The organism is Rhodococcus sp. JS3073, from assembly GCF_026810085.1.
GTDB classification, from domain to species: Bacteria; Actinomycetota; Actinomycetes; order Mycobacteriales; family Mycobacteriaceae; genus Rhodococcus_F; species Rhodococcus_F wratislaviensis.
In genome coordinates this window covers 6,890,001-7,349,161 of record NZ_CP113951.1, presented here as the reverse complement: position 1 = coordinate 7,349,161, position 459,161 = coordinate 6,890,001, and the positions used below count along the sequence as shown (strand labels likewise).

General features: G+C 68.1%; 440 protein-coding genes, 9 tRNA genes, 2 rRNA genes, 1 other RNA gene and 1 riboswitch (2 of these 453 cut by a window edge). Of the genes, 191 read left to right on the top strand and 261 right to left on the bottom strand.

Annotated elements, in window-relative coordinates:
* The 3 genes from treY to OYT95_RS33545 form a co-directional block, all read left to right on the top strand.
* Positions 1-385: the 3' end of a malto-oligosyltrehalose synthase gene (gene treY / locus OYT95_RS33555; protein ID WP_037240728.1), read on the top strand. It extends 1,973 nt beyond the left edge of the window; only the last 385 of its 2,358 coding nucleotides appear in the window; its start codon lies beyond the left edge, outside the window; the stop codon is at positions 383-385.
* A 126-nt stretch (positions 386-511) separates the two neighbouring features.
* Positions 512-1,648, top strand: a complete 1,137-nt coding sequence (locus tag OYT95_RS33550; RefSeq protein ID WP_037246031.1) for an IS481 family transposase — start codon at positions 512-514, stop codon at positions 1,646-1,648.
* Between the two features lie 80 nt (positions 1,649-1,728).
* The gene (locus OYT95_RS33545) at positions 1,729-2,670 is read left to right on the top strand and encodes an NADP-dependent oxidoreductase (RefSeq protein ID WP_037226674.1); all 942 of its coding nucleotides are present in this window, start codon (positions 1,729-1,731) and stop codon (positions 2,668-2,670) included.
* 17 nt (positions 2,671-2,687) lie between these two features.
* Here OYT95_RS33545 and OYT95_RS33540 read toward each other — a convergent pair whose 3' ends face one another.
* Together OYT95_RS33540 and OYT95_RS33535 are read right to left on the bottom strand one after the other, a co-directional pair.
* The gene (locus OYT95_RS33540) at positions 2,688-3,314 is read right to left on the bottom strand and encodes a TetR/AcrR family transcriptional regulator (protein WP_037226672.1); all 627 of its coding nucleotides are present in this window, start codon (positions 3,312-3,314) and stop codon (positions 2,688-2,690) included.
* A gap of 91 nt (positions 3,315-3,405) precedes the next feature.
* The gene (locus OYT95_RS33535) at positions 3,406-3,594 is read right to left on the bottom strand and encodes a DUF1918 domain-containing protein (protein ID WP_005247576.1); all 189 of its coding nucleotides are present in this window, start codon (positions 3,592-3,594) and stop codon (positions 3,406-3,408) included.
* A gap of 109 nt (positions 3,595-3,703) precedes the next feature.
* Between OYT95_RS33535 and OYT95_RS33530 the strand changes: the two genes are divergently transcribed.
* Together OYT95_RS33530 and treZ are read left to right on the top strand one after the other, a co-directional pair.
* The gene (locus tag OYT95_RS33530; protein ID WP_005260252.1) at positions 3,704-3,853 is read left to right on the top strand and encodes a hypothetical protein; all 150 of its coding nucleotides are present in this window, start codon (positions 3,704-3,706) and stop codon (positions 3,851-3,853) included.
* Positions 3,854-3,893: 40 nt separating this feature from the next.
* Entirely contained in the window at positions 3,894-5,627 is a 1,734-nt protein-coding gene (gene treZ / locus OYT95_RS33525; protein WP_037226670.1) for a malto-oligosyltrehalose trehalohydrolase, read from the top strand.
* Here the strand turns inward: treZ and OYT95_RS33520 are convergent.
* Positions 5,594-7,159 (bottom strand): MFS transporter, encoded by a 1,566-nt coding sequence (locus OYT95_RS33520; protein ID WP_037226669.1) that lies wholly within the window; start codon positions 7,157-7,159, stop codon positions 5,594-5,596. The two genes, treZ and OYT95_RS33520, sit on opposite strands and share 34 nt — an antisense overlap.
* A gap of 124 nt (positions 7,160-7,283) precedes the next feature.
* Here OYT95_RS33520 and OYT95_RS33515 point away from each other — a divergent pair, with 124 nt between their 5' ends.
* Positions 7,284-7,808 (top strand): TetR/AcrR family transcriptional regulator, encoded by a 525-nt coding sequence (locus OYT95_RS33515; protein WP_037226667.1) that lies wholly within the window; start codon positions 7,284-7,286, stop codon positions 7,806-7,808.
* A 4-nt stretch (positions 7,809-7,812) separates the two neighbouring features.
* On the opposite strand, the gene ilvA is transcribed toward OYT95_RS33515, so the two are convergent.
* Genes ilvA through OYT95_RS33500 form a run of 3 tightly spaced genes read right to left on the bottom strand, consistent with a single transcriptional unit; the run spans position 7,813 to position 11,473 of the window.
* Entirely contained in the window at positions 7,813-9,165 is a 1,353-nt protein-coding gene (gene ilvA / locus OYT95_RS33510) for a threonine ammonia-lyase IlvA (protein WP_037226701.1), read from the bottom strand.
* A 43-nt stretch (positions 9,166-9,208) separates the two neighbouring features.
* A complete protein-coding gene (locus OYT95_RS33505) occupies positions 9,209-10,984 on the bottom strand; it encodes a pyruvate dehydrogenase (protein WP_037226665.1) in 1,776 nt (591 codons plus the stop codon).
* A 54-nt stretch (positions 10,985-11,038) separates the two neighbouring features.
* Positions 11,039-11,473, bottom strand: coding sequence for a nitroreductase family deazaflavin-dependent oxidoreductase (locus OYT95_RS33500; protein ID WP_037226700.1), 435 nt, complete (start codon positions 11,471-11,473; stop codon positions 11,039-11,041).
* A 171-nt stretch (positions 11,474-11,644) separates the two neighbouring features.
* On the opposite strand from OYT95_RS33500, the gene OYT95_RS33495 reads away from it, so the two are divergent.
* Positions 11,645-11,881, top strand: coding sequence for a hypothetical protein (locus OYT95_RS33495; RefSeq protein WP_037226663.1), 237 nt, complete (start codon positions 11,645-11,647; stop codon positions 11,879-11,881).
* 3 nt (positions 11,882-11,884) lie between these two features.
* On the opposite strand, the gene dnaE is transcribed toward OYT95_RS33495, so the two are convergent.
* From dnaE to lspA, 5 genes are all read right to left on the bottom strand, one after another.
* Positions 11,885-15,421 carry a DNA polymerase III subunit alpha gene (gene dnaE / locus OYT95_RS33490; protein ID WP_037226662.1) on the bottom strand — a complete coding sequence of 1,179 codons (3,537 nt, stop codon included), beginning with the start codon at positions 15,419-15,421 and terminating at the stop codon, positions 11,885-11,887.
* A 98-nt stretch (positions 15,422-15,519) separates the two neighbouring features.
* Positions 15,520-16,437 (bottom strand): EamA family transporter RarD, encoded by a 918-nt coding sequence (gene rarD, locus OYT95_RS33485; protein ID WP_037226661.1) that lies wholly within the window; start codon positions 16,435-16,437, stop codon positions 15,520-15,522.
* On the bottom strand, positions 16,434-17,111 hold the full coding sequence (locus OYT95_RS33480; protein WP_052032833.1) for a hypothetical protein: 678 nt from the start codon (positions 17,109-17,111) through the stop codon (positions 16,434-16,436). The genes rarD and OYT95_RS33480 overlap by 4 nt, the downstream gene beginning before the upstream one ends.
* A 1-nt stretch (position 17,112) precedes the next feature.
* Positions 17,113-18,039 carry an RluA family pseudouridine synthase gene (locus OYT95_RS33475; RefSeq protein WP_037226659.1) on the bottom strand — a complete coding sequence of 309 codons (927 nt, stop codon included), beginning with the start codon at positions 18,037-18,039 and terminating at the stop codon, positions 17,113-17,115.
* Positions 18,036-18,632, bottom strand: coding sequence for a signal peptidase II (gene lspA, locus OYT95_RS33470; RefSeq protein ID WP_037226658.1), 597 nt, complete (start codon positions 18,630-18,632; stop codon positions 18,036-18,038). Before lspA ends, OYT95_RS33475 begins: the two co-directional genes overlap by 4 nt.
* A 51-nt stretch (positions 18,633-18,683) precedes the next feature.
* On the opposite strand from lspA, the gene OYT95_RS33465 reads away from it, so the two are divergent.
* Both OYT95_RS33465 and OYT95_RS33460 read left to right on the top strand, forming a co-directional pair.
* Positions 18,684-19,637 carry a hypothetical protein gene (locus tag OYT95_RS33465; RefSeq protein ID WP_037226657.1) on the top strand — a complete coding sequence of 318 codons (954 nt, stop codon included), beginning with the start codon at positions 18,684-18,686 and terminating at the stop codon, positions 19,635-19,637.
* Complete coding sequence (locus OYT95_RS33460; protein WP_037226699.1) at positions 19,637-20,389, top strand: sensor domain-containing protein; 753 nt, start codon at positions 19,637-19,639, stop codon at positions 20,387-20,389. The genes OYT95_RS33465 and OYT95_RS33460 overlap by 1 nt, the downstream gene beginning before the upstream one ends.
* 101 nt (positions 20,390-20,490) lie before the next feature.
* On the opposite strand, the gene OYT95_RS33455 is transcribed toward OYT95_RS33460, so the two are convergent.
* The 24 genes from OYT95_RS33455 to OYT95_RS33340 all read right to left on the bottom strand — a co-directional run bounded on the left by OYT95_RS33455 (position 20,491) and on the right by OYT95_RS33340 (position 48,026).
* Positions 20,491-20,991 (bottom strand): hypothetical protein, encoded by a 501-nt coding sequence (locus OYT95_RS33455; RefSeq protein ID WP_005247603.1) that lies wholly within the window; start codon positions 20,989-20,991, stop codon positions 20,491-20,493.
* A 152-nt stretch (positions 20,992-21,143) separates the two neighbouring features.
* Entirely contained in the window at positions 21,144-22,493 is a 1,350-nt protein-coding gene (locus tag OYT95_RS33450; RefSeq protein WP_442972530.1) for a DNA polymerase IV, read from the bottom strand.
* A gap of 31 nt (positions 22,494-22,524) precedes the next feature.
* On the bottom strand, positions 22,525-25,659 hold the full coding sequence (gene ileS, locus OYT95_RS33445; protein WP_037226655.1) for an isoleucine--tRNA ligase: 3,135 nt from the start codon (positions 25,657-25,659) through the stop codon (positions 22,525-22,527).
* A 261-nt stretch (positions 25,660-25,920) separates the two neighbouring features.
* Positions 25,921-26,172, bottom strand: coding sequence for a membrane protein (locus tag OYT95_RS33440; protein WP_037226653.1), 252 nt, complete (start codon positions 26,170-26,172; stop codon positions 25,921-25,923).
* Positions 26,173-26,221: 49 nt separating this feature from the next.
* Positions 26,222-27,067 (bottom strand): DivIVA-like cell division protein Wag31, encoded by an 846-nt coding sequence (gene wag31, locus OYT95_RS33435; protein WP_005247608.1) that lies wholly within the window; start codon positions 27,065-27,067, stop codon positions 26,222-26,224.
* A gap of 102 nt (positions 27,068-27,169) precedes the next feature.
* Positions 27,170-27,472: a YggT family protein gene (locus tag OYT95_RS33430; protein WP_005247609.1), complete on the bottom strand. Its 303-nt coding sequence runs from the start codon at positions 27,470-27,472 to the stop codon at positions 27,170-27,172.
* A gap of 133 nt (positions 27,473-27,605) precedes the next feature.
* Positions 27,606-28,283 (bottom strand): cell division protein SepF, encoded by a 678-nt coding sequence (locus OYT95_RS33425; RefSeq protein ID WP_005574458.1) that lies wholly within the window; start codon positions 28,281-28,283, stop codon positions 27,606-27,608.
* 85 nt (positions 28,284-28,368) lie between these two features.
* Complete coding sequence (locus tag OYT95_RS33420) at positions 28,369-29,094, bottom strand: YggS family pyridoxal phosphate-dependent enzyme (RefSeq protein WP_037226698.1); 726 nt, start codon at positions 29,092-29,094, stop codon at positions 28,369-28,371.
* A gap of 47 nt (positions 29,095-29,141) precedes the next feature.
* Positions 29,142-29,885 carry a peptidoglycan editing factor PgeF gene (gene pgeF, locus OYT95_RS33415; protein ID WP_268790141.1) on the bottom strand — a complete coding sequence of 248 codons (744 nt, stop codon included), beginning with the start codon at positions 29,883-29,885 and terminating at the stop codon, positions 29,142-29,144.
* Positions 29,882-31,081, bottom strand: a complete 1,200-nt coding sequence (gene ftsZ / locus OYT95_RS33410) for a cell division protein FtsZ (RefSeq protein ID WP_037226649.1) — start codon at positions 31,079-31,081, stop codon at positions 29,882-29,884. The genes pgeF and ftsZ overlap by 4 nt, the downstream gene beginning before the upstream one ends.
* Positions 31,082-31,298: 217 nt before the next feature.
* Positions 31,299-32,186 carry a cell division protein FtsQ/DivIB gene (locus OYT95_RS33405; protein WP_255221326.1) on the bottom strand — a complete coding sequence of 296 codons (888 nt, stop codon included), beginning with the start codon at positions 32,184-32,186 and terminating at the stop codon, positions 31,299-31,301.
* Positions 32,183-33,694 (bottom strand): UDP-N-acetylmuramate--L-alanine ligase, encoded by a 1,512-nt coding sequence (gene murC / locus OYT95_RS33400; protein ID WP_268790140.1) that lies wholly within the window; start codon positions 33,692-33,694, stop codon positions 32,183-32,185. The genes OYT95_RS33405 and murC overlap by 4 nt, the downstream gene beginning before the upstream one ends.
* Positions 33,691-34,839 (bottom strand): undecaprenyldiphospho-muramoylpentapeptide beta-N-acetylglucosaminyltransferase, encoded by a 1,149-nt coding sequence (gene murG / locus OYT95_RS33395; RefSeq protein WP_268790139.1) that lies wholly within the window; start codon positions 34,837-34,839, stop codon positions 33,691-33,693. The genes murC and murG overlap by 4 nt, the downstream gene beginning before the upstream one ends.
* Positions 34,836-36,371: a putative lipid II flippase FtsW gene (gene ftsW / locus OYT95_RS33390; RefSeq protein WP_037226646.1), complete on the bottom strand. Its 1,536-nt coding sequence runs from the start codon at positions 36,369-36,371 to the stop codon at positions 34,836-34,838. The genes murG and ftsW overlap by 4 nt, the downstream gene beginning before the upstream one ends.
* Positions 36,368-37,867 carry a UDP-N-acetylmuramoyl-L-alanine--D-glutamate ligase gene (murD, locus tag OYT95_RS33385; protein ID WP_037226645.1) on the bottom strand — a complete coding sequence of 500 codons (1,500 nt, stop codon included), beginning with the start codon at positions 37,865-37,867 and terminating at the stop codon, positions 36,368-36,370. Before murD ends, ftsW begins: the two co-directional genes overlap by 4 nt.
* A 4-nt stretch (positions 37,868-37,871) precedes the next feature.
* A complete protein-coding gene (gene mraY, locus OYT95_RS33380; protein ID WP_005247625.1) occupies positions 37,872-38,951 on the bottom strand; it encodes a phospho-N-acetylmuramoyl-pentapeptide-transferase in 1,080 nt (359 codons plus the stop codon).
* Positions 38,948-40,462: a UDP-N-acetylmuramoyl-tripeptide--D-alanyl-D-alanine ligase gene (locus OYT95_RS33375; RefSeq protein WP_268790138.1), complete on the bottom strand. Its 1,515-nt coding sequence runs from the start codon at positions 40,460-40,462 to the stop codon at positions 38,948-38,950. Before OYT95_RS33375 ends, mraY begins: the two co-directional genes overlap by 4 nt.
* A complete protein-coding gene (locus tag OYT95_RS33370) occupies positions 40,459-42,072 on the bottom strand; it encodes a UDP-N-acetylmuramoyl-L-alanyl-D-glutamate--2,6-diaminopimelate ligase (RefSeq protein WP_037226643.1) in 1,614 nt (537 codons plus the stop codon). The genes OYT95_RS33375 and OYT95_RS33370 overlap by 4 nt, the downstream gene beginning before the upstream one ends.
* Positions 42,073-42,241: 169 nt before the next feature.
* Positions 42,242-44,092, bottom strand: coding sequence for a peptidoglycan D,D-transpeptidase FtsI family protein (locus OYT95_RS33365; RefSeq protein WP_037226642.1), 1,851 nt, complete (start codon positions 44,090-44,092; stop codon positions 42,242-42,244).
* Positions 44,089-44,766: a hypothetical protein gene (locus tag OYT95_RS33360; protein WP_037226640.1), complete on the bottom strand. Its 678-nt coding sequence runs from the start codon at positions 44,764-44,766 to the stop codon at positions 44,089-44,091. Before OYT95_RS33360 ends, OYT95_RS33365 begins: the two co-directional genes overlap by 4 nt.
* On the bottom strand, positions 44,763-45,779 hold the full coding sequence (gene rsmH, locus OYT95_RS33355) for a 16S rRNA (cytosine(1402)-N(4))-methyltransferase RsmH (protein ID WP_037226638.1): 1,017 nt from the start codon (positions 45,777-45,779) through the stop codon (positions 44,763-44,765). The genes OYT95_RS33360 and rsmH overlap by 4 nt, the downstream gene beginning before the upstream one ends.
* A 196-nt stretch (positions 45,780-45,975) precedes the next feature.
* Entirely contained in the window at positions 45,976-46,407 is a 432-nt protein-coding gene (gene mraZ / locus OYT95_RS33350) for a division/cell wall cluster transcriptional repressor MraZ (protein ID WP_005247637.1), read from the bottom strand.
* A gap of 493 nt (positions 46,408-46,900) precedes the next feature.
* Positions 46,901-47,329: a DUF3040 domain-containing protein gene (locus OYT95_RS33345; protein WP_037226637.1), complete on the bottom strand. Its 429-nt coding sequence runs from the start codon at positions 47,327-47,329 to the stop codon at positions 46,901-46,903.
* Positions 47,330-47,561: 232 nt separating this feature from the next.
* Positions 47,562-48,026 (bottom strand): SAV_6107 family HEPN domain-containing protein, encoded by a 465-nt coding sequence (locus tag OYT95_RS33340; protein WP_255221325.1) that lies wholly within the window; start codon positions 48,024-48,026, stop codon positions 47,562-47,564.
* A 173-nt stretch (positions 48,027-48,199) separates the two neighbouring features.
* Here OYT95_RS33340 and OYT95_RS33335 point away from each other — a divergent pair, with 173 nt between their 5' ends.
* The 5 genes from OYT95_RS33335 to OYT95_RS33315 are packed head-to-tail and all read left to right on the top strand — an operon-like array spanning position 48,200 to position 53,093.
* Positions 48,200-48,811 carry a GNAT family N-acetyltransferase gene (locus OYT95_RS33335; RefSeq protein ID WP_037226634.1) on the top strand — a complete coding sequence of 204 codons (612 nt, stop codon included), beginning with the start codon at positions 48,200-48,202 and terminating at the stop codon, positions 48,809-48,811.
* Entirely contained in the window at positions 48,808-50,382 is a 1,575-nt protein-coding gene (locus OYT95_RS33330; protein WP_037226633.1) for a phytoene desaturase family protein, read from the top strand. Before OYT95_RS33335 ends, OYT95_RS33330 begins: the two co-directional genes overlap by 4 nt.
* Complete coding sequence (locus OYT95_RS33325) at positions 50,379-51,191, top strand: carotenoid biosynthesis protein (RefSeq protein WP_037226632.1); 813 nt, start codon at positions 50,379-50,381, stop codon at positions 51,189-51,191. The genes OYT95_RS33330 and OYT95_RS33325 overlap by 4 nt, the downstream gene beginning before the upstream one ends.
* A gap of 31 nt (positions 51,192-51,222) precedes the next feature.
* Positions 51,223-51,936 (top strand): LppM family (lipo)protein, encoded by a 714-nt coding sequence (locus tag OYT95_RS33320; RefSeq protein WP_037226631.1) that lies wholly within the window; start codon positions 51,223-51,225, stop codon positions 51,934-51,936.
* On the top strand, positions 51,933-53,093 hold the full coding sequence (locus tag OYT95_RS33315) for a glycosyltransferase (protein WP_037226630.1): 1,161 nt from the start codon (positions 51,933-51,935) through the stop codon (positions 53,091-53,093). Before OYT95_RS33320 ends, OYT95_RS33315 begins: the two co-directional genes overlap by 4 nt.
* Here OYT95_RS33315 and metF read toward each other — a convergent pair.
* Complete coding sequence (gene metF / locus OYT95_RS33310) at positions 53,086-54,051, bottom strand: methylenetetrahydrofolate reductase [NAD(P)H] (RefSeq protein ID WP_052032831.1); 966 nt, start codon at positions 54,049-54,051, stop codon at positions 53,086-53,088. The genes OYT95_RS33315 and metF overlap by 8 nt on opposite strands.
* Positions 54,052-54,240: 189 nt before the next feature.
* On the opposite strand from metF, the gene OYT95_RS33305 reads away from it, so the two are divergent.
* The 4 genes from OYT95_RS33305 (at position 54,241) to OYT95_RS33290 (ending at position 59,648) form a co-directional block, all read left to right on the top strand.
* Positions 54,241-55,338, top strand: a complete 1,098-nt coding sequence (locus OYT95_RS33305; RefSeq protein WP_217999385.1) for a polyprenyl synthetase family protein — start codon at positions 54,241-54,243, stop codon at positions 55,336-55,338.
* A 9-nt stretch (positions 55,339-55,347) separates the two neighbouring features.
* Positions 55,348-56,973, top strand: a complete 1,626-nt coding sequence (gene crtI, locus OYT95_RS33300) for a phytoene desaturase family protein (RefSeq protein WP_037226627.1) — start codon at positions 55,348-55,350, stop codon at positions 56,971-56,973.
* A 121-nt stretch (positions 56,974-57,094) separates the two neighbouring features.
* Positions 57,095-58,699, top strand: coding sequence for an alpha-(1->6)-mannopyranosyltransferase A (locus OYT95_RS33295; protein WP_037226695.1), 1,605 nt, complete (start codon positions 57,095-57,097; stop codon positions 58,697-58,699).
* A 7-nt stretch (positions 58,700-58,706) separates the two neighbouring features.
* A complete protein-coding gene (locus OYT95_RS33290; RefSeq protein WP_037226625.1) occupies positions 58,707-59,648 on the top strand; it encodes a phytoene/squalene synthase family protein in 942 nt (313 codons plus the stop codon).
* Between the two features lie 7 nt (positions 59,649-59,655).
* Here OYT95_RS33290 and OYT95_RS33285 read toward each other — a convergent pair whose 3' ends face one another.
* A complete protein-coding gene (locus OYT95_RS33285) occupies positions 59,656-60,024 on the bottom strand; it encodes an Rv2175c family DNA-binding protein (RefSeq protein WP_037226623.1) in 369 nt (122 codons plus the stop codon).
* A 110-nt stretch (positions 60,025-60,134) separates the two neighbouring features.
* Here OYT95_RS33285 and pknB point away from each other — a divergent pair, with 110 nt between their 5' ends.
* Positions 60,135-62,153 (top strand): Stk1 family PASTA domain-containing Ser/Thr kinase, encoded by a 2,019-nt coding sequence (gene pknB, locus OYT95_RS33280; protein ID WP_037226621.1) that lies wholly within the window; start codon positions 60,135-60,137, stop codon positions 62,151-62,153.
* Between the two features lie 43 nt (positions 62,154-62,196).
* Here pknB and OYT95_RS33275 read toward each other — a convergent pair whose 3' ends face one another.
* On the bottom strand, positions 62,197-63,582 hold the full coding sequence (locus OYT95_RS33275; protein ID WP_005247669.1) for a class II 3-deoxy-7-phosphoheptulonate synthase: 1,386 nt from the start codon (positions 63,580-63,582) through the stop codon (positions 62,197-62,199).
* 42 nt (positions 63,583-63,624) lie between these two features.
* Complete coding sequence (locus OYT95_RS33270; RefSeq protein WP_268790137.1) at positions 63,625-64,116, bottom strand: polyadenylate-specific 3'-exoribonuclease AS; 492 nt, start codon at positions 64,114-64,116, stop codon at positions 63,625-63,627.
* A 67-nt stretch (positions 64,117-64,183) separates the two neighbouring features.
* Between OYT95_RS33270 and OYT95_RS33265 the strand changes: the two genes are divergently transcribed.
* Entirely contained in the window at positions 64,184-65,506 is a 1,323-nt protein-coding gene (locus OYT95_RS33265; protein WP_268790136.1) for a glycosyltransferase 87 family protein, read from the top strand.
* A gap of 13 nt (positions 65,507-65,519) precedes the next feature.
* Here the strand turns inward: OYT95_RS33265 and OYT95_RS33260 are convergent, their stop codons facing one another.
* The 6 genes from OYT95_RS33260 to OYT95_RS33235 all read right to left on the bottom strand — a co-directional run bounded on the left by OYT95_RS33260 (position 65,520) and on the right by OYT95_RS33235 (position 70,066).
* A complete protein-coding gene (locus OYT95_RS33260) occupies positions 65,520-66,278 on the bottom strand; it encodes a lysophospholipid acyltransferase family protein (RefSeq protein WP_037226616.1) in 759 nt (252 codons plus the stop codon).
* Between the two features lie 130 nt (positions 66,279-66,408).
* Positions 66,409-67,422: an ROK family protein gene (locus OYT95_RS33255; RefSeq protein WP_037226615.1), complete on the bottom strand. Its 1,014-nt coding sequence runs from the start codon at positions 67,420-67,422 to the stop codon at positions 66,409-66,411.
* Between the two features lie 52 nt (positions 67,423-67,474).
* The gene (locus OYT95_RS33250) at positions 67,475-67,867 is read right to left on the bottom strand and encodes a hypothetical protein (protein WP_037226614.1); all 393 of its coding nucleotides are present in this window, start codon (positions 67,865-67,867) and stop codon (positions 67,475-67,477) included.
* A complete protein-coding gene (locus OYT95_RS33245; protein WP_081792185.1) occupies positions 67,864-69,105 on the bottom strand; it encodes an ArsA family ATPase in 1,242 nt (413 codons plus the stop codon). Before OYT95_RS33245 ends, OYT95_RS33250 begins: the two co-directional genes overlap by 4 nt.
* Positions 69,102-69,539, bottom strand: a complete 438-nt coding sequence (locus OYT95_RS33240; protein WP_005247694.1) for an SRPBCC family protein — start codon at positions 69,537-69,539, stop codon at positions 69,102-69,104. The genes OYT95_RS33245 and OYT95_RS33240 overlap by 4 nt, the downstream gene beginning before the upstream one ends.
* Before the next feature lie 152 nt (positions 69,540-69,691).
* The gene (locus tag OYT95_RS33235) at positions 69,692-70,066 is read right to left on the bottom strand and encodes a polyketide cyclase / dehydrase and lipid transport (RefSeq protein ID WP_037226693.1); all 375 of its coding nucleotides are present in this window, start codon (positions 70,064-70,066) and stop codon (positions 69,692-69,694) included.
* 168 nt (positions 70,067-70,234) lie between these two features.
* On the opposite strand from OYT95_RS33235, the gene OYT95_RS33230 reads away from it, so the two are divergent.
* Entirely contained in the window at positions 70,235-72,046 is a 1,812-nt protein-coding gene (locus OYT95_RS33230) for an AMP-dependent synthetase/ligase (RefSeq protein ID WP_037226692.1), read from the top strand.
* Between the two features lie 58 nt (positions 72,047-72,104).
* On the opposite strand, the gene OYT95_RS33225 is transcribed toward OYT95_RS33230, so the two are convergent.
* From OYT95_RS33225 to OYT95_RS33210, 4 genes are all read right to left on the bottom strand, one after another.
* The gene (locus OYT95_RS33225) at positions 72,105-73,232 is read right to left on the bottom strand and encodes a glycosyltransferase family 4 protein (RefSeq protein ID WP_037226690.1); all 1,128 of its coding nucleotides are present in this window, start codon (positions 73,230-73,232) and stop codon (positions 72,105-72,107) included.
* 43 nt (positions 73,233-73,275) lie between these two features.
* Positions 73,276-74,637, bottom strand: a complete 1,362-nt coding sequence (locus tag OYT95_RS33220; RefSeq protein WP_037226611.1) for a peptidase MA family metallohydrolase — start codon at positions 74,635-74,637, stop codon at positions 73,276-73,278.
* 49 nt (positions 74,638-74,686) lie between these two features.
* The gene (locus OYT95_RS33215) at positions 74,687-75,739 is read right to left on the bottom strand and encodes a C40 family peptidase (RefSeq protein WP_081792184.1); all 1,053 of its coding nucleotides are present in this window, start codon (positions 75,737-75,739) and stop codon (positions 74,687-74,689) included.
* Positions 75,740-76,119: 380 nt separating this feature from the next.
* Positions 76,120-76,665 carry an NlpC/P60 family protein gene (locus OYT95_RS33210; RefSeq protein ID WP_037226609.1) on the bottom strand — a complete coding sequence of 182 codons (546 nt, stop codon included), beginning with the start codon at positions 76,663-76,665 and terminating at the stop codon, positions 76,120-76,122.
* Positions 76,666-76,679: 14 nt separating this feature from the next.
* A riboswitch (cyclic di-AMP (ydaO/yuaA leader) is annotated at positions 76,680-76,844 on the bottom strand.
* A gap of 457 nt (positions 76,845-77,301) precedes the next feature.
* On the opposite strand from OYT95_RS33210, the gene OYT95_RS33205 reads away from it, so the two are divergent.
* Together OYT95_RS33205 and OYT95_RS33200 are read left to right on the top strand one after the other, a co-directional pair.
* The gene (locus OYT95_RS33205) at positions 77,302-79,068 is read left to right on the top strand and encodes a DEDD exonuclease domain-containing protein (protein ID WP_052032829.1); all 1,767 of its coding nucleotides are present in this window, start codon (positions 77,302-77,304) and stop codon (positions 79,066-79,068) included.
* Positions 79,065-79,340, top strand: a complete 276-nt coding sequence (locus OYT95_RS33200; RefSeq protein WP_005247708.1) for an Lrp/AsnC family transcriptional regulator — start codon at positions 79,065-79,067, stop codon at positions 79,338-79,340. Before OYT95_RS33205 ends, OYT95_RS33200 begins: the two co-directional genes overlap by 4 nt.
* A 9-nt stretch (positions 79,341-79,349) precedes the next feature.
* Here the strand turns inward: OYT95_RS33200 and trpD are convergent, their stop codons facing one another.
* Complete coding sequence (trpD, locus tag OYT95_RS33195) at positions 79,350-80,438, bottom strand: anthranilate phosphoribosyltransferase (RefSeq protein WP_037226608.1); 1,089 nt, start codon at positions 80,436-80,438, stop codon at positions 79,350-79,352.
* A 43-nt stretch (positions 80,439-80,481) separates the two neighbouring features.
* Positions 80,482-80,952, bottom strand: coding sequence for a hypothetical protein (locus tag OYT95_RS33190; protein ID WP_112299746.1), 471 nt, complete (start codon positions 80,950-80,952; stop codon positions 80,482-80,484).
* A 126-nt stretch (positions 80,953-81,078) separates the two neighbouring features.
* Between OYT95_RS33190 and ctaE the strand changes: the two genes are divergently transcribed.
* The 4 genes from ctaE to qcrB all read left to right on the top strand — a co-directional run bounded on the left by ctaE (position 81,079) and on the right by qcrB (position 85,424).
* Positions 81,079-81,690, top strand: a complete 612-nt coding sequence (ctaE, locus tag OYT95_RS33185) for an aa3-type cytochrome oxidase subunit III (protein WP_037226604.1) — start codon at positions 81,079-81,081, stop codon at positions 81,688-81,690.
* Positions 81,691-81,754: 64 nt separating this feature from the next.
* Positions 81,755-82,606 (top strand): cytochrome bc1 complex diheme cytochrome c subunit, encoded by an 852-nt coding sequence (gene qcrC / locus OYT95_RS33180; protein ID WP_112299747.1) that lies wholly within the window; start codon positions 81,755-81,757, stop codon positions 82,604-82,606.
* Positions 82,603-83,745, top strand: a complete 1,143-nt coding sequence (gene qcrA, locus OYT95_RS33175; RefSeq protein ID WP_009473777.1) for a cytochrome bc1 complex Rieske iron-sulfur subunit — start codon at positions 82,603-82,605, stop codon at positions 83,743-83,745. The genes qcrC and qcrA overlap by 4 nt, the downstream gene beginning before the upstream one ends.
* 29 nt (positions 83,746-83,774) lie before the next feature.
* On the top strand, positions 83,775-85,424 hold the full coding sequence (gene qcrB, locus OYT95_RS33170; protein ID WP_052032835.1) for a cytochrome bc1 complex cytochrome b subunit: 1,650 nt from the start codon (positions 83,775-83,777) through the stop codon (positions 85,422-85,424).
* A 2-nt stretch (positions 85,425-85,426) separates the two neighbouring features.
* On the opposite strand, the gene OYT95_RS33165 is transcribed toward qcrB, so the two are convergent.
* Positions 85,427-86,377, bottom strand: a complete 951-nt coding sequence (locus tag OYT95_RS33165; protein ID WP_268790135.1) for a DMT family transporter — start codon at positions 86,375-86,377, stop codon at positions 85,427-85,429.
* Positions 86,378-86,447: 70 nt separating this feature from the next.
* On the opposite strand from OYT95_RS33165, the gene OYT95_RS33160 reads away from it, so the two are divergent.
* Positions 86,448-87,050: a TetR/AcrR family transcriptional regulator gene (locus OYT95_RS33160; protein ID WP_037226598.1), complete on the top strand. Its 603-nt coding sequence runs from the start codon at positions 86,448-86,450 to the stop codon at positions 87,048-87,050.
* Between the two features lie 72 nt (positions 87,051-87,122).
* On the opposite strand, the gene OYT95_RS33155 is transcribed toward OYT95_RS33160, so the two are convergent.
* Both OYT95_RS33155 and ctaC read right to left on the bottom strand, forming a co-directional pair.
* A complete protein-coding gene (locus OYT95_RS33155; protein ID WP_005573189.1) occupies positions 87,123-87,539 on the bottom strand; it encodes a cytochrome c oxidase subunit 4 in 417 nt (138 codons plus the stop codon).
* A gap of 41 nt (positions 87,540-87,580) precedes the next feature.
* Positions 87,581-88,648 (bottom strand): aa3-type cytochrome oxidase subunit II, encoded by a 1,068-nt coding sequence (gene ctaC, locus OYT95_RS33150; protein ID WP_037226596.1) that lies wholly within the window; start codon positions 88,646-88,648, stop codon positions 87,581-87,583.
* Between the two features lie 275 nt (positions 88,649-88,923).
* Between ctaC and asnB the strand changes: the two genes are divergently transcribed.
* A complete protein-coding gene (asnB, locus tag OYT95_RS33145) occupies positions 88,924-90,849 on the top strand; it encodes an asparagine synthase (glutamine-hydrolyzing) (protein WP_268790134.1) in 1,926 nt (641 codons plus the stop codon).
* Between the two features lie 71 nt (positions 90,850-90,920).
* On the opposite strand, the gene OYT95_RS33140 is transcribed toward asnB, so the two are convergent.
* The 3 genes from OYT95_RS33140 to OYT95_RS33130 form a co-directional block, all read right to left on the bottom strand.
* A complete protein-coding gene (locus tag OYT95_RS33140; protein ID WP_268790133.1) occupies positions 90,921-91,895 on the bottom strand; it encodes a carbohydrate kinase family protein in 975 nt (324 codons plus the stop codon).
* A gap of 177 nt (positions 91,896-92,072) precedes the next feature.
* Positions 92,073-92,423: a HesB/IscA family protein gene (locus OYT95_RS33135; RefSeq protein ID WP_268790132.1), complete on the bottom strand. Its 351-nt coding sequence runs from the start codon at positions 92,421-92,423 to the stop codon at positions 92,073-92,075.
* Positions 92,424-92,564: 141 nt separating this feature from the next.
* Positions 92,565-93,638 (bottom strand): glycerate kinase family protein, encoded by a 1,074-nt coding sequence (locus tag OYT95_RS33130; protein ID WP_128641948.1) that lies wholly within the window; start codon positions 93,636-93,638, stop codon positions 92,565-92,567.
* A gap of 88 nt (positions 93,639-93,726) precedes the next feature.
* Between OYT95_RS33130 and OYT95_RS33125 the strand changes: the two genes are divergently transcribed.
* On the top strand, positions 93,727-94,383 hold the full coding sequence (locus OYT95_RS33125) for a DUF3043 domain-containing protein (protein ID WP_007297475.1): 657 nt from the start codon (positions 93,727-93,729) through the stop codon (positions 94,381-94,383).
* 3 nt (positions 94,384-94,386) lie between these two features.
* On the opposite strand, the gene OYT95_RS33120 is transcribed toward OYT95_RS33125, so the two are convergent.
* Positions 94,387-94,602: a hypothetical protein gene (locus OYT95_RS33120; RefSeq protein WP_037226590.1), complete on the bottom strand. Its 216-nt coding sequence runs from the start codon at positions 94,600-94,602 to the stop codon at positions 94,387-94,389.
* A 100-nt stretch (positions 94,603-94,702) separates the two neighbouring features.
* Here OYT95_RS33120 and cobU point away from each other — a divergent pair, with 100 nt between their 5' ends.
* From cobU to OYT95_RS33105, 3 genes are read left to right on the top strand one after another with little or no spacing between them, the layout of a single operon-like run.
* Complete coding sequence (gene cobU / locus OYT95_RS33115; RefSeq protein ID WP_037226588.1) at positions 94,703-95,350, top strand: bifunctional adenosylcobinamide kinase/adenosylcobinamide-phosphate guanylyltransferase; 648 nt, start codon at positions 94,703-94,705, stop codon at positions 95,348-95,350.
* A complete protein-coding gene (gene cobT / locus OYT95_RS33110; RefSeq protein ID WP_268790131.1) occupies positions 95,347-96,465 on the top strand; it encodes a nicotinate-nucleotide--dimethylbenzimidazole phosphoribosyltransferase in 1,119 nt (372 codons plus the stop codon). Before cobU ends, cobT begins: the two co-directional genes overlap by 4 nt.
* A gap of 2 nt (positions 96,466-96,467) precedes the next feature.
* Entirely contained in the window at positions 96,468-97,208 is a 741-nt protein-coding gene (locus tag OYT95_RS33105) for an adenosylcobinamide-GDP ribazoletransferase (RefSeq protein ID WP_112299755.1), read from the top strand.
* 19 nt (positions 97,209-97,227) lie between these two features.
* Here OYT95_RS33105 and OYT95_RS33100 read toward each other — a convergent pair whose 3' ends face one another.
* Positions 97,228-98,331, bottom strand: a complete 1,104-nt coding sequence (locus OYT95_RS33100) for a branched-chain amino acid aminotransferase (protein WP_037226687.1) — start codon at positions 98,329-98,331, stop codon at positions 97,228-97,230.
* A gap of 63 nt (positions 98,332-98,394) precedes the next feature.
* A complete protein-coding gene (gene gcvT / locus OYT95_RS33095) occupies positions 98,395-99,495 on the bottom strand; it encodes a glycine cleavage system aminomethyltransferase GcvT (RefSeq protein WP_268790130.1) in 1,101 nt (366 codons plus the stop codon).
* 121 nt (positions 99,496-99,616) lie between these two features.
* Between gcvT and OYT95_RS33090 the strand changes: the two genes are divergently transcribed.
* Positions 99,617-101,134 carry a leucyl aminopeptidase gene (locus OYT95_RS33090; RefSeq protein ID WP_268790129.1) on the top strand — a complete coding sequence of 506 codons (1,518 nt, stop codon included), beginning with the start codon at positions 99,617-99,619 and terminating at the stop codon, positions 101,132-101,134.
* Between the two features lie 68 nt (positions 101,135-101,202).
* On the opposite strand, the gene OYT95_RS33085 is transcribed toward OYT95_RS33090, so the two are convergent.
* Positions 101,203-101,541: a hypothetical protein gene (locus tag OYT95_RS33085; RefSeq protein WP_005247738.1), complete on the bottom strand. Its 339-nt coding sequence runs from the start codon at positions 101,539-101,541 to the stop codon at positions 101,203-101,205.
* Between the two features lie 328 nt (positions 101,542-101,869).
* On the opposite strand from OYT95_RS33085, the gene sucB reads away from it, so the two are divergent.
* The 5 genes from sucB to OYT95_RS33060 all read left to right on the top strand — a co-directional run bounded on the left by sucB (position 101,870) and on the right by OYT95_RS33060 (position 107,325).
* Entirely contained in the window at positions 101,870-103,624 is a 1,755-nt protein-coding gene (gene sucB / locus OYT95_RS33080) for a 2-oxoglutarate dehydrogenase, E2 component, dihydrolipoamide succinyltransferase (RefSeq protein WP_268790128.1), read from the top strand.
* Between the two features lie 91 nt (positions 103,625-103,715).
* Positions 103,716-104,606: a TIGR01777 family oxidoreductase gene (locus OYT95_RS33075; RefSeq protein WP_037226582.1), complete on the top strand. Its 891-nt coding sequence runs from the start codon at positions 103,716-103,718 to the stop codon at positions 104,604-104,606.
* Positions 104,607-104,654: 48 nt separating this feature from the next.
* Positions 104,655-105,431 (top strand): lipoyl(octanoyl) transferase LipB, encoded by a 777-nt coding sequence (lipB, locus tag OYT95_RS33070; RefSeq protein WP_268790127.1) that lies wholly within the window; start codon positions 104,655-104,657, stop codon positions 105,429-105,431.
* A 52-nt stretch (positions 105,432-105,483) separates the two neighbouring features.
* Complete coding sequence (lipA, locus tag OYT95_RS33065; RefSeq protein ID WP_128642411.1) at positions 105,484-106,494, top strand: lipoyl synthase; 1,011 nt, start codon at positions 105,484-105,486, stop codon at positions 106,492-106,494.
* Between the two features lie 72 nt (positions 106,495-106,566).
* Complete coding sequence (locus tag OYT95_RS33060; RefSeq protein ID WP_005247752.1) at positions 106,567-107,325, top strand: DUF4191 domain-containing protein; 759 nt, start codon at positions 106,567-106,569, stop codon at positions 107,323-107,325.
* Between the two features lie 64 nt (positions 107,326-107,389).
* Here OYT95_RS33060 and OYT95_RS33055 read toward each other — a convergent pair whose 3' ends face one another.
* Positions 107,390-107,866, bottom strand: a complete 477-nt coding sequence (locus tag OYT95_RS33055) for an RDD family protein (RefSeq protein WP_037226578.1) — start codon at positions 107,864-107,866, stop codon at positions 107,390-107,392.
* Positions 107,867-108,077: 211 nt separating this feature from the next.
* Here OYT95_RS33055 and glnA (OYT95_RS33050) point away from each other — a divergent pair, with 211 nt between their 5' ends.
* Positions 108,078-109,514 (top strand): type I glutamate--ammonia ligase, encoded by a 1,437-nt coding sequence (gene glnA / locus OYT95_RS33050; protein ID WP_005247755.1) that lies wholly within the window; start codon positions 108,078-108,080, stop codon positions 109,512-109,514.
* A gap of 177 nt (positions 109,515-109,691) precedes the next feature.
* Here glnA (OYT95_RS33050) and OYT95_RS33045 read toward each other — a convergent pair whose 3' ends face one another.
* The gene (locus OYT95_RS33045) at positions 109,692-110,378 is read right to left on the bottom strand and encodes a DNA alkylation repair protein (RefSeq protein ID WP_037226576.1); all 687 of its coding nucleotides are present in this window, start codon (positions 110,376-110,378) and stop codon (positions 109,692-109,694) included.
* A 231-nt stretch (positions 110,379-110,609) separates the two neighbouring features.
* On the opposite strand from OYT95_RS33045, the gene OYT95_RS33040 reads away from it, so the two are divergent.
* The 6 genes from OYT95_RS33040 (at position 110,610) to OYT95_RS33015 (ending at position 116,570) form a co-directional block, all read left to right on the top strand.
* Positions 110,610-111,863: a multidrug effflux MFS transporter gene (locus tag OYT95_RS33040; protein ID WP_037226574.1), complete on the top strand. Its 1,254-nt coding sequence runs from the start codon at positions 110,610-110,612 to the stop codon at positions 111,861-111,863.
* Between the two features lie 6 nt (positions 111,864-111,869).
* Positions 111,870-112,850 carry an antibiotic biosynthesis monooxygenase gene (locus OYT95_RS33035; RefSeq protein ID WP_268790126.1) on the top strand — a complete coding sequence of 327 codons (981 nt, stop codon included), beginning with the start codon at positions 111,870-111,872 and terminating at the stop codon, positions 112,848-112,850.
* 97 nt (positions 112,851-112,947) lie between these two features.
* A complete protein-coding gene (locus OYT95_RS33030; RefSeq protein WP_005254252.1) occupies positions 112,948-113,598 on the top strand; it encodes an ABC transporter permease in 651 nt (216 codons plus the stop codon).
* Positions 113,591-114,817, top strand: coding sequence for an ABC transporter ATP-binding protein (locus OYT95_RS33025; protein WP_268790125.1), 1,227 nt, complete (start codon positions 113,591-113,593; stop codon positions 114,815-114,817). Before OYT95_RS33030 ends, OYT95_RS33025 begins: the two co-directional genes overlap by 8 nt.
* Entirely contained in the window at positions 114,814-115,587 is a 774-nt protein-coding gene (locus OYT95_RS33020; RefSeq protein ID WP_037226569.1) for an ABC transporter permease, read from the top strand. The genes OYT95_RS33025 and OYT95_RS33020 overlap by 4 nt, the downstream gene beginning before the upstream one ends.
* Entirely contained in the window at positions 115,587-116,570 is a 984-nt protein-coding gene (locus OYT95_RS33015; protein WP_037226567.1) for a glycine betaine ABC transporter substrate-binding protein, read from the top strand. Before OYT95_RS33020 ends, OYT95_RS33015 begins: the two co-directional genes overlap by 1 nt.
* 3 nt (positions 116,571-116,573) lie before the next feature.
* Here OYT95_RS33015 and OYT95_RS33010 read toward each other — a convergent pair whose 3' ends face one another.
* From OYT95_RS33010 to OYT95_RS32995, 4 genes are all read right to left on the bottom strand, one after another.
* Positions 116,574-117,539 carry an endonuclease/exonuclease/phosphatase family protein gene (locus OYT95_RS33010; RefSeq protein ID WP_268790124.1) on the bottom strand — a complete coding sequence of 322 codons (966 nt, stop codon included), beginning with the start codon at positions 117,537-117,539 and terminating at the stop codon, positions 116,574-116,576.
* Positions 117,536-120,550, bottom strand: a complete 3,015-nt coding sequence (locus tag OYT95_RS33005) for a bifunctional [glutamine synthetase] adenylyltransferase/[glutamine synthetase]-adenylyl-L-tyrosine phosphorylase (RefSeq protein ID WP_112299531.1) — start codon at positions 120,548-120,550, stop codon at positions 117,536-117,538. Before OYT95_RS33005 ends, OYT95_RS33010 begins: the two co-directional genes overlap by 4 nt.
* Before the next feature lie 8 nt (positions 120,551-120,558).
* Positions 120,559-121,899 carry a type I glutamate--ammonia ligase gene (glnA, locus tag OYT95_RS33000; RefSeq protein WP_005247775.1) on the bottom strand — a complete coding sequence of 447 codons (1,341 nt, stop codon included), beginning with the start codon at positions 121,897-121,899 and terminating at the stop codon, positions 120,559-120,561.
* Positions 121,900-122,015: 116 nt separating this feature from the next.
* A complete protein-coding gene (locus OYT95_RS32995) occupies positions 122,016-123,584 on the bottom strand; it encodes an alpha/beta hydrolase (RefSeq protein ID WP_112299517.1) in 1,569 nt (522 codons plus the stop codon).
* Between the two features lie 183 nt (positions 123,585-123,767).
* Between OYT95_RS32995 and panB the strand changes: the two genes are divergently transcribed.
* From panB to pip, 3 genes are read left to right on the top strand one after another with little or no spacing between them, the layout of a single operon-like run.
* Positions 123,768-124,637: a 3-methyl-2-oxobutanoate hydroxymethyltransferase gene (gene panB / locus OYT95_RS32990; RefSeq protein WP_037226563.1), complete on the top strand. Its 870-nt coding sequence runs from the start codon at positions 123,768-123,770 to the stop codon at positions 124,635-124,637.
* A gap of 40 nt (positions 124,638-124,677) precedes the next feature.
* Positions 124,678-125,136, top strand: a complete 459-nt coding sequence (locus OYT95_RS32985) for a hypothetical protein (protein ID WP_268790123.1) — start codon at positions 124,678-124,680, stop codon at positions 125,134-125,136.
* Between the two features lie 7 nt (positions 125,137-125,143).
* Positions 125,144-126,109: a prolyl aminopeptidase gene (gene pip, locus OYT95_RS32980; RefSeq protein ID WP_037226561.1), complete on the top strand. Its 966-nt coding sequence runs from the start codon at positions 125,144-125,146 to the stop codon at positions 126,107-126,109.
* Positions 126,110-126,113: 4 nt separating this feature from the next.
* Here the strand turns inward: pip and OYT95_RS32975 are convergent, their stop codons facing one another.
* Both OYT95_RS32975 and OYT95_RS32970 read right to left on the bottom strand, forming a co-directional pair.
* Positions 126,114-127,514, bottom strand: coding sequence for an RNB domain-containing ribonuclease (locus OYT95_RS32975; protein WP_112299530.1), 1,401 nt, complete (start codon positions 127,512-127,514; stop codon positions 126,114-126,116).
* Between the two features lie 30 nt (positions 127,515-127,544).
* Complete coding sequence (locus OYT95_RS32970; protein WP_009473817.1) at positions 127,545-127,730, bottom strand: hypothetical protein; 186 nt, start codon at positions 127,728-127,730, stop codon at positions 127,545-127,547.
* A gap of 403 nt (positions 127,731-128,133) precedes the next feature.
* Here OYT95_RS32970 and OYT95_RS32965 point away from each other — a divergent pair, with 403 nt between their 5' ends.
* From OYT95_RS32965 to OYT95_RS32955, 3 genes are read left to right on the top strand one after another with little or no spacing between them, the layout of a single operon-like run.
* The gene (locus tag OYT95_RS32965) at positions 128,134-128,583 is read left to right on the top strand and encodes an FAS1-like dehydratase domain-containing protein (protein WP_112299514.1); all 450 of its coding nucleotides are present in this window, start codon (positions 128,134-128,136) and stop codon (positions 128,581-128,583) included.
* Complete coding sequence (locus OYT95_RS32960) at positions 128,580-128,999, top strand: MaoC/PaaZ C-terminal domain-containing protein (protein WP_037226558.1); 420 nt, start codon at positions 128,580-128,582, stop codon at positions 128,997-128,999. Before OYT95_RS32965 ends, OYT95_RS32960 begins: the two co-directional genes overlap by 4 nt.
* Before the next feature lie 22 nt (positions 129,000-129,021).
* On the top strand, positions 129,022-129,645 hold the full coding sequence (locus OYT95_RS32955; protein ID WP_037226557.1) for a LysE family translocator: 624 nt from the start codon (positions 129,022-129,024) through the stop codon (positions 129,643-129,645).
* 8 nt (positions 129,646-129,653) lie between these two features.
* Here OYT95_RS32955 and OYT95_RS32950 read toward each other — a convergent pair whose 3' ends face one another.
* Positions 129,654-130,457 carry an alpha/beta fold hydrolase gene (locus tag OYT95_RS32950; protein WP_268790122.1) on the bottom strand — a complete coding sequence of 268 codons (804 nt, stop codon included), beginning with the start codon at positions 130,455-130,457 and terminating at the stop codon, positions 129,654-129,656.
* A 196-nt stretch (positions 130,458-130,653) separates the two neighbouring features.
* Positions 130,654-131,092: RNase P RNA component class A (gene rnpB, locus OYT95_RS32945), an RNA gene on the bottom strand.
* 60 nt (positions 131,093-131,152) lie between these two features.
* On the opposite strand from rnpB, the gene OYT95_RS32940 reads away from it, so the two are divergent.
* Positions 131,153-131,680, top strand: coding sequence for a DUF1697 domain-containing protein (locus OYT95_RS32940; RefSeq protein ID WP_037226681.1), 528 nt, complete (start codon positions 131,153-131,155; stop codon positions 131,678-131,680).
* 7 nt (positions 131,681-131,687) lie between these two features.
* The gene (locus tag OYT95_RS32935; RefSeq protein ID WP_112299512.1) at positions 131,688-132,938 is read left to right on the top strand and encodes an SLC13 family permease; all 1,251 of its coding nucleotides are present in this window, start codon (positions 131,688-131,690) and stop codon (positions 132,936-132,938) included.
* 7 nt (positions 132,939-132,945) lie between these two features.
* Here the strand turns inward: OYT95_RS32935 and OYT95_RS32930 are convergent, their stop codons facing one another.
* The 4 genes from OYT95_RS32930 to cobC form a co-directional block, all read right to left on the bottom strand.
* A complete protein-coding gene (locus OYT95_RS32930; RefSeq protein WP_268790121.1) occupies positions 132,946-134,052 on the bottom strand; it encodes a bifunctional RNase H/acid phosphatase in 1,107 nt (368 codons plus the stop codon).
* On the bottom strand, positions 134,049-134,786 hold the full coding sequence (locus OYT95_RS32925; RefSeq protein WP_037226550.1) for a zinc ribbon domain-containing protein: 738 nt from the start codon (positions 134,784-134,786) through the stop codon (positions 134,049-134,051). Before OYT95_RS32925 ends, OYT95_RS32930 begins: the two co-directional genes overlap by 4 nt.
* 98 nt (positions 134,787-134,884) lie before the next feature.
* Positions 134,885-136,024 (bottom strand): Nif3-like dinuclear metal center hexameric protein, encoded by a 1,140-nt coding sequence (locus tag OYT95_RS32920; RefSeq protein WP_268790120.1) that lies wholly within the window; start codon positions 136,022-136,024, stop codon positions 134,885-134,887.
* Positions 136,021-137,055 (bottom strand): Rv2231c family pyridoxal phosphate-dependent protein CobC, encoded by a 1,035-nt coding sequence (cobC, locus tag OYT95_RS32915; RefSeq protein ID WP_442972529.1) that lies wholly within the window; start codon positions 137,053-137,055, stop codon positions 136,021-136,023. The genes OYT95_RS32920 and cobC overlap by 4 nt, the downstream gene beginning before the upstream one ends.
* A gap of 29 nt (positions 137,056-137,084) precedes the next feature.
* On the opposite strand from cobC, the gene OYT95_RS32910 reads away from it, so the two are divergent.
* The 3 genes from OYT95_RS32910 to OYT95_RS32900 are packed head-to-tail and all read left to right on the top strand — an operon-like array spanning position 137,085 to position 139,171.
* Entirely contained in the window at positions 137,085-137,786 is a 702-nt protein-coding gene (locus OYT95_RS32910; RefSeq protein ID WP_037226543.1) for an HAD-IA family hydrolase, read from the top strand.
* On the top strand, positions 137,773-138,246 hold the full coding sequence (locus tag OYT95_RS32905; RefSeq protein WP_268790118.1) for a low molecular weight protein-tyrosine-phosphatase: 474 nt from the start codon (positions 137,773-137,775) through the stop codon (positions 138,244-138,246). The genes OYT95_RS32910 and OYT95_RS32905 overlap by 14 nt, the downstream gene beginning before the upstream one ends.
* 43 nt (positions 138,247-138,289) lie before the next feature.
* The gene (locus OYT95_RS32900) at positions 138,290-139,171 is read left to right on the top strand and encodes an SURF1 family cytochrome oxidase biogenesis protein (RefSeq protein ID WP_200887797.1); all 882 of its coding nucleotides are present in this window, start codon (positions 138,290-138,292) and stop codon (positions 139,169-139,171) included.
* Here the strand turns inward: OYT95_RS32900 and OYT95_RS32895 are convergent.
* Positions 139,112-140,095: a cobalamin biosynthesis protein gene (locus OYT95_RS32895; protein ID WP_268790117.1), complete on the bottom strand. Its 984-nt coding sequence runs from the start codon at positions 140,093-140,095 to the stop codon at positions 139,112-139,114. The two genes, OYT95_RS32900 and OYT95_RS32895, sit on opposite strands and share 60 nt — an antisense overlap.
* A 49-nt stretch (positions 140,096-140,144) precedes the next feature.
* Here OYT95_RS32895 and OYT95_RS32890 point away from each other — a divergent pair, with 49 nt between their 5' ends.
* Positions 140,145-140,507 carry a DUF5655 domain-containing protein gene (locus tag OYT95_RS32890; RefSeq protein WP_112299505.1) on the top strand — a complete coding sequence of 121 codons (363 nt, stop codon included), beginning with the start codon at positions 140,145-140,147 and terminating at the stop codon, positions 140,505-140,507.
* Between the two features lie 334 nt (positions 140,508-140,841).
* Entirely contained in the window at positions 140,842-141,033 is a 192-nt protein-coding gene (locus OYT95_RS32885; RefSeq protein WP_112299504.1) for a hypothetical protein, read from the top strand.
* 4 nt (positions 141,034-141,037) lie between these two features.
* Here the strand turns inward: OYT95_RS32885 and OYT95_RS32880 are convergent, their stop codons facing one another.
* Positions 141,038-141,235 carry a hypothetical protein gene (locus OYT95_RS32880; RefSeq protein ID WP_037226529.1) on the bottom strand — a complete coding sequence of 66 codons (198 nt, stop codon included), beginning with the start codon at positions 141,233-141,235 and terminating at the stop codon, positions 141,038-141,040.
* Between the two features lie 135 nt (positions 141,236-141,370).
* On the opposite strand from OYT95_RS32880, the gene OYT95_RS32875 reads away from it, so the two are divergent.
* Together OYT95_RS32875 and OYT95_RS32870 are read left to right on the top strand one after the other, a co-directional pair.
* Positions 141,371-141,886: a GbsR/MarR family transcriptional regulator gene (locus tag OYT95_RS32875; protein ID WP_037226680.1), complete on the top strand. Its 516-nt coding sequence runs from the start codon at positions 141,371-141,373 to the stop codon at positions 141,884-141,886.
* Complete coding sequence (locus OYT95_RS32870) at positions 141,879-142,139, top strand: hypothetical protein (RefSeq protein WP_037226679.1); 261 nt, start codon at positions 141,879-141,881, stop codon at positions 142,137-142,139. Before OYT95_RS32875 ends, OYT95_RS32870 begins: the two co-directional genes overlap by 8 nt.
* 98 nt (positions 142,140-142,237) lie before the next feature.
* On the opposite strand, the gene OYT95_RS32865 is transcribed toward OYT95_RS32870, so the two are convergent.
* The 4 genes from OYT95_RS32865 to OYT95_RS32850 all read right to left on the bottom strand — a co-directional run bounded on the left by OYT95_RS32865 (position 142,238) and on the right by OYT95_RS32850 (position 143,977).
* Positions 142,238-142,309: transfer RNA gene (locus OYT95_RS32865), tRNA-Val, on the bottom strand.
* A 32-nt stretch (positions 142,310-142,341) separates the two neighbouring features.
* The gene (locus OYT95_RS32860) at positions 142,342-142,806 is read right to left on the bottom strand and encodes a peroxiredoxin (protein WP_005247827.1); all 465 of its coding nucleotides are present in this window, start codon (positions 142,804-142,806) and stop codon (positions 142,342-142,344) included.
* A gap of 40 nt (positions 142,807-142,846) precedes the next feature.
* Positions 142,847-143,272, bottom strand: coding sequence for a DUF3052 domain-containing protein (locus OYT95_RS32855; protein WP_005247829.1), 426 nt, complete (start codon positions 143,270-143,272; stop codon positions 142,847-142,849).
* Positions 143,273-143,440: 168 nt separating this feature from the next.
* Entirely contained in the window at positions 143,441-143,977 is a 537-nt protein-coding gene (locus tag OYT95_RS32850; RefSeq protein WP_037226527.1) for a hypothetical protein, read from the bottom strand.
* Between the two features lie 224 nt (positions 143,978-144,201).
* Between OYT95_RS32850 and aceE the strand changes: the two genes are divergently transcribed.
* The 6 genes from aceE to OYT95_RS32820 all read left to right on the top strand — a co-directional run bounded on the left by aceE (position 144,202) and on the right by OYT95_RS32820 (position 152,654).
* Positions 144,202-147,057 (top strand): pyruvate dehydrogenase (acetyl-transferring), homodimeric type, encoded by a 2,856-nt coding sequence (gene aceE, locus OYT95_RS32845; RefSeq protein WP_037226525.1) that lies wholly within the window; start codon positions 144,202-144,204, stop codon positions 147,055-147,057.
* 75 nt (positions 147,058-147,132) lie between these two features.
* Positions 147,133-148,404 (top strand): PucR family transcriptional regulator, encoded by a 1,272-nt coding sequence (locus tag OYT95_RS32840; RefSeq protein ID WP_005261202.1) that lies wholly within the window; start codon positions 147,133-147,135, stop codon positions 148,402-148,404.
* 127 nt (positions 148,405-148,531) lie between these two features.
* A complete protein-coding gene (locus OYT95_RS32835) occupies positions 148,532-149,449 on the top strand; it encodes an ACP S-malonyltransferase (RefSeq protein WP_037226523.1) in 918 nt (305 codons plus the stop codon).
* Between the two features lie 106 nt (positions 149,450-149,555).
* A complete protein-coding gene (gene acpM, locus OYT95_RS32830) occupies positions 149,556-149,867 on the top strand; it encodes a meromycolate extension acyl carrier protein AcpM (protein WP_005247839.1) in 312 nt (103 codons plus the stop codon).
* Positions 149,868-149,875: 8 nt separating this feature from the next.
* Positions 149,876-151,126: a KasA/KasB family beta-ketoacyl-ACP synthase gene (locus OYT95_RS32825; RefSeq protein ID WP_005247840.1), complete on the top strand. Its 1,251-nt coding sequence runs from the start codon at positions 149,876-149,878 to the stop codon at positions 151,124-151,126.
* A gap of 94 nt (positions 151,127-151,220) precedes the next feature.
* Positions 151,221-152,654, top strand: coding sequence for an acyl-CoA carboxylase subunit beta (locus OYT95_RS32820; RefSeq protein WP_112299501.1), 1,434 nt, complete (start codon positions 151,221-151,223; stop codon positions 152,652-152,654).
* A gap of 69 nt (positions 152,655-152,723) precedes the next feature.
* On the opposite strand, the gene OYT95_RS32815 is transcribed toward OYT95_RS32820, so the two are convergent.
* From OYT95_RS32815 to OYT95_RS32800, 4 genes are all read right to left on the bottom strand, one after another.
* A complete protein-coding gene (locus tag OYT95_RS32815; RefSeq protein ID WP_005247843.1) occupies positions 152,724-153,233 on the bottom strand; it encodes a DUF3145 domain-containing protein in 510 nt (169 codons plus the stop codon).
* 125 nt (positions 153,234-153,358) lie between these two features.
* Positions 153,359-154,177 (bottom strand): serine hydrolase domain-containing protein, encoded by an 819-nt coding sequence (locus OYT95_RS32810; RefSeq protein ID WP_112299500.1) that lies wholly within the window; start codon positions 154,175-154,177, stop codon positions 153,359-153,361.
* 45 nt (positions 154,178-154,222) lie between these two features.
* Positions 154,223-155,350 (bottom strand): NDMA-dependent alcohol dehydrogenase, encoded by a 1,128-nt coding sequence (locus OYT95_RS32805; RefSeq protein ID WP_005247847.1) that lies wholly within the window; start codon positions 155,348-155,350, stop codon positions 154,223-154,225.
* Positions 155,351-155,460: 110 nt separating this feature from the next.
* Positions 155,461-155,979 (bottom strand): DinB family protein, encoded by a 519-nt coding sequence (locus OYT95_RS32800; protein WP_268790116.1) that lies wholly within the window; start codon positions 155,977-155,979, stop codon positions 155,461-155,463.
* A gap of 66 nt (positions 155,980-156,045) precedes the next feature.
* Here OYT95_RS32800 and OYT95_RS32795 point away from each other — a divergent pair, with 66 nt between their 5' ends.
* Both OYT95_RS32795 and OYT95_RS32790 read left to right on the top strand, forming a co-directional pair.
* Positions 156,046-156,378 carry an MBL fold metallo-hydrolase gene (locus tag OYT95_RS32795; protein ID WP_268790115.1) on the top strand — a complete coding sequence of 111 codons (333 nt, stop codon included), beginning with the start codon at positions 156,046-156,048 and terminating at the stop codon, positions 156,376-156,378.
* A 27-nt stretch (positions 156,379-156,405) separates the two neighbouring features.
* Positions 156,406-156,879 (top strand): hypothetical protein, encoded by a 474-nt coding sequence (locus OYT95_RS32790; RefSeq protein ID WP_268790114.1) that lies wholly within the window; start codon positions 156,406-156,408, stop codon positions 156,877-156,879.
* A 16-nt stretch (positions 156,880-156,895) separates the two neighbouring features.
* Here the strand turns inward: OYT95_RS32790 and OYT95_RS32785 are convergent, their stop codons facing one another.
* The 3 genes from OYT95_RS32785 to OYT95_RS32775 all read right to left on the bottom strand — a co-directional run bounded on the left by OYT95_RS32785 (position 156,896) and on the right by OYT95_RS32775 (position 158,828).
* Complete coding sequence (locus tag OYT95_RS32785) at positions 156,896-157,378, bottom strand: adenosine-specific kinase (protein WP_268790113.1); 483 nt, start codon at positions 157,376-157,378, stop codon at positions 156,896-156,898.
* A gap of 177 nt (positions 157,379-157,555) precedes the next feature.
* Complete coding sequence (locus OYT95_RS32780) at positions 157,556-158,200, bottom strand: vitamin K epoxide reductase family protein (RefSeq protein ID WP_268790112.1); 645 nt, start codon at positions 158,198-158,200, stop codon at positions 157,556-157,558.
* Positions 158,175-158,828 carry a DsbA family protein gene (locus OYT95_RS32775; RefSeq protein ID WP_268790111.1) on the bottom strand — a complete coding sequence of 218 codons (654 nt, stop codon included), beginning with the start codon at positions 158,826-158,828 and terminating at the stop codon, positions 158,175-158,177. Before OYT95_RS32775 ends, OYT95_RS32780 begins: the two co-directional genes overlap by 26 nt.
* 134 nt (positions 158,829-158,962) lie before the next feature.
* Here OYT95_RS32775 and OYT95_RS32770 point away from each other — a divergent pair, with 134 nt between their 5' ends.
* Both OYT95_RS32770 and OYT95_RS32765 read left to right on the top strand, forming a co-directional pair.
* A complete protein-coding gene (locus OYT95_RS32770) occupies positions 158,963-159,376 on the top strand; it encodes an ArsR/SmtB family transcription factor (RefSeq protein WP_268790110.1) in 414 nt (137 codons plus the stop codon).
* Positions 159,369-161,366, top strand: coding sequence for a heavy metal translocating P-type ATPase (locus OYT95_RS32765; protein ID WP_328286519.1), 1,998 nt, complete (start codon positions 159,369-159,371; stop codon positions 161,364-161,366). The genes OYT95_RS32770 and OYT95_RS32765 overlap by 8 nt, the downstream gene beginning before the upstream one ends.
* 73 nt (positions 161,367-161,439) lie before the next feature.
* Here OYT95_RS32765 and OYT95_RS32760 read toward each other — a convergent pair.
* The 3 genes from OYT95_RS32760 to OYT95_RS32750 form a co-directional block, all read right to left on the bottom strand.
* Positions 161,440-161,513, bottom strand: a tRNA-Ile gene (locus OYT95_RS32760).
* Between the two features lie 176 nt (positions 161,514-161,689).
* A complete protein-coding gene (locus OYT95_RS32755) occupies positions 161,690-162,859 on the bottom strand; it encodes an AI-2E family transporter (RefSeq protein WP_268790109.1) in 1,170 nt (389 codons plus the stop codon).
* A gap of 124 nt (positions 162,860-162,983) precedes the next feature.
* Positions 162,984-163,056, bottom strand: a tRNA-Asn gene (locus tag OYT95_RS32750).
* Between the two features lie 138 nt (positions 163,057-163,194).
* Between OYT95_RS32750 and OYT95_RS32745 the strand changes: the two genes are divergently transcribed.
* Complete coding sequence (locus OYT95_RS32745) at positions 163,195-163,443, top strand: hypothetical protein (protein ID WP_037226505.1); 249 nt, start codon at positions 163,195-163,197, stop codon at positions 163,441-163,443.
* A gap of 15 nt (positions 163,444-163,458) precedes the next feature.
* Here OYT95_RS32745 and dnaG read toward each other — a convergent pair whose 3' ends face one another.
* From dnaG to OYT95_RS32725, 4 genes are all read right to left on the bottom strand, one after another.
* Positions 163,459-165,393, bottom strand: a complete 1,935-nt coding sequence (gene dnaG, locus OYT95_RS32740) for a DNA primase (protein ID WP_268790108.1) — start codon at positions 165,391-165,393, stop codon at positions 163,459-163,461.
* Between the two features lie 48 nt (positions 165,394-165,441).
* The gene (locus tag OYT95_RS32735) at positions 165,442-166,647 is read right to left on the bottom strand and encodes a lipase family protein (RefSeq protein WP_037226502.1); all 1,206 of its coding nucleotides are present in this window, start codon (positions 166,645-166,647) and stop codon (positions 165,442-165,444) included.
* Positions 166,648-166,734: 87 nt separating this feature from the next.
* Positions 166,735-168,033: a deoxyguanosinetriphosphate triphosphohydrolase gene (locus tag OYT95_RS32730; protein WP_005261214.1), complete on the bottom strand. Its 1,299-nt coding sequence runs from the start codon at positions 168,031-168,033 to the stop codon at positions 166,735-166,737.
* A 7-nt stretch (positions 168,034-168,040) separates the two neighbouring features.
* Positions 168,041-168,733: a YdcF family protein gene (locus OYT95_RS32725; protein WP_112299490.1), complete on the bottom strand. Its 693-nt coding sequence runs from the start codon at positions 168,731-168,733 to the stop codon at positions 168,041-168,043.
* Between the two features lie 69 nt (positions 168,734-168,802).
* Here OYT95_RS32725 and OYT95_RS32720 point away from each other — a divergent pair, with 69 nt between their 5' ends.
* The gene (locus OYT95_RS32720) at positions 168,803-170,866 is read left to right on the top strand and encodes a TPM domain-containing protein (protein ID WP_268790107.1); all 2,064 of its coding nucleotides are present in this window, start codon (positions 168,803-168,805) and stop codon (positions 170,864-170,866) included.
* A 164-nt stretch (positions 170,867-171,030) separates the two neighbouring features.
* The gene (locus tag OYT95_RS32715) at positions 171,031-171,705 is read left to right on the top strand and encodes a hypothetical protein (RefSeq protein ID WP_268790106.1); all 675 of its coding nucleotides are present in this window, start codon (positions 171,031-171,033) and stop codon (positions 171,703-171,705) included.
* Between the two features lie 7 nt (positions 171,706-171,712).
* Here OYT95_RS32715 and OYT95_RS32710 read toward each other — a convergent pair whose 3' ends face one another.
* Positions 171,713-173,104: a glycine--tRNA ligase gene (locus tag OYT95_RS32710; RefSeq protein ID WP_005247885.1), complete on the bottom strand. Its 1,392-nt coding sequence runs from the start codon at positions 173,102-173,104 to the stop codon at positions 171,713-171,715.
* Between the two features lie 222 nt (positions 173,105-173,326).
* Between OYT95_RS32710 and OYT95_RS32705 the strand changes: the two genes are divergently transcribed.
* Positions 173,327-173,671, top strand: coding sequence for an ArsR/SmtB family transcription factor (locus tag OYT95_RS32705; RefSeq protein WP_016879990.1), 345 nt, complete (start codon positions 173,327-173,329; stop codon positions 173,669-173,671).
* Positions 173,672-173,676: 5 nt separating this feature from the next.
* Entirely contained in the window at positions 173,677-174,102 is a 426-nt protein-coding gene (locus OYT95_RS32700; RefSeq protein ID WP_037226499.1) for a Fur family transcriptional regulator, read from the top strand.
* 3 nt (positions 174,103-174,105) lie between these two features.
* On the opposite strand, the gene OYT95_RS32695 is transcribed toward OYT95_RS32700, so the two are convergent.
* From OYT95_RS32695 to OYT95_RS32675, 5 genes are all read right to left on the bottom strand, one after another.
* Positions 174,106-174,507, bottom strand: a complete 402-nt coding sequence (locus OYT95_RS32695) for a hypothetical protein (protein WP_268790105.1) — start codon at positions 174,505-174,507, stop codon at positions 174,106-174,108.
* Positions 174,504-175,313: an isoprenyl transferase gene (locus OYT95_RS32690; protein ID WP_037226677.1), complete on the bottom strand. Its 810-nt coding sequence runs from the start codon at positions 175,311-175,313 to the stop codon at positions 174,504-174,506. The genes OYT95_RS32695 and OYT95_RS32690 overlap by 4 nt, the downstream gene beginning before the upstream one ends.
* Positions 175,279-176,094: a DNA repair protein RecO gene (recO, locus tag OYT95_RS32685; protein WP_037226495.1), complete on the bottom strand. Its 816-nt coding sequence runs from the start codon at positions 176,092-176,094 to the stop codon at positions 175,279-175,281. The genes OYT95_RS32690 and recO overlap by 35 nt, the downstream gene beginning before the upstream one ends.
* Positions 176,095-176,152: 58 nt before the next feature.
* Positions 176,153-177,109 (bottom strand): alpha/beta fold hydrolase, encoded by a 957-nt coding sequence (locus OYT95_RS32680; protein WP_037226676.1) that lies wholly within the window; start codon positions 177,107-177,109, stop codon positions 176,153-176,155.
* A 98-nt stretch (positions 177,110-177,207) separates the two neighbouring features.
* On the bottom strand, positions 177,208-177,498 hold the full coding sequence (locus tag OYT95_RS32675; RefSeq protein ID WP_037226493.1) for a DUF1905 domain-containing protein: 291 nt from the start codon (positions 177,496-177,498) through the stop codon (positions 177,208-177,210).
* A gap of 155 nt (positions 177,499-177,653) precedes the next feature.
* Here OYT95_RS32675 and OYT95_RS32670 point away from each other — a divergent pair, with 155 nt between their 5' ends.
* Positions 177,654-178,286, top strand: coding sequence for a pyridoxamine 5'-phosphate oxidase family protein (locus OYT95_RS32670; RefSeq protein ID WP_112299485.1), 633 nt, complete (start codon positions 177,654-177,656; stop codon positions 178,284-178,286).
* A gap of 17 nt (positions 178,287-178,303) precedes the next feature.
* Here OYT95_RS32670 and OYT95_RS32665 read toward each other — a convergent pair whose 3' ends face one another.
* The 8 genes from OYT95_RS32665 to OYT95_RS32630 all read right to left on the bottom strand — a co-directional run bounded on the left by OYT95_RS32665 (position 178,304) and on the right by OYT95_RS32630 (position 188,001).
* Positions 178,304-179,281: an ABC transporter substrate-binding protein gene (locus tag OYT95_RS32665; RefSeq protein WP_268790104.1), complete on the bottom strand. Its 978-nt coding sequence runs from the start codon at positions 179,279-179,281 to the stop codon at positions 178,304-178,306.
* A 57-nt stretch (positions 179,282-179,338) separates the two neighbouring features.
* On the bottom strand, positions 179,339-180,019 hold the full coding sequence (locus tag OYT95_RS32660) for a response regulator (protein WP_005247902.1): 681 nt from the start codon (positions 180,017-180,019) through the stop codon (positions 179,339-179,341).
* Positions 180,016-182,553, bottom strand: coding sequence for a sensor histidine kinase (locus OYT95_RS32655; RefSeq protein WP_037226485.1), 2,538 nt, complete (start codon positions 182,551-182,553; stop codon positions 180,016-180,018). Before OYT95_RS32655 ends, OYT95_RS32660 begins: the two co-directional genes overlap by 4 nt.
* A gap of 7 nt (positions 182,554-182,560) precedes the next feature.
* Positions 182,561-183,211, bottom strand: a complete 651-nt coding sequence (locus tag OYT95_RS32650; protein WP_268790103.1) for a potassium-transporting ATPase subunit C — start codon at positions 183,209-183,211, stop codon at positions 182,561-182,563.
* A gap of 6 nt (positions 183,212-183,217) precedes the next feature.
* Positions 183,218-185,320, bottom strand: coding sequence for a potassium-transporting ATPase subunit KdpB (gene kdpB / locus OYT95_RS32645; protein WP_268790102.1), 2,103 nt, complete (start codon positions 185,318-185,320; stop codon positions 183,218-183,220).
* Positions 185,317-187,032 (bottom strand): potassium-transporting ATPase subunit KdpA, encoded by a 1,716-nt coding sequence (kdpA, locus tag OYT95_RS32640; RefSeq protein WP_112299482.1) that lies wholly within the window; start codon positions 187,030-187,032, stop codon positions 185,317-185,319. Before kdpA ends, kdpB begins: the two co-directional genes overlap by 4 nt.
* Complete coding sequence (kdpF, locus tag OYT95_RS32635; protein WP_268790101.1) at positions 187,032-187,130, bottom strand: K(+)-transporting ATPase subunit F; 99 nt, start codon at positions 187,128-187,130, stop codon at positions 187,032-187,034. The genes kdpA and kdpF overlap by 1 nt, the downstream gene beginning before the upstream one ends.
* 241 nt (positions 187,131-187,371) lie before the next feature.
* Positions 187,372-188,001 (bottom strand): pyridoxamine 5'-phosphate oxidase family protein, encoded by a 630-nt coding sequence (locus OYT95_RS32630; protein WP_011594318.1) that lies wholly within the window; start codon positions 187,999-188,001, stop codon positions 187,372-187,374.
* A 77-nt stretch (positions 188,002-188,078) separates the two neighbouring features.
* Here OYT95_RS32630 and pdxR point away from each other — a divergent pair, with 77 nt between their 5' ends.
* From pdxR to OYT95_RS32615, 3 genes are read left to right on the top strand one after another with little or no spacing between them, the layout of a single operon-like run.
* Positions 188,079-189,527: a MocR-like pyridoxine biosynthesis transcription factor PdxR gene (gene pdxR, locus OYT95_RS32625; protein WP_268790100.1), complete on the top strand. Its 1,449-nt coding sequence runs from the start codon at positions 188,079-188,081 to the stop codon at positions 189,525-189,527.
* A gap of 39 nt (positions 189,528-189,566) precedes the next feature.
* Positions 189,567-191,012 carry an amidase gene (locus OYT95_RS32620; protein WP_268790099.1) on the top strand — a complete coding sequence of 482 codons (1,446 nt, stop codon included), beginning with the start codon at positions 189,567-189,569 and terminating at the stop codon, positions 191,010-191,012.
* A 3-nt stretch (positions 191,013-191,015) separates the two neighbouring features.
* Positions 191,016-191,588 carry a TetR/AcrR family transcriptional regulator gene (locus OYT95_RS32615; protein ID WP_268790098.1) on the top strand — a complete coding sequence of 191 codons (573 nt, stop codon included), beginning with the start codon at positions 191,016-191,018 and terminating at the stop codon, positions 191,586-191,588.
* Between the two features lie 43 nt (positions 191,589-191,631).
* On the opposite strand, the gene era is transcribed toward OYT95_RS32615, so the two are convergent.
* The 6 genes from era to OYT95_RS32585 all read right to left on the bottom strand — a co-directional run bounded on the left by era (position 191,632) and on the right by OYT95_RS32585 (position 196,631).
* Positions 191,632-192,549: a GTPase Era gene (gene era, locus OYT95_RS32610; RefSeq protein WP_005247923.1), complete on the bottom strand. Its 918-nt coding sequence runs from the start codon at positions 192,547-192,549 to the stop codon at positions 191,632-191,634.
* Entirely contained in the window at positions 192,542-192,874 is a 333-nt protein-coding gene (locus tag OYT95_RS32605; RefSeq protein WP_112299478.1) for a cytidine deaminase, read from the bottom strand. The genes era and OYT95_RS32605 overlap by 8 nt, the downstream gene beginning before the upstream one ends.
* Entirely contained in the window at positions 192,867-194,183 is a 1,317-nt protein-coding gene (locus OYT95_RS32600; RefSeq protein ID WP_268790097.1) for a hemolysin family protein, read from the bottom strand. Before OYT95_RS32600 ends, OYT95_RS32605 begins: the two co-directional genes overlap by 8 nt.
* Positions 194,184-194,204: 21 nt before the next feature.
* The gene (ybeY, locus tag OYT95_RS32595) at positions 194,205-194,747 is read right to left on the bottom strand and encodes an rRNA maturation RNase YbeY (protein ID WP_112299477.1); all 543 of its coding nucleotides are present in this window, start codon (positions 194,745-194,747) and stop codon (positions 194,205-194,207) included.
* Positions 194,748-194,783: 36 nt separating this feature from the next.
* A complete protein-coding gene (locus tag OYT95_RS32590) occupies positions 194,784-195,857 on the bottom strand; it encodes a PhoH family protein (RefSeq protein WP_005247930.1) in 1,074 nt (357 codons plus the stop codon).
* A gap of 108 nt (positions 195,858-195,965) precedes the next feature.
* Positions 195,966-196,631, bottom strand: a complete 666-nt coding sequence (locus tag OYT95_RS32585; protein WP_037226464.1) for a TetR/AcrR family transcriptional regulator — start codon at positions 196,629-196,631, stop codon at positions 195,966-195,968.
* Positions 196,632-196,765: 134 nt separating this feature from the next.
* Between OYT95_RS32585 and OYT95_RS32580 the strand changes: the two genes are divergently transcribed.
* Complete coding sequence (locus OYT95_RS32580) at positions 196,766-198,391, top strand: MFS transporter (protein ID WP_268790096.1); 1,626 nt, start codon at positions 196,766-196,768, stop codon at positions 198,389-198,391.
* On the opposite strand, the gene OYT95_RS32575 is transcribed toward OYT95_RS32580, so the two are convergent.
* The 4 genes from OYT95_RS32575 to hrcA all read right to left on the bottom strand — a co-directional run bounded on the left by OYT95_RS32575 (position 198,365) and on the right by hrcA (position 202,178).
* Positions 198,365-199,126 (bottom strand): alpha/beta hydrolase family protein, encoded by a 762-nt coding sequence (locus tag OYT95_RS32575; RefSeq protein ID WP_268790095.1) that lies wholly within the window; start codon positions 199,124-199,126, stop codon positions 198,365-198,367. The two genes, OYT95_RS32580 and OYT95_RS32575, sit on opposite strands and share 27 nt — an antisense overlap.
* Before the next feature lie 6 nt (positions 199,127-199,132).
* Entirely contained in the window at positions 199,133-199,894 is a 762-nt protein-coding gene (locus OYT95_RS32570; RefSeq protein ID WP_268790094.1) for a 16S rRNA (uracil(1498)-N(3))-methyltransferase, read from the bottom strand.
* A gap of 2 nt (positions 199,895-199,896) precedes the next feature.
* Positions 199,897-201,048: a molecular chaperone DnaJ gene (gene dnaJ / locus OYT95_RS32565; protein WP_005247937.1), complete on the bottom strand. Its 1,152-nt coding sequence runs from the start codon at positions 201,046-201,048 to the stop codon at positions 199,897-199,899.
* An 86-nt stretch (positions 201,049-201,134) separates the two neighbouring features.
* Positions 201,135-202,178 carry a heat-inducible transcriptional repressor HrcA gene (gene hrcA, locus OYT95_RS32560; protein ID WP_005247940.1) on the bottom strand — a complete coding sequence of 348 codons (1,044 nt, stop codon included), beginning with the start codon at positions 202,176-202,178 and terminating at the stop codon, positions 201,135-201,137.
* Positions 202,179-202,387: 209 nt separating this feature from the next.
* Here hrcA and OYT95_RS32555 point away from each other — a divergent pair, with 209 nt between their 5' ends.
* A complete protein-coding gene (locus tag OYT95_RS32555; protein ID WP_005261240.1) occupies positions 202,388-202,705 on the top strand; it encodes a type II toxin-antitoxin system VapB family antitoxin in 318 nt (105 codons plus the stop codon).
* Positions 202,706-202,708: 3 nt separating this feature from the next.
* Here the strand turns inward: OYT95_RS32555 and hemW are convergent, their stop codons facing one another.
* On the bottom strand, positions 202,709-203,932 hold the full coding sequence (gene hemW / locus OYT95_RS32550) for a radical SAM family heme chaperone HemW (protein ID WP_268790093.1): 1,224 nt from the start codon (positions 203,930-203,932) through the stop codon (positions 202,709-202,711).
* 128 nt (positions 203,933-204,060) lie between these two features.
* Here hemW and OYT95_RS44760 point away from each other — a divergent pair, with 128 nt between their 5' ends.
* From OYT95_RS44760 to OYT95_RS32525, 6 genes are all read left to right on the top strand, one after another.
* Positions 204,061-204,162: an Ms4527A family Cys-rich leader peptide gene (locus OYT95_RS44760; RefSeq protein WP_368681006.1), complete on the top strand. Its 102-nt coding sequence runs from the start codon at positions 204,061-204,063 to the stop codon at positions 204,160-204,162.
* Between the two features lie 120 nt (positions 204,163-204,282).
* Complete coding sequence (locus OYT95_RS32545; protein WP_037226452.1) at positions 204,283-206,004, top strand: nitrite/sulfite reductase; 1,722 nt, start codon at positions 204,283-204,285, stop codon at positions 206,002-206,004.
* On the top strand, positions 205,968-206,708 hold the full coding sequence (locus OYT95_RS32540) for a phosphoadenylyl-sulfate reductase (protein ID WP_052032826.1): 741 nt from the start codon (positions 205,968-205,970) through the stop codon (positions 206,706-206,708). Before OYT95_RS32545 ends, OYT95_RS32540 begins: the two co-directional genes overlap by 37 nt.
* The gene (gene cysD / locus OYT95_RS32535; protein WP_037226447.1) at positions 206,705-207,658 is read left to right on the top strand and encodes a sulfate adenylyltransferase subunit CysD; all 954 of its coding nucleotides are present in this window, start codon (positions 206,705-206,707) and stop codon (positions 207,656-207,658) included. The genes OYT95_RS32540 and cysD (OYT95_RS32535) overlap by 4 nt, the downstream gene beginning before the upstream one ends.
* 2 nt (positions 207,659-207,660) lie before the next feature.
* Positions 207,661-208,977, top strand: a complete 1,317-nt coding sequence (locus OYT95_RS32530; RefSeq protein WP_007299491.1) for a sulfate adenylyltransferase subunit 1 — start codon at positions 207,661-207,663, stop codon at positions 208,975-208,977.
* Positions 208,978-208,981: 4 nt separating this feature from the next.
* Positions 208,982-209,737, top strand: a complete 756-nt coding sequence (locus tag OYT95_RS32525) for a sirohydrochlorin chelatase (protein ID WP_037226444.1) — start codon at positions 208,982-208,984, stop codon at positions 209,735-209,737.
* Here OYT95_RS32525 and OYT95_RS32520 read toward each other — a convergent pair.
* From OYT95_RS32520 to OYT95_RS32490, 7 genes are all read right to left on the bottom strand, one after another.
* On the bottom strand, positions 209,673-210,722 hold the full coding sequence (locus OYT95_RS32520; protein ID WP_112299470.1) for an aminotransferase class I/II-fold pyridoxal phosphate-dependent enzyme: 1,050 nt from the start codon (positions 210,720-210,722) through the stop codon (positions 209,673-209,675). The genes OYT95_RS32525 and OYT95_RS32520 overlap by 65 nt on opposite strands.
* Before the next feature lies 1 nt (position 210,723).
* Complete coding sequence (locus OYT95_RS32515; protein ID WP_268790092.1) at positions 210,724-211,746, bottom strand: 3-oxoacyl-ACP synthase III family protein; 1,023 nt, start codon at positions 211,744-211,746, stop codon at positions 210,724-210,726.
* A 3-nt stretch (positions 211,747-211,749) separates the two neighbouring features.
* Complete coding sequence (locus OYT95_RS32510) at positions 211,750-212,409, bottom strand: SRPBCC family protein (protein WP_112299468.1); 660 nt, start codon at positions 212,407-212,409, stop codon at positions 211,750-211,752.
* A complete protein-coding gene (locus OYT95_RS32505) occupies positions 212,406-214,118 on the bottom strand; it encodes a thiamine pyrophosphate-binding protein (RefSeq protein ID WP_128641917.1) in 1,713 nt (570 codons plus the stop codon). The genes OYT95_RS32510 and OYT95_RS32505 overlap by 4 nt, the downstream gene beginning before the upstream one ends.
* Positions 214,119-214,305: 187 nt before the next feature.
* Complete coding sequence (locus OYT95_RS32500; protein WP_128641916.1) at positions 214,306-215,064, bottom strand: anti-sigma factor family protein; 759 nt, start codon at positions 215,062-215,064, stop codon at positions 214,306-214,308.
* Entirely contained in the window at positions 215,061-215,567 is a 507-nt protein-coding gene (locus tag OYT95_RS32495) for a sigma-70 family RNA polymerase sigma factor (protein ID WP_037226414.1), read from the bottom strand. Before OYT95_RS32495 ends, OYT95_RS32500 begins: the two co-directional genes overlap by 4 nt.
* Before the next feature lie 121 nt (positions 215,568-215,688).
* On the bottom strand, positions 215,689-216,090 hold the full coding sequence (locus tag OYT95_RS32490) for a DUF1801 domain-containing protein (RefSeq protein WP_128641915.1): 402 nt from the start codon (positions 216,088-216,090) through the stop codon (positions 215,689-215,691).
* Positions 216,091-216,254: 164 nt separating this feature from the next.
* Between OYT95_RS32490 and OYT95_RS32485 the strand changes: the two genes are divergently transcribed.
* The 4 genes from OYT95_RS32485 to cysC all read left to right on the top strand — a co-directional run bounded on the left by OYT95_RS32485 (position 216,255) and on the right by cysC (position 220,988).
* Positions 216,255-217,115, top strand: coding sequence for a universal stress protein (locus OYT95_RS32485; RefSeq protein ID WP_128641914.1), 861 nt, complete (start codon positions 216,255-216,257; stop codon positions 217,113-217,115).
* Positions 217,116-217,360: 245 nt separating this feature from the next.
* Positions 217,361-218,164, top strand: coding sequence for a trehalose 2-sulfotransferase (gene stf0 / locus OYT95_RS32480; RefSeq protein WP_128641913.1), 804 nt, complete (start codon positions 217,361-217,363; stop codon positions 218,162-218,164).
* Complete coding sequence (cysD, locus tag OYT95_RS32475) at positions 218,161-219,108, top strand: sulfate adenylyltransferase subunit CysD (protein WP_268790091.1); 948 nt, start codon at positions 218,161-218,163, stop codon at positions 219,106-219,108. Before stf0 ends, cysD (OYT95_RS32475) begins: the two co-directional genes overlap by 4 nt.
* Complete coding sequence (cysC, locus tag OYT95_RS32470) at positions 219,108-220,988, top strand: adenylyl-sulfate kinase (protein WP_037226405.1); 1,881 nt, start codon at positions 219,108-219,110, stop codon at positions 220,986-220,988. The genes cysD (OYT95_RS32475) and cysC overlap by 1 nt, the downstream gene beginning before the upstream one ends.
* Here cysC and OYT95_RS32465 read toward each other — a convergent pair.
* The 8 genes from OYT95_RS32465 to OYT95_RS32435 all read right to left on the bottom strand — a co-directional run bounded on the left by OYT95_RS32465 (position 220,985) and on the right by OYT95_RS32435 (position 228,269).
* A complete protein-coding gene (locus OYT95_RS32465; protein WP_268790090.1) occupies positions 220,985-222,478 on the bottom strand; it encodes a UDP-N-acetylmuramoyl-L-alanyl-D-glutamate--2,6-diaminopimelate ligase in 1,494 nt (497 codons plus the stop codon). The two genes, cysC and OYT95_RS32465, sit on opposite strands and share 4 nt — an antisense overlap.
* A 69-nt stretch (positions 222,479-222,547) precedes the next feature.
* The gene (locus OYT95_RS32460; RefSeq protein ID WP_268790089.1) at positions 222,548-223,927 is read right to left on the bottom strand and encodes a sulfatase family protein; all 1,380 of its coding nucleotides are present in this window, start codon (positions 223,925-223,927) and stop codon (positions 222,548-222,550) included.
* A 25-nt stretch (positions 223,928-223,952) separates the two neighbouring features.
* A complete protein-coding gene (locus tag OYT95_RS32455) occupies positions 223,953-224,966 on the bottom strand; it encodes a sulfate/molybdate ABC transporter ATP-binding protein (RefSeq protein WP_037226398.1) in 1,014 nt (337 codons plus the stop codon).
* Positions 224,963-225,769 (bottom strand): sulfate ABC transporter permease subunit CysW, encoded by an 807-nt coding sequence (cysW, locus tag OYT95_RS32450; protein ID WP_005261260.1) that lies wholly within the window; start codon positions 225,767-225,769, stop codon positions 224,963-224,965. Before cysW ends, OYT95_RS32455 begins: the two co-directional genes overlap by 4 nt.
* The gene (cysT, locus tag OYT95_RS32445; RefSeq protein WP_037226396.1) at positions 225,766-226,647 is read right to left on the bottom strand and encodes a sulfate ABC transporter permease subunit CysT; all 882 of its coding nucleotides are present in this window, start codon (positions 226,645-226,647) and stop codon (positions 225,766-225,768) included. The genes cysW and cysT overlap by 4 nt, the downstream gene beginning before the upstream one ends.
* A gap of 7 nt (positions 226,648-226,654) precedes the next feature.
* Positions 226,655-227,686: a sulfate ABC transporter substrate-binding protein gene (locus OYT95_RS32440; protein ID WP_268790088.1), complete on the bottom strand. Its 1,032-nt coding sequence runs from the start codon at positions 227,684-227,686 to the stop codon at positions 226,655-226,657.
* 184 nt (positions 227,687-227,870) lie between these two features.
* Positions 227,871-227,999 carry an Ms4533A family Cys-rich leader peptide gene (locus tag OYT95_RS44755; protein WP_368681004.1) on the bottom strand — a complete coding sequence of 43 codons (129 nt, stop codon included), beginning with the start codon at positions 227,997-227,999 and terminating at the stop codon, positions 227,871-227,873.
* A gap of 87 nt (positions 228,000-228,086) precedes the next feature.
* Positions 228,087-228,269: a hypothetical protein gene (locus tag OYT95_RS32435; protein ID WP_005247996.1), complete on the bottom strand. Its 183-nt coding sequence runs from the start codon at positions 228,267-228,269 to the stop codon at positions 228,087-228,089.
* Between the two features lie 86 nt (positions 228,270-228,355).
* On the opposite strand from OYT95_RS32435, the gene OYT95_RS32430 reads away from it, so the two are divergent.
* On the top strand, positions 228,356-230,311 hold the full coding sequence (locus tag OYT95_RS32430) for a glycoside hydrolase family 15 protein (RefSeq protein ID WP_268790087.1): 1,956 nt from the start codon (positions 228,356-228,358) through the stop codon (positions 230,309-230,311).
* Here the strand turns inward: OYT95_RS32430 and OYT95_RS32425 are convergent, their stop codons facing one another.
* The 4 genes from OYT95_RS32425 to lepA form a co-directional block, all read right to left on the bottom strand.
* Entirely contained in the window at positions 230,312-230,599 is a 288-nt protein-coding gene (locus OYT95_RS32425; RefSeq protein WP_268790086.1) for a hypothetical protein, read from the bottom strand.
* On the bottom strand, positions 230,545-231,060 hold the full coding sequence (locus tag OYT95_RS32420) for an ABC transporter substrate-binding protein (RefSeq protein WP_268790085.1): 516 nt from the start codon (positions 231,058-231,060) through the stop codon (positions 230,545-230,547). Before OYT95_RS32420 ends, OYT95_RS32425 begins: the two co-directional genes overlap by 55 nt.
* Before the next feature lie 193 nt (positions 231,061-231,253).
* A complete protein-coding gene (locus OYT95_RS32415) occupies positions 231,254-232,192 on the bottom strand; it encodes an NAD(P)H-dependent flavin oxidoreductase (RefSeq protein ID WP_268790084.1) in 939 nt (312 codons plus the stop codon).
* Between the two features lie 64 nt (positions 232,193-232,256).
* Positions 232,257-234,149, bottom strand: coding sequence for a translation elongation factor 4 (gene lepA / locus OYT95_RS32410; RefSeq protein ID WP_037226390.1), 1,893 nt, complete (start codon positions 234,147-234,149; stop codon positions 232,257-232,259).
* Between the two features lie 65 nt (positions 234,150-234,214).
* Here lepA and OYT95_RS32405 point away from each other — a divergent pair, with 65 nt between their 5' ends.
* Positions 234,215-234,778, top strand: coding sequence for a type II toxin-antitoxin system PemK/MazF family toxin (locus tag OYT95_RS32405; protein WP_112299460.1), 564 nt, complete (start codon positions 234,215-234,217; stop codon positions 234,776-234,778).
* Positions 234,779-234,782: 4 nt separating this feature from the next.
* On the opposite strand, the gene OYT95_RS32400 is transcribed toward OYT95_RS32405, so the two are convergent.
* The 5 genes from OYT95_RS32400 to OYT95_RS32380 all read right to left on the bottom strand — a co-directional run bounded on the left by OYT95_RS32400 (position 234,783) and on the right by OYT95_RS32380 (position 239,934).
* Positions 234,783-235,544, bottom strand: coding sequence for an SGNH/GDSL hydrolase family protein (locus OYT95_RS32400; RefSeq protein WP_268790083.1), 762 nt, complete (start codon positions 235,542-235,544; stop codon positions 234,783-234,785).
* Positions 235,545-235,661: 117 nt separating this feature from the next.
* Positions 235,662-236,435: an aquaporin gene (locus OYT95_RS32395; protein WP_268790082.1), complete on the bottom strand. Its 774-nt coding sequence runs from the start codon at positions 236,433-236,435 to the stop codon at positions 235,662-235,664.
* 63 nt (positions 236,436-236,498) lie between these two features.
* Positions 236,499-237,329 (bottom strand): transglutaminase family protein, encoded by an 831-nt coding sequence (locus tag OYT95_RS32390; RefSeq protein WP_011594353.1) that lies wholly within the window; start codon positions 237,327-237,329, stop codon positions 236,499-236,501.
* Positions 237,330-237,337: 8 nt separating this feature from the next.
* Positions 237,338-238,309 carry an alpha-E domain-containing protein gene (locus tag OYT95_RS32385; RefSeq protein WP_037226382.1) on the bottom strand — a complete coding sequence of 324 codons (972 nt, stop codon included), beginning with the start codon at positions 238,307-238,309 and terminating at the stop codon, positions 237,338-237,340.
* Positions 238,309-239,934, bottom strand: a complete 1,626-nt coding sequence (locus OYT95_RS32380; protein WP_112299457.1) for a circularly permuted type 2 ATP-grasp protein — start codon at positions 239,932-239,934, stop codon at positions 238,309-238,311. The genes OYT95_RS32385 and OYT95_RS32380 overlap by 1 nt, the downstream gene beginning before the upstream one ends.
* A 306-nt stretch (positions 239,935-240,240) precedes the next feature.
* Between OYT95_RS32380 and rpsT the strand changes: the two genes are divergently transcribed.
* Positions 240,241-240,501, top strand: coding sequence for a 30S ribosomal protein S20 (gene rpsT, locus OYT95_RS32375; protein ID WP_005248015.1), 261 nt, complete (start codon positions 240,241-240,243; stop codon positions 240,499-240,501).
* A 70-nt stretch (positions 240,502-240,571) separates the two neighbouring features.
* On the opposite strand, the gene holA is transcribed toward rpsT, so the two are convergent.
* Positions 240,572-241,549, bottom strand: a complete 978-nt coding sequence (gene holA / locus OYT95_RS32370) for a DNA polymerase III subunit delta (RefSeq protein WP_112299456.1) — start codon at positions 241,547-241,549, stop codon at positions 240,572-240,574.
* 116 nt (positions 241,550-241,665) lie between these two features.
* On the opposite strand from holA, the gene OYT95_RS32365 reads away from it, so the two are divergent.
* The gene (locus OYT95_RS32365; protein WP_268790081.1) at positions 241,666-242,421 is read left to right on the top strand and encodes a hypothetical protein; all 756 of its coding nucleotides are present in this window, start codon (positions 241,666-241,668) and stop codon (positions 242,419-242,421) included.
* On the opposite strand, the gene OYT95_RS32360 is transcribed toward OYT95_RS32365, so the two are convergent.
* Positions 242,414-243,523 carry a carboxylate-amine ligase gene (locus OYT95_RS32360; protein ID WP_112299454.1) on the bottom strand — a complete coding sequence of 370 codons (1,110 nt, stop codon included), beginning with the start codon at positions 243,521-243,523 and terminating at the stop codon, positions 242,414-242,416. The genes OYT95_RS32365 and OYT95_RS32360 overlap by 8 nt on opposite strands.
* Before the next feature lie 48 nt (positions 243,524-243,571).
* Positions 243,572-245,122, bottom strand: coding sequence for a carboxylesterase/lipase family protein (locus OYT95_RS32355; RefSeq protein WP_268790080.1), 1,551 nt, complete (start codon positions 245,120-245,122; stop codon positions 243,572-243,574).
* A 133-nt stretch (positions 245,123-245,255) separates the two neighbouring features.
* Here OYT95_RS32355 and OYT95_RS32350 point away from each other — a divergent pair, with 133 nt between their 5' ends.
* Entirely contained in the window at positions 245,256-245,984 is a 729-nt protein-coding gene (locus tag OYT95_RS32350) for a GAF and ANTAR domain-containing protein (protein WP_268790079.1), read from the top strand.
* A gap of 6 nt (positions 245,985-245,990) precedes the next feature.
* Here OYT95_RS32350 and OYT95_RS32345 read toward each other — a convergent pair whose 3' ends face one another.
* The 12 genes from OYT95_RS32345 to OYT95_RS32290 form a co-directional block, all read right to left on the bottom strand.
* Complete coding sequence (locus OYT95_RS32345; protein ID WP_005261277.1) at positions 245,991-246,161, bottom strand: hypothetical protein; 171 nt, start codon at positions 246,159-246,161, stop codon at positions 245,991-245,993.
* Positions 246,162-246,356: 195 nt separating this feature from the next.
* Positions 246,357-247,322 (bottom strand): LLM class F420-dependent oxidoreductase, encoded by a 966-nt coding sequence (locus OYT95_RS32340; RefSeq protein ID WP_128641904.1) that lies wholly within the window; start codon positions 247,320-247,322, stop codon positions 246,357-246,359.
* A gap of 52 nt (positions 247,323-247,374) precedes the next feature.
* Complete coding sequence (locus OYT95_RS32335) at positions 247,375-248,934, bottom strand: ComEC/Rec2 family competence protein (RefSeq protein ID WP_268790078.1); 1,560 nt, start codon at positions 248,932-248,934, stop codon at positions 247,375-247,377.
* Complete coding sequence (locus OYT95_RS32330) at positions 248,934-249,803, bottom strand: ComEA family DNA-binding protein (RefSeq protein ID WP_268790077.1); 870 nt, start codon at positions 249,801-249,803, stop codon at positions 248,934-248,936. Before OYT95_RS32330 ends, OYT95_RS32335 begins: the two co-directional genes overlap by 1 nt.
* 69 nt (positions 249,804-249,872) lie before the next feature.
* Positions 249,873-250,739, bottom strand: a complete 867-nt coding sequence (locus OYT95_RS32325) for a DegV family protein (RefSeq protein WP_268790076.1) — start codon at positions 250,737-250,739, stop codon at positions 249,873-249,875.
* Positions 250,740-250,743: 4 nt separating this feature from the next.
* Entirely contained in the window at positions 250,744-251,541 is a 798-nt protein-coding gene (gene octT / locus OYT95_RS32320) for a diglucosylglycerate octanoyltransferase (protein WP_037226366.1), read from the bottom strand.
* Complete coding sequence (locus OYT95_RS32315; protein ID WP_037226365.1) at positions 251,528-252,187, bottom strand: histidine phosphatase family protein; 660 nt, start codon at positions 252,185-252,187, stop codon at positions 251,528-251,530. The genes octT and OYT95_RS32315 overlap by 14 nt, the downstream gene beginning before the upstream one ends.
* A complete protein-coding gene (rsfS, locus tag OYT95_RS32310) occupies positions 252,184-252,609 on the bottom strand; it encodes a ribosome silencing factor (RefSeq protein WP_037226364.1) in 426 nt (141 codons plus the stop codon). Before rsfS ends, OYT95_RS32315 begins: the two co-directional genes overlap by 4 nt.
* Positions 252,610-252,643: 34 nt before the next feature.
* Positions 252,644-253,294, bottom strand: a complete 651-nt coding sequence (gene nadD / locus OYT95_RS32305; protein ID WP_005261284.1) for a nicotinate-nucleotide adenylyltransferase — start codon at positions 253,292-253,294, stop codon at positions 252,644-252,646.
* Positions 253,295-253,358: 64 nt separating this feature from the next.
* Positions 253,359-254,819: a vWA domain-containing protein gene (locus OYT95_RS32300; RefSeq protein WP_037226363.1), complete on the bottom strand. Its 1,461-nt coding sequence runs from the start codon at positions 254,817-254,819 to the stop codon at positions 253,359-253,361.
* An 11-nt stretch (positions 254,820-254,830) separates the two neighbouring features.
* Entirely contained in the window at positions 254,831-255,712 is an 882-nt protein-coding gene (locus tag OYT95_RS32295; RefSeq protein WP_128641899.1) for an AAA family ATPase, read from the bottom strand.
* A gap of 61 nt (positions 255,713-255,773) precedes the next feature.
* Entirely contained in the window at positions 255,774-257,054 is a 1,281-nt protein-coding gene (locus OYT95_RS32290; protein WP_268790075.1) for a glutamate-5-semialdehyde dehydrogenase, read from the bottom strand.
* A 114-nt stretch (positions 257,055-257,168) separates the two neighbouring features.
* Here OYT95_RS32290 and OYT95_RS32285 point away from each other — a divergent pair, with 114 nt between their 5' ends.
* From OYT95_RS32285 to OYT95_RS32245, 9 genes are all read left to right on the top strand, one after another.
* Positions 257,169-258,269, top strand: coding sequence for an NADH:flavin oxidoreductase/NADH oxidase (locus OYT95_RS32285; RefSeq protein WP_268790074.1), 1,101 nt, complete (start codon positions 257,169-257,171; stop codon positions 258,267-258,269).
* A gap of 243 nt (positions 258,270-258,512) precedes the next feature.
* Positions 258,513-259,982 carry an MFS transporter gene (locus OYT95_RS32280; RefSeq protein WP_128641897.1) on the top strand — a complete coding sequence of 490 codons (1,470 nt, stop codon included), beginning with the start codon at positions 258,513-258,515 and terminating at the stop codon, positions 259,980-259,982.
* 9 nt (positions 259,983-259,991) lie between these two features.
* Positions 259,992-260,858 (top strand): ribokinase, encoded by an 867-nt coding sequence (locus tag OYT95_RS32275; protein WP_037226359.1) that lies wholly within the window; start codon positions 259,992-259,994, stop codon positions 260,856-260,858.
* A gap of 58 nt (positions 260,859-260,916) precedes the next feature.
* Positions 260,917-263,016 (top strand): RecQ family ATP-dependent DNA helicase, encoded by a 2,100-nt coding sequence (locus tag OYT95_RS32270; RefSeq protein WP_037226357.1) that lies wholly within the window; start codon positions 260,917-260,919, stop codon positions 263,014-263,016.
* Between the two features lie 151 nt (positions 263,017-263,167).
* Positions 263,168-263,680 carry a diaminobutyrate acetyltransferase gene (ectA, locus tag OYT95_RS32265; protein WP_009474013.1) on the top strand — a complete coding sequence of 171 codons (513 nt, stop codon included), beginning with the start codon at positions 263,168-263,170 and terminating at the stop codon, positions 263,678-263,680.
* Positions 263,681-263,707: 27 nt separating this feature from the next.
* Positions 263,708-264,970, top strand: a complete 1,263-nt coding sequence (gene ectB / locus OYT95_RS32260; RefSeq protein ID WP_112299446.1) for a diaminobutyrate--2-oxoglutarate transaminase — start codon at positions 263,708-263,710, stop codon at positions 264,968-264,970.
* A 19-nt stretch (positions 264,971-264,989) separates the two neighbouring features.
* Positions 264,990-265,388 (top strand): ectoine synthase, encoded by a 399-nt coding sequence (locus tag OYT95_RS32255; protein ID WP_005261294.1) that lies wholly within the window; start codon positions 264,990-264,992, stop codon positions 265,386-265,388.
* A 10-nt stretch (positions 265,389-265,398) separates the two neighbouring features.
* Complete coding sequence (locus tag OYT95_RS32250; protein WP_037226354.1) at positions 265,399-266,334, top strand: D-isomer specific 2-hydroxyacid dehydrogenase family protein; 936 nt, start codon at positions 265,399-265,401, stop codon at positions 266,332-266,334.
* A gap of 21 nt (positions 266,335-266,355) precedes the next feature.
* Positions 266,356-267,183 carry an NAD-dependent protein deacetylase gene (locus tag OYT95_RS32245; protein WP_268790073.1) on the top strand — a complete coding sequence of 276 codons (828 nt, stop codon included), beginning with the start codon at positions 266,356-266,358 and terminating at the stop codon, positions 267,181-267,183.
* A 3-nt stretch (positions 267,184-267,186) separates the two neighbouring features.
* On the opposite strand, the gene proB is transcribed toward OYT95_RS32245, so the two are convergent.
* The 11 genes from proB to OYT95_RS32190 form a co-directional block, all read right to left on the bottom strand.
* Positions 267,187-268,287 (bottom strand): glutamate 5-kinase, encoded by a 1,101-nt coding sequence (gene proB, locus OYT95_RS32240; protein WP_268790072.1) that lies wholly within the window; start codon positions 268,285-268,287, stop codon positions 267,187-267,189.
* Entirely contained in the window at positions 268,284-269,744 is a 1,461-nt protein-coding gene (obgE, locus tag OYT95_RS32235; RefSeq protein ID WP_037226351.1) for a GTPase ObgE, read from the bottom strand. The genes proB and obgE overlap by 4 nt, the downstream gene beginning before the upstream one ends.
* A 143-nt stretch (positions 269,745-269,887) precedes the next feature.
* Entirely contained in the window at positions 269,888-270,151 is a 264-nt protein-coding gene (gene rpmA, locus OYT95_RS32230) for a 50S ribosomal protein L27 (RefSeq protein ID WP_005248077.1), read from the bottom strand.
* 42 nt (positions 270,152-270,193) lie between these two features.
* On the bottom strand, positions 270,194-270,505 hold the full coding sequence (gene rplU, locus OYT95_RS32225; RefSeq protein WP_005248081.1) for a 50S ribosomal protein L21: 312 nt from the start codon (positions 270,503-270,505) through the stop codon (positions 270,194-270,196).
* A gap of 206 nt (positions 270,506-270,711) precedes the next feature.
* Positions 270,712-274,137: a translation initiation factor IF-2 N-terminal domain-containing protein gene (locus OYT95_RS32220; protein WP_128641895.1), complete on the bottom strand. Its 3,426-nt coding sequence runs from the start codon at positions 274,135-274,137 to the stop codon at positions 270,712-270,714.
* A 458-nt stretch (positions 274,138-274,595) separates the two neighbouring features.
* Positions 274,596-275,015 (bottom strand): nucleoside-diphosphate kinase, encoded by a 420-nt coding sequence (ndk, locus tag OYT95_RS32215; protein ID WP_005248085.1) that lies wholly within the window; start codon positions 275,013-275,015, stop codon positions 274,596-274,598.
* An 18-nt stretch (positions 275,016-275,033) separates the two neighbouring features.
* Positions 275,034-275,444 (bottom strand): DUF4233 domain-containing protein, encoded by a 411-nt coding sequence (locus OYT95_RS32210; protein WP_005248087.1) that lies wholly within the window; start codon positions 275,442-275,444, stop codon positions 275,034-275,036.
* Positions 275,441-276,868 carry a bifunctional tetrahydrofolate synthase/dihydrofolate synthase gene (gene folC, locus OYT95_RS32205; protein ID WP_005261300.1) on the bottom strand — a complete coding sequence of 476 codons (1,428 nt, stop codon included), beginning with the start codon at positions 276,866-276,868 and terminating at the stop codon, positions 275,441-275,443. The genes OYT95_RS32210 and folC overlap by 4 nt, the downstream gene beginning before the upstream one ends.
* A complete protein-coding gene (locus tag OYT95_RS32200; protein WP_128641894.1) occupies positions 276,865-279,540 on the bottom strand; it encodes a valine--tRNA ligase in 2,676 nt (891 codons plus the stop codon). The genes folC and OYT95_RS32200 overlap by 4 nt, the downstream gene beginning before the upstream one ends.
* 56 nt (positions 279,541-279,596) lie before the next feature.
* Positions 279,597-279,749 (bottom strand): hypothetical protein, encoded by a 153-nt coding sequence (locus OYT95_RS32195; RefSeq protein WP_009474026.1) that lies wholly within the window; start codon positions 279,747-279,749, stop codon positions 279,597-279,599.
* A gap of 137 nt (positions 279,750-279,886) precedes the next feature.
* On the bottom strand, positions 279,887-281,047 hold the full coding sequence (locus OYT95_RS32190; RefSeq protein ID WP_245973466.1) for a CdaR family transcriptional regulator: 1,161 nt from the start codon (positions 281,045-281,047) through the stop codon (positions 279,887-279,889).
* Between the two features lie 141 nt (positions 281,048-281,188).
* Between OYT95_RS32190 and OYT95_RS32185 the strand changes: the two genes are divergently transcribed.
* From OYT95_RS32185 to OYT95_RS32170, 4 genes are read left to right on the top strand one after another with little or no spacing between them, the layout of a single operon-like run.
* The gene (locus OYT95_RS32185; protein ID WP_037226343.1) at positions 281,189-282,613 is read left to right on the top strand and encodes a sodium:solute symporter family protein; all 1,425 of its coding nucleotides are present in this window, start codon (positions 281,189-281,191) and stop codon (positions 282,611-282,613) included.
* A complete protein-coding gene (locus OYT95_RS32180) occupies positions 282,610-282,759 on the top strand; it encodes a hypothetical protein (protein WP_167344009.1) in 150 nt (49 codons plus the stop codon). The genes OYT95_RS32185 and OYT95_RS32180 overlap by 4 nt, the downstream gene beginning before the upstream one ends.
* Entirely contained in the window at positions 282,752-283,162 is a 411-nt protein-coding gene (locus OYT95_RS32175; RefSeq protein WP_052032822.1) for a RidA family protein, read from the top strand. The genes OYT95_RS32180 and OYT95_RS32175 overlap by 8 nt, the downstream gene beginning before the upstream one ends.
* Positions 283,159-284,436, top strand: coding sequence for a D-amino acid dehydrogenase (locus tag OYT95_RS32170; protein WP_037226342.1), 1,278 nt, complete (start codon positions 283,159-283,161; stop codon positions 284,434-284,436). The genes OYT95_RS32175 and OYT95_RS32170 overlap by 4 nt, the downstream gene beginning before the upstream one ends.
* 125 nt (positions 284,437-284,561) lie before the next feature.
* On the opposite strand, the gene OYT95_RS32165 is transcribed toward OYT95_RS32170, so the two are convergent.
* Both OYT95_RS32165 and mihF read right to left on the bottom strand, forming a co-directional pair.
* Entirely contained in the window at positions 284,562-285,020 is a 459-nt protein-coding gene (locus OYT95_RS32165) for an SRPBCC family protein (protein ID WP_037226341.1), read from the bottom strand.
* Between the two features lie 151 nt (positions 285,021-285,171).
* On the bottom strand, positions 285,172-285,483 hold the full coding sequence (mihF, locus tag OYT95_RS32160; RefSeq protein ID WP_005248100.1) for an integration host factor, actinobacterial type: 312 nt from the start codon (positions 285,481-285,483) through the stop codon (positions 285,172-285,174).
* A gap of 214 nt (positions 285,484-285,697) precedes the next feature.
* Here mihF and OYT95_RS32155 point away from each other — a divergent pair, with 214 nt between their 5' ends.
* The 3 genes from OYT95_RS32155 (at position 285,698) to OYT95_RS32145 (ending at position 286,774) form a co-directional block, all read left to right on the top strand.
* Positions 285,698-285,838: a hypothetical protein gene (locus OYT95_RS32155; RefSeq protein ID WP_158461338.1), complete on the top strand. Its 141-nt coding sequence runs from the start codon at positions 285,698-285,700 to the stop codon at positions 285,836-285,838.
* Between the two features lie 63 nt (positions 285,839-285,901).
* A complete protein-coding gene (locus tag OYT95_RS32150; protein WP_128641890.1) occupies positions 285,902-286,453 on the top strand; it encodes an HNH endonuclease in 552 nt (183 codons plus the stop codon).
* Positions 286,454-286,513: 60 nt separating this feature from the next.
* Positions 286,514-286,774, top strand: coding sequence for a WhiB family transcriptional regulator (locus tag OYT95_RS32145; protein WP_012688276.1), 261 nt, complete (start codon positions 286,514-286,516; stop codon positions 286,772-286,774).
* Between the two features lie 21 nt (positions 286,775-286,795).
* On the opposite strand, the gene OYT95_RS32140 is transcribed toward OYT95_RS32145, so the two are convergent.
* From OYT95_RS32140 to OYT95_RS32130, 3 genes are all read right to left on the bottom strand, one after another.
* Entirely contained in the window at positions 286,796-288,844 is a 2,049-nt protein-coding gene (locus OYT95_RS32140) for a S9 family peptidase (RefSeq protein ID WP_268790071.1), read from the bottom strand.
* Positions 288,845-288,892: 48 nt separating this feature from the next.
* Positions 288,893-289,906 (bottom strand): iron-siderophore ABC transporter substrate-binding protein, encoded by a 1,014-nt coding sequence (locus OYT95_RS32135; RefSeq protein WP_268790070.1) that lies wholly within the window; start codon positions 289,904-289,906, stop codon positions 288,893-288,895.
* A 62-nt stretch (positions 289,907-289,968) separates the two neighbouring features.
* Positions 289,969-290,592: a GNAT family N-acetyltransferase gene (locus tag OYT95_RS32130; protein ID WP_268790069.1), complete on the bottom strand. Its 624-nt coding sequence runs from the start codon at positions 290,590-290,592 to the stop codon at positions 289,969-289,971.
* A gap of 129 nt (positions 290,593-290,721) precedes the next feature.
* Between OYT95_RS32130 and fdhD the strand changes: the two genes are divergently transcribed.
* Positions 290,722-291,549, top strand: a complete 828-nt coding sequence (fdhD, locus tag OYT95_RS32125; RefSeq protein ID WP_268790068.1) for a formate dehydrogenase accessory sulfurtransferase FdhD — start codon at positions 290,722-290,724, stop codon at positions 291,547-291,549.
* A 9-nt stretch (positions 291,550-291,558) separates the two neighbouring features.
* Here the strand turns inward: fdhD and OYT95_RS32120 are convergent, their stop codons facing one another.
* Positions 291,559-292,200, bottom strand: a complete 642-nt coding sequence (locus tag OYT95_RS32120) for a 3-oxoacid CoA-transferase subunit B (protein WP_037226328.1) — start codon at positions 292,198-292,200, stop codon at positions 291,559-291,561.
* Entirely contained in the window at positions 292,197-292,946 is a 750-nt protein-coding gene (locus tag OYT95_RS32115; RefSeq protein WP_005248111.1) for a CoA transferase subunit A, read from the bottom strand. The genes OYT95_RS32120 and OYT95_RS32115 overlap by 4 nt, the downstream gene beginning before the upstream one ends.
* Before the next feature lie 152 nt (positions 292,947-293,098).
* Between OYT95_RS32115 and pcaH the strand changes: the two genes are divergently transcribed.
* The 6 genes from pcaH to OYT95_RS32085 are packed head-to-tail and all read left to right on the top strand — an operon-like array spanning position 293,099 to position 299,075.
* A complete protein-coding gene (gene pcaH, locus OYT95_RS32110; RefSeq protein WP_037226325.1) occupies positions 293,099-293,812 on the top strand; it encodes a protocatechuate 3,4-dioxygenase subunit beta in 714 nt (237 codons plus the stop codon).
* Positions 293,812-294,453, top strand: coding sequence for a protocatechuate 3,4-dioxygenase subunit alpha (gene pcaG / locus OYT95_RS32105; protein WP_037226322.1), 642 nt, complete (start codon positions 293,812-293,814; stop codon positions 294,451-294,453). The genes pcaH and pcaG overlap by 1 nt, the downstream gene beginning before the upstream one ends.
* A gap of 28 nt (positions 294,454-294,481) precedes the next feature.
* A complete protein-coding gene (pcaB, locus tag OYT95_RS32100; protein WP_268790067.1) occupies positions 294,482-295,834 on the top strand; it encodes a 3-carboxy-cis,cis-muconate cycloisomerase in 1,353 nt (450 codons plus the stop codon).
* Complete coding sequence (gene pcaDC / locus OYT95_RS32095; protein WP_268790066.1) at positions 295,831-297,033, top strand: bifunctional 3-oxoadipate enol-lactonase/4-carboxymuconolactone decarboxylase PcaDC; 1,203 nt, start codon at positions 295,831-295,833, stop codon at positions 297,031-297,033. Before pcaB ends, pcaDC begins: the two co-directional genes overlap by 4 nt.
* A complete protein-coding gene (locus tag OYT95_RS32090) occupies positions 297,030-297,827 on the top strand; it encodes an IclR family transcriptional regulator (protein WP_037226312.1) in 798 nt (265 codons plus the stop codon). The genes pcaDC and OYT95_RS32090 overlap by 4 nt, the downstream gene beginning before the upstream one ends.
* A gap of 36 nt (positions 297,828-297,863) precedes the next feature.
* Positions 297,864-299,075, top strand: a complete 1,212-nt coding sequence (locus OYT95_RS32085; protein ID WP_037226308.1) for an acetyl-CoA C-acetyltransferase — start codon at positions 297,864-297,866, stop codon at positions 299,073-299,075.
* 21 nt (positions 299,076-299,096) lie between these two features.
* On the opposite strand, the gene hutH is transcribed toward OYT95_RS32085, so the two are convergent.
* The 3 genes from hutH to OYT95_RS32070 are packed head-to-tail and all read right to left on the bottom strand — an operon-like array spanning position 299,097 to position 303,270.
* Entirely contained in the window at positions 299,097-300,683 is a 1,587-nt protein-coding gene (gene hutH / locus OYT95_RS32080; protein WP_268790065.1) for a histidine ammonia-lyase, read from the bottom strand.
* Positions 300,680-301,888 (bottom strand): amidohydrolase, encoded by a 1,209-nt coding sequence (locus OYT95_RS32075; RefSeq protein ID WP_052033660.1) that lies wholly within the window; start codon positions 301,886-301,888, stop codon positions 300,680-300,682. The genes hutH and OYT95_RS32075 overlap by 4 nt, the downstream gene beginning before the upstream one ends.
* Positions 301,885-303,270 (bottom strand): MFS transporter, encoded by a 1,386-nt coding sequence (locus tag OYT95_RS32070; RefSeq protein WP_158461336.1) that lies wholly within the window; start codon positions 303,268-303,270, stop codon positions 301,885-301,887. The genes OYT95_RS32075 and OYT95_RS32070 overlap by 4 nt, the downstream gene beginning before the upstream one ends.
* Positions 303,271-303,433: 163 nt before the next feature.
* On the opposite strand from OYT95_RS32070, the gene OYT95_RS32065 reads away from it, so the two are divergent.
* Positions 303,434-304,432: an Lrp/AsnC family transcriptional regulator gene (locus OYT95_RS32065; protein ID WP_268790064.1), complete on the top strand. Its 999-nt coding sequence runs from the start codon at positions 303,434-303,436 to the stop codon at positions 304,430-304,432.
* A 32-nt stretch (positions 304,433-304,464) separates the two neighbouring features.
* Here the strand turns inward: OYT95_RS32065 and OYT95_RS32060 are convergent, their stop codons facing one another.
* Complete coding sequence (locus OYT95_RS32060) at positions 304,465-304,956, bottom strand: metallophosphoesterase family protein (RefSeq protein ID WP_268790063.1); 492 nt, start codon at positions 304,954-304,956, stop codon at positions 304,465-304,467.
* Positions 304,957-305,072: 116 nt separating this feature from the next.
* On the bottom strand, positions 305,073-305,987 hold the full coding sequence (locus OYT95_RS32055) for a shikimate dehydrogenase (RefSeq protein WP_037241378.1): 915 nt from the start codon (positions 305,985-305,987) through the stop codon (positions 305,073-305,075).
* Between the two features lie 109 nt (positions 305,988-306,096).
* Between OYT95_RS32055 and OYT95_RS32050 the strand changes: the two genes are divergently transcribed.
* Positions 306,097-306,774, top strand: coding sequence for a TetR family transcriptional regulator (locus OYT95_RS32050; protein ID WP_037241375.1), 678 nt, complete (start codon positions 306,097-306,099; stop codon positions 306,772-306,774).
* Between the two features lie 122 nt (positions 306,775-306,896).
* On the top strand, positions 306,897-308,297 hold the full coding sequence (locus OYT95_RS32045) for an MFS transporter (protein WP_037241372.1): 1,401 nt from the start codon (positions 306,897-306,899) through the stop codon (positions 308,295-308,297).
* Between the two features lie 60 nt (positions 308,298-308,357).
* Here OYT95_RS32045 and OYT95_RS32040 read toward each other — a convergent pair whose 3' ends face one another.
* The 5 genes from OYT95_RS32040 to OYT95_RS32020 all read right to left on the bottom strand — a co-directional run bounded on the left by OYT95_RS32040 (position 308,358) and on the right by OYT95_RS32020 (position 313,699).
* The gene (locus OYT95_RS32040) at positions 308,358-309,173 is read right to left on the bottom strand and encodes an ATP-binding cassette domain-containing protein (RefSeq protein WP_115948502.1); all 816 of its coding nucleotides are present in this window, start codon (positions 309,171-309,173) and stop codon (positions 308,358-308,360) included.
* 4 nt (positions 309,174-309,177) lie between these two features.
* Positions 309,178-310,236 carry an ABC transporter permease gene (locus OYT95_RS32035; RefSeq protein ID WP_037245954.1) on the bottom strand — a complete coding sequence of 353 codons (1,059 nt, stop codon included), beginning with the start codon at positions 310,234-310,236 and terminating at the stop codon, positions 309,178-309,180.
* A 145-nt stretch (positions 310,237-310,381) separates the two neighbouring features.
* Positions 310,382-311,380 carry a substrate-binding domain-containing protein gene (locus tag OYT95_RS32030; protein WP_037240788.1) on the bottom strand — a complete coding sequence of 333 codons (999 nt, stop codon included), beginning with the start codon at positions 311,378-311,380 and terminating at the stop codon, positions 310,382-310,384.
* 188 nt (positions 311,381-311,568) lie between these two features.
* Entirely contained in the window at positions 311,569-312,930 is a 1,362-nt protein-coding gene (locus tag OYT95_RS32025; RefSeq protein WP_268792296.1) for an MFS transporter, read from the bottom strand.
* Positions 312,931-312,961: 31 nt separating this feature from the next.
* Positions 312,962-313,699 carry a GntR family transcriptional regulator gene (locus tag OYT95_RS32020; protein ID WP_009474056.1) on the bottom strand — a complete coding sequence of 246 codons (738 nt, stop codon included), beginning with the start codon at positions 313,697-313,699 and terminating at the stop codon, positions 312,962-312,964.
* A gap of 203 nt (positions 313,700-313,902) precedes the next feature.
* Here OYT95_RS32020 and iolC point away from each other — a divergent pair, with 203 nt between their 5' ends.
* From iolC to OYT95_RS31960, 12 genes are all read left to right on the top strand, one after another.
* Entirely contained in the window at positions 313,903-314,892 is a 990-nt protein-coding gene (iolC, locus tag OYT95_RS32015; RefSeq protein WP_115948500.1) for a 5-dehydro-2-deoxygluconokinase, read from the top strand.
* Positions 314,885-315,784: a Cgl0159 family (beta/alpha)8-fold protein gene (locus OYT95_RS32010; protein ID WP_268790062.1), complete on the top strand. Its 900-nt coding sequence runs from the start codon at positions 314,885-314,887 to the stop codon at positions 315,782-315,784. Before iolC ends, OYT95_RS32010 begins: the two co-directional genes overlap by 8 nt.
* A 21-nt stretch (positions 315,785-315,805) precedes the next feature.
* Positions 315,806-316,702: a 5-deoxy-glucuronate isomerase gene (gene iolB / locus OYT95_RS32005; RefSeq protein ID WP_268790061.1), complete on the top strand. Its 897-nt coding sequence runs from the start codon at positions 315,806-315,808 to the stop codon at positions 316,700-316,702.
* A gap of 2 nt (positions 316,703-316,704) precedes the next feature.
* Complete coding sequence (iolD, locus tag OYT95_RS32000) at positions 316,705-318,657, top strand: 3D-(3,5/4)-trihydroxycyclohexane-1,2-dione acylhydrolase (decyclizing) (RefSeq protein WP_268790060.1); 1,953 nt, start codon at positions 316,705-316,707, stop codon at positions 318,655-318,657.
* A 34-nt stretch (positions 318,658-318,691) separates the two neighbouring features.
* The gene (locus OYT95_RS31995) at positions 318,692-319,597 is read left to right on the top strand and encodes a sugar phosphate isomerase/epimerase family protein (RefSeq protein ID WP_112300597.1); all 906 of its coding nucleotides are present in this window, start codon (positions 318,692-318,694) and stop codon (positions 319,595-319,597) included.
* A 26-nt stretch (positions 319,598-319,623) separates the two neighbouring features.
* A complete protein-coding gene (locus OYT95_RS31990) occupies positions 319,624-320,691 on the top strand; it encodes a Gfo/Idh/MocA family protein (RefSeq protein ID WP_112300598.1) in 1,068 nt (355 codons plus the stop codon).
* 5 nt (positions 320,692-320,696) lie between these two features.
* Positions 320,697-321,569 (top strand): sugar phosphate isomerase/epimerase family protein, encoded by an 873-nt coding sequence (locus OYT95_RS31985; RefSeq protein WP_128642404.1) that lies wholly within the window; start codon positions 320,697-320,699, stop codon positions 321,567-321,569.
* 11 nt (positions 321,570-321,580) lie between these two features.
* On the top strand, positions 321,581-323,086 hold the full coding sequence (locus OYT95_RS31980; protein ID WP_268790059.1) for a CoA-acylating methylmalonate-semialdehyde dehydrogenase: 1,506 nt from the start codon (positions 321,581-321,583) through the stop codon (positions 323,084-323,086).
* A gap of 66 nt (positions 323,087-323,152) precedes the next feature.
* The gene (locus OYT95_RS31975; protein WP_268790058.1) at positions 323,153-324,541 is read left to right on the top strand and encodes an NAD(P)/FAD-dependent oxidoreductase; all 1,389 of its coding nucleotides are present in this window, start codon (positions 323,153-323,155) and stop codon (positions 324,539-324,541) included.
* Complete coding sequence (locus OYT95_RS31970; protein ID WP_037240810.1) at positions 324,538-325,539, top strand: ROK family protein; 1,002 nt, start codon at positions 324,538-324,540, stop codon at positions 325,537-325,539. The genes OYT95_RS31975 and OYT95_RS31970 overlap by 4 nt, the downstream gene beginning before the upstream one ends.
* 278 nt (positions 325,540-325,817) lie before the next feature.
* Entirely contained in the window at positions 325,818-326,051 is a 234-nt protein-coding gene (locus tag OYT95_RS31965) for a GNAT family N-acetyltransferase (protein ID WP_268790057.1), read from the top strand.
* 79 nt (positions 326,052-326,130) lie between these two features.
* Positions 326,131-327,651: an HNH endonuclease signature motif containing protein gene (locus OYT95_RS31960; protein ID WP_268790056.1), complete on the top strand. Its 1,521-nt coding sequence runs from the start codon at positions 326,131-326,133 to the stop codon at positions 327,649-327,651.
* A gap of 81 nt (positions 327,652-327,732) precedes the next feature.
* Here OYT95_RS31960 and OYT95_RS31955 read toward each other — a convergent pair whose 3' ends face one another.
* Positions 327,733-329,202, bottom strand: coding sequence for a sugar porter family MFS transporter (locus tag OYT95_RS31955; protein WP_268790055.1), 1,470 nt, complete (start codon positions 329,200-329,202; stop codon positions 327,733-327,735).
* A gap of 239 nt (positions 329,203-329,441) precedes the next feature.
* On the opposite strand from OYT95_RS31955, the gene OYT95_RS31950 reads away from it, so the two are divergent.
* Complete coding sequence (locus tag OYT95_RS31950) at positions 329,442-330,494, top strand: LacI family DNA-binding transcriptional regulator (RefSeq protein WP_112300601.1); 1,053 nt, start codon at positions 329,442-329,444, stop codon at positions 330,492-330,494.
* Positions 330,495-330,535: 41 nt separating this feature from the next.
* Here the strand turns inward: OYT95_RS31950 and OYT95_RS31945 are convergent, their stop codons facing one another.
* The 10 genes from OYT95_RS31945 to OYT95_RS31900 all read right to left on the bottom strand — a co-directional run bounded on the left by OYT95_RS31945 (position 330,536) and on the right by OYT95_RS31900 (position 340,938).
* Positions 330,536-331,402 (bottom strand): sugar phosphate isomerase/epimerase family protein, encoded by an 867-nt coding sequence (locus tag OYT95_RS31945; protein WP_268790054.1) that lies wholly within the window; start codon positions 331,400-331,402, stop codon positions 330,536-330,538.
* 70 nt (positions 331,403-331,472) lie between these two features.
* Positions 331,473-332,660 (bottom strand): phytanoyl-CoA dioxygenase family protein, encoded by a 1,188-nt coding sequence (locus OYT95_RS31940; protein WP_268790053.1) that lies wholly within the window; start codon positions 332,658-332,660, stop codon positions 331,473-331,475.
* Positions 332,661-332,929: 269 nt separating this feature from the next.
* A complete protein-coding gene (locus OYT95_RS31935) occupies positions 332,930-333,703 on the bottom strand; it encodes a M23 family metallopeptidase (protein WP_268790052.1) in 774 nt (257 codons plus the stop codon).
* Between the two features lie 248 nt (positions 333,704-333,951).
* Positions 333,952-335,886: a bifunctional sugar phosphate isomerase/epimerase/4-hydroxyphenylpyruvate dioxygenase family protein gene (locus OYT95_RS31930; protein WP_268790051.1), complete on the bottom strand. Its 1,935-nt coding sequence runs from the start codon at positions 335,884-335,886 to the stop codon at positions 333,952-333,954.
* Between the two features lie 7 nt (positions 335,887-335,893).
* The gene (aroQ, locus tag OYT95_RS31925; RefSeq protein ID WP_005248177.1) at positions 335,894-336,334 is read right to left on the bottom strand and encodes a type II 3-dehydroquinate dehydratase; all 441 of its coding nucleotides are present in this window, start codon (positions 336,332-336,334) and stop codon (positions 335,894-335,896) included.
* A gap of 68 nt (positions 336,335-336,402) precedes the next feature.
* Positions 336,403-337,683 carry an ATP-dependent Clp protease ATP-binding subunit ClpX gene (gene clpX / locus OYT95_RS31920; RefSeq protein WP_005248181.1) on the bottom strand — a complete coding sequence of 427 codons (1,281 nt, stop codon included), beginning with the start codon at positions 337,681-337,683 and terminating at the stop codon, positions 336,403-336,405.
* 240 nt (positions 337,684-337,923) lie between these two features.
* Positions 337,924-338,586 (bottom strand): ATP-dependent Clp protease proteolytic subunit, encoded by a 663-nt coding sequence (locus tag OYT95_RS31915; RefSeq protein WP_037236299.1) that lies wholly within the window; start codon positions 338,584-338,586, stop codon positions 337,924-337,926.
* Between the two features lie 48 nt (positions 338,587-338,634).
* Positions 338,635-339,222, bottom strand: a complete 588-nt coding sequence (locus OYT95_RS31910; protein ID WP_037236301.1) for an ATP-dependent Clp protease proteolytic subunit — start codon at positions 339,220-339,222, stop codon at positions 338,635-338,637.
* Positions 339,223-339,406: 184 nt separating this feature from the next.
* Positions 339,407-340,801: a trigger factor gene (gene tig, locus OYT95_RS31905; RefSeq protein WP_037236304.1), complete on the bottom strand. Its 1,395-nt coding sequence runs from the start codon at positions 340,799-340,801 to the stop codon at positions 339,407-339,409.
* Between the two features lie 60 nt (positions 340,802-340,861).
* A tRNA-Pro gene (locus OYT95_RS31900) sits at positions 340,862-340,938 on the bottom strand.
* A 139-nt stretch (positions 340,939-341,077) separates the two neighbouring features.
* Between OYT95_RS31900 and OYT95_RS31895 the strand changes: the two genes are divergently transcribed.
* Positions 341,078-341,151: transfer RNA gene (locus OYT95_RS31895), tRNA-Gly, on the top strand.
* A gap of 254 nt (positions 341,152-341,405) precedes the next feature.
* Positions 341,406-342,224, top strand: coding sequence for a DUF1542 domain-containing protein (locus tag OYT95_RS31890; protein WP_268790050.1), 819 nt, complete (start codon positions 341,406-341,408; stop codon positions 342,222-342,224).
* Positions 342,225-342,231: 7 nt separating this feature from the next.
* Here OYT95_RS31890 and OYT95_RS31885 read toward each other — a convergent pair whose 3' ends face one another.
* Complete coding sequence (locus OYT95_RS31885; protein WP_268790049.1) at positions 342,232-343,029, bottom strand: Fpg/Nei family DNA glycosylase; 798 nt, start codon at positions 343,027-343,029, stop codon at positions 342,232-342,234.
* Between the two features lie 6 nt (positions 343,030-343,035).
* A complete protein-coding gene (locus tag OYT95_RS31880) occupies positions 343,036-343,509 on the bottom strand; it encodes a ribose-5-phosphate isomerase (protein WP_012688320.1) in 474 nt (157 codons plus the stop codon).
* A gap of 58 nt (positions 343,510-343,567) precedes the next feature.
* Between OYT95_RS31880 and OYT95_RS31875 the strand changes: the two genes are divergently transcribed.
* Complete coding sequence (locus OYT95_RS31875) at positions 343,568-344,551, top strand: M48 family metallopeptidase (RefSeq protein WP_268790048.1); 984 nt, start codon at positions 343,568-343,570, stop codon at positions 344,549-344,551.
* Positions 344,552-344,569: 18 nt separating this feature from the next.
* Here the strand turns inward: OYT95_RS31875 and OYT95_RS31870 are convergent, their stop codons facing one another.
* Entirely contained in the window at positions 344,570-345,199 is a 630-nt protein-coding gene (locus tag OYT95_RS31870) for a mycothiol-dependent nitroreductase Rv2466c family protein (RefSeq protein ID WP_037236505.1), read from the bottom strand.
* Between the two features lie 127 nt (positions 345,200-345,326).
* Between OYT95_RS31870 and OYT95_RS31865 the strand changes: the two genes are divergently transcribed.
* Entirely contained in the window at positions 345,327-346,562 is a 1,236-nt protein-coding gene (locus OYT95_RS31865) for an NAD(P)/FAD-dependent oxidoreductase (RefSeq protein ID WP_268790047.1), read from the top strand.
* 72 nt (positions 346,563-346,634) lie between these two features.
* A complete protein-coding gene (gene pepN, locus OYT95_RS31860) occupies positions 346,635-349,214 on the top strand; it encodes an aminopeptidase N (protein ID WP_268790046.1) in 2,580 nt (859 codons plus the stop codon).
* A 20-nt stretch (positions 349,215-349,234) separates the two neighbouring features.
* Here the strand turns inward: pepN and dinB are convergent, their stop codons facing one another.
* Positions 349,235-350,461: a DNA polymerase IV gene (gene dinB / locus OYT95_RS31855; RefSeq protein WP_268790045.1), complete on the bottom strand. Its 1,227-nt coding sequence runs from the start codon at positions 350,459-350,461 to the stop codon at positions 349,235-349,237.
* Between the two features lie 36 nt (positions 350,462-350,497).
* Positions 350,498-351,304: a helix-turn-helix domain-containing protein gene (locus OYT95_RS31850; RefSeq protein WP_268790044.1), complete on the bottom strand. Its 807-nt coding sequence runs from the start codon at positions 351,302-351,304 to the stop codon at positions 350,498-350,500.
* Positions 351,305-351,403: 99 nt separating this feature from the next.
* Between OYT95_RS31850 and OYT95_RS31845 the strand changes: the two genes are divergently transcribed.
* The gene (locus OYT95_RS31845) at positions 351,404-351,820 is read left to right on the top strand and encodes an SRPBCC family protein (protein WP_268790043.1); all 417 of its coding nucleotides are present in this window, start codon (positions 351,404-351,406) and stop codon (positions 351,818-351,820) included.
* Positions 351,821-351,896: 76 nt separating this feature from the next.
* On the opposite strand, the gene OYT95_RS31840 is transcribed toward OYT95_RS31845, so the two are convergent.
* From OYT95_RS31840 to OYT95_RS31830, 3 genes are all read right to left on the bottom strand, one after another.
* Positions 351,897-352,376 carry a DUF5130 domain-containing protein gene (locus tag OYT95_RS31840; RefSeq protein WP_005248214.1) on the bottom strand — a complete coding sequence of 160 codons (480 nt, stop codon included), beginning with the start codon at positions 352,374-352,376 and terminating at the stop codon, positions 351,897-351,899.
* Positions 352,363-352,623 (bottom strand): aa3-type cytochrome oxidase subunit CtaJ, encoded by a 261-nt coding sequence (gene ctaJ / locus OYT95_RS31835; protein WP_005248217.1) that lies wholly within the window; start codon positions 352,621-352,623, stop codon positions 352,363-352,365. Before ctaJ ends, OYT95_RS31840 begins: the two co-directional genes overlap by 14 nt.
* A 75-nt stretch (positions 352,624-352,698) precedes the next feature.
* Positions 352,699-353,370: an HNH endonuclease gene (locus OYT95_RS31830; RefSeq protein WP_200887793.1), complete on the bottom strand. Its 672-nt coding sequence runs from the start codon at positions 353,368-353,370 to the stop codon at positions 352,699-352,701.
* A 140-nt stretch (positions 353,371-353,510) separates the two neighbouring features.
* Between OYT95_RS31830 and OYT95_RS31825 the strand changes: the two genes are divergently transcribed.
* From OYT95_RS31825 to OYT95_RS31815, 3 genes are all read left to right on the top strand, one after another.
* Positions 353,511-353,906, top strand: coding sequence for a globin (locus OYT95_RS31825; RefSeq protein WP_005264320.1), 396 nt, complete (start codon positions 353,511-353,513; stop codon positions 353,904-353,906).
* A gap of 67 nt (positions 353,907-353,973) precedes the next feature.
* The gene (locus tag OYT95_RS31820) at positions 353,974-355,569 is read left to right on the top strand and encodes a glycoside hydrolase family 13 protein (protein WP_268790042.1); all 1,596 of its coding nucleotides are present in this window, start codon (positions 353,974-353,976) and stop codon (positions 355,567-355,569) included.
* Positions 355,557-356,468, top strand: a complete 912-nt coding sequence (locus OYT95_RS31815) for a DMT family transporter (RefSeq protein ID WP_268790041.1) — start codon at positions 355,557-355,559, stop codon at positions 356,466-356,468. The genes OYT95_RS31820 and OYT95_RS31815 overlap by 13 nt, the downstream gene beginning before the upstream one ends.
* A 7-nt stretch (positions 356,469-356,475) precedes the next feature.
* Here OYT95_RS31815 and OYT95_RS31810 read toward each other — a convergent pair whose 3' ends face one another.
* The 7 genes from OYT95_RS31810 to OYT95_RS31780 form a co-directional block, all read right to left on the bottom strand.
* Positions 356,476-357,162, bottom strand: coding sequence for a hypothetical protein (locus tag OYT95_RS31810; RefSeq protein WP_037236332.1), 687 nt, complete (start codon positions 357,160-357,162; stop codon positions 356,476-356,478).
* A complete protein-coding gene (locus OYT95_RS31805; RefSeq protein WP_009474093.1) occupies positions 357,155-357,580 on the bottom strand; it encodes an acyl-CoA thioesterase in 426 nt (141 codons plus the stop codon). The genes OYT95_RS31810 and OYT95_RS31805 overlap by 8 nt, the downstream gene beginning before the upstream one ends.
* Complete coding sequence (locus OYT95_RS31800; protein WP_037236335.1) at positions 357,577-362,478, bottom strand: NAD-glutamate dehydrogenase; 4,902 nt, start codon at positions 362,476-362,478, stop codon at positions 357,577-357,579. The genes OYT95_RS31805 and OYT95_RS31800 overlap by 4 nt, the downstream gene beginning before the upstream one ends.
* A 108-nt stretch (positions 362,479-362,586) precedes the next feature.
* Positions 362,587-363,012, bottom strand: a complete 426-nt coding sequence (locus tag OYT95_RS31795; RefSeq protein ID WP_112300608.1) for an acyl-CoA thioesterase — start codon at positions 363,010-363,012, stop codon at positions 362,587-362,589.
* 1 nt (position 363,013) lies between these two features.
* Complete coding sequence (gene ettA / locus OYT95_RS31790) at positions 363,014-364,693, bottom strand: energy-dependent translational throttle protein EttA (RefSeq protein WP_005264313.1); 1,680 nt, start codon at positions 364,691-364,693, stop codon at positions 363,014-363,016.
* Positions 364,694-364,825: 132 nt separating this feature from the next.
* The gene (locus tag OYT95_RS31785; protein WP_037236364.1) at positions 364,826-365,254 is read right to left on the bottom strand and encodes a single-stranded DNA-binding protein; all 429 of its coding nucleotides are present in this window, start codon (positions 365,252-365,254) and stop codon (positions 364,826-364,828) included.
* A gap of 169 nt (positions 365,255-365,423) precedes the next feature.
* Entirely contained in the window at positions 365,424-367,454 is a 2,031-nt protein-coding gene (locus OYT95_RS31780) for a cytochrome c oxidase assembly protein (RefSeq protein WP_268790040.1), read from the bottom strand.
* A gap of 103 nt (positions 367,455-367,557) precedes the next feature.
* Between OYT95_RS31780 and OYT95_RS31775 the strand changes: the two genes are divergently transcribed.
* Both OYT95_RS31775 and OYT95_RS31770 read left to right on the top strand, forming a co-directional pair.
* A complete protein-coding gene (locus tag OYT95_RS31775; protein WP_037236368.1) occupies positions 367,558-367,935 on the top strand; it encodes a DUF4345 domain-containing protein in 378 nt (125 codons plus the stop codon).
* 57 nt (positions 367,936-367,992) lie between these two features.
* Positions 367,993-368,065, top strand: a tRNA-Arg gene (locus tag OYT95_RS31770).
* Positions 368,066-368,134: 69 nt separating this feature from the next.
* Here OYT95_RS31770 and OYT95_RS31765 read toward each other — a convergent pair.
* The 3 genes from OYT95_RS31765 to OYT95_RS31755 form a co-directional block, all read right to left on the bottom strand.
* Positions 368,135-368,959: an alpha/beta fold hydrolase gene (locus OYT95_RS31765; RefSeq protein WP_268790039.1), complete on the bottom strand. Its 825-nt coding sequence runs from the start codon at positions 368,957-368,959 to the stop codon at positions 368,135-368,137.
* Between the two features lie 294 nt (positions 368,960-369,253).
* Complete coding sequence (locus OYT95_RS31760) at positions 369,254-369,814, bottom strand: PaaI family thioesterase (protein ID WP_268790038.1); 561 nt, start codon at positions 369,812-369,814, stop codon at positions 369,254-369,256.
* Entirely contained in the window at positions 369,814-370,530 is a 717-nt protein-coding gene (locus OYT95_RS31755) for an SDR family oxidoreductase (RefSeq protein ID WP_128641858.1), read from the bottom strand. Before OYT95_RS31755 ends, OYT95_RS31760 begins: the two co-directional genes overlap by 1 nt.
* 87 nt (positions 370,531-370,617) lie before the next feature.
* On the opposite strand from OYT95_RS31755, the gene OYT95_RS31750 reads away from it, so the two are divergent.
* Both OYT95_RS31750 and gdhA read left to right on the top strand, forming a co-directional pair.
* Positions 370,618-371,121 carry a winged helix-turn-helix transcriptional regulator gene (locus tag OYT95_RS31750; RefSeq protein ID WP_037236376.1) on the top strand — a complete coding sequence of 168 codons (504 nt, stop codon included), beginning with the start codon at positions 370,618-370,620 and terminating at the stop codon, positions 371,119-371,121.
* A gap of 100 nt (positions 371,122-371,221) precedes the next feature.
* Positions 371,222-372,565 (top strand): NADP-specific glutamate dehydrogenase, encoded by a 1,344-nt coding sequence (gdhA, locus tag OYT95_RS31745; RefSeq protein WP_037236379.1) that lies wholly within the window; start codon positions 371,222-371,224, stop codon positions 372,563-372,565.
* A gap of 273 nt (positions 372,566-372,838) precedes the next feature.
* Here the strand turns inward: gdhA and OYT95_RS31740 are convergent, their stop codons facing one another.
* From OYT95_RS31740 to OYT95_RS31730, 3 genes are read right to left on the bottom strand one after another with little or no spacing between them, the layout of a single operon-like run.
* Entirely contained in the window at positions 372,839-373,048 is a 210-nt protein-coding gene (locus OYT95_RS31740; RefSeq protein ID WP_037236382.1) for a hypothetical protein, read from the bottom strand.
* Between the two features lie 12 nt (positions 373,049-373,060).
* The gene (locus tag OYT95_RS31735) at positions 373,061-374,233 is read right to left on the bottom strand and encodes a fatty acid desaturase family protein (RefSeq protein ID WP_037236384.1); all 1,173 of its coding nucleotides are present in this window, start codon (positions 374,231-374,233) and stop codon (positions 373,061-373,063) included.
* A 33-nt stretch (positions 374,234-374,266) separates the two neighbouring features.
* Entirely contained in the window at positions 374,267-375,376 is a 1,110-nt protein-coding gene (locus OYT95_RS31730; protein ID WP_037236521.1) for a ferredoxin reductase, read from the bottom strand.
* Between the two features lie 117 nt (positions 375,377-375,493).
* Here OYT95_RS31730 and OYT95_RS31725 point away from each other — a divergent pair, with 117 nt between their 5' ends.
* The 3 genes from OYT95_RS31725 to OYT95_RS31715 all read left to right on the top strand — a co-directional run bounded on the left by OYT95_RS31725 (position 375,494) and on the right by OYT95_RS31715 (position 377,735).
* On the top strand, positions 375,494-376,201 hold the full coding sequence (locus tag OYT95_RS31725; RefSeq protein ID WP_268790037.1) for a TetR family transcriptional regulator: 708 nt from the start codon (positions 375,494-375,496) through the stop codon (positions 376,199-376,201).
* Positions 376,202-376,227: 26 nt separating this feature from the next.
* Positions 376,228-377,079, top strand: coding sequence for an alpha/beta fold hydrolase (locus OYT95_RS31720; RefSeq protein ID WP_268790036.1), 852 nt, complete (start codon positions 376,228-376,230; stop codon positions 377,077-377,079).
* A gap of 77 nt (positions 377,080-377,156) precedes the next feature.
* Complete coding sequence (locus tag OYT95_RS31715; RefSeq protein ID WP_268790035.1) at positions 377,157-377,735, top strand: DUF4203 domain-containing protein; 579 nt, start codon at positions 377,157-377,159, stop codon at positions 377,733-377,735.
* Here OYT95_RS31715 and OYT95_RS31710 read toward each other — a convergent pair.
* On the bottom strand, positions 377,732-379,057 hold the full coding sequence (locus OYT95_RS31710) for an MFS transporter (protein WP_268790034.1): 1,326 nt from the start codon (positions 379,055-379,057) through the stop codon (positions 377,732-377,734). The genes OYT95_RS31715 and OYT95_RS31710 overlap by 4 nt on opposite strands.
* Before the next feature lie 126 nt (positions 379,058-379,183).
* Here OYT95_RS31710 and OYT95_RS31705 point away from each other — a divergent pair, with 126 nt between their 5' ends.
* The 3 genes from OYT95_RS31705 to cmrA are packed head-to-tail and all read left to right on the top strand — an operon-like array spanning position 379,184 to position 382,577.
* Positions 379,184-379,717, top strand: coding sequence for a PadR family transcriptional regulator (locus OYT95_RS31705; protein WP_039950873.1), 534 nt, complete (start codon positions 379,184-379,186; stop codon positions 379,715-379,717).
* A 13-nt stretch (positions 379,718-379,730) separates the two neighbouring features.
* A complete protein-coding gene (locus tag OYT95_RS31700) occupies positions 379,731-381,755 on the top strand; it encodes an NADPH-dependent 2,4-dienoyl-CoA reductase (RefSeq protein ID WP_268790033.1) in 2,025 nt (674 codons plus the stop codon).
* An 18-nt stretch (positions 381,756-381,773) separates the two neighbouring features.
* Entirely contained in the window at positions 381,774-382,577 is an 804-nt protein-coding gene (gene cmrA / locus OYT95_RS31695; RefSeq protein ID WP_037236396.1) for a mycolate reductase, read from the top strand.
* Positions 382,578-382,640: 63 nt separating this feature from the next.
* On the opposite strand, the gene OYT95_RS31690 is transcribed toward cmrA, so the two are convergent.
* Positions 382,641-384,377, bottom strand: a complete 1,737-nt coding sequence (locus OYT95_RS31690; RefSeq protein WP_268790032.1) for a helicase HerA-like domain-containing protein — start codon at positions 384,375-384,377, stop codon at positions 382,641-382,643.
* 85 nt (positions 384,378-384,462) lie between these two features.
* On the opposite strand from OYT95_RS31690, the gene orn reads away from it, so the two are divergent.
* From orn to OYT95_RS31655, 7 genes are all read left to right on the top strand, one after another.
* The gene (gene orn / locus OYT95_RS31685) at positions 384,463-385,062 is read left to right on the top strand and encodes an oligoribonuclease (RefSeq protein WP_112300652.1); all 600 of its coding nucleotides are present in this window, start codon (positions 384,463-384,465) and stop codon (positions 385,060-385,062) included.
* Between the two features lie 85 nt (positions 385,063-385,147).
* Positions 385,148-385,223: transfer RNA gene (locus tag OYT95_RS31680), tRNA-His, on the top strand.
* 296 nt (positions 385,224-385,519) lie between these two features.
* Entirely contained in the window at positions 385,520-385,714 is a 195-nt protein-coding gene (locus OYT95_RS31675) for a hypothetical protein (RefSeq protein WP_268790031.1), read from the top strand.
* A gap of 408 nt (positions 385,715-386,122) precedes the next feature.
* A complete protein-coding gene (locus OYT95_RS31670; RefSeq protein ID WP_268790030.1) occupies positions 386,123-386,263 on the top strand; it encodes a hypothetical protein in 141 nt (46 codons plus the stop codon).
* 103 nt (positions 386,264-386,366) lie between these two features.
* Complete coding sequence (locus OYT95_RS31665) at positions 386,367-386,573, top strand: hypothetical protein (RefSeq protein ID WP_268790029.1); 207 nt, start codon at positions 386,367-386,369, stop codon at positions 386,571-386,573.
* The gene (locus OYT95_RS31660; protein WP_268790028.1) at positions 386,570-386,764 is read left to right on the top strand and encodes a helix-turn-helix domain-containing protein; all 195 of its coding nucleotides are present in this window, start codon (positions 386,570-386,572) and stop codon (positions 386,762-386,764) included. Before OYT95_RS31665 ends, OYT95_RS31660 begins: the two co-directional genes overlap by 4 nt.
* 121 nt (positions 386,765-386,885) lie before the next feature.
* Complete coding sequence (locus OYT95_RS31655; RefSeq protein WP_268790027.1) at positions 386,886-387,812, top strand: hypothetical protein; 927 nt, start codon at positions 386,886-386,888, stop codon at positions 387,810-387,812.
* A 49-nt stretch (positions 387,813-387,861) separates the two neighbouring features.
* On the opposite strand, the gene OYT95_RS31650 is transcribed toward OYT95_RS31655, so the two are convergent.
* The 14 genes from OYT95_RS31650 to OYT95_RS31590 all read right to left on the bottom strand — a co-directional run bounded on the left by OYT95_RS31650 (position 387,862) and on the right by OYT95_RS31590 (position 398,092).
* Complete coding sequence (locus OYT95_RS31650; protein ID WP_268790026.1) at positions 387,862-388,086, bottom strand: hypothetical protein; 225 nt, start codon at positions 388,084-388,086, stop codon at positions 387,862-387,864.
* 361 nt (positions 388,087-388,447) lie between these two features.
* The gene (locus tag OYT95_RS31645; protein ID WP_268790025.1) at positions 388,448-388,882 is read right to left on the bottom strand and encodes a hypothetical protein; all 435 of its coding nucleotides are present in this window, start codon (positions 388,880-388,882) and stop codon (positions 388,448-388,450) included.
* 1,239 nt (positions 388,883-390,121) lie between these two features.
* A complete protein-coding gene (locus tag OYT95_RS31640) occupies positions 390,122-390,286 on the bottom strand; it encodes a hypothetical protein (protein WP_268790024.1) in 165 nt (54 codons plus the stop codon).
* A gap of 191 nt (positions 390,287-390,477) precedes the next feature.
* On the bottom strand, positions 390,478-391,287 hold the full coding sequence (locus OYT95_RS31635) for a hypothetical protein (RefSeq protein ID WP_268790023.1): 810 nt from the start codon (positions 391,285-391,287) through the stop codon (positions 390,478-390,480).
* A 157-nt stretch (positions 391,288-391,444) separates the two neighbouring features.
* Positions 391,445-391,618 carry a hypothetical protein gene (locus OYT95_RS31630; protein ID WP_268790022.1) on the bottom strand — a complete coding sequence of 58 codons (174 nt, stop codon included), beginning with the start codon at positions 391,616-391,618 and terminating at the stop codon, positions 391,445-391,447.
* Between the two features lie 180 nt (positions 391,619-391,798).
* The gene (locus tag OYT95_RS31625; protein WP_268790021.1) at positions 391,799-392,062 is read right to left on the bottom strand and encodes a hypothetical protein; all 264 of its coding nucleotides are present in this window, start codon (positions 392,060-392,062) and stop codon (positions 391,799-391,801) included.
* A 63-nt stretch (positions 392,063-392,125) separates the two neighbouring features.
* Positions 392,126-392,416: a WhiB family transcriptional regulator gene (locus tag OYT95_RS44750; protein WP_442972528.1), complete on the bottom strand. Its 291-nt coding sequence runs from the start codon at positions 392,414-392,416 to the stop codon at positions 392,126-392,128.
* A 28-nt stretch (positions 392,417-392,444) separates the two neighbouring features.
* Positions 392,445-392,927, bottom strand: a complete 483-nt coding sequence (locus OYT95_RS31620; protein WP_268790020.1) for a hypothetical protein — start codon at positions 392,925-392,927, stop codon at positions 392,445-392,447.
* Positions 392,924-393,109 carry a helix-turn-helix transcriptional regulator gene (locus tag OYT95_RS31615; protein ID WP_268790019.1) on the bottom strand — a complete coding sequence of 62 codons (186 nt, stop codon included), beginning with the start codon at positions 393,107-393,109 and terminating at the stop codon, positions 392,924-392,926. The genes OYT95_RS31620 and OYT95_RS31615 overlap by 4 nt, the downstream gene beginning before the upstream one ends.
* Before the next feature lie 612 nt (positions 393,110-393,721).
* Positions 393,722-394,504 (bottom strand): hypothetical protein, encoded by a 783-nt coding sequence (locus OYT95_RS31610; protein ID WP_268790018.1) that lies wholly within the window; start codon positions 394,502-394,504, stop codon positions 393,722-393,724.
* The gene (locus OYT95_RS31605; protein ID WP_268790017.1) at positions 394,504-394,707 is read right to left on the bottom strand and encodes a hypothetical protein; all 204 of its coding nucleotides are present in this window, start codon (positions 394,705-394,707) and stop codon (positions 394,504-394,506) included. Before OYT95_RS31605 ends, OYT95_RS31610 begins: the two co-directional genes overlap by 1 nt.
* Positions 394,708-394,889: 182 nt before the next feature.
* Entirely contained in the window at positions 394,890-395,123 is a 234-nt protein-coding gene (locus OYT95_RS31600) for an excisionase family DNA-binding protein (protein WP_268790016.1), read from the bottom strand.
* Between the two features lie 347 nt (positions 395,124-395,470).
* Complete coding sequence (locus OYT95_RS31595) at positions 395,471-396,454, bottom strand: tyrosine-type recombinase/integrase (RefSeq protein ID WP_328286518.1); 984 nt, start codon at positions 396,452-396,454, stop codon at positions 395,471-395,473.
* A gap of 399 nt (positions 396,455-396,853) precedes the next feature.
* Complete coding sequence (locus OYT95_RS31590; RefSeq protein WP_037236399.1) at positions 396,854-398,092, bottom strand: L,D-transpeptidase; 1,239 nt, start codon at positions 398,090-398,092, stop codon at positions 396,854-396,856.
* Positions 398,093-398,381: 289 nt separating this feature from the next.
* On the opposite strand from OYT95_RS31590, the gene OYT95_RS31585 reads away from it, so the two are divergent.
* Positions 398,382-398,454: transfer RNA gene (locus OYT95_RS31585), tRNA-Lys, on the top strand.
* 155 nt (positions 398,455-398,609) lie between these two features.
* Here the strand turns inward: OYT95_RS31585 and OYT95_RS31580 are convergent.
* Complete coding sequence (locus tag OYT95_RS31580; protein ID WP_037236402.1) at positions 398,610-398,831, bottom strand: DUF3618 domain-containing protein; 222 nt, start codon at positions 398,829-398,831, stop codon at positions 398,610-398,612.
* A 161-nt stretch (positions 398,832-398,992) separates the two neighbouring features.
* On the opposite strand from OYT95_RS31580, the gene bcp reads away from it, so the two are divergent.
* Positions 398,993-399,466: a thioredoxin-dependent thiol peroxidase gene (bcp, locus tag OYT95_RS31575; RefSeq protein WP_007296587.1), complete on the top strand. Its 474-nt coding sequence runs from the start codon at positions 398,993-398,995 to the stop codon at positions 399,464-399,466.
* 26 nt (positions 399,467-399,492) lie between these two features.
* Here the strand turns inward: bcp and OYT95_RS31570 are convergent, their stop codons facing one another.
* On the bottom strand, positions 399,493-400,245 hold the full coding sequence (locus OYT95_RS31570; RefSeq protein ID WP_268790014.1) for a TetR/AcrR family transcriptional regulator: 753 nt from the start codon (positions 400,243-400,245) through the stop codon (positions 399,493-399,495).
* Positions 400,246-400,304: 59 nt separating this feature from the next.
* Between OYT95_RS31570 and OYT95_RS31565 the strand changes: the two genes are divergently transcribed.
* The 3 genes from OYT95_RS31565 to OYT95_RS31555 all read left to right on the top strand — a co-directional run bounded on the left by OYT95_RS31565 (position 400,305) and on the right by OYT95_RS31555 (position 402,825).
* Positions 400,305-401,285 (top strand): ATP-binding cassette domain-containing protein, encoded by a 981-nt coding sequence (locus OYT95_RS31565; RefSeq protein ID WP_268790013.1) that lies wholly within the window; start codon positions 400,305-400,307, stop codon positions 401,283-401,285.
* Positions 401,282-402,055 (top strand): ABC transporter permease, encoded by a 774-nt coding sequence (locus tag OYT95_RS31560; protein WP_128641849.1) that lies wholly within the window; start codon positions 401,282-401,284, stop codon positions 402,053-402,055. The genes OYT95_RS31565 and OYT95_RS31560 overlap by 4 nt, the downstream gene beginning before the upstream one ends.
* An 80-nt stretch (positions 402,056-402,135) precedes the next feature.
* Entirely contained in the window at positions 402,136-402,825 is a 690-nt protein-coding gene (locus OYT95_RS31555; protein WP_005248286.1) for a TetR family transcriptional regulator, read from the top strand.
* Positions 402,826-402,894: 69 nt separating this feature from the next.
* Here OYT95_RS31555 and acpS read toward each other — a convergent pair whose 3' ends face one another.
* Both acpS and OYT95_RS31545 read right to left on the bottom strand, forming a co-directional pair.
* Positions 402,895-403,287: a holo-ACP synthase AcpS gene (gene acpS, locus OYT95_RS31550; RefSeq protein ID WP_037236411.1), complete on the bottom strand. Its 393-nt coding sequence runs from the start codon at positions 403,285-403,287 to the stop codon at positions 402,895-402,897.
* 9 nt (positions 403,288-403,296) lie between these two features.
* Entirely contained in the window at positions 403,297-412,617 is a 9,321-nt protein-coding gene (locus OYT95_RS31545) for a type I polyketide synthase (protein ID WP_112300632.1), read from the bottom strand.
* A 454-nt stretch (positions 412,618-413,071) separates the two neighbouring features.
* On the opposite strand from OYT95_RS31545, the gene OYT95_RS31540 reads away from it, so the two are divergent.
* The 5 genes from OYT95_RS31540 (at position 413,072) to OYT95_RS31520 (ending at position 415,171) form a co-directional block, all read left to right on the top strand.
* Positions 413,072-413,731 carry a hypothetical protein gene (locus OYT95_RS31540; protein WP_268790012.1) on the top strand — a complete coding sequence of 220 codons (660 nt, stop codon included), beginning with the start codon at positions 413,072-413,074 and terminating at the stop codon, positions 413,729-413,731.
* Positions 413,728-413,931 (top strand): hypothetical protein, encoded by a 204-nt coding sequence (locus OYT95_RS44745; RefSeq protein ID WP_378494357.1) that lies wholly within the window; start codon positions 413,728-413,730, stop codon positions 413,929-413,931. The genes OYT95_RS31540 and OYT95_RS44745 overlap by 4 nt, the downstream gene beginning before the upstream one ends.
* Before the next feature lie 248 nt (positions 413,932-414,179).
* Positions 414,180-414,264, top strand: a tRNA-Leu gene (locus OYT95_RS31530).
* A gap of 143 nt (positions 414,265-414,407) precedes the next feature.
* Positions 414,408-414,809 (top strand): transcriptional regulator, encoded by a 402-nt coding sequence (locus OYT95_RS31525; protein WP_268790011.1) that lies wholly within the window; start codon positions 414,408-414,410, stop codon positions 414,807-414,809.
* Complete coding sequence (locus OYT95_RS31520) at positions 414,806-415,171, top strand: DUF3817 domain-containing protein (RefSeq protein WP_007296582.1); 366 nt, start codon at positions 414,806-414,808, stop codon at positions 415,169-415,171. Before OYT95_RS31525 ends, OYT95_RS31520 begins: the two co-directional genes overlap by 4 nt.
* 135 nt (positions 415,172-415,306) lie before the next feature.
* Here OYT95_RS31520 and rdgB read toward each other — a convergent pair whose 3' ends face one another.
* From rdgB to clpS, 11 genes are all read right to left on the bottom strand, one after another.
* A complete protein-coding gene (gene rdgB / locus OYT95_RS31515) occupies positions 415,307-415,924 on the bottom strand; it encodes an RdgB/HAM1 family non-canonical purine NTP pyrophosphatase (RefSeq protein WP_268790010.1) in 618 nt (205 codons plus the stop codon).
* 3 nt (positions 415,925-415,927) lie between these two features.
* The gene (gene rph / locus OYT95_RS31510) at positions 415,928-416,716 is read right to left on the bottom strand and encodes a ribonuclease PH (RefSeq protein ID WP_112300636.1); all 789 of its coding nucleotides are present in this window, start codon (positions 416,714-416,716) and stop codon (positions 415,928-415,930) included.
* 45 nt (positions 416,717-416,761) lie between these two features.
* Positions 416,762-417,520 carry a cyclic nucleotide-degrading phosphodiesterase gene (locus tag OYT95_RS31505; RefSeq protein WP_176582586.1) on the bottom strand — a complete coding sequence of 253 codons (759 nt, stop codon included), beginning with the start codon at positions 417,518-417,520 and terminating at the stop codon, positions 416,762-416,764.
* 122 nt (positions 417,521-417,642) lie between these two features.
* Positions 417,643-418,593, bottom strand: a complete 951-nt coding sequence (locus OYT95_RS31500; RefSeq protein ID WP_112300638.1) for a PLP-dependent cysteine synthase family protein — start codon at positions 418,591-418,593, stop codon at positions 417,643-417,645.
* A gap of 345 nt (positions 418,594-418,938) precedes the next feature.
* Positions 418,939-419,613 carry a rhomboid family intramembrane serine protease gene (locus OYT95_RS31495; RefSeq protein WP_128642401.1) on the bottom strand — a complete coding sequence of 225 codons (675 nt, stop codon included), beginning with the start codon at positions 419,611-419,613 and terminating at the stop codon, positions 418,939-418,941.
* A gap of 19 nt (positions 419,614-419,632) precedes the next feature.
* Positions 419,633-420,595 carry a PLP-dependent cysteine synthase family protein gene (locus tag OYT95_RS31490; RefSeq protein ID WP_037236431.1) on the bottom strand — a complete coding sequence of 321 codons (963 nt, stop codon included), beginning with the start codon at positions 420,593-420,595 and terminating at the stop codon, positions 419,633-419,635.
* A gap of 8 nt (positions 420,596-420,603) precedes the next feature.
* Positions 420,604-420,876 (bottom strand): MoaD family protein, encoded by a 273-nt coding sequence (locus OYT95_RS31485; RefSeq protein WP_009474135.1) that lies wholly within the window; start codon positions 420,874-420,876, stop codon positions 420,604-420,606.
* A gap of 62 nt (positions 420,877-420,938) precedes the next feature.
* A complete protein-coding gene (locus tag OYT95_RS31480) occupies positions 420,939-421,415 on the bottom strand; it encodes a Mov34/MPN/PAD-1 family protein (RefSeq protein WP_112300640.1) in 477 nt (158 codons plus the stop codon).
* 43 nt (positions 421,416-421,458) lie between these two features.
* A complete protein-coding gene (locus tag OYT95_RS31475) occupies positions 421,459-422,529 on the bottom strand; it encodes a P1 family peptidase (RefSeq protein ID WP_037236433.1) in 1,071 nt (356 codons plus the stop codon).
* Positions 422,526-423,113 (bottom strand): oxidative stress transcriptional regulator AosR, encoded by a 588-nt coding sequence (gene aosR / locus OYT95_RS31470; RefSeq protein WP_037236435.1) that lies wholly within the window; start codon positions 423,111-423,113, stop codon positions 422,526-422,528. Before aosR ends, OYT95_RS31475 begins: the two co-directional genes overlap by 4 nt.
* A gap of 36 nt (positions 423,114-423,149) precedes the next feature.
* A complete protein-coding gene (clpS, locus tag OYT95_RS31465) occupies positions 423,150-423,488 on the bottom strand; it encodes an ATP-dependent Clp protease adapter ClpS (protein ID WP_128641843.1) in 339 nt (112 codons plus the stop codon).
* Between clpS and OYT95_RS31460 the strand changes: the two genes are divergently transcribed.
* Genes OYT95_RS31460 through OYT95_RS31440 form a run of 5 tightly spaced genes read left to right on the top strand, consistent with a single transcriptional unit; the run spans position 423,487 to position 430,118 of the window.
* Entirely contained in the window at positions 423,487-424,866 is a 1,380-nt protein-coding gene (locus OYT95_RS31460; protein WP_128641842.1) for a nicotinate phosphoribosyltransferase, read from the top strand. The genes clpS and OYT95_RS31460 overlap by 2 nt on opposite strands.
* Positions 424,863-425,495 carry an isochorismatase family protein gene (locus tag OYT95_RS31455; protein WP_112300643.1) on the top strand — a complete coding sequence of 211 codons (633 nt, stop codon included), beginning with the start codon at positions 424,863-424,865 and terminating at the stop codon, positions 425,493-425,495. The genes OYT95_RS31460 and OYT95_RS31455 overlap by 4 nt, the downstream gene beginning before the upstream one ends.
* 9 nt (positions 425,496-425,504) lie before the next feature.
* Entirely contained in the window at positions 425,505-427,553 is a 2,049-nt protein-coding gene (locus OYT95_RS31450) for an ATP-dependent DNA helicase (RefSeq protein WP_005262018.1), read from the top strand.
* Positions 427,554-427,608: 55 nt separating this feature from the next.
* Entirely contained in the window at positions 427,609-428,529 is a 921-nt protein-coding gene (locus tag OYT95_RS31445; RefSeq protein ID WP_268790009.1) for an ABC transporter ATP-binding protein, read from the top strand.
* The gene (locus OYT95_RS31440) at positions 428,526-430,118 is read left to right on the top strand and encodes an ABC transporter permease (RefSeq protein WP_268790008.1); all 1,593 of its coding nucleotides are present in this window, start codon (positions 428,526-428,528) and stop codon (positions 430,116-430,118) included. The genes OYT95_RS31445 and OYT95_RS31440 overlap by 4 nt, the downstream gene beginning before the upstream one ends.
* A 17-nt stretch (positions 430,119-430,135) precedes the next feature.
* Here OYT95_RS31440 and glgP read toward each other — a convergent pair whose 3' ends face one another.
* A complete protein-coding gene (gene glgP, locus OYT95_RS31435) occupies positions 430,136-432,733 on the bottom strand; it encodes an alpha-glucan family phosphorylase (protein ID WP_268790007.1) in 2,598 nt (865 codons plus the stop codon).
* Positions 432,734-432,893: 160 nt separating this feature from the next.
* Between glgP and OYT95_RS31430 the strand changes: the two genes are divergently transcribed.
* Genes OYT95_RS31430 through OYT95_RS31420 form a run of 3 tightly spaced genes read left to right on the top strand, consistent with a single transcriptional unit; the run spans position 432,894 to position 438,578 of the window.
* Entirely contained in the window at positions 432,894-434,912 is a 2,019-nt protein-coding gene (locus tag OYT95_RS31430; protein WP_112300753.1) for an alpha-1,4-glucan--maltose-1-phosphate maltosyltransferase, read from the top strand.
* Entirely contained in the window at positions 434,912-437,110 is a 2,199-nt protein-coding gene (gene glgB / locus OYT95_RS31425) for a 1,4-alpha-glucan branching protein GlgB (RefSeq protein WP_268790006.1), read from the top strand. The genes OYT95_RS31430 and glgB overlap by 1 nt, the downstream gene beginning before the upstream one ends.
* 46 nt (positions 437,111-437,156) lie before the next feature.
* On the top strand, positions 437,157-438,578 hold the full coding sequence (locus OYT95_RS31420) for a neutral zinc metallopeptidase (protein ID WP_268790005.1): 1,422 nt from the start codon (positions 437,157-437,159) through the stop codon (positions 438,576-438,578).
* 33 nt (positions 438,579-438,611) lie between these two features.
* Here OYT95_RS31420 and OYT95_RS31415 read toward each other — a convergent pair whose 3' ends face one another.
* Complete coding sequence (locus OYT95_RS31415; protein ID WP_052033398.1) at positions 438,612-439,397, bottom strand: IclR family transcriptional regulator; 786 nt, start codon at positions 439,395-439,397, stop codon at positions 438,612-438,614.
* A 51-nt stretch (positions 439,398-439,448) separates the two neighbouring features.
* Here OYT95_RS31415 and OYT95_RS31410 point away from each other — a divergent pair, with 51 nt between their 5' ends.
* Genes OYT95_RS31410 through OYT95_RS31395 form a run of 4 tightly spaced genes read left to right on the top strand, consistent with a single transcriptional unit; the run spans position 439,449 to position 443,603 of the window.
* Positions 439,449-440,459, top strand: a complete 1,011-nt coding sequence (locus OYT95_RS31410) for a 2-dehydro-3-deoxygalactonokinase (RefSeq protein WP_268790004.1) — start codon at positions 439,449-439,451, stop codon at positions 440,457-440,459.
* On the top strand, positions 440,456-441,082 hold the full coding sequence (locus OYT95_RS31405) for a 2-dehydro-3-deoxy-6-phosphogalactonate aldolase (RefSeq protein WP_268790003.1): 627 nt from the start codon (positions 440,456-440,458) through the stop codon (positions 441,080-441,082). The genes OYT95_RS31410 and OYT95_RS31405 overlap by 4 nt, the downstream gene beginning before the upstream one ends.
* Before the next feature lie 53 nt (positions 441,083-441,135).
* Positions 441,136-442,284, top strand: a complete 1,149-nt coding sequence (dgoD, locus tag OYT95_RS31400) for a galactonate dehydratase (protein WP_268790002.1) — start codon at positions 441,136-441,138, stop codon at positions 442,282-442,284.
* A gap of 5 nt (positions 442,285-442,289) precedes the next feature.
* Complete coding sequence (locus OYT95_RS31395) at positions 442,290-443,603, top strand: MFS transporter (protein WP_268790001.1); 1,314 nt, start codon at positions 442,290-442,292, stop codon at positions 443,601-443,603.
* A 57-nt stretch (positions 443,604-443,660) separates the two neighbouring features.
* Here OYT95_RS31395 and OYT95_RS31390 read toward each other — a convergent pair whose 3' ends face one another.
* From OYT95_RS31390 to OYT95_RS31380, 3 genes are all read right to left on the bottom strand, one after another.
* On the bottom strand, positions 443,661-444,575 hold the full coding sequence (locus OYT95_RS31390; RefSeq protein ID WP_268790000.1) for a tetratricopeptide repeat protein: 915 nt from the start codon (positions 444,573-444,575) through the stop codon (positions 443,661-443,663).
* Between the two features lie 118 nt (positions 444,576-444,693).
* Entirely contained in the window at positions 444,694-445,065 is a 372-nt protein-coding gene (locus OYT95_RS31385) for a DUF3817 domain-containing protein (RefSeq protein WP_037236477.1), read from the bottom strand.
* A gap of 67 nt (positions 445,066-445,132) precedes the next feature.
* A complete protein-coding gene (locus tag OYT95_RS31380) occupies positions 445,133-446,326 on the bottom strand; it encodes an acetyl-CoA C-acetyltransferase (RefSeq protein ID WP_268789999.1) in 1,194 nt (397 codons plus the stop codon).
* Between the two features lie 94 nt (positions 446,327-446,420).
* Between OYT95_RS31380 and mce the strand changes: the two genes are divergently transcribed.
* Positions 446,421-446,894 (top strand): methylmalonyl-CoA epimerase, encoded by a 474-nt coding sequence (gene mce / locus OYT95_RS31375; RefSeq protein WP_268789998.1) that lies wholly within the window; start codon positions 446,421-446,423, stop codon positions 446,892-446,894.
* 68 nt (positions 446,895-446,962) lie between these two features.
* On the top strand, positions 446,963-448,048 hold the full coding sequence (locus tag OYT95_RS31370) for a hypothetical protein (RefSeq protein WP_268789997.1): 1,086 nt from the start codon (positions 446,963-446,965) through the stop codon (positions 448,046-448,048).
* Here OYT95_RS31370 and OYT95_RS31365 read toward each other — a convergent pair.
* Together OYT95_RS31365 and nucS are read right to left on the bottom strand one after the other, a co-directional pair.
* Positions 448,045-448,371: an ATP/GTP-binding protein gene (locus OYT95_RS31365; RefSeq protein ID WP_128641834.1), complete on the bottom strand. Its 327-nt coding sequence runs from the start codon at positions 448,369-448,371 to the stop codon at positions 448,045-448,047. The genes OYT95_RS31370 and OYT95_RS31365 overlap by 4 nt on opposite strands.
* Before the next feature lie 17 nt (positions 448,372-448,388).
* Positions 448,389-449,063 (bottom strand): endonuclease NucS, encoded by a 675-nt coding sequence (gene nucS, locus OYT95_RS31360; RefSeq protein ID WP_005248359.1) that lies wholly within the window; start codon positions 449,061-449,063, stop codon positions 448,389-448,391.
* Between the two features lie 36 nt (positions 449,064-449,099).
* Between nucS and OYT95_RS31355 the strand changes: the two genes are divergently transcribed.
* A complete protein-coding gene (locus OYT95_RS31355) occupies positions 449,100-450,701 on the top strand; it encodes an adenylate/guanylate cyclase domain-containing protein (protein ID WP_128641833.1) in 1,602 nt (533 codons plus the stop codon).
* On the opposite strand, the gene OYT95_RS31350 is transcribed toward OYT95_RS31355, so the two are convergent.
* A complete protein-coding gene (locus OYT95_RS31350; RefSeq protein WP_268789996.1) occupies positions 450,648-451,430 on the bottom strand; it encodes a TetR/AcrR family transcriptional regulator in 783 nt (260 codons plus the stop codon). The genes OYT95_RS31355 and OYT95_RS31350 overlap by 54 nt on opposite strands.
* 89 nt (positions 451,431-451,519) lie before the next feature.
* Here OYT95_RS31350 and OYT95_RS31345 point away from each other — a divergent pair, with 89 nt between their 5' ends.
* Genes OYT95_RS31345 through OYT95_RS31335 form a run of 3 tightly spaced genes read left to right on the top strand, consistent with a single transcriptional unit; the run spans position 451,520 to position 455,094 of the window.
* Complete coding sequence (locus OYT95_RS31345) at positions 451,520-454,324, top strand: DEAD/DEAH box helicase (protein ID WP_268789995.1); 2,805 nt, start codon at positions 451,520-451,522, stop codon at positions 454,322-454,324.
* Positions 454,321-454,737, top strand: coding sequence for an SWIM zinc finger family protein (locus OYT95_RS31340; protein WP_268789994.1), 417 nt, complete (start codon positions 454,321-454,323; stop codon positions 454,735-454,737). The genes OYT95_RS31345 and OYT95_RS31340 overlap by 4 nt, the downstream gene beginning before the upstream one ends.
* 12 nt (positions 454,738-454,749) lie before the next feature.
* Entirely contained in the window at positions 454,750-455,094 is a 345-nt protein-coding gene (locus OYT95_RS31335; protein WP_268789993.1) for a hypothetical protein, read from the top strand.
* Here the strand turns inward: OYT95_RS31335 and OYT95_RS31330 are convergent.
* Complete coding sequence (locus OYT95_RS31330; RefSeq protein WP_009474161.1) at positions 455,060-455,434, bottom strand: UBP-type zinc finger domain-containing protein; 375 nt, start codon at positions 455,432-455,434, stop codon at positions 455,060-455,062. The genes OYT95_RS31335 and OYT95_RS31330 overlap by 35 nt on opposite strands.
* A 140-nt stretch (positions 455,435-455,574) precedes the next feature.
* Between OYT95_RS31330 and OYT95_RS31325 the strand changes: the two genes are divergently transcribed.
* On the top strand, positions 455,575-457,185 hold the full coding sequence (locus OYT95_RS31325; protein ID WP_268789992.1) for a PucR family transcriptional regulator: 1,611 nt from the start codon (positions 455,575-455,577) through the stop codon (positions 457,183-457,185).
* A 91-nt stretch (positions 457,186-457,276) separates the two neighbouring features.
* Here OYT95_RS31325 and rrf read toward each other — a convergent pair.
* Together rrf and OYT95_RS31315 are read right to left on the bottom strand one after the other, a co-directional pair.
* Positions 457,277-457,393, bottom strand: a 5S ribosomal RNA gene (gene rrf / locus OYT95_RS31320).
* Between the two features lie 132 nt (positions 457,394-457,525).
* Positions 457,526-459,161 (bottom strand): 23S ribosomal RNA (locus OYT95_RS31315) (it continues 1,499 nt past the right edge of the window).

The window sequence follows — 459,161 nt, the reverse complement described above, 5'->3', positions numbered from 1 at the left end:
ACGGACCGTGCTCGCGGGGCTCGGCACTCCCCCGGTCGATGCGACGGGCGCGGCCAAGATGCACGTCGTCCGCACGGCTCTGCGCCTGCGCCGGGAACGTCCGGACAGTTTCGTCGGCGGGACCTATGCGCCGGTCTTCGCGTCGGGGACCGCGGCGGAGCATCTGATCGGTTTCACTCGCGGACGACAAGGAGCGGCGCCGGACGTCGTGGCACTGGCCACCCGGCACACCGTCGGACTGGAGCAACGCGGCTGGGGCGACACGACCGTGACCCTCCCGGACGGCACCTGGACCGATCTGCTCACCTCCGAGGCGTACACCGGCGGCCGCGTCGACACGTCGACGCTGTTCGCCAGCTACCCCGTTGCCCTTCTGGCCCTGTGAGTACTTCTTAACCGCCCGCGGTTATGTCTGAGTTCAGGACATGCAGGACAGTTGATGTCTCAGGACATCGAGGACACTGACGACCCGTGCCCGGGACAATCGGGCATGGGTGGAAAAGGGTTTTCGATGAATCCGGACATCGTGGCCACGGTCTCGGCGGTCGCAGGCGGGGCACGGGTGAACGTGTCCCGCCTGTGCCGAGAGCAGGGCATCTCCCGCAATACCTTCTACGTCCTGGTGGGCAGGTTCCGCACCGAGGGCGCCGCAGCGTTCACCACCCGCTCGACCCGGCCACACCACAGCCCGACCCGTACCGGACCCGAGGTGTGTGAGGCCATCGTCCGTGCCCGCAAGGAACTCGACGACGAGGGCTTCGACAACGGCCCGATCTCGATCGTGTGGCGCCTCGAGGCCCAGGGACTCGACCCGACCCCGTCGCGCTCAACGGTGTACCGGGTACTGAGGGAGTGCGGACAGATCGTTCCTCAGCCACGCAAGAAACCCCGTTCACGCCGCAGTTTCGAGTACTCCGCCCCCAACGGGTGCTGGCAGATCGACGGCCTCGAGCATTATCTCGCCGACGGCACCGTGGTGTGCATCCTGCAGATTCTCGACGACCACTCGCGTCTGGACGTGTGCTCGTATGCCGCCCGGGCCGAAACCTCCGCCGACGCGTGGGCGGCACTGCAACGGGCGATGGACGGGCACGGGGTGCCGGTACACCTACTCTCCGACAACGGGCTCGCCTTCTCCGGGAAACGCCGGGGCGGGATGTCCGAGGTCGAACGCAACCTCGCCGCCCTCGGGACCGTGACGATCGCGTCCTCGGTCCGGCACCCGCAGACCTGCGGCAAGAACGAACGCGCCCATCAGACCTTGCGGAAATGGTTGGCCAAGCAGCCACCGGCGGCGACCCTGACCGAGCTGCAGTCCCAACTCGACACCTACCGGCAGCTCTACAACAACAGGCGCCACCAGGGCATCGACGGTATGACCCCGAACCAACGCTGGGACGCAACACATCCGGCCCAGCCGACGCCCGGGCCGGCGGCACGATCGGGATGCACCACCCGCCCCGTCTCGACTACCGGCGTGATCCAGTTCGACGGACTCTCGATCATCCTCGGCCGCCGACACAAGAACACCACCGCGACCGTCTACTGGCAGGGCGATCGTGTCGTCGTGATGATCGGCGACACGACCGTCCGCACACTTACACTCGACAGGACCACGCGTTACCAGAAACTGTCCTCAAAGTCCTGAGACAGATCTGTCCTCCAAGTCCTGAGACATGACATAACCGCCCGCGGTTAACAAGTACTCACAGGGGTACTGGCTCTGGTATGTCGCGACGTGTGGTTGCCCGGGCGTACGGAGGGCCGGAGGTCCTCGCGGTCGTCGACGCGGAGCCGGTGGGTCCCGCACCCGGCGAGGTGGTGATCGAGGTTCGCGCCATCGGGGTCAACCCGATCGACTACAAGCTCTACAGCGGCGCGTTCGGCGCCGACCCGGACGCCCTGCCCCTGCGGCTGGGCAGCGAGGCCGCGGGCATCGTCAGCGAGGTGGGTCACACCGCGGCGGGACCGGTGGGCCCGATCTCGGTGGGCGACGAGGTGATCGTGTATCCGGTGTCGGAGTCGTACGCGGATCGACTTGTCGTGTCCGGTGATTCGGTGATCCCGAAACCGGCGTCGTTGCCGTGGAACGAGGCTGCCGGACTTCTCGCGGTGGGTGCCACCGCGGTCGACACCCTCGACACGGCGAACGTCGGCGCCGGCGACCTCCTGCTCGTGCACGGAGCGTCAGGCGGCGTCGGGTCGTTCGTCGTGCAGTTGGGGCGGGCCCGCGGTGCCACGATCATCGGCACGGCGCGCCCCGAGCACCACGACTACGTCCGTTCGCTCGGCGCCACCCCGGTGTCCTACGGCACCGGCCTAATCGATCGGGTCCGTGTCCTGGCACCGGACGGGGTGGATGCCGTCATCGACACCGCGGGCAGCGACGAGGCGGTCGACGTGTCCGTGGACCTGGTGCGGGACCGGTCGCGGTTGGTGACGACCGTCCCCGGGCCCCGGCCGGCGGAAGCCGGTTTCCAGATCGTGGGTGCGCTGGGGCCGGAAGGCATGGAGCCGCGTAAGCGGGCCCGCGTCTACCTCGTCGACCTCGCGGGCAACGGGGACGTGCGGGTGCGCGTCGCGCGCACGTACGCGCTGTCCGAGGCGGCGCGGGCTCACGCCGATCTCCGGAAACCGCACGCGGCGGGCAAGTTCATCCTGCTGCCGTAGGCGGGACGCACCTCGCATCAGTGGAGCAGACTCGCCCGGATCGTCGCTTTCACCCAGTTCCGGTACTCGTCGACGTCCCACCCGCACTGCCGGCGCAGCATCGAATACACCTGCGGCGACACGACCGTGAACAGCACGTCGGCGGCTCGCTGGACGGAGATCTCGGGACGCAGCAGTTCGTGCGCGGCGAGTCCCTCGGCGAGCGTCATCGCATTCTCGGCCGAGGCCCGCGCTCCCTCGTCGGCGAACCGCCGCATGTCGTCGTCCGCTCCCGAGGATTCGATCGACGTCGTCATCAGGGTCCCGGCCCGCTCCAGGACGTCGGTGCTGAATCCGACCATCTGGTCGAGGATCCGTTCGACCGGGTCGCCGTCCCGGGGCACCTGTGTGGGGGCCGCGGCGCCATCACCCTCGATGGCCGCGTGAAGTACCTCGTGGAACAGTTCCGCCTTGCCACCGGGAAACGCGGTGAACACCGTGCGGGTCGAGACCCCGGCGGCCTCGGCCACGTTCCGCACCGTCGTGCTGACGTATCCACGGTCGATGAACAGCCGGGCCGCGGCGTCCCGGACGAGGAGACGGGTCCGGCGCGCCGATTCCGCACGCAGCGGCGAACTGTAGGGCCTCTTGGCGGATTCAGGCATGGGCTCACCATAGACGCATTCGATACATCAATCGTGCAACCAATATGGCACAGCGATTCGCCGCACATCGACCAGGCGAAACGCCCGATACCTACGACTTCGGGTGTTCCACCCAGGCATCGGATCCAGGAAACACGAGCGCCTCGTGGCCGTCGTCGTACCGGACGAGATAGGGCGGTTCGCCGTTCTCTCCGTGTACCTCCACGACCTCGGCGGTCGTCTCGTGCACTCCGACCACCCGCCCCTGAACGTGCAACCGGTCTCCCACTGCTACGTGCATGACTGCTCCTCGCGACGTTCGAGTCCGTACTCTCAGCTTGCTACTTCCGGAACCGGGGCGAAAGGGCCGACTCGCCGCCATCTCTGCCGGCGTGTGCCATCGTGGGGACATGGCTACGTATCGATACCTCGACAAGGACCGTAACGTGCTCGAGGAGCAGGACTTCGGCACCGTGCAGGACGCCGAGGAACACCGGTTGTCCGTTCTCGGCGCCGAGATCATCGAGGAGGTCGAGGACTCCGGCACGCCCGAGAGCTGACTGTTCTGCGCGGCCCGCCGCGTCGAGGCATGCTGATCGGGTGCACACATTCGAGGTATGGGCCCCGATTCCGGAATCCGTCTCTGTAGAGGTCGACGGCCGACGCCACGACATGACGCCGTCACCGGACGGATGGTGGCGAGCCGACGTCGACGCGTCGCCGGATTCCCGGTACGCGTTTCTCCTCGACGACAGCGACACCCCACTTCCCGATCCCCGGTCACCGCGCCAGCCCGACGGAGTCCACAGTCCGTCGCAGCTCCACACCCTCGACGAGAGCCTCTGGACCGACTCGCGGTGGACCGGGCGGCAACTCGCCGGCTCCGTCGTCTACGAATTGCACGTCGGCACGTTCACCCCGGAGGGCACGTTCGCAGCCGCCGTCGACAAGCTCGACCACCTCGTCGCCCTCGGCGTCGACTTCGTGGAACTGATGCCCGTCAACGGTTTCAACGGGACCCACAACTGGGGATACGACGGGGTTCTCTGGTACACGGTGCACGAGGGTTACGGCGGGCCGGACGGACTGCAGACCCTCGTCGACGCGTGCCACGCCCGCGGTCTCGGCGTGGTCCTCGACGCCGTGTACAACCACCTCGGACCGTCCGGCAACTACCTCGACCGGTACGGCCCGTACCTGGCGCAGGGCGCCAATACGTGGGGCCGGAGCATCAATCTGGACGGACCGGACAGCGGCGAAGTACGCCGATACATCATCGACAACGCGCTGCGGTGGTTCCGCGAGTTCCACATCGACGCGCTCCGCCTCGACGCGGTCCATGCGCTCGTCGACCACACCGCCACCCACCTTCTCGAGGACCTGGCCATCGAGACCCGCCGGCTGTCCGCGCATCTGAGGCGGCCGTTGACGCTGATCGCCGAGAGCGACCTCAACGACCCGCGCCTGATCACGTCGCGGTCGGCAGGCGGCTGCGGCCTCGACGCCCAGTGGGACGACGACGTGCATCACGCCATTCACGCCGCGGTCTCGGGCGAGAGGCAGGGCTACTACGGGGATTTCGGTTCGATGGCCTGCCTCGCCGACACTCTGCGCCAGGGGTGGTTCCATGCGGGCACGTTCTCGACGTTCCGCGGTCGCACCCACGGCAGGCCGCTGGATACCCGCCGGACCCCGGCCAGTTCTCTGGTCACGTACACGTGCACACACGATCAGATCGGCAACCGGGCGATCGGCGACCGCCCCGGCACGTATCTCGATTCCGGGCAGCTCGCCGTGAAGGCCGCGCTCGTGCTGTGCTCGCCGTTCACGCCGATGCTGTTCATGGGTGAGGAGTGGGGGGCGAGCACCCCGTTCCAGTTCTTCACCTCCCACCCCGAACCGGAACTCGCGAGGGCGACGGCGGAGGGGCGCAAGGCCGAGTTCGCCGAGCACGGCTGGAGCACGGACGACGTCCCCGACCCGCAGGACCCGGAGACGTTCGAGCGGTCCAAGCTCGACTGGGACGAACTGGTCCGCGAACCGCATGCCCGGCTGCTCGACTGCTATCGCTCGTTGCTGCACCTACGACGGGAGCGCGCCGAGTTGACGGATCCGTGGCTCGAGAACCTGTCCGTCGACTACGACGAGGCGGGGCAGTGGATCGTGGTGCACCGCGGGGCACTTCGGATCGCGTGCAACCTCGGTGCCGAACCGGTGACCGTCCCGGTCGGCGGCTCCCCCGTGCTGTGGTGGGAGCCGCCGACGCAGGACGAGACCGCGTCGGCGACGGTGCTACCGGGTCACTCGTTCGTGGTGCTCGACAGCTCGCCCTGACGGTCGCGCAGCATCCGCAGGACGAGGATGGCGGTCGCGAACAGGATCACGGCCGTCGCGCCCGCGGCGACGTGCATGCCGTCGACGAACGCCGATTGCGCGGACTCCAGGAACACCGCCCGGGCCGTCTCCGGGAGGTGCTGGGCCTCCGCGACGGCGGCACCGAGCGTGCCCTGCGCGGGCTCGACCTGTTCCGGTGGCAGCATCGACGTGTCGAGGCCGCTCCGGAAAATCGCCATGACGACGCTGCCGAGCACTGCGACACCGAGTGCGATACCGAGTTCGTATGCGGTCTCGGACACCGCGGAGGCGGCGCCGGCCCGTTCGGGCTCGACGGCGCTGACCACGAGGTCGGACGTCAGGGTCAGTGCGATTCCGACACCGGCGCCTGCGAGGCCGAAGCCGATGACGAACATCGTCGGGGCACCGTCCACACCGAGCGTGAGCATCAGCGCCGCACCCACCGCCGCGGTCGCGAGACCGCCGCCGAGCACGTGCGACGTGGCCCACCGGCGGACCATCCAGGCCGCCGCGAGTGCGGTGACCGCGCTCATCAGCATGCCGGGCAGCATCAGCACGCCCGATTCGAACGCGCTGTTACCCAGCACCAACTGCAGGTACTGAGAGCCGAAGAACAGCACGCCGGCCAGCGCGAAGATGGACAGCAGGTTGGTGAGGACGGCGGTCGAGAACGCCGGCTTGGCGAACAGGCCGATGTCGATCATCGGGTCCTTCATCGCCTTCTGCCTGCGCACGAACACCACACCGGACACGACGCCGACGAGTCCGACGGCGAGCAGCACCGGGTCGACACCGTGCACCACGGTCTCCTTGACCGCGTAGACCAGCGGCAGCATCGTCGTCATCGACAGCGCCGCGCTGAGCAGGTCGAAGCGTCCCGGGGCGGGGTCCTTGGACTCGGGAATGACGAGCGGTCCCACGGCGATCAGAACCAGCATCACGGGGATGTTGATCAGGAACACCGAACCCCACCAGAAGTGCTCGAGCAGCCAGCCGCCGATCAGCGGGCCCGCCGCGGTGCCGCCACCGGCCATCGCGCCCCACACGCCGATGGCGAGGGTCCGCTGGCGAGGGTCGACGAAGATCGTGCGGATCAGACCGAGTGTCGCGGGCATCAGCGTCGCACCCGAGATTCCCTGCAGTACGCGCGCCGCGATCAGCATCTCGGGTGTCGGCGACCACGCCGCGATCAGCGACGCGATGCCGAATCCGGCGGCACCGACGAGCAGCAGGCGACGCCGTCCGATCCGGTCGCCGAGCGTGCCCATCGTGATGAGCAGGCCGGCGAGGACGAACGAGTAGACGTCGATGATCCACAGCAGCTGTGTGCTGCTGGGTTCGAGGTCTGCGCTGATGAACGGCAATGCGAGGTCGAGCACTGTGCCGTCGACGGCGATCAGGAGGACGGCGAAGGCCAGGACGACCAATCCGAGCCAGTCTCGGCGTGATGCGGAGGTCTGATCCGGCGCGCCATGAGCGTCGTTGATCCCGCGATCCGTGGAGACAGACATTTATCTTCCTGCGACTTTCCGATTAGAGAGCTGGCGGCAATGAACCGTCCAGCCGGTACAGTTCCGTTACATTACCGTGAACCGTCCGGACGGTAAAGTTATTTCCCGGGTACAGTCCGTCACCATGGCTGCCGGTACGCGCGATCGAATACTCGACGCCCTCGAGAAGCTGCTGCTCGACGTGGGAATAGCCCAGGTGACCCTCGAAGCCGTCGCGGCGGAGGCGGGAGTCTCCAAAGGCGGACTCCTCTACCACTTCCCCAGCAAGGAAGCCCTCCTCGCCGCCATGGTGCGCCGGCTCGGTGAGCGTGCGGACGCCCAGCGCGCCGACGCCGTGTCCGGCGGCACGTCACTGTCCGAGTGGTATCTCCAGGTCCCCGACGCGAGCACCACCGAGGAACTCGCCCTCTACCGGTCGACCATCGCCGCGCTACGGAGCGTCGACGGTCAGCACGACGAGATCCAGAAGGCCGTTACCGAAGTGATGCGCGGCTGGGACGAAGGTCTCCAGAGCGAGATCGACGACCCCGTGCAGGCCGAGATCGTGCGCCTCGTCGGCGACGGCATCTACCTGGCCGCCCTGCTCGGGCTCCCCATGCCCGAGCCCGAGCTGTACAAGATGGTCGTCGCGCGGCTGCTGCAGAAGTAGCGGCTCAGGTGAGGTAGCGGTACGCGGGGCTCCCCGGCTCCAGGCGTTCCACCTGCATCCGGGACTGCTCCATCCGCTCGAGCAGTTCGCCGAGCCCCTCGGCCTTGCCGAGTTCGATACCCACCAGAGCGGCGCCGGTCTCGCGGTTGTTCCGTTTCACGTACTCGAACAGGGTGATGTCGTCCTCGGGGCCGAGCACCTCGTCCAGGAAGCGGCGCAGCGCGCCCGGCTCCTGCGGGAAGTCGACGAGGAAGTAGTGCTTCAGGCCGAGATTCACCAGCGAGCGTTCCAGGATCTCGCCGTACCGGGACACGTCGTTGTTGCCTCCGGAGATCAGGCACACCACCGTGGAACCCGGTTCGAACGTGATGTTCCCGAGGGCCGCCACCGACAGCGCGCCTGCCGGCTCCGCGATGATGCCCTCGTTCTGGTACAGCTCGAGCATCGTGGTGCACAGGGCGCCCTCGTCGAGGTTGGCCATCACGAAGCTCTCGGGATCGAGCCGGATCGTGGTGGACCGGTCGGACTGGCCCAGCGACGTGTGGGTCACCACCTCGGCGCCCAGGGCGGAGACCACCGCGTAGGGAAGGTCGCCGACCCGCTTCACCGACGCGCCGTCGACGAACGGGTCGATCTCCGTCAACGTCACGGGACCACCGGCCACCAGGGCCGCCGTCATCGACGCCGCCCCCGTCGGCTCCACCCCGACGATGGCCGTACGGGGTGCATGCGCACGCAGATACGTGGCGATACCGGCGATGCACCCGCCGCCACCGACCGGGACCAGTACGGAATCGGGGGCCGCACCGAGCTGCGCGAGGATCTCGGCGGCGATGGTGCCCTGCCCGGCCGCGGTACGGGCGTCGTCGAACGGCGCAACCATCGTCGCGCCCGTCCGCCGCACGTCGTCGGCGGCCGCAGCGGCAGCGGCGTCGTACGTCTCCCCCGTCAGGATCAGCTCGACGAACTCGCCGCCGTGCGCGCGGATGCGATCACGCTTCTGCTTGGGGGTGTTCGACGGAACATAGATGCGGCCGGTGATTTCCATTGTCCGGCAGGCGAACGCAACGCCCTGCGCATGGTTGCCCGCGCTGGCCGTCACCACTCCGGCCGCACGCTCGCCGGCATCGAGCTGGGCCATGAGGTTGTAGGCGCCGCGCAGCTTGTAGGAGCGGACGACCTGCAGGTCTTCGCGCTTGAGGTAGACGTTCGCGCCGGTCAGCGACGACAGGCGCTCGCTCCGCTGCAAAGGGGTCGCGTCGATCACGTGGGAAATTCGCTCGATGGCCGCGTCGATGTCGCCCACTGTCAGGGGCAAGGTGATGTTCTGGGCTGCGGTATCGGGCGATGTGGACACCCGGATATGTTCCCACTCTCGCGCCATGGGATACCAGTCGGGTTCAGCCGCGCGGATCGAACTGGGACGGTCGCGGCACGTTGCGGACGTTCGACTTCGCCATCTTCACGGCCTCGCCGACACCCCCGTTCATCACCATCTTCGACAACGCCAACGCGAAACCGGTGACCTGCCCGCCCGTGATGGTCGGTGGCAGCGACAACGCCAACGGGTCGGTGACCAGATCGACGAGAGCCGGTCCGTCGTGATCGAACGCCTGCCGCAGACCCGATTCGATGTCGGCCGGATCCTCGATCCGGCGGGCGAAGATGCCCAGTGCCGACGCCACCGCCGAGTAGTCGACGGGCGCGACGTCCACCCCGAAATCCGGCAGCCCGTCCACCAGCATCTCCAGCTTGACCATGCCCAGAGTGGAATTGTTGAACACCACGATCTTGACCGGGAGCCGGTACATCGCGACCGTCACCAGTTCCCCCAGCAGCATCGACAGCCCGCCGTCGCCCGACACGGACACCACCTGCCTGCCGGGTGCGCACACCTGGGCGCCGATCGCATGCGGCAGGGCGTTCGCCATCGATCCGTGCAGGGCCGAGGACAGGAACCGCCGCGACCCGTTCGGCGTCAGGTAGCGCGCCGTCCAGACGTTCGACATTCCCGTGTCGGTGGTGAAGATCGCGTCCTCGGCGGCGAGGTCGTCGAGGATCGACGCCGCATACTCCGGGTGGATCGGGATGCGCTGCTTCGCGGGTTTCGTATACGCACCGACCACCTTGTTCATCAGCGTCCGGTGCTTCTCGAGCATCTCGTCGAGGAATCGGCGATCGTCCTTCCGCCGGATCAACGGGGCAAGGGCACGCAACGTGCTCGCCACGTCGCCGTGCACGGCCAGGTCGACGTTCGTTCTCCGGCCGATTCGCTGTGCAGCCCAGTCGATCTGCGCGGTGCGGACGCCGTCGGGCAGGAACTGGTTGTACGGGAAGTCCGTTCCGACGAGCAGCAGAAGGTCGGCGCCGTGCATGCCGTCGTGCGCCGCGCCGTATCCCAGCAGCCCCGTCATTCCGACGTCGAAGGGGTTGTCGTACTGGATCCATTCCTTGCCGCGCAGCGTGTGGCCGATCGGCGCACCGATCGTGTCGGCCAGGGTCAGCAACTCCTCGCGAGCCTCCCGCACCCCTTCGCCGGCGAAGATCGCGACCTTTCCCGCCGCGTTCACGGCGTCGGCGAGCGCCTGCACGTCGGCCTGGGCGGGCACGATCGCCGGTGCGCCGGTGCGCGGCACCGACGGGGCCTTCCCCTCGGCGGGGCGGTCCGCGATGTCGCCCGGAAGGGTGATCACCGCAACGCCGGACAGCGCGGTCGCGTGCGCGATGGCGGACGCGGTCACGCGCGGCGCCTGAGCGGGACTTCCGATCAGCTCCGCGTACCGGGAGCACTCGACGAACAGGCGGTCCGGGTGGGTCTCCTGGAAGAAGCCGAGCCCGATCTGCTCGCTCGGGATCTGCGCCGCGATCGCGAGTACCGGCGCCCCCGAGCGGTCCGCGTCGTAGAGACCGTTGATCAGGTGCAGGTTCCCCGGGCCGCACGAGCCGGCGCACACCGCCAGCTTGCCGGTGACCTGCGCCTCCGCTGCCGCGGCGAACGCGGCGGCCTCCTCGTGACGCACGTGGATCCAGTCGATTCCGCCCTTCTCCGCGCCACCCGAACGCCGGACCGCGTCGACGACGGGATTGAGGCTGTCGCCCACGATTCCGTAGATCCGCTGGACGCCGGCGTCCTGGAGTTGACGCACCAGCTGATCGGCAACGGTTTTCGCTCTCATCGGGCCTCCGGTCGGGGGACGGTCGAACGGCGAAGGACAGCGGTGGTTCGGATGTCAGGCGGATTCGAGCACGAACACTGGGATCTCCCGGTCGGTCTTCTTCTGGTATTCGGCGTAGTCCGGGAACGCGGCGACGGCGCGATCCCACCACGTGACCTTCTCGTCGCCCGTGACCTCACGGGCCACCATGTCCTGTGTGGTCGAGCCGTCGCGGAGTTCGACATGCGGCTCGGCCTTCACGTTGTAGTACCAGACCGGATTCTTGGGGGCGCCGCCGAGTGAGGCGACGATCGCGTACGTCCCGTCGTGTTCGACACGCATCAACGGCGTCTTGCGAAGTTTGCCGGATTTCGCGCCGCGGGTGGTCAGCAGGACGACGGGCCTGCCGCCCAGCGTCGTGCCCTTGGCTCCGTCGGTGGATTCCATCAACTCGGCCTGATCTGCTGCCCACTTGGACGGACTGGGCTCGTATTCACCTGTGAGTGGCATGCGTCCAGTCAACACCTGATCCGCGAGAACGCGCCACCGAATCCGCCGAACGAGCGCACATGCGAAGAACCGCATCCGTTTGTTCGTTGCGCCGAACTCCGGGTTCCGAGTACCCTGATCCCACGCGGGGGACGTCCGCTCCCCCGACCCGCGCCAGTGAGGTGACCTGCGATGACGACACACGACGCATGGGTGCGCCGCGAGGTTCGCCGCAGCGACCCCGCCCGGATCGTCGACATCGCCGGCACCCCGTGGCCCCTCTACAAGCTGGAAGCGCTGGCCGTCGCGCTGCTGGTCTTCGTCACGATCCTCGTCGTCACCCAGACGCTGCAGGCGGCCGTCCTCACCGCCGCCGCGGTGGCCGTCGTGGTGTGGTGGGCGCGGCGCCTCTTCCCGCCGCGCCCCTAGCCGTCACACGGACAGGCAGCTCGGCCCGAGCAGCGCCTTCAGATCGCCCATCAACGCCGACGACGGTTCCACCCGGAGCACATCGTCGACCTTCCACAACGTGACCTCGGTGCCGCCGATCAACCGCACGTGCACGTCCGATGTGCCGGGATGGCGCGTGAGCACCTGACGCAGCGCACCGAGCTTGTCCTTGGTGCACTGACGCAGCGGCAGACTGACCGCCAGCGGCTTCGCGACCCCCACCGCGGAGAGGTCCGGTACCGCAAGGTCGTTGGCGATGAGCGAGATCCGGTCGTCCCGGATCGACACGCGCGCCTTGACGAGCACGACGGAGTCCTCCGTGACGTCCATCCCGTACACCGAGTAGGCCTGTGGGAAGAACAGCACCTCGATACCACCGGTCAGATCCTCGAGCTGCGCGGACGCCCAGGTGAGACCGTTCTTGTTGATTCGCCGGTTCACCGACGCGAGGATGCCGCCGACGGTGACCTGGGTGCCGTCCTTGATGTCGCCTTCGAGGATCGTCGGGATCGCGGTGTCGGACTGCGCCGACAGCACGTGTTCGACGCCGTTGAGCGGGTGCCCGGACACGTACAGTCCCAGCATTTCCCGCTCCAGCGCCAACCGGTGCTTCGAGTCCCACTCCTCCTCGGGGATCTTCACGTTGAACACCGAGGAGATCGACTCGTCGGCGTCGTCGCCGCCGAACAGGTCGAACTGTCCGATCGCCTCCGCCTTCTTGGTGCCCATCACCGCGTCGATGGCGTCGGCGTGGACGAGCATGAGTCCCTTGCGCGGATGGCCCAGCGAATCGAAGCCGCCTGCCTTGATCAGCGACTCGGTGACCTTCTTGGAGCAGGCCGCGGCGTCGATCTTGTTGAGGTAGTCGGAGAAGTCGACGAACTTGGACTTCTCCTTGCGCGCCTTGATGATCGAGCCCACGACGTTGGCGCCGACGTTGCGGACGGCGCCCATGCCGAACCGGATGTCCTCACCGACGGAGGCGAAGTTGACCTCCGATTCGTTGACGTCCGGCGGCAGAACGGTGATCCCCATCTTGCGGCAGTCCGCGAGGTAGATGGCGGCCTTGTCCTTGTCGTCACCGACCGAGGTGAGCAGACCGGCCATGTATTCGGCCGGATAGTTGGCCTTGAGATACCCGGTCCAGAACGACACCAGGCCGTACCCGGCCGCGTGCGACTTGTTGAACGCGTACCCGGCGAACGGGAGAATGGTGTCCCACAGCGCCTTGATGGCGGGCTCGGAGAATTCGTTGGCGAGCATGCCCTCGCGGAAACCGGCATACGCCTCCTCCAGCACCGAGAGCTTCTTCTTACCCATCGCCCGGCGGAGAATGTCGGCCTGTCCGAGCGAGTACCCGGCCACCTTCTGAGCGATCTGCATGATCTGCTCCTGGTAGACGATCAGGCCGTACGTGTCGGCCAGGATCTCCTTCAGGGGCTCCTCGAGCTCCGGGTGGATGGGTTTGACCTCTTGCCGCCCGTTCTTGCGGTCGGCGTAATCGTTGTGCGCGTTCATGCCCATCGGACCGGGCCGGTACAGGGCGAGCACCGCGACGATGTCCTCGAAGCCGGTGGGCTGCATGCGGCGCAGCAGGTCGCGCATCGCGCTGCCGTCGAGCTGGAACACGCCGAGAGTGTCTCCGCGCGAAAGCAGTTCGTACGTGGCCGCGTCGTCGAGCGCGAGGGTGTCGAGATCGAGATCGATTCCCCGGTTCGCCTTGATGTTGTCGATGGCGTCACCGATGACGGTGAGGTTCCGCAGTCCGAGGAAGTCCATCTTCAGCAGGCCGATGGCCTCGCACGACGGGTAGTCCCAGCCGGTGATGATGGCGCCGTCCTGGGCGCGCTTCCACACGGGAATCGCGTCCATCAGCGGTTCGGACGACATGATCACCGCGCAGGCGTGGACGCCGGCGTTACGGATCAGGCCTTCGAGCCCCTTGGCCGTCTGGTAGATCTTCGCGACGTCCGGGTTGGAGTCGATGAGGGCGCGAACCTCCACCGCTTCCTTGTAGCGCTCGTGGTTCGGGTCGGTGATGCCGGACACCGAGATGTCCTTGGCCATGATCGGCGGCGGCAGCGCCTTCGTGATCTGGTCGGCGATCGCGAAACCGGGCTGGCCGAACTGGACTCGGGCGGAGTCCTTGATGGCGGCCTTCGTCTTGATCGTGCCGAATGTGATGACCTGCGCGACGCGGTCGCTTCCCCACTTGTCCGTCGCGTAGCGCACCATCTCGCCGCGACGGCGATCGTCGAAGTCGATATCGATATCGGGCATGGAGACGCGCTCGGGGTTCAGGAACCGCTCGAACAGCAGGCCGTGCGGGATGGGGTCGATGTTGGTGATGCCCATCGCGTAGGCGACGAGCGAACCGGCCGCCGAGCCTCGGCCGGGGCCGACGCGGATGCCGACCTCCCGGGCGTGGTTGATGAGGTCGCCGACGACGAGGAAGTAGGCGGGGAACCCCATTTCGAGGATGACGCCGATCTCGTAATCGGCGCGGGCGAGGTACTCCTCCGGAGGTCCGTCGGGGAACCGGCGGTCCAGTCCGCGCATGACCTCTTTGCGCAGCCAGGTGCCCTGCGTCTCGCCCTCGGGGACCGGGAAGATCGGCATCCGGTCGTGGTGCGCCCAGACGTCGTCGTACGACTGGACCCGCTCGGCGATCAGCAGTGTGTTGTCGCACGCGCCGGGCACCTGGTCGTCCCACAGGGCCCGCATCTCCGCGGCGGATTTGAGGAAGTAGCCGTCGCCGTCGAATTTGAACCGGGTGGGGTCGGACAGCGTCTTCCCGGTCTGGATGCAGAGGAGGGCCTCGTGGTTCTCCGCGGCCTCCTTGGTGACGTAGTGGCAGTCGTTGGTGGCGAGCGGCGGAATCTCGAGCTTCTTGCTGATCTCGAGCAGGCCCTCACGCACCCGTCGCTCGATCGACAGTCCGTGGTCCATCAGCTCGAGGAAGAAGTTGTCCTTACCCCAGATCTCCTGCCACTTGGCGGCGGCCTCGAGTGCCTCGCGGTCGTGGCCGAGTCGCAGCCGGGTCTGGATCTCCCCGGACGGGCAGCCCGTGGTCGCGATGATGCCCTCGTGGTGGGTGGCGATGAGCTCTTCGTCCATACGCGCCCACTTGCCGAGCTGCCCCTCGATCGAGGCGAGCGAGGACAGCTTGAACAGGTTCCGCAGACCGGTCGCGTTCTCCGCCACCATCGTCATGTGGGTGTACGCACCGCTACCGGAGACGTCGTCGGACTTCTGGCTGCGGTCGCCCCACAGCACACGCTTGGTGTTGAAGCGGGACTCGGGCGCGATGTACGCCTCGATGCCGATGATCGGCTTGATGCCCTGCTTCTTCGCCACGTTGTAGAACTCGCTGGCGCCGTACATGTTGCCGTGGTCGGTCATGCCCACCGCCGACATCCCCAGTCGCTCGGCCTCTTCGAACAGGGGGCCGACCTTGGCCGCACCGTCGAGCATCGAGTACTCGGTGTGATTGTGCAGATGTACGAACGAGTCAGCCACGTGCGCCTCTCTGAAGGTCTGGGAGCCTCACGAGTGTAGGCCCTCGGACCGACAGCACCGGTCGCCGACGGCGGGTGTCGGCGAAGTCGTGACGCGAGTTACGGGACGGACGCCTGGGACGGTTCGATCTTTCGCCGCTCGCGCCGGACCCGAACCAGCGCATCGGTACTGAAGATCGCGAGTGCCACCCAGATCAGCGCGAAACCGATCCACCGCGACGCCGGCATGTCCTCGTGGAGGACGGCGACACCCCACGCCATCTGCAGCGCCGGCGTCAGGTATTGCAGCATGCCGAGTGTGCGCAACGGCACCCGTTGCGCCGCCGCGCCGAACAGCAACAGCGGCAGCGCGGTCACCGGTCCCGCGGCCATCAGCAGCAGGGTGTGACCGAGCCCGAACCCGAGGAACGTGCCTGCCCCGGTGAGGGCCAGGAACACGAGGTAGCCGACCGCGACGGGCGCGGCCACGATCCCCTCCGCGGTGAGGCTCGTCCGCGGGTCGAGCGGCACCACCTTCTTACACAGCCCGTACAGCGCGAACGAGGCGGCCAGGGTCAGCGCGATGTACGGCGGATGCCCGTAGTCGACGGTGATCACGATCACCGCGACGGCGGCGAGCGCGAGCGCGACGATCTGGGCGGGGACGAGCCGTTCCCGGAAGATCACGACCCCGAGCAGCACGCTCACCAACGGGTTGATGAAGTAGCCGAGCGCGGTCTCGACCACCCGGTCCGAGGTGACCCCGTAGATGTAGGTGCCCCAGTTCACGGCGATGGCCGTCGATGCGGCCGTGACCAGCAGCCAGGTGCGCACGCTCAGCCCGCGCAGCGACCGGAGCCGGCCCGAGACCGCGAGGACGACGAACATGAGCGCGAGAGTCCACACCACCCGGTGCGCGAGGATCTCGACCGACCCGGCCGGGCCGAGCAGTCCGAAGAATGCCGGGAATGCGCCCCACAGCACGTAGGCGCCGACTCCGCAGGCGGCGCCCACACTCTCCGCCTGCCTCGCCTTCACGAACCGCTCCCCGGGACGATGCCGTCGTCGGGGCCGGGCCCGACGATCTCGACCTGCTCCGGCAGCAGTGGGCGCACGGCGAATCGCCCGGCGACGGCGTCGGCGCCGAGTGCCTCGACCGCCCGGACGTCCGGGGCGGACCGCAGCGCGGTGAGGGCTTCGCGATCGCCGCGGACGACGACGCCGATCACGCAGGCGCAGTTCCGCGCGAGTTCCGCCGACGACACCGCCGCGATCTGCGCCTGCCGCTCCGTTTCGCCCGTCACCGCCTGGGCGCGTCCGGCGGCCAGGGCGCTCGCCCGTGCGAGCGCCGCGTCGCCTGCCGCGACGGGCACGGAGACGAGGGGTGTCTGCACCCGGTCCAGGGGCACGCGGAAGAGAACCTGCGACACCCGGATGCCGGACGCGACTTCCCGGACGGCCTCCGTCGTCACCGGGCGGGTGAACGAGACCAGCGCCCAGTGCTCTCGACGCCCGTCCGCCGGGTCGAGCGATCGGTCCGCCCGGGCCAGATAGTCCGCCACCACTTCCCCGTTGTCCGGTCCCAGGGTGTCCGTCGACACGGGCGCGCGCCGGACGGGATGAAGCACTCCGAGCACGACCGTCACCGCGATCAGGACGACGGCGGTGAGCACTGCCGGCACCGCGGTACCGCTCGAGTGCGGGCGTCTCACCTCAGCTCGCCCGCAGGACCTCGAGAGCGTCCTCGAGATCCTTCGGGTACTTGGACGTGATCTCGACCCACCGCCCGTCCGCGGGATGAGCGAAACCGAGCGACCGGGCGTGCAGCCACTGCCGCTCCAGCCCGAGTCGTTCCGCCAGCCGCGGATCGGCCCCGTACGTGAGGTCGCCGCAGCACGGGTGCCGCAGTGCGGCGAAGTGGACGCGGATCTGATGGGTCCGACCCGTTTCGAGGTGGATGTCCAGCAGGCTCGCCGCCTGGAACGCCTCGACCGTGTCGTAGTGGGTGATGCTGGGCTTGCCGTCCGCGGTGACGGCGAACTTCCAGTCGTTGCTGCGGTGCCTGCCGATCGGCGCGTCGATGGTTCCGCTGCTCGGGTCCGGGTGACCCTGCACCAGCGCGTGGTATCGCTTGTCGATGGTCCGCTGCTTGAATGCGCGCTTGAGGAGGGTGTAGGCGCGTTCCGACGTGGCCACCACCATCACTCCGGACGTGCCGACGTCCAGGCGGTGCACGATGCCCTGGCGTTCGTGCGCACCGGACGTCGAGATCCGGAAGCCCGCGGCGGCGAGACCGCCGATCACGGTCGGACCGGTCCAGCCCACGCTGGCGTGGGCGGCGACACCCACCGGTTTGTCGACGGCGACCACGTCGTCGTCGGCGTACAGGATCTCCATGCCCTCGACGGGTTCCGCCTCGATGGTCAGCGGACGCGGCGGTTCGGGCAGTTCCACCTCGAGCCAGGTGCCTGCGGACAGGCGATCGGACTTGCCGACGGGTGCGCCGTCGACGAGCACCGAACCTTCCTCGGTGAGCTGAGCCACCGCGGTGCGTGACAGGCCGAGCAGTCGAGCGAGGCCGGCGTCGACCCTCATCGCTTCGAGCCCGTCCGGGACCGGCATCGACCGTGTTTCCCTCACTTCTCTACCCCCTTACGTGTTCCGTCCGGTTCCAGCCCTATCAGGGTGAGCACGACGAGCAGGATCGCACCGCACACGATGCCGGAATCCGCCACGTTGAACACCGGCCACCAGCCGACGGAGACGAAATCGACGACGTGACCCTGCATCACTCCCGGGGCCCGGAAGAACCGGTCGACGAGATTGCCGAGCGCGCCCCCGAGTACCAGCCCCAGACCGAGCGCCCACCACGGCGACCGCAGCGTGCGGCCGATGCGGACGACACCGATCACCACCCCCACGGCGACGAGCGTGAGCAGCCACGTCATGCCGGTGGCCATGGAGAACGCCGCACCCGGGTTGCGCACGAGCCGCAGTGAGACGACGTCCCCGATCAGCCAGACCGGCCGGCCGGGCTCGATGTTGGCGACGGCGAGGATCTTCGTCAGCAGGTCCGTGGCCAGGACGGCACCTGCGATCACGAACAGCAGCAGCCTGCGCTGATGCTTCACCGGCTGGGGCGCTGCGGTGCCGGACGGGTCACCGTCGTTTCGGTCTTCTGCGTCGGTCTCGTTCTCTGCCGTGGGGTCTTGACTCACCCGTTCATCATCCACTACGGAGGCAAGCCTCCGTTCACGCGCTCCCGCGCGCACTAACCTGGGGGCGTGCCACTGTTCTCGAAAGCTCTGCGACCCGGATTCTGCCTACTCGCCACAACCCTCTCCCTGGTCGCTCTGACCGCCGGGTGCGGAGGTGACGGCGACTCCTCGGAGTCGAACCCCGCAGGGTCCACGTCCACTCCCGCCGAAGTGACCGTCCCGATCTCCGCGACCACCGTCGAACTGATCCAGCCCGGCGAGGAACCGCGCGAGGTGATCCAGCGCAGACCGCCGGTGGGGGTCACGCAGCAGGTGCAGCTGACCACCGACGCGCAGGTGTTCCAGCAGATCGACGACCAGCCCGCCCAGGACTTCTCCTCACCCGAGATCACACTCCCGCTCACCGCCGCCGTCGGGCAGGCCACCGACGACACGGACGGCGGCACCACCGTCGACCTGACGCTCGGTGACGTCACCAGCCCCGACGACCGCCTCGGCAGCGCACTCGAGGCCAGTGCCGGTTCCGGCGCCGGCTTCACGGTCGACCCGACCGGTGCGATCACCGCGCTGCGACTGCGCCCGGACGCCGAAGCCCAGGACATCGCCCGCTCCGCGATCGAGCAGGCTTTCTACCAGGCCGTGTATCGCACGGTCCCGTTTCCGGCGGAACCCGTCGGGGTGGGCGCCCAGTGGAAGATCCGCCAGCAGGTGATGAGCGGCATCGCCCTCGACCAGACCACCGTGGCCACCCTGACCGCCCGGGACGGCAACCGCCTCACCGTCGACTACACGATCGACCAGAAGCCGAAGTCCCCGGTCTGGGAGCTGCCCGGCGAGGCAGGCACGCTGAACGTCGACCAGTACGTGATGCAGGGCTCGGGCACCATGACCGTCGACCTCGGCCTGCCGCTGCCCGTCACCGGGGCCGTGACAGTGGGCGGCGACCAGGAGTACAGCGACCCGGACGGCGCCACCCGCCTGCACCAGACCACGTCGAACTCGGTCCGGTGGGGTTCCTGATGCGCCGCGGACCCGTCGCCGTCTCCTGCTGCCTGTTCGCCGTGCTCACACTGTCGTCGTGCTCGTCGAACGCGTCCGGCGACGCCGGCGACACCGCCTCACTCGCGCCGCTCGGACCGGTGGTGACCGCCGCACCGGACGCGGCGGGCACACCGTTCGCCGATCAGGCCGCACTGAAGGCGGCCCTGCTCGACATCGGCGACCTTCCCGTCGGATTCACCCCCGTGCCCGATCCCGAGGACGATCTGGGGCTGCCGCCGGCGTCGGAGTCGGCGGACTCCGACAAGTCGAGCACGGATCCCGCGGAATGCGGCGCCGTGCTGTCGCCCGTCGCGGATCAGCGACCGGGCGCGGTGGCGTCGGCGTCCGGCTGGTTCACCGGCCCCGACTTCGCGACCATCGACCAGGACGCGGCGAGCTACGGCACCGGCGCCGACGCGTCCCAGGCCTTCGCGGCGGTGCAGGACCGGCTGGTGGGATGCACCGAGTACACCGGCACGGACGCCGACGGCGTGCAGGTGCAGTACCGGGTCGGCGGCCGCGAGCAGCAGCCCGCCGGTGACGCGTCGGTGGCATTCCGGCTCGTCACCACCAGCGAGGGCGTCAGTCTCGTCTCGGACGTGGTGGTGGTCGTCGTCGGGAGCACCGTCACCCAACTGGTCGCGACGGGCCAGGACCCGATCGACGCCGGCGTCTTCGGCGACCTGACGAGCACCGCCGTGGTGAAGCTCGCGCCCGCACCCGCCGGCTGACCGACCCAGGCCATAAGCGACCGATGCCGGTGTCCCGAGGGGACACCGGCATCGGTGCGAGAACGCGGCGATCCGTCAGGACCGCGCGGTTCGGCCTGGAATCAGGCAGGGCATGCAGGCGAGGTCAGCTGCGCGAGCGACACGATCTGGCATGCGGTGATCTTCGACAGCTTCCACGTTCCGTTCTCGCCGGGAACGAAGATGGCCGGAACGCCACCCTGCTGGACCTGGCCGTTGACGGTCAGCTGCAGCTGGCCGCTGGCGGTGCCGTCACCGTTGTCGATGACCGGGTCGAGAACGGTGACCTCGGCGTTGTTGGCCTTGGCTGCGGCGGCGACCTGGTTGATGAGCTCCGGATCCTGCTCCGAGCCCTCGACCATCGCGGACTTGACCTCGAGCGGCGTGGCCGGATCGAGGCCCTGCACCAGAAGCGCGTTGAGATCGGCCGCGGTGGGCACCTCGATGGCTTCCGAGGTCTCGGCAGCTGCGGAAGTCGTCGTCGTGGTCTTGGTCGCCGTGTCGCTTTCGTCGGAGCCACACGCGGACATCGTGAGGGCTGCGGCGATTGCTACTCCGGCAACCGTGATCTTACGAAGCTTCAACTCAATAACCTCTTCATTCTCGGTGTTCGTTCTCGGACGATCTGAGCATCTATCGCTACCCGGGCCAACATTACCCAAGGGTAAGCATCAGCGCCCGAGGCTACCTTCTCGTGGAGCCGGTCTCCACTCCTTCGTCCGGGCGGTGGATCCGGTCACTCGAGCGAGCCTTCCACATCGGCCCGTTCGAGTTGTACGTCGTCCTCCTTGAAGGTCCGCGCCTTCCCCGGACCCGTTGTGCGCGTTTCGAATCGGACGGTCACGACACCGTGGCCGGCTCCCTGTACCCAACCGTGGCCGAAGTCCGGGTGCGTCACGTCGAGACCGGGATGCCACCGGGTGTCGATCGCCCGGGCGGGTGCGGGAACGGGCGCGGAGAGGCCGTCGTCGGCGCCCGCCATCGTGATCTTCGACTCCTGATAGCCGGGGACGTCCAGGTCCAGTTCGGGGAACAGCGAACCCTGGCGGACCGTCGACAGTCCGGCGAATCCCACCCCGACCAGACGCACCGGCCCGAGTTCGAGCGGATCGATCACCTGGCGCTGCGCCGCCGCAACGAGGATCTGACGGTCGAGGGTCGCGTAGGGCAGCGTGACCGAGCGCGTCACGATGCTCATGTCCGCCTTCTTCAGCTTGAGCACCACCGTCCGCGCCGCCCGGCCGTCCTTCTGCAGGCGCACGAACGCGGACGCCGCGCTCGACTCGACGGCACCCCGCAACTCCGCCATCGTGACGATGTCGGTGGCGAAAGTCGTCTCCGCACTGACCTGCTTGGACTCGGCGCGTTCGGCGACGGGCCGATTGTCGATGCCCTGCGCCAGCCGGTGCAGGCCCGGTCCGACCGTGGTGCCCAGAATGGACGCCACCTCCGATTCCGGGGTCCGCGCGAACCCGCCGATGGTCTCGATGCCAAGGCGCTTCAGCTTCTCCTCCGCGACGGGGCCGATGCCCCACAGCTTCCGCACCGGAAGCTCGTCCAGCACCGCATGCTGCTCGTCCGGCGAAATCACCGTGATCCCGTCAGGTTTGGCCAGACCGGACGCGATCTTGGCCACCTGCTTGCCCGACCCGGCGCCGATGGACGCGACCAGTCCCGTCTCCTCGAGCACCAGGGCACGCAGTCCCTCGCAATAGCGTTGCACCGTGGCCGCATCCGCCCCAGCCAATTCGGTGGGTTCGCCGAACGCCTCGTCCATCGACAGTTGCTCGAGCACCGGCATCGGGCCGCGGAGAGCGTCGAACACGGACTTGCTCAACATGCCGTAGAGGCGACCCCGCGGCGGCAGCACCACCGCACCCGGACCCACCAGCCTGCGGGCCTGATGCATCGGCATTGCCGAACGCGCTCCGAACACCCGCGCCTCGTAGCTGGCCCCGGCGACGACGCCGCGTCCACCGAGACCACCGACGAGAACCGGGCGGCCACGGAGCGTCGGCCGGGTGAGCTGCTCGACCGACGCGAAGAACGCGTCCATGTCGAGGTGCAGCACCCACCGACGACTCACCTGGTGCAAAATACCCGCCCGGTCCGACAGGTCACGCCTTGGCGATCGCCGCCCGCACACCCTCACCGAGCTCGACGGCGTCACCCGGCGCCTCGGCCAGTTCCAGCTCGACGGCGAGGATCTCGCCCGCGATCAGCTCGCGGTGCGCGAGCGCCCAGTCCCGCCGCTCCGCGGGCACGTCGAGGACGACGGTGATCCGATCGGACACCTCGAGCCCGGCGGCGCGCCGCGCGTCCTGCAACTCGCGGATCCGGTCCTTCGCCCAGCCCTCGGCTTCCAGTTCCTCGGTGACCGCCGAGTCCAGGACGACCAGACCGGCCCCGTCGGGCAGGGCTGCCGTCGACTCCGGTTCGGCGGCCACGAGCCGCTGCGTGTACTCCTCCGGCAGCAACTCGATCCCCGCCGCGACGACGACGCCGTCCGAATTCTCCGACCAGTCACCGGCCTTCACGGCCTTGATGACGGTCTGCACGTCCTTGCCCAGGCGCGGTCCCGCGGCGCGCGCGTTGACGACCAACTCGAACCGGCCGTGCACGTCCACGTCGGTGGTGAGGTCGACCTTCTTGACGTTGACCTCGTCGGCGATGAGACCCAGGTACGGACGCAGGCGCTCCGCGTCGTCGGACGCGACCGTCACCTCGGGCAGCGGCAGCCGCACCCGGAGATTCTGCGCCTTGCGCAGTCCCAGCACCGTCGAGCACACCGACCGCACCTCGTCCATCGCCGACACCAACTCCGCATCCGCCGGCAGCTCACCCTGGGCCGGCCAGTCCGCGAGATGCACGGACCGTCCGCCGGTCAGTCCCCGCCAGATCACCTCACTGACCAGCGGCAGCAACGGAGCGGCGAGCCGGGTGACCACCTCGAGCACCGTGTGGAGGGTGTCGACGGCGTCCTTGTCTTCGTCCCAGAAGCGCGAACGCGACCGCCGCACATACCAGTTCGTCAGCGCGTCGCAGAACGTGCGCAGTTCGTCGCACGCCCCGGCGATGTCGTTCGCCTCGAGCGCGCCGGTGATGACGTCCCGGGTTCCGGCCAGCTTCGCGAGGATGTACCGGTCCAGGACGTTCGCCGAATCCGTGCGCCACTCACCGGACGTGGGCGCGTACAGCTGCAGGAAGCTCCACGCGTTCCACAGCGGCAGCAGCGCCTGCCGGACACCCTCGCGGATGCCCTGTTCGGTGACGACGAGGTTTCCGCCGCGCAGGATCGGCGAGGACATGAGGAACCAGCGCATGGCGTCCGAGCCGTCGCGCTCGAACACCTCCTTCACGTCCGGGTAGTTGCCCTTGGACTTGCTCATCTTCAGTCCGTCTTCGCCCAGGACGATGCCGTGGGCCGCAACGGTCTTGAAGGCGGGACGATCGAACAGCGCCGTCGCCAGCACGTGCAGCGTGTAGAACCAGCCGCGGGTCTGCCCGTTGTACTCGACGATGAAATCGCCCGGGAAGTGACTGTCGAACCACTCGCGGTTCTCGAACGGGTAGTGCACCTGCGCGTAGGGCATGGACCCGGACTCGAACCAGCAGTCGAGGACCTCCGGCACACGCCGCATCATCGACTTCCCGGTCGGGTCGTCCGGGTTCGGGCGCACCAGATCGTCGATCATCGGCCGGTGCAGATCCGTCGGTCGCACACCGAAGTCGCGTTCGAGTTCGTCGAGCGAGCCGTACACATCGGTGCGCGGGTACGCCGGGTCGTCGGACACCCACACCGGAATCGGGCTGCCCCAGTACCGGTTGCGGCTGATGTTCCAGTCGCGGGCACCCTCGAGCCACTTGCCGAACTGGCCGTCGCGGATGTGCTCGGGCACCCACGTGATGTCCTGGTTCAGCTCCACCATGCGGTCGCGGAACTTGGTGACCGCGACGAACCACGACGGGACCGCCATGTAGATCAGCGGCTGCCCGCTGCGCCAGCTGTGCGGGTACGAGTGCTCGATCGTCTCGTGCCGCAGCAACTTTCCAGCAGCCTTGAGGTCCTTGATGATCACCGGGTTCGCGTCGAACACCTGGAGACCCTCGTAGGGCGGCACCATCGCCGTGAACTTGCCGCCCGGGTCGAGCGGCTGCACGATCTCGATCCCGTTCGCCGCGCAGTACTCCATGTCCTCTTCACCGAAAGCCGGTGCGAGGTGGACGATTCCGGTACCGGACTCGGTGGTGACGTAGTCGGCGGAGATGACGCGGTGCGCGTTCTCGTGACCGACGAAGAAGTCGAACGGCGGGTCGTAGCGGAGCCCGACGAGGTCCGAACCCTTGTGCTCGGACAGCACCTCGGGCGTCTCACCGAGTTCGCGGGCGTAGTGCCCCAGCCGATCCTTGGCGAGCACGTAGCGCTTACCGTCGGCGCCCGTCACCTGGACGTAGTCGATGTCCGGGTGCACCGCGACAGCGAGGTTGGACGGCAGCGTCCACGGCGTCGTGGTCCAGATGATCGCGTTGGCGCCGTCGAGCGGGCCCTCGCCGCGCAGCGGCATGTCGACCGTGACGGCGGGATCCTGGCGCATCTTGTACGCGTCGTCGAGCCGGGTCTCCTGGTTGGACAGCGGCGTCTGCTCGTACCAGCTGTACGGCAGCACACGGAAGCCCTGGTAGATCAGGCCCTTGTCGAACAATTCCTTGAACGCCCACATGACCGACTCCATGAAGTCGAGGTCGAGTGTCTTGTAGTCGTTGTCGAAATCGACCCACCGGGCCTGACGGGTGACGTAGTCACGCCACTCGTCCGTGTAGCGCAGCACGGAGGACTTGCAGTACTCGTTGAACTTCTCGAGACCCATGACGTCGATCTCGGACTTGTCCTTGATGCCGAGTTGCTTCTCGGCCTCGAGTTCGGCGGGCAGACCATGGCAGTCCCAGCCGAATCGGCGCTCGACCTTGTTGCCGCGCATGGTCTGGAACCGCGGGATCAGGTCCTTGACGTACCCCGTCAGGAGGTGGCCGTAGTGCGGGAGACCGTTCGCGAACGGCGGACCGTCGTAGAACACGAACTCGGGCGCGTCGTCGCGCTGGGCGACCGACGCCCGGAAGGTGTCGTCCTCGTCCCAGCCGGCCAGCACACGCTGCTCGATCTGAGGGAACCGGACACCCGCATCCTGCGAGACGCCGTAGTCGACCTTGGGGTAGGACTCGTTGCTGCTGGTCACGTTGCTGGTGTCGGTCACCGCGATCTCCTCGTGCCTGACGTACTCGGCACGGGGACGACGGAGACGCCTCCTGCGTCACCACCGCGGTACCACCCCGCTTGCACCCCGGAGGGCGCCTCTCGGTGCCGGGCTGTGACGGGCCCACCCGTTCGGTTCTACTGAGCCGGCGTGCCGGCCGTTCTTCCGAAGGCTCCCCGGTGATGGCCGGATCGTCGCCGCGAAACTCGGTTACTGAATTACTCGCTGAATGCAGTCTAGCCGCCACCGGCGTGCGGCAGCTCAGTCGCCCTCGTCGGATCCGGGCGTCGTGTCCGCGTCCCGTGCGGGACCACGTTCACCGGGGACACCGCTCGCGGGTTGCCCGGGCACGGCCGCCGCCTTCTTGCCCGCGAGGGCGCTGACGAGCAGCAGGACCGCTCCGGCGACGCACACTACGATGCATCCCCAGGCCCACACGACCGAACCGGTCATGAGAGCCACCACAAGGAGAGCGAACCCCACCGCTGCAAGAGCGAGTGTCACGACCAGCACGGCTCAACCTCTATCCGGGCCGCTGGCTGGGCAACTACCGCGCGCTCAGTCAGCTATTGCCCTTGGCGTAGGACTGGCTGTAATTGGACTGCGATCCACCCTGCGCGAACGAATCCTGACCGCCGTCCACCGGAACCGCGGATCCCCGCTGCTCCAGCTCTTCGAGCTGCGACTCCAGGTACGACTTCAGGCGCACCCGGTACTCGCGCTCGAACGTCTTGAGCTGCTCTATACGGCCCTCCAGCACGGAACGCTGCTGGTTGATCGTCGCCATGATCTCGGTGTGCTTCTTCTCCGCGTCCGCCTGCAGCGCGTCGGCCTTCTCCTTGGCCTGGCGCAGCTGGGTCTCGGAACGGGTCTGAGCGTCGGTGATCAGTGCTTCCGACTTCTGGCGGGCGTCCGCGATCATCGTCTCGGAACGGGTCCGCGCATCGCTGACCAGCTGCTCCGAGTTGGTGCGCGCGTTGCCGAGCAGCTGCTCGGACTCCGTCTTCGCGTCACTCGTGAGGCGGTCCGCCATCTCCTGGGCGAGACCCAGAACCTTGGCGGCCTGCATGTGAGCGTCGGCGCCCTGCGCGGGGGCTGCCGCAGCAGCAGCGGCGGGAGCCGGTGCCGGCGCGGGAGCCTTGGGCTGCTCGACGACGCGAGCCGGCTCCGCCTTGGGAGCGGGAGTCTGTGCCGCGGACGCAGGGCGTGGAGCCTTCTTCGCATCGGCGAGCTCCTTGTCGAGCTCCCCTACTCGCTGCCGAAGGTCGGCGTTCTCCTCGATCAGGCGCGACAACTCTTGCTCGACGAGGTCGAGAAACGCATCGACTTCGTCTTCGTTGTAGCCCCGCTTACCGATCGGTGGCTTGCTGAACGCGACATTGTGCACATCAGCGGGAGTCAGCGGCATGGAAGGATCCCTTCACGCGTCATTTGGCGGTCTAGCAAGCATTCAGTTACAGCGCAGTCTACGTAACGGTGAAACAAGACTGGATCAATGGGGTCCATTCTGTCACACCAGACCCGTAGCACGCGCTTGTCCCTGAACGATCGACATCAGGATGAAGACGATGAACAGCAAGACCATGATGGATAGATCCAACCGCACCCCACCGAGATTGATCGGGGGGATCAACCGCCGTAGCAGTTTGACCGGTGGATCGGTGACCGTAAAAATCGCCTCGAGAATGACGACCACGACGCCGGTTGGCCGCCAGTCTCGTGCGAAGGTCCGTACGAACTCGACAATGATTCTGCCGATGAGTAGCAGCCAAAAGACAAACAGTATCAAGTAGATCACCGAGAACAAGGCCACACCTTCACTCTGCCTGAGAATGTCCGGCCGATCAAAACGAGCCGCGTGGCCAGGGCTTTCTCCGCCACAGCCGCCGCGGCCCGCGTCGTTTCGGACGTTCGGATCCCGATGGTCGTTTCCCCCGCTCCCCGGTTTACTTCTGGCTGTAGAAGCCGGTTTCCGCGATGCGGCGACGCTCCTCGGCGGACACGTCGATGTCTGCGGGTGAGAGCAAGAACACCTTCGTGGCCACCTTGTCGAAGGACCCGCGCAGCGCGAATGCCAACCCGGCAGCGAAATCGACGAGGCGCTTGGCGTCGGCGTTGCTCATCTCGACGAGGTCCATGATGACGGGAGTGCCGTCACGGAACCGCTCGCCGATCGTGCGGGCCTCCCCGTAGTCGCGGGGGCGCAGCGTGGTGATCTTGGACAGCGGGCCGCCCTCGTCGAAGAGGGGTCCGCGACGACTCTCCACCCGCTCGGACCGCGTGTCGACGGCCAGCGCGCCGCGGGTGCTGCCGCGCACCGCACCGCTCGCGCTGGGACGGGCCGACCGGACGGCCACGGGTTCCACCCGGGACGAGTGCCGGGGGCCGTCGTACCGGTCGAAGTCGTCGTCGAGGTCGTCCCGGCGGCCGGGAGCGTAGGCAGCCTTACTGAAGGCCGGTTCGGCGAAGTCACGGTCGTCGCGGTCGAGGTAGGGATCACGTCCACTGTCGCGGGCCGGTCGAGCGGGCCTGCGGGCAGGTTCCGGCTCGTCCAGGTACTCGTCCTCGTAGTCGTCGAGGGGAACCATGCCGAAGTAAGCCTTGAACTTGTGCAGACTGCTCATTGATCGACCTTCCTTGGCGCGGCGGACAGGATCCAACTGCGACCGGTCGCAGCGGTGTGGACGGGTTGGCGATCACCTGGGCGATCTATTTCGAGGTTATAGGCCTCGAACCCAACAGCGCGGTTCCGACACGCACGCACGTCGACCCGTGTCGGACAGCGTGCTCGAGATCATTCGTCATGCCCGCCGAGAGTTCCGTCGCATCAGGATGGTCGCGCCTCAGCCGCGCGTGTATCTTCTCCAGTTCCTCGAACGCCGCATCCGGGTCGGCATCGATCGGCGGAACCGCCATCAGCCCACGGTATTCGAGTCCCGGCGACGACTGCACCTGCGCGGCAAGATGTTCGAGGTCGGCGATCGCGGCACCGCCGCGCTGCGGATCGCCGTCCAGACTGACCTGCAGCAGCACCCGCAGCGGCTCGGGCCGCTCCCCCGCCTCGAGTGCCGTGGTCGCCGAGCGACCGAGGGCGCCGACGAGGCGTTCGCTGTCCACCGAGTGGATGGCATACGCCCAGTGCGCGACGGCCTTCGCCTTGTTGCGCTGGAGGTGTCCGATCATGTGCCACCGCACCGACGGATCCGTCACCGCGGTCCGGAACTCCGCGATCTTGGCCGTGGCCTCCTGCTCCCGTGACTCCCCGAACTCGCGGCACCCGAGGTCGTACAGGATCCGCGCGTCGGATTCGGGGAAGAACTTGGTGACGGGCAGCAGCGACACTTCCGCGGGGTCGCGGCCGGCGTCCCGGCACGCCGCGTCGAGCCGTGCGCGCACGGCGCCGAGCGCAGTCTCGATCTCCCCGACCCTGCTCATCGTTTCCACTCCCACACCGAATCCCTCGCCGCCACCGGCGGCACTCGTCACACGCTGTCTTGCCCAGTATCCATCCAGATCACCGCCGCGAGCCGACCGGTCGGGGCCTGCCTGCGATGACTGAACAGTGTCTGGTCCTCGATGGTGCAGCGCGGATCCTCCACCACTCCCGCGACACCCGCGTCGAGCAGCTGCTTCCGCAGGCCGGCCCGCAGGTCCAGGCCGGGGGTGCCCTTGACGGTGCGGGTGGCGCTGCCGGGAAGGAACTTCTCGACGTCCGCCTGCATCGCCGCGGGGACCTCGTACTGTCGGCCGCTCGCCGCCGGACCCAGGAACGCGCCGATCCGGTCGAGCCGCGCCCCCTGCTCGACCATGACGTCGAGCACCCGCGGGACGATGCCGATGCGGGCACCGATCCGGCCGGCGTGGACGGCGGCGATCACCCCGGCCTCGTCGTCGGACAGCAGCACCGGGACGCAGTCGGCGCTGAGGGTCGCGAGCGCGAGCCCCGGCACCGTCGTCACCAGCGCGTCCGTGGCGGGCACCGGCGCGTCGGTGGGCCCGTCGACCACGGTCACGGTGCGACTGTGAATCTGCTCCATCCAGACCAGATGGTCGAAGGCCACGCCGATGTTGTCTGCCAGTCGACGCCGGTTGGCCTCCACCGCGGCCGGATCGTCGCCGACGTGATCACCGAGGTTGAACGTGTCGTACGGTGCGACGGAGTGCCCTCCGGCACGGGTGGTGACGACCCGGCGAACCCTGAAATCGGGGGCGGACGGTGAGCTCAACGACGCATGAAGGAGGGCACGTCGACTTCGTCTTCACCCTCCTCGTCGGACACCGGCACCGCGCGGGACTGACCGTTTCCCGGCAGTGGCGGGAGACTGCTCGGGCTCTGGTGGGAGCTGATCGTCTCTCGGGTCACCGACATCGGCTCGCTGTGCTGCTGCTCGGCCGACTGTCCTACCTCGCCTGCCCGCCCGGCTCCGATGGCGCTGCGACCGGCAGCGCCCGACTCGACCGGCCGGCGGGCGGGGGCGCCGCCGTCGAACCCGGCGGCGATGACGGTGACCCGCACCTCGTCGCCGAGCGAATCGTCGATGACGGTGCCGAAGATGATGTTGGCGTCGATGTGGGCGGCTTCCTGCACCAGCGACGCCGCCTCGTTGATCTCGAACAGGCCGAGGTCGCTGCCACCGGCGATCGAGAGCAGCACGCCGCGCGCACCCTCCATCGACGCCTCGAGCAGCGGAGAGTTGATCGCCGATTCCGCGGCCTTGATGGCCCGGCCCTCGCCGCGCGAGGATCCGATGCCCATCAGCGCGCTACCCGCGCCGGACATGACGCCCTTGACGTCGGCGAAGTCGACGTTGATCAATCCGGGGGTGGTGATGAGGTCGGTGATGCCCTGGACACCGTTGAGCAGGACCTCGTCGGCACTGCGGAACGCGTCCATGAGGCTTACGGCGGCGTCGCCGAGCTGCAGGAGGCGGTCGTTCGGGATCACGATGAGGGTGTCGCACGATTCGCGCAGCGACTGGATACCGGTGTCGGCCTGGCCGCCGCGGCGCTTGCCCTCGAAGGAGAAGGGGCGGGTGACGACACCGACGGTGAGGGCTCCGAGCTTGCGCGCGATACTCGCGACGACCGGTGCGCCACCCGTACCCGTGCCGCCGCCCTCGCCTGCGGTCACGAACACCATGTCGGCGCCCTTGAGGACTTCCTCGATCTCGTCCTTGTGGTCTTCTGCGGCCTTGCGGCCGACTTCGGGATCCGCGCCGGCGCCGAGCCCGCGGGTGAGTTCCCGGCCGACGTCGAGCTTGACGTCGGCGTCACTCATCAGCAGCGCTTGCGCGTCGGTGTTGACGGCAATGAACTCGACTCCCTTGAGTCCCTGCTCGATCATCCGGTTGACTGCGTTCACGCCGCCGCCGCCGATGCCGACGACCTTTATTACGGCGAGGTAGTTGTGCGGGGGCGTCATCGGCTCTCGCCTTCCATGAGTGTGTATCACGCTTTCGTACAGATCGGTCCAGCCTGAACCCTCAACCTCAACCATAGGGTTACGGTTATGTCAAGTGCTGCTCGACTAGAGCGAAACGCTATGCACCGGCACAGGGATACGCCATTAGGCGCGCCGAGACGCGCCGAGTTATTTGACGAACTCGCCCGCAACTCTTTCGCATCCGGGTCACCACCCGTCACCGCACCGTCGGCAGGTCGGGACTCGACACGTCGTAGGTCTGCCCGGGCTGGGTGAGCAGCGGCAGGGTGACCGCAGCCTTGCGCTCGGACTTCTCCGTACCGCCCCACACCACGATCCGCCCGTCGAGCAGTGTCACCGAGATATCCGAAATCGACTTCGCCGCAACCTGTCCCACCTGACCGCGCAGCTGCGGCGGCATCGACTCCAGCACCTCGATCGCCGCCTCCGTCGACGGGTCGCCCCACCCCGGCGACTCCGTCACCAGACGCGGCACACCGGGCGGCGGCGGTGCGATCTCGTAGTCCACGGCCTCCGCGTCGAGGAGATGGGTACCGCCGGGGCTGTCGACGAACACGACGGGCACCCGCTCGGTTACCGTCACCCGGATGGTGGACGGGTACACCCGCTGGACGCGCGCGGACGCCACCTTCGGGATCGCGGCGACCCGCTGAGCGGCACCCTCCGTGTCGACACGCAGCAACGGCTGCCCCTGCGGCACCGCCAGCACCTGGCGAATCTGCTCCCCGGAAATCGACGTCGCCCCCGCGACGTCCGTCTCCCGCACCGACAGCAGCGGCGTGAACCAGGCGACGAGACCGAGGGCCACGACCACGACGACGCCGACGACGCCCATCACCGACGGCCGCCGGTACCACGGCCGCCGCGGCGTCTCCACCGCGGCGGACTTCCGTGCCGCCGAAGCCGATTCGCGGGTGCGCCGGGTTCCGGGGTCGGTGACCGTCGAGGTGCGCCGGCGCGAGGACGTCCGATCGCTCGCCGCCGCGCGGGCACCGGCCGCACCCCCGGGCCGCGGACTGCGCTGGACGTCGCGGCGGACAGGGCGGTCCGGCCGCTCGGACCGGCCCCGACGCTCCCGCGTCATCGCGACGGGTGGTGGTGCGGAGCCGCACGCAGAGCGTCGAGGATCTGGTTGCCGAGCATCGTCACGTCACCGGCACCCATGGTGATCACCACGTCCCCGGGGGACGCGAGCGCCGCGACCTGCCGCGGCGCCTGCGACAGGTCCGGCTGGTAGTGCACCGGCTTCGACACCGACAGCGCGACCAGGGCGCCGCTGACGCCGGGGAGCGGTTCTTCCCGCGCGCCGTACACGTCGAGGACCACGACCTCGTCGGCGAGGTCGAGCGCGTGCCCGAACTCTTCCGCGAATGTTGCTGTCCGGGAATACAGGTGGGGCTGGAACACCACGATGACCTTGCCGCTGCGCACCGAATCCTCCGATTCGCGGCGGTCGGCCTCGTGGGGCTGGCGCACCAGATCGGCGGCGGCGCCGAGCACGGCACGCACCTCCGTCGGATGATGCGCGTAGTCGTCGAACACGCGGACCCCGTGCTCGCGGCCGGTGAACTGGAACCGGCGGTGCACTCCCCTGAATCCGGCGATGCCTTCGAGGATCTCGTCCACGTCGGCGCCCGCCTCCCGGGCCGCGAGGAGAGCGGCCAGCGCGTTGAGGGCCATGTGCCTGCCGGGCACACCCATCCGGACCGTCCTCGGCGACTGCTCGCCTGCCAGCTGGAACTGCAGGACTCCGCCGACGTCCCTGGCCTCGAAGCTCAGCAGTCGCGCGCCGACCTCGACGCCGTCGACGGGAGCGAAGGCCCCGTCGGCGTACTCGGCGCTGCCGTATCCCAGCACCCGCACACCGGGCAGTCCCCGCGCCGCCACCCGCTGCGCGAGCGCCGCGGACCCCGGATCGTCGAGACAGGCGACGAGCAGACCACCGGGCGACAGACGTGCCGCGAAATCGTCGAACACCTGGATGTACGCCTCGGTGCTGCCGAAGTAGTCGAGGTGGTCGGCTTCGACGTTGGTGACGACGACGACGTCCGGTTCGTACTGGAGCAGCGAACCGTCACTCTCGTCGGCCTCCGCGACGAACACGTCGCCGCTGCCGTGGTGGGCGTTGGTTCCGGCCTCGTTGAGTTCGCCGCCGACCGCGAACGACGGATCGAAACCGCAGTGCTGCAGCGCCACCACCAGCATCGACGTGGTCGACGTCTTGCCGTGGGTGCCCGACACCAGCAGGGTGCGGTGCCCCTGCATCAGCGAGGCCAGCACCGCGGGTCGCAGGATCACGGGAATCCCGCGCCGGGCCGCTTCCACGAGTTCCGGGTTGTCCTTGGGGATCGCGGCGTGGGTGGTGACCACGACGGTCGGGCCGCCGGGGAGGAGGTCGAGTGCGCCGGCGTCGTGGCCGATGCGGACGTGCGCGCCGCGGGCACGCAGCGCGAGGACGCCGCGGCTCTCCTTGGCGTCCGATCCGGACACCTGCCCTCCCCTGGCCAGCAGGATCCGCGCGATTCCGGACATTCCGGCGCCGCCGATCCCGACCATGTGGACACGTTCCAACTCCGCGGGCAGGTCGGTCATCGGGTTCCCCTTGTCAGCGCGGCCACGTCGAGCACGATGCGCGCAACCTCGGTGGCTGCGCTACGGTGACCCGCGCCGGCCGCACGTCGCCCCATCTCCTCGAGCTGTGCGGGGTCGCGCAGCAGCGTTATCACGGTCTCCGCGACGAATCCGGCGGACAGGTCTCCGTCGGCGACAATCATTCCACCTCCGGCGGCGACCACCGGTCGCGCGTTCAGTTCCTGCTCCCCGTTGCCGTGCGGCAGCGGCACGTACACCGCGGGAAGTCCCACCGCCGACACCTCCGCCACCGTCATCGCACCCGACCGGCAGATCACCGCGTCCGCGGCCGAGTAGGCGAGATCCATCCGCGACAGGTAGGGAACGGCCAGGTACGGCGGGCCGCCCGGTGTCGCGGGAACGTCGAGGCTGTTCTTCGGTCCGTGCGCGTGCAGAACGGCCACACCGGCCGCGGCGAGCGACTCCGCCGCGCCCGACACGGCCTCGTTGAGCGACCGCGCGCCCTGCGAACCGCCGAAGACGAGCAGCACGGGACCGTCGGCGGGAAGGCCGAAGTGTGCGCGTGCCTCCGCCCGCAGGGCGGCCCGGTCGAGACCGGTGATCGATGCCCGGACCGGGATCCCGAGGATCTCCGCGTCCGAGCGGCCGCGCGCGGAGACTCCGGAACCGGCGACCGCGGCCAGGACCCGGGCGGCGCGTCGGGCACCGATCTTGTTCGCGATCCCGGCGCTGGCGTTCGCCTCGTGCACCACGATCGGTATGCGGCGCCTGCGGCGGAGCAGTCCGCGGCCGGCCGCCAGATATGCGGGCAGCGCGACGTACCCGCCGAATCCGACGACGACGTCGGCGCCGGTCGCGTCGAGCACCTCGCGGGTGCGGCGCACCGACGCGCGCACCCGGCCCGGAAGCCGCAGCAGGTCGAGGGTGGGTTTACGGGGCAGCGGCACCGGCGGAATGAGCTCGAGCGGGTAGCCCCGCTCAGGAACCAGGGTGGTTTCGAGGCCGCGCGCCGTGCCGAGAGCGGTCACCACCGCGGTGTCGTCGATCGCCTTGATCGCATCGGCCACTGCCAGAGCCGGTTCGATGTGCCCGGCGGTACCACCACCGGCCACGATCACCGACAGGGTGGACTTGTCGCCGTTCACCTACGAAATCCTCGCTCTCCTGCTCGGCCACCCGAGCTTCGCTGTTGACGTGCACCCCGTTCGGGGGTGCGGCCCTTGCCGCGTTCGGGGCGGCCCTTCTCGTATGTGATGCTGCGGGTCCGCGGGGCCATCTCGCGGCCGGCCCGCCGGCGGGCTTCGGCTCGGCGCACCGCCTCGGCGCGCGCCGCGTCGGCCCGCACCGGCGAATACGCCTCCGGCTTGCGGAGCCGCAGGAGACGACCGAACGGGCCGTCCTGCCCGGAGTGCAGCGCCGCGACCGCCTCCGGTTCGTGCCGCGCCGCGTTGGCGACGAGGCCGAACATGAACAGTGTGGTGGCCGTCGACGTTCCACCGGCCGACACCAGCGGCAACTGCAGACCGGTGACGGGCAGCAACCCGATCACGTATCCGACGTTGATGAACGCCTGTCCGGTGATCCACACCGTCGCCGTTCCGGTGAGCAGGCGCAGGAACGGGTCGGCGGATCGGGCCGCGATGCGCAGGCCCGTGTACACGAACAGACCGAACAGGCCGAGGACGGCGGCGCCGCCGAGATATCCGAGCTCTTCGCCGATGATGGCGAAGATGAAGTCGTTGTGGGCGTTCGGCAGGTAGCTCCACTTCGCGCGGCTCTGCCCCAGCCCGCGTCCGAGGATCCCGCCGTCCGCGAGCGAATACATCGCCTGCCGCGACTGGTACCCGATGCCCTGCGGGTCGGAACCGGGATTGAGGAACTCGCGCACGCGAGCGGAACGGTAGCCGGCGGTGAGCGCGAGGATCACGATCCCGCCGAAACCGGTGCCGACGATGGCGATGAACAGCTTCAGCGGCAGGCCCGCGAACCACAGCAGCGCCATCAGGATGATCGCCAGCGACACCGTCGTACCGAGGTCGGGCTGCAGGATGATCAGGACGAACGCGACGAGCGCGGCCGGCACCAGCGGAACGAGCATGTCCCGGACACTGGAGATGTCGCTGCGCCGCGACGCCAGGATGTGCGCACCCCACACGGCCAGCGCGATCTTGGTGAGCTCGGCGGGCTGCAACGAGAATCCGGCGACGACGAACCAGCCGCGGGTGCCCTGGGACACCGTGCCGATCCCGGGTATGAGGACCAGGACCAACAGGATGATCGTGACCGCGAAGGCCGGGAACGACAGGGCGCGCATCACCCGGACCGGGATCTGCAGCGCCGCGTAGAACAGGCCGAGTCCGAGAGCCGCGAACAGCGCCTGCCGGGTGAAGAGGGTGTACGCCGAACCGTCGGAGGCGTAGGCCTCGACGCTCGAGGACGACAGCACCATCACCAGGCCGAGGACCGTCAGCAGAAATGCGATCGTGACCACGAGGTGGAACGACGCCAGAGGCCGCGACAGCCAGGCCCCGATCCGGGTGCGTGGGCCGCGCGGAGGTGCCGTGCGCGTGCGGGGACTCGACGGTGCACGCTTCGCCACCCCGGGGCCGGCCGCCGCGCGGGCCGGGGACCGCTGTCCCTCGGGGACGCGGCGGGTGCGGGCTCCGGCGGAGGTCATCGCAGCGTCCTGGAGATGTCCGACTCGTCGAGCCCGCCGACGGCGTCCGCGAAGCTGCGCCCCCGGTGACCGTAACTGTCGAACATGTCGAGCGAGGCCGCCGCGGGCGCCAGGACCACGGAATCCCCTGCCGTTGCCAGCGCAGCCGCTTCGCGCACGACGACACCCATCACGGCGTCGCTGTCGGTGTCCGCCGGCAGCACCACCCGGTGCGTCGCGGTCTGCGGGACTGCACTCACACCTGCATCGTCTCCCGTTTCGACAGTGACCACGGGAACCTCGGGGGCGTGTCGCGCAAGGGACTCTGCGATCTGCATCGCATCGCGGCCCAGCAGGACGGCGCCGGCGAGACGACCGGCCACCTCCCGAACGAGGTCGTCCACCCGCGCACCCTTCAGCAGACCACCGGCGATCCACACCACCCGCTCGTGGGCGAGGATCGACGGGCGAGCAGCATGCGGGTTGGTGGCCTTGGAGTCGTCGACGAACGTCACCCCCCCGACCTCGGCGACGTGTGCCGCACGGTGCGGGCCCACGACGTGGGCGGCCAGGCCCGCGGCGACGGCGTCCGGCGGAACTCCGATCGCCCGGGCCAAAGCTGCCGCGGCCAGGGCATCCATCAGTCCGGCAGGCCCGGGCGGGGTGATCCCCGCGGCCGGGGCCAGCCGCTCACGATCCGCGAACGCGCGGTCGACGAGATACCCGTCCTCGACACCCAGTTCGCCCGGCGCAGGCACACCCAGCCGGAAACCCAGGGTCCGGACGGCGAGGGACGAGGAGAAGAGAGAGGACGCGACCTCGTCGTCGAGGCCCAGTACCGCGACCTCACCGGTCAGGGCGCGGGCCTTCGCATCGATGTACGGCTGCATCCCGCCGTGCCAGTCCAGATGATCTTCGGCGATGTTGAGGATCGCGCCTGCAGTCGGCCGGACCGACGGCGCCCAGTGCAGCTGGAACGACGAGAGTTCGACAGCCAGCACCTCCGCCCGGGGTTCGGTCCGCCGCAGGGCGTCGAGTACCGGCAACCCGATGTTGCCGCAGGCCAGACTCGGCAACTCGGCCGCCTCGAGGACGGACTGCAGCATGGAGGTCGTCGTGGTCTTGCCGTTGGTGCCGGTGACCACCAGCCACCGCCGGGGCGGGCCGTAGAGCCCGGCCCGGTCCACGTGCCAGGAGAACTCGATGTCGCCCCAGATCGGCACCCCGTCCCCGGCGGCGAGCGAGAGCAGCGGCGCGTCCGGGCGGAACCCCGGGCTCGTCACGACCAGCGCGAACTCGGCGACCCGGTCCCGCTCGGCGAGCAGATCGTCGATCGGGACGGTCGCGGCGCCGAGCCGCGCGCACTCGGCGAGAGCGTCGACGTTCGCGTCGGTGACGGTGACGAGCGCACCGAGGTCACGAAGAGGTTCGATGGTGGCCCGGCCGGAGACACCCGCACCGGCGACGAGGACGCTGCGACCCCGCAACCAGTCGAGCCCGCCGTGTTCCTCTGCCACGTCGTCAGCCCCCGATCGCTGCCAGGTACTCGCTGTAGAACAGCGCGAGCCCGATCGCGGAGGCGATGGCGGCCAGCAACCAGAACCGGATGATCACCGTGGTTTCCGCCCACCCGGCGAGTTCGAAGTGGTGGTGGAACGGAGCCATCCGGAACACCCGTCTTCGGCTCGACCGGAACACCGCGACCTGAATCACCACCGATGCCGCCTCGGCGACGAACAGCGCGCCGATCACGACCATCAGCAGTTCGGTGCGCGTCGTGATCGACAGTCCGGCGAGCATGCCGCCGAGTGCCAGCGAACCGGTGTCGCCCATGAAGATCTTGGCGGGCGCCGCGTTCCACCACAGGAACCCGATGCACGCACCGGCACCGGCCGCGCAGATCAGGGCCAGGTCGAGCGGATCGCGGACGTCGTAGCAGCCCTTGCCGGGGCTCGTCTCGCACGCGTTGCGGTACTGCCAGAACGTGATGATCACGTACGCGCCCAGCACCAGGCTCATGGAACCGGCAGCGAGACCGTCGAGTCCGTCGGTGAGATTGACCGCGTTCGACCACGCGCTCACCAGCAGATAGCAGAACGCGACGAACACGACGGAGCCCATCGTGACCGTGGCGATGTCACGCACGTACGACAGGTGCTCACTGCCGGGGGTGAGGTCGTTCGCGCCCCGGAACTGCAGCGCGAGAATGCCGAACGCCACTGCCGCGATGAGCTGTCCGACGAGCTTCGCGGTCTTGTTCAGACCGAGGTTGCGCTGCTTGCGGATCTTGATGAAGTCGTCGAGGAACCCGACCCCGCCGAGCGCCGTCGTGAGACCGAGAACCAGCAGTCCCGAAGCCGACGGCCCGTCCGCGTTGTAGCCGATGCCGATCAGGTGCGAACCCCAGTAGCCGGCCCACAGTCCGGCGAGGATGGCGACGCCACCCATTGTCGGGGTGCCGCGCTTCGACTGGTGGCTCGCCGGACCTTCGACACGGATCTCCTGGCCGAACCCCTGACGGGAGAAGGCCTTGATGAGAACGGGGGTCAGCAGAATCGAGACGGCGAGCGCGATGCCCGCCGCGAAGAGGATCTGTCTCACCGCGTAGCCTCCGAACCCTTCTGTCCCGTGCTTCCCGCCAACACCGTGTCCGCAACCTCCCACAATCCGATGGACTGCGACGCCTTGACCAGCACCAGGTCACCCGGCGCCAGTTCCGCTTCGAGCAATGCGACCGCACCGGCGATGTCGGGGACGAGGATCGACTCCTCACCCCACGAACCTTCCATGACCGCACCCTGGTGCATGGCGCGGGCGGGCCTGCCGGTTCCGACGATGATCAGCCTGCTCACGTCCAGCCGGACCGCGAATCTGCCGATGGCGTCGTGTTCGACCACTGATTCTGGACCCAGCTCGGCCATTTCTCCGAGCACCGCCCAACTCCGGCGCGCCGCCCCCCGGCCCGTCCTGGCCATCGACACCAGCGCCTTCAGAGCCGCCCGCATCGAGTCGGGGTTCGCGTTGTACGAATCGTTGACGACGGTCACACCGTCCGGCCGGTCGCGGACGTCCATCCGGCGCGCCGAGACCGCGGCGGCACCGGAGAGAGCCTGCGCGATCTGCTCGAGGTCCGCCCCGCATTCGAGCGCCACCGCCGCCGCGGCGAGCGCGTTGCCGACCTGGTGCTCGCCGTGTACGGCGAGCTCGACGGCGACACTGCCCGCCGGCGCCGTGAGAGTGAAACGCGCCCTTGCCTTCTCGTCGAGCACGATGTCGGTGGCCCGCACGTGCGCGGACTCCGACCGACCGACGAGGACCACCCGGGCCGACGTGCGCGGGGCCATGGCCGCCACCAGCGGATCGTCTGCGTTGAGGATCGCGACGCCACCCTCGTCCGCCGGGGGCAGCGACTCCGCGAGCTCACCCTTGGCGACGGCGATCGCCTCACGCGAACCGAATTCGCCGAGGTGCGCCGTTCCCACGTTGAGGACGACCCCGATCTTCGGGGGCGCAATGTTCGCGAGGGAGGCGATGTGGCCGCGGTCGCGGGCCGACATCTCCAGAACCAGGAATCCCGTGTCCGCGTCCGCGCGGAGCGCGGTCCACGGGTGGCCCAGTTCGTTGTTGAACGATCCGGGCGGCGCGACGACGGGGCCGAGGGGGCGCAGGACGGCGGCGAGCAGATCCTTCGTCGACGTCTTCCCCGCCGATCCGGTGACGCCGACGACGGTGAGCCCCTTCGCGGTGAGGTCGTCGACGGAGGCGCGCGCGAGCTTCGCGAGGGCCGCGAGCACGGCGGCGCCCGATCCGTCGGTGTCGTGCTCGAGTGCCATCGCCTTGCTCGGGATGTCGCTCGGTGTCGGGGTGACGACGACGGCGGGGACGCCGACCGGGCGCGCCGCCAGGACCGCGACCGCGCCGGCCTCGACTGCCGAGGCCGCGTGATCGTGGCCGTCGACGCGGGCGCCGGGCAGTGCCAGGAACAGTCCCCCGGCGGTGACCTTCCGCGAGTCGAACTCGACCGTTCCCGTCACCTCGGCCGACGGGTCGGTGACGTCGTGCAGTTCGCCACCCACGATCTCGGCGATGCGAGCGAGTGTCATCGGAATCATCGCGCTCCTCCGACCTGTCGCTCGATCGCGTCGCCCAGTACGTCGCGGTCGTCAAATGGGTACTTCACCCCGTGTATCTCCTGACCGATCTCGTGTCCCTTGCCTGCGACCAGAACCACGTCGCCTGCCTGCGCCCAGCCGACGGCGTCGGCGATCGCCTTCGCTCGGTCCGCTACTTCCCACACCTGTCCCCGCTCGGATTCGGGCACCCCGAGAGCGCCCTCGCGGACCGCGGCCCTGATCTTCGCCGGATCCTCGGTGCGGGGGTTGTCGTCCGTGATGATCAGCAGGTCGGCTCCGCGGGCTGCCGCGGCGCCCATCAGTGGCCGCTTTCCTGCGTCGCGATCGCCGCCCGCACCCACGACGACGGCGACGCGACCGCGTACCTGCTCGCGCAGCGTCGCGATCACGGCCTCGACCGCTGCGGGCTTGTGCGCGTAGTCGACGACGGCGAGGAAATCCTGCCCCCGGTCGATCCGCTGCACCCGGCCCGGCACGTCGACCCCGGCGATGCCCCTGGCGGCGTCGCGCGGATCGACACCCAGCGCCGCGCACAGCGCGACGGCGAGGGACGCGTTGGCGACGTTGTACTGCCCCGGCAGACGGAGCTCCACGTCGAGCGTCGTGCCCTCGGCCGTGGTGAGCGCGAAGGTCTGCGAGCCCGAAGGCGACACCGTCGCCGGGCCTGCCGTCCACACCGCGCCCTCGCTCTCCGGCGTGGTGGCGACGGTCGTCACCATCGAGTGCGCGCCGCGGGCGACGTCGGCCATCCGCTGCCCCCACACGTCGTCGACGCAGATGACGGCGTGCTGGGCGTGGACGGACGAATCGGCCGCGAAGAGCCGTGCCTTGGCGGCGAAATAGTCCTCGAAGTCGCGGTGGAAGTCCAGGTGGTCCTGGGAGAGGTTCGTGAACGCGCCCACATCGAAGCGGACCCCGTCGACACGGCCGAGCGACAGCGCGTGGCTGGACACCTCCATGACGACGGTGTCGATCCCCTGCTCGAGCATCACGGCGAACAGGGCGTGGAGCTGCGGCGCCTCGGGGGTCGTCAGCGCGCTCGGCACCCGGCGGCCACTCATCCGGGTCTCGATGGTGCCCACGAGACCCGTCGTCCGCCCCGCGGCGGTGAGGGCGGCTTCGACGAGATACGAGGTCGTGGTCTTCCCCGACGTCCCGGTGATGCCGATGACCTGCATCTTCTCCGAGGGTCGACCATAGATGGTGGCCGACAGCTCACCGAGGACGCCGCGGGGGTCGTCGTGGACGAGCACCGGCATGTCGGAGCCCAGCGCGGATACCAGCGCGAATCCGGCCTCGTCGGTGAGGATCGCGGTCGCGCCGCGTGCGAGAGCGTCGGCGGCGAATGCCGCGCCGTGCGCGCGGGCCCCGGGGAGGGCCGCGAACAGATCGCCCTCGATGATCCCCTGGGCGCGGAGATCCACCCCGGTGACGATCACGTGCTCGGCGGTTCCGGTGGGTGCCTCGACCCTCGCTCCGGCGAGCGCTGCCAGAGCGCTCACCGTGGTACGGACCGGCTGGGCGGGGCGAAGGCTGTCTGTGACCTTCACCTCCACTGACGCCGACTGCGGGCGGGACGGAACAGGCACCGGGCTCCTCTCGGATGTCGACTCTCACTGACAACGGCATAGTGCACGGATCGATACAGCGTGCTACCTCGGCAGTTCCGTACGTCCACGGAAAAGTCCGTGTCCACTGAACGGCCGACGTGTCAGATTACCGCGACAGCTCTCGGAACCCGATTCGGCCGACCTTCGCTCAATCGGCCTGCAGCACCAGCCTGCGTCCGGGGTCCGGGGACATCGGCACGCTGTCGCGTTGCAGCATCCAGGACGCGATGTTGTGGAACAGCGGTGCCGCGGACTGGCCGCCTGTGCCGTCCGCGCTGCGTGTCGGCGCATTGAGCATGATTCCGACGACGTACCGCGGATTGTCGGCCGGGGCGATCCCGGCGAACGTGATCCAGTAGTTCGAGTTCGAGTAGCACTTGCAGGCGGGATCGACCTGCTGGGCGGTACCCGTCTTGCCGCTGATCTGATACCCGTCGACGGCGGCCTGCACCCCGGTGCCTCGCTGGTTGCCCGTGTCGTTCTGGGTGACGGACCGGAACATGTCGCGAACCGTGGACGCGGTCTGGGGGCTGACGACCGTCACCTCCTCGGGCGCCTCGGTCTCCGTCCGGTTCCCGGACGCGTCGACCGTCGCCTTGACGATGCGCGGCGGGATGCGGACACCGTCGTTGGCGATCGCCTGGTACATGCCGGTCATCTGCAGCAGCGTCATCGACAGGCCCTGACCGATCGGCAGGTTCGCGAACGTGCCCCCCGACCACTGGTCGCGGCTGGGGACGCTGCCGGCGCTCTCACCGGGTAGCCCGACGTCGGTGCGCTGGCCGAGGCCGAACCTGGACAGCATGTCCGCGTAGCGGTCCTCCCCCACGCGCTGGGCGAGCATCAGGGTGCCGACGTTCGAGGACTTACCGAACACACCCGTGGCGGTGTACGGGGCGACCCCGTGGTCCCACGCGTCTTTCACCGACACACCCGACATCTGAATGTTGCCGGGGACCTCGAGAACTTCGTCCGGTGTGGTCAGCCCGTACTCGATCGCGGCCGCCGCGGTGACGATCTTGTTGACGGAGCCCGGTTCGAACGGCGTGCTCACCGACAGGTTGCCCATCTCCACGGTCCGCGGATTGTTGCCCACCCCGATCGCCGGATTGAACGTGCTGTCGTTCGACATCGCGAGCACCTCGCCGGTGTGGGAGTCGAGTACGACCGCCGACGCGTCCTTCGCACCGGACTTGTCCTTGGCCATCTGCACCTGCTGCTGGACGTAGTACTGCAGGTCGGAGTCGATGGTGAGCTCGACGCTCGACCCGTCCACCGCCGGTTGCTTGTCACGCCAGCTGCCGGGAATCACCGCGCCGTCGGAGCCCCGGTCGTAGGTCTGGGAGCCGTCGGTGCCTGCGAGAGTGGAGTCGAGCGAGTCCTCGAGGCCGAGCAGTCCGTGACCGTCCCAGCCGGTGGCGCCGACGAGGTTGGCGGCGAGGGATCCGCCGGGGTACTCGCGGATGTCCTGGCGTTCGAGTCCGACCTCCGGGAACTTGTCGCTGATCTGCGCGGCGATGTTGGGGTCGACGCTGCGCGCGAGATAGACGAACGTGTCGTCGCCGTGCAGTTTCTCCTTCAGATCCTTCTCCGGTGCGGCGTCGCCGAGCCGGTCGTGGATCTCCTTCGCGATCGCGTCGAGACGGGAGTCTACGTCGGGGGCGGTGTCGCTCTTGGCCTTCGCCTCCTCGAGTTCCTTCCGGACCCGTGCGGGCTGGAACGTCAGGGCCTTCGCCTCCATCGTGAATGCGATGGGGTTGGCGTTGCGGTCGGTGATCGATCCGCGCAGCGCCGGATCCACCTCGGTGGTGGTGCGCTGGTTCGCCGCTTCCGCGGACAGTTGTGGTGCGTCGATGACCTGGATCCACAGAAGCTGCGCGGCCGCGAGGCCGAGCGCCAAGAACATCACCAGGCGTCCGTACCGTTGTCTGAACGGAAAGGACGCCGTACCGGCGCCCTTGGGGCGCCGGGGACGACTTCTCGGTGCGCTTCGACTCACCGGCGACCGCCGGACGGTGGAGCAGTCGTCGGAGCGGTGGCCGAGGGGATCACGGGAACCAATTGTTCACCCTGCGCTTGGATCTCCGTGCCATTGCCGGGCTGTGGCGTGGCGCGCGGCGACTGCGTCGTCGTCCCGCGGTTCGGGGCGGTCGCGACGGCGTTGCCGCGCTGGGTGGGCGGGGCGGCGACGTCCAGCGGCGGCACGGGGGCACCCGACGCCGGGGCCGGCTTTCCGACGACCTCGACGCTGCCGTCGGGGTGGACGACGAGTCGAGCGGGATCGTTGGCGGGCACCATGCCGAGCTTGGCGGCTTCCTCCGCCAGTTTCGGGGCCGAGTTGGCGGTCTCGACGTCACGCTGGAGCGCCGCCTTCTCCTCCGCCAGCGACTGGTTGTGGGCGCGGGCGGCGCTCAGCTGGTACGAGTCCTCGGCGGACCGGGTCGTCAGCAGCAGTGTCATGGCCAGGCCCATGGCGAGCAGAACGAGGATCGTCGCCACGAACGGGATGCGGGCGGTGAGCGTGCCGGTGCGGTTCTTGCCGGAGACGGCGATCGCGGACCCACTGTGCACGGCCGCGCGCTGGGTGCGCTTCTTGTACGCCCGCTCAGCCGCGCCCGTCCGGTTGGCCGCCCGCGCGGGCCGCATCTCGGTGGAACTCACCTGAACCGTCATGCCGCCGACCTCCTGGCAATTCTTTCTGCAGCGCGCAACCGCACCGGGGCTGATCGTGGGTTCTCTTCGACTTCCTGTTCGGACGCCCGCTCCGCCCCTCGTGTGAGGATCCGGAACTCCGGTCCCATCCCCGGTAGTTCGACAGGAAGCCCCTCGGGGCTCTTCGACTTCGACCTGGGAGTGATTTCCTGCTTGACGACCCGGTCTTCCAGGGATTGGTACGACATGAACACGACGCGTCCCCCGACGGTCAACGCGTCGAGTGCAGCCGGGACCGCGGCGCGCAGTGAATCGAGCTCGCCGTTGACCTCCACTCGAAGGGCCTGGAACGTCCGCTTGGCGGGATGTCCCCCGGTACGGCGGGTCGCCGCAGGAATGGTGCGGTACAGCAGTTCGACCAGCGCTGCGCTGGTGGTGAACGGCTCCTTCGCGCGCTGCCGGACGATCTCCGACGCGATCTTGCCCGCGAAGCGCTCCTCGCCGTACGTGCTGAGGATGCGGGCGAGATCGCCGTGGCTGTACGTGTTGAGGACCTCGGCCGCGGTGATGCCGGTGGTCGGGTCCATCCGCATGTCGAGGGGCGCGTCGATCGAATACGCGAACCCCCGATCCGATTCGTCGAGCTGCATCGAGGAGACACCGAGGTCGAAGAGGATCCCGTGCACCGATTCCTGCGCGGGGAGGCCCGCCTCGGTGAGCGCGTCCTCGATGCCGTCGTAACGGGTGTGCACGAACGTGATGCGATCGGCAAACGGCGCGAGCCGGCCACCGGCGATCTCGAGCGCATGCGGATCACGGTCGAGGGCGATGAGTCGCAGCTGGGGGTACGTCCGCAGGAAGTGCTCGGAATGTCCGCCGAGACCGAGGGTCGCGTCGATCATGACGGCTCCCCCGCCCTGCGGGTCGTTCACGGTGAGGGCAGGGCCCAGCAGTTCGTCTGCGCGGTGAAGCAAGACCGGAATGTGACCGAAACCATCGGCGGGCGAGGAATCTTCCCCCTCGTGATCCACCATGATCCCTCCGGCTCCTGCTCTGTGGTGCGGGTGAAGTGCCCGATGCCGGGGTTCACTGCTCGAACTTCTCTTGTCGGCCAGTTGCCGTGGCGAATGCTTCGAGGTCCCTGCCCGAAATGAAAACCTGGCGCTGGGGAAGTGCGTCAGGGTTCCGTCGGACAGAGGCCTCGCGGCATTCGCGGGGGCGCGGTCACGCTCAGACGATCTCGCCGAGCGCGACTCCTGTTGCCTGCGAGTAGTTCTCCTCGTTCGCCTCGACGTAGGTCTGCCAGGCTTGCGCATCCCAGATCTCGAGGAAATCGACCGAACCGATCACTACGCAGTCCTTGGAGAGACCCGCGTAACGACGGTGATCTGCCGAGAGGGTGATGCGCCCCTGGGCATCTGCGTGCTGCTCGTCGGTACCTGCCGCCAGTCCGCGAACGAAGGCTCGCGCCTCCGGATCGCTTCTCGACGCGGCCGCGGCCTTGCGTGCGAGAGCGGTGAACTCTTCCCGGGGATAGACCGCGAGGCTGTGATCCTGACCCTTGGTGACCATCAACCCTCCCGCCAGCGCATCCCGGAACTTTGCGGGCAACGTGAGCCGCCCTTTGTCGTCGAGCTTCGGCGTGTAGGTACCGAGAAACACTCGACACCTCCCACCGCGTTCATATCGAACGCCGTATGCCCGGGCGGTTCACCTTCGCTCCCCGCTGCGCACCACAGTACCCCACTTTCCCCCACCCACAAGGTGGATAACGGCGTGTTGTCCTGCAATTTGCCCAATACTTGCTGGTCAACGCTTATTGAAGGAGGTGGGGGAAAATTCCCGACGTGATCACCGACACGGGACCGTCCGATCAGGTTCTGCCGCACACCGTCGCAAGATGCACCAAAAGCCCAGGTGAGAGCGCAACGCGAGGGGGCGACGCCCCCTCCTCGCGGTTCATCGCGGAGCGGAGGGGGGAAAGTGGGGAAACGGGGTGGGTGCGGGTGGGGATTCGTGGGCGGAAGCGTTCACTGGCCCCACCGGATCGACCCTGGCCTACCGCACCCGGGCGTCCCCGCACCGGGCCCGGACACAGCAGTGGCGGCGTGACATCACATGCCACGCCGCCACTGGTGCTGCCGAGCGGGTCGTACTACTCCTGCTCGAATCTCTTCTTGAAGCGGTCTTCCATTCGCGACGAGAATCCGCCACTCTTGCGCCCGCTTCGGGGCTTACCGCGTTCGGCACGGCCGGTGTCACCTTGCGTGGTCGAGCCACCACGAGAGGACTGTCCGGACTTGCTCTTTCCTCCACCCCACAGGAGGAGGACTCCGGCACCGAACATGACGATGAAGCCGATCAGGCTGATGACGGGGAAACCGCCCGGCTTGATCGGAAGGGCGACGCCGGCGATGAGCAGGACCAGCCCCAGAACGAACAGGGCCACCGCCTGCAATCGACGACGACTCGATGCCGCACGCATGCGACCGCCTCGCACAGTGGAGGCGAACTTGGGATCCTCGGCGTAGAGAGCGCTCTCGATCTGGTCGAGCATGCGCTGCTCGTGCTCGGAGAGTGGCACGGTACCTCCCCCGGCACTGGAGTGTTGGCCACCGCCTCACGGTGCGAGACGGTGGGTAACCGACTTTGGCGGCTACCTAGATTTAATAATACGAGCAGTTCGATCCCCGTACCACCTACTCCACGTACGAGTTCCCTGCCAACCTTACGGACTCCCGCACCGAACCCCGTTCGGGGCACCGCAATGTCGCGGTCGCCTCACCGTTTTCCCGCCGTTTCCGGTCCGTCGCCGGCTACGACGCCCGCAGATCGAGACCTGCGCCACGTCCGATGTGATCTTCGACGGCCTGGAGAAAGCGCCCGACCTCGACGAAGAACTCGTCGGCCTCGAGATCGGTGAGGGTTCGCGACATTCCCGCCTCGATCGCGGCGCGGGTGGCCGAGTGACCGGCGAAGTAGTCGGCCCAGCTCCCGAATTCCGGCGCCGCGTCGGCCATGAGAACCCAGGCGTTACGCGTTCGTGTCCGTCTGCTCCCCGCCGCAGTCCCCTCGACGGCGGCCAGCACTGCGCCTGCGCCGCGGAGTGCGGCCAGATACGCACTGTGGAATCGATCCGCCGGCCCACCGGCCCCCACCGATTGCGCGAGGAGCGCGTCGGCGCGATCGAGCAGCACCGAACCCCGCCTGGACGCCGGGTTGCGTACGTCACCCGGTCGGCGCGAGTTCCCAGAGGTCGGTCCCGTGACCGGATTCGTCATCACTTCGAACACCTCCAAAACCCCGGTGCAACCACCCCGCCGGGCGTAGTCAGGTCGTGAGTTCGGGGGCCGGCGATGCTCGCTTCCCTCGAGCATCGCCGGATCCCCGCTATCGAACATGCGTTCGACCTATTCAATATAGCTGGACCCACCGACACGTCGTCAAGAGAAAGGTGAGACCGGTCGACACGAACGCTGACCAGACTCCGCTCGTGGTCGAACTCTCGGCCGCCGAGTTCCGCGACCGCCTGCACGAGGCGCTGTCGATCTACGTCGCCGCCATGGGCTATCCCCACGGCACCGAATACCACCGGGCGCCGATGTGGAACGAGCACCTGCAGCGATCGGGGTGGCGTGGCGTCGGCGCGCTCGTCCCGGCCGGTGACGGATCCGCCGACAACGCGGCCGCCCGCCTCGTCGCCGTCGCCTACGGCTACCGCGGGGCTCCCGAACAGTGGTGGCATCAGCAGGTCCGTTCCGGCCTGCGCCACACGGGATGGACCCGGGACCAGATCGACGTGATCCTCGGCAACTATTTCGAACTCACCGAACTCCACGTCCACCCGGACGCCCAGGGACACCGGCTCGGCGAGACCCTGCTGCTCCGCCTCCTAGAACGCAGGCCGGAACGCGGGGTGCTGCTCTCCACCCCGGAAGTGGCGGACGAGGACAACCGCGCGTGGCGGCTGTACCGGCGCCTCGGCTTCAGAGATGTCCTGCGCCACTTCCGGTTCGCCGGGGACAACCGGCCATTCGCCGTGCTGGGACGCGGGCTTCCCCTGTGATCGACGCCGTGGTGGTGGGGTCGGGGCACAACGCCCTCGTGTCGGCGTGTTACCTCGCGCGGTCCGGGTGGTCGGTCGAGGTGATCGAACGCGACACCGTGCTCGGCGGCGCGGTGTCCACGGTGGAACGCTTCCCCGGGTACAAGGTCGATCGCGGGTCGTCCGCGCACATCATGGTCCGCCACACGGGGATCGTCGAGGAACTCGACCTCGGCGCGCACGGCCTGCGGTACGTCGACTGCGATCCGTGGGCGTTCGCCCCCGCCCCCACGGGTACGGATCGGCCGGGGATCGTGTTCCGCCGCAGCCTCGAACAGACGTGCCGGTCCATCGAGGAGTCCTGCGGCGCCGCCGATGCCGACGCGTACCGCCGGTTCGTGTCGGTGTGGGGTCCGCGCAGCGCACGCGTCATGCGCGCGTTCTCGAAACCGCCGACCGGTCCCGCGCTGCTCTCGTCGTTCTGGGGGCTCGACACGGGCGGCGGCGGCAGCGACCTGTCCCGGCAGTTCCTCGGTTCGGGCGACGCACTGCTCGACGAGTACTTCGACGACGAGCGCCTGAAGGCCGCCCTCGCGTGGTTCGGCGCGCAGTCCGGCCCGCCGATGTCGGAGCCGGGGACGGCGCCGATGGTCGGATTCGCGGCCCTGATGCACACCGTTCCGCCCGGCCGCGCCGTCGGCGGCAGCGGAGCCCTGACCGCGGCTCTCGCCTCGCGGCTGCGGGCCGACTCGGGGACCGTCTCGCTCGGCGACTCGGTGGTATCCCTGAGCCGCGACGGCGACTCCTGGACGACGCGGACGTCGTCCGGCCGGGAGATCCGCTCACGGGCGGTGATCGCGGGGTGTCACGTGCTGACCACCCTCGGCCTGCTCGAGCGCGGTGGGTACGATGCGCAGACCCTCGACCGGTGGCGTCGCCGCATCCGCGTCGGCCCGGGTATCGGGATGGTGGTGCGGCTGGCCACCGACGCCCTCCCCGACTATCCGAGTGCGCCCGACGCCTCGGTCACCCATGGCCTCCAGCTGCTGGTCTCGGATCGCGCGCACCTGCGGCTCGCGCACGGCGCGGCGCTCGCCGGGGAACTCCCGCCGCGGCCCGCGGTGCTGGGAATGAGCTTCAGCGGCCTCGACCCCACCATCGCACCGGAGGGGAGGCACCAGGTGACCCTGTGGTCGCAGTGGCAGCCGTACCGGCTGACCGGTGGCCGACGCTGGAGCGACCTCGCCGGGTCGGAAGCCGATCGGATCGTCGCGGAGATCGACGCGCTGGCACCCGGTTTCGGTGAGTCCGTCCTCGACCGGCACGTGCAGTCACCGCAGGACCTCGAAGACGAGATGGGGTTGCTCGGCGGCAACGTCATGCACGTCGAGATGTCGCTCGACCAGATGATGATGTGGCGTCCCCTTCCCGAGCTCTCGGGGCACCGGGTTCCGGGCGCCGACCGCCTGTACCTCACCGGCGCCTCGACCCACCCGGGCGGCGGGGTGTCCGGCGCGAGCGGCCGGAGCGCCGCGCGCATCGCGCTCCACGACGACCGGCGGGGCCTGGGACGCCTGCGGCGACGGCGATGACCTCCCGCCTGCCCCTGTTTCTCGCGGGCGCGGCGATCGCGGCGCAGATCGTCTACCCGCTGGTGCACGGCGGGACCCGCGACGTCGTCACCGTGCTCGTGGTCGCGCTGCTCGCCGCGGCGTCCGTCACCCACGCGGCCGTGACCCGGGGTGCCCGCTGGACGGTGGGTCTGGTGCTCGTCACCGCGGGGCTCGGTCTGTGCTCGGAGGTCGCCGGCACGGCCACCGGCTTCCCCTACGGCTGCTACGACTACAGCGTCGACCGGCTCGGGCCCGCTCTCGCGGGGGTGCCTCTGGTGGTGCCGTTCGCCTGGACGGCCGGGTTCTATCCGGTGTGGTGCGTGGCGTCCGTGCTCGCGCGCGGCCCGCGTCGACGGCTGACGCGGATCGCGCTGACGACGATCGGTGTCGTCGGCTGGGACCTGTACCTCGACCCGCAGATGGTCGCGGACGGGCAGTGGCGCTGGTGTGTCGCCGACGCCGGCCTGCCCGGTATCGAGCACATTCCGCTGACGAACTACGCCGGGTGGTTCGTCGTCGCGGCCGTGATGGCCGTCGCCGTGGACCGGATCGACCGTCGATTCGACGCCGGGGCGCGGCACCGTGACGGTGTCCCGATCGGGTTGTTCCTGTGGACGTGGCTCGGTTCGGCGCTGGCCCACTCGGTGTTCCTCGGCGCACCCGAGTTGCGGTATTCCGCGATCTACGGGTGGTTGGCGATGGGAATCCTGGGAGTTCCGCTGCTCGTGTCGTTGCTTCGGCCGCGCGCCCGGCGACCCGGGACCCACGACACGCACCCTCACGCCTGACACCGATCCACTCCCCTGGCACGATACGACTGTGCAGCCGCCCTCAGTTCCGACCTCGACCCGCTCGCGGAGGGCTTTGTCCCTCGCGGCCCTCGGCCTCCTCCTCGTGCCCCTCCTCGCGGGATGCCTGCGGGTTCAGGTGTCGATGGGTGTGTCCGCCGACGACCGGGTGTCCGGCCAGATCGTGGCCGCCGCCGTGCCGGCGAACGATCAGGACAAGGGCCCGCAACTCACTCCGCCCGACTCGCTGTCGGGCAAGGTGCGCGTCCAGGAGTACAAGAAGGACGGGTACGTCGGCAGCCAGGCGTTCTTCAGCGACCTCACGTTCGGCGACGTGCAACAGCTCGGCACCATGTCGGAGCAGGCGAACGGAAGTTTCCAGATCTCGCTCCAGCGGACCGGCGATCTCGTGACCCTCGACGGGAAGGCCGATCTCAGTTCGGTGCCCGCCCAGGGCACGGACGTGCAGTTCACGATCGCCTTCCCGGCGCGGGTCGCCACCACCAACGGCACCCGCGAGGGCGACTCCATCGTGTCGTGGAAACTTCCCGCCGGCGACACCTCGACGATCCGCGCCGAGGTGCGCTACTCGGACCCGAGCACCCGCAGCTTCGCGGGCTGGGCGGGCATCATGGCCGGCGTGACGCTGGGTGTCGCGGTGATCGTCGGTGCGCTGGCCTGGATGGCCCGCAACAAGGATCCGGTGATCGGCAGCGGTCGCGGACGGGACCGCTCGGAGGTGTGACCTCTCCGCCGATCGAGCGGGTCGTCCGGATCGGCTCCCTGATCTCGGTTCTCGGTCTCGCCACCACCGTCGCCAACCTGTGCCGCGCCCCGCGGCTCCCCACGGCGGCCCGCCCGATCACCGAACCGGTCACGGTGTGCATTCCGGCCCGGGACGAGCGTGACCGGTTGCCGAACCTGATCGGCGACCTGCGAGAACAGTGGGGCGTCGACGATCTGCGGGTGTTCGTTTACGACGACGCCTCCGCGGACGGGACGGCCGACGTCGCCGAAGCCGCGTGTGGCGCGGACCCTCGCTTCTCCGTGGTGCGGGGAACCGCGGAACCGCCGCCGGGCTGGGTGGGCAAACCCGCGGCCTGCCATCGGGTGAGTGAGCACGCCTTCGCACAGGGCCGCGGTGACGGCGGGATACTCGTGTTCCTCGACGCCGATGTGCGGTTGCGTCCGGGCGCACTGAACGCCGCCTGCGCCGCGCTGCGCGAGTCCGAAGCGGCGCTGGTCTGCCCGTGGCCGTTCCAGCAGACGGGGTCGCTGACGGAGGTCCTGGTGCAGCCGCTGCTCGCGTGGTCGTGGGCGGCGACACTGCCCGTCGGCGTGGCCAACCGGTCGCGGCGCCCGTCGACGGCCGTGGCGTGCGGGCAGTTCATGGTCTTCGACTCCGCCGCGTACCTCGGCGTCGGGGGTCACCGGGCCGTCGCGGACAGCCTGACCGAGGACCTCGACATCGCGCGCCTGCTCCGTACGCGGGGTCACGCGACCACACTGGTCGTGGCGGGCCGGTCGGCGTCGTGCCGGATGTACGAGGACGCCGATGCGCTGCGCCGCGGTTACGACCGCTGGCTGTGGACGGCATTCGGCTCCCGCCTCGGTACCGTGGCGGTTCTCGGTGCGGCAAGTGTGGCGTTCGCCGTGCCGCCGGTCGCGTTCGCGGCCGGACGGGGACGCGTGCGCCGGTGGGGTGCGGTGGGGTATCTCGCGGCCACGACGTCCCGTCTGTGTGCTCGGGCACTCGAACGTGGTGACCGACTCACCGTCGCCGACGTGGCCGGTGCGGTCGCGCATCCGCTGTCCGTCGCCGCGGTGACGGCACTGACGGTGTCGTCACACCGCAATCGCCGCCGCGGGCGCACCCGGTGGAAGGGGCGGACGCTCAGCTGACGCGCGCCGAGGTGACCGGGGCGGGATCCGCCACACCCGAACCGACCTTGTCGCCGAGCCGGGCCAGGACCTCGCTGGTGGCGCGCGCGAAGTTGAGCGTGATGAAGTGCAGGCCGGGTGCACCCTCCGCGATGAGTCGTTCACTCATCTCGGTGGCGACGTCGATGCCGATCTCGCGCACGGCGGCGCGATTCTCCTCGGGACCGTCCCCGGCGGCCGTGGCCAGACGCTTCTCGAGGTGCGCCGGGAGACTCGACCCCGACAGTTCGAGCACGCGGCGGACCGACCGCAGCGACGTGATCGGCATGATCTCCGGAATGATCGGCTTGGCACCCTGTTCGGGGTCGTACGCCGACACGCGGTCGCGCAGCCGCAGGTAGTCGTCGACGTCGAAGAACATCTGGGTGATCGAGTACTCGGCGCCGGCCCGCAGCTTCGACACCAGGTACCGGGTGTCGTGCGCGAGATCGGGCGCGCGGTAGTGGCCCTCCGGGAACGACGCGACGCCGACATGGAAGTCGCCGAGGTCGCGGACGAGCCGGACGAGTTCCTCGGCGTACTCGACGCCGTCCGGATGCTTCTCCCATTCGCCCAGCGGGTCGCCGGGCGGGTCGCCGCGCAGGACCAGGATGTTGCTGATTCCGCGGTCGGCGTAGGCGCCGACCATCGACCGCAGTTCGTCGACGCTGTGCGACACGGCCGTGAGGTGCGCGACCGGCAGGAGGGTGGTCTCCTCGGCGAGCTGACCGGTGACGCGGACCGTGCGGTCGCGCGTCGACCCGCCCGCACCGTAGGTCATGGACACGAAGGCCGGACCCAGCCGCTCGAACTCCCGGACGGCACGCCACAGCCGAGCCTCGGCGGCCTCGTCACGCGGCGGCGAGAACTCGACGGAAAAGGGGACCCGGCCGTCGCTGGACGACCGGATCCGGTCGACGATGGACGGAGTGCGGGTCACCCAACCTTCGCTGGCCCGCCCCCTGACGGAATCGAATGTCACCCGTCCAGCATAGGTAGTGCCCGGGGCAATGCACCCACTGCGTCTGCACGGGTGGCGGGATCCGGGTATCCGGCCACCCGGGAGAGCGCCCACTATGGTGGTGTCGATGCCTGTCGCCGGTCTCGGCGCGCACGCGAGAATTCGATCCTGGAGGCAACACTGTCCGTTGGAACGCGCCCCGCCGCCCTCGCGGCCGAGGTCGAAAATGCGCTTCGCGACTTCTTCACCAGCAGGCAGGACCTCGTCGACTCCGTGGGCGGTGGTTACCGCGAGGCCGTGACCACCCTCGAAGACTTCGTCCTGCGCGGAGGCAAGCGGGTCCGGCCGGCCTTCGCCTGGACCGGCTGGATCGGGGCGGGCGGCGACGCTCGCGGCCCGGACGCCGGACCCGTGCTCCGCGCCTGCTCCGCGCTGGAACTGGTTCAGGCCTGTGCGCTCGTTCACGACGACATCATCGACGCCTCCACGACGCGCCGCGGGTTCCCCACCGTCCACGTGGAGTTCGCGGAACAGCACCGCGCCGGGGCGTGGAGCGGTGATTCCGCTCACTTCGGCGAGGGCGTCGCGATCCTCCTCGGCGATCTCGCGCTGGCCTGGGCCGACGACATGATCCGTGAGTCGGGCATCACCCCGGAGGCGTCGGCCCGCATCTCGCCCGTCTGGTCCGCGATGCGCACCGAGGTGCTCGGCGGACAGTTCCTCGACATCAGCAACGAGGCCCGGGCGGACGAATCGATCGACGCCGCCATGAAGGTGAATCGCTACAAGACGGCGGCGTACACCATCGAGCGGCCCCTGCACCTCGGTGCGGCGCTCGCAGGCGCCGACGAGACCCTGGTGTCGGCGTACCGCCGATTCGGCACCGACATCGGTATCGCCTTCCAGCTCCGCGACGACCTGCTGGGCGTGTTCGGGGATCCGGCCGTGACGGGCAAGCCCTCCGGCGACGACCTGCGGGCGGGCAAGCGCACCGTCCTGTTCGCGATGTCGCTGCAGCGCGCCGACGCCGACGACCCCGCGGCGGCCCGACTCCTCCGCGAGGGCATCGGTACCGATCTGTCCGATTCGGACGTCGACACCCTCCGGACCACGATCACCTCACTCGGCGCGGTCGCGGACGTGGAGAAGCAGATCGAGGACCTCGTCCAGAACGCGCTGTCGACGCTGGCGGCGAGCACCGCCACCAGCGAGGCGAAGCAGCAGCTCACCGAGATGGCCGTCGCCGCGACGCGCCGCGACTACTGAGGGTCCGGGATGGCCCGCGCGCTCCGGACGGTTCCCGGCCGCACCGATCACGTCGTCATCGTCGGTGCCGGCCTCGCCGGCCTCTCGGCCGCACTGCACCTCGCCGGATCAGGCAGGCGCGTCACCGTCCTCGAACGCGAGTCGTCACCGGGCGGCCGGGTGGGCACCTACCGTGGTCCCGGCTACGACATCGACAACGGTGCCACCGTCCTCACGATGCCCGAACTGGTGGGCGAGGCCCTCGCCGCCGTCGGCGCGGATTTCGCGTCCACCCGGCCGCCGCTCGTCCTGGAACGGCTGGCACCGGCGTATCACGCGCGGTTCGCCGACGGTTCCTCGCTGGACGTCCATTCCGACCCCGACGCGATGGTCGCCGAGGTCAGCCGGGTGTGCGGGCCGGAGGAGTCGGCCAGGTACCTGCGACTGCGGCGCTGGCTGGGCCGGATCTTCGACGCCGAATACCACCGCTTCATGGACGCGAACTTCGACTCCCCGCTGGATCTCGTCTCGTCCCCCGCGGCCGCGCGGGATCTGCTGACGCTCACCGCCCTGGGCGGGTTCGGCCGGCTCGGCGCCCGGGTCGACCGCACGATCACCGATCCGAGACTCCGCCGGATCTTCACGTTCCAGGCCCTGTACGCCGGGGTCGCTCCCGCCGAGGCCCTCGCGGTGTACGGCGCGATCGCCCACATGGACACCTCGCTCGGCGTCTACTTCCCCCAGGGCGGGATGCGCTCGATCGCGCTCGCCCTCGCCGACGCCCTCACCACCGCGGGCGGCGAGATCCGGTTCGACACCGAGGTCGCGGCACTCGAGCGAAACGGCGACCGCGTCGGCACCGTCGTCACGGCGGCGGGTGAGCGCATCGACTGCGACGCGCTGGTACTCACCCCGGACACGGCCGTCGTCGACGCACTGCTCCGCCCGGTGACACGCCGGACCCCCCGCCGGGTGCGAGTGTCGCCGTCCGCCGTGGTCCTGCACGGGACCGTCCCCTCCGCGGTCGCGTCGCAGTGGGCCGCCCAACGGCACCACACCATCGACTTCGGTCACGCGTGGAAGCGGACGTTCGCGGAGATCACCGCTCGCGCGGGGCGCGGACGGCTGATGACGGACCCGTCGCTGCTGATCACCCGGCCCGCCCTGTCGGATCCGGGCCTGGTCGTGGACCGCGCGGGCACTCCCTCGGAACCGCTGTCGGTGCTGGCGCCCTGCCCGAACCTGCACAGCGCACCGCTGGAGTGGTCCTCGCTGACCGGCCCGTACGTGAACGAACTGCTGCGCGAACTCGAGACGCGCGGGTACAGCGGCATCGCGGAACATTTCACGATCGACCACGTCGACACCCCCCTCACGTGGCTCGGCAAGGGCATGGCCGCGGGCAGTCCGTTCGCGGCGGCGCACGTGTTCCGGCAGACCGGACCGTTCCGGCGCCCCAACCTGGTCAGGGGCCTGGACAACGCGGTGCTCGCCGGTTCCGGCACCGTCCCCGGCGTCGGAGTTCCGACCGTCCTGCTGTCGGGGAAGCTCGCGGCCGCCCGCATCACCGGGCCCACCACGGCACGAAGTGCGGAAAGACCCACCGCGGCACGAAGTGCGGAAAGACACACGAAAGCATCAAGTGCGGGAGGATAGGGCGAGGCGTGGCGGGAACTGGTGCCGGGAGCAATTAAACTGGGTCCTCGACCATGCGATGCGCACGACGACGAGCGCACCGACCGCAACCGAACTCACCTCGGGGGAGGAATCTGCACTCATGACGTCCTCTGCCCCGCAGGCGACCGTCGCCGCTGCGACGACCACGCCGCAGCGGTCGTGGCCCCAGACCACGGCCGACTTCCTCCGCAGCCCGGAGGGGCACGCCGCCATCCTCGGTTTCGCGGGTGCCGTGATGATCACGTTCGGTGGTTTCGGTGCAGGCAGCGTCCGCCGCGAGGACCCGCTCCTCGAGGCGATGCACCTGTCGTGGCTCCGGTTCGGTCACGGTCAGATCCTGTCGACGGTCATCGTCTGGGTGGGTGTCGTCGCCATGATCACGGCCTGGGTGCGGCTGGGCCGCGCCACGCTCGGCGGCGACGTCACCCTCCGGCAGTTGCGGATGGTCGTGCCGGTGTGGACGGCGCCGCTGCTGCTGGCCGTGCCGATGTTCAGCCGGGACGCCTACTCCTACCTGGCGCAGGGTGCGCTCCTGCGTGACGGGTTCGACCCCTACGCCGTCGGGCCGGTGGTCAACCCGGGAGTCCTCCTCGACAACGTCAGCAACGTGTGGACCACCACCACCGCGCCGTACGGTCCGCTGTTCCTGCTCCTCAGTCAGGGGATCACGGGGCTGACCGGCGACAACGTGATCGCCGGGACGATGCTTCTGCGTGTGACGATGCTGCCCGGACTCGCGCTGATGGTGTGGGGCGTGCCGCACCTCGCGCGGCACCTCGGCGGCAATCCGGCGATCGCCCTGTGGCTCGCCGTGCTCAACCCGCTGGTCCTCGTCCACCTCATCGGCGGTGTCCACAACGAACTGCTGATGGTCGGCCTGATGATCGCCGGCATCGCGCTCGTCCTCGAACGCCGCCATCTCGCCGGGATCGCCCTCGTCGCGGTCGCGGTCGCGATCAAGGCGACCGCCGGCGCCGCGCTGCCCTTCATGGTGTGGATCTGGATGCTCCACGAGAAGGAGAAGGCCGAGGCGGAAGGGCGCACACCCGCGTCTCCGCTCGCGTCGTTCGCGAAGACCGCGGGCGCGGGATTCGCCGTGTTCGTGGCCATCTTCGCGGCCGCGTCCGCCGTCGCCGGTGTCGGGCTCGGCTGGATGACCGCGCTGTCCGGGTCGAACAAGATCATCAACTGGTTGTCGCTACCGACGATCCTCGCCCACATCGTGACGGTCGGAACGTCGTGGTTCGCGGAGCTGCGGCTGGGTGAGGTGCTGGCCGTCACCCGCCCGATCTGCGCGGTTGCCCTGGTCGCGATCGTGCTGGCGGCCTGGTGGCGCTACCGGAAGACCGAGCGTGACGCGATTCTCGGAATCCTCATCGTCCTGGTCGCGATCGTAATTCTGTCGCCCGCGGCGCTGCCCTGGTACTACTCGTGGCCGATCGCGATCGCGGCCGGCTTCGCGTTGTCGACGCGGACCCTGATGATCCTCGTCGGGCTGTCCACCTGGTTGATGCTGGTCTTCCAGCCCGACGGGTCGATCGGCCTCTACACGTTCCCGCACGTCGTGCTCGCGACGTTCGCCGCGGTCGTCGCGGCCGTATCGCTCCGCACGGTCGACCCGCTGCGGCTGCGGACACCCCGGCCCGTCGAGGAAGAGCGCACCTCCGACCTCGCAGGTGCTGCGACGTCGCCCCGCGTCGAATGACCGGTCGATGACCGAGCTGGCCGACAGTTACCGGTATTGCGGCGCGGTGACGGCGGAGCACGGTCGCACCTATCATCTCGCGACCCGGCTGCTTCCCGAGCGCCGCCGGGCCGCCGTGCATTCCCTCTACGGGTTCGCCCGGACGGTCGACGACATCGTGGACGTCGATCCCGGTCGGACGGCCGGCGACTGCGCTGCCGAACTCGATCGGATCGACGCGGCACTGCGTCTCGGCTTCACCTGCCGGACCGCGGTCGGGCCGGATGCGTGCGCACCGGAGATGCGCCGGGTTCTTCCCGCGTTTCTCGACACCGTGGCGTCCTTCGACATCCCGCACGACTACTTCTTCGCGTTCCTGCAGTCCATGCGGATGGATGTTCCGGGGACTGCGGAGCATCGGGCCGAGTACGACACCATGACCGAGCTCCGGAAGTACATGTACGGATCGGCCGTCGTGATCGGGTTGCAGATGCTGCCGGTCCTCGGAACCACGGGGCCCCTCGCCGATGCCGAACCGCACGCTGCGGCTCTCGGTGAGGCGTTCCAGCTGACCAATTTTCTTCGCGACGTCGGCGAGGACCTGGATCGGGGCCGGGTCTATCTCCCGGCCGACGAACTGGGCGCGTTCGGCGTCGACACCGAACTTCTCGCGCACAGTCGCCGCAGCGGCACGACGGACCGGCGGATCGTGCGGGCTCTCGCCCATCTGATCTCGGTCACCCGGTCGGTGTACCGGGAGGCGGAACCGGGCATCGCGATGCTGGACCGACGGGTGCAACCGGGTATCCGGACCGCGTTCGTGCTGTATTCCCGCATTCTCGACGAGATCGAGCGAGGCGGTTACCGGGTTCTGGACCGGCGCGCCACCGTGTCCCGGAGAAACCGGTGGGCGACGGCGCTGCCTCAGTTCGCCCGGCTCGCGGTGCCTGCCCGTGGCCGGGTGCGGTGAGCGACGATCAGAATCCCATCGCCTGAGCGCGGCGGATCACTTCGCGGGCGAGGTCGCCGTGCAGGGCCTGGACGGGTGTACCGGGCAGGCTGTCGTCCTCACGGAACAGCCACTGCAGGATTTCCTCGTCCTTGAATCCGCCGTCGTGCAGCACCGCGATGAGACCGGGCAGCCATTTGACGGTCTCGCCGGTCTCGTCGAAGAAGAGTTCGGGAACACCGAGGACGCCGTCGCGTCGGACGGCGATCAACTGCTGATCGCGCAGAAGCTGCTGCACACGGGTGACGGCCACACCGAGGTTCTTCGCGACGTCCACCAACTGGAGGAGCGAGACGGAAGGGTCCAGGACATCGTCACAGTAAGGGATGGCACTCACTCCCCTAACGTTATCTGGTCGCTTCCGGCGTGGCGCTACCGGTCGGTGTCGCTGGCTACGATTGAGGGGCGCGTCGCCGGGCTGCGCGCACTGACGGGGGAACGGACACTGTGCACGATGGAGGTCAACGTTTGATCGGCGAGCTGCTCGACCGGCGCTATCGGGTGGATGCCACGATCGCGCGTGGCGGCATGTCCACCGTCTACAGGGGGCTCGACACCCGCCTCGACCGTCCGGTGGCCATCAAGGTGATGGATCCGCAGTTCGCGGCCGACCCGGCGTTCGTCACCCGGTTCGAATTCGAGGCCCGATCGGTCGCGCGCCTCAAGCACCCGTCGCTGGTCGCGGTCTACGACCAGGGGCACGACCGCGAGCACGCGTTCCTGGTGATGGAACTCGTCGACGGCGGAACGCTCCGCGAACTGCTGCGGGAACGCGGGCCCATGCCTCCGCACGCGGTGGCCGCGGTCGCGGGCCCGGTTCTCGACGCGCTCGCCGTCGCTCACCGGGCCGGTCTCGTGCACCGCGACGTCAAACCCGAGAACATCCTGATCTCCGACGGCGGTGAGGTGAAGATCGCCGACTTCGGTCTGGTGCGGGCCGCCGCCGCGTCGACCACCACGTCGAACAGTGTGATTCTGGGCACGGCGGCGTACCTGTCGCCGGAGCAGGTGACGTCCGGGATCGCGGACACCCGCAGCGACGTCTACTCCACGGGTGTCCTGCTGTTCGAACTCCTCACCGGACGGACACCGTTCACCGGGGACACGTCGTTGTCCGTCGCGTATCAGCGGATCAACCAGGACGTGCCGAGGCCGGGTTCGTTCATCGCGGGCGTGCCGCCCGAGTTCGACGAACTCGTCGCGGAGGCCACCCACCGGGAACCGTCGCACCGCTTCGCCAACGCCGAGCAGATGGGCTCGGCCCTGCGTGGCATCGCGGCGGCGCTCGACCTGCCCGCGTATCGGGTGCCCGCCCCGCGACGCTCGGCGCAGCACCTCAGCGCCGCGGCCGCCGCGAGCGCGCCGCCCCTGGGCGCGCCGCCGGGGCCCGCCGCACCGCCCACGGTGCACCTTCCCCCCGCTGCTCCGCTGTCGCCGCCCAGCCCGCTGCCTGCGCAGCCCGGTGTCCAGCACACGCGGGTCGTCACCACCCAGACTCCACGCCCGCCGATCGACGAACCGTCGTTCGCGGCGGAGGACGAGCCCGACGACGGCTATCACTACCCCGACTTCGCCGCCGAACGGCAGCGGTCGCGCCGGACCACGATCGTGTGGCTGCTCGTGATCCTGATGCTCGCGCTGGCGGTCGGTTTCGGTGGCTGGTGGATGGGTTCGGGCCGGTTCACCGCGGTCCCGACCACCGACGGTCTCGATCGCGGTGCGGCGGTGACGGCGATCGAAGCGGCCGGTCTGTCGACGGAGATCCGGGGGAAGTACTCCGACACGGCGGCGCTCGACACGGTGCTGGGCACCGATCCCACCGGCGGCTCGCGGATCTCCCGCGACGGCACGGTGGCCCTCCTCGTCTCCCTCGGGAGACCGACCGTCCCGCCCCTACCCGCGGGCGGTGAGCGCGCCGGAATCGAACAGGAACTGCGGAACCGCACGTTCACCCCGGTCGACGGCGGTCAGGCGTTCAGCGCGAAGGTCCCGATCGGTGCGGTGGCCGCACTCGACCCGGCTCCGGGCACCGAGCTCGCGACCGGTTCCACGGTCAAACTGATCGTCAGCAAAGGTGCACCGCCGGTAGACGTTCCCGACGTGAAGGGCATGTCGGAGGCCGAGGCGCGCACCTCACTCGAGGCGGTGGGCATCGTCGTGCAGGACGTCACGACGGACTTCGACCGCACTGTCGCCGCCGGAGACGCGATCGCCACCAGCCCGAAGGCAGGCACCAGCGTCAATGCGGGCACGAGCGTGACGTTGAGTGTGTCGAATGCGGTCCGAGTTCCGTCGATGCTGGGCCGGACGGTCGGATCCGCGCGCGACGAATTGAGCCGCCTCGGACTCGACGTGAAGGTGCGTTCGGTGACCGACACGGACAGGTCGTTCGTCATCAGCCAGAACCCGGGCAGCGGCGACCTCGTGAAGCCCGGAAGCACGGTCACCCTGGTCTCACTGCCCTGACCCCGCGGGAGCAGGGCAGTGAGGGTCCGAATGATGCGGGCGATCAGCCGCGCAGCATCTCGGCGACGAGGAACGCCAGTTCCAGCGACTGCTGGGTGTTGAGACGGGGGTCGCACGCCGTCTCGTAGCGACCGGACAGGTCGAGGTCGGAGATGTCCTGCGCGCCGCCGAGGCATTCGGTGACGTTCTCACCGGTGAGCTCGACGTGAATGCCGCCCGGGTAGGTGCCGAGACCGTTGTGGACCTCGAAGAATCCCTGGACCTCGTCGACGATGCGGTCGAAGTGGCGGGTCTTGTATCCGGTGGACGCCTCGTGCGTGTTGCCGTGCATCGGGTCGCACTGCCAGATCACCTGGTGACCGGTGGCCTGGACCTTCTCGATGATGGGCGGCAGCAGGTCGCGGACCTTGTTGTTGCCCATGCGCGAGATCAGGGTGAGGCGACCCGGCTTGTTGGTGGGGTCGAGGCGCTCGACGTATTCGACCGCCATCTCCGGTGTCGTGCTGGGTCCGATCTTCAGGCCGATCGGGTTCGACACGAGTTCGGCGAACGCGATGTGCGCTCCGTCGAGCTGGCGGGTGCGGTCGCCGATCCACAGGAAGTGAGCGGACAGGTCGTACAGCTTGGCGTGGTCGTCGTCGTTGTCGAGGCGCAGCATCGCGCGTTCGTAGTCGAGGACGAGCGCCTCGTGGCTGGCGAAGATCTGCGCGTGGTGGAGGCTGGGATCGGTGACGCCGCAGGCGTTCATGAACTGCAGCCCGCGGTCGATCTCCGCGGCGAGTGCCTCGTACCGGGCCCCGGCCGGCGACGACGCCACGAATTCGCGGTTCCAGTCGTGCACCTTGTGCAGGTCGGCCATGCCCGCGCCGGTGAGCGCGCGGACCAGGTTCATCGCGGCGCTGGCGTTGGCGTATGCCCGCACGAGCCGCGACGGGTCGTGGGCGCGCACGGCCTCGTCCGCGACGAGGGAGTTGATCATGTCGCCGCGGTACGACTGCAGGCCCAGGGCGTCGACGTTCGACGACCGCGGCTTGGCGTACTGACCGGCGATGCGGGCGACCTTGACGACGGGCAGGCTCGCTCCGTACGTCAGGACGACGGCCATCTGCAACAGCGTGCGGATGTTGCCCTTGATGTGCGGCTCGGTGTTGTCGGCGAACGTCTCCGCGCAGTCACCGCCCTGGAGGAGGAACGCCTCGCCGCGCGCGACCTGGGCCAGCTTCTCCTGCAGGGCCACGACCTCGCTGGCCACCGTGATCGGCGGCACGCTCTCGAGGACGGTCCGCATCGCGGCGGCCTGACCCTCGGGCCATTGCGGCTGCTGGGCAGCGGGCTTGGCCAGCGCTGCGTCGAGACGCTCACGCATCTCGGTGGGGAGCGGCGGGAGTTCGGGCAAGCGGTCGATCGGCACGTCGACAGTCCAGTTCACCCATACAGGATATTCGCTCGACCGGAGCGATGGCGAGTCAGGTCACCGCAGTGACCGCGCCGCCTGAACTGCCTCGAACTTCGCCAGGTTGTGCCGGGCGTCGGCGAGGGCGTCGTGAGCGTCATCCGGTGCAGGTGGGAGGGTCGGGCTCCCGTGCTCCTCCCAGTACTGGCGGAGTTCCCGCGTGTACCGGGGCAGCGACTGCGGCAGCTCCGTCATGTCCCCCCACAACTGGCAGAGGGCGACGTGGTCGTAGGCGGCCACCCACGCCCACAGCTCGGGGACGATGCCGGGCCGGGGAATCAGGAACGTGTAGAGGTCGTCGCGAATGCGGGCGCGGCTCTTCCAGAGAGGCGACGACGGCTGCGGCAGCTTCGGCAGCACGTTCCTGCGCACCCACTTGCCCGCCCGGTGGGGATCGAACTCGGTGGACACCGCGTAGAATTCACGTCCGTCCTCTGCGACCACCCCGATCGACACCAGGTCGATCGTGCGACCATCCTCGATGAACTCGCAGTCGTAGAAGTAACGCACGCCCGCAAACTATGCCTCACCCGTTGGCGTCATCCGGATCCACCCCTACCTCGTGAAGGAGGCCTCGGTGCGCGCAACCTCCGACGGTCGACAGTCCGCCGCCCCTGTCGCGGACCCGCTCGACCCCCCGCGGGTGCCTCTGCATCTCCGCGTCGGAGGTCTCCTCGTCCGAGTCCTCGTCCTCGCCGGGCTCGCGGTCGGATTCGCGTACAACCTGCTCGGACTGCCCGGCCTGCGGGATTTCGGCAGCTACTACCGGCTGGATCTCGACGTCTACCGTCTGGGCGGATCGGTGTTCCTGCACGGACCGACCCTGTACGGGTCGATGCCGGCCACCCAGATGGGCAACTTCCTGCCGTTCACGTACCCGCCGCTCGCCGCCGTCGTCTTCAGTCCGCTGTCGACGGTGTCGCTGGCGACGGCCGGGACCGTCGTGACGGTGTTGTCGTTGATCGCGCTGTTCGGCGTCCTCGTCGTCACGCTCGACTCGCTGGGCATCGCACCCCGCACCACGCTGGTGTGGACGGCCCTCGGTGCGCTCGCGGTGTCGATGGCCCTCGAACCCGTCTCGTCGACCCTGGACTACGGGCAGATCAACATCCTGCTGATGCTGCTCGTCGCGGCGGACTGCCTGCCGAAGAAGACGCCGTGGCCCCGCGGCGTGCTGATCGGCCTCGCCGCGGCGGTGAAGCTGACGCCGGCCGTGTTCGTCGTGTACTTCCTGGTGCGCAAGGACTTTCGCTCCGCCGTCGTGACCGCGGCCAGCTTCCTCGCGTTCAGTGCCGTGGGCGCGATCGCGACGTGGAACGACTCCGTCACCTACTGGACGCACACCCTCTTCGATTCCGATCGGATCGGCACACCGGCATATCCGGCGAACCAGAGCATCACGGGTGTGCTGGCCCGGCTCGGCCTGAGCGACTCGGTGCGCACCCCGATCTGGCTGCTGCTGAGCGTCGTGGTTCTCGCACTCGTCGTTCTCGCGATGGTGCGGGCGCTCCGATCCGGTGAGACCGCGCTCGCGCTCGGACTCAACGCCGTCCTCGGGCTGCTCGTCTCCCCCGTGTCCTGGTCGCACCACTGGGTGTGGTCGGTGCCGGTGATCCTCGTGCTCGGGGTCCTCGCCTACCGTCGCCGGAGCGTCGCCCTGGCGGTCACGGCCGTGGCCGGCGTCGTCGTCGTGAGGCTCGCCGCGCACTGGAAACTCGGGGTGGGCCGCTGGAGCGGAACCCACTGGAACCTGGGGGATCAGTTCCTGGCGTCGTCGTACGTGTGGTGGGGACTCGCGGTGGTGCTGGTCGCGATCGTCGCGTTTCGCACCCGCCCCTCACAGTCCGACGAGGACGATCGGTCGGAGACCTCCGACGATCTCACCGTCCCCGTCGGCTGAGAGGCTACGGCGGTCAGCTCGCCCGCGTGTCCGGCAGACGGGTGACGGTCGTGGCGTCGCTCGCCGGCGCCACGTCGGCCACCGACGCGTCGGCGGTGGGCGCCTTCTTCTTCAGCGTGGCCGCGTAGATGTCGACGTATTCCTGCCCCGACAGCTTCATCAGCTTGTACATGACCTCGTCGGTGACGGCCCGCTCGACGAACCGGTTGCCGCCCATGCCCTCGAAACGCGAGAAGTCGATGGGCTCACCGACGCGGATGGTCACCTTCGAGGGACGCCACACCCGGGAGCCGATCGGGTTGACCTTCTCCGTTCCGATCATCGCGACCGGGATGACCTTCACACCGGACTCGAGCGCCATGCGGGCCAGACCCGTCTTGCCCTTGTAGAGGCGGCCGTCGGGCGACCGGGTGCCCTCCGGGTAGATGCCCAGCAGCTTGCCCTGCGAGAGGACCCGCAACCCGGCGTTCAATGCGTCCTGCGCGGCGTCGGCGCCCGTCCGGTCGATCGGCACCTGGCCGACCACCGAGAAGAACCAGCGCTGGAAAGCGCCCTTGAGTCCCGTCCCGGTGAAGTACTCGCTCTTGGCGAGAAAAGTGATCCTCCGCGGCACACGCAACGGCAGGAAGAACGAATCCAGCACGGCCTGATGGTTACTCGCCAAGATGGCCCCACCCTCCGCCGGAATGTTCTCCGTACCCTCCACGGTCGGCCTACCCAGCCCCCAGAGAACCGGCCCCAAAAACACGTACTTGAAGAGCCAGTACCACATGGCGTCCCTCCCGTTCACAACCCAAGCTTCGTTCGGGTCGACTCTACTTCGGGTGGGTGAGGGTCGCTACACACGGCCGGGAGGCCCGCACAGCATCACACTCTGCGGGTTTACAGCGACGGGCCGGACGTCAACCCACCCGATCGGGCAGGACGGCCCGAGCGAGTTCCGCCGCTCCGATCATGCCCGCCGCCTCCCCCAGCTGGGTCGGCCGGATGCGGGCCAGCGGCCGGTGCCCGGCCCCCGTCGTCAGCGCCGCGTAGTGCTCGCGGGCCTCGTCGATGAACAGCGGTGAGGAACTCGCGACCCCGCCGGCGATCACGACGAGATCCGGGTCGTACACGTCACCGATGAGCGCCAGGCCGACACCGAGCCACCGGGCGAACTCCCGCATGGTCTCCAGCGCCAGCGGATCGCCGTCCTGTGCCGCGCCCGCGATCCGCCGGCCCGTGAGCACACCGGGATCGACCGCCACCTCCCGCGCCAGGACGGTCGACGTCGCCGGATCCGCGGCCAGAAGTTCGATCGCGGTGTCGACGAGGGCCGTCCCGCTGCAGTACCGCTCCCAGCAGCCGTGCTTGCCGCACGCGCACGGGCGTCCGTCGGGGACCACCTGGATGTGGCCGAGTTCGGGTGCGACGCCGTGGCTGCCCCGGTACAGCCGACCGTCCGCGAGGAGCGCCGCCCCGATACCCGTGCCGATGGCGAGCATCACCACGTTCCGGCCGCCCGCTGCCGCACCGAACCGGTGCTCGGCCCACGCCGCCGCGTTCACGTCGTGTTCGAGGATCACCGGCAGCCCGAGACGCTGCCCGAGGTCCCGGCCGACGGGCGCACCCACCCACGGAAGATGCGGCGCGAACCGCACCGTCGTGCGGTCGGGGGTGATGAACCCGGCCACCGCCAGCCCCACCGCGGCGACCTCGTGCCGCGCGGACAGCTCCCGGACCGCGCGGTCCAGGCCGTTTTCGAGTGCCTTCGCCGACGCCGGGGTCGGCGACTGGAGCGAATCGAGCACCTCGCCGGCCGAGTCGACCACCGACGCACGGATGCTCGTTCCACCCACGTCGATGCCGATGGTCAGCGCCGCACTGCCGCCACGTTCGCTGCCCGTGCCTGTGCTCATGGAGATGATTGTGCCCATGCCGGATCGCCGACGTGCAGGAGTCCGGCGATCCCGCGCGCGCGAGGCACGCTCAATGCTTGATGGTGACCGAGATCGGCTCGAACGCAGAGCCGCCTTCGGGTTCGGACGGTCCACCGCCGGGGCCGGGTTCCGGAGCGTCGGGGCCAGGGGTGTCGTGATCGGCGTGCTCGTCGAGGACCTGCCGCAGCACCGCGATCAACACGGACGCCTGGCCGGCGAGCAGGGTCACGAGATCGTGCTGCTCGCCACGGATCAGAGCCGCGAGTGCGCACACCGGGCACCACGTGCATCCCGACCACTGTCCGGTTCCGGGCGGCGTTCCCTCGGCGTCCGCCTGGGCGTGCGGCGCCGCCGCGCGCTGGAGAATCGGCTCGAGACGGTCCAGGGCGGTCTCGGCGAGCGCCCGCAGCTCCGCCACCAGCTGCGCGTGGTCGTCAGTCATACCGGCCACACCTGCGGGTCGGGCGTGAAGCGCACGACCAGATCACTTCCGTCGAGTTCTGCGCCCGCGACGACGCACCGGCGCAGGACCGAGGCGAGGCGTACCCGGCGGCGCACCCCTTCAGCTCCCACGACCAAGTCGTCCTCCACTCGACCCAACGTGAGGGTCGACGGGTTCACGAGCGGCAGATACATCCGCATCGTGTACACAGAATCCACACCGGCCCCCGATTCCAGCCCCACCCGCACCGCAGGTGGATTCTTCCCCAACACCGCAACCGCGTCCGTGTCGTCGGCATACAACTCCCGGGCGATACCGCCGAGATCGGCCCACCCTACCGGCTCCGTCACCGACCGGGTCACCGAGAGGATCACCGTGGTACCCGCGGAGGCCGTCAGCTCGGCGAGCACCCGCTGCTGCAGGGCTCGCCGTCTGATCAACCATGCCACACCGGGATCGTCGTGTCCTGCCGGCGAATCGAATTGCGGCAGAAGGTTGTTCACGAGGATTGCATCGACGCGCAGGCCGGACAGCGCGGCCACCGCCACGGTGCGCCGGGTCTCCGTCAGCACCACCCGCTCCGGTGTCGTCACCAGTCGCACAGTGGTTTTCGCCCGGTTCGCGAGCATCTCCCGGACCTCGCCGACCGCGGCGACGACCTGTTCGATCAGCGACACCAGCATGACGAGGCGGGGATCGGACCCCAGGAGCGCGACGATGCGGCGGTGCTGCGGCCACACCCGCTCGATGTACTCGAGAGCCATCGCAGGCGCGGCGAGCGTCCGCAGACAGTCCGCGGTGGGCGGGCAGTCGACCACGACGGCGTCGTAGTCGCCCTCGGTGGCGAACCGGACGATCTCCCGCAGCCCGAGCACGTCCTGCACACCGGGAAGCCCGGTCAGCTCCTCCGGTTCGAGCGCGGACAACTGGGCGCCGTGATCGTGTGTTCCGGCGGCCGCGAGAACCGCTGTCAGACCCCGGAATCTGTCCTCGAGCAACGTGAGGGTGTCGAGTTCGAGGACGTCGAGCCTGTCGGTCACGGACACGAGGTCCCGGGCGGCGGCGATCCCGATCACGTCGGCAAGGGAGTGCGCCTGGTCGAGCGAGACGAGGAGAGTCCGGCTGCCCGCCTCTGCGGCCGCCTGCGCCGTCGCAGCCGCGAGCGTCGTCTTGCCGACGCCCCCCTTCCCTACGAAGAACTGGACCCGCGCAGGTCCGGCACTGCCCTCGCTGCTCAGCCTTCCACCCGTTTCTTGAGTTCCTTGAGCGCGGTGTCGGTGATCGCCTTCTCCGCCTTGCGCTTGAACAGGCCGATCATCGGAATGGTCAGGTCGACGGTGAGCTCGTAGGTGACGGTGGTGCCGCCGCCCGGCTCGTCCTCGAGCACGTACGAACCGAACTGCGACTTCTGTATCTCACCGGACTCGAGCTCCCAGCTGACGGATTTGCCGTCGGGCGCCCAGTCGTAGCGGAGTACGTACGTGTCCTTGACCATGCCCGCGTCGAGCACGAACCGCACCCGGTCGGCCCGGCCGCCCTGTCCGGGTTCCATGACCTCGACGGACTTCGCGGCGGCCACCCACGCTGGGTACGCGTCGAAGTCGGCGATCACATCCATCACCCGGGCGGGCGGCGCCTCGATACTGATCGACCTCTTGGTCCTCTCGGGCATGGAGTGAACGCTTCCTTTCGCCTGGCCGACCCGCTCGTCGATCGCGGGGCCACGCCGTTACCGGTTTCGTATGTCTGTGTTGTGCCCGACTATCACACACGATCTCGGCGCCCTGACACAATGCCGACCCCGCCGCGGCGGGCGAATCTCCCTCAGGACGGCGGTTCTCCCGCAGCGCGACCCGCCTCGAGTTCCTTCTTCACCTCGAAGGACATCACCTTTCCCTCGACGCGCCTGCGACGGTTCAGCGCGGCCAGATCCGGGGCGGTCTCGCTGCGGGCCGGTTCGGCGTGGAGGAAGTAGTGGACGATCGCTCCGTCCAGCACCGGCTCGAGCCACACTTCCATCGTTCCGGTGAGGGGCCCGGCCACCGTCCACCGGATGCCCTTCTCGGCCCTGTCCTCGCGGACCGCGAGGGTGAGATCCGGCCACCACCGACGCCAGCGGGCGGGCGGGGCGATCGCCGCCGCGACCTGCTGCGGCGGGGCCGCGATGAACGTCTGGTCTGCGACCTGAATGCTGCTCACGGCGACTAGCTTCACACACCGCGGTCGGCGGTGGCCGCGGGGTTCCGCCGCACCTCGCGAACAGGGCTCTGACCACCCTTCTTCGGCCTGGAAGCAGACCGGGCCGGCGAAGGTCTAAAGTTGGGAAGACAATCCTACTCGTCAGTATCTTCAGTGTCGGAGGTTTTCGTGCCCGAGTTCAGCGCGCCACAGTCGTTCACGATCGCGGAGGACGCGTCCGCGGTCGACTCGGTGTTCGCCCACGCCGCGGCCGACCCGACGCTGGTCGTGTACAAGCGCAAGATCGGCGGACGCTGGACCGACGTCACGGCCGCCGAGTTCGCCGCTCAGGTCACCGCGGTCGCCAAGGGTCTCATCGCTCTCGGCGTCCAGCAGGGCGACCGGGTGGCACTGATGTCGGCCACCCGTTACGAGTGGCCCCTCGTCGACTTCGCGATCTGGGCGGCGGGCGGCGTCACCGTCCCGATCTACGAAACGTCCTCCGCCGAGCAGGTCCGCTGGATCCTCGAGGACTCCGCCGCAATCGATCTCGTCGTCGAGAACGCGACGCACGCGGCCACCGTGAAGGCCGTGGCCGCCGAGGCGACCGCGCTCCGCGGCGTCTACCAGATCGAGGCGTCCGACGGCGGCCGTGGCGTCGTCGAGGAACTGACCGAACTGGGTGCCGAGGTGCCCGACTCCGAAGTCCGGGCGCGCGTCGCCGCGCTGAAGTCGAGCGATCCGGCCACCCTCATCTACACCTCCGGCACCACCGGCAGGCCCAAGGGCTGCCAGCTCACCCATTCCAACCTCATCGCCGAGTCCAAGGGCATCCTCGATTCCAGCCTCGGCACCCTGTTGAAGACCCCCGGCGTCAGCACCCTCATGTTCCTGCCGATGGCGCACGTCCTGGCGCGCGCCGTCAGCATCGCGTCGTTCGACGCCGGCGCCGCACTCGGACACACCAGCGACATCCCGAACCTCGTCCCCACGTTCGGCGAGTTCCGCCCCGACTTCATCCTGTCCGTGCCGCGGGTGTTCGAGAAGGTGTACAACAGCGCCCGCGCCAAGGCCCACGGCGAGGGCAAGGGCAAGATCTTCGACGCCGCCGCCGAGACCGCCATCGCCTGGAGCGAGGCTCAGGACAAGGGCGGGCCGGGGCTCGTCCTCAAGGCCAAGCACGCGCTGTTCGACAAGCTGGTGTTCTCGAAGCTGCGCGCCGCGCTCGGCGGCAAGTGCCAGCTGGCGATCTCGGGCGGCGCCCCCCTCGGCGCCCGCCTCGGCCACTTCTTCCGCGGCATCGGCATCACCATCTACGAGGGCTACGGCCTCACCGAGACGTCCGCCGCGTTCGCGGTCAACACGATCGGCGAGCAGAAGGTCGGCTCGGTCGGCAAGCCGTTGGCGGGCAATTCCGTTCGCATCGCCGACGACGGCGAGATCCTGCTGTCGGGGCCGGTCGTCTTCGGCGGCTACTGGCGCAACGAGAACGCGACCGCCGACGCGATCGAGAACGGCTGGTTCCACACCGGCGACCTCGGATCGGTCGATCAGGACGGGTACATCACCATCACCGGCCGCAAGAAGGAGATCATCGTCACAGCGGGCGGCAAGAACGTCTCCCCCGCCCAGCTCGAGGATCACCTGCGTGCGCACCCGCTGATCAGCCAGGCCATCGTCGTCGGAGACCAGCAGCCGTTCATCGGCGCGCTCATCACCATCGACGCCGATGCACTGCCCGCATGGAACGAGCGCAACGGCAAGCCCGCAGGCACCACGGTCAAGGACCTGCTCACCGACGCCGACCTGACGGCCGAGATCGACGAGGCCGTCGCCGAGGCCAACAAGCTCGTGTCGCACGCGGAGGCCATCAAGAAGTTCCGGGTCCTGCCCGTCGACTTCACCGAGGAGACCGGCGAGCTCACGCCGACGATGAAGCTCAAGCGCAACGTGGTGCACGACAGCTTCGCCGACGACATCGCCGCCATCTACGCGAAGTAATGCCTTCGGCCCGTGAGTACTTCTCAACCGCCCGCGGTTGAGAAGTACTCACGGGTGGTCACGCAAGCAGTGCCTGGAGCTTGGCGGCGAGCACGTCCCACCGCCACTCCGCCTTGACCCATTCGCGGCCGGCCGCACCCATCGCGGCCGCGCGGTCACGATCCGACAGCACCGAAATCACCGAACGCGCCACTTCGGCCACCGACGTGCCGTCCACGACCATCCCGGTCTCGTTCTGCCGCACCGTTTCCGGAGCGCCACCGGACTGTCCGGCGACGACCGGCACACCGGTCGCCGACGCCTCGAGGAAGACGATGCCGAGACCCTCGACGTCCAGTCCCGCGCCCCTCGTCCGGCAGGGCATCGCGAACACGTCGGCGATCGTGTGGTGCGCCGCCAGCTCCGCGGACGGCACCGTGCCCGTGAACACGACGTGGTCCTCCACCCCCACCGAGCGCGCGAGCGAGCGCAGACGGTCCTCGTACGGACCGCCGCCGACGATCACGAGCACGGCCCCGTCGATGTGCTCTCGGATGCCCGGGAGCGCCTTGATGAGGATGTCCTGGCCCTTGCGCGGCACGAGACGTGACAGGCACAGGACCGTCGGCCGCTCCCCCAGCCCGTAGCGGGACCGCAGCTCGGCCCGCGCGCCGCTGTCCGGGGTGAACAGGTCGGTGTCGACTCCGGGCGGCAGGTGTTCGAGCGCGGCATTCGCGCCGAACGCGGACGCGAAGCGGCCCCTCGTGTACCGGCTGACATACGTGACGACGTCGGTCCGGTCGCCGATCCGTCCGAGGGCCTGGCGGGCGGCAGGGAGCATCGACCAGCCGACCTCGTGCCCGTGGGTACTCGCGACCACCCGTTCCGCCCCGGCGCGGCGCAGCGTCGCACTCAGCAGCGCGAGCGGGGCGGCTGCGCCGAACCAGACGCCCGTGCAGTCGTGTTCGGCGAGCAGCGTGGCGGCACGTCGGGCGACGAACGGTGTGGGCACCATCAAGGTGGTGGGGTGCCGGACGACCTGAAACGGTTGCCGCGCATCGAACTTGAGGTGCGAGTCGCCGCGCCAACGCGGGGCGTAGACGACCAGGTCGTCGGCGGGCAGGTGCTTGGCGAAGGTGTGCAGGTACGACTGAATTCCGCCGGGTCGCGGCGGAAAATCGTTCGTCACCAACAGGGTTCGGCGCATGTGATCACCGTAGGCGGTGGACCGCACGGCAACCGACCCAGGGTCACCCCAGGTGGGCGCCCACCCAGTCGGTCCAGCGGTCGCGGAACTGGTCGGCGTCGACGCCGAGGACGTCGGACAGCCGTCCGTCGACCGTCTCCGGGTCTGCCTCGCCCACGGCCAGCGTCCGGTACAGCGCTGTCAGCCTCGATTCGCCGTACTGCTCGGCGACGAAGGCGTTGATCGACCACGCCGTCTCGTAGGCGACCGAGCCGCGTTCGCCGTAGCCGGAGAAGTCGGTGTCCTCGGGGAACTCGGTCGGCGGACCCTCGGCCCCCACCTGCGCGGTCAGCGCAGGCGCGATCTGCCGTTCGGCCTCGCCGGTACCCCGGTAGGCGGCGTACTCCGCGTAACCCTCCAGCACCCACATCGGCGAACGGTCCACCGTCTCGGCGCGCGCCGCCACGTGGATCAGCTCGTGCCGCAGGATCGCCCGCCGGGTGACCTCGGTCAGCCGGTCCGCCGACGCCGGGCTGAACACGATCCGCTGGCCCGTGACCGTGGCGGCGTCCGGGTCGACGGCGTCCGAGATGGCGACGGCGGCGATGTCGCGTCCGTCGTGATTGGGGCCGACGAGCGCCGTGAACTCGTCCTGCGATCCCGCGACCCACACGAGCGCGCGGCCCGCCCAGTTCGAACCCCACAACTGGGTGGCGTTGACGACGGCGGCGGGGAGTTCGTCCGCCAGCCGGTCGACCATGGTGGCGTTCTCGGGATGTCCGAGCACCACCGACGTCCGCCCGTCGCCGGTATCGACGCGTCGCGACACGACGGGTCCGAAATCCCACGGTCCGCGCCAGGTCCGCCGCTCGCCGTCCACGGTGGCGCTGTCGCTGACCAGTGCCCAGCGGTCACCGCGCCGGGCGACGACGAGAGCCACCGGTTTGCGGGTGGGACTCTCGTCCGCGATCGCGTAGCGGAGTTGCACGGCGGGCGCCCACACCTCGTCGGCCCCGAGCGCGTCGACGAGACTCGACGGCACCGCCGTCTCGGCACCCTCGGCGATCTCGTAGCCCCAGTCCGAGAACTCCACCCCGGCAACGTTGCCCGCCCGCCGCGTCTCGGCGGCCAGGAATCCCGGGGCCGCAGCCTGATCCATCAGACCGGACAGCCGGGCCGCGTCGTTCGTCCGCACGGCCGACGCCCAGGTGTCGAGGAGCGTCTGGACGGCTGCCGCACGCGCCTCGGTGTCGGACTGCGCGGTGCCGACGGCTCCGTCGGCGCCCCGCTCGGTCCGTGAGAACCCGGTCAGTGCGAGTACGACGACCACGGCGAGGACGAGTCCGGCCAGTGCGGCCAGCTCCCACGGGCGCGCCTGACGGCGCGAGGTCGGATCCGTTGCGGGAGACGGGTCTGAAGCGGGCACGCCGGTGAGTGTATGAGCACGCCCCGGCGCCGCTGCCGGACGGTCGCCGTCAGTAGCGGCGGGCCCCGTAGAAGGGGAACTTCGCCATCGACTCGATCTTCACCGGAACACCGAACGTCGAGGCGTGGAGAATGTTGCCGTTTCCGGCGTAGAGGCCCACGTGGGACGCGTCGTTGTAGAAGAGGACGACGTCGCCGGGCTCCAGGGCGTCGCGGGACACCGGGGTGCCGCCGCTGGCCTGCGCCTGACTGGACCTCGGCAGCGTCTTGCCGATCTGCTTGTACGCCCACACGACGAGTCCCGAGCAGTCGAATTCGTCCGGACCGGTGGCGCCCCACACGTACGGGTCACCGATGCGGGTCATGCCTGCCTGCAGCGCGCTGGTGCCCGAACCGGGGGTGAGATGCGCGAGGATCGTGTTCGGGTCGAAGCCGGGCGGGAAGGGCGTCCCCGCGAGTTGGTCGCGTTCGGCGCCGGTGAGATCTCCGAAGGCCTTGATCACGTCGGCGATCTGCGCCTGCAGGTCACTCTGCTTGCGTTGCAGATCGTCGCTCACCGCTTTGGCCTGCTCGGTCGCGGACCGCGCGGCATCCGCGGACTCCTTCGACGCCTCGGCCGCCTTCGTGGCTTCCGACGTGGCCGACTGGAATTGCGCGACCTGGTTGCGGGTGTCGTTGGAGATGGCGTCCAGAGCGGACATCTGGTCCAGCAGTTGCTGCGGTGAATCGCTCACCATGACGGCGAAGAGACGATTGGTCCGTGCGCCCTGGTAGTTGGCGGTGGCGAGTTTGTTCACCACGGGCTGGAAGACGGCGACGCGCGCGTTGGCGGCGTCCAGCACACCCTGGTCGGCCGCGAGTGTGGCGTCGGCGTCGCGTTGCGCCGACTGTTTGGCCTCGAGGTCGATCTGCGCGTTGTGGAGTGCCTCGGACGTCTGCTCGGACTGCCGGGACAGGTCCCCGAGCTTCGTCAGGGCATCGGTCGGGTTGGTGGTGACCGGGTCTGCACCCGCCTGGATCGCGGGCAGCGACACGAGCGCCACCGACAGCACGCCCGCTGTCAGCACGCTGCCCAGGGAGCGCTTCATCTTGTGTGAGGCCACGGAAATGCAGTTCTCCGATCGTCGATCTCCACCAGCCGGGTCGGTTGTCCGATGCGCGGCTCAAGGATTTCCTCGGCCGAGGCGACCGTGGAGTGCCGAAGAGGTGGTGACCCGCGTTGCCGCCCGGTTGGCGCGACAAGACTTCGCAAGGTCTCGGATAGGTTACGGAATGGCATACGTTTGTGTCCACCCATGTCACGAACGGGGTGGCGGGGACCACCCGACGGGTGAACGACACGCTGTCTGCCTGGGGCGCAACGACATCGAGGGTGGGTTCGAATCGTGATTCGAACCCACCCTCGGTGGTCGTGCGAGATCCTACGAAGCTACCCCGTGCATCCCCGCCCTCGACTCGGCGGATGCCTCGCCTCGCGTGTGGATCAGTAGCGGCGTGCGCCGTCGAAAGGCATGGACGCGATGGGCGCCAACTTGACGGGCTGCCCCTCGGTGGAGGCGTGGATCACGTTGCCGTTGCCGGCGTAGATGCCCGAGTGCGATCCGCCGTAGAAGGAGACCACGTCGCCGGGGCGGAGATCGGACTGCGAGACGGGAGTGCCTGCCGCCGCCTGCGCGTAGCTGGTGCGCGGCAGGTTCAGTCCGGCCTGCTTGAACGCCCACTGCACCAGACCGGAGCAGTCGAACGAGTTGGGGCCTGCGGCGCCGTAGACGTACGGCGAGCCGAGCTTGGTCTGGGCGGCCTGAACGGCCTTGTCACCTGCGGTATTGGCCGGCGCCGGGGGCGCGGGCAGGTTCGGGACACCGGGGATCTGCGGGATGACGACACCCGGGATCTCGAAGGTTCCGACTCCGGGGATGGTGACGGGATCTGCGGCCGCGGGGGCCGCGGTAGCGGTGAGCGCTCCGACTGCGAGCGCGCCGGCGACGACTGCCCGTCGCACATTCCGCTTGGAAACTTGTGACGCCACGAAAGGGGTACTCCGTTTCTTCCATTCATCCGCCGACCGAGTTAGCTGACGGGTTCGGGCTGGGAAGATCAGCCCTACCCACCGGTGCGTGAGGACGTCCCGGCGGGATTCACCCCAGTAGAAACTTGGGTTCCCGGTACGACCGCTCTCGCGAGTGGCCGATTAGGCGGTGACTAGCGATGCTGCCCCGGTATTGGGGCTGCGAGACTCCGCTAGGTCTCAGGAAGGTTACGAAATGGAATACCCAGATGTCGACCGGAACACGCGGAAAGTGTCCGTTTGGGCCGATTCCGGCTTTGCGGGCGCGCGATACCCACATTCGGTAACGACTGGATAACAGGCGGTTTGTTTCCGATCGCTTTTCGACAGCGGGAGTGGGCATTTCGCGAAGCCTGCCCACTCCCCGGTTTCGTCCCGCGCCGCGTTCCCGCTGTTCAACGGGGGTGCCGCGGATCGAACCCGCGACACGCGCCGGACCCGCCGACACCGGCCCGCGCCCCATGCAGACCCCTCGATCGTGGTCGTGCGCCCGCCCCTCGCACCGCCCGCGACCGCCGCCCGAGACGGGCAGTGTGATCCTCGTCTCTCCGGGCTCTCCGGGCGGGTCTGTCGGTGCCCGTCCATACGCTCTGAGCCGTGAGTGTCCCCGGTGTACCCGAACAGCTGAGATTCGACGAGCTCGACACCCCACTGCGGGACACCACGTTCGTGGTGGTCGATCTCGAGACCACCGGCGCGCGACCGGGCGAGGACGCCATCACCGAGATCGGCGCCGTGAAGATCCGCGGCGGCGAGGTGATCGCCGAAATGGCCACCCTCGTCGACCCGGGACGATCCATCCCCCCGCACATCGTGGAGATCACCGGCATCACCACCGCCATGGTGATCGACGCCCCGCGGATCGAGCGAGTGCTGCCGGCGTTCCTGGAGTTCGCTCGCGGGGCGGTGCTCGTCGCCCACAACGCCCCGTTCGACACGGGCTTCCTCAAGGCCGCGGCGTCCGCCACCGACACCCCCTGGCCCAAGTTCACCGTGCTCTGCACCGTCAAACTGGCCCGGCGCGTCCTCAGCCGCGACGAGGCGCCGTCCGTCAAACTGTCGTCGCTGGCCCGGCTGTTCGACGTCGGGACCACTCCGACGCACCGGGCACTCGACGACGCCCGCGCCACCGTCGACGTCCTGCACGCCCTCATCGCGAGGGTCGGCAATCAGGGAGTGCACAGTCTCACCGAGCTGGTCGACTACCTGCCCGACGTCTCCTCGCACCAGCGGGCGAAACGCTCGCTCGCCGGCCACCTCCCGCATGCTCCCGGCGTCTACCTGTTCCGCGGACCGTCCGACGAGGTCCTCTACGTCGGCACGGCGACCGATCTGCGCCGTCGGGTGCGCAACTACTTCACCGGCTCCGAGACGCGTGGCCGGATGAAGGAGATGGTGGCCCTGACCACCCGGATCGATCACGTCGAGTGCGCGCACGCGCTCGAGGCCGGTGTGCGCGAGCTCCGGCTGCTCGCGGCGCACACGCCGCCGTACAACCGGAGATCCAAGTACCCGAAACGCGGTTGGTGGATCACGCTCACCGCGGAGGCCTTCCCCCGGCTGTCGGTGGTGCGGACCCCGACCGCCGACTCGCTCGGTCCGTTCCGGTCCCGCTCGACCGCAGTCGACGTCGCCGACGTCCTCGCCGAGTACTGCATTCTCCGCACCTGCACGAGCCGCATCCCGAAGGGAAGGGAGCACGGTCCGCACTGCCCGCCCCGCGAGCTCGGACGCTGCCCGGCGTCCGTCCACGGCCGCGTCACGGAGGACGCCTACCGTCCCGGGCCGGAACTCTTCCGGCAATTCCTGCGCGGCCTGGACGACTCTCCGCTGCACCGCATGCGCGCACGGGTGGAGGAGCTGGCCGCCGGCGAGCTGTTCGAGAATGCCGCACGCCTGCGTGATCGCACCGCGGAGGTCGTGCTCGCGTTGCGGAGGATGCAGCGCCTGGCTGCCCTCACCGCCCTCGATCAGCTCGTCGCTGCTCGCCCGGCCGCGACCGGCGGCTGGGAGTTCGCGGTGATCCGTTCCGGCCGCCTCGCGTCGGCCGGCTGCGCGCGGCGCGGGATCCACCCGATGCCGGTGGTCGATGCGCTCGTCCTCACCGCCGAAACCGTCGTTCCCGACGCAACTCCGCTTCGCGGTGCCTCCCCCGAGGAGGCCGGGTTGCTGGCGCGCTGGCTCGACCAGGAGGACACCCGCATCGTCAGCGCTTCCTCGGGCTGGTGCGAGCCCGCCCGGGGCGCCGGATCCTGGTCCGAGTGGTGCGCACTCGCGCGAGCGGGGAGCACGTCGACACGGGACGCCGAGACCCGACCACCCGCGCCGACTTCCGCCGACCACCGCTTAGGCTGGCGATCATGATCAACGCCATCGTCCTGATCCACGCCGAAGCCCACCGCATCCCGGAGACCGCTCAGGCCGTCGCCGACATCGAGGGCGTCGACAAGGTCTACTCCTGCGCAGGCGACGTCGACCTGATCGCGATCGTGCGGGTCCGGGACCACGCGAAGATCGCGGAGGTCGTCACCGAGGGAATCAACAAGGTGGACGGGGTCTCCCGGACGGCGACGCACATCGCGTTCCAGTCCTACTCCAGCGCCGACGTCGAAGCCGGCTTCTCGATCGGCGAATAGCCCCGCCTGCTATTTGCTGGTGGCCAGACCCGACGTGAGTTCGGCCCACCGCGCGAGCAGCGTCGCGGCCGCTCCACTGTCGATGGAATGTGCCGCCGTCGAGAGTCCGTCCGACAGTGCGTCTTCGAGCGTGCGGCCGCCGAGCCCCCGGAACGCCGCGATCGCCGCCGCGGCGTTGAGGAGGACCGCGTCGCGGACGGGTCCGGTCTCACCGGCGAGGAGTCGCCGCGCCACCGCCGCGTTCACGTCGGCATCGCCGCCGCGCAGTTCGTCGAGCGACACCCGCGCGATCCCGATGTCCCGGGGGTCGAGTTGACGGGTGGTCACCGCCCCGTCCGCCACGATGTGCACGGTCGACGTGGTCGACGTCGTCAACTCGTCGAGGCCGTCGTCACCCCGCACCACCAGCGCCGAGTTGCCGCGCTGCGCGAGCACGCCGGCCACCACCGAGATCAGGCCCGGGAACGCGCAGCCGATGAGGCCGGCCCGCGGACGCGCCGGGTTGGTGAGTGGTCCGAGCACGTTGAAGACGGTCGGGATGCCGATCTCCTTGCGCGGCGCGCCCGCGAACCGCAGGGCGGGATGGAACACCGGCGCGAAGCAGAAGCCGATGCCGACCTCCCGGACACAGCGCGCCACCTCGTCGGGACCGAGGTTGATCTTCACCCCGAGGGCCTCGAGAACGTCCGCCCCACCGCTCTTGGACGACGCCGCCCGGTTGCCGTGCTTGACGACGCGAATGCCGGACGCCGCGACCACGAGTGACGCCATCGTGGAGATGTTCACGGTGTTGGATCGGTCACCACCGGTTCCGACGATGTCGACGACGTCGTCGTCGACGGGGACCTTGCGCGCGTGCCCGAGCATCGAGTCCGCCAGTCCGCGCAACTCCTCCGGTGTCTCGCCCTTCATCTTCAGGGCGACACCGAACGCCGCGATCTGCGCGGACGTGGCGTTGTCGGACATGATCTCGTCCATCGCCCATTTCGCCTCGTCCACCGACAGGTCACGTCCGTCGGTGAGCGTGCCGAGGACCGACGGCCACGTGCGTGCCGGCCGCACACCGTCGTTCGTCCCCTGAGCAGTCGGGCTCTGCATCGTCGTGTCCCCTTGTACTAGTGGCGGATCCGGTCCTGGCAGCCTAGTCACCGGGCGGATCGGACTCGCGCGCCGGTTGCGTCGCGTCCCAGCCGTCGACCGAGCCGCCGAGCCGCTGCGCCAGCCCGGCCATTCTCGACCGTTCCTGCGAACAGTGCAGCGCATCCAGGATCTGGACCCGCTGCAGCACGAGTCCCACCGTCGCACCGTCCTCGGCCGGGGACGCCTGCCCGTCCGGTTCCTGTGGTCGGTAGCCGTCCTGGGCGGCGATCGACACGGCGTCGGCCACCGACGACGCGGGCAGCCGCAGATGGTGCCGCAGCACCGCTTCCGCGCCGGCATCCCACCGCGGATCCTCTGCGGCTGCGCGGTCGAGCGCGGTCGAGCACGCCTCCACGTCGTCGAAGCTCGAGGCGACGACCACGAGGTCGGGCCGATCCTGATCGAGAGGGGCCGGTTGCCGACTGCCGAACAGCCTCCGCAGCCACCCCGTACTGTTGTCACGAGAGCGCATGACTCCACCCTTTCACGGTCCGCCACCAGGCCGTCAGCAGGGAGAATCGGACAAGCGGGGCGCGTCGACGCGCCGAGGGTGGACCCGGGTAGTCGCCTCTTACGACGAAGCGTCATACTTCTGTCTGTGACGAGCGCAGTAGGGACTTCAGGATCAGCAATCACCCAACGCGTGCACTCGCTGAACCGACCTAACATGGTCAGCGTTGGCACCATCGTGTGGTTGTCAAGTGAGCTCATGTTCTTCGCAGGGCTCTTCGCCATGTACTTCGTGGCGCGAGCACAGGCGAATGGGAACTGGCCGCCGGAGCCGACCGAGCTGAATCTGTTCCTCGCCGTACCGGTGACCCTGGTGCTGATCGCCTCGTCGTTCACCTGCCAGATGGGTGTGTTCGCGGCCGAGCGCGGCGACGTCTTCGGCCTCCGCCGGTGGTACCTCCTGACACTGGCGATGGGCACGTTCTTCGTCCTCGGACAGGGATACGAGTACATCCACCTGGTCGAAGAAGGCACGACCATCTCGAGCAGCGTGTACGGCTCGGTCTTCTACATGACCACCGGCTTCCACGGCATGCACGTGATCGGCGGCCTCATCGCGTTCGTCTTCCTGATCGCGCGCACCAAGGTCAGCAAGTTCACGCCCGCCCAGGCCACCGCCGCCATCGTCGTCTCGTACTACTGGCACTTCGTCGACATCGTGTGGATCGGCCTGTTTGCCACGATCTATTTCATCCGTTGATCAGCTGAACGCCCCAGGCAGCCCCCTGACGTCCAGTCCGTCCCGACATACCAAAGGGATACAGATGAGTTCATCCCCCCCTCCCGCATCCGATACCACTGCGTCTGCCGCCAAGGCACGCCGCCAGCGGAAGCTCCGCAGGCGCGTCACGGGCGCCATGGTCCTGATGATGGGACTGGTCAGCGCCGGTTTCCTCGCGTCCGCGTTGACGCCGACCCCGCAGGTGGCCACCGCCACCGATGATCAGGCAGCACTGATCCGCGAGGGCAAGCAGTTGTACGACACCTCGTGCATCACGTGCCACGGCGCGAACCTGCAGGGTGTGCAGGACCGCGGCCCCAGCCTGATCGGTGTCGGCGAGGCAGCCGTGTACTTCCAGGTGTCGTCGGGACGCATGCCGGCCTCGCGCAACGAGGCCCAGGTCGAGCGCAAGCCCGTCAAGTTCGACGCCGAGCAGACGGACGCCATCGGCGCGTACGTCCAGGCCAACGGCGGCGGCCCCACGGTCATTCGTGACGAGAACGGCGAGATCGCCCAGTCGTCGCTGCGCGGCGGCGACATCGGACGCGGCAGCGAGCTGTTCCGCCTCAACTGCGCGTCCTGCCACAACTTCACCGGGCGCGGCGGTGCGCTCTCGTCCGGTAAGTACGCGCCGGTCCTCGACCCGGCCAGTGAGCAGCAGATCTACGCCGCGATGGTCACCGGCCCGCAGAACATGCCCAAGTTCTCGGACCGTCAGCTGACCCTCGAGGAGAAGAAGGACATCATCGCCTACATCAAGTCGTCGGGCGAGACGAAGCAGCCCGGCGGCTACGGACTCGGCGGCATCGGTCCCGCCTCCGAGGGCTTGGCCATGTGGGTCATCGGAATCATCGCTGTCGTCGGTGCAGCACTGTGGATCGGAGCAAGGTCATGAGCGACGCTGGCCAGCCGGGCGGCGCCACGCCAAAGAAGTACACGGATGCAGAACTCGAGAACCTGAGCCGCGACGAACTCGTCGAGCTCGGCACCAACCTCGACCACGTCGATGTCGCGTTCCGCCGCAACCGCTGGGCGGTTCCGGGAACGAAGGCCGAGAAGCGCGCCGAGCGGTCGGTCGCCTTCTGGTTCGCGCTCTCCGGCATCTCGGCGATCGCGTTCATCGCGATCTACCTCTTCTGGCCCTGGGAGTACGCAGGCGCCGGCGAGGAGCACTACTCGGCCTACAGCCTGTACACGCCGCTGATCGGCCTCACCATGGGTCTGGCCATCCTCGGCCTCGGTGTCGGAGCGGTGCAGTTCACCAAGAAGTTCATCCCCGAAGAGGTGTCCATCCAGGACCGCCACGACGGTGGATCGTCCGAGGTCGATCGCAAGACGATCGTCGCGGAACTCGGCGACTCGTTCGACACGTCGACGCTGGGACGCCGCAAGCTCCTCAAGCGCACCCTCATCTTCGGCGGCGGTGCCCTCGGCATCATGTCCGTCATGCCCCTCGGCGGTCTGATCAAGAACCCGTGGGCCAAGCGCGACGACTCCCCGCTGTGGGTCTCGGGATGGACCCCCCGCTACGAGGGCGAAACCATCTACCTGCGCCGCGACACCGGTCGCCCCGAGGACGTCGTCCTCGTTCGCCCGGAAGACCTGGACGCCGGCGCCATGGAAACGGTGTTCCCGTTCCGTGAGTCCGACCGCGGCGATCACGACGCGCTGCTCGAGGCGCTGCGCGGCATCCGCAACGCGACCATGCTCATCCGCCTCCGCACGGAGGACACGGCACGGGTCACCAAGCGCAAGGGCCAGGAGAGCTTCAACTACGGCGACTACTTCGCCTTCTCGAAGATCTGCACCCACCTCGGCTGCCCCACCTCCCTGTACGAACAGCAGACCAACCGAATCCTCTGCCCGTGCCACCAGTCGCAGTTCGATGCGCTGACCTACGGAAAGCCGATTTTCGGTCCGGCCGCTCGTGCACTTCCGCAGTTGCCTATTACAGTGAACGAAGAGGGTTTCCTAGTCACAACGGGTGACTACATCGAAGCTCTCGGCCCGGCATTTTGGGAGCGTCGACCGTGACCGACAACAAACCGTCCAAACTGAGCGCGATGGCCACCGGCCAGGCCGAAGCGATGGACTCGCGCTACCACCTCGCAGCGGGGATGCGGCGGCAGATCAACAAGGTCTTCCCCACCCACTGGTCGTTCCTGCTCGGCGAGATCGCGCTGTACAGCTTCATCATTCTGCTGATCTCCGGTGTCTACCTGACCCTGTTCTTCGACCCGTCGATGGCGCACGTCGTCTACAACGGTGCGTACGAGCCCCTGCGCGGCGTCACGATGTCCCGCGCGTACGAGACCACGCTGAACATCTCGTTCGAGGTCCGCGGCGGCCTGTTCGTCCGTCAGATCCACCACTGGGCTGCGCTGATGTTCGCGGCGTCGATCGTCGTGCACCTGATGCGCATCTTCTTCACCGGCGCGTTCCGGCGTCCGCGTGAGGCCAACTGGGTCATCGGCTGCCTGCTGCTGATCCTGGCGATGTTCGAGGGATTCTTCGGCTACACCATCCCGGACGACCTGCTGTCCGGCACGGGCCTGCGCGCCGCGTTCTCCGGCATCACGCTGAGCATCCCGATCGCAGGCACCTGGATGCACTGGCTGATCTTCGGTGGCGACTTCCCCGGCGACCTGATCATCCCCCGCCTATACGTCGCGCACGTCCTGCTGTTCCCGGGCATCATCCTCGCCCTGATCGCCGGTCACCTCGCGCTCGTCTGGTACCAGAAGCACACGCAGTTCCCCGGCCCCGGCCGCACCGAGAACAACGTCGTGGGTGTGCGCATCCTCCCGGTGTTCGCCGTCAAGTCGGGTGCGTTCTTCGCGATCACGTTCGGTGTTCTCGCCGTGATGGGTGGCGTGCTGCAGATCAACCCGGTCTGGACCATCGGCCCCTACAACCCGTCGCAGGTGTCGGCAGGTTCGCAGCCCGACATCTACATGATGTGGACGGACGGCCTGGCCCGTCTGTGGCCGGCATGGGACATCTACCTGTTCGACCGCTACACCATTCCGTCGGTGTTCGCTGTCGCGTTGATCATGGGTCTGGTGTTCACGGTGCTGATCGCCTACCCGTGGATCGAGAAGCGTCTGACCAAGGACGACGCTCACCACAACCTGCTGCAGCGTCCGCGTGACGTTCCGGTGCGTACCGCGATCGGTGCGATGGCGATCGCGTTCTACGCCGTCCTGACGATCTCCTGCATCAACGACATCATCGCGTACCACCTGAGCATCTCGCTGAACGCGATGACGTGGATCGGCCGCATCGGCATGGTGTTGCTGCCTCCGATCGCCTTCTTCGTGGCCTACCGGTTCTGCCTGGGTCTCCAGCGCAGCGACCGTGAGGTCCTCGAGCACGGCATCGAGACCGGCATCATCAAGCGGATGCCGAACGGTCAGTACATCGAGATCCACCAGCCGCTCGGCCCGGTCGACGACCACGGTCACCCGATCCCGCTCGAGTACCAGGGTGCGACCGTCCCGAAGAAGATGAACAAGCTCGGTTCCGCCGGCAAGCCCGGTTCCGGCAGCCTCGTCACGGCCGACCCGGTCGAGGAGAGCCTGGCTCTGGAGCACGCCCTGCACCACGGCGAGCACGAGCAGCTCACGATGCTGCGGGAGTACCAGGACCGCGCCCACGGCAACGGTTCGTCGGCTTCCGGCAACGGATCGTCCGGCAACGGCGAGGCCCACTAGCCTCACCTCCGCAACCGAGCAGAGCCCCGAACCACTTCCGGTTCGGGGCTCTGCTCGTCTGTGGGCACCGTGCCCGCTCCCCTCCCCCGCGGCTGTGCGCGGAACACGAGCACGACCGCCCCGAGTCCCAGGAGAAGACCGAGCGCGGTGAGGATCCCGAACGGCTCGCCGAACATCACGGCCCCCCAGATCGCCGTCACCGGTGCCATCAGGAACATCAGGGCATTGACCCGGGTCACCCCGCTCCGACGCAGCACGAGCCAGTACAGGCCGTAGCCGCCGAACGTGGACAGGGCGATCAGCCATGCCACAGACCACCAGAACGACGCCGTCGGCGGCGGCGACATCTGCCCGGCGCACGCGGCGAGGGCGGTGAAGAGCACGGCGCTGGTCGCGCAGTGCACGGTCATGGACACGACGGGGTCGGTGTCGGTCGGGGAGCGACTCTCCACGAAGGTCGCGGCCACCAGCGACAGCATCCCGGCGAACGGCACGAGGTACGCCCACCACGGCACGCCGGACGCAGAGGTGGCGTCGCCTGCGGTGACGATCATGACCCCCACCAGTCCCAGCAGCAATCCCCACCAATGCCGGCGTGCGACGTACTGACCCAGCAGGGGGCCTGCCAGTACGGCGACGACCAGGGGCTGGGTGCCGTCGATCAGCGCGGTGGTACCGGTCGAGACGCCGAGTCCGATCGCCTGGTAGACGGTCAGCAGATATCCGGTCTGCGACAGCGCACCGATCGTCACCTGACGACCGAACGCACGGGACCCGAGCCCCCGCCACCGTGCGCGTCCGAACAGCGCGGTTCCCAGGGCGAGTGCGACGGCGAGTGGCAGGAACCGCCAGGTCAGTACCGTCAGAGGGTCCGCGTCCCCGGCGCCGAGTTTGGCCCCGATGAAGCCGGAGCTCCAGCACAGGACGAACATCACGGCGAGAAGCACATTCACGACTGACCACCACCCAAGTAAACAGATCGGTATACCTCCCCCAACCTATACCGATCTGTATACTTTTGTCATGGATTCTGTGCCGACACCGCGACGCGTCCCGCTGACCCCGGGAGCGAGGCGAGCACTGGACGCGGCCGGTCGCCTCTTCTACGAGCGGGGAATTCACGCGGTCGGCGTGGATCTCATCGCCGCCGAGGCCGGCGTCACGAAGAAGACGCTCTACGACCGTTTCGGCTCGAAGGAACAGATCGTGGTCGAGTACCTCGCCGACCGGGACGAGCGGTGGCGGGCGTTTCTCACAGGCCACCTCGAGTCCGCGGGCGACTCCGCCCGCCGGCGCCTGACGGCGATCTTCGACGCGTCCCGCGAGTGGACCGCGGAGAACAGTGCGAAGGGGTGCAGCATGGTCAACGCGCACGCGGAGATCAGCGACCCGTCACATCCGGCGTACGCCGTCATCATCGGCCAGAAGCGGTGGATGCTCGGTCTGTTCACCGGCGTGTGCCGGGACGCGTCGGTGCGCGACCCGGAGACACTCGCGCGCACGATCATGCTGCTCCACGAAGGGGCCCTGGTCTCGCACGGATTGCACGTGTTCCCCGAGGCGGTGCGACTCGCGTCCGCTCAGGCAGTGGCACTCCTCGCCGCGGCAGCGGGCCCGGTCGGCTAGGGCGGACGACAAAGCGGAGGCGCCGAATCCCGGTGGGATTCGGCGCCTCCGCTGCACGAACTGTGGGTGGAACTAGTGCTTCTCGGGCCCGACGTAGTACTCGAAGACGAGGCCTGCAGCGGCCGCGAGCACAGCAATCACGGCGACCACGATCATCCACGGCTGGAAGAACGCCATCGCGACTGCGACGAAGGCAGCAGAAGCGGCGAGCAGGATCGGCCAGTAGCTACCGGGGCTGAAGAAGCCCAGGTCGCCTGCGCCATCGGCGATCTCCGCGTCCTCGTAGTCCTCGGGACGGGTGTCGAGGCGACGGGCGACGAACCGGAAGTACGTTCCGATGATCAGCGTCAGTCCCGCCGACAGGCAGATGCCCGTCAGACCCGCCCACTCGATACCGGTTCGTGAAACGGCGGTGAAGACGCCGTAGACGATCGCGACGAGAATGAAGAATACCGTCAGGATCTCGAAGAGCTTGGCTTCGATCTTCATATCAGCACTTGTCCTTGGTCAGTGAGGTATCAGCAGCAGGTTCAGTTACCTTCGACACCGCTCGCCTGCTTGTAGCCGCGATCGGTGGTGAAGGGAGACGTCGACGTCGCAACCGGGGACTCGCCGATGGCCTGCAGAGCCTCCGCCGTGGTCAGATCCCGGCCGCCCTCGCTCGCCGGCTTACGCAGCTCGATGTACTGCGCGAACTTGTCGGGGCTCACGGCGCGAACCTCGAAGTTCATCATCGCGTGGAACGTGCCGCACATCTCGGCGCAGCGCCCGACGAAGGCACCTTCCTTCTCGATCTCACTGATCTGGAAGACGTTGTCGGAGTGGTTCTCCTTCGGGTTCGGGTTCACGTCGCGCTTGAACAGGAACTCCGGCACCCAAAAGGCGTGGATGACATCGGCGGAGGCCAGCTCGAACTGGATCCGCTTGCCGGTCGGCAGGACGAGGATCGGGATCTCGTTGCTCGAGCCGATCGTCTCGATCTTGTCGTAGTGCAGGTAGGACAGGTCCTGCGGGGTCTTGCCGTGGATCGGTCCGGGCTGGGCGTGCTCACCCTCGGCCTCCGCCTCGGATGCGGGTGCGGACTCGACCGCAGCCTGCGCTTCCTGATCGACGCCGTCGTACTTGCCGCCACCCTCGCCGAGGTCGATGGAGCGGTAGCCGAACTTCCAGTTCCACTGGTACGCAGTGACATCCACCACCACGTTGGGGTTGTCCTCCTTCTCGAGGACATGGTTCTGCACGATCACCGTGAAGTAGAACAGCACGGCGATGATGACGAACGGAACCGCGGTGTACGCCAGTTCGAGCGGCACGTTGTATGCCGTCTGCCGCGGGAACTCGGGTGAGTCCTTCTTCTTACGGTGGAAGATCACCGCCCAGAAGGTGAGTCCCCACACCAGCACACCCATGACGAGGGCGGCGATGACCGACCAGGTCCACAGTTCACGCATGCGGTGCGCCTGCGGGGTTACGCCCGAAGGCCACCCGAAACGAAGCACCTCGTTGTCGATTGAACAACCCGACAGCAGCAAGGCAGCAACGCCCAAAGATACTGCCAACCCTGCCCGCCGAAGGATCCGACCTTGCGCCACGTTCACGCCTTCCTGATCGCCGCAAATTCCACTAGGGCACACCCGATGGGAAGGCCCAATTACTACGCAGCGTAGACCAAAGGTGGCGGCTCTCCATCCTCGGGTCGGGCGACGACGTGTCGCTGCAGACGCCGCGGCGGTGCCGCTGTTCGCGCCGGGGCACCGTCACCGGCGGCCCGAACCGGACGCTCCGGGAATCTGCGGCATACTTTCCGGCAGAGATCCCTGACCACTCCACCTCGTGGAGCCTTCCAAGATTCTGAATTGAGGTACCGGACGCTGTGTGCGGACTGCTCGGGCTACTGACCTCTGGAGAAACCAGCGACAACGCCGTCTCACAGGTCGACCAGGCAATGCACTGCCTGCGGCACCGTGGGCCGGACGAGCACGGGACCTGGCACGACGACCACCTGGTCTTCGGGTTCAATCGGCTGTCGATCATCGACATCGAACATTCCCACCAGCCGCTGCGGTGGGGTCCGGCGGAGAATCCGGAACGCTACGCGCTCACCTTCAACGGCGAGATCTACAACTACCTCGAGGTTCGGGCCGAACTCGCCGAGCAGTTCGGTGCGCAGTTCGTCACAGAGGGCGACAGCGAGTCCATCGTCGCCGCGTTCCACTACTGGGGCGAGGACGCCGTCCGTCGTCTGCGCGGCATGTTCGCGTTCGCGATCTGGGACACGGAGACGCGGGAACTGTTCATCGCGCGCGATCCGTTCGGGATCAAGCCGCTCTTCCTGGCGACGGGCACCGGCGGCACCGCGTTCGGTAGCGAGAAGAAGAGCCTGCTGGAGCTGGCGAGCCTGATCGGCATCGGCACCGAGCTCGATCCGCGGGCCGTCGAGCACTACACCGTCCTTCAGTACGTGCCGGAGCCGGAAACCCTCCACAAGCAGATCCGCCGGCTCGAGTCCGGCTGCTTCGCGCGGGTGCGCCCGGGCGAAGCACCTGTGATCACCCGCTATTTCGCGCCCACGTTCCCGGTGCGTCCGTTCGCCGCGGGCACCGAGCAGGCCCGGTACCGCGAGATCGCCGAGGCGCTCGAGGATTCGGTCGCCAAACACATGCGCGCCGACGTCACGGTCGGCTCCTTCTTGTCGGGTGGCATCGACTCGACGGCCATCGCGGCGCTCGCGATGCGCCACAACCCGAACCTGATCACGTTCACCACCGGTTTCGAACGCGAGGGCTATTCCGAGGTCGACGTCGCGGCCGAATCCGCCGAAGCGATCGGCGCACGCCACGTGGTGAAGGTGGTGAGCCCGTCCGAGTTCGCCGCCGCCATCCCCGAGATCGTGTGGTACCTCGACGACCCGGTCGCCGATCCCGCGCTGGTCCCGCTGTGGTTCGTGGCGAAGGAGGCACGCAAGCACGTCAAGGTCGTGCTGTCCGGTGAGGGTGCCGACGAGCTGTTCGGCGGCTACACCATCTACCGCGAGCCGATTTCGCTCAAACCGTTCGAGTACCTGCCCAAGGGACTGCGGCGGGCCGCCGGGAAGTTGTCCGAGCGCATCCCCGAGGGCACCCGCGGAAAGAGCCTGCTCAACCGCGGTTCCCTGACCCTGGAAGAGCGGTACTACGGCAACGCGCGCAGCTTCAACGACGCACAGTTGCGCGCCGTCCTGCGCGACTTCCGGCCGGAGTGGACGCACCGCGACGTCACCGACCCCATCTACGCGCAGTCGCAGGGCTGGGATCCGGTGGCCCGGATGCAGCACCTGGACCTGTTCACGTGGTTGCGCGGCGACATCCTCGTCAAGGCCGACAAGATGACGATGGCCAATTCGCTGGAACTGCGGGTGCCGTTCCTCGACCCCGAGGTCTTCAAGGTGGCGTCGCAGGTGCCGCTGGATCAGAAGATCACCAAGAGCACCACCAAGTACGCGCTGCGTCAGGCGCTGGAGGGCATCGTGCCCGGGCACGTGCTCCATCGGGCGAAGCTGGGCTTCCCGGTGCCGCTGCGGCACTGGCTGCGCGGCACCGAACTGTTCGACTGGGCACACGAGCAGATCGCAGCGTCGGGCACCGATCACCTGCTCGACAAGGCCGCGATCGCGAAGATGCTGAACGACCACCGGGACGGCGTGTCCGACCACAGCCGTCGCCTCTGGACCGTGCTGACCTTCATGGTCTGGCACGGCATCTTCGTGGAGAACCGCATCGTTCCGGAGATCGCCGAGCCGGCGTACCCGGTCTCGCTGTAGGCGCTTCGCGCCCGTGAGTGGTTGACGAGTCCAGGGACTCGTCAACCACTCACGGGCGGCGGAGCCGCCTCTTACGGCAGAACGGCAGCGATCTCGTCCGCGGCGGTGGAGCCGTAGGCATCTGCGAGGCGCTTGACGGCCTCGTCGCGGTCGAACGTCCACTCCTGGGTTCCGACGGTCTCCAGCACGAGCACGGCGACCAGCGACCCCAGCTGCGCGGAGCGCTCGAAATTCAGGCCCGCGCTGTGGGCGAGGAGGAATCCGGCCCGGAATCCGTCACCGACACCGGTCGGGTCGACCTTCGCCTTCTCGGGGACGACGGCGACGCGGGTCCAGTTGCCCTCGGAGTCGACGATCTCGACGCCCTTGGAACCGAGCGTCGTGACACGGACGCCGACCTGAGCGCGGATCTCCTCTTCGGACAATCCCGTCTTCTGCTGCAGCAGTCCCCACTCGTACTCGTTCGTGAACAGGTACTTTGCGCCGCGGATCAGCGCCGCCGCCTCCTCGCCGTTCAGGCGGGCGAGCTGCTGCGACGGGTCGGCGGCGAACGGGATGCCCTGCCGGCGGCATTCCTCGGTGTGGCGGATCATCGCCTCGGGATCGTTGGCGCCGATGAGGACCAGTTCGAGTGGTTCGGCGTCCTGCGCGATACTCGACAGTTGGATTTCGCGGGCCTCACTCATCGCACCGGGGTAGAACGACGCGATCTGCGCCATGTCCTCGTCGGTGGTGCACACGAAACGCGCGGTGTGCGCGGTGGTCGAGATCCGGACGGCGGTGCAGTCGACACCGTTGCTCTCGAGCCACTGACGGTAGTCCGCGAAGTCGGCCCCGACAGCCCCGACCAGCAGCGGAGATCCGCCGAGGACGCCCATGGCGTAGGCGATGTTGCCGCCCACTCCCCCGCGCCGGACTACGAGGTCGTCGACCAGGAAGCTCAACGAGATGTGGCTGAGCTGATCGGCGAGCAGTTGCTCGGCGAACCGGCCCGGAAACCGCATCAGGTGGTCGGTGGCGATGGAACCGGTTACCGCAATTGTCACGGGCGGATGCCTTTCGATGAGTTCGGTCGGGATTTCTCACCGTACCCCGGAGTACCACCATGATCGGTCGGCAGCACGGGACCCGGTACGTCGAGATCGGGCACGAAAAAAGTCTGACGCGGCAGCCGGTCGGCGCCGCGTCAGACTTGTCGATTCAGTTGTACTTCGGCCCGGGACTCAGTTGAAGGAGTCGCCGCAGGCGCACGAACCGGTCGCGTTGGGGTTGTCGATGGTGAACCCCTGCTTCTCGATGGTGTCGACGAAGTCGATCGAGGCACCCTCGACGTACGGCGCGCTCATCCGGTCCACCGCGAGGGCGACGCCACCGAAGTCCACGATCAGGTCGCCGTCCAGGTTCCGGTCGTCGAAGAACAGCTGGTAACGCAGTCCTGCGCAGCCGCCGGGTTGCACGGCGATACGCAGTGCGAGGTCGTCACGACCTTCCTGATCGAGCAGCGCCTTCGCCTTGGCGGACGCGGCTTCGGTCATCTTGACGCCGTGGACGGCGGTCTCGTTCTGCACACTCATGGGCTCTCCCTGTAGTTCGTAACAAACCCGTGAACGCTTCAACGGTACTCCGCGCCCGACTTATTCCCGGGTTCCATTCCCTGCGGCAGCCTCCGCAGATCGATCCACGTCCATGGTATCCGACGTCGCGGATTCGGGTTACTACCCCGCGGCCGCACCTTCCCACCCGCGGGCTGCGGCCGCCGCAAGGTCTCTCAGCTGCGCGTATGCATCCGACATCGCGAGTTCGACCGATCCCGCGTGGTCCACCAGGGACAGTGCGTCGTCGATGCCCGCGCCGTCGAGGTCCGCGGTGTCGAGGAGGACCTGCCCGGCCAGGACGAGCGTGGCGATCGACCGCCTGCGTGCGGCAGCGGCGAGCGCGATCACGAGTTTCCCGCGCAGCGACTGCTGGTCGAGGCGGCCTTCCCCGGTGATCACGAGCTGGGCGGAGGCGAGTTGCCGGTCCTGCCGGGTGCGCTGCGCGACGACGTGAGCACCGGATTCGCGGGTCGCGCCCAGGGCGAGCAGCGCGGCCCCGATGCCACCGGCGGCGCCGGCTCCGGCCTCGGCGGCGACCTCCCGGGCCGTCACCCGCTGCAGTTGCCCCGCCCACGCGGCGTTCCGGTTCTCGAGGAATGCGACGGTGTCGGGGTCGGCACCTTTCTGCGGTCCGAACACGCGGGCGGCGCCGTGCTCGCCGAGCAACGGGTGCTCGACGTCGGATGCGGCCACCAGTTCCACCGAGCGCAGGCGGGCGACGGCGGCATCCGCGCTCCCGAAACCCTGCGCGAGGGCTTCGACGAGGCCGCGGCCGCCGTCGGTGCAGCTGCTGCCCCCGAGACCGACGACGATTCGGCGCGCTCCGGCGTCGAGCGCCGCCACCACGAGTTGGCCGACACCCCGGCTGTGCGCGTCGCGGGCGGTGCGGGGCGTCGGCGGTCCGCCCAGCAGTCCGAGTCCGCAGGCCTGGGCGGATTCGAGGTAGGCGTCGGTGCCGTCGAGGAGCCAGCGGGCCGTGACGTCGGCACCGAGGGGCCCTTCCACGACCGCGGTCCGGACGGTGCCGCCCGCGGCGGCGACCACGTCCACGAATCCGGGGCCGCCGTCGGACTGCGGCGCCTCGATCAGCTGGTCGTCCGGGCGCACGGCCGACCATCCCGCCGCGATCGCGGCGGTCGCCTCGACGGCGGTCAGCGTTTCACCGAAGGAGTCCGGTGCGATCATCACTCGCATCGGCGAAGTGTATGGCGACGGGCGCGACCCGGCATTTCGATGTGAGGGCGGTTTTCCTCCCGGTGACGTCTTCCCATACTCTGGAAGGGTGAAATTGCTACGCCGCGGTGATTCGGACAATTCAGACAAGCGGGACGTCGAGGTCGCCGAGTCGTCCACGGCCCCGGAGGCGGAGTCCGCCGAACAGGCGGGCAAGGGCCGCCCGACGCCCAAGCGACGCGACGCCGAGGCGAAGCGACGCGGACCGGTCGCGCCCGCGCCGCTGACGGCGAAAGAGGCACGCGCCCGCAAGAAGGCCACGCGCGGTAGCAAGGAAGAGCGCAAGGTCGCCGCCGCGGAGCGACGCGCCACCGCCGCCGAGCGACGCGCCCGCATGCTCGCCGGCGAGGACAAGTACCTGCTACCCCGCGACAAGGGTCCGGTCCGCGCGTACGTCCGGGACATCGTCGACGCGCGGCGCAACCTGGTCGGCCTGTTCATGCCGCTGGCCCTGGTTCTCATCATGGCGATGTTCGTCAGCCCGGCGCTGCAGGCCATCGTGACGCTCGCCATGCTCATCATGATGATGTTCATGGCCATCGAGGGCGTCTGGCTGGGCCGCAAGATCAACAATCAGGTGCGGGAGCGTTTCCCGGACACCCCCGACGGCGGTTTCAAGCTCGGGTGGTACGCCTTCGTGCGTGCGTCGCAGATCCGCAAGCTGCGGGCCCCCAAGCCGCGGGTACGCCCCGGCGACGCCATCTGACGGTCAGTTGTGGGGCGCGCGGTGCGTCTCGGCGAGCAGCCGCCCCAGTTCTGCGTCGCGGTCGTACGACAGGTCGGACATGGGATCGGCCGGTCGGAAGAAGTTGTCTCGGTAGCTTTTCCGCAGTCGCGGATGGAGTGGACCCAGGTGCCGACCGGCGTACATCACGGCCGCATGCAGCACGAGGAGAAGTGCAACGAGGACGAGGAATTCGGTCATGGCTGAAATTTTCCGCCCATTCACTTCCCGCCAACAGTGGCGGAATTGACGTTCTTCGTCAAAATACTGCCACTTCGGCGGGTTGGTAGCGTTTCCCTCCGTGCCCACCGCCGATTCCCCGGACCGTCCGAGTCGTCCGAACCCGACGTCTCGAATATTGGTGCTCGGCGGTGCACGCTCCGGAAAATCCGCTCACGCCGAGGAACTGACCCAGGCCCTGGCCGGAGCAGGCCGGGTGCGCTACATCGCCACCAGCCACCGCGACCCCGCCGACCACGACTGGGAACACCGCATCGCTCAGCACCGCGATCGGCGACCCGACAGCTGGCTCACCGTCGAAACCGCGCACCGGCTCGACCTCGCCGACCAACTGCGTTCCCCCACCGAGGCCGCGGCCACCCTCGTCGACGATCTCGGCACCTGGCTCACCGTCGAACTCGACGGCGCCGCGGCCTGGGACTCACCGCGGGGGACCGTCACCCCACGCACGGACGAACTCGTCGCGAGCGTCCGCGACTACCGCGGCGCACTCGTGCTGGTGACTCCCGAGGTGGGTCTCGGCGTCATCCCGGAGACCCGGTCCGGTCGCCTGTTCCGCGACGAGATCGGCGCCCTCAACGCGCGGCTCGCCCAGGTCTGCGATCGCGTGGTCCTCGTCGTCGCCGGGCTGACCATGACCCTGAAAGATGATCCCGCACGTGAGTCGTGCGGGGCAGAAGTGTCCACTCGAGCGAGAGGCCAAGCGTGACCAGCGAGTCCGTGAGCACCGACCCCGGTCGGTTCGAACCCGTCACCCCACCCGACGAAGGGGTGCGCGCCCAGGCCGAGGCCCGTCAGTTGCAGCTCACCAAACCGGCCGGCTCGCTCGGCCGTCTCGAGACGCTGGCGTGCTGGGCCGCGGCCTGCCAGGGCGTCTGCCCGCCCGCCCCCTTCGCGCGGGCGCGGGTGGTGGTATTCGCCGGTGACCACGGAGTGGCACGGACCGGCGTCTCGGCGTATCCGCCCGAGGTGACGGCCCAGATGGTCGCCAACTTCGTCGGCGGCGGGGCAGCCGTCAACGCTCTCGCGAACCGGGCCGGTGCCAGCGTGCGCGTCGTCGACCTGTCCGTGGACGGCGACACGGATCCGACGGTGTCCGCGTTCAAGATTCGCCGTTCGTCGGGGGCGATCGATCGCGAGGACGCGCTCACCCACGAGGAGACACTGCAGGCCATCGAGGCAGGCCGGTCCATCGCCGACTCCGAAATCGATTCCGGCGCAGACCTGTTGATCGCCGGCGACATGGGAATCGGCAACACCACGCCGGCCACCGTTCTCATCGCCGCGCTGACGGACACCGAACCGGTGGCGGCGGTCGGCCGGGGCACGGGTGTCGACGACACCGGCTGGATCCGGAAGACTGCCGCGATCCGCGACGCGATGCGCCGCGCCCGCCCGGTGGTCCGGGACACGGTGGCGCTCCTGCGGACCGTGTCGGGCGCCGACCTCGCCGCGATGGCCGGCTTCCTCGCCCAGGCCTCCGTCCGCAAGACCCCGGTGATTCTCGACGGCGTCGTCGTGACGGCGGCCGCAATGGTCGCGGAGGAACTCGCACACGGCGCCCGCGCGTGGTGGCTGGCCGGCCACCGTTCCACGGAGCCCGCCCACACGATCGCGCTGAAGCACCTGCAACTCGACCCCCTCCTCGAACTCGACATGCGGCTCGGCGAGGGGTCCGGCGCCGTCACCGCGCTGCCGATCCTGCAGGGCGCCGTCGCCACGCTCGCGGAGATGGCGACGTTCGCGGAGGCCGGAGTCAGCACCCGCGAGGCCGAGGACGGCGAGGGCGCCGAGACCGGCTCCGCCGCCGACACCGCGGGCTGACCGTGTCGGGCGTGGCGCTCGCATTCTCCTGGCTGACCGTCCTCCCCCTGCGCGGACCGGATTCCGTGGACCGCGCGGCGGGTCGCCGCGCGATCCGGGCGGCGCCGGTGACCGGTATCGCGCTCGGAGTGCTGGCCGCGGGGCTGCTGTGGGCGCTCGTGTCCGCCGGGCTCGACCCCGCCCTCGCCGGCCTGGTGACGGTGGGTGCTCACGCTCTCGCCACGCGCGGCATGCACATCGACGGTCTGTCCGACACGGTCGACGGGCTCGGCTGTTACGGACCGCCCGAGCGGGCGCGGGCCGTGATGCACAGCGGCGGTGCAGGCCCGTTCGGGGTGTGCGCCCTGGTGATCTTCCTGGGCGCACAGGGACTGGCGTTCGGATCTCTCGCCGCCGCAGGACAATTCGCGTGTGTGGCCGTCGCCGTGGCGGCCGGGCGGGTGGCGGTCGTGTTCGCCTGCCGGCGCGGAATTCCCGCGTCGTCGACGGAAGGATTCGGCGCACTGGTCGCCGAAACCCAGTCACCGTGGACCGGCATCGCCTGGACCGTTCCGCTCCTCGCGGCGGCCGCGTGGTGCACCTCGCCGTGGTGGCAGGGACCGGTCGTCGCGGCGGTCGCGCTGACGCTCACCGCGCTGCTGGTGGCCCACTGCGTCCGGCGATTCGCCGGACTGAACGGCGACGTGCTCGGCGCCGCGCTCGAGATCACCGTCACCGTCTCGGCGATCGGTCTCGCGTTCTGAGCGACCGCCGAAACCGACTTCAGCGCAGTTTGGTCATCCACCCGTGGGTGTCGGCGAACGTTCCCCGCTGAATACCGGTCAGCGTGTCGCGCAGGGCCATGGTGACCTCGCCGGGCTCGCCGTCGGCGATCGTGAATTCACCCTCGGCCGACTTGACCCGGCCGACGGGAGTGATGACCGCCGCGGTACCGCACGCGAACACCTCGGTGATCTCGCCCGACTTGGTCTTCGTGCGCCATTCGTCGGTGCTGATCCGACGCTCCTCCACCGCGAAACCGGCGTCGGTCGCGAGGGTCAGCAGCGAGTTGCGGGTGATACCCGGCAGCAGCGAACCGGACAGGGACGGCGTCACGAGACGGGCGTCGGGGCCGGAGCCGAACACGAAGAAGAGGTTCATGCCGCCCATCTCCTCCACGTACGACCGCTCGATCGCGTCGAGCCAGACCACCTGGTCGCACCCCTCGTCGGCGGCCTGCGCCTGCGCGAGAAGCGAAGCCGCGTAGTTGCCGGCGAACTTGGCGGCGCCGGTGCCACCGGGTGCGGCGCGCACGTATTCCGTCGACAGCCACACGCTGACCGGCTTCACTCCACGCGGGAAGTAGGCGCCGGCGGGCGAGGCGATCAGCAGGTAGCGGTACTCGTCGGCCGGACGCACACCGAGACCGGCCTCGGTGGAGAACATGAACGGGCGGAGGTACAGCGCGTCCTCGCCGCCGGCGGCGGGTACCCATTCGTGATCCAGCTCGAGCAGTTCGGTGATCGACTTGACGAACAACTCCGCCGGCAGCTCCGGCATCGCGAGACGGCGAGCCGAAGTCGCAAGCCGTTCGGCGTTCGCCTCGAGGCGGAACGTCGAGATTCCGCCGTCGGGCTGCCGGTACGCCTTCAGCCCCTCGAAGATGGCCTGCCCGTAGTGCAGCACCATCGCGGCGGGGTCCAGCTGGAGCGGCCCGTACGGTTCCACCTTGGCGTCGTGCCAGCCGAGCTCGGTGGAGTAGGTGATCGACACCATGTGGTCCGTGAAGTACCGGCCGAATCCGGGCGCCGCCAGTATCTCTCGCCGTACCTCGTCGGAGGTGGGGGCGGGATGCGGGACGCGAACGAACTCGGTGACACCTGTCATGCCCGTGATCTTATCGAACGCCGTCCGCCGCCCCACGGCCGACAGGTCGTCCGCGACATGCGCTTACTTGGTGTTGATCTCCACGAACGGCGGAGACACCACCTCGGCCCGCAGCGAGCGCCCCCGGACGTCCACGGAGATCTCGTCTCCGGCCGACACGCCGGCTCCGGAGTCGAGCAGCGCCAATGCGATCCCGACCTTGAGCGTGGGCGAGAACGTGCCCGACGTGGTCTCACCGATCGACTCGCCGTCGCGCAGCACGGTCTGACCGGCGCGGAGAACCCCGCGGTCCAGCGCCTTGATGCCCCACAACTTGCGCGCCGGGCCGGACTCCTTCTCGTCGGTGAGCGTCTCCTTGCCCCAGAACTTCGGCTTCTTCCACCCGATCGCCCAGCCGCATCGCGCCTCGAGCGGGGAGATCTCCAGCGACAGTTCGTGCCCGTGCAACGGGTATCCCATCTCGGTGCGCAGCGTGTCCCGGGCCCCGAGACCGGCGACCTGGCCGCCGTGGGCGCGGACCTGCTCGACCGCGGCCCGGAACAGCTTCTCGCTGTCCTCCCAGCACGGCAGCAGTTCGAACCCGACCTCGCCGGTGTACCCGCTGCGGCACACGCGGACGGGAACCCCGTCCCAGGTGGCGTCCGCGAAGGCCATGTACTCGATGTCGGTGGGCAGGCCGAGGGCGGTGAGCACGTCCGCCGACTTCGGGCCCTGCACGGCGATCACACCGAAGTCCCGGTGCTGGTTCTCCACCGTGACGCCCTCGGGCGCCGTGGCGGCCAGTGCCGCGACCACGTCCGCGGTGTTGGCCGCGTTGGGGACGAGGAACACCTCGTCGGGGCCGACGTAGTAGGCGATCAGATCGTCGATGACTCCGCCCGACGGCGTGCAGCAGAGCGTGTACTGCGCCTTGCCGGGACCGATCTTGTCGAGATCGTTGGTCAGCGCCGAGTTGACGAACGCGGCGGCGCCGCTGCCCCGCACGAGGGCCTTGCCGAGGTGGCTGACGTCGAACACCCCCACCGACTCGCGGACCGCGGTGTGTTCGGCGACGACACCGGCGTACGAGACGGGCATCTCCCAGCCGCCGAAGGGAGCGAACGTGGCCCCGAGTTCGACGTGAACGGCGTGGACGGGGCCTTGCGACAACTGCTCCTCGGTCATGGGCCTCAACTTATCCGACCCCCGGGCGCACCGGGTAGGCGACGGCGGACGAGCACTACCATCGGGACGGACGTCGACCATCCGACACCACCCGATCCCGAACCGCTGCAGGAGAGACACCGTGAGCACTCACACAGCCCGACCCCTCGGACCACAACTCGCCCTGGCCGGCACCGTCGGCAAGCGGGTGGACGTGCTGGTGATCGGGCTGACGTCGACCTCGGACGGCCCCGAAATCGCGCTCGGCGACGGCATCGTCGACGAATCGGTGCTGACCGATCTGCTCGACACGCTCGTCGCAGTGGGGGCCTCCGGCAAGGCCGAGGAGACGACCCGCATCCCCGCACCCGACACCCTTCCGGTGGACAGCGTGCTCGCCGTCGGACTCGGTTCGGCCGAGAAGCTCGACGCCGAGCAGATCCGCAAGTCCGCGGGCGCCGCGGCGCGTTCGCTCAGCGGCGTCGGCACCGTCGCGACCACCCTGTCCGTACTCGATCTCGGTGCGGCAGCCGAAGGTTTCGCCCTCGGCGCGTACCGCTTCACCGAGTTCAAGTCCGCGAAATCCGCTCCCGGCCCCGACGCGCAGCCCGTCTCCCGGGTGGAGCTGCTGGTGTCGTCCCCCCGCGCCAAGGAGTCGAAGGACACCCTCGCGCGCTCCACGGCGATCGCCGAAGCCGTCGCTACCGCGCGCGAATTCGTCAACACTCCCCCGAGCCACCTCTTTCCCGCCGAATTCGCCGACCGCGCAAAGACTCTCGGCACCGATGCCGGACTGAAGGTCGAAGTCCTCGACGAGAAGGCGCTCGAAAAGAACGGGTACGGCGGCATCCTCGGGGTGGGCAAGGGCTCGTCCCGGCTGCCGCGACTGGTCCGGTTGACCTATTCCGCCAAGAAGCGGAACGCCCCCAAGGTCGCGCTCGTCGGCAAGGGCATCACGTTCGACACCGGCGGCATCTCCATCAAGCCCGCCGCAGGCATGGAGAACATGACATCCGACATGGGCGGCGCCGCAGCCGTTGTCGCGACCGTGATCCTCGCCGCCAAACTCGGTCTGCCCGTCGACGTCACCGCCACCGTCCCGATGGCCGAGAACATGCCGTCGTCCACCGCGCAGCGTCCCGGCGACGTCCTCACCCAGTACGGCGGAACCACAGTGGAGGTCATCAACACCGACGCGGAGGGACGTCTCGTCCTCGCCGACGCCATCGTCCGCGCGTGCGAGGACGACCCCGACTACCTCATCGACACCGCAACACTCACCGGCGCGCAGATGGTGGCACTGGGCAACCGGACGCCCGGCGTCATGGGCACCGACGAGTTCCGCGACCGCGTCGCCGCCATCTCCCAGGAGATCGGCGAGAACGCGTGGGCCATGCCGATGCCCGCCGAACTGCGCTCGGACCTCGATTCGAAGGTCGCCGACCTCGCCAACGTCACCAACCACCGCTGGGGCGGCATGCTCGCGGCGGCCCTGTACCTGAAGGAGTTCGTCGCCGACGGCGTCCAGTGGGCGCACATCGACGTCGCCGGTCCGGCCTACAACTCGTCGGGACCGTGGGGATACACCGGCCGCGGCGGCACCGGCGTGCCCGTGCGCACCATGATCTCGGTGATCGAGGACATCGCCGCCAACGGGTAGGCGCTCCGCACCCGTGCGCCTTTCCGGTAGCTGGCACAACCAGAAAGGCGCACGGGCGGCGAAGCCGCCTACAGGTCGCGCTCGCGTTCGCGCTTCCGCTCGATGCGACGCCGCGCGTCGTGGTCCCGCATCCGCTGCGGGTAGCCGGTCTTGCGGACGTCGTACACGGGGATGCGGAGATCCTCGCCGAGTTTGCGGGCGCCGCGTTCACCGCCCACCCGGCGCCGGGTCCACTCCCCGTCCGCCGCAACGAGCACGACAGTGACTTCCGTCACTGTCGTCTGAGGTTCCACGTAAGCCTCCACACCGAGGTGCGTGCGAGTCCAGTTCGCGAGATACGCGGCATCCTCCGGGGAGGCCTGCGATCGGCCGGACCGAGGCCGCGAGAATCGGTCGAACAACCCCACGTCGAGCCTCCTCGAGTGCGTGCGCCGGACGATGCCGGCGACTGTCCTCCAAGTTTGCCAGCGAACGTCCGGTTTCCGCCGCACACGAAAACTACTGGCCGGTAGCGATTACGTCGCGACACACCGGAGTCCCCGACGGGTGCCCCTCGGCGGACACGCCCGTCGGATCAATGGAAAGATGTGGAGCGCCGACACAGCGAGTGGGTGACGACGAATCGGAATTACCTGCAAGTAGACGCAAGACACGTGCATCTCGAGCACAATGGTTCACGACCACAAGTCGACAAAATTCAACAACCCGAACACAACTGTCGAGGAGTCAAAAGACATGGCCTTCTCCGTCCAGATGCCAGCGCTTGGTGAGAGTGTCACCGAGGGAACTGTCACGCGGTGGCTCAAGCAGGAAGGAGACACGGTCGAAGTTGACGAACCCTTGCTCGAAGTCTCCACGGACAAGGTGGACACGGAAATCCCGTCTCCCGTGGCCGGCGTTCTCAGCAAGATCGTTGCTCAGGAAGACGACACCGTGGAAATCGGTGGCGAGCTTGCCGTGATCGGCGACGCCGGTGAGGCTCCCGCCTCCGACTCCGCTCCCGCACCCGCCGCCGAAGAGCCCGCCGCAGAGCCGGCTCCCGCCGCGGAGGCACCGGCCGCGGAGGCACCGGCCGCCGAGCCTGCGCCCGCAGCGTCCGGCAACGGTTCCGCCGAGGGCACCGCCGTGAAGATGCCCGAACTGGGCGAATCCGTCACCGAGGGCACCGTCACCCGCTGGCTCAAGGCCGTCGGCGACGAGGTCGCCGTGGACGAGCCGCTCGTCGAGGTATCCACCGACAAGGTCGACACGGAGATCCCGTCCCCCGTCGCCGGTACGCTCCTCGAGATCAGCGCCGAGGAAGACGACACCGTCTCCGTCGGCGGTCAGCTCGCCGTCATCGGTTCGGGTGCGCCCGCCGCCAAGCCGGCCGCGGAACCGAAGCCCGAGCCGACCCCCGAGCCCGCGAAGCCCGCTCCGGCCCCGGAGCCGGCGAAGCCCGAGCCCGCCAAGAGCGCCCCGGCCCCGGCCGCCGCACCGGCAGCGTCCGCGCCTGCTCCCGCAGCCGCCGCACCCGCTCCCGCGGCCACGTCCGGAGACAGCACCCCGTACGTCACCCCGCTGGTGCGCAAGCTCGCCGCGGACAACAAGGTCGATCTGTCCTCGGTGACGGGCACCGGAGTCGGTGGCCGCATCCGTAAGCAGGACGTCCTCGCTGCCGCCGAGGCCAAGAAGGCTCCGGCCGCCGCGGCCGCGCCTGCTGCCGCACCGGCCGCCGCAGCTGCTCCCGCAGCCGCATCCGCCGGGGTCCGCCCGGAACTGTTGCACCTGCGCGGAACCACGCAGAAGGCCAACCGGATTCGTCAGATCACCGCCACGAAGACGCGGGAGTCGCTGCAGACCACGGCGCAGCTCACCCAGACCTTCGAGGTCGACGTCACCAAGATCGCGGCCCTGCGTGCGCAGGCCAAGAACACCTTCCTCGAGCGCGAGGGCGTCAAGCTCACGTTCCTCCCGTTCTTCGCGAAGGCCGTCGTCGAGGCGCTGAAGTCGCACCCGAACATCAACGCCAGCTACGACGAGGCGAACAAGCAGATCACCTACTACGACGCCGAGCACCTGGGCATCGCGGTCGACACCGACCAGGGCCTGCTGTCCCCTGTGATCCACAACGCCGGCGACCTGTCGCTGGCCGGACTGGCCCGCGCCATCGCGGACATCGCCAAGCGCGCCCGCTCCGGTGGGCTCAAGCCGGACGAGCTGTCCGGTGGCACGTTCACGATCACGAACATCGGTAGCCAGGGCGCCCTGTTCGACACCCCGATCCTCGTGCCCCCGCAGGCCGCGATGCTCGGAACCGGCGCGATCGTCAAGCGTCCCGTGGTCGTGACCGACGAGTCCGGCAGTGAAAGCATCGGCGTCCGCTCGATGTGCTACCTGCCGCTCACCTACGACCACCGCCTCGTCGACGGTGCCGACGCCGGCCGCTTCTTGACCACGATCAAGCAGCGTCTGGAGCAGGGAGCGTTCGAGGCCGACCTCGGCCTCTGATCGTCACCGGACTTCGAGCCGAACGTAGTTTCGCAGGGGCACCATTTCCAGCAGGGATGGTGCCCCTGCGCTGTGAAGGAGGCTGTTGCACATGCGAGTGGTCATCGCCGGTTCCTCCGGGCTGATTGGCACCGCTCTCGTCTCGTCTCTCCGCGGCGACGGTCACGACGTCGTTCGCCTCGTCCGCCGGTCGTCCGCGGGCCCCGACGAGTCACGCTGGGATCCGCAGAAGGACCGGATCGACACGGGGATCCTCGCGGACGCCGATGCAGTCGTGAATCTCTGCGGCGTCGGGGTCGGCGACAAACGCTGGACCGGTGCGTACAAGCAACTGATCCGGGACAGCCGCATCGCCGCCACCGACGTCCTCGCCGAGGGTGTCGCCGAGGCCGGGGTGCCCGTGTTCGTGAATGCGAGCGCAGTCGGCTACTACGGCGACACCGGCGACCGGGTCGTCGACGAGACCTCGCCCTCCGGGACGGGTTTCCTCGCGGACACCTGCCGCGACTGGGAGGCCGCGACGGCCCCCGCCGACACCTCGAAGGTCCGGACGGTTCTCCTGCGGAGCGGCATCGTCCTCTCCCCCCACGGCGGCCTGCTCGGCAGGCTGAAGACGCTGTACTCGTTCGGGCTCGGCGGCAGGCTCGGCAACGGACGCCAGTACCTGTCGTGGATCTCGTTGGAGGACGAGGTCGATGCGATCAAGTTCGTCCTCACTCGCGACGACGTCGCCGGTCCCGTGAACGTCACCGGCCCGGCGCCCGTCACCAACGCCCAGTTCAACGGCGCGGTCGCGCGGACGCTGCACCGCCCCGCGCCGTGGATCGTTCCCGGGTTCGCGCTCAGCGCGCTGGTCGGAGAGTTCGCGCAGGAAGGCATTCTGGCCGGACAGCGCGCGATACCCACGGTGCTCGAGAATGCGGGATTCCGGTTCCGGCACAACACCATCGGGGAAGCGCTCGACGCCGCCCTCGTGCGGTGAACCCAGGTCGTGGCGGTGCGGCCGCCGCCCGGGCGTAACCTCTAGCGCATGAGCAGCGCGACACAATCCGCCCGTTTCAGCCCCTCCCCGATTTCTGTCGAACACCTCGGCACGATCGGGTACGTCGACGCCTGGGATCGACAGCGCGAGCTGGCGGCCGAACGCGCCGAGAACGTGGGTACCGACACGCTGCTCCTGCTCGAACACCCGGCCGTCTACACCGCGGGGCGCCGGACCGAACCCGAGGACCGTCCGACCGACGGCACTCCCGTCATCGACGTCGACCGCGGCGGGAAGATCACCTGGCACGGTCCGGGACAGCTGGTGGGCTACCCGATCGTCAAGCTGGCCGAACCGGTCGACGTCGTGCGGTACGTGCGCCGGCTCGAGCAGGCACTGATCACCGTGTGCAGCGACCTCGGCATCGACTGCGGCCGGGTCGACGGCCGCTCCGGTGTGTGGCTGCCTGCGTCCCTCGACAACGGGCAGTGGCTGCCCGAGCGCAAAGTGGCGGCCATCGGGGTGCGGGTCCAGCGGGGTGTCGCACTGCACGGCTTCTCGCTCAACTGCAATTCCGTTCTCACGGGGTTCGACGCGATCATCCCGTGCGGTATCCGCGACGCCGGGGTCACGTCGCTGTCGCGGGAGCTGGGCCGCGACGTCACGGTCGAGGAGGTCACGCCCGCCGTCACGGCCGCCGTCGTCGCCGCGCTCGACGGCGAACTTCCGGTAACCGAACACGACATCGAGCGGGTCACGTTCGACTCCGCCGCCGCCGAGACGACGTCCTCCGCGCCCACCTTCACTACTGTTCAGTACGGTTGACCCCCGCTCCCCGGCCCGCCGGGTGCGACGGGCCGGGCGTACCATCGTCTCCGTGACTGTGGCCCCAGAAGGACGCAAATTGCTCCGCCTCGAGATCCGAAATGCGGAGACTCCGATCGAACGCAAACCGAACTGGATCAAGACGAGAGCGAAGATGGGCCCGGAATACTCCGAGCTCAAAAGCCTCGTCAAACGCGAGGGTTTGCACACCGTCTGCGAAGAAGCCGGCTGCCCCAACATCTACGAATGCTGGGAAGACCGCGAGGCAACGTTCCTCATCGGCGGTGAACAATGCACCCGCCGCTGCGACTTCTGCCAGATCGACACCGGCAAACCCGACGACCTCGACCGCGACGAACCCCGCCGCGTCGCCGAATCCGTCCAGGCGATGGGACTGCGCTACTCCACCATCACCGGCGTCGCCCGCGACGACCTCCCCGACGGCGGCGCCTGGCTCTACGCCGAAACCGTCCGCCTGATCCACCAGCTCAACCCCGGCACCGGCGTCGAACTGCTCATCCCCGATTTCAACGCCAAACCCGACCAGCTCGCCGAGGTGTTCTCCACCCGCCCCGAGGTGCTCGCCCACAACGTCGAAACCGTCCCCCGCATCTTCAAGCGGATCCGGCCCGCGTTCCGCTACCAGCGCAGCCTCGACGTGATCACCGCCGCCCGCGAGGACGACCTCGTCACCAAGTCCAACCTCATCCTCGGCATGGGCGAAACCCCCGACGAGGTCACCCAGGCGTTGCACGACCTGCACGACGCCGGCTGCGACATCATCACCATCACCCAGTACCTGCGCCCCTCCCCCCGCCACCACCCCGTCGAACGGTGGGTCAAGCCCGAGGAGTTCGTCGCGCATTCCAAGACGGCCGAGGAGATCGGATTCGCCGGCGTCATGGCCGGACCCCTCGTCCGCTCCTCCTACCGCGCCGGCCGCCTCTACGCGCAGGCGATGGCCCACCACGGCCGCGAATTGCCTGCAGGACAGGCACATCTCACCGAAAGCGGAGATGCGTCGCAGGAAGCAAGTTCCCTCATGGCGCGGCTCGCGCGCTGACCTCCACGCGTGCGCGGTGGTCGACACCGGACGGGTCATCACCGCGCACGGCCAGGGACGTATCCTGAAAGTATGGCGAACGGCAGTAAATCCGGTAAAGCGGGCAAACCCAGTAAAGAAGCAAAGGCAGCCGCCAAGGCAGCCCGCAGGCAGGCGTCGAAGGAACGCAGAACTCAGCTCTGGCAGGCGTTCCAGATGCAGCGCAAGGAAGACAAGCTGCTGTTGCCGCTCATGCTCGGCACGCTCATCGGACTCGCGGTGGTGTTCTTCCTCGTCGGTCTGATCTGGGGCCTCCAGTGGTTCCTCCTTCCGATCGGCCTCCTCCTCGGCGTGCTCGGAGCGTTCATCATCTTCGGCCGGCGCGTCCAGAAGACGGTGTACGGCAAGGCCGAGGGCCAGGCAGGCGCGGCCGCCTGGGCGCTCGACAACATGCAGGGCTCCTGGCGCGTGACCAGCGCGGTCGCGGGCACCACGCAGCTCGACGCCGTTCACCGCGTGATCGGACGACCCGGTGTCATCCTCGTCGCCGAGGGATCGCCGCAACGCGTGAAGTCGCTCCTGGCCCAGGAGAAGAAGAAGACGGCGCGCCTCGTCGGCGACACCCCGATCTACGACATCGTCATCGGCAACGACGAGGGCCAGGTCCCGCTGTCGCAGCTGCAGAAGCATCTGAACAAGCTGCCGAAGAACATCGACACCAAGCGGATGGACGCCATCGAGTCTCGGCTCGCCGCGCTCAGCAGCCGCGGTGGCGGCGCCGCCCTGCCCAAGGGTCCGATGCCCGGCGGCGCGAAGATGCGTGGCGTGCAGCGCACCATCCGTCGTCGCTAGAAGCCTGTCGCCCCACTACTCCGCCCGATGTCGAACCGACATCGGGCGGAAGACGTTCTGCGGGTCAGCGCGTGCGGATCAGGGCGGTGCCGGTGGCCCGGTCCTGCATGCCGCGACCGTCGATGTCCGTGATGGTCCCGGGCACGACGAACACGAGCAGCGCCTGACGCACCAGAGCCCGGACGAAACCGACCCGGGCGGGCCCGTCCACCCGCGCCACCTGCATGCCCAGGAACAGCTGCCCCGGCGTGAAGGAGAACAGCGACACCGTGGCGACACCGACGACGAACCAGACGAGCAGAGTGAAGGTCGAGAACGGACCCTCGAAGAAGTTGTCGCCGATGATCAGTGCCGCGACACCCGCCGACGACACCCAGTCGATCATCAGAGCGGCGAGGCGGCGTCCTGTGCTCGCGAGTGAACCGGGACCTTCCGCCTGCAAGCCGAGGCGCTCGCCCCGGAAGGACTGCGTCGTCTCGTCCGCGCCGTTCGGCAGTGCAGCCGAGGGTCCGGAAAGCCAAGAACCGGTGATACGTGCCATGCTGTCCAGGATAGGCGTCGCCTCTCGGAGGACCTCACACCGGAGCTTTGGGCTGTGTGCGCAGTCACAGCCGGTGCAAAAGCCCAGGAAGATTCGACGCGTAACACGGGCGAAACAAAGGGTTGACCAGCGGGCAACACCAAGTCCTTACCGTCTGGCTCGACGAATTCGCCAATATCCACTTGGCTGAAGCGACTTAAGGAGCACAAGCGTGGCGTTCACCACGGCCGAAGAGGTCATCAAGTTCATCAAGGACGAGAACGTCGAATATGTCGACATCCGGTTCAGCGACCTGCCGGGCGTGCAGCAGCACTTCTCGATCCCGGCGTCCGCGTTCAACCAGGACGTCTTCGAGGACGGCCTCGCGTTCGACGGTTCGTCCGTCCGCGGCTTCCAGTCGATCCACGAGTCGGACATGATGCTCCTCCCCGACGTCGCCACCGCCCAGATCGACCCGTTCCGCGCGGCCAAGACCCTGAACATCAACTTCTTCGTGCACGACCCGTTCACGCGTGAGTCCTACAGCCGCGACCCGCGTAACGTCGCGCGCAAGGCCGAGGAATACCTGAAGTCGACCGGCATCGCCGACACCGCCTTCTTCGGCGCCGAGGCCGAGTTCTACATCTTCGACTCGGTCCGCTACGACTCCGGCATCAACGGCGCGTTCTACGAGCTCGACTCCATCTCGGGTTCCTGGAACACCGGCAACGACGTGAACGCCGACGGCAGCCCCAACCTGGGCTACAAGGTCCGCCCCAAGGGTGGATACTTCCCCGTCGCTCCGTACGACCACTACGTCGACCTGCGCGACGAGATCTCCACCAACCTGCAGAACGCGGGCTTCGAGCTCGAGCGCGGCCACCACGAGGTCGGCACCGGCGGCCAGCAGGAGATCAACTACAAGTTCAACACGCTGCTCGCGGCCGCAGACGACCTGCAGCTGTTCAAGTACATCGTGAAGAACACCGCCTGGCAGCACGGCAAGTCGGCCACCTTCATGCCGAAGCCGCTGTTCGGCGACAACGGCTCGGGCATGCACGTCCACCAGTCGCTGTGGAAGGACGGCAAGCCGCTGTTCCACGACGAGGCCGGCTACGCAGGCCTGTCCGACATGGCGCGTCACTACATCGGCGGCATCCTGCACCACGCACCGTCGCTGCTGGCGTTCACCAACCCGACGATCAACTCGTACCACCGTCTGGTACCGGGCTACGAAGCCCCCATCAACCTCGTGTACAGCCAGCGCAACCGCTCGGCGGCCGTGCGTATCCCGATCACCGGCAACAACCCGAAGGCCAAGCGCCTCGAGTTCCGCGCCCCCGACTCCTCGGGTAACCCCTACCTGAACTTCGCGGCGCAGATGATGGCCGGCCTGGACGGCATCAAGAACAAGATCGAGCCGCAGGCTCCCGTCGACAAGGACCTCTACGAGCTCCCGCCGGAGGAGGCCCGCAACATCCCGCAGGCACCCACCAGCCTGTCGGCCGTCATCGATCGCCTCGAGGCCGATCACGACTACCTCACCGAGGGTGGCGTGTTCACGTCCGACCTGATCGAGACGTGGATCTCGCTCAAGCGTGAGCAGGAAATCGCTCCGGTCAACCTGCGTCCGCACCCCTACGAGTTCCAGCTGTACTACGACGTGTAAGTCGTCCGCAGCCGCTGACCTGCGTCGGGGCGTTCGGTAGAGCGCCCCGGTCCGCAGTCGGCACGCAGTAGCGTCAGTCGAGCCCATCCACGTTGCGATCACCACACCGATCGCGACGCGGGTGGGCTCTTCCGCGTCCGGCCACCGAGGGCGGCCGAGGTCGTCGGACCGAACCCTCTATGTGTCGCCCTGCCGGCGCACCATCTCGGTGATCCACGCGGGCGCGAACGGAGACGTGCAGCCCGGGGACGTCGGGTAGTCCTTCAGCACCTCCAGGCGCTCACCGATATCGAGTGCGCGGGTGCGGTGCTCGGCGTGCTCGATGCCGATCTGGGCCAGGCAGTGGTTCATCGCCCACTGCAGGCGATCCGGGGCATCTTTCATTTCCGCCTCGATGACGTCGAGCAGTCCCGCGAGGTCGAGGCCCTGCGGCTTCTTCGCCACGCGGTCGGTGGTCAGCGCCCAGCCGGCACTCGCGACCACGGGATCCGGATCGGCGAACCAGGCCAGGCGCAGCTCCTCGGAGTGCGGGTTCTTCTTCACCACGTAGTTCACGAGCCAGTCGTGCACCTTGGGTGCGCGCGCCTCGCGCACCATGGCGTCCAACTCGTCACGCTCGAACGCCCTCGGGCGGCAGATCAGGATTGCCAGCAGTCGCGCCGCGGTGTCACCCGTCTCCCAGAGCCGGCGCGCGAGTTCCTGCTGCGTCTTCAGCCGCTTCGCGAGCGCGCGCAGCTTGCCGAGGTTCACACCGTGATCGTCACCGTGCTTCTCGTTCACCTCGCGTGCCCTCGGGTCCTCGAGCTCGGCCAGCTCGGCCATCACCTCGGCCACCGTCGTCTCGGTCAGCGCCGTCTCGGCCACCTGAGCCTCCTGTTCGTCACATGGGAGATTCAGCCTACGACGGAAGCCGGACGCCGTCGTTTCGTGTGTCCCTCCCCTGCCGCGCGGTCCGGAACCGGCCCGAGCGCCGCGGGTCGCGTCGTATGATCCAGGGAACCGACCGCACGGACCGTTGCGGAACGTGCGGTCGAAGCCTGTCGGGATACTTGCTCCGTTCTCCAGCCCCTCGGGTCGAGAAGCAGGTGGTGCGGGATGTCAGTGCCCACGACGCCGTCCGGCGTGCCGGTTCCGCGCCGTGTGGTGGTCATTCTGCTGCTGGTGATTCCGCTCAGCCAGATCCCGCTCGACATCTACACCCCGGCGTTGCCGCAGATGGTGCTCGACCTGGACGCGTCCGCGGCCGTGGTGCAGAACACGGTGACGGCCTACATGCTGGGGATGAGTCTGGCGTTCATTCCGGTCGGCCTGATCGCGGATGCGGTGGGGCGCAAACGAACTCTGCTGACCTGCCTGGCGATCCTCGTCGTCACCAGCGTGGGATGCGCACTCGTGCAGAACATCACACTCCTGCTCGGTCTGAGGTTCGTGCAGGGTATCGGCGGGTGCGCGTGCCTCGTCCTCGCCTACGCGATCGCCGCCGATTGCTATCGCGGTGCGCGGCTCACGTCCGTCTCCGGTCTCCTCGGGGCCGCGTGGGGGCTGGCGCCCGTTCTCGCACCCGCCGTCGGTGGGGTACTCGTGCAGTTCATCTCGTGGCGTCTGGTGTTCGGGCTGATCGCGCTTCTCGCGGCGCTCGCCGTTCCCCTCGTCGTCGCGGGACTGCCGGAGACGCTTCCGCCGGAACTGCGGGCACCGGTCGACGTGGGCGCCGCGGCGCGGGTGCTGGGTGCGGCTCTGCGTCACCGCATCTTCGTGGGGTTCGTGCTCGTGTTCGGGCTGATGGCGTCCGCTCAGATGGTGTTCGGTGTCGTCGCGCCCTTCCTCTACCAGCAGATTCTGGGGTTCTCCCCGGCCGCCTACGGTGCGGTGGCGCTGGTCGTGGGCGGCGCCAACCTCCTCGGCGAACTCGCCTGCAGCGCGCTGGCTGTTCGGGTCGGCACACGCCGGCTCGCGTTCGGCGCGTGGTGGGTGTTCGTTTCGGGCGCACTCGTGCTCACCGTCACGGCCGGGCTGTCCGTCGTCACCGCACCGGCCATCACGATCGGCGCCTGCCTCGCGCTCGCGGGATGCGGGGTGCTCTGCCCGCAGATGTACGGGCTGGCCCTCGGACTGTTCACCCGCAACCTCGGACTGATCGGCGGCGTCGTCACGGCGGCCTGCTATCTCGTCGTCAGTGCGGCGATGGCCGTCGCCGGAGTGTTGCCGGAGAACAGCCAGGCACCGTTGGGTTGGCTGTACCTGACCCTGGGCGCGGGAGCCGGGGTCCTGCTGCTGCTCACCACATCGACCCGGCGGTCCCAGGGTTCCTCCGCCACCGCGCCCGCATCACGACCAGAACGGAGGTGACCTCACGTGCCGCACTCACACCCGCGCAGCCCTGCCGCGTCCCCGGTGTCGGTGATCTTCCAACGCCGGATCGACGACGCGAGTTACGCCGACTACGCACGGTGGCAGAAGCACGCGGCGGAAGCCCTCGCGACGGTTCCGGGTTTCATCGATCAGGACATCGTGCCGCCGTCGCCGCCCGTGCAGGACGACTGGGTGGACGTGCTGCGGTTCGCCACCATCGAGGACGCCCGCGCATGGCTGGACAGCGACCTCCGGACGGAACTCGTGGCGGAGATCAAGCACGCCTTCATCGGCAACGAGGACGTCCACCTGCTCACCGGCGAGCAGACCCGGGAGCAGTCGGCGACGTCGGTGGTCATCTCCTGTCACGTCGATCCCGAGGACGAGTCGGCGTTCATGGACTGGCAGCGCAAGATCTCCGCCGCCGAGGCAGGGTTCCGGGGTTTCCGTGGGCACAAGGTCGAGAGGCCGGTGCAGGGGATCACCGAGGACTGGACGATCGTGCTGAGCTTCGACACGGAGGACAATCTCGCGTCGTGGATGGATTCACCCGAGCGGGCCGCCCTCCTGAGGGAAGGCGAGAAGTTCAACAAGAATCTCCGAATCCGCAAAGCGAGCTACGGTTTCGACTTCTGGTTCCGCGGCGCGGGCGGCGACGAGCCGCCCCCGGTGCCCGTCGCCCGAAGCAATCTCCTGGCGCTGCTGGTGCTGTATCCGCTGGTGGTGATCTGGGGCCATTTCGTCAGTGCACCGTTCATCGAGGCGCACGGGGTTCCGATCGCCGTGGCCCTGTTTCTCGCGAACCTGGTCACCACCCAGATCCTCGGCTGGTGGGCGGTTCCGGCGGCGTTCAAGGTGTTCGGGTGGTGGATGGACCCGGCGATCTCCCCCCGCCGGCGGAATCTCGGTTACGCCGTGATGATCGCGCTGTTCGGGATTTCGATCGCCGTGTGCACCCTGCTGTTCATGATCCCGACCACGTAACAGACTTTCCGATTCACCTGCGCGATGTTCGGGTACATAGCACTGTGAAGGACCGAGGTCTGTTTTCACATCTGGAGAAAGGTGTTCACGGTTGGACATGCAGCAACTGTGGGACTTCGTCTCCGCCCGCAAGCAGCAACTGGTCACCGACTCGTTCCTGCACGTCAGCGCCGTCGTGCAGTCGGTGGTGATCGCCACGATCGTCGCGGTGGCGATCGGGATCCTCGTGTACCGCAGTCCGGCGGGCTCCTCGATCGCCACCGCACTCGCGAGCACGATCCTCACCATCCCGTCGTTCGCTCTGCTCGGCCTGCTGATCCCGATCCTCGGCCTCGGTGTCGCCCCCACCGTCACCGCTCTCGTGCTGTACGCGCTGCTGCCGATCATCCGGAACACCATCCTCGGACTCGCCTCCGTCGACCCCGCGGTCACCGACGCCGCCCGGGGCGTCGGAATGAGCCGCACGACGGTGCTGAGCAGGATCGAACTCCCGCTGGCCTGGCCGTCGATCCTGACGGGCATGCGGGTGAGCACGCAGATGCTGATGGGCATCCTCGCGATCGCCGCCTACGCCAAGGGTCCCGGGCTCGGCAACCTCATCTTCTCGGGACTGTCCCGCGTCGGCAGCCCGACCGCGATACCGCAGGCCCTCACGGGGACCGTTCTCATCGTGATCCTCGCCCTCGTACTCGACGGCGTCCTCGCCGTCATCGGCCGACTCACCACCTCCAGGGGGATCCGTGACTGACCTCGATACACCGCACACCAACGGAGGCACCGTCTCGGGAGTGGACATCGTCCTCGAGGACGTCGTCAAGAGCTACCCGGGCCAGGAGAAGGCGGCCGTCGACAACGTGTCGATGCGCATCCCCGCCGGGGAGATCGTGGTTCTCGTCGGCCCGTCCGGCTGCGGCAAGACCACTACCATGCGCATGATCAACCGGCTCATCGAACCGACGTCGGGGCAGATCACGATCGGCGGCAAGGACGCCCTGTCCATCGACCCGGACAAGTTGCGGCGAGGCATCGGCTACTCGATTCAGCAGGCCGGACTGTTCCCGCATCTCACGATCGCCAAGAACGTCGGTACGGTCCCCGGTCTGATCGGCTGGGACAAGAAGAAGATCGCCGACCGCACCGACGAGATGCTCGACCTCGTCGGACTCGAACCCGACCTCTACCGCGAGCGCTACCCCCGGCAGTTGTCGGGCGGTCAGCAGCAGCGGGTCGGGGTGGCGCGGGCGCTGGCCGCCGATCCCCCGGTGCTGCTCATGGACGAGCCATTCGGCGCGGTCGACCCGATCACGCGCGGACTGCTGCAGGACGAGTTGATGCGACTGCAGTCCGATCTCGGCAAGACGATCGTCTTCGTGACGCACGATTTCAACGAGGCGGTCAAGCTGGGTGATCGGATCGCAGTCCTGGGCAACCAGTCTCACATCATGCAGTACGACACTCCGGATGCGATCCTCGCCCATCCTGCCAACGACATGGTGGCCGGGTTCATCGGCGCGGATGCGTCGCTGAAGCAGCTGACGCTCACCCGGGTGGCGGAGGTCGAACTCCTCGACTGCCCCACCGCGTACGAGGACGGCTCGGTGGACGATCTGCGGGCGGCGATCGCACCCCGCAAGATCAAGTGGGGCGTCCTCCTGGACGCGCGGGACCGACCGACCCACTGGGTGTCGTTGCGGCATCTGGCCAATGCCACCTCGCTGCGCGGCATCGGCGACCCGATCGAAGAGGTGGTGTCCACCCAGTCGACGCTGCAGGACGCCCTCGAAGCGCTCCTGGCGGAGAGCAGTGCGTCGACGATCGTCACCGGCCGGCGGGGCGAATACCGCGGCCTGATCACCATCGACACACTGGTAACGCACCTGTCCGCGATGCGTGAGGAACACGCGCACGACGACGAAGACAGCGAGCCGAAGCAGAACGGGGCGAGCGAGGGCGGGACACCGTCATGACGGCTGCCGTCGCCACGAAGCCCACCGCACCTGCCGCCCGGCGGTCGGAGCGGGCCCGGTTGCTGGTCCAGCCGGTCATCGTCGTGATCCTGGTGGTGGGTGTGCTCGCCTGGGCCTTCAACCGCGAACTCACCGCCACGCAGAAGGGCAGTCTCAACGCCGCCAACATCGCGACCCTGACGTGGCAGCACGTGCTGATCACGGTCGCGGTGGTCGCGATCGTCGTCGTCATCGCGGTTCCGCTGGGGATCCTGCTGACGCGGCCCGGGTTCACCAAACTGGCACCGATCTTCCTCGGCATCGCCAACATCGGACAGGCCGCGCCGGCGATCGGACTGCTGGTGCTGCTCTTCCTGGCGACGGGGACCACCGGATTCTGGATCGGCGTGCTCCCCATCGCGTTCTACTCGCTCCTGCCCGTTCTCCGGAACACGATCCTGGGTCTGCAGGAGGTCAATCCCGCCGTCATCGACGCCGGGCGCGGACAGGGCATGACCGCCGGTCTCGTCCTGCGCAAGGTCGAGTTCCCGCTCGCCGTCCCGTACATCCTCGCGGGACTGCGCACGTCGCTCGTGCTTGCCGTGGGCACCGCGACACTCAGTTTCCTCGTCAGCGCCGGCGGTCTGGGGATCCTCATCGACACCGGATACAAGTTGCGCGACAACGTGACCCTGGTGGTGGGGGCCGTGCTCGCGGTCGCGCTGGCGCTGCTCGTCGACTGGTGCGGTGCCCTGGCCGAGGAGTTCCTCGGCCCGAAGGGGCTGCGCTGATGAACCACCTCCGGAAGGCGATCGCCGCGACGGCCGTGACACTGTGCGGGATCCTCGCAGCGTCCTGCGGCCTCGAATCCGGTGGCGCCCTGCCGCTGTCGGTGGAACCGGGCAGCATCCAGCCGGTACCCGAACTCGAGGACGTCAAGATCACCGTCGGTTCCAAGGATTTCACCGAGCAGGTCACCCTCGGGTACATCATCGAGTTCGCGCTCAGTGCTGCCGGCGCCGACGTGCGTGACCTCACCAACATCCAGGGGTCCAACAGCACGCGGGACGCCCAGCTGGACGGGCAGATCGACGTCACCTACGAGTACACCGGGACCGGGTGGATCAACTACCTCGGCAACGAGATCCCGATCCCCGACCCGACCGCGCAGTTCGAGGCGGTCCGCGACGAGGACCTCGACAGCAACGGGATGGTGTGGGTGGATCCTGCCCCGATGAACAACACGTATGCACTCGCGATGAGCAGGCAGACCGCCGAGGAAACCGGGATCACCACCCTGTCGGAGTATGCGGATCTGGTCAACCGCGACCCCGCCGCGGCCACGACCTGCGTCGAAACCGAATTCAACGTCCGGCAGGACGGGTTCCCGGGTATGGCCGCGAAGTACGGCTTCGACCCCGCCCGCGCGAACCGCCAGATCCTGCAGACCGGCATCATCTATCAGGCCACCGCGGACGGGACGCAGTGCAAGTTCGGCGAGGTGTTCACGACGGACGGCCGCATCATCGCGCTCGATCTGGTGCTGCTGGACGACGATCGCCAGTTCTTCCCGAAGTACAACCCGGCGATCACGATGCGCAAGGATTTCGCCGAGGCGCACCCGCAGGTGGCGGAGGTGATGGCCCCGATCTCCGCGGCGCTGACCAACGAGGAGATCACCGAACTGAACCGGCGGGTCGACGTCGAGGGCGAGGAACCGGCGGACGTGGCCCGGGACTGGCTGGTGGAGAAGGGCTTCGTCACGCTGCCGTGACGGTCAGCTGCCGAGGGCGATCTTCGCGATCAGGCCTCGATGATCCGAACCCCTCAGGACCACCGATTCCACGGACTCCGCCTGCGCTCCGCTCGTGACGATGTGATCGATCGCGATCATCGGCGGGAACGGCTGCCGGTCGGCGGGGTACGTGTTCTGGATTCCGGCACCCACCTGGTCGGCGGCATCGCGGTAGCGTCCGGTCACGAGGTTGCGGTACTTCACGTGGTCACGGGTGGAGTTGAAGTCGCCGCTGACGATCACGGGTCCCGAATCGGCGGGGACGGCGTCGAGAATGGTTTTGATGCGGTCCATCTCGCGCGACCACAGCGACGGATCCGACGGCCACGGCGGAACCGGATGGAACGCGTACAGCGCCGTGCTCGCACCGTCCGGGAGTTCCACCCGGGCCGACAGCGCGGACAGGACGAATTCCGAGTGGTGGACCTTGTCGGTCAGCGGGTACCGGCTCCAGATCCCGGTTCCCTCGCCGCCACTGCCGGGCACGAGGAACGAGAACGGCAGCGTCGATTCGATTCCCGCGGCCACCAACCGGTCGACGGCCTCCGGTGTGAGTTCGTTGGTGGTGAGCACGTCCACATCGTTGTCCCGGATCTGCCGGATGAGGGAGTCCGCGTCGGCGTTCCCCAGCCAGATGTTGGCCTGCATCACCGTCAGTTCCGGCCCGGACGCCGTCACCGAACTGTTCGCCACGTACAGCGGGCCCTGCGACAGGGTGGCCACCGCGGCCACGGCCAGCGCGACCCCGAAACCGATCCAGTGCCGGGTGATTCCCAGCAACAGCACCCCGACCGCGGCGGCCGCCATCAGGTACGGCGCCGCGGACGCCAGCACGAGCAGGCGCTGGTTCTGGACGTCGAGGAACCTCAGCACGACGCCGAAGACACCGACGAGCACCGCGAGCCACCCGAGGGCCGTCAGTGCCCGCACCCCCCAGGCGGCGATCACTCCCCGAAGACTCTCTCCACCACAGCCTTGGCCCGCCGGGTCACCCGCAGGTAGTTGTCGAGGAACTCGCCGGCATCGCCGCCACCCCAACCGGCGATCTGCGCGACCGCGGACAGCACCCGGCCCGAACCGGGCAGCTGATCGGTGGCCTTGCCGCGGACGAGCACGAGGCAGTTGCGTGCCTTCGTCGCCGTGATCCACGCGTCACGCAGCAGTTCGACGTCGGACTCGCTGAGCAACTCGGCCGCGCCGATCGCGTCGAGTGTCTCGAGAGTCGACGTGTTGTGCAGCGACTCGATCTCGTGGGCGTGCCGGAGCTGGATCAGCTGCACGGTCCATTCGATGTCGGCGAGGCCGCCGCGCCCGAGCTTGGTGTGCGTCGCCGGGTCGGCGCCGCGCGGCAGCCGCTCCGAGTCGACGCGAGCCTTGATGCGCCGGATCTCGCGGACCGCCTGCTCCGACACCCCGCCCTCCGGATAGCGGGTCTTGTCGATCATGTGCAGGAAGCGCAGGCCCAGATCGGCGTCGCCCGCGACGTGATGCGCGCGCAGCAGTGCCTGGATCTCCCACGCCTGCGCCCACTGCGCGTAGTACGCCTCGTAGGACGCCAGTGTGCGCACCATCGGGCCGCTGCGACCCTCCGGCCGCAGGCCCGTGTCGACCTCGAGCGGCGGATCGGTGCTGGGCGCGCCGAGCAGGGCCCGCACCTTGTCGCCGATGCTGTTGGCCCACTTGACGGCGACCGTCTCGTCGATCCCCTCGCGCGGCTCGCACACGAAGAGCACATCCGCGTCGGAGCCGTAGCCGAGCTCACCGCCGCCGAGCCTGCCCATGCCGATCACCGTGAACGTCGCGGGGGCGGGTGTGCCGAGTTCCTTCTCGCTCGCCTTGGTCACGGCCGCCAGGGCGGCATTGAGCACGGCCGCCCATACGGACGACAGCGCCTTGCACACGCCCGGCACGTCGAGCATGCCGAGGATGTCCGCGGAGGCGATACGGGCCAGCTCGTACCGGCGCAGAGAGCGCGCCGCCGCGATCGCGCGGGCAGGGTCGTCGTGGCGTGCCGAGGCCGTCAGGATGCCGCGGGCGACGTCCTCCGGCTTCGACTCCAGCAGTCGCGGCCCGGCAGGCGAATCCGCGAACAGGCGCACCACGTCGGGCGCCTTGATCAGCAGGTCGGGGACGTAGGCCGAGGATCCCAGGACCGTCATCAGCCGCTCGGCGACCGAGGCCTCGTCACGCAGCAGCCGGAGGAACCAGGTCTGATCGGTCATCGCGTCCGACAGCCGCCGGTACGCGAGCAGGCCCGCATCGGGATCCGGTGTGTCGGCGAGCGATTCGAGGAGTGTCGGCAGCAGCAGCGCCTGAATGCGGCCCTTGCGGGACGCGCCGCTGGTGAGTGCGGTGAGGTGCCCGAGCGCGTTCTCCGGGGCGGTGTAGCCCAGCGCCGCCAACTGGCGGATGGCCGCGTCCGGGCTCAGCCGCAGCGCCTCCTTGTCGATGCGCGCCACCGATTCGAGCAGCGGCCGGTAGAACAGCTTGGCGTGCAGGCGCCGCACGCGGTGCGAGTTGCGTTTGATCTCCGCGTTGAGAACGCCGAGTGCGTCCTTGCTGCCGTCGGGCCGCATGTGCGCCGCGCGAGCCAGCCAGCGCAGCGCCTCCTCGTCGTCGGCGGGCGGGAGGGTGTGCGTGCGCCGCAGCTTCTGCAACTGCAGCCGGTGCTCGAGCAACCGCAGGAACTCGTAGGACGCAGCGAGATTCGCGGCGTCGTCGCGGCCCACGTAGCCGCGGGCGGCGAGAGCGGTCAGCGCGTCGATGGTGCTCTGGACGTGCAGCGCCTCGTCCGCACGCCCGTGCACGAGCTGCAGGAGCTGGACGGCGAACTCGACGTCGCGCAGACTGCCGCGGCCCAGTTTCAGTTCACGTTCGCGGAGTTCCGGCGGAACCATCTCCTCCACCCGGCGGCGCATCGCCTGCACCTCGGGAACGAAGTCCTCGCGCTCCGACGCGGTCCACACCATCGGGCTGAGGGCGTCGACGTACTGCTGTCCGAGCGCGGCGTCGCCGATCATCGGGCGGGCCTTGAGCAGCGCCTGGAACTCCCAGGTCTTGGCCCAGCGCTTGTAGTACGCGACGTGGGACTCGAGGGTGCGGACGAGTTCCCCGCGCTTACCCTCCGGCCGCAGCGCGGCGTCCACGTCGAAGAAGGCCGAGGACCCGATGCGCATCATCTCGCCGGCGATCCGGCTGGCGATCGCGTCGGCGGGTTCGGCGACGAAGACCACGTCCACGTCGCTGACGTAATTGAGTTCGCGGGCACCGCACTTGCCCATGGCGATGACGGCCAGCCGCACAGGGCACGGCGCGTCCGGGCACACGGCTGCGACGGCCACCGCTAGGGCGGCGTTGAGCGCGGCGTCCGCCAGGTCGGACAGCTGATGCCCGACGGTCTGGTACGGAAGTACCGGTTCGTTCTCGACAGTCGCCGCGAGATCGACGGCGGCGAGCAGCATCAGCTCGTCGCGGTACGCCTTGCGCAGCGCCGCAATGGCATCGGGTCCGGTGACCTTCGCCCGGTAGAGGTTGGCGTCCGGGTGGGCGCCCTCCTCGGGTTCGGCGCCGACCGCTGCCATCATCGTGGCGGTCGCCTCGTCCTTCGACGGGAGGCGGACGTCGCCGGCGAGGATCTTCCACGACGAGGGATCCGCGACCAGGTGGTCGCCGAACGCGCTGGACGCGCCGAACAGACCGAACAGCCGGCCGCGCAGACCCTTGTCGGTGCGGAGCGCCGCATCGAGTTCGGCCCAGCCCTCGCCGAGACCTTCCTTCAGGCGCACCAGGGTGCGGAGGGCGAGGTCGGCGTTCGCGGCCCGCGACAACGACCAGAGCAGTTCGATGCTGTCTTCACCGACCCAGCCCAGATCGCGGAGTTCGGACGGAGCGGTCGGCTCGACGAGACCCAGACGACCCGGACCGGGAACGGCAGAACGCGCTGCCGGAGGCTTCACCATGCTCTTGCTCACAACCCCAGATACGTCTTGAGTTCGAACGGCGTCACGTGGCTCCGGTACTCCTCCCACTCGCGACGCTTGTTGCGCAGGAAGAAGTCGAACACGTGCTCGCCGAGGGCTTCGGCCACCAACTCCGACTTCTCCATCTCGCGCAGCGCGCCGTCGAGGTTGCCGGGCAGTTCCCGGTAGCCCATGGCGCGGCGCTCGGCCGACGTCAACGCCCACACGTCGTCCTCCGCCTCCGGCGGAAGTTCGTAGCCCTTCTCGATTCCGCGCAGACCCGCGGCGAGGAGCACCGCGAAAGTCAGGTACGGGTTGCAGGCCGAATCGGGGCTGCGGATCTCGACGCGACGCGACGACGCCTTGTTCGGCGTGTACATCGGAACGCGGACCAGCGCCGACCGGTTGGACGGACCCCAGGACGCGGCGGTCGGGGCCTCGCCACCGTGGATCAGCCGCTTGTAGGAGTTCACCCACTGGTTGGTGACGGCGCTGATCTCGTTGGCGTGCTCGAGGATGCCGGCGATGAACGCCTTACCGGTCTCCGACAGCTGCATCGGATCGTCCGGGTTGTGGAAGGCGTTGGTGTCGCCCTCGAACAGGCTCATGTGGGTGTGCATCGCCGAGCCCGCCTGATCGCTGAACGGCTTCGGCATGAACGTGGCGCGCACACCCTCGGCGATCGCGACCTCCTTGACGACGTAGCGGAACGTCATCACGTTGTCGGCCATCGAGAGGGCGTCCGCGTACCGCAGGTCGATCTCCTGCTGGCCGGGAGCCGCCTCGTGGTGGCTGAACTCGACGGAGATGCCCATCGACTCGAGTGCGTCGATGGCGTGCCTGCGGAAGTTGGGCGCGGAATCGTGGACGGCCTGGTCGAAGTAGCCGCCGGAGTCGGCGGGCTTCGGCGGCGTGCCGTCGATCGGCCCGTTCTCCAGGAGGAAGAACTCGATCTCGGGGTGCACGTAGCAGCTGAAGCCCAGATCGCTCGCCTTGTTCAGCTGACGACGCAGCACGTGCCGCGAATCCGCCCAGGAGGGGGAACCGTCGGGCATGGCGATGTCGCAGAACATGCGGGCGGAGTGCTGATGCCCCTTGCTCGAACTCCACGGCAGCACCTGGAACGTGGAGGCGTCCGGCTTCGCGACCGTGTCCGCCTCGGACACCCGGGAGAAGCCCTCGATCGCGGATCCGTCGAAGCCGATGCCCTCCTCGAAGGCACCTTCCAGTTCCGCGGGGGCGATCGCCACCGATTTCAGGTATCCGAGAACATCCGTGAACCACAATCGGACGAACCGAATGTCGCGCTCTTCGAGGGTGCGAAGCACGAATTCCTTTTGGCGATCCATGTCCGCGAGAGTAAGCAAAGTTCGTTAAATCTGTGTTACTTCGTTGATTCGACCCTGCCGGATTCCGCATCGTGCCAGCGTGCGGGCACCTCGGCCGATCCCGTCACAGGCGTGCGTCAGCACGTCAGGTCCGCGGGCGGCGCGGCGAGGTCGACCAGATAGTCCGTGACGGCGTCGTCGACGCACGCCTCGCCGTCGAGAACGACGGTGTGCTGAGTGCCCCGGTACGTGACGAGCGAACCGTTCATCTGCTTCGCCAGATCCACACCCGCCTGGTACGGCGTCGCCGGGTCCTCGGTCGTCGACACGACGACGACCGGCGGGATCCCGGGCGCCGACACCGTGTGCGGCGAGCCCGTGTTCGGCGCGGGCCAGAACGCGCAGACGTCCAGCGGCGCACTGCCGGTGCCGCGTCCGTCGTCGAGGAACGGCGCCGCCTGGCGGTACCGCACGTCCGCCTCCCCGACGACCGCGCGGTCGGTGACGGGCGGGTCGTCCATGCAGCGGATGGAATTGAAGGCGTCGTTGAGATTGGAGTACGTGCCGTCGTCGGCGCGCCCCTCGTACAGATCGGCCAGCATCAGCAGCGAATCGCCCGTCCCCGTCTGCAGGCTCTCCAGGCCTCCGCGGAGCGGACCCCACAGATTCGGCGAGTACAGGGCCTGCTGGACACCGGTGATCGCATCGGTGTAGCTGAGTCCGCGCGGGTCGGTGGTCGCGGCCGGCTTGTCGATCAGCGGGTCGACGAGCGCCCGGAACCTCGCGTTCGCCTGCGCCGGGTCGGTGCCGAGCGGGCAGTCCGGCTGCTGCATGCATTCCGCGGCGAACGCATCGAACGCCGACTGGAATCCGGCCGCCTGCAGGATCACTTCCTCCGTCGGGTCCTGCTCGGGGTCGAGGGCACCGTCGAGGACCATCGCGCGCACGTTGCCCGGGAACGTCTCCGCGTACGTCGAGCCGAGCCGGGTGCCGTACGAGTAGCCGAGGTAGTTGAGCTTCTCGTCACCGAGCACCGCCCGGATGACGTCCATGTCGCGCACCACGTCGTACGTTCCGACGTGCGCGAGGACGTCGGAACCGGTCCGCTCCGCGCACTTGTCCGCGTACTCGCGGTTCTCGGCCTCCGTCTGCGCGATGCCGGCGGGACTCATGTCGACGTCGTCGTCCTTGCGCCGGGAGTCCACCTCCGGCGGGGTCAGACAGGTCACCTGCGGCGTGGACGCGCCGACGCCGCGCGGATCGAAACCGATGACGTCGAACCGCTCGGCGATCTCGGTGCCGTCGGCGACGGACGCCAGGCCGATACCCGACGCCCCCGGCCCACCGGGGTTCACGAGCAGCGATCCGACCTTGTCGCCGGTCGCCTTCGACCGTGAGACGGCGATCTGTGCGGTGGCGCCCCCGGGGTTCGCGTAGTCGTTCGGCACGGTCACCTTCGCGCACTCGAGAGTGTCGCCGAGCGGAGACCCGTCCGTGCTGTACCCCTCGCACGAACCCCACTGCACCTGCTGCGTGTAGAACTCCTCGAGCCCCGCGGGGATCGGTCCGGCCGGAGCCGCCTCGGCCGCCGACGGTTCGGCGACGGCCTCACCGGCGTCCCGTCCGCCTCCCGCACAGCCTGCGACGACAAGGACGACGGCGATGCACCCCGCGAACGCGGCAGGTACCCGAGCACTCTTCGACATAGGACGATCGTGCCAGGGGTTCCGCGCCGGCAGGCCTTCCCGCAGGTCAGAGGACAGACGGCCGGTGTGACCTATTGCACCCGCGCGAGCCCTTCGCTCCCCCGCGGGCCGGTGGCACACTGTAGGCGTCATCACCCGCACCCGGGGACCCGTCAAGGGCCTCGAGGCCAGAAAGGGACAACGATGTCCGATAGCAAGTCGTCCGCGAGCACGTCAGAAGATCGGCTCTACGGATCAGCACCATCGCACGACGTTCCCAAGCGCAAGACCCGAACCCACCACCTCCAGGCCATGAAGGCCGAGGGTGAACGCTGGGCGATGCTCACCGCCTACGACTACTCCAGCGCCCGCATCTTCGAGGAAGCCGGGATTCCCGTTCTCCTCGTCGGCGACTCGGCCGCCAACGTCGTCTACGGATACGAGACCACCGTCCCGGTCACGATCGACGAACTCCTCCCCCTCGTTCGCGGCGTCGTCCGCGGTGCGCCGCACGCTCTCGTGGTGGCGGATCTCCCGTTCGGCAGCTACGAAAGCTCCCCGGAGCAGGCCCTCGCGTCCGCGACCCGGTTCATGAAGGAGGGGCTGGCGCACGCGGTCAAGCTCGAAGGCGGCGAGCGCGTCGCACCGCAGATCGCGGCGATCACCGCGGCAGGCATCCCCGTGATGGCGCACGTCGGGTTCACCCCGCAGAGCGTGAACTCGCTCGGCGGTTTCCGCGTGCAGGGCCGCGGCGACGCCGCCGAGCAGTTGGTCGCCGACGCGATCGCCGTGCAGGAGGCAGGCGCGTTCTCCGTCGTCATGGAGATGGTGCCCGCCGAGATCGCAGGCCAGGTCACCCGCAAGCTCACCATCCCCACCGTGGGCATCGGGGCGGGCGTCGAATGCGATGCCCAGGTCCTCGTGTGGCAGGACATGGCCGGCTACACCAGCGGCAAGACGGCGAAGTTCGTCAAACGCTTCGGTAACGTCGGTGACGAGTTGCGTCACGCGGCCGCCGCATACGCAACCGAGGTACGCGCCGGAACGTTCCCGGCGGAAGAGCACAGCTTCTAGGTCGTCCTCGACTCACCGGGCCGGCACACATTCGAGGGGGATGTTCATGGGACAGCGACACGTGCGGGGCACCGGGCGTCGCCGCCTGGCCGCGATGGCGGCCGGGACGGTGGCGGCCGCGGCGGTCGTCACGGGATGTGCCGGACCGGGCCCCGCCCCCGCGCCCGGCACCACCGCGCCGCCGGCACCGGCGACCACCGCGGTTCCCGGCACCGCCCTGGTGCCGGGTGGCGTCACCGAGGCGCAGGCCGCCCAGCTGTGCACCGACCTCGAAGGTCAGTTGCAGAGTTGGCGCACCTACACCCCGACCATCGGCAAGACCGGGTTGAACGGCCTGGTCGGCACGTGGATCGCGAGAAACAACCTCAACGCGCTCGACTTCCTGCAGGACCGGGGCCGCATCGACGTCATCACGACGGCGGCCTGCCCCGGCATCCGGCAGGAAGCGGTGACCGCGCTGGTGATCCCCGATCTGGCGTCCGGCCTGATCGGGTTCTGAGGCCGACGTGACCCAGCTGCGCACCCTGTACCCGCCGCTCGAGCCGTACCAGTTCGGGCATCTCGACGTCGGCGACGGACAGCAGATGTACTGGGAGCAGAGCGGTAACCCCGACGGGAAGCCGGTCGTGTTCCTCCACGGCGGGCCCGGGGGCGGCACCGATCCCGCGCAACGACAGTTCTTCGACCCACAGGTGTACCGGATCGTGCTGCTCGACCAGCGCGGATGCGGACGTTCCACACCCCACGTCGCCGACGGGGCCGATCTTTCGGTCAACACCACCGACCGTCTCCTCGGCGACGTGGAGTTGCTGCGCACCCATCTCGGCATCGACCGGTGGCAGGTCTTCGGCGGGTCGTGGGGCTCCACACTGGCACTCGCGTACGCCCAGAAGCATCCCGGCCGGGTCACCGAGCTGGTGCTGCGCGGCATCTTCCTGCTGCGCCGCAGCGAGATCGACTGGTACTACAACGGCGGTGCCGGACACCTGTTCCCCGAGCTGTGGGAGGAGTTCCTGGCGCCGGTGCCGGAGCCGGAGCGCGGTGGCGACCTCGTCGAGGCCTACCACCGGCTCCTGCAGTCCGACGATCCCGACGTCGCGACGCGGGCCGCGGTCGCGTGGTCCACGTGGGAGGGCGCCACGAGTTCGCTGCTCCCCAAACCGGAACGGGTGGTGGAGACGTCCCAGCCGAGATTCGCGCTGGCCTTCGCGCGGATCGAGAACCATTACTTCCACAACCGCGGGTTCCTGGACGAGGGCCAGCTTCTCCGCGACGCCGCCGCCCTGGACGGCATTCCGGGCGTGATCGTGCAAGGTCGCTACGACGTGGTGTGCCCGGCGACCAGCGCGTGGGCGCTCCACCGGGCCTGGCCGGGTTCCCGGCTCGAGATCGTCGACGACGCGGGACACTCCGCGATGGAGCCGGGCATCGTCCATCACCTCGTCGAGGCAACGGACCGGTTCCGCGACTGACGCGCTATGCGGGGTAACCGAACTCGACGGTCCGCTTCGAGACGTCGGCGGAGACGAGCCTGACCTTCACCTGTTCGCCCTCGGCGGGGTCGCCCACGCATTTCGCCATCACGGACACCGACGGGACGAACACGTCCGCGGTGCGCTTGCCGTTTCGTGACCGCAGCACGGTCGCGTCGAACGTCTCCCCCACCCGGTCGGCGAGGACGGTTGCTTCGGTGAGGTCGATGCAGGCACGGTCGATCTTGCTCGCGAGGGAATCGGAGCCGACCATGATCTCGGGCATCGAGCCCAGGGCGTCCCGCACCCAGGACGGCACCGGCGTTCCGGCGGTGACGGCGAGGCACACCTCCGTGGAGTACCGGTCCGAGAGCCGGCGCAGCGGCGCGGTCACGTGGGCGTACGGGGCGCCGATGGCGGCATGCGCGGTCAGTTCGGGCAGGGCGCCGTCGAACGCCGCGTAGTCGGCTCCCCGCAGCAGCGACGGCGCCTCGGTCATCAGCACCAGCGTCGACGCCGAGTTCGGGTCGAGCCGCGCCAGGAGTTCACCGACCCCGACGTTCTCCGGCCAGTCGATCCCCAACGCCGACGCCGTGCGTCGCAGCGCCTCGACCGCGTCCGGTCCGGCGGGCGGCAAGGTGCGGAGCAGCCCGACCTTCGCGTCGAGCATCATGGCCGCAGCGCACATTCCGGTGAGGAGCGAAACCTCGGCGTTCCAGTCGTCGGCCTCGGTGCGGGGCGCGAGGTCGACGCGCCAGCCGTCGCCGTCCGGCACCACTTCCTGCTCGGGGAGCCGGAGTTCGATCGCTCCGCGCGCCACCGCCGCCGCCGTGCGGAGCCGGCCGAACTCCGGCAGCGACGCGATGGACGGATGCAGTCGTCCCACCTCCGAATCGGCTTGCACACCGGCGTAGTCCAGCCGTGCCACGGAACGCACCGTCGCACGGGACACCGTGCAGGACATGGGTGTGGCCGACTCGTCGAGTTCGATCCGCCACACCACCGCCGGACGGTCCTCGTCGGGGAGGAGACTCGCGGATCCCTCCGAAAGCTCTTTCGGGTGCAGCGGCACCTTGCCGTCGGGGAGGTAGAACGTCTGCCCGCGTTTGCGGGTTTCCACGTCGAGCACTCCACCGGGCTCCACGACGGCGCCGACGTCCGCGATCGCGTAGTGCAGGACGAATCCGTCGTGTGTCCGCTCGAGGTGCAGCGCCTGATCGAGATCCAGGGAATCGGGCGGGTCGATGGTGACGAACGCCAGATCGGTGCGGTTCTCCCGCTCGGACGCGTACCGGTCGGATGCCGCCCGCGCCTGCGCGACCGCCGCGGGCGGATACCCCTCCGGCAGGTGGAATTCGGTGCGCACGGTGCCGAAATCGATTCCGCGCGCAACGAAACGACTCATCGGCACCTCACGCACACCCTCTCCGCAACGCTAGTTGTTCCACTCCTCGTCTGCCCGGTCCGCCGCCTTGTTCCGCTCCGCGGCGATCTGCAGCGCCTTCTCGGCGGACGCGCGGTCGGGGTACGGCCCCATCCGGGACATCGACGATGCCGCCTTCCCCTGCGTGACCGTGCCGTCATCGACGTTGTAGTACCAGAGATGATCTTCGTCAGTCATTCCCTCAGTGTGGCACCGGTGGGACGTGTGGGGTTGTGGATCACGCTCAGACTGTTACCCTCGGAGTCCTGTCCGGTGATACGGTCCCCGGCGCCGGTCAGTGCGGTGCCGATGGCTCGCCTTCCCGGCGCAGTGCCCGAACAGAGAATGGAGCGAGCATGTCAACGATCATTTTTGATCAGCTACTTCCCTACCTCGGTGCCGAAGGCGCCACCTACTGGGCCCAACTGCTGATGGTCGATCCCGTCTGACGGCTATCGATCAGTCGATACCTCGAAGCCCCCGCCGGACGTGTCCGGCGGGGGCTTCGCTGTGCAGGGGCAGGCACGCCCGCGACACATTCGTGACGTTTGTCCGAACGCTTCGCCCTGCCCCCGGGACTGGACGTCTCTAGGCTGACCTGATGGCAGTGAATCCAGCGATCGAGGGTCGTGTCTACCCACCGACCGAGCCCTACCTCGTCGGCCGCGAGAAGATCAGGGAATTCGCCCGTGCCGTCTTCGCCACCAACCCGACGTCGTTCGACGTCGACAGCGCCCGCGCGGCCGGTCACGCCGATCTCGTTGCCCCGCCCACGTTTCCCGTCATCGTGCAGGAACGTGCACTGGCGCAGCTCGTCGCGGATCCGACGTCGGGAATCGAGCCCGTCAACCTCGTGCACAGCACCGAACACGCCACGTCCGTCCGCCCGGTCGTCGCGGGCGACGAACTCTCCGCCGTGCTCACCGTCACGAACGTGATGCCACGCGGTCCGCACACGCTGCTCGTCGCCGACATCGAGATCCTCGACGCCACAGGCGATCACGTGAGCACGATGACGTCGACACTGTTCGTCAGGGGGGACGAGGAATGACCGCCCCGCAACGAATCCTGCTCGGCGACACCGTCGCAAAGGCTCGATACCACGTGACCCGCGAATCCCTGGTCCGCTATGCCGGGGCGTCCGGTGACTTCAACTCCATCCACTACCGGGACGACGTCGCGGATGCCGTGGGCCTGCCCGGCGTGCTCGCGCACGGCATGCTGACGCTGGGACTGGCGACACAGTGCGTCGTCGACTGGCTCGGCGACCCGGCACGGGTCACCGGATACCGTGCCCGCTTCACCAAGCCGGTGATCGTCGCCCCGGACGAGGGCGCGGTCGTCGAGGTCGTCGCGAAAGCCGCGCACGTCGACGAGGCCGAGGGCACCGCGAGGATCGACCTGACGGTGACGTTCGACGGGCACACGGTGCTCGGCAAGTCCCAGGTCTGGATTTCACTGCGCTGAGCGCACCCGACATACTGGGCCGATGATCGGTGTCGTGGTGACCGCGTTCGCGGTGCTCGGGCTCCTGACCGTCATTCCCGGCCCGGACATGGCGGTGGTGACCCGCGCCGGCCTGTGCGGTGGACGCGGCGCCGCGCTGCGGGCGACGTTCGGTGTGGTCGCCGGGTTGATGGTGTGGGGCGCGCTGACCGTCGTCGGGCTCGGCGCGGTGCTCGCCGCCTCGGCGGAGGCGTACACCGTCGTGAAGGTCGTCGGCGGGCTGTACCTGGTGTATCTGGGGCTCTCCACCCTGTGGCGCAGCCGGTCGCGGAAACGCGCCGCCGCGGCCGCACCTGCGCCCGTTCCATCGCCGGGATCGAGTTGGCGGGCCGGGTTCCTGACGAATCTCCTGAACCCCAAGATCGCGGTGTTCTACACCGGCCTGCTCCCCCAGCTCGTTCCGCCCGGGTGGCCGACCGCCCCGACCCTGGCGTTGCTCGTGCTCGTCCACGGGCTTCTCGGGATCGTCTGGCTCGGCGCGTACAGCCTCCTGCTGACCCGGGCGCGCACCACGCTGGAGAAACCGTCGGTGCGACGGGTCCTGGATCGGATCACCGGAACGGTCCTCTTCGGATTCGGCGCCGTCGTCGTCGCCGAGGCGCGGTAGGGCCGAGGTCAGTCCAGGGAGTCGCGGGAACCTGCCGAGCTGCCGCCGAGCAGAATCGTGCTGATCAGATTCGGGTCGTCGGTCATCGGGACGTGCCCGATGCCGGGCAGGACCAGTATCCGCGCCTGCGGGAAGAATCGGCGCACGCGTCGCGCCTGATACACCGGCAGAATCAGGTCCCGCCGCCCCCACGCCACCGTGACCGGAACCGTCGCGTCGACGACCGGCGGGAGGTCGAACGAGGCCGTCATCCCCTTGTCGACCAGGGCATTCGTGGTGAGCGAATGCGCGTCGATCACGGCGTCCTCGTACGGCACCCGGCTGGGCCGCGCAAAGAAGGCGGCAAGCGAGGGATAGCGGACGGCCTTGTATCGCAGCGCCTTCGGAGCGTTCGGCCCCAGCGCCCGGGCGATTCCACGCAGGACCCGGAACGTGTAGATGGTGCGGGCCTGATCGGCGTGGTTGACGAAGAAGCCGGCGGGCGACAGCGCCGTGGCCGAGGCGACCTCGCCCCGCGCCGCGAGAGCGAGGGACAGCCAGCCTCCGAGCGAGTTACCGGCGACGTGCGGCCGTTCGCCGGGCGGCGTCACCGAGCGGACGAACCCGCTCAGTTCCTCGAGGAGTTGATCCATCATGTCCGGGCCGTCTTCGAGTGCCGCCGATTCTCCGTGTCCCGGAAGGTCGACGGTGACCACCCGGCGATAGGGCGTCAACTGATCCAGCAGGGCGTTCCAGGCCTGCCGGCGATGCACCACCCCGTGCACGAGTATCAGAGTGGGGCCGGATCCGGCGATGTCGTGGGGCAAGTCCATGGACAGATGTTACCGCTATCACGAGTTACATTTACTGCTGCCGATAGAGGGGCCCCGTCGCCCACGGACGTGGGCGACGGGCCCCGGCATCGACCCCGATTCGGGTCAGTCGGGCCGTTGCGGGAAAGATGCTAACCGGTCTGTTTGTTACTCGCCAGTCAGGGTCGAGACCTCGCCGACCGGCGCGCAGGTGAGGCGGACGAGTTGGCGTGTAAGCCGGATCCTGTCCCCGAGCGCCGAAGCGCCGGGTGGCGACCATCCATCTGGGCACACCGTCGCCGGGTACCTCGAGCGGTTCACCCGCAGGCTCGGGCGAGCAGCCCTCGAACACCTGCGCAGCCGCACCGGAATCCCGGAGGATCCGGTGCGGCCTTCAACCTTGCTCCGGGCGGGGTTTACCTAGCCACCCCGGTCACCCGGGGTGCTGGTGCGCTCTTACCGCACCGTTTCACCCTGACCGACGCCTCACCCCGGAGGATGTGGCGCCGGCGGTCTGTTTTCTGTGGCACTGTCCCGCGAGTCACCTCGGGTTGCCGTTAACAACCGCCCTGCTCTGTGGAGTCCGGACTTTCCTCGACTCGGGGCCTGTGCACTGATGTGCTGGTTCCCTGTGCCGCGGTCGCCCGGCCAACTCGTCCGCCCGATCAGCCTACAGTTCGCGCGAACGTGTCATGCCGCCGCACTATGGTCTGATCATGACCCGATACGCCGCCCTCCTGCGCGGTATCAATGTGGGCGGCATCAACATCAAGATGGCCGACCTCCGTAACACCTTCGTCGACCTGGGATTCGAGAACGTGAAGACCGTTCTCGCGTCGGGCAACGTGCTCTTCGATTCCGACCGCGACGACGTCCCCGCACTGAAGAGTGAGATCGAAGCCGGGCTGCGTGCCGAATTCCACTACGAAGCCTGGGTTTTCGTCCTCGACCTCGACACGGTACGGAAGATCGTCGACGACTACCCGTTCGACCCCGAGCGAGAAGGCTGGCACCCGTACGTGCTGGTGACGCCCGAACCCGAGGTCCTGGACACACTTCTGAGCATCGGGGACGAGCTGGATCCGGACGTCGAACGGGTACAGGCCGGCGACGGCGTCCTGTACTGGGAAGTCGAACGGGGCATGACGCTGAAGAGCAGGTTCGGCAAGAGCACCGGCGCTCCCAAGCTCAAGGCGTTCACCACGACCCGGAATCTGCGCACGCTCCACAAGCTCCTGAAGTGACCCCTCGGTGACAGTTCTGGCGGTGGCGCTCGTCGCCGGAGTCCTCGTCTTCGCGGTCGTGCGTCCACGCAAGCTGCCCGAGATCGTCGCGGCCGCACCGGCCGCCGTCGTCGTCCTGGCCACCGGTCTGGTGACGCCGACGGCGGCCTGGGACGAAGTGTCCGAGATGGCCCCGACCGTCGGGTTCCTGGCGGCGATCCTCGTCCTTGCGCACCTCGCGGACGCCATGGGGGTGTTCACCTGGATCGCGGGCCGGTTGCGGCGCGGGGCGCGGGGGGATCCGAAGAGGCTGCTGACTCTCGTGTTCGGAGCTGCGGCGCTGACCACCGCGGTGCTGAGTCTCGATGCCACGGTGGTCCTGCTGACACCGGCGGTGATCGCCACGGCCCGCTCGCTGCGGATGGACCCGCGCCCCCATTCGTATGCCACCGCGCACCTGTCGAACACCGCGTCGACCCTGCTGCCCGTCTCCAATCTCACGAACCTCATCGCGTTCTCGGCGACCGGGTTGACCTTCCTGCATTTCACCGCCGTGATGGCGCTGCCGTGGGCAGTGGCGGTCGTCGTCGAACTGGTCCTGTTCCGCGTGTTCTTCCGGCGTCACCTCGACCGGCCCGAAGCCGAGCCGGAGCCGAAGCGCGATCCGCCGGCGCCGGTAGTCGCACTGTCGATCATCGCGGCCACACTCCTGGGGTTCGCGGTGTCCGGCTTCGTCGGTGTCGCCCCGGCGTGGGTGGCCGCGGCGGGGGCGATCGTGCTGGGCGTCGTCGCCCTGCGCGACGGCCGGACCAGCATGGGCCGGATCGTGTACTCGATCGACGTGTGGTTCTGCGGGTTCGTCCTGATCCTCGGCGTCGTCGTGGCCGGGGTCGCGAACGGTCCGATCGGCGAATGGATCGGGACGCGGCTGCCCACCGACACGTCGTTCACGGCACTGCTCACGATGGCCGTCGTCGCCGCGGTCGCCGCGAACCTGGTGAACAACCTCCCCGCCACGCTGCTCCTGCTGGCAGCGCTCGGACCGCACGCTCCGACCGGACTCGTGCTGGCGATGCTGCTCGGTGTGAACCTCGGCCCCAACCTCACGTACGTGGGGTCGCTGGCGATCATGTTGTGGCGGCGCGTGGCCGCGCGCGCCGGATCTCCCGCAGATCTCCGGACGTTCACGATTCTCGCGCTGGTGACCACGCCATTGACCCTGCTCGCCGCGGTCGGTGCCCTCTGGGCCTGTGAGTACTTGTCAACCGCCCGCGGTTAACAAGTACTCACAGGTGGGAGGTGTCGTTGACCAGGCGGACCGACGAGCCGCCGTCGGGATAGAACTCGGCGATGCTCAGCGACGCCAGATCCAGATGCAGCCGGTACAGCAGGGAGGGTCCCGCGTCGAGCGCCAACTGCAACAGGGTCTTGATGGGGGTCACGTGGGTGACCACCAGGATCGTGGAGCCGGCGTAGGAAGCGGTGAGGTCGTCGCGGACCTTCAGGATGCGCTCCCGCACCTCGTCGAAGCTCTCCCCCGCAGGCGGGCACACCGACGTGTCCGACAACCACTTGCGGTGCAGTTCGGGGTCGCGGTCGGCAGCCTCCCTGAACGTGAGGCCCTCCCACTCGCCGAAGTCGGTTTCGGTGAGGCCCTCGTGCACGGTGACCGGGAGTCCGAGGACCTTCGCCGCCGCCGCCGCGGTCTGCTGCGCGCGCCCCAACGGGGACGACACCACGGCCGCGATTCCGCTGTTGCCCGCGAAGCGGGCGGCCGCGCCGTTCGCCTGGGCCTGCCCGATGTCGGTGAGGGCGGGATTCCCTCGACCCGAGTACCGCCGGTCGACGGACAGCGCGGTCTGCCCGTGCCGGAGCAGCAGCATCCGGGTCGGGGCGCCCGTCGTGTCCATCCAGCCCGGCGCCGCGGGGGTGGTCTTCTCCGACTGGACGGCAGCCGGTTCCGGTTCGGCGTCGGAAATGCCGGCGGCGCCGTCCATGGCCTCGTTGGCGAGGCGGTCGGCGTGCGCGTTCTCCGCCCGCGGAATCCACGTGTAGGACACGCGATCGAACTGCCGGGCCAGTGTGGACGCCTGACGCTGCAGCGGAATCATGTCCGGGTGCTTCACCTTCCAGCGCCCGGACATCTGCTCGACCACCAGTTTGGAGTCCATCCGCACCTCCACCTCGGACGCGCCGAGTTCGGCGGCGGCGTCGAGACCGGCGATCAGGCCCCGGTACTCGGCGACGTTGTTCGTGGCGATCCCGAGGCTCTCCTTACGCTCCGCGAGTACGGTGCCGTGGTCGGCGTCGAACACCACGGCGCCGTAGCCGGCGGGTCCGGGATTGCCGCGCGAACCACCGTCGGCCTCGACGACGACCCGACCGGCACTCACAGACCCGACTCCTTGGTGCGCACCAGGATCGCGCCGCATTCGGAGCAGCGCGCGACGACGTCGGGTGCGCTCGCGGTGATGCGGGCGATCTCGCCGCGGTCGAGTTCGATGCGGCACGCTCCGCAGCGCCGCGCCTGCAGCAGTGCCGCACCGACACCGTTCTGGCTGCGCTGCTTCTCGTAGACGGCGATGAGATCGGCGGGGAACTGGTCGGCCAGCGCCGTGCGGTCGCGGATGCAGCGCTGCTCGGCGGCGTCCAGATCCGCGACGGCGTCGTCCCGGCGGCGGGCGGCGTCGATGAGGTCATCCTCGATCTGCGACAGCTGCGCGCCGGCGTGGTCGTGGTCGGATTGCGACGCTTCGCGCCGTTCCATCACCTCGAGCAATTCGTCCTCGAGCAGTCCCTGACGGCGGACGAGGCTGCCGAGTTCGTGTTCGAGTTCGGTGAGCTGCTTCGATCCGACCGTTCCGCTCTGGAGCAGGGTGCGGTCGCGGTCCTCGCGCTGACGGACGGCGTCGACCTCACCTTCGAGCTTGCGGATGTCGCGGTCGAGATCGTCGAGGACGATTTCGACGGCCACGGCCGCGTCCTTGCGGGTGACGCGCTCCGCCTCGAGCCGCTCGACTTCCTGACGCTCGGGAAGCGCGGTGCGTCGGTGGGCGATCCTCGACAGCTCCGCATCGACGCCGGCGAGGTCGAGAAGCTTGGACTGCACCTGTGGTTCGACGTTCACGCGTGGTAACTCCTGCTGTCTTCTGTGAAGGGTTCTTGTGTGCAGATTGCTGGGTGTCAACCGTACCCCGGCGGATCACGGGTTTCGGCCGGACGGCGCTACGGCGGCGACGCGCTGACCGACCACGGATCGGTCCGTACGGCCGACACCCGCACCTGCCATTCCGGCGTCCGGCCGAAAGCGGTGTCGAGGACGCCCTTGGCCTGGTCACACCACGGCTGCTCGCTCGCCCAGTGCGCGACGTCGATGAGGGCCGGGCCTCCGGCGCGCAGGTGCTCGTCCGCCGGGTGGTGTCGCAGATCGGCGGTGACGTAGGCGTCCACGCCGAGTCGTGCGACGGCGTCCAGGTAGGAGTCGCCCGAGCCGCCGCACACCGCGACGGTGCGGATCGTGGCTTCGGGGTCGCCCGCGGCGCGCACGCCCCACGTCGTGGCGGGGAGCGCGTCCGCCACCCGGCCGGTGAAGTCGCGCAGCGACAGCGGCTCGGAGAGCTCCCCGACCCGCCCGAGGCCGCGGGGTCCGGGGAAGGTCGCCATCTCGAAGACGTCGAACGCGACCTCCTCGTACGGGTGGGCGGCGCGCATCGCGGCGAGCACCTTCTGCCGGATGCCGCGCGGGGCGATCACCTCCACCCGGCTCTCCTCGACACGTTCGAGCGCACCGACCGCACCGAGGGTGGGGTTCGCGCCGTCGGTCGGGAGGAACTGGCCCTGCCCGGTGACGGACCAGCTGCAGTCGCGGTAGTTGCCGATGTGACCGGCGCCCGCGTCGAACAGGGCGCGACGCACCGTGTCTGCGTCGCCTGCCGGGACCAGGACGACCCACTTGTCGAGGTTCTCGGTGGGCTGCGGGTCGATCGGCCCGGTGACGGTGAGTCCGAGCGCCGCTGCCAGGGCGTCGGAGACGCCGGGGTCCGCGGAGTCGGCGTTGGTGTGTGCGGTGAACAGGGCGCATCCGGCCTTGATCAGCTTGTGGACGAGCGCACCCTTCGGTGTGTGAGCGCCGACGGTGTCGACGCCCCGCAGCAGCAGCGGGTGGTGGACGAGCAGAAGGTCGGCGCCGGCGTCGATCGCCTCGTCGACCACCGCGGCGGTCGGATCGACCGCGATCGTCACCGTCGCCACCGTGTCGTCGGGGTCGCCGCATACGAGGCCGACGGAGTCCCACGATTCGGCGAGGGCGGGCGGGTACGCCGCGTCCAGGGTCGCGATCACGTCGGCGAGACGCACCGGGTTCACATGATCTCCTTCATCGTCTCGATCAGGATGTCGGCCTGCTCTCGGGGGCGCACCGCGACCCGGAGGAAGTCGGGACCGAGTCCGGGGAACGTGTCGCACCGCCGCACGGCGATGCCGCGCTCGCGTAGTTGCTTCCGCACGAGTTCGCCGTCCGGCAGTCGGAGCAGCAGGAACGGTGCGGCGGCGGGCTGGTGCACCGCGACGCCGATCGCGTTCAGCCGCCGGATCATGTCGTCCCGCCACGCACCCAGCACGACGGCGTGCTCGCGGGCGGCGGCGACGGCGTCCGGTTCGCTGCATGCGGCGATCGCCTCCACCTGCAGGCTTCCCAGTGGCCAGTGCGCCCGCCCCACCTGCAGGCGTTCGAGAATCTCCGGGGAGCCGAGGGCGTACCCGCAGCGCAGTCCGGCCAGAGCCCACGTCTTGGTGAGGCTGCGCAGCACCAGCACGTCGGGCAGCGAACGACCGGCGAGCGACTCGGCCTCGCCCGGCACCGCGTCGGCGAACGCCTCGTCGACCACGACGATCCGCCCGGGCCGGCGCAGCCGCAGGATCTCCTCCGCCGAGTGCAGCACCGAGGTGGGATTGGTCGGGTTGCCGATCACCACCAGGTCGGCGGATTCGGGGACCGCCGCGGCGTCCAGAACGTACGGATCGTCGAGCAGCACCTGCGCGACGGGGACGTTCGCCTCCCGCAGCGCCCACTCCGGTTCCGTGAACGACGGATGGATCAGCGCCGCCTCCCGGACCCCGAGCCGCGGGAGCAGGGAGAAGCCCTCGGCCCCACCCGAGAGGAGCAGCACCTCGTCGGGCGAGCGGCCGTGCCGGGAGGCCACGGCGCTCCGGGCGGCGCGATCGGCAGCGACGGTGGGATAGGAGCCCAGGCGCGGCAACGCGTCCGCGAGCCGCAGTCGCAGCCATTCGGGGGGCCCGTCGCCCTGCACGTTCACTGCGAAATCGAGGAGACCGGGGCCCGCATCCACGTCTCCGTGGTGACGCAGGCTCTCCCGGCTACCGGCACGAATGTCCACAGCTGTCGAGCCTAAGGGACAATGGTCCGGTGACATCTCTCTCCACCTCCCCGTCCTCCGCCCCTTCTGCTCTGTCGGCTCCGATCGTGCTGTTCGATCTCGACGGCACCCTCACCGACTCCGCGCCCGGCATTCACGCCGGGTTCCGTCATGCGCTCGCGACGATCGGTCAGCCGGAACCGACCGACGAGATGATCGACGCCGTCATCGGCCCGCCGATGATCGACACGTTCCGGTCGATGGGGCTGGACGAAGACGTCGTGCAGCGAGCGATCGCCGCCTACTTCGAGCGCTATGACAACGTGGGGTGGGCGGAGAACGCCGTCTTCGACGGCATCGAGAAGGTGCTGATCGACGCCCGCGACAGCGGCAGGAGGCTCGCCGTCGCCACGTCGAAGTCCGAACGGTTCGCGATCCGCATCCTCGAGCACTTCGAACTGGCCCATTACTTCGAGTTCATCGGCGGCGCCAGCGACGACGGCAGTCGCCGCGCCAAGTCGGACGTGATCGCCCACTCCCTCCGGAACCTGGGAGTCACCGCCACCGAGGGCGCCACCCCCGACGTCCTGATGGTCGGCGACCGTGACCACGACGTCCTCGGTGCCGCGCACTGGGGCATCCCTGCGGTGTTCGTCGAGTGGGGTTACGGTTTCCCGGCCGAGGCCGAGCGCGCGCACACGACGGCGCAGACCGTCGCCCACCTCGGGAAGATGCTCGATGACGCGGCCTGACACCCCGTTGCACGTGACGTTCGTGTGGACCGGCAACATCTGCCGCTCCCCCATGGCCGAGAAGATCTTCGCCGAACACCTCCGCCGGGAAGCCCTCGACGACCGGGTGATGGTGAGCAGCGCCGGGACCCACGGCTGGCACGTCGGCCGCGAGGCCGACATCCGCACCAACGAGACCCTGAAGCTGAACGGGTACCCGACGGGCCACACGGCAGCGGAGGTCGGGCCGTTTCATCTCGGCGCCGATCTGGTGGTCGCTCTCGCGGCCAACCACGACCGTGAGCTTGCCCACATGGGCGTGCCCGACGAACGCCGCCGGCTGCTGCGCAGTTTCGACCCGGATGCGGACACGTCGTCCGTCCCCGACCCCTTCTACGGCGACCTCGAGGACTTCGAGCGGGTCCGCCTGCAGATCGAGGCCGCGGTGCCCGGGCTGCTCGACTGGGTGCGCAGCCGGTAACCCACGATCAGGGTCCCCACCTGCGAGCGGCTACCGTGGAGGCGTGCGAAGGCTGAGATTTCTGTTGCGACCCGGCTGGTTGGTGTTGGCCTTGGTGGTCGCCGGATTCGCATTCATGTGTTTCTACGTGCTCGCTCCGTGGCAGCTCGGCAAGAACACGTCGACGGAGCACCGGAACCAGCTGATCGCCGACTCGGTCGACGCCGATCCCGTCCCGCTGGAGACGCTGCTGTCCGGCGTGGCGCCGAATCCGGACGACGAGTGGCGCCGCGTCACCGCGACGGGCTCCTACGTCCAGAACAGTGATCTGCTGGTCCGGTTGCGGTCCATCGAATCGCAGCCCGCGTACGAGGTCCTGACGCCGCTGCAACTGACCGACGGTCGCACGATTCTGGTCAACCGCGGCTACGTCCGACCGGTCCAGGGAACCGAGCCGCCGCCGGTGGATCCGCCACCGGCCGGGCAGGTGACGCTCGACGGTCGCGTGCGCAAGTCCGAGGGCACCATCGCAGGCAAGGAGCCGATCGACGAGAACGGGCTCCGCCAGGTGTACTACATCGACGCGGGTCAGATCGGCGGTTTCATCGGCACCGATCTCGTCGACGCGTACGTGCAACTCGAACCCGATCAGCCCGGCGGGCTCGGGACCATCCCGCTCCCCCAGCTCGACGCGGGCCCGTACCTGTCGTACGGCTTGCAGTGGCTGGCGTTCGGCATCATGGCCCCGCTCGGCCTGGCCTACTTCATCCGCGCGGAGTGGCGGGAACGCCGCAAGGAGAAGTCCGCGAAGACCTCCGAAGACTCCGCTCCGGCTCCCGCTCCGGTGGCGCGGAAGAAGCCGTTCACCCGAAGCAAGCCGGTGGAATCAGCGCCGCGGACGGCGGCGGAAGCGAAGTTGGCCGACCGCTACGGCAAGGGCCGCTGACACCAGCGCCGCACCGACCTGTACCGCCGCGGACAGCCGCACCGCGCGGTCGAGGTCGACAGGCAGGGGCGACGGCCCGGAGCCGAGGACGGGTCGCATCTCGACGCCGTGCGCGTACTCGGTGCGCCCGCCCAGCGAGATCCCGAGTGCGCCCGCCGCGCTGGCCTCCGCGACGCCGGCGTTGGGGCTGGGGTGCCCGGACGCGTCGCGCCGCCACGCCTCCCACGCCTCGTTCGGCGACCCACCCACCGTCGGTGCGGCCGCGGCGGACAGCGCACCCGTCAGGCGGGCGGGCAGCAGGTTGAGGACGTCGTCCCACCGCGCCGCCGCCCAGCCGAAGTTGCGGTACTTCGGCGAGCGGTAGCCGACCATCGCGTCCAGGGTGTTGGACGCCCGGTAGACGAACAGTCCGGGGATTCCGGCCACCGCGCCCCACACGAATGCCCCGACCGCCGAGTCGGACGTGTTCTCGGCCACCGACTCCAGCGTCGCCCGGGTGAGTCCGTCGACGCCGAGCACGCTGGGGTCGCGACCGCACAGCGACGGCAGCAGGGCGCGGGCGGCGGCGAGATCGTCCGCCTCCAGGTGTGCGGCCATGGTCGATCCGGTCCGTCCCAGCGACGTTCCGCCGAGCACGGCCCACGTCGCGGTGGCCGTTCCGGCCGCCTCGCCTGCCCATCCCCCGCGCCGCGCCACCCGCGTCGCGGCGACTCCCAGCCCTGCCGCTCCGCCGACGAGGACGGCCACGTGGAGGATCCCGGCCGACCGGGAGTCGCGGTACGTCGCCTTCTCCAATGCCATTGCCGTGCGGCCGAATCCGGCCACGGGATGCCACCGGGCGGGATCGGCGAACACACGGTCGGCGGCGAAGCCGAGCAGCAGGCCGGCAGCACGCGCTGTCGCGGGACGGGAGGTTCGATGCACGCCGATATTTGTATCAACTAACGTTGCAGGCGATGTAAAGGAGCGTCCCATGAGTGCCGCGATCGACGAGTACCTGGCAGGCAAGGACCCGGACGCCACCGAGCGCCTACTGCAGTTCCGTGACCTCGTCCTCGCGTGCGGCGAGGTGGACGAGCGGGTCCACCGGACCGAGATCGCGTGGGCTCGTACCCGCGTCTTCGCTGCCGCGTTCATCTATTCGTCGCGGCTCGAGATCGCCCTCGACCTGCGCCGGCGCGTCCATCACCCGCAGCTACGCGAGGCGTTTCCCACCACGAAGACGGTGATCACGCACCGCTTGACGATCACCTCCGACGATCAACTCGACGACACCCTCGCCGCGCTCCTCGCCGAGGCCTACGACACCGTGGGTCCGGGCACTCGCGCACGCTAGCTGGGGGCGCAATTGCGCACCGATTCGCCGGAAACCCGCGCAAGAGCGGGGGTGCGTCTCACCACTCCGCCGGTAGCTGCGATCGACGCACCCGTCCCGGTCGGAATGTCGGATTCCTGAAACTCTGCTGAGTATCTCGCCAAGCGCCCTTTCCTGCGCCTACCATGGTAAATGCCGCCTCGTTCCCCCCATTCAGGGGCGGCGCACGGCCCCGCCCTGCTCACATCTTCGGTGCTGACTCAACACACCCACGTGGCCCGGCGGGGTTCTGCGCGTCCGGTGGACATTCGTGTGAGGCATTGGTTTCGCCGACTGCGCCTGGGACGATCGAGAGGTGTGCAGCGACCTGACGAAGCTCGGCGACGACGAACTGCTCGCCCGGCTGGACGAGCACCGAGCCCTGCTCGGCGAGTCGATCGCGAACGACTACGGCTGCGAAACGGTTCGCGGAGTCACCAGCCGGATCACAGAATTCGAGGCCGAACTCGATCGCCGCGGCTCCGCGACCACGCGAGACGCGACCTGACGGGCTACGTGCGGGACCTGCGGCTGGTGGCGGGAGCGGACCAGAGCCCGCTCACTTCCCCGCCTTCCTCGTAGCGGTCGATCTTCACGATGCCCGCCCCGGGTTCGGTGGGCCGGTGCGTCTCGTTGACGGCCTGGAAGTCTGATTCGAAGGTCTTGTCGCTCGACGTGCCGTTGCGCAGCGTCACCTTGTACCTGGGCATGTCAGGAATATGCCACTGCAGGCGAAGCTCCGGGCGCTGAACAGGTTAACTCCACGAAATCGGTCCCCGCACCGCAGCTGAACTGAAATGACACACATCTGTGTCATTTCAGTCAGAAGTGCTATCTTCGGTGTTGTGCCGTCCGACACACAGCTGATCTTTGCCGACCACGTCGGCCGCTTCTACGCACGCCGGTACGGATTCCCGCCGATGGCGGGTCGGCTGCTGGGGTACCTGTTCGTCTGCGATCCGCCGCAACAGACGATCGACGAACTGGGCGAGGCGTTGCTGGCGAGCCGGAGCGCCATCACCGGAGCGGTCAAGCTGCTCGAGGGCTATCGGATGGCGCGGCGGACCCGTGTCGCCGGTGAGCGGGTGGACCGGGTGAGCCTGGACCCGGCCAGTCAGCAACCGCAGAACTTCGATTCCGCCCTGCACCGGGAGCATGCGGCGCTGTTCCGGGAGGGACTGGCGTTGCTGGCCGACGCTCCACCCGAACGACGCGCCCCGCTCGAGGAGATGGTCGCGCTTGCCGACTTCCTCAGCGAACGACTTCCGGCCCTTCTGGACGAGTGGCACACGCATCGTGACGAACTCCGAGATCGGCACACGAGGAAACTCGATCGAGAAGAGGATGTACATCATGACTGAATCCGAACTGTCCGCCCTGCGCGAGCGTGCCGGCAACGGTGATTCGACGGCGCTCGACATTCTCATCGAGCTCGCCGGCGAGCGGGGTGACATGGACGAACTCCGGCGCCTCGCCGACAACGGCAGCTCCGACGCGGCCGACCAGCTCATCGAACTCGCCACCGAACTCGGCGACATGAACGAGCTCCGGCGCCTCGCCGACAACGGCAACATCACCGCCGCCGAGCAGCTCATGGAACTCACCGAGGAGTGAGGCGGGTGCGCGGCGGCCGAACGCGGGCAGCCGGTGAACACCGGCATCGAGAAAGCCCCGACCTGCATCGGAATGCAGATCGGGGCTTTGCCTGACGGTGGGCGCGGAGGGTTTCGAACCCCCGACCGCTGGTGTGTAAAACCAGAGCTCTACCACTGAGCTACACGCCCGAACATCCGGCGAGAACCTCGCCGGATGCGCATCAGGACTCTAGCGTGGCGAGCGCTTTCTCCCAAGCTCCCTGGTCACGGGCCTCTCCGGGCCCGTTCATCTCGGCGAACCGGATGACGCCTTCCTTGTCGATGACGAAGGTGCCGCGGTTCGCGAAGCCCAGCTTCTCGTTGAAGACGCCGTATTGCTGCGCGACCGCACCGTGCGGCCAGAAGTCGGCGAGCAGCGGGAAGGTGTATCCCTGCTCGGCAGACCAGATCTTGTGTGTCGGCGACGCACCGACGGAGAGCGCGAGAATCGCAGTCTCGTCGTTCTCGAACTTCGGCAGTTCGTCGCGAACCTTGCAGAGTTCACCCTGGCACGTTCCGGTGAACGCGAGGGGGTAGAACACGAGCAGGACGTTCTTCTTTCCGCGGTAATCGGAAAGCGTCACTTCCTGATTGTTCTGGTCCTTGAGGGTGAAATCGGGGGCGGTGGTGCCCACCTCGAGCGGCATGACGTGATCCTTCGGTGAGTGAACGAAAAGGTGAGGCTGTTCAGCGCTTGTTCGCGGGACGCGACTTCGGCTGAACCAGACGGCTTCCCGACCAGTCCCCGAGGTTTGCCGCCGACGTCTGGGTGAGACCCGCTGTAGGTGCGGACTCGGCGATCTCGCTGGGCTCCACGTGACCGGGCTGACCGGTCTTGGGGGTGAGGACCCACACGAATCCCTCGTCGGCCAGAGGGCCGATGGCATCCATGAGGGCGTCGACGAGGTCTCCGTCTTCGTCGCGCCACCACAGCAGCACGACGTCGATCACCTCGTCGGAATCCTCGTCCAGTAGTTCTCCACCGATGGTGTCCTCGACCGCGGCACGCAGGTCGTCGTCGGTGTCCTCGTCCCAGCCCAGTTCCTGTACCGCCATGTCGGCAGTGATCCCGAGTTTCTGAGCGTAGTTTTGGGCGTCCGCCGCGGCGACCACGGTGGGGTCCTCCTTTTGTTGACGGTGCTCGGATACCCGAACACCTGCCGGATGAAGATCAATTAGGTGAAAGCGAACATGCTCGAACGCTTTCGCGCAAGCCGACCGCGCGAATTTTTCTCAGAAAGTAGTGATGCGTGGTCATCGACCGAGCCTACGGTGCGGGAGTCACGATGTGGGGCAGGCTGCCCGAATCGAGTCGCTGAGCTCGTCTCCACGGCTGGCGAGCGTGTTCAGAATGTCTCCGCGCTGCCCGCCGTCGACGGCGGCCGCGAGTTCCCGATAGTTGTTTGCGTAATCGGTCAGCAGTCCGGTCAGTTCGGCGGGAAGAGTGGGGGTGGCGGCATTCGCCCCGTCGGCCGCCGCCCGGAGGGCCGCCGCCGCGGCGCTCGCCTTCGCGCCGGTATCCGCGGCATCGGCGTTGGCGGCGTCGATGAAGGCGTTGTAGGTGTCGATGGTGTCGCCGGCACGGTTCACGAACATCGTGCACTGCTCCACGAGCGCGTCCCGCTCGGCCGCGGCCTTCTGAGAGGACGACGCGGCGACCGATGAGGACGTCGCCTCCGCGGCGTACTCGGCGGCCTGAGAATCGTTCTGCTGCGCTGTCCCCTCGATCGCGCCGCCGCATCCGGCGATGACCGCCACACCGACGATCGCCGCGACGGCAGCACTCGCCGGCCCCCAGCGGCGCGTCGACGTGCGCATTCGTCTCCCCCATGTTTTCGACGACATCGATAAGTTCAACATTCGGCCCCGGATCTGCGCAAACGCTACCGGAGAGTAACCCGAACACAGTGTGCCGACTGCGCCGCGATGGTGAAAGATGAGGGTCGCGCCATATTCATAAAGGAGATGGGTCGGGCCTAACAAGGCCGCGATCGCATGGAGAGGACGCCACACCGCGCGTCCCACCACAATGAGGAGCAACGTTGTCAGACCTGATCCAGGGACCCGCGTCTCAACCGGATTCCGCCACACCCGGCGCCGGAGCGGCCCAACCTTCCAACCCCAGTGCGACCCCGGGTTCCGACGGCCGCGTTCGCGTCATCCGTGAGGGTGTTGCGTCTTATCTGCCGGATATCGACCCGGACGAGACCACGGAGTGGTTGGAATCGTTCGACGGACTGTTGGACCGGTCCGGACCGACCCGTGCCAGGTATCTGATGTTGCGGATGCTCGAGCGGGCCGGGGAGAAGCACGTCGCTTTGCCGGCGTTGACGTCGACCGATTATGTGAACACCATCCCGACGGAGAACGAGCCGTGGTTCCCCGGCGACGAGGAGACCGAGCGCCGGTACCGGGCGTTCATCCGGTGGAACGCGGCGGTGATGGTGACCCGCGCGCAACGGCCGGGGGTCGGGGTCGGTGGCCACATCTCGACGTATGCGTCGTCGGCCGCGCTGTACGAGGTGGGGTTCAATCACTTCTTCCGCGGCAAGGACCATCCCGGTGGTGGGGATCAGATCTTCATCCAGGGCCACGCGTCGCCGGGCATCTACGCCCGCGCCTTTTTGGAGGGGCGGATCCCGGCGGAGCGGATGGACGGGTTCCGGCAGGAGCACTCGCACGCCGATCAGGGCGGTGGGTTGCCGTCGTACCCGCACCCCCGGCTGCTGCCGGATTTCTGGGAGTTCCCGACCGTGTCGATGGGGTTGGGCCCGATGAACGCGATCTACCAGGCCCGGTTCAACCATTACCTGCACGACCGCGGCATCAAGGACACCGCCGATCAGCACGTGTGGGCGTTCCTCGGGGACGGGGAGATGGACGAACCCGAATCGCGGGGTCTGGCGCATGTGGCGGCCACCGAAGGTCTGGACAATTTGACGTTCGTGGTGAACTGCAACCTGCAGCGCCTCGACGGCCCGGTCCGCGGCAACGGCAAGATCATCCAGGAGTTGGAGTCGTTCTTCCGCGGCGCCGGCTGGAACGTGATCAAGGTGGTCTGGGGCCGCGAGTGGGACGCGTTGTTGCACGCGGACCGGGACGGTGCCCTGGTCAACCTGATGAACGTCACCCCGGACGGCGACTACCAAACCTATAAGGCCAACGACGGCGGGTACGTGCGGGAGCACTTCTTCGGGAGGGATCCGCGGACGAAGGAACTGGTCGCGAACCTGTCCGATCAGGACATCTGGAACCTCAAGCGCGGCGGGCACGACTACCGCAAGATCTACGCCGCGTACGCGGCGGCGATGGCGCACAAGGGGCAGCCGACGGTGATCCTGGCGCACACCATCAAGGGCTACACCCTGGGCAAGCACTTCGAGGGCCGCAACGCCACCCACCAGATGAAGAAGCTGACCCTGGATGATCTGAAGAATTTCCGGGACCTGCAGCGCATCCCGATCTCCGACGAAGAGTTGGAGAAGGACCCGAAGATGCCGCCGTACTACCACCCCGGCACGGACGCCCCGGAGATCCGGTACATGCTCGACCGGCGGAAGGCGTTGGGTGGGTTCCTGCCGCAGCGCCGCACCAGCCCGGCGCCGTTGCCGCAGCCGGCGGACTCGACCTACGATGTGGTCCGCAAGGGCTCCGGTAAGCAGCAGGTCGCGACCACCATGGCGTTGGTGCGGATCATGAAGGAGTTGTTGCGGGACAAGGAGATCGGCAAGCGGATCGTGCCGATCATCCCGGACGAGGCCCGCACCTTCGGGATGGACTCCTGGTTCCCGTCGCTGAAGATCTACAACCGCAACGGGCAGCTGTACACCGCGGTCGACGCCGATCTGATGCTGGCCTACAAGGAGTCGGAGATCGGGCAGATCCTGCACGAGGGCATCAACGAGGCCGGCTCGACCGCCTCGTTCACCGCGGTCGGCACCTCCTATGCCACCCACGGTGAGCCGATGATCCCGCTGTACATCTTCTACTCGATGTTCGGGTTCCAACGCACCGGCGACGGCCTGTGGGCGGCGGCGGATCAGATGGCCCGCGGCTTCGTCCTCGGCGCCACCGCCGGCCGCACCACCCTGACCGGCGAGGGACTCCAGCACGCCGACGGGCACTCGCTGCTGCTGGCGTCGACGAACCCGGCCGCCGTCGCCTACGACCCGGCGTTCTCCTACGAGATCGCGCACATCGTCAAGGACGGGCTGCGCCGGATGTACGGCGGCACCGAGGGGGTCGACGGGTTCGGCGGCGAGGACATCTTCTACTACATCACCCTCTACAACGAGCCCTACACCCAGCCCGCCGAGCCCGCCGACCTGAACGTCGAGGGCCTGCTCAAGGGCATGTACCTGTTCAAGAAGTCCGAGGCATCCGGCCCGAAGGCGCAGATCCTGGTCTCCGGTGTCACCATGCCCGAGGGCCTGCGCGCCCAGCAGCTGCTGGCCGACGACTGGGGCGTGGCCGCGGACGTGTGGTCGGTCACCTCCTGGGGTGAGCTGCGCCGCGAGGGCATCGAACGGGAGCAGCAGGCGCTGCGCGACCCCGGCACCGACGCCCCGCTGCCGTACGTCACGCAGGCGTTGTCCGATGCCGCCGGCCCGTTCGTGGCGGCCTCGGACTGGATGCGCGCCGTCGCCGACCAGATCCGTCAGTGGGTCCCCGGCTCGTACACCACCCTCGGCACCGACGGGTTCGGGTTCTCCGACACCCGCCCCGCCGCCCGCCGGTACTTCAACGTCGACGCCGAATCCATCGTCGTCGCCGTGCTGTCCGCCCTCGCCGGCGAAGGCACCCTCGACCGCTCCAAGGCCGTCGAAGCCGCCAACCGGTACCGCATCGACGACGTCCGCGCCGCGGCCGTCTCCTACACGGATACCGGCAGCGCGTAACGCCGACATCCTCACCCACCGCCGCCCGTGTGTCCGTCGGACAACACGGGCGGCGGTGGGCGTAGGTTCTTGACTATGGTCGAGCAGAGTCCGTTGGTCTCCCGCAGACGACAAACCCGGGATCCGTTGCCCGACGCACTGTTGCGTCGCGTCAAACAGTTCTCCGGTCGCCTCTCGACCGAGGCCGTCACGACGATGCAGGATCAACTGCCGTTCTTCGACGACCTCGACGCCGCTCAACGCTCCAACGTGCAGTTGCTGGTTCAGACGGCGGTCGTCAACTTCCTCGAGTGGCTCAAGAATCCGGACAGTGACATCCGGTTCAGCCTGGACGCGTTCCAGGTGATTCCGCAGGATCTCGCGCGCAGGCTCACCCTCAGCCAGACGGTGGACATGGTCCGCGTGGCGATGGAGTTCTTCGAGCAGTGGCTCCCGGCGCTCGCCCGCAACGACCAGCAGCTGATCGCCCTCACCGAGGCCGTCCTCCGCTACGGTCGCGAACTGGGTTTCGCGGCCGCCTCGGTGTATGCGAGTGCCGCGGAGTCCCGCGGTGCGTGGGACACCCGGCTCGAGGCACTGGTCGTCGACGCCGTGGTCCGTGGTGACACGGGCTCGGACATGTTGTCGCGGGCGGCGACTCTCAACTGGGACGCCACCGCCCCCGCCACCGTCATCGTCGGCACTCCCCCCGAGGACGAGCGGGTCTCCGTCGTCGGCACGGTGCACACCATCGCGCAGAAGCACGGCCGCGCCGCCCTCGCCGTCGTGCAGGGTTCGCGGCTCGTGATGGTCGTCAGCGGGGAGCTCCAGGAGGGGTCGGGGCACTCGAGTTTCATGACCGACCTGCTCGGCAAGTTCTCGGACGAGCCGGTGATCATCGGGCCGACCACGCCGACGCTGGGCGCGGCTCATTTCAGTGCCGTCGAGGCGCTCGCCGCGATGCAGGCGGTCGCAGGCTGGCGGGGCGCCCCTCGGCCCGTCCATGCCGCCGAGTTGCTACCCGAGCGCGCACTGCTCGGGGACAACGCCGCCGTCACCGCTCTGAACGACCATCTGGTCGCGCCGCTGGCGGCCGCCGGAGGTGTTCTCACCGACACTTTGGACGCATATCTCGACTGTGGAGGTGCGGTTGAGACTTGTGCCCGGCAGCTGTTTGTTCATCCAAATACTGTGCGGTATCGACTCAAGAGAATCGCGGAAGTCACCGGTCGCGATCCGACGAATCCGCGGGATGCGTATGTACTCAGAGTGGCTGCCACGGTGGGTCGATTGACACATTCCCATAACGAACCCATATCACGTTTAACACCAGTCACACCCTTCCCATTCGGAGAAGCAGGGCTGTAACGAACGTCTGTCCAGATTCGATGCGAGGACCCCACGTGCAATTTTGTGGGAACCCAACAAATCCGCCGACGAAGGTTCATCCGCAACGACATCTCGCAGCACGCCGTTGACGGTGTTCTCTTGAAGAGTGATTTCGTTGCTCGCCCCGGGTCAGGGCTCTCAGACTCCCGGCATGCTCATCCCTTGGTTGGAGCTGCCGGGTTCTCATGACCGTGTCGCACTGTGGTCGAAGGCTGCCGGCCTCGACCTCGTCCGCCTCGGTACCACCGCGACAGCGGAGGAGATCACCGACACGTCGGTGACTCAGCCCCTCGTCGTGGCCGCCGCACTCCTCGCCTTCGAGGAACTCGACGCGCGTGGCCTGGTTCCCGCAGACACCATCGCGGCCGGACACTCGGTCGGTGAACTCGCCGCAGCCGCGGTCGCCGGAGTCCTCTCCGCCGACGACGCCGTCGCACTCGCCGCCGTCCGCGGCGCGGAGATGGCGAAGGCCTGCGCACTCGAACCGACCGGCATGTCCGCGGTCCTCGGGGGCGACGAGACCGAGGTGCTCGCCCGCCTCGACGAACTGGGCCTCGAACCGGCCAACCGCAATGCGGCGGGCCAGATCGTCGCTGCAGGTCTGCTGTCGGCGCTCGAGGAACTCGCCGCCAACCCGCCGGAGAAGGCGCGGGTTCGCGCTCTTCCCGTCGCAGGCGCGTTCCACACCCGGTTCATGGCTCCCGCGCAGGAGGCCGTCACCGAGGCTGCGTCCAAGATCACACCGGGGGAACCCACCCGCACTCTGCTCTCCAACGCCGACGGTGCACCGGTCGCATCCGGAGCCGACGCACTGACTAAACTGGCCGCGCAGGTAACCCGACCTGTGCGTTGGGACCTGTGTACCGCAAGCCTGCGGACCGCTCAGGTCTCCGCGATCGCGGAACTTCCACCAGCCGGAACCCTCGTCGGTATCGCCAAGCGTGAAATGCGCGGCACTCCGACTCTGGCACTCAAGACCCCGGGGGATATCTCCGCACTAGCCGAACTGACAGAACTCGGCTAGTTTGCTGCGCGCACCTCGGTGCGTGCAGGGCCCGCAGGCGCGGCCGATGGGGACGTGCCTGCACAACTCCAGATACATCTACACCGAATCAGAAGGGAGCCACTCAGTGGCCGCCACCCAGGAAGACATCATCGCCGGACTCGCGGAGATCATCGAGGAGGTCACCGGTATTGAGCCGTCCGAGGTGACCATCGAAAAGTCTTTCGTCGACGACCTCGACATCGACTCCCTCTCCATGGTTGAGATCGCCGTCCAGACCGAGGACAAGTACGGCGTGAAGATCCCCGACGAGGATCTCGCCGGACTGCGCACCGTCGGTGACGCCGTGTCCTACATCCAGAAGCTCGAAGCAGAAGGTGGCGCCGACGCGGAGGCCGTGAAGGCGAAGCTCGAAGCTGCCAAGAACGACGAGGAGTGAGCTCAGCCGTGACTTCCGCCTCGACCAACGGGAAGCAGTTCCCCAACATCGTCGTCACCAGCCTCGCGGCCACGACGTCGATCGCTGGTGACGTGGATGCCACGTGGAAAGGCCTGTTGGCCGGCGAGAGCGGCATCGACACCATCCGGGAAGCCTTCGTCACGGAGAACGACCTTCCGGTGACGATCGGCGGCAAGCTCAAGGTGTCGCCCGACGAGTCGCTGTCCCGGGTCGAGATCCGCCGGATGAGCTTCGTCGAGCGGTTGGCGCTCGTCCTGGGCCGTCAGGTCTGGGAGAACGCCGGCAGCCCGGAGGTCGACAAGGATCGCCTCGGCGTCGTGATCGGCACCGGACTGGGCGGCGGCGAAGCTCTGATCGACGCCGTCGAGAAGATGAAGGCCGGCGGGTACCGCAAGGTGTCGCCGTTCGCCGTCCAGATGGTGATGCCCAACGGTCCGTCGGCCACCGTCGGACTCGAGCTCGGGGCCCGCGCCGGAGTGATCACTCCCGTGTCGGCCTGCTCCTCGGGTTCCGAGGCCATCGCCCATGCGTACCGCATGCTGGTGATGGGCGACGCGGACATCATCGTCGCCGGTGGTGTGGAGGGTTACCTCGACGCCGTGCCGATCGCGAGCTTCGCGATGATGCGCGCGCTGAGCACCCGCAACGACGATCCGAAGGCGGCTTCGCGGCCGTTCGACAAGGATCGTGACGGCTTCGTGTTCGGTGAGGCCGGAGCGATGATGGTCCTCGAAACCGAGGAGCACGCCAAGGCTCGCGGTGCCACCATCCACGCCCGTCTGCTGGGCGCGGGAATCACCTCCGACGGGTTCCACATCGTCGCTCCCGATCCTTCGGGTTCGGGCGCTGCGCGGGCCATGACGAGGGCGATCGAGACTGCTGGATTGACGAAGACGGACATCCAGCACATCAACGCGCACGCCACGGCCACTCCGATCGGTGACACGGCGGAGGCGAACGCCATCAAGGCTGCCGTCGGCAACCATGCCGCGGTGTACGCACCGAAGTCCGCGTTGGGGCACTCGATCGGCGCCGTCGGTGCGCTCGAGGCGGTGCTCACGGTCCTGAGTCTGCGGGACGGAGTCATTCCGCCCACGCTGAATCTCGAGAATCAGGATCCAGAGATCGACCTGGATGTCGTCAAGGGCGAAGCCCGTTACGGCGAGATCGATTTCGCGATCAACAACTCGTTTGGTTTCGGTGGGCACAACGTCGCGCTCGCCTTCGGCCGGGCCTGACAGCCGGTCCTGCTAGATCGCGGGTGGAGACCCCTTCTCTGAAGGGGTCTCCACCCATCGACAGCCCACCCGGGCCCGCCACAAGGAGGACGCGATGACAATCTTGGCACCCGCGACTAAGTCCGATGCGTCGATCGATCCGCGCGATCCCCTTGCGCGCCTGGAGAAGCTGTTCGACGCCGGGACCGTCGTCCCTCTGCATCCGCGTGACAAGTCCGGTGTGCTGGCCGCGTCCGGCAACATCGACGGTGTCCGCACCATCGCCTACTGCTCCGATGCCACCGTCATGGGCGGCGCCATGGGTGTCGAAGGCTGCAAGCACATCGTGACGGCGATCGACACCGCCCTCGAGGAGGACGCCCCGATCGTGGGTCTCTGGCACTCGGGTGGCGCGCGTCTCGCCGAGGGCGTCGAGGCCCTGCACGCCGTCGGACTGGTCTTCGAGGCCATGGTCCGCGCGTCCGGCCGCGTCCCACAGATTTCCGTCGTCCTCGGCTTCGCGGCCGGCGGTGCGGCGTACGGTCCCGCGCTGACCGACATCGTCATCATGGCGCCGGAGGCCCGCGTCTTCGTCACCGGCCCGGACGTGGTCCGCAGTGTCACCGGTGAGCAGGTCGACATGGTGTCACTCGGCGGTCCCGACACGCACACGAAGAAGTCGGGGGTCGCGCACATCGCCGCCCACGACGAGGGCGACGCCCTGCACCGGGCACGCCGCCTCGTGTCGATGTTCTGTGAGCAGGGCGATTTCGATCAGGCCGCGGCCGCGCACGGCGACACCGATCTCCGCGCACTCATGCCCGAGTCCGCGAAGCGCGCCTACGACGTCCGTCCGATCGTTCACGAACTTCTCGACAACGTCGAGGGCGAGTCGAGTTTCGAGGAACTGCAGGGCAATTACGCCCGCAGCATCGTCACCGGTCTCGGACGCCTCGGTGGCCGCACCGTCGGTGTCATCGCCAACAACCCGCTCCGCCTGGGTGGCTGCCTCAACTCGGAGAGCGCCGAGAAGTCGGCACGTTTCGTCCGGCTGTGCAACGCATTCGGCATCCCGCTCGTGGTGATCGTGGACGTTCCCGGCTACCTCCCCGGTGTGAGCATGGAATGGGAAGGCGTCGTGCGCCGCGGCGCCAAGCTGCTCCACGCGTTCGCCGAAGCCACCGTTCCCCGCGTGACGGTCGTGACCCGCAAGATCTACGGCGGGGCGTACATCGCCATGAACTCCCGCGCGCTCGGCGCCACCGCCGTCTACGCGTGGCCCGATGCGGAGGTCGCTGTCATGGGCGCCAAGGCCGCCGTCGGCATTCTGCACAAGCGCGCCTTGGCCGCAGCGCCGGAAGAAGAGCGTGAGGCCCTGCACGAGCGTCTGGCCGTCGAGCACGAAAGCATCGCCGGTGGCGTCGACCGTGCTGTCGCGATCGGTGTCGTGGACGAGGAGATCGACCCGGCCAAGACGCGCAGCGTCATCACCGCCGCCCTCGCTGCGGCTCCCTCCACCCGCGGCGACCACAAGAACATCCCGCTGTGATCTGAGCTCTGTTCGAGAGAAGGCCCCCGCCGTTGTGGCGGGGGCCTTTTCGCGTCCGTGAGGCGGGTGTCAGCCGACGTCCCGGCGCAGCCAGGTGACCTCGGCGCCTTCTCCGCCGCTGCGGAACGGCTCGAGCGCCTCGTCCCAGGCGGTTCCGAGTGCATAGTCCAGTTCGGCGGCGATGTCGCCCCCCGCTTGCATCAGTGCCCGCAGGCGCATCTCCCCGACGACGACATCGCCGTTCGCGCTGGTGGACCCGTGCCACAGGCCCATCCCGGGCACGTGGCTGTACCGTTCGCCGTCCACGCCCTCACTGGCGTCCTCGGTCACCTCGAAGCGCAGCATCGGCCAGGCGCGAAGCGCGTTGACCAGCCGCGAGGCGGTGCCGACAGGCCCCACCCAGCTGGTGGTCGCGCGCAGAACGCCGTTGGAGGCCGGCTGCGAGGTCCATTTCAGGTTGGCTCGGCAGTCGAGGGTCGCGGTCAACGCCCACTCGATATGGGGGCACAACGCGGCGGGCGACGAGTGGATGTAGACCACACCAGCCGTCGCGTCCGCGAACTGATTCAATGCGCGCACTCGAGCCTCCTGCTTCGACGAGGGACGTCTTCCCCAACGGCCTCAGTCGGTGTGTGCAGCACGCTCGGTTGACCAGTGTGCCTTGTGATGCCTGTGTTGCGCCAGTGATTCGAGCAATCGGTGTGTCATCGTCTACTGCGTTCCGAGAGGATACCGTCGCTCAGCTCGGTCCACAGGGGCTTGGCCCAGTCACCGAAATCCCGGTCCGTCAACGCCACGCAGGCCAGTCCGGCGGCCGGATCGACCCACAGGAAGGTACCGGCCTGCCCGAAGTGGCCGAACGTCTGCGGCGAGTTGCTCGTGCCCGTCCAGTGCGGGCTCTTGCCCGAACGGATCTCGAACCCCAGCCCCCAGTCGTTGGGCCGCTGTGAGCCGTATCCGGGCAGAATTCCGTCCAGCCCGGGAAACTGCACGGACGTGGCGTCCGTGAGCGTCTGGGGCGAAATGAGGGCCGGGCGGAACAGCTCTGCTGCGAACCGGCCGAGATCACCGGCCGACGCCTGCGCTCCGTGGCCGGCAGGCCCGACGAGCGCGGACGCGCCCATCGACAGTGGAGCGAAGACGGATTCCGCGACATAGTCGGCGAAGTCGATCGACGTCTCGGCGGTGAGGAAGTCGGCGAGCACCTCGTAGCCGGCGCTGGAGTAGATTCGCTTGCGCTCCGGCGCCGTCTGCACACGGTTCGCGTCGAATGCGAGACCCGACGCGTGCGCCAGCAGATGACGCACGGTCGAGCCCTCCGGGCCTGCGGGCTGGTCGAGTTCGACGGCCCCCTCCTCGGTGGCCACCAGTACCGCGTACGCGCAGAGCAGTTTGGTCACCGAGGCCAGGGGGAAGACGCGCCGCTGGTCGCCGTACTCGCCGATCACCCCTTCGTCGCGCGACAGGACCACCGCCGCAGCGTTGTCCACGGGCCATCGGGCAATCTGATCGAGACTCTGCACCCGGTCAGCCTACGAGAGCGGCCCGCGGTCAGCTGCGGCGAGCCGTCACCAGTCGGCTTCGGTGTACCGGATGACGCCGCGAATGTTCTTGCCGTCGAGCATGTCCTGATACCCGTCGTTGACGCCTTCGAGGGTGTAGGTGCGGGTGATCATGTCGTCGAGGTTCAGCTGCCCCGACTTGTACATGGCCAGCAGGTTCGGGATCTCGACCCGGGCGTTTCCGCCGCCGAAGATGGTGCCCTTCAGGTCCTTCTGCAGCATCGAGAAGAGGAACAGGTTCAGCTTGACGTCCATGTCGGTCATCGCGCCCATGGCCGTGACGACGCACGTGCCGAACTTGCTGGTGAGCAACAGGGCTTCCTCGACGTATTCGCCGTGCATCTCCCCGACCGTGATGATCGTCTTCTGCGCCATCAATCCGTTGGTGAGCGCGATGATCGGCTCGATTGCGGCCGCGGCACTCTCGAACGCGTGGGTGGCACCGAACTTCAGCGCCTGTTCCCGCTTCCACGGCACCGGGTCGATGGCGAAGATCTGACGCGCTCCGGACGCCACCGCGCCCTGCAGTGCACTCATGCCGACGCCGCCGACACCCATGATGACGACGGATTCGCCCGGCTTCACCTCCGCCATCCGCGTCGCCGAACCCCACCCGGTGGGTACGCCGCAGCCGACGAGGGCGGCGACGTCGAAGGGAATGTCCTTGTCGATCTTCACGACCGAAGTCTCGTGCACGACCATGTAGGGCGAGAACGTCCCGAGGAGACACATCGGGATGACGTTCTCCCCGCGCGCGTGGATGCGGAAGGTGCCGTCGCTGATCGCCAGTCCGCTCAGGAGTCCCATTCCGAGGTCACAGAGATTCTGGTGTCCCGCCGAGCACGCCGGACAGCGTCCGCACGCGGGCACGAACGAGAGCACCACGTGGTCGCCGACTTCGAGATCCTTCACCTCCGGCCCCAGCTTGGTGATGACGCCGGACCCTTCGTGACCGCCCATCACCGGGAAGGACGCCATCGGCATCGAACCGGTGACGATGTGGTGGTCGGAGTGGCACATTCCGGCGGCTTCCATGCGAATCTGCACCTCGCCCGCAACCGGATCGCCGATCTCGATCTCCTCGACCGACCACGGCTCGTTCAGGCCCCACAGGATCGCACCCTTGGTCTTCATGTGACTCCCAACCCTTCATTCATGTCTGCGCATCTGCTGATGTGACGATAGACACAAACGGGCCGAATTGGAACACGTTCTACCGAATCGGGTCCCGGAATCCGAAACTGTTACCCCGACACGTCGTGGAGGTGGTGGATCGGATCGTGGACGAAGTACCTGGCCAGCGACTCCACCGTGAACGATGCGCCGTCGCTCCGCCGCCCGGTCCGCACCCGCAGTTCCGGCGCGACGGCCTCGAAGTCGTCCGCCACCGACGCGCCCGCCGCACGCAGTTCGGCGTCCACGACGGCCGGATCCTGCTCGTTGTAGCGCTCGGCGACCGCGGTCTCGTCCTGATCCCAGTTCGGGAACAGTGGATCCGTCTCATCGAGGATGAGCCGGAGCCGGACGTCGAAGATCCGGAACACGTCGCGAACGTGTGCGGCGTACTCGAGCGCCGACCACGTCTGCTCGTCCGGCCGGACCGTCACGTCGGGGCGGGTGAGGACCGGCGACCATGCCTCCGCGTTCTCCCGGACCAGACCCGGGATGTCCTCGTACCGGGTTGCCGCCGAGTCGAACCCGCAGTCGGGGCATGCCCGGTCCAGGACCCAGGTCCAGTTCTTCGTGTCGGGAGTGATCGCCATGGCGGTCATCGTAGAACGGCCACAGATCCCGCCGTGCGGATGCCGCCCACCGGTACGGTCGCGAGCATGCACGCCACCTTCCTCGGTGTTTCCACGATCCTGTTGTCCGACGGCGAGACGTCGCTGATGACGGACGGTTTCTTCTCCAGACCGCCGCTCCTGCGATCGATGCTCCGGCCGCTGCGCCCCGACGGTGCCGCCGTCGACCGGGCCCTCACGCGAACTCGCACCGACCGCCTGGCCGCCGTCCTCGTCGCGCACTCGCACTACGACCACGCGATGGACTCCCCGACGGTGGCGGAACGCACCGGCGCGGAACTCGTCGGTTCACCGTCGACGCGTCACATCGCCGAGGGTTACGGGTTCGCGATGGACCGGTTCCGGACGATCCAGGTGTGAAGTCCCCTGAGATACGGTGCATTCGAGGTGACGGCGCTGCCCGCCGAGCACAGCCCCCGGGCGAAGTTCCCGGGCACGATCGACCACGCGGTGCACCCGCCGGCATCGATCGGCGAATACGCGCAGGGCGACTGCTTCTCGTTCCACTTCGCGCACCCCGACGGCCGCGTCCTCGTCCACGCCAGTGCGAACTTCGTGCCCGGCGCACTCGACGGATACGACGCCGACACCGTCTATCTCGGCATCGGCACCCTCGGCAAGCAGTCCGACCGATTCCGCCGCGACTACTGGGACGCACTCGTGACCCGGACCGGCGCACGCCGCGTGATCCCGATCCACTGGGACAATTTCTGGAAGCCCCTGGACCGGCCGCTGACGCCGCTTCCCCGCTTCGCCGACAACGTCCGGCGGTCCGTGCGGTTCCTCACCGAGAGGGGCCTGGCCGCGGGGGTCGACGTGCAACTCCCCGTCGCCTGGGAACGCGTCGATCCGCTGGCTTAGTCCGGGCTCCGCTCGCTCAGAGCTTGTAGCCGATCGTCCGGAGCAACGCCTTGCGGTCGTCGACGTCGGCATCGGTCTCGACACCGGCGGGTGAGCGCCCGTCGATCACGCCGGCAATGCCGCGGCCGAGTTCCGTCTCGGCGACGATGATCTCGACAGGGTTGGCGGTCGCGCAGAAGATGCCGCACACCTCCGGCACCTGCTTCAGCGTGTTCAGGACGTTCACCGGGTAGCCGTCCTCCACGAACACGAAGAACGAGTGTCCCGCGCCGACCGCGACGGCGTTGCGGGTGGCCAACTCGACGAGACGGTCGTCGTTTCCGGAACAGCGCACGAGGCGAGGCCCCGACGCTTCGCAGAACGCGACACCGAACCGGAGGTGGGGGCTCACTCCCACCAGGGCCTCATGCACGTCCTCGACGGTCTTGATGAAGTGGGACTGTCCGATGATCACGTTCATGTCGTCGGGCTTGTCGATCGCCACGATCTGCAGCTCCACGATGGCCTCCTCGGGTGCCTTTCAGTCTGCCCCGCTCCGGCACGGAGAACAACGACGCGGCCCCACGCGCCCTCGACCACCCTATCGACGTGGGCCTACGACCCACTTCCCCGAGACCGAGCGGGACACCTGCCGTGAAAGGGACCACTGCGCGAGAGACGCCCGACGCGGCGCACGTCACAGCAGCCCGGACCAGTACGGCCAGAAGCGGTAGACGATCAGCCCGAGCAGTGCGAGCACCCAGACCGTGACGGGCACCAGGTGGTCGACGGTCGCCGCGGCGGCGGCCCGCTGCACCGGTGACGTCGGGCGGGCGGTGCGAAGGTTGCGGACCGTGACGTACCAGAAGAGCGGCACCGTCACCGCCCACACCACCATGCAGTACGGGCACAGGGCGCCGATGACGTAGAGGCTCTGAGCGATGAGCCAGTGCACGAACACCACCGCGGCGGCAAGACCGGCCTGCAGGGCCAGCCAGAACCACCGTGCGACGCGGGCGCCGGCCAGCAGCGCGGCGCCGGCGGCCGCGACGACGGCGAAGCCGGCGATGCCGAGCAGCGAGTTCGGGAATCCGAACACCGCGGCCTGCTCGGTGGCCATCACCGAACCGCAGTTGAGCACCGGATTGATGCTGCAGGTCGGGACGTAGCTGGAATCGGCGGCGAGCGCGAACTTCTCGACGGTGAGCACGAACGAGGCGAACAGGCCGATCAGGCCGCCGACCAGCAACAGCCACGGCAGTACCCGCTCGAGACTGCGGACGCCGGGTGCGGCCGGCCCGGACGTCTCGACGGCGTCAGGCGAGCGCGGCGTCGAGGGCATCCGTCAGATCGTGGTAGCCGGCCGGCTCGAGCCGAACGCCGTCGACGAAGAACGTGGGCGTGCCCTGCACACCCAACGCGTGCCCGTCGGCGACATCGGCGTTGATCCGGTCGAGTGTGGCGGGAGCGGTGTAGGCGGCGTCGAACGCGGCCATGTCGAGGCCGAGGTCGACGGCGAAACCGCGAAACACCTCGTCCTTCGGGGCGCGCTGCTCACCCCACTCCGCCTGGGTCTCGTACATCCGCTGATACATCTGCTCGAACCTGCCCTGTTGCGCCGCGGCCTCGACCGCCCTCGCGGCCCGTTCGGCGTTGAAATGGGAAGGCAACGGGAAGTACCGGACGACGAAACCGACCCGGTCTCCGTACTCACGGCGCAACTGCTCGATCGCCGGATACACCGCCCGGCAGGCCTCGCACTCGAAGTCGAGGAATTCCACGAATGTCACCCGGCCATCGGGAGCGGAGGCCAGCCGATGGCTGTCCGGACGCGCCGCCACCGCCGCGGCCTCGGCTCCGCCGGCGGTCGGCCGACTGTCGGCGTCGGAGCGGTTGGCCGGCACCACCGCAGAAAGTCCGAGCACGAACACCACGATCAGGGCCAGTGAGAACGTGACGTTGCGGGTCATCGGGCACTCCACCCCGGGCACAGACCGGAAGCGGACGAAAGCGGCGAAGCGGACATGCGCGCCATACTAACGAGCGCTGAGATCGCCGGCCCGAGAGGGTTTCCGTCCATATCAACGATCGTTAGTATATTGATATGACTGAGGAACGCGTCGATACCTGCGACCTGCTGTGCCTGGACCTTCCGCACGCCGAGCAGATCCGTGCCACGTTGCCGCCGCTGCGGCAGGTCGAGCCGGCCGCCGCCGCCGCCCGGGCACTGAGCGATCCCACCCGGCTGACGATCGCCACCGCCCTGTACTCCGGCGGTGAACTCTGCGTCTGCGACATGGCGTGGGTGGTCGGGCAGGCGCAGAACCTGGTCTCGCACCATCTGCGGCAACTCAAGATCGCCGACCTCGTCTCGTCACGGCGGCACGGCCGGTTGGTGATGTACGCGCTGACCGACCGCGGTCACGGCTTGGTGCGCGCGGTAATCGGCGACGAACTCGCTTCGGCGACCACCGGACCCGAGAACAGTAACGACATTGCGGACGTCAGCCGTGGCTGACGCATGCTGCGGGCCTGCACCCGCGAGGCCGAACTCCGTCGGCGCGACGACATCCGATGACGGTCCGGAACGGCTGTGGCAGGTCCGCGAGCTGCAGTACGCGGCCGTCGCCGCGGTCCTGCTCGGCGCCGGATGGCTCATCGGCACAGCCGGATCCGAGCGTGTGGCGACACTGCTCGCACTGCTCGCCGCCGTGGTCGCCGCGGTCTCCTTCGTTCCCGGGGCGGTGCGCAATCTTCGGCACGGCCGGGTCGGGGTCGGCACCCTGATGACGATCGCCGCCATCGGCGCGATCGCACTCGGACAGATCCCCGAAGCCGCGATGCTCGGCGTCCTGTTCTCCATCGCCGAAGGTCTCGAGCACTACGCAGTGACCCGCACCCGCCGCGGACTGCGCGCCCTGCTGTCCCTCGTGCCGCCGACCGCGTCGGTCCTGCGCGAGGGCACCGAGATCATCCTCGCTCCGGACGAACTGTCCATCGGCGACATCATGGTGCTGCGGCCCGGCGAGCGGGCAGCCACCGACGGGGTGATCCGGTCCGGACGAACCAGCCTGGACCTGTCCGCGATCACCGGCGAATCCGTCCCCGTCGAGGCCGGCCCCGGTGACGAGGTGCATGCCGGGGCGATCAACGGCGGCGGTGCCGTCGAGGTACAGGTCACCGCACTCGCCGCCGACAGCTCGCTGGCACGGATCGTGCACATCGTCGAAGAGGCCCAGGAACGCAAGGGTGCCGGACAACGGCTCGCCGACCGGGTCGCCCGCCCTCTGGTCCCGGCGATCATGTTCCTCGCCGCTCTGGTCGCCGGCCTCGGGTCCCTGCTCGGCGATGCGATGCTGTGGATCGAGCGGGCCCTGGTCGTGCTCGTCGCCGCCTCCCCCTGTGCCCTGGCGATCGCCGTACCGCTGACCGTTGTCGCCGCGATCGGCGCCTCCAGCCGACACGGCGCCCTCGTCAAGGGCGGAGCCGCACTCGAGGAACTCGGGCGCATCCGAGTCGTGACGCTCGACAAGACCGGCACCCTGACGCGCAACACCCCGCAGGTCATCGCGGTGATCACCCGAAACGGGGTATCCGAGCACGACGCCCTCACCGCGGCCGCGGCGCTCGAAGCCCGCAGCGAACACCCCCTGGCGCGGGCCGTCCTCACCGCAGCAGGTGACGTCACCGCCGCCGAGGACGTTACCGCCGTGCCCGGTCACGGGCTGCACGGCACCGTCGACGGAATCCCGCTTCGGCTCGGCAAACCCGGATGGATCGACCCCGGTGATTTCGCCGACGACGTCGCCCACCTCCAGGGCGAAGGCGCCACAGTGGTGCTCGTCGAGCGAGACACCACCGTCGTCGCGGCCATCGCGGTCCGCGACGAACTGCGCCCCGAGGCACCCGAGGCCGTCCATCGACTCCGGGGGCTGGGCATCGACGTGGCCATGCTGACCGGCGACAACCGCCGCACCGCCGAGACACTCGCCGCCCAGGCCGGAATCTCCACCGTGCACGCCGAACTGCTCCCCGAAGACAAAGCAGCTCTGCTCCCCGCACTCGCCGGAGGCCGGAGAATCGCCATGGTCGGCGACGGCGTCAACGATGCCCCCGCACTCGCCACCGCCGACATCGGAATCGCGATGGGCGCCATGGGAACCGACGTCGCCATCGAAACCGCCGACGTCGCGCTCATGGGAGAGGACCTGCGCCATTTGCCCCAGGTCCTCGCGCACGCCCGCCGCGCCCGCCGCATCATGCTCCAGAACATCGGGCTGTCCCTGGCCATCATCGGTGTACTCGTCCCGTTGGCCGCGACCGGTGTCCTCGGCCTGGCGACCGTGGTGTTCATCCACGAATTCGCCGAGGTCTTGGTCATCGTCAACGCCATCCGCGCCGCCGAGCTACCCGGACTCACCGCAACCGGAGCGCGTCACGTGGACGAACGGATCTTTACACCCACGATCGGCGAAAGGGATCCGGAGTTGATCCGCCCGATTCCCTGACGGGTCTCGCGAACTGTCGACGAGCAGTGGCAGACACCGACTCGGCGGCGTCGGCACCGGCAGGCGATATCGGTGGGGCGGGCGGGGCTCGAACCCGCGACCAATGGATTATGAGTCCACGGCTCTAACCGACTGAGCTACCGCCCCATCGCCGCACTACTCGCGATCGCGGCGTGCCGATGTTACCGTGCGCCGGCCGTGGGCGCGTAGCCGGGACGAAGCCCGCCCTGACAGGACTTTTCGGGGTCGGCGGACCGGGGTTGTGGCATCCGCAGCCGATGCCGGTACGGACGGTGCCGATCCTCGCGTTCAACGTGGCCGGTCTACTCGTCCTCGCGGTCGCGGCGTTTGTCGGCGCTCGCGTGTGTGCGCGGTTCGACTGGCGCGACCGTCGCCGGCGCGTCGGCGACGAGTTCGTACCGTCGCCCGTACGTTTCGACGAGGGCCTCGATCGCGGCGACCACCGGCACGGACACCAGGGCGCCGACCGGGCCGAACAGCGAGGCGCCCACGATCACCGATCCGAACGCGACCGCGGGGTGGATCGAGACCGTCGCGGACGTGATGCGCGGGTGCAGCACGTAGTTCTCGATCTGCTGGTAGACGGTTCCGAACACGATCACCCACACACCGTCCATCGGCTGGGACGCGGCCGCGATGATCGCGGGGAGAGCGATCGCGAGGTAGGTGCCCAGGGTGGGGACGAACTGGGAGACGACACCGGTCCACAGTGCCAGCGGAAGCCAGTAGGGCACGCCGATCGCCACGAGGAAGATGCCGGTGGCGACCGAACTCACCGCAGCGAGGATCAGCCGCGACACCACGTATCCGCCGGCCTTCTCGACCGAGATCTCCCAGACCACCGAGATGACCCGCTGCTGCCGCGCCGGAAACCAGCTCGAGATCGTGCGGCGAAGGGCCGGCCCCTGCGCGGACATGTAGAACACGAACAGCAGCAGCGTCAGCATCTGGAACACGACGCCGAGCAGCGAGGACAACACACCCAGAACTCCCGGCGTGAATCGCTCGGCGAGGTCCCGGATGGTCTCGGGCGTGAGGTGGATCAGATCCTCACCGGTCGCGAAGTCGGTGTCGAACACACGATTGGACCAGTCGGTGACCGAGGACAACGCACCCGGCAGAGCCTTGAGGAGCTGAGCGAGTTGCTGGGCGAGCAGTGTCCCGAACAGCGCCAGGAATCCGATGGCGAAGACGAACAGTGCGAACAGCACCAGTCCGGTGGCGGCGCCGCGCCGCAAACCCCGGCGCTCGAGCCAGTCGACGACCGGTTCGATGGTGATACTGAACAACCACGCGAGGAACAGCAACCCCAGAAAGCTCCGCAGGTTGACGAACAGCCAACCCGACAGCTGGTAGGCGGCGACGGCCAGCAGAACGTAGAGGATCGAGGGCAACAGCCACCGCGGGGCGTCGCTGGTGCCGAAGCGCCCGATCGACCCTGTCCGCTCGGTTTCGCCGCCGTCCTCGCTCATCGCACACCCCGCGGTCGATTGCTGCCGATATAGCGGGAATGTACTCGCCCGGCAGGCGCACCGATCCGAATTGGCCGGGCGCAGCAGAAAACCCCGCCCGGACGAACCGGACGGGGTTTCGATGCTCCCCCGGCTGGACTCGAACCAGCAACCGTCCGATTAACAGTCGGAAGCTCTGCCAATTGAGCTACAGGGGATTATTCTGCTGTGCTTCGCCGTTCCCGGCGATGCGAGAGAAACTGTAGCGCATAGCCCCACCCCAGTACCAAATCGCCTGCCTGTCGACGCATCAGGCAGGATGGGTGCAGGTCGTTGTGCGTCGGGAGGAAGCGGGAATGATGCGGTTGTTGATCGGTATCGCTGCGGGGTACGTGCTGGGTACGCGAGCGGGACGTGCGCGTTACGAACAGATCAGCCGGGCCACCAAGGCCGTGGCCACCAGCCCGGCCACGAAGAAGGTGCTGCAGATGTCGCGTCAGAAGCTGTCCGACTCCCTGAACACTCAGCCGAAGCTCGAACCCATGAAGCCGCTCGACGAGGACACGACCATCCTGGTTCCCCAGGATCAGCTCAAGAAGAAGTAGCGGGCAGTAGCCGGTTCAGCCGGCCATCCCGTCCCGGTTGGTGTCGCCGATCGCCTGATCGAGCAGGCTGCGGCGGTACTGCTCCAGGGCGACGAGGTCGCCGAGCAGTGAATGGAACTCGTCCGACGCCGTCGCCGGTGAGATGCGCTGCAGCTTGGACTTCAGTTCCGCCACCTGCTCCCCCACCCACACCTCCTGCAGGCGTGCGATCACGCCGGAAATGTATCGCGGCACGGTGTCCTCTTCGGCGGGCAACGGCTCGACGGCGAGTTCCGACACGAGCGACGCCGCGGTGACGTCGTCGACACCGCGGCTGACCGCGTCGACCCACTCGCCGCCGCCGAATCCTGCGCTGGTGCCGCCGGACGCGATCATCGACTCACGGATCACGACATAGGTGGGATGCGTGAACGTTTCCACCGGCAGCGAGTCGAACACGGTGCCCGCGATCGACGGGTACTGCAACGCACCCTTCAGTGCCTCGCGCTGTGCCCACAACGTCGGATCGTTCGGCCGCGGCCGGGTGAGCCCGACCGGCAACTGCGGTGTGTCCTGGTCCTCGTCCCGGGCCGCCTTCTTCTTCAGCGGCGCGGGCAGCGACCCGCGGGTGGACGCCCGCTTGCGCGCCTCGTCCCGCACCCGTTGCCGGACCGCGGCGATGTCGTCCCAGCCCACCCAGCCGGACAATTGGACGGCGTAGCTGTCACGCAACGTCGCTTCCTTGATCTGGGCGACCACCGGCACGGTGCGCCGGAGCGCCTCGACCCGGCCCTCGGCGGTCTCGAGGTCGTGCTCGGTGAGGATCGACTTGACCACGAACTCGAACATCGGTGTGCGACGCGCCACCAGGTCGCGGACGGCGGCGTCACCGGACTTCTGCCGCAACTCGCACGGGTCCATGCCCTCGGGTGCCACGGCGACGAAGGTCTGCCCGGCCATCTTCTGGTCACCCTCGAACGCCTTCATCGCGGCGGCCTGGCCTGCGGCGTCCCCGTCGAACGTGTAGATGATCTCGCCGCGAAAGTAGCTGTCGTCCATCAGCAGTCGCCGCAGCATCGCGAGGTGGTCCTCACCGAAGGCGGTGCCGCAGGCGGCGACGGCGGTCTTGACCCCGGCCAGGTGCATTGCCATGACGTCGGTGTATCCCTCGACCACCACGGCCTGATGCCCCTTGGCGATGTCGCGCTTGGCGAGGTCGAGCCCGAACAGCACCTGAGACTTCTTGTACAGCATGGTTTCCGGCGTGTTGACGTACTTGCCGGGCATGGTGTCGTCGTCGAACAACTTGCGGGCACCGAACCCGATGACATCGCCGGACAGGTTCCGGATGGGCCAGAGCAGGCGCCGGTGGAAGCGGTCGATGTGACCGCGCCGCCCGGCTTTCGACAGGCCCGCGGCCTCGAGTTCCTTGACGTCGAAACCCTTGCCCAGCAGGTGCTTCGTGAGGATGTCCCAGCCGTCGGGTGCATACCCGCACCCGAACTGCTGCGCGGCCTGCGCGTCGAAGTTCCGTTCCGTCAGGTAGTCGCGGGCGGCCTGCGCGTCGGGTTCCTGCAGGCGCGCCGAGTAGAACTCCTGCGCGGCCGCGTTCGCCGCGACCAGCCTCGAGCGGGTGCCGCGGTCGCGTTGCACCGAGGTGCCGCCGCCCTCGTACGAGATGGTGTAGTTCAACCGGTCGGCGAGCTGCTCGACGGCCTCGACGAAACTGATGTGGTCGATCTTCTGGAGGAAGGAGTAGACGTCGCCGCCCTCGCCGCACCCGAAGCAGTGGTAGTGCCCGTGGTTGGGGCGGACGTGGAACGACGGCGACTTCTCGTCGTGGAAGGGGCACAGCCCCTTCATGGAGTCGCCGCCCGCACGCTTGAGGGAGACGTACTCCCCTACGATGTCCTCGATCCGTGTGCGCTCGCGAATGGCCGCAACGTCACGATCAGGGATTCTGCCAGCCACGAACGACAGTCTAGGCGCTCCGCCGGAGCCCGAACTCCCCCCTCCAGGTCAGCAGTTCGACGGGGCGGGAATCCCGGCGAATCGGTCGCCGAGATAGCCGAATGCGGGGCCGGCACCGAGCATGGTGGCGGTGCCGTGGTCGGCGCCCGGGATCACGTCGAACTGCACTCGCGCACCCTGTGAGCAGTACCGGGCGACGGTGTTCTGCACCGGCCCGATCGCGACGAGGGGGTCCGCGCTGCCGTGCCAGACGAACATCGGCGTCCTCGGGACTCCCGGATACAGTTCGACGCTGTTCTCGTCCATCACCGCGCGGCCGGACGGGTCGGCGAGAATACCGGGACCGTTGGTCAGGTCGGGCAGCGACTTCCCCGCACCGGCACCGAGGATCGAATCGGTGCACATGTTGCTCATCTGCGCCCGCAGGGCGAGTCCGTCGCCGTTGAGGCCGTCCCCGAGCGGTGAACGCGTCGGGTATTCACGCTCGAGCCCGATGGCGGCCGCGAACCCCAGCCCGAACGCCTGCGTGCGGGTGCCGCCCAGACGGTCGGCCAGTTCACCGATGTTGACCGGGGTGCCGCCCTGGGCGGCGCCCACGATGTTCAGTTCCGGGGCGTAGGTGGGTGCGAGTGCCGCAGCCCAGTTGGTCGCCATGGCGCCACCCGAGTAGCCCGCCAGCCCGATCGGACTGCCCCCGAGACCGGCCTCCGGGAGCCGCTGCGCGGCGCGGATGCCGTCGAGGACGAGCCTGCCGCCGAGTTTCGCGGCCCCGTACGCGCTGGTCGGTCCGAGGTGGTCGGGCACGGCGACGGCCCAGCCCCGCGCGAGCAGGGCGTTGAGGGCGGGCCCCTCCTGGATTCCGCCGTTGAACAGCTGATGCGACGGCGCGCACTCCAGCCCGAGCGCGTTGACGAACGGCTGATAGGACACGAGCGGCCGGTTCGCGGGAGCGCCGCGGGGTACCAGCACCGTGGTGACCGCGGCGATGGGCGCTCCGGCGGAGTTGGTCGACTTGTACTTCACCTGCCAGGCGTCGGCGGTGGGGAAACCCGTGGCGGCGACCGGTCGGCTCGCCAGCACGTCGCCGTCGGCGCGTGCCCCGACGTCGGCGGGCGCACCGTAGAACGGGTCGGGGTCCGCGAACGGGTACGCGGGCGCGGCCTGCGCCGCGGGTGGGGCAAGCAGGGCGGCACCGACCGCCACCGCCAGCGCTGCGGACGTCGAACCGATGATCTTGCGCACTGCAGACTTCATCCGGTCTCCCTGACCATTGGGGGGCGAGCTGTCTGTAGACCTATTCGTAGCACCGCGCCGGGCGGACGGGTCCGACTTCCGACTTTGTCAGCCCCAGCTCGCCTGGGCTCCCAGACTGGACTTGTCGACGCGTTCGAGCCTGCTCTCGGTGTAGGAGGCAATCTGGTCGACGACGACCCGGACCCGTGCGGGGTCGTCGGCCGCGGCGTTCCAGGCGGGAACCAGGATGGGGTCGAGACCCGCGGGTGCGGTCGCGAGCAGCCATTCGGCGACGCGGTGGACGCGGTCACGCTGGCGTGCCTGCCGCGCCCGGTGGCCGGCATCCGACATCACGTAGTTCAGGGCGAACGTCTTGAGCAGTGCCACCTCCGCCGCGACCACCGGCGGGACCACCAGGTCGGCGTCGTACCGGGCGACCGGCTTGTCGCCGTGGACGTCGCGGGTCCCGATGATCGCGGCGGTCGCGAACCGGCCGACGAGTTCACTGGTGAGGTTCTTCAGGGCGACCGAACTGGTGAGCGTGCCGTCATAGCTGCCCACCTCGACGACGACGGGCAGAAGACTCAACCGCGTCGCGGCCTCGACGAGTTCCTCGACGTCGAGTCCCGGGAACTCCGACGCACCGAACTCGGCGAGTGCCCGCTGATCCACCGGATCGGCCAGCGAACGCAGATCGATGCGTCCGTCGATCACGCCGTCCTCGACGTCGTGCACGGAGTAGGCGACGTCGTCGGCCCAATCCATGACCTGCGCCTCGAGGCACTGGTGGCCGTCGGGGGCGCCCTCCCGGATCCACGCGAGCACGTCGGCGTCGTCGTCGTACGCCCCGAACTTCGCGCCGGGGCGTGGCCGGGTCCACGGGTATTTGATCGCCGCGTCCAGCGACGCGCGGGTCAGGTTGAGCCCGGCGCTGCTTCCGTCGGGGTAGAGCACCTTCGGTTCGAGGCTCGTGAGGATGCGCAGATTCTGGGCGTTGCCCTCGAACCCGCCGCAGCTTTCCGCGACCTCGTCGAGGGCCTTCTCCCCGTTGTGGCCGTACGGCGGGTGACCGATGTCGTGCGCGAGGCCGGCGAGGTCGACCAGATCGGGATCGCAGCCGAGACCGTCGGCGATCCCGCGGCCGATCTGCGCCACCTCGATCGAGTGCGTCAACCGCGTCCGCGGAGTGTCACCGTCCCGGGGGCCCACCACCTGCGTCTTGTCCGCGAGTCTGCGGAGGGCAGCCGAGTGCTGGACGCGGGCGCGGTCGCGGGAGAAGACGGAGCGGTGTTGCGCGGCGGCGATCTGACTGCCCGGGATCCCCGCCCGTTTCGGTGCCTCGCGGACCCGGCGGGCGACGTCGTGCGCGGAGTACACGTCGCCGAGTGGTGTCGTGTGTGCTGTCATCGAATGTCTACTGTCCCGCCGTGTAGGGGAAGTCGGCCGAGAAGTGGGTGAGCTGGTACCAGATCAACGCCCCTGTCTCCCGGGCGATTCCGTGCAACTGGGATTCGCGGGTGAACACGGCGGGCCCCTGCCGGGTGGGCGCCGTCCAGGCGTCGAGTCCGGCGTCGCGTGCCATCGTCCGGGTCCGCAGCGAATGCCAGGGGTCGCTGACGAGAACCGCCGAATCGATGCCCTGCTCCCCCATCGCCTCACTCACCGCCTCGATGCTGAGCAGGGTGTCGGAGCCCTCCTCGACCGCGGTGATGCTGTCGGCGGGGACGCCCCGCGAGATCAGGTAGTTCTTGCCGGACGCGGCCTCGGTGTACTCGTCGCCCTCCTGCTTGCCGCCGACCGTGATGACCTCGGGGGCCACCCCACGCTCGTACAGCTTGTACGCCTGCTCGAGCCGGGCCTCGAACACCGACGACGGGGTTCCCGAGTACTGGGCGGCGCCGAGCACGACGATCGCGTCGGCGGCGGACGTGTCGTCGATCCGCGCGACCTGCCACACCCGGACCGCGGTGCCGAGCACCAGCGCGGCGGCGAGGAGGACCACGCCGGCGATGATCCGGCGGGTCCACCGGGCCAGCGTGCCGGCGAACCCCAGGTGCGCGGGACGGCGCGGGAGGTCGTGGCGTTCACGGCTCGGTGCAGAATTCACTCCCTGATTCTGCCAGCTGTCGCCGAACTGTCCCGATGACGACTCGCCACACCCGATAGATTTGCTGCCATGCCACTCGCACCGCGCCTCGAGCAGACGCCGTCGTCCCGCCCCCGACTTCCCCGCGCTCGGCGGTTCGCCGCCCTCGGCGCCGTCTCCGCGCTCCTGACTCTCGTGGCGATCCTGTTCTCTCCTGCGATCGCCTCGGCGGACGCACCGTTCCGCCTTCCCGGTCAGATCACGGACACCGTCGGCGTGCTCGACGCCGACCAGCAGAGCGACGTCCAGGCCGCGATCGACCAGCTGTACGACGAGCACAAGGTGCGGTTGTGGGTGGTGTACGTGCCCGACTTCAACGGGCTCGGCGCCGGTCCGTGGGCGGATCAGACGGCGCAGGCCTCCTCGCTCGGCGACCGCGACGCCCTGCTCGCGGTCGCGACGGTCGACCGCGAGTACGCCCTCATCGCGCCGGACGGGCTGTCGGAGATCACCAGCGACGAGGCCGAGTCGATCCGGGTGGATGCGGTGGAACCCGCTCTGCGCGAGGAGGACTGGGCCGGGGGCGCAATCGCCGCGGCGGGCGGGCTGGGCGACGCGATGACTCCGGGCGAGGGAATGTCGGTGCGCACTCTGCTGATCGGCGGCGGTGTGGTCGTCGCGGGTGCGGGCGGGATCGTGCTGTATTCGCGGAAGAAGAAGCACGACCGCACCCGGGCCGGGGTCGAGGCGGCGCGCAGCATCAGCCCCGAGGACACGGCCGCGCTGACGGCACTCCCGCTGCCGACCCTGGACGAGCGCGCCAAGGAGGTGCTCGTCGAGACCGACGACGCGCTGCGCACGAGCCAGGAGGAACTCGAACTGGCCCGCGGCGAATTCGGCGAGCAGGCCACGGCGTCGTTCACGGCGGCGTTCGACAATGCGAAGTCGACACTCGCGGCCGCGTTCACCGTCCGTCAGCGACTCGACGACGCGATTCCCGAGACCCCGCAACAGCAGCGGGAGATGCTCATCGACGTCATCACCTCGTGCGGGCGCGCCGACCGCGAACTCAACGAGAGGGTGCAGGAGTTCGACGGGCTCCGGGACCTGCTGATCAACGCCCCCGACCGACTCGACGCGCTCACCCGGGACATGGTCGCGCTGACCGTACGCATCCCCGATTCCACGCAGACTCTCGCCACCCTGCAGACCGAATTTCCCGCCGCCGCAATCGCTTCCGTCGCCCACAACGTGACGATGGCGGAGGAGCGGCTCGCGTTCGCGGAACGGGCCGTGGCCGACGGCCGGGACGCGATCACGCTGCCGCCCGGACAGCAGGGGCCGGCGGTGTCGGCGATCCGCGGAGCCGAGGGCGCCCTCGAACAGGCCCGGACGCTGCTCGACGCCGTCGACCACGCCGCGGAGGACATCCGGCACGCCATCGCCACGCTGCCGGCCGCGATCACCGACGTGGAGGCCGGGATCGCGGCCGCGGCCCAGTTCACCGAGCAGGGCGGGGACCGGCTCGCGTCGGCCCGCGCCGCGGCCGAGACAGCGCTGGCGGCGGCCCGGACCGCCGCGGACACCGACCCGCTCGGCAGCTTCACCCAGATCGTCAAGGCAGACGCGGAACTCGACGCCGTCCTCGCCGAGGCGCAGGAATCCCGGCAGCAGGCCGAGCGTGCACAGCAGCGTCTCGAGCAGGACCTCACAGCCGCCCAGTCGCAGGTCACGGCGGCGTCGGACTTCATCGGCACCCGGCGCGGCGCGGTGGGAGCGGACGCCCGGACCCGCCTCACCGAGGCGCAGCGGCACCTGGCGGGCGCACAGCAACTGCGCCCCACCGACCCCTCGCGCGCGCTTCAGCACGCTCAGGCCGCGGCCGGGCTGGCAGCCGACGCACTGCGCCTGGCGCAGAACGACGTGAGCCGCTGGGAGTCCCGCCAGCGCCCCGGGCCCGGAAGCGGTGGCGGTGGCGGGAATGCCACCGGAGCGATCCTCGGCGGCATTCTGATCGACAGCATCCTGCGCGGCGGGTTCAGCGGCGGCGGCAACTGGGGAAGCCGGGGCTCCGGCGGCGGCCGCAGCAGCGGTCCGCGGTCCTTCGGCGGGCCGAGCAGCTCCGGCCGGATCAGCGGGGGTGGCCGATTCTGACGGCTTCCCGAGTCTCGGTCGTACTCGCCTGCGTCGCGGCCACCGCCGGCGGCGTCCTGTCGAGCTGTGCAGGCGACGACCGGACCGCGGACGCACCGGCGAGCCCCCTGTCGGCGGAGGCCTACCGCAGCCGGGAGGACGACGCGGCGGGCGGCCGGATTCACGTGCGGATAGCGAACACCGGCGACGCACCCGTCGCCGTGACGTCCGTGGCGTTGGACAGTCCCGGCTTCGAGGCTGCGCCCGCGACCCGACGCGAGGTCGAACTCGGTCCCGGCAACCGGATCGACGTCGAGGCCGAGTACGGCACGGTCCGCTGCGACACGCCCCCGGAGCCGGCGTACGCCCTGATCGGTGTCGCCGATCCGAGCGTGTCACCCGTGCGGGTGCCACTCGCGGCCCCGTACGACGTCCTCGGCCGGATTCACGACGGCGACTGCGCCGCACAGGATCTGGCGCGGGCCGTACCGGTGACACTGATTCCGGCGGCGGCTCCGCCCGAGCCGACCGCGCCCCTCCCCGCACAGCTCGTCGTGAGCCGGGGAACGGCGTCGGGTGACGTCCGGGTGGACGAGATCGGCGGCAGCGTCCTGTACGCGCTGAACGGCGCGCTGCCCGCCACCATGCGGGCGGACGAGGACCGGCTGAGCGTCGACATCACGATCGATGCGGCGCGCTGCGATCCCCACGCCCTCGCGGAAGCGAAGAAGCCCTTCGTCTTTCCGCTGTGGATCGCCGTCGGCTCCTCGGCACCGGAATACTCGCGCATCCCGGTGTCCGAGGAGAACCGGCGAATCCTGACGAACTATCTGACCGTCACCTGCGGCGCGCGCAGGTGACGGTGAATCAGGAACCGATGAGGCGCTGCGCCAGGTAGCCCTCGACCTGGTCGAGCGCGACCCGCTCCTGAGCCATGGAGTCACGCTCACGGACGGTCACAGCGTGGTCCTCGAGCGTGTCGAAGTCCACGGTGATGCAGAACGGGGTGCCGATCTCGTCCTGACGGCGGTAGCGGCGGCCGATCGCGCCGGCGTCGTCGAACTCGACGTTCCAGTGCTGACGCAGCGTCGCCGCGAGATCCTTCGCCTTCGGCGTCAGGTCCGCGTTACGCGACAGCGGCAGGACCGCGGCCTTCACCGGGGCGAGACGACGGTCCAGACGCAGCACGGTCCGCTTGTCGACGCCGCCCTTCGCGTTCGGCGCCTCGTCCTCGGTGTACGCGTCGACGAGGAACGCCATCAGCGAACGCGTGAGACCGGCCGCCGGCTCGATGACGTACGGCGTGTACCGCTCACCGGTGGCCTGGTCGTAGTAGTTGAGGTCGGTGCCCGAGTGCTTCGAGTGGGTCGACAGGTCGAAGTCGGTGCGGTTGGCCACACCCTCGAGCTCGCCCCACTCGCTGCCCTGGAAGTGGAAGCGGTACTCGATGTCGACGGTGCGCTTGGAGTAGTGCGACAGCTTGTCCTGTGCGTGCTCGTACAGACGCAGGTTGTCCTTGTTGATGCCGAGCCCGGTGTACCAGTCCATGCGGTAGTCGATCCAGTACTGGTGCCACTCCTCGTCCTCGCCGGGCTTGACGAAGAATTCCATCTCCATCTGCTCGAACTCCCGGGTGCGGAAGATGAAGTTTCCGGGCGTGATCTCGTTGCGGAAGCTCTTGCCGATCTGGCCGATGCCGAACGGCGGCTTCTTGCGCGACGTGGTGAGGACATTCGCGAAGTTCACGAAGATGCCCTGCGCGGTCTCCGGGCGAAGGTAGTGCATGCCCTCTTCGCTCTCGACCGGGCCGAGGTACGTCTTGAGCATCATGTTGAAGTCGCGGGGCTCGGTCCACTGACCGACCGTGCCGCAGTCGGGGCAGCCGACGACGTCCATCGGGACGTCGTCCGGGTTGTCGAGGCCCTTCTTCTCCGCGTACGCCTCCTGCAGGTGGTCCTGCCGGTGGCGCTTGTGACAGTTGAGGCACTCGACCAGCGGGTCGTTGAACACGCCGACGTGACCGGACGCCACCCACACCTCGCGCGGCAGGATGACCGAGGAGTCGAGGCCGACGACGTCCTCGCGGCTGGTGACCATGTTGCGCCACCACTGCTTCTTGATGTTCTCCTTGAGCTCGACGCCCAAGGGGCCGTAGTCCCAGGCCGACTTCGTGCCTCCGTAGATCTCACCGCACGGGTAGACCAGGCCACGACGCTTGGCGAGATTGACGACGGTTTCGACTTTGGACTTCGGTGCCACTCGGGTGCTCTCCATCTGGGTAATAGATGCATGGTTCACGTGCGCTTTTCGGAGCCCAGCCTATCTGCCCGATCGCAGTCGGTTCACCCACCCGGTTGACATGCGTATTCGTGCATATCAAAATGGAATCGATTTGCAATAAGGTGAGGGTGATCCTCCCGGGGCCGACGGCCTCGCGGCCACGGTCCCGTCCATTGTCCGGCACACCGAAGGAGATCACTGGTGAGCGTCATCGATCCCGGGGATCTGCATCCGTTCGAGGCGGCGGCGCCCGCTCCCGTGCCGTCGAAGGAGACCCTTGCGGCGGCCGGCGACATCCTGCGTGCCCTCGCGGCCCCCGTCCGGATCGCGATCGTCCTCCAACTCCGCGAATCGGAACGGTGCGTGCACGAACTCGTCGGCGCACTCGGAGTGACGCAGCCACTGATCAGCCAGCATCTTCGCGTACTCAAGGCTGCGGGTGTCGTGCGCGGCGAACGCACCGGACGTGAGGTCCTCTACCGCCTGGTGGACGACCACCTCGCCCACATCGTCGTGGACGCCGTCGCGCACGCCGAGGAAGGATAGAAGCCTTGACCCAGAACACCGGCCAGCGCAAGCCCGTCGTCGTGGGAGTACGCGCGACCAAGCAGCGCAGCGCCATCTCCGCGCTCCTCGACGACATCGAGGAGTTCCGGTCGGCGCAGGAACTGCACGACGAACTCCGCAAGCGCGGCGAAGGCATCGGGCTGACCACCGTCTACCGCACCCTGCAGACGCTCGCCGACGCCGGAACGGTCGACGTCCTGCGCACCGACACCGGCGAATCCGTGTACCGGCGCTGCTCGTCCGGACATCACCATCACCTCGTCTGCCGTGCCTGCGGCTACACCGTCGAGGTCGAGGGGCCCACTGTCGAGCAGTGGTCGCAGTCGATCGCCGACGCCCACGCCTTCTCCGACGTCAGCCACACCATCGAGATCTTCGGCCTCTGCAAGGACTGCACCGCGACGCAGTGAGCGTCAGGGGATCAGGCCCTGCCGGGCGGTGTCCGCGCCGCTCAGCACGAGAAGCAGCATCGTGGTCAATGCCTCGTCCTCGAGCCCGGCGGCGGGGAACGTGTAGCGCAGGATGACGTCCGCGAGCCGGCCGTGACCGAACACCGCGATCGAACCGAACTGCAGTGCGCTGTTCCGTTCCGCGACCTTCTTGTGCAGCGACGCGCTGACCGGACGATCCCAGGCCAGCACGCACGTCATCGACAGCACATCGAGACCCTCGGTGAGAGTCATCGCACTGATCGAGCACAGCGCCCCGGCATACTCGAAGCTCAGCGAGCCGTCGTCCGCCCGGGCGACGGTGGCGAAGTGCTCGAGCGCGTCCGCCGCCCGCCCGAGCAGCGCGGGCGCCCCGTCGACGGTCATTTCACCCCACCGAACCGACGGTCACGCGACGCGTACTCGACACACGCCGCCCACAGGTCCCTGCGGTCGAAATCGGGAAACAGCTTCTCCTGGTACACCATCTCGGCGTAGGCCGACTGCCAGATCAGGAAGTTGGACGTGCGCTGCTCGCCGGACGGCCGGAGGAACAGGTCGACGTCCGGCATGTCCGGCTCGTCGAGGTACCGGGCCACGGTCGCCTCGGTGATCTTCTCCGGGTCGAGCTGTCCCGCCGCGACCCGCCTGCCGATCTCCTTCGCCGCGTCCGCGATCTCCGCGCGCCCGCCGTAGTTGACGCACATGGTCAGGTTCATGACCGTGTTGTGCTTCGTGAGCTCCTCGGCGATTTCGAGTTCCTTGATGACGCTGCGCCACAGCTTGGGCCGGCGTCCCGCCCACCGCACGCGCACCCCCATCTCGTGCATCTCGTCGCGGCGACGCCGGATCACGTCGCGGTTGAACCCCATCAGGAAGCGGACCTCCTCGGGGCTGCGCTTCCAGTTCTCGGTGGAGAACGCGTACGCCGACAACCATTCGACGCCCATCTCGATGCACCCGCAGACGGCGTCCATCAACACGGCTTCGCCGCGTTCGTGGCCCGCGGTCCGGGGCAGCCCCCGCTCCTGCGCCCAGCGGCCGTTGCCGTCCATCACCAGCGCGATGTGCCGGGGCACGAGTTCGGGTTGCAGGCCCGGCGGGCGGGCGCCCGAGGGGTGCGGGTCCGGCGGCCGGATCTGGCGCTCGGCCCCGGAACTATGCGGGGCTCGAGGTTCGCGTCGTCGAATCACGGTCCCCATCCTGCCTGACCGAATCCTCAACCCCTACCGCCGCATGCGGCCGTGCGCGTTCGATCAGCGGGAGGGTGCGGAGTTGCCGTTCGAGGTGCCACTGCAGATGCGCCGCGACGAGACCACTGGCCTGCCCCCGCAACGACTCGGGCACCTGCTCCGTGCTCGCCCAGTCGCCGCGGATCAGCGCATCCATCAGGTCGAGGACACCCGGCGACGGGGTGGCGGCGCCCGGCGGCCGGCAATGGACGCACACCGCTCCCCCGGCGGCCACGTGGAATGCCCGGTGCGGTCCGGGTGCGCTGCACCGCGCGCAGTCGTCGAGGGCGGGGGCCCACCCCGCAAAACCCATGGCCCGCAACAGGAAGGCGTCGAGGATCAGCTCACAGGGGCGGTGGTGCTCGGCGACGGCCCGCAGCGCTCCCACCGTCAGGCGATGCAGTTGCGGCGCCGGGGCCCGTTCCTCACCGGCGAGACGTTCGGCGGTCTCGAGGATCGCGCACGCCGTGGTGTACCGGGAGTAGTCGTCGACGATGTCGGTCGCGAACGCGTCGACCGTCTGGACCTGGGTGACGATGTCGAGGTTGCGGCCCGGGTAGAGCTGCACGTCGATGTGCGCGAACGGCTCGAGCCGGGCACCGAACTTGGACTTCGTGCGGCGCACCCCCTTGGCGACCGCGCGCACCAGACCGTGCTGCCGGGTGAGGAGTGTGACGATACGGTCGGCCTCGCCCAGCTTGTGCTGGCGCAGGACCACCGCATTGTCTCGATACAACCTCACCGGTCCAGTCTCCCACGTCGAGGTGACCGCATTCCGCAGGCCGAGCCGCGTGCGACGGTCAGGGCTCGGTGCGCCCGTCGCGCACGGCGTCGACGACGTCGCGGACTCCGTCGATGACGAGTTGCGGCTGCTCGATGTTGATGTTGTGGCCGCTGTTCGTGTTCGTGACATGCGTGGCACCCGGGACGAGTTGTGCCAGATCCGCCTGCGCCTTCGGCTGCACGGCGTCGAGGGCCGGGCCGTAGCCGGGATCGATGTCGGCGGGGAGGCTTCCGTTCGCAATGCCCTCCGCGATCTGTGGCGCCACCGACCGGTCGGCGGAGAGGACGACGAGCGGCTGGGGCCGGATCGGTTCGGCGGCGCGGATCTCGTCGAAGCTGCGGACGAAGTCGACACGCTCGAGGTCCGGGTACTCGTCGAGACTGTCCTGCTGCGGGGTGTTGAGCCGCAGGAACTCCTCGAACTGCTCCGGGGGCAGTAGGGTCTGCAACTCCTCCGACTGCGCGTCGATCAGCACCATGCCCGCCACCTCGTCGGGATGGGTGCCGGCGAAGAGTCTCGCGATCTGACCGCCGTAGGAGTGGGCGGCCAGCACGTAGGGGCCGGGGCCGGCCTCGCCCGTGGCGCCCAGCAGCGACTGGAGGTCGGCGACCGCGTCCGTGGTGGTGATCGGCTGCGGAACCGGGTCGCTGCGGCTCAATGCGTCCCCGCCCAACACGACTCCCGGCCGGTCGTACGAGCAGACTCGGGTGAACTCGGCGACTCCGTCGAAGGCCGAGGTGGCGGCCGGGTCGGCCGTCGTCGTCCACTGATCGGCACCGAACCGGAGACCGGACACGAACACGACGGTCGGTGTGCCTGTGCCCGCACACTCGAGATAGATGTTCCGGCCCCCGCCGATGTCGACGGTGCCGGCGAAATTCTCGCTCATGTTGCCGTCGTCGCTCGCTCCGCACGCGGCAACGAGCACCACGACCCCCAGAGTGGGGAGCCATCCCGACAACCGCGGCCACATCGGCACGACGCACCTCGAAACCCGTCCGGAAACGCAGATCGCTTCCGGGTGATCCGTACCCCGCTCTCCCCGGATCAAACCCCGGACGCCGCCCGGCGTCAGCTGAAACGCTGCTCGAGGTGCACCGTCACCTCCACTCCGGCACCGTCCTTACCGATCAGCGTGCACAATGCGATCTTCAGGGGAAGCCAGTGCGGACCTTCACCCGAGGGCATCAGGGTGGCATTGAACGGGTGGCCGTCGATCGTTCCGCCGACCTTCACCGGCCGCCTCGTTCCGAGAAGTTCGGCGGAGTCCGGCACGGTCACGTACGTCGCGAACGCCCCGTCCTTCTGGATCGGCGCCGTGAAGGTGTGCGCGAGTGGTTGCGGGGTCTTCGGTGCGGGCATGCGTGGCTCCTCCGGTCGAGTGTGAGGCTGCGGTCGAAGGTAGGACTCCCGGAGCAGGCCGGAATCATCGGTCGTGAGCCAGCGGGCCTCGCGACCGCCCGAACGCCGCGAAGGGTAGCCTAACTCGAACGGTCCTCGACGAACGGAACACTCCAGTGGCAGCGCACGCCCCCTCGCCGGAGCACACGATCACCGACCTCGACGAACTCGAGCAGGTCCTGGGCGTTCCCCACCCCTCCATCGTCACCAAGCACACCGATCACACGATGCCGCTCATCCGGCGCTTCATCTCCGAGGCGCGGTTCTTCGTCCTCGCCACCGCCGACGCGAACGGTCACTGCGACTGCTCGCCGCGCGGAGACATCACGCCGAAGACGATGTTCCTCGACGACCGGACGCTGGTGATCCCGGACCGGCCGGGCAATCGGCGCGCGGATTCGTACCGCAACATCCTCGAGAATCCGCACGTGGGCATCCTGTTCGTCGTACCCGGGATCGACGAGGTGGTGCGCGTCAACGGAACTGCCACCTTGACCGTCGATCCCGAACTGCTGCAGTCGATGTCGATCAACGGCAAACCCGCCAACCTCGGCGTGGTGGTCCGGATCGACGAGGTCTACACCCACTGCGCCCGGGCCATCCTCCGGTCACGCATGTGGAACCCGGAGTCCTGGCCGGATCCGGACGAGATCCCGTCGCTGCGGGAAATGCACGCCGAGCAGCACGAGTTGGACCACGACCCGGACGCGCCTCGCCGGCAGGAGTACTACCGCACCCTGCTCTACTGAGCGGGCGCCGGGTCAGCTCACCGCAGCCGTTCGGACACCAGAGGCACGACGGTGTCGAGTGCGTACCGCAACGACAGCACCGAGTTCGTGGAGTACGCCTTGGCGACACTCTGATCGTCGAACACGAGGGACCGTCTGTCGCGCACTGCCGGGATCGCCTGGAACAGCGGCCGGTTCGTGACGTCGGCGGCCGGCCTGCCGACCGGGAATACGACCACCATGTCGGCGTCCATCACGCCGAGATTCTCCTCCGACACCGGGACGGAGAACTTCACCGCGGGCTGCGCGTCCACCGCCGGATTGCTGACGAAGCCGAGTTTCTTCATGAACTGGAGGCGCTCGGTGTCGGCGGTGTAGGCGCCCCATCCCGCCCCCGAGAACGCGCCGACGGTGATCGTCTTCCCCGCGAACTCGGGATGGGCCGCGGCCGCTTCCGCGAATCGCCGGTCGATGTCGGCGAGCAGAGCTTCCCCCTGCTCCGGCACGCCGAGTGCGGTCGCGACCATCGACACCTGATCCTCGATCGGAGTCTTGTAGTTGTCGGCGCCCTCCGGCAGCGCAATCGTCGGAGCTATCTGCGACAGGTGGTCGTAGCGTTCCTTGTCGCCGGCGCTCTTCGTGTCGAGGATGACGTCCGGTTCGAGCGCCGCGATCTGCTCGTACGACGGTTCGAGGGTTCCGATGATCGCAGGCGCGGTGGTGTACATCCCGTCCGCCCACGGCCCGACGCCGTCGCCGCCGAACGCGACCCAGTCGCTGGCCCCGACGGGTTCGACACCGAGCGCCAGCGCGGTTTCGGCGTCGCCCCAGCCGAGGGCGACCACGCGCTCGGGCTTGGACTCGACGGTGACGTCACCGAATTTCGTGGCGACGACTGCCGGGAACGCGGCATCGCCTGAGCCTGCCGCCGCCTCGCGCTCGCCCTCGCCGCCGCTCCCGCAGCCGGCCAACACCAGGGCCAGCAGTGACACCGAGACGAGACTCCTCATTCGCATAAGGCAAGGCTAACCAATACCCGATGCGGTGCGGCTTCCGGCCCACTGCTCGCGACCTCACACCTGGAACCGGTACCCCATCCCGGCCTCGGTGATGAGGTGTCGCGGATGGGACGGGTCGTCCTCGAGCTTGCGCCGCAGCTGCGCCAGATACACCCGCAGGTAGTGGGTCTCGGTGGCGTAGGCCGGGCCCCACACCTCCCGCAGCAGTTCCTTCTGCCCCACCAGCTTGCCCTTGTTCCGCACGAGCATCTCGAGCATCCCCCATTCGGTCGGCGTCAGGTGCACCTCGGCCCCCGCCCGCCGCACCGTCTTCGCCGCCAGATCGACCGTGAACGAATCCGTCTCCACCACAGGTTCACTCGTGTCGACAGCCGTCGTCGCCCGGCGGGCGGCCGCACGCACCCGGGCAAGGAACTCGTCCATCCCGAACGGTTTGGTGACGTAGTCGTCGGCGCCGGCGTCGAGGGCTTCCACCTTGTCCGCGGAGTCCGTCCGCGCCGATAGCACGATCACCGGTGCGGGGCACCACCCGCGGAGGCCGGCGAGCACCTCGGTGCCGTCCATGTCGGGTAGCCCGAGGTCGAGCACGATCACGTCCGGCGGTCGCTCGGCGGCGGCGCGTAGAGCGGCCGCCCCGGACGCAGCCGTCACCACGTCGTATCCACGCACACTCAGATTGATCCGCAGGGCGCGGAGAATCTGCGGTTCGTCGTCGACCACGAGAACTCTCGTCATGGATGCTCCCCTCCCGCCCCGGCCAGTTCCACCACCATCGTCAGACCACCGCCGGGGGTGTCGGTGGCGCTGATGGTCCCGCCCATCGCGTCGACGAATCCGCGGACGACGGAGAGCCCGAGCCCGACTCCGGTGGTCGTGTCGCGGTCCCCCAGCCGCTGGAACGGTGCGAACATCTCGTCTGCTCGCCCACGCGGAATTCCCGGCCCCGTGTCGGCGACGGTGACGACGGCGCGGTCTCCCACCGCCGCGGCACCGACCCGGATCACGGAGTCCTCACCGTAACGGAGTGCGTTGTCGATCAGATTCGCGAGCACCCGCTCGAGCAGGCCCGAATCCGCCATCGCCGTGACAGTTCCGACGTCGACCTCCACCCTTTCCCGGGCCCGGGTCCCGGTCCGGCCGCCGATTCCCAGACCCACCAGCGCCCGGTGCACCACCTCGTCGAGGTACACCGGTCGCAGCGTCGGGGTCACCACTCCCGCCGCGAGCCGGGACGAATCGAGCAGGTTGCCGACGAGGGAGGTCAGGACGTCGGCCGATTCCTCGATGGTCGCGAGCAATTCGGCGGTGTCCTCCGGGGAGAAGTCGACGTCGTCGCTGCGCAGACTCGACGCGGCGGCCTTGACGGCGGCCAGCGGGGTCCGGAGGTCGTGGCTGACGGCGGACAGCAGCGACCGCCGCAACCGGTCGGCCTCGGCCAGTGCCTGCGCCTGCCCCGCCTCCTGCGCGAGCTCGGCCTGGCGGATCATGCCCACCGCCTGGTTGGCGACGGCGAGCAGCACCCGACGGTCCCGGGCGTGCAGTTCGCTGCCGCGCAGGGCGAGCGCGTATTCCCCTTCCCCCACCTCGCAGACGGTGTCGGCGTCGTCCACACTCACCGGCGGGTGCGGCCCGACGGACCCCACCGGGCCGCGGTCCCGGTGCAGCACACTGACCGAATCCTGGCCGTACGTCTCGCGCACCTTCTCGAGCAGGGTGTCGAGGTCGGCTCCGCGCAGCACCGATCCGGCGAACAGTGCCAGCAACTCGGCTTCCTGCGACGCCCGGCGGGCCTCCCGGGCACGCTTCGCGGCGGCGTCGACCAGGACCGCGACCGCGACGGCCACCACGAGCAGCACGACGGTGGTGATGAAGTTGTCCGGCTCGGCGATGGTGAAGCTCCGCACCGGCGGCGTGAAGAAGTAGTTGAGGAACAGACCCGAGATCAGCGCGGAGAACGCTGCGGGGGCGACACCCCCGAGCAGCGAGACGAGCAGCACCACGATGAAGAACAGGGCCCCCTCGCCGACCAATCCGAGCCAACGGTCGACGGCGCTCATCACCACGGTGGCGATCGACGGTACGAGGACCGCGGCGATCCAGGCGATCGCCGTGCGCGAACGGGACCCCACCGGCGACAACCGCCTCAGGCGGTGGGATTCGCCGTGCGTCACCATGTGCACGTCGATCGACCCGGACTGGTGCAGCACGCTCGCACCGATGCCCTCGTCGAAGATCCGCGCCCACCGTGAGCGTCTCGACGTGCCCAGCACCAGTTGCGTGGCGTTCGCGGTCCGGGCGAAGTCGAGCAGCGTCGTCGGGACGTCGTCGCCGACGACGCTGTGCAAGCTCGCCCCGATGCTCGCGGCGAGCGTGCGCACCTTGCCCATTTCCGGAGCCGAGACACCCGCGAGGCCGTCGCCGCGCACCACGTGAACGACGATCAGCTCGGCGCTGGATCTCGACGCGATCCGGCCGGCGCGACGGACCAGCGTCTCCGATTCCGGCCCGCCCGTCACCGCGACCACCACCCGTTCCCGGGCCTCCCAGGTGTCGGTGATCTTGTTTTCCGCACGATATTTCGCCAGGGCGGCATCCACCTGGTCGGCCACCCACAGCAGGGCGAGTTCGCGGAGTGCGGTGAGGTTCCCCTTCCGGAAATAGTTGCTCAGCGCCGCGTCGACTTTGTCCGCGGCGTAGATGTTGCCGTGGGACAGCCTGCGGCGCAGAGCCTCCGGCGTGATGTCGACCAGTTCGACCTGGGTGGCGGCGCGCACCACCTCGTCGGGAACCGTTTCCTGCTGCACCACGCCGGTGATCCGCTGGACCACGTCGTTGAGGCTTTCGAGGTGCTGGACGTTGAGCGTCGAGAGGACGTCGATCCCCGCGGCGAGGAGTATCTCCACGTCCTGCCAGCGTTTCTCGTGGACGCTGCCCGGCGTGTTCGTGTGCGCGAGTTCGTCGACGAGGACCAATGCAGGCCTGCGGGCGAGCACCGCATCGACGTCGAGTTCCCGGCCGAGCGTGCCCCGGTAGGCGATCAGCTTGGGTGGAATCAGTTCGAGGTCGCCGAGCTGCGCCGCGGTGCGGTCGCGGCCGTGGGTCTCCACCACGGCCGCGACCACGTCGCACCCCCGCTCCCGGCGGCGGTGCGCCTCACCGAGCATCGCGAACGTCTTGCCGACGCCCGGTGCGGCACCGAGGTAGATGCGCAATTCACCGCGTCGGTGTTCGACGTCCCGGCGCTCGACGTCCGGTTTGGGACCACTCACCTCGCCATCATCCACCAGCGGCCGGGGCGGTGCACTCAGGTGCGGTCAGGCCGAGGGCCAGGTTCAGTTCGAGGACGTTCACCCGGTCCTCACCGAGGAAACCGAGTTGCCTTCCCTCGGTGTTCTCGTCGACCAGTTGCCGGACCCGGGTCTCGCTGAGGCCGTTCTCCGCCGCCACCCTCGGCACCTGCAACGCCGCATACGCGGGGCTGATGTGCGGGTCGATGCCGGAGCCGGATCCGGTGACCGCGTCGGCCGGAACGTCCCCGGCGTCCACCCCTTCCCGGGTGGCGATCGCCGCCCGCCGGTCGGCAATGAACGTCGCCAGGATCTCGCTGCTCGGCCCCTGGTTGGTGGGCAGGGCGGTGGCGGGGTCGCCCGGCGCGAACGGATCCTGTTCGGCCACCGACCCGGTGACGCGGTTGTGGAAGAACGGATCCGGCTCCCCCGCCGGCACCTGCGGGTCGACACCCACCCACCGGCTCCCGACGACGCACCCGGTGGTGTCGCGCACCGGAGACCCCTCGGCCGCTCCGGCGCCGATCCTGCTCACCCCCCACACGGCGGCGGGATAGAGCACACCGAGGATTGCTGTGAGTGCGAGCAGGACGAGTAGTCCGGCCCGGGTCTGCCGCAACAGACCGATGAGAAATCGCATGCGGGATCACCCAATTCCGGGAACGAGACGAACGACGAGGTCGATGAGCCAGATACCGGCGAACGGCGTGATCACGCCGCCGAGGCCGTAGATCAGGAGGTTGCGGCCGAGCAGCGTGGACGCCGACGACGGACGGTAGCGAACACCTTTCAGCGACAACGGGATCAGCGCGACGATCACGACGGCGTTGAAGATCACCGCCGACAGGATGGCCGATTCCGGGGTGGCCAGCCGCATGATGTTCAGCGTGTCCAGCTGCGGGTAGATGCCGCTGAACAGGGCGGGGAGAATCGCGAAGTACTTGGCCAGGTCGTTGGCGAGCGAGAACGTGGTGAGCGCACCGCGCGTGATGAGCAGCTGCTTGCCGATCTCCACCACCTCGATGAGCTTGGTGGGGTCCGAATCGAGATCCACCATGTTCCCGGCTTCCTTCGCCGCCGACGTGCCGGTGTTCATCGCCACCCCGACATCCGCCTGGGCCAGCGCCGGGGCGTCGTTGGTGCCGTCCCCGGTCATCGCGACGAGCCGGCCGCCCTCCTGTTCCTGCCGGATCAGCGCGAGCTTGTCCTCGGGTGTCGCCTCGGCCATGAAGTCGTCGACTCCGGCCTCGGCCGCGATGGCCTTCGCCGTCAACGGGTTGTCACCGGTGATCATCACCGTGCGAATCCCCATGGCCCGCAGTTCCGCGAACCTCTCGGCGATGCCCGGCTTCACCACGTCCGACAGCGCGATCACGCCGAGCACCGTCGCTGCGTCTCCGTTGACGGCGGCGACCACCAACGGCGTTCCCCCGGCCTGCGCGATCTGGTTCACACTGTCGGTGACGGCGGACGCCGCGTGCCCGCCGAGCGCCTGCACCCAGGTCAGCACGGCGTCGCTCGCGCCCTTGCGGATCCGGGCGCCGTCGATGTCGAGTCCGCTCATCCGGGTCTGCGCCGTGAACGGCACGAACTCCGCCGCTCGCTCCGCCTCGGACGGTGCCGGGTCCAACCCGAAGTCCCGGGCGCACAGGTCCACGATGCTGCGCCCCTCGGGGGTGCCGTCGGCGAGACTGGACAACCGTGCGGCCGTGGCCAACTCGATCGCGGAAACCCCCGGTGCGGGATGCACGGCTGTGGCCTGCCGGTTGCCGAACGTGATGGTGCCGGTCTTGTCCATCAGCAGTGTGTCGATGTCGCCCGCGGCCTCCACCGCCCGCCCCGACATCGCCAGGACGTTCCGCTGCACCAGCCGATCCATCCCGGCGATGCCGATGGCCGACAGCAGGGCCCCGATCGTGGTGGGGATCAGGCACACCAGCAGCGCGATCAGCTTGATCGGATCCTGCTCCTGGCCCGCGTACAGACCCATCGGACCGATCGCGACGACAGCCAGCAGGAAGATGATCGTCAGCGACGCCAACAGGATGTTCAGCGCGATCTCGTTCGGCGTCTTCTGCCGCGCCGCCCCCTCCACGAGGGCGATCATCCGGTCCACGAACGACTGTCCGGGGGCCGCGGTGATACGCACGACGATCCGGTCGGACAGCACGGTCGTGCCACCGGTGACGGCGCACCGGTCGCCGCCGGATTCGCGGACGACGGGCGCCGACTCGCCGGTGATGGCCGACTCGTCCACGGTCGCAATGCCGTCGACGACGTCGCCGTCGCCGGGTATCACCTCCCCCGCCTCGACGACGACCCGGTCACCGACGGTCAGGTCGGTACCCGCCACCGACTCCACCCGGCCGCTCGCCGTGATCCGGTGGGCGACCGTGTCCTGCTTCACCTTCCGCAGGCTCGCCGCCTGGGCCTTGCCCCGCCCCTCCGCGACCGACTCGGCCAGATTCGCGAACAGCACGGTGAACCACAGCCAGGCGACGACAGCCCAGGAGAACACCGACGGGTCGGCGACGGCCATGACGGTGGTGACGACGGAGCCGACGAACACCACGAACATCACCGGGTTGCGGGCGAGGTGCCGGGGGTCGAGTTTGCGCACGGCGCCCGGTAGCGCCGTCACCAGCTGGGCGGGGCTGAAGATTCCCGCCTTCACGGGCGCCGGGTCGTGGCCGGCCTCGGGCGCCGTGGCCGCCTCGTTCTCCGGACGACTGGTCACGTTCACACTCACTGCAGAGCCTCCGCGATCGGTCCCAGCGCGAGGGCCGGGAAGAATGTCAACGCCGCGACGAGCACGACGGTGCCGGTGAGGAGCCCGGTGAACATCGGGCCCGCCGTCGGCAGGGTTCCGGCGCCTGCGGCCGTCTTCTTCTGCGACGCCAGGGATCCGGCGAGCGCGAGGACGAAGATGATCGGCAGGAACCGGCCGAACAGCATGCACAGGCCGAGAGCGGTCTGGAACCAGTCGCTCGTCACCGTCAGCCCGCCGAACGCACTGCCGTTGTTGTTCGAGGCCGACGCGAACGCGTACAGCACCTCCGAGAATCCGTGGATGGATCCGGGACTTCCGGGGTCGCCGCTGTTGCCCTGGTAACCGGTGGTCGAGGACAGGATCACGGTGATTCCGGTCCCGATCAGGACGAGCGCCGGCATCACCAGCACGGACAGGGCGGCGAGCGTGATCTCCCGCTGCCGCAGCTTCTTGCCGAGGTATTCGGGTGTGCGGCCGACGAGGAGTCCGCCGACGAAGACGGCGATCAGGGCGAGGACGAGAATTCCGTAGAGCCCGGTGCCGACACCGCCGGGCGCGATCTCCCCGAGCAGCATGTTGAGCAGGACGGCTCCGCCGCCGAGGGGCGAGAGGCTGTCGTGCGCCGAATTCACCGCGCCCGTGGACGTTCCGGTGGTGCTCACGGCGAACAGTGCCGTACCGGGGATTCCGAAACGAACCTCCTTGCCCTCCATCATCGCGCCCGCGGCGGTGGCGGCGACACCGCGCCGACCGGACTCCGCGGCGAGCGTGACCGCGAGGAGCGATCCCCACAGGATGCCCATCACGGCGAGCAGGGTCAGACCCTGGCGGTGCCCGGACACCTTGCTCGCTCGGTCGTGAGGGTCGCCGACCATGGTGCCGAACGTGCGGGTGAGGGCGACCGGGATCAGCAGGATCGCGAGGATCTCGACGATGTTGCTGACCGGTGTCGGGTTCTCGAACGGGTGCGCCGAATTGGCGGCGAGGATCCCGCCGCCGTTGGTGCCGAGTTCCTTGATCGCTTCCTGCGAGGCGACGGGCGCCAGTGCGTTGGTGACGGAGTTGCCGTCCAGACCGGTGGACGCGAAACCCGGATGGAAGGACTGGATCACGCCCTGGCTCAGCAGGATCAGTGCGATGACGAAGGAGAACGGCAGCAGAATCCGCAGGCTGCCCCGGGTGAGGTCCACCCAGAAGTTGCCGATCTCACCGCCGCGCGACACCCGGACGAACCCCCGGATCAGCGCCACTGCGACGGCCATGCCCACCGCGGCGGACACGAAGTTCTGCACGGCGAGCCCGACCGGCTGGGTCAGGTTGCTCATCGTGGTCTCGGGCGCGTACGACTGCCAGTTGGTGTTCGTCACGAACGACACGGCCGTGTTGAACGCCACCGCGGGACTGACCCCGGAGAGGTCCCCGGACAGCGGCAGCACTCCCTGGATGCGCTGCAGGGCATAGAGGAAGAGCACACTCGCCGCGGAGAATCCCAGCACGCTGCCCGCGTAGCCGTACCAGGTCTGCTCGGTGTGGGGGTTGATGCGGCACAGGCGGTACAGGACGGATTCGACCCGCAGGTGACGGCGTGATTCGTACACGCGCGCCATGTAGTCGCCCACCGGCACGTACGCGACCGCGAGTACCGCGAGGACGAAGACGACCTGCAGTCCGGCCGCCAGGGCAGGCGTCATCAGAACCGCTCCGGGTCGATGAGCGCGATCAGGAGGTACACGACGAGTGCGGCGGCGATCGCGATGAGCGCGACCGCGAGTATTCCGGCGCCCGTCATTTCACGCGTCCGGACTGCAGGGCGCGGAGAACGAGCGCGCAACAGGCGAATCCGCCGAGCACGAGCGCGACGTAGGCCACATCGGCCATGTGAGGATCCCTCTTCGTACTGATCCTGCGGTTCAGCGCAGGCATGACACCCCACGGTTGCGGGGCGTCATGCCAGCATCACGCCGGATCTCGGCGGAAGAGGCGGCGCTGACGAAGCGCTTACGGGACTCCCACGGCTCTTGACGCTTTCCTTACGCGGTCCGGGTCAGCCGGGACACGGACGCGGGCACCGGTGTGCCGCTCGCCACCCACGGCGCCGGGACGGGCGCACCGGCGACCGACCGCACCGGGACCACCCCGGCCCAGGCGCTGCTGGTTTCGGTGGGTTCGCCCGGCGGTGCGTCCCGCACCTTGACGGTCCACTGGCCCGGCGTGATCGGGAGGGCGAGGGCCAGTGTCGCGGCGAGTTCCTTGCGCCGGTGCCCCCGGACCTCCGTGCTGCGGCCGGGGATCAGCACGTCCGACAGCGCGTTCAGGGCGTCGGCGGATTCGTCTTCGCCGAGGGTGACGAGGTTGCCCCGCACCACTGCCGAACGGTAGTTGGCGGACGAGTCGAACAGGGTGTCCGCGACGACGATTCCGTCGAGCATCGCGACGCACAGCACCGCCGGCGCGCCGGCCGCCACCTGTCGCAGTGCACCGGCCCCGGTGGAGCCGTGCAGCAGGATCCTGTCGCCGTCGCGGGCGTAGAGCATCGGCACGGCCCACGGCAGGCCGTCGACGACGGTGGCGAGGGTGCCCATCGGCGCGGCGTCGAGGACGGCGTCGAGTTGCGCTCGTTCGGTGCGGGCACGGTCCGGGTATCTCATGATCTTGTCCACGACACCATCCTCACCCTCATGTGGATCAGCTTCCAGATCCACAATCACCGTTATCGGCAGACCAGTATTGTCGGGACATGCCCCGGATCAGCCCCGAACTACACCTGACGTTGCGGCTCCCCGAGACCGACGCGCCACTTCGGCACCGCATCGCGGAGTCGATCCTCGACGAGATCCGCGTGGGGCGCCTCCGGCCCGGCGACCCACTGCCCTCCACGCGGGCGCTGGCCGAACACCTGACGGTCGCGCGGGCGTCGGTGGTCGACGCCTACGACGAACTCTGCTCGTCCGGATACGCGAACGCCCGCGCCGGTTCCGGCACGCGGATCGCACCGGGCGCCGACGTGGCGGCCCGAGCACACGTCGCCTCGCACACGACCACCCGATCCTCGGAGCGGGCCTCCTCCGCCGCCCCCGAGAAGCCCGCGGCGGTGTGGGATCTCACTCCGGGTCATCCCGATCCCGCCCTGATCTCCCCCGTGGACTGGCGCCGGGCGTGGCGGTCGGCCGCCGCCGTTGCCGTGACGTCGGACGTCCCGGGCCCCGACGCGCACCCGGAGTTGCGACGGTCCCTCGCGGAGCATCTCCGCCGCACCCGGGGGATCGCGGCGCGCCCCGACGAACTGGTGATCGTCCCCGGAGTGGGCGCCGCGCTCCGCACCCTCGTCGCCGCAGCAGGACTCGGCGGCCGGGACGTGGTGTTCGAGGAACCCGGCTACAGCCGGGCCCGAACCGTCCTGGACGGTTCGGGGGTGCGCACCCGCTGCGTGTCCGTGGACGGCGACGGCCTCGACCCCGCGCTGCTGCGTGCGACCGACGCCGCGGCCTACTGCACGCCCGCCCATCAGTATCCGATGGGAGCCCGGATGCCGGTGGGCCGCAGGGCCGGGCTGGTGGCCGACGCCGCGGCCGCCGGGACGGTGATCATCGAGGACGACTACGACGGCGAGTTCCGCTACGACGTGTCGGCGCTGCCCGCCCTGCGCAGCATCGACCGCGGGCCGGAATGCGTGGCGTACGTGGGCACCGCGTCGAAGATCCTCACTCCCTCGATTCGGGTGGCGTGGGTGATCGCGCCTCCGGCGCTCCGGCCGGGGCTCGTCCGGGCCCTCGACGCGAGCGGTGAGGCGTGTTGCGCGATCACCGCCCTCGCGCTGGCGCATTTCATCGACTCGGGTGCGCTGTCCCGGCACCTCGCCCGCGCCTCCCGCACCTACTCGGCCCGCCGGGCGGCCTTCGTCGCCGCACTGCAGCAGCAACTGTCCGCGGTCGACACGGACGGTGTCGGGCTGGCCGGCATCGAGGCCGGTCTCCACGTGGTCCTGACGCTGCCCGGTTCCGTCGAGGACGTCGCCGTGTCCGCCGAGCTGCGGGACCACGGTGTGACGGTTCCGAGCCTCGCCGATTACCGCACCACGCCGGGCGGACCGAGGGGGCTGGTCTGCGGGTACGCGCGGCTCCCCGAGTCGCAGGCTCGCGGGGCGGCCGAGGCGATCGGGAGGGTGGTCCGGCGACATCTCGGCTGATACTGTTCGTTCGAACGAACAGTATCAGGGAGGGGCACCATGAGCGCGGGACAATTCGACGATCGACGGCAGCGCGACAACGACGGGGATCGGTCCCCGGGACTCGTCGAGCAGGCGCAGGCGCTGGCCTCCGGCGCCACCACCTCGGTCGCGGCCACCCGCGCCGCCCTCGACCGCATCGACGCGAGCCAGCCGACGCTCAACGCGTTCAAGGTGATCCGCCGGACAAAGGCACTGGCCGAAGCCGCCGAGGCCGACCGCCGGATCGCCGCCGGTGAGCGCCTGCCGCTGCTCGGGGTCCCGATCGCCGTGAAAGACGACGTCGACGTGGCCGGCGAGCCGACCGCGTTCGGGTGCCCGGGCGACTTCCCGCCCGCGGTGCGCGACTCCGAGCTGGTGCGCCGGCTGCGGGCCGCCGGCGCCGTCGTCGTGGGCAAGACCAACAGTCCCGAGCTGGGACAGTGGCCGCTCACCGGCGGACCCGCGTTCGGGTACACCCGCAATCCCTGGAACGGTGACCACACCCCCGGAGGGTCGTCCGGCGGCGCCGCGGCGGCCGTGTCCGCCGGTGTGGTGTCCGCGGCGATCGGTTCGGACGGCGCCGGGTCCATCCGCATCCCCGCCGCCTGGACCAACCTCGTCGGGATCAAGCCTCAACGCGGCCGAATCTCCACCTGGCCTGCAGCCGAGGCGTTCTACGGCCTCACCGTCAACGGCCCGCTGGCCCGCACGGTCGCCGACGCGGCCCTGCTCCTCGACGTCGCATCCGGACCGCACGAGGGCGACCTGCACACACCCGCACCGGTCACCGTCAGCGACGCCGTCGGCCGCGACCCCGGACCGCTGCGCATCGCACTGTCCCTGCGCATCCCGTTCACCGCGACCCCCACGACGCTGCATCCCGAGGTCCGCCGGGGCGTCGCACGGATCGCCGAGGCGCTGCGCAAGCTCGGGCATCGCGTCGTGGTGGACGACCCGGACTACGGAATCATGTTCGGGCTCGGCTTCCTCCCGCGGTCGATGGTCGGTATCGACGACTGGATGCGGAAGGTCCCGGACCCGTCACTCGTCGACCCCCGCACGAAGGGCAACGCCCGGACCGGCCGACTGTTGCGCGGGACACCGCTACGTGCAGCCCGCGCCGCCGAGCCGAGGATGCAGCGACGGGTCGGCGCGATCTTCGACAAGTACGACCTCGTCCTCGCCCCGACCACCGCGACTCCCCCACCGAGGGTCGACGGGATCGACGGCATCAGCTCATGGGCCACCGACAAGGTGATCACCGCGGTCTGCCCGTACGCGTGGCCGTGGAACGTGCTGGGCTGGCCCAGCGTGAACGTGCCGGCCGGGTTCACGTCCGGTAACCTGCCGACCGGAGCCCAGCTGATGGGACACGACGGTGCCGAGCCACTGCTGGTGTCGGTCGCGGCCCAGCTCGAGTCGGTGCTGCGGTGGGATCTGGAACGTCCCGAGAAATGGTGGTGACCGATGGCTTCGACGGACGTTCGTGACCGCATCCTCGCGGCGGCGCTGCACATCGTCGGCACGGAAGGCATTCCCGGCGTGACCAATCGGCGGATCGCCGCGCAGGCCGGCGTGTCGCTCGGCTCCATCACGTACCATTTCCCCACGCAGACCGACCTGTTGCGCGCCGCGCTGTCCGGGTTCGTGACGGAGGAGACGCAGCGCCTGTCGGAGCTGGCGGAGGGGTACCGGGACAAGGGGCTGAGCCTCGAGGACGCCGCGGCGCTCACCGGGAAGGTCGCGAAGGATCTGGCGTTCTCCGCCGAGCGGATCGCCCCGTTCGAGCTGTACATCCAGGCGGGACGCGACCACGAGCTGCGTCAGGCCGCCGCCGAATGTTTCGCCGCGTACGACGATTTGACGGTGACGATCCTCACCGCCCTCGGTGTCCCGGACGCGGCGGCCGTCGCCCCGACGATCGTCGCGACCATCGCCGGCCTGCAGCTCCGGAGGCTCGCGACCGGAAGCGACGGCGATCACGACTTCGCGACGTCGGTGCTCCTTCTCCTCAGGGCCGCCGGCCCCGTGCGTGGTTGACGAGTCTCAGGACTCGTCAACCACGCACGGGCGGCGCAGCCGCCTAGAACCCCAGGCGGCCCAGCTGCTTCGGGTCGCGCTGCCAGTCCTTGGCCACCTTGACGTGCAGTTCGAGGAAGATCTTGGTGCCGAGCAACTTCTCGATCTGCAGCCGGGCCTTGGTCCCCACCTCACGGAGGCGGGCGCCGCCCTTGCCGATCACGATGCCCTTCTGGGAGGGGCGTTCGACGTAGAGCAGGGCGTGGACGTCGAGCAGTTCACCCTGCTTCTCGGTGCGTCCCTCGCGGGGGATGATCTCCTCGATGACCACGGCCAGGGAGTGCGGCAGTTCGTCGCCGAGCCCCTCGAGTGCGGCCTCGCGAATGAGTTCCGCCATCAAGGTCTCTTCGGGTTCGTCGGTGAGCTCGCCGTCCGGGTAGAACGCCGGGCCCTCCTCCATCTTCGACGCGAGGACGTCGACGAGCACCTCCACCTGCTCACCGGAGGCGGCGGACACCGGCACGACATCCGTCTCCGGGCCGAGGAGCTTGGACACGGCCAGCAACTGCTGCCCGACCATGTCCTTGCTGACCTTGTCGATCTTCGTGACGATGCCGACGAGCGTGGTCTTCGGCGCGATCTGGCGGACCTGCTGCACGATCCACCGGTCGCCGGGGCCGATCTTCTCGTCCGCCGGGATGCACAGGCAGATCACGTCGACCTCGGAGTAGGTGTCGCGCACGAGGTCGTTGAGGCGCTGGCCGAGGAGCGTCCGGGGGCGGTGCAGACCCGGGGTGTCGACGAGGATCAGCTGCGCGTGGTCGCGGTGCACGATTCCGCGGATGGTGTGGCGGGTGGTCTGCGGACGCGAGGACGTGATCGCGATCTTGCTGCCCACCAGGGCATTGGTCAGCGTGGACTTGCCCGTGTTGGGCCGTCCGACGAAACAGACGAATCCGGAACGGAATTCGGTTTTACTCATGTTGCTCCTCGATCACGGATCCATCGGTTCGCGCGAAGACGACGGCCGCCTGCGCACTGACTTCGTGTAGGGCGGCGATGCCCGGGTCGTCCGGATTGCCGCCGATCACGACTGCGGCCTCGAAACCCTCGGCGCCACTCGACACCGCCGCCGCGACGGCCGCCTGCAGCGCGGTCAGCGACAGCGCCGTCAGCGCGACCGCGCCCGCCGAGTAGGTGCGGCCGTCGAGATCGCGGACGGCGGCGCCCTGGCCACTTCCGGTGCGGCCGAACGCTCCTCGCGCGAGCACGACCAGCTTGGCGTCTTCCTCGCCCACTTCAGTCATCGTGATCCTCCCGGTCGCCGTCGCCGCCCTCGTCCTCGTCGATCGGGGCGCGTTGCACGAAGACCGTGCTGATGCGCACCCGCCCGCGCACGTCGGGTGAGCCCTCGCCGCGGAGGACGAGACCGTGCGAGACGACCTCCGATCCCGGGAGCGGGACCCTGCCGAGTTCGTAACCGATGAGCCCGCCGACCGTTTCGACCTCGTCGTTCTCCACCTCGATGCCGAACAGTTCGCCGAGATCCTCGATGGGCAGTCGCGCGGAGACCCGGTACATGCCGTCGCCGAGATCCTCGACGGGCGGTGTCTCGTCCTGGTCGTATTCGTCGGCGATCTCTCCGACGATCTCCTCTATGACGTCCTCGATGGTGACGAGGCCGGCGATTCCGCCGTATTCGTCCACCAGGACGGCCATGTGGTTGCGGTCGCGCTGCATCTCGGCGAGCAGGCTGTCGAGAGGCTTGGAATCGGGCACGAACACGGCGGGCCGCATCACGTCGCCGACGCGGACGCTGCGTCCGCCGTCGCGCGAGTGGTAGGTCTCCTGCACGAGATCCTTGAGGTACACCACCCCGAGCACGTCGTCGACGTTCTCCCCGATCACGGGGATCCGCGAATGCCCGCTGCGGACAGCCAGCGACGTCGCCTGCCCGGCACTCTTGTCGTTCTCGATCCACACCATCTCGGTGCGCGGCACCATCACCTCGCGGGCGGACGTGTCACCGAGTTCGAACACCGACTGGATCATCCGGCGTTCCTCGTCGGCCACCACGCCGCGTTCCTGCGCCATGTCGACGAGTTCACGCAGTTCGATCTCGGAGGCGAAGGGGCCGTTGCGAAATCCCTTACCCGGGGTGATGGCGTTACCGATCAGGATCAGGAGGCGACTGATCGGGCCGAGCAGGGTTCCGATGACCTGCAGGGGAAACGACGTGATCAACGCGATCGAATAGGCGTGCTGGCGACCGAGCGTCCGGGGGCCGACCCCGATCACCACGTAGTCGACGAGCACCATGATGATCGCGGTGAACGTGAGCGCCCACACGGGCTCGAGGAGATCGGACAGGCCACCGACGAGCACCACCGTCGCCGTGATCTCGCACAGGATGCGCAGCAGCACCATGAGATTCACGTAGCGGGGACGATCCGACAGGATGCGGAGCACACGGGTGGCGCCGGGACGATCCTCCTTCGCCATCTCCTCGATGCGCGCGGACGAGATCGTGTTGAGTGCGGAATCGACGGCGGCGAAGACACCACCGAGCGGGACGAGGACGATCGCGAGGACGATCAGCGCGATGGCGCTACTCACAGAAGACCCTTCACGTGGCGGTTACTGATCCGGTGAGTCGAAGAAGCCGGCCTTGCCGAGCAGCTTCTGATCCCGGGCAGCGAGTGCGGCGTCGCGTTCGGCCCTGCGCAGATCCTCGTACCAATCCTCGAGCAACTGGTTCTGCAGTCCGAACATCTCCTTCTCCTCCTCCGGTTCGGCGTGGTCGTAGCCGAGGAGGTGGAGCACACCGTGCACGGTGAGCAGAGCGAGTTCGTGTGCGAGCGGATGACCGGCCTTCTCGGCCTGGTCCGCGGCGAAGGACGGGCACAGCACGATGTCACCGAGCATCGACGGTCCGGGCTCGGGCGAGTCCGGGCGACCGCCGGGCTCGAGCTCGTCCATCGGGAACGACATCACGTCGGTGGGACCGGGCAGGTCCATCCACCGCATGTGGAGGTCGGCCATGGTCGCCGAGTCCACGAGGACCATCGACAACTCGGCCGCGGGGTGCACGTCCATCCTCGCGATCACGAAACGGGCGACGCTGATCAGCTCCTCTTCGGAGACGTCCATGCCCGATTCGTTCGAGACTTCGATGCTCATGTGTGTCGCTTCCTCCTGGTTCCGGCGACACTCACCCTACCGTCGGGGAGAACGCGAGTGCGCCGCTCTACGCTGTGCGCGGTTCCCGAGCTCGACCTTGCCGTCCCGGTCCGCCTCGAAACGCTCGTACGCGTCGACGATGTCGGATACCAGCCGGTGCCGGACCACGTCGCTGCTGTTGAGTTCGGCGAAGTAGATGTCGTCGATGTCACCGAGGATCTCGGTGGCCGCGCGGAGTCCGGACCGGGCACCGCCCGGCAGGTCCACCTGCGTGACGTCGCCGGTGACGACGACCTTGGAGCCGAAGCCCAGCCGGGTGAGGAACATCTTCATCTGCTCGGCGGTGGTGTTCTGCGCCTCGTCGAGGATGATGAACGCGTCGTTGAGCGTGCGGCCACGCATGTACGCCAGTGGCGCCACCTCGATGACACCCGACTGCATCAACTTCGGGATGGCCTCGGGGTCCATCATGTCGTGGAGTGCGTCGTGCAGCGGGCGCAGGTACGGATCGATCTTCTCGTGCAGCGTGCCGGGCAGGAACCCGAGCCGCTCTCCCGCCTCGACCGCGGGACGGGTGAGGATGATCCGCGACACCTGCTTGGTCTGCAGGGCCTGCACCGCCTTCGCCATGGCGAGGTAGGTCTTGCCGGTACCGGCGGGCCCGATGCCGAACACGATGGTGTTGGCGTCGATCGCGTCGACGTACCGCTTCTGGTTCAGCGTCTTCGGCCGGATCGTCTTGCCGCGCCGCGACAGGATGTCGAGGGTCAGGACCTCGGCGGGCGATTCGCTCAGCCCCTGCGTGAGCATGCCGACCGTGCGACGCACCGCGTCGGGGGTCAGTGGTTGCCCGCGACCGACGATGGAGCCCAGTTCCGCGATGACCCGCTCGGCGAGGGCGACGTCGCCGGGCCGTCCCGTCAGCGTGACGGCGTTGCCGCGTACATGGATGTCTGCGTCCAGGACCCGTTCGAGAGCGCGCAGATTCTCATCGGAGGAACCGAGGAGAGGCGGGACCGTTTCGGGTGGGAGATCGATACTCGAACGCACGGTGCGTTCCGCCGGACGCGTGGCGCCGAACGTCTCGCCGTTCTGGTCTTGTTCGCTCACGTGAGGAATATGGCCTTCTTCCCGGTTCCTGGTCGGTCACGACGGTCGTCGTGATGAGGGAAGTCTATCGCTCGCAGGTCACAGCGCCCACCTGATTACGCGACGCCGTCACGACTTCGGGACATCCGGATGCTCGCGCAACCAGTGCCGCGCCTCGTCCACGACGCGGGCCCCGTCGGCCGGTGTCAGCCCGAGCACCGCGAGGTACGCGACCGCGAACGACTCCCCCGAATCCTGCACTTCGCCGGAATTCGCCTGGTCCAGCAGCGTCATCGTCATCGATTCCGCGAGCGCCACGAGCACCGTCGGCGACAGGTACGACGAGAACACCCCGGACCGCTGCCCGTGGTCGACGACCCGCACGTCCCGGTCGCGCACCACCCCGAGGAGGTCGTGGATGCGCTGTTCGCCGAGTTCGCGGCGGGCGAACGACAACAGCATGCGGAACCGGTCGCCGATCGGCCACGTCCGCAGCGCCATCACCGCGACCGCGAGGTCGGGGCGGTCCGGTTGCTGCGCCTCGTCTCCCATCGCGGCCACCAGGGCGGCGGAGGCCTCGTCCGCGATGCCCTCGACGAGCGCTTCCCGGCTGGGGAAATGCGCGTAGACGGTGCGGCGCACGACCCCGGCGCTGCGGGCGACGTCGTCCATGCTCGCGTCCGGGTCCGCGATGAAGGCGGTGACTGCCGCGTCGAGGATCCGCGCACGGTTGGCGCGTGCGTGACTTCGGCGGGTCTTCCCGGGATCTCCGGGCGACTTCGTCGGGACCGACACGGGCGGAACTCCCTCGCTGGTTGGTGTGACCTACGCCAATCTTACTTGCACACTCGTGTGCAAGTAGCTAACTTACACATCAGTGTGCAACTAACTGCCCAGGTCCGATCGAGCACTACCCGAGGAGCGTCGCCATGACCACCGTGATGAACACACCGGTCTCCCGGATGGACGGGCCGTACCCCCGGCGCTGGGCCGCGCTCGGCGTGCTGTGCCTGAGCCTGCTGATCGTCGTGATGGCGAACACCGCCCTGATCGTCGCGGCCCCCGACATGACCCGCGACCTCGCCCTGAGCAGCTCCGACCTGCAGTGGGTGATCGACGGATACACCGTCCCCTACGCCGCGCTGATGCTGCTGTTCGGCGTGATCGGCGACAAGTACAGCCGGCGCGGGGCGCTGCTCGCGGGACTGCTCGTGTTCGGCGGCGGCGCCGTCGTCGGCAGCCTCGCCGACACCACCACGGCCGTCGTCACCGCGCGCATGATCATGGGCGTCGGAGCGGCAATCATCATGCCCGCCACACTCTCTCTCCTCGTGGCGACGTTCCCGCGTGCGGAACGGGCCCGGGCCATCGCCGCATGGGCGGCGACGTCCGGTCTCGCCATCGCCCTCGGCCCGCTGCTCGCCGGCTGGCTGCTGGAGAGCCACTCGTGGAGTGCCACCTTCCTCATCAACGTGCCGATCGCCGCCGTCGCGGCGGTCGCGGCGCTGATGCTCGTCCCGCCGTCCAAGGCCGACGCAAGCGGTCCGATCGACTGGCTGGGCGGGCTGCTGTCGGTGGTGACCATCGGATCGCTCGTGTACGCGATCATCGACGGATTCCACTTCGGCTGGGGCGCAGGCGCTGTCGGCGCGGCCGTCACCGCGGCCGTGGGTCTCGGACTGTTCGTCGCGTGGGAGCTCCGTCATTCGCAGCCGCTGCTCGACGTCCGCAGGCTGGGCGGGCGCGAGGTGGGCGGCTCCACCCTGGCCGTGCTGCTGCTATTCCTCGCAGCGTTCGGGTCGATCTACTACGTGTCGCAGGAATTCCAGTTCGTCCTGGGGCTGAGCCCCCTCGCCACGGGCGTCCACCTGCTGCCGCTCGCCGCTGCGGTGTCGGTCGGGTCGGTGCTCAGCGGGCGCGTCCACCCGAGGCTCGGCACCCGGGTCACCGTCGTCGCCGGCATGGTGATCGCGGCCGCGGGTGTGCTGCTGATGACGACCGTCGACGGTGGTTCGGGGTACCTCGATTTCCTCGTCCCGCTGGTCCTGCTCGGTATCGGAATCGGTCTGAGCGTGTCCCCCGCCACGGACGCCATCATGGGCAACTTCCCCGAGAGCGACCTCGGCGCCGCAGGCGGTCTCAACGACACCGCGATCGAACTGGGCGGATCGCTCGGGATCGCGATTCTCGGCTCGGTCCTCGCGTCGGCTTACAAGGACGACATCGCCGGCTTCCTCGGCACGCTGCCCGTCGGTCAGCTGTCCGGCGAGCAGGCCGAGCAGGCCGCGCAGGCCGTGGCCGTCGCGGGAGACTCGGTCGGCGGGGCGTCGGTGGTGGCAGGGGAACTGAGCGCCGACCCGCTGTTCGCGTCACAGTCCCAGGCACTGCTGGACGCCGCGGGCACGGCGTTCGGGCATGCCATCGCCCAGGCCAGCCTGGCCGGAGGAGTCGCACTGGGACTCGGGGCCGTGATCGTGGCCCTCGTTCTTCCGGGCCGCCCGACGACATCCGAAACCGAGCGCCGCAGTTCAGAACTCGCCGGCGTCGGACAGTAGGGCGTCCCGCGAGATCTTCCAGCAGTCGGTCTCGGGATTCAGGAACGCGTAGTGGTCTTCGCCCTCGACGACATGCAGCGCGACCGGGTCCCCGGCCGCCCGCGCGGCCTCGCTGTACCGCACACTCACCTTCGCCGGAACCTGCGCGTCCTCCGTGCCGTGCACGCACACCACCGGCACCCCGGTGGGGATGCGGTGCAGTGGGGACGCGGCGCGGTACCGATCGGGGTCTTCGTCGAAGGGGACGCCGAGCAGATCCTCGATGTAGCCGATCCGCCGGCCACGCTCCCCCGCGGACGCGAGATCCAGGGCGCCCGCCTGGGACACGACCCGCTCCGGCCGGACCGTCGTCCGCTTCTCCCCGGCGAGCCACACTGCGAGCTGTCCACCGGCCGAGTGGCCGGCGACCCGGACCTTCGACAGGTCGAACGGGACGGGCGACTGCTCGGCGACCGGCCCGGCGATCGCGTCGAGCGCGGCGAGAACGTCGGCGGACATCTCGTCCCACCCGCCGCCCGCACCGAGCCTGCGGTATTCGATGTTCCAGACGGCGACCCCGTGGCGGGCCAGGTCGACCGCGAAGCTCGTGCCCAGGTTCAGGTGATACTTACCGCTCCAGAAGCCGCCGTGGACGACCATCACCACCGGGACCTCGGCGGCCACGGGCTCCTCGGGCGGGTAGAAGTGCCCGAACTGCTGCGGTTCGGGTCCGTAGGCGATGCGAATGCGGTCCACGGACAGTCAGGCTAGCGGGGCCGCGCCCCAGCGGTCAGTGAGGACTCCGATGGCGCCCAGAGCGACGGCGGCGGCGGTCGAGGTCCGCAGAACGTGCGGGCCGAGCAGCACCGGGACGGCGCCGGCGTCCGTCAGCGCGGCGATCTCCTCCTCGGAGATACCGCCCTCCGGACCGACGACGAGCACGATCTCGGCCGCCGAACGCAGCGGCAGCCCGGCGAGGCCATGGGTGGCCGCCTCGTGCAGCACGGCGACGACGCCGCCCCGGCCGACCACCTCACGGACGAGGGCGAGCATTCCCGCGGTGCGGTGCAGTTCCGACACGTCGGGGACGATCGCCCGCCGGGACTGCTTGGCGGCGGCGAGCGCCGCGCTACGCCAGCGAGCGACACCCTTCGCGACCTTGGGGCCCTCCCACCGCGCCACGCATCGCGACGACTGCCACGGCACGATCGCGTCGACGCCGGCCTCGGTGGCCAGCTCGACCGCCAGCTCGGACCGCTCCGCCTTCGGGAGCGCTTGCACCACAGTCACACTCGGGGACGGTGCCGACACCTGACGACGCTCGTGAACGGTGAGTTCGAGCCGGTCCTTCCCGGCCGCCGTCACCTCGGTGTCGGCGAGACCACCCCGGCCGTCGGCCAGCACGATCCGCTCCCCGACACCGATCCGGCGCACCGTCGCGGCATGCCTGCCCTCCGGACCGTCCAGGACCGCGGTACTCCCCACCTCGGGCAGCGGGTCGAGGAAGAAGACCGTCGCCGCCACGGTCAGCGACCGCTGAACGCTTCACGCAGGCGTGAGAACAATCCGCCGCTGTGCTGCGACTGGGTGGAGACGACCTCGGCGACGTCGCGGTCGCGGAGGTCCTTGAGTTCGCGGAGAAGCTTCGTCTCCTTGTGGTCGAGGCGCGACGGAACCACGACCTCGAGGTGCGCGTGCACGTCGCCGCGGATGCCGGAACGCAGCTTCGGCATGCCGTGCCCGCGCAGGACCGTCACCGATCCCGGCTGGGTTCCCGGCTCGATGGTGATCTCCTTGGGCCCGTCGATGATCGTGTCGATCGTCACGGTGGTGCCGAGGGCGGCGTCGATCATCGGAACCCGGATCGTGCAGTGCAGGTCTTCGCCGTCGCGCACGAACACCTCGTGTGCCTGCTCGACCACCTCGACGTACAGGTCGCCTGCCGGTCCGCCACCGGGGCCGACCTCGCCCTGCGCGGCGAGCCGGATCCGCATTCCGCCTGCGACGCCCGCGGGCACCTTGACCGTGATGTCGCGGCGGGCGCGCACCCGGCCGTCGCCGCCACACTTGTGGCAGGGGTCGGGGATCGTCTCGCCGGCGCCGCGGCAGGTGGGGCACGGCCGTGACGTCATGACCTGGCCGAGGAACGAACGCTGCACCGACTGGACCTCGCCCGCACCGCCACAGGTCTCACAGCGCACCGGCTTGGAATCGCCGTTGGTGCCCGCACCGGTGCAGCTGTCGCACAGGATCGCCGTCTCGACGGTGACCTGCTTGCTCACGCCGGTCGCGCATTCCGCCAACGTCAGCCTGGTGCGCAGGAGGGAATCGGCGCCCGGCTGGACGCGGCCGCGCGGCCCGCGGCCGGCACCGCCTCCGCCGCCGAAGAATGCTTCGAACACGTCGCCGAGGCCGCCACCGAAACCACCGCCGAAGCCGGCACCGCCTCCGCCGCCACCCGAGGAGAGGGGGTCGCCGCCGAGGTCGACGATGCGACGCTTCTCCGGATCCGACAGCACCTCGTAGGCCGTCGAGATGTCCCGGAACCGGGCCTGCGCCGCCTCGTCGGGGTTCACGTCGGGATGCAGTTCCCTCGCAAGCTTGCGGTACGCGCGCTTGAGCTCCTGATCGGTCGCCTTCTGATCGACGCCGAGCGTTGCGTAGTAATCCCGTGCCACGTTGAGTCTCTCGTCCTTCTCTACTTCGTTATCTCGCTACCGGTACGTGTGCTCGCCCACGGCGGCGCTGTCGCCGGGGCCGGCCGTCACCGCTCGGCGAGCACCTGGCCGATGTATCTCGCAACGGCTGCCACCGACGCGATTGTTCCCGGATAGTCCATTCGGGTGGGTCCGAGCACGCCCATTCCGCCGAGCACGGTGCCTGCCGCACCGTAGCCGGTCGAGATGACGGAGGTGCCGCGCATCTGCTCCACCTGGGTTTCCTCGCCGATCCGCACCGTCACGGTGCCCGCGTCCTGCGTGGCGGCGAGCAGCTTGAGCACCACCACCTGCTCCTCGAGCGCCTCGAGGACCGCACGCAGCGAACCGGGGAATCCGCTGATTCCCGAGAAGTCGGCGGCGTTGCGGGTCAGGTTCGCGGTGCCGCCGAGAACCAGCCGCTCCTCGGGATGCTCGACGAGCGTTTCCACCAGCACGGTGGCCGAACGGATCACGGCATCGCGCAGATCCTCCGGGGCCTCGTCGGCGAGTTCCGAGACGGCGATGGACGCCGCCGCCAGCCGCTTACCGTCGAGCGCGCCCCCGAGCAGTCCGCGCAGCCGCGCCAGGTCCTGGTCGTCGAGCACGTCGCCGAGTTCGACGATGCGCTGATCCACTCGGCCCGAATCGGTGATGAGCACGAGCAGCAGACGGGCCGGTGTCAGCGCGACCACCTCGAGGTGCCGGACCGACGACGCCGAGAGTGTGGGATATTGCACAACCGCGACCTGGCGTGTGAGTTGCGCGAGCAGGCGCACACCGCGCCGGAGAACGTCGTCGAGGTCGACCCCGGACTCGAGGAAATCGAGGATCGCGCGCCGCTCCGCCGTCGACAGCGGCTTCACGTCGGCGATGCGGTCGACGAATTGCCGGTAGCCCTTGTCCGTGGGAACGCGGCCGGAACTCGTGTGCGGCTGGGCGATGTAGCCCTCGCTCTCGAGGAACGCCATGTCGTTGCGGACCGTCGCACTGGAAACACCCAGGTTGTGCCGCTCGACCAGCGCCTTCGATCCCACCGGCTCCTGGGTCGAGACGTAGTCGGCGACGATGGCGCGGAGAACCTCGAACCGTCTGTCGTCCGTACTCGACATCGCCGTCCACCTCCAGTTCTCGATCATCACGAGCAGCGGCGTCACCGAACCTGCGTTCGGATCGGCCGCCACATCCCCTGAGCTACGTGCAGTTGCACGTGCATCTCGGCTCGGTCCAGTCTAATCGTCGCGCCGCCGATACCGGTTCAGGCCTTACTGTGGTGACCGGAGACGGGCAGAGGCAACGACCACGGGCGGATGACGAGGCGATGATTTTCAAAGGTGTCATGGACGGCAAGCCGTACCCGGACCACGGGTTGTCGCTGCGCGACTGGTCCAAGATCCCACCCCGGCAGGTGCGGCTCGACGAGATCGTCACCACGACCAAGGTTCTCGAGCTCGACCGGCTGCTGTCGGAGGACTCGACGTTCTACGGCGACCTGTTCCCGCACGCGGTCCAGTGGCACGGGGTGCTCTACCTCGAAGACGGCCTGCACCGGGCCGTGCGCTCGGCTCTGCGGAACCGCGTCGTGCTGCACGCCCGCGTCTTCGACTACGACGAGATGCCCGGCATCGTCACGGCCTGACCGCTAGCGCAGCACCGTCCGGACCACGGCGTCGGCGAGGAGCCGCCCACGGTCGGTCAGCACCAGGTGCTCGCCCTCGCGCACCAGCAGTCCGTCGGCCACCACCGTCTCGGCCGCGCGCTGCTCCGCGGCATCCAGTTCCGCCACCGGAAGTCCCGTCCGCAGCCGCGCGGTGAGCATCACCCGCTCGACGTGGACGTCCTCCGTGGTCAGCTGCTCGCTTCCACCGACAGGCAGGCTTCCCGCCGCCAGCTGGTCCGCGTAGCGCGCCGGATGCTTGACGTTCCACCAGCGCACTCCGCCGACGTGGCTGTGCGCGCCCGGCCCGGCGCCCCACCAGTCCCCGCCGTCCCAGTACCCCAGGTTGTGCCGGCAGCGTGATTCCCCCGTCGCGGCGTCAGCCGATGCCCAGTTGGAGACCTCGTACCAGGTCAGGCCCGCGTCGGCGAGCCGAGCGTCGATGCGCTCGTACCGCGACGCCAGGACGTCGTCGTCGGGCGCGGGCAGTTCGCCGCGGCGCACCTTCCTCGCCAGCGCGGTGCCGTCCTCGACGATCAGCGCGTAGGCGGACACGTGGTCCACCCCGGCGGACAGCACCGCGTCCAGCGAGAGGTCGAGGTCGGCGTCGCGCTCCCCCGGAGTTCCGTAGATGAGGTCGAGATTGACGTGCTCGAACCCGGCTGCCCTCGCCTCCTGCGCCGCCGCCACGGCACGTCCCGGTGTGTGGGTGCGGTCGAGCACCTTCAGGACGTGCTGCGCCGCCGACTGCATGCCCAGCGAGATTCTCGTGAATCCACCCGCACGCAACTGCTCGAAGAACTCCGGCGACGTGGACTCGGGGTTCGATTCGGTGGTCACTTCGGCGCCCTTCGCGAGCCCGAAACTCGAGCGGACCGCACCGAGGACGTCCGACAGTCCGTCGCCTCCGAGGAGTGACGGCGTGCCGCCGCCGACGAAGACGGTGTCGACGGCCGGGGCGCCCGTCATCTGCGCGGCGAGGTCGAGTTCGCGGCGCAACCCCTCCATCCACGACTGCGGCGACGCCGACGTCCCCAGCTCACCTGCCGTGTACGTGTTGAAATCGCAGTATCCGCAGCGTGTGGCGCAGAAAGGCACGTGCACGTAGATCCCGAACGGGCGGCTCCCCACACCTGCCAGCGCACTCCCGGGCAGCGCGAATGCCGCCGCCTCGTCGCGACCGACCGTGGTAGTGCTCGTTCCGTTCACCCTTCCAGTGTCCATGGTCGGCGGCCTGTGCTCCCCACCCGACCGTCGTGGGCCCCTCCTCGTGATATTTCCCGCAAAAATGGTGGAAATCGGTGCCCGGCTCTGCGTGAGCGATCTGACGTGGCACAATGGTCGGCATGACCGGACCCGGAGTGCGACTTGTGGCGCGTCGTCACGTCGATCTCAAGCGCGTCTGCAGCTGTTGTTGTCTGCCCTGTATCGCGCAGTAATTCAGCCTGTCAGCCCGTTCATCATTCTTCTCGACTTCCGGCCGGATTCGAATGCCCCGAGCGAGGACCAGCCCTCCTCCTCGGCCTCAGCCGGTGCATCTTGAGATTCAGGAGTGCTCCATGACGTCGACCACCGACGCCTCCCCCGCTGCCGTCGACGCAGCACCCGCGCGTACGCGCACGGCGAAGCCGGCCCGGCGACGTGCCGAAGGCCAGTGGGCCCTCGGTTACCGCGAGCCCCTCAATGCCAACGAGCAGGCCAAGAAGGACGACAACCCGCTCAACGTCCGGGCCCGCATCGAGAACATCTACTCGAAGCAGGGTTTCGACAGCATCGACAAGGGCGACCTGCGTGGCCGTATGCGCTGGTGGGGTCTCTACACCCAGCGCGAGCAGGGTTACGACGGCACGTTCACCGGTGACGAGAACATCGACCTGCTCGAGGCCAAGTACTTCATGATGCGGGTCCGCTGCGACGCCGGCGCCCTGAACGTCGAGCAGCTCCGCACCATCGCCGGGATCTCCACCGAGTTCGCGCGCGACACCGCCGACCTCTCCGACCGCGAGAACGTCCAGTACCACTGGATCGAGGTCGAGAACGTCCCGGAGATCTGGAAGCGCCTCGAAGGTGTCGGCCTCAAGACCACCGAGGCGTGCGGTGACTGCCCCCGCGTCGTCCTGGGTTCACCGCTGGCAGGCGAGTCGCTGACCGAGGTCCTCGACCCGACTCCCGCGATCGACGAGATCGTCCGCCGCTACATCGGCAAGCCCGAGTACTCGAACCTGCCGCGCAAGTTCAAGACCGCGATCTCCGGTCAGCAGGACGTGGTGCACGAGATCAACGATGTCGCGTTCATCGGGGTCAACCACCCCGAACACGGTCCCGGCCTCGACCTGTGGGTCGGCGGCGGACTGTCCACCAACCCGATGATGGCGCAGCGGGTCGGTGTCTGGGTGCCGCTCGACGAGGTTCCCGACGTGTGGGAGGCCGTCGTGTCGATCTTCCGCGACTACGGCTACCGCCGGCTGCGGAACAAGGCCCGCCTGAAGTTCCTGATCAAGGACTGGGGCATCGAGAGGTTCCGCGAGGTCCTCGAAACCGAGTACCTGAAGCGCAAGCTCATCGACGGCCCCGCGCCGGAGAAGCCCACCCGCCCGATCGACCACGTCGGTGTGCAGAAGACCCGCAACGGTCTCAATGCCGTCGGCGTCGCCCCCATCGCGGGCCGCGTGTCGGGCACGATCCTGGCCAAGGTCGCGGACGCCGCGGAGCGCGCCGGAAGCGACAAGATCCGCTTCACGCCGTACCAGAAGCTGATCATTCTCGACGTCGCCGACGACAAGCTCGAACAGCTGATCGCCGACCTGGACGAGGTGGGCCTGCCCGCGCGTCCGTCGCACTGGCGCAAGAACCTGATGGCGTGCTCGGGCATCGAGTTCTGCAAGCTGTCGTTCGCGGAGACGCGGAAGCGCTCGCAGGTTCTCGTCCCCGAACTCGAGCAGCGGCTCGCCGACATCAACGCGCAGCTCGACGTGCCGATCACGATCAACATCAACGGCTGCCCGAACTCCTGCGCCCGCTCGCAGATCGCCGACATCGGGTTCAAGGGGATGCTCGTCGACGACGGCGAGGGCAACCAGGTGGAGGGCTTCCAGGTCCACCTCGGTGGCAGCCTCGGATTCGATTCGGCCTTCGGCCGGAAGCTCCGCCAGCACAAGGTCACCAGCCTCGAACTCGGTGACTACATCGATCGCGTCGTCCGCCACTTCGTGAAGCACCGCAACGAGGGTGAACGCTTCGCGGAATGGGTCGTCCGCGCAGACGAAGGAGACTTGCGTTGAATCTCGCCACAGCCACCCAGGACGACCTTCGGCTCCTTGCCGCGCAGGGCGCGGCAAGCCTCGAGGGTGCCTCCGCGCACGAACTGCTGCGGTGGACGGAAGAGACATTCGGAAGCGACTACATCGTCGCCTCGAACATGCAGGACGGCGTTCTGGTGCACCTCGCCGCCCAAGTCCATCCCGGCGTGGACGTGCTGTTCCTCGACACCGGCTATCACTTCGCGGAAACCATCGGCACCCGCGACGCCGTCGAGCAGGTGTACGGCGTCAACGTGATCAACGCGCGGGCCGAGGCGAGCGTCGCCGAGCAGGATGCGGCGGAGGGCAAGGATCTGTTCGCCCGCGAACCCAACCGGTGCTGCGCACTGCGGAAGGTCGCCCCGCTGAAGAAGACCCTGTCCGGCTACAAGGCGTGGGTCACCGGTATCCGGCGAGTCGAGGCGCCCACCCGCGCCAACGCCCCCCTGATCTCGTTCGACGACGCGTTCGGTCTGGTGAAGATCAATCCGATCGCCGCGTGGTCCGACGAAGACATGCAGTCCTACATCGACGAGCACTCGATTCTGGTGAATCCGCTCGTCGACGAGGGCTATCCGTCCATCGGGTGCGCTCCGTGCACCAGCAAGCCAGCCCCCGGCAGCGATCCGCGCAGCGGCCGCTGGGCCGGTCAGGCCAAGACAGAATGCGGGTTGCACGCCTCATGACCATCGACATCTCCACTTCCCTCGCCGAATCCGCCCTCCGGCCGCAGTTGGACGGGGCGCAGTTCGACACGCTCGACGCGCTCGAGTCGGAAGCCATCCACATCTTCCGCGAGGTCGCGGGCGAGTTCGAACGCCCGGTGATCCTGTTCTCCGGCGGCAAGGACTCCACGGTGCTGCTGCACCTGGCGATCAAGGCGTTCTGGCCCGCACCGCTGCCGTTCGCGCTGCTGCACGTCGACACCGGACACAACCTGCAGGAAGTCCTCGACTTCCGCGATCACGTCGTGTCCAAGTACAACCTGCGTCTGCACGTGGCGAAGGTCGAGGACTACCTGGCCGACGGCCGGCTCACCGAGCGCCCCGACGGGATCCGCAACCCCCTCCAGACCGTTCCGCTGCTCGACGCCATCGCCGAGAACCGTTTCGACGCGGTCTTCGGTGGCGCTCGACGCGACGAGGAGCGGGCCCGGGCCAAGGAGCGCATCTTCTCGCTGCGCAACAGTTTCGGCCAGTGGGACCCGAAGAAGCAGCGCCCCGAACTGTGGAACCTGTACAACGGCAAGCACTCCCCCGGTGAGCAGGTCCGCGTCTTCCCGCTCAGCAACTTCACCGAACTCGACATCTGGCGGTACATCGCCCGTGACAACGTCGAACTGGCCAGCATCTACTACGCGCACCAGCGCGAGGTGTACCAGCGCGACGGCATGTGGATGACGCCCGGCGTGTGGGGCGGACCGTCCGAGGGTGAGGACCTGCAGACGCTGTCGGTGCGGTACCGCACCGTCGGCGACGGGTCCACCACGGGCGCAGTTCTTTCCGAGGCCGGCGACAACGAGGCGATCCTTGCCGAGGTCGCAGCGTCCCGGCTGACCGAGCGCGGCGCAACCCGCGGCGACGACCGAGTTTCCGAAGCGGCCATGGAAGACCGCAAGCGAGAGGGCTATTTCTGATCATGAGCGACCTCCACGTGCGTAGCCCGCGAAGCACGCAGTTGCTTCGGCTTGCCACCGCCGGCAGTGTGGACGACGGCAAGTCGACCCTCGTCGGCCGTCTGCTGTACGACACGAAATCGGTTCTCGCCGACCAGATCGACGCCGTCACCCGGGCATCGGTCGACAAGGGGCTGTCCACCCCCGACCTGTCGCTGCTGGTCGACGGCCTGCGCGCGGAACGTGAACAGGGCATCACGATCGACGTGGCGTACCGGTACTTCGCGACCCCCCGCCGCTCCTTCGTCCTCGCCGACACTCCCGGGCACGTGCAGTACACCCGGAACACGGTGTCGGGCGCGTCCACCGCGCAGATGGTGATCCTGCTGGTCGATGCCCGCAAGGGTGTCATTTCCCAGACGCGCAAGCACGCCGCCGTTCTCGCGCTGCTCGGCGTCCCCAAGCTGGTGCTGGCCGTCAACAAGATCGACCTCGTCGAGGATCCGGCCACCGTGTTCGCGAACATTTCGGCGGAGTTCAACTCGCTGACCAGTTCGCTCGGCTGGGCGTCCGAGGACGTCGTCGAGATCCCGGTGTCGGCCCTGCACGGCGACAACGTCGCGGTGCGTTCGGAGAACACCCCGTACTACGACGGCCCCACGCTCATCGAGCACCTCGAGTCGGTGCCCGTCGACGCCGAACCCCACCGGGTCGGTCTCCGCTTCCCCGTCCAGTACGTGATCCGTCCGCGAACGGCGGAGTTCCCGGACTACCGCGGGTACGCCGGACAGGTCGCCGCGGGTGAGGTGACCCCGGGCGACGAGGTCGTGATCCTGCCGTCGGGTGTCCGCACCACGGTCACCCGCATCGACACCGCGGACGGCGAACTCGACAGCGCCCACGCCGGCCGCAGCGTCACTCTCGTGCTGGCCGATGACGTCGACGTCTCCCGCGGCGACGTCATCGCCTCCCCCGCCGACGCCCCGGAGCCGCTCGGCGAATTCGACGCGACGGTCTGCTGGCTGGCCGAGAAGCCGCTGCGTCCCGGCGCGCGCCTGCTGCTCAAGCACGGCACCCGCACCACGCAGGCCATCGTCGGCACGCTCGTCGAGCGCTTCAACGAGCAGGAGCTCACCTCGGAGCCCAGCCCGGAGTCGTTGGAACTCAACGAGATCGGCAAGATCTCGGTGCGTGTCGCCGAGCCGATCGTCGCGGACGACTACACCGTGAACCGCCACACCGGCAGCTTCCTGCTGATCGATCCGGCCGGCGGCAACACGCTCGCGGCCGGCCTCGTCGGAGATGCCATCGCAGCGGTGGAGCTCGGCGAGCGCGTCTAGTGCGATGACCCCGCTGATCGCTGTCGCCCACGGCAGTCGCGACCCCCGCAGTGCGCGGGTGGTGGCGGCTGCCGTGTCGGCGCTCCGGGCGAAGCAACCGGACCTCGACGTCCGCCTGTGTTTCCTCGACCTCAACGCACCGTCCGTGGACCAGGTGATCGACGCGGTCGCCGCCGAGGGGCATTCCTCCGCCGTCGTGGTTCCGATGCTGCTGGGCAGCGCGTTCCACGCACGCGTCGACCTTCCGGCACTCCTCGACGCCGCCCGCCTCCGCCACCCCCACCTGCACGTCCGGCAGGCCGACGTACTCGGTCACGATGCGCGGCTGGTCGAGGCCGTCCGTGACCGTATCGGCGAGGCCGGCGGTTCCGCCGGCGAGTCCGGTCTCGGGGTCGTCCTCGCCGCGGTCGGCTCCTCCGACCCGGCCGCGAACGACCGCACCCGCGAGCTGGCCGGATCGGTCGTCGCGGGCACCCGTTGGTCGGGAGCGGTGACGTGTTTCGCGACGTCGGCGGAACCGACGGTGCAGCAGGCGATCTCGACGCTGCGGCAGGCTGGGGCCGAGCGCATCGTGATCGCACCGTGGTTCCTGGCTCCGGGACTGCTCACGGACCGGTTGAGCCGTGCGGCGGAATCGTGCGGACCCGGCCTCACCTACGCGGCCACCATCGGACCGCACCCCCGGCTGCTCGACGTCATGCTCGACCGGTACTCGCAGACCCACAGCGAGCTGCAGCGGTACCGGGCACTGTCGGCCTGAGCGCGTCGATCACCGCACGCCCGGCGTCCGGGTTCCCGACCGCTATCCGGGCGTCACCGTTGGGGTAGGTGCGCGCGTGGATGCCGGCGCGGGCCAATGCGTCACCGACCGCCTCTCCGGGGATGTACAGGAAGTTGGCGTGACTGCGCGGGACCGGAATTCCCGCCGCCCTCACCGAGCGCCACAGTTCGTCACGTTCGGCGACGATGGCGGCCACCCGGGCACGCAACTGGCCCTCGGCGGCGTACGACGCCGTGACCGCGGGAACGGCGGCGCCGCCCATCCCGAACGGCAGTTGCAGCGTTCGAATCGTCCGCGCCAGAGCCGCATTCGCGAAGCCGAATCCGATACGCAACCCGGCCAGACCGTACGCCTTGGAGAACGTTCGCAGGAACACGACGTTCGGATGTTCGGCGATGATGCGATGCACGTCCAGGGCCAGTCGGCGGTCGACGAACTCCACGTAGGCCTCGTCGAGGACGACGACCACCCGTTCCGGCACACGCCGGAGGAACTCCGCCAGCTCGGCGGTGCCGACGAGGGTTCCGGTGGGATTGTGCGGGCGGCAGACGACGACGAGCCGGGTGCGGTCGTCGATCGCGGCCGCCATCGCGGCCAGATCCTGCCCGCCGTCCGGGAGAATCGGGATCGGCACCGCGTCGAGTGCCGCGATGCGCGCCATGATCGGGTACCCGTCGAACGTCGGGGCGGTGAACACGATCCGCTGCCCCGGCCCGGCGACGGAGCGCATGATCTGCAGTGCGACGCCGGTCGCACCGGCGCCCACCACCACCTGATCGGCGTCGAGCCCTTCGTGATCCGCGATGACCTCGATCAGCCGGTCGGGCAGGAACTCCGGATACCGATGTGCCCGGCGCATCACACCGTCGAGCGCGTCGAGCACGGAGGGCAGCGGGGCGAACGGGTTCTCGCTCAGCGCGAGATCGAATCTCACACCGGGTCCCGCGAGGGTCGGGGTGGTCATCTCACACCCCCGCCGGGGCGGCGCCCCATCGGATCGCCCCGGCCCCGGCGAAGTCGCCGGCATGGGCGAACGCGGACATCATCACCAGCGAGCCGTTGGGGATGCGGCCTGCCCGGTTCTCGAGGTCGAGGGTGACGGGGATCGCGGCGCCGAACAGGTTCCCGCATTCGTCGAACGTGTCGGGGTGTCGTTCCGCCGGGAGCTCGAGTGCGTCCCGCCAGTTGCGGAGAAACAGCCGGTTGGGCTGGTTGGTGACCAGGGTGTCGATCTCGTCGGTGGTGATGCCGATCTGCTTGCACACCGCGAGTGCCACCTCGGGGACGAGCCGGTTCCCGCGGGCGAAGACCTTCGCGATCCTCGATTCGGTGAACCCGATGTGCAGTTGGCCGGTTCCCGCCTCCCAGTACTTGCGGGGCGGATCGACGGCGGCCGTCATGTCCCCGGCGAACTTGGGGTAGGTCCGGCATTCGAGCCCGAGCACCGGCGCGGCCGCCGACTTCACGAGCAGGCACGCGCCCGCGCCGTCACCGGGCACCGCCGACTGTGCCAGCGCGCGCACGTCCGATTGCGTGAAGATCTGGCCCGCACTGTTCTGCACCGACACGATCAGGGCGGTCGACGCGTCACCGGTCTGCATGATCTGACGTGCCAGTTTGATCATGTACACGAACGACGCGCAGCCGCCGTTGTGCAGGTCCACCACCCAGTCCGGGGTGATTCCCATCCGGCGCGCGAGTTCCCCGCCGGTGCCCAGGATGGGGACGTCGGGCAGCTGGGTGTGGGTGATGAGAATGTCCACGTTGGACACGAGTTCGGCGCCGTTCCGCTCGACCAGTGGGGCGATCGCACGTTCCGCCATGTCGACGGCGTTCTCGTCGCTCGCGATGTGGTGGCGGAATTTCGGCGCCCGGAACATGATGTTCTCGGCGAGCCGATCGGACGCGGCGAATTGGGCGAAATAGTCTGCTCCCACACGGTTCTCGGGCAGGTAGCCGGCAATGTCGATCAGGCTGACGGTGTCCATGTCTCACTCACTCATCCAGGTCGGGGTCACGGGCAGGTCGTTCGCCCACCGGTATTCGCAGATCGCCTTGAGATTGCTCATCTCGAGTTGGTGTCCGGCGGCGAACATGTCCCAGAAGTCGCCCACCCACGGAACCCGGTCCGCGGGAGCGGTCTCGGGGTAGGGATTGTCGTCGTAGAACGGATGGTGGCAATTGGTCCACAGCACGACCGATCCGTCGACGTCCAGGACCGTACGCGCGTCCACCACGCGCATCAGATACACCATCCACAGGTGTTTGCCCTGGTCCCAGGCACAGTGATAATCGACGGTCATCGCGGCCGGGTGTGCCACGGTGCGCGTGTAGATCTCGGTCGTGTCGCCCAGGCGGTCGTACGCGAGCCACAGCCCGGGTTCACCGGCCGGGGTGAATCCCCGGAGGCTGTACGTCCATTCCTCGAGGCTGCGCGTGTCGGAGAGGTACCGGAACACCTCGTCCGGCGGGCAGTCGATGTATTCGTTGACAGTGCAGTACTTTCCGAACACCTGGTCGTGCGGATACACGGACCTCAGCATGTCCATGATGATCGGTGTCGTCGCCTGACGGTCGGAGGTCTCGATGCGGACGAGGCCGGGCAGGTCGGCGGGAAGGTCGGGCAGCGGGGCGATCTCTCGAGCGGTCATCGGCGGGCTCCTTCTCGGGATTCGGATCTCTCGGTCGGGCGTCGTGCGGGCAGGAACGGCAGGAACGGCGGCAACTCGTCGGCGTCGCAGGCGACTTCGATGACAGCGGGCCCCGCCGAGTCGGCCGTGGCCCGGAGCGAGTCGGCCAGGCCGGCGTGCGTGTCGACCGTGTGGGACGGCAAGCCGGGAAACAGTGCGCCGACTCCCGCCGCGATGTGTGCGGGACGAAACCGGCTGTAGGTGTAGGTGCCCTCGAAGTACACCTGCTCGCGGGTCAGGCACATCGCGTGGGCGTTGTTGTTGAACACGACGAACGTGACCGGCACGTCGTACTCGACCGCCGTGTGGATCTCGAGCCCGTGCGCGTAGAACGCACCGTCGCCGGCGATCACGAACGTGCGGCGGCCGCGCGAGAAGGCGGAACCGATCGCGGCGCCGAACGTGTAGCCCATCCCGCCCATGCCGAGCGCCACCACGAACCGGCCTCCGGCGGTAACCGGAAGGTGATGCACCACAGCGGCACCCGTGTTTCCTGCGTCCGCGAACACATCGGCGCCCGCGGGCATCACCGCGGCGAGCGCCTTCACCGCGTCCGTGTAGCGCAGACCCGACGTGCCGGACGGCGGCACGTCGATCGGGGTCGGATCACACTGCGCGACGGGCGGACGCGTCGCCGCCGGTCCGATCTCGGCGACGAGCCCACACAGTGTCGCCCGCAGATCCCGCGTCGACACGTGATGGGTCTGCAGATACGGCGTCGCCGAACCGACGCTGTACACCAGCGTCTTCTCGAGCACCGCATCGAGACCTCCCCGTGCCATCACCGGCAGTCGCGTGCCGACGAGCAGGCAGACGTCGGAATCCTGCAGTGCGTCCACGACATCCGGATTCCCCATCGCGCCGGTGACCCCGAGTCGCCCGGGCGCCGCAGGATCGAGCACGTCCCTCGCGTCGGGCGTGACGGCCACCCGGGCACCGAGCACGTGGGCGAGTTCCGCGAGTTCCGTTCGCGCGCCGGCTCGCGCGACCTCGTCGCCGGCGATGACAGTGATGCGGCCGTAGTCGTCGCGCAGCGCTTCGGCGAGCCGCGTGAGGTCCGTCGTGGTGGTGCGGGGTGTGGTCGTGACCGATCGGCGCGGTTCCGGGAACTCGCCGATCGCCTGCTGAACGTCCTTCGGCAGCAGGAGAACCGCCGGTCCGCCGCGGCGCGCGGCGGCGAGCGCCTCGGCGAGCTGGCGTTCGAGGTCGAGCGGCGAGTCGACGCGCGCGCAGTACACGGATACCTCACCGAACAACCGGGACGCATCGATCGACCCCGCCAGTCCACTCGTGTCCTGGAATGCGCCCATCCCTTCCAGCGTCGTCGGCGGTTGCCCGACCAATGCCAGGATCGGCACACGGGACGCGAATGCCTCACCGAGACCGGCGATCACATTGAGCGCACCCCCGCCCGACGTCGCGGCGACCACACCGATCCGGTTCGACGTCCTGGCATACCCGTCGGCCATCGTCGTCGCCGAGAACTCGTGTTTGGCGACGACGCCCTCGACGTCGCGGGAGCGGTGCAGCGCGTCGTACAGATCCTCGATGTTCGCGCCTCCCACTCCGAAGACGTGCTCGATACCCTCTGCGGCCAGCACCGCGACGATGTAGTCGGCGACGCGCATGTTCCGACCGGTTTTCCGTGGCTCGTGATCCGTGAGATTCATCGGCAGACCCCCGTGTCGTGGATCGGACGGGGCGACCTGCGGTCACCCACTGGATATACACACGAACCACGGACCGGTCGGGTTCACCGGTGGCAGAACATTTTTCCGGAAACGTTCGTGACGAACGAAACACGGCGGTGAAGCGTGCAGCGGGTACGAAAACCGACCCGACTCCCTGGCGGCCCGCTCACAACGCCGTGGTCAGCAGTACCTGGTGGTCGTCGTCGGATCGGACGTCGATGCTCGCGATCGCGTCGACGGGCAGGCTGGTGGTGGCTGTGGGCCGCACCGTCCTGCCTGCCTCACCGGTCCAGGTGGCCAGTGTGGTCACGACTCCGGAACGATCGGTGACGGTCAGCGCGTACCCCTCGGTGTCGGCGCCGTAGCGACCGTCGCCGGGCCACGTGTCCTCGTAGGAGCACTCGACGAAGATGACCGTGCCCCAGGACGTCGACGCGATGGACGCGCTCGCCGTGATCGTCGTCGGGACCACGGGTGTGAACACCGCCTCGGTGGTGTTCGCGGGATTCGGGACGGGCATGGCCGTGACCGGGGCGGACGGGGTCCGGTCCTGCGTGACCAGCACCCCGACGGGGACGGCGACGGCGACCACGGCGGCCGCCGCGGCGAGGGCCGTTGCCGCTCGCCGGTAGCGTCTGCGCCGCTGCACCGTGCCGACCAACTGGGTCAGCACACGCGGTGCGGGCGTCTCCTCGTCCTCGGACGCATCGGTCCCGGACAGCGTGCCGAACGCCTCTTCCGGCGTGATCAGGGCCAGCAACCCGGGCATGCCCGCCAATTCGGACACGGCCTGCGAGCACCGCGCGCAATGGGCGAGGTGGGCCTCGTACTCGCGCCGATCGCTCGGGGACATCGCACCGAGCACGTAAGCGGCGTCCCAGCGGACGTAGGGATCCTCGTGCGACTCGAAGTCGTCGAACGTCATCGGGTCACCCCCATTTCCTGCAGAGCCAATCGAAGGGCCCGCAATCCGTAATGCATGCGGGATTTCACCGTTCCCTCCGGTATTCCGAGTTCGTCGGCGATCTGGTGGGTGGACATTCCCCGGTAGTAACCGAGAACGAGGACCGCACGATGGTCGGGGCTGAGCCGGGCCAGCGCATCACCCATCATCCAGGCGTCGAGTGCGCCGTCCGAGCTGTCCGGTGCGGCGCGCTCGGGTGTGGAGCTCATCCCGACCTCACGCTGGGAGCGTGCGCTGCGGTGCTCGTCGAACACGAGGTTCCGGGCGACCGTGAACAGCCACGCCCGCGCCGACGACTCCGACTGGTCGAGCACGTTCGGATGCTTCCAGGCTCGCAGCAGTACCTCCTGCACGATGTCCTCGGCGCGGGCGCGGTCGCCGGTCAGCCGCAGGGCATACCGCCACACTGCGGGGGCATGCTCTTCGTACAGGGCGTGCATCAGCTCGGTCTGGGCATCCGCCATCGGTCACCACCTCCCAGCAGTACACACGGTTCACCCGCGCCTCCGGTTCACCGTGCCACCGAAACACGGGAAAACCCCAGGTGAACCGGGTCGCGACGGCCGAAAACCCTTGGCCCGTACTTTAGGAGGTGTTCAGGGCCACGGCGGCGTGGACGAGCGCCTGGAACGCCTTCTCGTCGATCGTGTCGCCCTCGTGGAGATCGATGGCACGCCGGGTGTTGCCTTCGAGACCGGAGTTGAAGAGGCCGGACGGGTCGTCCAGCGACGCACCCTTGGCGAACGTCACCTTCACCGCATTCTTGTACGTCTCACCGGTGCAGATCATTCCGGCGTGCGACCATACCGGCACCCCTCTCCACTTCCACTCCTCGACGACGTCGGGGTCGGCCTTCGTGACGAGGGCGCGGATCCGGGCGAGCGTGTCGCCCCGCCAGTCACCCAGCTCCTCGATGCGCGCATCTATCAACTGCGAGGGAGAGTCGCCTCCGCCTCCCTCTTCCGAGCCGCTCGTCCGCTTCTTCATGGTGGCCTGCTCCTTCTGGCTGTCGTCGCTCGCGGGTCACTCGAGTATCCCGCGGGCCACGTCGATCGCATCGAGAACGCGGCGGGATCGGCTGCCGACCGATTTACCTCTGGCGCGTCGCTGCCGACCTGGACCAAACTGGAATGGAGGTGAGGAGCACCCCCATGAGCACAGCACGGATTCGACGCGGCATCGTGGCAGGCATCGACGGATCGGACGGCGCGCTGGAGGCGGCGGCGTGGGCTGCATCCGCCGCGAGGCGCTTCGAGGAGCCGCTGCGCCTCGTCCACGTGGTACCCAAGCATCCGAATTCCGCGGACGGTCATCCCGAGGGCGATGAGTTCCTCGACGCCGCCGAGCGCATCGTCCTGGACGGGCAGCAGGACCTGGAGGTGGAGCGCAGTACCCACCCCGGTCCGCCCGCCCACGCGTTGGTGGAACTGTCCAAGACAGCCCGGATGCTGGTTCTCGGGCCCGCGGCCACGAGCGAGATGAAATCGGTGGTTGCCGGTTCCGATGTCGTGCGCGTGTCGAATCGAGCCGAATGCCCGGTCGTCGTCTGGCGCGGCATCCAGGGCCACGAGGTCAGCGAAACCCGCCCCGTCGTGGTCGGTGTGGACGGCAGCGAACTGAGCGACATGGCGGTGGCCCACGCGTTCGAGTTCGCGGCGTTCTTCGGCGCTCCCCTCGTCGCGGTGCACACGTGGGCCGAGCACTCCACCCTCGGTGCGTGGTACTCGGAGGAACGACGCTTCACCGATTGGTCCGATCTGGTCCAGCACGAGGAGGCCTGGCTCGCCGAGAGCCTCGCCGGGTGGCACGAGAAGTACCCCGATGTCGAGGTCACGCGCTGCCTCGAGCGTGGTGGGCCGATGAAGGTGCTGCTCGAATACTCGTTCGGCGCGCAGCTGATCGCCGTCGGCAGCCACGGGCGAAATCCGTTCACCGCGTCGATCGTGGGCTCGACGAGCCAGAGCCTCATCCACCACGCCCGGTGCCCGGTGCTCATCTGCCGAAAAGGCTGAACACGGCAGCGTCCGTTTCACTCTTTCGATCAGCCTGATTCATATTCACCCGTCGCGGCGCCATTCCCCGGGCGAGGAGTGAACCGAGTTCGCTCGCCAGAAAACTGTCTCTACCTGCCGAATTACGAGCATCACGTCGCCGATATCGGCGACTCACACGCAGCAGAAAATGCCAAGTGTTTCAATCACGATAATTGGATTTCGTCCCGATTTCGGCATCGAATTTCGCGTTTATAGTTTCCGGCATGTCGGAGCCACGCTCATACCTCGTCTGTGCGTCACAGCGCAGCGGCAGCACCCTGCTCGTCGAATCCCTTCGCGCCACGACCGTGGCCGGCAACCCCGAGGAGTTCTTCCAGTACCTGCCGTCCACCAGTCGTTCGCCGCAGCCGCGGCAGTGGTTCGAGGGCGTCACCGACGAGGCGGTGCTCTCACTGCTCGCCCCGCTCGAACCGGGGACCGCCGACACCCGCAGCGCGGAGCAGTGGCGCGATCAACTGCTCAGCCTCGGTCGCACCCCCAACGGGGTGTGGGGCGGAAAACTGATGTGGAACCAGGTGCCGCTCGTCCTCGACCGCGCCGCCGGACTTGCGGACCGGTCCGGCAACGACCTGCGGTCCGCCCTCGACGACCTCCTGGGCCGCGACCTCGCCTTCATCCACGTCTACCGGCGTGACGTCGTCGCGCAGGCGGTGTCGATGTGGCGGGCGGTGCAAACTCAGGTGTGGCGCGACGACGCCACCCCGCCCGCCCCGCACGACGGCGCCGAGTACCACGCGGGCGGCATCGCACACCTCGTCCGCATTCTGCGCGATCAAGATGAGCAGTGGCGCAACTGGTTCGAGGTCGAGGGACTCGACCACATCGACATCGGTTTCGACGATCTCGTGGCGGCGCCGCAGGCGACGGCGGCGAAGGTGCTCGTCGAACTCGGCCTCGACGCCGATCTCGCTCCCCCGCCCCCGCTGAAGCGGCAGAGCGACGGCCGCTCCAAGGAGTGGGTCGAGCGGTATCGGTCCGAAGCCGCCGTGAACGGACTCCCGCTGTGACCGCCGTCGGCGCCGCGGCGCCGCGTGACATCACCGTCGGCGCCGCACGGGTGGACGAACTCCGCGCGCTGGAGGCGGAGGCCGTGCACATCATCCGCGAGGTGGTCGCGGAACTCGAGCGACCGGTGCTGTTGTTCTCGGCGGGCAAGGACTCCATCGTGTTGCTGCGACTGGCGGAGAAGGCGTTCCGGCCGTCCCCGTTGCCGTTTCCCGTCCTGCACGTCGACACCGGCCACAATTTCCCCGAGGTGATCGAGTTCCGTGATCGGCGGCTCGCCGAGGACGGTCACCGGCTGATCGTCGCGTCGGTGCAGGAGTCGATCGACAAGGGTCGCGTCGCCGAATCGGGCGGTCCGGGCACGTCCCGCAACCGGTTGCAGACCCGCACCCTGCTCGACGCCCTGGAGGAGCATCGCTTCGACGCCGCGTTCGGCGGTGCGCGCCGAGACGAGGAACGGGCCCGCGCGAAGGAGCGGGTGCTCAGCTTCCGCGACGAGTTCGGGCAGTGGGATCCGCGTGCGCAGCGGCCCGAGCCGTGGTCGCTGTACAACGGGCGGATCCGCCGTGGTGAGCAGGTTCGCGTGTTCCCGCTGAGTAATTGGACCGAACTCGACATCTGGCGCTACATCGAACTCGAGAATCTGGCGCTGCCGTCGATCTACTTCGCCCACGAGCGGCAGGTGTTCGAGCGCGACGGCATCCTGCTGGGGTTGTCCGAGTACACGCTGCCCACCGAAGACGAACTGGTGCAACGGCTCCGGGTGCGGTACCGCACGGTCGGGGACCTGACCATCACCGGTGCCGTGCGTTCCGACGCCGACGACGTCACCGGCGTGATCGAGGAGATCGCCGCGGCCACGGTCTCCGAGCGCGGCGAGACCCGGGCCGACGACCGAACTTCCGTTGCCGCGATGGAAGACCGCAAGCGCGAGGGGTACTTCTGATGACCACCACCAGCCGGCCCCGTCAGTTGCTGCGGCTCGCCACCGCGGGCAGCGTCGACGACGGCAAGAGCACCCTGATCGGACGGCTCCTCCACGACACCGGCAGCCTGCCCACCGACCATCTCGAGGCGGTGACGAACACCGACGGCGAGGCGGACCTCGCCGCCCTGTCCGACGGGCTGCGCGCCGAACGCGAACAGGGCATCACGATCGATGTGGCGTACCGGTTCTTCTCCACCGCCACCCGCAGTTTCGTGCTCGCGGACACGCCGGGGCACGAACGGTACACCCGCAACATGTTCACCGGTGCGTCGAACGCCCACGTGGCCGTGCTGCTCGTGGACGCCCGCGCCGGGGTGCTCCGGCAGACCCGCCGCCACGCGCGGATCGCCGACCTTCTCGGCGTGCCGCACCTGGTCGCCGTGGTCAACAAGATCGATCTCGTCGACTTCGACGAGACCCGGTTCAAGGAAGTCGAATCCGAACTCGGGCTGCTCGCGCAGCGCCTCGGCGGCCGCGACCTCACGGTGATCCCGGTGTCCGCCACCCGCGGCGACAACGTCGTCACGCGGTCGGATTCGACACCCTGGTACGACGGGCCCACGATCCTCGAGTATCTCGAGGAGGTGGAACTCGCCGCGCCGTCCGCCGTCGCGTCCGAACTGCGACTGCCGATCCAGTGGGTGGCGCGTCCCACGGACGACCGGCGACGCCGCTACACCGGCCGGCTGTCCGCCGGCACCCTGTCCGTCGGCGACGAGGTGGTGGTCCTGCCTGCGGGTTCCCGCAGCACGGTCACCACCCTCGACACCCTCGATCCGAACCGGTCCGTCGCAGTGGCCCCGCTGTCGGTGTCGTTCGAACTCGCGGACGACCTCGACGTCGCCCGCGGCGACCTCGTCGTGAGCGCCGCCGCCGCGACCGCACCCGCCCCGGCCCGCGAGATCGACGCGACCGTGTGCTGGCTGAGCGAGACACCGCTGCGGGCAGGCGACCGGGTGGCGCTCAAGCACACCAGCCGCACCGTGCGCGCGACGGTTCAGGAATTGCACACCCGGCTCGACCCGGAAACCCTCGAAGAACACGACTCCCCCAGCGAACTCGCCCTCAACGACATCGGCCGGATCACGCTCCGGACGAGCACGGTGGTGCTCCCCGACCCGTACGCCACCAATCGCGATGCCGGCGCGTTCATCCTCATCGACGAGCAGAGCAACGACACCGTCGGTGCCGGCACCGTCAGCGAAGCCCGGGAAGTCGTGCCCGGCGAGCAGACCCGGCACGACATCAAGTGGCACCCGTCGTCGCTGGAACGGGATCGGCGCTGGTCCGCGACCGGGCAGCGCGGCGCCACCATCTGGCTCACCGGGCTGCCGGCGTCCGGCAAGTCGACGGTGGCGGTCGCGCTCGAACGGACCCTCGTCGACGCCGGACGGACCGCCTACCTGCTGGACGGCGACAACGTGCGGCACGGTATCTCGGACGACCTCGGATTCTCCCCCGGCGACCGAGCCGAGAACATCCGCCGCGTCGGGCACCTCACCCGGTTGTTCGCGGACGCCGGGGTGGTCGCCATCGCGTCGATGGTGTCGCCGCTGCGCTCGGACCGCGCGATCGCGCGGGCGCTCAACGAGGCCGCGGGACTGCCGTTTCTCGAGATCCACGTGAGCACGCCGGTCGACGAGTGCGAACGGCGGGACCCCAAGGGGCTCTACGCCAGGGCGCGGGCAGGCGAACTCCGCGGCCTCACCGGGATCGACGCGCCGTACGAGGCCCCCGAGAACCCGGATCTCGCGTTCGACACCACCGGCGCCGATCTCGACGACCTCGTCGCGCGGATTCTCGCCGAACTCGCCCGGCACGAGACGCTACTGGCCTAACCTGCGACGAGCCGGCGGAGTGCGTCGTGGAGCGCGACCCGGTCGTCGAACACACGCCGGCGCGGTCCGTACGCCTGAACCCGGTCGTGCCCACGGCCCGCGACCACCACGACGTCGCCCGGTGTGGCGAGGGTGACGGCGGCGACGATCGCCTCGGCGCGGTCGGGAAGGACGAGCACTTCGGCGTCGCCACCACTGCGTGCTCCCCGCGCCACGTCCTCGCGCAGGCTGTGCGCGTCGTCGGAGTACGGACTCTCGTCGGTGACGATGACCGTGTCGGCGAAACGGGCTGCGGTCGCGCCGAGCGGGACCCGCTTACCGGGGTCGCGCTCACCGGTCGCCCCGACGACGGCGATGACCCGGCCTCGTGTCAGCGAGCGGAGGTACGGAAACAGGCGTCGCTGTCCGGCCGTGTTGTGCATGTAGTCGACGAATGCGAGGAACGGCTGGCCCGCGTGCACCGCCTCCAGGCGTCCGGGCACGGTGTCGAGGTTCTCGATCCCGGCGACCGCCGCGTCGAGGTCCACGCCGCGAGCCGCGAGGGCGGCGAGCGCCGCGAGTGCGTTGTCCACCTGATGCACTCCGAGTAGCCGGAGCCGCACCGGTGTCCGTGCCCCGGCGCCGTGGAGCGTGAACGACGTGCCGCCCTCGTCCGCGTGCACGGCGGACGCGTGGACGTCGGCCGCCGTGCACCTCGACGAGAACGTCACACGGGGCACGGTGACCGTGGCGGCGAGGCGGCGTCCGAACTCGTCGTCGATGCCGATGGCTGCCGCGGCGCAGTGCCCCGGTTCGAACAATCTGGCCTTCGCCGCGAAATACGCGTCCATGTCGGGGTGAAAGTCCAGATGGTCGCGGGCGAGGTTGGTGAACACCCCCACCCGGAAGGACGTTCCGTCGATGCGGTGCAGAGCGAGGCCGTGGCTCGACACCTCCATCGCGACGGCGCCGGTCCGGTGCTCGGCGAACGCGGCGAGTGTCTGCTGGAGTTCGCACGCCTCGGGAGTCGTCCGGGTCGCGGTGCGTGACCCGTTCGGTCCCCGGACGGTGATCCCCGTCATCATGCCGGTGGCGACACCTGCGGCACGCAGTCCCGCGTCCAGCAGATACGCGGTGCTGGTCTTCCCGTTCGTCCCGGTCACGCCGTAGACGTCGAGCGACTCGGACGGATTGCCGTAGACCCACGCCGCCAGCGGACCGAGGAGAAGCCGCGGATCGTCGACGACGATCGTCGGCAGGACGTCCGACTCGCGGTCGCTGAGCATCGCGACAGCGCCACGCGACGCGGCCTCGACCGCGAACTCGATCCCGTGTCGGTGCCGGCCCGGCAACGCCGCGTACACGTCGCCGGCCCGGACGAGACGAGAGTCCTGGCTGATCCCCGTCACCGCTGCCTCGCCGGACCCGGACAGAGTCGCCGAGCGGCCGAGGCGGTGCACCATCTCGCGCAGCAGCTTCGGCGGGGTGCACCGCGGGCAGTCGACGCTCACGCTTCCAGTGCACCACTGCCGCGCAGGTCGCGAGGACGGAACCGTCATCATCCGCCGGCAACCCGGCGGCTACGTCGCGACGCCGCCCCTCGGCTCGTCCAGGATTCCGCGTTCCGAACTGTAGGCCGAACGCACGTCCGGCACCCGGCCGAGAGTGGCCAGATATTCCTCCATGGCCTTCCGGGCGTACGCGGTTCCCTCCTCCTCGCTCGGGATCGAGTCGCCGGTCGCCCGTCGCCACGTCGCGAGTTGCAGCGCCAACTCGGCCTGTGTCCCGGCGAAGTCCTCGGTGTCGGCCAGGTTGTCTCGCTCGTCGGGATCGGCGGCCAGGTCGTAGAGCTCCCGACTCGGACGCGGCCGGAGATGCTCGGTGCCCAATGCAGCACCGGAGAGGCTGTTCTCGATGTCGAGGGGCAGATCGAGCTTGGGCCGAGGTGCGTAGTTCTCGATGTAGCTGAACTGCTTGGTGCGCACCGCGCGAATGGGATCGAAACTGTCGTGGAAGGTCTTCTCCGTGAACAGGACGTCGCGCGCCGTCGACTCGGACCGGCCCAGCAGTTGCCCGGCGTGGGAGACACCCTCCACGGCCGCGGGGACAGGGACGCCGAGTAGATCGAGAAGGGTGGGAACCAGATCCACCCCGCTGAACAGGTCGTCGTAGACGCGGGGCGCCGCCCGCAGCCTCCGCGGTGGGCGGACGATCGCCGCAATTCCCGTGCCCGGCGCATACAGTGTCGACTTCGCACCGGGGAACGCCTCGCCGTGATCGGTGAGGAACACGACCCACGTGCTGTCGTCGAGCCCCTCGTCGTCCAGCGTCTGCAGCAACCGGCCGACGGCCGCATCGGCCACCTCGATCGACCCGTGGAATCCGGCGAGATCCTCACGGACCTGCGGCCGGTCGGGCAGGTACGACGGAACGTCGAAACCCTCCGGGTCGGCGGGCGCATACCTGTCGACCGGGTACGGGCGGTGGGTCTCGAAGAACCCCGCGGTCAGCAGGAACGGCTGCGGAGGGAACCGCGCCAGCCACCGCGACGCACGGTCGGTGACGTATTCGCAGTACGAGTTCGTCACGTCGTACTCGTGGAAGCCGAGCCGCTTGGGATACGCGGTCTCGTGCTGCATCCCGAACAGAGCCGTGTACCAGCCGGCCTCCGCCAACAGGGACGGCAGCGTGCGGACGTCGTCGTGGTACTGCCAGCCGTGGTGTGCGAGGCCGATCAGTCCGTTGCTGTGCGGGTACCGGCCCGAGAACAGGGCGCCACGCGAGGGCGAGCACAGCGGCGCCGCCGCATGCGCGTCGGTCAGCAGCACACCCTCCGCGGCGAGCCGGTCCAGGTTCGGACTCCGCACCCCGGACGCGCCGTAACACCCGAGGTGACGGCCCAGATCGTGCCAGTGCACGATCAGAACGTTGTCACGGACGGGATTCACCGGGGTCGCCACAGTCGCCTCCTATATCGGCGGGGAGTTACAGGGAGACCGGAACTTCGGCCTCCGGGAGTTCGGGAGCCCGCGTGGCCCGCGCGTACACGGTCTCGCCTTCCTGCAGGCCGAGTGCGGCGCTGTCGCCGCGGGTCACCTGCGCGGAGAAGGGTTCACCGGTCGCCTCGTTCCGCAGATCCACCCGCACCTCGAACCCCAGGTGCACCACGCGCTCGACGGTGGCCCGCGTGACGCCGAGCGATTCGGCCGTGCCGGCCTCCTGGGCGAGGGCCAGGTCGGGGTCGCGGCCGAGACGGATGTCGTGCGGTCGGACCAGCTGACCGTTGAGCTTGGCCACCGACCCGAGGAACGACATCACGAAGTCGTTGTGGGGACGGTCGTAGAGGTCCTCCGGTTCGCCGATCTGCTCGATCCGGCCCTTGTTGAGGACGGCGATCCGGTCGGCGACGTCGAGGGCCTCCTCCTGGTCGTGGGTGACCAGCACGGTGGTCACGTGCACCTCGTCGTGCAACCGGCGCAGCCAGGTGCGCAGGTCCGTGCGGACCTTCGCGTCGAGCGCGCCGAACGGCTCGTCGAGGAGAAGCACCTTCGGGTCCACGGCCAGGGCCCGCGCGAGCGCCATCCGCTGACGCTGACCGCCGGACAGCTGCGCCGGATACCGGTGCTGGAAGCCGTCGAGGCCGACGATCTCGAGAAGCTCGTTGACCTTCTTGTCGATCTCCGGCTTGGGCCGCTTCCGGATCTTCAGACCGAACGCGACGTTGTCGCGCACCGTCATGTGCTTGAACGCCGCGTAGTGCTGGAACACGAAGCCGATGTCCCGCTTCTGCGGGGAGATGTCGGTGACGTCGTTCCCGCCGATCACGACGGTGCCGGAGTCGAGGGACTCCAGACCGGCGATGGATCGGAGCAGCGTCGACTTGCCCGAACCACTGGGCCCGAGGAGCGCGGTCAGCGAACCCGAGGGGATGTGGATGGAGACGTCGTCGAGAGCAGCAAAGGACCCGTAGTTCTTCCGGGCGCCGGTCACGGTAATCATGTGGTGCTCCTCTTGCGGTCGAGCAGAGTCATCAGAAGCAGGGTGATCAGCGCAATGCCCATCAGCAGGGTGGCTGCGGAGTACGCCCCGAACGTGTTGTGGTCGTCGATGTAGCGCGAGTGAACGAGCAGGGTCAGGGTCTGGGATACACCGGGGAAGCCCGACGACACCATGATCACCGCTCCGAACTCGCCCAGCGAGCGGGCGACGGTCAGGACCACACCGTAGGTGAGGCCCCAGCGGATGGCGGGCAGTGTGATCAGCCAGAACGTCTGCCAGCGGCTCGCACCGAGAGTCGCGGCGGCCTGTTCCTGCTCCTCGCCGATCTCGTGCAGGACGGGCTCGACCTCCCGCACGACGAACGGCAACGTCACGAAGAGTGTGGCGATGACCATGCCGGGAAGCCCGAAGATCACCTTGAACCCCAGCGATTCGAGCCCGCCGAACCAGCCGTTGGCACCCCACAGCAGGATCAGCGACACGCCGACCACGATGGGCGAGACGGCGAACGGAAGGTCGACCACCGCCTGCACCAGACCGCGGCCGGGGAAGCGGCCCCGGACGAGCGCGAGGGCCGTGACGATCCCGAATACCACGTTCACGGGGACGACGATCGCCACGATCAGCAGGGACAGGTTGAGCGCGGAGATCGCGGCCGGTGTGCTGATCGACTGGACGAAGGCGCCGATCCCGTTCTCGAACGTGCGGAACAGGATGATGACGATCGGCACCACCAGCAGGCCGAACAGATAGAGCAGCGCGACCGCGCGCAGGGTGATCCGGGTGGACCCAGAGAGCTTCATTCCGCCTGCTCCTCACGACGCTGCCCCCGGCTGGCGAAGACCCGGAGGGCGAACAACGTCACGAACGCGATGGCCAGGAGAGCCACCGACACGGCCGCCGCAGCCGCCGGCCTGTCGATTTCGATCTGCTGTTGAATGTACTGGGAAGCGACCTGGGTCTCTCGGGGAATGTTTCCGCCGATCAGGACGACGGATCCGTACTCACCGATCGCGCGGGCGAACGCGAGCCCCGCGCCGCTGATGATGGCCGGGGTCAGCGTCGGCAGCACGACTCTCCGGAAGATCGTCACGTTGTCCGCGCCGAGTGAGGCCGCAGCCTCCTCGACTTCCCTGTCCACCTCGATGAGCACCGGCTGCACCGAGCGGACGACGAACGGCAGCGTCACGAATGCCAGTGCCACGATCAGACCGGGCTGCGTCGCGTTGAGGTGGACGCCGATCGGACTCTCCGGGCCGTACAGCGACAGCAGCACGATGCTGGCCACGATGGTCGGCAACGCGAACGGCAGGTCGATCAGCGCGTTGACGGCCCGCTTGCCGGGAAATTCGTCACGCACCAGAACCCACGCGATGAGCGTGCCCATGATCACGTTGATCACGGCCACCACGACCGACACCACGACGGTGACGCGCAGGGACGCCACCGCCACGGGCGAGGTGATCGCGTCCACGAAGCCGCCGATTCCGTCGCCGAACGAGGCGACGGTGAGCGCGGCGAGTGGCAGGACCACGATGATGCTCAGCCAGAGCGTCGCGATGCCGATGCCGAGCGGTCCCACCGCACCGGTGACCCGGGCGATCTTCTTGCGCGTAGGCGGAACGGGCGGAGACGGCACCGTGGTGCCGCGTCCGCCCGTCGCCGTCGTCGTGTCGCTCATGTCGGTCTTACTTGGTTGCGTTGTCGTAGATCACCGCGATGGACCCGGTGTCCTTGGCGAACACCTCGGAGTCGACCTTGGACCAGCCGCCGAGATCGGCGATGGTCCACAGCTTGGCCGGCTCCGGGAACTTGTCCGCGAACTCCGTGGCCACCGCGGGATCGACCGGGCGGAATCCGGCCTCGCCCCACAGCTTCTGGCCCTCGGTGGTGTAGAGGAAGTCCTTGAACGCGTTGGCCTTCTCCAGGTTCTTGCTGTTCGACAGCACCGCGACCGGGTTCTCGATCTTGAACGTGGTCGGCGGGGTCACGTGCTCGACGGGGTCACCGTTGCCCTCGATGAACAGCGCCTCGTTCTCGTAGCTGAGCAGAACGTCGCCCGTGCCCTGCAGGAACGCCTCCGACGCCTCGCGTCCCGACTTCGGCTGAATCTTCACGTGGTCGTTCACCAGCGACGTGATGTAGGCGAGACCGGCGACCGGGTCCTGGCCGCCGTTGCTCTTCGCCGCGTACGGTGCGAGCAGGTTCCACTTCGCGGATCCGGAGCTGAACGGGTTCGGGGTCACGACCTCGACGTCGGGGCGCAACAGGTCGTCCCAGTCGCGGATGTTCTTCGGGTTGCCCTCGCGCACGACGATGGTGACGACCGAACCGAACGGAATCCCGTTGTAGGCGTCCTGGTTCCAGCTCTTGTCCACCAGACCGGCGTCGACGAGGCGGGTGATGTCGGGTTCGACGGAGAAGTTGACGAAGTCTGCCTCGGCGCCGTCCTTGACCTTGCGGGACTGGTCACCGGAGGCACCGTAGGACGGCTGGAAGGCCACGCCCTTGCCCTCGTCGGTGGCGTTGAACGCGGGGATCAGCTTGTCGAATCCCGGCTTCGGTACGGCGTACGCGTACAGGTTGATGGTGCCTGCGCTGCCGTCGGCACCGGCCGAGTCGGCGCCGGCGGTGTCGCTGGCGCCGCCGCTGCACGCGGTCAGCGCCACAGCTCCGAGCGTCACGAGGGCCGTGAGAAGACTACGAGAACGGCGTTTCATGGGAGAAACCTTCCTGGGGATCTGTCACAGAGGGGTGGTGCGAACAACGTGGGAGGTGGTGCGTGGGGAGGAACGCAGGGATCGCCCGAGCGGGAAATCAGGAATGCGAACGAAAATCAGCAGCGCGAGACCGGTCGAGCGGTGCGTGGTGTCACCCGCGCGCAGTTCTGTGTGCGAGGAGAAATCAACAACAGTCGATGTCGGCGACTGCGAGCATGCCGACAGCGATCAACGCCAATTCATGGCGGACCTGGTGTACAGCGGCTTCAGACACGCCGTGGACTGTAGCAGAGGCTGAACCAACCGCCCACATCGAACGGGATCTACCGGGTGACCAGCCAGGCGACGACGACGAGGACGAGCAGCGCGAGCAGCGCGAGCGTGACGCGTGAGCGCGGCATCAGGGTTCCTCCACCTTCGAGACGTCCCGCCTGAGCAGGACGAAGACTGCGGCCAGGCCACGATCGAGCAGCCACGCCAGTCCTCGGCACACCGGCACCATCACCAGCAGCACGAGGGCGACCTGCGGAACGAACGGGAGCCCGGCGATCCACAGCTCGAAGCCGTCCCACCAACTCGCCATCCGGTCCACCGTGCCACCCTATCGTTCGCCGGCACCTGGCCGGCGCACAGGTGGACGCCGCGGCGGCGACGGCCGATGATGATCAGATGGTGTCTCTCGATGCGCACTCGGACGACCAGCCCCGCTCCGCCGCGCATCGCCACCGTCGCGCGTTTCCGCCGATCGACGATTACGCATTCCTGTCGGACTGCGAGACCACCTGCCTGATCGCCCGGAACGGGGCGGTCGAGTGGATGTGCATCCCGCGGCCCGACTCCCCCAGCGTCTTCGGCGCCGTCCTCGACCGCAGCGCGGGCCACTTCCGGATCGCACCGTACGGGCAGAACGTGCCCGCCGCCCGCCGCTACCTCCCGGGAGGACTGATCGTCGAAACGACGTGGCAGACCGAGACGGGGTGGCTCATCGTCCGCGACGCACTCGTGCTCGGCCCGTGGCACAACGTGGAGCAGCGGTCCCGCTCCCATCGCCGCACCCCCACTGACTGGGATGCCGAACACGTCCTGCTGCGGACCGTCAAATGCGTGAACGGCACCGTGGATCTCGAGATGAGCTGCGAGCCCGCGTTCGACTACCACCGCGGCGACGCGGTGTGGGAGTACACGGGCAAGGTGTACGAGGAAGCCACCGCCACCTGCAAGTCGAGTGGTGCGGGCGACCACCCCACACTCCGGCTGACCAGCAACATGAAGCTCGGGCTGGAAGGGCGCGAGGCCCGGGCCCGGACCCGGATGGTCGAGGACGACAACGTGTTCGTCGCACTGTCCTGGACGCACATGCCTGCGCCGCAGACCTATGACGAGGCTGCCGAGAAGATGTGGCAGACGGCGAAGTTCTGGCGGGAATGGATCACGACCGGCCGCTTCCCCGACCACAAGTGGCGTGGCTACCTGCAGCGCAGCGCCCTGGCGCTGAAGGGGTTGGCGTACGCCCCCACCGGCGCGCTGCTCGCCGCGTCGACCACGTCGCTTCCGGAAACCCCCGGGGGTGAACGAAATTGGGACTACCGCTACGCATGGGTGCGCGATTCGACGTTCGCCCTGTGGGGGCTGTACAGCCTCGGACTCGACCGGGAGGCCGACGATTTCTTCGCGTTCCTCTACGACGTGTCCAGTGCCGACGACGGCAAGTACCGGCCGCTGCAGGTGATGTACGGCGTCGGCGGCGAGCGGACCCTCGTCGAGGAGGAGCTGCCGCACCTGTCCGGCCACGACGGCGCGCGTCCGGTGCGGATCGGAAACGGTGCGTACGACCAGGACCAGCACGACATCTGGGGAACGATCCTCGATTCGGTGTACCTGCACGTGCGATCGCGCGAGCGGGTGCCGGAGACGCTGTGGCCGATGCTCAAACGTCAGGTCGAGGAGGCGATCGAGCACTGGCAGCTCCCCGACCGCGGCATCTGGGAGGTGCGCGGCGAGCCGCAGCACTTCACGTCGTCGAAGATCATGTGCTGGGTCGCCCTCGACCGGGGCGCGAAACTCGCCGAGCAGCAGGGGGAGGCGAGTTACGCGGACAGGTGGGCCGACCTCGCCGACGAGATCAAGGCCGACATTCTCGAGCACGGCGTCGACGCACGCGGAGTCCTCACCCAGCGGTACGGCAGCGAAGAACTCGACGCCTCACTCCTGCTCGCTCCGCTTCTGCGGTTCCTGCCCGCCGATGATCCGCGCATCCGCGCGACCGTGCTCGCCATCGCGGACGAACTGACCGAGGGCGGGCTGGTGCTGCGCTACCGGGTGGAAACCACGGACGACGGGCTGACGGGCAAGGAGGGCACGTTCACGATCTGTTCGTTCTGGCTCGTGTCGGCGCTCGTGGAGATCGGTGAACTCGACCGCGCGAAGCGCCTGTGCGAGCGGCTCCTCGGGTTCGCGAGCCCCCTCGAGCTGTACGCGGAGGAGATCGATCCCGAGTCGGGGCGGCACCTGGGCAACTTCCCGCAGGCGTTCACGCATCTGGCGTTGATCAACGCGGTCGTTCACGTCATCCGCGCCGAGGAGGCCGCGGCGAGCGGCTTCCACCCTGCCCACTACATGGTGTGATCAGGCGCCGACCGCCTCCAGTTGCGGCGTGATCCGGCCCAGCGAGTACTGCAGGGACAGGCTCGACGGGGTGTTGAACCCGACCACCGTGGCGTAGTCCTCGACGGCGAGACCCCCCTGCTGCACGGACGGCAGCTGGGCGAATCCGGGCAACCGCATCAGATCGTCGCGGGTGCCGCCGTTGGGCAGCATCACCACGAGGTCGGCGTTCAGGGCGTCCACCCGCTCCGGGCTCAGGGTGAGGCGGCCGCCGGTGGCCCCCGCTTCTTCCACCAGCGTCGGCGGCATGTCAGCCCCAGCCTCCGGAACACCGCGCTCGCGCCGTCGTCGGGATCCGCGACGACGACGAGTTGTCCGGTGGCGAAGACGAACTGGGACAGCACCGCCGTCTTGCCGGACAGTGCGGGGAGCCGGTCGGCCAGGCCGTCGACGGTCCCGTTGGTGTTCGCGATGATCTCGGCCGCGCGGTCCTCCTCACCGAGGATCCGGCCGAGGACCTCGACCTGCGACTCCCACGGGTCGACCTGCACGTCGCCCAGCGCGGCGACCGTCGGCGCGATCTTGCTGATCCGGTCGAAGTCCTCCTGGTCGGCGACGGCGAACGAGCCGAGAATCAGATCGGGCGCGAAGCCGGCGATCTGCTCTTCCGGCAGCGACGCACCCACCTGCGTCATGCTCGCGCGGTCGAGTTCCACGGCCGAGTCGTCAACCTCCGACTCCCAGGGGTACAGGCCGCGCTCGTCGCCCATCGCGCCCGCAGACAGATACGCGACGGGTTGGACGCCGAACTCGAGGAGGGCGTCGACCCACTGGCTGCTGGTGGCGACGATCCAGCTGGGGGTGCCCTCGAGCGGCCACCAAGATCCCTCTGACGCGCACTGCGCCCCATTCTCAAGTAAGCGAAGGCTTACCTTCGCACACCCGAGGGTTCGGCGCTACGGGTTACTCCGCGAAACGGTGCAGCAACCGCTCCGCGTCGGCCGCGATCCGCCGCACCACGACACCCGCAGGCCGCTCCGACGTGACGAGACCCGCCGCCTCCCCGGCGTACACGACACCGAGGTCGGGGTTCGCGGGGTCGTAGGCGGTGGCGAGTTCGGCGTCGGGGGCTCCCGCGCCGTGCCAGCGCGACGTGAACTCGTTGCTCAGGGCCCGTCCACCCCAGCGGGCCGGCCACGGCTGGCGGCGCGCCTGGTCGAACACCGACGTGTACACGGTGTCGGCGCTGCCCGCCGCGATCAGCTTGTCACGGGCGTACTCCGGTCCGATGGTCTCGGGGCTGGCCAGCAGCGCGGTCCCGATCATCGCGCCCTCCGCGCCGGCGGCGAGCACGGCGGCGAGACCGCGACCGGTCGCGATGCCGCCCGCGGCGAGCACGGGCAGCGCGGTGGCCTCCAGAATCTCCTGCAGCAGCGGCAACGTCCCGATCCGCCCGGTGTGGCCGCCCGCCTCACCGCCCTGGGCGATGACGAAGTCGACTCCCGCCGCCTCCACGACCCGCAGATCGTCGATCGTGTTGACCTGCGACACCACCAGCGCCCCGGTGGCGTGGACCCGCTCCACGTACGGGGCGGGATCACCGAACGACAGCGACACGACCCGCGGGTTCTCCGCCAGCGCGGCGTCGAGCAGCGCGTCGTCGTCGTCGAGCGCCCAGGTCATCAACCCGATCCCGAATGCGTCGCCGCCGATGCTCCGCGCGACCGCCGTCTCCTTCGCCACCCACTCCGGGGTGGCGTAGCGCGCGGCGCCGAGCAGGCCGAGCCCGCCCGCCTTCGACACCTCCCCGACGAGGGTCCCGCCTGCCCGTCCGCCCATCGGGGCGCCGAAGATCGGCACCTCGATTCCCAGTGTCCGGGTGAGCCAGGTTTCGAGGGCCACGTGCCGCACCTACCTTCTTTCGATCAGACGTCGACGGAGGAGAACAACCGAGCGGTCGCGGTGCCTACTTCTTCGGCTTGTCCCCCACCGATTCGGACGACAACGCCGCCACGAAGGCCTCTTGCGGAACCTCGACCCGGCCGATGGTCTTCATCCGCTTCTTGCCTTCCTTCTGCTTCTCGAGCAGCTTGCGTTTACGGCTGATGTCACCGCCGTAGCACTTGGCGAGCACGTCCTTGCGGATCGCGCGGATGTTCTCACGCGAGATGATCTTCGAGCCGATCGCCGCCTGGATCGGCACCTCGAACTGCTGACGGGGGATCAGCTCACGCAGCTTCGATGTCATCCGGCCGCCGTACGCGCCTGCCGCGGAGCGGTGCACGATCGACGAGAACGCGTCGACCGCCTCACCCTGCAGCAGGATGTCCACCTTCACCAGGTCGGCCTGCTGCTCGCCGGACTCCTCGTAGTCGAGGCTGGCGTAGCCCTTGGTCCGCGACTTCAGGGCGTCGAAGAAGTCGAACATGATCTCGCCCATGGGCATCTCGTAGCGCAGTTCGACGCGGGTCTCGGACAGGTAGTCCATGCCGCCGAGTTCACCGCGCCGGTTCTGGCAGAGCTCCATGATCGCGCCGATGAACTCGCTCGGCGCGATGACGGTGCACTTCACCATCGGCTCGTAGACCTCGCGGATCTTGCCCTCCGGCCAGTACGACGGGTTCGTGACGACGTGCTCGGAACCGTCCTCCATCACCACCCGGTACACCACGTTCGGCGACGTCGAGATCAGTTCGAGTCCGAACTCGCGCTCGAGGCGGTCGCGGGTGATCTCCATGTGCAGGAGTCCGAGGAATCCGCAGCGGAACCCGAACCCGAGCGCCACCGACGTCTCCGGCTCGTAGGCCAGGGCGGCGTCGTTGAGACGCAACTTGTCGAGGGCGTCGCGCAGCACGGGGTAGTCCGAACCGTCGAGCGGGTAGAGGCCGGAGTAGACCATCGGCTTGGGGTCACGGTATCCGACGAGGGGTTCCGTCGCACCGCCGCGCGCGGCGGTGACCGTGTCGCCGACTCGCGACTGCCGGACGTCCTTCACACCGGTGATGAGGTACCCCACCTCGCCGACGCCGAGTCCGATGCTCGCCTTCGGCTCGGGCGAGATGATGCCGACCTCGATCAGGTCGTGGGTGGTGCCCGTCGACATCATGGTGATCTTCTCGCGCGGCGAGATCCGGCCGTCGACGACGCGCACGTAGGTGACGACTCCGCGGTAGGCGTCGTACACGGAGTCGAAGATCATCGCACGGGCCGGACCGTCCGGGTCGCCGACAGGAGCGGGGATCTGCCGCACGACCTCGTCGAGCAGTTCCTTCACCCCCATGCCCGTCTTGCCGGACACGCGCAGCACGTCACCCGGTTCGCATCCGGTGATGTGCGCAATCTCCTCGGCGTACCGGTCGGGGTCGGCGGCGGGCAGATCGATCTTGTTGAGCACCGGGATGATGGTGAGGTCCTTCTCCATCGCCAGGTACAGGTTGGCGAGAGTCTGGGCCTCGATGCCCTGGGCGGCATCCACCAGCAGGACCGCACCCTCGCAGGCCTCGAGTGCGCGGGAGACCTCGTACGTGAAGTCGACGTGCCCGGGGGTGTCGATGAGGTGGATGACGAACTCCTCGTCGCCGACCTTCCACGGGAGCCGGACGTTCTGCGCCTTGATCGTGATGCCGCGCTCGCGCTCGATGTCCATGCGGTCGAGGTACTGGGCACGCATCTGCCGCTCCTCGACCACACCGGTGAGCTGAAGCATGCGGTCGGCCAGCGTCGACTTGCCGTGATCGATGTGCGCGATGATGCAGAAATTCCGGATCCGGGCAGGATCCGTGAACGTCTTGTCGGCGAAGCTGCTGATGGGGGACCCCTTACCTGGACCGGCACCGGCCCGGTTCCGGGCCACTGTCACCTGTCAGGATATCCAAGTCACCGCGTTGCGGCTGCTGCGGCATACACGCACTAAGCTCGGCGGCCATGGCGAGCACGTGGAGCAGCATCGGGAAGACGTTGGGCCGACTTGCACGGGACAAGGGCCCGCAGCTTCTCCGGCAGCTGCAGAAGTCCGGCGCGCTGGACCGCGCGGCCGGTGTCCTGACCGGGTCGACGGCCGCCGCGCCGAAGCCGGCCCCGGGTCGTCCGGTCACCGCGAACTCCGCCCCGACAGCCCATCGGGCACGGAGGGTGGAGTACTCCCCCGACCTGGACGGTCGCGCGGATCCCGGTGAAATCGTCTGGACGTGGGTGGCGTACGAGGAGGATCCGAGCCAGGGCAAGGATCGGCCCGTGCTCGTCGTCGGACGCGACGGCGACACCCTGCTGGGTTTGATGCTGTCCTCGCAGAGCAAGCACGACGGCGACCGGGACTGGATCGCGGTCGGCTCGGGGGCGTGGGATGCGGAGGGCCGTCCCAGCTGGATCCGCCTGGACCGGGTGCTGGACGTGCCGGAGGCGGGGATCCGCCGCGAGGGCGCTGTCATGGCCCGGGACAAGTTCGAGATCGTGGCGCGGCGTCTGCGGGCGGACTTCAGCTGGCAGTGACGGGTCACCGGGCCAGATCTTCGGCGATGATCTCGGCGATCGCGGTCATCGCGAGTGCGTTGGGATGAGCCGGTTCGGCGGGTGACTGCGGCAGGAGGCCCTCGAACCACCGTTGCCCCGCCGGCGCGCAGGCGTCGTGTCCACCGTCCACGGCGGCCTGCGCGATGTCGACGTAGTGCACGCCGTACCTGGCCGCGGCCTCGACGTAGATCTGGTTGAACCGTGCGAAGTATCGCTCGAGCCAGACCGCGTCGGGGTCGGACACGGGCATGTTCGGCCAGCAGCCGTGTCGTCCGACGGAACCGCCGTGCCCGATCAGGTAGACCTCGGCATGCGGTGCCTTCGCGACGATCGCGGCGACCACGGCGTCGACCTGGGGCGCCATCGTCGCGATCCCCTCGACCGTGAGTTGCTCCGCCCGCGGGTTGTCGCGGCAACCGGCATCCGCGCCGGGAACGAGGGCGCCGCAGCGCACCGACACGGGCAGATGATTGGAACCGCCCCCGCCGATGCTGAGCGTCACGACGTCGGTGTCCGGGCGGAGCGCGTCGATCTGCGGCGGAGCGAAATGCGTCCCCACGAACTGCGGGGTGCTGATCACATGGGCGGGTGTCGCGGCGGAGCAGGTGACGTCGGTGACGGTAGCCGCGCCGATCAGGTGCGCCAGCTTCGCCGGGTAGTTCAGGTCCGGTGAGCGCAGGCACAGGTCGCGGTGCTCGGAGAATTCGATGAGCGGCCCGGCCGCGCGGGAGTCACCGAGAGCCACGTATGTCGGTCCCGGCCGCGGTGCGCCCTCGGCGGTCGCGGTGGCGGGAGCCGCTCCGGTGAGCGCGAGAACGACGCACGCGACAAATGCGGCTCGCAGGCCCCTGCTCGTCGGTGCTCAGCTCTGCAGTCGGTCGTACCGGCCGAACAGCGACCGGTAGACCAGCGCACCCACCGCGCCACCGATCAACGGGAACACGATGAACAACCACACCTGGGCGAGCGCGCCGTTCTGGTAGGGCGCGACGGCGAGGCTGCGGGCCGGGTTGACGGAGGTGTTGTCGATCGGGATCGCCACGAGGTGGATCACGGCGAGCGTGAAACCGATGGAGACACCGGCGAGCGGGACGTCGGAGATCTGGTCGGTGGATGCGAGGACCACGAACACGAGCAGCGCGGTGAGCAGGACTTCGATGATCATCGCCGCACCGATGCCGTAGCCGTTCTCGATGACCCCGCCGAGCGGTCCCTTGATGGCGGACGGACTGTGGGCGCCCCAGCCGTTGGCGCCGAGACCGTCGTCCGCCCGGTTGTACGAGGGCAGGCTCTGCGCGATCGCGTAGATCACCACTCCGGCGACGAGTCCGCCGATGACCTGGGCGACGACGTACAACCCCGCCTTCACGACGGACAACCGGCCGAGAGCGAGGTGTCCGACCGTGACGGCCGGGTTGACGTGGCAGCCCGAAATGGGGCCGATGGCGTAGACGAGGAAGAGCAGGGTCAGTCCGAATGCCAGTGCCACACCGAGGTTCCCGACCTTGGCTCCGGCGAAGACCGCCGTACCCACCGCCGCGAAGACCAGTACGAACGTACCGACCGCCTCTGCTACGTATTTCTTGAGATCCGAGATCGGTTCGACTTCTACGTATTCCTGTGCGGTTGGAGACATGAACCCACCTTCGTCGAAATGGATCGTTAGTCCTGCTTTCCACAGATAGATCTGGCTGGCACTTTACGCCAGGCGTGTGATCTCCACGACGACTTCGAGATCTGTCGCCCGGCCCCCGGAGAAGATGCCCTTGAGCGGCGGAACGTCCGCGTAGTCCCGTCCGATACCCACCGACACGTGCTGTTCGTTCACCGCGACGGCATTGGTGGGGTCGTATCCCCACCACGCGCCGGTCCACGCCTCGACCCACGCGTGACTCTCCCCCGCCACCGTGTCGTCCACCGCCGCATCGGGTTTCGGATGCAGATAGCCGGACACGTAGCGACTCGGAATTCCCATGCTGCGCAGAAGGACCAGCGTCAGGTGCGCGTAGTCCTGGCACACGCCCTGCCGTTCGGCCCAGGCGTCGACCGCGGACGTGTGGACGCCCGTCGTCCCCGGAACGTAATCCATCTCCCGATGCACCCAGTCCGCCGCCGCGACAACGGCTTCGTCGGGGGTGCGGCCCTTGCGGAGATCGCGGGCGATGGTGTCGAGCTTGCGGCTGCGCGGCACGAACGTGGTGTTGCTCAGCTGTTCGTTGAACCGGTCGGTGAGCGGAGGGCTGGCCAGCTCGTCCCAGTCCACCTTCTCCTCCGGCTCCCAGAACGGTTCGGTCTCGACCACGGACAGCCCGGTGACCTCGAGTTCCTTGTGCGGCGCATGGAGATCGAATGCGGTGACGGCGGTGCCCCAGTAGTCGGTGTAGCGGTACGACCGCGTCGCCGGCGTCGTCTCCACGCGGTTCAGGATCACCGTCTGCCTGCTGTCACCGCGCGGGGTCAGTCGCGCCTCGTTGTACGAGGACGTGACCGGTGCGTCGTAGGCATACCCGGTGGTGTGCACGACTCTCATACGCCAGCTCACAGCTCTCCCTCCACGACGGCTTCGCCGCCGACAGCCCGTGCATCGGTCCACGCCACCCACGGCGCGGCGTGAAAATACTGCAGCGCGATGGCTTCTCCGAGCTCGCGGCAGGTTTCCTGCAACCCCGCGAGCCGATCCTGGAGATCCTCGAGGAGCACGCCGGGCGGCAGGAACTCGAGTTCGCTCCGGGCCCTGCCGAGGAGACGCTGCGCCTCGGCCCTGTGTCCGACGCGGCTGTCGGGCTGGTGATCGAGCTCGGCGAGGCACAACTCCGCCTGCCGGATGGCGTGGAACACCGACCGCGGAAACAGCCGGTCCAGCAGGATGAACTCGACCACCCGGTTGGCGTCCAGCGCGCCGCGGTACGTGCGCAGGTAGGTGTCGTGGGCTCCCGCGGAACGCAGCACCGTCACCCACGCCGGCGAGGACGGGCGGTCACCCGCACGGGACAACAGCATCCGCGCGAGCATGTCGACGCGTTCGATCGAGCGGCCGAGCAGCAGGAAGCGGTATCCGTCGTCGCGGCTCATCGTCGAATCGGCCAGACCCGCGAACATCGCCGCGCGTTCCTCCACGTACCGGAAGAATTCGTGCGGCCCGAGACGCTTGGACGCCCGCTCGCGTTCGGCGAGACCGTTGTACGTGGTGTTGAGGCACTCCCACATCTCGCTGGACGTGACCTCCCTGGCACCCCGCGCGTTCTCGCGGGCGCTGGCGAGGGAGTCGATGATCGATCCCACCTGGTTGCGGCTGAACGCCACCAGTTCGGTCACCGACCGGACGTCGAGCTGCGTGTCGGGCGCTTCGATGCCGAGCACCCGCAGCAGCAACCGGGACGTCCGGTCGGGGTCCACCGAGGCGTCGTCGAGCAGCTGGTGCACGGCGACGTCGAGAATGCGGGCCATGTCGTCGGCCCGTTCGACGTACCGGCCGATCCAGTACAGCGATTCCGCGTTCCTCGCCAGCATCAGCGATCACCTCCCTGGCCCTGTTGTTGCTGCTGTTGCTGTTGTTGCTGCAGTTGAGTCGTGCTGAGTTCGGGTCCCTGCTCGGCCTCGGCGGACTGCGCCGGCTCGGCCACGAGCTCCTCACCCGCGAGTTCCCGCTCCTCGTCGGAGCTCCTGCTCGCGAGCACCCACGTGTCCTTGCTGCCGCCGCCCTGGCTGGAGTTCACGACGAGCGACCCCTCGGGCAGGGCCACCCGGGTGAGCCCACCCGGCAGCACCCACACGTCGTCACCGTCGTTGACCGCGAAGGGCCGCAGATCGACGTGCCGGGGAACCAGTTCGTCCCCGACCTTGGTCGGCACCGTGGACAGCTGGACGACGGGCTGCGCGATCCACCCGCGCGGGTCCGCCTTGATCTTCCGGGCGATCGTGTTCAGTTCCTTGGGTGATGCGTCGGGACCGAAGACGATGCCGTAGCCGCCGGAACCCTCCACCGGTTTGATCACCAGTTCGTCGACCCGGTCCAGGACCTCCTCGCACTCCTCGTCGAGCCAGCACCGGAACGTGTCGACGTTCGCGAGCAACGGCTTCTCGCCGAGGTAGTAGTCAATGATCTGCGGGACGTAGGTGTAGACGAGTTTGTCGTCGCCGACCCCGTTCCCGACAGCACTCGAGATGACGACGTTGCCCGCCCGTGCCGCGTTCAGGACGCCGGCCACCCCGAGCACGGAGTCCGGGCGGAAGTGCATGGGGTCGAGGTAGTCGTCGTCGATGCGGCGGTAGATGACGTCGACCTGCCGTTCACCCTCGGTCGTGCGCATGTAGACCATGTTGTCGCGGCAGAACAGGTCGCGGCCCTCGACCAGTTCGACACCCATCTGGCGCGCGAGCAGCGAATGCTCGAAGTACGCGGAATTGGCGACACCGGGTGTCAGCACCACGACGGTCGGGTCGGCCTCGTTGAGGGCCGCCGAAGCGCGCAACGCGCGAAGGAGATGGGAGGCGTAGTCGCCGACGGACCGCACGCGGTGCGACATGAACAGGTCGGGGAACACCCGCGCCATCGTGCGGCGGTTCTCCATGACGTAGGACACCCCCGACGGCGAACGCAGGTTGTCCTCGAGCACGCGGAACACCCCGTTCTCGTCGCGGACGAGGTCGATTCCTGCGACGTGGATCCGCACCCCGTTCGGCGGAACGATTCCCGAGGCCTCACGGTGGAAGTGCTCGCACGAGGTGACCAACCGCTTCGGCAGCACGTGATCACGCAGGATGCGCTGTTCCCCGTAGACGTCGTCGAGGAACATCTCGAGCGCCTGGACGCGCTGCTTGATGCCCTTCTCGAGTCGCGTCCACTCGGCAGCGGCGATGACCCGAGGAACGAGATCGAGCGGGAAGGGCCGTTCCTGACCGGACAGCGAGAACGTCACGCCCTGGTCGATGAACGCCCTGCCGAGGGCCTCGGATCGGGCGGCGAGGTCGGCTCGGTCCGCGGGCTCGAGCGCCTTGAAGACGCCCTTGTACGGCGGGCGGACGGTGCCGTCGCGGTCGAACATCTCGTCGAACGCCAGCCCGTAGCGCCCGATGTCGGTGTACCCGTCGAACACGTGGGCGGGTTCGACGGGCTTGCGCGGCCGGGCGGTCACCCGCGTCCGCGGCTGGGTTCCCGATGCCTTCGCACCCGCCTGCGTGCTTCCCCCCGATTTTCGGACGGGGGCTTTCGAGGTTGCCGACGATTTCGTTACTGTTGACGACTTCGATGCTGGGGGCGTCATCCCAGACATGCTGCTACATGCACACCCGTTCAGCAGCGCAGCCGCAGGATTTGTCGGCGCGTCCGGGTGCCGGTTTGAGATCGGACACCGATCACTGGTAATCTCGCCTGTCGGTGCATATGTGTGCGCCCAGAGCTTTCTCGACCGTAACCAGCTTAAGACGACAGGATTTTACGCGTGGCCAACATCAAGTCCCAGGTGAAGCGGATCCGTACCAACGAGGCGGCCCGACTCCGTAACCAGTCGGTGAAGTCCTCGCTGCGCACGGCGATCCGCTCGTTCCGCGAGGCTGCGGCGGCCGGTGACAAGGACAAGGCCAACGAGCTCCTCGTCGCCACCAGCCGCAAGCTCGACAAAGCAGCCAGCAAGGGCGTCATTCACGCCAACCAGGCTGCCAACAAGAAGTCTGCTCTCGCGCAGGCTATCAACAAGATCTGACGGTTCTTCCGTCGTAGGCTCTCCAACAGCCGCTCGATCCCCGGATCGAGCGGCTGTTGTCGTGTCCCCGTCAGATCTGGCGTAGCCGGGAGACGCGTCCCACGGCACTTTCGACGGCGTAGTCCGCGTCGGCCGCCGCACCTTTGACGTCGGCGTTCAGGGACGCCACGATGCGCAGCGCCTCCCCCACCGACGTGGGTGTCCAACCCTTCGCCAGGGCCTGCGCCTTCTTGATCTTCCACGGCGGCATGCCCAGTTCCGACGCCATCCGGAACGGGTCTCCCCGCCCGGCCGGCGCCACCCTGGCGATCGAGTGCACCGCGTCGGCCAGCGCGTCCGCCAGCAGCACGTGCGGAACGCCGCGCAGCATCGCCCAGCGCAGCGCCTCGATCGCACCGGCGGTGTCGCCGGCGACGGCCTTGTCCGCGACGTCGAATCCGCTCACCTCGGCCTTGCCCGAGTAGTAGCGCTGCACGGCGGCGACGTCGATCTTTCCGCCGGTGTCTGCGGTGAGCTGCGAGCACGCGGCGGCCAGTTCGCGCAGATTCGAACCGACTCCCTCGAACACGCTCTGCACCACTTCCGGCGACACCCGGACGCCGAGGGTGCGGAACTCGCCGCGGATGAACCCGATGAGGTCGCCGGACTTCAGTTTGGCGCACGGGTGCACCACGGCTCCGAGTTTCTCCAGCGCACCGGTCATCGCTTTCGCACGTCCGCCGCCCGAGTGCAGAACCACCAGGACGACGCCCGGAGGTGGGTCGCCGGCCGCGTCGAGGATCAGTGCCACCGAGTCCTTGCCCGCCTCGGCCGCGGCTTCCAGAACCACGACGCGGTCCTCGGCGAACAGGGAGGGGCTGAGCAGTTCGGCGAGTTCGGCCGCGCCGGCATCGCCCGCCCTCAACCGGTTGACCGGAAGCTCCGCGCCCGCGGCCACGTCCGCGCTCGCACGGACCTGGCTGATGACCTGCGACACCGCGCGTTCGACGAGGAACTCCTCGTCACCGAGGACGAGATGGAGCTGTTCGAGCTGAGTTGGTGTGCTCACGCGAAGATCGTGCCACGTGTGGCGGACACGTTCGCCGACACCCCGGAGCCGAGACCGCGCAGACCGAACAGGCGATAGCCGCGCAGCGGTCGCGTCGGCGGTGGACACTCGATCATATGACCGCGGAAACCGAGGTGGACGGCGTCACCCGCGAGGACTACGCGCACATGATCGACCTCGACGACGATCGCGCGGCAGGGCAACGGTACGAGCTGAGTTTCCGGTACACCTGCCGCGACGGGCTGCTCCTCCGATGGTCGGTGCACGTGGTGGCCCGCTGTTCGGCCTCCGGACACGCCGAGACGCTGTTCGCCGGTGGTCGATCCGTTCTCGAACCCGCATCGCCCTCGCGTCGCGACGTCGCGGCGGCCGGCTCCGACGACGACTTCGAGACCGCGTGCGACTTCTACGAACACCGCTGGCGGTCCCTGCTCGACCCGGCGGGCGGCAGCGTGCGAGGTGACACCGAGCAGCGTCACCTGTCGGACGCGCTCACCCTGTACGGGCGTACGTGGCGCAGTGCCGCCGGCCGCGCGATCGCCGACCGGCTCGCGTCGTTCGCGCATGTCACCGTGCTCGCCCTGGGAACCGACCCCGCCTTCCACGTCATGCGCCGCACCGCGGCCCACTACCCCGGCCCGGTCGTCCTCGCCGTCTACCAACCCGCCGGACAGCGCATCGATCTCAGCCTCGTCGACACCGCGACCGTGGAGGCGTTGATCGACGACCCAGGACCGCTGCGCACCGGACCGGACACCAGCGCCGGCGCTCTGCTCACGGGTGTCCGATCCGCCGGACTGCTGCATCCCGGCTACATCGGCTCCACCACCGCCGGCGTCACCGAGCTGACTCCGCCACCCCCGGTCAGCTGACCACTTCGCACGTCAGGAGGTCGACCACCGCCGCCAGCGTGCCGACGCGGGCGAACTCGGCCCGTTGCCGCTCGGCGCCCGTGCCCTCCCGCAACACGGTGTCGAGCCCCGACTCGAGGAACGCCCGATCACTCGCGCCGAGCCCCGGGGCCACGCACTCGTTCAGCAATTCCAGCTGCCGGCGGATCGGCAGCGACCGATCGGTGGCCGGGCTCGTGCATTCCCCGTCGAGTCCGTCACGGGCCGCACGCCACAACTGCGCTCGCAGCAGCTCGGCGCGCAGCCACGGCACGGTGAGGCCGTTCTCCAGCGACCGCAGCGCCCACCCGACGAGCCCCTTCACGACCACCGCGTAGAGCGCCGCGTGCGCCGCGGTCATGGCGACGTCCGCGATCCGGACCTCGATGGTCGGTTGCTTGTCGGAGAGCCGGACGTGCCAGTAGATCATTCCCCGGTCCATGGCGGCACCGGTCCCGATCATGGCGCCGACCGTCGCCTCGTACTCGTCCGCGGAGTCGAAGTGGGGCGGCGGTCCCGCCGACGGCCACCGCGACCACATGATGTGCCGCCAACTGTGATAAGCGGTGTCGTGCCCACTGTGGAACGGCGAGTTCGCGGCGAGCGCGAGCAGCACGGGCAGCCAACTGCGAACCAGGTTGCTCACCCGCACACCGACGTCGCGGCTCGGGATCCCAACGTGCACGTGACAGCCGCACGTGGTCACCGTGTCCACGATCGACCCGAAGTGGCGGGCCATCTCCTCGTAACGCGGGCTCGGGGTGATCGCCGGCGGCAATCCCTCGACGATCAAGGACGTCCCGCTGGGCAGCAGCAACAGGTCGCGGCCCGCGGCGGCCTTCGCCAGCCGGCGGCGCAGGCTGCGCAGCTCCTCGTGCAGTTCCTCCCCGGTGTGGCACACACCGGTCGCCGTCTCGATCTGGCATCGGGCGAGTTCACGCTGGAGCCCGTGAATGTCGTGGCCGGCCTCCGCCACCACGTCGGGTCCCGCGGCGGAAAGGTGACCGGACTCGTCGACGAGGAAGAACTCCTCCTCGACTCCCACACTGAGGTCGCGACCCGATTCCGTTGCTGCAGGGCTCATTCAGCAGGTATCCCCCGTTACGCGGATACGAAACCGGACCCCCGCCGCTCAGGTGAAGCCGATGACTTCCTCACCCCAGGCCCGGCGGAGTTCCCAGTCCGGATCGGCGACGATCGCGTCGGACTTGCCGATCAGCAGGGTCGTGCGATCCGCCTCGTCGTACCGCGGCCAGCCGACCTCGGCTCCCGTTCCGTCCGGGGTGCCCTCGGTGGCGAACGACAGCCACCGTCGCTGGATCCGCTCCGACACGTGCCCGGCGGTTCGGTGCCCACCGAGCTTGAACGTGGGGTCGTGCGGGACGACGCCGAAGTTCCCGAAGACGTATGGCACCTCGGTGCCGTGGGTGGCGCCGATCCGCGCGGCGCGCAGGAACGGTGTCGCGTAGTCGAAGCGGTACAACCAGGTCGGGGCGACGCGGCTGTGCGCCTCCGCGATCCACAGCGTCGGCATCCGGAACGCGGCGTCCCGCGAGATCTCCATGGCCGAGCGTTTCTTCGGGTAGTCGGGATACGCGGCCGCCACCTCCTGCTCCTCGTCTGCAGGCAGGTCGGGATGGTCGGCGGCGATCGCCACGAACATCTGATGCACGGCGTCCGGGGTGATCGGCATCAGGGGCGACTTCATCAGCCGGAACATGGACGCCTCGTCCTTGTTCGTCCCGATCAGCAGCGGGATTCGATGCGCGAGGCCTGTGCGGAACGCCGCGACGGGATAGTGCGGCACCACGTCGCCGTCGACCGTCGGGGCAACCGCCAGGGTGCCCGGGACCCGCGCGGGCACCTGCTGGACGAGTTCGACGCAGGCCTTCGTCAGCACGTCGACGGGCAGGTCGCGGAGTCGGCCCGCGTCGGCGGGCGCGATGTCGAGCAACTCGAGGAACGACTCGGCGATGCTCGCGGCGCGATCACGGCCGTATACGGACGTCGCGGGCGAACTCTCGGCGATCGCGCGATGGAACAGTCCCTCTGCCGGTGGGGACGTCATCAGCGTGGTGACCGCACCGCCACCGGCGGACTCCCCGAACAGGGTCACGTCTTTCGGGTCGCCGCCGAATGCGGCGATGTTGGCGCGGACCCAGGTCAGTGCCGCGATCTGATCGCGCAGGCCCAGGTTCGTGTCGAACGGATGCTCCTCGGTCGAGAACGAGGAGAAGTCCAGGAACCCCAGCGCACCGAGCCGGTAATTGAAGGTGACCACCACGACGTCGCCGCGTTCGACCAGATGCGTCGGATCGAACATGCGCTGTCCGGACGAACCGAGGTAATACGCCCCGCCGTGGATCCACACCATCACCGGCCGCGGTCGCCGGGCATCCGACGCGGGGGCGAAGACGTTCACGGTGAGGCAGTCCTCGTCGAGGGTCAGACCGGGATCGATGGGCAGCGGGCCGTGCTCGTTCTGCGGTGCGATCGGGCCGAACCGGGAACAGTCGCGCACCCCGCTGAACGGTTCGGGCGCGCGCGGGGAGCGGAGCCGCCACTCGCCGACCGGCGGTGCTGCATAGGGAATGCCCTTCCACGACCGGACGCCGTCGAGGCGGACGCCCCGCAGCGTTCCCTGGCCGATGGTCACCTGTGGGTCCTCGGTGCGCAAAACCATGACGTCATCTTCGCCCGGGGCCACCGTCCCCGGAGTCCGATCGGGAATTCCTGCGGCCCGGACCTGCGGCGACCTCCCTCTCTGGCAGACTGAATCGGTGAGCCGGGCACATGCCCGCACGCTGGAGGAACCGATGCGAGACACAATGCCCGATACGACGCGCTCGCAGGCTGTCGGCAGGTCGGCCGCGACGTTCGCGACCCTCGCCGATCTTCTCTACGCAGGCCAGGATTACGGGCACGTCCACCAGGCCATCTGCGACGCCGCGCCACTACTCGTCGAGGGCTGCGACCACGCGAGCCTGATGCTCCGGGAGGGATCCCGCTACGTGACGGTCGCGGCCAGCGACGACGTGGCCGCGCGCGTCGACGAGTTCGAGCGCGTCGAGAACGAGGGACCGTGCGTCGATGCCATCGTCAGCGACACGCCTCAGTTCGAGACGGACCTCTCCACGTCGTCGCAGTGGCCGCGGCTGTCGGCGCGGGTGCTGGCCCACACGCCGGTGCGCGGTGCGGCCGGATTCCGCCTCGTCATCCTCGGGCGCAAGGTCGGCGCCCTCAATTTGTTCTCCGACACGGCGGGAGCGCTGAACACCACGTCCGTCGATCAGGGCATCATGCTCGCATCGTTCGCGGCGGTGGCGTTGGCGGCCGTCCACGAGCACGCCGAGGCCGAGACACTGCGGGCAGGCCTGGCCAGCAATCGTGAAATCGGGAAGGCCGTGGGTCTGCTGATGGCGTTCCACAACATCCCCGAGACTCAGGCGATGGAGATTCTCCGCACCACCTCGCAGGACATGAATCTCAAGCTCGCGACGGTGGCGCAGGAGATCGTCGCTCACCATCACCGGAAGGTGACCTGACCGCCGTCAGTCCACCTCCGGTGCATCGGGGTTACCCGCAATGCCGAGCATGGACAGGAGCATGCGGCAGTCTTCGGCGTCCAATGACTGGGCAGCGACGACCCGCTGCGCTCTCCACACCTGCCCGGCGTCGAGTTCGTCGTCCACATCGAGATCTGTCCGCTCCGATTCCGACATTCGCCCTCCAATGCGGGTGCGTTCCAAGACCGTTCACCTCAGGCATCTGCCACCGGATGGTAGTCGGTGTTTCGGTGTCGCATACGCACATCGGGAATCGAAGTCGAAACGATACAGAACGCGTTCCGCACCCGCCGCCCCGAGCGTGCCGAGCGGTGCGCCGGGGAGTCGAAAGTTACAGCAGCACAGCCGATGTCAGGCCGTTGTCAGCGCCCGCAGCGGCTCACTCAACTCGGTGGCGAAGAACTCGAAGAACCCGTCCACGTCCGGCCCCGCGTTGATCAGCGCCAGATGATCGAACCCTGCGTCGACGAACGTGCGTGCCACCTCCAGGTGCCGCCGGACGTCCGGCCCGCAGGCCATGGCGTCGCGGACGTCCTCGGTGCGGATCGACGACGACGCCGCCTCGAAGTTGATCGGATTCGGCAGTTCGGCTTGAACCTTCCATCCGGTCAACCCGAACCGGAACAACCGGTGCGCCGACTCGGCCGCGGATTCCTCGTCACGCGCCCACGAGAGGGGCACCTCCCCGTACTTGGGTCCCGACCCACCGGCCCCGGTGTAGGCCTTCACGAGGTCCGGGTCCGCTTCGGTGGCGAAGAGTCCGTCGCCGAGTTCCGCGGCGATACGGACCGCTTCCGTGCCGCCCGCCGCGACGGCGATCGTGGGCGGCACGTCGGGGAGATCGAAGACGCGTGCGTCGTCCACGGTGAGGTGTTTGCCCTCGTACGAGTGGTAGCCGCCCGACCACAGCAGACGGATGATGTCGATTGCCTCACGGAGCATCTGGTGCCGGATGGTGACCGACGGCCAACCGCCACCGACGACATGTTCGTTCAGCCGTTCCCCCGAACCGAGCCCCAGGGTGAACCGGCCCTCGCTGAGGACGGCGGTCGTGGCCGCGGCCTGCGCGATGATCGCGGGGTGATATCGGACGAACGGGCAGGTGACGCCGGTCGCCAGGGCGATCCGGTCGGTCCGTGCGGCAGCGGCCGCGAGCATCGACCACACGAATCCCGAGTGACCGTGACTGTAGAGCCAGGGGTGATAGTGATCGCTCACCTCGACGAAGTCGAAGCCGGCCCGTTCGGCCTCCACCGCCTGCCGCACGATCTCCCGCGGATCGAACGTCTCGGCCATCAGCTTGAACCCCACCTGCATGTCGTCGTCCCTTTCCTCGAGTTCTGCGAAGGTTTCCCGGATTCGGGCGCGCTCACACAAGGCGTCCCAGCGACGACGGCCAGACCGGCGCCCACAGCACCAGCGCACCTATCGCGATTCCCGCCAGCACCAGCCGGGGTCCGCGTCTGCGCAGCGTCACACCGAGCGCCACCACGGCACCGAGGACGATCGCCGCACCGGCGGGCCCGGAGGGCACCGGTATCGAGGCTCCGGGAATCCGCGCACCTCGCTCGGCCACGGTGACGAGCCACCACAGCGGCCACTGGGTCACGTGCACCACCACTTCCGCGACGGGAACACTGACACCCGCGATCAGCGCGGTGATCGCTCCGGCCACGGTGATCACACCGACCACGGGGGCGACCAGGATGTTCGCGCAGATGGACACCAGGCTCACCGTCCCGGCCATCGCGGCCACGATCGGAGCGGTGACGGCGAAGGCGGCGACGGACACCGCCACCGTCTCGGCCACCGCCCGCGGCCAGCCGCGGCACACCAGCACGTCGACCCCCACCGGCGCGATCACGATCAGCCCGGCAGTGGCGGTCGCCGAGAGTACGAAGCCGAAGTCCACCGCCAATTCCGGTGACCACGCCAGCAGGGCGATGACCGCGGCCGCGAGCGCGGGCATCGCCTGTTTCCGCCGTCCGGTCACGAGCGCCAGCAGAGCGACCGAGCCCATCGCCGCGGCGCGCAGCACGCTGGGCGACGGTCGCGCGATCACCACGAATGCGATCAGCGCCGCGGCGGCCAGCGCCGCACCCGCGCGGGGACCGAGTCCCACCCCGCGGACCACGAGCAGGACGGCTCCCAGCAGGATGCTGACGTTCGCCCCGGATACCGCCGTGAGATGCGTCAGTCCGGTCGCGGTGAAGTCGTCCTTCACCTCCCGGGGCAGCGCCGAGGTGTCGCCGATCACCAGCCCCGGCAACAGTCCTGCCTCGTCGGCGGGCAGAACGGCGGCGGCCGCGACGAACCGCGCACGCAGGGCGCCGGCCCACCTCTGATGCGGGGGCGCGGGACCGACGGCCGCGGGCGGTCCGGACACCCGGATCGTGGCCAGGCTCAGGTCCCGGTGCCGCGGAGGGCCCGCCTGCCCGCGCAAGATCACGTCCTGCCCCGGCAGGAGTCCGAGCCACCCCGCCGCCGGGGCGAGGACGACCACCGCACCGCCCGAGTGGATCGTCTCGGTGGCCCGGCGGATCTCGACGACGTCCGCGTTCACGAGGACGTGCCGTCCGAAGCCGGCGATCTCCCGGGGATCGTCGGCAAGGGTGAGGACGAGCGTCACCCACGCCTCGTTCCGGCCGAGTTCGGTCATCGGGTGCCGTTCCACGGCCTGAACCCGCCAGGCCGTCCCCGCAGCGCAGCAGGACCCGAACAGTAGTACCGCCAGCACCCCGGCCGTCCACCGTCCCGGTCCCCGCAGGACGCACCCCGCGGCGAGGAGAACTGCCGCTCCCGTCAGGGTTGCCACGAGAACCCACGCCGCCCGGGAGCCGCCGTGGATACCGATCAGCGTTGCCGCCCAGCACATCCCGGCGAACGGAAGAAGCCGCAGGTCGAGGAGCCGCGGTTCGTCGTCGGGCATCACAGGGTGACCTGGCCGCGCAGCTTCTCCAGCCGCACCGGGCCGATCCCGTCCACCTCCCCCAGTTGCGAGATGTCGGTGAACGTTCCGTTGGTCGTGCGCCACGCGACGATCGCCGCCGCCGTGACGGGCCCGACACCGGGAAGTGCGTCGAGTTCCGTCTCGGTCGCCGTGTTGAGGTTCACGAGCCCTCCGCCCGGGGCGGCCGCTGCGCCTGCGGTCCCCGGCGATCCCGCGGAGGCTCCGCCCACAGCGCTCGGCGGCGCCTGGGTGGTCGCGGCACCCACGAGAACCTGATCGCCGTCCGAAAGTCGTTGAGCCAGATTCAATCCGAGGGTGTCACCGCCGTCGCGCACTCCCCCGGCAGCGGCGAGAGCGTCCGCGACCCGGGACCCCGGTGGCAGCCGGACGAGACCGGCCGACGCCACCAGTCCCACGACGCTGACGACGATCTCCTCCGCCGGGGCGGGTGCCGACGCCGCCGCGTCGGGACTCGTCGGTGCCGGTCCCGGTGCCGGAGTCAGAGAATGCACTCCGGCAGCGGGTAACGACGGAACCGCCTGTGCCTCCGGCCGATCGTTGCGCATTCCCAGCACGGTGGCGGTCGCGACGACGATTCCCACCACGATCAGCACCAACGCCCCGGAACGCCCGGGATCGAATCGTGCGTCCCGCCAGCGGTCCGGCAGCGAGAATCCACCCCGGCGGCGTTCGGCGGACCACGTCGTGTCGCCGTCGAGGACGGTCCCGCTCGGCTCGGCCAGCCACTCCGGCGCCGCCGGTGTGTCGGCCGGGACCGCATCGCGTTCCCCCGACGTCAGGAACGCGAGCCGGGTCCGGCCCCTGGAACGTTCTTCCCTGATCCCCATGAACGCGACGGTAGAGTGCGCCGCCCACCGAATTGCCGCGACGACCCGACTTCCGAACCGGCCTGTGGATCAGTGCGAAGTTGTGGATGAATCGTGGTCTTCGTGGTGCAGGGCGGGTTCCGGGCACAGCACGATGCCGATGGCGCCCGCCCCGACGTGGGCACCGATCACCGAGCTGAAATCGGTGACGACGAGATCGCTGACCTGCGGAATCCGGTCCTTCAGGTGCTGTGCCACCGCTTCGGCGCGCTGCCGGGCGTGCATGTGATGCACAGCGACGGCCGTCCTGTCCAGACCTGCCAGCTCCACCGCGGCGTCGACCATCCTGGCCATCGCCTTGGTCGAGGTGCGCGTCTTCTCCTTCAGAACCAGCCGGCCGTCCACGAGATGCAGCACCGGCTTCATCGCCAGTGCGGTGCCGAGCAGTGCGGCGGCGGTGCCGATACGGCCTCCGCGACGCAATTGATCGAGCCTGTCCACGACGATCAGGCACCGCCCGCGGCTCGCGACGTCGACCGCCCGCCGGTACGCCGTCTCGAGGTCCGCACCGTCCTTCGCGGCCCGCGCGGCCTCGAGGACCGGGTAGCCCAATCCCATTCCGGCGGACTGGGAGTCGACGATCCGCACCCGGCCGTCGAATTCCTGCGCCGCCTGGCGGCCCGCCTCCCACGTGCCGGACAGCTGCCGGGAGATGTGTACCGCGAGAACGCCTGCGCCCTCACTCAGCTCCAGCGCTGCCGCGTACGCCTCGGACAGCTCGCTCGGCGACGCGCCCGACGTGGTGACACCGGCAAGATCCTCGGGGAGCTCGTCGATTCCCTCCCGGAAATCCTGACCGCCGCTGAGGACATGGAGCGGGACCACCTGGATCCCGTACTGCTCGAGGAGTTCGGGCAGGATCGAGGCCGAAGAATCGGTGACGACGACGACGGGCATCGGACTACTCGGCTCCGCTCGACACCGGGTCGGCCGGAACCGCGCCCTCGGCGGAGTCCGGAACGACTCCCGCGGCGCGAAGCGCGGTCAGCATCGCCGCGGCCACCTCGGTGTGTCCGTCCCAGCCCCAGTGGATGCCGTCCGGATTGCCCTGATCGCTGAAGACGTTGGCGCGCACCGCCTCCGCGAGGTCGACGATGGGCACGTTCTTCTCCTCCGACCATGCGGTGATGGCGGCAACGGCACCGGGGCGACCCGCGTGCACCTTGCCGTAGGCCTCGCTTCGATGCACGGACGGCAGGGTTCCGATGACGGGCAACTCGGGGCGCATGTACTCGAGCGCCGCCCGGGAGCTCTCCAGGTACTCGACACTCAGCCGCGGGGGCAACGCCACGGGCCACCCCAGCGGGGACAGCCTGGGCTGAAGCCACTGGTAGCCGGCCCGCACGACGCGGCGCAGCGCGGGTGGGCGGACGTAGCGCAGTTGTTCCCGCAGCGCCGTCGGGAGCGGGGACGGAAGGGAGTCCATGCCGCCGACAGCGAACACGACGGCACCGGCGCGGGGAACCGCCGACCACACACGTGGGTCCTGGGTCAGCGCCCACCACACGTCGCGGCTGGTCCAGCCGATCCGCGCCACCAACTCGACATCCCAACCGAGTTGACGTGCAACGATATTGGGCCAGATGTCGGGATGGTCGGATGGGAGACCGCCCTTGGGTCCGTAGTACGACAGCGAATCGGCGAGCACGAGCAGGACGGGGCGCGCCCCGGAACCGGCATCCACGTCAGAGGACGTCACTGGCCACACTCGCAGAAGCGTTCCACACGTCGAGGCGCCAGTGGAGCGAATCGGGGTTTCCGTACGCACTCAGCTGCACCCAGCTGGTGTTCCCCAGCCCGCCCAGCACCGGCCAGCGGTCGACGGGCAGATCCAGCAGCGCGGCGGTCAGCGCGGCGATCAAACCGCCGTGCGCGACCAGGACCACCGGTTTCTCCGCCCAGTCCTCGTGCTTCTCGACGAGTTCGGCAACCACCGGCTTGCTGCGGCGGGCGACGTCGATACGGCTCTCCCCGCCGGGCGGCGCCCACGTCGCGTCGCCGCGCCACGTGGCGCGGGCGCCGGGCGCGCGCGCGTCGACGTCGAGGTGCGTCAGCCCCTGCCAGTCACCGAGATGCGTCTCGCGGAGGCGCTCGTCGATCTGCACCGGCAGACCGGCGTTGTCGCCGACCTCCACTGCGGTGTCGTAGGCCCGCCGCAGGTCGGAGGACACGATGGAGATCGGTCTGCGACCGACGAGCGCGGTGGCGGCGGCGCGGGCCTGCGACCGCCCCAGCTCCGACAGTTCGGTGTCGAGCTGACCCTGCATGCGGTTGTCGGCGTTGTACTCGGTCTGCCCGTGGCGGAGCAGGATCAGACGTCGCGGGGCACGGGGGGCATCCGTCACAGCTCGGACTCCTCCGCCTCGGCGGCAGTGCCCGCACCGTTCGCGTCGGCCGGGCCGTGCTGCCCGAGACCCTCGACGGGCACGGTCGGGCAGTCCTTCCACAGCCGGTCGAGTGCGTAGAAGTTGCGCTCCTCGTTGTGCTGGACGTGGATCACGACGTCCACGAAATCGAGCAGTGCCCAACGGCCTTCGCGGGTGCCCTCGCGTCGCACCGGCTTGTGACCTGCCTCACGCAGCCGATCCTCGATGTTCTCGACGATCGCGTTGACCTGTCGCTCGTTGGGGGCGGAGGCGATGACGAAGCAGTCGGTGATGACCAGCTGCTCGGAAACATCGAGCACCACCACATCGGAGGCCAGCTTCTCGTCGGCAGCCACTGCCGCGATGCGTGCCATCTCGATGGCTTCGGTCGTTGCGCTCACGCGATGTTCTCCCAGTTCGTTCGAAAAGTGCTGACTAGCTCTTGGTCTTGTCCGGGGCCGGTTCGGACATCGTCGTCGCGCCGTCGAGGCGCTCGGAGTCCGGTGGCCGGTACAGGTTCCGTTTGGAGATGTACTGGACCACACCGTCCGGCACGAGGTACCACACAGGACGGTGTCGACTGGCCCGCCGCCGACATTCCGTCGAGGAGATCGCCAGAGCCGGGATCTCGATCAGCGTGACCGCGTCCTCCGGCAATGCGTCCAGGTGACCGGCCAGATGTTCGGTGTTGAGATCGAATCCCGGGCGCGACACCCCGACGAACTTCGCCAGCGAGAACAGTTCCTCCCAGTCCTGCCAGGACAGGATACTCGCCAGGGCGTCCGCACCGGTAATGAAGTACAGCTCGGCGTCCGGGTGGTAGCTGCGCAGATCACGCAGAGTGTCGACGGTGTAGGTGACCTTCTCCCGGTCGACGTCCACCCGGCTGACGGAGAAACGCGGATTCGACGCGGTGGCGATGACCGTCATCAGGTACCTGTCCTCGGCCGGGCTGACGCCCTTCCCCTGCTTCTGCCAGGGCCTGCCGGTGGGCACGAAGACGACCTCGTCGAGGCTGAATCGATCCGCCACCTCGCTGGCCGCCACGAGGTGACCGTGATGAATGGGGTCGAAGGTGCCGCCCATGACTCCCAGGCGGCGCCGACGCGCGCCCGCTGCTCCCTGTTCCACGAGTGACGAGCTTACGTGCTCACACCGGCAGCAACCCGGCGACCACCGACGCCAGCTGCTGAGCGGATCGGCATTCGTGCATGCTGATGACCTCGTTGTACACCTTGGCCGCCGAATCGCCCGTTCCCCACTGCCCGCGGGGCTCCGGGTTCAGCCAGTGCGCGTGTTTCGCCACCGACACGAGCCGGGCCAGGGCCTCCAGATTCGGGTCGCGGTAGTTGTTGCGACCGTCGCCGAGCACCAGCAGCGACGTCCGCGACGTGATGCTCTGGGTGAACCGCTCGGCGAACACCCCGAACGCGTTGCCGTAGTCGGAGTGCCCGTCGTAACCGACGAGGTCGGCTTCCCGGATCATCCGCGACATGGCGCTGCCGAGGTCCGCTCCCGCGTCGAAGAAGCGGGTGACCTCGTCGGTGGTGTCGATGAACGCGAACACCCGCACCCGGGAGAACTGTTCGCGCAGCGCGTGGACGAGCAGCAGGGTGAAGTGGCTGAAACCGGCAACCGAACCCGACACGTCACACATCACGACGAGTTCGGGCCGCGCCCGCCGCGGTTTGCGCTGAACGAGGTCGATGGGCACTCCGCCGGTGGACATCGACTTGCGCAGGGTCCGGCGCAGGTCGATCGAGCCGGCCCGGTTGCGGCTGCGCCGCACGGCCAGGCGGCTGGCGAGCAGCCGGGCCAGCGGGGTCACGTTGCGTTTCAGCGCCGTCAGTTCGGCGTCGGACGCGCGCAGGAAGTCGACTTCCTCGGCCAGCCGGGGCACGCCGTACGACGCCACCCGTTCCTTGCCGAGGTTCTCCGCCGACCGCCGCCGCGTCTCCTTCTCGATCATCTTCCGGAAGTCGGCGATCCGCTGGGCGGCGGTGCGCTTGGCCACCTCGGATTCGTAGCTTTCCGTCGTCCGGGCGTCGGCGTCCTGCTGATTGCCCAGGAGTCCGTCGAGGATCTTCTTCAGCAGGGTTTCCGGCGCGACGTCCCGCAGCGCCTGGTACGCCGAGAACGACGGTCCGTTCGCCGACTGATACTGCCCGAGTTCCTCGACCATCTGCGCGGTCAGGAGCTCGGTGAGCTCGATCGCCTCCGGCGACCCGTCGGTGAGGAGTTCGACGATCAGCTCGCGCAGCGCCTCGTAGTCGATCTCGCCCTTCGCGTTCCGCGGCAGACTCGTGTCGATCGCCCCGTCCGCCCGGCTTCCGACCGCCGCCGGGAACCAGAGTTCGAACAACGCGTCGAAGGTTGGCCGGTGGGTGGGCCGCCGCAGCAGCGCGCACGCGAGCCCCTCGCGCAGCGATTCGCGGTCGAGCAGATCGAGGACCGACATCACCCGACCGGCGTCGACCGTCTCGGACGGTCCGACCGTGATGCCGCGCCGCCGCAACGCCTCGACGAAGTCGACGAGATGCCCCGGCAGCCCGTGCGGCGCCGCGGGACCGCCCGGCTTCGACCGGGACGCGAGTGGACCACCAGCAGCCATGGGGAAGTCCTTCAGTTCAGTCGCAGCTCGGCAGCGGCCCGTAGCTGGTCGGATTGGTGTTTGAGGACGACACCCATCGTGGCGCGCACGGCGTCGTCGTCGAGGGTGTCGAGCCCGAGCGCGAGGAGTGTGCGACCCCAGTCGATGGTTTCGGCGACCGACGGCAGCTTCTTCAGCTGCATGCCGCGCAGCACGCGGATGGTCCTGACCAGCTGCTCGGCCACTGCCTCGGGCAGCTCCGGCACCCGGCTCGCGAGGATCCGCCGCTCGAGCTCGGCGTCGGGGAAGTCGAGATGCAGGAACAGGCAGCGGCGCTTGAGTGCCTCGGACAGTTCGCGGGTGGCGTTCGAGGTGAGGACGACGAACGGCTTGCGCGTGGCCGTGATGGTGCCCAGTTCGGGGACGGTGACCGCGAAATCGCTGAGCACCTCGAGGAGCAGGCCTTCGATCTCGACGTCGGCCTTGTCGGTCTCGTCGATCAGCAGCACCGTCGGGTCCTCGCGCCGGATCGCGGTCAGCAGCGGCCGCGACAGCAGGAACTCCTCCGAGAAGACGTCCGCCTTGGTGGAGTCCCAGCTGTGGTCGCTGCCCGCCTGGATGCGCAGGATCTGCTTCGCGTGGTTCCACTCGTACAGCGCGCGTGCCTCGTCGACGCCCTCGTAGCACTGCAACCGCACCAGCTCGGCGCTGGTGGTCTCGGCGACGGCGCGGGCGAGTTCGGTCTTGCCGACGCCGGCGGGACCCTCGATGAGCAGGGGTTTTCCGAGTCTGTCGGCGAGGAACACCGCGGTCGCGGTGCCCTTGTCGGACAGGTAACCGGTTTCGGCGAGCCGAGCGATGACGTCGTCGACGCTCGCGAAGAACGGCGTCGTGGTGGGCAGTGCGCGATCCACGCTCGCTCCTTTCAGAAGTGACGGGCAGAGGGGGCCGGAGGGAAAGGGGTGGGCGAAACGTCTAGACCGGGCGGGTGTGCCCGTCACCCCAGACGATCCACTTGGTGGACGTCAGTTCGGGGAGCCCCATCGGGCCGCGCGCGTGCAGCTTCTGCGTGGAGATCCCGATCTCGGCGCCGAATCCGAACTGCTCACCGTCGGTGAAGGCGGTGGACGCGTTGACCATGACGGCGGCGGCGTCGACCCGGGCGGTGAACTCGCGGGCGGCCGCGAGGTCGGAGGTCACGATGGCCTCGGTGTGACCGGTTCCGTAGCGGTCGATGTGCTCGACCGCGGCGTTCAGATCGTCGACGACCTTGAGGGCCACATCCAGGGTGAGGTACTCCTCCGACCAGTCCGACTCGGTCGCGGGTAGCAGACCCGGCAGATCCCCGTGGACCGTCACGCTGTGCGTCTGCAGGGCCTGCAGCAGCTTCGGCACCGCCGTCTCGGCGATCGCGGCGTCGATCAGCACCGTCTCCGCGGTGTTGCAGACACTCGGTCGCCGCGTCTTGGAGTTGAGCAGGATCCGTTCGGCCATCTCCAGGTCGGCCGCCGAGTGGACGTAGACGTGGCAGTTGCCGACGCCCGTCTCGATGGTCGGGACGGTCGCGTCACGCACCACGGCGTCGATCAGGCCGGCGCCGCCGCGGGGAATGACGACGTCCACCAGCCCGCGGGCCTGGATGAGGTGCGTCACGCTGGAGCGGTCGTCGCTCGGCAGTAACTGCACCGCGTCCTCCGGCAGCTGCTGCGCCGCCAGCGACGCCCGCAACGCCGCGACCAGCGCCGCGTTCGACTTCGCCGCGGACGAGGAGCCGCGCAGCAGGGCCGCGTTGCCCGACTTGAGTGCCAGCCCGAACGCGTCGACGGTGACGTTGGGGCGGGCCTCGTACACCATGCCCACCACGCCGAGCGGTACCCGCAGCTGACGGAGTTCGAGACCGTTGGGGAGGGTCGAGCCGCGCACCACTTCACCGACCGGGTCGGGCAGACCGGCCACCTGACGCAGTCCGGACGCGATTCCCTCGATCCGCTCCGGGGTCAGCCGCAGTCGGTCGAGCAGGGAGTCCTCGGTGCCCGACGCCCTGGCCGTCTCGATGTCGGCCGCGTTGGCGGCGAGGATGTCGGCCGAGGCGGCGAGCACGGCATCGGCCGCCGCATGGAGTGCCGCGTCCTTCTGCGCAGTGGTGAGCAGCGCGAGGACCCGCGACGCGGTGCGGGCGCGACGGGCCGCTGCGTGGACGGCTTCACGGGTATCCACCGCGGCACCGGCCGACGAGGTGGAAGTCACTGCAGTCATGAAGACAGCCTATATACAGGGGCCTGTACACCGCGGAGCGGGAACGACCGGGAATGATTTGGCCCCCCGCGCAGGTTGCGACTGGTCGAGACCATCAGAGGCAGGAGTGCTGTAGTGAGCGTGTTGTTCGAACCGATCACCTTCCGTGGAGTCACCGTCCCCAATCGGGTGTGGATGGCGCCGATGTGCCAGTACTCGGCCGACGTGACGGGCAGTGGTGTGGGGGTGCCCAACGACTGGCACCGGACGCACCTCGTGACGCGTGCCATCGGCGGTGCCGGGCTGATCCTCACCGAGGCGACGGCCGTCAGCCCCGAGGGCCGCATCAGCGCCGCCGACCTCGGCATCTGGAACGACACCCAGACCGAAGCCTTCGCGGAGATCAACGCACAGCTCGAGTACTTCGGCGCGGTCCCGGGCATCCAACTCGGTCACGCCGGGCGCAAGGGATCCGCGCACGTCCCGTGGCGCGGGGGCGGGAGCCTCGACGACGACGATCGGCTGTCCTGGCAGACGGTGGCGCCGAGCGCGATCGGTTTCGGCGACCACAACCCGCCCGCCGCGGCGACGACCGCCGACATCCGGAAGGTGGTCGCCGATTTCGCCGCCGCCGCCGAGCGGGCGTCGCGGGCCGGTTTCAAGGTGGTGGAAATCCATGCGGCACACGGCTACCTGCTGCATCAGTTCCTCTCCCCGGTCAGCAACCACCGCGCAGACGAGTACGGCGGCAGCTTCGCGGGCCGCATTCGCCTCCTGCTCGAGGTCGTCGACGCGGTGCGCGGGGTCTGGCCGGCCGAGTTGCCCGTCTTCGTCCGCGTCTCGGCGACCGACTGGCTGTCCGAGGAGCCCGGCCTCGACACGGACAGCTGGACGCCGGATCAGACCGTGTCCCTCGTGCAGGCCCTCGCCGACCTCGGCGTCGATCTCGTCGACGTCTCCAGCGGCGGCGTCGCGTCCGCCCGGATCCCGGTGGGACCCGGCTACCAGGTCCCGTTCGCCCGTCGCATCCAGAACGAGACCACGGTCCCGGCCGCCGCCGTCGGGCTCATCACCGAGCCGGAGCAGGCCGAGCGGATCGTGGAGACGGGTGAAGCCGTCGCCGTGTTCCTCGGACGCGAACTGCTGCGCGACCCGTACTGGCCGCGAAAAGCCGCACTCGCATTGAATGCCCAGGTGACGCCGCAGATTCCGGCGCAGTACGCGCGGGCGTACTGAGGCTCGGGCCGACAACCCCCCGTATCCTTTGCTACGGTAATCGCTCTTACAGCTGGTAGTCCCGCACCCCGGACGGTGGGGCGGGACCGAGCCACGAGCCAGAGCCGATCGGCGGGGGCCGCATCGCGCCGAAGGGCCGTGGGTTGCCGAACCCGACCAGCAATCGCCGTGCGGGCGACGAAAAGATGCGTGCATCAGGTACGTGCCCCGCGCGGGTGATAACTGCGCTGGGGAGCGCACGACATGACTGCACCAGATCACTCGATCACGTCGGCCGAGGTGGCCGAATCACCTGATGTCACGGTCACCGACGAGGCCTCCGTCAAACGAGCCGTCAAGGCCACCATGCTCGGTAACGCCATGGAGTGGTTCGACTTCGGCGTGTACGCCTACCTCGCGACCACCATCGGCAAGGTGTTCTTTCCCGAGGCCAGCGGTACCGCACAGCTGCTGTCGACGTTCGCGATCTTCGCCGCGGCGTTCATCGTCCGTCCCCTCGGTGGACTGTTCTTCGGTCCGCTCGGTGACCGGATCGGCCGCAAGAAGGTGCTCGCCACCACGATCATCCTGATGGCGGGCAGCACATTCGCCATCGGCCTCATCCCGAGTTACGGATCCATCGGGCTCGCGGCACCGATTCTGCTGGTGCTGTTCCGGCTCGTGCAGGGATTCTCGACGGGCGGCGAGTACGGCGGCGCCAGCACGTTCGTCGCCGAGTACGCGCCGGACAAGCGCCGCGGCTTCTTCTCGAGCTTCCTCGAATTCGGAACCCTCGCCGGGTATGTCGCGGCCGCGGGCCTGGTCACCATCATCAGCACCGTGGTCAGCGCCGACGCTCTGGTGGACTGGGCGTGGCGAATTCCGTTCCTGCTCGCCGGCCCGCTGGGCCTGATCGGCCTCTACCTGCGGTTGCGGCTCGAGGAGACGCCCGCGTTCCAGCAGATGGAGCAGGCCGAAGAACGTTCGCTCGCAGAAGAATCCACGGGACGCAAGCTGCGCGAAACCCTGGTGGAGAACTGGCGGCCGCTGGTGCTGTGCGTCATCCTGGTCGCTACGTACAACATCGCGCACTACGGCCTGCTCAGCTACATGCCGACGTACCTGTCGAACACGCTCGGCTACGACGAGTCGCACGGACTCGTCCTCATGATCATCGTGATGCTCATCATGATGGTGTGCATCAGCTTCGTCGGAAAGCTCTCCGACCGGGTCGGGCGGAAACCGTTGCTGCTGGCCGGTTTCGTCGGATTCTTCGCGCTGTCGCTGCCCGCGTACCTGTTGATCGGTGTCGGCCACTACTTCACCGTCTTCCTCGGCCTCGCGATGCTCGGCGGCCTCCTGCTGCTGTTCGTCGGCGTCTTCCCGTCGGTCCTTCCCGCGCTGTTCCCCACCGGAATCCGCTACGGGGGGCTGGCGATCGGTTACAACCTCGCCGTGTCGATCTTCGGTGGCACCACCCCCCTCGTCCTCACGGCGTTGCAGGATGCGACGGGCAGTGACCTCGTCGCGCCGATGTACATGATGGTCGCGGCCGTCATCGGCGGTATCGCGGTTCTGCTCATCTCCGAGACCGCCCGGAAGCCGTTGGAGGGTTCGCCGCCCGCCGTGGCCACGGACGCCGAGGCCCGCCGCATCCTGAAGCGTCTCCGCCGCACCAAGGGCGAGGCATCCGCGACACCCGCACAGAAGACGGCGGCCGCCGACGCGGGTTAGTCTCGGAAGATGTCCGCTCCCAGGGTCGCCGTGGTCGGCAGCGTCAACATGGACCTACTGACGGCGGCCGAGCGGTTACCCGCGCCGGGGGAGACGATCCTGGGCAGCGCCTTTGCCGCCACCCCCGGCGGCAAGGGTGCCAACCAGGCGATCGCCGCGGCGCGGGCCGGTGGCGCCGTGACGTTCGTCGGCGCCGTCGGCTCCGACGTGTTCGCTCTCGACCTGCGACAGGCCCTCGTGGACGCCGAGGTCGACACGCGGTACCTGCGCGAAGTGGACGGGCCGAGCGGAATCGCGGCGATCACCGTCGACGCCGCCGGCGAGAACAGCATCGTCGTGGTTCCGGGCGCCAACAGCACCGTGGTGGACCTGACGCCCGCCGAACTCGCGGCCGTCGCGGACGCCGACGTCCTGCTCTGCCAACTCGAGATACCCCTGGGCACCGTGCTGGCCGCGGCGGCGCACGCCGCGGCACACGGCACCGTCGTGATGTTGAATCCGTCACCGGCGCAGACACTTCCGCCCGAACTCGTGGAGCTGGTCGACGTGCTCCTCGTCAACCAGACCGAGGCCGCGCAACTCGGCGCCGAGGTCACCGGCATCATCTCCCACGTCGTGACCACGCTGGGATCGTCGGGCGCGGACTACGCGGGCGGCGACGGCACCGCGCTCCACGCCGACTCCCCCGAGGTCGAGGTGGTCGACACGACCGGGGCGGGCGATGCGTTCGCCGGCGCCCTGGCCGTCTCGTGGCGGCGCGGGCCGGCGGCCGCTGTCCCGTTCGCGTGCACGGCGGGCGCGCTCGCCACCACCCGCCGCGGCGCCTCCACATCATCGCCCACCCTCGCCGAGATCGAGGCGGCGCTGCCCGGCTGAGCGAGCTCCTGCCGTCGCCCGAATCCTCCGTGTCACCCGTGTCGTGCACCATGGGGGCATGACGACCGCCACCGAACCCGCACTCCGTGACGAGGCCGAACGGCTGCTCCGCGAGCTGGCAGGCGAGCACGCCACCCTCCGCGACGACCAGTGGACGGCGATCGAGGCGCTCGTGGTGGGCCGCAGACGGGCGCTGGTCGTCCAGCGGACGGGCTGGGGCAAGTCGGCTGTCTACTTCATCGCGGCAAAGCTCCTGCGGGCGCACGGGCACGGCCCCACGGTCATCGTGTCGCCGCTCCTGGCACTCATGCGGAACCAGGTGGCCTCCGCCGAGCGGGCAGGCGTGCGCGCCGCCACCATCAATTCCGGCAACGTCACCGAGTGGGACGACATTCACGCCCGGGTCGCGGACAACGAACTCGACGTTCTGCTGGTCAGCCCCGAGCGTCTCAACAATCCCGACTTCCGCGACCAGGTCCTGCCCTCCCTCGCAGCCGACGCGGGTCTCGTCGTGGTCGACGAGGCGCACTGCGTGTCGGACTGGGGTCACGACTTCCGTCCCGACTACCGGCGGATCCGCACGTTGATCGCCGAACTGGGCGAGGGCATCCCCGTACTGGCCACCACCGCCACGGCGAACGACCGCGTCGTCTCCGACGTCTCGACGCAGCTCGGGGTGGGTGGCGCCGAAACCCTCGTCCTCCGCGGCGGCCTCGAACGCGAGTCGCTGCACCTGTCGGTCGTGCAGATTCCGGAGGCCACCGCCCGGGCCGCGTGGCTCGCCCAGAAGCTCGACAGCCTGCCCGGCTCGGGCATCATCTACGCGCTCACCGTGTCGGCGGCGCGGGATCTGGCGAGCCTGCTGTCCGAGCAGGGCCACACGGTCGCCGCCTACACGGGGCAAACCGACGCCGCCGAGCGCGAGACCCTCGAGCAGGACCTGCTCGGCAACCGCGTAAAGGCCCTCGTGGCGACGTCCGCGCTCGGCATGGGGTTCGACAAGCCCGACCTGGGGTTCGTCGTGCACCTCGGTGCGCCGTCGTCCCCCATCTCCTACTACCAGCAGGTCGGGCGTGCCGGACGGTCCACCGACCGCGCCGAGGTCATCCTGCTGCCCGGCTCCGAGGACAAGCAGATCTGGAGCTATTTCGCCTCAGTGGCGTTCCCCCGGGAGCACGTCGTGCGCCGGGTCATCGAGGTCCTCGACACCGACCGGCCGCAGTCCACGCAGGCGCTCGAGCCGCTGGTGGAGCTGGGCCGCACCCGGCTGGAGATGGTCCTGAAAGTCCTCGACGTGGACGGTGCGGTACGCCGGGTGCGCGGCGGCTGGGTGGGCACCGGGGAGCCCTGGACGTACGACGCGGACCGCTACGAGCGCCTGGAGCGGGCCCGCGAGTCCGAACAGCAGGCGATGATCGACTACCAGCGGATCACCACGTGCCGGATGGCGTTCCTGCGCGAGCAGCTCGACGATCCGGGTCTGGCGGCGGGAACCTCGGAGTGCGGCCGGTGCGACAACTGCACCGGAGTGCGCCACGACGCGACCGTGGACGCCGAGGCGGTACAACAGACCAGGACGCGCCTCGAGCGGCCAGGCGTGGATCTCGCGCCCCGTAAACAGTGGCCCACGGGCCTCGCGAAGCTCGGCGTGACGCTGTCCGGGAAGATCACGGACGGCCCCGAACCGGGGCGCGTCCTGGGCCGGCTGTCCGACCTGGGCTGGGGTCAGCGGCTGCGGTCCCTGCTCGACGAACCGGACGGACCTGCCCCCGACGCCGTCCTGAAGGCCTGCATCCAGGTGCTGGCCTCCTGGGACTGGGCCGAGCGTCCCACCGCCGTCATGGCGGTCGAATCCGCCACCCATCCCCTTCTGTCGGCGTCGATCGCGGGGCAGCTCGCCGCTGTCGGACGACTCTCCGACCTGGGAGTTCTGCGGCTGCGACCGGAGCATCCGCCGGTATCCGCGGCCAATTCCGCGTACCGGGTGGCCGGGCTCGTCGGCGCCTGGGAGGTTCCCGACCTTCGCGACGCATCCGGACCGGTGCTGCTCGTCGACACACTCACGGACACCGGCTGGACCCTCACGATGGCCGCCAGGACGCTCCGCGCGGCGGGTGCCGCGTCGGTCCTCCCCTTCGCGCTCGCGAGTCTCAAATAGGCGAAGTGTGTCGCTTGCGGTTCACCCAAAAGTTACATAATGTGATGAGCATCACTTTGCACGTCTCACCTGCAAAGCTCCGCCGCCTGAACTGTCCAATTTCGCGAGGCACGTGAAATCGAAGGGGATGGTTGTTAGGTTCGAATTTCCAATGACGCCTGTTCAGAAGAGTGCCATCCCGACCACCGCGCCGGACGCGGTGTTGTTCAGAAGTCCAGAGATCACTGACGGAGTCCGGCTCTGGGAGATCGCCAGGAACACGGAAGTGCTCGATCTCAATTCGAGCTACGCATACCTGTTGTGGTGTAGAGATTTCAGCCGCTCGTCGGTCGTCGCAGTCGTCGACGAGCGCGTCGTGGGATTCGTATCGGGCTTCATCCGCCCCGAATCCCCAGCGACGCTGTTCGTCTGGCAAGTTGCCGTAGACGCAGACCAGCGCGGCAAGGGAATTGCAGGTCGCATGCTGAGCGCGCTGCTCGATCGACTTGCACCCGAAGGGATTACCCATCTCGAGACGACGATCAGCCCCGACAACGAGGCCTCGATCGCGCTGTTCACAGCATTGGCGCGTCGCCGAGATACGGCGATCAACAAGCAAGAACTGTTCTCCCCTAATGATTTTCCCGATGGACACGAAGCCGAAGATCTGTACACGATCGGCTAAGAGCATGCCCCGGAGGAATGCAGCAACATGACTAACTTCGATACGAACATTTTCGACAACCTCGAATCCGAGGTTCGCAGCTACAGCCGTGGCTGGCCCGCCGTCTTCGAGTCGGCGTCCGGATCGTGGATCCGCGACGAGAACGGCCGCGACTACCTCGACTTCTTCGCCGGTGCCGGTTCGCTGAACTACGGCCACAACAACCCGGTCCTGAAGTCGGCGCTCGTCGACTACATCGTCAGCGACGGCATCACGCACGGTCTCGACATGTCGACCGTGGCCAAACGCGACCTGCTCCAGACCTTCCAGGACAAGATCCTGAAACCGCGAGGTCTCGACTACAAGGTCCAGTTCCCCGGCCCCACCGGAACCAACACGGTCGAGGCCGCACTGAAACTGGCGCGCAAGGTGACGGGTCGTTCGTCGATCATCAACTTCACCAACGCTTTCCACGGAATGACGCTCGGCGCCCTGTCGGTCACCGGTAACTCGATGAAGCGCGCCGGCGCCGGAATCCCACTGGTGCACGCCACCCCGATGCCGTTCGACAACTACTTCGACGGCGTCACCGAGGACTTCCACTGGTTCCGCCGCGTGCTCGACGACTCGGGCAGTGGCCTGAACCGTCCGGCCGCCGTGATCGTGGAGACCGTGCAGGGTGAGGGCGGCGTCAACGTCGCCCGTGCCGAGTGGCTGCGCGCCCTCGCGGACCTGTGCGCCGAGCGCGAGATCCTGCTGATCGTCGACGACGTCCAGATGGGCTGCGGGCGCACCGGGCCGTTCTTCTCCTTCGAGGTCGCCGGCATCACCCCGGACATCGTCTGCCTGTCGAAGTCGATCAGCGGCTACGGTCTCCCGATGGCGCTGACGCTGTTCAAGCGTGAGCTCGACGTGTGGGGCCCGGGCGAGCACAACGGCACGTTCCGTGGCAACAACCCGGCATTCGTGACGTCGAAGGTGGCCCTGGACCACTACTGGTCCGACGACACTCTCCACAAGTCGACGCTGACCAAGGGCGAGAAGATCCACCAGGCGTTCACCGATCTGGCGAACCAGTTCGAGGGCTCCGTTTCCACCCGCGGTCGCGGCCTCGTCCAGGGTCTCGTGTTCGACGAGCCGGAGAACGCGGGCAAGGTCTGCAAACTCGCCTTCGACGAGGGCCTGCTCGCGGAGACCTCCGGACCGTCCGACGAGGTGGTCAAGCTCCTTCCGGCGCTCACCATCACCGACGAGGAACTGGACCACGGACTCGCCATTCTCGCCGACGCCACCGGCAAGGTTTGCAGCTAGAGAGAGGACTGACACTCACATGATCGTTCGTACCACCGCAGAAATCACCGACACCGAGCGCGACATCACCAGCGAGGACGGAAACTGGCGCAGCAAGCGCATCATCCTCGGCGGCGACAAAGTGGGTTTCTCGTTCCACGAGACCACGATCAAAGCGGGCTCGGTCAACGAGTTCCACTACGCCAACCACGTCGAGGCCGTCTGGCTCGTCGAGGGAACCGGCAAATTGATCGACCTCGACAACGACAAGGTCTACGAACTCGGCCCCGGTTCGATGTACCTGCTCAACGGTCACGAGCGTCACCGTGTCGAGCCCGACACCGAAATGCGCATGCTGTGTGTGTTCAACCCGCCCGTCACCGGCCGTGAGGTCCACGACGAGAACGGTGTCTACCCCTTGGTCGAGGTTCCCGCGTAAGTTCGACCCCATGGCCGACGACGCTGCTGTTCCAGCTATAGCCATCGGACCCGCCCCGGACCCGCTCCTCGAGGATGCGGTGCGCCGGGGCGGTGCCCGTGTGGCCCCCCTCGAGTCCGCGGACGCTCTGGTCTGGACCACGGGTCCGATCGGGTTCCCGGACCCGCTTCCCGAGAACATCCGCTGGGTGCAGTTGAACTCCGCGGGTGTCGAGGAGTGGTTCGCCGCGAAGGTGATCAGACCCGACACCACCGTTCTGTGGACGTCGGCGGCGGGCGCGTTCGCCGCCACCGTCGCCGAGCACGCGCTGACTCTGCTGCTGGCCGGGGTGCGGGCACTCCCGGAGCACCTGGAGGCGAAGACGTGGCGCCAGCAGGAGTTCTTCTCGAAGATCGGCACCCTGCGGGGCACCACGGTCGCCATCGTGGGTGCCGGCGGCATCGGCCGGGCGCTGATCCCGATGCTCGCGGGCGTCGGGGCCGACGTCATCGCGGTGAACCGCTCCGGCAGCCCCGTTCCGGGCGCGATCGAAACGCTCCCCACCACCCGTCTGGGCGAGGTGTGGGCCCGCGCGGACCACTTCGTGCTCGGGGCTCCCGCGACCGACGCCACGCACCATCTGGTCGGGGCGGCGGAGTTCGCACAGATGAAGCCGACGGCGTGGGTGATCAACGTCGCGCGCGGTTCGCTCGTCCACACCAATGCTCTGGTGAAAGCGCTGCGGGACAACACGATCGGCGGAGCGGGACTCGACGTCACCGATCCCGAGCCGCTTCCCGACGGCCATCCGCTGTGGGATCTGCCCAACGTGATCATCACCCCCCACGATTCCAACCCGCCTGCGGTCCGCCCCCCGGCGTTCGCGGAGCACGTGGCGCTGAACGTCACCCGCTTCGTCGCCGGTGAGAATCTCACCGCTCTGATCGATCCTGTCGTCGGGTACTGAACCGGCGCTACCCTGGAGTGCGTGTTCGCCCGACTGATCGACGTACTCGGTGGCCGGCGTCTGTGTGTGATCACGGGCGCCGGCATCTCGACGGACTCCGGGATCCCCGATTACCGGGGTCCGGATTCGCCACCGCGCAATCCCATGACCTACCAGCAGTTCACCGGTGACCCCGATTTCCGCCGCCACTACTGGGCGCGGAACCACCTCGGCTGGCGGCACATGGACGCCGCCCGGCCCAACACCGGCCACCGCGCTCTGGCGGGGCTCGAACGCGCCGGTGCCGTGCGTGCCGTCATCACCCAGAACGTCGATCTACTGCACACCAAGGCGGGCAGTCGCCGGGTGATCGACCTGCACGGCACGTACGCCCAGGTCCGGTGCCTGACGTGCGACGCCCTGATCTCACGGGCCACGCTCGCCGACCGGCTCGAGCGTGCGAACCCGGGATTCGCCGAAACCGTCGCTGCCGCACAGGGAGTGGAGATCGCACCGGACGCCGACGCGGTGATTACCAGCACCGAGCATTTCCGGATGGTCGACTGCGAGACGTGCGGCGGCCTGCTCAAACCCGACATCGTGTACTTCGGAGAATCCGTCCCGAAGCCGAGGGTCGCCGCCGCCTACGACGTGGTCGACGAGGCCGAGGCGCTCCTCGTGGCCGGCTCGTCGCTCACCGTCATGTCGGGACTGCGGTTCGTCCGCCGCGCCGCCAAACGCGGAATCCCCATCGTCATCGTCAACAGGGGGACGACACGCGGCGACGAATTCGCCACCCTCACCCTCCACGCCGGCTGCTCCGACGCACTCACCGCACTGCTCGACGCGTCCTCCGCACTGCCTGCGTAACCCTCAGAGCGGCACCAGATCGTCCGCGTGGACGACGGGGCGCTGCATCTCCGCGGGCAGTTCCTGGGTCGACTTGCCCAGGATGTCGCTGATCTCGGCGGAGTCGTATGCCACCACTCCCCTGGCGACGGGACGCTCGTCGGGGCCGAGGAGCGACACGACGTCGCCGCCGTAGAACCGCCCCGATACCGCGCTGATCCCCGCGGGCAGCAACGACCGCCGCTTGGTGACGACGGCACGCACAGCGCCCTCGTCGATGTGCAGGATCCCCTGCTCGTCCGCGGCGTGGCGTACCCAGAACTTGCGCGCCGACAACCGGGACGGCCGGGCCGCGAACGCCGTCCCCACCCCGGCGTCCCGCAGCGCTGCCTCGGCATCCGAGGCGGCGGCGAGCAGCACGGGTACGCCGGCATCGGCCGCGAGGCGCGCTGCCGACAGCTTGGACGCCATCCCGCCGGTGCCGAGAGCGCCGCCCGAGCCCGCGACCACCCCGTCGAGATCCTCGGGGCTGTTCACCTCGGGAATCAGCGTGGCGTTGCCCTTGCGGGGGTCGCCGTCGTACAGCCCGTCGACATCGGACAGCAGGACCAGCGCGTCGGCGCCGACCAGGTGCGCGACGAGTGCCGCGAGCCGGTCGTTGTCACCGAATCGCAACTCCGCCGTGGCCACCGTGTCGTTCTCGTTGACGACCGCGACCGCGTGCAGCGCGCGCAGGCGGTCGAGGGTGCGTTGCGCGTTGCGATGCTGCGCGCGGCGCGCGATGTCGTCCGCGGTGAGCAGCACCTGCCCGACGGTGCGCCCGTACCGGGCGAACGACGTGCCCCAGGCGTGGGCCAGCGCGAGCTGGCCCACGCTCGCGGCGGCCTGCTTCGTCGCCAGGTCCCGTGGCCGCTTGGTCAGCCCCAGCGGGGCCAGACCCGCGCCCACGGCCCCGGACGACACGACGACCACGTCGGAACCGGCACGCATCCGTGCCTCGATCGCGTCGGCCAGCGCGTCGAGTCGACCGACGTCGAGCCCGCCGACCAGGCTGGTCAGCGCGGACGATCCGATCTTCACGACGATGCTGCCGGCCGACGCGATCGTGCGCCGGGTGGCGCTCACTGGTCTTCGGGGTCGAGGCCTTCGAGACCGCGACGGACCCTGGAAGCGTGCTTGCGTTCCGTGGCGCCGATCCGCTCCACCTGGTCCAGACGCGGGTCGGTGCCGCGCCCGGTGCGGGTGAGATCGACACCAGCGGGTGTCTGGGGCTCCCAGTCGAAGCTCACGTTGCCGATCGTGACGGACGCGCCCGGCTCCGCACCCTGCTTGACGAGTTCGGTTTCCACCCCGAGCCGCGCGAGGCGGTCGGCGAGGTAGCCCACGGCCTCGTCGTTGTCGAACTGCGTCTGCCGCACCCAGCGCTCCGGCCGCGTGCCGCGGACGATGAACCCACCGGGAATCTCGGGATCGGCGACGACGCTGAAGCTGTTCTCGTTCGCGATCACCGGGCGGATCACCTGACGCTTCGGCTCGGCCTTCGGGTGCGCCTCACGGTAGTCCGCAACCAGCTTCGCCAGTGCGAACGTCAACGGGCGCAATCCCTCTCGGCTCACGGCCGAAATCGTGAAGATCGGCCATCCGCGAGCCTCGAGGTCGGGGGTCACCATCTCGGCCAGCTCCGCGGCCTCCGGCACGTCCGCCTTGTTCAGGATCACGATGCGGGGACGGTCCGCGAGGTCACCGAGCCCCGTGTCCCCGGACAACGCGCCCTTGTACGCCGCGAGTTCGGCCTCGAGCGCGTCGATGTCGGAGATCGGATCGCGGCCCGGGTCGAGCGTCGCGCAGTCGACGACGTGGGCCAGCACGGCGCACCGCTCGAGGTGGCGCAGGAAGTCCAGACCCAGTCCGCGGCCGTCGCTCGCGCCGGGGATCAACCCGGGCACGTCGGCCACCGTGAACGTGGTGTCGCCGCTCGAGACCACACCGAGGTTCGGCACGAGCGTCGTGAACGGGTAGTCGGCGATCTTCGGCTTCGCCGCCGACAGCACCGACACGAGCGAGGACTTGCCCGCAGACGGAAATCCGACCAGCCCGACATCGGCCACGGACTTCAGTTCGAGGACCAGTTCCCGCTCGACGCCGTCCTCACCGAGGAGGGCGAAGCCCGGCGCCTTGCGCGCCTTCGACGACAGGGCCGCGTTGCCGAGTCCGCCGCGGCCACCCTGGGCGGCCTCGAAGCGGGTGCCGACACCGATGAGGTCGGCGAGGATACGGCCGTCCTTGTCGAGGACGACGGTGCCGTCGGGGACCTTCAGGATCAGGTCGTCGCCCTGGGCGCCGTCACGGTTGCTCCCCATCCCCTGCTTGCCGTTGGTGGCCTTCGCGTGGGGGTGGAAATGGAAGTCGAGGAGGGTGTGGACGTTGCCGTCCACCTCGAGCACGACGTCACCGCCACGCCCGCCGTTGCCGCCGTCCGGGCCACCGAGCGGTTTGAACTTCTCCCGGTGTACGGAGGCGCAGCCATTGCCGCCTTTTCCGGCGCTGACGTGCAGCACGACGCGGTCAATGAATCGGGACATGACTGCCGGATCCTTCCTCAGTCAATTGTGTTGATCTCACTCTTGAAAAAAACAATAGGGGCGGACCGGGTATCACGACCCAGGTCCGCCCCTATTGGGAGCGTGAAACGTCCCTCACGGGACGATGCATACTCGCGGCAGGACTAGGCCTCTGCCGCCGCCGGAACGATGTTCACGGTCTTGCGTCCACGCTTGGTGCCGAACTCGACGGCACCGGCAGAGAGCGCGAAGAGCGTGTCGTCGCCGCCACGACCGACGTTGACGCCGGGGTGGAAGTGGGTTCCGCGCTGACGCACCAGGATCTCGCCGGCGCTGACGGACTGGCCGCCGAAACGCTTCACGCCGAGTCGCTGAGCATTTGAATCGCGACCGTTACGGGAGCTGGATGCACCCTTCTTATGTGCCATGTTCTTGACCCTCCTCGGGTGAAATCAGCTCTGAAGCTCTAGCTACTTGATGCCGGTGACCTTGAGGACCGTCAGCTTCTGCCTGTGGCCCTGACGCTTGTGGTAGCCGGTCTTGTTCTTGAACTTGTGGATCCGGATCTTCGGGCCCTTGGTGTGCTCGACGACCTCACCCGTGACCGAGATCTTGGCCAGCTTGTCGGCGTCGGTCGTCAGATCGGATCCGTCGACGACGAGAACGGGAGCAAGCGAGACAGCAGTGCCGGGCTCACCCTCGATCTTCTCGACCTTGACGAGGTCACCAACAGCGACCTTGTACTGCTTTCCGCCGGTCTTGACGATCGCGTACGTTGCCATCGGAGGGCTACCCCTTGCTTCTTCGAACTTGCTCGCGCCACAGTGTGCGCGACTGGTCTGGTGTGACGGCTAGCTCGGTCGAGATCGCGCAGCCTTCACAAGTGAGGGCACAGCTGACCTTCATCGCCGAGTAGCGACTGGTCAAGGTTACAGGAAGGCAACCGTTCCGTACAAACCGGCGTCGATTGCCTTCCTGAGGTCCCTCGTCAGTTGTCGGCGTCCACCGGCGGGCCGGCGGGACGTGCCGCGGCCCGGCGACGACGCGGCCTGCGCGGCGCTGCCTGCGAATCCGCGCCGTCGGGCGAGGACGCCGGCGGTCCGCTCACGGCCGAAGCCGACATGGCCGGTTCGGGCTCCGGTGCGTGCTCCGCGCCGGACTCCGATGTCGGAATCACGAATACCGTCCCGGCGCTCGGGGTTTCGGACACCGGCGCTGCCGCTGCCCTCGACACCCGCCGGCTCCGGCGCCGCGGCGGGGCCACCGGCTCCGGTTCGGGCTCGCGCTCCACGACGGGTTCCGGGGTCTCGGCGACCGGAGCCGCTTCGGCCGGCGCAGCTTCGACGACCGGCGCTTCGGCGACGGCTTCTTCGGCGACGGCTTCTTCGACGACAGCCTCCTCGACGACAGCGTCCTCCGCCTCGGGAGCCACGACCGCTTCCGCAGCCACCGCTGCCGGGGCCTCCGCCACGGCTTCCTCGATCCCGGGCAGGTCCGCCGCCGGCGTCTCCGCCGTGTCGGCGATCGCCCGCTCCGGCTCGGGAACCGCCGCGGCGGGCTGCTCCGCCGCGTGCCCGCTGTGTGCGTGCGCGGCCTCCTCCTCGTGATGGTGGTGTGCCATCGCGAGGGCGACCGGGTGGGCCCGCTTGACGGTGGCATCCACCGTCGGGGTCTCCTCGTGCACAGGAGGCTGCGAGGTCTCCCCGCCGGACGACTTGTCGCGTCCCCGCTTCTTGCGGGAGCCACCGGAATCGCCGCCGCGGGACGACGCGCGCGCACCGTTGTCCTCGGAGGTCTTCACCTCGATCGGCTCGGCGTGAACGATGATGCCCCGGCCGTGGCAGTGCTCACACGTCGTCGAGAACGCCTCGACCAGCCCGGTGCCCAGCTTCTTCCGCGTCATCTGGACCAGGCCCAGCGACGTGACCTCGGACACCTGGTGGCGGGTGCGATCCCGGCCCAGTGCCTCGGTCAGGCGTCGCAGCACGAGATCGCGATTCGATTCGAGCACCATGTCGATGAAGTCGACGACGATCATCCCGCCGATGTCGCGCAGGCGCATCTGCCGGACGATCTCCTCGGCCGCCTCGAGGTTGTTCCGGGTGACGGTCTCCTCGAGGTTTCCGCCGGCACCGGTGAACTTGCCGGTGTTGACATCGACCACGGTCATGGCCTCGGTGCGGTCGATGACGAGCGTGCCGCCGGACGGCAACCAGACCTTGCGGTCGAGCGCCTTCGCCAGCTGCTCGTCGATGCGGTGCGCCTCGAAGACGTCGACACTGTTGTCCGACGTGTGCTGCTCGAGCCTCGGCATGAGGTCGGGAGCCACCGACTTGATGTACGACTCGACCGTCGACCAGGCCTTCTCTCCCTCGATCACGAGCTTGGAGAAGTCCTCGTTGAACAGGTCGCGGATGACCTTCACGAGAAGGTCGGGCTCCTCGTACAGTGCCTGCGGGTTACCGGACTTGCCGGATTCCGCCTTCGCGGCCTGAGCCTCGATCCCGGCCCACTGATCCTGCAGACGCTTCACGTCGCGGGCGAGTTCTTCTTCGCTCACGCCCTCCGACGCGGTCCGGATGATGACTCCGGCATCCGAGGGCACGATGTCGCGCAGGATGTCCTTGAGGCGCTTGCGCTCCGTGTCGGGCAGTTTGCGGCTGATACCGGTGGACGTGCCGCCCGGTACGTACACGAGGAAGCGGCCCGCGAGGCTGATCTGCGTGGTCAGCCGCGCACCCTTGTGCCCGACCGGGTCCTTGCTGACCTGGACCAGCACCTGGTCGCCCGGCTTGAGCGCCTGCTCGATCTTGCGGGAATTGCCACCGAGGCCGGCGGCCTCCCAGTTGACCTCACCGGCATACAGGACGCCGTTGCGGCCGCGGCCGATGTCGATGAACGCGGCTTCCATGCTGGGCAGAACGTTCTGGACGCGTCCGAGGTACACGTTGCCGACCATCGAGGCCGACGCCGACGTGGTCACGAAGTGTTCGACGAGGACGCCGTCCTCGAGCACGGCGACCTGCGTCGTCGCGTGCGGTTGCCCGGTGGCGATGCGGTCGCGCACCACCATCACGCGGTCGACGGCCTCGCGGCGGGCCAGGAACTCCGATTCCGTGAGGATCGGCGGACGGCGGCGGCCGGCGTCGCGGCCGTCGCGGCGACGCTGACGCTTCGCCTCGAGCCGCGTCGAACCCGTGATGCCCTGGACCTCGTCCTTCGAGCGGCTCTTGTTGCGAGGTTCCCGCTCGTGGACGACGGTGTTCGGCGGATCGTCCTCGGACGTGGCCTCGCCCGAGCCCTCGCCACCGGACTTGCGACGGCGACGACGACGGCGGCGACGGCTCGACCCGTCGGAGTCGCCCTCACCGGCCTCTTCGTCACCGGACTCCGCTTCGGCCTGCTCGGCCTCCGCGGGCTTGTCCTCGGAATCCTTCTTCGGCTTCTCTTCGGGCTCCCGAGTCGGCGCCTCGGCGACCTTGTCCTCGTGCGCGGACTCCTCGGCCTCGGCACCCTCGGTGTCGGTGTCGGTGTCCTGCTCATTCTGCTGTTCGCCCCGTCCGCGACCACGGCCGCGACGGCCGCGGCGGCGACGGCGCGGCTGATCCCCGTCGACGTCGGACTCGTCCGACTCGGTGTCGGCGGTTCCGGTGTCCGTGGCCTTCGCGGGCTCGGTCACGTCCTCGCGCGATTCGGCGACGGACTGGCGCGATTCAGCGGCGGCCTGGCGCGATTCGGCGACGGGCGGCTGCTCGGTGGTGGGTTCCGGTGTCCCGGCATCCCGGCGACTGCGCCGGCGACGCGGCGGGGTCTCGACCGCCGCGAGGTCGGGCTGCAGGAAGAGCGGGACCTGCGAGACGGCGGGCGGAGTCTCCGCGGCGGGCTCGGCGGCGGGCGCCTCGACCTGGTACGACGCGGTGGTGAACAGGTCGCGTCCGAGGTCGCGCTCGGAAACCGCGGCCTCCTCGGCGACGGGCTCCTGCGCGGGAGCTTCCTGGGCCGGGGCTTTCTCGGCAGGAGCTTCCTCGGTGGGAACCTCCGGAGCCGCGGTCTGCTCGGCCGCCGCTTCCTCGACGTCCGCGGCCGCGACCGGTTCCGGCGCGACCTCGACGACCGGTTCGGCGGCAGGGGTCTCCGCGACCGCTTCGGCCGCGGCGGGTGACTCGGTGGGAGCGTTCTGCGCAGCGGTGAAGGCCGCGTGCACGCGCTCGGCAATGTCGCGTTGCAGGCTGGACTGCGCGCTGCGCAATTCCGTTCCGAGGGCCGCAGCCTCGGCGATTACCTGCTTGCTCGTCACGCCCAGCATCTTCGCGAGGGCGTGTACGCGAATCTTCTCCGGAAGAGCGGGAACCGTGCTCCCGGCGGTGGCCGTGTCGTTCGGCTCTGAATTTGTGGGCGGCGCTTGATCGGCCACGTAGTCTCCTCAGCCCCCGGGCGCGTCCACTCCCGTGTCTGGGGGTGTCACGCGGCCACGCGAGGGCGCAGTATGTGTACTCGCGCCCCAGATGTGAGCGCGAGATTGTCTGGTCTCGCTCCACACAGCGCGTGCAGTGTCCGTTTTCACTGCACACCCATGTAGTGCCTTACGGATGGCCGTGATCCACGGCGCGAGCGCCTGATCATCCAGCGTGCCGAAACGCCCAGGTATTTCCTGTTGACGCAGGGGCAGCGATGAAGGGCATCGAACCGTGGTGTCATCCGGTCGAAGCCACGTGGTGCACAAATTGCGGTCCGACCACCCTCAGTATCCCACACGTGCGCCGCAGTCCGTGCCAGCGGCGCACGTATCGGTCTGGAACATGTTCCGCACGCGATGGCGCCGCCGGCCCGGAGGGCAGGTCGGTGGGTCGAAGGGTGGGTGAAGAGGTGGTGTCAGTTGGCGGCGAGGTGCGGGAACCAGAGGGCGATCTCGCGCTCGGCGGACTCGACCGAGTCGGAGCCGTGAACCAGGTTCTCCTGGGCTTCGAGCCCGAAATCGCCGCGAATCGTGCCCGGAACCGCCTTCTCCACCGGGTCGGTGCCACCGGCGAGCTGACGGAACGCGGCAATCGCTCGGGGACCTTCGAGCACTGCGGCAACGAGCGGGCCGCCCGTGATGAACTCCAGCAGGCCGGGGTAAAACGGGCGGCCTTCGTGCTCGGCATAGTGGGCGGCTGCGATATCGCCGGGAGCGGTGCGCAGGTCGAGCGCGGAGATCGTCAGACCTTTCCGCTCGATACGACCGAGGATTTCTCCTACATATCCGCGGGCAACGGCATCGGGCTTGATCAGTACAAGGGTGCGCTCAGTCACGGCGCACAGCCTAAATGGTCAGCCTCGCTGCCCCGGCAGCAGGCCCCGCTCCATTCGCTGACGGACGTTCCGGCGGAAGTAGAGGAGGTATCCCCACAGGATGGCGAAGACCACGCCGACCGAACCGATCGACACGTGGACGAAGAACCCGAGCAGGAGCCCCACCTGCAACAACAGGTTGTACTTCATCGCCCAGGGACGGCCCTGCAGGCCCGCCCCGAGGATCATGAGCACCGCGAGCCCCACGAGGTAGGTTCCGGACCACCAGGTGAGCCCCCCGCCGACCGTCGCGACGACCGGCAGGGCGAGAAGCACCACGATGGCTTCCAGGATCAGGGATCCCGCGACCACCCCGCGGAATCCCTTCCACGGGTCCTTGGTCGGCGGCCCGAACTCCGGTTCCGAAGCACTCGAGTCTGGCTCGCTCACGCTGGATCCTTTCCGAAGAGGGTGCGGGCCGCGCCGGCGGTCACCACGGATCCGGTGACCACGACGCCGGCCCCCGATACTGCTTCACCGGGCTCGGCGACCTCCTCGGCCAGTCCGATGGCCGTTTCCAGCGCGTCCGCGAGTGTGGGTGCCACGACGACGCGTTCGTCGCCGAACTTGGCGACCGCGAGATTGGCGAGATCGTCGACGTCCATGGCCCGCGCCGAACCGTTGTTCGTCACGACGAGCTCGTCGAACACCGGTTCCAGCGCCGACAGGATGCCGTCGACGTCCTTGTCCCCCATCACGCTGACGACGCCGACGAGCTTGCGGAAGTCGAACTCCGCGGTCAGCGCGGCCGCGAGCGCACGAGCCCCGTCCGGGTTGTGGGCGGCGTCGAGGAAGACGGTCGGGGCGCTGCGTACGCGTTCGAGGCGTCCCGGGTTGACGACCGAGGCGAATGCCTCCCGGATGGCCTCCTGGTCGAGCTGGCGTTCCGGGCCCGCACCGAAGAACGCCTCCACGGCTGCGAGCGCGAGCGACGCGTTGCGCGCCTGGTGCTCCCCGTGCAGGGGCAGGAAGATGTCGGTGTAGACCCCGCCGAGTCCCTGCAACTCGAGCTGCTGGCCGCCGACGGCAATCTGCCGGGCGAGCACCGTGAACTCGGAGCCCTCCCGCGCGACCGCGGCATCCACCTCGACGGCCCGGCGGAGCAGCACCTCCATCACTTCCGGTGTCTGTTCGGCGAGGATCGCGACGGCGTCGCGGGGCACGAGCGCGTCCTCGCGGCCCTTCTTGATGATGCCGGCCTTCTCCTCGGCGATCCCGGCGAGGTCGTCGCCGAGATACTCGGCGTGATCGAGACTGATCGGGGTGATCACCGCGATCTCGCCGTCGATGACATTGGTTGCGTCCCAACGCCCGCCGAGACCCACCTCGACGACGGCGACGTCGACGGGGGCTTCCGCGAACGCGGCGTAGGCCATCGCGGTGAGCACCTCGAACTTGCTCATCGCGGGGCCGCCGGCCGCCTGCGACTGCTGGTCGATCATCTGCACGTACGGTTCGATCTCCCGGTACGTGTCGACGTACCGGCGGGGCGACACCGGGCGCCCGTCGATGCTGATGCGCTCGGTGGCGAGCTGCAGGTGCGGGCTGGTGGTGCGGCCGGTGCGCCGGTGCAGCGCCGTGAGCAGCGCGTCGATCATTCGCGTCACCGACGTCTTGCCGTTGGTGCCGGTGACGTGGATGGCGGGATAGCCGTGCTGCGGCGAACCGAGCACGTCCATCAGGGCCGCGATCCGGGTGAGGGACGGCTCGATCTTCGTCTCGGGCCACCGCTTGTCGAGTTCCGCCTCGACCAGTGTGAGTTCCGCGAGGTCGACAGGACTGACTTCCTCCGGCGTGAAGTCGGGCGAGGTCACGCGCCTTCCAGCTCCTTCAATCGCTTGGTGATGCGTTCGATTTCTTCCGTCGCGATCTGCTGACGCGTACGGATCTTGTCCTTGACGGCGTCGGGGGCCTTGGCCAGGAACGCCTCGTTGGACAGCTTGGCAGTGGTTCCGGTGAGTTCCTTCTGCGCGGCCGCGAGGTCCTTCTCCAGCCGGGCCTTCTCGGCGCCGAGGTCGACGTTGCCGGACGTGTCGAGGTCGACGGTGACGGTGGCCTTGCTCAACCGCACCTCCACCGACGCGGACACCGCGAAACCGTCCTCCGGGTCGGTCAGACGCGCCAGCGACGTGACCGCGGCGAGCTGCGTGTCCAGATCGGCCTCGGCGATGCCGCTGATCCGTGCGGGCACTCGCTGCGAGGGCTTGAGCCCCTGATCGCTGCGGAATCGGCGCACCTCGGTCACCAGTCGCTGCATGTCCTCGACGCGCTGCGCCGCAACCACATCCGCGGCGGCCCCGCTCGACTGCGGCCAGTCCGCCACGACGACGGATTCACGCTCGGTGAGCGCCTTCCACAGCGTCTCGGTGACGAACGGGATCACCGGGTGGAGCAGGCGCAACAGGGCGTCGAGGACATTGCCGAGCACGGCCCTCGTGTTCGCCGCGACCGTGTCGTTCTCGGCGAACTGCACCTTGGCCAGCTCGAGGTACCAGTCGCAGACCTCGTCCCACGCGAAGTGGAACAGTGCCTCGCACGCCTTGCTGAACTCGTACCGGTCGAATGCGGCGTCGACCTCCCCGCGCACCTGCTCGAGGCGGTCGAGGATCCACCGGTCCGCGTCGGTCAGCTCGCCGCGTGCGGGCAGCGGTGCCGGCGCGGCTCCGTTCATGAGGGCGAACTTCGTCGCGTTGAACAGCTTGGTCGCGAAGTTCCGCGAGGACTGCGCGTGGTCCTCGCCGACGGACAGGTCGCTGCCGGGGTTGGCGCCGCGGGCCAGTGTGAAGCGGAGCGCATCGGCGCCGAAGCGGTCGACCCAGTCGAGCGGGTCGATGCCGTTGCCACGCGACTTCGACATCTTCTTGCCGAACTGGTCGCGGACGAGGCCGTGCAGGAACACGTCCTCGAACGGCATCTGCGGTCCGGACTTGCCGCCAGCGATGGCGTCGTCCTCCGACACATACGTGCCGAACATCATCATCCGCGCCACCCAGAAGAACAGGATGTCGTAACCGGTGACGAGAACACTTGTGGGATAGAACTTCTCGAGCTCGGGCGTCTTCTCGGGCCAGCCCATGGTCGAGAACGGCCACAACCCGGAGGAGAACCAGGTGTCGAGGACGTCGGGATCCTGCACCCAGCCCTCGGGCGCGGTCTCGTCCGGTCCGAAGCACGCGACCTCACCGTCGGGGCCGTACCAGATCGGGATCCGGTGACCCCACCACAGCTGACGCGAGATGCACCAGTCGTGCATGTCGTCGACCCAGGCGAACCATCGCGGCTCCTGGCTGGCCGGGTGGATGACCGTGTCACCGTTGCGCACCGCGTCACCGGCCGCCTTGGCGAGGGATTCGACCTTCACCCACCACTGCAGCGACAGGCGCGGCTCGATGGACTCACCGGTGCGCTCGGAATGTCCGACGCTGTGCAGGTAGGGCCGCTTCTCCGCGACCACACGACCCTGCTCGGCGAGCGCCTCGCGCACCTTGACGCGCGCCTCGAAGCGGTCGAGCCCGTCGAATTGCGTTCCCGTGTCGGCGATCTTGCCGGTCTTGTCCATGATGGTCGGCATCGGCAGGTTGTGCCGCAGGCCCATCTCGAAGTCGTTGGGGTCGTGCGCAGGCGTGATCTTGACGGCGCCGGTGCCGAACTCGGGATCGACGTACTCGTCCGCGACGATCGGGATGTCGCGCCCGGTGAAGGGGTGCTCGAGCGTCGTCCCGATCAGGTGCTTGTAGCGCTCGTCGTCGGGGTGGACGGCCACGGCGGTGTCGCCGAGCATCGTCTCGACACGGGTGGTGGCGACCACGACGTGCGGCTCGTCGTCGTTCAGGGAGCCGTACCGCAGCGAGACCAGCTCACCCTCGACGTCCTCGAACTTCACCTCGATGTCGGAGATCGCCGTCTGCAGCACGGGCGACCAGTTGACGAGACGCTCGGCCCGGTAGATCAGCCCGTCGTCGTACATGCGCTTGAAGATCGTCTGGACGGCGCGGGACAGCCCGTCGTCCATGGTGAACCGGTCGCGACTCCAGTCGACGCTGTCACCGATGCGGCGCATCTGGCCGCCGATGGTGCCACCGGACTCGCGCTTCCAGTCCCACACCTTGTCGATGAACAGCTCGCGGCCGAAGTCTTCCTTCGTCTTGCCGTCGACGGCGAGCTGCTTCTCGACCACGGTCTGCGTCGCGATGCCCGCGTGGTCCATGCCGGGCAGCCACAGCACCTCGTAGCCCTGCATCCGCTTGCGGCGGCTCAGCGCGTCCATCAACGTGTGGTCGAGAGCGTGACCCATGTGCAGGCTGCCGGTCACGTTGGGCGGCGGCAGGACGATGGAGTAGCCCGGCTTGTCGCTGTGCGGGTCCGCACGGAAGTAACCGGCGTCTACCCAGCCCTGATACAGATCGTCCTCGACGGAACTGGGGTCCCAGCTCTTCGGGAGGGCATCGGCACGGTTCTGGGGATTTTCTGGAGCTGCACTGGTCACCCGTCGAGTCTAATGAACGCACGGATGACCGACGACGGGGCTACCGGGCCGCCTCGCTACTGGTCGCTGAACAGCGCGCGGTGCACCTCGGTGGCGGTGCGATGCTCGGGGTCGACGGGACGCAGCGCCTCGCCGGCGTCCTCGCCGCCTGCCTGGGATCCTGCGGTGCTGTGCAGCTCGGAGAAGAGCTGCACGTGGTGGTCGTTCAAGGGATTCCTCCGGTTCGTCTGCCGCATCCAGTGCGGCAACCACTCGAGAGTGTCGAGTATGCATCGAAGTCGCCGCCGATCGGCGGCGACACGGCGACGGGCGCGCCGTGGTGTTCCCACACACGCCGGCAGAAGGCTCAGCCGGCCCGCTGTGCCACCACACAGGCGAGGTAGAGCGTCATGCCCAGGCCCGGTTCGTCCAGCGGGCGACCGAGGAGCCGGGCGATCTTGTCGAGTCGATTGGCGAGGGTATTGCGGTGGACGTGCAGCCGCTTCGCCGCCCGGCTGGAGTTGAACCCGCACTCCCCCCAGGCGATCAGCGTCGCCTGCAGGTGCGGCCAGTCGCTGTCGGTGGTCAACGCGCCGAGCACGGCCCGTGACAGTCTGTCACGGGTTTCCGCGGGTATCACCGAGACGGCCTGATGGAGGCGGAACCGGTCGATGTCGTGGACCTGCCCGCGTGGGTCGAGTACCGCGCCGAGCCGGAGCGCGTCGTACGCGTCCTGGGACGAGAGATTGAGCTGTTCGACCCCGTGCGCGATCGAGCCGATCCCCACGCGAGTGTCCCATCCCCGTTCGCGGACCTGGGACACATACTTCCGGCACCGGTCCGCCAAAGCAGCGTCCGCCGCGGGTGTCGGTGCGGTCACCACGGTGGTGACCGCGACGACCTGCCGGGCGAGCGGTGCGACCAGATCGGTCGCGGAGTCGAAGGCCTCCTGCACGGCGCGCAGCACCCTGTGGGACATGGGCTGCCCCGGGGCGGCGACGTCGTCGGTATGACTGTCGTAGCCGATCAGCACCATGACCCGGGGAAGGCGCAGGTCGTATCCCAGACCCCGTGCCCGCCGCACGATCTGGGCCTCGGTGAACGTGGAGCGATGCCAATCACAGATGTCGCGGAGCAGTTCTTCCGTCGCCCGCTCGTAGGTCAGCCGGGTACCGATCCGCGAGGCCTCCTGCATCAGGATTTCGGTCTGCCGCTTGACCACGAGCCCGAATTGCTCGACCTGCTCGGGTGAGCCGGACAACCCGATCGTGCCCACCACGTCACCGTCGATGACGAGCGGAATGGTGACGCCGGGCAGACTGCCGACGAGGTCGCGGACGTCCGCGGCGGAGTGCGCGATCATGCGCCGTGCACGGATCACCTCGATCGATGCCTCGTGAAATTGGCCGATGCGACGCTCGTCCCCGCTGCCGACCACAGTGCCGGACGCATCCGTGATGAGCACGTTGAACCCGATGACGTCGGTGATCTCGTTCGCGATCCGTTGCGCAAGAGCCTCACTCAGCATGGACGGCCTTCCGAATCTCCGCGTGGCGTTGTGCATGTCGCACAATCAATGATCGATTTCAGTGTAGATCAAGGTCAGCTTGCCTAGTGGCCACGGTCACAGACCGTTCCTACGATGGGTTCATCCCAACTAGGAGTTCACATGGCAATCCTCGACTGGATACTTCTCGGTGCCTACTTCCTGCTACTCGTCCTGATCGGCGTCCAGACCATGCGACGCGTCAAGTCGCCGGACGATTTCGCCGTGGCGGGCAACCGAATCATCTGGCCGGTCTTCTTCGGCAGCCTGGCCGCAGCCTTCCTCGGCGGCGGAGCATCGCTCGGCGTCGCCGGCGCCGCCATGCGCGACGGATACGTGTACATGTTCGCGTTCTGCGCGTTCGGCGTTCAGACGGTGCTCGTCGGCTACTTCGTCGCGCCCAGACTCAAGAACTACATCGGCGCCCACACCCTCGGCGACATCATGGAGGCCCACTACGGCCGGCCGGCGCGACTGGTGACCGGCATACTGTCCGTCGTCCTGTGCGCCGGCATCCTCGGCGCCCAGGCCCTGGCCATCGGTACCGTCGTCAACGCCACCCTCGACGTGCCCACCGTGCCCGCGGTGATCATCGGCATGGGAGTGGTCGTGCTCTACTCCTCGTTCGGCGGGGCCTGGGCGGTAATCCAGACGGACCTGTTGCAGTTCGTCTTCCTGGGAGTCCTCCTGCCGGTCGCGCTCCTCATCGGACTCGACGCCGTCGGCGGACCGTCGGCTCTCCTGGACAGTGTTCCCGCCGAGCACCTTTCGTTCATGGGCGACTACTCCCCCGCACAGTTCCTCACGCTCTTCGCGGCACTACTGCTCGGCGAGACGCTGGTCCCGCCGTACGCGCAGCGGACGTTCTCCACCCCCGACTCGCGGCACGCCCGTAAGGGCTACGCACTGGCCGGGTTCTTCTCGTTCTTCTTCTTCTTCACCTCGGCGTCTCTCGGGTTGATCGCACTCGTCCTGTACCCGGACATCGAAAGCGATCAGGCGCTTCCGACTGTGGTGATGAACCTGATGCCGGTCGGCGTTCTCGGACTGGTGGTGGCGGCACTGATGGCAGTCGTGATGTCGACGGCCAGTTCCTACCTCAATTCCACCGCCGTCGTCCTCACCAAGGACATCTATCAGCCACTCAGCCCCACCGAATTGCCACCGTCGAGGCGGCTGACCATCGAGCGGGCCACCAGTGTCGTCGTCGGCGCCGGGGCGACCATCTTCGCCCTCAGCGTTCCGTCCATCGTCGACGCCCTCCTCTACAGCTACACACTGTGGGCTCCGACGATCATCGTTCCACTGTTCGGCGCCGTGCTGTTCGGCGTGCGGTCCGCTCCGGCGGCGCTGTCGGCGATCACGGCGGGCGCGATCGTCACCGCGGTGTGGCAGTGGGGCCTCGACGCTCCGTTCGGACTGGACGGGCTCGTGCCCGGCGTCGTCGCCAACCTGCTCGTCTTCGTGACGGTCGCCATGGCCACCGCGGCCCGTTATCCGCGCCGGCAGCAGCCTGCCGTCCGCGTCACCGAAGGAGAATTCGCATGATTCCCGTCCTCCTCTATTTCGGGGTACCCGCCGCCGTCATCGCCGTCACCCTCTGGGTCGGCTTCCTCGGCTGGCGCTTCTACGTCAAGGAAGTGCTGCGCGGCGACAGCGACACCGCCGAGGCCGGCGAGCGCGACCATGGGTGACATCGTGGATGTGCCCGGCGTGACCACAGGCACCAGCCCGTACCCGTCGGCGCGCAGGGTCGGGGACCTCGTATTCGTCTCCGGCCAGGTCTCATTCGACGACACCGGCCACGTCGTCGGCACCGACGTGGTGGAGCAGACACGTCACTCCCTCACACGACTCGACCGGGTCCTCGCCGCGGCAGGCGCCACCTTGCACGACATCGCCTCGGCCACGGTGTATCTCGCGAACGCCGGCGACGCCCCACGCTTCAACGAGGAATGGATGCGCTGGTTCGCCGCAGAGCACCGCCCGGCCAGGGCGACCGTGGTCGCGGACCTGCTGGACCCGCAGCTGCTCGTGGAGATACAGGCCATTGCCGTCACGGGCCGGGGCTCGACCGAAGGAAAGGAAGCGGAATGAAGGTGGCAGTACTCGGAGCAGGGGTCGTCGGTGTGGCGACCGCCCATGCTCTCGCCGAACGTGGACACGAGGTGCATGTATACGACCGGCGCAGCGACGTCGCGTCCGACACCAGCGCGAGCACCGCCGGACTGATCGCGCCCGGCCACTCCTACGCGTGGGCGTCGCCGTCGGCTCCCACCATGCTGTTCCGTTCGTTGCTCGGCGCGTCGACCTCGATCCGCGTCCGCCCCCGGGCGGACGTCGAACTCGCCCGGTGGGGAGTGCGATTCCTCCGCGAGTGCACGGCCTCCCGGGCGCGGTCGAACACTCTCGCGAAGCTCCGACTTGCCCGGTACAGCCAGCAACTGATGGACGAACTCGCGGCCCGCGAGAACCTCGAGTACTGCCAGACGCGGAACGGCGTGCTGTACCTGTACCGGGACGAAGCGGAACTCGAACGAGCGCAGATCAACTCGCAGCTGCTCCGCGACCACGGACAGCGGCAGGACGTGCTGGGCCCCGAGGAGATCGCGGCCGCCGAGCCCGCCCTCCGGCACGGGACGGCCACGTTCGCCGGCGCGATCCACGACCGCACCGACGGCACCGGCGACCCGCACCGATTCTCGGTGGGGCTGGCCGAGGAATGCCGACGGCTGGGGGTCCGGTTCCACCTGGGCACGTCCGTCGTCCGCCTCGAGACCGACGGCGCGGCCATCACCTCAGCCGTCACCGATCAGGGTGAAGTCCGCGCGGATGCCTTCGTCCTCGCCGCCGGTGCCGCGAGCGCTCTCGTCGCGCGGAGTATCGGTCTGCGACTGCCCGTCTACCCGGCCAAGGGATACACGCTGACCGCGACCGTCAAGGATCCCGACCGCGCGCCGGTGGTGGGCGGCATCGACGAGAAGACGCTCGTCGCCTGGTCGCGGTTCGGTGACGAACTGAGAATGTCGGCCACCGCGGAGTTCGTCGGGTACGACCGCAGTCACTCCCCCGCCGACTACGCGGGAATCGTGGACGCGGGGAACGAACTGTTCCCCGGCGCCGTGGACTGGGACACCGCCAGATACCGGACGGGCCTTCGCCCGATGACGCCCGACGGCCCGCCGATGATCGGGCTGGGACGCCACGACAATCTGTACTTCAACACCGGTCACGGTCACGTCGGCTGGACCATGGCGGTCGGCTCGGCCCGCGTCCTCGCGGATCTCGTGGACGAACGACGACCGGACATCGACCCGACTCCGTACTCCCCGATTTCGTCCCGTCGGCATCCGAGCGCACGAGACGCGTAACGAAGCGCACCGGCCCGACGACTATCCAGGCGTGTCTCCGGAAACGGCGGCGCACCGACCTCGCTGACCGCAACCCCCGACTGCGGTCAGCGAGGTCGTCACACCAGTGCGACAGAGGCGTATGGCTAGCCGCTTTCGGCGTCGCGCTTGGCGAACGCGAGTTGCATTTCCCAGCCCTCGACATTGCCTTCGTAGGCGGCCGCGCGGCGCTCGGCATTCGGGTACAGGGCGGCGAATCCGGTCTCGACGACGCGGAGGAGTGTGCCGCCGTCCCGCTCCGACAGGAAGAACTCGACCAGGGTGGACGTGCCCTCCACGAGCGGCTGCGCGGGATCGTCTCCCCCGCGGAACGAGACGTAGTGCGGTGCGTCGGACGTGACGGGAAGTATCGGGAAGCGCCCGTACGGGGGAAAGTCCACGACGAAGACGTCGCCTTCACGTGTGGTGGTCGTCTTGCCGGGCTCGCCGTCGCCGATGAACCAGCCGGGTTCACTCACCAGCCGGAACACCCGCTCGATGGGGGCGTCGATCTGGATCTCGCGCTCGATCCTGTCCTGGGATGCGTCCGGAACGCTCATGATCATCCTCACCTCTCGACAATGTGCTACCCCACGGTTGCACATTGACCTCTCGTTGCGCAACCTTCAGGTTGCACTCACGGGGTGAAGGACGGGAAGACGCGTCCGGGCGCCCGCCCGCCGCCGGAAGCGGTGGGGCGGGCACCCGGGGAACGTGTCAGCTGAAGTGCGCCAGCAGGGCGTCGCGCTGACGGTCGCCGAGGCCACGGAGGCGGCGCGTCGGAGCGATCTCCAGGTTGGCCATGATCTCCTGGGCCTTCACCTTGCCGATCTTCGGCAGGGCTTCCAGAATGGCGCTGACCTTGGTCTTTCCGATGATGTCGTCGACATCGGCCTTGGAAAGGACCTGCTTGAGGGTGATGTCACCGGACTTGAGCTTGTCCTTGAGCTCTGCGCGTGCCTTACGAGCGGCGGCGGCCTTCTCGAGAGCTGCTGCCCGCTGTTCGTCAGTGAGCTGGGGAAGTGCCACGATGTCTCCTTCATTCGGGGTACGTATCGAACACCGTAGCGAGAGAACCGCTACTTCACCGCATCCATCGGACGTGTCGCGCATCCTGTCCGATTCGACGGGCCCCGGCTCACCGCTCCGACGGCGCGAAAAATGCCACGACGCGGGCGGTGTGCTGTGTCATGCTCGACGTGTTCCGATCGGTTCACACGTCGAGTTCAGGAAGGAAGTAGCGATGCGCGCACTGCCCACGTCCCACGCAGCCCGCTTGCAGCGGTCACGTACGGGTGACGCCTCCTCCTTCCCCGCCGGCCGGCAGGGCGAACGCGGGATCATGCCCGCCCCGAAGACCCACCGCTCCGCCCGACACGCCTGACTCGACTGACGTCGCCCGGCGTGCCCCCTCCGCCGCGAACCGACGACAGAACCGAGATCTCCCGTGAGGCACTTCTCCCGTAACCCACCCGGCAGCACCCTCGATGCCCGCAACTGGTCGCGCGCGGATGTGCTGGTCCTCAATGTGACGTACGAGGCCCTCTGCGAGATTCCCGCGGAGCGCGCCGTCGTGCTGATCAGCGTCGGCGCGGCCGAGACGGTCGCGGATCGGGAGCCTCCGTTCCCGATTCGCTCGCAACACGTCGAGATCAGGCTGCCGCAGACCATTCGTCTGCTGCGCTACGTCTACGTCCAGCACTCCGTGCTGGTGACCGACAGCAGCCGCGCGACGTTCGCGGGCGTGTTCCGGCGCGACCGCAATCGTTGCGGCTACTGCGCCGAGCCGGCCGCGACGACCATCGACCACGTGCTGCCGAGGAGCCGCGGCGGCCCGAACACGTGGGCCAACCTCGTGGCCTGCTGCGTCCCCTGCAACCAGAGGAAGGCCGACCGCACACCGGAGGAGGCGGGAATGCCGCTCCTCTGGGAGCCGAAGGCGCCCCGGCACATCGAAAAGGCGCAGCGGCAGATCTGGAGGGATCTCGCGGCGGTCTAGCCGCGAGACCTCCGCACCCGCCTTACCGACCGATCTTCTCCCGGGAAGGGGAGATTACCGATGACCGACGTCCTGGACACATCCCTGTCCACTCTGCTGCCCGCCTCCGACGATCCGGCGGGCTGGGTGAACGCCGCGTGCCGTGCAGACCCCGAGCCGGACCGGTGGTTCCCGTTTCCGACAGAGGATTTCGCGTACGCGCGCGACGTCTGTCATCACTGCGCACTGCGGACGCGCTGCGAGCTGTTCGCCAGGGCCACCGGTCAGACCGGTGTGTGGGGTGGCAAGGAATTCGATCGGGGGCGCGAGAAGCGGACGTGAATCCGCCCCGCGCGGCCCCGGCTACCGGCCCAGGATCTCGGGCAGCGCGACGTCCTCGCCCCGCACGTGCTCGGAGAGGAACGACAGCACCACCTGGTACCAGACCTTCGCGTTCTGCGGGGTGAGGATCCAGTGATTCTCGTCCGGGAAGTAGAGAAAGCGGTGTTCGGTGCGACCGTCGTCGTCCGCGGGCAACCCCGACTCGGACAGCAGCTCGAACCACAGGCGCAACCCGTCGCCGATCGGGACGCGAAAGTCCTTGTCTCCGTGAATGACCAGCATCGGAGTCACGATGTCCGCGACGTACAGGTGCGGTGAGTTCTCCACCGCCATCTCGGGCGTCATCTCCCGCTGCCAGTACCAGGCGGCGTCGGTGGTCGGACCGAACTGGTCCAGCGCCCACAGGCTCGCGTGGGTGACGATCGCCTTGAACCGGTCGGTGTGTCCGGCGATCCAGTTGGCCATGTAGCCGCCGAACGATCCACCCATCGCCGCGGTGCGGTTCTCGTCGATCTCCGGCAGCGCCACCGCGGCGTCGGTGACCGCCATGAGATCGGTGAACGGTGCCTTGCCCCACTTACCCCAGCCCCGCTCCACGAACTCCTGCCCGTAGCCGGTCGACAACGCCGGGTCCGGCAGCAGCACGGCGTACCCCCGCGCCACGAGCAGCCACGGGTTCCATCGCCACGACCAGGTGTTCCACGAACCGAGGGGGCCGCCGTGCACCCACAGCGCGAGAGGCACCGGCGCGTGGGCGGAGGCGCCGGTCGGCACCGCGAGCCACGCGCGCACCGCCGCGCCGTCGGCGGCGACGGTCTCGACCTCCGTCAGCGTGCCCGGCAGCTCGGGGAGGTCGGCGGGCGCCTTCAGCAGTGACACCGCGCCGGTGGTGATGTCGATGCGCACCGGGTGCGGCGGCGCCGCGTACGACGCCCGCAGCGCGAACACCGTCGACCCGTCGGGCGCCACCTGCAGGTCGGTGTACGCGCAGTCGTCGGTCGTCACCCGAGTGGGGTCCGCGCCGTCACGGAGGACGAAGATCGGCGCGCGCCCACGGTCGTCGGCGGTGACGAGGAGCCCCGAACCGTCGGACAGCCAGACCACGGACGTGGCCCACCGGTCCCACTCCGGCGCCACCTCCGTGACGGTGCCCGTGTCGAAGCTGTAGCGGTGCAGCGTGAATCGAGGCGCGGAGTCGGGTGTCGCATGTGATTCCCGGGTGAACACGACGTGCCGTCCGTCCGGGGAGATCACCGGGTCCGACAGATCGGCGTCGGCGTCGTCGACGAGGACCGTGCGCGCCCCCGTCTCGGTGTCGACGCGCACCAGGATGTTCCGTATCGACGCCAGCGGACCGGGAACCGTCCACGACGTCACGACGAAGGCGCCGTCGTCGCTCAGCGCGTAGTTCGCCTCCCGTAGCGCCGGACCCGGCATCGGGGTGAGGTCGGTCAGCTCCGGCTCCTGCCCGTTCTCCGCGAGCGCGTCCAGTGGGGCGGACAGGAGGTGGGGCACGTCGGGACCGAGATCGTGGTCCCAGTACCGAATCGGGTAGCCCGTGTGCAGGATCGCCGAGACCTTCTTCTCCTTGCGCTCGGCGCGCACCCGCTCGTCGTCGGCGGACTCGCCCGAACTCCCCAGAACCCCGGTGGTGACGACGAAACGCGACGCGCACCGTGCGGCGCGGACCCCGGTGATGCCGCCGCCGCGGCGCGCGACGACCACCGCCTCGCCGCCTCGCGCGGGCAGTCGCCACAGGTCGTCCGGAAGGTCGTCCTCGTCCTGCGTCGGACGGGAGGACGTGAAGAGGAGATCGCCGTCGCTGGTGAACGCCGGGTTGGACTCCCCGCTGCGGCCACGGGTGAGCCGGCGTGCCGCGAACTCACCGGTGGGATCGATCTCCCACAGCGCGGTGACGTACTTCGTCGCCTTCTCGTCGAGCGTCGACTGCGCGACGACGAGCCTTCTCCCGTCCGCGGACAGCGCGAGGCCGCCGATGCGGCCGAGCGCGAGGTAGTCGTCGAGGTCGTCGAAAGGAGTTCCGGCGTGGAGTTCAGGAATCGCGGTCACGAGTCGTTGGTATCACGAACCGGGCTCACACCGTCGGACATCCGCGTCTCAGGCGAGCAGGGGCGCCACCCGCGGCGGGATCTCGTTCAACGCGTACGGCAGGCTCAACACGGTGCTCCACGCCATCGCCTCGGCGGCGGCGTCCTCGAGTGTGATCGTGCGTCCGGCCTTCACCACGTCGAGTTCCTGATAGATCGGCGTCTTGTCGAGTTCCGCGCGCAGCTTGTCGCCGTAGCCACCGCCCGCGTACCAGACGAGGAGGTCGACGTTCGCGAGCGACAGCTGCTCCGTGCTGATCTCGGCGAAATTGCCGGTGATCTGCTCCGTGGCAGGCGGGTTGACGAAGCCGAGTTCGGTGAAGAAGCGGACCTTCGGGTCCTCCGGACCGTACACACCGAACTGCCCCGGGCCCTTGAGCGCGCCGACGAGGACGGTCTTTCCCGCGAACGCCGGGTTGGCGGCCCGGACGTCGTCGAACTGCGTCTCGACGGAGGACACCAGCTCGGCAGCCTTGTCCTTCTTGCCGAGCGCGTCGCCGAGAATCCTCGTCTGGTCCTGCCACGGAACGCCGTAGTCGGCGAAGTCCGCGGGCTGCGCCACGGTCGGCGCGATGGCGCTCAGCTTGTCGTACTGGGCCTGGGTGAGACCGGAGTAGGTGCCGACCACCAGGTCCGGGGCAATGGCCGCGACCTTCTCGAAGTCGATGTTGGTCGACGCCGTCCCCACGATCTCGGGCTGCGCGTCGCCGAGGAGGTCCTGCGCCCACGGCCACACGCCGTAGGGGTAGTCGCCGTACCAGTCGAACGTGCCTGCCAGTGGGCCGCCGAGCGCGAGGATCGTGTCCTGGTCGTTGTAGCCCACACTGACGATGCGCTGCGGGTCGGTCGGCACCTGGGTCTCGCCGTACTTGTGGGCGATGACGGGGCCCGACGGCTCACTGCCGTTGCCGGAGCCGTCGCCGTCCGAGCTGCTGCAGGCCGCGGCGAACGCGAGCAGCGCTCCCCCGGTGCCCACGAGGAACCCGCGTCGGCTCAGACCGATCCTCTGTTGACCCACATTCATGCGGCGACCCTCTCGTCTACCAGGTACTACGATCCACTTAGGTAAGGCTTGCCGAGCTTAGCCTAAGGGGTCGCGCGGACGGGTTCCCGCCACATCGCCCACAGCGTCGGCCCGCCGTCCGGGATCCGGATCTCGCCGGTGACGTCGAAGCCGAACCGCTCGTAGTAGGAAATGTTGTCTTCCTTGCTCGACTCCAGATACGCCGGGAGCCCCTCGGCATCACACCGGTCCAGCCGCGACCGCAACAGCGCCTTCCCGTAACCGCCGCCCCGCCCCGCGCTCGACGTCCCGATCGTCGCCAGATACCAGTGCACGGGATCGACCGGGTGTGCGTCCTCGACGGTTCCGCTCACCGCGGCCCCGACGCCCAGCCTCGAGCCGAACGCGCGGACCAGTCCCGGCAGGCTGAGGAGCGACGACAGCGTCGACTGCTTCCAGCCGCCGGGCGGATCCCACATGGCGGCCCCACGGACCACGCCGTCGCCGTCCTCGGCCAGTTCGGCTCCGCCCCCGGCGAGATGGTGACGGCGGATCTCCACCGCGAACAGTCTCGGCAGGCCGCGCCGCCTGCGCTCGGGATCCGGCCACATCCACACCATCACGGGGTCGTCGAAGAACGCGTCGGCCAGGACGCGCGACAATTCGGGGATATCGGATCCGGTCGCCGCTCGCACGCTCACACCCATGTCCAGAGGGTACGGGCCCATCACGCGGGCGCGCCGGAACGACTGGCCGTCGCGCCCGGTTCGGGGCCACTATGGACTCATGCCCCGACCCTCGCACGCACGCACACCGAGTGAATCCGGCGGCAGGTGATGGGCCGCGTCACCGCGCGACGCCCGGTCGTCCGCATCACCGAGCACGGAACGACACGCAGACCCGATTCGCTGGCCGTCGAAGAGCCTCTCGAGATCCGGGTCGGCGGCCGTTCGCTGTCGGTGACGATGCGCACCCCGGGCGACGACATCGACCTGGTGCACGGATTCCTGCTGACCGAAGGCGTCATCGAGAACCGCGACGACGTGTCCGTCGTCCGCTACTGCGACGGCGTCGACGAGAGCGGGGCCAACACGTACAACGTGCTCGATGTGGTTCTGGCCGAGGGCGTCCCGGCACCGGGTGGACCGGAACGCCGATTCGTCACCTCGTCGGCATGCGGGGTGTGCGGCAAGGCGTCGCTGGACCAGGTCCGGACACGGTCACGATTCCCCTTGTCCGGCAACCACTTGTCGGTGACCGCAGCCACGCTGTCGTCGATGCCTGCCACCCTGCGGGCGGGTCAGCGCATCTTCGATTCGACGGGCGGACTGCACGCCGCGGGCCTGTTCACCCCCGACGGCGCACTCGTCGCCCTGCGGGAGGACGTCGGCAGACACAACGCCGTCGACAAGGTGCTGGGGTGGGCGCTGACGCAGGACCGGGTGCCGCTGTCGGGCAGCGTTCTGCTCGTCAGCGGGCGCGCATCCTTCGAACTGGTGCAGAAGTCCGTGATGGCGGGGGTACCGATGCTCGGCGCGGTGTCGGCGCCGTCCTCGCTGGCCGTCGACCTGGCACTGGAATCCGGCACGACGCTCGTCGGCTTCCTCCGTGGGGAGTCGATGAACGTCTATGCCGGAGCCCAGCGCGTGAAGACCGGGGCCTGAGCGGGCTTTCTAGACGGTGGCGTCGACGAGGAGCTTCGCGCCGGTGGCTGCCTGGACGTCCTCGACGCTGTGGCCGGGCGCGGTCTCGACGAGCCGCAGACCTTCGGGGGTGACGTCGATGACGGCGAGATCGGTGACGATCTTCTGCACGCAGCGCTTGCCGGTGTACGGCAGCGTGCACTCCTCGAGGATCTTGTGCTCACCCTTCTTGGTGACGTGATCCATCATCACGATGACCTTGCCTGCGCCGTGGACGAGGTCCATCGCGCCGCCCATGCCCTTGACCATGGCGCCCGGGACCATCCAGTTGGACAGGTCGCCGTGGCTGCTGACCTGCATGGCGCCGAGAACGGCCACGTCGACGCTGCCGCCGCGGATCATCGAGAAGGAGTCGGAGGAGGAGAAGAACGCGCCGCCGGGGACCACGGTGATGGTCTCCTTGCCCGCGTTGATCAGTTCGGGATCGACCTCGTCGTCGGTCGGGTACGGCCCGACGCCGAGGATGCCGTTCTCCGAGTGCAGGATGACGTCCTTGCCGGCCGGGATGTGACCGGGGATCAGGGTGGGCATGCCGATGCCGAGGTTCACATACTGCCCGTCCTCCAGCTCGGCCGCGACCCGGGCCGCCATCTCGTCACGCGTCCAGCTCATGCCCGCACCGTCCTGTTCTCGATTCCCGTTTCCTGCTTGCCGACCTCGACCACACGCTGGACGAAGATGCCGGGGGTGTGCACCTCGGCGGGGTCGATCTCGCCGGGCTCGACGAGGTATTCGACCTGCGCGATGGTGATGCGACCGGCGCCTGCGGCGTCCGGGTTGAAGTTGCGGGCCGTCTCCCGGTACACGAGGTTGCCGAGGCGGTCACCCTTCCATGCGTGAACCAGTGCGAAGTCGGTGCGGATCGCGCGCTCGAGGACGAAGGCCTCGCCGTCGAACTCGCGCGTCTCCTTGGGCTTGCTCGCCACCGCGATGCCGCCCTGACCGTCGTAGCGGATCGGCAGACCGCCGTCGGCGACCTGCGTCCCGACACCGGCGGGGGTGTAGAAGGCGGGGATGCCCGCTCCCCCGGCGCGCATCCGCTCGGCCAGCGTGCCCTGCGGAGTGAGCTCGACCTCGAGCTCCCCGCTGAGGTACTGCCGCGCGAATTCCTTGTTGGCGCCGACGTACGAGCTGATCGTGCGCCGGATCCGGTGCTGCTCGAGGAGCAGACCCAGACCGAAACCGTCGGTGCCGCAGTTGTTGCTGACCGTCTCGAGGTCGGTCGCACCCTGTGCGAGGAGGGCGTCGATGAGGACCGAGGGGATACCGACGAGGCCGAAGCCGCCCACCGCGAGGGACGCTCCGTCGGGGACATCGGCAACGGCCTCGGCCGCCGTTGCGAAGACTTTGTTGACCATGTGACCCAGGCTACCGCAAAATGTTCGAGTAGTGAACACCCATCCACATTGCGAACAAATTGCGCCCCGCCTGTTGGCCCCATCACAGAACGCGACTACTATGTGCGAATAGCGGCCGACTGTTCACATCGAGAACGTGAGGATCTTTTTCCATGCTGCATCTGCCAGCCCACCACCACGCCGGGCACGAAGCGAATGCCCCGCTGCTGTTCCCCGAGTACAAGACGACTCGGCTGCGCAGCCCCAAGAACGACCTGATCCTGGTCCCGCAGCGACTCGGCGAGATCACCGGTCCGGTCTTCGGCGACGCCGACATCGCCAAGGGTGAGAACGACATGACCCACGCCAACGGCGGCGAGGCCCAGGGACAGCGCATCATCGTCCACGGCCGCGTCCTCGACAGCGCGGGCAAGCCCATCCCCGACACCCTCATCGAGGTGTGGCAGGCCAACGCCGGAGGCCGCTACCGCCACAAGATGGACTCCTGGCCGGCCCCGCTCGACCCCCACTTCAACGGTGTCGCCCGCTGCCTCACCGACAAGCAGGGCCACTACGAGTTCACGACCATCAAGCCCGGCGCCTACCCGTGGGGCAACCACCACAACGCGTGGCGGCCCGCGCACATCCACTTCTCCCTGTTCGGTCAGGCGTTCACCCAGCGACTGGTCACGCAGATGTACTTCCCGGACGATCCGTTCTTCTTCCAGGACCCGATCTACAACTCCGTGCCCGAAGCGGCCCGCGAGCGGATGATCAGCACGTTCGACTACGACCACACCCGCGACAACTGGGCCGTCGGATTCAAGTTCGACATCGTTCTGCGCGGTCAGGACGCCACCCCGTTCGAGGACCCGGAGGGCCACTGATGATCGACACCCAGAACCCCGACGCCCCGCGCTACCCGGTTTTCGCCAAGAGCCAGGACGAGGTGCCGTTCGGCGTCACCCCGTCCCAGACCGTCGGCCCGTACGTCCACATCGGCTTGTTCCCCACGTGGGAGAACAGCGGCGACGCGGTCCCCGAGGATGCGCCGGGACGAATCGACGTGTCCTTCAACGTCATCGACGGAGCCGGTCAGCCCATCGGTGACGCGATGATCGAGACCTGGCAGGCAGATGCGGCGGGGCGGTTCAACAGCCCCACCGATCCCCGCGGCGCCGCCGAGGCGACCCCCGCCGGCTTCCGCAGCCTGGCCCGCGTGTTCGCCGACGAGAGCGGCACGATCGTGGTGCACACGGTCAAGCCGGGTGCCCTTCCCGCCGAGGACGGCGCCGTCGAGGCCCCGCACATCAACGTCGGACTGTTCGCCCGCGGCATGCTCGAGCGGCTGTACACGCGGCTCTACTTCCCCGAGGACACGGATGCGCACGCGTCGGACCCCGTGCTGTCCGCCGTCCCGGAGGCCGACCGCCCCAAGCTGATCGCGGAGAAGACGGATCGTGGATACCACCTGACGATCCACGTGCAGAACACGGACGGACGGGAAACCCCGTTCTTCGCCCTGTAATCGGTCCCAACGCAGAAAGGTGTCGCGCGTGAACTCTCCGGAGCCTTCCCGGGGTGCCCTGTTCGATCCGACGTTCGGTGCCGGCGAGTTGTCGGCGCTGCTCTCGGACCGGGCGTGGGTCACCGCGATGGTCGAGGTCGAGGGGGCCCTGGCCCGGGCGGAGGCGAAGTGTGACGTCATCCCCGCCGCGTCCGCCGACGCCATCTCGTCGGTGTTCGCGCGCGTCGTCGCCGAGGGCTCCGTGGATGTGGGCGCCCTCGGCGAGGCGGCCGCAGCGGGGGGTAATCCCGTGATCCCGCTGGTGAAACTGCTCCGCGGCGAGGTCGCGGCCGCCGATCTCGGGGTGCCCGGAAGCCACGTGCACAAGGGCGCCACGAGTCAGGACATCCTCGACACCGCCCTGATGCTGCTGTGCCGCCGGTCGGGTGCGCACATCCTGGCGTCCCTCGACGAGGCGGTGGTGTGCGCCGAGGCGCTCGCACGGGCCCAGCGCGGCACCCCGATCGCCGGTCGCACACTCGGCCAGCAGGCCCTCCCCACCACGTTCGGTGTGCTCGCCGCCGGGTGGATGACGGCGTTGCACAGGGCTTCCCGTGCACTGTTCGACGCCCTCGACGGACTTCCCGTGCAACTGGGAGGCGCGGCCGGCACGTCCGCTGCGCTCTTCCCGCACGGCCTCGACGTCGCCAACGTGCTCGCCGACGAACTCGCGCTGGCACGTCAGGACGTGCCCTGGCACACCGATCGCACCCGCATCGCTCTGCTCGCGTCGGCGCTCGGAACGGCCGCGGGCGCGGTGTCGAAGATCGCCACCGACCTCGTGTTCCTGTCGTCCACCGAGGTCGGCGAGGTCAGCGAAGGGTCACCCGGCGGTTCGTCGGCCATGCCGCACAAGCGCAATCCGGTGGCCGCGATCGCGGCCCGCGCCGCGGCCCGCCGCACCCCGGGACTCGTCGCGACGATCCTCGGCTCGATGGATCACGAGCAGCAGCGCGCCGCGGGTGCCTGGCACGCCGAGTGGGAAACGCTCACGGACCTGCTGCGCCTCACCGGCGGAGCCGTCGCGCGCATCGCCGACTCGCTCGGCGGGCTGAACGTCCACCCCGACGCGATGGCCCGCAACCTCGACATCACCGGTGGCCTGCTCCTCGCGGAACGCGTCACCGGCGCCCTGTCCGCCCGCACCGACAACGCGCGCGACCTCGTCACCGCCGCGTGCGAGACCGGACACCCCCTCGACAAGGATCCAGGGCTCCTCGAATACCTGCAGGCGGACGAGATCCGCGCCCTGCTCGACCCCGCCGGATACCTCGGCCACGCCCACGACATCGTCGACCGCGCACTGGAGACAGTGGCCCGCGGCCGGGAAGGAACGCGATGACAGTCGCACTCGCACACGAAATCTCCGGACCCCGGAACGGCGCAGCGGACGCCCCCGTCGTGGTCCTGCTCGGATCGCTCGGCTCCAACCGGTCCATGTGGGACCCGCAGATCGCGGCGCTGTCCGACGAATGCCGGGTCGTCGCCGTCGATCAGCGCGGCCACGGCGAATCGCCCGCACCGGACGGCCCGTACTCCGTCCGCGACCTGTCCGAGGACGTCCTCGCCCTGCTCGACTCGCTCGGAGTCGACGCCGCCCACTTCGTCGGACTGTCCATGGGCGGGGCGATCGCCCAGTGGCTCGGCGCGCACGCCCCGCGCCGGGTGCTGTCGCTGTCGCTGCTGTGCACCGCCGCGAAGTTCGGTGAACCGCAGGGATGGATCGAGCGGGCCGCCGCGTCGCGCACCGACGGTCCGGAGTCGCTCGCGGATGCCGTTGTCGCACGGTGGTTCAGCGAGGGGCTCGCCAAGCGTGATCCGGAATTCGTCCGGCACTACCGCGAGATGATCGCGTCGACGTCCCCCGAGGGATACGCCGCGTGCTGCGACGCCCTCGCCGACTGGGATTTCACCGCCGACCTGTCCCGCATCAGCGCACCGACGCTGGTGATCGCGGGTGAGGAGGACCCGTCCACCCCGCCGTCGGTCATGCAGGTCCTCGCGGACGGCATCACCGGTGCCCGGTTCGAGGTGCTCTCCCCTGCCGCCCACGTCGCGAACCTCGAGCAGGCAGGCGCCGTCTCGGCGCTGCTGCGCGAACACATCGCCGGCGGCGGGTACGCGCGCGGACGTCGCGCCGCGCACGCACAGGGAATGACGGTGCGCCGCGCGATACTCGGCGACGCGCACGTGGACCGGTCCGTGGCGGGCACCACCGATTTCACGGCACCGTTCCAGGACTTCATCACCCGCACCGCGTGGGGCGACATCTGGTCGCGCCCCGGACTGGACCACGAGTTGCGGCGGCTGCTCACGATCGCCGTCCTCACCGCGGTCGGCAACGAGCACGAACTCGACATGCACATCCGGGCCGCACTCCGCGCGGGTGTCGACGCCGACACCATCGGCGAGGTGCTCCTCCACACCTCCGTCTACGCCGGAGTGCCCAACAGCAATCTCGGGTTCGCACTCGGCAAACAGGCCCTCGCCGACCTGTCCTCCACCGAGACAGAGGCCACGGAGGAGAATTCGCAGACATGACCGCTACCGAACCGACGGAGAAGATCCTCCCGTCCCCCGACTACGTGCAGTCGCTGGCCCGGGGCCTCGCCGTGATCCGCTGCTTCGACGACCGGAATCAGCGGCGCACGCTCAGTGACGTCGCCCGTGCCACCGACCTGACCCGCGCCACCGCCCGCCGATTTCTGCTCACCCTCGTCGAACTCGGCTACGTGGCGACGGACGGTTCCGCGTTCTGGCTCACCCCGCGGGTTCTCGAACTCGGATACAGCTACCTGTCGAGCCTGTCGCTGCCGGAGGTCGCGCAGCCGCACCTCGAGAGGCTGAGCCACAAGGTCCACGAGTCGTCGTCGGTGTCGATCCTCGACGGTGCCGACATCGTCTACGTCGCCCGGGTGCCCGTCAGCCGGATCATGACGGTGGGCATCACCATCGGCACGCGGCTCCCCGCGTACGCCACGTCGATGGGCCGGGTCCTGCTCGCGGGACTTCCCGACGACGAACTCGACACGTACCTCGAAAAGCTCGACATCGAGCGGCTCACCGAACGCACGATCACGGCCCGCGACGAGCTGAAAGCTGCGATCCTCGCGGTCCGCGCGGACGGTATCTGTGTACTCGACCAGGAACTCGAAGCGGGCCTGCGGTCGATGGCCGCCCCGATCCGCAACGCCTCCGGGCTGACCGTCGCCGCGGTGAACATCTCCACTCCGGCCGCGCGATACAGCCTCGAGGATCTGCATTCCGATCTCATCCCGTCGCTGCGGGTCACCGCAACCGACATCGAACAGGACCTCGCCACCGTCAATCGCTGACGCTGTGACCGAGGAATCTTCATGAAAGGTCTTTCCATGCGTGACGTCGTCATCTGCGAGCCCCTGCGAACGCCGGTCGGGCGCTTCGGCGGAGTGTTCAAAGACATCACCCCGCAGAGCCTCGCGGCCACCGTCATCACGGCTCTCGTCGAACGCACCGGCATCGAGGGCAGCCAGATCGACGACGTCATCCTGGGCCAGGCGTCCCCGGGCGGGGAAGCCCCGGCCATCGGCCGGATCGCGGCCCTCGATGCCGGACTCGGCATCGACGTCCCCGGCATGCAGGTGGATCGCCGCTGCGGATCCGGTCTGCAAGCGGTCATCACCGCCGTGCTGCAGGTGGCGTCCGGCGGCAACGACCTCGTCCTCGCCGGTGGCGCCGAATCCATGAGCCAGGCCGAGTTCTACACCAACCCGAACATCCGCTGGGGCGTCAAGGGCGAAGGCGTGCAACTCGCCGACCGGCTCGCCCGCGCCCGCGTCACCGCCGGCGGGGCGAACTTCCCCGTGCCCGGCGGCATGATCGAGACCGCCGAGAACCTCCGCGCCGAATTCGACATCAGCCGTGAAGACCAGGACGCGCTCGCCGTGCAGTCGCACCAGCGTGCCGTCGCCGCGCAGGAATCGGGACGCTTCGCCGAGGAGATCGTCGGAGTGACGGTGCCGCAACGCAAGTCGGACCCGCTCGTCGTCGACAAGGACGAGCACCCGCGCGCCGACACCACGGTGGAGTCGCTGTCGAAGCTCCGCGCCATCCGCTCCAAGATCGACTCCGCCTCCACCGTCACCGCCGGCAACGCCAGCGGGCAGAACGACGGCGCCGCCGTGTGCATCGTGACGACCGCCGAGAAGGCGAAGGAACTCGGGCTGAAGCCCCTCGCCCGCATGGCGTCCTGGGCCGTGGCCGGCGTTCCGCCGCGCACCATGGGCATCGGCCCGGTGCCCGCCACGGAGAAGGCCCTCGGTCAGCTCGGACTGTCGCTGTCCGACATGGGTGTCATCGAACTGAACGAGGCCTTCGCCGCGCAGACCCTCGCCGTCCTCCGCAGCTGGGACCTCGACCCCACCGACGAACGCCTCAACCCCAACGGATCCGGCATCTCCCTCGGACACCCCGTAGGCGCCACCGGCGGCCGCATTCTCGCCACCCTCCTGCGGGAGATGGACCGTCGCGAATCCCGCTACGGGCTCGAGACCATGTGCATCGGCGGCGGCCAGGGACTGGCTGCGGTGTTCGAGCGGGTCTGACGCAGAAACGCGGGTCTGTCGTCAGGCCAGCGCACCCACGGCACCCTCAGCGGTCTCGAGCAACCTGCCCGAGGCCGCGAGGGCGACCGCGGCCTCGATCTCAGGCGCGAGGTGACGGTCGGTCCCCGGTCCGGGAACGTGCTCGCGGATCGTGTCCCGCACCGCACCCGTCGCCGGCGACGGAGCGAGGGGGGCCCGCAGATCGAGCGCCCGAGCGGCCGTCAACGCCTCGATCGCCAGCACCCGGGTCAGCCCGTCGACCGCACGGCGCAGCTTCCGGGCCGCCGACCACCCCATCGACACGTGATCCTCCTGCATCGCAGACGACGGAATCGAATCCACACTCGCCGGCGCCGCCAGCCGCTTCAGTTCCGAGACGATCGCCGCCTGGGTGTACTGCGCGATCATGTGGCCGCTGTCCACCCCGGGATCGTCGGCCAGGAACGGCGGCAGCCCGTGATTGCGGGCCACATCGAGGAAACGGTCGGTGCGGCGCTCGCTCATGCTCGCCACATCCGCGACGACGATCGCCAGAAAATCCAGCACGTACCCGACCGGCGCCCCGTGAAAATTGCCGTTCGACTCGACCCGACCGTCCACGGTGACCACCGGATTGTCGATTGCGCTGGCCAGTTCCCACGACGCCACCCGCTCGGCGTGCGCGAGAGTGTCCCGCGCCGCCCCGGCCACCTGCGGGGCGCACCGCAACGAGTAGGCGTCCTGCACCACCGTGCAACTCGGATTGGCGTGGCTCTGCACGATCTCCGAGCCGGCGAGCAAGCGGACCATGTTCGCGGCGGCGAGGGCCTGCCCGGGATGCGGCCGGAGCGCCTGCAGGTCCGGGGCGAACACCTTGTCGGTGCCGAGCAGCCCCTCCACGCTCATCGCCGCCGTGACGTCGGCCAGACGGAGAAGCCCGTGCAGGTCCTCGCATGCCAGCAGCAGCATGCCGAGCATGCCGTCGGTGCCGTTGATCAGGGCCAGCCCTTCCTTCTCCTCGAGGATCACCGGTGCGATACCGGCAGCGGCCAGCGCCTCCGCGGCCGGCCGCAGTTCGCCGTCCGCGTCCCGCACCGTGCCCTCACCGATCACCGCGAGCGCGACGTGCGCCAGCGGCGCCAGATCCCCCGAACACCCGAGGCTGCCGTACTCGTGGACCACGGGGGTGATCCCCGCCGACAGGAGCGACGCGTAGACCTGCGCGACCTCCGGCCGCACCCCCGTGCGCCCGGTGGCCAGCGTCGACAGCCGCAACAACATCAACGCCCGCACCACTTCCCGCTCGACCTCGGGACCCGACCCTGCCGCGTGGGAGCGGATCAGGCTGCGCTGCAATCGGGCGCGCAATCGAAGTGGGATGTGCCGGGTGGCGAGGGCCCCGAAACCGGTGGACACTCCGTAGACGGGCTTCGGATCCTCGGCGAGGTCCTTGATGCGCTTCCGTGACTCGCTCATCGCACGGAGCGCATCTTCGGACAGCGTCACGGCGACGCCTCGGCGCGCGACACCGAGCACCTGCTCCGGTGTGACAGCTCCGACGCCGACTTCGACGGTTTCCTCGGCTCCTGCACAGTCGTCTTCGTGACGTGCTGCGGTATCGACGCTCATACTTTTTCTTCCCTTCGGAGGTGTGAAATCTGGAGGCGGTCGAGCAGTCGTGTGCGCTGATCTCGATCGAGGGCGAGTTCCGCCCCGACCGCTGCCATCGCCCGTGCCCCGTCCAGGACCGCTTCGTCAGCGGACGGGGACGTGCCGTGCAGTGCGAACTCGGCCGTGTGGTGTGCGGCATCACCGACGTCGTACCCGATGGTCGGGTGGATGGCGGGTAGCACGTGGGAGACGTTTCCCATGTCCGTCGACGCGATGTGGTCGCCGGCCCGGGACAGCGCGGTCCGGCCGCGGGCGCCGATCGCCCGGGAGTATGCGCGGGTCATGAAATCGTCCTGCCGCAGTTCCGCGAAGTCCTCGCCACAGGGTGTGATGGTGACGTCCGTGCCCGTTGCGAGCGCACCGGCTTCGAGACACGCGCGCACTCTCGCCTGCACCTGCCGGAGCTTGCTCGTCGATGTCGCTCGAATCTCCACTGCCACCCGAGCATTCGACGGAATCACGTTGCAGGCCTGCCCGCCTTCGGTGACGATGATCGATACGACGAGGCCGGGCTCGAGTTGCTGACGCAGGAGTCCTACGGCGTTGTACGCCACGGCCACCGCGTCGAGCGCGTTGGCACCCAGCCACGGGGCGGTCGCGGCGTGTGAGGACCGACCCACGTACTCGGCCGACCACTGGCTCATCGCCAGGGAGGATCCGCCCACCTCGTCTCGCCCGCCCGCGTGCACCATCATGGCGGCGGCGACATCGTCGAAGACGCCGGCTCTCAGGAGGATGGCCTTCCCGCCGCCCGCTTCCTCGGCAGGGGTGCCCACGAGCTTGACCCGGACATCCAGGGAGTCCGCCACCTCCGCCAGCGCGATTGCCGCACCCACCGCGGCGGCGCCGTTGACGTTGTGCCCACACGCATGGCCGATCTCGGGAAGCGCGTCGTATTCGGCGCAGAAGCCGATGGTGAGGGCGCCGGTACCCTTGGTCGCGACGAAGGCCGTCGCCAGGCCCCCGACGCCGGTCGCCGTCTCGAACCCGGCACCTTCCGCGAGGTCGATGATCTTGGATACCGATCGATGTTCCTCGAATGCCAGTTCCGGCTCGTGATGGAGGCTGTGGCTCAGGGTGATCAGTGCGCCCGACCAGGTCTCCACACAGGACTCGATCTTCGCCGCAACATCGGCTGGGACGAGCGTCCTTCTGTCTGTCATGAGAGGTTCGCTCCCTTGCGGTAACACAGTCCGAGACCGGCCCCCACGAGGGCGACCGCTGCACACACGCACCACAACCACACGTAGGACTGCATCGTCACTCCCGCGGAAGTGCTGGTCGCCGACAGGATTGCGCCAACAGTGGCCGCTCCGATCGCTGCACCCATCGAGAGCGCGAGTTCGTTGATCCCCGCGGCCATGGCGGTCTCGCGGTCGGGTACCGATTCGACGCACAGTGCGCGCGTCGATGCCTGATAGCCGCCGAAACCGATGCCGAGCAGCGCTATGGCGGAGAGATACTGGAGTGCCGTCGAATGCCAGAGGAGCAGACTGCCGAACGAGGCTGCGATCAGGGCGCCCGACAGGGCAAGTGTCTGCCGTTCGCCGAGCCTGCGAAGCATCGTCGCTGTGGACAGTGAACTCGCCAGCGCGAACACGTTGAGAGCCAGTGCGACGAGCGCGATCGAACGCGGCCCGTAGGAAAGGCCGAATCCGCTGTCGTCGGGCGAGGACCCGAGAAAGACCGCATTCGCACCGAAGAAGCCGATCGTCGAGAAGGCCAAACAGAACGTGACCCCGGAGATGACGGCCACGGGCGGGTGGACGAGCATGCGGAGATCCACCATCGGGAACGTGGAGGCCGAGTCGACGCCGATCCATGCGGCGAGACCGACGACACCCACAGACATCGCTCCGATCGTTTCGCCCGATGTCCATCCCCAGTCCGCACCGAGAGACAGGGCTGCCACCACCCCGGCCAGACCGAGCGAGAGCAGGGCGAAGGACACGATCGGAATACGGCCGCCCGACCGTGGAGCACCATCGGGGATGAGGAAGCCGGCGATCACCGCCAGGACCGCGACCGGTACCGCGACCCACAGCCCGAGTGTCGCCGACCGCTCGCTGAGGGAACCCGAGACGACACCGCCGATGCCGACCGCCGCGGTGAGGACGCCGACCAGTAGTCCGACTCCCGTGCGGCGACTCGCCGGCGCCTGGTGTCGCAAGATCCCGATCAGGAGCGGCATGAAGCCCACGACCGCACCCTGGAGAACGACACCGACCGAGATCGTCAGCACGCTCGGTGCGATCGCCATGATCAGTGACCCGGCAGCGACGAGGGCAATGGAGAGACGGAGAAAACGGCGGTACCCGAACGAATCGCCCAGTTTGGCAAGTAACGGTGTCCAGATCGCGAATGCCAACTGGGACAGCAGATAGATCCTGGTCTGTCCGGATGCCGTGATCTGGAGGCTGTCGCCGAGCGAGGGCAGCAGTGGTGTGAGATAGCCCTGCGTGACGCCGCTCAGCAATTCGACGGTGGCCATCGAGCCCAGCAGGGCCCCGACCGGGAGCCGCCTACCTCTCAGGTCCTCACCCACAACCGATATTGTTCGCATCATCGACCTCGACTTCGCTGTGCCTGGTTGCTCCAGGTTGCGCACCCGCGCTGCGACAACTCTCGGTGGCCCACCTCACTAATCTGGCAAGATGACCGGTTTCTCACAGAAGAGGCCCCGCAATATGCCGGATATAACGTCAGAGGTGGCAACAGAGCTCGATCTCGCCATCACCGATGCCCTCCAGCTGAACCCGCGAGTCGACTGGGCAGAGCTGGCTCAGACGCTCGGGCACACACCAAAGACCCTCGCGAGAAGGTGGAAGCTGCTGACCGAACGCGGTTCCGCGTGGGTTGCCGTGGTTCCCGGCCCGGCATTCGTTCGCCAGGGATGTGCCTCGTTCCTGGCCGTCCACTGCAGACCTCAGGCGAAACGCGACGTAGCCCGGGCACTGGTCGCCGAAACGGCCGTGGCGACCGTGTCCAGCACGACTGGCGCTGCGGACTTCCTCCTCGACGTGTTCGTTCCCGGTATCGCCGATCTCGCTCGGCTTCTCGACGACCGGATCGAACCCATCGACGGAATCACCGCCGTGACATCGATGGTCGCGCTGACCACGTACCGGGAGGGTTCGCGGTGGCGGGTACAAGCGCTGGACCTGGAACAGTCCACTCGCCTGGTGCGGCCGACCCCCACCACCCGTACGACACCGCTTTCGTCACTCGACGACCTCGACCGGGCTCTGCTTCAGATCCTGGCGACGGACGGCCGGCAATCCTGGACCGATCTCGCCGCTCGGTGCGGAACGACCGGGCCGACCGCACGCCGCCGAGTCGAGCGAATGACGGACTCGGGCCGTGTCGCGCTGCGGTGCGAGGGAGCTCCCGAACTTCTCGGGCCCGTCGTGCCGACGACTTTCATGATGACCGTTCCGCCGGGTGAGCTGAACACAGCGGGAAACCTGTTGGGCCGCATGCCACGATGTCGGGTCGTCGAGGCCGTCACGGGAACGTCGACGATCGTCGCGACCATGTGGTTTCGAGCGACTGCCGAGATCGCCCCGTTCGAGGCGGCCCTGACCCGCGAACTCCCGTCACTCGTGATCACCGACAGGTTCATCATCCTGCACACCTACAAGAGGGGCGGGCACGTCCTCGACCCCCTCGGCCGTACCACTGGCGTGATCCCGCTGACGGCGTACTGAAGGGGGCCCGACCTACGGTCACGTCGGGCTCGTCACAACCGGTGCAATTCGACGTCGCCGAGTTCTCCGTCGTTGGCGGTGGCGGTCATGTACGTGCAGTGCGGCTGGCGTCGTCGATCCGTCGGCGATCCCGGGTTCAGCAGTCGCAGACCGGTTTCCGTGGTGGTGTCCCAGGGAATGTGGCTGTGCCCGAAGATCAGGACGTCGGTGTCCGGGTAGGCCGCCGACATCCGCGTCTCCCTGCCTGCGGAGGCCCCGGTCTCGTGAACGACGGTGATGCGCACACTGGCCAGCGTGACGTCCGCCCGCTCGGGCATCACGGCGCGCAGTTCATCGCCGTCGTTGTTGCCCCAGCACGCCACGAGTCGCGACGATCGCGCCTTCAGCGCCTCGAATGTGGGGAGATCGACCCAGTCGCCGGCGTGGATCACGACGTCGGCGCGGTCGACCTCGTCCCACACCCGCGCGGGCAGGTCTCTCGCCCGTTTCGGGACATGGGTGTCGGCCAGCAGCAATAACCTCACCGTGACAGTCTGCGCCAAATCCGCACCCCTTCTCTGCAGCCGCACCCGTTTTCGTGCCAAAAGTGGTGCAGGGGCAGAAAAGGGGTGCGGGTGCAGAAATGGGTGGGATTCAGTGCTTACGCGCCCGCGAGCGCGGCGGCGTCCTCGGCCTGCAACAGCAGACCCATGTGCTCACGCATCCGCTGCGCGTCCGGCTCGAGGCCTGTGAAGATCCGGAACGAGTCGACGGCCTGACCGATGGTCATGCCGATTCCGCTGAGGGTCCGGGCACCGATCTCGCGGGCGCGGCGGAGGAGTTCGGTTTCGGCGGGACGGTAGACGACGTCCGCGACCCACAGGTCGGGGCGCAGCAGTGCGGCGTCGAGGGCCATGCCGGGGTGAGCCGCCATGCCGATCGGCGTCGCGTGGATCAGACCCTGGGCCGCTCCGACCGCTGCGGGAACGGCGGAGAGGTCGCCGGCAGCGATTTCCCGGTCCGGGAACAGTGCGGCGAGCGAGTCGCGCAGATCCTTCGAGCGCGCGGCATCGGCGTCGATGATCGTGAAGTGTCCGACACCCCGGGTGAGCGCGGCGTAGGCGACGGCCGCGCCGGCGCCGCCGGCACCGAGCTGCACGACGCGGTTCATCGGCGCACCTTCGAGTCCCTCGTCCATGTTGCGCGCGAATCCGGACCAGTCGGTGTTGTGGCCGATCAGACGACCGCCGTCGATGTGGACCGTGTTGACCGCGCCGAGCTTGCGGGCGTCGTCGGACAGGTCGTCCAGCAGCGGAATGACGGCCTGCTTGCAGGGGTGCGTGATGTTGAGCCCGTTGAACCCGAGGAGCTTGGCGGCCGAAAGGAGCTGCGGCAGTCCCTCGACGCCCATGCCCAGCGTGTCGAGGTCGAGGATCCGGTACACGTAACCGACTCCCTGCGCGCGACCCTCGGCCTCGTGGAGCGGCGGGGTCAGCGATTTCGAGATCCCGGTGCCGATCAGACCGCACAGGTATGACGGGCCGGCGGTGGGGGAATCGAGGTCACGAGAGGTCATGGCGATCACTTCCGGGAGAGGGCGAGAACTAATTAACTATCTAGTGAGTTATGTCACGGTAGCATACCTCCATACCGCACGGAAGACAGCACAGGCAGGAGTTTCAGGGATGACACGAAGCGAGACGACGGGCGCGACCTCTGAGAAGGAGACGGTCAAACGGACCCGCAATCCCGAGAAGACCCGGGAGAACATCCTGCGGGTGGCGATGACGGAATTCGCCGACAAGGGATTGACCGGGGCCCGCATCGACGAAATCGCGGCGAAGACCGCTACCACGAAGCGGATGCTCTACTACTACTTCGGCGACAAGGAGGGGTTGTACCGGGCAGTCCTGCAGCGGGCCTACGAGGAGATCCGCTACGAGGAGTCCCAGCTCGACGTCGACCACCTCGAGCCGACCGAGGCGATCCGGGCGCTCGCCGAGCTGACGTTCGACCATCACGAGGCTCACCCTGACTTCATCCGTCTCGTCGCGATCGAGAACACGAATCGTGGCGCCAACCTCGTCCGGGCAGAGGGGCTCCCCGAGACGCAGGCCCCGGCGATTCGCACGCTCGAGCGGATCCTCCAGCGAGGACAGGAGGCGGGCCTCTTCCGCACCGACACGACGGCGCTCGACATCCACATGCTCATCAGCTCGTACTGCGTCTTCCGGGTGGCGAATCGGTACACGTTCAAGGCGCTGTTCGACTGGGATCTCACCGGCGCGGAGAACCGCCCTCACCTGCGCGCGATGATCGGCGACGTCGTCCTGGCCTACCTGCAGCAGCCCGGGAAAGTATGAACTAACCATTTCGACCATTATTGACTCGAGGCTGTGACCTGGGTTACCTTGCTTCTACGACCCACGAACACCTGCTCGTCCGAGCCGCCAGTGTTCACATTCCTCGCTCCCCAGGAGTATCGATGACCATCGACTACGGCACCGGCGCCTCCGGTCGAAACGGTGACGGCAAAGGCCGCTCCTCCGTCGACCCCAACGCTGATCCCACCAACGCGAAGAAGGCCGCGAAGGCCGCCTTCTTCGGCAGCCTGCTCGAGTACTACGACTTCTACATCTTCGCCTCGGCTGCTGCGCTGGTGTTCCCGCACGTGTTCTTCGAGGGATCGAAGAACCCGCTGCTGCTGTCGCTGGCGACGTTCGGCATCTCCTACATCGCGCGTCCGATCGGCGCCGTGTTCGTCGGACACTTCGGCGACCGGGCCGGACGCAAGAAGGTGATGATGTTCTGCCTGGTGCTCATGGGCGTCGTCACGTTCCTGATCGGCTGTCTGCCGTCGTCCGAGCAGGCCGGGATGGTCGGACCGGTGCTACTGGTGCTGCTGCGCATCTGCCAGGGCGTCTCCGCGGCCGGCGAGCAGTCAGGCGCGGGCTCACTCACCCTCGAGCACTCCCCCGCCCACCGTCGCGGCTTCTTCTGCAGTTGGACGCTCACCGGCACCCAGGCCGGCTTCATCGTCGCGAGCCTCGCGTTCATCCCCGTCGCGGCGCTGCCCGACGAGACCCTCTACAGCTGGGGCTGGCGCGTCCCGTTCTGGTGCAGCCTCCTCGTCCTCGTCGTCGCCTACATCGTGCGTCGCAAGCTCGAAGAGCCCGAGATCTTCATCGCCAACAAGGAAGCGCTGGACGAGGCGCCCGCACCGCTCCCCGTCGTCGACCTCTTCCGCACGCACTGGCGTGACGTTCTCCGCGTGGTCTTCTGCGCCTTCATCGCCGTCGTCAGCACCGTGTTCTCCGTGTTCGGCCTCGCCTACGCCACCACCCCCGAGATCGGGATGAGCCGCACCACCATGCTGTGGGTCGCGATCGCCGCCAACACGGTGGCCCTGGTCTCGCAGCCGCTGCTCGGCATGCTGTCCGACCGGATCGGCCGCAAGCCGGTGTTCATCGGTGGCGCGATCGGTTCGGCCGCCGGAATCTTCCTGTACTTCGCCGCGATCGGCACCGGCAACGTGGCGATGATCTTCCTCGCAGGCATCCTGCTGATGGGTGGCGTCTACGCCGGGACCAACGCCATCTGGCCGGCGTTCTACGCTGAGATGTTCTCGTCGCGGGTTCGCTACTCCGGCATGGCGATCGGCACGCAGCTCGGTTTCGCTCTCGCCGGATTCGCACCGACCATCGCCCAGGCACTGCGCGGCGCCGACCCCAAGAACTGGGTGCCGGTGGCGATCTTCACCGCCGTCTGCGCGCTCATCGCCGCGGCGTCTGCCTCCACGGCCAAGGAGAACTCCCGCACTCCGCTGCTCGACCTCGACAAGGAGGACGTCGCGCTCACGAAGGCGAAGGCGAACGCGAAGGTCTGATCCGCTCGGAAACGAACGATGCGCCCCGCACGTGTGCCGGGCGCATCGTCGTGTCGGTGCCTAACGCCGCAGTTCGTGGGTGAGTGCTTCGAGTTCGTCGCCGCCGGCCATTTGCTGGGTGAGTTCTTCGAGGCTGATCTCGTCGAAGGTGCAGTCCAGTTTCTGGCGTCCGCGGTTGAGGAGGACGAAGTGGTCGCCGACCATGTAGGCGTGGTGCGGGTTGTGGGTGATGAACACGACCCCGAAGCCCTGTTCCTTGGCGGCGGAGATGTAGCGCAGCACCATCCCGGACTGCTTGACACCCAGGGCGGCGGTGGGCTCGTCGAGGATCAGGACGCGGGCGCCGAAGAAGATTGCCCGGGCGATCGCCACGCACTGGCGTTGCCCACCGGACAGTGAGCCGATGGGGGCGTCGACGTCGGGCAGTTCGATGCCCATCTTCGACAACTCCGACATCGTGGTGGCGCGCATCCCGTTCGCGTCGAGGGACTTCAGCGGTCCCTTCCGCAGTTCCTGACCGAGGAAGAAGTTGCGCCACACCGGCATCAGCGACACCACCGCCAGGTCCTGGTAGACGGTGGCGATGCCCTTGGACAGGGCTTCCTTCGGGGAGCCGAAGGTGAGGGCCTCGCCGTCGACGAGCAACTCGCCCTCACTCTGCTGGTGCAGCCCGGCGATGATCTTGATCAGGGTGGACTTGCCGGCCCCGTTGTCGCCGAGGACACCGGTGACCTCCCCGGCCCGCACCCGCAGGTTGATGTCCTGCAGGGCGATGATGTTGCCGTACTGCTTGCCGACGTGTTTGAGCTCGATCAGCGGGATCTTGCCGCCGTCCCCGGGTTCGGTATCGACGGGCATCTGTTCGATGGTACTCATGCGGTCACCTCTTGGCGGCGTAGTTGCGGAAGGCATTGTTGGCGATGACCGCGAACAGCAGCATCGCGCCGAGGAAGAACTTGAACCAGTCCGGGTTCCAGCCGGCGTAGACGATGCCCTGGTTCGTCATGCCGAAGATGAACGCGCCGATCGCGGCGCCGATCGCGGTGCCGTAGCCGCCGGTGAGCAGGCAGCCGCCGATGACCGCGGCGATGATGTAGAGGAACTCGTTGCCGATGCCCTGCCCGGACTGGACGGTGTTGAACGAGAACAGCAGGTGCATGCCGACGAACCAGGCGGCGAACCCGACGGTCATGAACAACCCGATCTTGACCTTGGTGACCGGCACACCGATGGCGCGGGCGGAGTCCTGGTTGCCGCCGACCGCGAAGATCCAGTTCCCGATCCGGGTCTTGAACAGCACCCAGGTGGCGATCGCGGTGAACAGCAGCCACCACACCACGGTGATCCGCACCGACACCCCACCGACCTCGAAGGAGGACGCGAACACCTTCTTCGCCGAGTCGAACCCGGCCATGTCGGACACGCTGGGGGTGGCGACCTGCCCGGTGATCAGTTTGGTCACCGCCAGGTTGATGCCGGTGAGCATCAGGAACGAGCTCAGCGTGATCAGGAAGCTGGGGATCTTCGTCTTCATCACCAGGTACCCGTTGAAGAACCCGACCGCCAGCGACACCACCAGGGCGAGGGCGGCGCCGGCCCACAGGTTCAGGTGCAGGTTGTAGGCGATCATCGACGCCGCCAGGGAACTGGTGGTGACCGCGACACCGGCGGAGAGGTCGAATTCGCCGCCGATCATCAACAGCGCCACCGCGCACGCCATGATCCCGATCGTGGAGGAGGCGTAGAGCACCGTGGCCAACGCTTCGGGGCTGCGGAACGGGGGTGCGACGACCATGAAGAAGACGAAGATGGCGATCGCCCCGAACAGGGACCCGATCTCCGGGCGGACCAGCAGACGCTGCAGGCGTTTCTGCTCCTTCACCCTCTCGTCGTGGACGACCTTGTGACTGGCAAGGTCCAGATCTTGCTGTGTGGACATGATTTCCTCTCCGCGCCGGTGGATCTCAGCGTTGTGCGGTGCCGGCCGGTCCTGCGACCGGGTCGATGGTGACGGTGATGGTGTGTGCGTGAGATGGACCCACCGGGGTCCGGATCGTGTGCCCTGCCATGTGATCGACCGCCGATCAGCGGGTGCCGGCCTTGGCGTACTCGGCGACCTTGTCGATGTTGGTCTTGTCGATGAACGACGGCCCGGTCAGCGTCGGCCCGCCGCCGCCGATGACGTTGCCGTTGTTCAGGTACAGCCACAGCGAATCGATGGCGAGGTAGCCCTGCAGGTACGGCTGCTGGTCGATGGCCCACTGCACGCTGCCGTCGGAGATGGCGTCGACGAGTGCCGCGTTGGTGTCGAACGTGTAGACCTTGGCCGGGCTGCCCGCGTTACCGACCGATTGCACGGCGGTGAGGGCGATCGGGGCGCCGAGCGTGAGCACACCGTCGATGGACGGGTCCTGCTGGAGCTTGGCGGCGATCGTCGAGTTCACCGACGGCATGTCCTCACCGTTCACGTTGAGTGTCTCGAACGTGCCGCGGAAGGTCTGCTTGGCGCCGGCGCAACGGGATTCGAGCTGGATCTGGCCCTGTTGCTGGATGACGCAGATGACGTGCTTGGCGCCGTCGTCGTTGAGCCGGTTCCCCGCGGCCTGCCCGGCGATGGTCTCGTCCTGCCCGAAGTACTGGTTGACCCCCATGTCCTTCCAGGCGCCGTATCCGGCGTTGAACGCGGAGATCGGGATGCCCGCGTCCTGTGCGCTCTTGACGGCGGGGGCCATCGCCTCGGGGGTGGCGAGGGTGAGCGCGAGGCCGTCGACCTTGGAGTCGATTGCCGTCTGCACGAGGTTGGCCTGGTTGGGGGCCTGCGGATCGGAGGAGTACTTCAGTTCGACGTTGTCCTTGTCGGCGGCATCTTGCGCGCCCGTGCGGATCAGGTCCCAGAAGGTGTCGCCCGGTGCCGCGTGCGTGACCATCGCGATCGTGATGCGCGGGGTGTCGGCGGTGCCCGCGCCGATCCCGGACCCGCTGCTGTCCGGCTTGCCTCCGGTGCTCGAGCACGCCGCGAGGCTCATCACCAGGGCACTCGCGCAGGCCAGTACCGCCACACGACGCCGGTTGGGGAAGTTCATCTGCTTTTCCTCTCGGGGGGACGAACGGCCCGGTGACGTCTTGGCCGTGTGCCTTAGATGTAATACGCGTCACACCCGAAAGTCAATAGTTTGTCTGGACATTAGGACCGCATATCAAATGCGTGCACAGAGGTGTCCCCGGGGTCGGCCCGTAAGTCGATCGGATTCGTGGACGGATGAAGGCGCGCTCAGCGCGTGACCGCTGCCCCGGCGTCGCGCGGCAGACGCAGCGTGTCAATCACCGTGCACAGCATCAGCAGGCCCAAAAGGACGAAGGTCCAGGAATATTCGGACCCGAACCCGTGCTCGGACGACGTCGCCAACGGCGTGAACGCGGTGAGAGCGAGCGCTGCGACCGCGATCCCGAGACCGGCCGCCAGTTCCTGCACGGCGGCGTTGAGAGTGTTCGCGTGCGTGAGGTCGGCACGGTCGACGTCGGAGAACGCGAGACTGTTGTACGCGGTGAATCCGACCGAACGCAGGGCTCCGCTCACGAACAGGACCCCGGCGATGACCGGCATCGGGGTCGACGAACTCAGGGCGGCGAGCAGCCCGAAGCAGCCGACGGACAGCAGGGCGTTGACCAGCAGGATCGGCCTGATCCCGAAGCGTCGCATCAGCGGCGTCGTACAGGGTTTGACGGCGATGTTCCCGGCGAACAGCGCCGCGACGAGCAGACCCGCGAGGAACGGCGTCCAGCCGAAACCGAGTTGGAACTGCAGCGGCAGCAGGAACGGGACAGCCGTGACGATCAGGCGGTAGAGCGAACCGCCGGTGACGGTGTTTCGTAGCGTCCGGACGCGCAGCACGCGGAAGTCGACGAGCGGATGCGGAGTGCGGGCGAGATGGAGCACCGAGGCCGCCAGCAGGACGACCGCGACCACTCCCCCGATCGCGACCCGGCGCCAGTCCGTGCCCGTCACGCGGATGCTCTCCAGCGCGATCAGGGCTGCCGCGATTCCCGTTCCGACCCCGAGGAGGCCCCGCCAGTCCAGCCTGCTCGTCGACCGCGAACCTGCCCCGTGAACCAGCTTCAGGGACAGCAGAATTCCGACGACGCCGATGGGAATGTTGATGACGAAGATCCATCGCCACGAGCCGACGGTGGCGATCGCACCGCCGAGCAGGGGCGCGATCACGGGCGCCGCGAGCGCGGGCCAGGTGAGCAGAGCTATCGCGCGGACGAGGTCGCTCTTCGTGCTCGACCGCAGCACCGCGAGCCGCCCGACCGGAACCATCATGGCGCCGCCGACTCCCTGCAGCACCCGCATCGCGACGAGCATCGGCAACGACACGCTCACCGCGCACCCGATGGACGCCAGCGTGAACACGGCGATGGCGGCCACGAACACGCGGCGGGTCCCGAACCGGTCGGCCACCCACCCGCTCGCGGGGATGAGGACGGCGACCGTCACCAGGTAGGCGGAGATCGCGATGTTGACGTCGACCGCGTCGACACCGAAGGACTCGGCGATCAGCGGGACGGCCGGCGCGATGATGGTGGCGTCGAGAATCTCCATGAAGAGGGCGCCTGCCACCAGCAGGGCCATTCCACGGGGGAACGACGTCGCGCGCGCGGTTCTAGCGATCGACAACGGTCGTGTCGAAGTAGTACCGCGACGCGCGGTAGCAGTGGCTGCCGAACTCGACGGCGCTTCCCGAATCGTCGAACGCGGTCCGGTTCATCGTCAGCAGCGGCGCCCCGGTCTTCTCGTCGAGCAGCGACGCCTCCGCCTTGCTCGCCGCTTTCGCGCCGATGCGTTGCCGTGCGAGACGGATGTGCACGCCGCGGGCCCGGAGTGCGTGGTAGAGGCCGTGCGCCTCCAGTTCCTCGGGGTCCGGCGCGAGGTCCACCGGAATGTGGTTGGTCATCAGCGCCAGCGGTTCGCCGTTGGTGCTGCGGAGGCGCCGGATGGACGCGACCTCGGCGCCGGGCTGCAGGTTGAGTTCGGCGGCGACGTCTTCGGCCGGCACGGATACCTGGTAGTCGAGGAGCTTGGTGGTCGGGCTCTGTCCCGCCCGCGCGAGGTCGTCGAAGAGGCTCGTGAGTTCGACCGGCCGGTGCACGGCACTCTGCACCACCTGCGTTCCGACCCCGCGTTTGCGGACGAGCAGTCCCTTGTCGACGAGTTCCTGGATGGCACGGCGCGTGGTGGGACGGGACAGGTTCAGCCGCTTGGCGAGCGCCAGTTCGTTCTCGAAACGGTCACCGGGGGCGAGTTCCCCGCCGATGATCGCGTTCTCGATCGTCTGCGCGAGCTGGAAATACAGCGGAACCGGGCTCGATCTGTCGAGCTCGACTGCGAGTGGTGCACCCACGGACAACTCCGATCCTCGTACGCGGGGCGACGTCCGCCGTCGCCGGCCTTTCCGGCAGTGTATGCGAACACTAACACCAGATTGACTTCAAGTAATAATGTCAGGACAAAGTCTTGACAGGAGCCGGTGATGTGGAGCACAGTTTCAACCAGACCTCGGCGCCCTGCGCAGACCACCCACAACGACCTATTCGGGAGTCAGCCTTGACCACCATCCAGACGCACACCACCGGGAACGGATTGGACGTCCTCGCCATCGGGCGCTGCGGTGTGGACATCTACCCATTGCAGACCGGAGTCGGACTCGAGCACGTCGAGACGTTCGGCAAGTTCCTCGGCGGAAGCGCGGCCAACGTCACCGTCGCCGCCGCCCGCCTCGGCTGCCGCAGCGCCCTCATCTCGGGTGTCGGCAACGATCCCTTCGGGCGCTTCGTCCGCACGGCACTCACCGATCTCGGCGTCGACAACCGCTACGTCGGCATCGACACCGAGCACCCGACTCCCGTCACGTTCTGTGAGATCTTCCCGCCGGACGACTTTCCGCTGTACTTCTACCGCAAGCCCGTCGCCCCGGATCTGCAGGTGAAGCCCGCGGACCTCGATCTCGACGCCGTCCGCGACGCGAAGCTCTACTGGTCGACGGTCACCGGGCTGTCCGAAGAGCCGAGCCGCAGCGCGCATTTCGCGGCCTGGGAGGCCCGCGGACGCCGCACCCACACCGTCCTCGACCTCGACTACCGCCCGATGTTCTGGTCCTCTCCTGCCGAGGCCACCGCTCAGGTGCAGCGGGCCCTGCAGCACGTCACCGTCGCGGTCGGCAACCGGGAGGAGTGCGAGATCGCGGTCGGCGAGACCAACGCGCACAAGGCCGCGGACGCCCTGCTCGACCTCGGCGTCGAACTCGCGATCGTCAAGCAGGGTCCCAAGGGCGTGCTCGGCAAGACCCGCACCCAGTCCATCACGGTGCCGCCCAACGAGGTCGACGTCGTCAACGGGCTCGGTGCCGGCGACAGCTTCGGCGGGACGCTGTGCCACGGCCTGCTCGCCGGGTGGCCTCTCGAGAAGATCCTGCGCTACGCCAACGCCGCGGGGGCGATCGTCGCCTCCCGGCTCGAATGCTCCACCGCGATGCCGACGGCCGACGAGGTCCGTGAGCTCGCCGATTCCACCGCTTCGGAGGCTGTCAATGTCTGAAACTCTCGCTCACCGCGCAGTCTGCTCGTCCTACGCCGACGTCACCGAGGTCCGCGCGAACGACCCGGCCGCCATCGACCGCGCCTGGGCGACCCGGATCGCCCGGCCCACCGTGCGTGGTAACGGCCGGCTCATGATCGTCGCCGCCGACCACCCCGCCCGCGGCGCACTCTCGGTCGGCGACCGACCGACCGCGATGAACAGTCGCACCGACCTCCTCGACCGCCTCCGCACCGCCCTGCGCAACCCGGGTGTGGACGGTGTACTCGCCACCGCCGACATCCTCGACGATCTGGTGCTGCTCGGTGCGCTCGACGACAAGGTGGTCATCTCGTCGATGAACCGCGGCGGCCTGGCCGGCGCCAGTTTCGAACTCGACGACCGGATGACCGGCTACACCGCGGCCGGCACCGCGAAGGCCGGCATGAACGGCGGAAAGATGCTGTGCCGCATCGATCTCGACGATCCCGGCACGCTCTCCACCCTCACCGCGTGCGCCCAGGCGGTCGATGCACTGGCCGAGGCCGGACTGATGGCCATGGTGGAACCGTTCCTGTCACGGCGGGTCGACGGCAAGGTCAAGAACGATCTCAGCGCCGACGCCGTGATCAAGTCGATCCACATCAGCCAGGGCCTGGGCTCCACGTCCGCCTACACCTGGATGAAGCTTCCGGTGGTCGAGGAGATGGAACGCGTCATGGACGCGACGACGCTTCCGACGCTGCTGCTCGGCGGAGACCCGCAGACGGCCCCCGAGGAGACGTTCGCGAGCTGGGCCAAGGCCCTCGCGCTGCCGTCGGTCCGCGGCCTGATCGTCGGACGCACCCTGCTGTACCCGCGGGACGAGGACGTCGCCGCCGCGGTCGACACCGCCGTATCCCTCGTTCACTGACGCACGCCGGAGAGGCCCACGATGAACAGCAAGTACTACGTGCCGGTCGGTTCCGCGGCCACCGGACCGTTCGACCTCGAGGTCACCCCCGAATCGGCGGGCTGGACCGAATCGAGTCTTCGGGTGCTCACCCTGACCCCCGGCGGGTCGGCCGAACTCGCGTCCGGTGACGACGAGATCATCGTCGTGCCACTTGCCGGGTCCGCGGCGGTGTCGAGCGAGGGCACCGAGTTCGCGCTCACCGGACGGCGATCCGTATTCGACGGACCGAGCGACTTCGCCTACGTGGGCCGGGATTCGGCGTACACGGTGGCGAGCGCGACCGGTGGACGATTCGCCCTGTGCGGCGCCCGCGCCCGGCAGAAGTTCCCGTTCCGGTACGTCCCGGCTGCGGACATCTCCGTCGAACTGCGCGGCGCGGGCAACTGCAGCCGCCAGGTGCACAACTTCGGCACCGCCGACCGCTTCGAGGCCGATTCGATCATCGCGTGCGAGGTCGTCACTCCCGGCGGCAACTGGTCGTCGTACCCGAGCCACAAGCACGACGAGAACAGCGACGTCGAGTCGCAGCTCGAGGAGATCTACTACTTCGAGATCGCCGAAGCCAATGCCACCGCAGTGGATTTCGGCGGAACCGGATTCGGCTACCATCGCGTGTACGGCACTCCCGAGCGGCCCATCGAGGTGCTCGAGGAAGTGCGCTCCGGCGACGTGGTCCTCGTTCCGCACGGCTACCACGGACCGTCGATCGCGGCCCCCGGACATCACATGTACTACCTGAACGTCATGGCCGGGCCCGGCGACGACCGCGTCTGGAACATCTGCGACGACCCGGCCCACACCTGGCTGCGCGGCAGCTGGGACCACCAGACCGTCGATCCCCGCCTCCCCCTCCACGCACCGTCCGAAGGAGCATGACCGTGGTGTCCACCGCGCCGATGTCGGCGAGCAAGAACCCCGACGCCGAAGGCACCGTCCACCTCACGGTGGCTCAGGCAACCATCCGATTCCTCGCCAACCAGTACGTCGAGCGGGACGGCGAACGCACCAAGTTCTTCGCCGGCTGCTTCGGCATCTTCGGCCACGGCAACGTCGCCGGACTCGGTCAGGCACTCCTGCAGGCCGAGATCGACGCCGTCGACGCCGGCACCGAACCCGAACTGCCGTATGTCCTCGGCCGTAACGAGCAGGCGATGGTGCACAGTGCGGTCGCGTACGCCCGCCAGAAGGACCGCCTGCAGACGTGGGCGGTGTCGGCCAGCGTCGGCCCCGGCTCGACCAACATGCTGACCGGCGCGGCCCTCGCCACCATCAACCGGCTGCCCGTCCTGCTCCTGCCTGCCGACACGTTCGCCACCCGCGCGAGCGCACCGGTGCTGCAGGAACTCGAACTGCCGTCCAGCGGTGACGTCACCGTCAACGACGCATTCAAACCGCTGTCGCGTTACTTCGACCGCGTGTGGCGGCCGGAGCAGTTGCCGTCGGCGCTGCTCGGCGCGATGCGCGTGCTGACCGACCCCGTCGAGACGGGTGCGGCCACCGTCGCCATTCCGCAGGACGTGCAGGCGGAGGCCTTCGACTGGCCGGAGTCGCTGTTCGCCGAGCGCACGTGGCACGTGGCCCGGCCGCTCCCCGAGAGGTCGGTGATCGCTCGGGCCGCGGACGTGATCCGGTCGGCGAAGAAACCGCTGATCGTCGCCGGTGGTGGCCTGATCTACTCGGGCGCCACCGACACACTGGCCTCCTTCGCCGAGGCGACCGGGATTCCGGTCGGCCAGAGTCAGGCCGGCAAGGGCGCACTGCCCTACGACCACCCGCAGTCGGTCGGCGCGATCGGCTCGACCGGGACCACCGCGGCCAACGCACTCGCCACCGAGGCCGACGTGATCATCGGCATCGGCACCCGCTACAGCGACTTCACCACCGCGTCGCGCACCGCGTTCAACAACCCCGACGTGCGGTTCGTCAACGTCAACGTCGCGTCGATCGACTCGGTGAAGCAGGGCGGCGTCAGTGTCGTCGCGGACGCCCGCGAGGCACTCGAGGCGCTCACCGCGGCACTGGGCGACTACCAGGTTTCCGGCGAGTACCGCTCGCGCACAGCCGAACTCGCAGCACACTGGGAGTCCACGGTCGACTCGGTCTACAGGATCGACGACGATTCGCTCGGCTTGAACCAGAACCAGGTCATCGGTCTCGCCAACACACTGTCGGATCCGCGCGACGTCGTCGTGTGCGCGGCCGGCTCCATGCCCGGTGATCTGCACAAGCTGTGGCGCACCCGCGACCCCAAGGGCTACCACGTCGAATACGGTTTCTCCTGCATGGGCTACGAGGTCGCCGGCGGCATCGGCGCCAAGATGGCCTGCCCCGACCGCGACGTGTTCATCATGGTCGGCGACGGCTCGTACCTGATGATGGCCACCGAACTCGTCACGGCCGTGCAGGAGAACGTCAAGGTCATCGTGGTCCTCGTGCAGAATCACGGCTTCGCGTCCATCGGGTCGCTGTCGGAGTCGCTCGGCTCCCAGCGGTTCGGCACCGATTACCGCTACCGGGGCGACTCCGGCCGGCTCGACGGCGACATCCTGCCCGTCGACCTGGCGGCCAACGCCGCGAGCCTCGGCGCCGACGTGATCCGCGCGAACACGGCCGCCGAGTTCGCCGACGCCGTCAAGGTGGCGAAGGCCGGCGACAACACCACCGTCATCCACGTCGAGACGGACCCGCGGATCGCCGCGCCGGACAGCGAATCCTGGTGGGACGTCCCGGTCAGCGAGACCAGCACCCTCGACTCCACCCGGACCGCCTACGAGACGTACGCGCAGTGGAAGAAGATCCAGCGCCCGTTCCTGCGCCCGTCCGGCAACTAATTCTCCCCCGTAGAACTTTCGAAAGGATTTCCCGATGAGCGTCATTCGCGTCGGATCCGCCCCCGACTCCTGGGGCGTCTGGTTCCCGGAAGACCCGCAGCAGACCCCGTACGGACGGTTCCTCGACGAGGTATCGGCGTCCGGCTACGAGTGGATCGAGCTGGGGCCGTACGGCTACCTGCCGACCGATCCGCAGCAGCTCCGTGACGAACTCGCGGCCCACAATCTGAAACTGTCGGCAGGCACCGTGTTCGAGCACCTGCACCAGGACGACTCCTGGGATGCCGTGTGGACCCAGATCGAGGACGTCGCGAAGCTGACCGCCGCCGTCGGCGGCAAGCACGTGGTCGTCATCCCGGAAATGTGGCGTGACCCGAGCAGCGGCGAGGTGCTCGAGGACCGCACTCTCACTGCGGCGCAGTGGAAGAAGAAGACCGGCGGCATGAACGAGCTGGGCAAGAAGATGTTCGAGCAGTACGGCGTGAAGGCGCAGTACCACCCGCACGCCGACAGCCACGTCGACACCGAGGAGAACGTGTACCGCTTCCTCGACGGCACCGACAGCGAGTACGTGAACCTGTGCCTCGACACCGGTCACATCAGCTACTGCGGCGGCGACAACCTCGCGATCATCGAGCGTGCTCCCGAGCGGATCGGCTACCTGCACCTCAAGCAGGTCGATCCCGAGGTCCGTGCCAAGGTCGAGGCGGAGGACCTGCCGTTCGGCGAGGCCGTCAAGCTCGGCGCGATGATCGAGCCGCCGCTCGGCATCCCCGACCTGCCGCCCCTGCTCGCCGCGATCGAGAAGCTCGACATCGACGTGTTCGCGATCGTCGAGCAGGATCTCTACCCCTGCGCCGTGGACGTTCCGCTGCCGATCGCCCAGCGCACCCGTAAGTACCTGGGGTCCTGCGGGATCCCGTCCGTCAAGTTCGTCTAACCGACCACGTCAGGAGCTAGTCAGCTATGTCCGGAAGCAACGACCTGCGGATCGCCGTCCTGGGTGTCGGAATGATGGGCGCCGACCACGTCGCACGCATCACCGAGCGCATCAAGGGCGCGACCGTCGCCGTCGTCAACGACTATTTCACCGAGAAGGCCGAGCAGATCGCGGCCGGGATCCCCGGATGCCGGGTGATCGGCGACCCGCTCGACGCGATCGCCGATCCGGACGTCGACGCCGTCGTCCTGGCCACCCCCGGGCCGACGCACGAGAAGCAGCTTCTCGCCTGCCTCGAGCACGGCAAGCCGGTGATGTGTGAGAAGCCGCTGACCACCGACGTCGCCACGTCTCTCGAGATCGTCAAGCGGGAAGCCGAGCTCGGTAAGAAGTTGATCCAGGTCGGCTTCATGCGACGGTTCGACCACGAGTACGAGCAGCTGAAGTCGCTCATCGACGACGGCACTTTCGGGCAGGTTCTCCTCGCCCACTGCGTGCACCGGAACCCCGCTGTGCCCCCGAGCTTCGACAGCTCGATGATCGTCAAGGACTCGCTGGTCCACGAGGTGGACGTGACCCGATTCCTGTTCGACGAGGAGATCACGTCCGTGCAGATCCTCCGCCCCGCCGCGAATCCGGGTGCGCCCGAGGGTCTGCAGGATCCTCAGATCGCGTTCTTCACCACCGAGTCCGGTCGTCACGTGGACGTCGAGGTCTTCGTGACCACCGGTGTCGCGTACGAGGTGCGTACCGAGATCGTCGCCGAGAAGGGTTCGGCGTTCATCGGTCTCGATGTCGGGCTCGTCCGAAAGTTCGGCACCGGCGCGGGCAACGGCCGCTCGGGCGCAGGTATGTCGGGCGGGGAGATCACCCCCTCGTTCAAGGAGCGCTTCGGCCAGGCGTACGACGTCGAGATCCAGCGCTGGGTGAACGCCGCCCGCACGGGCGCGGAGACCGGCACCTACATCGACGGGCCCGGTGCGTGGGACGGCTACGCAGCCGCTGCCGTGTGCGCCGCCGGCGTGCAGTCGCTCGAGACCGGCGAGCGCGTGGCCGTCGACATGGTCGACCGTTCCTCCATTCCGGGAGCGTGAACACGATGAAGATTGCACTCGATCCCACGCCCTTCCACCACGACTACGCGCTTCTCGAATTGCCGGCGGTGGTCGCGGAACTCGGCTTCGAACACCTGCAGCTCACCCCGCATCGCGACATGATCCCGTTCTTCAACCACCCGAAGGCCGACGACGAGCTGGTCCGGCAGTTCCGCAAGGCCTGCAGCGACGCGGGCGTCGGAATCGCCTCCGTGTTGCCGGTTCTGCGGTGGTCCGGCCCGGACGAGGACGCCCGCGAGGCGGCGGTGCGGTACTGGAAGCGCGCCATTCAGATCACCGTCGACCTCGGTGTGAACGTGATGAACACCGAGTTCAGCGGCCGCCCGGAGAAGGCCGAGGAATCGGAGCGCGCCTTCTACCGGTCGATGGAGGAACTCGTCCCCATCATCGAGCGTGAAGGCATCGACGTTCGCATCGATCCGCACCCCGACGATTTCGTGGAGAACGGTCTGGACGCCATCCGGATGATCCGCGGCATCAACTCGAAGAACTTCGGACTGGTGTACGTCGCGTGCCACAGCTATCACATGGGCGCCGGCATGCTCGAGATCATGCGGGCCGCCGGCGACATGCTGCGGCTCGTCCACGTCGCGGACACGATGGATCACCACCGCTCGCACGGACTGCGGTACATCACCAACCCGCCCGGCAACCCGGTGCGTGTCCACCAGCACCTCAAGATCGGTGACGGCGACCTCGACTGGGACGAGTTCTTCGGCGGGCTCGGCGAACTCGGTTTCTACGACAAACCCGACACGGTGATGGTGTCCAGCGTTTTCGCCGAAGACGAGAACGCTCACGACGTCTCCCGCTACCAACTGAAGACCATGAAGGATTACATCGCGCGCACGCGGTGAAAGGACAACACATGAGCACCAACATCACTCGCGAGATCGCACACTGGTCCGACGGCAAGGGATTCGCCGGTACGAGCGGCAACACCGCCCCGGTCACCAACCCGGCCACCGGTGCCGTGACGGGTCAGGTCGCCCTGGCCAGCGTCGAGGACGCCCGCGCCGTGATCGACGCCGCCGCGGCCGCGTTCCCCGCCTGGCGCGACACCTCCCTCGCCAAGCGTTCCTCCATCGTGTTCAAGTTCCGGGAACTGCTCAACGCCCGCAAGGGCGAGTTGGCGGAGATCATCACCGCCGAGCACGGCAAGGTCGTTTCCGACGCGTTGGGTGAGGTCTCCCGCGGCCAGGAAGTCGTCGAATTCGCCTGCGGCATGCCCCACCTGCTCAAGGGCGGCATGACCGAAAACGCCTCCACCAACATCGACGTCTCCTCCATCCGCCAGCCCGTCGGGCCCGTCGGGATCATCTCCCCGTTCAACTTCCCCGCCATGGTCCCGATGTGGTTCTTCCCCATCGCCATCGCCGCCGGCAACACCGTCGTCCTCAAGCCCAGTGAGAAGGACCCGACCGCCGCGATCTGGATGGCCGAACTCTGGGCCGAAGCCGGACTCCCGGCCGGGGTGTTCAACGTCCTGCAGGGCGACAAGACCGCCGTCGACGAACTGCTCACCAACCCCGCCATCAAGGCCATCAGCTTCGTCGGCTCCACCCCCATCGCCCAGTACGTGTACGCCACCGGCACCGCCCACGGCAAACGCGTCCAGGCACTCGGCGGGGCGAAGAACCACGCCATCGTCCTCCCGGACGCCGACCTCGACCTCGCCGCCGACGCCATGGTCAACGCCGGCTTCGGGTCCGCCGGGGAACGCTGCATGGCCATCTCCGCGCTGGTCGCGGTCGGCGACATCGCCGACGAACTGGTCGCCAAGATCAAACAGCGCACCGACACCCTCGAGATCGGCGACGGCACCCAGGACTCCGACATGGGTCCGTTGGTGACGAAGGTGCACCGCGACAAGGTCGCCTCCTACATCGACGCCGGCGAACAGGACGGCGCCACCATCGTCGTGGACGGGCGCACCGTGCAGGCGAATGGCGGTGCGGACGGGTTCTGGCTCGGACCGACCCTGATCGACCACGTCACCACGGACATGAGTGTGTACACCGACGAAATCTTCGGACCCGTCCTCTCCGTGATCCGGGTCGAGTCCTACGACGAGGCCCTGGAACTGGTGAACGCCAGCCAGTTCGGCAACGGCACCGCCATCTTCACCAACGACGGCGGCGCCGCCCGGCGGTTCCAGAACGAGGTCGAGGTCGGCATGGTCGGCATCAACGTTCCCATCCCCGTCCCCATGGCCTACTACAGCTTCGGGGGCTGGAAGAACTCCCTGTTCGGCGACAGCCACGCCCACGGCACCGAAGGCGTCCACTTCTTCACCCGCGGCAAGGTCGTCACCACCCGCTGGCTCGACCCCAGCCACGGCGGCCTCAACCTCGGATTCCCCCGGAACGCATAGGTACTGGTTCTCCGCGCCGGACCGTCCGCGGTCCGGCGCGGAGTCCGTTCGATCGAAAGGAACTTCATGAGCGACACCTCTCTCGCCCGCCGTCATCGGGTCGTGGTCATCGGATCGGGATTCGGCGGCCTCTTCGCCACCAAGGCCCTGAAACGGACGGACGTCGATGTCACTCTGATCGATCGCACGACACACCACCTGTTCCAGCCGTTGCTGTATCAGGTGGCGACGGGAATCCTGTCCGAGGGTGAGATCGCGCCCGCGACGCGACTCGTCCTCGAAGACCAGCAGAACGCGTCCGTCCTGATCGGCGGAGTCGAAACGATCGACGTCGCCGACCGGACCGTCACCTCCACCCACCGCGGCCGCACGACGGTCACGGAGTACGACAGCCTCGTCGTCTCGGCGGGCGCCCGCCAATCCTATTTCGGCAACGACCATTTCGCCGAGCACGCACCCGGAATGAAAACGATCGACGACGCCCTCGAGTTGCGCGGCCGCATCCTGGGCGCCTTCGAAAGCGCCGAGGTGAGCACCGATCCCGCCGAGCGGGCGCGACTCCTGACGTTCGTCGTGGTCGGAGCCGGGCCCACCGGAGTCGAGATGGCAGGCGAGATCGCCCAGCTCGCGCACCGCACTCTCGCCGGCGCCTACCGCACCATCGATCCCCGTGACGCGCGGATCATCCTGCTCGACGCGGCGCCCACCGTGCTCCCGCCTTTCGACGAGAAACTGCGTCGAGCTGCCGCCGACACGCTGGAGAATCTCGGAGTCGAGATCCAGCTCGGCGCGATGGTGACCGACGTCAACGACGACGGACTCACCGTCCGCGACCAGGACGGAATCGAGCGGCGGATCGAGGCCGCCTGCAAGATCTGGTCTGCCGGTGTCGCTGCCAGTCCGCTGGGCAGGCAACTGGCCGAACAGACCGGCGCCGCCACCGATCGCGCGGGCCGTGTCCTCGTCGAACCCGACCTCACACTGCCCGGCCACAGCAACGTCTTCGTCGTCGGGGACATGATGAATCGCGACGGACTTCCCGGTGTCGCGCAGGTCGCGATCCAGGGCGGCCGCTACGCCGCGCAGCTGATCGCCGCGGAGGTGCGGGCCCACCGGCAGGGTCGCGACAAGCCCGAACGCGTCCCGTTCCGCTACACGGACAAGGGCAGCATGGCCATGATCTCCCGCTTCCACGCGGTCGCGAAGGTCGGTCGCCTCCAACTGACCGGGCTGCTCGCCTGGCTGCTCTGGCTCCTGATCCATCTGGTCTACATCGTCGGATTCAAGAGCCGGCTCGCGACCGCCATGTCCTGGACATGGTCGTTCCTCGGAAGAACCCGCGGACACCTGGCGGTCACGGAGCAACAGGTGGTCGCGAGGACGGCCATCAACCGGCTCGATGCCTGGGAGGATTCCCGGGCGGTACCCGAGGCGGCGACGGCCTCCGCACGGTGAGTACCGTCGCCTCCGTGCCTGCTTCCGCTCTCACCGTCGGCATCGACGTCGGTGGTACCAGTATCCGGGCCTGCGTCGTCGACGAAACCGGTGAGGTTCTCGACTCCGTCCAGGCACCCACCCCGCAGTCGGCGAAGGCCCTCGAGGACGCGCTCGACCGTGCCGTCCGCGAGCTCGCGTCCCGTCATCGGATCGCCGCCGTCGGTCTCGCCGTGGCCGGATTCATCACCTCCGACCTCACCACGGTGCGTTTCGCCCCGCACCTGCCGTGGAAGAACGTGCCGGTGGCGAACGACCTGAGCGACCGGCTCGGGCTGCCGGTGGTCCTCGAACACGACGCGAACGCGGCGGCGTGGGCGGAGCACCGGTTCGGTGCGGCCGCCGGTGGTCGCAATGTCGTGATGGTCGCGATCGGCACCGGCATCGGTGCGGCGCTGCTCATCGACGGCACGCTCTACCGCGGCAGTTTCGGCGTTGCTCCCGAACTGGGCCACCTCCAGGTGGTCCCGGGCGGCAGACCGTGCGCCTGCGGTAAACGGGGGTGCTGGGAACGGTATTGCAGCGGAACCGCGCTCGTCGACACGGCCATCGAACTCCTCGCCGCCGACCCGACGAGTTCGACGGTGCTCGCGCGCGAGGTGGCGAGCGACCCGGGATCGCTCACCGGCCGCCGTATCGCGAGCGCCGCGCGGGACGGCGACCCGCTCGCTGTCCGCACCATGGACGAGTTCGCGCGGTGGCTCGGCGTCGGACTCGCCATGGTCGGTGACGTCTACGACCCCGATCTCGTCGTCGTCTCCGGTGGTGTCAGCGGCTCGGCCCCGCTGTTCCTCGATCACGCGCGGGACGTCTACGCCTCTCTCGCAACCGGTTCCGGACACCGTCCCCTCGCCCGCATCCGCGAAACCCAACTCGGCGAATCGGCCCAGCGGATCGGAGCCGCGACGATGGCCAGGGACGCGTTGCTGAACGGAGCTCCGCTCCCCGTGCGTGGTTGACGAGTCTCTGGACTCGTCGAGCACTCACCGGCCAGTCTTGGATTCGGCCGCGACCGATCGGAAGCATCGAACTGCGTGCGTGCCTCGGTGAGGAAGAGTTACCGGTCCGCGCTGCCATCTGGAAAGGCGCGGTCCAGGCGACGCACCACTTCATCCCCGATGAGGACGTCACATAATACGAGCAGCGCATCGTGGTTGACTATCTCCCTGCTCTCGATCTCACAGTGGCAGTACGGGAAGGCTTCGCCGCCGGATTCTCCGGACTCGAAAACGGGAAGATGGAAGTGCTGTTCGTCGACGACGTGCACCGAGGCCGCGGTGTAGGTTCAGCGCTGTTGCGCGATGCCATCAACCGTTTTCCCGGTCTGCTACTGGACGTCAATGAGCGGAACCGGCAAGCGTTGGCATTCTACGAGGCACACGGATTCGTCATTACAGGACGATCCGATACCGATGCAGACGGCCACCCCTTCCCGCTACTCCACCTCGCGCACATCACACCTTCGCGCTAGCCGTCCGCAAGATTCTCCGATACTTGTCGGTGGTCCCCGGTAGGATCGAAGATACGTTCGATACCGGGGGTTGAACACTATGGGGGACAACAGTTCCAGCGCGGCCGCACTCGACGCGACACCGCCAGGGATAGTGGCGATCGAGGCGTTGCGCGTCGGCAAATCGGTGCTGGTGCAGGCTCAGTACCGCCAAGTTGTGGCGGTGACCGAGTTCTACGGACTCTGCTGCGACGAGGACGAGCGCCGCGGCATCAACCCGGCCCACTCCGGTTCCCATACGGCGGTGGAGGTGTCGGTCGCACTGGGAATGAACGAACCGGTGGTGACCGCCTGGATCGACCTCGGACTCGATCTGCGCCACCGATTGCACGGCACCCGAGTCGCATTCGCGGCCGGGCGGATCGACCTGGATCAGGCGCGGGTCATCGCCGCCATGCTCGCCGGCGTCAGCGACTCGAAGTTGGAGCAACTCGAAACCGCGATCCTCGACAGTCGCTCCCTGCCACCGTCCAAACTGCGAGCCCGCGCTCGTCGGCTGATCGCCCGTCACGACCCCGACAGCATCGCCCACCGCACCACACTCGCGGTCGCCGATCGCGACGTATGGATCCGCCCCGCGGAGAACGGTATGGCCTACCTCGACGGACACCTTCCCGCAGCCGACGCCCACACCCTCGCGATGCGGTTGCGGGAGATGTCGATCCACGACGTATGTGCCGACGACCCGCGTACTCTCCCCCAGCGGCGAGCCGACGCTCTCACTGCCCTCGCCGATAGCACCGGGCACCTCACGTGGCACTGCGGTCGGGAACAGTGCCCGGCCCGTGTCGCCACCGCGCGGACACGGCGGGCACCTCTCATTCAGGTCGTCGTCAACGCCTCGACTCTCCTCGGACTCGACGACCTTCCCGCCCACCTCGAGGGATACGGGCCGATCCGTGCGGACTCCGCCCGTACATTGGCCGCCGACGGTGTCTTCCAGCGCATCCACACGCTGGCCATCGAAGGCGACGCAGGTGGGCACGTCCTCGAGATCAGTCCCGTTCAGAAGACTCACGGCATACCCGTGACCTACATCCGGAACACAGCAACCAGACCCGAACTCACCTACGCACCAGGGACGGCTCTCGGCCGCCGGATCAGGGCCCGCGACGGCAACTGCCGCTTCCCCAACTGCCAGGTCTCGGCACGACTCTGCGACATCGACCATACGACGCCGTTCGACCACGAGGACCCTGCGACTGGTGGTCTCACGGTCGAGTCGAATCTCGCGTGCCTGTGCCGACGTCACCACCGGCTGAAAACCGACGGCTCCTGGACCGTCCGCCAGACCGGGGCAGGGAACGTCGAGTGGACCACGCCGCGGGGCGACATCATCCGAACCGAACCCGAAGGGGCAGCAATCGAACTCGCCCACAACCACATCCGAGGGGTGCAGCGCTCCCGTGCCCTCCGACTGCTCACCGAGCGCTCCCACGACCAGCAGGACGAGGTGTATCTGAACGAACTGCAGGGGAGACGAGGACGGAACTCGGCGCCGCGGCCGGATGTGCCATGTAGGCCGGGCAACCCAGAACTGGAGGAGCGCCTGCCTTTCTGACCCTCGTTCAGGCAGCCACACACCACCACGCACCGGCACCACCACCCGAAGGCGGCGGCGCCGGTGCCTGAGATCCAGCGATCAGTGGGTGGCGACGGCAGCGGTGCTTCCCGCAGCCGACGCGTCGGGCTTGCCTGCGCCGAGGCGGTCCTCCAACTCTTCGAGGCTGCGACCCTTGGTTTCCGGGACGAAGCGGTAGACGAAGTACACCGACATAAGGTTGACGAGGACGAACAGGCCGAAAGTTCCGGTGGATCCGAGGACGGAGTTCAGGATCGGGAAGACGAACGAGATCAAGGCGTTCGTCGTCCAGAGCACGAAGACCGCGATGCCCATGGCGAACCCGCGGATGGCCATCGGGAAGATCTCCGAGAGCAGCAACCACACGCAGGTTCCGATGAAGCACTGCACGAAGGCGACGAACACCATCATTGCGGCGAGGATGATGTAGCTGCGGCCGGTGGACGAGGGCAGCAGGAATACCAGTGACAGCGCGGCCTGCGAGGATGCCACACCGATGAATCCGGTCAGCAGCATCTTGCGACGATTCACGAAGCCCAGCAGGATGATTCCGACAATCGTCATGACCACCGACGTGACACCGACGGCGATGGTGGCAACCAGGGACGCACTGACACCCAACCCGCTCTGTTCCAGGATCGTCGGGGCGTAGTAGTTGACCGTGTTGATACCCGTTGCCTGCTGGACGATGGCCAGACCGCAGCCGATCCAGAGGATCCGGCGCATCCAGGGATAGTCGCGCAGATAGTGGACGGCGCCGCTGACCTTCGAGTTCCGGTCGCGTGCGGCGTGGAGGCTGATGCTGGCGTACTCGACTGCGGCCTCCGACTCGCTGCGGCTCAATTCGAGCGTGCTGCGGGTTTCGGCGAGCCGGCCCTTCGACGCGTACCACCGCGGCGAATCCGGGAGCGCGAGCATGCCGATCAGCAGGAGTACCGCGGGTACCGAGGCGATGGCCAGCATGTACCGCCACACCGTCGGATCCTCGATGAGGTGATCGAGTAGCGCGTTGATCGAGAAGGCGAGCATCTGACCGGTGACGATCATCAGTTCGTTGATGGTGACCATCCGACCGCGGCGCTCGACCGGCGCCATCTCGGCCAGGTAGAGCGGGCAGGTGACGGCGGCGGCGCCCACACCGAGCCCGAGGACGATCCTGGCCAGCACCATGATCTCCACGTTGGGGGCCATCGCACACCCGAGGGCGCCGACGAGAAACAGACCCGCACAGACGAGGAGCGTGCGTTTGCGGCCGAGAGCGTCCGACAACCGGCCTCCGAGTAGCGCACCGACGGCGGCACCCGGGAAGAGCAGCGAGCTCACGACGGTTGCTTCGCCGACGGCGCTGAGGTTCAGCTCGTCTTTCATGTAGAGCAGCGCACCGGAGATCACACCGGTGTCGTAGCCGAACAGCAGGCCCCCGAGCGTGGAGATGACGGTGAGCTTGGTCAGGAAGCGTTTGTGACTGCGCTCGTTACGCGCAGCGCCGCCGCTTCCGCGGGCACTGGCAGCCGAGTGGGTTGTCGACATCAGGTGTTGGCCTTTCTGGGGAATGCTCACGCATCGCGACACGGAAGATCGGTTCACGTGTGTCGATATCGCCCGAGTGCGCTCGGCTCGGTGCAGCCGACGGGGGCGTTCTCTCCTGGACTGAAGCGCTTCACTAACGCGCTTCAGTTACCTACTATGATGTGAATCACAGAGGGTGTCAAGGGCAGATGACGCGATGCGTGAAAATGTCCCTGACGACGCGACCGAGGGAGATCGAGATGCTCGACGACCGAGCCACCGCGCACGACGGTGCGGAACGGCTACCCGCCGGCCTGCACCGACGCCCCACGATGGCCGATGTCGCGGCTCGGGCCGGGGTGTCGCGCACCCTCGTGTCACTGATCTTCAGCAACAAACCCGGCGCCTCCGACGAGACGCGGGAACGCGTCCTCCAGGCCGCGGACGACCTCGGCTACCGGCTCGACCGGGCCGCCCGCATGCTCGCCCGTGGGCGCAGTCGCACCCTCGGTGTGCTCATCGACGTCCACCAGACCTTCCAGGCCGACCTGATCGGAACCATCTACGCGGAGGCCGAGGCCGCCGGATATGAGGTCCTGCTCTCCGCGAGCGCACCCACCCGGGACGAACACAAGGCGATCGAAGCGCTTCTCAGCCACCGGTGCGAAGGCCTGATCCTGCTCGGTCCGCTGTCCGAGGCCGACTATCTGCGGACGCTCGCGGACCGTGCCGTCGTCACCGTCGTCGGCCGCGCACTCCCCCACACCGCCGTCGACACCGTGCGGACCGCGGACGCCAAGGGCATCCGGCAGTCCGTCGACCACCTCGTCGAACTGGGACATCGTGAGATCGTGCACGTCGACGGCGGCGCGGACCCGGGGTCACCCGAGCGGCGTCGCGCGTACCTCGCGGCGATGCGCAAGCTCCACCTCTCCGACCACATTCGCGTCATTCCCGGTCAGCACAGCGAAGAGGCAGGTGTCGCCGCCGCGAACACTCTGCTGGCCGAGGACCGCCTGCCGACCGCCGTGCTCGCCGGCAACGACCGCTGCGCCATCGGTCTCATGGACGTGTTCACCCGCGCCCACGTCGACGTGCCCGGCGACATCTCGATCGTCGGGTACGACGACAGCCACCTTGCCCAGTTGTCGCAGATCGACCTCACCACCGTGCGGCAGGACACGGAGGGTCTGGCGCGGCACGCCGTGCGGTTCGCCATCGACCGCCTCGAGAACGAAGACCTCGACCCGCAGGATTTCGTGATCGACCCCCACCTGGTGGTGCGCGGCACGACCGGTCCGGCCCGGTCGTAGCCGAATCCCGCCGGCACCGGTTCAGCGCAGAGGCAACGGACTCACTGCGTGATGCTCCTCAGGTATTCGACGCTCCGGACGACGTCGCGCGCGGGGCCTTCGTCCTCCGGTTCCGACGCGAGAATGGTGTCCTGTTCGAGGACGTACCAGCCGTCGTAACCCTGATTCTGCAGCCGCGCGACCACCTCGGCGATATCGACGTCTCCGGTGCCCAGTGGCGTGTACATCCCCTGTGCGACGGCCTCGGTGTAGGTGAGTTCGCCCGCCCGGACCCGCCCGAGGAGCGCCGCATCGACGTCCTTCAGGTGCGCGTGGGCGATCCGCTCGGGTGCCGTGGTGACGAGGTCGAGTGGGTCGGTGCCGCCGATCAGCAGGTGTCCGGTGTCCAGGCACAGCGGGATCGACGAGCCGTCCAGGATGCGGTCCACCTCGGCGCGGTTCTCGATCATGGTCCCCACGTGGGGATGGATCACCGCCCGGATCCCTCGGTCGGCAGCGGCCGACGACAGGCGGTCGAGGTTGCGTAGCAACGTCTTCCATCCCGAGTCGTCGAGTTCCGGTCGCGAATCGTAACCGACGGATCCCGTCACCGCCGCCAGGACCATCACCTCCGACCCCGACGCGACGAGTGAGTCGACCGCCCCGCCGATCGCAGCGACCGCGTCGTGATCCGGATCGTGAAGCAGCACCGGGACGAATCCCCCGACCGCCGTCAGGTCGTACCGGGCGAGGGTGTCCGTCAGCTCGAGCGGATCCGAGGGGAGGAATCCGTCCGGACCGAGTTCGGTGGCAGCGAGGCCGGCGTCACGCATCTCGGTGAGCACCCGGTCGGAGGCGAGTTGGTGACCCCAGCCCTCCACCTCACACACTCCCCACGAAATGGGCGCGCCTGCAAGTCGAATCGTCATCGTCGTGTTTCATCCCATCGCACCGCACGGTGCTGTTGTAGTGGCAGTGTGGCCGCCTCGGCGATCCCGCTCACGGCTGCCGCCGGGTGGTCTGCGTGGACAGACGTTCCGCGAGTACCGCCGGATCGGCATTCTCCCGCAACGCTTCCCACACCGTGTCCACCTGAGTGGCCGGCGCGAGACTGTGTACCGGCTGATCGTGGTCGAGGTTGGTCGGGAACGGGTAGCACTCGGCCGTCGCGACGACGGCATTGCGGAGGGTGCGCTCGCTCGCCCCGGCCCTCTGCAGCGCCAGCAGGGCCGGATACACGGCGTTCGCCATGGCCTCCCGGTCCAGCACCTCCATCGCCCGGCCGAACGGCGACGAGATCTGCAGCAGATTGGCCATCCGCCGGATCGCGTCCGAACGGTTGTGGCCCGCGCCGTGGTGGAGGGCCGGGTTGAAGAACACCGCGTCGCCCTTCCGCAGCGGCAGCTGAACATGACTGTCGCGGAAGAACTCGACGAACTCCGGCCGGGAGAACGCCAAATAGCCCGCCTCGAACAGTTGCGAGTACGGCAGATACAGGGTGGGTCCGCTCTCGACGGGCATGTCGCAGTGCGCCACCGCACCCTGCAGTGTCAATGCGGCCGACATCCGGTGCAGGTGCGCGGGATACTCGGTCAGCTCGTGCCGGGGCACGATGCCGAGGTGGTAATCCCGATGCGGCACCTGCGCGGCACCACCGGGGTTGACCACGTTGACCTGCGACGTCACCTGATACAGCGGTCCAAGCCAACTCTGGCAGATCAGCGCGAGGATGTCGTTGGCGTAGTACTCGGCGAACACGTCCGGGGCGCCGAGAGCCAGCTTCTGCGCGGCGTTCCAGATGCGGTCGTTCGCGCCCGCCTTGCCGAAGTGGTCACCCACCACACCACCCGCCGCGTGCTGCTGCGCGATGAGGACGTCGAACTGTTCCGTGGCACGATCCAGGACCACGAGATCGCTGAAGGCGTTCTGGAACACCACGATTCCGGGACCGTCGGTGAGCGCGCGCCCGAGTTCGGTCTGCACGGCGCGGCGGGACTGCGCGTCGTCGAGGTGGGGAATCAGCGAGTCGCTGCGGTACAGCAGGACGTTCTGTTCCACCGAGTGAGCGAACGGGTAGTCGGCGAGGTTCGTCGAGCGGTCCACGGAGGCACGAAACGCGTCGAGGTCGCAGTCGGAGTCGCGGATCCACTCACGCCGGCCGGTCGGCGGAGGAGTCGTGATGGTCATGGAAATAGTCTCGCTGTGTTGTGAGCGGCAAACAACAGCAGATATCCATCATTTTCACCTCAGGAGGCGGCCTTAAGCACCGCTACAAGGTCCGTGAGGCCGCCCGGCGACATGCCGTCCGCAGTCCTGATCACTCTGAGCAGCAATGTCTTCCGCGGCGAGAACGAACGGAAGATGGGGTTCCGCGCCGCACTGCGAAGCTCGGCACCGACCGTGCGGCGATCGACATCGCGGAGGGCGACATCCTCGACGGAATCCGGGGTATGCGCCTAGCCCTGCCCCTGGGGGACGGGCACTCCGCGCGATTGGAACCAGCCCGCCGGATCCATCTTGGTTCCGTTGACCGCCCACACCTCGTAGTGCAGGTGCGGTCCCGTCGACTGACCCCGGTTGCCCATGGTGGCGATCTGGTCGCCGGCCCGGACCTGCTGCCCGACCGACACCAGTGACGTGTCGATGTGGCCGTACACGCCGGTGGTGCCGTCGTCCTGCTGGATGCGGACCCACAGCCCGAATCCCGAGGCCGGACCGGTCTCGATCACGGTGCCGTTGGTGACAGCCTTGATCGGGGTGCCGATGGAGTTGGCGATGTCGATGCCGTTGTGGTTGGTGCCCCAACGCGGACCGAAGCCCGAGGTGAACGTGCCGTCGGCCGGGACCAGGACGGCGGGTCGACGTGCCGCTTCCTCGGCCGCAGCCTTGCGTGCAGCCTGTTCGGCGGCCTCGCGAACCAGCCGTTCGACCTCGGCCTTCTCGAACGCCACCCGCTGAACCTCACGCTCGGCGGCGCGCTGGAGTTGCTCGGTGTAGTCGACGGGTACCGGGCGCGTGACCTGCAGGAACTGGGGCGGCGTCGAGAGTGACACGCCCGTCTCGGTCGACGCCTGCGCGACCTCACCGGTGGCCGCGGAGGCGATGCCGCCGGAGGCGAGAAGAGCAGCGGCCGCCAGCGAGGTCGCGACGACCCGCCTGCGGGAGATCTTCGTCGAACGGAGGCGCCGGGCGCGCCGGGCTTGCGGGACGGTGTTCGGGTGTAGAGCCAAAACCACATTCCTCTGTCGAGTTCGCGACCGATAACGAAACGGTCACGGTTTCGACACAGGTTAGTACGTATCTGGAACAAACCGGCGAGTCGCATTGACACATTAGGGTCAGACTGGCGGTAGTTCCGACATTTCTCGACCTCTCCAGTCACATGCACCCCATGAGCGCACATCGACGCCAGGGGTCACGCTCCAGAAGTGGCCGACGTCACGGCGCCCAGGGTCGTGACCGCGGGCGCCGTGACCTTTCAGCCGGCCGCCCGCAACTGGGCCGCCAGACGCATCGCAGAGTTCGCGTCGCCGTATCCCTCGTAACCGCCGACGCGTTGCACCACCTCGAAGAAGAGGTCGGCGCCCACCGTCTGGGTGAACAGGTGGAAGAACTCGCCATGGGCATCGCGGTCGTACATGATGCCCGACCCGCTCATCCGGTCCAGGAGTTCGCGGGAGAGCCCGAAGCGGGCCTCGAGGTCGTCGTAATAGTTCGGCGAGATCACGAGGGGCTCGAACCCATTGGACTGCATGGTCGCGGCGGCGGTGAAAATGTCCGTGCACGAGAACGCGACGTGGCTGATGCCGCCGCGCCGGGCCGCGGCGATGTGGGAGTTGCCCGACACCGCACCCGGAACCATGTTCAGGGAAATACGCAACGGACGGTCGATGCCGTCGGCACCCGTCTGGTCCATCGTCAGCGCCTGACTGCGCATCATTCCGACCGCGTCGGTGACGTCGAGGCCCTCGTGCGGCGCCATCGCGAACACCGAACGGAGCAGCAGCATGATGCCGTCCCAGTTGTCGGACGGCACGGCGAGCGCCACGTGATCGACCCCGGTGAACACGGGCACCTCGTCCTGCCAGCGCGACTCCGTCGGATACAGATCGAACGCCGACTGCCACGACGCGGCACTGCCCGGACCGCGCAGATCCAGCGACGTCGCATCGGTGATCTTCAGACGCACCACATCCGATTCGGGGGCCGTGTCGACACCGGGCAACAGGACCTCGTGCACCGGGACCTCGAGCGCCGCAGCCCGCTCACCCCAGGCGTCGGGATCGCTCGACCGGATACCGATCTGGGTGAGCACCGGCAGGTGCGCCGGAAGACCCGGAGCGGTCCACACGGTGCCCGCGGTAGCGTCGACCACGATGGTCATCCGGCCGTGCCGCCACAACTGGAGGTCGTGGCTGCGGTGCCGGCCCACCAGACGGAATCCGATGTGCTGCAGCGCCTGTCGAAGGTCGGAATCCTTGCCGGGACCGGCCGCGAGCCGCAGCGACACGATTCCTTCGAGGGGTGCGCGCGGCGGCGGCTCGAACAGGGCCAGACCGCGTCCGGTGTCCTCGCCGTGCTCGGCCTGCACGCGTGCGACCTCCTCCTGGAGGTAGAGCAGCGAGCGGTGAGCGTCGGCGGCCGTGCGGCCCGTGGACGACTGCCGGAACGTGTCGTTGAAGATCTCGAGCGACCACGGTCCGGTGTATCCGGCCGCCTGGACGTGCGCGCCGAACGTCGCGAGATCGAAGTTTCCCTGGCCCGGGAAGTTCCGGTGGTGCCTGCTCCACTGCAGGATGTCCATCGACATGCGGGGCGCGTCGGCGAGTTGGAGGAAGAAGATCTTCTCCCCCGGGATGTCGCGGATGCCGGACGGGTCGTCGCCGCGGGAGAGGATGTGGAAGCTGTCGAGGCAGGTGCCGAGGGCAGGATGGTCGGCGTCCTGCACGATCTTCCACGCGTGCCGGTACGTGTTGACGTGCGTCCCCCACGCCAGCGCCTCGTAGGCGATGCGGAGTCCCCGGCTGTGCGCCCGCTCGGCGAGAGTGTGGAGTTGCTCGGTCAGGCGGGCGTCGTCCCGCACCGCCTCGGGCAACGGCGAGGAGCACACCAGCAGGGTGTCGCAGCCGAGCTGCTCCATGATGTCGAACTTGCGCTCGGCTCGGATCAGGTTACGCGCGAATGTCGTGTCGTCCACGGAATCCAGATCGCGGAACGGCTGATACAGATCGAGAGTGAGTCCGAGATCCGCTGCGCGGGAAGCCAGCTCACGCGGCGACCACGGCGAGCTCACGAAATCGGGTTCGAACACCTCGAACCCGTCGAACCCGGCTGCCGCGATCGCGGTGACCTTCTCCTCCAGCGATCCGCTCAGGGACACGGTGGCAACGCTCGTACGAACCTGTCGTCCCATGACGGCGTCAGCCCTTGTTGCAGATGAAGTCGACGGCCAGCGCATAGCCGAGGATGCCGAGTCCGGCGATCACACCGGTCGCGACTCCGGACACGTACGAGTGGTGCCGGAATTCCTCGCGGGCGTGGACGTTGCTGATGTGCACCTCGACGAGGGGCACCTCGAGCGTCACCAGGGCGTCGCGCAGCGCCACCGACGTATGCGTGAAACCACCGGGGTTGATCACGACGCCCGACGCCGTGGTCCGGGCCTCGTGCACCCAGTCGATCAGATGGCCTTCGTGATTGGACTGCCGCGCGACGATCTCACGTCCGGCCTTCGCGGCGGCCGTGCGGCACAACTCCACGACGTCGTCGAGTGTCTCCCGCCCGTACACCTCGGGCTGCCGTTGACCCAGCAGGTTCAGGTTGGGGCCGTTGAGAACAAAGATCGGTCCGGGAGCGGTCATCGCGCGCATTACCTCCATTTGTACGAACTAGTGAGTTAGTTCGCACCCAGGATACAGCGCGCTCCCGCCTAGGCGGACTTGTCTCGGCGTTCTCCCCGCTCCGGCTTGCGCGGAACGATGGTGGGAAGCACGTTGTCGTTGACCGTCTCGGCGCTGACCACGACCTTCTCGACATCGTCACGGCTCGGGATGTCGTACATGACCGGGAGGAGGACTTCCTCCATGATGGCGCGCAGTCCACGAGCGCCGGTACCGCGGAGGATCGCCTGGTCGGCGATGGCCTCGAGCGCGTCCGTGGTGAACTCCAACTCCACGCCGTCCATGTCGAACAACCGGTTGTACTGCTTGACCAGTGCGTTCTTCGGCTCGGACAGGATCTGGACGAGCGATTCCTTGTCGAGGTTCGTCACCGACGCCACGACGGGAAGACGGCCGATGAACTCGGGGATGAGCCCGAACTTGATCAGGTCTTCCGGCATGACCTCGGCGAAATGGTCCTGCGTGTCGATCTCCGCCTTGGACCGCACCTCGGCACCGAAACCGATGCCTCGCTTGCCCACGCGATCGGACACGATCCGCTCGAGGCCGGCGAACGCGCCTGCCACGATGAACAGGACGTTCGTCGTGTCGATCTGGATGAACTCCTGATGCGGGTGCTTGCGACCACCCTGCGGCGGCACACTGGCCTGCGTGCCCTCGAGGATCTTCAGTAAAGCCTGCTGCACACCCTCGCCGGACACGTCCCGCGTGATCGACGGGTTCTCGCTCTTGCGGGCGATCTTGTCGACCTCGTCGATGTAGATGATGCCGGTCTCGGCGCGCTTGACGTCGTAATCGGCGGCCTGGATCAGCTTGAGGAGGATGTTCTCGACATCCTCACCGACGTAGCCGGCTTCGGTGAGCGCCGTCGCATCGGCGATCGCGAAGGGAACGTTGAGCATCTTTGCCAGCGTCTGAGCCAGATACGTCTTGCCGCAGCCCGTGGGGCCGAGCATGAGAATGTTCGACTTCGCCAGCTCGACCGTCTCGCCGCGCGCGTCACGACCCTTGTCGCCGGCCTGGATGCGCTTGTAGTGGTTGTAGACCGCAACGGCGAGAGTCCGCTTGGCGGCATCCTGGCCGATCACGTAGTTCTCGAGGAAATCCCGGATCTCGGCCGGCTTCGGCAGCTCGTCGAGCTTCACCTCGCTGGACTCGGCCAGCTCCTCTTCGATGATCTCGTTGCACAGGTCGATGCACTCGTCGCAGATGTACACCCCAGGCCCAGCAATGAGCTTCTTGACCTGCTTCTGGCTCTTACCGCAGAAAGAGCACTTGAGCAGATCCCCGCCGTCACCGATGCGTGCCATCTCGTCAGGTCCCTACTTCCTTCGTCTACGTGCAACCATCGAACCGATCCCACGCCGTGCGCGCACCGACCGAAAACGAAAGCCCGTTATGTGACCGTACCCGCAGATCGCGAGCGAGGTCGACTGGTTGTCGGTGATTCGCGCACCGATCTTCCGGGAAAGCCAGCCTTGCCGATCCCGCACCCGGCTCGCGGCAACCACGCCGTCACGGCGTGTCGCCCGAGCCGGGGCGGCAGGAAATCACTTCTGGGCGCTGAGTTTGCGGTACTCGAGCACGTCGTCGATGATTCCGTATTCCTTGGCCTCGGCGGCCGTGAGGATCTTGTCGCGATCGGTGTCCTTGCGGATCACGTCGGCGTCCTTGCCGGTGTGCTTCGCGAGGGTGGTCTCCATCAGGCGACGCATCCGCTCGATCTCGGCGGCCTGGATCTCGAGGTCGGAGACCTGACCCTGGATGCCGCCGGTGGCGGGCTGGTGGATGAGGACACGAGCGTTCGGCAGGGCGAGACGCTTGCCCGGGCTACCGGCCGCCAGCAGCACCGCCGCAGCCGAGGCCGCCTGGCCGAGGCACACCGTCGTGATGTCGGCGCGCACGTACTGCATGGTGTCGTAGATCGCCATCAGCGACGTGAACGAGCCACCCGGCGAGTTGATGTACATGGTGATGTCGCGATCGGGGTCCAGCGACTCGAGAACGAGCAGCTGGGCCATCACGTCGTTGGCCGACGCGTCGTCCACCTGCACGCCGAGGAAGATGATGCGCTCCTCGAACAGCTTGTTGTACGGGTTGGACTCCTTCACGCCGTAGCTCGAGTGCTCGATGAACGACGGCAGGATGTAACGCGACTGGGGGCCTGCGGGCGCCTGGCCTCCCAGGCTGCGGGGATCGAACAGGTTGGTCATCAGTTCTCCAAGGGATTTGTGGGAGCGGTCAGTGAGGAAGCCGGGCTGCTACTGCCCGGTCCCGCCCGCCTGCGCCGCGCGGGAGACGACGTGGTCGACGAAACCGTATTCGAGAGCCTGCTGTGCGGTGAACCAGCGGTCGCGATCCGAATCGGCGGTGATCTGCTCGACGGTCTGACCGGTGTGCTCGGCGATCAGCTCGGCCATTTCGCGCTTCGTGTGCGCGAACTGCTCGGCCATGATCGCGATGTCACTGGCGGTACCACCGATTCCGGCGGACGGCTGGTGCATCATGATCCGCGCGTGCGGGAGCGCGTAACGCTTGCCCTTGGCCCCGGCGGAGAGCAGGAACTGGCCCATCGATGCGGCCAGACCCATTCCGAACGTCGCGACGTCGCACTCGGCGAACTGCATCGTGTCGAAGATTGCCATGCCGGCGCTGACCGAGCCGCCGGGCGAGTTGATGTAGAGGGAGATGTCCCGGCCGGGATCCTCTGCCGACAGCAGCAGGATCTGAGCGCACAGCTTGTTCGCGATGTCGTCGTCGACCTGGGTACCGAGGAAGATGATGCGCTCGCGCAGCAGGCGTTCGTACACCGAGTCGCTGAGGTTCAACCCAGCGGTGGCTGAAGTCATGGCGGGACTCTGCAAAGTCTCCAGGTGATTGGAAGTCACGGTACCTGCCTTCTCCGTAAATCGTTGATTGCTGACACAGACACTAACGAAGGAGGGCGGCACCGGAGTCCCGGTGCCGCCCTACTTCGCTCAAAGCGGAAAACAACTCACAGCCGAACGCGAGAAAAACATCCCGCGACCAGCATTACTTCTGGTCTTCGCCCTCGGCGGAATCCGACGCAGCCTCGTCCGTGGACGCAGCCTCCTCGGTCTCGGCCTCACCGTTGCCGAACAGTTCGGCGGTGTCGACAGCGGCACCCGAGGTGTCGGTGACGGTGGCCTGCTCGACGACACCGGCGAGAGCCTTGCCGCGCCGCACGTCCGCGAAGACGGCGCCGAGCTGACCGGCCTGCTGGATCTGCTGGATGAACTGCTCGGGCGCCATGCCGTAGCGCTGTGCCTGGAACAGGATGCGCTCGGTGAGCTCGTCCTGGCCGACGGTGACGTCGGAAGCGTCGGCGATGGCGTCCAGCAGCAGCTGCGTCTTCACCGAGCGCTCGGCGCTCTCCTTGGCGTCCTTGTCGAACTCTTCGCGGCTGGTGCCCTGCTCCTCGAGGAGCTTGTTCAGCGCTTCCTCGTCGTGGTCGAGACCGTGGACGGCGTCGTGCAGTGCAGCGTCGACCTCGGCCTTGACGACGGCCTCGGGCAGCGGTACCTCGACGGTCTCGAGGAGGGTCTCGAGGACCTTGTCGCGGATCTGACCGGCCTGCTCGACCTTGCGAACGCGTCCGACGCGCTCACGCAGGTCGGCCTTCAGCTCGTCGAGGGTGTCGAACTCGCTTGCCAGCTGAGCGAACTCGTCGTCCTCGGCAGGCAGCTCGCGCTCCTTGACGGTGCCGACGGTGACGGTGACGACGGCTTCCTTGCCCGCGTGGTCACCGGCGACGAGCGTCGAGGTGAACTCCTTGGACTCGCCGGCCTTGACGCCGACGACGGCCTCGTCGAGGCCCTCGATGAGCTGACCCGAACCGACCTCGTGCGACAGACCGCTCGCGGTGGCCTCGGGAACGGCCTCACCGTCGACGGTGGCCGACAGGTCGATGGAGATGAAGTCTCCGTCCTCGACCGCACGCTCGACACCGGTGAGGGTGCCGAAGCGCTGACGCAGCGACAGCAGCTGCTCCTCGACGGCGTCGTCGGTGATCTCGATCGGATCGACGGTGACGCTCAGTTCGCTGTAGTCGGGCAGCGTGATCTCGGGGCGGACGTCGACCTCGGCGGTGAACTCGAGGAGCTCGCCGTCCTCGATCTTCGTGATCTCGATCTCGGGCTGACCGATCGCCTTCACCGAGGCGCTGGTGACAGCCTCGGAGTAGCGGGACGGGAGTGCGTCGTTGACGACCTGCTCCAGGACTGCGCCACGACCGACACGGGCTTCGAGCAACTTGGCCGGTGCCTTGCCCGGACGGAAGCCGGGGAGACGGATCTGTTGCGCGAGGGCCTTGTAGGCCTTGTCGAAATCAGGCTTGAGCTCCTCGAAGGGCACCTCAACGTTGATACGGACTCGCGTCGGGCTGAGCTGCTCGACGGTGCTCTTCACGGACTGGCTCCTTCGTGTGGTCGTGCTTTTTCTGTGCGGCAGTTGCCTGCCCTGTGGTTCTGGTCGGGGTGACAGGATTTGAACCTGCGACCCTCCGCTCCCAAAGCGGATGCGCTACCAAGCTGCGCTACACCCCGGTCGAAGCCGGCTCTCGCCAACCTCGCGAGGACCCGAGGAAGAATCCTACGGCCCCCCGATTATGAAATCCAAAGCGAGGTTGGGTACAGTCACTCATCGCAGACGACATGCATGGCGATCCCAGGTTGTCGTATGCACGGGGATGTAGCTCAATGGTAGAGCCTCAGTCTTCCAAACTGATTACGCGGGTTCGATTCCCGTCATCCCCTCCACACAGGAGCGTTCCCACCCCAGGGAACGCTCCTTTTTTCATGTCCGGGGGCGGCCACGGAGACCACCTCCGCTATGACATGCGTCACATGAGCGACGGACGCGGCCCCACTCGCCCTCCATCGGACCACTGCCCCGTTCGCCGAGCGCGTAACCACGATTTCGGTCAGTACTCTGGGAGATGTCCGATTTGTCCCCTACTCGTGGATGCTGGGCCCCCGCAGCCGGCGGTCCGCGAGAACTCCGGAGGCCCACCGTGGAACTGCTACTCATTCTCGTGATCGTGGCGGCGGTCGCCTTCCTGGTGGTGAGGAGCCGCAACAACCGCGCCGGGCAGACCGCGAACCAGCTCGAGGACGCCAAGGCGGACGCTCGACAGGCCATCGAACGGCTCGGCGGACAGGTGTACAGCCTCACCGGATCCGACACCGCCTCGCAGCAGGCACTCGCCGACGCGTCCGAGCGGTACACCGCTGCCGGCTCCCAGATCGATCAGGCCACGACGCCCGTCCAGGCACGCCTCGCCAAGCAGACGGCACTCGAGGGTCTGTACTACATCCGCGCCGCCCGGACGGCCATGGGCATGGACCCCGGCCCGGAGATTCCGTCGATCGACGGCCAGAAGTCCGCGGGAGCGGTCACCGAGGACCGCGAGGTCGAGTTCGAGGGGCGGCAGGTCGCGGCGTCGCCGAACCCGTCGTCGAAGACACCGAACTACTACCCCGGCGGCCGTGTCGCGGGACGCCCGGTTCCCGCCGGCTGGTACTCGGAGCCGTGGTGGAAGCCCGCCCTCGTGGCAGGCGCGTGGGGCCTCGGTTCGATGTTCCTGTTCTCGGCGATGTTCTCCGGGATGTCCGGAGTGGGGTACGACGCGCAGGGCTTCGAGAGCGGAGCGGGCGACGCGTCCCAGGACACCGGTGACGCGGGCGCGGACGGCGGTGGCGACGGCGGCGACGCAGGCGGCGACGGCGGCGGCGACATGGGCGGGGACGCCGGTGGCGACGGCGGCGGATTCGACTTCGGTGGCGGCGGCGACGGCGGCGGGTTCGACTTCGGTGGCGGGTTCGACTTCTAGCCGGCCGTCAGGAGGGCTGGCAGCTCGGGCACCAGAAGAGGTTGCGGCCCTTCATGACCGAGTGGGCCACCGGGGTCCCGCAGATCCGGCACGGTGACCCCGCCCGCCGGTAGACGTACGTCCGCGGGCGGTCCTTCGCATACGCCGGATCACCGTGATCGTCCTCGGGACGGACGACGTGCATCTTGCCGCGGCGGACCCCGACCTTCATCAGGGCGACGAGGTCGGCCCACAGCGAGTCCCATTCGTCACGGGACAGCGAACGGCCCGGCCGGTCGGGGTTGATGGCGTGCCGGAACAGGACCTCCGCCCGGTACACGTTGCCGATGCCGGCGATCACGGCCTGATCCATCAGCAGCGCCCCGATCGGCGTCTTGGACGCCGAGATGCGTTTCCACGCCTTGTCGGGGTCGGCGTCCTTGCGGAGCGGGTCCGGACCCAGCCGCGCCTCGATGGCGGCGACCTGCGGTGGATGGAGAACCTCACAAGCCGTCGGACCGCGGAGGTCGGTGCCGAATTCGGAGCCAACCATCCGCATCCTGACCTGCCCGACCGGCGGTTCCATGGGAACGGCCGATTCCGTGAACGCTCCGTACAGCCCCAGGTGGACGTGCACGACCAGTCCGGACTCGTAGTGATGCCACAGGTGTTTGCCCCAGGCCTCGGACTTGACGAGAACGCGGCCGTCGACGAGCACCGAGTCCTCGGCGAATCTGCCCTGCGGGCTCAGCACCCGCACCGGCGCACCGGCGAACCGACGTTGGTGTAGCCGGGCCAGCCGGTGCAGAGTGTGACCTTCGGGCAAGGACGATCAGGCCTCGGGCAGGGCCGGGGCCACGCCGGACTTCTCGAACTCGGACAGGATGTCGATGCGGCGCTGGTGGCGCTCCTCGTTCGACCACTCGGCGGCGAGGAACGCGTCCACGATCGCGAGGGACTCCTCGAGCGAGTGCATGCGCCCGCCGAGGCCGATCAGCTGAGCGTTGTTGTGCTGGCGGGCCAGCTGCGCGGTCTCGACGCTCCACGCCAGGGCGCATCGCGCACCCTTCACCTTGTTCGCGGCGATCTGCTCGCCGTTGCCGCTGCCGCCCAGCACGATCCCGAGGCTGCCCTCGTCGGCGACGACGCGACGGGCCGTCTCGATGCAGAAGGCGGGGTAGTCGTCGAGGGCGTCGTAGACGTGAGCGCCGCAGTCGACGGTCTCGTGGCCCGCGGCCTTCAGGTGTTCGATGATCTCGTTCTTACGTTCGAATCCGGCATGGTCGGCACCCAGGTATACGCGCATGACTGGTGATTCTGTCAGGCGTCCTCGCGAATCGTGTCAGGGGCCCGGGACGCTTATCGTGATCAGCATGTATCCCGACAACGGACAGAACTGGGGACAGCCCTATCCGGGACATCGGCCGGCCCCCGCGCAGCACCGGTGGGGCGGCGAGACGGGATGGAATCCGCCGGTCCCCGTGCCGGGCCTCATGCCGAACGACAGGCCCGCCCGGCACTCGTGGGAGATCCCACTGCTCGTGGTGGCCGTCGTTCTCACCGTCGTCGCCTACGTGGTGGCGATCGCGGCGCTCTTCCTGGGCGTGGTGTCCACGTGGGTGCTCATCGTGCTGGTCGCGCCGATCCTCATCGCCGTCGGCCGCGGCCAGCTCTACGGTTCGCAGCAGGTGAACGGGATCAAGATGACGCCCACCCAGTTCCCCGACGGGTACCGGATGGTGGCCGAAGCGGCCGCACGGTTCGGGATGACCGAACCGCCCGACGCCTACGTCGTGCTCGGGAACGGCCGGATCAACGCGTTCGCGTCCGGCCACGGCTTCCGCCGCTTCGTCGTCGTGTACAGCGATCTGTTCGAGATCGGCGGCGAGGCCCGCGAGCCCGACGCCCTCGCCTTCATCATCGGCCACGAGGTCGGTCACATCGCGGCCGGTCACGCCTCCTACTGGCGGCAACTGGGACAGTTCGCCGCCAACTACATTCCTGTCGTCGGGTCGGCCCTGTTCCGATCGATGGAATACACCGCAGACAACCACGGCTACTGCGTCCGGCCGCAGGGCGCCCGCGGCGCGATGGGCGTTCTCGGTGCCGGCAAGTATCTCGTGAGCATCGTCGGATTCGACGAACTCGCCGACCGGGCCACCACCGAACGCGGATTCTTCCCGTGGTTCGTGAATCTGCTGTCGGGACATCCGGTGCTCACCTGGCGCGCCGCCGCCCTGCGGAACAGGACCCGGCACGGTCACCTGTTCGTGAAACCCGGCCAGATCTACCGCGACCCGCAGCAACTGCAGTACGCGGCCGACCCGGCCGGGCCCGTCACTCGGTGACCGCACCCGGGACCGGGCTCAGTCGAACTGAGGATCCTCGGTGCGGGTGCGCTTGAGCTCGAAGAAATGCGGGTAGCCGGCCAGCGCGACCGCACCGTCCCACACCTTGCCCGCGTCCTCGCCGCGGGGGATGCGCGACAGGACCGGGCCGAAGAAGGCGACACCGTTGACGTGGATGGTCGGGGTTCCGACATCGGGTCCCACGGCGTCCATGCCTGCGGCGTGACTCTCACGCAGTGCGGCGTCGTACTCCTCCGATTCGGCGGCCTCGGCCAGTTCGGCCGGCAGCCCGACCTCGGCGAGCGACTTGACGATCACGTCGCCGAAGTCCTTGTTGCCCTCGTTGTGGATGAGCGTCCCCATCGCGGTGTACAGCGGCAGCAGGATCTCGTCGCCGTGCTTCTGCGCGGCCGCGATCAGCACCCGCACCGGACCCCACGCCTTGGTCATGAGCTCGCGGTATTCCTCCGGCAGATCCCGGCCCTCGTTGAGGACGGCCAGGCTCATCACGTGGAAGTTCGCATCCAGGTCCCGCACCTGCGCGGCCTCGAGGATCCATCGCGAGGTGATCCAGCACCACGGGCACAGTGGGTCGAACCAGAAATCAGCGACGTCCTTTGCGGTCCCGGCGTTCGTCCCAGCACTCACGTGTTGCTCCTTCTCGGTGATGTACACATTCCCGTCCAGTCAACACCTCCCTGCCGGGAATCCTTCCCGGAGACCCTGCTCGCGGCAGTAGGGTCGAAAGTGGTCGACCGGAAGGGAGCATCCTCACATGTCCTCCACTCGCACGTTCGTCGTCGTCGGCGGCGGCCTCGCCGGAGCGAAGACGGCAGAAGCATTGCGTGACAAGGATTTCGACGGATCGATCGTCCTGCTGTCGGAAGAGGAACATCTACCCTACGAGCGGCCTCCGCTGTCGAAGGAACACTTCGCCGGGAAGAAGGCGCTCGGCGACTTCACCGTCCACCACGGTGACTGGTATCGCGACCATCACGTGGACCTGCGACTCGGCACCACCGCCACCGCCCTCGATATCACCGCCCACACCGTGACGCTGCCGGACGGGTCCACGCTGGGATACGACAAGCTCGCACTCGCCACCGGTTCACGCTCACGCCGCCCACCGATCTCCGGTTCCGACGCCGAGGGCGTCCACTACCTCCGCACCATCGACGAATCGGACAAGCTCATCGTCGCGGTCGCCGGTGGCCGACGACTGGTGGTGATCGGCGCCGGCTGGATCGGCCTCGAGGTGGGAGCCTCCGCACGGGAGAAGGGCGCCGACGTGACGGTGGTGGAAGCCGCCGAAGTTCCCCTCCTCGGCTCCCTCGGCCCCGAGATCGGCTCGGTCTTCGCCGAACTCCACCGCGAGCACGGCGTACAACTGCATCTCGGCGCCACGGTCGAGGAGATCGTCGTCGAGGACGGCAAGGCCACCGGGGTTCGGCTGGGCGACGGCACCGTCCTGCCCGCCGACGCCGTCCTCGTCGCCGTCGGCGCGGCACCCAACATCGAGATCGCAGAACGGGCCGGACTCGACGTCGACGGCGGGATCCTCGTCGACGCCGGGTTGCAGACCAGCGACCCCGACGTCGTCGCGGTGGGCGACATCGCGGCGCAGTGGCATCCGCAACTCGGCACCCGAATCCGGGTCGAGCACTGGGCGAACGCGCTCAACCAGCCGGCCGTGGCCGCCGCCACCATGCTCGGGCACGCGGCCGAATACGGGAATCTGCCCTACTTCTTCACCGACCAGTTCGATCTGGGCATGGAGTACGTGGGGTACGCCCCGCACGATTCGTATGACCGGGTGGTCGTACGTGGCGATTTCGCCGCACGCGAGTTCGTGGCCTTCTGGCTCGACGCCGACAACCACGTCCTCGCGGGCATGAACGTCAACATCTGGGATGTCACCGATCAGATCAAGCAACTGGTGTCCTCGTCCGCCTCGATCGATCCCGACCGCCTGGCCGACCCCGCGGTGCCGTTGACCGACCTGTCCGGTTAACACCCCGGTCCCACTCGTGATGGGATGGCAGCATCGAGTACGAGCACCGCCGCCGATCACGAGGAGACCTCTGTGGCCCCACCGAACCTGACCCGCGAACAGGCAGCCGAACGAGCCGGACTGCTGACCGTCGACAATTATCTGATCGAACTCGACCTCACCGACGGGACAGGTCAGCCCGGAGTCGAGACCTTCTCCTCCCGCACCACCGTCACGTTCGGGGCCACCCCTGGCGCATCCACGTTCGTCGACATCGTTGCGGCCCGTGTGCATTCGGCCACGCTGAACGGCTCCCCCGTCGACGTGTCGGATTACGACGAGTCCACCGGCATCACACTCACCGAACTCGCGGACCGCAACGAACTGGTGGTCGAGGCCGACTGCGCGTACTCGCACACCGGTGAAGGGCTACACCGGTTCGTGGACCCGACCGACGGTGCGGTGTATCTGTACTCGCAGTTCGAGACCGCCGACGCCAAGCGCATGTTCGCCTGCTTCGATCAGCCCGACCTGAAGGCGACGTTCGACGTGCACGTCACGTCCCCCGCCGACTGGAAGGTGATCTCCAACTCGGCGACCGTCGAGACGGTGGCGCCGGAACCCGGCCGCCACATCTTCCGCACCACACCGAAGATGAGCACCTACCTCGTCGCGCTCATCGCGGGCCCGTACGCGGAGTGGACCGACAACTACTCCGACGAGCACGGCGACATCCCGCTCGCGATCTACTGCCGCGCCTCCCTCGGGAAGCACATGGACTCCGAGCGCCTGTTCACGGAAACCAAGCAGGGCTTCGAGTTCTACCACCGCAATTTCGGCACCCCCTACGCGTTCGGGAAGTACGACCAGCTGTTCGTCCCCGAATTCAACGCGGGCGCAATGGAGAACGCCGGTGCCGTGACGTTCCTCGAGGACTACGTCTTCCGGTCCAAGGTCACGCGGGCGTCGTACGAGCGGCGCGCGGAGACCGTGCTGCACGAGATGGCGCACATGTGGTTCGGCGACCTCGTCACCATGCGCTGGTGGGACGACCTGTGGCTCAACGAGTCCTTCGCGACGTTCGCCTCCGTGCTCTGCCAGAGCGAGGCCACCGAATACACCAACGCCTGGACCACGTTCGCCAACGTCGAGAAGTCGTGGGCGTACCGGCAGGATCAGCTGCCGTCCACCCACCCCATCGCCGCCGACATCCCGGACCTCGCCGCGGTCGAGGTGAATTTCGACGGCATCACGTACGCGAAGGGCGCCTCCGTCCTCAAGCAGCTCGTCGCGTACGTCGGGCTCGACCCCTTCCTGTCCGGCCTGCGGGACTACTTCCGCGACCACGCCTTCGACAACGCCACGTTCGACGACCTCCTCGGCGCACTCGAGAAGTCCTCGGGCCGCGATCTGTCCGACTGGGGAGCCCAGTGGCTCAAGACCACCGGGCTCAACATCCTGCGCCCCGACTTCGATGTCGACGCGGACGGCAAGTTCACCCGGTTCGCCGTCCTGCAGGCCGGCGCCGCCCCGGGTGCCGGGGAGCGACGGGTGCACCGCATCGCCGTCGGCGTGTACGACGACCGGGACGGCAAACTCGTGCGCACGAAGCGGGTGGAACTCGACCTCGACGCCACCGAACGCACCGACGTCACCGAACTCGTCGACGTCGAGCGCGGACAGCTGATCCTCGTCAACGACGACGACCTCACGTACTGCTCGCTGCGACTCGATCCCGATTCGCTCGCCACCGCCATCGACCGCATCGGCGACATCGACGAGCCGCTCCCCCGCACCCTGGTGTGGTCGGCGGCGTGGGAGATGACGCGTCAGGCCGAACTCAAGGCGCGGGACTTCGTCGCCCTCGTGCAGCGCGGCGTCGGCGCCGAAACGGAGGTCGGCGTCGTCCAGCGGCTGCTGATGCAGGCCCAGACGGCGCTGCACAGCTACGCCGAACCCGCGTGGGCCAAGGAACACGGCTGGCCGGACTTCGCGAACCGGCTCCTCGAACTGGCGCGGGAAGCCGAGCCGGGTTCGGATCATCAGCTGGCGTTCGTCAACGCGCTGGCGGGGGCGCAACTGTCGGCGTGGCACACCGAGGTGCTGCAGGAACTGCTCGACGCCGCACCCGAGACGGTCGGGCTTCCGGGGCTCGTCGTCGACACGGACCTGCGCTGGCGTCTCGTCACCGCACTCGCAGGGGCCGGTGAGATCGACGCCGAGGGCATCGAGACGCCGTTCATCGACGCCGAAGCCGAACGCGACCCCACCGCGGCAGGTGCCCGCAACGCCGCCGCCGCGGCCACCGTCCGCCCGCAGGCCGCGGTGAAGGAACAGGCCTGGAACCGGGTGGTCGGCGACGATTCCGTGCCGAACATCACCGCCCGCTCCATCATCGGCGCCTTCGCCGGTCACGGCCAGTCCGACATCCTCGCACCGTACGTAGCCCGCTACTTCGCGGACATTCCCGCGGTGTGGGAGCGACGGTCGAGCGAGGTCGCGCAGACCGTCGTGGTGGGTCTGTACCCGTCGTGGTCGATCAGCGAGGAATCCGTGGCGGCAGCCGACGCATTCCTGGCCGGCGACCACCCGCCGGCCCTGCGCCGCCTGGTGGTCGAGGGCCGCGCCGGGATCGTCCGGTCGCTGGCCGCCCGGAAGTTCGACGCGAGCTGATCGGTGCCGATCCTGCCGGCCTAGTCCGGCAGGATCGGCACGGTCACACCCTGATCCCGGCCCAGCAGCACCGCGCGGGTGACCGCCGAGGAACCGAAGCGGTCGCGGAGGCTGTCGAGCGTGCTGTCGAGGGTGCTGCTCGTGTACGGGTCGAACGGCAGCGCCAGCTGTTGCGGGCAGTCGTCCTCGAGGTTGGCCACCGCGATTCCCACCAGGGTGATGCCCTTGCGTTCGATCATCGGCATCGCGTTGCTCAGCAGGCCGCGGGCCGTGGTCAGGATCGTCTGCGTCTGCGCCGACGGCTGCGCGAGAGTGTGTGACCGCGTGACCCGGGTGAAGTCGTCGAACCGGAGCCGGAGCACCACCGTGCGCCCCACCCGCTTGCCGCGGCGCAGCCGGCCCGCCACCCGGTCGACCAACGTCACCAGGGCGGCGTCCACGTCCTCCCTCGATGTGGGTCTGCGCCCCAGGGCGTGCTGCGCGCCGACGGATCTCCGCCTGCGCCCCACCTGCACGGGACGCGGGTCGCGTGCCCAGGCGAGCGCGTGGAGGTGGTGGCCCGCCGCGGGTCCGACGATGGTCACGAGCAGCTCTTCGGGATAGTGGGCGAGCTGGCCGACGGTCGCGATTCCGGCGTCACGGAGCTTGCCCGACGTCACCGCCCCGACTCCCCACAGCCTTTCGACCGGCAGCGGATGGAGGAACTCGATCTCGCGGTCCGGCGGCACGTGCAACAGTCCGTCGGGCTTGCCCACCGCGCTGGCGACCTTGGCGAGGAACTTCGTTCTCGCGACGCCGACCGTGATCGGCAACCCCACCTGCTCGCGGACGTCGCGGCGCAGACGCGCCGCGATGTCGACCGGCGCGCCCGCGATCTTGCGGAGACCGGCGACGTCGAGGAAGGCCTCGTCGATCGACAGCCCCTCGACCAGCGGCGTCGTCCGGCCGAAGACCTCGAACACCGCCTTGCTCGCGGCCGCATACGCCGACATTCGGGGGCGCACCACGACGGCGTGCGGGCACAGGCGCAGCGCCTGCGCACCGCTACTGGCCGTGCGCACCCCGTAGGCCTTCGCCTCGTAGCTCGCCGCCAGCACGACGCCGCCGCCGACGATCACCGGACGACCTCGCAGTGAGGGGTCGTCCCGCTGCTCCACCGAAGCGTAGAACGCGTCGAGGTCGGCGTGCAGGATGGTCGCCTCGGCGCCACTCGAGATGCGGGGGCGCGGCGAATCGGACACGAACATATGTTCGCATCGACCACCGACAGAAGTCGAGGGTCGTCAGACCGACAACAGCGTTCGCAGTGCGGTGGGTGTCTCGCCGAGGTGAGCCCGGATGGTCCTGGTCATGTGCGCCTGATCCGAGAATCCCAGGTCGGCGGCGAGACCGGCGAGGTCCCGGTCGCCGTTCTCGATCCGCTCGAGCGCCCGTCCGACCCGAACCCTGTTGCGGTACCTGGTGAGCGAGACGCCCATGACGGCACTGAACGCACGACTGAGCGCGAACGGTGATATGCCGAACCGTTCGGCGAGCGGTATCAGTCCGTCCGCACCGGGCTCGTCGTCGAGGACCGCCGCGCGGGCGGCGGCGGCCACCGCGTCGTCCGGCAGGCCGCCGCGCCGGTGTGCACACGACCGTCCCCGCGATGCGGCGAGCGCGGCGACCGCAACGAGCCGGACCACCTGCTCGGCGAGGGCGAAGTGGACGTCGCCGGTCCGGCCGGCACGGAGCAGGCGTCGATGAAGAAGATCGACGCGAGCATCGACGTACACGTCCGAACGGCCGAGCGTCCAGCGCTCACCGGCGACCGCACGCCAGAGCTCGGGCCGGACACTGATCGACGTGCACCGGTCGCCCCCGGCGGGGTGCGCGAATTGTTCCACCTCGCCCGGTGTTCCGACGTACGCGACGGTCGGGTCGGCCATCGACTCGTGTCTGCCGATCCGGCGCAGGAATCGGCCGCCGCGGACGAGCACGATCCGATGATCGTCCCGCACCTCCACGCCCGACCAGCCCGGGTGCACGGCGCAGCAGTCCACCGCCCAGACGTTCACGCCCGGCAGACGTGCGACCTCGCTCACCGCCACAACCGGGACGCTACCCGCGGGGCCCGACATCTTCCCGCACATGCGGTGGCCTGCAAGAATCTTCAATCCTCACGGCATTCCCCGCGGCAGGCTGCAGTCATGTCATACATCTACGAGTCCACCCACATCGATGTCACACCCGTTGCCGCGTGGGACGCTCTGCGCGACTGGGGTGCGCTGCACACGCGGCTCGCCGCAGGTTTCGTCACCGCTTCGGTGATCGACCGGGGTGACCGGGTCATCACGTTCTTCGACGGTTCCGTCGTCCGAGAGCGCCTCGTCTCGTGCGACGAGGATGCGCGCCGCCTGGCCTGGTCGATCGTCGACGGCCCCTACCTGCATCACCATGCGTCCGCCCAGGTGAGCGACGACGGCACGGGCGCGACCGTGTTCGTCTGGATCGCGGACATCCTGCCCGCGACTCTCGCGGGCCGGACCGCGCAGATGATGGAACTCGGCATCGACGCCGTCCGGCGGACCCTCGAAAGCGCCGACCGCGTCGTCGACACCCGGTGAGACACCGACGGCCCGATCCGGTTCAGGAGGACTGAGCCGGATCGGGCCGCGCGGACGCTGATCGTCTGTGGAGGTTCTACGGCGAGGCGATTGCCGCGCTCATCACGCGGATGGCACTCACGAGACCGTCGATGAGGTCTCCGTCGCCGAACGACGACACCGCGGCGGTGGCGCCGAGCTGGGCGACCCGGTCGGTGACTCGGTTCGCCACGGCCCGGCCGCTGCGGATCTCGACCGTCCGCTGGTTGGGCGAGACCGCGATGAGCACGGACCGTTCCGCCTCGGGCGTCGTCGGGAACAGCGCGTCGGCGCCGGCCGCGGTGTCGTCGCCGAGGTCGCCGATGTACGCGTTGAAGCGCACCTTCGTCTTGCGGGTGCCTTCCGTGAGGGCATCGTCGAGGCGGACGAGTTCGTCCGTCGTGAACGGCAGGTCGTCGGTGAACGGCTCACCGACGCGGTGCACGCCCGAGATGCGACCACTGGAGGTCACGACGCTGCCGACAGGCAGATTGTCCGCGGATACCGCGGACGCGGGAATCAGGTCACCACTTGCCACTTGCCGAGCCTCCAATCAGGTCTGCCGAACCGGCGTGCGCGCCGTGATGACCGCCGTGATGACCGTGCGTGGTCACCTCGTCGACGGCGCTCCACAGCACCGGCGCGTGCGTCCATTCCTCACCGAGGTGGAACGCGGGCGGCACGGGGCCCGGCGTCTTCTTGCCGACGAACGACATCCCCGCGAAGAAGGCGGTGATCAACGCCGGAATTCCTACGAATATCAGCACTGTCTCGAGAATGCTCACAACGCAAACGGTAGCCCAGAACCGTGCGAGGGGAAGCGTCAGGGCCGAACTTCGCGAAGGGGACGCGCGGAACGCTCAGGCGGCGCCTTCACCGAGGTAGGGCATCCACGACGGGTGCAGGTCCTTGGTGGAAGCCAGCAGTCGCCAGTGCGGACCCGACGGAGGCACCAGGGCGGCCCTGAGCGTCCAGCCGAGTTCGCTCAGCAACTTGTCTGCCTTGCGGTGGTTGCAGGGCGCGCAGCAGGCCACGCAGTTCTCCCAGGAATGCCCGCCGCCGCGACTGCGGGGAACCACGTGATCGACGGTCTCGGCCTTGGCGCCGCAGTAGGCGCACCGGAACCGGTCTCGGTGCATGAGGGCCGCGCGGGTCATCGGAACGCGAGCGCGGTACGGCACGCGGACGTAGTTCCGGAGGCGGATCACGGACGGAACCTGCACGGACCACTGCTCGGAGTGGACGACCGGGGCCTGGGGATCCTCGTGGACGGTATCGGCCTTACCGCAGGTCATCAACACCACGGCACGGCGGGCAGGAAGGGCGGTGAGCGGCTCGTAGGTGACATTCAGGAGAAGCACCCGGCGCTTGATCCAGAGCGGAACCGCATTCTCGCCCGGGAAAGAAGGCTCTGCGCTGTGCGCGGAGCCTTCGGTGATCACTTGTAAAGCAAACGCCCCTGAAACCCCGGCACTCCGGGCATCAGTGGGCACGAGTTGTCGGTGCGCGCGGGCGCTGTGTCGATTCTTCATGCGACCTCCGGGAGATTGCCACCAAGTGCACCATGAATTGCCTGCTCGTGCACGTCCATTTCCGACAAAAATGCAGGACATTCGGTGAACAGACGGTGACGAAGACCGTTCGCGCCCGCACGTGCACAATGGAAGGCGCCATGACTGACGTGCAGCAGACCTTCTATGAGGCGGTGGGCGGAGCGGAGACGTTCCGCAAACTCACCGCGCGCTTCTACGAGGAAGTCGCCAAGGACGACATCGTCCGGCCCCTCTACCCCGAGGAAGACCTGGGCCCGGCCGAGCGCCGGATGCGGATGTTCCTCGAGCAGTACTGGGGCGGACCGCACACCTATTCGGACGAGCGCGGCCACCCACGACTGCGGATGCGTCACCAGCCGTTCAAGATCGGCCCGATCGAGCGGGACGCCTGGCTCCGGTGCATGCACACGGCCATCGCGTCGATCGACACCGGCACCCTCGACGACGCCCACCGCAAGGCCCTCTCCGAGTACATGGACATGGCCGCGGCGTCGATGGTGAACTCCGCCTTCTGAAACCGCCCCGCCCCGATTACGCCGGTCGAGTCGTGGTGCGGGCGATCGTTTGGCACGATGGGCGTTTGTGAGCACTCCCGCCGAAACGTCCGCCGACGACACACAGCCGGCACCCTGGTGGTCCGACGCCGTCTTCTACCAGATCTATCCCCGCTCGTTCGCCGACGCGAACGGTGACGGTGTCGGCGACCTCCACGGAGTGCGGGACAAGCTGGGATACCTCGAACTGCTCGGTGTCGACGCCCTCTGGCTGAGCCCGGTCATGCGCTCCCCGATGGCCGATCACGGTTACGACGTGTCCGATTCCCGCGACATCGACCCACTGTTCGGTGACCTCGCGACGATGGACGCACTGATCGAGGCCGCGCACGCGCGCCAGATCAAGGTGACGATGGACCTGGTGCCCAATCACACCAGCGTCGAGCACGAATGGTTCCGCGCCGCCTTGGCGTCGCCGCCGGGCAGTCCCGAACGGAACCGGTACATCTTCCGCGACGGTCGCGGTGAGGACGGCGCGGAGCCGCCCAACAACTGGCCGAGCATCTTCGGTGGTCCGGCGTGGACGCGGATCACCGAGACCGACGGCAAGCCCGGCCAGTGGTACCTGCACATCTTCGCGACGGAGCAGCCCGACCTGAACTGGGACAACCCGGAGGTCGTCGAGGATCTCACGAAGACGCTCCGGTTCTGGCTGGACCGCGGCGTCGACGGATTCCGCATCGATGTCGCGCACGGCATGGCGAAGCCGGAAGGTCTGCCGGACCACGACTGGTCCGCCAACGAACTGCTGCAGAACTCGGACGACGATCCGCGGTTCGACAACCCCGCGGTCCACGACATCCACCGCGGCATCCGCAAGGTCCTCGACGAGTACCCGGGCACGATGGCCGTCGGGGAGATCTGGGTTCGCGACAACGAACGCTTCGGGGAGTACATCCGGCCCGACGAACTGCACCTCGGGTTCAACTTCCGGCTGGCCGAGGCCGAGTTCTCGGCGGAGACGGTGCGGGAGGCGATCGAGAACTCCCTGACCGCAGTCGACCAGGTGGGCGGGACACCCACCTGGACCCTGTCGAACCACGACGTCGAACGGGAAGTCACCCGGTACGGCGGCGGCGAGATCGGCACGGCTCGCGCCCGGGCGATGATCCTCGTCGAATTGGCGCTGCCGGGTGCGGCGTTCCTGTACAACGGCGCCGAACTCGGCCTGCCCAACGTCGACCTCCCCGATTCGGTGTTGCAGGACCCTGTGTGGGAACGGTCCGGTCACACCGAACGCGGCCGCGACGGCTGCCGTGTGCCCGTGCCGTGGGAGGGCACCGAACCACCGTTCGGGTTCAGCACCGGCGAGCCCTGGCTGCCGATGCCCCCCGCGTGGGCGGACCTCACCGTCGAGGCGCAACTCGAGGACGTCACGTCGACGCTCTCGCTGTACCGGGCCGCACTCGAACTGCGCTCGTTCCGCCCGGAGTTCTCCGGTCCGGGAGTCGACTGGTACGGAAGCCCCGCGGGCTGCTTCGCGTTCCGCAGGCGCGGCGGGCTGATCTGCGCTCTCAACGCCACCGACGCGCCGATCTCACTGCCACCCGGTGAGGTGCTGCTCAGCAGCGCGCCGCTCGTCGAGGGGCAGCTCCCACCGAACGCGGCTGCGTGGCTCATCTGACCCGCACTCCCGCAGTCGCGGCGGTCGTCGCAGCATCGATCCTGTTCGCCACGACGGGAACCGCGCAGGCTCTTGCATCCCGCGCCCTCGGATACGACCTCGACCCGCTGACTGTCGGCTCGGCCCGGGTCGTGGCCGCGGGTGCGCTCCTCGCGGCGTTCGCGGCGCTGCGTGGCGGGCTCGGCTTCGGTGGCGGTGCCGGGATTCGCCGGTACGTGCCCGCCGTGTGGGGCGGGATCGGGGTCGCGGCCTACCAACTCGGATTCTTCAGCGGTGTGCAGAGCGCCGGGGTGGCGGCAGGAACCATGATCGCGCTGGGTTCGGGCCCCGCATTCACCGGCGCACTGCAGTGGGCGGTGCACCGGCACCGTCCCGGCCCGGTGTGGGCCGTGTCCACCGTCATCGCCGTCGCCGGAATGGCGTTGATCGTGGCGGGCACGACCGGCGGCTCCGACTCGTCCGGGATCCTGGCGGGCGCACTGCCTGCACTGATCGCCGGTTTCGGGTACGCCACCTACACGGTTGCCGGGTCGTCGCTGCTCGCGGCGGGTGCGAGCCCCGAGGCGGCGATGGGACAGATGTTCGGTCTCGGTGGACTGTTCCTGATCCCCGTGCTCGTCGCGACCTGGCCCGGCGGCCTCGATACCGGGGCGGGCGCTGCGGCCGCGGTGTATCTGGCGATCGTCCCGACCGTGCTGGCGTATCTGCTGTTCGCCGCCGGACTGCGGCGGCTCCCACCGGCAACGGTTGCGACGCTCACACTCACCGAACCGGTGGTCGCGGCACTGCTCGGGACCGCGGTGCTCGGCGAGCAGTTGACCCTGGTCGCGGCGCTGGGCATGGCGGCCGTCGTCGCGTCGCTCGCCGTTCTGGCAACCAGCACGCTGCGGTCCGGCTGACGGCGCGCTACCGCGCCACCGACAACGGAATCCCTCCCCCGCGGTGCCGGTAGATCGACCCGAACCGGGCGTCCACCCGCAGCCACGACGCGGTGGCACGCACCCGGACCAGCTCGGAAGCGTCGATGCGCTCGAGGTCGATGTCGGCGGTCAGCCGATCCGAGCCCGCGTGCGGAACGAACCCCATCGCGGTGAGGGCGAAGACCACCCGCATCGGGATGCCGACCGCCTGCTCCGCGCCCTCCACCTGCAGCACTTCCTGGTCGAGGAGCGATGCGGGCGGCCCCTGGCTGCTGCCGTGCTCCTGCGCCAGGGCCGCACCGCGCTGCGCGAGGTCGACCAGGACACGCGCCGGGACGTCGTCGACGTGAACGAAGCCCTCCGTCGGAGGCAGAGCGCCCCGCCACGCCGAATCCATCGAGAATCCCGGATCGATGTCGGCTGCAGTCGTCGCTTCGAGCGCGGCGAGCAGTTGGTCGCCGGCGGCCGACGTGTCGTCCGGGGTGATGGTCCCCGCGACCGTGCGCACCGCCAGCGCGTCGAAACCGGTTGCCGCCCAGATCGTCAGGCGGCCGGGTCCGCGTTGACGGAGGCGGACCACCGTCGACTCGTCCAACCGGACCACCCGCGTGAGGAACGTGGCGAGATCACCGCGCTCCGTGGCGTCCGGGATCGACAGGACACGCTCATACACGCTGCCAGCTCTCCAGGTACGCACGCTCGACGTCGGTGATTCTGCGCAGGCGCTGGGTGTCGATGTCGAACGCCGCGATCTGCGTCGAGGCGATGATGGACGGCGCGACCGAGACGTCGACGCCCTTCGGGCGGACCTCGTAGTTGATCGTGAAATCGACCGCACGAACCTTCTCCACCCACATCAGGACGTCGAGCGGTGAATCGCTGTGCCGGAGTTGCCCCCGGTAGCGCACATGGAGGTCGGCGATGACCGCGCCGTCACGCAACGTGACAGTGGGGCGATCGTCCTCGAACAGCCAGGGAATCCGCGCCTCCTCCAGCAACGTCACCATCCGTGCGTGGTTGATGTGCTGGAAGACGTCCATGTCCGACCATCGAACTTCGACCTCCGCGTGAAAGCCCTCGCTCAACGTCATACCTCCGATCGGGTGCCCATACCTCGCACCATGCTGCGTACCTGACGCGCCGCCACCGAGAGCGTCGCGAGGTCAAGGGTCCCAGACTCGAAAATTTCGGTGAGAGCGGACCTCGCCCTGGCCAGCCGGGACGCGTTCGTCGACTCCCAGTCGTCGATCTTCTCCTGCGGCGTCTCGTGAGGTTCACCACCCAGGAGCACTTCCATCGTGAGCTGACGCAGCGAACTGTAGAGGTCGTCACGCAACGCGAGGCGGGCCAGCGAATGCCAGCGGTCACCCCGCGCGAGGGTGGACACGGCGCTCAGCAGCCAGTCGATGCCGAGGTGCGCGTCGAGTTCGTAGTACAGCTCGGCGACCTCGTCGATGTCGCGTTCGGCGATGTCCGCGATGTCGCTGATGTCGAGCAGACAGAACTTGTCCAGAAGCCGGAACACCTCGAACGCGAGGTCCTCGGGCGCCCCGCGGTCGACGAGCGGCCGCGCCCGCGTCTCCACGTCGGCGAGCTGATGTCCCCGCACGAGCTGCGGCACCCTCGGCGAGAGTGCACGGAAGTCGGACGAGTACCGGGCGATCTCGGCGCCCACGGCGAGGGGCTGAGGCCGGTTGGTCAGGAACCAGCGGGACGCGCGGTCGAGGACCCGGCCGGACTCGAGGATCAGGTCGTCCTCGATGTCGGCCGCGATGTTCGCCGACCGGATCCTCGACCACAGGTCGGGCAGGGCGAAGATCTCGGTGACCGCCGCGTAGGCGCGGATGGCGTCTGTGCTGCTCGCACCCGCCTCGTCCGCCAATCTGTATGCGAAGGTGATGCCGCCGTTGTCGATGGTCTCGTTCGCGAGCATCGTCGCCACGATCTGCCTGCGCAGAGGATGCGCCTTGATCGCGGTGCGGAACCGCTTGCGCAACACTGTCGGGAAGTACCGCGGCAGCCGCGGCGCGAACGTCTCGCTGTCGGGCAGGTCCGTCGCGAGGAGGTCGTCCTTGAGCGAGAGTTTCACATGCGCGGTGAGGGTCGCGAGCTCCGGAGACGTCAGACCCTGACCGGCCTGCCTGCGTCGGGCGATCTCCTCGTCGGTGGGCAGGGCCTCGAGCTTCCGGTCGAGTCCGCGACGCGACGCCAGGTGCTCGATCTGGCGGCGATGCACGCTCAGCATCGGAACCGCGCTGGTCCGGGAGACACCGAGGAGATCGTTCTGCGCGATGTTGTTCGCGAGTACGAGCTGGGCCACCTCGTCGGTCATCGACGCCAGCAGAGGATTGCGTTCCTCCCGCGGCAGCCCGCCGCTGCTCACCAGCGAGTCCAGCAGGATCTTGATGTTGACCTCGTGATCGGAGCAGTCGACGCCCGCGGAGTTGTCGATCGCGTCGGTGTTGATCCGGCCACCGTTCTGGCTGTACTCGATCCGGCCGAGCGCCGTCACCCCGAGGTTGCCGCCCTCGCCCACCACCTTCGCCCGCACCTCGTTGCCGTCGACGCGCACCGAGTCGTTGCTCTTGTCGCCCACCTGCGCGTTGGTCTCGGTGGACGCCTTCACGTACGTGCCGATGCCACCGTTCCACAGCAGATCAACCGGGGCACGCAGGATTGCCCGGACCAGTTCCGGCGGGGAGAGTTCGGTGACGGCGTCGTCGAGTCCGAGCGCAGCGCGCGCGGCGGCACTGATCGGAACCGATTTGCGGGTCCGGTCCCACACTCCCCCGCCCTCGCTGATGAGGCTGGTGTCGTAGTCGGCCCACGACGACCGGGGCAGCGCGAACATCCGGGACCGCTCCGCAAAGGACCTGGCGGCGTCGGGATCGGGGTCGAGGAAGATGTGCCGGTGGTCGAACGCCGCCATCAGCCTGATGTGCCGGCTCAGGAGCATGCCGTTTCCGAACACGTCGCCGCTCATGTCACCGACACCGACCGCCGAGAAATCCTGGGTCTGGGTGTCGACGCCCATCTCCCGGAAGTGCCGTTTCACGCTCTCCCAGGCACCGCGCGCGGTGATGCCCATCCCCTTGTGGTCGTACCCGGCCGACCCACCGGACGCGAACGCGTCGCCGAGCCAGAATTTGTACTGCTCCGCAACAGAATTGGCGAGGTCGGAGAATTTCGCGGTGCCCTTGTCCGCGGCCACGACGAGATACCGGTCGTCGCCGTCGCGCCGCACCACCCGGGGCGGCGGAACGATCTCCCCCGACGCCTGATCGACGTTGTCGGTGAGGTCCAGGAGGCCGCAGATGAACGTGCGGTAGCAGTCCTGGCCCGCCTCGAGAGCGGCCGCGCGGTCGGCCGCCGCGTCGCCCGACGGCGTCGGCGGATTCTTGACGACGAAGCCGCCCTTCGCGCCGACCGGGACGATCACCGCGTTCTTCACGGCCTGCGCCTTCGCCAACCCCAGGATCTCGGTGCGGAAATCCTCACGCCGGTCCGACCAGCGCAGCCCGCCGCGGGCGACGGACCCGAACCGCAGGTGCACACCCTCGACGTCCGGTGAGTACACGAAGATCTCGTACTTCGGGCGGGGCTTCGGAAGTTCCTGGATCGACGTCGGATCGAGCTTGATCGACAGGTATGCAGGCGACTCCCCGGTCTCGCCGACGACGAAGTAGTTGGTGCGCAGCGTCGACTTGATCAGCCCGAACAGACCGCGCAGGATGCGGTCCGCGTCGAGGCTGACCACGGCGTCGATGTACTCCCTCAGGCGGGTGTCGAGTTCGGCCACCAGGTCGGGTGAGGGCGTCTCCGGGTCGAACATCGCCTCGAACAACTCGACGAGGGTGTACGCGGAACGCGGATTCGCCAGCGCAACCCCCTCGATGTGGAACTGACTGTAGGGAAACCCCGCCTGGCGCAGGTACTTTGCGTACGCCCGCAGAATCACGGCCTGCCGCCACGACACTCCCGCCCGCAGGATCAGCTCGTTGAACCGGTCGGCCTCCGCCCGCCCGAACCACACCGCGGTGAAGGCATCGGTGAACCGTTCCTGAAGCTTCGGTGCGGCAACGGATGCCTCCTCGGCGGCGAGTTCGGCGTCCAGGTCGTCCTCCACCGAGGAGCGGAGCAGCTCCGCGGGAACCGACAGCCCGAAATCGTAGATCCAGCACGTCAACCCGTCCGGCCGCGGAATCAGGTACGGCCGTTCGTCGAGCACTTCCACACCCAGGCTCTGCAGCACCGGAAGCACCTGGCTCAGCGAGATGCCTTCCCCGCCCACGTACAGGGTGAATCGCCAGTGCCCGACCTCGGCCCCGGGATCGCGGTACAGCAGCAGGTCGATGGAACCGTCTTCGAGCGCTTCCAGCCTCGCGAGATCCGACAACGCGCGCGTGGCGTCGAAATCCTCCTTGTACCCCTCGGGCAGGACGGCGGCATAACGCTGCGCCAGAACGGGATCCACGCCGGTGGTCACCGGGAGTAGGTCACCGAGATGGTCGTCCCAGCTGCGGCTCGCGTCGGCCAGCATGGCCTGGACCCGTTCCCGGTCGGCGTCCGAGAGGTCGAGCCGCGACCCCATCTGTTCGGCGCTCTTGCGGATCGTCACGTGCAGCAACGCCAGGTCGGACTCCGTGACGCGCGCGGTGTATTCCAATGTGCCGCCGCCGAATTCCCGTAGCAGGATGTCCTGCATCGCGAGCCGGACCCGGGTGGTGTACCGATCGCGGGGAAGGTAGATCAGGCAGGAGACGAATCGACCGAGAAAATCCTCGCGCACGAACAGACGCACCTGACGCCGGAGGCCGATGCTGTGCACGGCGGTCACGGTGTCGAACAGGGTGTCCGCGTCGCTCGAGAACAGTTCGGTGCGCGGGAACGACTGGATGACCTCCAGCATCGCCTGCCCCGAATACGAGTTCAACTGGAATCCGGCCCGGTCGATCACCTTGCGCACCCGGCGGGCGATGACGGGAATGTCGAGGACGTTCTCGTGCAGCGCCGTGACGGTGAAGACGCCGAGGAAACGGTGCTCACCGGTGATGTTGCCGGCCTCGTCGAGGATGCTCACGCCGACGAAGAACGGGTAGACCGAGCGGTGCACGGTCGCGGGGAACGAGCCCTGGGTGAGCACGAGCAGGGGGCGGTCGGGGATCTCTGCGGCCGGCGGCAGGCTCAGCGGGCCTTCTGTGACCGTGTCGGAGCGCAGCAGTCCGAGACCGCTGCCCGGCACCACCTGGAGGCTCCGGGCTCCGGAACCGTCCGGCTCCCCCAGTTCGAAGCGGCGGTACCCCAGCGCCGCGTAATTGCCCTGCGACATCCACCGCAGCAGATCGGCGCAGTCCTCCAGGTCGTCCTTCGACACACCGGGACAGGGTGTGGACGTCTCGAGTTCGTCGGCGAGCGACCGCTCGAGCTTGCGCATGATGTCGGTGTCCCGGACTACCTGGCGCACGTCGGCGAGGACGGTGCCGACTTCCTTCTCGAGTGTGTCGAGAACCGCGGAGTCGGCACGCGGATCGAGTTGGACGTGGATCCACGACTCGGGGACGCCGTCCGCGTCGGCGTCCTCGGCCTTGTCTCCCATGAGGATTCCGCGCAGTGCGCCGATCGGATCGCGCCGGACCGAGACGATGGGGTGCACGAATTCGCTGATCCCGATACCGAGGCGGTTCAGCAGCGCGGTGATCGATTCGACGAGCAGCGGCATGTCGTCCGTCACGATCTGCAGTGCCGCACCGAGTTCGCGCCCGTCGCCCGGGCGGTAGACCCGGGTGACCGCGCGTTCCGGCGGACGATGCAGGGCAAGTGTCAGATGCGCGCCGAGCACGGCGTCGGAGGCGCCGTTGACCGCGCTCTCGCTGTCACCGCGATCGACGTGACGGAAATACACGGCTGCGAGAGTCGGCACCTGAGACCGGAGACCCTCGGGCAGATTCCGCGCCCACTCCGCATCTTTCAGTGCTGCCGATTCCGTCATCGGGGCTCACTTCCTCTTCGTTCCGATTGCCGCGGGCAACTCTCTCGACACTAGCCCGCGGCGACGGGAACAGAGGGTGAACTTCGGGCACCCCGCGTGCCGGATCCGTCAGCCGGTGGTCACCGGCGCGAGGTACCTCTCGAGCCCGTCCCGTTCCGCCTCGGACAGCGGACGCGAGCGTTCGGTCTTCACGTCGAACGCGACCAGCAGGGCGTCACCCGTCGCGCAGTGGACCCCGTCGCGGTTCGTGACCACGTGCCGGATCGTGTACGACGAGTTGCCGACATGGAGCACCGACACGTCGATCGTCAGCGGACCGGAGGCATCGGTGACGGGACGGAGGAATTCCACCTCCATCTTGCGCACCACCATGGCCCCCGGCCGGGCTCCCACCGACTCCAGCTCCGAAGACAGGAAATGCACACGTGCTTCCTGCATGTACTCGACGAACCGGGTGTTGTTGACGTGACCCAGCCGGTCGGAGTCGCCCCACCGGACCTGGATCTCGTACGTGAAGACCTTCGACCCCACCAGGTCAGTCCCTCGTGAGCTTGCGGTGCGTCACCCGGTGCGGCCGTGCCGCGTCCGGTCCGAGCCGCTCGACCTTGTTGGCCTCGTAGCCCTCGAAGTTGCCCTCGTACCAGTACCAGGCGGCTTCGTTGTCGCCGAAGCCACCCTCCCACGCGAGGATGTGCGTGCAGGTGCGGTCGAGGAACCAGCGGTCGTGGGAGATCACGACGGCGCAGCCGGGGAACTGCTCGAGGGCGTTCTCCAGCGAACCGAGGGTTTCGACGTCGAGGTCGTTGGTCGGTTCGTCGAGCAGGATCAGGTTTCCGCCCTGCTTGAGCGTCATCGCGAGGTTCAGGCGGTTGCGCTCACCACCGGAGAGGACTCCCGCCGGCTTCTGCTGATCGTGGCCCTTGAACCCGAACGAGCTGATGTAGGCGCGCGACGGCATCTCCGTCTGGCCGACCACGATGTGATCGAGACCGTCGGACACGACCTCCCACACCGTCTTGTCCGGGTCGATGCCCGTGCGGTTCTGGTCGACGTAGCTGAGCTTGACGGTCTGACCGATCTTCACCTCACCGGCGTCCGGCTCCTCCAGCCCGACGATGGTCTTGAACAGCGTCGTCTTACCGACACCGTTGGGTCCGATCACACCGACGATGCCGTTACGGGGCAGGGTGAACGACAGGTCCTTGATCAGAACCCGTCCGTCGAAGCCCTTGTCGAGGCTCGAGACCTCGACCACGACGTCGCCGAGGCGCGGCGGTGCCGGGATCTGGATCTCGTCGAAGTCCAGCTTGCGGGTCTTCTCGGCTTCGTTGGCCATTTCCTCGTAGCGGTCGAGGCGGGCCTTGTTCTTGGCCTGACGGGCCTTCGCGCCCGAGCGGACCCAGGCCAGCTCCTCCTTGAGGCGCTTCTGCAGCTTCTGGTCCTTCTTGCCCTGGACCTCGAGCCTGGCTGCCTTCTGCTCCAGGTAGGTGGAGTAGTTGCCTTCGTAGGGGTACAGGCGGCCGCGGTCGACCTCACAGATCCACTGGGCGACGTGGTCGAGGAAGTACCGGTCGTGGGTGACGGCCAGGATCGCGCCCGGGTAGGCGGCCAGGTGCTGCTCCAGCCACAGGACGCTCTCCGCGTCGAGGTGGTTGGTCGGCTCGTCGAGCAGCAGCAGGTCGGGCTTGCTGAGCAGGAGCTTGCAGAGTGCCACGCGGCGCTTCTCACCACCGGAGAGGTGAGTGACCATCTCCTCCGGCGGCGGACAGCGCAGAGCGTCCATCGCCTGCTCGAGCTGGGAGTCGATCTCCCACGCGTCGGCATGGTCGAGCTTCTCCTGGAGCTCGCCCATCTCCTCCATCAGCTCGTCGGAGTAGTCGGTGGCCATCAGCTCGGCGATCTCGTTGTACCGCTTGAGCTGGACCATGGTTTCACCCATGCCCTCTTCGACGTTCTCGCGGACGGTCTTGGTCTCGTCCAAGTGCGGTTCCTGCATGAGGATCCCGACGGTGGCACCGGGAGCGATGAACGCTTCACCGTTGCCCGGCTGATCCAGCCCCGCCATGATCTTGAGGATGCTGGACTTACCCGCGCCGTTCGGGCCGACCACACCGATCTTGGCGCCGGGGTAGAAGCTCATCGTGACGTCATCGAGGATGACCTTGTCACCGTGCGCCTTGCGCACCTTCTTCATCGTGTAAATGAACTCAGCCATGGGGCCAGCCTAATGGTGAAGTGCGATGAACCCACATCGCGGAGGGTCGAGGACGTGATCGGGGCTTCGCGGGGAGAAGCCGCGGGCCTCGGCGCCGGGAGCACGGGGTCGGCGCCGATACCCGCTGGTGCGCTATGCGACGAGGGACCGGGTGGCGACCTGTTCCGTCGCCGGGGTCGCCGCGTCCGCGTCCCCGGTTCTGGCCGCGCGCTCGAGCACGACCGTGCACCGGGCGAGATCCGGTCCGATCGCGGTCGCGCTCAGCTCCAGGTCGGAGCGGGCGATACCGTCCCGCGTCGTGTACTCCGTGGTGCGCAACTCACCGGTCACGATGACCGGATCCCCCTTCGCCATCGACTGGACGACGCCGGCCATCAGCCTCCGCCTGCAGGTCACCGTGAGGTAGAGCGTGCTCGCGTCGCGCCACTCGCCCGTCGCGTGATCGCGGCGCCGGACAGTGCTCGCCATCCGGAAACTGAGGAACTCGTCACCGGCCGCATTCGACCGGGTGACCGGGCTGGTGATGACCGTTCCGACGACGGTGCCGTGTGTTTCGTACATTTCGCTCTACCCCCTGTGAGTGCGGCAAGGTGCCGTGACTCACAGCGTGCCGTCTCGCAGCGCGATGGCGGGCCGGCATCCGAAATCTGTGGAGAAACGGAGGGGGTGTGGACAGAGCGGCCGGCACGGGCGCCGAAGCTGCGAACGTGTCGGAACCGCGTGCTAGCGGTCAGTGTCCGGTTTCTCGGTCCCGTCGCGCCAGTTCCGCGAACATCGCATTGTGCGCTGCCAGGTCGGCGTCGTCGTCCCGGTCGGCTGCCCGGTCGACCCGCCGCGCCGTGCGGCCGTCGCTGCGGGACCACTGGATCAGCAGGGCCATCATGACCAGCACCAGCGGGATCTCACCGGTAGCCCAGGCGATGCTGCCGCCCAGTTGCTGGTCTCCCACCAGGTCGGCATTCCAGCCCAGTCCCAGCGATCGGTAGTACCACTCGCCCATCACAGCGCCCATGCTCATCAACGCCACACCGAAGAACGCGTGGAACGGCAGGGAACCGAACACCATCGCGAGCTTCGTCACCGGCTGCAGTTTGCGGGGCGACGGGTCGATGCCGATCGCGACCCAGTAGAAGAGGTAACCACTCAGCAGGAAGTGCAGGTTCATCAGGACGTGCGCGGAGTGCGAGTCGACGGCGGCCTCGAAGATCCCGCCGAGGTACAGGGCATAGAACCCGCCCACGAACAGCACCGCCGCGACGACGGGGTGCGTGATGAACCGGGAGAACGGGCTGTGCAGCGCAGTCAGGATCCACTCACGCAGACCCGGAACACCGTTCTTGCCCGCCGGATCGAGGCTGCGCAGGGCCAGCGTGATCGGTGCGCCGAGCACCAGCAGCACCGGGGCCAGCATCGACAGCGCCATGTGCGCACCCATGTGCACGCTGAACACGGCCGGTGAGTAGCGCCCGACACCCGAGGACGTCGCGAGGAGGAGAACGACGCATCCGCACATCCACGCGACGGTCCGGCCGACCGGCCAGCTGTCGCCGCGCCGACGGAGTTTGCGCAATCCGAGCGCGTAGACCACGGCCAGCACGATCGCGGCGGTGCCGTAGAGGAGGTCGAATCGCCAGTCCAGCATCAGCCGGGCGAACGTCGGCGGCCCCGCCAGGTTGTAGCCGAGTTCCACCTCCGTGAGGGTGGGCGCCGCGGTCGGAGGCGGCGGGGGTGTGCGACCGAGCCCGACGGCGAGACCGATCGTGGCGGCGAAGACCATGGCCTCCGCGCCGGCGAAACGGATCAAATTGCCGCGGCTGGCCGGATCCTTCTGCAGCGCGGGCAGGGCCCGTCGACGCTGTGACCAGCCGAAGACGCCCAGGATGACGAGCGCCACGATCTTCGCGACCACCAGGCGTCCGTACGTCGTGTCGACGAGGTCACCGATCTGGACGCGAACGAGCGCGTTCACCACACCACTGACCGCCATGACGACGAAGCAGACCGTCGCGACCGCGGAGAACCGGCGCGCCGCCACATCGGTGTAGGCGCCGCGCCTGCGGGCATGGGCGAGGAGTGCGAACAGACCGCCCGCCCACAGCGAGGCCGCGACGAGGTGGAGGATCAGACTGTTCGTCGCCATGTCGTGCGAACCACCCGACGACGAGTGACCCGTCAACGCGAGCGGCATCAGTCCGAGGATGCCGACGACCAGCAGGATCGGCGTCCAGCACCAGCGCAGCACGAGCCGGGACGCGATCGCGAGGACGATCGCGATGATCGCCGTCCAGCGCCAGGCGCCGGCGAGTTCGACCTGATCGATCGAGTTGAAGATGTTGGCCGGTTTGACCGCCTCGGCGAAGGGTTGCCCGGACGTGTCCGACAGCGTCAACGGGACCAGGACGAGGGCGGTCGCGGCCCACACGATCGCGGCGTACGACGCCGTCCGCACCGCGCGGTAGCCGTCCACGTCCAGGACACCGGACTTCTGCGGCGGCACGAAGAACGCCGCGAGCAGCAGCGATCCGATGGTGATGACGGCAGCGATCTCCGACACGGCGCGCATCGCAGGCAGTCCGTAGGTGGTGATCGGTCCGGGATCCGGAATTCCCAGCAGCACGAGCGCCTGAGCAGCGGAAAGTCCGACGACGATTGCCGCAACCAGGCCGGCGATGAGTCCGCCGACGACGAACAGGGCGGTCGAATCGGCGCGATGCGGGGGTTTCGATGCCGGGTCGGACGCCGCGAGCTGGGGTGTAGCCATACATCAAGGGTAGGACCTACGACAGGCCGTCGGAGACGCGAGGGTCCGTCGCCGTTCCGGCTACCGTCGACAGGAACCTGTCCCGAGGGAACGAGAGGCTGAGATGTCTGAGGTTCTGATTATCGCGGTGGCGCTGTTCTTCGCGGGCATGGGCGTCTACGGTCTCGCCGCGCCGGCCCGACTGGTCGCCCCGTTCGGCCTGTCAGCGGATTCGGCGACCTCTCGCGCCGAGGTGCGCGCGGTCTACGGCGGCTTCGGTGTCGCGGTGGCGGGCCTGCTGTTCTTCGCGGCTTTCGACATCCACGGCATCCGATCCGTCGCCGCGGTGACGGTGGCCGTCGCCCTGCTGGGGATGGCATTCGGCCGGATCGTGTCGGCCGTCGCCGACCGGCCGACCCGCTTCTACCCCGTGTGGTTCTACTTCGTGGTGGAGCTCGTCCTGGCGGGACTTCTGCTCTCGGCGGCCGTCCTGGGCTCGTGACGCGCACACCACAGCCCCGGTCGGAGCGCTCGAGGCGGCAGGTAATATTTGCTGCGCGCCTCCGTAGCTCAGGGGATAGAGCAAGAGCCTTCTAATCTCTTGGTCGCAGGTTCGAATCCTGCCGGGGGCACTCATTCGACGGAGCGCCGGCCGGAGAAAACCCCCGATCACCTGGACGAACAGGAATCGGGGGTCGGCGTCAGTCCTTCAGGAACGCCAGCAGGTCGGCGTTGATCGTCTCCGCCTGTGTGGTGGGCATGCCGTGCGGGAAGTCCGTGTACGTCTTCAGCGTCCCGTTCGCGAGGAGCTTCGCGGACAGTGGGCCGGCGTCGGCGTAGGGAACGATCTGGTCGTCTTCGCTGTGCATCACCAGCACCGGCACCGTGATCTTCTTCAGATCCTCGGTGAAATCGGTCTGCGAGAAGGCGACGATGCCGTCGTAGTGGGCCTTGGCCCCGCCCATCATCCCTTGGCGCCACCAGTTCTCGATGATCGCCTCCGACGATTCCACGCCCGGTCGGTTGAATCCGTAGAACGGCCCCGACGGCAGATCGCGATAGAACTTCGAGCGATTGGCGGCGAGTTGTGCCTGCAGATCGTCGAAGACGTCCTTGGGAAGGCCGCCCGGGTTCGCCTCCGTCTTCACCATCAGCGGCGGTACTGCGCTGATCAGTGCAGCCTTCGACACCCGGTTCTCCCCGTGCCGCGCGAGAAAGTGAACCACCTCGCCGCCGCCCGTCGAATGGCCGACGTGGATGGCGTTCTGGAGGTCGAGATGCGCCGTCAACTCTGCGAGGTCGTCGGCGTAGTGGTCCATGTCGTGGCCGTCGCCGGTCTGGGTGGACCGCCCGTGACCGCGGCGATCGTGGGCGATGACCCGATAGCCGTGCTGGAGGAAGAAGAGCATCTGGGTGTCCCAGTCGTCGGCCGACAGCGGCCAGCCGTGGCTGAACACGATGGGTTGACCGGTTCCCCAGTCCTTGTAGAAGATCTCCGTGCCATCCTGGGTGGTGATCGTGCCCATGAGTTGCCTTCCTTGACCGCTGTGGGGATGACGCTGATGAGGACGAAATTCAGTACATCAAACTTCGGTGGGTCGGTGGGCGGGTTCGATCGGCGGCATCCTGCACGACCGTCCGATAGGTATTGCGCCCCTGGTCCGTACCCGGAGCCCCGTACTCGCGCGTAACAAACCGACCAATTAGTCTTGTTCGCGCATCGCCCCAACCCGACGGGGCAACGGTGCACCGGGACCCGCCACCATCCTCCGCGAGTGGCGGGTTTCCCGCGTTCAGCTGCCGTACTTGCACATCCGGTGTCAGCTCCCCGGCGGAACCTCGAACACCAGCAGGGTGCTGCTCGCGGTGGCGACGAGACGGCCCTGCGAGTCGGTGACCTCCCCTTCCGCGAACGCGATCCGGCGACCCGCCTTCTTCACGACGCCGGTGGCCGTGAGGACCCCGGAGTCCCTGGTCGCCCCGCGGATGTAGTTGACCTTGATCTCGACCGAGGTGTAGCCCCACCCGGCGGGCAACGTGGTGTGCACGGCGCATCCGGCGACCGAATCGAGCAGGGTGCACACGGCGCCGCCGTGGATGGCGCCGATCGGGTTGTACTGCGACTCGTCGGGGTCCAGCGCGAAGACGACCCTTCCGGGTTCGGCCTCGAGAAATCGCAGGTTCATCAGGCTCGCGATCGGGGGTGCGGGAATGTCGCCGCCGAGGATCGCCCGCAGGTAGCCGAGGCCGTCGAGTTCTCGCGCTTTCCGCGCCGGACCTGCAGGGTCGCGCCATTCGACCGTCCTCGATCGCACCTCTCCCCACTCCGCGTCCGCCACGCCCTCGACGGTCGACACCGCGCCGTTTCCGAACTCGCTCACTATGCCGCCCCCTGCCGAACCGACTGCGGATAGAGGACGTCGAGGTCGCCCGACAGTGCCGCCTTGACGGTGCGGGTGGTGTCGTCGGCGAGGACTTCGCGGGCGCCGGACTCGATGCCGTCGAAGGCCAGTCGCGCGACCTCGGCCGCGGAGATCTTCGGCACGTCCAGACCGCTCGTCATGTCGGTGTCCATGTACCCGAGGTGCAGCCCGACCACCTGGATGTTCTGCGCCGCGAGTTCGGCGCGCATCGCGTTGGTGGCGCTCCACAGGGCGGCCTTCGAGACGCTGTACGAGCCGCCGACGGCCAGCCAGGACAGGACGGAGTGCACGTTGAGGATCGCGCCGCCCCCGTTGGCGGCGATGATCGGTGCGAGCGCGCGTGTGACGTTGAGCGGGCCGTAGAGGTTGGTTTCGAGTTCGCGGCGCATCCCGTCGAGATCACCCGTGAGCGGCGACTCGCCGATGAGGATGCCGGCGTTGTTGATCAGGACGCCGAGGTCCCCGACGTGCTCCGCTGCGGCGTAGACCGATTCGGGGTTCGTGACGTCCAGTTCGACGGGCACGACCCGCGGATGCTCCTCGATCGTCGACGTATCACGCGCCGACGCGTAGACCGTTCGCGCTCCTCGCGCGAGCGCCTCGGCGACGAAGGCACGTCCGAGCCCGCGGCCGGCTCCGGTGACCAGCACCGTTCGATCTTGAATCGTGGTCATGACGACCCCTTCGGGTGAGTAAGTCTGATTTTCCAACTAACTACGTTCACGACAGTAATCCCTATGAGTTGGAAAACACAACCCTCTATGATGGAGTGCATGAACAACGGCGACACCGAGCGAGCGACACCCGAGATCGTCATGGACCGCATGCCACTGACGCCGAGACCCTGCGCGATCGCCGCCACCATGGAACTGATCGGCGACCGCTGGTCCATGCTGGTGATCCGCGAACTGAGCTACGGGGTGCACCGCTTCGACCGGATTGCCGGGTACATCGGTGTCTCGCGCGACATCCTCACCGCGCGACTGCGCAAGCTCGAGGAGGTCGGCGTCATCGAACGCAGGCAGTACTCCGAGCACCCTCCCCGTTTCGAGTACCACCTCACCCCGGCGGGCGAGGACCTGCGACCGCTGCTGCTCTCGTTGTTCCAATGGGGCAGCAAGTGGGCCGTGGACGAGGCCCCGTCGGTGCTCGTGCACGAATGCGGGCACTCACTGGAGCTGGAACACCGCTGCGCGCACTGCGGCGAGGCGGTCGAGAACACCTCTGTCGCAATGCATTCCCGCACACCACCGCGGAATTCGTGACCTCCCCGCCCGGCCCGGTACAGGACGCCTGACACCAGGTCTATAGTTTCCAAAGTAAACGTCAGGTAACGAATTCCTCACACGTCAGGCAGGTGGGTCTGTGTCAACGCGCGACCAGGTAGCAGAGATCTACGAGCAGGTCCGCCTGCGGAACGCCGGCGAACCCGAGTTCCACCAGGCAGCCGCCGAGGTCTTCGAATCGCTCCAGGTCGTGCTCGACCACCATCCCCACTACGCCGACTCCGGATTGATCGAGCGGCTGTGCGAGCCCGAGCGTCAGATCATCTTCCGGGTGCCGTGGGTCGACGACTCCGGCAACGTGCACGTCAACCGCGGTTTCCGCGTGCAGTACAACAGCGTGCTCGGCCCCTACAAGGGCGGTCTACGGTTTCATCCCAGCGTGAATCTGGGGATCGTAAAGTTCCTCGGCTTCGAGCAGATCTTCAAGAACGCCCTCACCGGACTTCCGATCGGCGGCGGTAAGGGTGGCTCCGACTTCGACCCCAAGGGTCGCTCGGAGGCCGAGATCATGCGGTTCTGCCAGTCGTTCATGACCGAGCTGCATCGCCACATCGGCGAGTACACCGACGTCCCGGCAGGTGACATCGGCGTCGGCGGGCGCGAGATCGGCTACCTGTTCGGCCAGTACAAGCGCCTCACCAACTCCTACGAGTCGGGGGTCCTCACCGGTAAGGGACTCACCTGGGGCGGCTCCCAGGTGCGGCGCGAGGCCACGGGGTACGGCGTCGCCTACTTCGTCGCCGAGATGTTGAAGGCCGCGAACAGCTCGCTCGACGGCAAGACCGTCGTCGTCTCCGGCTCCGGAAACGTCGCGATCTATGCGATCGAGAAGGTGCACCAGCTCGGTGGAATCGCGATCGCGAGCTCCGATTCCTCCGGATACCTCGTCGACGAGAAGGGCATCGACCTCGAGCTCCTGAAGGAGATCAAGGAGGTGCGGCGCGGACGGATCAGCGAATACGCGGACACGGTGCCGCACGCCCGGTTCGTGCCGAACGGCTCCATCTGGGACGTGCCGTGCGATGTCGCGCTCCCCTGCGCCACCCAGAACGAACTCGACGAAGCGGCCGCCAAGACGCTGGTCACGAACGGAGTCCAGGCGGTGGCCGAGGGCGCGAACATGCCCACGACCCCGCAGGGCGTCCAGGTGTTCCGCGATGCCGCGGTGGCGTTCGCCCCGGGCAAGGCGGCCAACGCGGGCGGTGTCGCCACGTCGGCACTGGAGATGCAGCAGAACGCATCCCGCGACTCGTGGGGCTTCGAATACACCGACGAACGGCTGGCCGGGATCATGCGCGGCATCCACGAGCGCACCGTGGCCACCGCCGCCGAGTACGGCATGCCGGGCGACTACGTGCACGGCGCGAACATCGCCGGCTTCGTGAAGGTGGCCGACGCCATGATCTCGCTCGGCGTCATCTAGCCGAACGACGGGTGGGGCACGACCGTCGCCGGACGTACCCCACTGTTCGACGGCGCGAACGCGTCAGCTCACCTGACACTGCGTCTGACCCCACTCGATCCCAGCACATCTGCTTGACGTCGGGCCGGGGAGTCTTGGTAGGCAGGGGGGCGGTCTTCGTGCTGCACTCAGCATCGGCCGGAGCCCTGCCCGCAGAAAGGCCGCCGAGGGTGCAATGAACACACCCTCGGCGGCCCGATCTCTACCCTGGGTCGAAATGCCCGGTCGGCTTACTCAGTCGACCGGCTCGGCGTCACCCTCGTCGTCGCGGGCCTTCTTCGCGGCCTCGCGCATCTCGATACCGTCGGACACCCAGTCACCGATCTCCCGGGTGACGTCCCGGACGGCGCCCGCGATGATCGTCGCGATCTGGCCGACGTGCGTGGCCGCGGACTCCGTCAGTTCCTGCACGGTGTCCTTGCGCCGCTCGAACTTCCCCACCATGTGTTTCGCCTCTCAGGCTGCAGTCTTCTGCCGCTCGACGATAACACCGGGAGGGGTGTCGGACGAGACGAGACCGGGCGGCAGTGCGAACGTGAAGATCTTCCCCCACACCGAACCGATCTGCTTGAAGAAGCCACCGGTGTTGTAGGGCAGGCCGTGCTTCTCGCACAGTGCTTTCACGACGGGCGCCATTTCCGGGTACCGGTGGGCGGGCAGGTCCGGGAACAGGTGGTGCTCGATCTGGTGCGACAGGTTGCCGGACATGATGTGGAACAGCGGGCTCCCCTCGATGTTCGCGCTGCCGAGCATCTGCCGGACGTACCACTCGCCGCGGGTTTCCTCCGCGGTCTCGTCCTCGGTGAAACTCTGTACGCCGGTGGGGAAATGGCCGCAGAAGATGATGGAGTACGCCCACACGTTGCGGATCAGGTTGGCGGTCACGTTGCCGAGCAGTGTGGGGACGAACAGCGGCCCGGTGAGCGCGGGGAAGATCACGTAGTCCTTGAGCACCTGCCGACCGGCCTTGCGCCACCAGCCCTTCAGTAACGGCTTGACGTCGTGCCACTTGCGCTTGCCCTGGATCACGTTCTCCGCTTCCAGGTCGTGCATCATGACGCCCCACTCGAACAGCATCATCAGGAAGAAGGCGTAGACCGGGTTCCCCAGGTAGTAGGGGTTCCACTTCTGCGCCTCGTCGATCCGCAGGATGCCGTAGCCGATGTCCCGGTCCCGGCCGAGGATGTTGGTGTACGTGTGGTGCATGTAGTTGTGGGAATGCTTCCACTGATCGGCCGGGCAGACGGTGTCCCATTCGAACACGCGGGAGTTCAGGCCCGGTTCACGCATCCAGTCGTACTGGCCGTGCATGACGTTGTGGCCGATCTCCATGTTGTCGAGAATCTTCGACACCCCGAGTGCCCCGACCCCGGCAATCCAGGCCGGTGGGAAGAATCCGAGGTACATCAGCCCGCGGCCGGCGACCTCGAATCCCCTCTGTGCCTTGATGATCTTGTAGATGTATTCGCGGTCCTCGGCGCCGAGGTCCGCAACCGTCCGGTCGCGGAGGGCGTCCAGTTCCCGGCCGATCTCTTCGACCTGGTCGTGACTGAGCACCACCGGGGCGTCGTTGCGGGAACCGTCGGAGCCGTCGACGAACGGGAGGAACGAGAGCGAGAGTCCAAACATGTCGGTCTCCAAACGTTGAATGTCGAGTGAAAGTCAGATGTCGAGGGCGACGTCGCCCACCGGAACCGAGACGCACAGCTGGATCGCCTTGTCCGGATCGGTGTCGGTGTCGCCGGTGCGGACGTTCTTGGTGCACCCCGACTTCTTCACCGTGGTGCAGGAGAAACAGATGCCCATCCGGCAGCCGTACTCGGGATGGAGCCCGGCGGCCTCCGCCTGTTCGAGCAGCGTCTTTCCGGAATTGTCCGCGGTGACGCCGCTGGCGGTGAAGGACACCGCACCACCGGCCTCACCCTCCGCCGGGGCCGCGGCGGGAGCGAATTCCTCGGTGTGGAGACGGTCCTCGATGCCGAGTTCGCGGTACACCTCGCGGACGCCACGCATCAGTCCGGGCGGGCCGCACAGGAAGGTTTCGGCGTCCGCGTACCAGGGCGCCACGGCGTCGAGGTGCTCCTGGCCGAAGAACCCGTGGAGATGGCCGCCGGTCTCCTGATCGGTGTATGCCAACACGAGGGAAACGTTGGCGTTCGCGGCCGCGAGCGCACGCAGCTCGTCGAGGTATGCGACGTCGTTTTCGGTGTACGCGTAGTGCAGAAAAGTGATGCTCCCGAAGTGCTGCTCGTCGACGAGGGTGCGCAGCATCGACAGAACCGGGGTGATTCCGCTGCCTCCGCTCACCAGAAGGACCCGGCGAGGGCGAGGAGACGGAAGGGTGAATTCTCCCGCCGCCTGGGACAGGTCGAGCACGAGACCGGGGCTCGCGTGCGCGTGCAGGTACTGCGAGACCAGACCCTCGGGATGCGCCTTGACCGTCAGTTCGACGAGCCCGTCGGTGGACGCCTGTGCATTGGCCGGTGAGTAGCACCGGGTGTGCCGAACCCCGTCGATCACGACGCCCACCTGCACGAACTGCCCCGCACGGAACCCGCGCCACTGCCGGGTGGGGCGCAGGGTGAGGGTGACGGTGTCGGCGGTGGACCGCCGGACCTCGACCACTTCGGCGCGCAGGTCGCGCACGGTGACCATGGGAGTGACGAGTTCGAGGTAGCGGTCGAGCTGGTGCGGAGTGGCCATCGCCTCGAACAACGACAGCAGTGAGAACCTGCGTTCCTCCGCCGGACGACTGGTGTGGGCAACTGACACGTCGACCTCCTCCATTTGAGTGCACGGTTGTACACTGACAATAGTGTGACAGAGAGGGACAGGAAGTTGTCAATCGGAATGTGACCGCACGCACACTCGAGCAGGGATCGGATTTGCATGCCGGACGACGAGTACGAGCACCCGGAGATGACGGGTGTCGGCACCGCCACGAATACACTCACAGCCGTGAGTCAGTCGACCGGCGCCGGACCGGAGAGCAGGGCAGCCCGCAAGGAGCGCACGAGGAAGGCCCTTCTCGACGGCACGCTCGAACTCATGGCGGATCGCAGTTTCGCCGGGGTGAGCCTGCGCGAGATCGCCCGCACCGCGGGAATCGTGCCTACCGCGTTCTACCGCCACTTCGCGTCCATCGAGGAACTCGGTGTGGTGCTCGTCGAGGAGGGCATGCGAATCCTGCGCCAGATGCTCCGCGACGCCCGGCGCACGCCGAGCACCAAGAGCGCCGGCGCATCCCTCGACATCCTCGTGCGACAGGTCCGCACCCACGAGGCGCAGTTCCGGTTCCTCAGCCGCGAACGCTACGGCGGCGTCCCCGAAATTCGCCGTGCGATCGCGACCGAGATGACATTGTTCGTCAGCGAACTCACGGTGGATCTGTCCCGCATCGACGGTCTGCAGTCCTGGGACCACGACGACCTGGAGATGGCGGCCGACCTGATCGTGTCCACCATGTTCGCCGTCGTCGTCGATCTGCTCGAGGCCGATCGTCCCGGAAGCCGAAGCGAGGCCGAGGTGGTCGCGCGCGCCGAACGGCAACTACGCCTGATCATGCTCGGCATGAGCGGGTGGAATCCCGGAAAGTAGTCGCATTCTCACCGTACGGTGGGGGCATGCTGTCAACCTCGGAACACGCGCACATCACCCTCGGCGACCTGACGTTCGACGTCACGATCAGCGGTCCGGCCGACGGCGCCCCCGTCGTTCTGCTGCACGGGTTTCCGGAGAGCGCCGCGTCGTGGGAACCCGTCAGCGCCCTGCTGAACGAGTCCGGTCTGCGGACGTACGCGCCGAACCAGCGCGGATACTCGCCCGGTGCGCGACCCGACGGAGTCGACTCCTACCGGATCGACCACCTCGTCGCGGACGTCGTAGGACTCCTCGACGCGCTCGGCCTCGACTCGGCTCATCTCGTCGGCCACGACTGGGGAGCCGCCGTCGCGTGGGTCGTCGCGGCCAGGCATCCCGACCGGATCACCTCGCTCACCGCCGTCTCGGTGCCACATCCCGGCGCGTTCGGCTGGGCGTTGCGCGAGGACGCCGATCAGAAGGAACGCTCCTCCTACATCCGCCTGCTGAGGATGGAAGGCAAGGCCGAGCGGGTCCTCCTCGACGACAACGCGCGCTCGCTGCATGCGATGTTCGGTGACGTCGTCGCGCCTGCCCTCGTCGATCGGCACGTCGCGCTACTCAGCGAACCGGGCGCGCTGACCGCCGCGCTGAACTGGTACCGCGCCATGACGAGCGACTTCGCGGAAACACCCGCCGTCACCGTTCCCACGACCTACGTCTGGAGCACCGGCGACCAGGCGCTGGGGCGTGCGGGAGCCGAGCGGTGCGGCGAGTTCGTCAATGCGCCGTACGAATTCGTCGTGCTCGACGATGCCACGCACTGGATCCCGGAGCAGCGTCCCGACGCACTCGCGGACGCAATCCTCACTCGCGCCGGAACCACACCGAACTGAAATCCGCTGTTCCCCTCGACGGGGCGTCCGTTCTGGTTTGATGGCACTACTCGTCTCGTGCACCCTGGGAGGGCACCATGAGTGGCATCGCAATCCTTCTGGTTGGCGCCGTTCTGTGCTTCGCCGGTGTCGGTTCACTCCACGTCGCCGTTCTCGCCTCGGGATTCGGCCTCGGCTGGCTCCTGGCCGACCTGCTGTCGCTGTCGCTCGGGACGACGTTCCTGGTCGCGGCGATCGGCGCGGTCGTGGTGTGGGTGGCCACCACTTTGATCTTCAAATTCGCCGCATTCTTCATCGGAGGCATCGCGGGCGCGGTGGTCGGCGCCAAACTCAGTCGTATTCTGCAACCTGACGACGCCAGCTGGCTGCTCAGCGGAATCGTGATCGTCGCACTCGCCGTCGCCTGTGGTTTCATCGCCGACCGGTATCGGGCCCGGGCATTGTTGTGGCTCACCGCGCTCGGCGGCGCCAGCTTGGTGCTGACCGGGCTCGGCCTGGCCATCGGGGCGCTCAGTTTCCTCGAAGACCCGAACGAGGGCAGCCAGCAGTTCTTCGCCACGCTGATCTGGATCGTCGTGGCGGCGGCGGGCTGGCTGACGCAGCGGCGGCTGTTCCCGGAGAAGCTCCGGATCGACGACACTCGCGCGAGGCGCTAGTCGCGCTCGGGCGCCTTCACCATCGTCAGTGCGGCGAGCCCGATCCCGAGCACGATGACCAGGCCGATGATCCCCGCCCGATCTGCCGCGAACCACCAGGCGAACAATCCGAAGAGGGTGGGCGAGAGGAACGACACCGCGCGACCGGTGGTCGCGTACAGACCGAACATCTGGCCCTCCCGGCCGGGCGGGGTGATCCGGGCCAGGAATGTGCGCGCCGACGACTGCGCGGGACCGACGAACAGGCACAGCAGCAGTCCGAAGATCCAGAACATGGCCGGTCCGGAGACGGCCGTCAGTACGACACCGACGACGATCATCGCGATCAGGGACGTCATGATCACCGTCTTGGGTCCGATCCGGTCGTCGAACCGGCCGGCGGTGAGCGCGCCGAGCGCGGAGACGACGTTGGCCGCGACCCCGAACAGCAGCACGTCACCCGCGCTGATGCCGTAGACGTTGACAGCGAGGACGGCGCCGAACGTGAAGACCCCGGCCAGTCCGTCGCGGAACAAGGCACTCGCCACCAGGAAGTACACGGTGCGCCGGTCGGCGACCCAGAGGTCGCGCAGATCGCGCCACAGCACCCGGTACGACTCGACGAAGCCTGCCTTGTCGGCACCCGGATCCACGTGCGGGCGGGGTAGCTCGGGGACCTTCAGCAGCACAGGAATCGCGAAGATCGCGAACCAGACGGCGGCGAGCAGCGCCACCATCCGGATGTTCAGGCCGCCGTCGGTGGTGAGCCCGAGGAATCCCCGGTTGTCGCCGTCACCGGCGATGAATCCGAAGTAACACAGCAGCAGCAGCACGATCCCACCGAAATAGCCCATCGCCCAGCCGAACCCGGACACCCTCCCGATGTTCTCCGGCGTCGACACCTGCCTGAGCATCGCGTTGTACGGGACGCCGGCCAGTTCGAAGATCACCGAACCCGCGGCCAGCAGCACCAGCCCGAGCCACAGGTACTGATACGAGTCGCGGACGAAGAACATCGCCGCCATGCACCCGACCGTCGCGAACGTCAGGACGCCGAGCGCCCACTTGCGTCGTCCTGCAGCGTCGAATCGCTGACCGGTGACGGGGGCGAGCACGGCGATGAGGAACCCGGCGATGCCGAGCGACCACCCCAGCCACGTGCTCGCGGAGATCGACCCCGGCAGATCCTCCCCCACGGCGTCCGTCAGGTACACGGAGAAGACGAACGTGAGGATCACGGCGTTGAAGGCGGCCGAACCCCAGTCCCACAACCCCCACGCGACAACCTGTCTGCGCGTCGCGGCCTCGCCGATCCCGGCAGGCGGACGAACGTCGGTGCTCATGTCCGCGAGCCTATGCGAGCGAACGGGAAGTTCGTGCGGTCTGACGCGACGATCGTCCCGTTCGGACGGAAGAACTAAGTGTGCACTCAGTTGCATACGCACCTCGTTGCATACATACTTCGGTTCGTGGCACTCGAACATGCGCTCCTCGTCTCCCTCACCGAGCACTCCGGCTCGGGGTACGAATTGGCGCGCCGGTTCGACAAATCCATCGGCTTCTTCCAGAGCGCCACCCACCAGCAGATCTACCGCGTCCTCAAACGCATGGACGAGTCCGGATGGGTCGACGCCGAGGTCGTGGCGCAGGACGGCCGGCCCGACAAGAAGGTGTACCGGGTCAGCGCGGCCGGGCGCGCGGAACTCGAGCGCTGGATCGCCGAACCTACCGAGCCCAACCACCTGCGCAACGAGCTGGCAGTGAAGATCCGCGCCGCTCAGCACGGTGACATCGCCGCACTCACCGCCGAGGTCGCTCGCCACCGCGACGGCCACGCCGCCCGGCTCGAGGTCTACCGCATGATCGAAAAACGCGACTTTCCCGCACCGGACCAGCTCTCCGGCGCAGCCCTGCACCAGTACCTCGTCCTGCGCGGCGGAATCCGCGTCGAAGAGGGGTTCGCCGACTGGTGCCAAGAAGTACTCGACGCGCTCGCACAGTAAGGACACGCCGCCAATGACTCAGTTCCCTCAGCTCCTCGCTCCCCTCGACCTCGGTTTCACGACGCTGAAGAACCGGGTGATCATGGGCTCCATCCACACCGGGCTCGAGGATCGCGCCAAGGACGTTCCCCGTCTGGCCGAGTACTTCGCCGAGCGTGCCCGCGGAGGTGTCGCGCTGATCGTCACCGGCGGATACGCGCCCAACCGAACGGGCTGGCTGCTGCCGTTCGGCGCCAAGCTCACCAACCGTGTCGAGGCCCGCAGGCACCGCGCGATCACGAAGGCGGTGCACGACGAGGGCGGCAAGATCGCCCTGCAGATCCTGCACGCCGGCCGGTACAGCTACCAGCCGTTCAGCGTCTCCGCCTCGTCGATCAAGGCCCCGATCAACCCGTTCCGGCCCCGCAAACTCACCGGCCGCGGCGTGCGCTGGCAGATCCGCAACTTCGTCCGCTGCGCCCGGCTCGCGCAGAAGGCGAACTACGACGGCGTCGAGATCATGGGCGGCGAAGGCTACTTCATCAACCAGTTCCTGTGCGAGCGCACCAACAAGCGCACCGACAACTGGGGCGGCACTCCCGAGAACCGCAGGCGGATGGCCGTCGAGATCGTCCGCCGCACTCGCAAGGCGGTGGGCCCGAACTTCATCATCATCTTCCGCCTGTCGATGGCCGACCTCGTCGAGGGCGGTCAGACGTGGGACGAGATCGTCGCGCTGGCACAGGAAGTGGAGGCCGCGGGAGCGACCATCATCAACACCGACATCGGCTGGCACGAATCCCGTGTTCCCACGATCGTGACGTCGGTGCCGCGGGCCGCGTTCGCCGACATCACCGGCAAGCTCGAGAAGCACGTGGGCATCCCCGTGGCCGCGTCGAACCGGATCAACATGCCGGAGGTCGCCGAGGAAATCCTGACCCGCGGTGACGCGCAGCTCATCTCGATGGCGCGCCCGATGCTCGCCGATCCCGACTGGGTGCGCAAAGCCGAAGCGGGCACCCCCGACGAGATCAACACATGCATCGCGTGCAACCAGGCCTGCCTCGACCACGCCTTCGTCCGCAAGCACGTGTCGTGCCTGCTGAATCCCCGTGCGGGCCGGGAGACGGAACTGACACTCTCCCCCACCCGGGCCGCGAAGCGCGTCGCCGTCGTCGGCGCCGGGCCCGCCGGACTGTCCGCGGCGCTCGGCCTCGCACAGCGCGGCCACTCGGTGACCCTGTTCGAGGCGGATTCGGAGATCGGCGGCCAGTTCGGCATCGCCCGCAAGATTCCCGGCAAGGAGGAGTTCGCGGAGACGATCCGGTACTACAACCGCCAGCTTCCGCTCGCCGGTGTCGCCGTCCGGCTCGACCGCCGCGTCACCGCGACGGAGCTGGTCGGCGAATACGACGAGGTGATCGTCGCGACCGGGGTGACGCCGCGCGTGCCGTCCATTCCGGGCATCGACCACCCGAAGGTGCTCACGTATCCGGAGGTCGTGCGGGGCGGCAAGCCCGTCGGGCAGTCGGTCGCGGTGATCGGAGCCGGCGGGATCGGCGTCGACGTCAGCGAGTTCCTCACCCACGAGCACTCCCCGACGCTCGACCTGAAGGAGTGGAAGCAGGAGTGGGGTGTCACCGATCCCGAGGCGGCGGCGGGCGCCCTCACCACACCCATTCCCGAACCGTCGCCGCGTGAGGTGTACCTGCTGCAGCGCAAGAGCGGCCGGATCGGCGCCGGACTCGCGAAGACCACGGGCTGGGTTCACCGGGCAGCGCTGAAGAACAAGGGTGTGCAGGAACTGTCCGGGGTCAACTACGAGCGCATCGACGACGACGGCCTGCACATCACGTTCGGCGCCAAGCGCGAGAAGCCCCGCACCCTCGCCGTCGACAACGTCGTGATCTGCGCAGGTCAGGAATCGGTGCGTGACCTCGTCGACGAACTGACCGTCGCCGGCGTCACCACCCACGTCATCGGCGGCGCCGACGTCGCAGCCGAGCTCGACGCCAAGCGCGCCATCGAGCAGGGCACCCGGCTCGCGGCTCGCATCTGACGCACTACGCTGCTGACCGTGAGCTTGCCGAACCCCACTCCCAGTGCCCGCGCCGTCGTGACCGGCGCCTCGTCCGGAATCGGCGAGGCGCTGGCCACCGATCTGGCCTCCCGGGGACACTCCCTGATCCTCGTCGCGCGTCGCGGCGAGGTGATGGAGTCACTCGCCGGGACCCTGCGTGACAAGTTCGGCGTCGAGGTCGACGTACGCGCGTGCGACCTGTCGGATCGCGACGCGCGGGCCACCCTCGTCGCCGAACTGGCCGGACGCGAGATCAGCGTCCTGTGCAACAACGCGGGCATCGCCACGTTCGGCCCCGTCGCCGGACTCGATCCCGCGTACGAGCGAGCCCAGGTGGAACTCAACGCCGTTGCCGTGCACGACCTGACCCTCGCGGTGTTGCCCGGGATGCTCGAGCGCAAGTCCGGCGCCATCCTCATGGTCGGGTCCGCGGCAGGCAACATGCCCATCCCCCACAACGCCACCTATGCGGCCAGCAAGGCGTTCGTCAACACGTTCTCCGAGTCGCTGCGCGGCGAACTCAAGGGGACGGGAGTGAACGTCACGCTGCTCGCACCCGGCCCGGTCCGCACCGAGGAGCCCGATCCGGCGGACGCGTCGATCGTGGACAGGCTGGTACCCGACTTCCTGTGGATCTCCAGCGAATACACCGCCAAGGTGTCGCTCGACGGTCTGGCCGACAACAAGATGCGCGTCGTGCCCGGCATCATCAGTAAGGCGATGTCCGTTGCCGGGCAGTACAGCCCGCGTGCGGTGGTCGCCCCGATCGTCGGAACGTTCTACAAGAAGCTGGGCGGATGACCCCCGGGTGAATGTACCGTTCACCCCTGCCGGGGCACTGAAAGGTACATTCGCCCAGCGTTTCTAGCGCCTGCGACGTTTACCCGTCCCGAAGATGCTGCGGGAGATCTCGCGTCCGGCGGCCGACGCGGCCGAGCGGAGGAAACTCTTCACCGCGGAGTTCCCGAGAATCTGCTCGGCCATGTTCGGACCCTCCGGTCGTGCAGACGGGGGTGGCGGCAGCTCGGGCAGCGGGGGCAGGTCGAGGCCCGGTTCCGAGGCCGGCGCTCCGGCGACCTTCGCCGTCAGCTTCTCGTACGCCGATTCCCGGTCGACGGTCTGCCGGTACTTGCCCGACAAGGGGCTCGACGACGACGCCGCCGTGATCGCGTCGTTGCCGATGGTGTCCATCAGCGAGCGGGGAGGCCGAATCCGCGTCCACGCCACCGGCGTCGGCGCGCCCCGTTCCGACAGGACCGTGACGATCGCCTCACCGATCCCCAGTGAGGTGAGAGCCTTCTCGAGGTCGTAGTTCTCGGTGGTCGGGTACGTCCGTACCGTTTTTGTCAGCGCCTTCTGGTCGTCGGGGGTGAAGGCGCGCAGCGCGTGCTGAATTCGCGCGCCGAGCTGCGACAGCACCGCATTCGGGACGTCCGTCGGCAACTGGGTGCAGAAGAAGACCCCGACGCCCTTGGAGCGGATGAGCTTCACGGTCTGTTCCACCTGCTGCAGGAACGCCTTCGACGCGTCCGCGAAGAGCAGGTGCGCCTCGTCGAAGATGAAGACGAGCTTGGGTTTGTCGAGATCACCTTCCTCGGGCAACGTCTGGAACAGGTCGGCCAGCACCCACATCAGGAAGGTGGAGAACAACGCCGGACGCGCGGCCTGCGCGCCCAACTCGAACAACGTGATCACGCCCTTGCCGTCGATCACCCGGAGCAGGTCCTCGGTCTCGAGCTCCGGTTCCCCGAAGAACGTGTCGCCGCCGTCGGCTTCGAGATTGACGAGGGCCCTGAGGATCACACCGGCGGTGGCCGGGGACACGCCTCCGATGCCCTTCAGATCGGCCTTGCCCTCGTCGCTGGTGAGATGCGCGATGACCGATCGCAGATCCTTCAGGTCGAGCAGGGCGAGCCCCTGAACGTCCGCCCAGTGGAAGATCAGCCCCAGCGTGGATTCCTGAGTCTCGTTGAGCCCGAGAACCTTGGCGAGCAGGATCGGCCCGAACGCCGTGATGGTCGCGCGGACGGGAATGCCCAGGCCTTCCGTTCCCAGCGAGAGGAATTCGACCGGGGACCCTGCCGGCCGCCACCCGTCGTCACCCGTCTCGGCCGCTCGGGCCGTGATCTTGTCGCCCGCCTCACCCGGCTGTGACAGGCCCGACAGGTCACCCTTCACGTCGGCCATCACCACGGGAACCCCTGCAGCCGACAACTGCTCGGCAATACCCTGCAGCGTCTTCGTCTTTCCCGTCCCGGTGGCGCCGGCGACGAGTCCGTGCCGGTTGACCGTCGCGAGGGGGATACGCACCCGGGCCGTCCGATCCACGGCGCCGTCGAGAACCACGGTGCCCAGCTCCAGTGCCGCACCCTCCGAGGAGTATCCGGCCGCGACGTCCGCGGCGGCACCAGAGGGGCCGGCGACGCCTGCGGGAGCACGGTTCTCCGCAGCCTCCGCGTCCCGGGCTTCCTGCTCCGCCGCCTCTGCCGCTGCCGCGGCCTCCGCCGCGATCCTGGCCGCTTCCGCAGCTGCCGCCCTCGCGGCCGCCGCCCGTTCCGCCGGGGTCGAGGTCGCGCCGCCGTCCTGCGATTGCTGGGTCATCCAAGCCCTCCTCGGATCACGCACGTCGGGAGAAAGTGTCCACCGCAGACCTTATCCCGTGACCCACGTGACTACTGTGTTCCTGGTGCAGGACAAACTTGTGTGGATCGACTGTGAAATGACCGGGCTCCGGCTCGGTACCGACAAGCTGATCGAGATCGCAGCTCTGGTCACGGACAGCGAGCTGAACGTGCTCGGTGAGGGTGTCGACATCGTCATCCACGCCGACGACGACGCGCTCGCGGCCATGCCCGACGTGGTGACCACGATGCACGAGAACTCGGGGCTGACCGACGAGGTCCGGAAGTCCACGGTCACTCTCGCCGAGGCCGAGCAGCAGGTGCTCGCCTACATCCGCGAGCACGTGCCGGTCGCCGGGACGGCGCCGCTCGCAGGCAACTCGATCGCAACCGACCGCGGATTCATCGCCCGCGACATGCCGGACCTCGACACCTACCTGCACTACCGGATGATCGACGTGAGCTCCATCAAGGAGTTGTCCCGGCGCTGGTACCCGCGGATCTACTTCGGTCAGCCCGAAAAAGGTCTCGCCCACCGCGCCCTGGCCGACATCAAGGAGTCGATCCGGGAGCTGAAGTACTACCGGAGGACGGCGTTCGTGCCCGAGCCCGGACCGTCTACCAGCGACATCGCCGCAGTTGTCGAGGAACTCGGGCCCGCCTGAGATACCGATTGGCTTCTCGGGCACCGGACGCGCTAGTATCTTCCTCGCCGAAGTTACTGCCCCCGGGCGGTGCCTGAAGCACATGGTGAGTGTAGTTCAGTTGGTAGAGCACCAGGTTGTGATCCTGGCTGTCGCGGGTTCGAGTCCCGTCACTCACCCCAAGGTCAGAGGGCATTTTTCCTCTGACAGACGAAGGGTCGAAAGCCCCGCGTGCACCCGATGTGCACCGGGGCGACCTCCGTAAATAGTTCGACCCCCGTAGGTGTGTCCAGCACCTGACGAGGGTCTGAGCCCATACGGAGAAGACCCGCATGAAGCCTGTACGCAGTGTATCTGCACCCCCTGACACGTTGTCCCGCGTGCGTGACTATGCCGCCGCCGCAGCCGTCATCCTTACCACCTACGCCGGAACCTGTGGCGTCCTGAAGCTGTGCCTTGCGCTCGGCTGGTACGCGTCGTGAGCCTCCACAGCGTCAGCGACGTAGCCGAACACCTCAGCGTCACTGCCGATGACGTAATCAACGCCGCAGGGCTCACCCTTGGCGAACTCGAGCACGCAGCCGAACAGCACGGATTCTGCGTGACCTGTTACCGGCTTGTCCCCGTCCTCAGCGACCGCGAAGTCCAGATCATCACCGCCCGACTCTCCTGACAGGATCCGTGGTGGTGCTCGGACCGTTTCGGTACCCGCAGGCCACCACGTCGCCCACTCGTCGCTATCTGTGCGAGTCCGACGTAAACCGACCGCATCCGTGATCCATCCCTAGTCCCCGTGAACGGCACGGGGCACCTGATCGCATGGAGTGCACGCCGTCGAACAGGTCCAGCACAACCGGCTGCCCTCACCGACAGTCGGCTACAAGTGTTGGCCGAGACGGTATATCGGGGCATGGCTACCGGGCAGCTGTGGGGACGGGGATCAAGCTTCTGCCACCCGCAGGGTGTCCGTTCGCTGTAGAACGAAACCGAGCACTGTGCGAGCCCTGAGAACGATTCTGAGCCACTTTCATAGCCACCGTGGGTAGTTGCCTACCCAGAAGAATGTAGAGGACGACACAACATGCCCACCGAAGCCGAGATAGAGGCAGCCCGAACCGAAAACGGCGGATGGACCCGCGAACAGTTGGCCGAGTGGGGCGTCAGCTGGCCACCACCGAGGGGCTGGAAGAAGGCACTGATCACCACATCGGCGAAAAGGTAATTCAATACGCCCGTATGTATCACGCGATACATGGTGCAGCACAACGCATCACACCCCACGTCTGCCACAATCAGTCCAACAATCACCCACGAAGGCCATGAACATGAACAGCATCATCCGCACCACCACCAGCAACGGCACAGAGGTCACAGTCGAGCGCGCCGAAGGCACCATCTGGATTGAGGTAGACGGCACCGACGCGTGCGAGGCCCGGACCGAAATCGCCATGTCAGTTGACAGCCTGCGCGAACTGCTCGCCTCCGGCATCCTCCAGCAACTCACTGCATCAACAGCGCGTGAGGCGGCATGACCACCTACCTCTCCACCCGCCAAGTCGCTGAAATCACCGGATTCTGCGAAGAGACGATCCGTAGGCACGCCGTGAAGTACGCCCAGACGAAGAAGAGCAAGCGGCCCAAGGGTTTGAAGGGAACCCAGCCGAACGGTCGGGATTGGCGGTTCAAGCCAGAAGACGTTCACAAGTTCATGGACGGCACCTGAGAGAACTCCAGACACGACGAAAGCGCCCCACCCGGCATCAGACCAGGTGGGGCGCGCTCTCGTTTGCGAAGGTTGTCGGCAGGGTCTGCCACGATAAGTGCCCCCAACTGAATGGAGAACCGTGAACCACCTTGAGCAACTGCTGGACAGCATCACGCACGTCGGTTCACTTCTCGGAATCGCGGGCCGAATCGAACAGCGAATGAAGCGCGGCGAAGCACTTCACAAGTGGGCGGTGACTCCCCAACTGCCACAGCCAGGAAGCCCCCTCGCGATCGCTGACGCTCGGTTCTCCGAAGACATCTCGCCTGCACTTATGAGCGAGATTGCCCTCTTTCCAGCGATGAACGCTGCCGAGAACCTGGCCACCGCCGAGTACATCATCAGAGGATGGAACGACTCACCCAAGCGGCGCTTCTCGTCGCTCGTCACGCTGACACGCGCAGCCCTGGAGTCCGCCGCCCGGACCGTCTGGGTCCTGAGCAACACCGATCCCGACGTGCGGCACGCTCGGTGCCTGTCCCTAGCCGCGAGCGAACTGTATGAGCAGTCGAACTATCACACAATTGAACTGACCGCCCATGACACGGGAGTTCAAGTGATGTCACCCGAACGGCACACCAGCTTCCAAACACACACGGATGATGTTGCACGGCGGCAGCAGTTGGTCCGGGCACTAGGCCCGAAGAGACTTCCTGGATACACATCTCTCGTGCACGAGGCAGCCGAATGGGTGGGCGAGAACACCCCTGTCCACGATGACAACGAACTCTCGAAGGTTCACTTCCACACGATCGCGAAGGGCTTCTACTCGATTGCGTCGAGCATGGTGCACGGCCTCCAGTGGGCTATCGAGTACGTCCAAGATGAACGCGATGCGTATGCAATGGTGGCGGATAGCCTTGCCGCAGCCGTCAACATGGCCGAGGTCGCTGTAGCGCTCTACGAAGCGCAGGCACAGAACCCGGACAGCGCGGAACCACGCGAACGCCTGTACCCGGAGAGACTGCAACCGACGATCACTGAATGGGCTGCACGCTACCGCTGATATACGAAAAGCGCCCCACCCGTCCGCATTGGATAGGTGGGGCGCTTGGTCAGACCGGCTGGGCTTCGATGAACGACACCAGATCAGGGGGCAAGTAGGCGCGCCGCTCCCCTGTCACCCGATGAGTCTTGTACTGGGTGCCCACTCCCAGCAAACCAATCTGCTGAAGTCGTGGAACCAACCCCGGAGGCACGGGACCTGCCGGATTCTGGCGCAACGCCGCCTGTTGTTCGGGCGTGAGCCAGGACCAAGCAATCGTGTAGTCATCCTTCATGCCGCAGAGGGTAACGGGCAAGGGTGACAACTCCGCTTAACCTGTGGGCTCAGCCGCCCTCCACCAGTCCATCACCCAGGGTCGCGGCCGTCACGGTCGGCAACAGCACCTCCGGCGCTGTCCGTGAGGCAACCTCCCAAACCGGTTGTGTCACCCGGTTGAACACCGTCCTCGTCACCGGACCGCCATCTCTGAGCTTCGGCACATCCCCTCCGGGCTTCTCGCCGCCGCCGTGATCGGATGTGCACCCCGGCCCGCCGTCACACGACCCAATGAGTTCGCCGCCCTCCAGCATCGCCCTTGCCATCGCTTGACCACGGCTAACCCCGTGCACGCAAAAGCTATCCATCTCAGTACTCCATCACTCAGTAATCGGAATGTCCTCGAGCCGAACCAACGTCAGCCCGGTCGGGTCTGCGAGGTATTCGGTGCCCCCCTCCACCTGCTGGTCGCCCCAGCGCGGACCGAGATGCGCGAGCAGTCGCTCAGGAGCGAACTCCGCGACCCAGACTTCTCCCCCGCAGCGTTCAGCGAACCAGCGCCCCAGGGCAAGATCAGGTGTCCAGGACAGCCCGTGCCGGGCTGACTCAACAGCACCCCGGCACAACACCAGGCTGCCCGCCGGCCTCAGCTTCTCGCCCACCCGACCATCGCTCGAGTACCCCAGCGCCCGGAAGCGCTCAAGCCACCACTCGGCAGGGTGCACATCCAACGGGAACCGATGGTTCATCCAGCTATCCAACAGCGCCTGAACTGTCAGCTCACGCTTCGCCTTGCTCCACTTCAACAACTTCATTCACCAACTCACGCAGGCCAGCCCCACCGAGGGGGGCAGGGGCTAGGGCATGGGGGGAACACGGGCAGCACCTACGGCCCGCAACGACCACGCGCAACGACGCAACACCGAACTGCAACGCGAAATGACGACGCAACGCAACAACGACAGCGCGCATCGCCGCAGTTCAGCGCGTACTTGCAGACGTCCGAGTCGCGCACGTTGGTTGCGTCCCTTCGGGAGTCGGGACTGAGCATCAGGGCTATCGCATCAGCAACCGGTGACGGCTACGGAACCGTCAAGCGGGTGCTGGACGCAGGTGTACCAAGTGATACAGCTCAGCCGGTCACGGGGACTGACGGCAAGAAGTACCAGCCAACCGCAAATCCTGCGAGCGACCTCATGTCGGACGACGAACTCGACGCACTCAGCACGAGCACCCTCCAGGAGTACGGGCACGAACACCACCAAGCACCCAGCCTCAGATACCCCCGGGTGGTAGAGGGGAGGGGGGGTACCCCAAGAAGGTATAGCGGTCTATTCCGACCACCAGCGACCTTTTCTCCCTCTGCCGAAATGGCGCTGCGAAATGGCCGTAAGGCCAGCTCACGGGACTTCTGCCGCCTAATCCCAGGAGGGATGAAGAATCGCACACCTGTTCGATTTCAACCGCTCGCAGGGGCTCTCAGGGCCGGTTGGTCATCTGGGTTGGACAATACCCCGGGGTTTCCACTTTGCGGAAACCCTTGTCACGACGTTTCCGCAGGTCGTGTCGGCGTGTCGCGCTTCCGGTGATACCGTTCGCGGGCGCTCCGAGCGTGGCATTCTAGGCACTGTGCACGCCCGCCCCCCTTGCCGTCCGATCCGAACTCGCCAATGCCCTTGCGTGTACCGCATCGGGTGCAGCCTTTCGCTGCTGGAAGTTCCTTCGGGGGCTTCGGGGGTGGGAGTGGATGGGCGGCTCGATACCGTGCCCGATTCCGTGCACGATGTGGTTCAGGGTTGGCTGCCCGGTATTGCCGCCGAGACTCCCTCTCGCAGTCCCGGCACCAGGACCGGAGTCCCGATTTCGCGCGACGGTCAGGGGCGAATGCGTCCGCAGGTTGAGTCTCGCCGCAGCGGCGGCAGTGCTTCGTCATCATCGCCATATGTGACCTTCTCTCCTGAAAGAACGAACCCCCGGCATGGGGTGGGTGGCACCATGCCGGGGGTTGTGAGCGACCGCCAAGACCCGTTTGGCGGCGCTCGATTCGATTGGTTCTAGGGTTGACGTTCGATCACGTCGTCCCGGAACGTCTGCCGCTCCCGCCAGCGGTCACGCTCGAGCTTCGTGTAGTAGTCGGTGAGGTTCGGGTCCTCGCGAGCAGCTTCGGGATTGTCGGCAATCCAACGCTCATGCTCTTCGCGTTGGCGGTCTGCCTGCACCTCTTCGGGGGTTGGCAGGGCTGGCCCGTTGGCGGCGATTGCGAGACGGTCCTCAGCTTCCCGTACGGCACGCTCAACCCGTTCGCGAGTAGACCCACGCAGGGGCCGGGGTTCGGGTACGGGGTTCCGGTGGTCAGGGTCGTGTGCGCGCTCTACTTCAGCGACAGCCGCGAGCAGCCGCGCGTTGTGGATCATGCCCGACCATGCCGTTCAGCCTGCCGCACCACAGCCGCCGTATCGTGCGCCCGCCTGACTTCCTCGGCTTCAGCCTCGGTTGCGGGCGTGTACGGTTCCGCGCTCATCTCGGCCAGGAACCGCAGCCGACCACCGTCAGGAAGATTGTTCACGGGCGTACGCCAATCCGCACGCACGCCGATTTCGGTCTGCTTCGGGTCGGCGCGGAACTGCCAGTGGACACCGCCCGCCCCCGGCTTCTGCTTCTCCATCACTCCCGCTTCACGAAGGATATGAGCGATCTCACGGAGGCGCGAGTGGGTGGCCTTCAGGTCTGCAACCTCGAGCCATGCCTCGCCCCGGCCGGCGGCGAGGGCACCGTCGGCTGTGGTGATGCCGACCAGCTGAGGCGCGAGTTCGGAGGCTCGTTCGGCGAGGTGGGCGAGTCGGGCATTGAGAACGTCAGGTGCGCGGTCAGCGTTGACGAGCGCGGCCCGGTAGGCGCGTCGCGCCGATTCCGTGTAGGCGGCTTCGGCTGCCCTGTAAACGTTGCTGGGGTCTGCCAGCTTGAGCGTTTCCTCGGCGATGTCGCCTGGCTTGGTTTTGCCTTCTGCAACGTCGATTCCGATCTGTCGCCGTGCCGCAGTGAAGGCCGCTCCAGCTTCCCTCGCGGCTTGTTCTGCGGCGTGGGCTCGTTCGATGTGTACGTTCACGGTGTCGGACTCGTTGCTGTCGAGAAGTTCGAGTTCGTGCATCGCGGTGGCGATGTCCTGGGCGTCGATAAGTGTGTCCATGATGCGGGTAGGCACTGTGAAGTGGTCGTCCATATTCAATCCTTCTGCGGGTCAACGAGTTTGAAGAGATCTGTAGCTAGCGTCCGGGCTTCGGTATCAGTCAGCCGGTAGCGGACGCCGTCAAGGTGAAGCTCGAGGGTGTGCACACCCGAACGTCTGATGAGTGGCGTGAAGTTGCGGGCGTTGATCCTCATCCGCTTCCCCGCTTCTCGAGGTTGTCGAGGCCGTCCGCAACTGCATCGATCACCGCGTAAGCGGCGTCAACGGGCAGGTGCACGGTGCGCCCGGAGCCCTGGTGGATGCGCACACAGTGCCCCAGCCGGGGCAGGTGCACCATCCGCAACTCAGTGCGGACACCAGTCACGGACGGCACGATCACTGCGCCGCCTCATTGCGGTCCGCGAGATCGTGCAGCGCGTCAGCGACTTCCCGCAGCTGTGTTCTCGGGAGGTCAAGGTAGAGGCGACCGAGAGTGATTCGGGCACCCCTCTTGTCGCGAGGCGACGGCTCGACGGTGAGGGGTAGTGGTGTGGAAGCATCCATGTCAGTGGCACCTCTTCGCTGGTGTCGTCGCAGGTGGAAGTTGATGCCGGTACAGCTTTCCGAGCCTCCCCAGCTCTTCCTGGTCGTCCTCTATCAGCGCGTCGGTCATCGAGACCAGCCGGTCATACGACTCGACATCGACCCACACCCACTGGTCGCCCTGGCGGATGAGTACGCCGTCAACGCCTTCTCGGGTGGATGTGCGGACAATCAGGTCAGGGAAGTTGCCCGACACGGGTATGGAGATTTTCGGTGAAGATGGCATGTCATGGTGCTCCTTCTCCGCGCATGGCGGATGAACCGCCCGAAGGCGTGGGAGTGGTAGAAGTCAGTACAGCAATTGCTGCTCTGGTGGGGCTGGTGGAAGTTCTTGCCCAGCGAATCTCGGATCACAGGGCACCCCAGCACGGACAACCCCGTCAGCGATGGAGACCAGGTCGTCGTATTCGGGCAAGTCCCCGGAGTCGAAGTAGTTGCGTAGCATCAGCGAGACGTTCGCGGGCTTCAGTGCGTCGGTGGCGCATTCCGCGATGACGGGGCAGCCGGAACACAGTCGGTGCGCTTCCTCGACTTCGCGGCCTGCCGGTAGGTTTTCGACCTCAAACAGTCGCGGGTCCATTTTTCGGCACTTGGCGGCTGTGATCCACCTATGGTTGGCCAAGAACTGTCCTTTCCACGGCCTTCCGCGACCACCATTCGCGCGCGCGGGCAACAGTGCCCGGTGACATAGCGAAGCGTTCGGCAAGTTGCAGGTCAGTGTTGTTTGCCCACAAGTGTTCGGTGCCGTAATGGTGCAGCAGCTGAATCTGCCAGTTGACGACACAGGCTGAGGTCACTCGCAGCTTGGCGGCTATCTCCTTCGCCGGTAGCGCTGGCGTCTGTTGCATCAGCTGCCAGCCTTTCGGCCGCAACGGGTGCGCCTGCCCGTAGTAACCGTCCTTGCGTCGATGAGTGAGCAGTTCCTGGTATGCGTGGATCGATTGACGTGAGAACCACCAACTTCCGCGCGCTTTCCGGCCCTGGATGGCACCCGCTAACCGGAGGTCCCGTAGGCGTAGTGCGCTCAGCCCGGAGAACTTGACGGCATGATCGACGTGCAGCCATTCATCGGTGGCCCACTGGTCGGTCACAACCTCGAGGTGAGTGCATCGATCTCGTCGGAGTCAACGAGGATCAATCGCTTGCCACGCCGAAAGCCAGTGAGTTCTCCAGCGTGGACGCGCTTACGCAGGTGGTCGGTGGTGAAGCCTGTGCGTTCGGCGGCTTCGCGCAGTGTGATTAGCGGCATGGGAAAATCCTTCGATTGGGGCATGCGTCGGAGAGTTCGTGAACTCGATCCGGATATACATAGATAATCCCAGACGGGAGTGGTTCGACCTTTTCCGCTTCCCGTTCCTGGGCGGTAAATTTCACGGAACCGGGGTTTTTATCAGTCGCCGGGGAACGGAGTCAGGCAACCGTATCGCCCCCCAGAATCGCCCACGATCGATCTTCAGGACAACCCTAGAGTGATTGGGCATTCGCGACTCTAACAAGTCGCAGAAACGCTCTCAGCCGGTCTTCGGAAAAGTGCGGTATTGCAGCACTTTTTGACGGCGAGCCGGGCGCGGAACACTGCCTTTAAGAAACTGGCCCGGAGACGAACTGGAGTCAGACGGTCATGACCAGCCAGACGGTTCGGGTCTAAGCCAGCAGCGGCGGCTGATCAACCACCAGGGACTCACCACTCCCGCCTCCACAGCCATCTTTTCTGAATTCATCAGCAGCGGCGAACAACCACCCAGCAAATTCTCCAGTTGTCAGAGATATCCATCGACGCGAAGCGTTGATAGCCCGAAGGGCGGTCGCTCTTTAGTTTGACCCTGGGAATAGCCAAATCGGGAAGGGGGAGGGGCTGTGCCCCCTCCAGCCTCCCATTTGATCACTACACAGGCGACGGCTCGAGCGAATTGAGTAGCGTCACCCATTCAGTAATTGTGTGTTCTCCATCGTTCTCGTACCGGCTGACGAGGTCACTCAGAATCTCACGGTCATCGATACCCCATTCTTCGGAGCGTCGGAGAATTGCCCTGCCAAGAGCAGGACCATCATCAAGTGCCTTCATCAGCGACATGCAAGGTTCTTCACTCAGGGAAGAGCTACGGCTTTCGCCGCTGCGTGACCTGAGGTCACGCGGAACTTCAGCGTTTAGGGGTAGGGGATGCACTTCTCTTTGAACTTCTCCCTGCACTTCTCTGGGGTCCAGAAATTGACTCCCCTCCGCCTCTCGATTTTGACTCCCCTCCGCCTCTCGATTCTGACTCCCCCCGATTCCGGTCCCAGCGCTCTTCTTCGCGATCACTATTTCGGCACTGAACGCTTTCCGCTCCTCGGCAGTGAACCGCCGTTCCCGTTGCATGTGGAAGATGTATCTGAAGGGCTGTCGCTTGGAGGCTGTCACAAGCGGTTGACGGATCAACCACCCACAGTCTTCGAGATGGGCCAGCGCCGTGCGGACAGTGCTCTGACTCGTGCCTCCCAGAGCGTCAGCAACCGACTTCAGAGACAGGCTGCGGTATGACGCGTCGTGGCTCCACATGTAAAGCGCAACCGATCGTGCAGCCTGTGAGAGATTGCCATCACGGGCCAGTTCCATCGGTGCGGACATGTACAAGCCCTGTTCTGCGTATGCGACACCGTGGTACCGCAGTTCGTTGTTACCCGTCATCAGAACAGCCTTCCCTCATCCTGCGCCTGCTCGTACACCTGCTGCTGCTTGTCCGACTTCCACGACTGATGCCCGCTCGTTGGTCCCGCATTCTCGAATGCCACCCACAGCCCGGACGCCTCGAGCATCGCCTCCATTGCGTCATCCGGGCCGACGCACCGCATCGCGCGGTACCGGGGGTCACTGTGCCGAGTCGTCTTCATTGGTCCTGGTCCCGGCCCAGCCTTCGGCTTGCCCTTGTGCTGCCCCCATCGCACTGAGACATCCGTCTTGCCGCACACGGGGCATGTGATCTTCACGCCTGTGCGAATGGGGCGGTTCTTCTGCTGTTCCACGTCCTCTGCCTCTTCCCTGCCGTCGTTGTTACTGGTGACCTTCGTGCCGTTTACGCGCCGATCGGCATCGCGAACCGGTCTAGGTCTGTACGTCGAATACGGATCAGCCTCGGCCCCAGTCGGTGCGCCGGGAGGCTTCCGTCAGCGATCCGCCGGCGGATGGTAATCACGCTCACGCCAAGTTCGTCGGCCGCTTGTTGCACAGTCAGCGCGGTTGTCTGTCGCACGTCGTTCCTTCTGGCCCGCTGGTGGGGAAACTCATGCCAGACAGTGTGTTCCGGCATCCCAGCTACTGAGTCACTTTGAGCGCTCGTGCTCGTTCGTGATCACGTAAAAGGTATGGCCCACAACCGACATCGACACCGACAAACACCTCACCCGGAGTAGCAATTGCCGCAGCTCCCACACCCTGAGCCTGATCACGCGCATGCCGCTGACCAGCCATGATGGCTAGATTGGGCTTCTCCTTGTTCTTCTGGGCGAACTGATCTCCGAGATTGACGAGGTGCGCGAGAACGTCGACCTTCCCCAGATCAAGGCACGTAAACGTAGATTTGGCAGACTCCCGGAGTTTAAGTTCTCGGCCAACTGGTGGTTGAACCGTTTCCCGTCGCCACGCTCCCCGCTGGGACTACATGCCACCATTCGCCAACGCCGACAACCGGTCAGCAATCGCGGCATCGCGCTCACTCGCTGCGTGCTGGTATCTCATCGCCATCGCAGGCGTAGTGTGCCCCAGTCGCAACATCAACTCCTTGGTGGTCGCCCCCGCCTGAGCCGCCAGTACCGCACCCACATGCCGCAGATCGTGAACACGCAAATCAGGCTTGCCGATCTCCGCCAACGCAGCCTTGTACGACTTGGTGAATGCCGTCGTTGACAGCCGACCGCCCCGACTTGTCGTGAAGACGTAGTTTTCGGGACCATGCCCCGGCTGCCTCCGAAGATGCTCCCGCAGCATCGCGGCCACGTGTGGCGGCACGTGGACATCGCGCACGCCAGCATCGGTTTTCGGTGGCCCCACCACGATCTTGTTGTTCACGCGGGTAGCAGCCCGCCTGATCTTCAGCACCATGCGTCCGTTGGTGTCGCTCACGTCCTTGCGGCGTAGCTCAATCAACTCACCGAACCGGAGTCCGCACCACGCCGTCACCGGAACCGCCACGCGATAGTGCTCGTTCACCAACTCAGTGACGCGGCTCAACTCGTCAATGGTCAGTAGATCAATCTCGCGGCCCTTGGGCGGCTTGCCCGCACCCTTGATCTGGCAAGGGTTCTCAGTCAGCAACTTGTCACTCACGGCAGTATTCAGGATTGTCTTCAACAGCTGGTAGGCGTGTGCGCTGCGCGTCGGGGTCGCCTTCCCCAGCCCAGCCCACCACGTACGGACCAGAGCTGGGGTTACGTCCACCAGCACCTCATCACCCAGCACGGGCAGGATGCGAGAGTCCAGCAACGTCCGATATAGGGCAGTCGTCTTCGGTGCAAGGTCACGTTCCTCGAGCCACTTCTCGGCGTACTCGCGCAACGTCACCAACTTGGCAGCTTTGGCGAACTCCCGCTCGGCTGGCGGCTTCCATTCGCCCAACTGAATCAGGCGCGACTCAGCAGCCACCCAACCCTCCGCGTCCTGCTTCGCGTCATAGGTCCTCGGTGCTGTGTATCTGCGCGCGTCAGGCCCCACGTACGACGCTTGGAAACGTCCGCTCGGAAGCTCCCGAATCTTCCCGAAGCTTCGCCGTTGCCTACTCTTGCCCCTACTGGCCATGCCTCTATTGTGCCCTCCGCGTGTCATTTCGTGAGTTCTTGCGTGCACTTATGAGCACGTGTAGGGTTCATCTCACCAGCGCATACCTACCAAGTATTGCCTGGTAGACAACTTAAGAGCATCCTTTGCGGAGGTCAGGTTGTGATCCTGGCTGTCGCGGGTTCGAGTCCCGTCACTCACCCCAAACGGAAAGCCCCCGGCCTCGGCCGGGGGCTTTCCTCTTTGCGATTGGTCTGACGCCTGCCGTCAGGCGTTGGCGTTGCCTGCCTTCCAGACATCCCACGGGATGTTCCAGTCCCCGAGGCCGTCCGTGCCCGACAGCGTGCCGCCCAGCGTGTTCTTGACGATCACGATGTCGCCGCGCTTCGTGTTGTCGTACACCCACTTCGCGTTGGACGGGCTGAGGTTCAGGCAGCCGTGGCTCGCGTTCGAGTAGCCCTGCTGCCCCACCGACCACGGCGCCGAGTGGAAGAAGATGCCGCTGTAGGACATTCGCGTGGCCCAGTCGACGGGCGTCTTGTATCCCTGTGGGGAGTTGACCGGTACACCGTAGGTGGACGAGTCCATGACGAGGTTCGCGAACCGGTCGCCGATGATGTAGACGCCGTTGTCGGTGGGTGTGTCGTCCTTACCCATCGATGTGGGCATCGTCATGATCACTTCGCCGTTGCGCTCGAACGTCACCTGCTTGGTGTTGTCGTCCGCCGTCGCGATCACGGCGTCGCCGATGGTGAAGGCCGTGTGGACGTCCTCCTGGCCGAACAGTCCGTCACCGAGATCACGGCCGTACACGGCGACCTTGACGTCCACGGCGGTGCCGGGGGCCCAGTAACTCTGCGGACGCCACCGCACCTCACGGTTGTTCACCCAGTAGAACGCGCCCTCGACGGGCGGATTCGTCGTGACGGTGATGCCGGCCTCCGCGGCCTTGCGGTCCGGGATGTTCTCGTCGAACTGGACCGCGATCGGCTGACCGATGCCCACCACATCGCCCTCCGACGGCATCACGTACGGCTTGGTGACGTTGCCGGGCGCGCTGGTCGTGAACGCCGAAGTCGAGGTGGTGCCGCCACCGAGTCCGTTCGCCTTCACCTCGAGCCGGTACTCCTTGTCGTAACCCAGCGGCTCCGTGTTGACCCAGGACAACCCGTCGGGAGCGATGGCGCCGTCGACCGACTCGCCCTCCGGGTTGAGCATGGTGACCGCCGCGAGCGTACCGTCGGCCACCGTCACCGTCACCGGCTGTCCGGGTGAGAATCCCACTGCACCATCGACGGCCGACGCCGTCAGCTTCGGCTTGATGAGTTCGGTGACCGGATTGGAATCGATCGGCGCCTCACCTTCCGACGTGACGCTGTCGGCACCGGAGACGGTGCACCCTGCGATCGACAATGCGAATACGAGTGATGCCGCCACAACCGTCGCCGTCTTCGAGACGGATCTCACCGATTGCGCACGCACGCGCCCGCCACGCCCCACACCCATGGATAACCCCACTTCACGTCCTCGCTCCGAATTCACGTTCAAGCCGGCACGTCTCTCGCCTTCGCAAGACGAATCAGCACGTCGAGACCGTGTGGTCTCCAATGATGCCAGCCACTGGAGACCGGTTCCAACCAAGCGCCGAGCCGCTCAATAACGTTCGAATATCAATCGTGACCAGCGGCGCTCTTGTTACGCGCCACCGTGTGGATCGGGTCGCCGCGGGCAGTCGCCACCAGGCGATTTGCATTCCCGAGAAGCGACCCGCTAATGTTCTGTCTCGCAAGAGCGAGCGCCTATAGCTCAGTTGGTAGAGCAAGTGACTCTTAATCACTGGGTCCGGGGTTCGAGTCCCTGTGGGCGCACTTGCACGAAGGCCCCCATCCTCTCACGAGGATGGGGGCCTTTCTCGTGTCACCATCTCAACGCACCGCGCAGGCGGTCAGATGACGAACGGGCCGCCGGAACGTGAAGTCACTACGAACTTCACATCCGACGGCCCGTCGCCAACGAGGGTCGTTCAGCGCAACGCTTTGCGGAGCACCAGGAGCCCTGCCACCGCACCGACGGCGATCAGTCCGTACTTGACCGCCGGCTCGTTCAGCTTCGCGATCAGCGTGCGCTTCGTGTTCTCCACGAGACGCTTCGGGTTGGTGCGGACCGTCAATTCGTCGAGAGTGCTCGCGAGCTGATTGCGCGCGTTCTCGATCTCACGCTCGATGCTCTCGGTGTCCCTGGGCACGTGTCCTCCAACTTGTTCGACTGGTTCGATCAGCGAGAGCGACGCTACCGCGACGATCCCACACTTGCGTCAACCGTAGACGAGAACTCCCGACCTGCGACTCCGTCTCCCCCGATCACGCTTCGGGCCACGTCCACCCCTTCCCGGTAGCCTGACTTCTCGTGACCGACAACAACAGACTCGCCCCCGGCGACACCGCACCCGCCTTCACGCTGCCCGACGCCGACGGCAACGACGTATCGCTCGCCGACTACCGCGGCCGCAAGGTCGTCGTGTATTTCTACCCGGCGGCGAGCACGCCGGGCTGCACCAAACAGGCCTGCGACTTCCGAGACAACCTCGCCGACCTGAACGGCGCAGGCCTGGACGTGATCGGCATCTCGCCCGACAAGCCGGCGAAGCTGGCCAAGTTCCGTGACAACGAGGAACTGACGTTCCCCCTCCTGTCCGATCCCGACAAGGCCACACTCGAGGCCTGGGGCGCGTTCGGTGAGAAGAAGATGTACGGCAAGACGGTGCAGGGCGTCATCCGCTCCACGTTCCTCGTCGACGAGGACGGGAAGATCGAGGTGGCCCAGTACAACGTCCGCGCCACCGGCCACGTCGCGAAACTGCGCCGCGACCTGTCCGTCTGATCGACGCGACGGGCGGCTGCGACTCGTCAGCCGCCCGTGAGCCGTTCGATGCCGTCGAGCATCCGGTCGAGGCCGAATCGGAAGTCGTGTTCGAGCCAGTGCGCGTCGTCGGCGTCGCCGGCATCGAACGCACCCCCCGCGATCGCCGCCCGCAGTGCGGGAAACCGCTTCTCGTCGAGCAGTAGCGGGAGCATCCGGGCGTAGTCGACCTGCTCCACCTTCGCCGACCGTTCCAGGTCCAGCGCGAACCGCGCCCGCCCGATCACGAACAGCGAAACATTCAGCACCACTTGCAGCTTCCGGTCCTCGCTCAGGCCGGTGTCGGCCAGCGACTGCAGACCGGCCTCCAGCCACGCGAGATTGTTGGGGCCCGTCGGAGGCGCGGAGATGGTCACCTCCGGCCACCACGCGTGCGACCGGACCGCCCGGTACTCGCCCAGCGCCCACGATTCGAGTCGGTCCCGCCAGCCCCCCGTCACGACGAGTCCGCGGGGCTCACCGATTGCCCGATCGGCCATCAGCTCCACCAGGTCGTCCTTGCTGTCCACGTAGCGGTACAGCGACATGGTGGTGAACCCGAGTTGCTTGGCGACCCGGCTCATGGACAGACCCGCGAGCCCTTCGGCGTCCGCCACCTCGATGGCGGCGTCGACCACCCGCTCGAGGCTCAGCCCCTTCCGGGGGCCGCGGGTCCCCGGTTCCTCGATCCCCCAGGCCAGCCGGACGGCCTTGGGCAGGGTCACGGTGGGGTCGTCGGGGGTTTCGTTCGGTCGGGGCATGCACCTGTCCACTTCGTCGGGGTCTTGCGCTCATCCTAAAACTGCGTACTCTGCACACCATGAGTATACGAGATACGCAGTTTTGCGCGTCGGCCCTCTCGGTCACCGGTTTAAACAAGGCATACGGAGACGTCACCGTCCTCGACGGAGTCGACCTCGACGTGCCGCCAGGCAGCGTGTTCGCGCTCCTCGGCGCCAACGGTGCGGGGAAGACGACGATGGTCCGCATCCTGTCGACCCTGACACCGCCTGACGCGGGCACCGTGCACGTCGCCGGGCACGACCTTCGCCGCGACCCCCAGGGAGTGCGGCGGAAGATCAGCCTCACCGGGCAGTACGCGGCGGTCGACGACCTTCTCACCGGCGAGGAGAACCTCCGGCTCATGGCCCGGCTGAGCCACCTCGGCCGCGCGGAGGGCAAGCGGCGCGCCCGCGAGCTACTCGAGCAGTTCGACCTGGTGGACGCGAGAACCCGCCGCGCAGGGACGTACTCGGGTGGGATGACCCGGCGCCTCGATCTGGCGATGAGCCTCATCTCGCGGCCCGACATCATCTTCCTCGACGAACCGACCACCGGTCTCGACCCGCGCGGCCGGCAGTCCATGTGGGAGATGATCCGAAGACTGGTCGACGGCGGCGTCACCCTCTTCCTGACCACCCAATACCTCGAGGAAGCCGACCGGCTGGCAGACCGGGTCGCCGTCCTCGACGGCGGCAGGGTCGTGGCCGAGGGCACTCCCGACGAGCTGAAACGACTCGTGCCCGGCGGTCACCTCGAGCTCACGTTCACCCGGCCGTCCGAACTGCACGACGTCGCCCAGGCCTTCGACGACGCCGTCCTCGACGCCGACCGCCTGGCCGTTCAGGTCCCGACCGACGGCAGCATCGGCCAGCTGAAGACGCTGCTCGGACGAATCGACGACCAGAGCGTCACCGTCGACAAGCTCTCGCTCCACTCCCCCGATCTCGACGACGTCTTCTTCGCTCTCACCGACAACTCGAACGCTTCCCCGATCCGGAACGAGGCCGCCGCCCGATGATCCCGAACACGCAGCCACGCCCCCTCGACGACTTCGCGGCGATGACCGGCCGCAGCCTGACGCGCCTGCTCCGCAGCCCGGACACGATGATCATGGGCGTCGCCCTTCCGGTGATGCTGCTGCTGTTGTTCGTGTACGTCTTCGGCGGAGCCATGCAGACCGCCACCGGCTACCTCGACTACGTGGTGCCCGGAATCATCCTGCTCTGCGCCGGTTTCGGATCCTCACAGACGGCGGTGAGCGTCACCGGCGACATGGTGCACGGCATCGTCGACCGATTCCGGTCCATGCCCATCGCACGTTCGGCGTTCCTGTTCGGCCATGTCGCGTCCAGTGTCATCCGCAATCTCCTCACGTCCCTCGTCGTGATCGGCGTCGCGATGATCATGGGATTCCGGCCCACCGCAGGCCCGATACAGTGGCTGGCCGCACTCGCGATCGTCGCCCTGTTCATCCTCGCCATCTCCTGGCTGGCGACGGCGCTCGGGCTCCTCGCCGGCACCGAGGAAGCCGCCAACGGGTTCACCTTCTTCCTGCTCTTCCTCCCCTACGTCAGCAGCGCGTTCGTTCCCACCGACACGATGCCGAGCTGGCTACACGCCTTCGCCGAGAACCAGCCCGTCACGCCGGTGATCGAAACGGTCCGTGGCCTGCTGCTCGGCACACCCGTCGACGACACAGCTCTGATCGCGGTGTTGTGGTGTGTCGGAATCGCCTGCGCCGGCTACTTGTGGGCGATCACATTGTTCACGCGGAGAACGGCTCGATGAGTCGTCTCCGCCAGGTGAAACCTGACGCGTCACCGGGAGGGATCTTCGGAATCCGGACGAAAGACGGATAGCCTGGGGCGGTGGAGTCTTCAGTCAGCAAGCAAGCGCCGCGCCGAGTGGACCCGGCGTTGGAGCTGCAGTCGGACCCGCAGGAGCTGCTGCCCCGCAGACGTCCGACCCAGGAACGTAGTCGCCGCAAGTTCGACGCGCTGCTCACGGCATCGCGGGAGTTGCTGGTGGACGTGGGATTCGAATCGTTCACGTGCGAGGAGGTCGCCGCACGCGCGGACGTCCCGATCGGCACCCTCTACCAGTTCTTCGCGAACAAGTACGTGATCGTGTGCGAGCTCAACCGGCAGGACCTCGTCGGCGTGCAGCACGAGATCGCCCAGTTCAACGGTGAGGTCCCGTCCCTCGACTGGCTGCGGTTCCTCAATTCCTTCGTCGACCACATGGCGGGGCTGTGGACGTCCGACCCGTCGAGGCGGGAGGTGTGGCTGGCGATGCAGTCAACCCCCTCCACGCGCGCCACCGGGGCCATCCACGAAAAGGCGTTCGCGGAGCAGGTCTCACGGATGCTCGCCCCGCTCACCCCGCAGACGTCGCGGGAGCGGCGCACGATGATGGCCGAGGTGCTCGTCCACGTCGTGTATTCGATGCTCAATTTCTCGGTGCAGGACAACCAGAGCCACGCGGACGCCGTCGCCGAGCTCAAACGACTGATGGTGGCGTACCTGCTGGTCGCCGAGAAGGAATCGCGCTCCACCTAGCCCGCTACACGCTTGTGCGCCCTTCCGGTTGCCTGAGCTACCAGAAAGGCGCACGAGCGCCGGCGGCGCCTACAGGGACTCGATGACGGCGAACGCGCCCGCCATGTCTCCGTCGTGTGTGAGGGAGATGTGAATCCTCACATCGGTCAGATGCTTGGCGACGTCTCCGCGTAAGCGGATACTCGGTCGCCCCCACGCATCCGTCACCACCTCGATCAGGTGGTGGATCATCTCGGGCAGCACCGGCGGGCTGGCGAAGAGAGACGTGGACCAAGCCTTGATCACTGCCTCCTTCGCAGCCCACCGGGCGGCGAAATGCCTAGCCGGATCGGAGCTCCGGGTCACGGCGTCCCGACGCTCGCCCGGTGTGAAGTTGTCGAGCATTGCCGTCCCTGGCCGGTCCAGCTGCTCGGCGAACTCCGACACCGTCACGAGATCGAAGCCGATCCCCAGAACTCCCATCCGTCGTTCCTACTTGCAGCCGGGCAGACCCGAGCTGTACACGTCGTCCGCTCCCAGGCGCGCGGCCTCGGTGAGCAGGACGTCCGCCTCGAGCTGACGGGACGCTGCGGCCGGGACGCTGTCGCCGCCGAAGCGACGATCCGCCGGACGCTCGTACAGGCTGCCGCCACCGACCATGGCCTTCGCCAGACGACGCTGACCCTCGACGGTGCGCTTGCGTGCCTGCTCGAGGTACGCCTCACGCTTGTCGGCCGGGATGGCCTCGACGAATGCCTGCGAGTGCACGACCGCGACCATGCCCGACACGTGTCCGAAGCCGAGGCTGGTCAGCAGACCGGCCTTCAGCGGGAACTGCTCGCCGAAGCGAAGCGGCTCCCGGGCCCACACGAGGTGTTCGAACTCGGCCATCTTCTCGTCGACGCAGTCGAGGCTGCGGTTCGGCGGCACGATGCCCTGGTCCAGAACCTGGCAGAGACCGATCAGCTGGAATGCTGCGGCACCACCCTTGGCGTGTCCGGTGAGGCTCTTCTGCGAGACCACGAACAGCGGTGCACCTTCGCTGCGGCCCAGGGCCCCGGCGAGACGCTCGTGCAGCTCCGCCTCGTTGGGGTCGTTGGCCGCGGTGGACGTGTCGTGCTTGGAGATCACCGAGATGTCGTCGGCACTGACACCGAGCTTGCCGAGGGACTGGGCGAGCTGCGAATCCGCTCCCCCACGACCCGCGCCGAGCGCACCGATACCGGGAGCCGGGATCGACGTGTGGACACCGTCCGCGAACGAGCCGGCGTAGGCGACCACACCGAGGACGGGCAGGCCCATCTCGAGTGCCAGGTCACCGCGGGCCAGCAGGATCGTGCCACCACCCTGCGACTCGACGAACCCGCCGCGACGACGGTCGTTGGCCCGGGAGAATCGACGGTCGTCGATGCCCTTGGCCCGCATGTCGTCGGTCTTGGCCGTGGCGGACATGTCACCGAATCCGATGATGCCCTCCGCGCTGAGGTCGTCGAACCCGCCGGCGACCACGAGCTGGGCCTTGCCGAGCTTGATCTTGTCGACGCCCTCCTCGACGGACACCGCGGCCGTGGCGCACGCCGCAACCGGGTGGACCATGGCGCCGTAACCGCCGACGTAGGACTGGACCACGTGCGCCGCAATCACATTCGGCAGGGCTTCCTGCAGGATGTCGTTCGGCCGGTTCTCGCCGAGCAGCGTGTCGATGTACAGCGACCTCATGGAGGTCATGCCGCCCATGCCGGTGCCCTGGGTGTTGGCGACCAGCGAGGGGTGCACCCACCGCAGCAGTTCGCTGGGCGTGAACCCACCGGTGAGGAACGCGTCCACCGTGGCGACGATGTTCCACAGGCCCACGCGGTCGACGGAATCGGCCATGTCGGCGGGGATGCCCCACTTGGTGACGTCGAATCCGGTCGGGATCTGACCACCCACGCTGCGCGTGAGCTTCATCTTGCGGGGGACGCGGATCTCGGTGCCCGCACGGCGGGTGACCTGCCAGTCACCGCTGTCCGGAACCGGGCTCGCGACCGTGTTCTCCGGGTCGGCCTCGACGAAGGCCAGTGCCTCCGCCTCGGTGCTGACGACGAAGCTCAGGTCCTTGTCGAGGAAGACCGACGTGAGCAGCGGTGCGGTGTTCTCGACCATGGAGCCGTCGTCCGCGTAGCGGCGGATGCCGCAGCGCTCGACCACCGTGTCGTGGTACTTGTCCGCGATCTCGGCCTCCGGAACCAGTTCCCCGGTCTCGGCGTCGTACCAGCCTGCGGACGGCGTGGTCTCCCACACGACGAGTCCGGTGTTCCAGGCGAGTTCGAGAACGCCTGCCGCCGAAAGCTCTTCGTCGACCTCCATCTCGAAGCGGGTACGCGAGGAACCGAACGGTCCGAGCTCACCGGCACCGACGATGACGACGAGGTCCTCCGGAGCCGCTGTGACGCCGGACCAGGCCGGTGCCACCGATGCGGAGACCCGCGGCGGGGCGGGCAGAGCCGCGATGGTGTCGAGCTCGTCGACCTCTTCGGCCTCGGCCGCAGCGGTCGCGGCTTCCTGAGCCTGCTTCGCAAGAGCGGGCAGGTCCAGGTTCGCCTGGGCGAGCCCACCGGTCAGATCGGCAGCGAGCGGCTCGGTGGAGGCGAGGCGACGTGCCTCGGGCTCGCACCACTGCAGCAGCTCGGTGGCCATTTCCTGGGTGGACCAGGTACGGACTCCGGCGCCTTCGACAGCCTCGACCAGCGGGTCGTTGCCGCCCATGAGGCCGGTTCCGCGGACCCAGCCGATGAGAGCGTGCACCAGGGTGACGCGCTCGGCCCAGTTGCGCTCGGCCTTCCAGCGGCCGACCACCGCGTCGAGCGCGGCCTTGGCCTCGCCGTACGCACCGTCGCCACCGAACAGGCCACGGTTCGGGGAACCGGGCAGGACCACGTGCAGGTGGGTGTCGACGTCACGGTCGTAACCGATCTTCGACAGTCCGCCGATCAGGCGCTCCACCGACCACAGGAGAACGCGCATCTCCATTTCGGCGCGGGCGCCGGCGTCGGCGAGGTCGCCTGCCACGCGGGGCGCGGCGAACGGGAACAGCAGCGTCGGGGTGACCGCTTCCTTGACGAGCTTCTTCGATCCACCGGCCGTCTCGTACTGGGCCTCACCGATCCACTCGATGAGCGAGTCGATGTCCGTGTAGGACGCCATGTTCGCGGGGACCACCCACAGGGCGGCACCGGCGCGAGCATTGCGGCGGTAGAGGTCGCGGTAGAAGCCGAGACGCTTGTCGTCGAGACGCGAGGTGGTCACGAAGACCGTCGCGCCGCCGGCGAGGAGCTTGCCTGCGACCGAAGCCGCGATGGAGCCCTTGCTGGCACCGGTGACGACGGCGACCTGGTCTGCCCATTCCGGGGTCTCGTCGGTGACGACGACTGCCGCCTCCGCGATACGCCCGTACTTCTCGGCCAGAGCCGTGCGTCCCTCGTCGGTTGCGCGGGCCTGCCACCATGCGGCCTGCGCCGCAACGGACTTGCCTGCACCGGCGAAGCCTTCGATCTCGAGAGACTCCACGCCTGCCGCGTCGATCCACAGACGAGCCAGATCCTCACGTGCACTGGCCCAGCGGTCGTCGAGCAGCACCGCCCGCTTGGCGTCGAACGCGGGAGCGACCAGTCGCGGCCAGTCGGAACCGAGTTCCGCCGACACGAGGTCGACGAGTTCGGTGTCGGTCGGCTGCGCTGCCGTCGCCGTGTCACCTGCGAAGCCGAGCTGCTCGAGCACGAGGCGGGCGGCCGAGGCCAGCACGCCGTCGCGGCCCGTGATGTGCTCGGTGAACTCGCCCAGCGCCGCGGCGTCGACGGTGCCACCGGCTCCGCCACCCGAGGACGGGAGGGAGACGCTGATCCCGCGGCGCGAGGCCACTGCGGCCACTGCGCTGTCGATGACGGCGTCCACTGCGGCGCCGTCGGCGAGACCGCCGCCGGCCAGGCCGCCGAGGTCACCGCCACGAATGCTGGAACCGTCGCGGGTTCCGAGCGCCACCTCGGCGGTGACGTGGTACGCCCAGCCGTCGCCGAGTTCCCAGACCTTCTTCACGCGGTCCGCGATGGCCGCCGGACGACGACCCGAGGGGCCGAAGACCTTGCGGAGGTGATCGTTGATCGAGTCGGACAGCACCGGGCCGAACGGCTTGTACGTGCGGGCCAGGGAGTCGACCGTGCCGGCGAGCGAGCCCATGTCGGCGTCGGCGGCACCGTCGATCGCGCCGAGCGAGAGCTCGGAGCCGAGGTCGACGAGCAGCTGGTTACGCCGCGAGGACACGCCGTCACACAGCGCCTCGATCGTGTCGACGGGGCCGACCTGATCGGGACGGAGCTTGGTCCACAGGCTGATCAGGACCTTGGTGGCGTCGGCGGCCTTGAACGCGATGTCGTCGGGACGCGGTCCACCGGACGGTGCGGCTGCCGGGGCCGGGGCCGCGGCGGGTGCGGCCGATGCGGCGGGCGCCTCGGCTGCGGGTGCTGCGGGCTCGTCGTCCTCGACCGGCGCCGGATCGACGTCGGTGGAGTACACGATGGACGCTTCACGCTCGATGTTGAGGACCTCGACCGGGTAGCCGAAGCGGCCCGGCAGCTTCAGGGTCTGCGACGCGAGGTTCGCGACGGTCGGGACGGAGCCCAGACCGATCTCCACGAACCGCTCGACACCCAGTCCACCTTCGGACTCGTCGGCGAACAGCAGATCCTGCGTCTCGATCCAGCGCACCGGGCTGGCGAACTGCCAGGCCAGGAGCTCGGTGAGGACCACGCGGGTGAGCTCGACCGGCTTCTTCGCCCAGGAGTCGAAGTCCTTCAGCACCTTGTCGAGGGGCTTCGACGGGACCAGGTCGGCGATCTCCTGCACGAACTCCTTCTTCAGGGAGAACGGCTTGGGAACCAGGTTCGGGATGTACCGCCCGATCAGGATGGCCGGGTCGATGTCCTTGGGGAGCAGTTCCTCGAGACGGCCGCGGAAGTCGTCGACACCGCCACGCAGCACCGTGGAGTGGAACGGAACGTCGATGCCCGGAACCATGATGTAGGCGCGCTTGCCACCGAAAGCCTCACGGCGGATGTCGATTTCGACCTCCAGCGCGTTGAGTCCGGCGACCGTACCGGCGATGGCGTACTGCGAGCCACGCAGGTTCAGGTTCACGATCTGCAGGAACTCACCGGTCGCCTCGGCGACACCGGCGACGAAGGCCTCGACGTCGTCGTCGGCCAGACCGATCTGCGACGGGCGGATGGCAGCCATCCGGTAGTCGGAACGGCCGGCCTCGTCGCGGGGAACGAGTGCGTGCATCGCGGAACCACGCTGGAAGACCACCTCGAGAACAGCTTCGAGAGGCAGCACACCGGCGACGGCGGCGAGAGCGTTGTACTCACCGACCGAGTGGCCTGCGAGCAGGGCACCCTCGACGAAGGCACCGGATTCGCGGAGCTCGGCGACCTGAGCCACACCGAGCGTCGCCATCGCGACCTGGGTGAACTGGGTCAGGTGCAGGACACCGTCCGGGTGCTTGTGCTCGACACCACGGGCCTTGACAACCGTCGGGTTGTCGCGGACCACGGCGAGGATCGAGAAGCCGAGGGCCTTGCGGGTGTGCTTGTCGGCGCGATCCCAGATCTCACGGGCGGCCTTCGAGCGGGCGCGGGCGTCGAGGCCCATGCCGGGACGCTGGATGCCCTGTCCGGGGAACGCGTAGACGGTCTTCGGGGCGGCGGTGCGACCCGTTGCGACCATCACCAGTTCACCGTCGATGCGGCAACCGACCTCGACGATCTCGGCGCCACGGTCCACCGCGATGCGGTCGACGCGGACGTCGATCTCGGCGCCCGGGCGAACCATGCCCAGGAAGCGTGCGGTCCAGGCGGTGAGACGACGCGGCGGCGTCTTGGTCTCGGCCGGATCCACGGCGGTGACGACCTGCTGGGCGGCGGCGGAGAGCCACATGCCGTGCACGATCGGGCTGCCGAGGCCGGCGAGCAGTGCCGCGTTGTCGGAGGTGTGGATCGGGTTGTGGTCGCCCGACACCTGGGCGAAGGAGCCCATGTTGCGGGGAGCGACGATCGTGGTGTCGCGGCGACGACGACGCGGGGTGTCGACGGCCTCGTCACTCAGCGAGCCACCGGCGCGGGCCGGGTCGGACAGTTCGCCCTTGCCGGTGCGGCCGCGGATCGCGAAGCGCTCCGACAGGGTGACGACGGCAGGCGCGTCCAGGCCCTCGCCGAGCATGGCGCCGACCTCGACCTTGACCTCGACGACGCGGCCCAGGTCGGTGTCGAGAACCGAGGCGACCTCGGCCTTGACGACGAGAATGCTGGTCTCCGACGGCAGTTCGCCGACGAAATCGACGCTGTGGTCCAGGTGGACCAGGTCGAGCATGCCCTCGATGACGGAGAGCGAGTCTTCGGTCTTGGCACTACCGAGCACGGCGAACACGGCCGGCCAGCAAGCGCCGACGACCACGTCCGGGACGGCCTTGCCGCTGACGCTCAGCGTCGTGGGCAGACCCGAGCCGGTGACACCGGCGTGGTCGGCGACCAGGTCGGGCGTCCAGGCGAGGTTGAGGCGTGCGACACCGTTCTTGACGGCGGGCAGTTCCTGACCGGCCGCGACCGCGAGGAGTGCGGTCATCGACTTCTCGGCGTCGGCCTCGGTGACCACCGGAGCTCCACCGTCCGCGACGGACGCGGGCACGGTGATGGTGATCTGGACGGACTTGGCTGCCACCAGCGGGACGGTGAGGAGCACCTGCTGGTCGTCGATGACGGACAGCTCGGCACCGGTGGTCTCGTGCACCGCGAGGGTGTCGGACTCGATCGACCACTTGTCGAGGTCACCGAGCCGGCGAACCGGGTTCAGGGTCAGGCGCGAGGCCCACTGGATGTCGGGAGCCGACAGGACGGTGTCGAGGAGGCCGCGGGCGATGTCCGCGTGACGGCGTGCGGGCAGCGACAGCGGCGCGACACCGGCGGTGACCAGCTCGTCGTACGTGGCCTTCTCGAAGCGGTCCAGCAGCTCGCCGACAGGCTCGTCGACGCGCGTGATGCCGGCGACGGCGACGGTGCCGGGGATGACGCAGACCTGGTCGGCCGTGTAGCGAGGATCGTGTGCCTGCCACAGCGAGTCGGAACGCCACCAGCGGCGGACGTCACCGTCGACGACGGGCACGAAGTTGACCGGCTTGCCGGGAGTCTTGCACAGCGAGACGAAGAACGAGACGTCCGCGGGGTGCAGAACCGTGGTGGCGTAGTCGGGGTACTGCGCCTGCAGGGCGCAGACGGCCGCCTCGGGACGCTCGAGAATCGCGTCGTCGGCGAACAGGGTGGGGATGGGGCCACGGTCGACCGGGTGCAGACGCGATTCGGTGCGCTGCAGCATCTCACCGAAGCGCGCACGCCAGGTGATGTCGAGCCACGGGCTCGCGGTGGCCTCGGTGATGGCGTCCTGGAGGTCGGTGCCGCAGTCGAATGCCTTCGCCGCGTCGATGCCGACGGCCAGCTCGAGGTAGCGGCGCAGCCACTGCTCGTACGTCATGGTCGCGACGTCGCCGAAGTACGGCTTCGCCGTGATGTTCAGAGCCTCGATGATCTCGTCGCGACGCTCGGCGACGGCGTCGGCGTCACCGGCGACCTCGTCGAGCAGACGGCCCGTGCGGGACGCGGCGTTGTCGATCTCGTGGATGTCGGCGCCGAGCTGGCTACGACCGGAGGCCATGCCGCCCTCGGCGGTGCCTGCTCCGACCCAGTCCGGAGTACCGGGGGTGTCGACGAGGAGCTGCTTCACCTCGGCGGAGGTGGTCGCCTCGAGGGTGGCCATGGCGGCGGTGCCGACCAGGATGCCGTCCAGCGGCATGGCCGGGAAGCCGTGTGCCACGGACCAGCGGCCGGTCAGGTAGTCGGCAGCCTGCTCGGGCGTGCCGATGCCGCCGCCGACGCACAGGACCAGGTTCGGCCGGGTACGCAGCTCGGCGTAGGTGTCGAGGAGCAGGTCGTCCAGGTCTTCCCACGAGTGGTGACCACCGGCGCGGCCGCCCTCGATGTGGGCGATGACGGGGAACGAGGGAACCTCGTTGGCGATGCGGATGACCGAGCGGATTTGCGCGACCGTGCCCGGCTTGAACGCGACGTAGCTGAAGCCGGCATCGGTGAGGTCGCCGATGATCGAGACGGCGTCCTCGAGCTCGGGGATACCGGCGGTGACGACGACACCGTCGAACGGGGCACCCGCGGCGCGGGCCTTCGGCACGAGGCGCTTGCCACCGACGTGGAGCTTCCACAGGTAGGGGTCGAGGAACATCGAGTTGAACTGCACGGCGCGGCCCGGCTCGAGCAGCCCGGTGAGCTTCTCGACGTTGTCGGCGAAGATCTGCTCGGTGACCTGGCCACCGCCGGCGAGCTCGGCCCAGTGGCCTGCGTTGGCTGCTGCGGCGACGATCTTCGGGTCGACCGTGGTCGGGGTCATGCCGGCGAGCAGGATCGGCGAACGACCGGTCAGCTTCGTGAATGCGGTCTCGACGCCGATGCGGCCGCCCGGCAGCGACACCGGCTTCGGGAGGAACTCGGTCCACGCGGCGGGAACCTCGGGGGTTGCGCCGGGGGTGAGCAGGTTGCGGTGACCGCCACGGGTCGCGGCGGCGACGATGCCGACGCCCTGGCCGCGGACACTGGCCGACGTCATGCGGGTGAGGAGGTCACCGGGTCCGAGGTCGAGGATCCACGCGGCACCGGCTTCGAGGGTGCTGTCGACGGCGGCGACCCAGTCGACGGGATCGACGAGGCAGGCGCTCGTGAGAGCGCGGGCCTTCTCTTCGTCGAGACCGCAGCGCACGGCCCACTGGCCGACGATGTCGATCGTCTCCGCGAGTGCGGGGTGGTGGAAGCCGATCTCGACCGCGAGGGGCTCGAAGACGGGCGCGAAGATGGAGCCGCCACGCTTCTTGGCGTCGCGCTCACGGGCCTCGTCGGCCTCGATCTGCTCGCACCGCTGCTGGACGCGTGCCAGCTGGGCGGGCGGGCCGGACAGCACGACGCGGCGACGGGCGTTACGGATGCCGAGGACGGCAGCACGCTCGGGCTCGAGGCCCTCGGCGAGCTCCTCGACGATCTGACGGAGTCGTTCCGGGTCGACGTTGGAGACAGCCAGCATCGGGGTGGAGTCGGCGGCGGCGATCACTCCGCGACGACGGCCGACGAGGCCGGCAGCCGCACCGATGAGCTGAGCGAGGGCGAGGAGTTCGCCGTCCTTCTGACCCGAGGTGGCAACGGCCTCCGCGGCGAGGAGTCCCTGGGAGTGGCCGATCACCGACACGGGAGCCGTAACCGCGGGATCGAGGCCCTGAGCTGCCAGCGCACGCAGCGCTGCGATCTGAGTGAGGAAGACGCCGGGGAGAGACACCGCCGCCGAGGTGAGCGCTGCCGCGGAGGGACCGGCCGCCTGGGCGCCGTCCTCTTCGTCGGCGAGTTCCTGCTCGAGGATCCAGGCGATGGGGTCGAATCCGACCGGGCGCACGACGAGGAGTTCCTGTGCCACGGGGGCCAGGTAGTCGGCCGCGTCGTTGACGATCGTGGTGAGTGCCGGCTCGAGTCCGTTGTCGCGGCTCAGTTCCTCCAGCGAGCTCAGCCAGGGCGCGCCCTGACCACCGAAGGCGAGCGCGTACGGCTCACCTCCGAGCAGACGATCCACCAGGGTGCCCTTGCTCGACGACCGAGTGTCGTCCCGGTCTACGCCGATGCGCCGCGAACCCTTCGAGTTTTTTCCGTTTCCTGCGGGTGTCGTGTCGTCAATCGTCACGCGTATGTCCTCTCCTGGTCCCCTCTGGGGGGAGGTGGGGATAGTGTCTGCCGCCCTCGGCATCGTGTGCCAGCTGTATCGGCTCTGATCAGCTCTTCCGGGCTGCTCAAGGTTGACACAGAATCATGAGGATTTCCTCACGTTCACGAGCCGCCGGGGTGTCACAGCCGTGCATCGGAGAAATATCGCGTGATGTCCCTCACAGATCTCCCGCGAAGTAACCGGTGAGTAGATCGCGTCCGTGCTGGACGAGGGCGGTGCGAGGACGTCCAAGAACCTGAGGAAAGCCTCATATTAATCGTTATCAATCTGTTACCACCTTGACGAAGTCCCAGGTTCATGCAGGTCTACGCCCCCGAATCCGGGTCCGTGAACAGCGAAAGCGAACCTGTCGGACCCTCGCACTAATGTTCGAGTCCAGGAACAGCCGACAGCCATTCTCCGGGGGGAAGAAATGAGCACAGCCCACGTCCGCGCCCTACTCGATCACGTCGCCACCGAACTGCCACCAGAGTCGTGGCCGCACTGGACGGAGGGCTGGCCGCACGAGATCGAAGCCGGTCTGCTCGATGCCGCGTTCTCCGCCCGCGCCACGTACGGCACGCCCACCACGGGGGTCCGCGCCGTCATCACCCGCTGGCGCGATCACCGGGCCGCACCCCTCGACGACCTCACGGCGCTCGCCGTGCACGCGGACGAACCCGAAGACCTCCTGGCCGTCCTGAACAATCGGCAGCGAGTACCGGGGAACTACACCACCAAGGCCGAGGCCGTCGCCTCGGCAGCACGCTCGCTCACCGAACTGGGATGCACCACCTCGGCGGATCTCCGCGACGACGAAGCCCAGCGGAACGCCCTCGTCGCAGTGCCCGGGTTCGGTGGCGCCACGTGGGAGTGCTTCACCATGCAGCTCGGAGTCCGCACCGCCGGATCTCACCAACTGGTGTGCGATTTCCTCGGCGAGGCACTCGATCTCGAAACACCCCCGTCGGCAGCGGAGGCCGAAGACCTCCTCGCCGCAGCAGCAGCGCGGCTCGAGATCACGCCTGCGACCTTCACCCACGCCGTCTGGCGGTACCAGCGCGCGCAGCGGCGGGTGGCGGGTGCGAGATGAAGTACACGCGAGAAGTGCTCGAGCAGGCGGTCGCAGAATCGACGAGCTACGCCGGCGTCATGCGTTACCTCGGCCTGAAACCCGCGGGTGGGACACACGCTCACCTGAGTCGGCAGAGCAAGAAGTTCGGGATCGATCCGACGCACTTCACCGGGAGCGCACACACCAAGGGCAAGCCTGCCCGCAATCGCATGTCGTGAGAGGAGATTCTCGTGAAATTCTCTGCGGCCTCGGTGACGACTGGTGCGGACTCCCACTGATCCTGGATGTCGACCACATACGGGGAGACCCATCGGACTCGCGCTTGCAGGAAGTTCGATTCCTGTGCCCCAACTGCCACAGCCAGACTCCATCGTGGGGCCGGGCGAAAGAGCCTCGACCGGGCCGGCGATCCGATTGACATGTGCTGCGGGGGGGTGCCTTGTTCATGGCGTAGTCTGTGCTTCGCGCGCGAGTGGCGTAATTAGGCAGCCGCGTCAGGTTTAGGTCCTGGTGTCCGAAAGGACGTGGGGGTTCGAGTCCCCCCTCGCGCACTTCTCGGGTTCTTTGCCGATTTTTCGGCGGCCCTGTTTCGCTTGGATCGACGGCTCCTCGGGCGCCTGCTGCGGCTGTGACCGCCGCCATAGCGGCAACCTGCTCCTAGCAGCGCATTCAGCGATTCAGGTACCGTCGTTACGTGTCCGGTAACCGTAAGCAACGCCGCCCCGCGCTGATCCTGTTGGTGGTCGTCGGGGCCGTCGGGTGCCTCGCACTCGGCTGGTGGCAGTGGACACGTTTCGAAGCGGTGGGCGGGACCGGCCAGAACCTCGGATACGCGTTCCAGTGGCCGCTGTTCGCGGCGTTCCTCGTCTACGCCTATCGGCGATTCGTTCAACTCGAGGACGCCGAACCGGCTGACACCACCGACGTCCCGGATGCTCCCAACGAACTGCGGGAGATCCCGGCCGACGTCTTGCCCCCTCGCCCCTCGGTGGCCGAGGACGACGATCCGGACGACCTCGAGAGCCGGCAGATTTCGCAGTACAACCAGTACCTCGCCGAGCTGTCCGCTCGCGAGACCGATAGGAGCACCACGTGAGCACGGGCCAAGACGAAACGACTGCCGGTTCGGTCACAGACACCGCGAAGCAGAAGAAGATCGCCCCCGCGCTCCTGCGCTACCGCGTCCTCGCCTACGCCACCGGCGTGTGGCTGCTGGTCCTCACCGCAGAGATGGTGGCCAAGTACATCTTCAAGGTCGACAACCTGCCCAGCTGGATCGCCGTGGTCCACGGCTGGGTGTACTTCGTCTACCTACTGGTGACGCTCGACCTGGCGGTCAAGGTGCGCTGGCCCGCCGGCCGGACGGTCGGGACGCTCCTCGCGGGCACCATTCCGTTCCTGTCGTTCTACGTGGAGCACCAGCGGACCAAGCAGGTCCGCCGCGACTTCGGTCTCTGACCGACGGTCGGCTCCCTCACATGATGACCGGCTGCCCGGTGATCATCGCGATCACGTAGGTCAGCCAGCCCAGCGGTGTCTGCGGCACCATCATCGGCGACATGCGAAACCTCCTCCCGTGAAGCGTAGCGAGGATCAGCGCCCGGTGAGCGCCGCCAGGGCGGGGACGAGCTGAACGAGCGCCCGCCCCCGGTGCGAGGACGCGTCCTTCTCCTCGGGTGACAGCTGGGCGGCCGAGCGGGTGTCTCCGTCGGGCACGAAGACCGGGTCGTACCCGAATCCGCCGTCGCCGACGGGCTCGCGGGCGATGCTCCCCCTCCATTCGCCACGGACCACCGATTCTTCGCCGCCGGGCACCACGAGCGCGCACGCCGAGACGAACGCCGCTCCCCGGCGGTCGTCGGGCACGTCGCCGAGCTGCGCCAGGACCAGGGCGGTGTTCGCGGGATCGTTTCCGTGCGTGCCCGACCACCGTGCGGACAGGATTCCGGGCATGCCGTTCAGCGCATCCACCTCGATTCCGGAATCGTCTGCGACACAGGGCAATCCGGTTGCGGCGGCGCCGTCGCGCGCTTTCGCCAGGGCGTTCTCCTCGAACGTCGCACCCGTTTCGGGGGCCTCGGGGTATTCGGGTACGGCATCGAGCCCGACCAGTTCGATCCCGTCGACACCGGCCGCCTCGAGCACCCGATGCAGTTCCCGAAGTTTCTTCGCGTTGCGGCTGGCCACCAGCACCCGTGTGGTTTCCGGCAAGATCTAGCCCCCGAACTTCTTCTTCGACGTCTCCGGGACCTTCGGCTCCGGAAGCGCCCCGGGGTAGGGCAGTTCGAGTGCGGACTTCTGGATCTCGAACAGCTGCTCGCACCCTGCGAGTGCGGAATCCAGCAGTTTGTCGAGTGTGCTCCGCGGGAACGTCGCGCCTTCGCCGGTGCCCTGGATCTCGACGAGGGTGCCGGTGTCGGTGGCCACCACGTTCATGTCGACCTCGGCGCGCGAGTCCTCCTCGTACGGCAGGTCGAGACGCACACGGCCGTCGACGACGCCCACACTCACCGCGGCGATGCCGCAGGAGATCGGCTGGGGGTCGGCGAGACGGCCGGCGGCGCGGAGATAGGTCACCGCGTCGACGAGGGCCACGTAGGCGCCGGTGATGGCGGCGGTGCGGGTTCCGCCGTCGGCCTGCAGCACGTCGCAGTCGAGGGCGATGGTGTTCTCACCGATGGCGGCGAGGTCGATGCAGGCGCGGAGGGATCGTCCGACCAGCCGGCTGATCTCCTGGGTCCGCCCACCGACCTTGCCCTTGACGGACTCTCGTCCGCTGCGGGTGTGGGTGGCGGCGGGCAGCATGGCGTACTCGGCCGTCAGCCAGCCGAGTCCCGAGCCCTGACGCCAGCGGGGAACACCGTCCTCGACACTGGCCGTGCACATCACCCGGGTGTTTCCGAATTCCACCAGCACCGATCCCGCGGGATGAGTGGTGAAGCCCCGGGTGATCTTGACCTCGCGGAGTTCGTCGTCCGCCCTACCGTCTTCTCGTGTGGTCACGGCAGAGAGCCTAGTCGCCCTCGTGTGGGGCGCGGGCACACGGCTTCAGACGGTGTAGACGCCGCCCGCGGACACTGCGTGCACGGGGCCGGAGAATTCGGCCTTGGCCTCGGCGATGACGTCTTCGCGGGACGTCCACGGCGGTATGTGGGTGAGCAGCAGTTCGGCGACACCGGCGCGGTGTGCCACCTGACCGGCCTCGGTGCCCGAGAGGTGGATCCCTTCCGGCCGATCCGGGCTGTGCGTCCACGACGCCTCGGCGAGCAGTACGTCGGCCCCGCGGGCGAGGTCGATCACTTCTTCGCACATGCCGGTGTCGCCGGTGTAGACGAGGGTGCGCCCGGCGCCGTTGGTCACGCGGAACCCGTACGCCTCGGGCGGGTGGTTGACCCGGCGCGCGGTGATGGTGAGGTCGCCGAACGTGACCGGTTCACCGTCGGTCCAGTGGTGCAGGTCGATCGTGTCGGAGATGTCGTCGATGTCGCCGCCGCACTCCGCGGACGCGACGCCGATCCGGCGGGCGGTGTCGGACGGGCCGTAGACGAGTGCGCGACCCTTCGGCGGGTGCGGATGGTAGCGACGCCAGACGAGCAGTCCGGGAAGGTCGAGGCAGTGGTCCGCGTGCAGGTGACTGAGGAGGACGGATACCTCGCCGGGGTCGGCGAACCGCTGAAGCGCACCGAGGACACCGGGTCCGAAGTCGAGCACCAGCGGCGGTGTGTCCGGCGCGGTCAACAGATAACCCGATGCAGGTGAGTCTGGTCCGGAGACGCTCCCTGAACACCCCAGGACGGTAATGCGCATACCCGCCATGCTGCCACGACGACCCGTTTCGGAAAAAGCTTCCGACGGAATTGGCGAGTCGACCTCACAACCGATGGGGAACTGTGACCTGACCATGCCGATCTACCGTGAATCCGCCCCCGCTACCGTTCCCATGCCTCTTCGAGGACCTGGACCTGTGGGTCGTAGGTGCCGGTCGAGAGGTACTTCCATCCGGCGTCGGCGACCACGAACGCGATGTCGGCCCGCTGCCCCGTCTCGACGGCGGACCGCGCCACATCGAGTGCAGCATGGAGATTGGCGCCGGTGGAGGTGCCGGCGAAGATTCCCTCGACGTCGATCAGCTCGCGGGTGCGCTCGATCGCCTCGGCGTGACGTACCCGGAATCGCCGGGTGAGTACCGATTCGTCGTACAGCTCGGGCACGAATCCCTCGTCGATGTTGCGGAGGCCGCACACCATTTCCCCGAAGCGTGGTTCCGCGGCCACGATCTCGACGCCGTCGACGTGCTCGCGGAGAAACCGGCCCGTACCCATCAGTGTCCCGGTGGTGCCGAGCCCCGCTACGAAGTGGGTGATCTCGGGAAGATCCCGCAGGATTTCCGGCCCCGTGGTCTCGTAGTGCGCCATCGCGTTGGCCGGGTTGCCGTACTGGTAGAGCAGTACCCAGTCCGGATTCTCGTCCGACAGCCGCATCGCGACGGCGACGGCCTCGTTGGAACCACCCGCGGCCGGAGAGTCGATGATCCGAGCGCCGAACATCGTCAGCAGCTGGCGGCGCTCCATCGACGTGTTCTCGGGCATCACGCAGATCAGCTGGTAGCCCTTGAGTTTGGCGGCCATCGCCAGAGAGATACCGGTGTTGCCACTGGTCGATTCGAGAATCGTCGCCCCTGGAGTGAGACGGCCGTCCCGTTCGGCTTGCTCGATCATGCGTAGCGCCGGGCGATCCTTGATCGAACCGGTGGGATTGTGATCCTCGAGTTTGGCCCACAACCGCACCGGGCTGCTGCCGTTCCAGCGTGGCGACAGCCGGGGCAGGCCGACCAGAGGTGTGTTCCCGAGAGTGTCGATGTACGAATCGAACCTTGCCACGGCAGCGATCAGCCTTCCGTGACTACACAGTGAACGGACGGACACTCGCCGTCGACGTCGGGGGTCGAAACTGTGACAGCCATGATCAACTCCTGAGGGTGCGGTGGGGTGCGGCGACGGAGTTCCGCCGCTGGGGACGCCAGGACGTCGGCGACACGGTGTGTGCGCGAACCCGTGAGTTCGAACCACCTCCACCGGCCCTCCGTGACGACACTGTCGACAGCTCTGAACTACGCAGTTCCTGGGTGCCCGGATCTCGCGAGGAGCCTACCAGCAGGCCGCACGCTCAGCGGTCGGATGCGGCGTACACGCCGGGGGAACGCACACTCGCCGCGCGGGGGCCGCTCACCCGAACGACTGCGGTCCCAGCGCTTTCTGTGCCCGCTGTTTCCTGGCGTCCGCGGAGAGCATCCAGGCCGCGAGAACACCGCCGACGGCGCCGAACAGATGCCCCTGCCAGGACACACCGGGTGCGCTCGGTAGCACACCCCACAGCAGACTGCCGTAGACGACGAACACCACCACACCGACGAGGACCTGACCGAGGCTGCGGGCGAAGATTCCCCGGACCAGCAGGTAGGCGAGCCAACCGAAGATCAGGACGGAGGCGCCGATGTGGTTGGAATAGGAGCCACCGGTCAACCAGGTGCCCAGACCTCCGACCACCCAGACGATCCCGGTGGCGGCGAGGCCTCGGGCGATGCCCGACAGCAGCACGAGGAACCCGAGGATCAGCAGTGGGACGGTGTTCGCGACGAGGTGCGCCCAGTCGTCGTGCAGGACCGGGGCGAACAGAATCCCCCACAACCCGTCGATCGAGCGCGGTTCGACGCCATTCTGTTCGAGTCGCTCGTCGGACAGCACGTCGACGATCTCGATGACGTACAGCAGCATCGTGAAGGTGCCGACGAGGATCGCGGACTGCAGCCACAACGGCCTCGACTTCGACGAGGGGGTCGGCGATGCGCCACCCCTCGGCACCGGCGAGTCGAATCGCGAGGAATCGAACGACGAAGTCATGATCCACACACCCCTGTCGTCATGCCCACAACTGCCCTTCCAGTGCTTCTTCTGCTTCCTCGACCGTACCGCCGTATGCGCCGGTCGACAGATATTTCCATCCGCCGTCCGCGACGATGAACGCGATGTTCGCCGCGCGTTCGGCCTTGACGGCCTTGCGCGCGACCCCCAGCGCGGCGTGGAGGATCGCGCCGGTGGAGATGCCCGCGAAGATGCCCTCGTTGTCGATCAGTTGCCGGGTGCGGCGGACGGCGTCGGCGGGGCCGACGGAGAACCGCGAGGTGAGGACGGATTCGTCGTACAACTCGGGAACGAAGCCCTCGTCGATGTTGCGGAGGCCGTACACGAGTTCCCCGTAGCGGGGCTCGGCCGCCACGATCTCGATGCCGTCGACGTGTTCGCGCAGGTAGCGTCCCACCCCCATCAGGGTTCCGGTGGTACCGAGACCCGCGACGAAGTGGGTGATCTCGGGAAGGTCGCGCAGGATCTCGGGGCCCGTGGTCTCGTAGTGGGCCAGCGCATTCGCGGGATTGCCGTACTGGTACAACATCACCCACTCGGGGTGCTCCGCGGACAGCTCCTTCGCTACGGCCACAGCCTGATTCGAGCCACCGCGTGCGGGTGAGTCGATGATCTGCGCACCGAACATCGTCAGCAGTTGCCTGCGTTCCACCGACGTGTTCTCGGGCATGACGCAGATCAGGTGGTAGCCCTTGAGTTTCGCGGCCATCGCAAGCGAGATTCCGGTGTTCCCGCTGGTCGGTTCGAGGATCGTCGCCCCAGGTGTCAGGGTGCCGTCGTTCTCGGCCTGCTCGATCATGCGGAGGGCGGGCCGATCCTTCACCGAACCGGTGGGGTTGCGGTCTTCGAGCTTCGCCCACAGGCGGACCGGCGTAGCGCCGTTCCAACTCGGCGACAGGCGGGGCAGCCCGACGAGGGGTGTGTCGCCGAGGGTGTCGATCAGCGAATCGAACCGCGCCACGACCGCGATCAGCCTCCGGCGACGGCGGGCAGGATCGTCACGGAGTCCCCGTCGGCCACCTCGGTGTCGAGTCCGCCCGAGAATCGGACGTCCTCGTCGTTGACGTAGACGTTGACGAAGCGGTGCAGACGGCCGTCGTTGATCAGGCGGTCCTTGATGCCGCCGTAGTTGCCGTCGAGGTCGTCGATGACGGCGGAAAGTGTGGGACCTGTTGCCTCCACCCGCTTTTCACCGCCGGTGTGGGTACGCAGGATGGTCGGGATCGAAACTGTGACAGCCATGCTCGGCTCCTCGGGATGTGGGTGTCTTACCTGCCGTGGGCCCGTCGCGAGGGACGGCGCCGTCACTTGTCGGGGACGTCCGCAATGGAGGTGTGGGCGAACTTGTAGCTCTGGACCACGTCGACGGGTTCCTCGGTGACGACACCGTCGACGATGCGGTAGCTGCGCAGTTCGTGGGCGTCGGGGTCGCGGGTGGAGATCAGTACGTAGTGGGCGTCCGGTTCGGACGCGAAGGAGATGTCGGTCCGGCTGGGGTACGCCTCGGTGGCGGTGTGCGAGTGGTAGATCACGACGGGCACCTCGTCGGCGTCGTCCATCGCCCGCCACACCGTTAATTGCTCACCCGAGTCGAATCGGTAGAACGTCGGCGAACGCTCGGCATTGATCATCGGGATGTGCCGTTCGGGGCGGTCGGAGCCGTCCGGCCCGGCGATGACCCCGCACGCCTCGTCCGGGTGGTCGGCGCGCGCGTGCGCCACCATCGCCTCGACGAAGTCCGATCGAATCACCAGCACGTCATCCACCTCCGTGAGCGCCATCCTAGGTGCGCACCGGCGAGTCGGCCACCGACCGGCCGGTACCTCAGGAACGCAGTGCAGAGGGGAACAGTTCGCGGTAGGTGGGAATTCCCGCGACGGGGGTGGCGCTGAGCACGGCGTCGACGATGGCCTTCTCCACCACCTCGGCGGCCGCGGTGCAGACGGCGTCGACGACGGGCAGATCGGGCGGGAACGCGTCGGGCACTCCCGCCGGGTGGTGAACCGGGTGGATACCGGTGGAGAGAGCGAAGATCGTGTCGCCGTCGAGCGGCGAATGCGCCGGCCGGATCGCGCGGGCGAGCCCGTCGTGGCCCGCCACGGCGACGCGGCGTAACGCCGCCTTCCCCAGGACGGCATCGGTCGCGACGACCCCGATGGTCGTGTTGAGGACGGTGCTCTTGGCGATCAGGTCGCGCGCCGCCGACACCTCGGCGGCAACCGGGGGTCTGAGTCCGAACGCGGCTGCGCCCACGGTGGCGACACCCCAGGGCAGTCCGGTCGCCGGGTCGAACACTGTTCCGACGGGATTGGCCACCATCAGGGCGGACACCGTGATGCCCTTCGCCGGACCGTCCGTGACGACGACACTCGCCGTTCCGACACCGCCTTTGAGCGCGCCTGCACGCGCCCCGACCCCGGCGCCCACCGAACCGGAGAGCACGGTGTGCGATGCAGAATCTGCTGCCCGGTAACCGAATTCGGCGGTGGGACGCGTTCGCCAGTCGCCGACCGGCAGATCGAAGATCACGGCGGCGGGGACGATGGGAACCACCTGATCGGGCTCCCCCATGGCTATTCCGTGACCGTGCTCCTCGAGCCATCGCATGACGCCGTCGGCGGCGGCGAGTCCGTAGGCGCTGCCGCCGGTCAGGACGATCGCGTGAACCTTCCGGACGCTGTGACTGGGGTCGAGGAGATCGGTCTCCCGGGTGCCCGGTCCCCCGCCCCGGACGTCGACCGCACCGGTCGCGCCGTGTGGCGCGAGGACCACCGTGCACCCCGTGGCGGCACCGCTTCCGAGCGTGGCGTCCGCGTCGAGTTCGTGGTGGTGCCCGACGCTCAGGCCCACCACATCGACGAGCGAATCGGTGCGGCCCGGCGTCGTGGTCGTCACGGCGCGAGTGCCTGAACGAGCGAGTCCTGCATCCAGGTCAGCCAGTGGTAGATGTCGAGGTGCGGTGCGCGCGGATCGGCGGGATCGAGTTCGTCGGGCGTGTCGGCGTCGATGCCCAGGTTGGTGCCCAGCGCCAGCCGGACGTCGTTGAGAGCGCTGAGCCAGGCGTCGGCCTGCTCCGGCGTGAGCAGCACCTTGCCGCCGTTCTCGGGCACCGTGTGGAGAATGACCGAGCCCGCCGCCAGTTTGGCGTCGATGATCTCCGGTTCGTGGAGTCCACGCAGCGCACCGTTGATGTCGGCCTTCGATTCGGCGCGGATCTCGTCGTCGTCCGGGGCGTCCATGTCGGGACGGTGGAAGTCGGGCAGCAACCGCGCGAGGACCTCCTCGTCGGGTGCCGCCGTGTTGCCCGTCCGCATGCCGGTGAGCGCCGCGAGTTCGTCCTCCGGGGCGGACGCGGCCCGCTCCTCGAGGAGGCCGAGGACGGAGGCGACCAGCGATCGCAGCACCGTGGCCTCGTGCGCGTCCATCTCCGAACGCAGCTTCACACCGCCGAGCGAGTTCTTCCTGCTCCACATCCGCACGTCGTGTACCGAGTTCCTTACTGTCCGAACGGAAAGTTAGCTGCCGTCGCGCTGCATCGTGGCCCACAGGCCCGCCGCGTGCAGCTTGCGTACATCGCTTTCGACCTTGTCCCGGGAGCCGCTCGACACCACGGCCTTCCCCTCGGAATGGACCTGCATCATCAATTCCGTGGCCTTGGCTTTGCTGTACCCGAAGAGCTTCTGGAAAATGTAGGTGACGTAGTGCATCAAATTCACCGGATCGTCCCACACGACGGTGACCCAGGGACGATCATTGGCTTCATCGCTCTCGACGACCTCCGACTCTGCAGGGGTGACCTGCGGCGATGCCGGCATGGCATCCACGAATGGAGCTGTCGTCGAGCAATGAGCCATGACACCAGGGTACGACGCTCCTCCATTGGGCGACACCGCGGCTTACAGTGGCCGGGTGTCCAGAGACAGCACCGCCTTGTTCACCGACCAGTACGAGTTGACGATGCTGTCGGCGGCCCTCGCCGACGGTTCCGCCCACCGGAGCTGCAGTTTCGAGGTGTTCGCCCGCCGGCTTCCCGACGGCCGCCGGTACGGAGTCGTCGGTGGCACCGCCCGACTCGTTTCCGCGCTGTCGAACTTCCGCTTCGGTGAGCCGGAACTCGAGATCGTGTCCCGCTTCCTCGACGAGGGGACCGTCGCATGGCTGCGTGACTACCGCTTCAGCGGGGACATCGACGGCTACCGCGAAGGCGACTTCTACTTTCCCGGCTCCCCGATCCTCTCCGTCCGTGGAACGTTCGCCGAATGCGTCCTGCTCGAGACGCTGAGTCTGTCGATTCTCAACCACGACAGCGCGATCGCGTCCGCCGCCGCACGCATGGTCAGCGCCGCCGACGGACGCCCCATGATCGAGATGGGGTCGCGGCGCACCCACGAAGAATCCGCGGTGGCGGCGTCCCGCGCCGCCTACCTGGCGGGTTTCACGGCCACGTCGAATCTGGAGGCGGTCCGCAGGCACGGAGTGCCCGGCGCGGGTACCAGCGCGCACGCGTTCACCCTGTTGCACACCACCCCGGACGGGCCGGACGAGGCAGCGGCGTTCCGCGCGCAGGTCGCGGCGCTCGGAGTCGGAACCACACTCCTCGTCGACACCTACGACATCACCGAGGGCGTCAAGACTGCCGTCGAGGTCGCGGGACCCGAACTCGGGGGCGTCCGGATCGACTCCGGTGATCTGGGTGTCCTGGCCCGGCAGGTCCGCAGGCAACTCGACGACCTGGGTGCGACCGGGACGAAGATCGTCGTCTCCGGCGACCTCGACGAATACGCGATCGCCGCGTTGCGGGCCGAGCCGGTCGACGTCTACGGCGTCGGCACGTCCGTCGTCGTCGGCTCCGGTGCGCCGACCGCCGGAATGGTCTACAAACTCGTCGAGGTGGACGGCATCCCTGTCGAGAAGAGGAGCAGTAACAAGGCGTCTCGGGGCGGCACCAAGCGGGCGTTGCGATTCGCCCGTGACACCGGAACCCTGGTGGAGGAAGTCGTGTACTCGGCGCACTCGGATGCACCCGGTTCAGTCGGCCTCGAGGCGCGGGAACTGCTGGTCCCGCTGGTGCGGGGCGGTGAGACCGTCTGCGACACGACTACCCTGGAGGACAGCAGATCCCTCCTGGCGGCGGGCCTCGTCAGCCTTCCGTGGGAGGGCTTGAAGCTCTCCCACGGCGAGCCCGCGATCCCCGTGCGCTTCGCCGAACCCGAATCCCGGAGGGCACCATGACCGACATCTCTGACACCAACCTCCGGCGGGCGCTGCTCGTGGTCGACGTCCAGAACGACTTCTGCGAGGGCGGCTCCCTCGCCGTCGAGGGCGGTTCCGCGGTCGCGGCCGCGATCAGCCGCTTCCTGGCCGCAAACGAGTACGACGCCGTCGCCGCCACGATCGACCACCACATCGACCCGGGCCACCATTTCTCCGAGGAACCGGATTATGTCGACACCTGGCCGGTGCACTGCAAATCGGGAACGTCCGGCGCGGACTTCCACCCCGATCTCGACCTGAACTGCATCGAATCGGTGTTCTCCAAGGGCGAGTTCTCGGCGGCCTACTCCGGCTTCGAGGGCAGGAACTCCGACGGCCAGAGCCTGGAGAAATGGCTGCGTGCGGCCGGAGTCACCGAGGTCGACGTCGTGGGGATCGCCACCGATCACTGCGTGGTCGCGACGGCACTCGACGCCGTGGCCGCCGGGTTCCCGACGCGCGTCCACCTCCCCCTCACCGCCGGTGTCGCCCCCGCGACCGTCGAGGCCGCGATCACCGCGATGCGGGCCGCCGGTGTGCGCCTCGTGGGCCGCGCCGCGGACACCCCCTCGGACCGCGTGACGATTTCTGACGTAGGTCCCGAGTAACCTGCTCGGGTGCCTGAAAACCTCCCCAACGTCCCCGAGCTGTTGCGCACGGCGGTGCGGTCGCTGGGCGGCGCCGAGCGATCCAACCAGCTGACCATGGCTTCCGCCGTCGCGCATTCGATCGACACCGGGGAGCATCTGGCTGTCCAGGCGGGGACGGGCACCGGCAAGTCCCTCGCCTATCTGGTGCCGAGCGTCCGGCACGCGGTGCAGAGCGGGAAGACGGTCATCGTCTCGACGGCCACCATCGCACTGCAGCGTCAGCTGATCGACCGCGACATGCCGCGGCTCGCGGACGCACTCGAGGGTTCGCTCGGCCGGCGACCGCACTTCGCGATCCTCAAGGGCCGCAACAACTATCTGTGCATGAACAAGATCCACACCGGATCCGCCGAAGAGCCTCCCACGGACGAGCTGTTCGATCCGTTCGCGGTGTCGCGGCTCGGACGGGAGGTCCAGCGCCTCACCGAGTGGTCCTCGGACACCGAGACCGGTGACCGCGACGACCTGGCCCCCGGAGTCAGCGACAAGGCGTGGCGCCAGGTCAGCGTCACCGCCCGCGAATGTCTCGGCAAGTCCCGGTGCCCGGTCGGCGAGGACTGCTTCGCGGAGCGCGCCCGCGCGGAAGCCTCGCAGGTCGACGTGGTCGTCACCAATCACGCCCTGCTCGCCATCGACGCCATCACCGGAATCGCGATCCTCCCCGAACACGACGTCGTGGTCATCGACGAGGCGCACGAACTGGTCGACCGGGTGACGAACGTCGCCACCGCGGAGCTGGCGGCGTCGACGATCAGTGCCGCGGCGAGGCGCTGCGCGAAGCTCGTCGAGGAGCAGGACGCGGACCGTCTCGAGGCCGCGGGCGAGGGCTGGGCCGCCCTGCTCGAGGAGTTGCGGCCGGAACGGTGGGAGGCGTTGCCGCCCGGCGCGGCCCCCGCACTCGCCGCGGTCCGCGACGCCGCGTGGTCGCTGCGCACGGCCATCGGCCCGTCCCGTCCCGGTATGGCGTTGAGCGACCCGGAGGCCGCCGCGGCGCGCAACACCGCACTCGCTTCGGTCGAGGAGGTTCACGACAGCGCCGTCCGCGTTCTCAGTGCCTTCGACGAGCCGGATCCGGCCAAGCGTCACGACGTGGTGTGGCTGGCCGCCGACGACAACCGCGGGTCGATCCGGCGGGTGGTGCGGATGGCGCCGCTGTCGGTCGGCGGGCTGCTGCGTTCCCGGTTGTTCGCCGAATCGACGGTGGTCCTGACATCCGCCACGCTGACCGTGGGCGGGTCCTTCGACGGTCTGGCCGTCAACTGGGGACTTCCCGCCGAATCGTCCGTCGTGATCGATCCGGCCATGGCCACCGGCTCCGAGGCGCCGTCCGATTCGGGCACGCTCAAATGGAACGCCCTCGACGTCGGATCCCCGTTCGACCACGCCCGCGCCGGGATCATCTACATCGCGAAGCAACTCCCGCCGCCGGGGCGGGACGGCCTCTCCCCCACGTATCTCGACGAGATCGCCGAACTCGTCGAGGCGGCGGGCGGGCGCACGCTGGGATTGTTCTCGTCGATGCGGGCCGCCAAGGCCGCGTCCGAGGCGATGCGCGACCGGCTCGACACCCCGATCCTGTGTCAGGGCGACGACTCGACGGGCGCCCTCGTCCGGGCGTTCGCCGGCGACGAGCCGACGTCACTGTTCGGCACGCTGTCGCTGTGGCAGGGTGTCGACGTGCCGGGCCCGTCACTGAGCCTCGTGATCCTCGATCGCATCCCCTTCCCCCGCCCCGACGATCCGTTGCTGGTCGCCCGGCAGAAGGCCGTCGAGTCGCGCGGGGGAAACGGGTTCCTTTCCGTCGCAGCCAATCACGCGGCGCTGCTGCTCGCCCAGGGTGTGGGGCGTCTGCTGCGCAGCGTCGACGACAAGGGTGTGGTGGCCGTCCTCGATCCACGGCTCGCCACCGCCCGCTACGCCGGGTATCTGCGAGCCTCGCTGCCTCCGTTCTGGGAGACGTCCGATCCGGAAGTCGTGCGTAAGGCGCTGGGGCGGATCCGCGATTCGCGTCCCTGAACCGCTGTCGCGCACTGAGTCGGACAGCGGATCGGTGCGCACCTATGCTCGACCGATGGACCTTGCGATCTCAGTCCGCGGACTCACCAAGAAGTTCGGCGAAGTCCTCGCCCTCGACGGCCTCGATCTGGAGGTGAAGTCGGGTGAGGTGCACGGATTCCTCGGACCCAACGGCTCGGGCAAGTCCACGACCATCCGGGTGCTGCTCGGTCTCCTACGCGCCGACGGTGGTTCGGCGTCCGTTCTCGGTTCCGATCCGTGGCATGATTCCGTACCCTTGCATCGGCGACTCGCCTACGTCCCGGGGGATGTGAACCTGTGGCCGAATCTGTCCGGTGGCGAGGCGATCGACCTTCTCGGGCGGCTGCGCGGCGGACTCGATCCGGTCCGCCGGGCGTCGCTGATCGAGCGGTTCGAACTCGACCCCACCCGCAAGGGCCGCACCTATTCGAAAGGCAACCGGCAGAAGGTCGCTCTCGTGGCTGCGCTCGCCGCCGACACCGAACTCCTCATCCTCGACGAGCCGACGTCGGGCCTGGACCCGTTGATGGAGGCGGTGTTTCAGGAGTGCATCACCGAGTTCGCCCGCGGGGGGCGCACAGTGCTGTTGTCCAGCCACATCCTCGCCGAGGTCGATGCGCTGTGCCATGCCGTCACCATCATTCGCGCGGGCAAGACCGTGCAGGCGGGAACGCTGTCCGAACTGCGCCATTTCACCCGCACCACGGTGACGGCGACCACCCGGATCAAGCCCACCCCCATCGCGAATGTCCCCGGCGTGCACAACCTGCAGAAGGGTGAGGACGCGAACACGGTCACGTTCGACGTCGATTCCGATCAGATCGACCCGGTCATGACCACGCTGACGGGGCTGGGCATCGTCTCGATCACCGCCAACCCTCCGACGCTCGAAGACCTGTTCCTCCGCGAGTACCGCGACGAGGTCGAGGCGCTCGGGATCGGACGGCCGCAGTGAGTCGCCTGAGTGGAACGGGTGTGCTCGCCGAACTGGCGGTGCGCACCGACCGGGTCCGGATTCCGGTGTGGACGGTCGCGGTGGCGGGCCTCACCGTCCTGATCGCGTCGAGTTACTCCACCATCTACCCGACCGCCGAATCCCGGCAGGCCCGTGCCGAACTCATCTCGTCCCCGGCCGCCACGGCACTCGCCGGACCGGGGTACGGCCTCGACGACTACACGCTCGGTGCGATGGTGGCCAACGAGATCGCCGGCATGACGATGGTGGCCGTGGCGATCATGTCGGTGCTCCTGGTGACGCGGCATCTGCGGGCCGAGGAGGAGTCCGGCCGCACGGAACTGGTACGCGCCGGTGTCGTCGGCCGGTATGCGGGAATCACGGCAGGGTTGCTCTCCGCGGCGCTCGCCAATGTGTTCGTCGCTCTTCTGCTCGTCATCGGGCTGCTCGGGGTGGGGCTGCCTCCGGCGGGTTCGCTGAACATGTCCGCGGGTGTGCTGGTGGTGGGCCTCGTGTTCACCTCGCTGTCGGCGCTGGCCTCCCAGTTCACCGAACACGCCCGCACTGCGAGCGGTGTCGGGATCTCCGCGATCATCATTGCGTATCTGCTGCGTGCGGTGGGCGACGTGCAACAGGGACACAGCGGGAGCCTGCTGACGTGGGTGTCGCCGATCGGCTGGTCGCAGGCCACCCGCGCCTACGTCGACGAACGCTGGTGGCCGTTGCTGATCGGCATCGTCGCAGCGGCGCTGACCGTCGCGTGCGCGTATGCCGCGATCGGTCGCCGGGACGTCGGGGCGGGGCTGCTTCCCCCGCGGGCCGGGCGCGCCGAGGCGTCGCCCCGCCTGACCGGTGTCACCGCGCTGGCGGCGCGTCAGCAGCGCGGCCAGATCCTCGCCTGGGGTGTCGGTGTGTTCGCGCTGTCGCTGCCCATCGGTTCACTCGGCAGGCAGATCAGCGATTTCATCGACCAGGATCCCGATCTCGCACAGCTGCTGCCGGGTGGCGCCGCGGCGGCGGCCGACGGTGCCTTCGCCCTGTATCTGGTGTTCCTGGTGGTGATGGCGGCGATGTACGCCGTCGGTGCCGTCATATCCATCCGCTCGGAGGAATCGTCCGGTCGCGCCGAGGAGGCACTGGCCACCCCCGTGTCGCGGGTGTCGTGGCTCGGCGGCCAGCTGGCCGTGATCGCGGGTGCGGCCGTCGCGATCGCCGTGGCGGCGGGGGTCGGCATGGGGATCACCGCGGCGTTCACGCTGTCCGATGCGGGCGCGCTCGGCCGGTTGATCGGCGCAGCCCTGAACACCGTGCCGGCGGTGCTCGTGCTCGTCGGTTCCTGCGCGGCCGTCTACGGACTCATCCCCCGCGCGCTGCCGGCGTTGTGGGCCTTCCTGGGCTATGTTCTGGTCGCCGGAATGTTCGGGGAAGTCCTCCCGGACTGGTTCGGGGTGTTCTCCCCCTTCCACTACACGCCGACCCTGCCTGCCGAGAGTTTCTCGGCCACTCCCCTCGTGGTCCTGCTGCTTCTCGCGGCGGCCCTGTTCCTCGCCGCCGTCACCGGATTCCAACGCCGGGACGTCGGCCGGTGACGGCTCGGTAGCGCCGGTCAGGGGTTCGGCACCGTCACCAGACCCAGCTCCGACGGGTCGACGAGCAGTCTGTGGTGCGGCAGGACCCGCACCGTGTATCCGACCGACCCGGACAGCGGCAGGGCCAGGTCGGCGACGAACAGTTCCCCCGACTCGTCCGAGGCGGAGTGGGTCATCGGGACCGTCACGATGTCGGTGAGCTCCTCGTCCGGTCCGGCCTTCCCGATCACGGCCTGCACGGTGACGTCCGAGACGGCCAGTTCGCCGAGGCGGATGCGGGCACGGAGCACCAGATTGGCTCCGATCTCGGGGGTGTCGGGCAGCCCGGCGCCGTCGACCTGCAGGACCGTCACCGACGGCCAGGCGGCCTCGACGCGGCGACGGTACGCGGCGAGTTCACGGACGCCGGCGAAGTTCTCTTCAGCCACCGTCCGGGCCGATTCGGCGGCGGGCGCGTAGTACTGGACGGCGTAGTCGCGCACCATTCGCGACGCGAGCACCTTGGGTCCGAGGTTTTGCAGTGTGTGACGGACCATCTCCACCCACCGCACCGGCAGGCCGTCCGCGCGGTCGTAGAACCTCGGCAGGACGGCGCGCTCGAGCAGTTCGTACAGTGCGCTGGCCTCGAGATCGTCACGCCGCGTCTCGTCGAGAACGCCGTCCGCGGTCGGGATGGCCCAGCCGTTCTCGCCGTCGAACATCTCGTCCCACCAGCCGTCACGGATCGACAGGTTCAGTCCGCCGTTGAGGGCGGACTTCATGCCCGACGTGCCACACGCCTCGAGCGGGCGCAGCGGATTGTTGAGCCACACGTCGCAACCCCAGTAGAGGTACCGCGCCATCGACATGTCGTAGTCGGGGAGGAAGGTGATGCGGTGCCGGACGTCGGCGGCGTCGGCGAAACGCACGACCTGCTGGATGAGGGCCTTCCCGCCGTCGTCCGCGGGGTGGCTCTTCCCGGCCACCACCAGCTGCACGGGGCGCTTCTCGTCGAGGAGCAGGGCCCGGAGCCGCTCGGGGTCGCGCAGCATCAGCGTCAATCGCTTGTAGGTGGGCACCCGCCGGGCGAAGCCGACGGTGAGCACGTTCGGGTCGAACACCTCGTCCGTCCAGCCGAGTTCGGCGGACGTGGCGCCGCGTTCGATCCAGGATGCGCGTACCCGGCGGCGCACTTCCTCGACCAGTTTCCCGCGCAGCGTGTTGCGGGTCGACCACAGCTCCTCGGCGGACAGGTCCTGCAGCCGCTCCCATCCGCGAGCCTCCTCCACCAGTTCGGGGCCCAGGATGCGGGTGGCGAGATCGATCCATTCCGGTGCGGCCCAGGTGGGCGCGTGGACACCGTTGGTCACCGAGCCGATCGGCACCTCCTCGGCGTCGAATCCCTGCCACAGCGGCTGGAACATCTCGCGGCTGACGATGCCGTGCAGCTTGGACACACCGTTAGCCCGTTGCCCGAGCCGCAGGCCCATGTGGGCCATGTTGAACACCGACGGATCCGGTTCGCGGCCGAGTCCGAGGATCCGGTCGATCGTCAGCCCCGGCAGCAGCGAGGATTCGTTCGCACCGTTGTCGCCGCCGAAGTAGTGCCGCACGAGGTCGGCCGGGAACCTGTCGATTCCCGCGGGAACCGGGGTGTGGGTCGTGAAGACCGTGCCTGCCCGGACCGTGGCCAGCGCCTCGTCGAAGTCGAGCCCGCCGGTGGTGACCAGTTCACGGATCCGCTCGATGCCGAGGAAACCCGCATGTCCCTCGTTCATGTGGAAGACGGCGGGGTCGGGCAGACCGTAGGCGTGGGTGTAGGCGCGCACGGCACGGACACCGCCGATACCGGCGAGGATCTCCTGTTTGATGCGGTGATCCTGGTCGCCGCCGTACAGACGGTCGGTGACGCCTCGCATCTCGGCGTCGTTCTCCGCGATGTCGGAGTCGAGCAGCAGCAGCGGGACCCGTCCCACCTGGGCGATCCACACGCGGGCGCGCAGAACCCGGCCACCGGGGATGGCGACGTGGACGAGGACGGGCGCCCCATCGGACGACTGCGGCCCGGACTCGGTGAGCAGCCGCAGCGGCAGGCCCTGCGGGTCGTGCGGCGGGTAGTGCTCGGCCTGCCAGCCGTCCGCGGTCAGCGACTGCCGGAAGTAACCCGAGCGGTACAACAGGCCGACACCGATCAGCGGCAGGCCCAGATCGGACGCCGCCTTCAGGTGGTCGCCCGCGAGAATTCCGAGCCCGCCGGAGTAGTTGGGCAGCACCTCGCTGACCCCGAACTCCATTGAGAAATACGCGATCCCACCGTCCAGCGACACACCCTTGGCCTGCTGGTTCTGATACCAGCGGGGCCGGGACAGGTAGTCGTCGAGGTCGGCGGCGGCGGCGTCGAGCCGGGCCAGGAACGCGACGTCCTCGGCCAGTTCGTCCAGGCGCGCCGGATCGACCTCACCGAGCATCCGGACCGGGTCGAACTGCACCTGCCGCCACAGCTCCGCGTCCAGCAATCCGAACAGTTCCTGCGTGGCCGGATGCCACGACCAGCGAAGATTGGTGGACAGCGGACCGAGGGCAGCGAGCCGCTCCGGAAGGTGGGCTCGGACAGTGAACCGACGCAAGGCTTTCACCTCGCGAACGATAACGCACTACGGGCGTCGTTGCGCCGTGTCGGGGCGGGTCGACGTCAGATCTGCAATACGGACAGGAACCGGTCGACTCCATTACGGTTGAACGGGCGGCCCAGCCCACGAGCCGCCGGCAACTTCCGGCTATGGAACGGAGCCCAGCGTGACAGGTCGACTCGGTATCGACGACGTGGAACCGAACATCGGGTGCGGTCGGTATCCCGCCAAGGCCGTTGTGGGTGAGGTGTTTCCCGTCCGGGCAACCGTGTGGCGTGAAGGTCACGACGCCGTGGCCGCCACGCTCGCGGTGCGGGGACCGCGCAGTGCCGCGTCGGGCGGCTCCGCGACCTTCCGCATTCCGATGACCGGCGGTCCGGTGCCCGACACCGTCGACGGTTCCTTCACCCCGACCGGCGAGGGCGTCTGGACGTTCCGGATCGAGGCCTGGAGTGATCCGGTCACCACGTGGAAGCACGCGGTCGAGGCCAAGCTGGCGGTGGGACAGGGGCCGGCCGAACTGGCCAACGACCTCGAGATTGGTGCGCGGTTGTTCGAGCGTGCCGCGAAGGGCGTCCCCCGCGCGGACCGCTCGCGGCTCGCCGGGGTCGCGGCGTCGCTGCGTTCCGACCGTCACCTCTCCGAACGCGTGGCCCCGGCGTTCGGGTCGGACGTCACCGAACTGCTGCGCGCACATCCGCTGCGCGATCTCGTCACGAAGAGCGAACCGCACACCGTGCTCGTCGATCGCACGCGTGCCCTGTTCGGGTCGTGGTACGAGTTCTTCCCGCGATCCACCGGCGGCTGGGACGAGGACGGCAAGCCGCGGCACGGCACGTTCGCCACGTCGGTGGCCGCGCTTCCCCGCATTGCGTCGATGGGATTCGACGTGGTGTACCTGCCGCCCATCCACCCGGTCGGCAAGATCAACCGGAAGGGCCCCAACAACACTCTGACACCGGGCCCCGACGACGTCGGTTCGCCGTGGGCCATCGGCTCGGACGAGGGCGGCCACGACGCGATTCATCCCGAGCTCGGGACGATGCGCGATTTCAAGGCGTTCATCGCTGCCGCCCGGAAGCTGCACATGGAGGTGGCGATCGACCTGGCCCTGCAGGCCGCACCGGACCATCCGTGGGCGAAGAAACACCCCGAATGGTTCACCGTGCTCCCCGACGGCACCATCGCCTACGCCGAGAATCCGCCGAAGAAGTACCAGGACATCTACCCGGTCAACTTCGACGACGACCGCGACGGCATCTACGCGGAGGTCCTGCGGGTCGTCCGGCACTGGGTTGCGGCGGGCGTCAAGATCTTCCGGGTCGACAACCCGCACACCAAGCCGCCGGACTTCTGGGAGTGGCTGATCGCCGAGGTCAAGAAGTCGGATCCGGACGTCCTGTTCCTGTCCGAGGCGTTCACCCGTCCCGCGCGGCTGTACGGTCTCGCCCGCCGCGGTTTCACCCAGTCCTACACGTATTTCACGTGGCGGACGGCCAAGTGGGAGCTGACGGAGTTCGGCAAGGAGATCGCCGCCAAGGCCGACGAGGCACGCCCCAACCTCTTCGTCAACACCCCGGACATCCTGCACGAGAGCCTGCAGACCGGTGGCCCGGGAATGTTCGCCCTGCGCGCCGCGCTGGCGGCGACCCTGTCGCCCACCTGGGGTGTGTACTCGGGATACGAACTGTACGAACATGTTCCGGTGCGACCGGGAAGTGAGGAGTACCTCGACTCGGAGAAGTATCAGTTGCGGCCCCGCGATTTCGAGGGTGCCGCCGCGCGCGGCGAGTCCCTCGAACCGTGGATCACCGCGCTCAACCGGATCCGCAGGCAGCATCCGGCACTGCAGCAGTTGCGCAACATCCATTTCCACCACGCCGACAACGACGCCCTGATCGCCTACTCCAAGTTCGACGCCACCACCGGGGATGCCGTACTGACGGTGATCAACCTCAACCCGTACGGCGCCGAGCAGGGCAACGTGTGGCTGGACATGCCCGCGCTGGGCCGCGACTGGCACGACCACCTGACCGTGCTCGACGAGGTCACCGGGGAGCAGTATCACTGGGGGCAGACCAACTTCGTGCGCCTGGAGCCCTGGCGCGCGGTGGCCCATATCCTGGCATTACCGTCGATCCCCTATCCGGCCAGAACGAAACTGGCCTACCGCGGAGGTACATAGTGACCGTCGAACCGCCTGTCGCCATCGCACCGGACGCCGCCGACCTCGACCTGCTGTCCCGGGGCGAGCACCACAACCCGCACTCGATCCTGGGCGCGCATCCGCACCCCGACGGCACGGTGATCCGCGCACTGCGCCCCCACGCCGAGGCCGTCGACGCCGTCATCGGCGGGACGAGCTTCTCCCTGGAACACCTGGCGCACGGTGTGTGGGGTGCACTCGTCCCGTACCGGGATCTGATGGACTACCGGCTGTCGACGACGTGGCCGGGTGGTCACAACGACGTCTCCGCCGACGGGTACCGGTTCCTGCCCACGCTCGGGGAACTCGACCTGCACCTGTTCGGTGAGGGCAGGCACGAGCGGCTGTGGGAGATCCTCGGCGCGCACCGCCGCCGCTACGACACCCCCGACGGCACCGTCACGGGCACCTCGTTCGCCGTGTGGGCTCCCAATGCCCGCGGGGTGAGTGTGATCGGCGATTTCGACGGGTGGGGTGGGCGGCACTACCCGATGAGGGTGCTCGGGTCCACCGGGGTGTGGGAGTTGTTCATTCCCGGCATCGAGGTCGGCGACCTGTACAAGTTCCGGGTCCACGGACCCGACGGCAGTGTGCGCGACAAGGCCGATCCCATGGCGTTCGCGACCGAGGTCCCGCCCGCCACGGCGTCCCGGGTGTCGGTGAGCACGTACGAATGGAACGACGCCGAATGGCTGGCGCAGCGCGCGGCCACCGAGCCGGCGCAGTCCCCGATGAGCGTGTACGAGGTTCATCTCGGTTCGTGGCGGCCCGGGCTGAACTACCGCGAGATGGCCGAACAACTCGCTGCCCACGTCACCGAGACGGGATTCACGCACGTCGAACTGTTGCCGGTCGCCGAGCACCCGTTCGGCGGTTCGTGGGGATACCAGGTCACGTCGTACTACGCACCCACGTCACGGTTCGGCTCCCCCGACGACTTCCGGTGGTTCGTCGACCACCTGCACGCCGCCGGCATCGGAGTCATCGTCGACTGGGTTCCCGCCCACTTCCCGAAGGACGAGTGGGCGCTGGCACGTTTCGACGGCACACCACTCTACGAGCACAGCGATCCCCAGCGCGGCGAGCAGCTCGACTGGGGAACGTATGTGTTCGATTTCGGGCGGCGCGAGGTGCGCAACTTCCTCGTCGCGAACGCGCTGTACTGGCTCGACCAGTTCCACGTGGACGGTCTGCGCGTCGACGCGGTGGCATCGATGCTGTACCTCGACTATTCGCGGCCGGAGGGCGGTTGGACGCCGAACATCCACGGCGGCAGGGAGAACCTCGAGGCCGTCGCCTTCCTGCAGGAGACCAACGCCACGGTCCACAAGCAGCACCGCGGGGTCGTCACCATCGCCGAGGAGTCGACGGCGTGGCCGGGTGTCACCCGTGCGACCAACGTCGGCGGTCTCGGTTTCAACATGAAATGGAACATGGGGTGGATGCACGACACCCTCGGTTTCATGGCACACGATCCCGTCCACCGCAGCTATCACCATCACGAGATCACGTTCTCCCTGATGTACGCGTGGAGCGAAAACTATCTGCTGCCCATCAGCCACGACGAGGTGGTGCACGGCAAGGGCACACTGTGGACGCGGATGCCCGGCGACGACTACGCGAAGGCCGCCGGTGTACGCGCTCTGCTGGCGTACATGTGGTCGCATCCCGGCAAGCAACTGCTGTTCATGGGTCAGGAATTCGGGCAGACCGGGGAGTGGTCCGAGGAGCGCGGACTCGACTGGTACCAGCTCGACGACCCGTACACCGGCGGCTTCCACCGCGGTCTGCTCCGGCTCGTCCACGACCTCAACGCCACGTACCGCGAGCGCCCGGCGCTGTGGACTCTCGACACCTCACCGGGCGGCTTCTCCTGGATCGACGCCAACGACACCGCGAACAACGTCCTGAGCTTCCTGCGCTACGGCACCGACGGGTCGATCCTGGCCTGCCTGTTCAATTTCTCGGGTTCCCCGCATGCGAATTATCGTGTGGGCTTGCCAGAACGGGGCGAATGGCGTGAAATTCTCAACACCGACGCCGAGGTCTACGCGGGATCGGGTTGGGGAAATCTCGGTGCGGTGACGGCAACGTCGCAGCCGTGGCACGGCCGTCCCGCCTCCGCAGAGGTGGCACTGCCCGCGAACGGCGCGATCTGGATGAGTCTGGAGCGTTGATGAAGGCACGGCCTTGCTGACCCGGCGTCGGCAGTGGGCTGCGAGCATGGGCGTTCTGGCCGTGACTGCGGTCGTCCTGTCCGGGTGTACGCGGTCGGTGGACGGCGAGGCCGCGTCCATCTACGACGATCCGTTCAAGGTGGCGGGTCTGGATGCCACGTCGGGTCCGAGCGGTGCCCGCAAGGGCGTGCCCGACGCCGACCTCCCCGTCACCGGCAGCGACGACGGTGACATCGACACGATGGCCGCCAACGCGGTGAGCGACATCGAGGACTACTGGCGCACCGAGTTCCCGGCGCTGTTCCAGCGCAACTTCGAGCCGGTCGAGGAACTGATCTCCTGGGATCCGCGCGAGTCCGACGGCCCGCGCTTCTGCGGCGACAGCACGGAGGAGCTCCTCAACGCCGGCTACTGCAGCACCGACCACACGATCGGCTGGGACCGGGCGCTGCTGCTGCCCGAGGTCGTGGAGAAGTTCGGTGTCGTCGCCGCCGTTTTCGTGCTGGCACACGAGTACGGGCACGCTGTCCAGACGAAGGCGGGTATCGCCGACGAGAACGTGGGCGGCGGCATCGTGCGGGAACAGCAGGCCGACTGCTTCGCGGGGGCGTTCATGCGGTACATCGCGGAAGACAAGGCGACCCACTTCACGCTGAACACGTCGGACGGGCTGAACAAGGTACTCGCGTCCGCGGTGGCCATCGGGGACACCGACCCGAACGATCCCGACAACGTGCACGGCTCGGCGTTCGAACGCGTCACCGCCACCCAGATCGGATTCACGGACGGTCCGGCATCGTGCACGCGCATCGACGAGAAGGAGATCGACTCACGTCGCGCGGATCTGCCTCAGCGATTCGCCGACGAGACCGACGACGGCGAACTCCCCGTCACCGAGGAGTCCCTCGAGGCGTTCTTCACGTCCTTCCAGCAGATCTTCGATCTCAGCGATCCCCCCACGCTGCAACTCGACGGCGCCGACCTCGACTGCGCGGACGCCGATGCGACCGAACCGGTGTCGTACTGCCCGGCCACCAACACGATCGGGGTCAGTGTCGATGCCCTCGCCGAACGCGGCACACCGGGACGCCAGGGCAGGCGCGAACTCTTCCAGACCAAGCTCACCGGCGACTACAACGCGTACGTCCTGCTCGCCTCGCGGTACACCCTGGCGTTGCAGCGGGACCGGGGCAACGATCTGCACTCACCCCAGACCGCGCTGCGAGCCGCCTGCCTTTCGGGTGTCATCACCAGCGCGTTGAGCCCGGACAGTCCCGCCACCCTGGAGGCGGGCAGCGTGTGGCTGTCGCCCGGCGACCTCGACGAGGCCGTCTCGGGGCTGCTCACCGACGGACTCGCCGCGAGTGACGTCAACGGGGAGACCGTGCCGAGCGGATTCTCCCGGGTGGACGCGTTCCGCACCGGAGTGCTCGGCGGCGAGCAGGCCTGCGAGGGCCGGTACCGCTGACCGTCCCCCGCGTGACGCCACCCGGCCGCCGTCTCAGATCTCCCGGTAGCCGAGCGCCGCGGAGATCCGCCCGGCGGCCCGGCACACGACCGGCACGAGGCCGCGCATCCGCTCGTCGGGCATGTACGGGCTCGTGGCCGACACGCTGATCGCACCGACGATCGCGCACGACGCGTCCCGCACCGGTGCCGCCACGCAGCGGATTCCGGGTTCGTTGTCCTCGAGGTCCATCGCCGCACCCCTCCGCGCGTAGTCCTCCATGCGCGCGCGGAAGTCCGCCAATCCGCGGGGGCTCGGTGGCCGGGCTCCCTGCGCGGCATCGCTCTCGTACAGCGCATCCCAGCGGTCGGCCGAGTCCAGCAGCAGCGCCTTTCCGACACCGGCGCGGGTCAGCGGCATGCGGTGACCGATGCGGGAGCGCATCTCGGCGCCCCGCGACCCCGGCAGTTTGTCGAGATACAGCACCGAGCCGCCGTCCTCGACCGCCAGGTGCACGGTGTCGTGGACGTGCGCCGACAATTCCTCGAGGATCGGGCGCGCGACGACGGGCAGCGGGTTGCCGTGCAGCGCCTTGAAACCCAGTTCGATCAACGTCGGCCCGAGTGTGTAGCCACGGCTTCCGCTCCGGAGATAGCCCTCGTGGACCAGTAACTGCACGAGCCGGTGCGCTGTGCTGCGCCCCAGCCCGGTGCTCTCGACGACCGCGCGGAGATCCTGGGCCCCGTCGGAGACGGCGCGGACGACTGCCAGCCCCCGGGCGAGTGTCTGCGTGCCGGGTGGAATGTCGTACGTCGGATTCGCCACACCCCACTGTCCCACATATAGGGACCGTATTCGTCATTATGGGATTCGCGTCCGATAGTGGTTCGCGTGATCCAGAACACCCCCGCTCCCTCGACACCGCGCCTGATCGCCCTCGACTGGGGCACGTCGTCGCAGCGTGCCTGGCTCCTCGGCGACGGCGGCCGCATTCTGGACGTGCGCCGGCCGGACTTCGGATTGCTCGGCACCGCCGGCGACGACCCCGCATCACGCACCCGTGCCTACGAAGCCGCGTTCGACGAGGCCTGTGGCGACTGGATCGCGGCCGCCCCCGATCTCCCGGCGATCGCCTGCGGCATGGTCGGCAGCGCCCAGGGTTGGCGTGAAGCCGGCTACCTGACCACCCCGACCGATCTCGCGATAGACGCGGACGACCTGACGACGGTCCCCCACCCCCGCGGAGTACTGCACCTCGTACCCGGCCTGCGCGTCGCCCCCGCGGCCGACGGCACGGTGGCCGGCGACGTCATGAGGGGCGAGGAGACGCAGATCATCGGGGCTCTGGGCCTGCTCCCGCCGGCCGACCGACCGCTCACGATCGTGCTCCCCGGAACACACAGCAAGTGGGCACGAGTCGAGAACCGCAAGATCGTCTCGTTCGCCACATCGATGTCGGGCGAGTTGTACGGGCTGGTGATCCAGCACGGCATCCTCGGCCGCACCGCGACCACCGCCGTGCGCGATGACGCCGCGTTCGAGCGGGGCCTCACCACCGGAACGTCGACACCGTCACGTGGATTGCCCGCGGAGCTGTTCGGAGCGCGAGCGCTCGTGCTCGACGGACTCCTCGATCCGGCGTCGCTTCCCGACTACGTCTCCGGCGTGATCATCGCCGACGAGATCCGGCATCTCGTGCCCCACTACACCGACGGAAATCGAATCCTGTTGTGCGGAAACGCCGACCTCTGCCGGCGCTACGCAGCCGCACTGCGCGTCCACGGCATCGTCGCCGACATCGTCGCCGAGGAGGCCGCAGCACACGGTTTGTGGCGTGTGGCGACCGATGCGGGGCTGCTCGGCCCGGCGCAGTTCACCGATCTCGAGAAGGAGTCTTCATGAGCACCACAGCCACTGCCACCACGACCGGATTGATCGCCATTCTGCGCGGCATCACCCCGGACGAGATCGTCGCCGTCGGTTCGGCCCTCGTCGACGCCGGGTTCACGGCGATCGAGGTTCCACTGAACTCGCCGCGACCCTTCGACTCGATCGAGCGGTTGGCGGCGGCCGTCGGCGACGTCTGCGTCGTCGGGGCCGGAACCGTCCTCAGCGTCGACGACGTGATCCGATCCGAAGCAGCCGGCTCCCGGATCATCGTCTCCCCCAACACCGACGTCGAGGTCATCGAGGCCGCCGTCGCCCGCAACCTGCACCCGTACCCGGGAGCGGCTACTCCGACCGAGGCATTTCACGCCGTCGGTGCGGGAGCGCGCAGCATCAAACTGTTTCCCTCCGACTCCGTCGGGACAGCCGGGATGCAGGCCTGGCGGGCCGTCCTGCCGACGGAGGTCGAATTGCTCCCTGTCGGCGGAGTCGACCGCACCAACCTCGCCGAGTGGGCCGCCGCGGGCGCGGGCGGCGCGGGACTCGGCACCTGCCTGTACCGGCCCGGGGACGCCGCCGAGACCGTCCGCGACCGCGCACTCACCCTGATGGACATCTGGTCCGCCGACGCCGCCTGAACCGACACCTACGACCACCGGGCCACCACCACAGCCCCGCACAGGAGGACTCCATGAAGATCACGTCACTCACCACGTACGCCGTTCCCCCCAGGTGGCTGTTCCTGCGGATCGAGACGGACGACGGCGTGGTCGGCTGGGGCGAACCGGTGCTCGAAGGCCGGGCCGCGTCCGTCGCCGCCGCTGTGGAGGAACTGTCCGACTACCTGATCGGCCAGGATCCGACGCAGATCGAAGACCTGTGGACGGTCATGTACCGCTCGGGTTTCTACCGCGGCGGCGGCATCCACATGAGTGCACTGGCCGGCATCGACCAGGCCCTGTGGGACATCAAGGGCAAGGCCCTCGGCGTGCCGGCGTACGAGCTTCTCGGCGGCCGCGTCCGGGACCGGATCAAGGTCTATTCCTGGATCGGCGGCGACCGACCCTCGGACACCGCGAAGGCGGCGCGTGAGGTGGTCGACCGGGGGTTCACCGCCGTGAAGATGAACGGCACGGAGGAACTGCAGTACCTGGACTCCTGGGACAAGGTGGACCAGTGCCTCGCGAATGTCGCCGCGGTGCGGGACGCGGTGGGCCCGAACATCGGTATCGGCGTCGATTTCCACGGCCGGGTGCACAAGCCGATGGCCAAGGTGCTGCTGAAGGAACTCGAACCGTTCCGGCTGATGTTCGTGGAGGAACCGGTCCTGTCCGAGCACGTCGACGGTTTCGTCGACGTGCTGCGACAGTCGCCGATCCCGATCGCGCTGGGTGAGAGATTGTTCTCCCGTTGGGATTTCAAAACCGTCCTCGCGTCCGGGGCGGTGGACATCATCCAGCCCGATCCGTCGCACTGCGGCGGCATCACCGAGGCCCGGAAGATCGCGCACATGGCCGAGGCGTACGACGTGGCACTCGCTCTGCACTGCCCCCTCGGACCGATCGCCCTGGCCACGTGCCTGCAGATCGACGCGGGCTGTTACAACGCGACGATCCAGGAACAGAGCCTCGGCATCCACTACAACACGTCGAACGATCTCCTCGACTATCTCGTCGACCCGTCCGTGATCACCTATGCGGACGGCCAGGTCCGGATCCCCACCGGTCCAGGACTGGGCATCGAGGTGAACGAGGAGTACGTCATCGAGCGGGCCGCCGAAGGACATCGCTGGCGAAACCCGGTCTGGCGCCACAGCGACGGATCCTTTGCGGAGTGGTGAGGGCAATGGTGCAGACCCAGAAGATCGGCAAGTCCACTTCGGTCGCGGCGCACGCGTCGAAGGCGCGCGTTCTCATCGCGGTGATGCTGTTCGTGACCGTCGTCATCAACTACATGGACCGGGCAAACCTGTCGATCGCGATGCCCGCGATCGCGGACGAAATGGATCTCTCCAAGGCGCAGCAGGGACTTCTGCTGTCGGCGTTCGGCTGGACGTATGCGGCGCTGCAGATTCCCGGTGGCTGGCTGGTCGACCGGATTCCCCCGAGACTGCTCTACCCCGCGTGCCTCATCCTGTGGTCGGTCGCGACCGCGTTCATGGGGGTCATCGGCGGCTTCGTGGCGCTCATCGCGTTGCGCCTGCTGGTCGGCGTGTTCGAGGCGCCCGCGTATCTGATCAACAACCGGGTCGCGACGGCCTGGTACCCCGAGCGTGAACGTGCGACGGTGATCGGCTTCTACACGTCCGGACAGTTCATCGGACTTGCCCTGCTCACTCCCTTCCTGTCCTGGCTGCAGTCGGTGCTGTCCTGGCACTGGGTCTTCATCGTGACCGGAACGATCGGAGCGATCTGGGGTTCCGTGTGGTACGCGTTCTACCGGGAGCCACGCGACTCGCGGGCGAACGACGCCGAGATCGACCTGATCCGCGACGGCGGCGGACTCGTCGACCTCGTGGACGAGCAGCAACCCGAACGTCCGGCGGTGACCCGGAACGATGTCGCCACCGTCCTCGGCCGGCGCAAGCTGTGGGGAATCTACCTGGGGCAGTTCTGCCTCACGTCGACGCTGTGGTTCTTCCTCACCTGGTTCCCCACGTACCTCGTCGAGTACCGGGACATGGATTACATCAAATCCGGATTTCTCGCCTCGCTGCCGTTCGTCGCGGCACTCGTCGGCGTGCTGTTCTCCGGGGTGTTCTCCGATTTCCTGCTGCGCAAGGGAGTGTCTCTCGGAGTCGCCCGCAAGGGTCCGATCATCGTGGGCCTGTTGCTGACCGTCGCGATGATCGGCGCCAACTTCACAGACTCGACCGCGATGGTGATCGTGTTCCTGTCCATCGCGTTCTTCGGCAACGGACTCGCGTCGATCACGTGGTCGCTGGTGTCGGCACTCGCACCGGAGCGCCTGCTGGGGCTCACCGGTGGCATGTTCAACTTCATCGGCAACCTGTCGTCGATCGCGACACCCATCGTGATCGGGTTGCTCGTCACCGACGACAGCTTCGCGCCGGGATTCGTCTACATGACCGTGGTGACCGCGGTCGGGATCGCGTCCTACGTCCTCCTGGTCGGACGGGTGGAGCGCGTTCGGAGCTGACCGCCGGCGAGCGGGGTGACCGGGGTGAGTGCCGACAGCACTCACCCCGGTTCCTCGTCAGTACAGTGCGGCGGCGAGTTTCCGGCGCGCGGTCATGACAACCGGCTCGGCCGGGTCGAACAGTTCGAACAGTTCCAGCAGACGAGTCCGTACCCGCGTCTTGTCGTCGCCGGCGCTGCGGGCGACGACACCGATGAGACGGGCGAACGCCGCGTCGGGGGCCTGGGAGTAGAGCTCGACGTCCGCGGCCTGCAGCTGGGCGTCGATGTCGTTCGGGGCGGCGTCCGCCGCGGCGACGGCACCGGGATCGACGGACTGCACGCGGGCGAGGAAACGCACCTGACGGATCGCGCCCTGCGCCTCGGCGTTGGCCGGTTCCTCGTCGAGGATCTTCTGGAACTCGGCTTCGGCTGCCGACAGGTCGCCTTCGTCGAGCGCCGCCTCGGCCGCGACGAAGCGCGGGTCCTCCGGCTCGGGCTCGTCCTCGGCGCCGGCCGGCGGTCCGGACAGCTTTCCGGCGGTTGCCTGCTGGACGGCGGCGAGCCATTGACGCAGTTGCGGTTCGGGCTGTGCGCCCTGGAAGTCGGCGAGCGGCTGTCCGCCGGCGATGGCGACCACGGTCGGAACGGATTGGACGCCGAAGGCCTGCGCGATGCGCGGGTTGGCGTCGACGTCGACCTTGGCGAGCACCCAGGTGCCGCCGGCCTCGTGTGCCAGCTTCTCGAGCAGGGGTGAGAGTTGTTTGCACGGCTCGCACCAGGTGGCCCACAGGTCGACGACGACCGGGACCTGCTGGGACCGGACGAGTACCTCGGCCTCGAACGTCGCCTCGGTCACGTCGATGACGGGTGTGAGTCCGGTGCCGCCGGGGGCGGCCGGAGCGGCGGCACCGTCCCCGGAGGGTGTGGGTGCCTGCGGAGGCGGAGCGGCCGCACGCTCCTTGAGGGCGGAGAGATCGACTGCTCCGCTCATGGCTGCGGCCACTGCTGAGGAACGCGCTGACGGACGAGAACCTGGTCGAGTCACGTCCACCAGTTTGTCACGATTTGAGCGCGCACCGGAATGCGGGCCGTGCCTACCGCCGAGTGGATCAGACGAGCGACGGTTCGCTCTTCACGGCGCTCGACCGGGACAGCTCGGCCATCCGGCCGGCGCGGGCGGCCCAGACCTCGAACACGACGGTGCCGAACGGCGGGACGCTGGCGACGAGCGCCCAGAAGGTGGTGACCAGATTCCAGCTCAGCTTGCGGGCGGTCCACAGCGAGATGAGCAGGTACAGGACGAAGACGCCGCCGTGGATGGGCCCGAAGATCTTCACGCCGATCTCGTTGCCGTCGGCGGGCAGGTACTTGAAGGCCATGCCGATGAGGAGGCCGAGCCAGGTGAATGCCTCCAGAATTGCGACAAATCGGAAGCGCTTGGCCGTGGTGCTGAGATCGAAGACGTTCGCCATGCCGACCATTGTGCCCGACCATCTACGACAGTCCGTAGTGGTGTGAGATACACCACCACTACGGACTGTCGTCGTCTCAGGCCTTGGGTACGCGCACGATCAGGGCGTCGCCCTGACCGCCACCACCGCACAGTGCCGCAGCGCCCACACCCCCACCACGACGACGCAACTCCAGCGCCAGATGCAACGCGATCCGCGCGCCGGACATCCCCAGCGGATGCCCCATCGCGATCGCCCCGCCGTTGACGTTCACGATCTCGGGATCCAGCCCCAGCTCCCGCGTCGACGCGATCCCCACCGCCGCGAACGCCTCGTTGATCTCCACCAGATCCAGATCCTTCGGCTCGATCCCTTCCTTCGCGCACGCCTTCGCGATGGCCCGCGCCGGCTGCGACTGCAACGTCGAATCCGGACCCGCCACGACCCCGTGCGCGCCGATCTCCGCAATCCACGACAACCCGAGTTCCTGCGCCTTCGCCTTGCTCATCACCACGACAGCGGCCGCACCGTCGGAGATCTGCGACGCCGACCCGGCCGTCACCGTGCCGTCCTTGCTGAACGCCGGCCGCAGCCTGGCCAGGGATTCCACCGTCGTATCGCCGCGCACGCCCTCGTCGGAGCCGACCAGCACGGGATCACCCTTGCGCTGCGGCACCGGCACCGGCACCACCTCGTCGTCGAACACCCCGTCCTTCCAGGCCCGCGCCGCCTTCTGATGCGACGCCGCCGCGAACGTGTCCTGCTCCTCGCGGCTGATCCGCTGCCCGTCCTCCGCGTTCTTCGCCTCGGTCAGGCTCCCCATCGCCTGATCGGTGAAGATGTCGTACAACCCGTCGAAGGCCATGTGGTCGCGCATCGTGACGTCGCCGTACTTGAAACCCTCCCGCGACTTCTCCAGCAGGTGCGGGGCGCGCGACATCGACTCCTGACCGCCTGCCACCACCACCTCGAACTCGCCGGCCCGGATCAGCTGATCCGCCAACGCGATCGCGTCGATCCCGGACAGACACACCTTGTTGATGGTCAACGCCGGCACATCCATCCCGATCCCCGCGGCCACCGCGGCCTGCCGCGCCGGGATCTGACCTGCGCCCGCCGTGAGCACCTGACCCATGATCACGTACTCGACCTGCTCGGGAGCGACGCCCGCCTTCTCCAACGCACCCCGGATCGCCACCCCACCCAGATCCGAACCCGACACATCCTTCAACGAACCCAGCAACCGACCCATCGGGGTCCGGGCTCCGGCGACGATCACAGAACTGGTCACGATTTCCTCCGCGTGAGACGAGTAGACAGGTGCGGGGCGACGGAAGTCACATCCCGACGAGAACTACCGAAACGGTAGCGCTAACGTCGGGACCATGACACAGTCCTCCCCCACCCAGACCACGTCACCGCTGTCCTCGGACCTGGTGACCGCCATCGACCACGTCGGCATCGCCGTTCCCGACCTCGACGCCGCCATCGCGTGGTACTCCGAACACCTCGGCATGGTGTCGACGCACGAAGAGGTGAACGAGGAGCAGGGCGTGCGCGAAGCGATGCTGAGCGTCGTCGGCTCCCCCGATGGCAGCACCGCGCTGCAGCTTCTCGCACCGTTGAACGAGAACTCGACCATCGCCAAGTTCATCGATCGCAGCGGTCCCGGTCTCCAGCAGCTCGCGTACCGCGTCACGGATATCGACGCCATCTCCGCCCAGTTGCGCGAGCGCGGCGTGCGGCTGCTGTACGACGCACCCCGCCGCGGAACCGCCGACTCGCGCATCAACTTCGTTCACCCGAAGGATGCAGGCGGAGTTCTCGTCGAGCTCGTCGAGCCGTCGGCGACCCACTAGAGCTGTGGCCGGCCGCCGGGTACCAGGCGCAGAGACAAGTTCTACTTTGCCCAGGTAGATTGGCGGCCATGGTAAACGAGCAGGACCGTGGTTCGATCCCCCTTCCCTTCTCCACCGTGCGCAAGGGGTTCGACCGGGACGAGGTACGCAACTACTTCGAGCGATTCGACGCCGAGCTCCGCGTCACTGCCGCCGACCGCGACGCCGCGGCGGCGCAGGCGCGGGATCTCGCCAAGCAGCTCGACGATGCGCGGGACGAGATCGACGATCTCCGCAAGGATGTCGACCGCCTGTCCGTTCCGCCGACCACCGCGGAGGGAATGAGCGACCGCATCTCGCGCATGCTCCGGCTCGCGTCGGACGAGGCGTCCGAGGTGCGGGCGAAGGCCGAGGCCGATGCCGCCGAGATGATCTCCGTCGCCGAGCAGGAGGGCGCGCAGCTCCGCGGCCAGTACGAGTCGCTGGTCGCGGAACTCGAAGACCGCCGCAGTGCTCTCGAGATTCAGCACGAGCAGACGATGGCCAAGGCCCGCACGGAGGCGGCGAAGATCGTCGAGGCCGCTCAGGCCGAGCGCGACCGCCTGGCCGCCGAGGCCGAACTGCGTCGGTCGCAGGTGCAGGAAGACTTCGACCTCGCGATGTCCGAGCGCCGTCAGAAGACGATCACGGCCGTCAACGAACTCGAGTCCACCAGCAAGGCCGAGGCGCATCGTCGTCTCGCGGACGCCACGCACGAGGCGGAGCGCAGGTTGCAGGCGGCCACCGACCAGTCGGAGCGCAAGATCGCCCACGCCAAGGAACTCGCGGAAGAACTTCGCGTACTACGCGGACGGATCCTGGCGCAGCTCTTGGGAATTCGGGGACAGCTCGATTCCGTTCCGGCGATGTTGGCGTCGGTCAACCGGGAGAGTGAACTCCTGGACGCGCAGCCCGAGACCGCTGCATCGAACTCCGAGAAGCGCTCGAACGAGAACACGAACAGCAAGTCGGCGTCCGGCGCTGCCGCAGACCGTAAGGCTGCGCAGAACGAGTCCGGAAAGAACTCCGCGGACGAGACGGACAACTCGGACGAGGACACTGCAGTGCTGTCCACCGTCGAGAAGAACCCCGCGAACCGGCAGGCGGATCAGCGGACCGTGAAGACGGGAAGCTAGGACCACCTGCGCGTGAGGCCCCGGGTGCTGCGTCCCGACCAGCACCCGGTGTGCCAGTGCCGCCGGTCCTCGGCGCCGCCGTAGTCGGCCGGCCAGGTGACGAGGTGGGCGACGCCCGGCCGGATGTCGTGATCGCAGCCGGGGCACCGGTAGGACTTGGTCGCCCGCGCCCCGGGGATCGTGCGGACGACGAAGCTCTCGTCCGCGTAGCCGGCGGGCCCGGATTCCTGACGCATCAGCGCACTACCGAACAGCGACCCCTCGGAGTTGTCCGGGGGCGCACTGCGGCGTGTGTTCTTCCGCTGCGGTTTACGACGGGGCACGGTTTTCAGCCTAGGCCTCAGAAGAGCCGGAACTCGGTGCTCTCGGTGCCGCGCAGCGCTTCGTAGTCGAGCACGAGGCACCGGATTCCGCGGTCGGTGGCAAGGGTTTTGGCCTGCGGCTTGATCTGCTGGGCGGCGAAGACACCACTCACCGGCGCCAGCAGCGGATCCCGGTTGAGCAGTTCGAGGTACCGCGTCAGTTGCTCGACACCGTCGATGTCTCCGCGGCGCTTGATCTCCACGGCGACGGAAGCCCCGTCGGCGTTCCGGCACAGCAGGTCGACGGGACCGATGGCCGTCATGTACTCGCGCCGGACGAGCGTGTAACCGCTGCCGAGCGTTTCGACGTGTTCGGCGAGCAACTCCTGAAGGTGTGCCTCGACACCGTCCTTGACGAGCCCCGGATCGACACCGAGTTCGTGACTGGAGTCGTGCTCGATCTCCTCGATGGTGATCCGCAGTTCCTCACCGGCCTTGTTGGTCACCACCCACAGCGCTTCGGCGTCTTCCACGGTGTCTTCGACGAGCCAGCAGGGCGGGCTCATCCAGTTCAGCGGCTTGTAGGCGCGGTCGTCGGCGTGGATGCTCACGGAACCGTCGGCCTTGATCAACAACAGGCGACGAGCGGTGGGCAGATGTGCCGTCAAGCGGCCTACGTAGTCGACTCGGCATCGGGCAATCACTAGGCGCACCCGCCCACCCTAAGGGATCGTGCCGACTAGTCTCGAATGACTATGCGCAGCCCTCGCCGATCCGTCGCCCCGCTGGGGTCGTGGTTGCTCGGATCACCGGACGAGAGTCCCCGCAGGCGCCGCATCCGTGTCCAGCTGCTGCTGACCGCCCCTCTGGTGTTCACCAACCTGGTCGGCGCGGTGATCACCTGCCTTCTCGTCAGTGTCGTCGTCCCCGGCCCGAGTGTGTGGTCGAGCGAGTTCACGATCGCCAACTTCGTCGCAGTGCCCGTGTTCGTGCTGTGCGCGGTCCTGATCGGCGTGACCTGGGGCACCAAGCGACTGGTGTCGGATCTCCGGTGGGCGACGGAGGACGACGCGCCCACGGACCACGACCGGTCGGCGGCGTTTCGCGCACCGTGGCGTCTGACACGTGTCCAGGCGGCGTTGTGGGGCATCGGGCTGGTGTTCTTCACGACGCTGTACGGCATCATCGATCCCCAGACCATTCCGAAGGTCGCGTTCACGATCGCGCTGGCCGGGATCACCGTCTCCGCGTTCTGCTATCTGCTGACCGAGTTCGCGCTGCGCCCCATCGCCGCCCGGGCACTGGGATCGGACGGACCGCGACCCCGCAGAACCCTCGGCATCACCGGCCGCACCGCACTGGCCTGGATCCTCGGGACGGGTGTTCCCGTGCTCGGTCTGATGCTCATCGCGATCTTCAGTTTCATCCGGCCGGCGAGCCCGACCAGCCTCGCGGTCTCGATCCTCGCGCTGGGCGGTGTGATCCTGCTGTTCGGCCTGCTGCTGGTCGTGATCAGTGTGCGCGCCACCGAGGCACCCATCCGCTCGGTGTCGCTGGGCATGGCGAAGGTGGCGGAGGGCGATCTCGACGCGGAGGTCGTCGTATACGACGGCACCGAACTCGGCGCGCTGCAGACCGGGTTCAACCGGATGGCCGAGGGACTCCGCGAACGTGAGCGGATCCGCGACCTGTTCGGACGTCACGTCGGACAGGACGTGGCGTCCCAGGCTCTCCGGCACAATCCCGAACTCGGCGGGGAGGAACGTGACGTGGCGGTCCTGTTCGTCGACATCATCGGATCCACCACGATCGCGGCCACCCGGTCGCCTGCGGAGGTCGTGGACCTGCTCAACCGGTTTTTCAACGTGGTCGTCGACGAGGTCGACAGGCGAGGCGGGTTCGTCAACAAGTTCGAGGGCGACGCCGCGCTGGCCATCTTCGGGGCACCCGTAGCACTCGACGACCATGCGGGAGCGGCCCTCTCCGCCGCTCGTGCCCTTCGCCAACGGCTCACCGACGAGGTATCGGAGTGCGATGCGGGGATCGGTGTGGCGGCGGGTCGCGCCGTGGCCGGAAACATCGGCGCCGACGAACGTTTCGAGTACACGGTGATCGGCGATCCGGTGAACGAGGCTGCGCGGTTGTCCGAGCTCGCCAAGAATGTGTCCGGACACGTCGTCGCGTCCGAGCGTGCGATCGACGCGGCATCCGAGGACGAGCGCAAGCAATGGCAACTCACCGACACCGTCACCCTGCGCGGACGCCTCGAACCGACCACTCTGGCCGTTCCCGCCGAACTAATCCCCGCCGGTTCCGCCGTCGACGATGAGGGCGCCGACTCCGTCGAGTAGCCGGGCGAGCCCGAACTCGAAAGCGTGGGCGGGGGCGAACGCGGCGTTGTGGTGTTCTCCTGCCGAGGCTCCTACCCGGGCGGCCAGCGGGAACTGGTCGGGGTCGAAGACCTTCTCGAAGTGCGGAGCGATGCTCTGCCACCATTCACTGTCGGCCTCACCCTGGGCGGCGAGCGCGGCCGCGTCCACCGCGGCCCGCGCGGCGCCCGCGACGAAACTGTCGAGGAGCGTGACGACGGAGTCCATGTCGAGGTCCGACAGTCCGAGCCCTTCGACCGCGCGCAGTTCCCGTTCGTATTTGGCCATCCCGCCTGGCCCGAGAACCGGCCGGCTCAGCGCGACCACGCCGAGCATCCACGGGTGCGCGCACAGCAGTTGGAAGTAGTCGTGTGCGGCGGCCGCGAGACGCTCCCGCCACCCCGCGCCGGTGTCGTCGGCCGGTTCGAGGGTGGACAACGCGCGATCGAGCATCACCTCCACCAGTTCGGTCTTTCCGGGAACGTGCGTGTACAGCGACATCGCGCCTGCGCCGAGCTCGGCTGCCAGCCGGCGCATCGAGACGGCGTCGAGCCCTTCCGCATCCGCGACCGAGGTGGCCGCCTCGACGATCCGGTCGAGCGTCAGGCCCGGCTTGCCGTTGCGGGGACGCGATATCGGCGTGCTGCCGCCACCCCACAGCAACTCCATGGTGCGAGCGGGGTCGCCGTCCGGTGTCGCGCTTCTACCCATGCCGAGATCTTCCCACGGCGCCCGGGAACAATTCCGCCCGCCGCCCCGTTGACGTACGGCGTACCATAAACCAGGCGAAAGGCGCAGTAGTGACAGCAGAGCCCATCCTCGCCACCTGTGCGGCCACCTTCGCGCCCGCCGATCCTCCCCGCGACTCCCACCTGGTGTTCTGGAGCGATTCCCCGGACGAGCCGCCGCCACCGGGCGCCCGTACCCGCACCTGGATCGCAACCGGGAACACCGTGGAAAGCGTTCCGACGCACAGCGTTTCCCTCGCCGACCTGGTGCCGATGCTGCTGGCTCTGTCACCCGGCGACACGACGCACCGATCGGTCGCGTTCTGGGCTGCCTGCACTCGCACCGCTCTCGGATACGTCGCGGCGGGCAAGGTCCTTCCCGCGGTTGCGCCGAGTGGCCGCGACATCTGGCGGCTCGGCGCCCTCGACACCGAGGACGAGTCGCATCTGCGCTTGCTGGCCGCCGCGCTCCCGCCGGAAGCTCGCGCGATTCCGCTCGGGGATCCGTCCGCCGCCGACGTTCGCCTCCCCGCCGCGGTGGACGTGCTGCGCGACTTCCTCACCTCCGTCGTCGATACGATCCCGCGACTCGAGTCGCCGGCCGCCGACGCCGGCCCCTACCTGGGATGGAACGCCGAGACCTCCCCCGAACTCCGGGCATGGGCGGACGCCCTGGCACCCGACGTGATCGCGTTGTCGTTGCGGATCGACCCCGTCGATCCCGGCGCGGTGGACCTCTCGGACAGCGAGTTCGACGCCACGGTCCAGGTGCACGGTGTCGCGCGGCCCGGGGTGGTCTGCGACGCCGTCGACCTGTGGCGGCATCCGACGCTCGCCGAGTCCGCGTTCGCCTCCGACCCGCGGATCGAGGTTCTCGACGCCCTCCGCCGCGCCGCCCAGGACTGGGCTCCACTCGAAGACCTGCTGCGGGCTGAGGCGCCGCACCGCATCCGGCTCGAGGACGACGACCTGACCTCCCTCGCCGGGGACGCCGGCCGTCGACTACGCGAACGAGGAGTCGAGATCCATTGGCCGCGCGAACTGGTCGCGCGCACCTCGACCCGAATGATCCTCGGTGAACCCGGGTCCCGCGAGGGCGCAGCCGATTTCGGCGGCGACCACGCGTTCGACTTCGACTGGCGTGTCGCGATGGGTGACGACGTACTGACGCGGGAGGAGATGGAAGAGCTCGTGTCGGCGGAGCGCGCCGTCGTGAAACTCCGCAACCGATACGTCGTCGCGGACTCGGTGTTGATACGAAAGACCCTCCAGCGACGCACCGGAACGATGACGTCCGTCGAGGCCCTGCGGGCGTCGCTGACCCGCCGGGCCCGGCGCGGCGAGGAGGACGTCCGCGTCGACTCCTACGGGGCGGCCGCGGCAATGGCGCGGGAGCTGTCCGCCCAGGATCCGGAGGCCGTGCCGGTCCCCGCAGCCCTGCGCGCACAGTTGCGGGACTACCAGCTGACCGGATTCCGCTGGCTCGCCGGGCTCACGTCACGGGGCCTGGGCGCCTGCCTCGCCGACGACATGGGCCTGGGAAAAACGTTGACACTCATCGCACTTCACCTGCACCGCCAGCAGGCGCCGGAGACGGCAGGACCCACACTGGTGGTCTGTCCCGCGTCCCTGCTCGGGAACTGGCGACGGGAGATCGAACGCTTCGCACCGGGCACCGCTGTTCTCGTCCACCACGGGCCGAAGCGGTGTCCACCCGCTGAGACCGTAGCGCGCGGCAGCGACACCGTCGTCCTCACCACGTACGCGACGATGCGGCTCGACTGCGACGTGCTCGCCCGGACGGCATGGGGTCTGGTCGTCGCGGACGAGGCGCAACACCTGAAAAACCGCTCCGCGTCCGTCACCCGGGCGCTGCGGACGATTCCGGGTCAGGCCCGCGTCGCACTCACGGGAACACCGGTGGAGAACAGGCTCAGCGATCTCTGGTCGATCCTCGACGGTGTCACACCGGGTCTCCTCGGCACATACGCGCAGTTCCGGCGCCGCTACGACGGCTCGGCCGCCGAGGACGGAACCGACCGCGCGGCGGAGTTGGCGGCGTTGATCGCGCCGTTCGTCCTCCGGCGCACGAAGTCGGATCCGGGGATCGCCCCCGAACTTCCGCCGAAGACCGAGATCGACCTGGACGTCACGCTCACTCCGGAACAGGCGGGAATGTACGAGGCCCTGGTGCGCGAGGCCATGGAGCAGATCGAGAAGAGCGACGGCATCGGGCGCCGCGGCAGCATCGTGTCGCTGCTGACCGGGCTCAAGCAGATCTGCAATCACCCCGCCCAGTACCTCGGCCAGGAGCACGCCGCGCTCACCGGCCGCTCCCACAAGATCGGTCTGCTCGACGAGTTGATCGACACCAACCTGTCCGAGGGCGGGCGTTCACTCGTGTTCACCCACTTCACCACGATGGGCCGGCTGCTGCGACGGCACCTGACGGCGCGCGGGGTGGACTGCGAATTCCTGCACGGAGGCACCGCCGTCCCCGCCCGGGAGGGGCTGGTCGAACGCTTCCAGAACGGCGACATCCCCGTCCTGATCCTGTCGCTCAAGGCCGCCGGCACCGGGTTGAACCTCACCCGGGCCGATCACGTCGTCCACTTCGACCGGTGGTGGAACCCGGCGGTCGAAGACCAGGCGACCGACCGCGCCTACCGCATCGGGCAGACCCACCCGGTCGTCGTGCACCGGCTCGTCACCGCGGGAACCATCGAGGAACGCATCGCCTGCATGCTCGCCTCCAAGCGGCAGCTCGCCGACTCGGTTCTGTCGCAGGGCGCCGACGCCTTCACCGAACTGACGGACCGTGAACTCACCCGGCTGGTGGCTCTGAGCCCCGACTACGACTTCGGAGGTGACGTATGACCGACGCCGTCACGCTTCCCCGCTTTGCGGCGCAGAAGGGTCGCCGCACCCGCGGCAGAACCTGGTGGGCGCAGCGGTGGGTCGACGATGTCGAGCAGGCCGCGCTCGACTCGAACACGCTGAAAGGCGGACGCGTCTACGCACGTGGCGGACTGGTCGGGCCGCTCACGTTCGCGCCGGGGCTCGTCTCCGCGGACGTGCACACGGGCGAGGAGACCCTGCACGTGCGGATCCGGGTGGACCAACTGGACGAGCGCGAATGGGGCCAGGTGCTCGCGACCCTGGCGTCGCGGAGCGGTCACGTCGCCCAGTTGTCGGGTGGGACGCTTCCCCGCGAACTCGACGACGACCTCGCTGCCGTCGACGTGTCCCTCGTGCCGTCGATGTTCGACGCCGACGCGACATGCACCTGAGAGGAGTGGGACGTGCCGTGCCGCCACGCTGCCGCTGTGCTGTATCAGGCCGCGTGGCTGCTCGACGACGACCCGCTGCTCTTCTTCCTGCTGCGCGGGCGGGAGGGACAGGAAATTCTGCAAATCAGGCACGATTCGCACGAGGAGACGTCCCATGCCTCGTTCGACCGTTCGTGCTCCCCGGTGTCGGCGTCGGACGCCTACGCCGCGATTCCCGGACCGCTTCCGGCGCCGCCGCATACCCGCGGAACCCCGGTACGCCCAGGTTGGCTCGACGACGCTCCCCCCGAGGTTCGGGCGGACGCCGTCTGGTCTGCGATCGTCACTGCGATTTCGCGATACGGAGACCGTGTCTGAGGTCGTCCGACGGTCCGGGCACCAGGCTCGGTGCGACCACCCGGGCCCCGGTCGCCGGATACGGCGTGCAGATCTGGGCGTCGTGCACGAAGCACCAGCGCCAGTTGTCCCCCGCATGGAGCGACTGGACGATCGGATGACCGCTGCGTTCGGCGTGGTGTCGCGCGTGCCGCATCGGTGATCCGTCACTGCATCCGACATAGCCGCACGTCAGGCACAACATCAGGTGCTCCCAGCGGGTACCGAGTGCGAGACAGCCCTCGCACCCGTCCGACGTGTGCGCGACGACATCGCGAATCATGTTCAGATCGGGATCGTGCCAATTATTGGATTGGGTCATAGTGCCACCCCTCAGTAACCAAGATTGGCGGCTGATCCGTCTCGCCACATGGTCACGGCGGAACGAAAGAATCGCCCGAAATCCGGCCTCAACGGACAGCGTCCCGGTTTCGACGGCGGAAAACGGGGTAGTTCCAAGCCATGGATCTGGAAGCAGCCCCAGACCCGAGGGTGGATCACACGCCGCGGGCGACGAACCTGTCCGCGATCGTGGCCGTCACCGCGCACATGCACGACTGCGGAAATCGGGACGAGATCCTCGCCCTGCTGGTCGAAGCTCTCCCGGAACTGGGTCCCTTCACGGTGGAGCCCGTGTCGGCTCTGACTGGCGAACGCCACGACGACGACGTCTGGCGTCACCGTGTGCTGCTCGACGATTCGTGGTCGAGGCCGGTCTCGCTCACCCTGCGGGCCGACTATCCGCCGACCCCGGTGCAGGCCACGCTGCTCGAGTTGCTGATTCAGCACACCGGGTCGGCCCTGCGCGCCGCGTCGCTTCGCTCCCGGGCGGCCACACAGGAACGCCAACTACGCGAGGCCGCGGGCGAGATCACGGCGCTCGGCGCGCGGGCCGCGCGGCTCGAGGAGGAAGCGAAGATCCACAGCACGTTCGGGCGTCTCGCCGCGACCGGTGCCGACGAGACCGCCGTCGCCGAGACACTCCACCAGGTGACCGGACTCGCCGTCGGGATCGAGGACGCCTTCGGCAACCTCCGTGTATGGGCCGGCCCGGACAAGGCCCCGCGGTACCGCAAGACCGGCGGCGGGAACCGAGTCGACGTCCTGCGCCGTGCCGCGATGGAAGGCCGCCCGCTGCGGCACGACAACCGGATCGTGCAGATAGTCCGGCCCGGCCAGACCCTTCTCGGCGTCCTGTATCTGTCGGACCCGGAACATCGGGCCACCGACCTCGACACGGTTGCCCTCGAGTTCGCCACGACGATGCTCGCCGTCGACATGTCGCACCGCAGATCACTCGCCGAGACGGAGGCGCGGCTCAGCCGCGACCTGGGCGCCGACCTGCTCGCCGGCGCCGACGACGCCAGCGCCTACTCGCGGGCCGACGCACTCGGCTACGACCTGCACACCCCGCAACGCGTCCTGGTGGTGCAGTGGGGGCCGGATACGCCCGTCGAGTCCGTCGCGGAAGCCTTGCGGCGCCACCTGACGTCCACCGATTCGTCGGCCCTCCTCGTCCACGGCAACGAACACCGAACCGGGATCCTCGCCGCCGTCATGGACGCAAAGACAGATGTGAACATCATCTTCACGGCGCTGGAGAAGTCGCTCGGCCCCGCGGTCGGAGTGATCGGTGTCGGATCCGAATGCCCCTCCCCCAGTGGCCTACCCGACTCGTACACCCACGCGATTCGGGCGCTGGAGATCAGGAAGCAGTCGTTGTCGCCCCGCGGCGTGGCGCTGTTCGACGAACTCGGCGTGTACCGGATCCTCGACTCGCACAGCAGCACCGGGGACGTCGAGGCATTCGTGCAGGAATGGCTCGGCCCACTGCTCGACTACGACCGGGAACACCGCAGCACGATGACGGCCACACTGGCCCAATACCTCGAATGCGGTGGCAAGTACGACGAGACCGCGCAGGCACTCAGAATCCATCGCAGCACCCTGCGATACCGGATGTCCCGCATTCACGAACTGACCGGGCGTGATCTCCGCAGCGTCGACACACGCCTGAATCTTCATCTCGCGTCCCGCGCACTGCAGGTCCTGGCCGGCGGTGCGTCGGGGTGAAAGGGTGTGTGCGGCACCGGTTGTCGCCGCGGATAGTGTCCGGGAATGCCGAAAGCCCCCCAACAAGGTTGGGGGGCTTTCGGTAACGGATGTTCGGCGGTGTCCTACTCTCCCACACCCTGTCGGGTGCAGTACCATCGGCGCTGGAGGGCTTAGCTTCCGGGTTCGGAATGGGACCGGGCGTTTCCCCTCCGCTATGGCCGCCGTAACTCTATGAAACTGTCACACGGAACATCAGCGAAGACACACAACAAACGGTGTTGTTGGTGGTGTTCTTCTTTCTTCTGTTCTGAAACGTGTGTGTTGTTTCAGATACTGCACAGTGGACGCGTAGCTTCTTTGTGGTAAGTCCTCGGCCTATTAGTACCAGTCACCTGCATCCGTTACCGGACTTCCAGTTCTGGCCTATCAACCCGGTGGTCTGCCGGGGGCCTTACCCCCTCGAGGGGGTGAGAAACCTCATCTTGGAACAGGCTTCCCGCTTAGATGCTTTCAGCGGTTATCCCTTCCGAACGTAGCTAACCAGCGGTGCTCCTGGTGGAACAACTGGCACACCAGAGGTTCGTCCGTCCCGGTCCTCTCGTACTAGGGACAGCCTTCCTCAAGTTTCTAACGCGCGCGGCGGATAGAGACCGAACTGTCTCACGACGTTCTAAACCCAGCTCGCGTGCCGCTTTAATGGGCGAACAGCCCAACCCTTGGGACCTACTCCAGCCCCAGGATGCGACGAGCCGACATCGAGGTGCCAAACCATCCCGTCGATATGGACTCTTGGGGAAGATCAGCCTGTTATCCCCGGGGTACCTTTTATCCGTTGAGCGACACCGCTTCCACTTGCCGGTGCCGGATCACTAGTCCCGACTTTCGTCCCTGCTCGACCTGTCAGTCTCACAGTCAAGCTCCCTTGTGCACTTGCACTCGACACCTGATTGCCAACCAGGCTGAGGGAACCTTTGGGCGCCTCCGTTACATTTTGGGAGGCAACCGCCCCAGTTAAACTACCCACCAGGCACTGTCCCTGAACCAGATCATGGTCCGAGGTTAGAGGTCCAATACGATCAGAGTGGTATTTCAACAACGACTCCACACTCACTGGCGTGAGCGCTTCACAGTCTCCCACCTATCCTACACAAACCGAACCGAACACCAATACCAAGCTGTAGTGAAGGTCCCGGGGTCTTTTCGTCCTGCCGCGCGTAACGAGCATCTTTACTCGTAATGCAATTTCGCCGAGTCTATGGTTGAGACAGCTGAGAAGTCGTTACGCCATTCGTGCAGGTCGGAACTTACCCGACAAGGAATTTCGCTACCTTAGGATGGTTATAGTTACCACCGCCGTTTACTGGGGCTTAAATTCTCAGCTTCGCCACCGAAGTGGCTAACCGGTCCTCTTAACCTTCCAGCACCGGGCAGGCGTCAGTCCGTATACATCGTCTTACGACTTCGCACGGACCTGTGTTTTTAGTAAACAGTCGCTTCTCACTGGTCTCTGCGGCCCCACCCAGCTCACACTGCAAGAGTGATCACCGGACGAGGCCCCCCTTCTCCCGAAGTTACGGGGGCATTTTGCCGAGTTCCTTAACCATAGTTATCTCGATCGCCTTAGTATTCTCTACCTGACCACCTGTGTCGGTTTGGGGTACGGGCCGTGTGAAAGCTCGCTAGAGGCTTTTCTCGGCAGCATAGGATCACTGAATTCGCCTCATTCGGCTATGCGTCACCTCTCAGGCTTAATGAATGGCGGATTTGCCTACCATTCGCCCTACAGGCTTACACCAGTATTACCACTGACTGGCTCAGCTACCTTCCTGCGTCACCCCATCGCTTGGCTACTACCAGATCAGGTCCCATGCATCCACATCCAGGGCCCCCGAAGGGGCGTAAGGACGCTTCAGGATGGTTAGTATCACTGATTCACCAGGGGCGCGTTCACACGGGTACGGGAATATCAACCCGTTGTCCATCGGCTACGCCTG

Excerpts from the sequence above, each read along its gene's own strand:
- OYT95_RS32555 (WP_005261240.1), top strand. The coding sequence starts at position 202,388 with ATGATTTTCAAAGGTGTCATGGACGGCAAGCCGTACCCGGACCACGGG.
- OYT95_RS33015 (WP_037226567.1), top strand. The coding sequence starts at position 115,587 with ATGAACCACCTCCGGAAGGCGATCGCCGCGACGGCCGTGACACTGTGC.
- OYT95_RS44750 (WP_442972528.1), bottom strand. The coding sequence starts at position 392,416 with ATGGACCCGCGACTGTTTGAGGTCGAAAACCTACCGGCAGGCCGCGAA.
- OYT95_RS31505 (WP_176582586.1), bottom strand. The coding sequence starts at position 417,520 with ATGCGCATTACCGTCCTGGGGTGTTCAGGGAGCGTCTCCGGACCAGAC.
- OYT95_RS32615 (WP_268790098.1), top strand. The coding sequence starts at position 191,016 with ATGGCTTCGACGGACGTTCGTGACCGCATCCTCGCGGCGGCGCTGCAC.
- ftsZ (WP_037226649.1), bottom strand. The coding sequence starts at position 31,081 with ATGACGCCCCCGCACAACTACCTCGCCGTAATAAAGGTCGTCGGCATC.
- OYT95_RS32145 (WP_012688276.1), top strand. The coding sequence starts at position 286,514 with ATGACCGACGTCCTGGACACATCCCTGTCCACTCTGCTGCCCGCCTCC.
- OYT95_RS31950 (WP_112300601.1), top strand. The coding sequence starts at position 329,442 with ATGCTCGACGACCGAGCCACCGCGCACGACGGTGCGGAACGGCTACCC.
- OYT95_RS32860 (WP_005247827.1), bottom strand. The coding sequence starts at position 142,806 with ATGCCGCTCGAGGTGGGCACCACCGCCCCCGATTTCACCCTCAAGGAC.
- OYT95_RS32500 (WP_128641916.1), bottom strand. The coding sequence starts at position 215,064 with ATGACGTTCGACGACTTCGAGTCGCACGAGGATCCCTACGTCCGCTGG.
- OYT95_RS32345 (WP_005261277.1), bottom strand. The coding sequence starts at position 246,161 with ATGTCGGAATCGGAGCGGACAGATCTCGATGTGGACGACGAACTCGAC.
- OYT95_RS31565 (WP_268790013.1), top strand. The coding sequence starts at position 400,305 with ATGAGTATACGAGATACGCAGTTTTGCGCGTCGGCCCTCTCGGTCACC.
- OYT95_RS33460 (WP_037226699.1), top strand. The coding sequence starts at position 19,637 with ATGCGCCGCGGACCCGTCGCCGTCTCCTGCTGCCTGTTCGCCGTGCTC.
- murC (WP_268790140.1), bottom strand. The coding sequence starts at position 33,694 with ATGACCGACCTGCCCGCGGAGTTGGAACGTGTCCACATGGTCGGGATC.
- cysD (WP_037226447.1), top strand. The coding sequence starts at position 206,705 with ATGACCATCGACATCTCCACTTCCCTCGCCGAATCCGCCCTCCGGCCG.
- OYT95_RS32430 (WP_268790087.1), top strand. The coding sequence starts at position 228,356 with ATGGTGTCTCTCGATGCGCACTCGGACGACCAGCCCCGCTCCGCCGCG.
- iolB (WP_268790061.1), top strand. The coding sequence starts at position 315,806 with ATGAACAGCAAGTACTACGTGCCGGTCGGTTCCGCGGCCACCGGACCG.
- OYT95_RS32880 (WP_037226529.1), bottom strand. The coding sequence starts at position 141,235 with ATGCCCAGGTACAAGGTGACGCTGCGCAACGGCACGTCGAGCGACAAG.
- OYT95_RS32490 (WP_128641915.1), bottom strand. The coding sequence starts at position 216,090 with ATGAAGAAGCGGACGAGCGGCTCGGAAGAGGGAGGCGGAGGCGACTCT.
- rsmH (WP_037226638.1), bottom strand. The coding sequence starts at position 45,779 with ATGGTGGATCACGAGGGGGAAGATTCCTCGCCCGCCGATGGTTTCGGT.
- lipB (WP_268790127.1), top strand. The coding sequence starts at position 104,655 with ATGAGCAGCGCGACACAATCCGCCCGTTTCAGCCCCTCCCCGATTTCT.
- OYT95_RS32485 (WP_128641914.1), top strand. The coding sequence starts at position 216,255 with ATGAGCACAGCACGGATTCGACGCGGCATCGTGGCAGGCATCGACGGA.
- OYT95_RS44760 (WP_368681006.1), top strand. The coding sequence starts at position 204,061 with ATGGTCGGCATGACCGGACCCGGAGTGCGACTTGTGGCGCGTCGTCAC.
- OYT95_RS33550 (WP_037246031.1), top strand. The coding sequence starts at position 512 with ATGAATCCGGACATCGTGGCCACGGTCTCGGCGGTCGCAGGCGGGGCA.
- OYT95_RS33540 (WP_037226672.1), bottom strand. The coding sequence starts at position 3,314 with ATGCCTGAATCCGCCAAGAGGCCCTACAGTTCGCCGCTGCGTGCGGAA.
- OYT95_RS32965 (WP_112299514.1), top strand. The coding sequence starts at position 128,134 with ATGGCAGTGAATCCAGCGATCGAGGGTCGTGTCTACCCACCGACCGAG.
- OYT95_RS32190 (WP_245973466.1), bottom strand. The coding sequence starts at position 281,047 with ATGCTGAGTGAGGCTCTTGCGCAACGGATCGCGAACGAGATCACCGAC.
- dgoD (WP_268790002.1), top strand. The coding sequence starts at position 441,136 with ATGAAGATCACGTCACTCACCACGTACGCCGTTCCCCCCAGGTGGCTG.
- OYT95_RS31720 (WP_268790036.1), top strand. The coding sequence starts at position 376,228 with ATGCTGTCAACCTCGGAACACGCGCACATCACCCTCGGCGACCTGACG.
- OYT95_RS31805 (WP_009474093.1), bottom strand. The coding sequence starts at position 357,580 with ATGACGTTGAGCGAGGGCTTTCACGCGGAGGTCGAAGTTCGATGGTCG.
- OYT95_RS33250 (WP_037226614.1), bottom strand. The coding sequence starts at position 67,867 with ATGACTGACGACCACGCGCAGCTGGTGGCGGAGCTGCGGGCGCTCGCC.
- OYT95_RS32905 (WP_268790118.1), top strand. The coding sequence starts at position 137,773 with ATGACGCGGCCTGACACCCCGTTGCACGTGACGTTCGTGTGGACCGGC.
- OYT95_RS32950 (WP_268790122.1), bottom strand. The coding sequence starts at position 130,457 with ATGGACTTGCCCCACGACATCGCCGGATCCGGCCCCACTCTGATACTC.
- OYT95_RS44745 (WP_378494357.1), top strand. The coding sequence starts at position 413,728 with ATGAAGTACACGCGAGAAGTGCTCGAGCAGGCGGTCGCAGAATCGACG.
- OYT95_RS31915 (WP_037236299.1), bottom strand. The coding sequence starts at position 338,586 with ATGACCAACCTGTTCGATCCCCGCAGCCTGGGAGGCCAGGCGCCCGCA.
- OYT95_RS31615 (WP_268790019.1), bottom strand. The coding sequence starts at position 393,109 with ATGCCCCAATCGAAGGATTTTCCCATGCCGCTAATCACACTGCGCGAA.
- OYT95_RS31755 (WP_128641858.1), bottom strand. The coding sequence starts at position 370,530 with ATGACCACGATTCAAGATCGAACGGTGCTGGTCACCGGAGCCGGCCGC.
- OYT95_RS32695 (WP_268790105.1), bottom strand. The coding sequence starts at position 174,507 with ATGACCGTCGACGGGGCGCCCGCGCTGCTCGGGCGGGCGGCGGACGCG.
- OYT95_RS32385 (WP_037226382.1), bottom strand. The coding sequence starts at position 238,309 with ATGCTGGCGAGGAACGCGGAATCGCTGTACTGGATCGGCCGGTACGTC.
- OYT95_RS32270 (WP_037226357.1), top strand. The coding sequence starts at position 260,917 with ATGACGACCGCCACCGAACCCGCACTCCGTGACGAGGCCGAACGGCTG.
- OYT95_RS32335 (WP_268790078.1), bottom strand. The coding sequence starts at position 248,934 with ATGCCCGACGACGAACCGCGGCTCCTCGACCTGCGGCTTCTTCCGTTC.
- sucB (WP_268790128.1), top strand. The coding sequence starts at position 101,870 with ATGGCCTTCTCCGTCCAGATGCCAGCGCTTGGTGAGAGTGTCACCGAG.
- cysW (WP_005261260.1), bottom strand. The coding sequence starts at position 225,769 with ATGAAGCTCTCTGGGTCCACCCGGATCACCCTGCGCGCGGTCGCGCTG.
- qcrA (WP_009473777.1), top strand. The coding sequence starts at position 82,603 with ATGAGCGACGCTGGCCAGCCGGGCGGCGCCACGCCAAAGAAGTACACG.
- OYT95_RS33075 (WP_037226582.1), top strand. The coding sequence starts at position 103,716 with ATGCGAGTGGTCATCGCCGGTTCCTCCGGGCTGATTGGCACCGCTCTC.
- OYT95_RS33100 (WP_037226687.1), bottom strand. The coding sequence starts at position 98,331 with ATGACAGGTGTCACCGAGTTCGTTCGCGTCCCGCATCCCGCCCCCACC.
- OYT95_RS33060 (WP_005247752.1), top strand. The coding sequence starts at position 106,567 with ATGGCGAACGGCAGTAAATCCGGTAAAGCGGGCAAACCCAGTAAAGAA.
- OYT95_RS31355 (WP_128641833.1), top strand. The coding sequence starts at position 449,100 with ATGACTATGCGCAGCCCTCGCCGATCCGTCGCCCCGCTGGGGTCGTGG.
- OYT95_RS31715 (WP_268790035.1), top strand. The coding sequence starts at position 377,157 with ATGAGTGGCATCGCAATCCTTCTGGTTGGCGCCGTTCTGTGCTTCGCC.
- OYT95_RS31740 (WP_037236382.1), bottom strand. The coding sequence starts at position 373,048 with ATGGTGGGGAAGTTCGAGCGGCGCAAGGACACCGTGCAGGAACTGACG.
- OYT95_RS33200 (WP_005247708.1), top strand. The coding sequence starts at position 79,065 with ATGATCAACGCCATCGTCCTGATCCACGCCGAAGCCCACCGCATCCCG.
- hrcA (WP_005247940.1), bottom strand. The coding sequence starts at position 202,178 with ATGTCGAGTACGGACGACAGACGGTTCGAGGTTCTCCGCGCCATCGTC.
- OYT95_RS31975 (WP_268790058.1), top strand. The coding sequence starts at position 323,153 with ATGAGCGACACCTCTCTCGCCCGCCGTCATCGGGTCGTGGTCATCGGA.
- OYT95_RS31625 (WP_268790021.1), bottom strand. The coding sequence starts at position 392,062 with ATGCCATCTTCACCGAAAATCTCCATACCCGTGTCGGGCAACTTCCCT.
- OYT95_RS33030 (WP_005254252.1), top strand. The coding sequence starts at position 112,948 with ATGCAGCAACTGTGGGACTTCGTCTCCGCCCGCAAGCAGCAACTGGTC.
- OYT95_RS32455 (WP_037226398.1), bottom strand. The coding sequence starts at position 224,966 with ATGATTACCGTGACCGGCGCCCGGAAGAACTACGGGTCCTTTGCTGCT.
- OYT95_RS31955 (WP_268790055.1), bottom strand. The coding sequence starts at position 329,202 with ATGTCGACAACCCACTCGGCTGCCAGTGCCCGCGGAAGCGGCGGCGCT.
- OYT95_RS33290 (WP_037226625.1), top strand. The coding sequence starts at position 58,707 with ATGACCGAGCTGGCCGACAGTTACCGGTATTGCGGCGCGGTGACGGCG.
- OYT95_RS32390 (WP_011594353.1), bottom strand. The coding sequence starts at position 237,329 with ATGAGAGTCGTGCACACCACCGGGTATGCCTACGACGCACCGGTCACG.
- OYT95_RS32155 (WP_158461338.1), top strand. The coding sequence starts at position 285,698 with ATGCGCGCACTGCCCACGTCCCACGCAGCCCGCTTGCAGCGGTCACGT.
- OYT95_RS31340 (WP_268789994.1), top strand. The coding sequence starts at position 454,321 with ATGACCGACGCCGTCACGCTTCCCCGCTTTGCGGCGCAGAAGGGTCGC.
- OYT95_RS32290 (WP_268790075.1), bottom strand. The coding sequence starts at position 257,054 with ATGACTGCAGTGACTTCCACCTCGTCGGCCGGTGCCGCGGTGGATACC.
- OYT95_RS32525 (WP_037226444.1), top strand. The coding sequence starts at position 208,982 with ATGACCCCGCTGATCGCTGTCGCCCACGGCAGTCGCGACCCCCGCAGT.
- OYT95_RS32505 (WP_128641917.1), bottom strand. The coding sequence starts at position 214,118 with ATGAATCTCACGGATCACGAGCCACGGAAAACCGGTCGGAACATGCGC.
- OYT95_RS31940 (WP_268790053.1), bottom strand. The coding sequence starts at position 332,660 with ATGACCATCACGACTCCTCCGCCGACCGGCCGGCGTGAGTGGATCCGC.
- OYT95_RS32085 (WP_037226308.1), top strand. The coding sequence starts at position 297,864 with ATGCGTGACGTCGTCATCTGCGAGCCCCTGCGAACGCCGGTCGGGCGC.
- OYT95_RS32325 (WP_268790076.1), bottom strand. The coding sequence starts at position 250,739 with ATGCCCGTCGTCGTCGTCACCGATTCTTCGGCCTCGATCCTGCCCGAA.
- OYT95_RS31540 (WP_268790012.1), top strand. The coding sequence starts at position 413,072 with ATGAGCACAGCCCACGTCCGCGCCCTACTCGATCACGTCGCCACCGAA.
- OYT95_RS33295 (WP_037226695.1), top strand. The coding sequence starts at position 57,095 with ATGACGTCCTCTGCCCCGCAGGCGACCGTCGCCGCTGCGACGACCACG.
- OYT95_RS32890 (WP_112299505.1), top strand. The coding sequence starts at position 140,145 with ATGAGTGCCGCGATCGACGAGTACCTGGCAGGCAAGGACCCGGACGCC.
- clpX (WP_005248181.1), bottom strand. The coding sequence starts at position 337,683 with ATGGCACGCATCGGTGACGGCGGGGATCTGCTCAAGTGCTCTTTCTGC.
- OYT95_RS31980 (WP_268790059.1), top strand. The coding sequence starts at position 321,581 with ATGAGCACCAACATCACTCGCGAGATCGCACACTGGTCCGACGGCAAG.
- OYT95_RS31560 (WP_128641849.1), top strand. The coding sequence starts at position 401,282 with ATGATCCCGAACACGCAGCCACGCCCCCTCGACGACTTCGCGGCGATG.
- OYT95_RS32780 (WP_268790112.1), bottom strand. The coding sequence starts at position 158,200 with ATGCCCTCGACGCCGCGCTCGCCTGACGCCGTCGAGACGTCCGGGCCG.
- OYT95_RS32995 (WP_112299517.1), bottom strand. The coding sequence starts at position 123,584 with ATGTCGAAGAGTGCTCGGGTACCTGCCGCGTTCGCGGGGTGCATCGCC.
- gcvT (WP_268790130.1), bottom strand. The coding sequence starts at position 99,495 with ATGACCGAGGAGCAGTTGTCGCAAGGCCCCGTCCACGCCGTTCACGTC.
- kdpA (WP_112299482.1), bottom strand. The coding sequence starts at position 187,032 with ATGACGCCTGCCCTGGCGGCCGGACTGCAGGTCGTCTTCGTCCTCGCG.
- OYT95_RS32495 (WP_037226414.1), bottom strand. The coding sequence starts at position 215,567 with ATGGCGGATGCCCAGACCGAGCTGATGCACGCCCTGTACGAAGAGCAT.
- OYT95_RS33505 (WP_037226665.1), bottom strand. The coding sequence starts at position 10,984 with ATGAGAGCGAAAACCGTTGCCGATCAGCTGGTGCGTCAACTCCAGGAC.
- OYT95_RS32165 (WP_037226341.1), bottom strand. The coding sequence starts at position 285,020 with ATGATCATGAGCGTTCCGGACGCATCCCAGGACAGGATCGAGCGCGAG.
- OYT95_RS32040 (WP_115948502.1), bottom strand. The coding sequence starts at position 309,173 with ATGAGTACCATCGAACAGATGCCCGTCGATACCGAACCCGGGGACGGC.
- ftsW (WP_037226646.1), bottom strand. The coding sequence starts at position 36,371 with ATGACCTCCGCCGGAGCCCGCACCCGCCGCGTCCCCGAGGGACAGCGG.
- OYT95_RS31700 (WP_268790033.1), top strand. The coding sequence starts at position 379,731 with ATGACTCAGTTCCCTCAGCTCCTCGCTCCCCTCGACCTCGGTTTCACG.
- OYT95_RS31710 (WP_268790034.1), bottom strand. The coding sequence starts at position 379,057 with ATGAGCACCGACGTTCGTCCGCCTGCCGGGATCGGCGAGGCCGCGACG.
- OYT95_RS31495 (WP_128642401.1), bottom strand. The coding sequence starts at position 419,613 with ATGACTTCGTCGTTCGATTCCTCGCGATTCGACTCGCCGGTGCCGAGG.
- OYT95_RS32050 (WP_037241375.1), top strand. The coding sequence starts at position 306,097 with ATGACACGAAGCGAGACGACGGGCGCGACCTCTGAGAAGGAGACGGTC.
- OYT95_RS33260 (WP_037226616.1), bottom strand. The coding sequence starts at position 66,278 with ATGTGGTACTGGCTCTTCAAGTACGTGTTTTTGGGGCCGGTTCTCTGG.
- OYT95_RS32030 (WP_037240788.1), bottom strand. The coding sequence starts at position 311,380 with ATGAACTTCCCCAACCGGCGTCGTGTGGCGGTACTGGCCTGCGCGAGT.
- ybeY (WP_112299477.1), bottom strand. The coding sequence starts at position 194,747 with ATGAGCATCGAAGTCTCGAACGAATCGGGCATGGACGTCTCCGAAGAG.
- OYT95_RS32955 (WP_037226557.1), top strand. The coding sequence starts at position 129,022 with ATGATCGGTGTCGTGGTGACCGCGTTCGCGGTGCTCGGGCTCCTGACC.
- OYT95_RS31825 (WP_005264320.1), top strand. The coding sequence starts at position 353,511 with ATGACTGACGTGCAGCAGACCTTCTATGAGGCGGTGGGCGGAGCGGAG.
- OYT95_RS33495 (WP_037226663.1), top strand. The coding sequence starts at position 11,645 with ATGACGACACACGACGCATGGGTGCGCCGCGAGGTTCGCCGCAGCGAC.
- OYT95_RS31650 (WP_268790026.1), bottom strand. The coding sequence starts at position 388,086 with ATGAAGGATGACTACACGATTGCTTGGTCCTGGCTCACGCCCGAACAA.
- OYT95_RS32355 (WP_268790080.1), bottom strand. The coding sequence starts at position 245,122 with ATGGTTTTGCGCACCGAGGACCCACAGGTGACCATCGGCCAGGGAACG.
- dinB (WP_268790045.1), bottom strand. The coding sequence starts at position 350,461 with ATGTTCGTGTCCGATTCGCCGCGCCCCCGCATCTCGAGTGGCGCCGAG.
- OYT95_RS32775 (WP_268790111.1), bottom strand. The coding sequence starts at position 158,828 with ATGACCCGCAACGTCACGTTCTCACTGGCCCTGATCGTGGTGTTCGTG.
- OYT95_RS32010 (WP_268790062.1), top strand. The coding sequence starts at position 314,885 with ATGTCTGAAACTCTCGCTCACCGCGCAGTCTGCTCGTCCTACGCCGAC.
- OYT95_RS31610 (WP_268790018.1), bottom strand. The coding sequence starts at position 394,504 with ATGACGGGTAACAACGAACTGCGGTACCACGGTGTCGCATACGCAGAA.
- OYT95_RS31965 (WP_268790057.1), top strand. The coding sequence starts at position 325,818 with ATGGAAGTGCTGTTCGTCGACGACGTGCACCGAGGCCGCGGTGTAGGT.
- stf0 (WP_128641913.1), top strand. The coding sequence starts at position 217,361 with ATGTCGGAGCCACGCTCATACCTCGTCTGTGCGTCACAGCGCAGCGGC.
- OYT95_RS32755 (WP_268790109.1), bottom strand. The coding sequence starts at position 162,859 with ATGAGCGAGGACGGCGGCGAAACCGAGCGGACAGGGTCGATCGGGCGC.
- OYT95_RS31485 (WP_009474135.1), bottom strand. The coding sequence starts at position 420,876 with ATGGCTGTCACAGTTTCGATCCCGACCATCCTGCGTACCCACACCGGC.
- OYT95_RS33190 (WP_112299746.1), bottom strand. The coding sequence starts at position 80,952 with ATGCGCTCTCGTGACAACAGTACGGGGTGGCTGCGGAGGCTGTTCGGC.
- OYT95_RS32045 (WP_037241372.1), top strand. The coding sequence starts at position 306,897 with ATGACCATCGACTACGGCACCGGCGCCTCCGGTCGAAACGGTGACGGC.
- era (WP_005247923.1), bottom strand. The coding sequence starts at position 192,549 with ATGAGTAAAACCGAATTCCGTTCCGGATTCGTCTGTTTCGTCGGACGG.
- qcrB (WP_052032835.1), top strand. The coding sequence starts at position 83,775 with ATGGCCACCGGCCAGGCCGAAGCGATGGACTCGCGCTACCACCTCGCA.
- OYT95_RS32250 (WP_037226354.1), top strand. The coding sequence starts at position 265,399 with ATGGCCGACGACGCTGCTGTTCCAGCTATAGCCATCGGACCCGCCCCG.
- OYT95_RS31735 (WP_037236384.1), bottom strand. The coding sequence starts at position 374,233 with ATGTTTGGACTCTCGCTCTCGTTCCTCCCGTTCGTCGACGGCTCCGAC.
- OYT95_RS32420 (WP_268790085.1), bottom strand. The coding sequence starts at position 231,060 with ATGGGCGACGAGCGCGGCCTGTACCCCTGGGAGTCGGAGGTTGACGAC.
- OYT95_RS33545 (WP_037226674.1), top strand. The coding sequence starts at position 1,729 with ATGTCGCGACGTGTGGTTGCCCGGGCGTACGGAGGGCCGGAGGTCCTC.
- OYT95_RS32395 (WP_268790082.1), bottom strand. The coding sequence starts at position 236,435 with ATGTCTCCAACCGCACAGGAATACGTAGAAGTCGAACCGATCTCGGAT.
- OYT95_RS32805 (WP_005247847.1), bottom strand. The coding sequence starts at position 155,350 with ATGAAGACCAAGGGTGCGATCCTGTGGGGCCTGAACGAGCCGTGGTCG.
- OYT95_RS31395 (WP_268790001.1), top strand. The coding sequence starts at position 442,290 with ATGGTGCAGACCCAGAAGATCGGCAAGTCCACTTCGGTCGCGGCGCAC.
- OYT95_RS32605 (WP_112299478.1), bottom strand. The coding sequence starts at position 192,874 with ATGACTGAAGTGGGCGAGGAAGACGCCAAGCTGGTCGTGCTCGCGCGA.
- OYT95_RS33520 (WP_037226669.1), bottom strand. The coding sequence starts at position 7,159 with ATGTCTGTCTCCACGGATCGCGGGATCAACGACGCTCATGGCGCGCCG.
- OYT95_RS32185 (WP_037226343.1), top strand. The coding sequence starts at position 281,189 with ATGGCAATCCTCGACTGGATACTTCTCGGTGCCTACTTCCTGCTACTC.
- rplU (WP_005248081.1), bottom strand. The coding sequence starts at position 270,505 with ATGGCAACGTACGCGATCGTCAAGACCGGCGGAAAGCAGTACAAGGTC.
- OYT95_RS33040 (WP_037226574.1), top strand. The coding sequence starts at position 110,610 with ATGTCAGTGCCCACGACGCCGTCCGGCGTGCCGGTTCCGCGCCGTGTG.
- OYT95_RS32850 (WP_037226527.1), bottom strand. The coding sequence starts at position 143,977 with ATGCGCACGTCGACGCGCCGCTGGGGGCCGGCGAGTGCTGCCGTCGCG.
- OYT95_RS31635 (WP_268790023.1), bottom strand. The coding sequence starts at position 391,287 with ATGGACGACCACTTCACAGTGCCTACCCGCATCATGGACACACTTATC.
- OYT95_RS32275 (WP_037226359.1), top strand. The coding sequence starts at position 259,992 with ATGTCCGCTCCCAGGGTCGCCGTGGTCGGCAGCGTCAACATGGACCTA.
- OYT95_RS31370 (WP_268789997.1), top strand. The coding sequence starts at position 446,963 with ATGGTAAACGAGCAGGACCGTGGTTCGATCCCCCTTCCCTTCTCCACC.
- OYT95_RS32730 (WP_005261214.1), bottom strand. The coding sequence starts at position 168,033 with ATGACAGCACACACGACACCACTCGGCGACGTGTACTCCGCGCACGAC.
- qcrC (WP_112299747.1), top strand. The coding sequence starts at position 81,755 with ATGAGTTCATCCCCCCCTCCCGCATCCGATACCACTGCGTCTGCCGCC.
- OYT95_RS33135 (WP_268790132.1), bottom strand. The coding sequence starts at position 92,423 with ATGAGTGTGCAGAACGAGACCGCCGTCCACGGCGTCAAGATGACCGAA.
- OYT95_RS31930 (WP_268790051.1), bottom strand. The coding sequence starts at position 335,886 with ATGGGACGACAGGTTCGTACGAGCGTTGCCACCGTGTCCCTGAGCGGA.
- OYT95_RS31750 (WP_037236376.1), top strand. The coding sequence starts at position 370,618 with ATGATGGAGTGCATGAACAACGGCGACACCGAGCGAGCGACACCCGAG.
- OYT95_RS33500 (WP_037226700.1), bottom strand. The coding sequence starts at position 11,473 with ATGCCACTCACAGGTGAATACGAGCCCAGTCCGTCCAAGTGGGCAGCA.
- OYT95_RS32075 (WP_052033660.1), bottom strand. The coding sequence starts at position 301,888 with ATGACAGACAGAAGGACGCTCGTCCCAGCCGATGTTGCGGCGAAGATC.
- OYT95_RS32365 (WP_268790081.1), top strand. The coding sequence starts at position 241,666 with ATGACCGCGGAAACCGAGGTGGACGGCGTCACCCGCGAGGACTACGCG.
- OYT95_RS32520 (WP_112299470.1), bottom strand. The coding sequence starts at position 210,722 with ATGACCACCCCGACCCTCGCGGGACCCGGTGTGAGATTCGATCTCGCG.
- glnA (WP_005247775.1), bottom strand. The coding sequence starts at position 121,899 with ATGGATCGCCAAAAGGAATTCGTGCTTCGCACCCTCGAAGAGCGCGAC.
- OYT95_RS32025 (WP_268792296.1), bottom strand. The coding sequence starts at position 312,930 with ATGGCCCTGCTGGTGGCAGGCGCCCTCTTCATGGAGATTCTCGACGCC.
- OYT95_RS31990 (WP_112300598.1), top strand. The coding sequence starts at position 319,624 with ATGTCCGGAAGCAACGACCTGCGGATCGCCGTCCTGGGTGTCGGAATG.
- OYT95_RS32255 (WP_005261294.1), top strand. The coding sequence starts at position 264,990 with ATGATCGTTCGTACCACCGCAGAAATCACCGACACCGAGCGCGACATC.
- crtI (WP_037226627.1), top strand. The coding sequence starts at position 55,348 with ATGGCCCGCGCGCTCCGGACGGTTCCCGGCCGCACCGATCACGTCGTC.
- ectA (WP_009474013.1), top strand. The coding sequence starts at position 263,168 with ATGACGCCTGTTCAGAAGAGTGCCATCCCGACCACCGCGCCGGACGCG.
- OYT95_RS32435 (WP_005247996.1), bottom strand. The coding sequence starts at position 228,269 with ATGGCGAGTTGGTGGGACGGCTTCGAGCTGTGGATCGCCGGGCTCCCG.
- OYT95_RS31455 (WP_112300643.1), top strand. The coding sequence starts at position 424,863 with ATGACCGACATCTCTGACACCAACCTCCGGCGGGCGCTGCTCGTGGTC.
- OYT95_RS32770 (WP_268790110.1), top strand. The coding sequence starts at position 158,963 with ATGACTGAGGAACGCGTCGATACCTGCGACCTGCTGTGCCTGGACCTT.
- OYT95_RS31785 (WP_037236364.1), bottom strand. The coding sequence starts at position 365,254 with ATGTACGAAACACACGGCACCGTCGTCGGAACGGTCATCACCAGCCCG.
- OYT95_RS33130 (WP_128641948.1), bottom strand. The coding sequence starts at position 93,638 with ATGCGAGTGATGATCGCACCGGACTCCTTCGGTGAAACGCTGACCGCC.
- OYT95_RS31600 (WP_268790016.1), bottom strand. The coding sequence starts at position 395,123 with ATGCCGGAACACACTGTCTGGCATGAGTTTCCCCACCAGCGGGCCAGA.
- cysC (WP_037226405.1), top strand. The coding sequence starts at position 219,108 with ATGACCACCACCAGCCGGCCCCGTCAGTTGCTGCGGCTCGCCACCGCG.
- OYT95_RS33240 (WP_005247694.1), bottom strand. The coding sequence starts at position 69,539 with ATGCCCGAGAGGACCAAGAGGTCGATCAGTATCGAGGCGCCGCCCGCC.
- OYT95_RS31775 (WP_037236368.1), top strand. The coding sequence starts at position 367,558 with ATGTCTGAGGTTCTGATTATCGCGGTGGCGCTGTTCTTCGCGGGCATG.
- aroQ (WP_005248177.1), bottom strand. The coding sequence starts at position 336,334 with ATGACCGCTCCCGGACCGATCTTTGTTCTCAACGGCCCCAACCTGAAC.
- OYT95_RS32425 (WP_268790086.1), bottom strand. The coding sequence starts at position 230,599 with ATGCCGCCGACGCTGGTGGAAGAAGCGGGGGCCACCGGCGGCCGCCTC.
- OYT95_RS31690 (WP_268790032.1), bottom strand. The coding sequence starts at position 384,377 with ATGACCCAGCAATCGCAGGACGGCGGCGCGACCTCGACCCCGGCGGAA.
- OYT95_RS32745 (WP_037226505.1), top strand. The coding sequence starts at position 163,195 with ATGATGCGGTTGTTGATCGGTATCGCTGCGGGGTACGTGCTGGGTACG.
- OYT95_RS31765 (WP_268790039.1), bottom strand. The coding sequence starts at position 368,959 with ATGGGCACGATCACCACCCAGGATGGCACGGAGATCTTCTACAAGGAC.
- nadD (WP_005261284.1), bottom strand. The coding sequence starts at position 253,294 with ATGGGCGGCACCTTCGACCCCATTCATCACGGTCACCTCGTGGCGGCC.
- OYT95_RS31570 (WP_268790014.1), bottom strand. The coding sequence starts at position 400,245 with ATGCCCCGACCGAACGAAACCCCCGACGACCCCACCGTGACCCTGCCC.
- wag31 (WP_005247608.1), bottom strand. The coding sequence starts at position 27,067 with ATGCCGCTGACTCCCGCTGATGTGCACAATGTCGCGTTCAGCAAGCCA.
- ettA (WP_005264313.1), bottom strand. The coding sequence starts at position 364,693 with ATGGCTGAGTTCATTTACACGATGAAGAAGGTGCGCAAGGCGCACGGT.
- acpS (WP_037236411.1), bottom strand. The coding sequence starts at position 403,287 with ATGGGAGTTCTGGGGATCGGCTTCGATCTCGTGACGGTGTCGGAGTTC.
- OYT95_RS33530 (WP_005260252.1), top strand. The coding sequence starts at position 3,704 with ATGGCTACGTATCGATACCTCGACAAGGACCGTAACGTGCTCGAGGAG.
- OYT95_RS32340 (WP_128641904.1), bottom strand. The coding sequence starts at position 247,322 with ATGCAGGTGGGGTTCAAGCTGATGGCCGAGACGTTCGATCCGCGGGAG.
- OYT95_RS32120 (WP_037226328.1), bottom strand. The coding sequence starts at position 292,200 with ATGAGCTGGACGCGTGACGAGATGGCGGCCCGGGTCGCGGCCGAGCTG.
- OYT95_RS31845 (WP_268790043.1), top strand. The coding sequence starts at position 351,404 with ATGTCATACATCTACGAGTCCACCCACATCGATGTCACACCCGTTGCC.
- OYT95_RS32405 (WP_112299460.1), top strand. The coding sequence starts at position 234,215 with ATGGCGAGCACGTGGAGCAGCATCGGGAAGACGTTGGGCCGACTTGCA.
- OYT95_RS31390 (WP_268790000.1), bottom strand. The coding sequence starts at position 444,575 with ATGAGCGGAGCAGTCGATCTCTCCGCCCTCAAGGAGCGTGCGGCCGCT.
- OYT95_RS33515 (WP_037226667.1), top strand. The coding sequence starts at position 7,284 with ATGGCTGCCGGTACGCGCGATCGAATACTCGACGCCCTCGAGAAGCTG.
- OYT95_RS32675 (WP_037226493.1), bottom strand. The coding sequence starts at position 177,498 with ATGCCCGCACCGAAGACCCCGCAACCACTCGCGCACACCTTCACGGCG.
- OYT95_RS32300 (WP_037226363.1), bottom strand. The coding sequence starts at position 254,819 with ATGGCTGCTGGTGGTCCACTCGCGTCCCGGTCGAAGCCGGGCGGTCCC.
- obgE (WP_037226351.1), bottom strand. The coding sequence starts at position 269,744 with ATGTCCCGATTCATTGACCGCGTCGTGCTGCACGTCAGCGCCGGAAAA.
- OYT95_RS33055 (WP_037226578.1), bottom strand. The coding sequence starts at position 107,866 with ATGGCACGTATCACCGGTTCTTGGCTTTCCGGACCCTCGGCTGCACTG.
- OYT95_RS31660 (WP_268790028.1), top strand. The coding sequence starts at position 386,570 with ATGACCACCTACCTCTCCACCCGCCAAGTCGCTGAAATCACCGGATTC.
- OYT95_RS32360 (WP_112299454.1), bottom strand. The coding sequence starts at position 243,523 with ATGAGCCCTGCAGCAACGGAATCGGGTCGCGACCTCAGTGTGGGAGTC.
- OYT95_RS32870 (WP_037226679.1), top strand. The coding sequence starts at position 141,879 with ATGACTGAATCCGAACTGTCCGCCCTGCGCGAGCGTGCCGGCAACGGT.
- OYT95_RS32720 (WP_268790107.1), top strand. The coding sequence starts at position 168,803 with ATGCCACTCGCACCGCGCCTCGAGCAGACGCCGTCGTCCCGCCCCCGA.
- clpS (WP_128641843.1), bottom strand. The coding sequence starts at position 423,488 with ATGGCTCATTGCTCGACGACAGCTCCATTCGTGGATGCCATGCCGGCA.
- OYT95_RS31330 (WP_009474161.1), bottom strand. The coding sequence starts at position 455,434 with ATGACCCAATCCAATAATTGGCACGATCCCGATCTGAACATGATTCGC.
- OYT95_RS32090 (WP_037226312.1), top strand. The coding sequence starts at position 297,030 with ATGACCGCTACCGAACCGACGGAGAAGATCCTCCCGTCCCCCGACTAC.
- OYT95_RS32280 (WP_128641897.1), top strand. The coding sequence starts at position 258,513 with ATGACTGCACCAGATCACTCGATCACGTCGGCCGAGGTGGCCGAATCA.
- OYT95_RS32620 (WP_268790099.1), top strand. The coding sequence starts at position 189,567 with ATGAGCGCGGGACAATTCGACGATCGACGGCAGCGCGACAACGACGGG.
- OYT95_RS32350 (WP_268790079.1), top strand. The coding sequence starts at position 245,256 with ATGCGAGACACAATGCCCGATACGACGCGCTCGCAGGCTGTCGGCAGG.
- OYT95_RS31460 (WP_128641842.1), top strand. The coding sequence starts at position 423,487 with ATGACACCAGGGTACGACGCTCCTCCATTGGGCGACACCGCGGCTTAC.
- OYT95_RS32800 (WP_268790116.1), bottom strand. The coding sequence starts at position 155,979 with ATGGCGATCACTCCCGACACGAAGAACTGGACCTGGGTCCTGGACCGG.
- pcaDC (WP_268790066.1), top strand. The coding sequence starts at position 295,831 with ATGACAGTCGCACTCGCACACGAAATCTCCGGACCCCGGAACGGCGCA.
- OYT95_RS33340 (WP_255221325.1), bottom strand. The coding sequence starts at position 48,026 with ATGACGAATCCGGTCACGGGACCGACCTCTGGGAACTCGCGCCGACCG.
- OYT95_RS33120 (WP_037226590.1), bottom strand. The coding sequence starts at position 94,602 with ATGACCGAATTCCTCGTCCTCGTTGCACTTCTCCTCGTGCTGCATGCG.
- OYT95_RS32035 (WP_037245954.1), bottom strand. The coding sequence starts at position 310,236 with ATGTCCACACAGCAAGATCTGGACCTTGCCAGTCACAAGGTCGTCCAC.
- OYT95_RS31960 (WP_268790056.1), top strand. The coding sequence starts at position 326,131 with ATGGGGGACAACAGTTCCAGCGCGGCCGCACTCGACGCGACACCGCCA.
- OYT95_RS32545 (WP_037226452.1), top strand. The coding sequence starts at position 204,283 with ATGACGTCGACCACCGACGCCTCCCCCGCTGCCGTCGACGCAGCACCC.
- OYT95_RS32055 (WP_037241378.1), bottom strand. The coding sequence starts at position 305,987 with ATGACCTCTCGTGACCTCGATTCCCCCACCGCCGGCCCGTCATACCTG.
- OYT95_RS32135 (WP_268790070.1), bottom strand. The coding sequence starts at position 289,906 with ATGAATGTGGGTCAACAGAGGATCGGTCTGAGCCGACGCGGGTTCCTC.
- OYT95_RS33325 (WP_037226632.1), top strand. The coding sequence starts at position 50,379 with ATGACCTCCCGCCTGCCCCTGTTTCTCGCGGGCGCGGCGATCGCGGCG.
- OYT95_RS31945 (WP_268790054.1), bottom strand. The coding sequence starts at position 331,402 with ATGACGATTCGACTTGCAGGCGCGCCCATTTCGTGGGGAGTGTGTGAG.
- OYT95_RS31645 (WP_268790025.1), bottom strand. The coding sequence starts at position 388,882 with ATGAAGTTGTTGAAGTGGAGCAAGGCGAAGCGTGAGCTGACAGTTCAG.
- OYT95_RS31480 (WP_112300640.1), bottom strand. The coding sequence starts at position 421,415 with ATGGCGCTCACGGAGGTGGATGACGTGCTGGTGATTCGATCGGACTTC.
- OYT95_RS32130 (WP_268790069.1), bottom strand. The coding sequence starts at position 290,592 with ATGGGTGTGAGCGTGCGAGCGGCGACCGGATCCGATATCCCCGAATTG.
- OYT95_RS31865 (WP_268790047.1), top strand. The coding sequence starts at position 345,327 with ATGTCCTCCACTCGCACGTTCGTCGTCGTCGGCGGCGGCCTCGCCGGA.
- OYT95_RS32180 (WP_167344009.1), top strand. The coding sequence starts at position 282,610 with ATGATTCCCGTCCTCCTCTATTTCGGGGTACCCGCCGCCGTCATCGCC.
- OYT95_RS31385 (WP_037236477.1), bottom strand. The coding sequence starts at position 445,065 with ATGGTCGGCATGGCGAACGTCTTCGATCTCAGCACCACGGCCAAGCGC.
- OYT95_RS33360 (WP_037226640.1), bottom strand. The coding sequence starts at position 44,766 with ATGACGGTTCAGGTGAGTTCCACCGAGATGCGGCCCGCGCGGGCGGCC.
- rpmA (WP_005248077.1), bottom strand. The coding sequence starts at position 270,151 with ATGGCACATAAGAAGGGTGCATCCAGCTCCCGTAACGGTCGCGATTCA.
- OYT95_RS33425 (WP_005574458.1), bottom strand. The coding sequence starts at position 28,283 with ATGAGCAGTCTGCACAAGTTCAAGGCTTACTTCGGCATGGTTCCCCTC.
- OYT95_RS32970 (WP_009473817.1), bottom strand. The coding sequence starts at position 127,730 with ATGACTGACGAAGATCATCTCTGGTACTACAACGTCGATGACGGCACG.
- OYT95_RS32680 (WP_037226676.1), bottom strand. The coding sequence starts at position 177,109 with ATGTGGCCGCGGTTGTCGGGATGGCTCCCCACTCTGGGGGTCGTGGTG.
- OYT95_RS32795 (WP_268790115.1), top strand. The coding sequence starts at position 156,046 with ATGCACGCCACCTTCCTCGGTGTTTCCACGATCCTGTTGTCCGACGGC.
- OYT95_RS31420 (WP_268790005.1), top strand. The coding sequence starts at position 437,157 with ATGGGCGTTCTGGCCGTGACTGCGGTCGTCCTGTCCGGGTGTACGCGG.
- OYT95_RS32840 (WP_005261202.1), top strand. The coding sequence starts at position 147,133 with ATGGTCGAGCAGAGTCCGTTGGTCTCCCGCAGACGACAAACCCGGGAT.
- OYT95_RS32820 (WP_112299501.1), top strand. The coding sequence starts at position 151,221 with ATGACAATCTTGGCACCCGCGACTAAGTCCGATGCGTCGATCGATCCG.
- OYT95_RS32330 (WP_268790077.1), bottom strand. The coding sequence starts at position 249,803 with ATGGGGATCAGGGAAGAACGTTCCAGGGGCCGGACCCGGCTCGCGTTC.
- OYT95_RS31665 (WP_268790029.1), top strand. The coding sequence starts at position 386,367 with ATGAACAGCATCATCCGCACCACCACCAGCAACGGCACAGAGGTCACA.
- fdhD (WP_268790068.1), top strand. The coding sequence starts at position 290,722 with ATGGGCCGCGTCACCGCGCGACGCCCGGTCGTCCGCATCACCGAGCAC.
- OYT95_RS31350 (WP_268789996.1), bottom strand. The coding sequence starts at position 451,430 with ATGGGTAGAAGCGCGACACCGGACGGCGACCCCGCTCGCACCATGGAG.
- OYT95_RS32530 (WP_007299491.1), top strand. The coding sequence starts at position 207,661 with ATGAGCGACCTCCACGTGCGTAGCCCGCGAAGCACGCAGTTGCTTCGG.
- OYT95_RS32580 (WP_268790096.1), top strand. The coding sequence starts at position 196,766 with ATGACCACCGTGATGAACACACCGGTCTCCCGGATGGACGGGCCGTAC.
- OYT95_RS32960 (WP_037226558.1), top strand. The coding sequence starts at position 128,580 with ATGACCGCCCCGCAACGAATCCTGCTCGGCGACACCGTCGCAAAGGCT.
- OYT95_RS31830 (WP_200887793.1), bottom strand. The coding sequence starts at position 353,370 with ATGAAGAATCGACACAGCGCCCGCGCGCACCGACAACTCGTGCCCACT.
- OYT95_RS31780 (WP_268790040.1), bottom strand. The coding sequence starts at position 367,454 with ATGGCTACACCCCAGCTCGCGGCGTCCGACCCGGCATCGAAACCCCCG.
- OYT95_RS33375 (WP_268790138.1), bottom strand. The coding sequence starts at position 40,462 with ATGATTCCGATGACACTCGCTCGCATCGCCGAGATCGTGGGTGGCGAA.
- pcaH (WP_037226325.1), top strand. The coding sequence starts at position 293,099 with ATGCTGCATCTGCCAGCCCACCACCACGCCGGGCACGAAGCGAATGCC.
- mce (WP_268789998.1), top strand. The coding sequence starts at position 446,421 with ATGACACAGTCCTCCCCCACCCAGACCACGTCACCGCTGTCCTCGGAC.
- OYT95_RS31445 (WP_268790009.1), top strand. The coding sequence starts at position 427,609 with ATGGACCTTGCGATCTCAGTCCGCGGACTCACCAAGAAGTTCGGCGAA.
- OYT95_RS33535 (WP_005247576.1), bottom strand. The coding sequence starts at position 3,594 with ATGCACGTAGCAGTGGGAGACCGGTTGCACGTTCAGGGGCGGGTGGTC.
- pdxR (WP_268790100.1), top strand. The coding sequence starts at position 188,079 with ATGCCCCGGATCAGCCCCGAACTACACCTGACGTTGCGGCTCCCCGAG.
- OYT95_RS33420 (WP_037226698.1), bottom strand. The coding sequence starts at position 29,094 with ATGAGCAGGGTCGGGGAGATCGAGACTGCGCTCGGCGCCGTGCGCGCA.
- OYT95_RS32650 (WP_268790103.1), bottom strand. The coding sequence starts at position 183,211 with ATGCGATTTCTCATCGGTCTGTTGCGGCAGACCCGGGCCGGACTACTC.
- OYT95_RS33255 (WP_037226615.1), bottom strand. The coding sequence starts at position 67,422 with ATGGGCACAATCATCTCCATGAGCACAGGCACGGGCAGCGAACGTGGC.
- pcaG (WP_037226322.1), top strand. The coding sequence starts at position 293,812 with ATGATCGACACCCAGAACCCCGACGCCCCGCGCTACCCGGTTTTCGCC.
- OYT95_RS31590 (WP_037236399.1), bottom strand. The coding sequence starts at position 398,092 with ATGGGTGTGGGGCGTGGCGGGCGCGTGCGTGCGCAATCGGTGAGATCC.
- OYT95_RS32175 (WP_052032822.1), top strand. The coding sequence starts at position 282,752 with ATGGGTGACATCGTGGATGTGCCCGGCGTGACCACAGGCACCAGCCCG.
- OYT95_RS44755 (WP_368681004.1), bottom strand. The coding sequence starts at position 227,999 with ATGTGGGCGGTTGGTTCAGCCTCTGCTACAGTCCACGGCGTGTCTGAA.
- OYT95_RS31910 (WP_037236301.1), bottom strand. The coding sequence starts at position 339,222 with ATGACTTCAGCCACCGCTGGGTTGAACCTCAGCGACTCGGTGTACGAA.
- OYT95_RS32940 (WP_037226681.1), top strand. The coding sequence starts at position 131,153 with ATGACCCGATACGCCGCCCTCCTGCGCGGTATCAATGTGGGCGGCATC.
- OYT95_RS33405 (WP_255221326.1), bottom strand. The coding sequence starts at position 32,186 with ATGACGCGGGAGCGTCGGGGCCGGTCCGAGCGGCCGGACCGCCCTGTC.
- OYT95_RS31605 (WP_268790017.1), bottom strand. The coding sequence starts at position 394,707 with ATGAAGACGACTCGGCACAGTGACCCCCGGTACCGCGCGATGCGGTGC.
- OYT95_RS32170 (WP_037226342.1), top strand. The coding sequence starts at position 283,159 with ATGAAGGTGGCAGTACTCGGAGCAGGGGTCGTCGGTGTGGCGACCGCC.
- OYT95_RS31880 (WP_012688320.1), bottom strand. The coding sequence starts at position 343,509 with ATGCGCGTATACCTGGGTGCCGACCATGCCGGATTCGAACGTAAGAAC.
- OYT95_RS31670 (WP_268790030.1), top strand. The coding sequence starts at position 386,123 with ATGCCCACCGAAGCCGAGATAGAGGCAGCCCGAACCGAAAACGGCGGA.
- OYT95_RS31725 (WP_268790037.1), top strand. The coding sequence starts at position 375,494 with ATGCCGGACGACGAGTACGAGCACCCGGAGATGACGGGTGTCGGCACC.
- OYT95_RS32660 (WP_005247902.1), bottom strand. The coding sequence starts at position 180,019 with ATGACGAGAGTTCTCGTGGTCGACGACGAACCGCAGATTCTCCGCGCC.
- hutH (WP_268790065.1), bottom strand. The coding sequence starts at position 300,683 with ATGAGCGTCGATACCGCAGCACGTCACGAAGACGACTGTGCAGGAGCC.
- OYT95_RS32735 (WP_037226502.1), bottom strand. The coding sequence starts at position 166,647 with ATGAAGTCTGCAGTGCGCAAGATCATCGGTTCGACGTCCGCAGCGCTG.
- OYT95_RS32540 (WP_052032826.1), top strand. The coding sequence starts at position 205,968 with ATGGGTCGTCCGCGCAGACGAAGGAGACTTGCGTTGAATCTCGCCACA.
- OYT95_RS32975 (WP_112299530.1), bottom strand. The coding sequence starts at position 127,514 with ATGAGTCGTTTCGTTGCGCGCGGAATCGATTTCGGCACCGTGCGCACC.
- OYT95_RS31995 (WP_112300597.1), top strand. The coding sequence starts at position 318,692 with ATGAGCGTCATTCGCGTCGGATCCGCCCCCGACTCCTGGGGCGTCTGG.
- OYT95_RS33005 (WP_112299531.1), bottom strand. The coding sequence starts at position 120,550 with ATGGTGAAGCCTCCGGCAGCGCGTTCTGCCGTTCCCGGTCCGGGTCGT.
- kdpF (WP_268790101.1), bottom strand. The coding sequence starts at position 187,130 with ATGACGGGCGCCGGAATACTCGCGGTCGCGCTCATCGCGATCGCCGCC.
- OYT95_RS32515 (WP_268790092.1), bottom strand. The coding sequence starts at position 211,746 with ATGGACACCGTCAGCCTGATCGACATTGCCGGCTACCTGCCCGAGAAC.
- trpD (WP_037226608.1), bottom strand. The coding sequence starts at position 80,438 with ATGCAGAGCCCGACTGCTCAGGGGACGAACGACGGTGTGCGGCCGGCA.
- OYT95_RS33155 (WP_005573189.1), bottom strand. The coding sequence starts at position 87,539 with ATGAAGATCGAAGCCAAGCTCTTCGAGATCCTGACGGTATTCTTCATT.
- OYT95_RS32115 (WP_005248111.1), bottom strand. The coding sequence starts at position 292,946 with ATGGTCAACAAAGTCTTCGCAACGGCGGCCGAGGCCGTTGCCGATGTC.
- ectB (WP_112299446.1), top strand. The coding sequence starts at position 263,708 with ATGACTAACTTCGATACGAACATTTTCGACAACCTCGAATCCGAGGTT.
- cysT (WP_037226396.1), bottom strand. The coding sequence starts at position 226,647 with ATGAGCGACACGACGACGGCGACGGGCGGACGCGGCACCACGGTGCCG.
- panB (WP_037226563.1), top strand. The coding sequence starts at position 123,768 with ATGTCCGATAGCAAGTCGTCCGCGAGCACGTCAGAAGATCGGCTCTAC.
- OYT95_RS33160 (WP_037226598.1), top strand. The coding sequence starts at position 86,448 with ATGGATTCTGTGCCGACACCGCGACGCGTCCCGCTGACCCCGGGAGCG.
- OYT95_RS31985 (WP_128642404.1), top strand. The coding sequence starts at position 320,697 with ATGAAGATTGCACTCGATCCCACGCCCTTCCACCACGACTACGCGCTT.
- OYT95_RS31405 (WP_268790003.1), top strand. The coding sequence starts at position 440,456 with ATGAGCACCACAGCCACTGCCACCACGACCGGATTGATCGCCATTCTG.
- OYT95_RS32440 (WP_268790088.1), bottom strand. The coding sequence starts at position 227,686 with ATGAAACGCCGTTCTCGTAGTCTTCTCACGGCCCTCGTGACGCTCGGA.
- OYT95_RS32985 (WP_268790123.1), top strand. The coding sequence starts at position 124,678 with ATGTTCATGGGACAGCGACACGTGCGGGGCACCGGGCGTCGCCGCCTG.
- OYT95_RS31800 (WP_037236335.1), bottom strand. The coding sequence starts at position 362,478 with ATGACGGAATCGGCAGCACTGAAAGATGCGGAGTGGGCGCGGAATCTG.
- OYT95_RS33020 (WP_037226569.1), top strand. The coding sequence starts at position 114,814 with ATGACGGCTGCCGTCGCCACGAAGCCCACCGCACCTGCCGCCCGGCGG.
- OYT95_RS33225 (WP_037226690.1), bottom strand. The coding sequence starts at position 73,232 with ATGCGCCGAACCCTGTTGGTGACGAACGATTTTCCGCCGCGACCCGGC.
- OYT95_RS31325 (WP_268789992.1), top strand. The coding sequence starts at position 455,575 with ATGGATCTGGAAGCAGCCCCAGACCCGAGGGTGGATCACACGCCGCGG.
- OYT95_RS32510 (WP_112299468.1), bottom strand. The coding sequence starts at position 212,409 with ATGACCGCTCGAGAGATCGCCCCGCTGCCCGACCTTCCCGCCGACCTG.
- OYT95_RS32665 (WP_268790104.1), bottom strand. The coding sequence starts at position 179,281 with ATGCGAATGAGGAGTCTCGTCTCGGTGTCACTGCTGGCCCTGGTGTTG.